Annotated in this window: 303 protein-coding genes, 4 tRNA genes, 1 other RNA gene and 12 pseudogenes; 154 read left to right on the top strand and 166 right to left on the bottom strand. The window is 70.8% G+C overall.

All coding sequences use genetic code 11. From position 1 onward, the window contains the following. On the top strand, positions 1-410 hold a 410-nt coding region (locus tag ACZ5DS_RS04345), incomplete at its 5' end, for a DUF1266 domain-containing protein (protein ID WP_468233830.1). Positions 411-817: 407 nt separating this feature from the next. Here the strand turns inward: ACZ5DS_RS04345 and ACZ5DS_RS04340 are convergent. Both ACZ5DS_RS04340 and ACZ5DS_RS04335 read right to left on the bottom strand, forming a co-directional pair. Continuing rightward, positions 818-1,093: pseudogene (locus tag ACZ5DS_RS04340) on the bottom strand (hypothetical protein); the annotation flags it as partial. A 143-nt stretch (positions 1,094-1,236) separates the two neighbouring features. Beyond that, positions 1,237-1,641, bottom strand: a complete 405-nt coding sequence (locus tag ACZ5DS_RS04335) for an ATP-binding protein (protein WP_468233827.1) — start codon at positions 1,639-1,641, stop codon at positions 1,237-1,239. A 202-nt stretch (positions 1,642-1,843) separates the two neighbouring features. Here ACZ5DS_RS04335 and ACZ5DS_RS04330 point away from each other — a divergent pair, with 202 nt between their 5' ends. Together ACZ5DS_RS04330 and ACZ5DS_RS04325 are read left to right on the top strand one after the other, a co-directional pair. Then, positions 1,844-2,695: a helix-turn-helix domain-containing protein gene (locus ACZ5DS_RS04330; RefSeq protein ID WP_468233823.1), complete on the top strand. Its 852-nt coding sequence runs from the start codon at positions 1,844-1,846 to the stop codon at positions 2,693-2,695. A 2-nt stretch (positions 2,696-2,697) separates the two neighbouring features. After that, on the top strand, positions 2,698-2,922 hold the full coding sequence (locus ACZ5DS_RS04325) for a DUF397 domain-containing protein (protein ID WP_468233820.1): 225 nt from the start codon (positions 2,698-2,700) through the stop codon (positions 2,920-2,922). Positions 2,923-2,965: 43 nt separating this feature from the next. On the opposite strand, the gene ACZ5DS_RS04320 is transcribed toward ACZ5DS_RS04325, so the two are convergent. From ACZ5DS_RS04320 to ACZ5DS_RS04295, 6 genes are all read right to left on the bottom strand, one after another. Continuing rightward, positions 2,966-4,039, bottom strand: coding sequence for a PP2C family protein-serine/threonine phosphatase (locus ACZ5DS_RS04320; RefSeq protein WP_468233817.1), 1,074 nt, complete (start codon positions 4,037-4,039; stop codon positions 2,966-2,968). A 223-nt stretch (positions 4,040-4,262) separates the two neighbouring features. Continuing rightward, positions 4,263-5,189, bottom strand: coding sequence for a dihydrodipicolinate synthase family protein (locus ACZ5DS_RS04315; RefSeq protein WP_468233813.1), 927 nt, complete (start codon positions 5,187-5,189; stop codon positions 4,263-4,265). Further along, on the bottom strand, positions 5,189-6,193 hold the full coding sequence (locus ACZ5DS_RS04310; protein WP_468233811.1) for an oligopeptide/dipeptide ABC transporter ATP-binding protein: 1,005 nt from the start codon (positions 6,191-6,193) through the stop codon (positions 5,189-5,191). The genes ACZ5DS_RS04315 and ACZ5DS_RS04310 overlap by 1 nt, the downstream gene beginning before the upstream one ends. Continuing rightward, positions 6,190-8,166 (bottom strand): dipeptide/oligopeptide/nickel ABC transporter permease/ATP-binding protein, encoded by a 1,977-nt coding sequence (locus ACZ5DS_RS04305; RefSeq protein WP_468233808.1) that lies wholly within the window; start codon positions 8,164-8,166, stop codon positions 6,190-6,192. The genes ACZ5DS_RS04310 and ACZ5DS_RS04305 overlap by 4 nt, the downstream gene beginning before the upstream one ends. 25 nt (positions 8,167-8,191) lie before the next feature. Continuing rightward, entirely contained in the window at positions 8,192-9,148 is a 957-nt protein-coding gene (locus ACZ5DS_RS04300) for an ABC transporter permease (RefSeq protein WP_468233805.1), read from the bottom strand. Positions 9,149-9,152: 4 nt separating this feature from the next. Beyond that, positions 9,153-10,787, bottom strand: a complete 1,635-nt coding sequence (locus tag ACZ5DS_RS04295) for an ABC transporter substrate-binding protein (RefSeq protein WP_468233802.1) — start codon at positions 10,785-10,787, stop codon at positions 9,153-9,155. Positions 10,788-11,126: 339 nt separating this feature from the next. Here ACZ5DS_RS04295 and ACZ5DS_RS04290 point away from each other — a divergent pair, with 339 nt between their 5' ends. The 6 genes from ACZ5DS_RS04290 to ACZ5DS_RS04265 all read left to right on the top strand — a co-directional run bounded on the left by ACZ5DS_RS04290 (position 11,127) and on the right by ACZ5DS_RS04265 (position 15,110). Next, complete coding sequence (locus ACZ5DS_RS04290; protein ID WP_468233799.1) at positions 11,127-11,342, top strand: hypothetical protein; 216 nt, start codon at positions 11,127-11,129, stop codon at positions 11,340-11,342. A gap of 94 nt (positions 11,343-11,436) precedes the next feature. After that, a complete protein-coding gene (locus tag ACZ5DS_RS04285; RefSeq protein ID WP_468233795.1) occupies positions 11,437-11,568 on the top strand; it encodes a hypothetical protein in 132 nt (43 codons plus the stop codon). Continuing rightward, positions 11,565-12,311 carry a DNA repair protein RecO gene (recO, locus tag ACZ5DS_RS04280; RefSeq protein ID WP_468233792.1) on the top strand — a complete coding sequence of 249 codons (747 nt, stop codon included), beginning with the start codon at positions 11,565-11,567 and terminating at the stop codon, positions 12,309-12,311. The genes ACZ5DS_RS04285 and recO overlap by 4 nt, the downstream gene beginning before the upstream one ends. A gap of 20 nt (positions 12,312-12,331) precedes the next feature. Next, a complete protein-coding gene (locus tag ACZ5DS_RS04275) occupies positions 12,332-13,183 on the top strand; it encodes an isoprenyl transferase (RefSeq protein ID WP_468233789.1) in 852 nt (283 codons plus the stop codon). A 40-nt stretch (positions 13,184-13,223) separates the two neighbouring features. Further along, positions 13,224-14,552 carry a histidine-type phosphatase gene (locus ACZ5DS_RS04270; protein WP_468233786.1) on the top strand — a complete coding sequence of 443 codons (1,329 nt, stop codon included), beginning with the start codon at positions 13,224-13,226 and terminating at the stop codon, positions 14,550-14,552. A 24-nt stretch (positions 14,553-14,576) separates the two neighbouring features. Next, positions 14,577-15,110: a hypothetical protein gene (locus ACZ5DS_RS04265; protein ID WP_468233782.1), complete on the top strand. Its 534-nt coding sequence runs from the start codon at positions 14,577-14,579 to the stop codon at positions 15,108-15,110. 3 nt (positions 15,111-15,113) lie between these two features. Here the strand turns inward: ACZ5DS_RS04265 and ACZ5DS_RS04260 are convergent, their stop codons facing one another. From ACZ5DS_RS04260 to ACZ5DS_RS04245, 4 genes are all read right to left on the bottom strand, one after another. Continuing rightward, positions 15,114-15,530 carry a Fur family transcriptional regulator gene (locus ACZ5DS_RS04260; RefSeq protein ID WP_468233779.1) on the bottom strand — a complete coding sequence of 139 codons (417 nt, stop codon included), beginning with the start codon at positions 15,528-15,530 and terminating at the stop codon, positions 15,114-15,116. Between the two features lie 61 nt (positions 15,531-15,591). Next, positions 15,592-16,494, bottom strand: a complete 903-nt coding sequence (locus ACZ5DS_RS04255) for a metal ABC transporter permease (RefSeq protein WP_468233777.1) — start codon at positions 16,492-16,494, stop codon at positions 15,592-15,594. Then, positions 16,494-17,264 (bottom strand): metal ABC transporter ATP-binding protein, encoded by a 771-nt coding sequence (locus ACZ5DS_RS04250; RefSeq protein WP_468233901.1) that lies wholly within the window; start codon positions 17,262-17,264, stop codon positions 16,494-16,496. The genes ACZ5DS_RS04255 and ACZ5DS_RS04250 overlap by 1 nt, the downstream gene beginning before the upstream one ends. A gap of 17 nt (positions 17,265-17,281) precedes the next feature. Further along, the gene (locus ACZ5DS_RS04245; RefSeq protein WP_468233774.1) at positions 17,282-18,238 is read right to left on the bottom strand and encodes a metal ABC transporter substrate-binding protein; all 957 of its coding nucleotides are present in this window, start codon (positions 18,236-18,238) and stop codon (positions 17,282-17,284) included. Between the two features lie 162 nt (positions 18,239-18,400). Here ACZ5DS_RS04245 and ACZ5DS_RS04240 point away from each other — a divergent pair, with 162 nt between their 5' ends. Further along, positions 18,401-19,783, top strand: a complete 1,383-nt coding sequence (locus tag ACZ5DS_RS04240; protein WP_468233771.1) for a glycine--tRNA ligase — start codon at positions 18,401-18,403, stop codon at positions 19,781-19,783. 142 nt (positions 19,784-19,925) lie between these two features. Further along, complete coding sequence (locus tag ACZ5DS_RS04235) at positions 19,926-20,537, top strand: LysE family translocator (RefSeq protein WP_468233767.1); 612 nt, start codon at positions 19,926-19,928, stop codon at positions 20,535-20,537. 2 nt (positions 20,538-20,539) lie between these two features. Here the strand turns inward: ACZ5DS_RS04235 and ACZ5DS_RS04230 are convergent, their stop codons facing one another. After that, positions 20,540-21,592 carry a chitinase gene (locus ACZ5DS_RS04230; RefSeq protein ID WP_468233765.1) on the bottom strand — a complete coding sequence of 351 codons (1,053 nt, stop codon included), beginning with the start codon at positions 21,590-21,592 and terminating at the stop codon, positions 20,540-20,542. A gap of 175 nt (positions 21,593-21,767) precedes the next feature. Here ACZ5DS_RS04230 and ACZ5DS_RS04225 point away from each other — a divergent pair, with 175 nt between their 5' ends. Further along, positions 21,768-22,778 (top strand): aldo/keto reductase, encoded by a 1,011-nt coding sequence (locus ACZ5DS_RS04225; protein WP_468233762.1) that lies wholly within the window; start codon positions 21,768-21,770, stop codon positions 22,776-22,778. A 26-nt stretch (positions 22,779-22,804) separates the two neighbouring features. Next, the gene (locus tag ACZ5DS_RS04220) at positions 22,805-23,392 is read left to right on the top strand and encodes a TetR/AcrR family transcriptional regulator (RefSeq protein WP_468233759.1); all 588 of its coding nucleotides are present in this window, start codon (positions 22,805-22,807) and stop codon (positions 23,390-23,392) included. Between the two features lie 253 nt (positions 23,393-23,645). Here the strand turns inward: ACZ5DS_RS04220 and pqqE are convergent, their stop codons facing one another. The 8 genes from pqqE to ACZ5DS_RS04180 form a co-directional block, all read right to left on the bottom strand. Continuing rightward, the gene (gene pqqE / locus ACZ5DS_RS04215; RefSeq protein ID WP_468233756.1) at positions 23,646-24,767 is read right to left on the bottom strand and encodes a pyrroloquinoline quinone biosynthesis protein PqqE; all 1,122 of its coding nucleotides are present in this window, start codon (positions 24,765-24,767) and stop codon (positions 23,646-23,648) included. Next, complete coding sequence (pqqD, locus tag ACZ5DS_RS04210) at positions 24,764-25,033, bottom strand: pyrroloquinoline quinone biosynthesis peptide chaperone PqqD (protein ID WP_468233754.1); 270 nt, start codon at positions 25,031-25,033, stop codon at positions 24,764-24,766. Before pqqD ends, pqqE begins: the two co-directional genes overlap by 4 nt. Further along, entirely contained in the window at positions 25,033-25,809 is a 777-nt protein-coding gene (pqqC, locus tag ACZ5DS_RS04205) for a pyrroloquinoline-quinone synthase PqqC (RefSeq protein WP_468233752.1), read from the bottom strand. Before pqqC ends, pqqD begins: the two co-directional genes overlap by 1 nt. A gap of 93 nt (positions 25,810-25,902) precedes the next feature. Then, positions 25,903-26,052, bottom strand: a complete 150-nt coding sequence (gene pqqA, locus ACZ5DS_RS04200; protein WP_468233749.1) for a pyrroloquinoline quinone precursor peptide PqqA — start codon at positions 26,050-26,052, stop codon at positions 25,903-25,905. 57 nt (positions 26,053-26,109) lie between these two features. Then, positions 26,110-27,261, bottom strand: a complete 1,152-nt coding sequence (locus ACZ5DS_RS04195; RefSeq protein ID WP_468233746.1) for a PQQ-dependent sugar dehydrogenase — start codon at positions 27,259-27,261, stop codon at positions 26,110-26,112. A 283-nt stretch (positions 27,262-27,544) separates the two neighbouring features. Beyond that, complete coding sequence (locus ACZ5DS_RS04190; protein WP_468233744.1) at positions 27,545-27,739, bottom strand: hypothetical protein; 195 nt, start codon at positions 27,737-27,739, stop codon at positions 27,545-27,547. A gap of 280 nt (positions 27,740-28,019) precedes the next feature. After that, the gene (locus ACZ5DS_RS04185; protein WP_468233741.1) at positions 28,020-28,244 is read right to left on the bottom strand and encodes a hypothetical protein; all 225 of its coding nucleotides are present in this window, start codon (positions 28,242-28,244) and stop codon (positions 28,020-28,022) included. A 111-nt stretch (positions 28,245-28,355) separates the two neighbouring features. Beyond that, the gene (locus ACZ5DS_RS04180; protein WP_468233739.1) at positions 28,356-29,783 is read right to left on the bottom strand and encodes an MFS transporter; all 1,428 of its coding nucleotides are present in this window, start codon (positions 29,781-29,783) and stop codon (positions 28,356-28,358) included. 101 nt (positions 29,784-29,884) lie between these two features. Here ACZ5DS_RS04180 and ACZ5DS_RS04175 point away from each other — a divergent pair, with 101 nt between their 5' ends. The 3 genes from ACZ5DS_RS04175 to ACZ5DS_RS04165 all read left to right on the top strand — a co-directional run bounded on the left by ACZ5DS_RS04175 (position 29,885) and on the right by ACZ5DS_RS04165 (position 33,498). Then, positions 29,885-30,763: a helix-turn-helix transcriptional regulator gene (locus ACZ5DS_RS04175; protein WP_468233736.1), complete on the top strand. Its 879-nt coding sequence runs from the start codon at positions 29,885-29,887 to the stop codon at positions 30,761-30,763. 109 nt (positions 30,764-30,872) lie between these two features. Beyond that, positions 30,873-31,400: a DUF4232 domain-containing protein gene (locus ACZ5DS_RS04170; protein WP_468233734.1), complete on the top strand. Its 528-nt coding sequence runs from the start codon at positions 30,873-30,875 to the stop codon at positions 31,398-31,400. 268 nt (positions 31,401-31,668) lie between these two features. Then, on the top strand, positions 31,669-33,498 hold the full coding sequence (locus ACZ5DS_RS04165; RefSeq protein WP_468233732.1) for a trypsin-like serine protease: 1,830 nt from the start codon (positions 31,669-31,671) through the stop codon (positions 33,496-33,498). Between the two features lie 73 nt (positions 33,499-33,571). Here ACZ5DS_RS04165 and ACZ5DS_RS04160 read toward each other — a convergent pair whose 3' ends face one another. After that, complete coding sequence (locus tag ACZ5DS_RS04160; protein WP_468233730.1) at positions 33,572-35,011, bottom strand: MFS transporter; 1,440 nt, start codon at positions 35,009-35,011, stop codon at positions 33,572-33,574. Positions 35,012-35,129: 118 nt separating this feature from the next. Between ACZ5DS_RS04160 and dusB the strand changes: the two genes are divergently transcribed. After that, positions 35,130-36,296 (top strand): tRNA dihydrouridine synthase DusB, encoded by a 1,167-nt coding sequence (gene dusB / locus ACZ5DS_RS04155; RefSeq protein ID WP_468233727.1) that lies wholly within the window; start codon positions 35,130-35,132, stop codon positions 36,294-36,296. 13 nt (positions 36,297-36,309) lie between these two features. Here dusB and ACZ5DS_RS04150 read toward each other — a convergent pair whose 3' ends face one another. The 4 genes from ACZ5DS_RS04150 to ACZ5DS_RS04135 form a co-directional block, all read right to left on the bottom strand. After that, a complete protein-coding gene (locus ACZ5DS_RS04150; RefSeq protein WP_468233898.1) occupies positions 36,310-37,926 on the bottom strand; it encodes an alkaline phosphatase family protein in 1,617 nt (538 codons plus the stop codon). Between the two features lie 415 nt (positions 37,927-38,341). Beyond that, positions 38,342-38,656, bottom strand: coding sequence for an antibiotic biosynthesis monooxygenase (locus tag ACZ5DS_RS04145; protein ID WP_468233725.1), 315 nt, complete (start codon positions 38,654-38,656; stop codon positions 38,342-38,344). A gap of 29 nt (positions 38,657-38,685) precedes the next feature. Continuing rightward, a complete protein-coding gene (locus ACZ5DS_RS04140; protein ID WP_468233722.1) occupies positions 38,686-40,623 on the bottom strand; it encodes an amylo-alpha-1,6-glucosidase in 1,938 nt (645 codons plus the stop codon). After that, on the bottom strand, positions 40,620-42,059 hold the full coding sequence (locus tag ACZ5DS_RS04135) for an MGH1-like glycoside hydrolase domain-containing protein (RefSeq protein WP_468233719.1): 1,440 nt from the start codon (positions 42,057-42,059) through the stop codon (positions 40,620-40,622). Before ACZ5DS_RS04135 ends, ACZ5DS_RS04140 begins: the two co-directional genes overlap by 4 nt. Before the next feature lie 121 nt (positions 42,060-42,180). Between ACZ5DS_RS04135 and ACZ5DS_RS04130 the strand changes: the two genes are divergently transcribed. The 4 genes from ACZ5DS_RS04130 to ACZ5DS_RS04115 all read left to right on the top strand — a co-directional run bounded on the left by ACZ5DS_RS04130 (position 42,181) and on the right by ACZ5DS_RS04115 (position 49,005). Continuing rightward, positions 42,181-43,410: an ROK family transcriptional regulator gene (locus ACZ5DS_RS04130; protein WP_468233715.1), complete on the top strand. Its 1,230-nt coding sequence runs from the start codon at positions 42,181-42,183 to the stop codon at positions 43,408-43,410. A gap of 416 nt (positions 43,411-43,826) precedes the next feature. Next, a complete protein-coding gene (ppdK, locus tag ACZ5DS_RS04125; RefSeq protein ID WP_468233712.1) occupies positions 43,827-46,574 on the top strand; it encodes a pyruvate, phosphate dikinase in 2,748 nt (915 codons plus the stop codon). A 323-nt stretch (positions 46,575-46,897) separates the two neighbouring features. Further along, a complete protein-coding gene (locus ACZ5DS_RS04120; RefSeq protein ID WP_468233710.1) occupies positions 46,898-48,091 on the top strand; it encodes an NAD(P)/FAD-dependent oxidoreductase in 1,194 nt (397 codons plus the stop codon). After that, a complete protein-coding gene (locus ACZ5DS_RS04115; RefSeq protein ID WP_468233707.1) occupies positions 48,088-49,005 on the top strand; it encodes an RNA polymerase sigma-70 factor in 918 nt (305 codons plus the stop codon). Before ACZ5DS_RS04120 ends, ACZ5DS_RS04115 begins: the two co-directional genes overlap by 4 nt. Positions 49,006-49,651: 646 nt before the next feature. Here the strand turns inward: ACZ5DS_RS04115 and ACZ5DS_RS04110 are convergent. Beyond that, entirely contained in the window at positions 49,652-50,209 is a 558-nt protein-coding gene (locus ACZ5DS_RS04110; protein WP_468233704.1) for a DUF4232 domain-containing protein, read from the bottom strand. A 105-nt stretch (positions 50,210-50,314) separates the two neighbouring features. Next, positions 50,315-50,767: an excalibur calcium-binding domain-containing protein gene (locus ACZ5DS_RS04105; RefSeq protein ID WP_468233702.1), complete on the bottom strand. Its 453-nt coding sequence runs from the start codon at positions 50,765-50,767 to the stop codon at positions 50,315-50,317. An 80-nt stretch (positions 50,768-50,847) separates the two neighbouring features. Here ACZ5DS_RS04105 and ACZ5DS_RS04100 point away from each other — a divergent pair, with 80 nt between their 5' ends. The 5 genes from ACZ5DS_RS04100 to ACZ5DS_RS04080 all read left to right on the top strand — a co-directional run bounded on the left by ACZ5DS_RS04100 (position 50,848) and on the right by ACZ5DS_RS04080 (position 55,157). Beyond that, positions 50,848-51,780, top strand: a complete 933-nt coding sequence (locus tag ACZ5DS_RS04100) for an oxidoreductase (protein WP_468233699.1) — start codon at positions 50,848-50,850, stop codon at positions 51,778-51,780. A gap of 88 nt (positions 51,781-51,868) precedes the next feature. Then, positions 51,869-53,125, top strand: coding sequence for an ABC transporter substrate-binding protein (locus ACZ5DS_RS04095; RefSeq protein WP_468233696.1), 1,257 nt, complete (start codon positions 51,869-51,871; stop codon positions 53,123-53,125). Continuing rightward, positions 53,122-54,024, top strand: a complete 903-nt coding sequence (locus ACZ5DS_RS04090) for a carbohydrate ABC transporter permease (RefSeq protein ID WP_468233694.1) — start codon at positions 53,122-53,124, stop codon at positions 54,022-54,024. Before ACZ5DS_RS04095 ends, ACZ5DS_RS04090 begins: the two co-directional genes overlap by 4 nt. Beyond that, positions 54,017-54,850: a carbohydrate ABC transporter permease gene (locus ACZ5DS_RS04085; RefSeq protein ID WP_468233895.1), complete on the top strand. Its 834-nt coding sequence runs from the start codon at positions 54,017-54,019 to the stop codon at positions 54,848-54,850. Before ACZ5DS_RS04090 ends, ACZ5DS_RS04085 begins: the two co-directional genes overlap by 8 nt. 19 nt (positions 54,851-54,869) lie before the next feature. After that, on the top strand, positions 54,870-55,157 hold the full coding sequence (locus ACZ5DS_RS04080) for a hypothetical protein (RefSeq protein ID WP_468233692.1): 288 nt from the start codon (positions 54,870-54,872) through the stop codon (positions 55,155-55,157). A gap of 10 nt (positions 55,158-55,167) precedes the next feature. Here the strand turns inward: ACZ5DS_RS04080 and ACZ5DS_RS04075 are convergent, their stop codons facing one another. The 6 genes from ACZ5DS_RS04075 to ACZ5DS_RS04050 all read right to left on the bottom strand — a co-directional run bounded on the left by ACZ5DS_RS04075 (position 55,168) and on the right by ACZ5DS_RS04050 (position 61,838). Further along, positions 55,168-55,935: an SDR family NAD(P)-dependent oxidoreductase gene (locus ACZ5DS_RS04075; RefSeq protein ID WP_468233689.1), complete on the bottom strand. Its 768-nt coding sequence runs from the start codon at positions 55,933-55,935 to the stop codon at positions 55,168-55,170. A 71-nt stretch (positions 55,936-56,006) separates the two neighbouring features. Continuing rightward, positions 56,007-56,588, bottom strand: a complete 582-nt coding sequence (locus tag ACZ5DS_RS04070) for a TetR/AcrR family transcriptional regulator (protein ID WP_468233686.1) — start codon at positions 56,586-56,588, stop codon at positions 56,007-56,009. Positions 56,589-56,642: 54 nt separating this feature from the next. Then, a complete protein-coding gene (nirD, locus tag ACZ5DS_RS04065; protein ID WP_468233683.1) occupies positions 56,643-57,002 on the bottom strand; it encodes a nitrite reductase small subunit NirD in 360 nt (119 codons plus the stop codon). Next, complete coding sequence (gene nirB, locus ACZ5DS_RS04060) at positions 56,999-59,596, bottom strand: nitrite reductase large subunit NirB (RefSeq protein WP_468233680.1); 2,598 nt, start codon at positions 59,594-59,596, stop codon at positions 56,999-57,001. Before nirB ends, nirD begins: the two co-directional genes overlap by 4 nt. Further along, a complete protein-coding gene (locus tag ACZ5DS_RS04055) occupies positions 59,596-60,810 on the bottom strand; it encodes an NAD(P)/FAD-dependent oxidoreductase (RefSeq protein WP_468233678.1) in 1,215 nt (404 codons plus the stop codon). Before ACZ5DS_RS04055 ends, nirB begins: the two co-directional genes overlap by 1 nt. 137 nt (positions 60,811-60,947) lie before the next feature. Beyond that, positions 60,948-61,838: an NAD(P)-dependent oxidoreductase gene (locus ACZ5DS_RS04050; RefSeq protein ID WP_468233676.1), complete on the bottom strand. Its 891-nt coding sequence runs from the start codon at positions 61,836-61,838 to the stop codon at positions 60,948-60,950. Between the two features lie 110 nt (positions 61,839-61,948). Between ACZ5DS_RS04050 and ACZ5DS_RS04045 the strand changes: the two genes are divergently transcribed. Further along, complete coding sequence (locus tag ACZ5DS_RS04045) at positions 61,949-62,293, top strand: winged helix-turn-helix transcriptional regulator (protein WP_468233673.1); 345 nt, start codon at positions 61,949-61,951, stop codon at positions 62,291-62,293. Between the two features lie 27 nt (positions 62,294-62,320). Here ACZ5DS_RS04045 and ACZ5DS_RS04040 read toward each other — a convergent pair whose 3' ends face one another. Both ACZ5DS_RS04040 and ACZ5DS_RS04035 read right to left on the bottom strand, forming a co-directional pair. Next, entirely contained in the window at positions 62,321-62,941 is a 621-nt protein-coding gene (locus tag ACZ5DS_RS04040; protein ID WP_468233671.1) for a class F sortase, read from the bottom strand. Positions 62,942-63,123: 182 nt separating this feature from the next. Continuing rightward, positions 63,124-63,642 carry a hypothetical protein gene (locus ACZ5DS_RS04035; protein WP_468233668.1) on the bottom strand — a complete coding sequence of 173 codons (519 nt, stop codon included), beginning with the start codon at positions 63,640-63,642 and terminating at the stop codon, positions 63,124-63,126. 387 nt (positions 63,643-64,029) lie between these two features. Between ACZ5DS_RS04035 and ACZ5DS_RS04030 the strand changes: the two genes are divergently transcribed. The 4 genes from ACZ5DS_RS04030 (at position 64,030) to ACZ5DS_RS04015 (ending at position 68,965) form a co-directional block, all read left to right on the top strand. Continuing rightward, on the top strand, positions 64,030-65,166 hold the full coding sequence (locus ACZ5DS_RS04030) for a hemopexin repeat-containing protein (RefSeq protein WP_468233666.1): 1,137 nt from the start codon (positions 64,030-64,032) through the stop codon (positions 65,164-65,166). 109 nt (positions 65,167-65,275) lie between these two features. After that, positions 65,276-66,739 (top strand): hypothetical protein, encoded by a 1,464-nt coding sequence (locus ACZ5DS_RS04025; protein ID WP_468233663.1) that lies wholly within the window; start codon positions 65,276-65,278, stop codon positions 66,737-66,739. Positions 66,740-66,752: 13 nt separating this feature from the next. Beyond that, positions 66,753-68,312, top strand: coding sequence for a hypothetical protein (locus tag ACZ5DS_RS04020; RefSeq protein WP_468233661.1), 1,560 nt, complete (start codon positions 66,753-66,755; stop codon positions 68,310-68,312). Then, on the top strand, positions 68,309-68,965 hold the full coding sequence (locus ACZ5DS_RS04015) for a hypothetical protein (protein ID WP_468233658.1): 657 nt from the start codon (positions 68,309-68,311) through the stop codon (positions 68,963-68,965). The genes ACZ5DS_RS04020 and ACZ5DS_RS04015 overlap by 4 nt, the downstream gene beginning before the upstream one ends. Here the strand turns inward: ACZ5DS_RS04015 and ACZ5DS_RS04010 are convergent. Continuing rightward, complete coding sequence (locus ACZ5DS_RS04010; protein WP_468233656.1) at positions 68,959-69,696, bottom strand: TetR/AcrR family transcriptional regulator C-terminal domain-containing protein; 738 nt, start codon at positions 69,694-69,696, stop codon at positions 68,959-68,961. The genes ACZ5DS_RS04015 and ACZ5DS_RS04010 overlap by 7 nt on opposite strands. Positions 69,697-69,843: 147 nt before the next feature. Here ACZ5DS_RS04010 and ACZ5DS_RS04005 point away from each other — a divergent pair, with 147 nt between their 5' ends. The 4 genes from ACZ5DS_RS04005 to ACZ5DS_RS03990 all read left to right on the top strand — a co-directional run bounded on the left by ACZ5DS_RS04005 (position 69,844) and on the right by ACZ5DS_RS03990 (position 82,662). Continuing rightward, positions 69,844-71,340 carry an MFS transporter gene (locus ACZ5DS_RS04005; protein ID WP_468233654.1) on the top strand — a complete coding sequence of 499 codons (1,497 nt, stop codon included), beginning with the start codon at positions 69,844-69,846 and terminating at the stop codon, positions 71,338-71,340. Between the two features lie 415 nt (positions 71,341-71,755). After that, positions 71,756-75,400 carry a laminin G domain-containing protein gene (locus tag ACZ5DS_RS04000; RefSeq protein ID WP_468233652.1) on the top strand — a complete coding sequence of 1,215 codons (3,645 nt, stop codon included), beginning with the start codon at positions 71,756-71,758 and terminating at the stop codon, positions 75,398-75,400. Between the two features lie 148 nt (positions 75,401-75,548). Continuing rightward, positions 75,549-82,124, top strand: a complete 6,576-nt coding sequence (locus tag ACZ5DS_RS03995; protein ID WP_468233650.1) for an RHS repeat-associated core domain-containing protein — start codon at positions 75,549-75,551, stop codon at positions 82,122-82,124. A gap of 94 nt (positions 82,125-82,218) precedes the next feature. Beyond that, entirely contained in the window at positions 82,219-82,662 is a 444-nt protein-coding gene (locus tag ACZ5DS_RS03990) for an SUKH-4 family immunity protein (RefSeq protein ID WP_468233648.1), read from the top strand. Positions 82,663-82,755: 93 nt separating this feature from the next. On the opposite strand, the gene ACZ5DS_RS03985 is transcribed toward ACZ5DS_RS03990, so the two are convergent. Both ACZ5DS_RS03985 and ACZ5DS_RS03980 read right to left on the bottom strand, forming a co-directional pair. Next, entirely contained in the window at positions 82,756-83,175 is a 420-nt protein-coding gene (locus ACZ5DS_RS03985) for a hypothetical protein (RefSeq protein WP_468233646.1), read from the bottom strand. A gap of 183 nt (positions 83,176-83,358) precedes the next feature. Beyond that, positions 83,359-85,786, bottom strand: a pseudogene (locus ACZ5DS_RS03980) (RHS repeat-associated core domain-containing protein); the annotation flags it as partial. An 86-nt stretch (positions 85,787-85,872) separates the two neighbouring features. Here ACZ5DS_RS03980 and ACZ5DS_RS03975 point away from each other — a divergent pair. The 4 genes and pseudogenes from ACZ5DS_RS03975 to ACZ5DS_RS03960 all read left to right on the top strand — a co-directional run. Further along, on the top strand, positions 85,873-86,448 hold the full coding sequence (locus ACZ5DS_RS03975) for a hypothetical protein (protein WP_468233644.1): 576 nt from the start codon (positions 85,873-85,875) through the stop codon (positions 86,446-86,448). 84 nt (positions 86,449-86,532) lie between these two features. Then, on the top strand, positions 86,533-88,047 hold the full coding sequence (locus tag ACZ5DS_RS03970; protein WP_468233642.1) for an RHS repeat domain-containing protein: 1,515 nt from the start codon (positions 86,533-86,535) through the stop codon (positions 88,045-88,047). A gap of 21 nt (positions 88,048-88,068) precedes the next feature. Then, the gene (locus ACZ5DS_RS03965; protein WP_468233640.1) at positions 88,069-88,386 is read left to right on the top strand and encodes a hypothetical protein; all 318 of its coding nucleotides are present in this window, start codon (positions 88,069-88,071) and stop codon (positions 88,384-88,386) included. Positions 88,387-88,639: 253 nt separating this feature from the next. Beyond that, a pseudogene (locus ACZ5DS_RS03960) lies at positions 88,640-89,019 on the top strand (RHS repeat-associated core domain-containing protein); the annotation flags it as partial. Between the two features lie 480 nt (positions 89,020-89,499). On the opposite strand, the pseudogene ACZ5DS_RS03955 reads toward ACZ5DS_RS03960, so the two are convergent. The 4 genes and pseudogenes from ACZ5DS_RS03955 to ACZ5DS_RS03940 form a co-directional block, all read right to left on the bottom strand. Continuing rightward, positions 89,500-90,568, bottom strand: a pseudogene (locus ACZ5DS_RS03955) (IS630 family transposase). Between the two features lie 215 nt (positions 90,569-90,783). After that, positions 90,784-91,140 (bottom strand): hypothetical protein, encoded by a 357-nt coding sequence (locus ACZ5DS_RS03950; protein ID WP_468233638.1) that lies wholly within the window; start codon positions 91,138-91,140, stop codon positions 90,784-90,786. Between the two features lie 240 nt (positions 91,141-91,380). Next, entirely contained in the window at positions 91,381-91,572 is a 192-nt protein-coding gene (locus ACZ5DS_RS03945; RefSeq protein ID WP_468233636.1) for a DUF397 domain-containing protein, read from the bottom strand. 3 nt (positions 91,573-91,575) lie between these two features. Then, positions 91,576-92,463 (bottom strand): helix-turn-helix domain-containing protein, encoded by an 888-nt coding sequence (locus ACZ5DS_RS03940; RefSeq protein ID WP_468233634.1) that lies wholly within the window; start codon positions 92,461-92,463, stop codon positions 91,576-91,578. A 190-nt stretch (positions 92,464-92,653) separates the two neighbouring features. Between ACZ5DS_RS03940 and ACZ5DS_RS03935 the strand changes: the two are divergent. The 3 genes and pseudogenes from ACZ5DS_RS03935 to ACZ5DS_RS03925 form a co-directional block, all read left to right on the top strand. Next, positions 92,654-93,028 (top strand): annotated as a pseudogene (locus tag ACZ5DS_RS03935) (ATP-binding protein); the annotation flags it as partial. Between the two features lie 99 nt (positions 93,029-93,127). Continuing rightward, a complete protein-coding gene (locus ACZ5DS_RS03930; protein ID WP_468233892.1) occupies positions 93,128-93,376 on the top strand; it encodes a hypothetical protein in 249 nt (82 codons plus the stop codon). After that, positions 93,373-93,615, top strand: a complete 243-nt coding sequence (locus tag ACZ5DS_RS03925; protein WP_468233632.1) for a hypothetical protein — start codon at positions 93,373-93,375, stop codon at positions 93,613-93,615. Before ACZ5DS_RS03930 ends, ACZ5DS_RS03925 begins: the two co-directional genes overlap by 4 nt. 86 nt (positions 93,616-93,701) lie before the next feature. Here the strand turns inward: ACZ5DS_RS03925 and ACZ5DS_RS03920 are convergent, their stop codons facing one another. After that, positions 93,702-95,351 (bottom strand): M4 family metallopeptidase, encoded by a 1,650-nt coding sequence (locus tag ACZ5DS_RS03920; RefSeq protein ID WP_468233630.1) that lies wholly within the window; start codon positions 95,349-95,351, stop codon positions 93,702-93,704. 140 nt (positions 95,352-95,491) lie between these two features. On the opposite strand from ACZ5DS_RS03920, the gene ACZ5DS_RS03915 reads away from it, so the two are divergent. After that, positions 95,492-95,923, top strand: a complete 432-nt coding sequence (locus ACZ5DS_RS03915) for a gamma-glutamylcyclotransferase family protein (RefSeq protein WP_468233628.1) — start codon at positions 95,492-95,494, stop codon at positions 95,921-95,923. Between the two features lie 9 nt (positions 95,924-95,932). On the opposite strand, the gene ACZ5DS_RS03910 is transcribed toward ACZ5DS_RS03915, so the two are convergent. The 3 genes from ACZ5DS_RS03910 to ACZ5DS_RS03900 all read right to left on the bottom strand — a co-directional run bounded on the left by ACZ5DS_RS03910 (position 95,933) and on the right by ACZ5DS_RS03900 (position 99,761). Continuing rightward, positions 95,933-96,763 (bottom strand): arylamine N-acetyltransferase family protein, encoded by an 831-nt coding sequence (locus tag ACZ5DS_RS03910; protein ID WP_468233626.1) that lies wholly within the window; start codon positions 96,761-96,763, stop codon positions 95,933-95,935. Positions 96,764-96,820: 57 nt separating this feature from the next. Further along, positions 96,821-98,980 (bottom strand): molybdopterin oxidoreductase family protein, encoded by a 2,160-nt coding sequence (locus ACZ5DS_RS03905; protein ID WP_468233624.1) that lies wholly within the window; start codon positions 98,978-98,980, stop codon positions 96,821-96,823. 103 nt (positions 98,981-99,083) lie between these two features. Continuing rightward, on the bottom strand, positions 99,084-99,761 hold the full coding sequence (locus ACZ5DS_RS03900) for a SanA/YdcF family protein (RefSeq protein ID WP_468233622.1): 678 nt from the start codon (positions 99,759-99,761) through the stop codon (positions 99,084-99,086). Positions 99,762-99,916: 155 nt separating this feature from the next. Between ACZ5DS_RS03900 and ACZ5DS_RS03895 the strand changes: the two genes are divergently transcribed. From ACZ5DS_RS03895 to ACZ5DS_RS03875, 5 genes and pseudogenes are all read left to right on the top strand, one after another. Next, positions 99,917-100,771 carry a sirohydrochlorin chelatase gene (locus ACZ5DS_RS03895; protein WP_468233620.1) on the top strand — a complete coding sequence of 285 codons (855 nt, stop codon included), beginning with the start codon at positions 99,917-99,919 and terminating at the stop codon, positions 100,769-100,771. 145 nt (positions 100,772-100,916) lie between these two features. Continuing rightward, positions 100,917-102,194: a deoxyguanosinetriphosphate triphosphohydrolase gene (locus ACZ5DS_RS03890; protein WP_468233618.1), complete on the top strand. Its 1,278-nt coding sequence runs from the start codon at positions 100,917-100,919 to the stop codon at positions 102,192-102,194. Positions 102,195-102,298: 104 nt separating this feature from the next. Beyond that, a complete protein-coding gene (locus ACZ5DS_RS03885; protein WP_468233616.1) occupies positions 102,299-103,564 on the top strand; it encodes an NAD(P)/FAD-dependent oxidoreductase in 1,266 nt (421 codons plus the stop codon). A gap of 38 nt (positions 103,565-103,602) precedes the next feature. Then, positions 103,603-105,498 carry a DNA primase gene (gene dnaG, locus ACZ5DS_RS03880; RefSeq protein WP_468233614.1) on the top strand — a complete coding sequence of 632 codons (1,896 nt, stop codon included), beginning with the start codon at positions 103,603-103,605 and terminating at the stop codon, positions 105,496-105,498. 127 nt (positions 105,499-105,625) lie between these two features. Beyond that, positions 105,626-106,973: pseudogene (locus ACZ5DS_RS03875) on the top strand (RNA polymerase sigma factor). Positions 106,974-107,025: 52 nt separating this feature from the next. On the opposite strand, the gene ACZ5DS_RS03870 reads toward ACZ5DS_RS03875, so the two are convergent. The 4 genes from ACZ5DS_RS03870 to ACZ5DS_RS03855 all read right to left on the bottom strand — a co-directional run bounded on the left by ACZ5DS_RS03870 (position 107,026) and on the right by ACZ5DS_RS03855 (position 112,659). Further along, positions 107,026-108,954, bottom strand: coding sequence for an ABC transporter ATP-binding protein (locus ACZ5DS_RS03870; RefSeq protein WP_468233612.1), 1,929 nt, complete (start codon positions 108,952-108,954; stop codon positions 107,026-107,028). Beyond that, positions 108,954-110,687 carry an ABC transporter ATP-binding protein gene (locus tag ACZ5DS_RS03865; RefSeq protein WP_468233610.1) on the bottom strand — a complete coding sequence of 578 codons (1,734 nt, stop codon included), beginning with the start codon at positions 110,685-110,687 and terminating at the stop codon, positions 108,954-108,956. Before ACZ5DS_RS03865 ends, ACZ5DS_RS03870 begins: the two co-directional genes overlap by 1 nt. Positions 110,688-110,819: 132 nt before the next feature. Beyond that, positions 110,820-112,271, bottom strand: coding sequence for an FGGY family carbohydrate kinase (locus ACZ5DS_RS03860; RefSeq protein WP_468233608.1), 1,452 nt, complete (start codon positions 112,269-112,271; stop codon positions 110,820-110,822). Positions 112,272-112,353: 82 nt separating this feature from the next. Continuing rightward, a complete protein-coding gene (locus ACZ5DS_RS03855) occupies positions 112,354-112,659 on the bottom strand; it encodes a YtxH domain-containing protein (protein WP_468233606.1) in 306 nt (101 codons plus the stop codon). Between the two features lie 159 nt (positions 112,660-112,818). On the opposite strand from ACZ5DS_RS03855, the gene ACZ5DS_RS03850 reads away from it, so the two are divergent. The 3 genes from ACZ5DS_RS03850 to ACZ5DS_RS03840 all read left to right on the top strand — a co-directional run bounded on the left by ACZ5DS_RS03850 (position 112,819) and on the right by ACZ5DS_RS03840 (position 113,223). Then, positions 112,819-112,891: transfer RNA gene (locus ACZ5DS_RS03850), tRNA-Asn, on the top strand. 6 nt (positions 112,892-112,897) lie between these two features. Then, positions 112,898-112,970 (top strand) — tRNA-Asn (locus ACZ5DS_RS03845). Positions 112,971-113,146: 176 nt separating this feature from the next. Beyond that, positions 113,147-113,223 (top strand) — tRNA-Ile (locus tag ACZ5DS_RS03840). Between the two features lie 159 nt (positions 113,224-113,382). Here ACZ5DS_RS03840 and ACZ5DS_RS03835 read toward each other — a convergent pair. Both ACZ5DS_RS03835 and ACZ5DS_RS03830 read right to left on the bottom strand, forming a co-directional pair. Continuing rightward, entirely contained in the window at positions 113,383-114,813 is a 1,431-nt protein-coding gene (locus ACZ5DS_RS03835) for an esterase/lipase family protein (protein ID WP_468233604.1), read from the bottom strand. 23 nt (positions 114,814-114,836) lie between these two features. Continuing rightward, positions 114,837-119,372 (bottom strand): peptidase C14 caspase catalytic subunit p20, encoded by a 4,536-nt coding sequence (locus tag ACZ5DS_RS03830; RefSeq protein WP_468233602.1) that lies wholly within the window; start codon positions 119,370-119,372, stop codon positions 114,837-114,839. A gap of 74 nt (positions 119,373-119,446) precedes the next feature. Here ACZ5DS_RS03830 and ACZ5DS_RS03825 point away from each other — a divergent pair, with 74 nt between their 5' ends. Beyond that, a complete protein-coding gene (locus ACZ5DS_RS03825; RefSeq protein ID WP_468233600.1) occupies positions 119,447-120,442 on the top strand; it encodes a translation initiation factor 2 in 996 nt (331 codons plus the stop codon). A gap of 63 nt (positions 120,443-120,505) precedes the next feature. Here ACZ5DS_RS03825 and ACZ5DS_RS03820 read toward each other — a convergent pair whose 3' ends face one another. The 6 genes from ACZ5DS_RS03820 to ACZ5DS_RS03795 all read right to left on the bottom strand — a co-directional run bounded on the left by ACZ5DS_RS03820 (position 120,506) and on the right by ACZ5DS_RS03795 (position 131,541). Then, positions 120,506-122,401 (bottom strand): protein-arginine deiminase domain-containing protein, encoded by a 1,896-nt coding sequence (locus ACZ5DS_RS03820; protein WP_468233599.1) that lies wholly within the window; start codon positions 122,399-122,401, stop codon positions 120,506-120,508. A 383-nt stretch (positions 122,402-122,784) separates the two neighbouring features. After that, the gene (locus ACZ5DS_RS03815; protein ID WP_468233597.1) at positions 122,785-123,822 is read right to left on the bottom strand and encodes a rod shape-determining protein; all 1,038 of its coding nucleotides are present in this window, start codon (positions 123,820-123,822) and stop codon (positions 122,785-122,787) included. 122 nt (positions 123,823-123,944) lie between these two features. Beyond that, positions 123,945-128,450, bottom strand: coding sequence for an SAV_2336 N-terminal domain-related protein (locus ACZ5DS_RS03810; protein WP_468233595.1), 4,506 nt, complete (start codon positions 128,448-128,450; stop codon positions 123,945-123,947). Continuing rightward, positions 128,440-129,477, bottom strand: a complete 1,038-nt coding sequence (locus ACZ5DS_RS03805; protein WP_468233594.1) for an AAA family ATPase — start codon at positions 129,475-129,477, stop codon at positions 128,440-128,442. Before ACZ5DS_RS03805 ends, ACZ5DS_RS03810 begins: the two co-directional genes overlap by 11 nt. A 25-nt stretch (positions 129,478-129,502) precedes the next feature. Beyond that, on the bottom strand, positions 129,503-131,173 hold the full coding sequence (locus ACZ5DS_RS03800; RefSeq protein ID WP_468233592.1) for a VMAP-C domain-containing protein: 1,671 nt from the start codon (positions 131,171-131,173) through the stop codon (positions 129,503-129,505). Beyond that, entirely contained in the window at positions 131,170-131,541 is a 372-nt protein-coding gene (locus ACZ5DS_RS03795) for a CU044_2847 family protein (RefSeq protein WP_468233590.1), read from the bottom strand. Before ACZ5DS_RS03795 ends, ACZ5DS_RS03800 begins: the two co-directional genes overlap by 4 nt. Positions 131,542-131,752: 211 nt before the next feature. Here ACZ5DS_RS03795 and ACZ5DS_RS03790 point away from each other — a divergent pair. Further along, positions 131,753-132,628 (top strand): annotated as a pseudogene (locus ACZ5DS_RS03790) (S8 family serine peptidase); the annotation flags it as partial. Positions 132,629-132,871: 243 nt separating this feature from the next. On the opposite strand, the gene ACZ5DS_RS03785 reads toward ACZ5DS_RS03790, so the two are convergent. Both ACZ5DS_RS03785 and ACZ5DS_RS03780 read right to left on the bottom strand, forming a co-directional pair. After that, the gene (locus ACZ5DS_RS03785; protein WP_468233588.1) at positions 132,872-134,233 is read right to left on the bottom strand and encodes a carboxyl transferase domain-containing protein; all 1,362 of its coding nucleotides are present in this window, start codon (positions 134,231-134,233) and stop codon (positions 132,872-132,874) included. Beyond that, positions 134,226-135,746 carry an acyl-CoA synthetase gene (locus tag ACZ5DS_RS03780; RefSeq protein WP_468233586.1) on the bottom strand — a complete coding sequence of 507 codons (1,521 nt, stop codon included), beginning with the start codon at positions 135,744-135,746 and terminating at the stop codon, positions 134,226-134,228. The genes ACZ5DS_RS03785 and ACZ5DS_RS03780 overlap by 8 nt, the downstream gene beginning before the upstream one ends. Positions 135,747-135,903: 157 nt before the next feature. Here ACZ5DS_RS03780 and ACZ5DS_RS03775 point away from each other — a divergent pair, with 157 nt between their 5' ends. Then, positions 135,904-136,782, top strand: a complete 879-nt coding sequence (locus tag ACZ5DS_RS03775) for an ATP-grasp domain-containing protein (RefSeq protein ID WP_468233584.1) — start codon at positions 135,904-135,906, stop codon at positions 136,780-136,782. On the opposite strand, the gene ACZ5DS_RS03770 is transcribed toward ACZ5DS_RS03775, so the two are convergent. Beyond that, entirely contained in the window at positions 136,779-137,702 is a 924-nt protein-coding gene (locus ACZ5DS_RS03770) for a LysR family transcriptional regulator (RefSeq protein ID WP_468233582.1), read from the bottom strand. The two genes, ACZ5DS_RS03775 and ACZ5DS_RS03770, sit on opposite strands and share 4 nt — an antisense overlap. Positions 137,703-137,798: 96 nt before the next feature. Between ACZ5DS_RS03770 and ACZ5DS_RS03765 the strand changes: the two genes are divergently transcribed. Further along, on the top strand, positions 137,799-138,626 hold the full coding sequence (locus ACZ5DS_RS03765; RefSeq protein WP_468233580.1) for an oxidoreductase: 828 nt from the start codon (positions 137,799-137,801) through the stop codon (positions 138,624-138,626). A 6-nt stretch (positions 138,627-138,632) separates the two neighbouring features. Here ACZ5DS_RS03765 and ACZ5DS_RS03760 read toward each other — a convergent pair whose 3' ends face one another. Then, positions 138,633-139,190, bottom strand: a complete 558-nt coding sequence (locus tag ACZ5DS_RS03760; RefSeq protein ID WP_468233578.1) for a hypothetical protein — start codon at positions 139,188-139,190, stop codon at positions 138,633-138,635. Positions 139,191-139,341: 151 nt separating this feature from the next. On the opposite strand from ACZ5DS_RS03760, the gene ACZ5DS_RS03755 reads away from it, so the two are divergent. Together ACZ5DS_RS03755 and ACZ5DS_RS03750 are read left to right on the top strand one after the other, a co-directional pair. Next, positions 139,342-140,115, top strand: a complete 774-nt coding sequence (locus ACZ5DS_RS03755; RefSeq protein WP_468233577.1) for an IclR family transcriptional regulator — start codon at positions 139,342-139,344, stop codon at positions 140,113-140,115. Continuing rightward, positions 140,112-140,957, top strand: a complete 846-nt coding sequence (locus ACZ5DS_RS03750) for an SMP-30/gluconolactonase/LRE family protein (RefSeq protein WP_468233575.1) — start codon at positions 140,112-140,114, stop codon at positions 140,955-140,957. The genes ACZ5DS_RS03755 and ACZ5DS_RS03750 overlap by 4 nt, the downstream gene beginning before the upstream one ends. Positions 140,958-140,989: 32 nt before the next feature. Here the strand turns inward: ACZ5DS_RS03750 and ACZ5DS_RS03745 are convergent, their stop codons facing one another. Both ACZ5DS_RS03745 and ACZ5DS_RS03740 read right to left on the bottom strand, forming a co-directional pair. Further along, entirely contained in the window at positions 140,990-142,285 is a 1,296-nt protein-coding gene (locus tag ACZ5DS_RS03745) for an MAB_1171c family putative transporter (RefSeq protein WP_468233572.1), read from the bottom strand. Beyond that, a complete protein-coding gene (locus tag ACZ5DS_RS03740; protein ID WP_468233570.1) occupies positions 142,282-142,881 on the bottom strand; it encodes a toxin-antitoxin system, toxin component family protein in 600 nt (199 codons plus the stop codon). The genes ACZ5DS_RS03745 and ACZ5DS_RS03740 overlap by 4 nt, the downstream gene beginning before the upstream one ends. Positions 142,882-143,140: 259 nt before the next feature. Here ACZ5DS_RS03740 and arfA point away from each other — a divergent pair, with 259 nt between their 5' ends. After that, complete coding sequence (gene arfA / locus ACZ5DS_RS03735) at positions 143,141-144,655, top strand: arabinosylfuranosidase ArfA (protein WP_468233569.1); 1,515 nt, start codon at positions 143,141-143,143, stop codon at positions 144,653-144,655. Here the strand turns inward: arfA and ACZ5DS_RS03730 are convergent. Further along, complete coding sequence (locus ACZ5DS_RS03730; RefSeq protein ID WP_468233567.1) at positions 144,606-147,629, bottom strand: beta-galactosidase; 3,024 nt, start codon at positions 147,627-147,629, stop codon at positions 144,606-144,608. The two genes, arfA and ACZ5DS_RS03730, sit on opposite strands and share 50 nt — an antisense overlap. 73 nt (positions 147,630-147,702) lie before the next feature. Here ACZ5DS_RS03730 and ACZ5DS_RS03725 point away from each other — a divergent pair, with 73 nt between their 5' ends. Both ACZ5DS_RS03725 and ACZ5DS_RS03720 read left to right on the top strand, forming a co-directional pair. Beyond that, positions 147,703-148,161, top strand: a complete 459-nt coding sequence (locus tag ACZ5DS_RS03725; protein ID WP_468233565.1) for an RrF2 family transcriptional regulator — start codon at positions 147,703-147,705, stop codon at positions 148,159-148,161. A gap of 182 nt (positions 148,162-148,343) precedes the next feature. Further along, positions 148,344-148,994 carry a DUF4360 domain-containing protein gene (locus tag ACZ5DS_RS03720; RefSeq protein WP_468233563.1) on the top strand — a complete coding sequence of 217 codons (651 nt, stop codon included), beginning with the start codon at positions 148,344-148,346 and terminating at the stop codon, positions 148,992-148,994. A gap of 9 nt (positions 148,995-149,003) precedes the next feature. Here the strand turns inward: ACZ5DS_RS03720 and ACZ5DS_RS03715 are convergent, their stop codons facing one another. Genes ACZ5DS_RS03715 through ACZ5DS_RS03705 form a run of 3 tightly spaced genes read right to left on the bottom strand, consistent with a single transcriptional unit; the run spans position 149,004 to position 150,782 of the window. Further along, positions 149,004-149,765 (bottom strand): hypothetical protein, encoded by a 762-nt coding sequence (locus tag ACZ5DS_RS03715; protein ID WP_468233561.1) that lies wholly within the window; start codon positions 149,763-149,765, stop codon positions 149,004-149,006. A gap of 10 nt (positions 149,766-149,775) precedes the next feature. Continuing rightward, a complete protein-coding gene (locus ACZ5DS_RS03710; protein WP_468233559.1) occupies positions 149,776-149,958 on the bottom strand; it encodes a DUF397 domain-containing protein in 183 nt (60 codons plus the stop codon). Further along, the gene (locus tag ACZ5DS_RS03705) at positions 149,955-150,782 is read right to left on the bottom strand and encodes a helix-turn-helix domain-containing protein (RefSeq protein WP_468233890.1); all 828 of its coding nucleotides are present in this window, start codon (positions 150,780-150,782) and stop codon (positions 149,955-149,957) included. Before ACZ5DS_RS03705 ends, ACZ5DS_RS03710 begins: the two co-directional genes overlap by 4 nt. Before the next feature lie 129 nt (positions 150,783-150,911). On the opposite strand from ACZ5DS_RS03705, the gene ACZ5DS_RS03700 reads away from it, so the two are divergent. From ACZ5DS_RS03700 to ACZ5DS_RS03685, 4 genes are all read left to right on the top strand, one after another. Next, positions 150,912-151,412, top strand: coding sequence for an ATP-binding protein (locus ACZ5DS_RS03700; protein WP_468233557.1), 501 nt, complete (start codon positions 150,912-150,914; stop codon positions 151,410-151,412). Between the two features lie 174 nt (positions 151,413-151,586). Beyond that, positions 151,587-153,017, top strand: coding sequence for a family 2B encapsulin nanocompartment shell protein (locus ACZ5DS_RS03695; RefSeq protein WP_468233555.1), 1,431 nt, complete (start codon positions 151,587-151,589; stop codon positions 153,015-153,017). A gap of 5 nt (positions 153,018-153,022) precedes the next feature. Next, entirely contained in the window at positions 153,023-154,447 is a 1,425-nt protein-coding gene (locus tag ACZ5DS_RS03690; protein WP_468233553.1) for a family 2 encapsulin nanocompartment cargo protein terpene cyclase, read from the top strand. Positions 154,448-154,497: 50 nt separating this feature from the next. Then, the gene (locus ACZ5DS_RS03685) at positions 154,498-155,373 is read left to right on the top strand and encodes a geranyl diphosphate 2-C-methyltransferase (protein ID WP_468233551.1); all 876 of its coding nucleotides are present in this window, start codon (positions 154,498-154,500) and stop codon (positions 155,371-155,373) included. Positions 155,374-155,491: 118 nt separating this feature from the next. Here ACZ5DS_RS03685 and ACZ5DS_RS03680 read toward each other — a convergent pair whose 3' ends face one another. The 8 genes from ACZ5DS_RS03680 to ACZ5DS_RS03645 form a co-directional block, all read right to left on the bottom strand. Next, complete coding sequence (locus ACZ5DS_RS03680; RefSeq protein WP_468233549.1) at positions 155,492-157,198, bottom strand: pyridoxal phosphate-dependent aminotransferase; 1,707 nt, start codon at positions 157,196-157,198, stop codon at positions 155,492-155,494. Positions 157,199-157,319: 121 nt separating this feature from the next. Beyond that, positions 157,320-158,480, bottom strand: a complete 1,161-nt coding sequence (locus ACZ5DS_RS03675; protein ID WP_468233547.1) for an aldose epimerase family protein — start codon at positions 158,478-158,480, stop codon at positions 157,320-157,322. Between the two features lie 57 nt (positions 158,481-158,537). Continuing rightward, positions 158,538-159,782, bottom strand: coding sequence for a multiple monosaccharide ABC transporter permease (gene mmsB / locus ACZ5DS_RS03670; protein ID WP_468233545.1), 1,245 nt, complete (start codon positions 159,780-159,782; stop codon positions 158,538-158,540). Next, on the bottom strand, positions 159,779-161,341 hold the full coding sequence (mmsA, locus tag ACZ5DS_RS03665) for a multiple monosaccharide ABC transporter ATP-binding protein (RefSeq protein WP_468233543.1): 1,563 nt from the start codon (positions 161,339-161,341) through the stop codon (positions 159,779-159,781). Before mmsA ends, mmsB begins: the two co-directional genes overlap by 4 nt. Before the next feature lie 32 nt (positions 161,342-161,373). Further along, entirely contained in the window at positions 161,374-162,483 is a 1,110-nt protein-coding gene (chvE, locus tag ACZ5DS_RS03660) for a multiple monosaccharide ABC transporter substrate-binding protein (protein WP_468233541.1), read from the bottom strand. A gap of 143 nt (positions 162,484-162,626) precedes the next feature. Continuing rightward, complete coding sequence (locus tag ACZ5DS_RS03655; RefSeq protein WP_468233539.1) at positions 162,627-163,604, bottom strand: hypothetical protein; 978 nt, start codon at positions 163,602-163,604, stop codon at positions 162,627-162,629. 113 nt (positions 163,605-163,717) lie between these two features. Then, positions 163,718-164,722: a zinc-dependent alcohol dehydrogenase gene (locus ACZ5DS_RS03650; protein ID WP_468233537.1), complete on the bottom strand. Its 1,005-nt coding sequence runs from the start codon at positions 164,720-164,722 to the stop codon at positions 163,718-163,720. Further along, positions 164,719-165,876: a mandelate racemase/muconate lactonizing enzyme family protein gene (locus ACZ5DS_RS03645; protein WP_468233535.1), complete on the bottom strand. Its 1,158-nt coding sequence runs from the start codon at positions 165,874-165,876 to the stop codon at positions 164,719-164,721. The genes ACZ5DS_RS03650 and ACZ5DS_RS03645 overlap by 4 nt, the downstream gene beginning before the upstream one ends. A 201-nt stretch (positions 165,877-166,077) precedes the next feature. On the opposite strand from ACZ5DS_RS03645, the gene ACZ5DS_RS03640 reads away from it, so the two are divergent. Next, a complete protein-coding gene (locus ACZ5DS_RS03640) occupies positions 166,078-167,076 on the top strand; it encodes an SCO2400 family protein (protein WP_468233533.1) in 999 nt (332 codons plus the stop codon). 236 nt (positions 167,077-167,312) lie between these two features. After that, positions 167,313-168,470 carry a serine hydrolase domain-containing protein gene (locus ACZ5DS_RS03635; protein ID WP_468233531.1) on the top strand — a complete coding sequence of 386 codons (1,158 nt, stop codon included), beginning with the start codon at positions 167,313-167,315 and terminating at the stop codon, positions 168,468-168,470. Positions 168,471-168,619: 149 nt separating this feature from the next. Here ACZ5DS_RS03635 and ACZ5DS_RS03630 read toward each other — a convergent pair whose 3' ends face one another. Both ACZ5DS_RS03630 and ACZ5DS_RS03625 read right to left on the bottom strand, forming a co-directional pair. Continuing rightward, positions 168,620-169,039: an organic hydroperoxide resistance protein gene (locus tag ACZ5DS_RS03630; RefSeq protein ID WP_468233529.1), complete on the bottom strand. Its 420-nt coding sequence runs from the start codon at positions 169,037-169,039 to the stop codon at positions 168,620-168,622. 98 nt (positions 169,040-169,137) lie between these two features. Beyond that, on the bottom strand, positions 169,138-170,139 hold the full coding sequence (locus tag ACZ5DS_RS03625; RefSeq protein WP_468233527.1) for an NADP-dependent oxidoreductase: 1,002 nt from the start codon (positions 170,137-170,139) through the stop codon (positions 169,138-169,140). Positions 170,140-170,229: 90 nt separating this feature from the next. Between ACZ5DS_RS03625 and ACZ5DS_RS03620 the strand changes: the two genes are divergently transcribed. Then, positions 170,230-170,667, top strand: coding sequence for a MarR family winged helix-turn-helix transcriptional regulator (locus ACZ5DS_RS03620; RefSeq protein ID WP_468233525.1), 438 nt, complete (start codon positions 170,230-170,232; stop codon positions 170,665-170,667). 35 nt (positions 170,668-170,702) lie between these two features. After that, entirely contained in the window at positions 170,703-171,494 is a 792-nt protein-coding gene (locus ACZ5DS_RS03615; protein ID WP_468233523.1) for an EI24 domain-containing protein, read from the top strand. Positions 171,495-171,534: 40 nt separating this feature from the next. On the opposite strand, the gene ACZ5DS_RS03610 is transcribed toward ACZ5DS_RS03615, so the two are convergent. Beyond that, on the bottom strand, positions 171,535-172,785 hold the full coding sequence (locus ACZ5DS_RS03610; protein ID WP_468233521.1) for a pyroglutamyl-peptidase I: 1,251 nt from the start codon (positions 172,783-172,785) through the stop codon (positions 171,535-171,537). A gap of 137 nt (positions 172,786-172,922) precedes the next feature. Then, positions 172,923-173,504: a TetR/AcrR family transcriptional regulator gene (locus tag ACZ5DS_RS03605; protein ID WP_468233519.1), complete on the bottom strand. Its 582-nt coding sequence runs from the start codon at positions 173,502-173,504 to the stop codon at positions 172,923-172,925. A gap of 103 nt (positions 173,505-173,607) precedes the next feature. Between ACZ5DS_RS03605 and ACZ5DS_RS03600 the strand changes: the two genes are divergently transcribed. Beyond that, on the top strand, positions 173,608-176,046 hold the full coding sequence (locus ACZ5DS_RS03600; protein WP_468233517.1) for a glycoside hydrolase family 3 protein: 2,439 nt from the start codon (positions 173,608-173,610) through the stop codon (positions 176,044-176,046). A 61-nt stretch (positions 176,047-176,107) separates the two neighbouring features. Here ACZ5DS_RS03600 and ACZ5DS_RS03595 read toward each other — a convergent pair. Both ACZ5DS_RS03595 and ACZ5DS_RS03590 read right to left on the bottom strand, forming a co-directional pair. Further along, positions 176,108-176,841, bottom strand: a pseudogene (locus tag ACZ5DS_RS03595) (aldose epimerase family protein); the annotation flags it as partial. 6 nt (positions 176,842-176,847) lie between these two features. Next, positions 176,848-177,744 (bottom strand): SGNH/GDSL hydrolase family protein, encoded by an 897-nt coding sequence (locus ACZ5DS_RS03590; RefSeq protein ID WP_468233515.1) that lies wholly within the window; start codon positions 177,742-177,744, stop codon positions 176,848-176,850. A gap of 254 nt (positions 177,745-177,998) precedes the next feature. Here ACZ5DS_RS03590 and ACZ5DS_RS03585 point away from each other — a divergent pair, with 254 nt between their 5' ends. Next, complete coding sequence (locus ACZ5DS_RS03585) at positions 177,999-178,493, top strand: DUF3145 domain-containing protein (protein ID WP_468233513.1); 495 nt, start codon at positions 177,999-178,001, stop codon at positions 178,491-178,493. Between the two features lie 58 nt (positions 178,494-178,551). On the opposite strand, the gene fabF is transcribed toward ACZ5DS_RS03585, so the two are convergent. The 5 genes from fabF to fasR form a co-directional block, all read right to left on the bottom strand. Next, a complete protein-coding gene (fabF, locus tag ACZ5DS_RS03580; protein ID WP_468233511.1) occupies positions 178,552-179,814 on the bottom strand; it encodes a beta-ketoacyl-ACP synthase II in 1,263 nt (420 codons plus the stop codon). Positions 179,815-179,901: 87 nt separating this feature from the next. Then, positions 179,902-180,150 (bottom strand): acyl carrier protein, encoded by a 249-nt coding sequence (locus ACZ5DS_RS03575; protein WP_468233509.1) that lies wholly within the window; start codon positions 180,148-180,150, stop codon positions 179,902-179,904. Positions 180,151-180,255: 105 nt separating this feature from the next. Beyond that, on the bottom strand, positions 180,256-181,287 hold the full coding sequence (locus ACZ5DS_RS03570; protein WP_468233507.1) for a beta-ketoacyl-ACP synthase 3: 1,032 nt from the start codon (positions 181,285-181,287) through the stop codon (positions 180,256-180,258). Between the two features lie 22 nt (positions 181,288-181,309). Further along, entirely contained in the window at positions 181,310-182,236 is a 927-nt protein-coding gene (locus ACZ5DS_RS03565; RefSeq protein WP_468233505.1) for an ACP S-malonyltransferase, read from the bottom strand. Positions 182,237-182,325: 89 nt separating this feature from the next. Beyond that, positions 182,326-183,531: a fatty acid biosynthesis transcriptional regulator FasR gene (gene fasR, locus ACZ5DS_RS03560; protein ID WP_468233503.1), complete on the bottom strand. Its 1,206-nt coding sequence runs from the start codon at positions 183,529-183,531 to the stop codon at positions 182,326-182,328. 119 nt (positions 183,532-183,650) lie between these two features. Here fasR and ACZ5DS_RS03555 point away from each other — a divergent pair, with 119 nt between their 5' ends. After that, positions 183,651-184,304 (top strand): pirin family protein, encoded by a 654-nt coding sequence (locus tag ACZ5DS_RS03555; RefSeq protein WP_468233888.1) that lies wholly within the window; start codon positions 183,651-183,653, stop codon positions 184,302-184,304. Here the strand turns inward: ACZ5DS_RS03555 and ACZ5DS_RS03550 are convergent. Together ACZ5DS_RS03550 and ACZ5DS_RS03545 are read right to left on the bottom strand one after the other, a co-directional pair. Continuing rightward, a complete protein-coding gene (locus ACZ5DS_RS03550; RefSeq protein ID WP_468233501.1) occupies positions 184,301-185,122 on the bottom strand; it encodes a serine hydrolase domain-containing protein in 822 nt (273 codons plus the stop codon). The two genes, ACZ5DS_RS03555 and ACZ5DS_RS03550, sit on opposite strands and share 4 nt — an antisense overlap. A 21-nt stretch (positions 185,123-185,143) precedes the next feature. Then, positions 185,144-185,620 carry a GNAT family N-acetyltransferase gene (locus ACZ5DS_RS03545; protein WP_468233499.1) on the bottom strand — a complete coding sequence of 159 codons (477 nt, stop codon included), beginning with the start codon at positions 185,618-185,620 and terminating at the stop codon, positions 185,144-185,146. Between the two features lie 98 nt (positions 185,621-185,718). Here ACZ5DS_RS03545 and ACZ5DS_RS03540 point away from each other — a divergent pair, with 98 nt between their 5' ends. Further along, entirely contained in the window at positions 185,719-186,183 is a 465-nt protein-coding gene (locus ACZ5DS_RS03540) for a MerR family transcriptional regulator (RefSeq protein ID WP_468233497.1), read from the top strand. Between the two features lie 15 nt (positions 186,184-186,198). Here ACZ5DS_RS03540 and ACZ5DS_RS03535 read toward each other — a convergent pair whose 3' ends face one another. The 3 genes from ACZ5DS_RS03535 to ACZ5DS_RS03525 all read right to left on the bottom strand — a co-directional run bounded on the left by ACZ5DS_RS03535 (position 186,199) and on the right by ACZ5DS_RS03525 (position 189,054). Beyond that, positions 186,199-187,053: a DUF4429 domain-containing protein gene (locus ACZ5DS_RS03535; RefSeq protein ID WP_468233496.1), complete on the bottom strand. Its 855-nt coding sequence runs from the start codon at positions 187,051-187,053 to the stop codon at positions 186,199-186,201. 66 nt (positions 187,054-187,119) lie between these two features. After that, positions 187,120-188,337: an alpha/beta hydrolase gene (locus tag ACZ5DS_RS03530; RefSeq protein WP_468233494.1), complete on the bottom strand. Its 1,218-nt coding sequence runs from the start codon at positions 188,335-188,337 to the stop codon at positions 187,120-187,122. A gap of 90 nt (positions 188,338-188,427) precedes the next feature. Beyond that, complete coding sequence (locus ACZ5DS_RS03525; protein WP_468233492.1) at positions 188,428-189,054, bottom strand: TetR family transcriptional regulator; 627 nt, start codon at positions 189,052-189,054, stop codon at positions 188,428-188,430. Between the two features lie 67 nt (positions 189,055-189,121). Between ACZ5DS_RS03525 and ACZ5DS_RS03520 the strand changes: the two genes are divergently transcribed. Next, a complete protein-coding gene (locus ACZ5DS_RS03520; protein ID WP_468233490.1) occupies positions 189,122-190,741 on the top strand; it encodes an MFS transporter in 1,620 nt (539 codons plus the stop codon). Between the two features lie 187 nt (positions 190,742-190,928). Here the strand turns inward: ACZ5DS_RS03520 and ACZ5DS_RS03515 are convergent, their stop codons facing one another. Beyond that, positions 190,929-191,672, bottom strand: a complete 744-nt coding sequence (locus ACZ5DS_RS03515; RefSeq protein ID WP_468233488.1) for a potassium channel family protein — start codon at positions 191,670-191,672, stop codon at positions 190,929-190,931. Positions 191,673-191,748: 76 nt separating this feature from the next. After that, positions 191,749-194,496, bottom strand: coding sequence for a pyruvate dehydrogenase (acetyl-transferring), homodimeric type (gene aceE, locus ACZ5DS_RS03510; RefSeq protein WP_468233486.1), 2,748 nt, complete (start codon positions 194,494-194,496; stop codon positions 191,749-191,751). Between the two features lie 431 nt (positions 194,497-194,927). Here aceE and ACZ5DS_RS03505 point away from each other — a divergent pair, with 431 nt between their 5' ends. The 6 genes from ACZ5DS_RS03505 (at position 194,928) to ACZ5DS_RS03480 (ending at position 199,425) form a co-directional block, all read left to right on the top strand. Then, a complete protein-coding gene (locus ACZ5DS_RS03505) occupies positions 194,928-195,359 on the top strand; it encodes a DUF3052 domain-containing protein (protein WP_468233484.1) in 432 nt (143 codons plus the stop codon). Between the two features lie 135 nt (positions 195,360-195,494). Further along, entirely contained in the window at positions 195,495-195,953 is a 459-nt protein-coding gene (locus tag ACZ5DS_RS03500) for a peroxiredoxin (RefSeq protein WP_468233482.1), read from the top strand. Positions 195,954-196,093: 140 nt separating this feature from the next. Then, positions 196,094-196,669, top strand: coding sequence for a TerD family protein (locus ACZ5DS_RS03495; protein ID WP_468233480.1), 576 nt, complete (start codon positions 196,094-196,096; stop codon positions 196,667-196,669). Positions 196,670-196,768: 99 nt separating this feature from the next. Next, positions 196,769-197,347, top strand: coding sequence for a TerD family protein (locus ACZ5DS_RS03490; protein ID WP_468233478.1), 579 nt, complete (start codon positions 196,769-196,771; stop codon positions 197,345-197,347). Between the two features lie 49 nt (positions 197,348-197,396). After that, on the top strand, positions 197,397-198,542 hold the full coding sequence (locus ACZ5DS_RS03485; protein WP_468233476.1) for a DUF475 domain-containing protein: 1,146 nt from the start codon (positions 197,397-197,399) through the stop codon (positions 198,540-198,542). 148 nt (positions 198,543-198,690) lie between these two features. Next, on the top strand, positions 198,691-199,425 hold the full coding sequence (locus tag ACZ5DS_RS03480) for a TerD family protein (protein ID WP_468233475.1): 735 nt from the start codon (positions 198,691-198,693) through the stop codon (positions 199,423-199,425). Positions 199,426-199,428: 3 nt separating this feature from the next. Here the strand turns inward: ACZ5DS_RS03480 and ACZ5DS_RS03475 are convergent, their stop codons facing one another. Continuing rightward, positions 199,429-200,229 (bottom strand): TerD family protein, encoded by an 801-nt coding sequence (locus tag ACZ5DS_RS03475; RefSeq protein WP_468233473.1) that lies wholly within the window; start codon positions 200,227-200,229, stop codon positions 199,429-199,431. Between the two features lie 174 nt (positions 200,230-200,403). Between ACZ5DS_RS03475 and ACZ5DS_RS03470 the strand changes: the two genes are divergently transcribed. The 3 genes from ACZ5DS_RS03470 to ACZ5DS_RS03460 are packed head-to-tail and all read left to right on the top strand — an operon-like array spanning position 200,404 to position 204,852. Beyond that, positions 200,404-201,570, top strand: a complete 1,167-nt coding sequence (locus tag ACZ5DS_RS03470; RefSeq protein WP_468233471.1) for an HpcH/HpaI aldolase/citrate lyase family protein — start codon at positions 200,404-200,406, stop codon at positions 201,568-201,570. Positions 201,571-201,592: 22 nt separating this feature from the next. Continuing rightward, the gene (locus ACZ5DS_RS03465; protein ID WP_468233469.1) at positions 201,593-204,040 is read left to right on the top strand and encodes a phosphoribosyltransferase; all 2,448 of its coding nucleotides are present in this window, start codon (positions 201,593-201,595) and stop codon (positions 204,038-204,040) included. Next, on the top strand, positions 204,040-204,852 hold the full coding sequence (locus ACZ5DS_RS03460) for an HAD family hydrolase (protein WP_468233467.1): 813 nt from the start codon (positions 204,040-204,042) through the stop codon (positions 204,850-204,852). Before ACZ5DS_RS03465 ends, ACZ5DS_RS03460 begins: the two co-directional genes overlap by 1 nt. 15 nt (positions 204,853-204,867) lie before the next feature. Here ACZ5DS_RS03460 and ACZ5DS_RS03455 read toward each other — a convergent pair whose 3' ends face one another. Beyond that, positions 204,868-205,089, bottom strand: a complete 222-nt coding sequence (locus ACZ5DS_RS03455; protein WP_468233465.1) for an FmdB family zinc ribbon protein — start codon at positions 205,087-205,089, stop codon at positions 204,868-204,870. Positions 205,090-205,332: 243 nt separating this feature from the next. On the opposite strand from ACZ5DS_RS03455, the gene ACZ5DS_RS03450 reads away from it, so the two are divergent. The 3 genes from ACZ5DS_RS03450 (at position 205,333) to ACZ5DS_RS03440 (ending at position 210,176) form a co-directional block, all read left to right on the top strand. Beyond that, the gene (locus ACZ5DS_RS03450; protein ID WP_468233463.1) at positions 205,333-207,561 is read left to right on the top strand and encodes a transglycosylase domain-containing protein; all 2,229 of its coding nucleotides are present in this window, start codon (positions 205,333-205,335) and stop codon (positions 207,559-207,561) included. Positions 207,562-207,618: 57 nt separating this feature from the next. Further along, positions 207,619-208,893: a polysaccharide deacetylase family protein gene (locus ACZ5DS_RS03445; protein WP_468233885.1), complete on the top strand. Its 1,275-nt coding sequence runs from the start codon at positions 207,619-207,621 to the stop codon at positions 208,891-208,893. Between the two features lie 158 nt (positions 208,894-209,051). Beyond that, positions 209,052-210,176 (top strand): amidase domain-containing protein, encoded by a 1,125-nt coding sequence (locus ACZ5DS_RS03440; RefSeq protein WP_468233884.1) that lies wholly within the window; start codon positions 209,052-209,054, stop codon positions 210,174-210,176. A gap of 20 nt (positions 210,177-210,196) precedes the next feature. On the opposite strand, the gene ACZ5DS_RS03435 is transcribed toward ACZ5DS_RS03440, so the two are convergent. The 3 genes from ACZ5DS_RS03435 to ACZ5DS_RS03425 all read right to left on the bottom strand — a co-directional run bounded on the left by ACZ5DS_RS03435 (position 210,197) and on the right by ACZ5DS_RS03425 (position 213,023). Continuing rightward, the gene (locus tag ACZ5DS_RS03435; RefSeq protein ID WP_468233461.1) at positions 210,197-210,703 is read right to left on the bottom strand and encodes a DUF4383 domain-containing protein; all 507 of its coding nucleotides are present in this window, start codon (positions 210,701-210,703) and stop codon (positions 210,197-210,199) included. A 77-nt stretch (positions 210,704-210,780) separates the two neighbouring features. Further along, entirely contained in the window at positions 210,781-212,178 is a 1,398-nt protein-coding gene (locus ACZ5DS_RS03430) for a hypothetical protein (protein ID WP_468233460.1), read from the bottom strand. 74 nt (positions 212,179-212,252) lie between these two features. Continuing rightward, positions 212,253-213,023, bottom strand: coding sequence for a DUF4097 family beta strand repeat-containing protein (locus tag ACZ5DS_RS03425; RefSeq protein ID WP_468233458.1), 771 nt, complete (start codon positions 213,021-213,023; stop codon positions 212,253-212,255). 192 nt (positions 213,024-213,215) lie between these two features. Between ACZ5DS_RS03425 and ACZ5DS_RS03420 the strand changes: the two genes are divergently transcribed. Continuing rightward, positions 213,216-213,287, top strand: a tRNA-Val gene (locus ACZ5DS_RS03420). A 55-nt stretch (positions 213,288-213,342) separates the two neighbouring features. On the opposite strand, the gene ACZ5DS_RS03415 is transcribed toward ACZ5DS_RS03420, so the two are convergent. After that, positions 213,343-213,681 (bottom strand): hypothetical protein, encoded by a 339-nt coding sequence (locus ACZ5DS_RS03415; RefSeq protein WP_468233456.1) that lies wholly within the window; start codon positions 213,679-213,681, stop codon positions 213,343-213,345. A 152-nt stretch (positions 213,682-213,833) separates the two neighbouring features. Beyond that, positions 213,834-214,784 (bottom strand): ketopantoate reductase family protein, encoded by a 951-nt coding sequence (locus ACZ5DS_RS03410; RefSeq protein ID WP_468233455.1) that lies wholly within the window; start codon positions 214,782-214,784, stop codon positions 213,834-213,836. A 93-nt stretch (positions 214,785-214,877) separates the two neighbouring features. On the opposite strand from ACZ5DS_RS03410, the gene ACZ5DS_RS03405 reads away from it, so the two are divergent. The 6 genes from ACZ5DS_RS03405 to ACZ5DS_RS03380 all read left to right on the top strand — a co-directional run bounded on the left by ACZ5DS_RS03405 (position 214,878) and on the right by ACZ5DS_RS03380 (position 220,681). Then, on the top strand, positions 214,878-215,108 hold the full coding sequence (locus tag ACZ5DS_RS03405) for a DUF2277 domain-containing protein (RefSeq protein ID WP_468233453.1): 231 nt from the start codon (positions 214,878-214,880) through the stop codon (positions 215,106-215,108). Positions 215,109-215,343: 235 nt separating this feature from the next. Next, on the top strand, positions 215,344-216,489 hold the full coding sequence (locus ACZ5DS_RS03400; protein ID WP_468233451.1) for an RNA-guided endonuclease InsQ/TnpB family protein: 1,146 nt from the start codon (positions 215,344-215,346) through the stop codon (positions 216,487-216,489). Positions 216,490-216,689: 200 nt separating this feature from the next. Further along, complete coding sequence (locus ACZ5DS_RS03395) at positions 216,690-217,250, top strand: GNAT family N-acetyltransferase (protein ID WP_468233449.1); 561 nt, start codon at positions 216,690-216,692, stop codon at positions 217,248-217,250. 194 nt (positions 217,251-217,444) lie between these two features. Next, positions 217,445-219,337 (top strand): FAD/NAD(P)-binding protein, encoded by a 1,893-nt coding sequence (locus tag ACZ5DS_RS03390; RefSeq protein ID WP_468233447.1) that lies wholly within the window; start codon positions 217,445-217,447, stop codon positions 219,335-219,337. An 84-nt stretch (positions 219,338-219,421) separates the two neighbouring features. Next, positions 219,422-219,877 carry a DoxX family protein gene (locus ACZ5DS_RS03385; RefSeq protein ID WP_468233446.1) on the top strand — a complete coding sequence of 152 codons (456 nt, stop codon included), beginning with the start codon at positions 219,422-219,424 and terminating at the stop codon, positions 219,875-219,877. A gap of 240 nt (positions 219,878-220,117) precedes the next feature. Beyond that, positions 220,118-220,681 carry a DedA family protein gene (locus ACZ5DS_RS03380; RefSeq protein ID WP_468233444.1) on the top strand — a complete coding sequence of 188 codons (564 nt, stop codon included), beginning with the start codon at positions 220,118-220,120 and terminating at the stop codon, positions 220,679-220,681. A 96-nt stretch (positions 220,682-220,777) separates the two neighbouring features. Here ACZ5DS_RS03380 and ACZ5DS_RS03375 read toward each other — a convergent pair whose 3' ends face one another. Both ACZ5DS_RS03375 and ACZ5DS_RS03370 read right to left on the bottom strand, forming a co-directional pair. Then, a complete protein-coding gene (locus tag ACZ5DS_RS03375) occupies positions 220,778-221,305 on the bottom strand; it encodes a hypothetical protein (protein WP_468233442.1) in 528 nt (175 codons plus the stop codon). Positions 221,306-221,434: 129 nt separating this feature from the next. Continuing rightward, complete coding sequence (locus ACZ5DS_RS03370; protein WP_468233440.1) at positions 221,435-222,079, bottom strand: HNH endonuclease family protein; 645 nt, start codon at positions 222,077-222,079, stop codon at positions 221,435-221,437. Positions 222,080-222,453: 374 nt separating this feature from the next. Here ACZ5DS_RS03370 and ACZ5DS_RS03365 point away from each other — a divergent pair, with 374 nt between their 5' ends. Further along, complete coding sequence (locus ACZ5DS_RS03365) at positions 222,454-223,035, top strand: TMEM165/GDT1 family protein (protein ID WP_468233438.1); 582 nt, start codon at positions 222,454-222,456, stop codon at positions 223,033-223,035. Between the two features lie 145 nt (positions 223,036-223,180). Beyond that, entirely contained in the window at positions 223,181-223,837 is a 657-nt protein-coding gene (locus ACZ5DS_RS03360) for an HAD-IA family hydrolase (RefSeq protein WP_468233436.1), read from the top strand. A gap of 62 nt (positions 223,838-223,899) precedes the next feature. On the opposite strand, the gene ACZ5DS_RS03355 is transcribed toward ACZ5DS_RS03360, so the two are convergent. Beyond that, on the bottom strand, positions 223,900-224,334 hold the full coding sequence (locus ACZ5DS_RS03355; RefSeq protein ID WP_468233433.1) for a peptidoglycan-binding domain-containing protein: 435 nt from the start codon (positions 224,332-224,334) through the stop codon (positions 223,900-223,902). Further along, the gene (locus ACZ5DS_RS03350) at positions 224,331-224,831 is read right to left on the bottom strand and encodes a hypothetical protein (protein ID WP_468233431.1); all 501 of its coding nucleotides are present in this window, start codon (positions 224,829-224,831) and stop codon (positions 224,331-224,333) included. The genes ACZ5DS_RS03355 and ACZ5DS_RS03350 overlap by 4 nt, the downstream gene beginning before the upstream one ends. A 162-nt stretch (positions 224,832-224,993) precedes the next feature. Here ACZ5DS_RS03350 and ACZ5DS_RS03345 point away from each other — a divergent pair, with 162 nt between their 5' ends. Next, positions 224,994-227,033, top strand: coding sequence for a DHA2 family efflux MFS transporter permease subunit (locus ACZ5DS_RS03345; protein WP_468233429.1), 2,040 nt, complete (start codon positions 224,994-224,996; stop codon positions 227,031-227,033). Here the strand turns inward: ACZ5DS_RS03345 and ACZ5DS_RS03340 are convergent. Next, positions 227,026-227,544, bottom strand: coding sequence for a GNAT family N-acetyltransferase (locus ACZ5DS_RS03340; protein WP_468233427.1), 519 nt, complete (start codon positions 227,542-227,544; stop codon positions 227,026-227,028). The genes ACZ5DS_RS03345 and ACZ5DS_RS03340 overlap by 8 nt on opposite strands. A 151-nt stretch (positions 227,545-227,695) precedes the next feature. On the opposite strand from ACZ5DS_RS03340, the gene ACZ5DS_RS03335 reads away from it, so the two are divergent. Next, the gene (locus ACZ5DS_RS03335; RefSeq protein ID WP_468233425.1) at positions 227,696-228,199 is read left to right on the top strand and encodes a hypothetical protein; all 504 of its coding nucleotides are present in this window, start codon (positions 227,696-227,698) and stop codon (positions 228,197-228,199) included. On the opposite strand, the gene ACZ5DS_RS03330 is transcribed toward ACZ5DS_RS03335, so the two are convergent. Then, positions 228,188-228,619 carry a DnaJ family domain-containing protein gene (locus ACZ5DS_RS03330; RefSeq protein WP_468233423.1) on the bottom strand — a complete coding sequence of 144 codons (432 nt, stop codon included), beginning with the start codon at positions 228,617-228,619 and terminating at the stop codon, positions 228,188-228,190. The two genes, ACZ5DS_RS03335 and ACZ5DS_RS03330, sit on opposite strands and share 12 nt — an antisense overlap. Positions 228,620-228,745: 126 nt before the next feature. On the opposite strand from ACZ5DS_RS03330, the gene ACZ5DS_RS03325 reads away from it, so the two are divergent. Then, positions 228,746-229,138, top strand: coding sequence for a hypothetical protein (locus tag ACZ5DS_RS03325; protein ID WP_468233421.1), 393 nt, complete (start codon positions 228,746-228,748; stop codon positions 229,136-229,138). Positions 229,139-229,156: 18 nt separating this feature from the next. Here the strand turns inward: ACZ5DS_RS03325 and ACZ5DS_RS03320 are convergent, their stop codons facing one another. Together ACZ5DS_RS03320 and ACZ5DS_RS03315 are read right to left on the bottom strand one after the other, a co-directional pair. Continuing rightward, positions 229,157-229,828, bottom strand: coding sequence for an O-methyltransferase (locus ACZ5DS_RS03320; RefSeq protein WP_468233419.1), 672 nt, complete (start codon positions 229,826-229,828; stop codon positions 229,157-229,159). Between the two features lie 130 nt (positions 229,829-229,958). Then, a pseudogene (locus tag ACZ5DS_RS03315) lies at positions 229,959-231,360 on the bottom strand (MFS transporter). 333 nt (positions 231,361-231,693) lie between these two features. Here ACZ5DS_RS03315 and ACZ5DS_RS03310 point away from each other — a divergent pair. After that, positions 231,694-233,733, top strand: coding sequence for a bifunctional glycosyltransferase 87/phosphatase PAP2 family protein (locus tag ACZ5DS_RS03310; RefSeq protein ID WP_468233417.1), 2,040 nt, complete (start codon positions 231,694-231,696; stop codon positions 233,731-233,733). Here the strand turns inward: ACZ5DS_RS03310 and ACZ5DS_RS03305 are convergent. Further along, on the bottom strand, positions 233,680-234,081 hold the full coding sequence (locus ACZ5DS_RS03305; protein WP_468233415.1) for an ATP-binding protein: 402 nt from the start codon (positions 234,079-234,081) through the stop codon (positions 233,680-233,682). The genes ACZ5DS_RS03310 and ACZ5DS_RS03305 overlap by 54 nt on opposite strands. Positions 234,082-234,153: 72 nt before the next feature. On the opposite strand from ACZ5DS_RS03305, the gene ACZ5DS_RS03300 reads away from it, so the two are divergent. Together ACZ5DS_RS03300 and ACZ5DS_RS03295 are read left to right on the top strand one after the other, a co-directional pair. Next, a complete protein-coding gene (locus ACZ5DS_RS03300) occupies positions 234,154-234,981 on the top strand; it encodes a helix-turn-helix domain-containing protein (RefSeq protein ID WP_468233413.1) in 828 nt (275 codons plus the stop codon). Then, positions 234,962-235,219, top strand: coding sequence for a DUF397 domain-containing protein (locus tag ACZ5DS_RS03295; protein ID WP_468233411.1), 258 nt, complete (start codon positions 234,962-234,964; stop codon positions 235,217-235,219). Before ACZ5DS_RS03300 ends, ACZ5DS_RS03295 begins: the two co-directional genes overlap by 20 nt. Here the strand turns inward: ACZ5DS_RS03295 and ACZ5DS_RS03290 are convergent. Then, a complete protein-coding gene (locus ACZ5DS_RS03290; protein ID WP_468233409.1) occupies positions 235,203-236,372 on the bottom strand; it encodes a steroid 3-ketoacyl-CoA thiolase in 1,170 nt (389 codons plus the stop codon). The genes ACZ5DS_RS03295 and ACZ5DS_RS03290 overlap by 17 nt on opposite strands. 230 nt (positions 236,373-236,602) lie before the next feature. Here ACZ5DS_RS03290 and ACZ5DS_RS03285 point away from each other — a divergent pair, with 230 nt between their 5' ends. After that, positions 236,603-237,838: a cytochrome P450 gene (locus ACZ5DS_RS03285; RefSeq protein ID WP_468233407.1), complete on the top strand. Its 1,236-nt coding sequence runs from the start codon at positions 236,603-236,605 to the stop codon at positions 237,836-237,838. 118 nt (positions 237,839-237,956) lie between these two features. Here ACZ5DS_RS03285 and ACZ5DS_RS03280 read toward each other — a convergent pair whose 3' ends face one another. The 8 genes from ACZ5DS_RS03280 to ACZ5DS_RS03245 form a co-directional block, all read right to left on the bottom strand. Then, positions 237,957-238,598, bottom strand: a complete 642-nt coding sequence (locus ACZ5DS_RS03280; RefSeq protein WP_468233881.1) for a YoaK family protein — start codon at positions 238,596-238,598, stop codon at positions 237,957-237,959. A 151-nt stretch (positions 238,599-238,749) separates the two neighbouring features. Then, complete coding sequence (locus tag ACZ5DS_RS03275; RefSeq protein WP_468233405.1) at positions 238,750-239,163, bottom strand: lytic transglycosylase domain-containing protein; 414 nt, start codon at positions 239,161-239,163, stop codon at positions 238,750-238,752. A 337-nt stretch (positions 239,164-239,500) separates the two neighbouring features. After that, a complete protein-coding gene (locus ACZ5DS_RS03270; RefSeq protein ID WP_468233403.1) occupies positions 239,501-240,352 on the bottom strand; it encodes an ECF transporter S component in 852 nt (283 codons plus the stop codon). After that, positions 240,349-242,226 carry an ABC transporter ATP-binding protein gene (locus ACZ5DS_RS03265; protein WP_468233401.1) on the bottom strand — a complete coding sequence of 626 codons (1,878 nt, stop codon included), beginning with the start codon at positions 242,224-242,226 and terminating at the stop codon, positions 240,349-240,351. The genes ACZ5DS_RS03270 and ACZ5DS_RS03265 overlap by 4 nt, the downstream gene beginning before the upstream one ends. Next, a complete protein-coding gene (locus ACZ5DS_RS03260; protein WP_468233399.1) occupies positions 242,223-243,347 on the bottom strand; it encodes a CbiQ family ECF transporter T component in 1,125 nt (374 codons plus the stop codon). The genes ACZ5DS_RS03265 and ACZ5DS_RS03260 overlap by 4 nt, the downstream gene beginning before the upstream one ends. Then, positions 243,340-243,984 (bottom strand): SCO2322 family protein, encoded by a 645-nt coding sequence (locus ACZ5DS_RS03255; RefSeq protein ID WP_468233397.1) that lies wholly within the window; start codon positions 243,982-243,984, stop codon positions 243,340-243,342. Before ACZ5DS_RS03255 ends, ACZ5DS_RS03260 begins: the two co-directional genes overlap by 8 nt. Further along, positions 243,981-245,207 (bottom strand): prenyltransferase/squalene oxidase repeat-containing protein, encoded by a 1,227-nt coding sequence (locus ACZ5DS_RS03250; RefSeq protein WP_468233395.1) that lies wholly within the window; start codon positions 245,205-245,207, stop codon positions 243,981-243,983. The genes ACZ5DS_RS03255 and ACZ5DS_RS03250 overlap by 4 nt, the downstream gene beginning before the upstream one ends. 384 nt (positions 245,208-245,591) lie before the next feature. Next, entirely contained in the window at positions 245,592-246,641 is a 1,050-nt protein-coding gene (locus ACZ5DS_RS03245) for a hypothetical protein (RefSeq protein WP_468233393.1), read from the bottom strand. A gap of 258 nt (positions 246,642-246,899) precedes the next feature. Here ACZ5DS_RS03245 and ACZ5DS_RS03240 point away from each other — a divergent pair, with 258 nt between their 5' ends. From ACZ5DS_RS03240 to ACZ5DS_RS03225, 4 genes are all read left to right on the top strand, one after another. Then, positions 246,900-247,529, top strand: a complete 630-nt coding sequence (locus ACZ5DS_RS03240; protein WP_468233391.1) for a helix-turn-helix domain-containing protein — start codon at positions 246,900-246,902, stop codon at positions 247,527-247,529. Between the two features lie 102 nt (positions 247,530-247,631). Continuing rightward, positions 247,632-248,231 carry a M48 family metalloprotease gene (locus ACZ5DS_RS03235; protein WP_468233389.1) on the top strand — a complete coding sequence of 200 codons (600 nt, stop codon included), beginning with the start codon at positions 247,632-247,634 and terminating at the stop codon, positions 248,229-248,231. Further along, a complete protein-coding gene (locus ACZ5DS_RS03230) occupies positions 248,231-249,580 on the top strand; it encodes an MAB_1171c family putative transporter (RefSeq protein ID WP_468233878.1) in 1,350 nt (449 codons plus the stop codon). The genes ACZ5DS_RS03235 and ACZ5DS_RS03230 overlap by 1 nt, the downstream gene beginning before the upstream one ends. Continuing rightward, complete coding sequence (locus tag ACZ5DS_RS03225) at positions 249,573-250,985, top strand: FAD-dependent oxidoreductase (RefSeq protein ID WP_468233387.1); 1,413 nt, start codon at positions 249,573-249,575, stop codon at positions 250,983-250,985. Before ACZ5DS_RS03230 ends, ACZ5DS_RS03225 begins: the two co-directional genes overlap by 8 nt. Here ACZ5DS_RS03225 and ACZ5DS_RS03220 read toward each other — a convergent pair. From ACZ5DS_RS03220 to ACZ5DS_RS03205, 4 genes are all read right to left on the bottom strand, one after another. Continuing rightward, the gene (locus ACZ5DS_RS03220; RefSeq protein WP_468233385.1) at positions 250,978-251,424 is read right to left on the bottom strand and encodes a nuclear transport factor 2 family protein; all 447 of its coding nucleotides are present in this window, start codon (positions 251,422-251,424) and stop codon (positions 250,978-250,980) included. The genes ACZ5DS_RS03225 and ACZ5DS_RS03220 overlap by 8 nt on opposite strands. A 62-nt stretch (positions 251,425-251,486) precedes the next feature. Continuing rightward, positions 251,487-252,521 carry an MBL fold metallo-hydrolase gene (locus tag ACZ5DS_RS03215; protein ID WP_468233383.1) on the bottom strand — a complete coding sequence of 345 codons (1,035 nt, stop codon included), beginning with the start codon at positions 252,519-252,521 and terminating at the stop codon, positions 251,487-251,489. Between the two features lie 749 nt (positions 252,522-253,270). Next, positions 253,271-254,341 (bottom strand): HNH endonuclease signature motif containing protein, encoded by a 1,071-nt coding sequence (locus tag ACZ5DS_RS03210; RefSeq protein ID WP_468233381.1) that lies wholly within the window; start codon positions 254,339-254,341, stop codon positions 253,271-253,273. A gap of 227 nt (positions 254,342-254,568) precedes the next feature. Beyond that, a complete protein-coding gene (locus ACZ5DS_RS03205) occupies positions 254,569-254,847 on the bottom strand; it encodes a hypothetical protein (protein WP_468233379.1) in 279 nt (92 codons plus the stop codon). Positions 254,848-255,469: 622 nt separating this feature from the next. Between ACZ5DS_RS03205 and ACZ5DS_RS03200 the strand changes: the two genes are divergently transcribed. Further along, positions 255,470-256,498: a hypothetical protein gene (locus ACZ5DS_RS03200; protein WP_468233377.1), complete on the top strand. Its 1,029-nt coding sequence runs from the start codon at positions 255,470-255,472 to the stop codon at positions 256,496-256,498. A 371-nt stretch (positions 256,499-256,869) separates the two neighbouring features. Here ACZ5DS_RS03200 and ACZ5DS_RS03195 read toward each other — a convergent pair whose 3' ends face one another. After that, positions 256,870-257,223 (bottom strand): hypothetical protein, encoded by a 354-nt coding sequence (locus tag ACZ5DS_RS03195; protein ID WP_468233375.1) that lies wholly within the window; start codon positions 257,221-257,223, stop codon positions 256,870-256,872. 354 nt (positions 257,224-257,577) lie between these two features. On the opposite strand from ACZ5DS_RS03195, the gene ACZ5DS_RS03190 reads away from it, so the two are divergent. Further along, positions 257,578-259,143: an ATP-binding protein gene (locus tag ACZ5DS_RS03190; RefSeq protein ID WP_468233372.1), complete on the top strand. Its 1,566-nt coding sequence runs from the start codon at positions 257,578-257,580 to the stop codon at positions 259,141-259,143. 394 nt (positions 259,144-259,537) lie between these two features. Here ACZ5DS_RS03190 and ACZ5DS_RS03185 read toward each other — a convergent pair whose 3' ends face one another. Together ACZ5DS_RS03185 and ACZ5DS_RS03180 are read right to left on the bottom strand one after the other, a co-directional pair. Next, on the bottom strand, positions 259,538-260,023 hold the full coding sequence (locus tag ACZ5DS_RS03185) for an NUDIX domain-containing protein (protein ID WP_468233370.1): 486 nt from the start codon (positions 260,021-260,023) through the stop codon (positions 259,538-259,540). A 19-nt stretch (positions 260,024-260,042) separates the two neighbouring features. Next, positions 260,043-260,486: a hypothetical protein gene (locus ACZ5DS_RS03180; RefSeq protein WP_468233368.1), complete on the bottom strand. Its 444-nt coding sequence runs from the start codon at positions 260,484-260,486 to the stop codon at positions 260,043-260,045. A 195-nt stretch (positions 260,487-260,681) separates the two neighbouring features. On the opposite strand from ACZ5DS_RS03180, the gene ACZ5DS_RS03175 reads away from it, so the two are divergent. The 4 genes from ACZ5DS_RS03175 to ACZ5DS_RS03160 all read left to right on the top strand — a co-directional run bounded on the left by ACZ5DS_RS03175 (position 260,682) and on the right by ACZ5DS_RS03160 (position 264,492). Next, complete coding sequence (locus ACZ5DS_RS03175; RefSeq protein ID WP_468233366.1) at positions 260,682-261,800, top strand: replication initiator; 1,119 nt, start codon at positions 260,682-260,684, stop codon at positions 261,798-261,800. Positions 261,801-261,864: 64 nt separating this feature from the next. Beyond that, positions 261,865-263,316, top strand: coding sequence for an aldehyde dehydrogenase (locus tag ACZ5DS_RS03170; protein ID WP_468233364.1), 1,452 nt, complete (start codon positions 261,865-261,867; stop codon positions 263,314-263,316). 2 nt (positions 263,317-263,318) lie between these two features. Beyond that, positions 263,319-263,552: a ferredoxin gene (locus tag ACZ5DS_RS03165; protein ID WP_468233362.1), complete on the top strand. Its 234-nt coding sequence runs from the start codon at positions 263,319-263,321 to the stop codon at positions 263,550-263,552. Between the two features lie 76 nt (positions 263,553-263,628). Further along, positions 263,629-264,492 carry a tetratricopeptide repeat protein gene (locus tag ACZ5DS_RS03160; protein ID WP_468233360.1) on the top strand — a complete coding sequence of 288 codons (864 nt, stop codon included), beginning with the start codon at positions 263,629-263,631 and terminating at the stop codon, positions 264,490-264,492. 306 nt (positions 264,493-264,798) lie between these two features. On the opposite strand, the gene ACZ5DS_RS03155 is transcribed toward ACZ5DS_RS03160, so the two are convergent. Together ACZ5DS_RS03155 and ACZ5DS_RS03150 are read right to left on the bottom strand one after the other, a co-directional pair. Next, positions 264,799-265,518, bottom strand: a complete 720-nt coding sequence (locus ACZ5DS_RS03155) for a hypothetical protein (protein ID WP_468233358.1) — start codon at positions 265,516-265,518, stop codon at positions 264,799-264,801. A gap of 20 nt (positions 265,519-265,538) precedes the next feature. Further along, positions 265,539-266,159 (bottom strand): TetR family transcriptional regulator, encoded by a 621-nt coding sequence (locus ACZ5DS_RS03150; protein WP_468233356.1) that lies wholly within the window; start codon positions 266,157-266,159, stop codon positions 265,539-265,541. Between the two features lie 221 nt (positions 266,160-266,380). Between ACZ5DS_RS03150 and ACZ5DS_RS03145 the strand changes: the two genes are divergently transcribed. From ACZ5DS_RS03145 to ACZ5DS_RS03135, 3 genes are read left to right on the top strand one after another with little or no spacing between them, the layout of a single operon-like run. After that, on the top strand, positions 266,381-267,751 hold the full coding sequence (locus ACZ5DS_RS03145) for a glycosyltransferase family 4 protein (protein WP_468233354.1): 1,371 nt from the start codon (positions 266,381-266,383) through the stop codon (positions 267,749-267,751). Next, on the top strand, positions 267,745-268,497 hold the full coding sequence (locus ACZ5DS_RS03140) for a class I SAM-dependent methyltransferase (RefSeq protein ID WP_468233352.1): 753 nt from the start codon (positions 267,745-267,747) through the stop codon (positions 268,495-268,497). The genes ACZ5DS_RS03145 and ACZ5DS_RS03140 overlap by 7 nt, the downstream gene beginning before the upstream one ends. Then, a complete protein-coding gene (locus tag ACZ5DS_RS03135) occupies positions 268,494-269,564 on the top strand; it encodes a prenyltransferase (RefSeq protein ID WP_468233350.1) in 1,071 nt (356 codons plus the stop codon). Before ACZ5DS_RS03140 ends, ACZ5DS_RS03135 begins: the two co-directional genes overlap by 4 nt. A 4-nt stretch (positions 269,565-269,568) precedes the next feature. Here the strand turns inward: ACZ5DS_RS03135 and ACZ5DS_RS03130 are convergent, their stop codons facing one another. Continuing rightward, the gene (locus ACZ5DS_RS03130; RefSeq protein WP_468233348.1) at positions 269,569-269,859 is read right to left on the bottom strand and encodes a hypothetical protein; all 291 of its coding nucleotides are present in this window, start codon (positions 269,857-269,859) and stop codon (positions 269,569-269,571) included. 139 nt (positions 269,860-269,998) lie between these two features. Between ACZ5DS_RS03130 and ACZ5DS_RS03125 the strand changes: the two genes are divergently transcribed. Then, entirely contained in the window at positions 269,999-270,568 is a 570-nt protein-coding gene (locus tag ACZ5DS_RS03125) for a hypothetical protein (protein ID WP_468233346.1), read from the top strand. Here the strand turns inward: ACZ5DS_RS03125 and ACZ5DS_RS03120 are convergent. The 5 genes from ACZ5DS_RS03120 to ACZ5DS_RS03100 form a co-directional block, all read right to left on the bottom strand. Next, the gene (locus ACZ5DS_RS03120) at positions 270,565-271,575 is read right to left on the bottom strand and encodes an LLM class F420-dependent oxidoreductase (protein WP_468233344.1); all 1,011 of its coding nucleotides are present in this window, start codon (positions 271,573-271,575) and stop codon (positions 270,565-270,567) included. The genes ACZ5DS_RS03125 and ACZ5DS_RS03120 overlap by 4 nt on opposite strands. A 106-nt stretch (positions 271,576-271,681) precedes the next feature. After that, positions 271,682-272,443 carry a hypothetical protein gene (locus ACZ5DS_RS03115; protein ID WP_468233342.1) on the bottom strand — a complete coding sequence of 254 codons (762 nt, stop codon included), beginning with the start codon at positions 272,441-272,443 and terminating at the stop codon, positions 271,682-271,684. Between the two features lie 116 nt (positions 272,444-272,559). Continuing rightward, positions 272,560-273,510 carry an N-acetylmuramoyl-L-alanine amidase gene (locus ACZ5DS_RS03110; RefSeq protein ID WP_468233340.1) on the bottom strand — a complete coding sequence of 317 codons (951 nt, stop codon included), beginning with the start codon at positions 273,508-273,510 and terminating at the stop codon, positions 272,560-272,562. 93 nt (positions 273,511-273,603) lie between these two features. Continuing rightward, complete coding sequence (locus ACZ5DS_RS03105; protein WP_468233338.1) at positions 273,604-274,254, bottom strand: class I SAM-dependent methyltransferase; 651 nt, start codon at positions 274,252-274,254, stop codon at positions 273,604-273,606. A gap of 170 nt (positions 274,255-274,424) precedes the next feature. Further along, entirely contained in the window at positions 274,425-276,170 is a 1,746-nt protein-coding gene (locus ACZ5DS_RS03100) for an MFS transporter (RefSeq protein ID WP_468233336.1), read from the bottom strand. 163 nt (positions 276,171-276,333) lie between these two features. Between ACZ5DS_RS03100 and ACZ5DS_RS03095 the strand changes: the two genes are divergently transcribed. From ACZ5DS_RS03095 to ACZ5DS_RS03075, 5 genes are all read left to right on the top strand, one after another. Further along, positions 276,334-277,521 carry a thiolase C-terminal domain-containing protein gene (locus ACZ5DS_RS03095; RefSeq protein ID WP_468233334.1) on the top strand — a complete coding sequence of 396 codons (1,188 nt, stop codon included), beginning with the start codon at positions 276,334-276,336 and terminating at the stop codon, positions 277,519-277,521. A gap of 200 nt (positions 277,522-277,721) precedes the next feature. Then, positions 277,722-279,416 carry a hypothetical protein gene (locus tag ACZ5DS_RS03090; protein ID WP_468233332.1) on the top strand — a complete coding sequence of 565 codons (1,695 nt, stop codon included), beginning with the start codon at positions 277,722-277,724 and terminating at the stop codon, positions 279,414-279,416. Positions 279,417-279,430: 14 nt separating this feature from the next. Further along, complete coding sequence (locus tag ACZ5DS_RS03085) at positions 279,431-280,876, top strand: MFS transporter (protein ID WP_468233330.1); 1,446 nt, start codon at positions 279,431-279,433, stop codon at positions 280,874-280,876. 51 nt (positions 280,877-280,927) lie between these two features. Next, on the top strand, positions 280,928-281,467 hold the full coding sequence (locus tag ACZ5DS_RS03080) for a SigE family RNA polymerase sigma factor (RefSeq protein WP_468233328.1): 540 nt from the start codon (positions 280,928-280,930) through the stop codon (positions 281,465-281,467). 29 nt (positions 281,468-281,496) lie between these two features. Beyond that, on the top strand, positions 281,497-282,288 hold the full coding sequence (locus ACZ5DS_RS03075; protein ID WP_468233326.1) for a hypothetical protein: 792 nt from the start codon (positions 281,497-281,499) through the stop codon (positions 282,286-282,288). Between the two features lie 13 nt (positions 282,289-282,301). On the opposite strand, the gene ACZ5DS_RS03070 is transcribed toward ACZ5DS_RS03075, so the two are convergent. Next, a complete protein-coding gene (locus tag ACZ5DS_RS03070) occupies positions 282,302-282,943 on the bottom strand; it encodes a response regulator (protein ID WP_468233324.1) in 642 nt (213 codons plus the stop codon). Positions 282,944-283,136: 193 nt separating this feature from the next. Here ACZ5DS_RS03070 and ACZ5DS_RS03065 point away from each other — a divergent pair, with 193 nt between their 5' ends. Beyond that, positions 283,137-284,702 (top strand): alpha-L-arabinofuranosidase B, encoded by a 1,566-nt coding sequence (locus ACZ5DS_RS03065; protein ID WP_468233876.1) that lies wholly within the window; start codon positions 283,137-283,139, stop codon positions 284,700-284,702. On the opposite strand, the gene ACZ5DS_RS03060 is transcribed toward ACZ5DS_RS03065, so the two are convergent. After that, positions 284,680-285,960 (bottom strand): sensor histidine kinase, encoded by a 1,281-nt coding sequence (locus tag ACZ5DS_RS03060; RefSeq protein WP_468233322.1) that lies wholly within the window; start codon positions 285,958-285,960, stop codon positions 284,680-284,682. The two genes, ACZ5DS_RS03065 and ACZ5DS_RS03060, sit on opposite strands and share 23 nt — an antisense overlap. Positions 285,961-286,288: 328 nt before the next feature. On the opposite strand from ACZ5DS_RS03060, the gene ACZ5DS_RS03055 reads away from it, so the two are divergent. The 3 genes from ACZ5DS_RS03055 to ACZ5DS_RS03045 are packed head-to-tail and all read left to right on the top strand — an operon-like array spanning position 286,289 to position 289,221. Further along, positions 286,289-287,164 carry a MaoC/PaaZ C-terminal domain-containing protein gene (locus ACZ5DS_RS03055; protein WP_468233321.1) on the top strand — a complete coding sequence of 292 codons (876 nt, stop codon included), beginning with the start codon at positions 286,289-286,291 and terminating at the stop codon, positions 287,162-287,164. Between the two features lie 26 nt (positions 287,165-287,190). Continuing rightward, on the top strand, positions 287,191-288,267 hold the full coding sequence (locus ACZ5DS_RS03050) for a Zn-dependent alcohol dehydrogenase (protein ID WP_468233319.1): 1,077 nt from the start codon (positions 287,191-287,193) through the stop codon (positions 288,265-288,267). 15 nt (positions 288,268-288,282) lie between these two features. Further along, positions 288,283-289,221 carry a 3-oxoacyl-ACP reductase gene (locus tag ACZ5DS_RS03045; protein WP_468233317.1) on the top strand — a complete coding sequence of 313 codons (939 nt, stop codon included), beginning with the start codon at positions 288,283-288,285 and terminating at the stop codon, positions 289,219-289,221. A gap of 84 nt (positions 289,222-289,305) precedes the next feature. Here ACZ5DS_RS03045 and ACZ5DS_RS03040 read toward each other — a convergent pair whose 3' ends face one another. Both ACZ5DS_RS03040 and ACZ5DS_RS03035 read right to left on the bottom strand, forming a co-directional pair. After that, the gene (locus ACZ5DS_RS03040; RefSeq protein ID WP_468233315.1) at positions 289,306-289,464 is read right to left on the bottom strand and encodes a hypothetical protein; all 159 of its coding nucleotides are present in this window, start codon (positions 289,462-289,464) and stop codon (positions 289,306-289,308) included. Positions 289,465-289,560: 96 nt separating this feature from the next. Continuing rightward, positions 289,561-290,754, bottom strand: a complete 1,194-nt coding sequence (locus ACZ5DS_RS03035; RefSeq protein WP_468233313.1) for a hypothetical protein — start codon at positions 290,752-290,754, stop codon at positions 289,561-289,563. 186 nt (positions 290,755-290,940) lie between these two features. Here ACZ5DS_RS03035 and ACZ5DS_RS03030 point away from each other — a divergent pair, with 186 nt between their 5' ends. The 3 genes from ACZ5DS_RS03030 to ACZ5DS_RS03020 are packed head-to-tail and all read left to right on the top strand — an operon-like array spanning position 290,941 to position 293,789. Further along, positions 290,941-291,780 carry a Nif3-like dinuclear metal center hexameric protein gene (locus ACZ5DS_RS03030; RefSeq protein ID WP_468233311.1) on the top strand — a complete coding sequence of 280 codons (840 nt, stop codon included), beginning with the start codon at positions 290,941-290,943 and terminating at the stop codon, positions 291,778-291,780. A 14-nt stretch (positions 291,781-291,794) separates the two neighbouring features. Then, a complete protein-coding gene (locus ACZ5DS_RS03025) occupies positions 291,795-292,538 on the top strand; it encodes a zinc ribbon domain-containing protein (RefSeq protein WP_468233873.1) in 744 nt (247 codons plus the stop codon). 12 nt (positions 292,539-292,550) lie between these two features. Beyond that, complete coding sequence (locus ACZ5DS_RS03020) at positions 292,551-293,789, top strand: bifunctional RNase H/acid phosphatase (RefSeq protein WP_468233309.1); 1,239 nt, start codon at positions 292,551-292,553, stop codon at positions 293,787-293,789. On the opposite strand, the gene ACZ5DS_RS03015 is transcribed toward ACZ5DS_RS03020, so the two are convergent. Next, complete coding sequence (locus ACZ5DS_RS03015; protein WP_468233871.1) at positions 293,761-294,408, bottom strand: bifunctional 4-hydroxy-2-oxoglutarate aldolase/2-dehydro-3-deoxy-phosphogluconate aldolase; 648 nt, start codon at positions 294,406-294,408, stop codon at positions 293,761-293,763. The genes ACZ5DS_RS03020 and ACZ5DS_RS03015 overlap by 29 nt on opposite strands. Positions 294,409-294,470: 62 nt before the next feature. After that, entirely contained in the window at positions 294,471-295,262 is a 792-nt protein-coding gene (yaaA, locus tag ACZ5DS_RS03010; protein ID WP_468233308.1) for a peroxide stress protein YaaA, read from the bottom strand. A 73-nt stretch (positions 295,263-295,335) separates the two neighbouring features. On the opposite strand from yaaA, the gene ACZ5DS_RS03005 reads away from it, so the two are divergent. From ACZ5DS_RS03005 to rnpB, 5 genes and pseudogenes are all read left to right on the top strand, one after another. Beyond that, the gene (locus tag ACZ5DS_RS03005; protein WP_468233306.1) at positions 295,336-296,769 is read left to right on the top strand and encodes an RNB domain-containing ribonuclease; all 1,434 of its coding nucleotides are present in this window, start codon (positions 295,336-295,338) and stop codon (positions 296,767-296,769) included. Between the two features lie 243 nt (positions 296,770-297,012). Next, entirely contained in the window at positions 297,013-297,249 is a 237-nt protein-coding gene (locus ACZ5DS_RS03000; protein ID WP_468233304.1) for a TetR-like C-terminal domain-containing protein, read from the top strand. Positions 297,250-297,267: 18 nt separating this feature from the next. After that, entirely contained in the window at positions 297,268-298,086 is an 819-nt protein-coding gene (locus ACZ5DS_RS02995; RefSeq protein WP_468233302.1) for an AraC family transcriptional regulator, read from the top strand. A gap of 26 nt (positions 298,087-298,112) precedes the next feature. Continuing rightward, a pseudogene (locus ACZ5DS_RS02990) lies at positions 298,113-298,892 on the top strand (DMT family transporter); the annotation flags it as partial. Positions 298,893-299,010: 118 nt separating this feature from the next. Then, positions 299,011-299,417, top strand: an RNA gene (gene rnpB / locus ACZ5DS_RS02985) — RNase P RNA component class A. A gap of 229 nt (positions 299,418-299,646) precedes the next feature. Here rnpB and ACZ5DS_RS02980 read toward each other — a convergent pair. The 7 genes from ACZ5DS_RS02980 to ACZ5DS_RS02950 all read right to left on the bottom strand — a co-directional run bounded on the left by ACZ5DS_RS02980 (position 299,647) and on the right by ACZ5DS_RS02950 (position 303,684). Continuing rightward, positions 299,647-300,381, bottom strand: coding sequence for a hypothetical protein (locus ACZ5DS_RS02980; protein ID WP_468233300.1), 735 nt, complete (start codon positions 300,379-300,381; stop codon positions 299,647-299,649). Positions 300,382-300,532: 151 nt separating this feature from the next. Further along, entirely contained in the window at positions 300,533-300,754 is a 222-nt protein-coding gene (locus ACZ5DS_RS02975; protein WP_468233298.1) for a DUF6087 family protein, read from the bottom strand. 92 nt (positions 300,755-300,846) lie between these two features. Next, positions 300,847-302,010, bottom strand: a complete 1,164-nt coding sequence (tgmC, locus tag ACZ5DS_RS02970; protein WP_468233296.1) for an ATP-grasp peptide maturase system methyltransferase — start codon at positions 302,008-302,010, stop codon at positions 300,847-300,849. After that, positions 302,007-302,972, bottom strand: coding sequence for an ATP-grasp ribosomal peptide maturase (tgmB, locus tag ACZ5DS_RS02965; RefSeq protein ID WP_468233294.1), 966 nt, complete (start codon positions 302,970-302,972; stop codon positions 302,007-302,009). Before tgmB ends, tgmC begins: the two co-directional genes overlap by 4 nt. Beyond that, a complete protein-coding gene (gene tgmA / locus ACZ5DS_RS02960) occupies positions 302,972-303,232 on the bottom strand; it encodes a putative ATP-grasp-modified RiPP (protein ID WP_468233292.1) in 261 nt (86 codons plus the stop codon). Before tgmA ends, tgmB begins: the two co-directional genes overlap by 1 nt. Positions 303,233-303,313: 81 nt before the next feature. Beyond that, complete coding sequence (locus ACZ5DS_RS02955; RefSeq protein WP_468233290.1) at positions 303,314-303,520, bottom strand: hypothetical protein; 207 nt, start codon at positions 303,518-303,520, stop codon at positions 303,314-303,316. After that, a complete protein-coding gene (locus ACZ5DS_RS02950) occupies positions 303,517-303,684 on the bottom strand; it encodes a hypothetical protein (RefSeq protein WP_468233288.1) in 168 nt (55 codons plus the stop codon). The genes ACZ5DS_RS02955 and ACZ5DS_RS02950 overlap by 4 nt, the downstream gene beginning before the upstream one ends. A 230-nt stretch (positions 303,685-303,914) precedes the next feature. On the opposite strand from ACZ5DS_RS02950, the pseudogene ACZ5DS_RS02945 reads away from it, so the two are divergent. From ACZ5DS_RS02945 to ACZ5DS_RS02930, 4 genes and pseudogenes are all read left to right on the top strand, one after another. Next, positions 303,915-304,043 (top strand): annotated as a pseudogene (locus ACZ5DS_RS02945) (helix-turn-helix transcriptional regulator); the annotation flags it as partial. A gap of 141 nt (positions 304,044-304,184) precedes the next feature. Beyond that, on the top strand, positions 304,185-305,192 hold the full coding sequence (locus tag ACZ5DS_RS02940) for a hypothetical protein (RefSeq protein ID WP_468233870.1): 1,008 nt from the start codon (positions 304,185-304,187) through the stop codon (positions 305,190-305,192). Beyond that, positions 305,185-305,538 carry a hypothetical protein gene (locus ACZ5DS_RS02935; protein ID WP_468233286.1) on the top strand — a complete coding sequence of 118 codons (354 nt, stop codon included), beginning with the start codon at positions 305,185-305,187 and terminating at the stop codon, positions 305,536-305,538. The genes ACZ5DS_RS02940 and ACZ5DS_RS02935 overlap by 8 nt, the downstream gene beginning before the upstream one ends. A 175-nt stretch (positions 305,539-305,713) precedes the next feature. Further along, a complete protein-coding gene (locus ACZ5DS_RS02930; protein ID WP_468233284.1) occupies positions 305,714-309,097 on the top strand; it encodes a type ISP restriction/modification enzyme in 3,384 nt (1,127 codons plus the stop codon). A 34-nt stretch (positions 309,098-309,131) separates the two neighbouring features. Here ACZ5DS_RS02930 and ACZ5DS_RS02925 read toward each other — a convergent pair whose 3' ends face one another. Continuing rightward, on the bottom strand, positions 309,132-309,533 hold the full coding sequence (locus ACZ5DS_RS02925; RefSeq protein ID WP_468233283.1) for a hypothetical protein: 402 nt from the start codon (positions 309,531-309,533) through the stop codon (positions 309,132-309,134). 257 nt (positions 309,534-309,790) lie between these two features. Here ACZ5DS_RS02925 and ACZ5DS_RS02920 point away from each other — a divergent pair, with 257 nt between their 5' ends. Continuing rightward, entirely contained in the window at positions 309,791-310,711 is a 921-nt protein-coding gene (locus ACZ5DS_RS02920) for a tyrosine-protein phosphatase (RefSeq protein ID WP_468233281.1), read from the top strand. An 18-nt stretch (positions 310,712-310,729) separates the two neighbouring features. Here the strand turns inward: ACZ5DS_RS02920 and ACZ5DS_RS02915 are convergent, their stop codons facing one another. Next, positions 310,730-311,068, bottom strand: a complete 339-nt coding sequence (locus ACZ5DS_RS02915) for a MazG-like family protein (protein ID WP_468233279.1) — start codon at positions 311,066-311,068, stop codon at positions 310,730-310,732. A 38-nt stretch (positions 311,069-311,106) separates the two neighbouring features. Beyond that, positions 311,107-311,652: a DoxX family membrane protein gene (locus ACZ5DS_RS02910; protein ID WP_468233277.1), complete on the bottom strand. Its 546-nt coding sequence runs from the start codon at positions 311,650-311,652 to the stop codon at positions 311,107-311,109. Positions 311,653-311,823: 171 nt separating this feature from the next. Between ACZ5DS_RS02910 and ACZ5DS_RS02905 the strand changes: the two genes are divergently transcribed. Then, entirely contained in the window at positions 311,824-312,150 is a 327-nt protein-coding gene (locus ACZ5DS_RS02905) for a nuclear transport factor 2 family protein (protein ID WP_468233275.1), read from the top strand. 55 nt (positions 312,151-312,205) lie between these two features. Then, on the top strand, positions 312,206-313,189 hold the full coding sequence (locus ACZ5DS_RS02900; protein WP_468233273.1) for an aldo/keto reductase: 984 nt from the start codon (positions 312,206-312,208) through the stop codon (positions 313,187-313,189). 24 nt (positions 313,190-313,213) lie between these two features. Here ACZ5DS_RS02900 and ACZ5DS_RS02895 read toward each other — a convergent pair. After that, positions 313,214-313,624: pseudogene (locus ACZ5DS_RS02895) on the bottom strand (ABC transporter ATP-binding protein); the annotation flags it as partial. Positions 313,625-313,756: 132 nt separating this feature from the next. Here ACZ5DS_RS02895 and ACZ5DS_RS02890 point away from each other — a divergent pair. Beyond that, positions 313,757-314,953: a D-alanyl-D-alanine carboxypeptidase family protein gene (locus tag ACZ5DS_RS02890; RefSeq protein WP_468233271.1), complete on the top strand. Its 1,197-nt coding sequence runs from the start codon at positions 313,757-313,759 to the stop codon at positions 314,951-314,953. Positions 314,954-315,268: 315 nt separating this feature from the next. Here the strand turns inward: ACZ5DS_RS02890 and ACZ5DS_RS02885 are convergent, their stop codons facing one another. Beyond that, positions 315,269-316,027, bottom strand: coding sequence for an SDR family oxidoreductase (locus tag ACZ5DS_RS02885; protein WP_468233269.1), 759 nt, complete (start codon positions 316,025-316,027; stop codon positions 315,269-315,271). Between the two features lie 173 nt (positions 316,028-316,200). Here ACZ5DS_RS02885 and ACZ5DS_RS02880 point away from each other — a divergent pair, with 173 nt between their 5' ends. From ACZ5DS_RS02880 to ACZ5DS_RS02870, 3 genes are read left to right on the top strand one after another with little or no spacing between them, the layout of a single operon-like run. Continuing rightward, positions 316,201-317,487: a multidrug effflux MFS transporter gene (locus ACZ5DS_RS02880; protein ID WP_468233267.1), complete on the top strand. Its 1,287-nt coding sequence runs from the start codon at positions 316,201-316,203 to the stop codon at positions 317,485-317,487. Next, positions 317,439-318,614: a serine hydrolase domain-containing protein gene (locus ACZ5DS_RS02875; protein ID WP_468233265.1), complete on the top strand. Its 1,176-nt coding sequence runs from the start codon at positions 317,439-317,441 to the stop codon at positions 318,612-318,614. Before ACZ5DS_RS02880 ends, ACZ5DS_RS02875 begins: the two co-directional genes overlap by 49 nt. Positions 318,615-318,660: 46 nt before the next feature. Then, the gene (locus tag ACZ5DS_RS02870; RefSeq protein ID WP_468233263.1) at positions 318,661-319,656 is read left to right on the top strand and encodes a small ribosomal subunit Rsm22 family protein; all 996 of its coding nucleotides are present in this window, start codon (positions 318,661-318,663) and stop codon (positions 319,654-319,656) included. 66 nt (positions 319,657-319,722) lie between these two features. Here ACZ5DS_RS02870 and ACZ5DS_RS02865 read toward each other — a convergent pair whose 3' ends face one another. Then, a complete protein-coding gene (locus ACZ5DS_RS02865) occupies positions 319,723-319,911 on the bottom strand; it encodes a DUF6243 family protein (RefSeq protein ID WP_468233261.1) in 189 nt (62 codons plus the stop codon). Positions 319,912-320,030: 119 nt separating this feature from the next. Between ACZ5DS_RS02865 and ACZ5DS_RS02860 the strand changes: the two genes are divergently transcribed. Together ACZ5DS_RS02860 and ACZ5DS_RS02855 are read left to right on the top strand one after the other, a co-directional pair. Further along, positions 320,031-320,654, top strand: coding sequence for a TetR/AcrR family transcriptional regulator (locus ACZ5DS_RS02860; RefSeq protein WP_468233259.1), 624 nt, complete (start codon positions 320,031-320,033; stop codon positions 320,652-320,654). A gap of 128 nt (positions 320,655-320,782) precedes the next feature. Next, entirely contained in the window at positions 320,783-321,517 is a 735-nt protein-coding gene (locus ACZ5DS_RS02855; RefSeq protein WP_468233257.1) for a bifunctional DNA primase/polymerase, read from the top strand. A 19-nt stretch (positions 321,518-321,536) separates the two neighbouring features. Here ACZ5DS_RS02855 and ACZ5DS_RS02850 read toward each other — a convergent pair whose 3' ends face one another. The 7 genes from ACZ5DS_RS02850 to ACZ5DS_RS02820 all read right to left on the bottom strand — a co-directional run bounded on the left by ACZ5DS_RS02850 (position 321,537) and on the right by ACZ5DS_RS02820 (position 329,062). Then, the gene (locus ACZ5DS_RS02850; protein WP_468233255.1) at positions 321,537-322,529 is read right to left on the bottom strand and encodes an SCO2278 family lipoprotein; all 993 of its coding nucleotides are present in this window, start codon (positions 322,527-322,529) and stop codon (positions 321,537-321,539) included. Further along, the gene (efeU, locus tag ACZ5DS_RS02845) at positions 322,489-323,361 is read right to left on the bottom strand and encodes an iron uptake transporter permease EfeU (RefSeq protein WP_468233253.1); all 873 of its coding nucleotides are present in this window, start codon (positions 323,359-323,361) and stop codon (positions 322,489-322,491) included. The genes ACZ5DS_RS02850 and efeU overlap by 41 nt, the downstream gene beginning before the upstream one ends. A 3-nt stretch (positions 323,362-323,364) precedes the next feature. Beyond that, positions 323,365-324,624 carry an iron uptake transporter deferrochelatase/peroxidase subunit gene (gene efeB / locus ACZ5DS_RS02840; protein WP_468233251.1) on the bottom strand — a complete coding sequence of 420 codons (1,260 nt, stop codon included), beginning with the start codon at positions 324,622-324,624 and terminating at the stop codon, positions 323,365-323,367. A 15-nt stretch (positions 324,625-324,639) separates the two neighbouring features. Beyond that, on the bottom strand, positions 324,640-325,788 hold the full coding sequence (gene efeO / locus ACZ5DS_RS02835; protein WP_468233249.1) for an iron uptake system protein EfeO: 1,149 nt from the start codon (positions 325,786-325,788) through the stop codon (positions 324,640-324,642). Positions 325,789-325,950: 162 nt separating this feature from the next. Beyond that, the gene (locus ACZ5DS_RS02830; protein ID WP_468233247.1) at positions 325,951-326,769 is read right to left on the bottom strand and encodes a heme ABC transporter ATP-binding protein; all 819 of its coding nucleotides are present in this window, start codon (positions 326,767-326,769) and stop codon (positions 325,951-325,953) included. Positions 326,770-326,975: 206 nt separating this feature from the next. Further along, positions 326,976-328,058 carry a FecCD family ABC transporter permease gene (locus tag ACZ5DS_RS02825; RefSeq protein ID WP_468233246.1) on the bottom strand — a complete coding sequence of 361 codons (1,083 nt, stop codon included), beginning with the start codon at positions 328,056-328,058 and terminating at the stop codon, positions 326,976-326,978. Further along, complete coding sequence (locus ACZ5DS_RS02820; RefSeq protein ID WP_468233244.1) at positions 328,055-329,062, bottom strand: heme/hemin ABC transporter substrate-binding protein; 1,008 nt, start codon at positions 329,060-329,062, stop codon at positions 328,055-328,057. Before ACZ5DS_RS02820 ends, ACZ5DS_RS02825 begins: the two co-directional genes overlap by 4 nt. 114 nt (positions 329,063-329,176) lie before the next feature. Between ACZ5DS_RS02820 and ACZ5DS_RS02815 the strand changes: the two genes are divergently transcribed. The 4 genes from ACZ5DS_RS02815 to ACZ5DS_RS02800 all read left to right on the top strand — a co-directional run bounded on the left by ACZ5DS_RS02815 (position 329,177) and on the right by ACZ5DS_RS02800 (position 333,627). Then, complete coding sequence (locus ACZ5DS_RS02815) at positions 329,177-330,571, top strand: HtaA domain-containing protein (RefSeq protein WP_468233242.1); 1,395 nt, start codon at positions 329,177-329,179, stop codon at positions 330,569-330,571. Positions 330,572-330,634: 63 nt separating this feature from the next. Further along, complete coding sequence (locus tag ACZ5DS_RS02810; RefSeq protein WP_468233240.1) at positions 330,635-332,059, top strand: HtaA domain-containing protein; 1,425 nt, start codon at positions 330,635-330,637, stop codon at positions 332,057-332,059. Positions 332,060-332,102: 43 nt separating this feature from the next. Beyond that, complete coding sequence (locus ACZ5DS_RS02805; RefSeq protein WP_468233238.1) at positions 332,103-332,990, top strand: hypothetical protein; 888 nt, start codon at positions 332,103-332,105, stop codon at positions 332,988-332,990. After that, positions 332,983-333,627 carry a PhzF family phenazine biosynthesis protein gene (locus tag ACZ5DS_RS02800; RefSeq protein ID WP_468233236.1) on the top strand — a complete coding sequence of 215 codons (645 nt, stop codon included), beginning with the start codon at positions 332,983-332,985 and terminating at the stop codon, positions 333,625-333,627. Before ACZ5DS_RS02805 ends, ACZ5DS_RS02800 begins: the two co-directional genes overlap by 8 nt. Positions 333,628-333,641: 14 nt before the next feature. Here the strand turns inward: ACZ5DS_RS02800 and ACZ5DS_RS02795 are convergent, their stop codons facing one another. Both ACZ5DS_RS02795 and map read right to left on the bottom strand, forming a co-directional pair. Next, positions 333,642-334,289 (bottom strand): biliverdin-producing heme oxygenase, encoded by a 648-nt coding sequence (locus ACZ5DS_RS02795; RefSeq protein WP_468233234.1) that lies wholly within the window; start codon positions 334,287-334,289, stop codon positions 333,642-333,644. A gap of 148 nt (positions 334,290-334,437) precedes the next feature. Beyond that, positions 334,438-335,295 (bottom strand): type I methionyl aminopeptidase, encoded by an 858-nt coding sequence (gene map, locus ACZ5DS_RS02790; RefSeq protein ID WP_468233233.1) that lies wholly within the window; start codon positions 335,293-335,295, stop codon positions 334,438-334,440. Between the two features lie 58 nt (positions 335,296-335,353). Between map and ACZ5DS_RS02785 the strand changes: the two genes are divergently transcribed. Then, entirely contained in the window at positions 335,354-335,593 is a 240-nt protein-coding gene (locus ACZ5DS_RS02785; RefSeq protein WP_468233231.1) for a hypothetical protein, read from the top strand. On the opposite strand, the gene ACZ5DS_RS02780 is transcribed toward ACZ5DS_RS02785, so the two are convergent. Together ACZ5DS_RS02780 and ACZ5DS_RS02775 are read right to left on the bottom strand one after the other, a co-directional pair. Then, positions 335,594-336,871: an MFS transporter gene (locus tag ACZ5DS_RS02780; RefSeq protein ID WP_468233229.1), complete on the bottom strand. Its 1,278-nt coding sequence runs from the start codon at positions 336,869-336,871 to the stop codon at positions 335,594-335,596. Between the two features lie 72 nt (positions 336,872-336,943). Then, complete coding sequence (locus ACZ5DS_RS02775; protein WP_468233227.1) at positions 336,944-337,546, bottom strand: hypothetical protein; 603 nt, start codon at positions 337,544-337,546, stop codon at positions 336,944-336,946. Positions 337,547-337,657: 111 nt separating this feature from the next. Between ACZ5DS_RS02775 and ACZ5DS_RS02770 the strand changes: the two genes are divergently transcribed. Genes ACZ5DS_RS02770 through ACZ5DS_RS02760 form a run of 3 tightly spaced genes read left to right on the top strand, consistent with a single transcriptional unit; the run spans position 337,658 to position 339,756 of the window. Next, positions 337,658-338,731 (top strand): sialidase family protein, encoded by a 1,074-nt coding sequence (locus tag ACZ5DS_RS02770; RefSeq protein WP_468233225.1) that lies wholly within the window; start codon positions 337,658-337,660, stop codon positions 338,729-338,731. Between the two features lie 37 nt (positions 338,732-338,768). Beyond that, positions 338,769-339,482: an NADPH-dependent F420 reductase gene (npdG, locus tag ACZ5DS_RS02765; RefSeq protein ID WP_468233223.1), complete on the top strand. Its 714-nt coding sequence runs from the start codon at positions 338,769-338,771 to the stop codon at positions 339,480-339,482. A gap of 4 nt (positions 339,483-339,486) precedes the next feature. After that, entirely contained in the window at positions 339,487-339,756 is a 270-nt protein-coding gene (locus tag ACZ5DS_RS02760; RefSeq protein ID WP_468233221.1) for a hypothetical protein, read from the top strand. Here the strand turns inward: ACZ5DS_RS02760 and ACZ5DS_RS02755 are convergent. Continuing rightward, positions 339,746-340,546: a site-2 protease family protein gene (locus ACZ5DS_RS02755; protein ID WP_468233220.1), complete on the bottom strand. Its 801-nt coding sequence runs from the start codon at positions 340,544-340,546 to the stop codon at positions 339,746-339,748. The genes ACZ5DS_RS02760 and ACZ5DS_RS02755 overlap by 11 nt on opposite strands. 105 nt (positions 340,547-340,651) lie before the next feature. Between ACZ5DS_RS02755 and ACZ5DS_RS02750 the strand changes: the two genes are divergently transcribed. Further along, positions 340,652-341,158 carry a DUF6578 domain-containing protein gene (locus tag ACZ5DS_RS02750; RefSeq protein ID WP_468233218.1) on the top strand — a complete coding sequence of 169 codons (507 nt, stop codon included), beginning with the start codon at positions 340,652-340,654 and terminating at the stop codon, positions 341,156-341,158. Positions 341,159-341,242 lie beyond the last annotated feature (84 nt).

The following is a 341,242-nucleotide window of genomic DNA, read 5'->3' as shown; positions in this document are numbered from 1 at the left end:
AGCCCCGACCCGAGTCCGAGGTCGAGGCCCGTATCGAGGGTGTGCAGCGGCTCATCGGGCGTATCACCCGCTACGAGGCCCGGATGCGTGCCGACGGTGTGCTCGACGAGAACCAGTACGTGTCGTCCGTCGACGCCTGGGATCTCGGGCGCGCCTCGAAGATGGCCCGGTGGGGGCTGGGGGCCCGGTTCGGCACCCTCGCGGAGGCCGAGTCCGCCGTCATCCAGGCAGGACGGGCCGCCTCCCTGTCCTACAAGTCGTGGCAGGACTTTTCCGCCGGCTACATCCTCGGACGCTGCCTTCACTTCGATGAGGAGGAGTTCGGGGACTGGTACCAGAACATGGGCGAGGCTCATCGGATCCTGATGTCCGAGCCGGGCAGCCCCTGGCTCAACATTCCGTTCCGATGACCATCTCGGCAGACAGCTCCGCCGCATCTTTTGCGTGCACCGCCCGCTGCGCCCACACCTCGAGTTGGTTCACCGGGGGGCCAGGCATCAGTCGACGAACTGCACGAGGACTGCTGCGACGAGTGGGAGATCTGTTCCAGCCGAAGAAACACGGTCGGGCTTCTGACCTGCGGCTTTACCCAGGCCTTCTGGAACAGATCCTCCACTCACCGTTCGAGTGGGGCGGGCGAGGCTTCTGTGACGAACGGGGTAGTCGCCGAGTGCCCCCGACGCGCAGGCCGCCGCCACCCACAGACCGGCACCTGCTGTACCCGCCCGGCGTTCCGCCACAGCGGGCCCACACCACCTCGGCCAACGGCGCGAACGCAACCCACCCAAGGGCCAACGGCCAAGCCGCCCGGCCCCGTTCACTCCTCGGCGAACAGCTCCGCCGCATCCGTGGCGTGCACGGCTCGCTGGGCCCAGACCTCCAGCCTCTCGGCCTTGGCCTCGGCCCGGCCTTCTTCCCGGCCTTCCTCGCGTACCTGCTCGGCCAGCGGGTGTCGCCAGAAGTACTGGATCGCCGTCATCAATTCCCTCCACATCTGCTTCGCCTGGGGGTCGGCCAGGCCTGAGTCGACGAACTGCACGAAGACTGCGGCGCTGTCGGGGTCGACGGTCCGCAGGGCGGATGCCAGGGAATCTCCCGCGGCTCGGGAATCTGCACATGCAACACGCTCTGTAACGCCCGGGTCGGCAGGGCCGGATCCTTCTGAAAGATCCGGTGCAGCGCCTCATGTGACGAGCCCACCATCAGCGCTCCTTTCCGTATGACGTGATCAACGAGCTAGGCCGCCGCACGTTCGCACCAGACGAACTTGCCCCGGTTCCCGAACCTGGCCGACGGCTGCCAGCCCCAGTACTCCGCGCAGGTCATCACCAGGCCCAGCCCTCGGCCCTCCTCCACCTCGCCCACCTGTGCCAACGGCCGTGGCGGGTCCGGCGGCGCCGGGTCCGTGTCCCACGCCCCGATCCAGACCATGCCCTCCGGCGTTCGGCGCACCCTGAGGGCAGCCGGCCCCTTCGTGTGGCGTACGGCGTTGGAGACCAGCTCTGCCGCGAGGAGTTCGGCCGTGTCCACCAGCCCGATCAGTCCGTGCAGCGTCAGGATCAGACGCAGGGTGCGGCGGCAGACGGTGACGGCTCTGAGGTCGTTGGGGATGTAGAGGGTGTAGTCCCAGGTTTCGGGCATGCGTCAACTCCGTTCAGAGTGAAGGGTTTCGCGGGCGGTGGCATTGCCGCAGCCGTCTTGGCAGGACGGCACGGTGCGCTTCCGCTGCGTGTGCGTCGCGTCACCGACGGTAGACCTTAGAATTAAGAGTCAGCAAGCCGACCGCGTAATCTGACCCCCGAACGAGGTGTATGGACAGGCGCGTTGAACCAAGGAGCGGTCGATGGGGACCAAGCGCGAGCCCACAGCGCGACAGATGCGGCTGGCCGTGGAACTGCGCAGGCTGCGCGAGGCGGCGGGCCTCAGCTCTCGTGAGGCGGCGGCGCTCCTCGGCGTGAACTCCGTTCAGATCAGCCAGATCGAGGCCGGCACGTCAGGGGTGAGTGAGCAGCGTCTGCGTCGTATGGCGACCAACTACGCCTGTGTCGATGGAGAGTTCATCGCAGGCCTGGCAGCGATCGCCACCGACCGGACGCAGGGCTGGTGGGAGGAGTACCGAGGGCAGCTGCCCACGCCTTTCATGGATCTGCCCGAGTTGGAGCATCACGCCCACTTCCGCTGGGACGTGGAGTTCCTTCATGTCCCGGGCCTTCTTCAGACCACGGACTACGCCCGGTCCCTCTTCTCGTACGTGAACCCGGAGTTCCCGCCGAGCGATGTCGAGCGGTGGGTCGATCACCGGATGAAGCGCAGGGTCATCATCGAGCGCCTGCACCCGGTCCCATACGAAGCTGTGATCCATGAGGGAGCGCTGCGCATCAGGGTCGGCGACCGGTCCACGGCGCGGGCTCAGCTCACTCGCGTTCTGGAACTCTCCGAGGCGGACCACGTCACCGTACGTGTCATCCCCTTCGATCTGGACGACTTTGGCGGGGCGGGAAGTGCGATGGTGTACGCGGGCGGCCCCGTCCCCAAGCTGGACACCGTGGTGCGTGACGGACCCAACGGCCCGGTTTTCATCGATGCCGAAGCTCAGCTCAGCCGATATCGAACGCTCTTCCGTAGGGTAGAGGCAGTGTCACTCGACCCCGACCGTTCGCGTGACTTCATTCACCGGCTGTCGAAGGAGCTGTGAGCATGCTGACCCCCGACACCTGGAAGAAGTCCTCCTTCTCGGGTGGCGGCCAGGGGGACGCCTGCGTGGAGGTCGCCCACCGCCACACCCGCATATCCATCCGAGACTCCAAGGCCCCGTCCAGAGCAACCCTCACCTTCCCGCCCGCAGCCTTCACTCCCTTCATCGAAGCCCTGAAGGAAACTCGCCCCACAGTGGCGAGCACCCCCACGCCCACCTGCCCCTAGCCGGGCCTCAGCGACCGCCGACGACGAGGACGAGGGCTCAGGGTCAGAGGCTCGGGCGCCGCCGGGCGACGAGGGCGGCGATGTCGTCGTCGAGCGCGCCGCCGCTGTAGGCGATCAGGTCACGGTGGAGATGGTCGAGGAGCTGGTGTGGGGCCTCGCCGCTCCATGAGCGGACGCGTTCGGCAAGGGGGTAGAAGGTGCCGGAGCGGTCGCGGGTCTCGGTGACCCCGTCGGTGTACAGCAGGAGCTGGTCTCCGGGGTGGAAGGGGGTGAGGTCGACGTGGTACCCGTCGCTCACCAGGTCGCCCAGGTTGAGTGGCGGCGAGGGGGCGGCGGGCTGCAGCTCCCGTACCTCGCCGCGGTGCAGCAACAGTGGGGGTGGGTGGCCGCAGGTGACGGTCCGGACGACCGGTTCGTCGTCCGGGATCTCGGCGAGGAGCGCAGTGGCGAAACGTTCGACGATCTCCGAGCCCGGGATCTCCGGGTACTTGGAGGCGTTGCGGCTCACGCTCGTCTCCAGGCGGCGCGCGAGGTGGGGCAGGTCGGGCGCGTCGTGGGCGGCCTCGCGGAAGGCGCTGAGCAGCATCGCCGCCGCCTGCATCGCGAGCAGGCCCTTGCCGCGTACGTCGCCGATGAGCAGTCGTACGCCGTGCGGGGTGCGTATCGCCTCGTACAGGTCGCCGCCGATCCGGGCTTCCGCCGCAGCGGCCAGGTACAGGCTCTCGAGCGTGACGTGACCGAGGTGGCGTGGAATCGGATGCAGCACCGCCAGCTGGGCGGTTTCGGCCACTGAGCGGACCTGAACCAGCTGATGGGCGCGTCGGTCCAGTAGGCGGTTGAAGAAGACGGCGAATGCGGCAATCGCCACGAGGGTGGCCAGCTCGGAGTAGGCGGTCGCATCCTGCAGCGCGTCGAAGTCCGCCATCAGGCCGACGAAGATGCCGCACGCGCCCACTCCGGTGAGCACGGTCCCCCACAGGGGCAGCAGTGCGGCGCCGGAGATCATGGCTGTGGCGAGGAAGGCATCCGGCCTGACGGCGCGGGGTGTGAAGAGGCCGATGAGCAGGCCGAGGAGCAGCAGTAGAGCGGGCAGGAAGGGCAGCAACCTGCCCCGCACACCAGCGCTGTGCGGGACTCCGCGTTTCTCAGGAGACCTCGCCATCATGCCGCTCCCCAAGGTCACACAGGTCGAGTGCAGCCCAGGTCCGGAAGTCAGGCCACCGATTTGGGTAATTTTATCCCTTCTCGTTCTGTAGTCCCTGAGCATCGCGTGAGCGGTGGTGACGCACAGGCATCACAGGGTGCTGGTACCAAGGGCCGACCGATCCGAACGAAACCGCCTAGAGCAGCCCCGCCCCCGCCAAAAACTTCCCCACCTTCGCCACCTCGTCCCCCGACAACGGCACCTGCGGCTCCGCCGTCACCGCGCAGTCGATGATCCCGCGCAGATGCAGCGCCGCCTTGAACGCGCCCAGCGCCGACGAGCTGCCGCCCATCCGTGCCGGGTCCCCGATGCCGACGATCCCGAACAGCTCGCACAGGCGCTCCTGCTCGCTCCGTGAGCCCTCCCAGTCGCCCGCCCGGCACAGCCGGTAGAGGCGGACGTAGCCGTGCGGGTCGACGTTGGCCAGGCCAGGCACTGCCCCGTCCGCGCCCAGTGCCAGCGCGGCGTCGACGAACAGCTCGGAGCCGGTCAGGACGCTGAAACCGGGATGGGCGCGGGCGCCGGTGACGATCTCCCGGAAGGCGGCCAGGTCGCCGCTGGAGTCCTTCAGGCCCGCCAGTACGCCGTCGCCTGCGAGACCGAGCACCACGTCCGCCGGGAGCTTGGTGTGCACGGCGGACGGGATGTCGTAGGCGATCACCGGGACCGGGCTCGCGGCCGCGATCCGGCGGTAGTGGTGGACGATCTCCGAGGGGTGGGTGCGGGCGTAGAAGGGGGCGGTGACGACGACGGCCCCCGCGCCGGCCGCGGTGACCGCCGTGACGTGGTCGAGGACGCGCGGGGTGGTCATGTCGATGGCGCCGGCGAGGACGGGCAGCTGACCGGCCACATGGCCGACGACCGCCTCGACCACCTGCCGGCGCTGCCGGTCCGTCAGAAACGCGGCCTCGGAGGTCGAGCCGAGCAGGAACAGTCCGTGCACACCGCCCGCCACCAGATGGTCGACCAGTCTGAGCAGCGAGGGCACGTCCACCTCGCGGTCCGGTGTCAGGGGGGTACAGACGGGCGGAACGACACCGGTCAGCGGGGCGGGAAAGGTCATCAAGGCTCCCGGGGTACGAGGTCGCGGGTCGACTGGTCCTCCTCCACAGGATGGTGACAGCGGAACCGGTGTCGGGGCTGCGACGCGGCCGAGAACTCCGGCATCGAACCCGCACAGACCTCGTCCGCCTTCCAGCAGCGGGTCCGGAAGGGGCAGCCGCTCGGCGGACGGGTGGCCGAGGGCACCGGGCCGGTCAGCGGGATCGGGTCGATGGGGTCCAGCAGGCCGGGGGTCGCGGAGAACAGGGCGCGGGTGTACGGGTGCCGGGCAGCGTCGGTCACCCGGGCGGCCGGGGTCTCCTCCACGATCCGGCCCAGGTACATGGTGATCACCCGGTCGCTCATCCGCCGTACCGTCTGGATGTCGTGCGAGACGAACACCAGGGCGAGACCGAGGCGTTCCTTCAGGTCCAGGAGCAGGTTGAGGATCTGGGCGCGGACCGAGACGTCCAGCGCGCTGGTCGGCTCGTCCGCCACCACCAGGCCGGGGTCCAGGGCGAGTGCGCGGGCGATGGCGACGCGCTGGCGCTGGCCGCCGGAGAGCTGACCGGGGAGTGCGTCCGCCAAGGCCCGGGGGAGACCGACCAGGGCCATCAACTCCCGCACCCTGTCGTCCCGTTCGGCCCGGGTTCCGCGTCCGTGGACGTCCAGCGGGTCGCGCAGCACACGGCGTACCGTCAGCCGGCGGTTCAGGGCCGTCGACGGGTCCTGGAAGATCATGCCGGTGCCTGCGCCGACCGTGGTCCGGCGTTCGGCCGGCGGCATCGACCAGAGGTCGCGGCCCCGGTACGACACCGTCCCGGAGGTCGGCCGCTGGATGCCCACCAGCACCTTCGCCAGCGTCGACTTGCCGCAGCCCGACTCGCCGACCACGCCGACCGTCTCTCCGGGCGCCACGGTGAGATCGGCGCCGGTCAGGGCGTACACCCGGTCGCGGGCGAACAGGCCGCCGCTGCGGGCCTTGTGGACGACGTGGGCGTCCCGGACTTCCACGACAGCGGTCACTGCAGGGCCTCCTCGCTCTCCGCCGACGTCAGCTCCACCGCCGGGTGGTGGCAGGCGGCCGTGTGCGTGAGGGTGCCCGTGAGGACGGGCGCGGTGGTGTGGCAGACCTCGGTGGCCAGCGGGCAGCGGTCGGCGAAGCGGCAGCCCGCCGGGAAGTCGGCGGGGGACGGTACGACCCCCTTGATCTGTGTCATCCGCTCCTCGGCCGACTCCAGCGAGAGCACGCTGCCGAGCAGCCCGCGCGTGTAGTGGTGGGCCGGTGCCTCCACCAGGTCGGCGGTCACGCCCGTCTCCACGATCTGCCCGCCGTACATCACCACCACCCGGTCGGTGATGTCGGCGACCAGCGCCAGGTCGTGCGAGACCAGGATCAGTGCGAAGCCCAGCTCCTCGCGCAGTCGCAGCAGCAGCTCCATGACCTGCGCCTGCACGGTGACGTCCAGGGCGGTGGTCGGCTCGTCGGCCACGATCAGCGCGGGGTCGCGGGAGAGGGCCATGGCGATCAGGACGCGCTGGCGCTGGCCGCCGGAGAGTTCGTGCGGGTAGCTGCGCAGGGTGCGGTCGGGGTCGAGGCCGACGAGCGACAACAGCTCCTGGGGACTGCGGCGGCCACCGCGGCGCACGAGCTGTTTCAGCTGGGCGCGGATGGTCATCGCCGGGTTCAGGGAGGACAGGGCGTCCTGGTAGACCATCGCCATCTCGTGGCCGAGCAGCCGGCGCCGTACCCGCATCGGCTCGGCGAGCAGGTCCCGCTGGTGGAAGCGGATCTGTCCGCGCACCCGGGCCTCCTTGGGCTGCAGGCCCATGACGGTGAGCGCGGTCAGGGATTTGCCGCAGCCCGACTCGCCGACCAGGCCCAGCACCTCGCCGGGACGTACCTCGAAGCCGACGCCGGCCACGATGTCCACGCCCCGGTGCCGGCCCGGGAAGCCGATGGCGAGGTTCTCCACCGCGAGTACCGGCCGGCCGGCGGCATCGGGCCGGGGCCGGGCCCGCGCGCGCAGCCGTCGGGCGGCGTCGGTCAGGCCGGGGAGCGGGAGCACCTCGCCGGTGCCGGGTTCCGGTGTCTCCAGGTGGTCCTCGGGTGCCTCCACCTCGCGGGGCGCCGGGGCCGCCCAGGCGTCCGAGACGCCCTCGGAGAGGATGTTCAGGGACAGCACGGTGAGCAGGATCAGCAGCCCGGGGAAGACGGTCGCCCACCAGCCGCCGGTCAGCACCATGTTCTTGCCGTCGGCGATGACACTGCCCCAGGACGGGTCCGGGGGCCGCACGCCCGCGCCGATGAAGGACAGCGACGCCTCGAAGACGATGGCCTCGGCGACCTGGACCGTGCAGAACACCAGCACCGGGGCCGCGCAGTTGACGGCCACGTGCCGCAGCACGATGTGCGGGGTGCGGGCGCCGATCACGCGTTCCGCGGTGACGTAGTCCTCCCCGTACTGGTCGAGCACGTTGGCCCGCACCACCCGTGCGACCGGCGGCGTGAACAGGAACGCGATCGCGCAGATCAGCACGCCGATCCCGCCGCCGAAGACGGCGACCAGCACGGCCGCGAGCGCGATGCCCGGGAACGCCATCACCACGTCCAGACAGCGCATCAGCATCTCGTCCACGGCCTTGCGGGAGGTGGCCGCGAGCGCCCCGAGCAGCGCGCCGACTACGAGGGCGAGCGCGGTCGCGCCCAGCCCGATCGCCAGCGACCAGCGGGCGCCGTACATCAGCCGGCTCAGGATGTCCCGGCCGAGGCTGTCCTGGCCCATCCAGTGCGCGGCCGACGGATGTCCGCTGCCGTCGACCGGGTCCTGCTGGTCGAGCGGGTCGTGCGGGGCGAGCACCGGGGCGAGTACGGCGACCAGGACGACCAGCGCCAGGAAGCAGACGGCGATCTTCGACAGGGGCGGCAGCCGGCGCCGGCCGTGCAGCCGGACGGCGGGCCGGGAGAGCCGCTCGGTGAGCTCGGCGCGCGTGACCATCAGGCCGCCCTCGGACGTGGATTCATCAGGCCGCCCTCAGCCGTGGGTTGACGAGCAGGTAGAGGATGTCGATGACGAGGTTGACGACGACGAACCCGGTCGCCGTGGTGAGGACCACCCCCTGCACCACCGCCGGATCACCGTTCTGCACGGCGTCGATCATCAGCTTCCCCATGCCGGGCAGCGAGAAGATCGTCTCGATGACGACCGCGCCGCCGAGCAGATAGCCGACGCGCAGGCCGAGCACGGTCAGCGGGTTGACGAGCGCGTTGCGCAGCACGTTCCGCCCGACGACCACCCGGGGCGGCAGCCCACTCCCGATCGCCGTCCGTACATAGTCCTTGTCCAGCTCCTCCACCACCGACGTCCGCACGATCCGGGTCAGCTGGGCGGCCACCGGCAGGGACAGCGCGAGCGCGGGCAGGGCCATCGTCTTCAGCCACCCGGTGAAGGAGTCGGCCGGGTTGATGTAGCCGCCGGTCGGGAACCAGCCCCGGTCCACCGCCAGGTACTGGATCATCAGCAGCGCTAGCCAGAAGCCGGGCGCGGCGACCCCGACCAGGGAGACGACCCGGATGATCTGGTCCGGCAGCCGGTCCCGGTAGACGGCCGCCGTGACGCCCCCGGCCAGCGCCAGCACCACCGCGATGCCGAGGCCGAGGAAGGTCAGCTGGAGGGTGAGCGGCAGCGCGGTGGTGACCTGGTCGACCACCGGCGCCCGGGTCAGGGCACTGGTGCCGAGGTCGCCGTGGAGGAGGGCGCCGACGAAGTGGACGTAGCGCACCGGGAGCGGGTCCAGCAGGCCGCCTCGTTCCCGGAAGTCGTGCAGCTGCTGCGGGGTCGGGTTCGCGCCCTGGAAGAACGCGGACGCCGGGTCGACGTCCGAGAACCGCATCACCAGGAACACGAACAGCACGATCCCGAGCAGCAGCGGCACGAGCAGGGCGATACGGCGCAGCAGGATCCGTACGACGGCCGTCATGCCGTCAGGTCCACTGGGCTTGCAGGAGGTTGATGCCCGGGTAGGGCTGCGGCCTTATCCCGCTGAGCCTGCGCGGGTCCCAGGCGGTCATCAGCTCGTTGTGGACGACCGGGTAGAGCACGGCCTGCTCGGCGACGACGTCGACGTAGTCCTGGATCATCGCCTTCTTCTTCGCCGCGTCCGGCTCCCGGGTCGCCCGGTCCATGTCCTTGAACAGTTGCTTGGCGACGGGGTTGTCGGCCCACCGGGTGTACTGCATCCACAGGTTCTGGGGGCCGTAGTTGTAGTGCATGATCAGGTCGGCGTCGAGCCCGAACTGGTTCGGGTTCGAGGCCGCGGCCACCACCTGGTAGTCCTGCTTCTGGTCCATCTTGGTGAACACGGCCGTGGTCTCCTGCGGCGCCAGGGTCGTCTCCACGCCGATCGCGTCCCAGGAGGACTTGACGGTCGGCAGACAGTCCACGATCCAGCTGACGTTGACGGAGAGGATCTCGACCTTCAGCCCCTTGACCCCGGCGGCCTTCAGCAGCGCCTTCGCCTTCTCGGGGTCGTAGTCGTACACGGTCTTGGCCCGCCGGTAGCTGGGGTTGCCCGTGTTGAGGAAGGAGGACGCGGGCTTCCCGTGCCCCTTCAGCGCGACCTGCACCATCTTCTCGGTGTCGATCGCGTAGTGCAGCGCCTGCCGCACCCGCACGTCGTCGAACGGCTTGTGCTTCGTGTTGAACATCAGGAACAGGTTGTTCATCCCGGCGCCGCCCGCGACCGTGAGGCCGCCCTGCTCCAAGCGGGCGATGTTGGCGTAGGGGATGTTGTCGGCGATCTGAGCGCCCGCGCCGCTCCCGGAGATCTTGGCCACGCGGGGCGCCGCGTCCACGATCGTCAGCCAGTTCATCCGCTTGAACGCCGGCCTGCGCGGGCCGTTGTAGGCGGCGAACGCCTCGAAGGTGGTGTTCGACTTCGGGTGGTGCGCGGTCTGCCGGTACGGCCCCGAGCCCACCGCGAGCCCCTTGATCGCGTCGTCCCAGGCGCCGGGCTTGGAGAACACGTGCTTCGGCATGACCTTGGCCAGGGTGAGCCGGGCGAGTCCGTCCGGGAAGGGGAACTTCAGGACCAGCTCGACGGTCTTCGCGTCGACCTTCCGCGCCTCCTGCAGCCAGCTCACGAAGAAGCCCTTGGCGAGGGTCTGGGTCTTCGGGTCGAGGATCCGGTCGAAGACGAAGACGACGTCATCGGCGGTGACGGGCTTGCCGTCATGGAAGGTCGCACCGGAGCGCAGGGTGAACCGCCAGGTCGTGGCGTTCGGGTCCTTCGGCACCTCGGTGGCGAGCGCCGGGTACGGCACCCGGGAGATCGGGTCGGTGTCGAGCAGCCCCTCGTAGATGTGGTTGTTGGCGGCCATGGCGAACGCGGACGCCGTCTGCGTCGGATCCCAGCTGCCGTCGTTGCCGTACCCGATCACCGCGGTCAGCGTGCGGTCCTTGCCGCTGCCCCCGTTCCCGGTGTCGTTCGTGGACTCCGGACCGGCGGAACAGGCCGCCAGCGCCGACGGAAGGACGGCGGCGGCGCCCAGCGCCCCCGAGTACTTCAGGAACGACCGGCGGCGCGGTGCCGGCACGTCGTGGGTCACGTCGTCGCGCACGGTTCCTCCAGCGAGGTCGGGGGGAGGGATGCGGGGAGTGGGGAGGTACGACGTCCTACGTCCGATTCGGTCAGCGTGACCATAGGAGCGCCCGTGGGGGCGGTCAAGAGATCGCACACGAATGGCCTAGCCGCCACAGGTCGGACCAATGGCGGGGCGAAATGGCCGCAGCGGGGGGTGAGTTGACGCAGATGGGCGCGGCCGCACGGCATCATTCACCGGCGTGCGCGGGCGCACGTCGTCAGAACAGACTCCGGCCGAGTGTAGGCACGCTGGGCCACCAGTGGCATGCGAAGCGTGAATTTGCCCATGGCAGGGGAGCGACCGGAGGTGGACGCGATGAAACTCCCCGTCGGCTCCTGTGCCGTCGACACCCGTACCGGACGCCTCGGCATCGTCATGGGGCACGAAGGACCGTATGTGCAGCTGCGCCCGTACGGCGGCGGACGGGAGTGGGACGCGAGACCCGAGGCCGTCCGCCAGGCCACCCCGGCCGAGCGGCTGAGCGCGGCAACGGCCCACGCCAACGCGCGCAGCAGGGGCGAGGTGCCCTGAAGAACCGCCCGCGGCCCAGGGACGCGGGGCGCGGGCGGGCAGAGAAGAGCCGCCCGAGGCCCGGGGACGCGGCACGGGCGGGCAGAATGGAGCCATGAGTCTGTTCCGCGACGACGGCATCGTGCTGCGCACCCGGAAGCCGGGTGAGGCGGACCGGATCATGCTGTGCTGGCCCGGGGGGCACCCCCCGGATCCCCGGCCGGCCCAGAGCGGGGGTCGGCTGTGAGCCTTTTCCGGGACGACGGCGTCGTCCTGCGGACCCAGAAGCTCGGAGAAGCGGACCGGATCATCACGCTGCTCACGCGCGGGCACGGGCGGGTGCGGGCCGTGGCCCGGGGCGTGCGGCGGACCAAGTCGAAGTTCGGGGCCCGGCTGGAGCCGTTCTCCCACGTCGACGTGCAGTTCTTCGCGCGGGGCAGTGAGCTGGTCGGGCGCGGGCTGCCGCTGTGCACGCAGAGCGAGACCATCGCCGCGTACGGTGGCGGGATCGTCACCGACTACGCGCGCTACACCGCCGGTACGGCCATGCTGGAGACCGCCGAGCGGTTCACGGACCACGAGGGCGAGCCGGCCGTGCAGCAGTACCTGCTGCTGGTGGGTGCCCTGCGCACCCTCGCCCGCGGTGAGCACGCCCCGAACCTCGTCCTCGACGCCTTCCTGCTGCGCTCGCTGGCCGTCAACGGCTACGCCCCCAGCTTCGGCGACTGCGCCAAGTGCGGAATGCCCGGTCCCAACCGGTTCTTCTCGGTCGCCTCCGGCGGCTCCGTCTGCGTCGACTGCCGGGTGCCCGGCAGCGTCGTACCCTCGCCCCAGACCCTGGTGCTCCTCGGCGCGCTGCTTACGGGAGACTGGGAGACGGCGGACGCGTGCGAGGCGCGGCACGTCCGGGAGGGCAGCGGGCTGGTGTCCGCCTACCTGCACTGGCATCTGGAGCGCGGACTGCGCTCGCTGAGGTACGTGGAACAGTAAGCAAGGGAGACGAGAAGCACATGGTCGTACGCGGGATCCTGGGACGCCAGCGCCGCGAGTACAAGTCGCCGGAGCCGCACCCGTCCGGCGCCCGCGCGCCGAAGCTCCCGGGCGAGCTGGTACCGAACCACGTGGCGATCGTCATGGACGGCAACGGCCGCTGGGCCAAGGACCGCGGGCTGCCGCGCACGGAGGGGCACAAGGTCGGCGCCGAGCGGGTGCTCGACGTGCTCCAGGGCTCGATCGAGATCGGCGTCCGCAACATCTCCCTGTACGCCTTCTCCACCGAGAACTGGAAGCGCTCGCCCGACGAGGTCCGCTTCCTGATGAACTTCAACCGCGACTTCATCCGCAAGACCCGCGACCAGCTCGACGAGCTGGGCATCCGGGTGCGCTGGGTGGGCCGTATGCCCAAGCTGTGGAAGTCGGTGGCCAAGGAGCTGCAGGTCGCCCAGGAGCAGACCAAGGGCAACGACAGGCTGACGCTGTACTTCTGCATGAACTACGGCGGCCGAGCGGAGATCGCCGACGCCGCGCAGGCCCTGGCCGAGGACGTGAAGGCGGGCCGCCTCGACCCGTCCAAGGTCAATGAGAAGACCCTCCAGAAGTACCTGTACTACCCGGACATGCCGGACGTGGACCTGTTCCTGCGCCCCAGCGGCGAGCAGCGCACCTCCAACTACCTGATCTGGCAGAGCGCATACGCCGAGATGGTCTTCCAGGACGTGCTGTGGCCCGACTTCGACCGGCGCGACCTGTGGCGGGCCTGCGTCGAGTTCGCCTCCCGCGACCGGCGCTTCGGCGGGGCCGTCCCGAACGAGGAACTCCTCGCCATGGAGGCCGCCATGAGGGGCGACGAGTCCACCTCGTAGCCACCAGGGGTTCATGCGGGCCGCCGAGGATGCGGGACTCATGAGAAGACGTCTCACGCCTGTCCTCGCCCTCGGCGCCCTGCTGCTCACCGCGCTGCCGGCCCACGCCGCCGACGGCCCCGCGCACCGGGACTCCTACGGCACCAAGGCGCCCTACGCGCCCGAGCAGAACCCGCGCACCTACCAGCGGCCCCCCGCCGGCTACACGCCCGTCTTCACCGAGAACGTCTCCCGGCACGGCTCCCGTGCCGCCACCGACAGCGAGGACGGCGACCTGGTCCTCGCCCTGTGGGACAAGGCCGAGGCGGAGGGCCAACTCACCGGTAAAGGCGAGGAGTTCGGGCCGCGTGTCCGTGCCCTGCTCGACGCCATGGCCAAGGTCGGCTACGGCAACCTCAGCGGCCGCGGCAAGCAGGAGCTGAGGGACACGGCCGTGCGCATGGAGCAGCGGCTGCCGTCCCTGTTCGGGAAGATCGCCGCGGACGGCGAGAAGATCGACGTCGTCAGCTCCGGCCAGGGCCGGGCCGTCGACAGCGGCACCGCGTTCACCGACGCCCTCGCCGAGACCGACCCGGCGCTGGGGCCGCTGATCGGGCCCGCCCGCACCGACAAGGACCTGCTGTACTTCCACAAGGCGGCGGGCGGCGCGGCGTACCGCGACTACATCGCGCACGACCAGCGCCTCAAGGACACCCTGAACGGCATCACCGACCAGCCCAGGACGCACCGGGCCGCGTACAGCGTCCTGCGCAGGATCTTCAAGGACTCCTTCGTCGAGCAGATCACCGACCAGGTCGGCGCCGCCCAGGCCGTCTACAACCTGTACGCCATCGCCCCCGCCATGAGCGAGGAGAGCCCCGACGGCGCGGGCTGGGGCATGGAGCGGTACATCTCCCGCTCCGGCGCCGCCTGGTTCGGGTACCTGAGCGACGCCGAGGACTTCTACGAGAAGGGCCCCGGCTTCGCCGACAGCGACATCACCTACAAGATGGCCGGTGTGCTCCTCGACGACCTCTTCAAGCAGGTCGAGGCCAAGCGGGCCGGCACCAGCGCCCTCGGCGCCGAACTGCGCTTCACCCACGCCGAGGAGATCATCCCGCTGGCCGCGCTGATGGGCCTGCCCGGCAGCACGGAGCCGGCGACGCCGGGGGAGCCGTACACCTACGCGGGCAACCCCTGGCGGGGTGCTTCCGTGTCCCCCCTGGGCGCCAACATCCAGTGGGACGTCTTCCAGAACGGCGACGACTACCTGGTCCGCATGCTCTACAACGAGAAGGAGACGGCCTTCAAGGTCGGCTGCCGCCCGATCGCCAAGGGCAGCACGTTCTACGACCTGGACGAGCTGGAGCGCTGCTTCGGGCGGGGCTGAAAGCTGCCGGTACGATCCCGCCTCATGGTCATGGACATGGGGCGGGACGCCGAACAATGCGTGGTCGAGCTGGCGTACCAGCCGGTCGCGGGGGATTTCGCGGGGGCACTGCGGGAGCGCAAGCGGTTCAACCGGGTGGGGCGGATCCGGAAGGCGGCCCTGGTGCTGCTGGTCGTCACCTGGGTGCTGAGCGCAGGGGTCGCGGTGGTCGGAGGAGACGCCGACTGGTTCCTGCTGATCTACCTGCCTCTGGCCGTGGGACTGCTGTTCCTCATACCTCAGTTGCAGGCCCGCCAGCTCATGAAGGTCGTCGCCCGCAACGGGGTGCACCGCGTGACCGTCACGGACGCCGGGCTGACGATGGCCACCGACAACAGCACGGCGTCGGTCAACTGGGCCGCCCAGCCGTGCTACCGGGAGACCAAGGACGCCTTCCTCACCTTCAGCGACGACAAGAACGCCACCTGCTTCACCGTGCTGCCCAAGCGCGGCCTGCGGAACCCCGCCGACGTGGACAGGCTGCGGGAGATCCTCGACCGCAACCTGACCCGGGCCTGAGCGTCAGTTCGCGGCGGAGGCGCAGTCCGCGCAGGTGCCGAAGATCTCCACGGTGTGCGCCACGTTGACGTAGCCGTGCTCCGCCGCGATCGCCTCCGCCCACTTCTCCACCGCCGGGCCCTCGACCTCGACCGCCTTGCCGCAGGCGCGGCAGACGAGGTGGTGGTGGTGTTCGCCGGTGGAGCAGCGGCGGTAGACGGACTCGCCGTCGGAGGTGCGCAGGACGTCGACCTCGCCGGCGTCGGCGAGGGACTGGAGGGTGCGATAGACCGTGGTCAGGCCGACCGAGTCGCCCTTGTGCTTGAGCATGTCGTGCAGGTCCTGCGCGCTGCGGAACTCGTCGACCTCGTCGAGGGCCGCCGCCACAGCGGCACGCTGCCGGGTGGCACGGCCCTTCACGGGCGGTCCAGCGGTCGTCACCGGTTGCCTCCTCATGTCTCGCGTCTGCCCGGGCCATTGTGCCAGCCCGGGCTGAGCGCGGTCAGACGCCGACCTCGTCCGCGGCCCCCCGGGTGGCCGGAATCGAGCATTCCGTGGGGTCGCCCGCGGGCTGTGCCGCGGCGGCCGCACGGGCGCGTCGGCGGGCCAGGGGAGTGGCCAGGGCGGTGAGGACGACGAACGCGCCGATGGTCAGCAGGACGATCGTCGCGCCCGGCGGTACGTTCTGGTAGAAGGAGGTGACCGTGCCGCCGATCGACACGGTGACACCGAGGGCCACGGCGATCGCGAAGGTCGCGGCGAAGCTGCGGGTGAGCTGCTGCGCGGCGGCGACCGGTACGACCATGAGCGCCGAGACCAGGATCAGGCCGACCACCCGCATGGCGACGGTCACGGTGACCGCCGCCGTGACGGCGGTGAGCAGGTTCAGGGCGCGCACCGGCAGCCCGGTGACCCGCGCGAACTCCTCGTCCTGGCTGACCGCGAACAGCTGGCGGCGCAGCCCGAGGGTCACGAGCATCACGAACGCGGCGAGGATCACGATCGCGGTCACGTCCGAGGGGGCGACCGTCGACAGCGAGCCGAACAGGTACGACATCAGGTTGGCGTTCGAGCCGCCCGGAGCGATGTTGACGAACATCACGCCGCCGGCCATGCCACCGTAGAAGAGCATCGCGAGGGCGATGTCACCGCGCGTCTTGCCGTACCAGCGGATCAGCTCCATCAGGACCGAGCCGAGCGCGGAGACGGCCGTGGCCATCCACACCGGCGATTGGTTCAGCAGAAAGCCGAGGCCGACGCCGGTCATCGCCACGTGCCCGATGCCGTCGCCCATCAGGGGCTGGCGGCGCTGGACGAGGTAGATGCCGATCGCGGGCGCGATGATGCCGACCAGGACGGCCGCGACGAGCGCCCGCTGCATGAAGGCGTAGTTCAGGAGGTCCATCAGCTCAGCAGTCCCGTGCGGATCGGTTCGGCGCCCGCGGGTGCGTGCGGGTGTACGTGGTCGTGGCCGGGCAGCGCATGCTGGCCGAGGGCCTTGGGGGGCGGGCCGTCGTGCACGACGCAGCCGTCACGCAGGACGACGGCCCGGTCGATCAGGGGCTCCAGCGGGCCCAGTTCGTGCAGCACGAGCAGGACCGTCGTGCCGGCCGCGACCTGCTCGCGGAGCGTGCGCGCGAGCACCTCCTGGCTGGCCAGGTCGACGCCCGCCATCGGCTCGTCCATGATCAGCAGCTCGGGCTCGGCGACCAGGGCGCGGGCGATCAGCACCCGCTGGTGCTGGCCGCCGGAGAGCGCGGTCACCGAGTCCTTGGCGCGGTCCGCCATGCCGACCAGCTCCAGGGCCCGGTGCACGGCCTCGCGGTCCGCCTTGCGGAAGACGCCGAAGCGGGTGCGGGCCAGGCGCCCCGAGGAGACGATCTCGGCCACCGTGGCCGGGACCCCGCCCGCGGCCGACGTGCGCTGCGGTACGTAGCCCACGCGCGCCCAGTCCCTGAAGCTACGGCGCGGGGTGCCGAACAGCTCGATCGTGCCGCCGCTCACCGGCACCTGGCCGATGATGCTGCGCACGGCCGTCGACTTGCCGGAGCCGTTCGCGCCGAGCAGCGCGACCACCTCGCCGCCGTGCACGGTGAGGTCGATGCCGCGCAGCACCGGGCGCGAGCCCAGTTCCGCCCGCACCCCGCGCATCGCTATGACGGGCTCGCCCATGATGTCGTCCTCCGTGCCGGTCACTTGGCGTCCAGGGCCTGCTGGAGCGCCTTGAGGTTGGCTTCCTGGACCGAGAAGTAGTCGGTCCCCCGGGACCTCTTCGTGATGCCCTCGATCGGGTCGAGGACGTTCGTCTTCAGGCCCGCGTCGCCCGCGATGGTCTTCGCGGTCTTGTCGCTGACCAGCGTCTCGTAGAAGACGGTGGTGACGCCGTCGGCCTTGGCCATCGTCTCCAGGTCCTTGACGCGCGCGGCGCTGGGCTCGGACTCGGGGTCGAGGCCGCTGATGGCCTCCTCGGTGAGGCCGTAGCGCTCGGCGAGGTAGCCGAAGGCGGCGTGCGTGGTGATGAAGACCTTGGTTTTCGTGTGCGCAAGGCCGTCCTTGAACTGTGTGTTCAGGTCGTCCAGCTTCTTGACCAGCGCGGCGGTGTTCTTCCTGTAGTCGGCCGCGTGGTCCGGGTCGGCCTTCTCGAAAGCCTTGCCGACGCCCTCGGCGACCTGGGCGTAGCGCACCGGGTCGAGCCAGAGGTGCGGGTCCTTGCCGCCGGACTCCTCGCCCTCGTGCGTGTCGTGCGCGGCCGCGTGGCCGCCGACCTCGTTGCCGTGCTCCTCCAGCGTGGTCAGGGAGGCCGCGTCGATCTTCGTCTTCACCGGGGACTGGGCCACGGCGTTGTCGACGGAGGGCTGGAGGTTCTTCAGGTACAGGACCGCGTCGGACTCCCCGAGCCCGGCGATCTGCTGCGGGCTGATCTCCAGGTCGTGCGGCTCCTGGCCGGGGGAGGTCAGCGTGGTGACATGGACGTGGCTGCCGCCGATCTGCTCGGCGAGGAAGGCCATCGGATAGAACGACGCGACGACGTCGAACTTGCTCGTGTTGCCCGCGGCGCTCGCGCCGGAGCAGGCGGAGAGGGTGGCGAGTCCGAGGGCGGTGACCGCGGCCGTCGCCACCGCGGGTATGAGCTGTCGTCGTACGTTCATGACAGTCATTTTCAACAAACATGGAAACCGTTGTCAACAAGCCTGGTGGGAGGCCCGGAACAGGGGGCCGATTTGGCCGAGGGGGAGCCTGCGCCGGTAACCTGAATCATTCGCTGGAAGCATCTCGCTTCACACGCCCGTCGTCGTAATGAAGAGAGCACCGTGGCCGCCGACAAGATCGACACCATCGTCAGCCTGAGCAAGCGCCGTGGCTTCGTTTTCCCGTGCAGTGAGATCTACGGCGGACAGCGTGCCGCCTGGGACTACGGACCGCTGGGTGTCGAGCTCAAGGAGAACATCAAGCGTCAGTGGTGGCGCTACATGGTGACGTCGCGCGAGGACGTCGTCGGTATCGACTCGTCCGTCATCCTGGCCTCCGAGGTGTGGGTCGCCTCCGGCCACGTCGCCACCTTCACGGACCCGCTGACCGAGTGCACCTCGTGTCACAAGCGCTTCCGCGCCGACCACCTGGAAGAGGCGTACGAGGAGAAGAAGGGCCACGCCCCCGCGAACGGCCTGGCCGACATCAACTGCCCGAACTGCGGCAACAAGGGCCAGTTCACCGAGCCCAAGCAGTTCTCGGGTCTGCTCTCCACCCACCTCGGCCCGACCCAGGACTCCGGCTCGATCGCCTACCTGCGCCCCGAGACCGCCCAGGGCATCTTCACCAACTTCGCCCAGGTGCAGACCACCTCGCGCCGCAAGCCGCCGTTCGGCATCGCGCAGATGGGCAAGTCCTTCCGCAACGAGATCACGCCCGGCAACTTCATCTTCCGGACCCGCGAGTTCGAGCAGATGGAGATGGAGTTCTTCGTCAAGCCGGGCGAGGACGAGAAGTGGCAGGAGTACTGGATGGAGCAGCGCTGGAACTGGTACACCGGCCTGGGCCTGCGCACTGAGAACATGCGCTGGTACGAGCACCCGAAGGAGAAGCTCTCCCACTACTCCAAGCGCACCGCCGACATCGAGTACCGCTTCCAGTTCGGCGGCAGCGAGTGGGGCGAGCTGGAGGGTGTCGCCAACCGGACCGACTACGACCTCGGCGCCCACTCCAAGGCCTCCGGCCAGGACCTGTCGTACTTCGACCAGGAGGCCGGCGAGCGCTGGACGCCGTACGTCATCGAGCCCGCGGCCGGTGTCGGCCGCACCATGCTGGCCTTCCTGCTCGACGCCTACGTCGAGGACGAGGCGCCGAACGCCAAGGGCAAGATGGAGAAGCGGACGGTGCTGCGCCTCGACCACCGTCTGGCTCCGGTGAAGGTGGCCGTGCTGCCGCTGTCCCGTAACCCCGAGCTGTCCCCGAAGGCCAAGGGTCTCGCCCAGGCCCTTCGGCAGAACTGGAACATCGAGTTCGACGACGCCGGCGCCATCGGCCGCCGCTACCGCCGCCAGGACGAGATCGGTACGCCGTACTGCGTGACCGTCGACTTCGACACGCTCGAGGACAACGCCGTGACCGTGCGTGAGCGGGACTCGATGAAGCAGGAGCGGGTGTCGCTGGACCAGATCGAGGGTTACCTCGCCGGCCGCCTGCTGGGCTGCTGAGACCTTCGGCAATTCAGCCGCTTTATCGCCCGCCCGTCCACCCGACCCGGTCGGCTGGATGGGCGGGCGTTTCCGGTGGCCCTCGATACCCGGGTCTCATTGGTCCTGTAAGTGACGGCGGTGGCTCGCCAAGGTGGGCCGCATGAGTCTCGCCTTTCTGCTGACCACCCTCGTCGTCGTCGCCACCCCCGGCACCGGCGTCGTCTACACCCTCGCCGCCGCCCTCTCGCACGGCCGCCGCGCGAGTGTCGTCGCCGCGTTCGCCTGCACGCTCGGGATCGTGCCGCACGTGCTGGCCACCGTCACCGGTGTCGCCGCGCTGCTGAACGCCAGTGCTGCCGCCTTCCAGATCCTCAAATACGCCGGTGTGGCCTACCTCCTCTACATGGCGTGGGCGACGCTGCGGGACAAGGAGGCGCTCGTCGTCGAGCAGGACGGCGAGGCCCGGTCGGCGGTTCAGGTGATCGTCCGGGGCGTGCTGGTCAATATGCTCAACCCCAAGCTGACGATCTTCTTCTTCGCCTTCCTGCCCCAGTTCGTCAGCCCCGACGAGCCGCACGCACTCCCGCGCATGGTGGGCCTGAGCGGTGTCTTCATGCTGCTGACCTTCGTCGTCTTCGCTCTGTACGGCGTTCTCGCCGCCTCCGTGCGCAGCCATGTCACCTCCAGGCCGAAGGTCATGGCCTGGCTCCGGCGGAGCTTCGCGGGGTCCTTCCTCGCGCTCGGCGCGAAGCTGGCGCTGACCGCCCGCTGATGTCAACGCCCTTGCAGGGACCTGACGTTGTCGCCGAAGGTCCAGTTCTTCGAGCCGTCCCAGTTGATCGACCAGGTCATCAGGCCCTTCAGTGAGGTGCCGTAGTGCTTCCAGGCCTGGGAGACCAGGGACGGTGACATGTAGCCGCCGCCCGCGCCCGACTGCGCCGGCAGCCCCGGCACCTGCTTGTCGTACGGCACCTTGATCGTCGTACCCTGCACCACCAGGCCCTTGTTCAGACAGTCGGTCTGGGCGGTGAAGCCGGCGACGGTGCCCGCCGAGTAGGAGTCGCCGGAGCAGCCGTACATGCTGCCGTTGTAGTACTGCATGTTCAGCCACCACAGCCGGCCGTTGTCCGCGTACTTCTTGATGATCGGCAGGTACGCGCCCCAGATCGAGCCGTAGGTGACGCTGCCGCCGGTGACGTACGCGGTCTCCGGGGCCATGGTGAGGCCGAAGTTCGACGGCATCCGGGCGAGGATCCCGTCGATGATGCGGATCAGGTTGGCCTGGGACGCGGAGAGTCGGCTGATGCTGCCGCTGCCGACCAGGCCCGTCTCGATGTCGATGTCGATGCCGTCGAAGTTGTACTTCTTCAGGATCGGGACGATGGTCGCCACGAAGCGGTCCGCGACCGCCGACGAGCTGAGGTCGATGCCGGCCGCCGCGCCGCCGATGGAGAGCAGGACGGTCTGGCCGGCGGCCTTGGCCGCGCACATCTCGGCGGGCGTGGCCACCTTCACGCCGCTGTCCATGCCGTCCTCCCACAGCGCCGTGCCGTCCGAGCGGATGACCGGGAAGGCCGCGTTGATCACGTTGTAGCCGTGGGCGGGGATGCGGGAGTCGGTGATGGGGGTCCAGCCGAAGGGCGGGTGGACACCGTTGGCCGAGCCGTCCCAGTTCTCCCAGTAGCCCTGGAGCACCTTGCCGGCCGGGCGTGACTTCACGGCGCAGGTGTCGGCGGCCGAGGCGGTGGGGGCGGTGGCGATCGCGAGCGGGGCGAGGACGGCCGTGGTGAGCGCGGCGGTGAGCAGTCCGAGCGTGCGGCGGAGCATGCGGAGCCTCCCGGTGGGGGTCGGGGTGGGTGCGCGCGGGTGTCGTAGACATGACAGTGCAGCTGGTCCAGACCTCTCGTCAATAGGTCTGGACCAAATGGCGTTCGGGGAACGACTGACAAATATGGACTGACAGATATTGAAATCTGTCAGCTGTCATGGCAAGGTGGAGGACATGACGATGCGAACCCGAACCCTCGGAACCACCGGCCCCCAGGTCTCCGCCCTCGGCCTCGGCTGCATGGGCATGTCCGCGCTGTACGGCGACGCCGACCGCGCGGAGTCCGTCGCGACCATCCACGCCGCCCTGGAGGCGGGCGTGACCCTGCTGGACACCGGCGACTTCTACGGCATGGGCCACAACGAGATGCTGATCGGTGAGGCCCTGCGCGCCGCGCCCGCCGCCCGGCGTGAACAGGCGCTGGTCAGCGTGAAGTTCGGCGCCCTGCGCGGCCCCGACGGCGAATGGACCGGCTACGACGGCCGCCCCGCCGCCGTGAAGAACTTCGCCGCCTACTCCCTGCAGCGCCTCGGCGTCGACCACATCGACGTCTACCGGATCGCCCGCCTCGACCCGGACGTACCGATCGAGGAGACCGTCGGCGCGATCGCCGAACTGATCGAGAAGGGGTACGTCCGGCACGTCGGCCTGAGCGAGGTCGGCGCCGAGACCATCCGCCGGGCCGCCGCCACGGCGCCCGTCGCGGACCTCCAGATCGAGTACTCGCTGATCAGCCGGGGCATCGAGCGGGAGATCCTGCCGACCACCCGCGAGCTGGGCATCTCCGTCACCGCGTACGGCGTTCTCTCGCGCGGTCTGATCTCCGGGCACTTCGCCCGCGACCGGCAGCTCGCCGCGAACGACTTCCGCGCCTACTCGCCCCGCTTCCAGGGCGACAACCTCCAGCGCAACCTCGACCTCGTCGACGCGCTCCGCAAGATCGCCGGAGAGAAGGGCGTCACCGTCGCGCAGATCGCCATCGCCTGGGTGCTCTCCCGCGGCGAGGACATCGTGCCGCTCATCGGCGCGCGCACCCGCGAGCGGCTGGGCGAGTCGCTGGGCGCGCTGGACGTGACCCTGGACGCGGCCGACCTGGCGGCGATCGAGGAGGCCGTGCCGGCGGACGCCGCGGCCGGCGACCGTTACCCGTCCGCCGCGATGGCCCACCTCGACAGCGAGCGCTGACCATGACGCCCGGTACGGTCTAGGGCATGGCACCGCCCACCGAGACCCTGACCGCCGAGCGCATCCTCGAAGCGACCGAGGAGGTGCTGCGCCGCCACGGCCCGGCCAAGGCCACCGTGGTCGACGTGGCCCGCGCGCTCGGCGTCAGCCATGGCAGTGTCTACCGGCACTTCCGGACGAAGGCCGCACTGCGGGAGGCGGTGACCAAGCGGTGGCTCGACCGCACCTCGGACGCCCTCTCCGGCATCGTCGCCGAGGACAGCGACCCGGAGTCCCGGCTGCGGGACTGGCTGGCGGCCCTCTTCGCCGCCAAACGCAGGAAGGCGGGCGACGACCCCGAGCTCTTCGCGACCTACAGCGTCCTGGCCGAGGAGAACACCGAAGCGGTCGGTGCGCACATCGCCGACCTGACCGGCCAGTTGACGCAGATCATCGAGGCGGGTGTCGGCGCCGGCACCTTCACCACGGCCGACCCGGCCGCCACCGCCCGCACCGTCTTCCAGGCCACCGGCCGTTTCCACGACCCGTGCTACGCGCGTGAGTGGGAGCAACCGGGCGCCGAGGACGACTTCGCAGCCATGGTGGACCTGCTGCTGCGCGGTCTGCACGCCTAGAGCCTGTCCGGCGGATCATGCCGGAGGCGCGGGGCCTGGCACGCCCATCTGCGGCGTTGTCGTCGGTTGCCGACTCCCCCACGCTCGGCTGCTCCCCCACTCTCGGCTTCGCCCGAGCGGGAGGGACCCCCACCGCGGGGGCACCCCCATCGCGTCGCCGCCCTCCTCCGCCTTGCAGCTGGACGCACCAGGCCCCGCTCACCTGCGCTGATCAGGCGCCGTTACTTTCCTCCGGCCTGATCCGCCGGACAGGCTAGGACGACGCGGGTACCGCCCCGGGCCGGCGGTAGGTGTACGGCGGAGGCGGCTGGAGCGGGTCGGCCTCGGACAGCCGGCGGACGAGGTGGTGGTCCGGGGAGAGCCTGCAGGCCGGGTCGGTGCGGGCGGGGTCGCCCGTGAGGGCGTAGGCCTGGCAGCGGCAACCGCCGAAGTCCTCTTCCCGGCGGGGGCAGCCACGGCAGGGGCCGGCCATCCAGTCGGTGCCGCGGAAGCGGTTGAAGGCCGGGGACTGTTCCCAGATCCAGGCGAGGGGGCGGTCGCGGACGTTGGGCGCATCGAGGTCCGGCAGGGAGGCGGCGGCCGGGCAGGGCAGGGCGGTCCCGTCGGGGGCGACCGTGAGCGAGACGGCTCCCCAGCCACCCATGCAGGGTTTGGCGATGCCGTCGAAGTAGTCGGGGACGACCCAGATCAGCTCGACCCGGCCGGCGAGCCGCTCCCGTCGGCGCTCGACGGCCTCGCGGGCGCGGGCGACCTGGTCGCGCGTGGGCAGCAGTGCCGCCCGGTTGAGCAGACCCCAGCCGTAGAACTGTGTGTTGGCCAGCTCGATGCGGTCCGCGCCCCAGGCCACGCCCAGCTCGATCAGGGCGTCGACGGCGTCGAGGTTGTCCCGGTGCAGGACGATGTTGAGGCCCAGCGGGAGCCCGGCCCGGCGGACGAGGGCCGCGGCCTCTTCCTTGGCGGCGAAGGAGGACGGGCGTCCGGCGATGCGGTCGTTGGCACGGGAGTCGGCGTGCTGGACGGAGAGCTGGACGCTGCGCAGCCCGGCCGCGGTGAGCGCGGCCAGCCTGGTCCCGTCCAGGCCGGTGCCGCTGGTGACGAGCTGGGTGTAGATCCCGGCGGCCTCGGCGGCGGCGACGATCTCCTCCAGGTCGGGGCGCAGCAGTGGCTCACCGCCGGACAGGTGCGTGTGGACGACGCCCAGCTCACCTGCCTGGCGCAGCACGTCCGTCCACTGCCCGGTGCTCAGCTCGCTCGAACGGCGCGCGAGTTCCAGCGGGTTGGAGCAGTAGGGGCAGTGGAGCGGACAGGCGTGGGTGAGTTCGGCGAGCAGGGCCCAGGGAGGTGGCGGGGGTCCGGGGTGCAGGGGGTCGGTCACTGGAGCCAGCCCTCCCGGTGCAGGCGGTCGAGGAAGACGGGGACGTCGGTGGCCACCGGCGCGCCGGGGAAGCGCCCGGCCAGTGCGTCGACGATGCCGGGCACGGTGCGGGTGCCGTCGCACAGGGCGATGATCGGGCCGGCGTGTCCCTTGAGGACGACGACGCGCTCCGGCAGGACCAGCAGATCCGTGCCGCGGACGGTGTCGTGCCGCAGCATCAGGGCGGGGGCGAGGGCGGGGCGCCACTCGTGCTGGGGCGCCGTCATCACACGCGCACCGGCAGGGCGTCCCGCTCCGGCCGTCCGTCCTGCTCCCGCTGGTCGGCGGGCTCGGACCGCCCGGCCTGCTGCACGGTGTCGAGCAGCGTCCACAGCACATCGCACTTGAAGGAGAGCGCGGCCACGGCCCGCTCCTGCTCCGCGCAGGTGCGGGCCCATTCCAGGACGAGTGCGAGCGCCTCGGTGCTGTCGCGTCGGCCCTGCTCCACGCGGGTGCGGAAGTACGCCAGCCCGTCCGCCTCGATCCACGGGTAGTGGCGCTCGAAGGCCTCGATGCGCAGCCGCATCAGATCGGGGGCGGACAACTCGGTGAGCGAAGCGGCCACCGCCTCCAGCGGCGAACGCAGGCGGCAGAAGTTCACATAGCCCTCGACCGCCAGCCGCACCCCCGGCAGGACGGCCCGGCCGGACAGCAGGGTCTCGCGGTCCAGGCCGGCCGCCTCGCCGAGCCGCAGCCATCGCTCGATGCCGCCCTCGCCCTCCCTGCGCCCGTCGTGGTCCTCGATCCGCCGCAGCCACATGCGCCGCAGCAGCGGGGTGTCCAGCTTGGCCGTGATCAGCGCGTCCTTGACGGGGATGTGGCGCTGGTAGTGGAAGCGGTTGGCGATCCAACGGCGCAGTTCGGCCTGGCTGAGGCGGCCCTCGTGCATGCGGACGTTGAAGGGGTGGCGGTCGTGATACCGCTCCTGGCTCACCGCACGCAGGCGGGCCTCGAACTCCGCGGGACTCCAGGGCTCGGCGACGTGGGTGGGTGCCGTGGTCACAGCTCGATCACCATCTCTTCGGGGGCGGGCGCGTGCCCCGAGGCATCCGGGGCACGCGCGGTTCCACTGGGGGATGCCGCCGTCGGCGGCGGGTTAACGGGCTGTCAGGGAGTAGGCGGTGACCTCCAGCGCGGTGTCGACGACCGTGTAATCGGGGGCCTGCCAGCCGGTCGCGTTGATCGGCGCCCAGGTGGTCCGGGCCGCCTGTACCGCCTGGTCCGCCTGTTCGATGGCTTCGTTCATCGTGCGTACCTTCCTTATCGGGGGAGGTGGGTTCACCCCTTCGCGGCGGCGAGGGGGCTACTTGATCGTCACTTTGAGGACGAAGTCCCTGTCGGTGCCGTGGTCACTCGTGCCCATCCACAGCTCGTTCTTGCCGGGCACCTTGGCGAGGGCCCGCAGCCGCGCGTAGGTGTTGATGTAGTACGACTTCGGCGTTCCGATCCCCTGGCCGGTGCCGTCGATCGGCAGCCGCCACAGCCGCTGCCCGAGCAGCGTCGTCGCGTAGATGACGTCGTTGACGATCGCGATCTGGGCGGGCACGCCTCCGTCGGCGGGTTTCCAGACGAACTTGGGATTCGTCATTCCCGCGGCGGAGCAGTACCCCTCGCACTTGGGCCAGCCGTAGTTCGCGCCCGGCTTGATCAGGTTGAGTTCGTCCCAGGCGGCCTCGCCGATCTCGGCTGCCCACAGCCTGCCACGGGAATCCCAGGCGAAGCCCTGGGGATTGCGGTGCCCGAGGCTGTACACGCGGTTGCCGAACGGGTTGCCGGGCGCCGGCGCGCCGGTCTTGGTGATGCGCAGGATCTTCCCCTCGAGCCGGTTCTTGTCCTGCGCGAGATTCCAGATCATGGCATCGCCGGTGGACACGTACAGGTATCCGTCGGGACCGAAGGCGATCTTGCCGCCGTTGTGGTTCGAGCCCCTCCTGATTCCGCCGACGATGATGGTGTAGTCGCTGAGCGAGGTGCCGTTGAACTTCATCTTCACGACGCGGATGCCTTCGGCGGCCGTGTGGACGAAGAACACGTCCTTGTCCGTGGTGCCGTTCCAGGTCGGCGAGGGGGCAACCCCGAGCAGCCCGCCGTCGCCCTTCGCGGGATCGACGTCGGGGACAACCGTCTGGGGGACCGTGCCCACGTACTTCTTGGAGCCGTTTTGCCCCAGAAGGTACACGGAGGACGTGTGACGTTCGGTCACCAGCGCCGAGGTCCGCTTCGGCAGGAAGCTGATGGCCCAGGGCCTGTTCCACTTGTCGGACAGGGTGGAGACACCCGACGGGGCACCGCCGCCGGCCCGGGCGCCGGCCGTCTGCGATGCGGTGTTCGTCCCATCCGCTGCCCCAGCCGCCGGCGTCGACTGGACGACGCAGGCGGCGAGCAGAGCGGTGGCGGTGGTGAGGGCGGCTAAACCCGGGCGGACACGACGCGCCGAATGCGCCAAACGTGACATTCTGATGCCTTTCCTGCCGTGGGGGAGAGCAGCGACCGCAAGACGCCCGGGCGGGGAATCCGCGACCTGCCCAGACACAGGGGATGCCCGTTGCTGCGCTCCGTCGAGGTGAACCCCAGGAGAAAAGGGCAGGTCCGAAGCGTGCAAGGGCTCCTGTCAGGAGTATTCAAGGCACGAAGATGCGCGGCCACTTGGAATCCCCCAACCGGGCACGCCCCCCTGCTCCGCCCGTGAACGACAGGCCCTGCCCAGCCGCCCGCCATGCAGCGCCGGAAGTCGCCCATCAGGGGTGTATCAGGGCGTACGAGCTGCCCTTCTTGACCTTGGCGGTCGCCCTCAGCGAGGTCCACTTGCCGGACTTCTCGTGCTGGAGCACGAGCGGGGTGCCGATCTTCAGGCCCTTGGTGCGTCCCTTGAACGTCACCTTGTCTCCGGCCTTCACCCCGGTCTCGTCGGCCTTGACGGTGATCGAGGCCATGGTGCTCGGGGTCGGGCTTGCGGCGAAGGCTTCCGGCCGTCCCGCCGGAGAGCAACGCCACGGAGAGGGCGCCGGCGCCGAGCGCGCGGCCGTAACGGTGGCGGAGTACGGAGGTCGTGCGGGTCTCCCGTCCTGTCGCTCGATGGACCCTCCCAGGCGGGCCCCGGGCCGGGGCAGCGGCCACCCGAGCAGGCCGCAGCAGCCTTGGATCTCGGTAAGAACCGCAGGTCACCAGGGGCGAGCCCGCCTCGTAACCCTCACCTTGCCGATGCCGGACCGCTCAGCGGGACGGCTGCCGGTCGGCCGATGGGTCCACCGTCGCTTGATGGGCCTCCGCCAGATGCTCCTCCGCCTTCAGCCAGGGCAGGAACTGCGCGCCCACGCGCCAGCCGCAGGTGTCGCATCTGATCGTGCGCTGCACACCCCTGCGCTGCACCCGGACCACGTGCTCCCGGCCGTGCTGGTCCCAGCGGCTGACCTTGCTCGTGCTGTTGTCCTGCGGCATGACGCCTCCCCGCGTCCGGCACACATCGATGACAGGCCCTACGGAGTGTGCAGCAGGTTCAACATCAAGAGGGGGGCATTCACGGTGTGTTGGCCAAGCCGTGCCCCGGGCTCAGCCGACCGTGCGGGGCAGCCGCAGGCTGAGCAGGCCGGTCAGGACGATCCCGGCCAGCTGCACCAGCAGCGTGATGACCAGCGCGTCCCGCATGCCCTGGTGCGGTACGAGGGCGAGGAAGAGGGTGCCGAGGGTGGCCACGCCCAGCGCCAGCGCGGACTGCTGGGTGGTGACCATCACACCGCTGCCGACGCCCGCCCGGGCCGGCGGCACCTCGGACATCACGATCCGGAACACGTTGGGGAGCTGCAGCGCCTGCCCGGCCCCGGCGACGGCCGCGCCCGGCAGCAGCGCGACGAAGCCCAGGTGCGGCCAGTCGCGCCAGGCGGCCAGGACGATCAGCAGGACGCCCACGCCCTGCACGACGGAGCCGGCGGTGACCACCCGGGTGCCGTACCGGGCGATGAGCCGCGGCCCGGCCAGCGAGACGAACAGGAACGCCACGGCCATCGGCGCGAGCGCGAGCCCCGCCGGCACCGGCCCGAGTCCGGCCCCCTGCTGGAGCGCCAGCGCGATGACGAACATGAACCCGCTGAAGCCGATGGAGAACGGCAGCATCAGCACCAGACCCCGCCGCAGGGACGCCAGTGCGAACAGGCTCGGCGGCAGCAGCGGGGTCCGCCCCTGCCGGTCCGCCCGCCGCTCCACCGCGTAGAACGCGGCCGCGGTGAACGGGAACGCGGCCAGCGACAGCCACGTCCACAGCGGCCAGCCCGCCGCCCGGCCCTCGGTCAGCGGGGCGAGCAGCGTCAGCAGGGACACCGCGAGCAGCACGGTGCCGGGCCCGTCGACCGGCTCCGGGTGCTGCGACCGGGTCTCCGGCACGAACCGCACGGCGAGCAGCAGCCCCACCAGCACGACCGGCACGTTGACGAGGAAGATCGCCCGCCACCCGGTCCCGGCGACGTCGGCGGCGACCAGCACCCCGCCCAGGATCTGCCCGGCCACCATGGACAGCCCGGCCGTGGCGCCGTACAGGCTCATGGCCCGGGCCCGGCGGCCGCCGCTCGTGGCGGCCTGGATGGTGGCGAGCACCTGCGGCAGCATGGCCGCTGCCGACGCCCCCTGTGCGACCCGCGCCGCGACCAGGCTCCAGGCACCCGGGGCCAGTCCGCAGGCCAGCGAGGTCAGCCCGAAGGCGGCCATACCGCCGAGGAACAGCCGACGCCGCCCGAACAGGTCCCCGAGCCGCCCGCCGAGCACGAGGAGCACGGCGTACGCGACTCCGTACCCGGCCACGACCAGTTCGAGAACGGACTCACCGGCGGCGAGATCGGCACCGATGGTGGGCAGCGCGACATTGACGATGAAGAAGTCGACCAGCGGCAGCGCCGCGGCCAGCAGAACGGTGAACAGCCCCGGCCCGCTCAGCCCCGGCGCAGCCGCCCGGGCACGGACGGCGGAAGTGGTGACGGTCTCTGTCATGCCTCCGAGCCTGCGGCCCCCCTCAGAGTGGTACCAGAGTCTCCTTATCCCGGTACAAGAACCACCTGGCAACAGCCTCCGCCGGACGGCACCCTGGAGACATGAGCACGATGGCGCAGGAGACCGCCGCCGCCCCCATGGCCCCGGGCGCGGAGATCCGTCGGCACGAGCTGGCCGCCTTTCTGCGCAGCCGCCGCGAGCGGATCACGCCCGAGCAGGTGGGCCTGACGCGCGGATCCCGGCGCCGCACCCCCGGTCTGCGCCGGGAGGAGGTCGCCCAGCTCTCCGCGGTCGGCGTCACCTGGTACACCTGGCTCGAACAGGCCCGCAACATCCAGGTCTCCGTGCAGGTCCTGGACGCCCTGGCCCGTACCCTGATGCTGGACGCCAGCGAGCGCGCCCACCTCTTCCAGCTGGCCGGCGCCACCGACCCGACCCCGGCCGCGAGCTGCCCCAGCGTCACCCCGGCCCTGCGCGAGCTGCTCCGCCAGCTGGAGCCGATCCCCGCCTGCATCCAGAACAGCCGGTACGACATCCTCGCCTACAACCGCACCTACGCCCGCCTCCTGGGCGACCTGGACGCGGTCCCGCCGGAGGACCGCAACTGCATGCTCCTCGTGTACACCAACAGCGACTGGCACGCGGCGATCGTGCACCTGGAGGACACCCAGCGCCTGATGGCCGCCAGGCTGCGCGCCACCATGGCGGGCCACCTCGGCGAGCCTGCTTGGAAGATGCTCCTCAAGCGCCTGAAGACGGTGTCCCCGGAGTTCCGCGAGAACTGGGAGCGCTACGAGGTGGTGGGCACGCGCACCAAGATCAAGGAGTTCCTCAACCCGTACGTGGGCCATCTCACCCTGGAACACACGGATCTGTGGCTGGGCCCGGAGGCGGGGGCCCGGATGGTGACGTACAGCCCGAAGAACGAGGAGACGCGGGAGCGGCTGGAGAAGCTGTACGAGATCGCGCGGGGCAGCTGACTGGCGATTTTCTGGAACCTCCTCGGGAGGGGCTGCATCTGTCTGTGCGGTGAGGCAGGAGCGGTGGCACCGGGTCCCGCAGGGATGTCTTCACCAGGGGGAAGATCTCATGGCAAGGCGGACACTGGCGGTCTCCGCTCTCGGCCTGGTGGTGCTGCTGGGTGCGGCCGCCTGCGGCAAGAGCGACGGTACGACCTCGCACGCCCGGCCCCCGGCGTGCGAAACGCCCCAGCTGAGCTGGAAACTGACCCGTCTGCCCGGCAAGGAGCACGACGCTCCGGCGGCCACGCTCAGCGCCACGAACAAGGGATCGGCGTCCTGCGCCTTCGACGGCTACCCGAGCATCGACGTGTACGTCGGCAAGGGGCCGTCGGCCGACGGGAAGCCGAAGAAGGCCACACCGGTCCACCTGGAGCTGAATCCGGGCCACGCCGTGGAGTTTCCGCTCTTCTACGAGGCGACAGCCGCCCCGGGTGACAGCTGCGAGGTCTCGGCCGAATACGACCCCAGGATCACCGTGGTGCCCCCGCACGACAAGCGTGGTTCCCTCGTCCAGATGACCGACGCGAAGGGGCACCATGTGCGGGCGCAGGTCTGCGGCATCGGCATCGAACTGGGCTCGCCCCAACTGCGATGAGCAGCACATGAATTAACGTGTGCATACGTACGGTGGCCGTGCGATCATGGCCGCTGCGACCGCTGACGACGGTCGGTTGACAGCCGCCGAGGGGCGGCACGGGGGAATTCATCTGCGGTGGGCCGTGGTGCGCCGACAGCACGGCGCAGTCCGTCGGAAGAGCACGCGTCGGAGTCCGCACCAGTGGCCCGATGCCTGTTGCGTGGCAGTGGCCTGCCTTCGCGTCCTCGTGCCGTCTTCCGGCCTGCCTCAGTAGGAGAATCCTGAATTGCTCGATACACGAATACGTCTCGGGGCTGTCGCAGCGCTGAGCGCCGCGCTGCTGCTGGGCAACGCCGCAGCGGCCCAGGCCGGCACCGCGACCCCCGTTCGAGGGAAGCCGGCGCCGAGCGCGTCGATGCCGGTGCCGGCCACCGACGACGACTGGACGGCCCAGGACGCCATCCGCTTCTGGACCCCCGAGCGCATGGCCGCGGCCACCGACCCCTCGGGCCGCCCCGCCCCGCCGAAGGGCTGGACGGCACTGGGGCAGCAACGTGTCGGCGCCGGGCTCACCGCCCAGCCCTTCAAGGGCATCAAGTCCGTCGGCACGATCTTCAGTACGAACAAGGGCCTGCGCGGCCACCGCTGTTCGGCCAGTGTTGTCCGCAGCGGGGGGCACAACCTGATCCTCACCGCCGGGCACTGTGTCGGCCAGAAGTCCATGTTCGTGCCCATGTACGACCACACCAAGACCGCGGCGCAGCAGCCGAACGGGGTCTGGGCGGTCGACAAGTGGTTCCGGGACAAGCAGTACGCCTCGGACACGAGCAAGAACTCCGACCTGGACTACGCCTTCGCGAGCCTGAAGCCCAACGGCCGGAAGAACGTCCAGGACGTCGTGGGCGCCAACACGCTCGCCCGCACGCCCGGCTACACCAACAGCGTGACCGTCATCGGCTACCCGAAGGTCGAGCACAACCCCCAGGACCAGGCGGTCCGTTGTCCCAAGGTCCAGACGACCGGGCTGACGGGCTACTACCAGATGCAGATCAACTGCGCGGGCATGTGGGGCGGGGTCTCCGGCGGGCCGTGGTTCTCCAAGCTCGACGCCTCCGGCAACACCGGCACCATCGTCGGCAACGTGGGCGGTTTCAACCAGGGCGGCCCGAACGTGCCCGAAACCGACCACCGGTACAACGAGATCAGCTACAGCCCGCTGTACGGCGACCGCTTCTTCAAGCTCTATGCCGACGCCCAGCAGGGCCGCAACCCCGACTACGGCCCCTACCAACAGCCGCGTCTGCCCTACACCATGGGCTCCGGCCCGACGTGGAAGCACGCCAAGCTGATGGCCTCGGGCGACTTCAACGACAAGGGCCACAGCGACATGATCGTGGTCTGGGACGACGGCGAGACCACCCTCTACAACAGCGACGGCAACGGCCGCTTCACCAGCGAGCGGCAGTTGCTGGCCAAGAACGACACCTGGAAGCACGCGGCCACCATCACCGCGGGCGACTTCACCGGGTCCAACCGGTTCGACCTGCTGGTCCGTTGGTCCGACGGAGAGGTGACGCTGTACGGGGACGTCGGCAGCAAGGGTCTGAACTGGGCAGGCACCCAGATGATCAAGCCCAACGACCTGTGGAAGAACGCGACCCAGATCGCTGCGGGCCGCTTCAACGCCTCCCAGTACGTCACCGACCTGATCGTCCGCTGGGTCGACGGGGAGGTGACCCTCTACACCGGTGTGAGCGCGGGCACCTTCGGCCAGGAGCACAAGCTCAAGGACAAGAACGACACCTGGAAGGACGCCACCCTCCTGACCAGCGGTGAGTTCTCCGGCAACCAGAAGTGGGACCTCATGGTGCGCTGGACCGACGGCGAGCTCGACAACTACGTCGGCACGACCACATCGGGACTCGGCAAGGAGCAGCGCATCCTGGACCCCAACGGTCTCTGGAAGCACGACGCGGCCATGACGACCGGTGACTTCACCGGAAACGGCCGGACCGACGACCTCGTCATCCGCTGGTCGGACGGCGAGACCACCATGTACATGAACACGCGCGCCGACCGCCTCGGCAGCGAGGAGACCCTGGTGCACGCCGGCTGAGCCCAGTGACCCACGCTCGACACCGGATGCCCTCGGCACGCGCCCGTGCCGAGGGCATCACGCGTCCGGCGCGTCAGGCCCCGACCGCCTGCCGTACCTCCGCCGTCCTCAGCCTCTCCGCCGTCCGCTCGGCCGTACGCCGCGCCCAGCGACCGCAGGTGAGCAGGCCGAGGGTGAGGACGAGGAAGCCGCAGGCGGTGAGGATCCACCAGCCGGGCCGGGCCGCCGCCACGAAGGCCTCCTTGTACGAGGACGAACCGATGCCGGACGCCAGGACGGCCCCGACCACCGCGACACCGAGGGTCTGCCCCAGCTGCCTGCTCGTAGAGGCGACCGCAGCCGCAACTCCCGCCTGGGCGCGCGGCATGCCCGACACCGCCGTGTTGGTGATCGGTGCGTTCACGAAGCCGAAGCCGATGCCGAAGAGGACGTATCCGATGAAGCGGGTGGTGTTCGACGTCTCCGCCTCGAAGGCCGCGAACAGGATGCCGCTCGCCGTCATCGCCGTACCTGCCACGAGCAGCGGCAGACGCGGGCCCCGGCTGCCGATCAGCCGTCCGGACAGCGGTGCGCACAGGAATGTCGGCGCGGCCAGCGGCAGCATCCACAGGCCGGCGTGCAGCGCGTCGAGGCCTCGTACGTTCTGCAGGTACAGCGTGGACAGGAACAGGAAGCCGCCGAGCGCGGCGAACGCGCTGATCGCGATCACGGTCGCCCCGCTGAACGGTGCCGAGCGGAAGAAGCGCAGGTCGATGAGGGGTTCGGCGCGGCGAGGCTCGTACCACAGGAGCGCCAGCAGGGCCGCCACGGCGATCGCGGCGAAGGGGGCGACCGTGCCGGGGCCCGAGTCCGGCGCCTCGATGATCGCGTAGGTCAGCGAGCCGAACAGGGCGATCACCAGCACCTGGCCGACCGGGTCGGGGCGGCGGGCCCGGGGCGCGCGGGACTCGGGGACGAAGCGCAGGGTGAGCAGTACGGCCGCGAGGCCGACCGGGAGGTTGATCCAGAAGATCGAGCGCCAGCCGACCGACTTCACCAGCAGACCGCCGACCAGGGGTCCGGCCGCCATGGAGATGCCCACCACGGCGCCCCACACGCCGATCGCACGGGCGCGCTCGCGCGCGTCGGTGAAGGTGTTGGTGATGATCGACATGGCGACCGGGTTGAGCATCGAGCCGCCGACCGCCTGGACCATGCGGAACGCGACCAGCGACTCCAGGCTGGGGGCGAGGGAGCACAGCAGTGAGCCGACGCCGAAGACGACCAGGCCGACCATGAACACCCGCTTGCGGCCGATCCGGTCGGCGGTGGAACCGGCGAGCATCAGCAGCGAGGCCAGCACCAGCGTGTAGGCGTCGATGATCCACTGCAGGCCCGAGGTCGTGGTGTGCAGGTCGTGCCGTATCGAGGGCAGGGCGACGTTCAGCACGGTGTTGTCCAGGCTGACGATGAGCAGGCTCATGCAGCAGATCGCCAGGACCAGCAGACGTCGACGAGGGCTCGGCTCGGGCATGCCGTCCATGCTACGCCGGAATCAATAGTGCGTCTAACTAATGAGTGCTACATGGTCATGACTCGGCGGTTGTCCACAGGCCCGCCGAGCACGCGTCGCCGTACGCGACAATGGAGCAATGTCCACTCCCGAGTCCCCCTTGCAGATCGGCCCCCACGCGGTGCAGCCGCCCGTCGTGCTCGCACCCATGGCGGGGATCACCAACGCGCCCTTCCGCACGCTGTGCCGGGAGTTCAGCGGGGGCAAGGGGCTGTTCGTGAGCGAGATGATCACGACCCGGGCGCTGGTCGAGCGCAACGAGAAGACCATGCAGCTGATCCACTTCGACGCGACCGAGAAGCCGCGCTCGATCCAGCTGTACGGCGTCGACCCGGCGACCGTCGGCAAGGCCGTCCGCATGATCGCGGAGGAGGACCTCGCCGACCACATCGACCTGAACTTCGGCTGCCCGGTCCCGAAGGTGACGAGGAAGGGCGGCGGGTCCGCGCTGCCGTACAAGCGCAACCTGCTGCGGGCCATCCTGCGCGAGGCGGTCTCCGGCGCCGGCGACCTCCCGGTCACGATGAAGATGCGCAAGGGCATCGACGACGACCACATCACCTACCTCGACGCCGGCCGCATCGCCGTCGAGGAGGGCGTCACGGCGATCGCGCTGCACGGCCGTACGGCCGCCCAGCACTACGGCGGCACGGCCGACTGGGACGCCATCGCCCGCCTGAAGGAGCACGTCCCGGAGATCCCGGTGCTCGGCAACGGAGACATCTGGTCGGCCGAGGACGCGCTGCGGATGGTGCGGGAGACCGGCTGCGACGGGGTCGTCGTCGGGCGTGGGTGCCTCGGCCGGCCGTGGCTGTTCGCGGATCTGGTGGCGGCGTTCGAAGGCCGCACCCAAGCCCGTGCCGGAGGCACTGATGGGCACAGTGCACGGCCCTCCCTGCGTGAGGTCGCCGACGTCATGGTCCGGCACGCGACGCTGCTCGGCGAGTGGATAGGCGACGAGTCGCGGGGCGTCATCGACTTCCGCAAGCACGTCGCCTGGTACCTCAAGGGCTTCGCGGTCGGCTCCGAGATGCGCAAGAGGCTCGCGATCACGTCCTCGCTGGAGGAGCTGCGGGCCGGTCTCGACGAACTGGACCTCGACCAGGCGTGGCCCGTTGGCGCCGACGGCCCGCGCGGCCGTACGTCCGGCAACAACCGGGTGGTGCTGCCGGACGGCTGGCTGAAGGACCCGTACGACTGCGCGGCCGTCAGCGAGGACGCAGAGCTGGACACCTCCGGCGGCTGACTCCGGAGGCTCGTCAGCCCTTCTTCGGATGCGGAGTGGAGCCGTACGCCGTCAGGAAGCGGTCGCGGAAGGCGCTCATCTTCCATACCGGTGCGTCGTGTGCGGGACGGAGGCCGTCCGTCCAGCCCCAGTCGGCGATCTTGTCGAGGACCTTCGGGTCCTTGGCGACGACCGAGACGGGTACGTCACGGCTGGCGCGGTTGCCGCTGACGCGGGCGATCGGCTGGTGGTCGCCGAGGAAGACGAGGACGGTGTCGTCGGTGCCGTAACGCTCCAGCCACTCGGTCAGCGCGGTCACGGAGTACTGGATCGACTTGCCGTACTCCTCGCGGGACTTGGTGGTGTCGGCGATGACGTCCTCCGGCTTGTTGCCCGCCGCCTCGATGCCCTTGAAGACCGAGCCGTCGCCCAGCTGGTCCCAGCCGACCATCTTCGGGATCGGCGCCCAGGGCTGATGGCTGGAGGTCAGGATGAGCAGCGACATGCGCGCCTTGCCGTCGGCCGGCTGCTTGCTGTGCACCCGCTCCTGGTACTGCTGGAGCGCGTACTGGTCGGGCATGGTCGACCAGCTGAACTTCGGTCCCTGATACCCGAGTTGGAAGGCGTTGTAGACCTTGTCGAGGCCGTACCACTTCTGCTCCGGCCACCCCTTCTGCACGCCCGGCATCACGCCGACCGTGTCGAACGCGCCGGTCTTCCTGAACGCCTCCGTCAGGCTCATGTGGTCGCTCGCCATGACGGTGCGGTAGCGCTGCTGGTTGTTGACCCACAGCCCCGACATGGTGGTGGAGTGGCCGAGCCAGCTGCTGCCGCCGTAGGTCGCCGAGGTCAGCCAGCCGCTCTTGGCGTGGTAGCCGGCCTTCCCCAGCGCCTGGGTGCGCTCGTCCAGGGTCTTGTCGACGCCGGGCGCCATGACCGGGTCCTCGATGGCGCTACGGCCGTAGCTCTCGATGAACGTGAAGACCATGTCCTTGCCGCGCAGGTCGGGCACGAGTTGGGAGCCGGGGGTGTTGCCGAAGGCGTCCACCTTGGCCACCTTCCGGAACTCCGCCTCGTCCCGCAGGGTGTTCCGCGCCTGCCGCAGCTGCCATTGCAGCGCTGAGGTGGCGCGGTCGGAGGCGATCGGCACGCCGGATATCTGCAGGCCGAGCGAGGAGCAGGTGATCCAGACGACGCCCGCGATCAGCGTGCCGCGGGTCGCGGTGCCGTGGTGCCGGGCGAGGAGGTTGCTCATCCGGACCATGGACAGCGCCAGCAGCACGAACAGCAGCAGGACGAGGGCGATCACGCCGGCGGTGGCGGCGAGCGTGGTCGTGCGGCCCAGCGAGTCCTCCAGGTACGACTCCGCGTCGCTCAAGAGGCTCCAGTCGAGCACGGGGTTGAAGCCGCGGCCGAGGTACTGGTTGAACCCCATGTCGAACAGGTTCAGCACGGTCAGTGCGGCCAGCGCGACCCCGCACACCGCGGCCAGCACCACCCGCGGCCGGCGCGGCAGCGCCAGCATCACCGCGGCCCCGATGACCGCCTCCGCCGGAATCCGCGTGAACTTCGCGGGCCCGAGTCCGACGACGGTGTTCGGCAGCACGAGCGCGACGACGACGAGCACGGCGGCGAGCACGGTGAGGGTGATCGAGAGGACCTGGGCGCCCGCCGGGTGCTCTTCCCGCCAGCGAAGGCTCCGGGAGGACCACGCGGTCCAGAGGCGGCGGGTGGGGCGGGGGGCGGCGGCTTCGGTGCCGGCTTCGTCCGCTGTGTGGTCCTCCGCGTCCTTCTCGGAGACCGCCGCCTCGGCTTCTTCCAGGAGTTCCCGGGTTCCCCCGGCCGTACCCGGTGGCTGGTGCGTGCTCGTGTGCTGAGGCAACCCGGAGGTCCTTCCGTGCGAGACCCGTGACGGAGTCGGCGGGCCACGCGGGGAGGCTGGGCAGGGCCGGAGAAGTCCGGCCCGCCTGGCCCGCCGTCATCCCGTACGGCTCGCCCGAGTCCCCCGTTCACGGACCTCGGCAAACACCGGGCAAACGCCTCGTCAAGCCTTTCGCCGACGACGCTCAGCCCGGTTCGGGCGAGGCGGCGTGATGAGCCCTGACGTCGAGAACGGCGAGTTCCGGGTCGGCGCCGACGGCGCGGAAGAGCCGGGGTGCCGCCGGACCCTCCGGGGCCGCCGCCCGCATCGCGTCCAGCGCGGCACGGTCCCGCCACAGGGTCTGGATCCGCCAGCGCCCGTCCGGTCCACTCAGCAACTCGGTGCGCAACAGCCCCTCGGGCAGCGGGCCCGCGACAAGCTCACGATAGGCCGTGACCAGCTCGCCTTCTCGCTCGGGCGCGACAACGGCGCTGACCTCGGTCAGTACCCGTCCGGCCATGACCCTCCTCTCCTTCCCCCGGCCCCACGCTACGCGCCCCCGACCGCGGTGAGCAGCGCGAGCGGCGCCGCCGCCGAGCGGGATTCGCGGATGCAGGCGTGCGGGTAGGGAACCGGCTCGGGGTGGGTGTCACGGCCGTAGCCCGCCAGCACCTCCGGCAGCCGGTGACCGGCGGCCGTCGCCGCGTCGACCAGGGCGTGTGCCACCGTACGGGCCTCGTCGTGCAGGCCGTAGCGGGCCAGGCCCAGCGTGATCAGCGCGTTGTCGTGCGGCCAGACCGAGCCCCGGTGGTAGGAGAGCGGGTGGTACGCCGACTGGCCGGAGGCGAGGGTGCGCACGCCCCAGCCGGAGAAGAAGTCCGGCTCCAGGAGGCGCCGGCCGACCACCTCGCCGTACTCCTTGTCCAGGAGACCGGACCACAGCAGATGCCCGGCGTCGGACGCCAGCGCGTCGACCTGGCGGCCCTGCGCGTCCAGCGCGAGCGCCGGGAAGGCGGGCTCCCGCATCCAGAAGTCCCGCTGGAAGCGGTCCCGGAGGTCGGCCGCCGCCTGTTCCAGCAGGGCGGCGTACGTCTCGTCGCCCCACACCGTGCGCGCCACCCACGCCGTGCGGCGCAGCGCGTCGTACGCGTAGCCCTGGGCGCCCGCCGCCATCACCGCCCCGGTGGGCCGGGTGCCGTCGGACCAGCAGATCGCGCCGGGGGAGTCCTTCCAGTTCTGGTTGGCGAGTCCGCCCTCGTCGGCGCGGTAGACGAGATAGCCGCGCGAGGTCAGCCCGCCGTGGTCCAGCATCCAGCCGATCGCCGCGCGGGCGTGCGGTTCCAGGCGGCGGGCGAGGCCGGCGTCCCCGGTCTGCTCGACGTACGTGCCGAGCAGGACCAGGAACAGCGGGGTCGCGTCGACCGAGCCGTAGTACCGCCCGAACGGCACCTGCCCGAAGTGCGCCAGCTCCCCGTGCCGGACCTCGTGCACGATCTTGCCGGGCTGCGCGACCGAGGACACACCGGTCCCGTTCGCCTGGGTCGCGGCCAGCGCGGGGAGCGTGGCCGCCGCCAGCTGGGGCCGGTACGGCAGCGCGAACAGGGCCGTGAGCAGGGCGTCCCGGCCGAGCAGGGTGAGGAACCAGGGGGCGCCCGCGGCCGGGACGCGCAGCTCCTCGCCGTCCGGTCCGGTCGCCGTGACCTGGAGCGCGGCCAGGTCGGACAGACCGCGGGCGCAGGCCGCCGCCAGCTCCGGCCAGCCGGTCGGGAAGGCCACACCCTCCGCGAACCTGCCCTCCAGCTCCAGGAGTTGCTCGTTCACCGCGGCCGGCGAGCGCGGCACCCGCAGGGCCCGCCGGTCGCCGTGCGGGCGGGCCATCACGCGCAGCACCAGCTCGGTCGTGCCGTGGGGTGCCAGGTCCAGGGTCCACACCAGGCGCCGGGCGCCCGTGCCGGTCTCCTCGACCGCGTCCGGGGCGGGGTCGGCCGTGATGGTCGTACAGGACCGCCACTCGGCCCGGCGGTAGGTGAACTCGATGCCGTCGTCGAGGACTTCGCGGGAGCGTACGGCGCCGGCCTTGACGTAGGTGCGGTGGTCGGAGCGCAGCTCGAACTGGTCGGTGAAGTCGGCGTCGGCGGTGATGGCGAGGCGGACGGTGGTGGGCGCCGGGCGGTTGCTGGTCACCCGCAGCGACTCGACGAGCGAGCTGTCGCCGACGGCCTGTTCACGGAAGAGGGTGTGCGCGGGCGGCTCCTGCCGGCCGCCGCGCGGCACCAGCACACAGCGGGCCGCGTCGCCGTCCGTGACCGGCGTGAGCACCTCGGGCACCGCGCCGTCGACGGTGAGCTGCCAGCGGCTGAGGTGCCGGGCGTCCCGTACGAATAACCCGTCCGGGGAGCCGGAACCCCGCACCCCGCTGATGTCGCCCCGGTCGCCCACGGCGGCGAACGTCGCCCCGTGCACGAGCAGATGATGCCGGTCGGTCATGCCCGCTTCCCTCCCTGATCACTCTTGTCGAACGCGCCCTTGCCCGTGGGGGACACGCCGGCTCCCTCGGGCTGGTGGAACAGGTCGAGCGCGAGCGCGGCGGTCCAGCCGAAGCCGGTCGCTCCGCAGGCCTCGCCGGTGTACGGGTCGACGTACTCGGCGAAGTCGGTGGCCGCGGCGAGGCTCAGCACCGCCTCCCGCAGCGCGTCCGCCCGCTCCTGGTCGCCGTGCGCGCGCAGCCCCCGCTCCAGCAGCCAGCCGGTGTTGAACCAGGCCGGGCCCCGCCAGTACCGGTGCGGGTCGAAGGCCTCGCCGAGGAGGTCGTAGCTCGGGACCAGCCTGGTGCTGTCGCCGAGCCCGAAGTGCGGGCCGCACAGCGTGCTCACGAGCGCGGCCGTGACCTCCTGGGGCAGCTCCGGCAGCAGCAGCGGGATCAGACCGGAGACGCTGCGCTCGGGCACCGGCTCCCCGCCGCGCAGGTCCCGGCAGAGGAACATCCCGCTCGCCGGGTCCCACAGCCGGTCGACCAGGGCCGCCGTCAGCCGCCCGGCACGCGCCCGGCGGGCGGTGCCGGGCGCGCCCAGCTCCTCGGCTATCCGGGCCAGCGCGTGCTCGGAAGCGATCAGCAGGGCGTTGAACGCCGGGTCCTCCACGGCGAATTCGCTGTCGCCGTCGGCGTACCCCGCGTCCCGGTAATCGGTCGCCAGCCGCACGTACCGCCCGTAGTCCAGATCCGTCGGCCGGTCCTCGGCGGCCCCGTGGTCGAGGTCGGCGCGGCGGAAGGAGCGGGCCGGGGCCGGGGTGATGCGGGCGAGCGGGGCGTCCCAGCAGGGGCTGTTGTCCATACCCTGTTCCCAGGGGTGCACGACGGACACCAGGCCGCCCCCGCCCAGGTCCCGCCGGTGCAGCAGATACCGGTGCCAGGCGGCCAGCCGCGGATAGACCCGGTCCAGGAAGCCGCGCGCCCGGGACAGGCCGGGGTCGGCGCAGTGCACCAGCCAGGCCGCCAGCGCGTGCACCGGTGGCTGCACGATGCCGGACGTCTGTACGGTGCGCGGGGCGCCCGTGGCGCGCCCCGCGGTCGAGGAGCGCCAGAAGTCGGGGCTCGGGAAGTACGCGTCGAGCGGTACGGAGGGGTTGAAGACGATGTGCGGGACGCGCCCGTCGCCCCACTGGGCCCCCAGCAGCGTCTCCAGCTCCGTCTGGGCCCGCAGCGGCGAGAGATGTCTGAGGCCGATCGCGATGAACGCCGAGTCCCACGACCACTGGTGCGGATACAGGCTCCGGGAGGGCACCGTCGACGCGCCCGCCCAGTTCGCCTCCAGCACCCGGGCCGCCCTGACGTGCAGGGATGTGGCGGATGTGGCGGAGGTCGGCGGATCGTATGCGATCTCGCGCTCCGGGACACGGGCAGTGAGCTGGGCAGTGCGATCCACTCGGGGCTCCGCGAAGACGTCCGGCCGACGGGGGTTTGGCAGTGGCTACCGTAGGGTTACGTCTATTTAACACGCAAAACTCACTATGTATTGCAGGCTTGGGAAACACAAGGGGGTGCGCATGACCGGACGGCCCGGCCGAACCGGCAAGACCACCAGGGGTGGCAGCCAGGCCAGCGCCGGCGATCTGCTCGAACTGGTGCGCAGCGGGCGGGCCGTGACGCGCGGCGCGCTCCAGGAGGCCACCGGGCTGTCCCGGGCCACCGTCGGCCAGCGCCTGGACCGGCTGTTCCGGGCCGGCTGGCTGCGCGAGGGCGCCGGCGGCCCGGTCGACTCGCCGCTCGGCGGCCGCCCGTCCATCACCCTGGAGTTCGACGGCTCCCACGCGGTCGTCCTCGCCGCCGACCTGGACACCCGGCACGCCCGGGCGGCCGTCCTCACCCTGACCGGCGAGATCCTGGCCGAACACTCCGGCACCCTGCTCGTCGAGGACGGCCCCGAGACCGTCCTCGGTGAACTCGGCCGCTGGTTCGCCGAGTTGCTGACCAAGGCCGGGCACCGGGCGGAGGAGGTGTGCGGCATCGGGCTCGCGGTGCCCGGGCCGGTGGACAGCGAGACCGGCCGGGTGGTGCAGCCGCCGATCATGCCGGGCTGGGACGGTTACGACATAACGGGCCGCCTCTCCCGCGCCTTCACCGAGCACACCGGCGCGCCGGCGGTCCCGGTCCTGGTGGACAACGACGCCAACCTCATGGCCTACGGCGAACAGCGCACCGGGTACCCCGACTGCTCGGCGTTCGTGCTGGTCAAGGTGTCCACGGGCATCGGCGCGGGAGTCGTCGTCGACGGCTCGATCTACCGGGGTGTCGACGGCGGCGCGGGCGACATCGGGCACATCCGGGTGGGCGCCGACGCGCAGTGCCGGTGCGGGTCGTACGGCTGTCTCGCCGCCGTCGCCAGCGGCGGCGCCGTGGCCCGTCGGCTGGCGGAGTCCGGGGTGCCGGCCGCGTCGGGCTCGGACGTACGGGACCTGCTGGCGTCCGGGCATCCGGAGGCGGCCGCGCTGGCCCGGGAGGCCGGGCGCCGGGTCGGGGACGTGCTGGCGACGGTCGTGACCCTGCTCAACCCGGGCGTGCTGATGATCGCCGGGGATCTGGCCGGAACTCCCTTCCTCACCGGCGTCCGGGAACTGCTCTACGAGCGGGCGTTGCCCCGCTCCACGGCCCATCTGGACGTCGTGACGTCCCGGCTGGGCGAGCGGGCCGGGCTGGTGGGGGCCGGAGCGCTGGTCGTGGAGCATCTGTACGCGCCGGAGCGGGTGGAGGAGCGGCTGCTCGCGCTGGGCGTGTGACGTCGGCGTTTCCCGTCGTTTCGGGTCCGGATTCCGGTCCGCATGGTGAAATCCCGTCGCCTGTGGCAGCGTGATTCTCGCCACCCTTGATAGGGGTGGCGCTCAGATGAGCGGATCACGGGCGCCTGCACTTCTCCAAGGTGTGGCACTCAGTGCCACACCTTGATCGTTCATCGATCGAACTCAGGCGTGCCGATCGGCGCTCATCTGAGCGCTATCTGACGTCTACAGGCGTTGATTCGTTCAAGAAGTGAAAACATCCGCGGTCGCGCGCTTGCCAAGCCTTGACTTTCGATCCTGTGGCGGACGACTGGTTACAGGCTCATGACGCACAAGTGGACGTACCCATGCGCCTTCGATCTGGGTATGTTCCTGGCCGTCAGGGCAGCCACCGCGGCCTCAAGGAGTCGAGACCCGTGTCGGAAAACAAAGATCCTCAGGTAGCCGAGCAGGGCCAGAGCGTTGAGGGCGTGAAGTTCGTCTACGACTTCACCGAGGGCAACAAGGACCTCAAGGATCTCCTCGGCGGCAAGGGCGCCAACCTCGCCGAGATGACCAACCTGGGCCTTCCGGTCCCTCCCGGCTTCACCATCACCACCGAGGCCTGCAAGGTCTACCTCGGCAGCGGCGAGGAGCCGGTGGCACTGCGTGACGAGGTGAGTGCGCACCTCGACGCCCTTGAGCAGACGATGGGCAAGAAGCTCGGCCAGGCCGACAACCCCCTGCTCGTGTCGGTTCGCTCCGGTGCCAAGTTCTCCATGCCCGGCATGATGGACACCGTCCTGAACATCGGCCTCTCCGACAAGTCGGTGCAGGGCCTGGCCAAGCAGGCCGGCGACGACCGGTTCGCCTGGGACTCCTACCGCCGCCTCATCCAGATGTTCGGCAAGACCGTCCTCGGCGTCGACGGCGAGCTGTTCGAGGAGGCCCTCGAGGCGGCCAAGGAGGCCAAGAAGGTCACCGTCGACACGGACCTCGAAGCGGCCGACCTGAAGAAGCTGGTCACCAAGTTCAAGAAGATCGTCAAGACGGAGGCCGGGCGGGACTTCCCGCAGGACCCGCGCGAGCAGATGGACCTCGCCATCAAGGCGGTCTTCGACTCCTGGAACGGCGACCGCGCCAAGCTCTACCGCCGCCAGGAGCGCATCCCCGGCGACCTGGGCACCGCGGTGAACATCTGCTCCATGGTCTTCGGCAACCTCGGCCCCGACTCCGGCACCGGCGTCGCCTTCACCCGCGACCCCGCCTCGGGCCACCAGGGCGTCTACGGCGACTACCTGCAGAACGCGCAGGGCGAGGACGTGGTCGCGGGCATCCGCAACACGGTCCCGCTCGCGGAGCTGGAGTCGATCGACAAGAAGTCGTACGACCAGCTGATGCAGATCATGGAGACCCTGGAGAACCACTACAAGGATCTCTGCGACATCGAGTTCACCATCGAGCGCGGCCAGCTCTGGATGCTCCAGACCCGCGTCGGCAAGCGCACGGCGGGCGCGGCCTTCCGCATCGCCACGCAGCTGGTGGACCAGGGCCTGATCGACGAGACGGAAGCCCTCCAGCGCGTCACCGGCGCCCAGCTGGCGCAGCTGATGTTCCCGCGCTTCGACGAGGACGCCAAGACCGAGCAGGTCGGCCGGGGCATCGCGGCCTCGCCGGGCGCGGCGGTCGGCAAGGCGGTCTTCGACTCGTACACCGCGGTGAAGTGGTCCCGCTCGGGCGAGAAGGTCATCCTGGTCCGCCGGGAGACCAACCCCGACGACCTGGACGGCATGATCGCGGCCGAGGGCATCCTGACCTCGCGTGGCGGCAAGACGTCCCACGCGGCGGTCGTCGCCCGCGGCATGGGCAAGACCTGCGTGTGCGGCGCCGAGGAGCTGGAGGTCGACACCAAGCGCCGCCGGATGACGGTGCCGGGCGGCCACGTGGTGGAGGAGGGCGACCTGATCTCCATCGACGGTTCGAGCGGCAAGGTGTACCTCGGCGAGGTCCCGGTGGTCCCGTCCCCCGTGGTGGAGTACTTCGAGGGCCGGATGCACCCGGGTGCCGACGACGCCGACGAGCTGGTCGAGGCGGTCCACCGGATGATGGCCTTCGCCGACCGCAAGCGCCGCCTGCGGGTCCGCGCCAACGCGGACAACGCCGAGGACGCGCTGCGCGCGCGCCGCTTCGGAGCCCAGGGCATCGGCCTGTGCCGCACGGAGCACATGTTCCTCGGCGACCGCCGTGAGCTGGTCGAGCGCCTGATCCTGGCGGACACCGAGGCGGAGCGTGAGGAGGCCCTCAAGCAGCTCCTCCCGCTCCAGAAGAAGGACTTCGTCGAGCTGTTCGAGGCGATGGACGGCCTGCCGGTCACGATCCGCCTCCTCGACCCGCCGCTGCACGAGTTCCTGCCCGACATCACCGAGCTGTCGGTCCGGGTCGCCCTCGCCGAGTCCCGCAAGGACGCGAACGAGAACGACCTGCGCCTGCTCCAGGCCGTCCACCGGCTGCACGAGCAGAACCCGATGCTGGGCCTGCGCGGCGTACGCCTCGGTCTCGTCATCCCCGGCCTGTTCACGATGCAGGTACGGGCGATCGCCGAGGCGGCGGCGGAACGCAAGAACGCCAAGGCCGACCCGCGCGCCGAGATCATGATCCCGCTCGTCGGCACGGTCCAGGAGCTGGAGATCGTCCGCGAGGAGGCCGACCAGGTCATCGCGGAGGTCGAGGCGGCGACGGGTACGAAGCTCAAGCTGGCGATCGGCACAATGATCGAACTGCCGCGCGCCGCGCTGACGGCGGACCAGATCGCGGAGGCGGCCGAGTTCTTCAGCTTCGGCACGAACGACCTGACCCAGACGGTGTGGGGCTTCTCCCGCGACGACGTCGAGGCATCGTTCTTCACGGCCTACCTGGAGAAGGGCATCTTCGGAGTCTCCCCGTTCGAGACCATCGACAAGGACGGCGTCGGCTCCCTGGTGAAGGCGGCGGCCAAGGCGGGCCGTGCGACCCGCCCCGACCTGAAGCTCGGCGTCTGCGGCGAGCACGGCGGCGACCCCGAGTCGGTCCACTTCTTCCACGAGGTGGGTCTGGACTACGTCTCCTGCTCCCCGTTCCGCATCCCGGTAGCCCGCCTCGAGGCCGGCCGCGCGGCGACCCAGTCGGAGGGCAGCGACCACCGCTGATCTCCACCGGAGGCCTGGCCGCATCGCCGGGCCTCGCCAGACCCCGGAGCCGTCGTCGGTCCCCGACCCTCAGACCGATCGACGACGGCTCCGGCGCACGAAAGAGGAGGGGCGCCACCCTGTGCGGGGGTGGCGCCCCTCCGTGCTTTCTCTGCGGAGACTGTCAAGCCAAGTCGCTGACCAGCCCAGATGACGCTGCGCACGCTCTCTGCTCTCGATGTGACGCGGGTCATATCGGCCCCATGTCACGAACGGAAGGGCAGCTTGCGTCTGGTGGTCGTCCGCACAGCGGGTACGACCGACAGGAAAGAGACAGCAGAGCGATGAACGCGACAGCAGCGCAGCAGCACGAGGTCCTGGTCCTGGGCGCCGGCTACGCCGGGCTCTCCGCCGCGATCCAGCTCGCGGCCCGCACCAGGAAACGCGGAAACCTGCGAGTGACGCTGGTCAACCCCTACGACACCTTCATCGAGCGGCTCCGACTGCACATGACCGCCACCGGTCAGGAGACGGCCGAGATGAACATCCCGGGGCTGCTGGACGGCACCGGCGCCGGCTTCGTCCGTGGCTGGGTCACCGCCGTGGACGCCGAGACGAAGACCGTCCGGATCGACGACGACCGGGTCCTGCGCTACGACACCCTGGTCTACGGCCTGGGCAGCATCGCGAACACCGTCGCCGTCCCCGGCGTGGACGACCATGCCTACACCCTCAACAGCCCGGAGGACGCCGCCATCCTCGCCGACCGGCTGAACCGGCTCGACGGTGGGACCGTCGTGGTCGGCGGCAGCGGCCTCACCGGCGTCGAGGCCGCCGCGGAGATCGCCGAGCGGCTCCCGGAGCTCGAGGTGGTGCTGCTGGGCCGGCAGGAGCCGGGCGCGAGCATGCACCCGAAGGCCAAGGCCTACCTGGACGCGGCGCTCGCCCGGCTCGGCGTGCGGGTGCGCAGCGGCGTCGAGGTGGCCAAGGTGCTGCCGGACAGTGTCGAGCTCGCGGACGGCTCCAGCATCCCGGCGGGCGCGGTGCTGTGGACCAGCGGCACCCGTGTCTCGCCGCTGGCGGCCGCCGCCGGCCTGACCGTCGACGAGCGCGGCCGTGTGGTCACCGACAGCGCGCTGCGCTCGGTATCCCACCCGGACGTCTATGCCGTGGGCGATGCGGCGGCGATCCGTCAGGGCTACGGCGTGATGCACGGGACCTGTCAGGGGGGTATGCCCACCGGCGTGCACGCGGCCCTCTCGATCCTGCGGGTGCTGGCGGGCAAGGAGCCCAATCCCTTCCGTTTCGGCTACTACCACACACCTGTCAGTCTGGGCCGGAACGACGCCGTCGTGCAGTTCACCCACCCCGACGACAGCCCGCGCCGGATCGTGCTGACCGGTAAGCGAGCCGCAAAGTACAAGGAGACGGTCACCGCCGCGCCGTGGCCGACCTTCGCCCGGATGAAGAAGATGCCCGCCTCGGGCGCGTTCTGGCCGCACGGCGGCCGCTACACCAGGATTCGGAGCGTCAAGTGACCCAGCCGCAGCAGGCCGGCCCCGACCAGCTTGCCTTCCAGCAGTACCGCACCCTGCTCTTCTCCGTCGCCTACCGCATCCTCGGCACCGCCGCCGATGCCGAGGACGTGGTCCAGGACGCCTGGCTCAAGTGGTCGGCGGCCGACCGTTCCCAGGTCGCCGACCCCAAGGCCTACCTGACCCGGATCGTCTCCAACCTGGCGATGGAGTTGCTTCGTTCGACTCGCCACCAGCGCGAGACCTACGTCGGGCCATGGCTCCCCGAGCCGATCCTCACCGGCCCGGACACAGCTGACGGCGTTGCCACGACGGACTCGGTCTCCATGGCCCTGCTGGTTGTGCTGGAGACGCTGAGTCCCCTGGAGCGCGCGGTCTTCGTGCTGAAGGAGGTCTTCGCCTTCAGCTATGCGGAGATCGCGGAGGCGGTGGAACGCTCGGAGGCGGCGGTCCGGCAGGCCGCGCACCGCGCCCGCGAGCACGTCCAGGCCCGCCGGCCCCGTTTCACCGCGGACCGCGCCCGCCAACGCGACGTCACCGAGCGTTTCTTCACGGCGACGGCGGGCGGCGACATCAACACCCTCATGGAGCTGCTCTCCCCGGATGTGACCCTGTGGACCGATGGCGGCGGCAAGGTCCACCAGGCCCTCAAACCGGTCGTCGGCCTGGAATCCGTGGCCCGTTGGTTCGCCGCACTCGGCACCGCGACCTACCAGGGCATCGAGCCCGGGCAGATGCGGGCAGAGCTCACCTGGATCAACGGCGGCCCGGGCGTGGTCTTCCGCGGCCCGGACCGCGTGATCGCCACGCTGACCTTCGACTTCGATCCGGAAGGCCGCATCTCGACCATCCACAACGTGGCCAACCCCGACAAGCTCCACGCAGTCGCCGACGGAACTCGGCACGAACTCTCCTGAGCCGCCTGATCGTTGTCGACGCTCTCCGGAATCACTGTGAGCGCCCGGGGCCGCTGCCCCGGCACAGCCCGACCACAGGCGGAAGCGGATGCGGCAGGCTGCGGCCGTCCTGATCCACTTCTTCTGATCGGCTTGCCTGCCTTGCCTGTTGCTGCCGCGCGCCCGATAGTGCTTACCACCGCCGAGCGGCACCGGTTGAAGAGGCAGCGCGGGTGCGCCCAGGTCAGGGACTGACCTGGGCATACAGACCCGCCCGGTCAGCCGAAGCAGCCGGGCACGTTGTTCGGGCCGCCGGCGCAGTTGCTGGGGGAGTGAGGGTCTTGCGGATGGGCGGCAGCCCGTCGGCGTCGCTGAAGGGTGTGGTCAGGGCCATCCTCGATGGGGGCGCGCGGACCGACGGCCACTGCTGACGGGCGGCCCGCACGGACAGTCGTACGAGTCGAAAGTCAACGTCCGGTCCAGACCACCGGCCACCGCTCACAGAGTGCGTTCACCCTGAGGTGCCCCGCCGAGGCCACCGCCCTGCTCCATCCGGCCGCACCTACGAAGCGTCCGCGAGTTCCGCCCGCACATCGGCATGGCACAGCTCGGACGCGCACCAGTGCGGGGGCGCCGCCCCTCCGGCGTTCCGGGCTTGCCGGGTGGGTCAGATGGTTCCCTCCGTGTTGATCGGGCCGACCTGGAAGGTGTTCGAACATATCGTCCAGCGTGCGGGGACGAGGGTGGCGCTGTGCGAGGCCGGCGGGTAGATCCTCAGGTAGGAGCCGGTGCGCAGGCAGGGGCCGCCGATCGGGCCGTTGGTGGTGCGGATCACCGCGGAGGCGGAGTGCCCGGGGGTGAGGGTGACGGTGGAGTAGGACCGGTCGGTGCGGGTGGCGGCCGGTCCGATCTGGCGGTGCGCGGTGTCCAGGACGCTGACGCCCGGGTAGCCGCGCAGGGCGCACTTGGTGGTGCTGGTGTTGGTGAACTGGATGGACCAGTAGAGCGACCCGGCCGCGCCTTCCTTGTGGCCCATGGAGAGGTAGAGGTCGCTCAGGGCGCAGGTGCGAGGGCTGGCCGAAGCCCGAGTCGCCGCGGCCGGAGCCGCCGTCGCCGGCGTCGTCGTAGCGCTCCAGGCGACGCCTGCCGTCGCGAGGGCCGCAGCACCGGCGGTCAGTACGGCGGACAGGCCCCGCCGGGAGACGAATCGAGTATTCAGAAGCATGGTGCTTCCGCCTCCATCGGGCGAATGGGTGGATGTAGGTCTCTGTGTTGGATGCACCTTCAGCGGGAAAAGTTGTGCCACCCGCCCGGGAAATGTCCCGCCCGGTCACTCGCAGGCGACACCGTCTCCATCACGGTCGAGATGGGAGGCGTACCCCGGGTCCCCGGCGTACAGCGGAGTCACGCCGGCGGCGCGCGCCTCGCTGCAGTTGGCGTAGTAGACGCTCCCGGCGGCGCCGCCCCCGTCGTCACTGCCACCCGCCGCGGGCTGCGCCGTGACGGTTCTGGTGACCTTGACGGTTCTGGTCCTGGTCACGGTGGGGGCGGGCTCGGGCTTCGCGGTCTCCGTGGCGGTCGCCGTAGCCGTCACGGTCACGGTCGGCCGTGGCGAGGCGGCAGCGGGCTCGGCGTCGTCCGAGGTGTCCTGACCGGAGGCACCGATGCCCACCCCGACGAAGAGGGCGAGCCCCAGAGCGGAGAGGACGTACCGCTTTCGAGCCCATCGTGGGGCGAGGTGGGGCCCACGTGGGACAGGTGGCGAGGTGTACGGGTTGGTCATAGCGTCCCCCCAGACGGCGTCATGTGCCGACGACCGTAGCTCCCAGGCACCGGATGTGAAGGAAAGGTGGCTGATTCGTGATGAACGGGCCACGCTGGACCACCCGCGACATCCCCGACCAGGCCGGCCGCGTGGCCGTCGTCACCGGTGCCAACAGCGGGCTCGGGTACGTCACCGCGCGGGAGCTTGCCCGAAAGGGGGCGCGGGTCGTGCTCGCGTGTCGGAGTGAGGCGCGGGGGCGGGACGCCGGGGACCGGCTGGTGACGGAGGTGCCGGGGGCCGAGGTGGAGGTCGGGCGGCTCGACCTCGGGGATCTGGCGTCCGTGCGGGACTTCGCGGACCGGTTGCCGTACGAGCGTATCGACCTGCTCGTGAACAACGCGGGTGTGATGGCGCTGCCGTACGGGACGACCGTCGACGGGTTCGAGACGCAGTTCGGGGTCAATCATCTCGGGCACTTCGCGCTGACCGGGCTGCTTCTGCCCGCCCTGCTGGCCACACCGGGTGCCCGCGTCATCACCGTTTCCAGCATGATGCACGCCCTCGCCAACATCGACCTCCATGACCTCAACAGCGCTACCCGCTATCGGCGTTGGATCGCCTATGCCCGGTCCAAGACGGCCAATCTGCTCTTCATCCATGAGCTGGCGCGCAGGGTGGCCGCGCACGGTGGCGATGTCGTCGCGGCCGCCGCCCATCCCGGCTACGCCGCCACCAACCTCCAGACCGCCGGGCCACGGGCCGAGGGGCGCAGGGGTGCCGAGCGGGTCATGGAGATCGGCAACCGGATCTTCGCCCAGCCTGCGGAGGCCGGCGCGCTGCCGACGCTGTACGCGGCGACCGCGGCCGACGTACGACCGGACTCCTTCTTCGGACCCTCGTTCGCGATGTGGCGCGGTGCGCCGGCGCCGTCCTGGCGGGCGCCCTGGACGCTCAACGGTGAGGCGTCGAAGAGACTCTGGGACGCCTCCGTGCAGCTGACCGGCGTGGACTTCGGCGCTCTCGAGGGGTGACACACCGCCGCACCAGCCCCTTCGTAATTCCGGCGCATGGTTGATCGTTGGTCCCCGTGCATCGATGACGAACGTCAGGGGGCACAAGATGAGGGGCATCAGCCGGAGGGCGCTGCTGGCGGCGGGCGCGGGTGCCGGACTGGTCACGGCGTGCGGATCCCGTACCGGGCGGGGCGGTGGGGGCGCGGGACCGGGATTGTCGCAGTGGTATCACCAGTACGGCGAGGCCGGCGCCGAGCAGGCCGTGCAGCGGTATGCCGCCGCGTACCAGAAGGCCGACGTCAGCGTGCAGTGGCGGCCGGGCACCTACGACCAGCAGACCTCCGCCGCCCTGCTCACCGCCTCCGGACCCGATGTCTTCGAGGTCAACGGGCCCACGCTCGACCAGATCCAGGGCGGTCAGGTGGCCGACCTCACCGATCTGCTCGACGTCGACGGGGTCAAGGATGACTTCAATCCCGCCGTGCTCAGGCCGAAGACCCACGGCGGCAGGATCTGGGGCATTCCCCAGGTCGTCGACCTGCAGCTGCTCTACTACCGCAAGAGCTTGCTGAGAGACGCGGGAGTCGAGCCCCCCACCACCCTGGACGCCCTGGTCGACGCCGCGCGGAGGCTCACCGGCAGCAAGGTCAAGGGGCTGTTCCTCGGCAACGACGGGGGAGCGGGGGCCCTCGGCGGAACCCCCCTCTACGCCACCGGACTTCAGCTCGTCACCGACGACGGCAAGGTCGGCTTCGACGACCCCTCCGCCGCCCGCACCCTCGGCAAACTGCACCAGTTGTACGCCGACGAGTCCCTGCTCCTCGGCGCGCCCGCCGACTGGTCCGACCCCTCGGCCTTCCTCCAGGGGCTGACCGCCATGCAGTGGTCCGGGCTGTGGGCGCTGCCCCAGGTGCAGAAGGAACTCGGCGACGACTTCGGGGTGCTGCCGTTCCCCAGGGACGGCAGCCACGGCCGGCCCTCGGTCCCCGTCGGTGCGTACGGCGCCGCCGTCAGCGCGCGCAGCAGGCACCAGGAGGCCGCCAAGGCGTATGTGAAGTGGCTGTGGGTCGAACGCACCGATTTCCAGGAGGACTTCGCCCTCTCCTACGGCTTCCACATCCCCGCCCGGATCTCCCTCGCCCGGAAGGCCGCCGCGCTGAAATCGGGCGCGGCCGCCGATGCCGTCCGGTTCGGCACCGAGCACGGCTGCGCCCAGCCCCTGCTGTGGACCCCGGCCGCCCAGACCGCCTACCAGGACGCGCTCAGCCGGATCATCAGGAGCGGTGCCAGTCCGGAGAGTGAGCTGCGGGCCGTCGTACGGAAGGTGTCGGCCGAGCTCGACCGCGTGAAGAAGAAGTCGTGAGCAGGCGGAACACCCTCTGGTTCTGGGCCTTCGTCGGGCCCTTCGTCCTCGGGCTCGTCCTCTTCACCTACGTCCCGCTGCTGTGGAGCGTGGCGCTCAGCTTCTTCGACGCGCACAACACCGTCACGCCGACGCACTTCGTCGGGCTGGACAACTACACGGCGATGCTGGAGGACGACGCGTTCGTCGACAGTCTGAGGACCTTCCTCGTCTTCACCGGTTTCATCGTGCCCGTCACGTACGTGTTTTCCCTCTCCCTCGCCCTGATGGTCAACCGCCTCCACCGCGCCCGGGCCTTCTTCCGGTCCGTGTTCTTCCTGCCCGCCGCGTGCAGTTACGTCGTCGCGGCTCTCGTCTGGAAGACGTCTCTCTTCAGCGGGGTGCGGTTCGGGCTCGCGAACACCGTGCTGGGATGGTTCGGCGGCGATCCCGTCGCCTGGCTGTCCACCACCGAGCCGCCCTGGTACTGGCTGGTCATCGTCACCGTACGGCTGTGGCTGCAAGCCGGGTTCTACATGATCCTGTTCCTCGCCGGGCTCCAGCGGATCGATCCGGCGCTGTACGAGGCGGCCGCCGTGGACGGGGCCCGGCCCGGCTGGACCGTGCTGCGGCACATCACGCTGCCTCAGCTGCGGGCCACCTCGGTCGCGGTGGTGCTGCTGCTCGTCGTGGGCGCCTTCCAGGCCTTCGACGAGTTCTACAACCTGCTGTCCGACGCGCGGGGTTATCCGCCCTACGCCCGACCGCCGCTGGTCTATCTCTACTCCACGGCCCTCGGGCAGGGGCAGAACCTCGGGCTCGGCAGCGCGGGAGCGGTGATCCTCGCGCTGGTCATCGCCGTCGTCACGGTGGGCCAGGCGCGGTGGCTGAGGCCGGGGAGGACGGATGCCGATGGATGACGCCCTGGTGCGGGCCGGGCGGGCGCTGCGGCTGGCGCTGCTGATCGCGCTCGCGCTGGTCTTCCTGGTCCCCTTCTATCTGCTGGTCCGCAACGGCCTGTCGAGCGAGCAGGACATCACCTCGCCCGCGTGGACCTTCGTTCCGGGGGAGGTGAGGTGGGGGAATGTCCGGGAGCTGTTCGACGATCCCTCCGTACCCTTCGCCCGCTCCCTGGTCAACTCCGCGCTGATCGCCGTCGCGACCACGCTCGGCACCCTCCTCCTCGCCTCCCTCGCGGGCTACGGCCTCGCCCGCATCCCCTACCGGCACGCGGACAAGGTCTTCCACGGCATCCTCGGCACCCTCCTGGTCCCGGCCGCCGTGACGTTCGTACCGGGTTTCGTGCTGGTGTCGTCGCTGGGCTGGATCTCCACGCTGCGGGGGCTGATCGTCCCGACCCTGTTCCCGGCCTTCGCCTGCTTCGTCTTCCGGCAGTACTTCCTGGGATTCCCACGGGAGTTGGAGGATGCGGCGCAGGTCGACGGGCTCGGGTACGGGCGCACGTACTGGCTGGTCGTCGTACCGAACGCGCGGCCGGTGTTCGCCGCCGTCGGCACGATCGTGTTCCTCGGCGCGTGGAACTCCTTCCTGTGGCCGCTGGTCATCGGGCAGGACCAGAGTGCCTGGACGGTGCAGGTGGCGTTGTCGTCCTTCACGACGTCCCAGGTGATCCGGCTGCACGAGCTGTTCGTGGCCGCCGCCGTGTCGGTCCTCCCGCTGCTGCTGGTGTTCCTGTGCTTCCAGCGGTGGATCGTGGCGGGGGTGGAGCGGTCGGGGATCGACTAGGGCCAGTAGGGTTCCCGGCATGCGGTGCTGGATATGCGGCTCGGACCGGCTGAGTCCGGTCGGGGAACTCACCCCGGGTGAGCAATGGGGCGAACGCCTTCGGCTCAAGTTCCGCCGGCCGGGATTCCTGAAACCCCGGCCGGCGTTCGACGCCGGACTCGCGCGTGCCTGCCGGGACTGCGGAGCCCTGTTCCCGTTCCTCGACGAGTACGCCCGGCAGCAGCTGGACGCGGTGGCCGATGACCTGGCCGATGTCGAGGGGGCCCGGTCGCACCACTACGGGGTGTCCGACAGCCCGGGCCCGTGAACCCACGCGCTCACAGCGAGCCTCCGCTGTCCACCACCAGGTCGGTGCCGACGAGCGAGGCCGCGTCGTCGGAGGCCAGGTAGAGGATCGCGGCGGCGACTTCCTCGGTGGCGGAGATGCGGCCGAGCGGGAGCGTGGCCTTGGCGCGCTCGGTGCGGTCGGCCTCCGTCTCGCCGGGGCGGAGCGACATGGAGGTGGCGGTGGCGCCGGGGCTGACCACGTTGATGCGGACGCCGTCGCCGATGTGGTCCAGAGCGGCGCCCCGGCTCAGGGCGGTCACGGCGGCCTTGGTCGCGGCGTAGGCGGCGGCTCCGGCGGTGGTGGTGTGCGCGCCGAACGTGGAGGCCACGTTGACGATCACGCCGCCCGACGGCTGGGTGCGCATCCGGCGGATCTGGGCCTGGAGGGCCAGATGGACGCCGGTGACGTTGACGGCGAGCTGGGTGTGCCAGTCGTCCTCCGGCAGGTCGGCGAGGGGCTGCCCGCCCCGGAAGACACCGGCGTTGTTGACGGCCACGTCGAGCGAGCCGAAGTGCTGGACCGCGGCCCGGACCAGCGCCTGCGCATCGGCGGCACGGGAGACGTCGGCGGTCACCGCGAGCGCCTTGCCGCCCTGCTCCTCGATCAGCCGCACGGTCTCGTCCAGCGGCTCCGCCCGGCGCCCGGCCACGACCACCTGGGCACCCTCCGCGGCGAGGGCGAGCGCGACGGAACGCCCGATGCCGGAGCCGGCGCCGGTGACCAGAGCGGTCCTGCCGGTGAAGCGGGTGGTGGTCATGATCTCCCCTTTTTCTTGACTGATCGGTTCAGTATGCGGGCCGGAAAAACGCCCCTCGACAGAGGGGCGTGTCAGTCGAGCAGGGCCAGCGCCTGCTCCGCCGCGTCCCGGACCCGGGCCGGGTCCGCCGACGCCTTGCCGACGACCCGTAGGCCCTGCAGCAGCACCAGCAGCATGCGGGCGAGGGTGAGCGGATCACGGTCGGCCGGCAGCTCGCCCTGCGCCTGCCCCCGGACCAGCGCCGAGTGCAGCACCGTCTCCAGCTGGTCCCAGCTGCGCTCGACGCTCCGCGCGGCGGCCGGGTCGCGGGGTGCCAGTTCGGCCGCCGTGTTGGTGACGAAACAGCCGCTCAGGCGCAGGTCCGCGGCTGCGGCCTCGTCCGCGTAGCGTCGTACGAGAGCGCGTACGGCGGGCAGGACCGGGCCCGGTTGGGACAGCTCCCGCAGCAGGTCGGGAAGCTGTTCCTGGTAGCGCTCCAGCGCCTTCAGATACAGCTCGTGCTTGCTGCCGAAGGTCGCGTAGATGCTGGCGCGCCCGATGCCGAGGTGCTCGACGAGGTCGGACATCGACGTCGCCTCGTAGCCGCGCCGCCAGAACAGCTCGATCGCTGCCTGGAGTGCGGCGTCCGGATCGAACTCCTTGGTCCTGGCCACACAGAGCAACCTAGGTCCAAAGAGAACGATCAGTCAAGAAACCTCTGTTCAGGCTTACGAAACCCGCACCTCGTACGTCGCCACCCGCACCGACTCGTCGTCCAGGCACTGCCCGGTCTCCAGGTCGAAGCGCTGCTTGAGCAGCGGGGACGCCACGAACGGGCGGCCCTGGTGGGTGCCGGTCAGGCCGCGGGAGAGGACCGCCGCGCCGCCGAACGGGTCGCGGTTGTCGATGCCGTACAGCCGGCCCGTGCGGTCGCGGAACAGGGCGACCTGGCGGCCGTCCGGCAGCAGCGCGGCCACGCCCCGGCCGGGCACTAGCCGGCTCGCCTCGCAGACCGTGAACCAGGCGCCCTCGTGGGAGTCCAGCTGGATGTGAACCTTCAGGTCGGTCGTCTCGGGTGCCAGGGTCATCGCTGGGCGCTCCCTTCCAGGGGTCGGTGGCCGATGGTCAGCAGCGGCAGGTCGGGCTTGATCTGGTCGCGCTCGGGCACGAAGCCGACGACCGGGTCGGGGGTGTCCGGCGCGTTGACGAAGGACACGAACCGGGCGAGCTTCTCGGGGTCGTTGATGGTGGTCGCCCACTCGTCGGCGTAGTGCGCCACGTGGTCCGCCATCAGGGACTCCAGCTCCTCGCAGATGCCGAGGGAGTCCTCCACGACCACGTCGCGGACGTGGTCCAGGCCGCCGGGGATCCGCTCCAGCCAGGTGGAGGTGCGCTCCAGGCGGTCGGCCGTGCGGATGTAGAACATCAGGAACCGGTCGATGAGGCGGACCAGTTCGGCGTCCGACAGGTCCTGGGCCAGCAGGTCCGCGTGGCGGGGGGTCGCGCCGCCGTTGCCGCCGACGTACAGGTTCCAGCCGTTGGAGGTGGCGATCACGCCGAAGTCCTTCGACTGGGCCTCGGCGCACTCGCGGGCACAGCCGGAGACGGCGGACTTGAGCTTGTGCGGGGAGCGCAGTCCCCGGTAGCGCAGCTCCAGGTCGATCGCCATGCGGACCGAGTCCTGGACGCCGTAGCGGCACCAGGTCTGCCCCACGCAGGACTTCACCGTGCGCAGCGCCTTGCCGTACGCGTGGCCCGACTCGAAGCCGGCGTCCACCAAGCGGGTCCAGATCAGGGGCAGTTGCTCGACCCGCGCGCCGAACATGTCGATCCGCTGACCGCCGGTGATCTTCGTGTAGAGGCCGAAGTCGCGGGCGATCTCACCGATCACGATCAGGCCCTCGGGGGTGATCTCACCGCCGGGGATGCGCGGCACGACCGAGTACGAGCCGTTCTTCTGGAGGTTGGCCAGGAAGTGGTCGTTGGTGTCCTGGAGCGCGGCCTGCTCGCCGTCCAGGACATAACCGCTCGCGCCGATCGTCGGGGCGAGGGAGGCGATGATCGAGCCCACCGCCGGCTTGCAGATCTCGCAGCCGTCGCCGCCCCGGGCCTCCTCGCGGCCGTAGCGGCCGAGCAGGCCCTGGTAGGTGTTGATGCGCAGGGCGAGGACGATCTCGTACAGCTCCTCGCGGGTCAGCCCGAAGCAGCCGCACAGGCCCTTGTCGACCTCGACGCCGGACGCCTCCAGCTCGGCGGTGACCAGCCGGCCGAGCACCTTCACGCAACTGCCGCAGCCGGTACCGGCCTTGGTGCACTTCTTCACCTCGGGCACCGTGGTGCAGGAATGCTCCGTCACCGCGCCCCGGATCGTGCCCTTGCTGACGTTGTGGCAGGAGCAGATGATCGCCTCGTCCGGCAGCGCGGACGGGCCGAGCTGGGCCCCCGGGCCCGCTCCGGCGGGCAGGACGAGCGACTCGGGGGAGATGGGCGGCACCGAACCGGTCAGCGCGCGCAGGGTGCCGTACGCCTCCGCGTCACCGACCAGGATGCCGCCGAGCAGCGTGCCGTCCCGGCCGATGACCAGCTTCTTGTACAGGCCCGCGCGGGAGTCGGAGTACACGACGTCCAGACAGCCCTCGGCGGTGCCGTGCGCGTCGCCGAAGGACGCCACGTCCACGCCGAGCAGCTTCAGCTTGGTGGACAGGTCGGCACCCGTGAAGGACGCCTCGTCGGCGGCGATCGTGGCCGCCGCGGTCTCAGCCTGCTCGTAGCCCGGCGCGACCAGGCCGTAGACCCGGCCGTCCGCGGCCAGCGCGCACTCGCCGATCGCGAACACGTGCGGGTCGGTGACCGTACGGCACTGCTCGTCGACCGTGATGCCACCGCGCTCGCCCACCGTCAGACCGCAGTCGCGCGCCAGCTGGTCGCGGGGGCGGACACCGGCGCTGAACACCACCATGTCGGTGGCGAGCTCGGAGCCGTCGGACAGCTTCATGCCGGTGACCGCGCCCGAGGAGTCCGTCACGATCTCCTGCGTGCCCACGCCGGTGTGCACGGTCAGGCCCATGTCCTCGATCGTGCGCAGGAGCGCGGCGCCGCCGCCCTCGTCGACCTGGACGGGCATCAGCCGGGGCGCGAACTCCACGATGTGGGCGCTGAGTCCGAGACCCTTCAGCGCACCGGCCGCCTCGAGTCCGAGCAGACCGCCGCCGACCACGGCACCCACCTGGGCCTTGCTCTTCGCGTACGCCTCGATCGCCAGCAGGTCCTCGATCGTGCGATAGACGAAGCAGCCCTCGGCGTCCTTGTGGGGGACGGGGGGCACGAACGGGTACGAGCCGGTGGCCAGGACGAGGAAGTCGTAGTCGACGACGAGACCGGAGCGGGACGTCACCTTGCGCGCGTCACGGTCGATCGTCTCCGCCGGGTCGCCGACGTGCAGCTCGATGCCGTGGTCCTTGATGAACTCCATGTCCGTCATCGAGAGGTCCTCGGGGGTCTTCCCCGAGAAGTACGACGTGAGCTGCACGCGGTCGTAGGCCGGACGCGGCTCCTCGCACAGCACGACCACGCGGTGCGTGGCGGTCAGGCCGCGCTCGGCGAGCGCCTCGAGGAAGCGCTGGCCGACCATGCCGTGGCCGACGAGCACGATCGTGGGGGTGGCCCCCGGGGTGGCGGTCATCAGGAGCCTCCATCGTTGGTGAGCAGGTGGAGCAGGGGGCCGTCGTCGGGGAGCGGCTCTGCTCCCTCCCAGGCGCGGGCGAGCGCGCCGACGGTGCCGAGTTCGCCGACGAGGACCCCGCCGACCAGGCGGTCGTCGCGGACGACGACCTTGCGGTAGGTGCCCCGGGTGGCGTCGGCGAGCTGCACGACGTCGTCGCCGGGGCGGGGCTCGGTCTCGCCGAACGCGGCGAGGTCGAAGGGGGAGTCGGGACCCGTGAGGGTCAGCCGGGTCAGGGCGCGGGTGCCGGTGTACCGGGCGTTCGCGTCGCCCGCGAGCAACTCCGCGAGCAGATCGGCCTGTTCGAGGGCCGGGGCGGCGAGGCCGTAGACCGTTCCCTCGTGCTGGGCGCAGTCGCCGATGGCGTGGATGTGCGGGTCCGAGGTGCGCAGCTCGTCGTCGACGAGGACGCCCTTGTGGACGGCGAGTCCCGCCTGCTCGGCCAGACCCGTGCGCGGCCGCACCCCGCAGGCGAGGACCACGAGGTCGGCGTCGAGGGCGTAGCCGTCGGCCATCTCCACCGAGCGGACCGCGCCGCCGACCGAGCGCACGTCCCGCACCCGGCACTCGGTGTGCACCTCGACGCCGAGATCCTTCAGGTGCCGCAGCACCAGCCGGGAGGCGTTCGGGTCGAGCTGGCGCTCCATGAGCCGCTCGGCCTGCTGGGCGAGCACCACCTGCGCGCCGCGCACGGCCAGCGCGCGGGCCGCGGAGACCCCGAGCAGCCCGCCGCCGATCACGACTGCCCGTACCCCCGGCCGTACCGCCTTGGACAGGCCCAGGCAGTCGTCCATGGTGCGGAACGCGTGGACGCCCTCGGGGAGTTGGTGGTCCGGGGCGAACAGGCCGCGCAGCGGCGGCAGCACGGGGTTGGAGCCGGTGGCCAGCACCAGCGTGTCGTATGCGATCGACGAGCCGTCGGCGCAGTCCAGCCGCCGTGCCGCGCGGTCGATGGCGGTGACCCGGGTGCGCACCAGGCCGCCCGGTGCCGGGAGGGCGATCACCTCCGGGGCGTACCGGCCGGCCAGCACCTCGGCGAGCAGGACCCGGTTGTACGGCCGGTGCTCCTCCTCGCCGACGAGCAGCGCGGGCGTGCCCAGCTCGCCGAGCCGCCGGGCGAGCCGTACGCCCGCGAGGCCGGCGCCGATCACCACCACACGCGTATTCGAGGTCATGCAAAGGAGCGTGCGGCCCCGACATTACCCGTCCGCATCACTCCTGTTTCCCACGAGGAACGCTGCCCTCAGCGGGGGCGGGCGCGGGGTGTGAGGGTCCCGGGCGGGCGCCGGGGGGCGCTGTGAGGTGCGGTGGCTCAGGGGCGCACCTGCAGCAGGCCGACCAGGCCGGTGGTGTCCTCGTCCCCGTGCCCGTCGGCCAGACGGCGCCGCATCAGCTCCAGGAAGGGGGCGAGCAGCTCGGTGCTCACGCCCTGCTCCTCGGCCGTCCGAAGCAGGGTGCCGGTGCCCGCGACCTGCATGGCCAGGCTGGAGACGACGCCGGTCGTCAGGTCGCCGCTCGCCAGCCGCTCGGCCGCCTCGTGGGCCATGGACGCCATCGCGGTCAGCCACGGCACGAGCAGCGCGGCGAACTCCTTGAGGGCCACATCCGCCTCGCGTACCAGCGCGAACGCGTGCGTGATCCCGGCGAAGGTGCCGTACATGCCGCTCAGCAGGGCCACGTCGTGCAGCGCGGCGAGCCCCGGATCGGCGCCGACGTACGCGGTGCCGGCCGGGGCGGCCAGGACGTCCTGGTGCTCCTCGAACAGGCCGCGGTCGCCGCTGTAGAGGACATAGGCACCGGGGGTACCGATCATCGGCGGTACGGCCATGATCCCGGCGTCCAGGAAACGGGCGCCGCGTGCCTCGGCCCAGGCGGCCCGGGCCCGGCCCTCGCCAGGGGTGCCGGTGGTGAGGTTCACCAGGTCCCGGCCGGTGAGGTCGGCCTCCGCCAGCGCCTGGCCCACCGAGGTGTCGTCCAGCAGGCAGACCACGACCAGCCGGTTCGCCGCGACCGCCGCCGCCGCGCTCGCGGCGACCACCGCGCCCTCGGCGGCCAGCGGCCCGGTGCGCGCGGGCGTGCGGTTCCAGACGGTCAGCGGATGCCCGGCGGCGAGCCAGGCCCGGCCGAGCGCGGTGCCCATGGCGCCGGTGCCGAGCAGGGTCAGGGGCGTACGGGGGCTGGGGGAAAGGGAGTTGTCGGTCATGGCGACTAGGCTGGTCCCGAGGAGCGCCCGACGTAAGTACCTACTTCGAAGTGGGTGGTTACCTGCGGGGAAGGGTGCAGGTGGCGAAGGGTTCGGCGAAGGGGGAGAGGGTGCCGATCGGGCGGCGGCCGGGGGCGTACGTGTGCGGGATCGACGCGGCAATGGACGTCATCGGCGGCAAGTGGAAGGTGCTGATCCTGTGGGCGCTGCACGAGCGCCCGCACCGCTTCGGCGAGCTGCGCCGGCAGCTGCCGGGCGTGACGGAGAAGGTGCTCGCCGCGCAGCTGCGGGAGCTGGAGACCGACGGGATCGTGCACCGCGAGGAGTACGACGAGGTGCCGCCGCGGGTGGAGTACTCGCTGACCGCGCGGGGCGTGCTGCTGAACGAGGCGCTGGGCCCGCTGGGCGCGTGGGGGAGGGAGCACGTCCTGGGCGGTGAGGTGCCGGCGCATTGAGACTCGGCGGCTACCCGGCACCCGGGCTCAGCGGCTGCCCGTCAGATGGGCGAACACGACCACGTTGCCCTGGTAGCCCGTGGCCCGCGAATAGCCGCCGCCGCAGGTGATGACGCGCAACTCGGGCCGCTGGGCCGCGCCGTACACCTTCTCGTCGGGGAAGTCGCGGGCCGCGTACACCTCGACCGCGTCCACGGTGAACACGGCCACGCCGCCGTCCTGCCGGTCCACCTCGATGACGGCGCCCCGCTTCAGGGCGCCGAGGTTGAAGAAGACGGCGGGGCCCTCGGTGTTGTCGACATGGCCCGCGACGATCGCGGTGCCCGTCTCGCCGGGGGTGGTGCCGGCCTCGTACCAGCCGGCGAGGTTCTTCTCGCGGGCGGGCGGCACGTCCAGGCTTCCGGCGCGGGTGAGGGCGAGGCCCATCAGGGGGGCGTTCACCCGGATCGCGGGGATGCGGATGCGGGTGGGCGGGGACGGCTCCAGCGCGGGAGCCGTGAGCCGCTCCTCGCCCGGGTCGGGCCGGCCCTCGGCGGCCGTCGGCTGCGGCGGAGCCTGCGTTCCGGTCCCGTCGCCGAGCAGCCACACCCCCGCGCCGAGGGCGACGACGGTGACCGCGGCTATCGCCGAGTCCCCGATCCTGCGCATACGAACCCCTCTCCCGGAGGCGGACCTCCTGCGAGGCGGGACCATGGCGGGCCCCTGCGGGCCCGTTCGGCAGGCCCGGTCTTTCCGAAGCAGACCCCCGTCCCCCTCCGGGCCCCGAGGGGCATCGGGTCCGGAGGGGGCGGGGCATGCGGTACCGGCGGACGGACAGCGGAGGGTGTCCGTCAGATCCCGTCGCCTCTCGCCCGGCGATGCAGGAGCCAGGTACCGCCCGCGGCGGCGACGGCCAGAGCCGCCACACCCGCCGTGGTCTGCACGGGGTCGGAGCCGAGTGCGCCGCCGACCCCCGTCCGCACGCTTCCTCGCGGCTGCTCGTGTGCCGCCGCACCCAACGCCACCACCAGGTCGCCCGTGACCTGCAGGGTGCCCTCCGCGCACTTCGCGACGATCTCGTACGTCCCCGGCTGCGCGCTCGGCGGCACCCGGAACTGGCCGATCGCCTCGCCCTCGTGCGTGCTGGGCGCCAGCGGGAAGGTCCCGGCGCCGACCGCGCCCGCGTCACCGACCGCCGTGCCCCTGCCCCCGCACGCCGCCGTGTTCACCGTGACCTGGCTGCCCGGCACCGTGGTGGACGGGTACACCTGCAGACTGCCCGTCCCACCGCCGTAGGCCGGTGCCGCGGCGGGACCCGCCGCCGCTACGGCGAGCGCGGTACCGGTCAACAGACGGGCGGTGCGTCGCATGGTGCTCCCCAGAGCTTGTCCGACTCGTTCGATCGACTCGTTCGTCCCACTCGTTCAGGGGCGCGCCCCTGCCCTACCGAGGTAAGTGGCATTCGGGCCCGCCCGCTTCCTGATGACCCGTCAGGAATGGGGTGAACGGGTGTCGCAGGCGGCCCCCACACGGCCTAGCGGTCACCGGGTTCCGGCAGGTCAAGGGCGTGCGCCGGGCCATGGACGAAGAGAAGTACGAAAAGCACACGAATGGAGCGGCGGGCGCCGGTGAACGGGTGATCCACATCCGTCCGCGCACCTGCGCGCCCCGTACGGGACGCGCACCCGAGGTGTGAAGGCCCGGCCCGGGAGCATCCATCCCCCAGGAACACGACGAGCGCGAGGGGGACCCGGGCAATGGACGTGGACAAGGCGTACTTCACCGTGGGCGGCACCGTCACCCCGTACGACATCGAGAAGGACGCGGCCGACTCCGGCCAGGAGTGGCAGCTCGGCACGGCGTGGAGCGGGCTGCCGGCCGGCTGGGAGGAGGGCATCGACGCGGCGGTCGACCTGGGACAGCAGAACCTGTACGCCTTCCGGGGCACCGAGTACGTACGGATCCCGTTCGCCACGCAGACCGTCGACGACGGCTACCCGCTGACCATCCAGGACAACTGGAGCGGCCTGTCCTTCGCCACCGTCGACGCGGCGATGAACTGGGGCGACGGCAAGCTGTACTTCTTCAGCGGCACCCAGTACGTCCGCTACGACATCGCCGCCGACCGCCAGGACCCCGGCTACCCCAAGGACATCGCGGCGGGGTGGGGCGGGGTGAGCGCCGACTGGGCGGGCGACGGCATCGACGGGGCGCTGAACCCCGGCAACGGGCGGGCGTACCTCTTCAAGGGCACCGAGTACGTCGCCATCGACTGGCAGACCAAACGCCAGGCGGACGGCTACCCGCTCACCATCGCCGACCAGTGGCCCGGCCTCGCCGGACCCTACGACGCGGTGTGGTCGGGCGCCGCCTCCGCACCGCCCGCCACCGGCACGGCGACCGCCGCCGACTTCCGCCGCCGCTACGGGACGTACGCCGACGCCAGCCAGGCGGCCACCGAGGTGCCCGCGCTCGTGACCCTCGGCCAGGCCGCCCTGGAGTCGGGCTGGGGCGCCCACGCCCCCGGCAACAACTTCTTCGGCATCAAGGCCAGGGCCTCCGACCCGCCCGAGACCCGCCGGCTGCTGCGCACCACGGAGGTCCTCGACCGCCCCGACGCGACCTTCCCCGAGGTCATCTCCGTGACCCGGCGCGCCGACGGGAAGTACGTGTACGTCGTCCGCGACTGGTTCCGGGTCTACGCCACCCCCGAGGAGTCCTTCACTGCGCACGGCACCTTCCTGCGGAACAACGGCCGCTACGTCCCCGCCTTCCAGCACACCGACGATCCGTACGCGTTCGCGCGCGCCGTCGCGGACGCCGGCTACGCCACCGCTACCACCTATTACGACGCCCTCGCCCGGGTCATGCGTACCATCGAGGCGAGCGACTGAAGTCTCCCCAGTTGCCCCAAGTGCCTTGAAATCACAGGGAATTCACCTATCCGTGTGAACGGCCCGGATTGCCCGTGTGGGGATCGAGCGGCTCGGGCACCACAGCGCCATGGGGTATCAACTGGGGGATCTCGGGCGGACTTTCCGCGATCAGATGTACAACGTGCTCACCGGCGGCGACGGCAGCGTGCCGCCGGCCAAGTCCAGCTTCATCACCTGGTGCATGCCGGGCCTGCCCTACCAGGAGGCGGACTTCATGTTCGCCGCCCAGGGCATCGGCACCGGCGCCACGGCCCAGGAGGACAAACTCCTGCTCCAGCAGGCGTACAACTTCGCCTCCCTGGTCGACTTCATTCCGGACGTGACCTCGGCGTACTCCTCGGAGCGCCAGGACGGTGTGTGGCGCAACGCGAGCGGGGCGCGGCTGAGCGAGATCTACGGCGAGATCCTCAGGTTCTCCAAGGTGATCGACGACCAGCTCACCGACGACCAGAAGAAGAAACTGGAGCGGTTCCGCGGGCTGCTGCGGGTCACGCGCACCGTGAAGGACATCGTCACCGAGCAGGAGAAGCAGGTCACCGAGGACAGTCCCATGCTCAAGGCGTACAAGGCCTCCATGCAGGCCTATGTCGCCGCGGCGCTCGCGTACAACAACAAGCGCATCGCCGCCCAGGCCGCCGTCGGCGAGTCCGGCAAGCAGGCGGTGGCGGACTGGGCGGCCAACGCCCAGCTGTACAGCCTACAGGTGGCCGCCGCCGCGGACGACTGGACCTCCAGCGGCTACCGCAACGAGGTCGAGGAGATCAACGCCTACATCGACCAGACCACCGAGAAGTCGATGCTGCTGTGGAAGCGGAACCTGGAGCGCTTCTACGAGGAGGCGCTGACCAGCGCCCTGGGACCGGGCCAGTCCTTCTCCTACACGACCGTCGTCCCCGGTGACTTCGCCACCTCCGCCGGCTGGACCAACTACGAGATGTACCACCAGATGGTGGACTCCCACAGCCACTACGAGACGACGTCCTGGTCCGCGGGCGGCGGCCTCAACTGGGGCCTGTGGAGCGCCAGCGCGGGTGTCACCTCGAACTCCTCCGACTACAGCGAGAACTTCCAGCTGGAGGACTTCGAGCTGACCTTCGACATGACCCAGGTGCAGATCGTGCGCCCCTGGTTCTACCCGGAGTTCCTGGAGAACCGCGGCTGGGACCTGAAGAAGGGGGAAGGCTGGAACTACGACGACATGCCCTCCGACGGCGGCACCCCGCCCAAGGGACGCTTCATCGGCTACCCGCTCCAGGCCCTGTTCATCAAGAACCTCACCATCCGCTCGGCCGCGCTCGCCCGGGCCTTCCAGGCCCATCAGAGCTCCGTGTCCGTCCACGCCAGCGTGGGCTTCGGCCCCTTCACCATCAACGGCAGCTACAGCCACTCCGAGTCCGACCAGCACTTCCACTCGGAGAACGACGGCGTCACCATCAGGGTCCCCGGCATGCAGATCATCGGCTTCGTCAACCACCTGCTCGGCAAGACCCCCAACCTCCTCGACGGCATCGACCCCGGCCAGCTGGTCTGAGCGGGGCGCCGACATGACCGACACCGCCGCGGCGTCCTCCGTCGACGCCTCCGCCCTGCTGGGCCTCGCCGCCCGCATGCAGCAACTGCTCACGGACGCCGACCACCTGGTGGCCGTACCGGCCACACCCCTGGTGTACCGGGACAGCGAGTTCCGCTTCGACGGACCGCTGGACGCGGCCCGGGCGGGGACCCACGCCGAGTTCTCCGAACTGGTCAACCGGGTCCCCACCCAGCCCGTGTGGTCACCTCCGAGCACCCTGCACCTGTGGGACGTCTACGGCGAGGTGCTCGCCGCGGACCTCGCGCACAGCAGCCTGACGCCGGAGGAGCGCCGGCGCTACGACGCCGCGTCGGCCTACCTCTACGTGACGGACGCGACCGGCGTCCCCGGACCGTCCCAGGCGTTGCGCGACTACCGCACCGCCCGCCAGGCCTGGCTCCAGGCCGACACCGACTACCACCAGGGCGAACAGACGGCGAGCATGTCCGCCGACCCCGCCGTCCGCGACCACTGGACCCACGTCGACGAGCCCCGGCTGCGGCAGATCCGGGACGACGCGATGGAGGCGTGGCAGACGACCGGCCACAAGAGCCAGGTCGAGGACGCGCTCCGGGAGACCTCGGAGCTGGCGTCGAAGGCCCCCTCCAGCATCTGGAAACGCCACCGCGACACCTTCAACCCGAACCTTCCCGACCAGTTCTCGACGGCGCCGAACGGCATCCGGTACGCGCCGACGTACTACTCACCGGCGGGCGCTCTCGATGTCCCCTGGTCACGGGTGGTGCTGACCCGGCAGATGCTTCTCTCCCTGGCCGAACAGGCGCCACCGGAACTGACGGCGGCCCTGGGCGGCGGCATCGACCCCACGGTCCAGTCCCTCGCCTTCGACTACCGCGTGGTCTCGGTGGTCCGCCCCTGGCTGGACCCGCCGATGGAACTCTTCGGCTCCCGCGCGTGGAAGCTCTCGGCCTCAGCGGCGCCACTGAGTGACGGCGGCACCCCGCCGCGCGGCCGCTGCCCGTCGTACGTCGAGTCGGTGGCCCTGGCCCGCAACCTCGACCTCACCCGCCGCGTCACCGACTCCGTCGTCGCCGGCCAGGGCGACACCGCGCTGAAGGGAACCTGGACCTTCGACTTCGACACCGGCGAGCAGGGCGGCGACATGTTCTACGCCGACGTCTGGTGGGAGTGGATGACCGAGACATCCGCACAGATGGTGCCGAACGGCCGGGCGAGCATCGTCAACCTGGGCGTCCGCGACTTCGACTCCCTCACGGTGGACCAGCTGGCGGCCTTCACCTACGGCAAGAACCCCATCCCCGGCAACCCGGACACCTCCAACCAACTGGCCGACGGCGACGTCTTCGCGGTGGCGACCAGCGAGGGGAACTTCGCCAAGGTCCTGGTCGTCAAGTACGGCTACAACATGCTGATCCGCTGGGTGACGTACCGCTGGACGTCCCCGCGCGAGGAGCACGCCGTCACCGGCCCGGACGACGTCTTCCTCGCGGCGTTCGTCTGCCGCCGGCTGCCCCGCTCCCCGGATCCCGACCCGGACCTGACGTGGTGAGCGGGGAAGCGGGTGGGGAAGCGAACGGGGAGACGGACGGGGAGAAGGACGGAGAGAAGGACATCCACGGCCTCATCCTCCTCGGCTCGGACCCCGTGTACGCAGTCCACATGCCCCTGTTCACCCCGCCGTACGACGTCCAGGCGGTGGCCCGGGTGACCCTGAGCACGGACACGTACCAGCGCGCCCGGGCCCGCTACGGCACCTCGGCACTCTTCACGGTCCGGCCGCAGGGCCCGGCGGCCGGTGCGGACATCCCCGGGGAGCTCTTCTTCGGGCGGTTCGGAAGGGACGGCGAACCGCTCGGCGAGGTGACCGTGCGGGTACGGCAACAGGTGTGGGCCCGCCGCCCGGAGGCGGACCCCGCCCCCCAACCGGCTCTCGAATACGTCCTGTTCGGCACCGACGAGCTCTTCCTGGCCCACCTGCTCACCGGCCCGCCGGACTTCGACCAGCTGCTGACCGCCCAGTTCACCGATGTACCGGCCGAGCAGGGCACCACCGTGCGGCTCCCCGGCCGCCCGAACGGCCTCACGGGCAGGCTCCGGCCCGGCGAGCAGATCACGACGGCGGAGGGGGCCGGGCTGCAGGTGCTGGCGGAGGTGTACCTGGAGACCGAGGACCTCGCGACCCGGCCGGGCTCGCTTCACTGACGCGGGAGCCGTGAGGCCAGGCCGTCGAGGACGATGTCCAGGCCGTAGGCGAACTTGGCCTCCCGGTCTCGGGCGGGGTCCGGGGCGGCCGTCGTGTCGGTGGCGGCGTAAGCGGCGGCGAGGTGGGTGTGCCCGGCCGCCGCCTGCTGGGCTGCGGGCAGCAGCCGAGCGACGAATTCCGCCTCGGTGTGCCCGGAGCGGGCGACCGCGGTCAGCCAGGCGGCCTCGGCGGTGCTCATACCCATCACATACGCGAGCAGGGTGCTGATCGCCCCCTCGGGCTCGGGGAAGCCGGCCTCCGTGAACAGCGCGGCGAGCCGCTCGTTGAACGCCATCAGGTTGGGGCCCAGATAGGCGAGGCCCGCCTGGCCCATCACCGAGGACAGCCAGGGGTGGCGCAGGGCGGTCGCCCGGAAGGACCGCGCCGCCTCGGTGACCGCCGCCCGCCAGTCGGGCTCGGCGCTCTGTGGTACCCGGACCTCGGCGGCGACCTCGTCCACGGCCAGCTCCATCAGCTCGTCCTTGGTGGCCACGTGCCGGTAGAGGGAGGTCGCGCCGGCGTTCAGGCGGGCGGCGAGCTTGCGCATGCTCAGCGCCTCGATGCCGTCCGTGTCCAGCACGGTGATCGCCTCGCGGACGATCACGGCCCGGCTGAGCGCCGGTTGGTCCGGCTCCTGCTGCTGCCGCGCCCATACGGAGGGGATCGGGGTCGGCTTGCTCCTGGCGGCCATCGGCGCCTCCTCTATGCGTACGTCGTTCGCATTCAGCGTACAGAGTTCAAAGCTTGCGCACACTGTTCCGTAGTGCGTACAGTGTGCGCATCGCTAGGAACGCTGTACGCATGACCGGAACGGTGTGCGCAAGGGGAGAGGGAAATCATGGAAAGCCGCAATCCGCGTCGTTGGTGGATCCTCGTCGTGCTCTGCCTGAGCACGCTGGTCCTGGTGATCGACAGCATGGCGCTCACCGTGGCGGTGCCCGCGATGACCGAGGACCTCGGCGCGAGCGCCCAGGACGTCCAGTGGATCCTCGACTCCTACGTCCTGGTCTTCGCCGGTCTGCTGCTCACCTCCGGCAGCCTCGGTGACCGCTTCGGCCGCCGGAAGGTGATGCTGATCGGCCTGCTGCTGTTCGGCGCGGCCTCACTGGCCGGCACGTTCGCCGCCGGTCCGGGCCAGGTGATCGCCGTGCGCGTGGCGATGGGCGTCGGCGGGGCGCTGATCATGCCGTCCACCCTCTCCATCCTCATCACCGTCTTCGACGAGGAGGAGCGCGGCAAGGCGATGGCGGCGTGGGGCTCGGTGTCGATGCTCGGCCTGGTCGGCAGCCCGGTGCTCGGCGGTGTGCTGGTGGACCACTTCTCCTGGCACTCGATCTTCTTCCTCAACGTCCCCGTGGTCGCGCTGGCCGTCCTCGCCGGTGTCACCCTGATGCCGGAGTCGAAGGCGCCGTGGCAGAAGGCCGACCCGCTGGGCGCGGTGCTGTCCGCGGCCGGGATGACCGCGCTGGTCTGGTGGATCATCGAGATCCCGCAGCACGGTGCCTTCGGCGGCCGTTCCGTGGTCAGCCTGACCGTCGCGGTCGTCACGCTCGCAGCCTTCGTGGTCCGGGAGAACGTGACCGCCTCCCCGATGGTCCCGCTGGTCCTCTTCAAGCACCGCAACTTCAGCGGCGGTTCGCTCTCCCTGGCCCTGGTCCAGATCGGCAACGGCGGCCTGCTGCTGGTCCTCACCCAGTACCTGCAGTTCGTCCTCGGCTACTCGCCCGTCAAGGCGGGCCTGGCCTTCCTGCCGCTGGCCGTGACCGCGCTCATCGGCAACACGGGCGGTGTGAAGCTGGCCGCGAAGATCGGCAACCGCTTCGTGATCCTGACCGGCATGCTGATCATGGTGGCCTGCTTCGCCCTGCTCACCACGGTCGACGCCGGCTCCGGCTTCACCGTCCCGGCGATCGCCCTCGGACTCCTCGGTCTCGGCGCCGGTGCGGCCATGCCGGCGGCGGTCGGCGCCCTGATGGGCACCATCCCGGCGGACAAGGCGGGCGTCGGCTCGGCCCTGAACGACACCGTCCAGCAGGCCGGCACCGCCCTCGGCATCGCGATCCTCGGCTCGCTGCTCTCCAGCGGCTACACCGACCGGATGCCCGCAAACGCCCCCGCCCCGGCCCGCCAGTCCATCGCCGGAGCCGTCGCGGCGACCCACCCGGGCCTGCTGCGCTCCGCCCGCGAAGCCTTCACCTCCTCGATGTCCACCACCTTCACGCTCAGCGCGGTCGGGGTTCTGGCGGCGGCGGTGCTGGCTACGGTGGTGATGCGGGACACCAAGCCGGAGCCGGCCGAGGAAACCCCGGCGCAGGATCCGGAGTTGGCGGCCTGACCGGAGCGCACAGCAGAGGGCCGGTGACCGGAAGGCACCGGCCCTCTCGGGTCACCCTTCCGAGAAGCATTGCGGGCAGGCCCCCCGCCTGGAGGCGCAAGTCTCATCGACCATCAATTTGAGACATTCTTGGCCACCTGAGCCCGACGAGGGTAGCTATCTATGCAGGTCAGCCTCTATTCGGACATATTTCCGTGACGTGGGTCACGTGACATTGACCTCGCACGGTAACCGGATCTTTACTTTCCAGGTCTTTTACAAGATCCATACATGGGGGGATTCGGTGAAGCCTGAGCGGGCTGGCGTGACGCTGGCGCGGAGGGCACGAAGAGCGCGCACCTGCCTTTGGAGTGGTGGCGCGGCTGCGCTCGTGCTGTCAGTGCTGCCCGGGTTGCCTGCTGTGGCAGCCCTTCCGATGTCGACGACCGCTGCGGCGGATACCGGAGCGGTGGACGAAGCCACCGCTTCCGCTCAGGCCCAGGCGTCTGGTGAGCCGGTGGAGGTGACGGCGGACCGTACCGAGTACTCCACGACCAAGGCGAACCCGGACGGCTCGTTCACGCTGACGCAGTCCACGACACCTCAGCGAGTGAAGGAAGACGACGGCGGTTGGGGTGCGGTCGATCCAATCCTGGAACGCCGTGCGGATGGCCGGGTCGCTCCCAAGGGTGCTGTGGTGAACTTGTCGTTCTCCGGCGGCGGTTCGGGATCGGACATGATCCGTCTGGGCAAGGACGGACGGTCGATCACCCTGGGCTGGCCGGGGAGCCTGCCGGAGCCGACTGTGGATGGTGCAACGGCGACTTATGTGAACGTGTTTGACGGTGTGGACCTGCAGCTGACGGCCACTGCCGAGAGCTACCGGGAAGTCCTGGTCGTCAAGACGCCCGAGGCGGCGCAGAACCCCGCCCTGGAGCAGGTCAAGCTCACCGCGTCTGGGGATGGTCTGTCCGTGGTGCCGGGCGCCGGCGGGGGCTTGCGGGCCGTCGACGACGACGGCAACGCGGTGTTCCGCGGCCCGGCGGGCCAGATGTGGGACTCTGCCGGTGACGGTGAGTCAGGCCCGCAGACGCAGTTGATGCGCACCGACACCCCCGTGTCCGCGGACGGTCAGACGCAGGACGACCCATCGCAGCCGGGGGAAGGCGATACCACCGCCGTGCTGCCGGTCAAGGTCGATGACGGCACGGTCGCCGTGCACCCCGACCTGGAGCTGCTGCGCGGCAAGGACACCGTCTACCCCGTCTACATCGACCCGTCGGTCGGACTGGGGGTCTCGGAGCGCACGAAGCTGTCTTCCGACGGCGACAAGTTCTGGATGTTCGACGGCGACAAGGGCGTCGGCAAGTGCGGGACGGCAGACGGCTACTACTGCGGCGGCGGCTACGTCGACCGCATGTACTTCGAGTTCGCCCCGACCAAGCTGGTCGGCAAATACGTGCTGGATGCCACCTTCCGGGCCCATGAGACGTGGTCGTTCAACTGCGACCCGCACTGGGTGGACCTGGAGCGCACCGACAACATCTCCGAGGGCACCAGTTGGCCAGGGCCCAAGCAGCTGGACCAGATGGGCGACCGCTACGTTGCTGCGGGGCGCGGGAGCCTGTGCAGTCCCGACCAGCCGGATGCCTGGATCGAGTTCAACGACAACCCGGATGAGTCGGACGAGAACCTGAAGAGCACCGTCCGCTCCTTCGCGGACGGCAAGATCAGCCGGCTCACCCTGATGCTGCGTGCCAAGGACGAGAGCGACCCGCGTGCCTGGAAGCGGTTCGACGACAACGCCGAGCTCTCGGTGGACTTCGCGTACAAGCCGGGCGTGCCCACCGATGTGGGGGTCATTCCCGGCTTGGGAACGACGGCCTACTGCAACAAGTACTCGTCGAACCCGCTCGTGGCGACGATCAAGACTCCGACGATCCAGGCCCGTGTGCAGACGCAGGTTGAGGCGCATAAGGGCGATCAGGAAGGTGCGCTGCAGGCCGAGTACGTCGTCGAGCGTGGTGATGATGCGGCCTGGCATCAGGTGTGGACCGGATACAGACCCGACTCGGGCTGGGACCCCGACGGGACGCTGGAGAAGATGGCCACCAGCGACCGCGCCGACGGAGGCCTGTACCGCTACCGGGCCCGTACCCAGTCGCACTGGTCCTATCACGGCACGAGTGGTGACCTGTGGTCCTCGTACAGCCCCTGGTGCTACTTCAAGATCGATTCGTCGGCGCCGAAGGCACCACGGATCACCCCCGGCTCTCCGTACACCGCCTGCACGGCGAACGCGTGTGAGGGCAAGGGCGGCCCCGGTATTGCCGGATCGTTCACCTTCCAGCCCAACACCGCCGACATCGACAGCGCCGGCCACACCGACATCACGGCCTACGAGTACAAGCTGTTGTCCACGCCCGCGAAGACGGTCTCAGGGACCCTGAAGGCCGAGGTGAAGGACGTGATCCCGCCTCTGTCGGGCACGCAGGTACTGTCGGTGCGGGCTAAGGACGTCTACCAACGGTGGGGAACGCCGCAGGAGTTCGTCTTCAAGGTGGCACCCGCGAAAGGTGCGGTGGGCCGCTGGCACTTCGACACGTTCCCCAACTCGGGCAGCAGCACGGCCACGGACACAGCAACCGAGGGCATCCGCCATGATGCGGCCGTGGCTTCGCCGGGAACGGCATGGTCGGTTCGTGGCCGCCGTGGCGCGTCGGACTATTCGCTGCGTCTGAACGACGGCACCGCCGACCCTGCCCAGCAGATCGGGTATGCGTCCACCGGCACTCCGGTGCTCGATACGCGCGAGTCGTTCACCGTCTCGGCCTGGGTGCAGCTGGCGAATGCTTCTGCCAACCGCGTGGTGCTGTCCGAGCCCGGAACCAACGGCAGCTCGTTCGCCCTGTACTACTCGGCCTCCTACAAGAAGTGGGTGTTCAACCGGACGGACAGGGACCAGACCGGCCCCGTCTACATCCGTTCGCTGGCGGACCATGACGACCCGCCGCTGAACGTGTGGACTCACGTGGCAGGCGTGTTCAAGACGGAAGGCGACGACAACCTTCCCGACAACGATCCGACCAACGACACCATCCAGCTGTTCATCAACGGACAGCCCCAGGGACAGCCGGTCGTCCTGTCCCAGGCGGCAGCCACCTACACCCCGTGGGCTGCCACCGGTGGCCTGCAGTTCGGCCGCAGCCTCGCCAACGGCAAGTACAACGACTACTACTTCGGCCTCATCGACGAGACTGCGGTATGGCAGCAAGCGCTGCAGCCGGCGCAGGTCGCCGACGAGGCCCGGCTGCGCGAGGACGGGGTGCGTGCCAATGAGCTGGTGGCTCAGTGGGACGCCACCTCGGCCAAGGGCAGCGAGATTGCGGAGAACACGGAGTATCCGGTTGCGTCGATGAAGCTGGCGCCCGCTGGCAGCACGGTGAACGAGGAGGACAACGCCCTGTTCCTGGACGGCAACAGCCAGTACGCCGCCTCCACGGGTCCGGTGGTCGATGAAACGGGATCGTTCACTGTCTCCGCCAGTGTCCGCCTGGACGCACAGGCACTGAAGGCGAAACCTGTCGGCTACACGGCCCGGGTGGCAGCACAGAGCATGGGCGGCGAATCCTCTTGGGCCCTGTGGGTGGTCAAGCCCGCCGCGGACACCTACCTGTGGAAGTTCACGCGCACCGCGGTGGACGCGGCTGGCAAGGTGACCCAGAACGCGGAAGTGCCCGCAGGCGATGTGGCCGTCACCGACTCGTGGGTGCAGATCACCGGCGTGTTCGATGCCCAGGAGGACTGGGAGTGGACCGATCCCTCCGACGCCACCAAGACCGAGACCCGCTACGGCAAGCTTCATCTGTACGTCGGTGAAATCGATCAGCCGTCCGATGGCGCGGCCACCTTCACCACACCGCAGCAGGGCAGTGGCGAGCTGAGCCTGGGGCGCGGCACCACTACCGGCAGCACCGGTGACTACCTGCTCGGTGGCCTGCAGGGCTTGAGGATCTGGACGGGAGCCATGACGTACGACCAGGTGCACTCCCAGGTTGTGGACAGCCCCGACAGCGTCTGAGGAAGCGCCATGACGGGCGGCCCGCTCACTGAGCGGGCCGCCCGGGCAGCCATACCCCGCGCCCCTCAGCTTCCTTGCTCTGCATCTTTCGTTCCCAACGGCACGCGCCCGGCCCGCAACCCCGTGCGCCTCGTAGGAAGAACCCATCATGAATCCCTTTGGCATACCCAGACCTCCAGCAGGTCGCGGGCCCGAGCCCAGAAAACGCTGGTCGCGGCGTATCGCCGCAGCAACCGGCCTGGCACTCCTGCCGGGGCTGCTGACTCCCGTAGCGTTTGCCGCGGACACCGACCCGCTGGGACGTCCGCACCTCAAGGCCCCGCACGCCACCAAGGTCAGCCCCTTCACCGCCAAGGTGAACAAGAAGGCCGCAGCCGAGGTTAAGAAGGCCGCCGAGGCCGACCGGATGGCAGCCGCCCGGGCCCGCCACGACCAGCAGCGCAAAGTCACGTGGCCGAAGGCCGGCAAGGCATCGGTGAGCGTCCCCCGCAAGGGAAGCCACCACGCCAAGGCCGGTTCGCTGCCCGTCACCGTCGCCACACCCGGCAAGGGAAAGGCGGCCGACTCCGTCGCTGTCGAGGTCCTGGACCAGAAGGCGGCCGCCAAGCTCGGCGTCAAGGGCGTGATCCTCAAGCTCACCGGGCCGGATGCCGCTGGCAAGGCCCGGCTCGGCATCGACTACTCGGCCTTCGCCTCCGCCTACGGCGGTGACTGGGCCGGGCGCCTTCAACTGATGCGCCTGCCCGACTGCGCTCTGAAGGACCCGTCAGCCGCGAAGTGCCGCAAGCGCGTCGAGCTGGATTCGGTCAACAACCGCGAGAAGGACAGCATCGCAGCTCCGGTCAGCTTCGCCTCCGGTGGGCAGACGATGATGCTCGCCCTGGCAGCGGGCGCCAAGTCCGGCGCCGGCACCTACAAGGCGACGCCGCTGTCCTCTTCCTCGACCTGGGAGGCGGGAGGCTCGTCCGGTTCGTTCACCTGGTCGTACCCGCTGCGTGTGCCGCCCGCGGCGGCAGGTCCCCAGCCGGATTTGTCGATCTCGTACGACTCCGGTGCCGTCGACGGTCAGACGGCGAACTCGAACAACCAGGGAAGCCAGGTCGGCACGGGCTTCGACCTCACCTCGTCCTACATCGAGCGCAAGTACGGCTCCTGCGACGACGACGGCCAGGACGGCAAGTTCGACCTGTGCTGGAAGTACGACAACGCCTCGCTCGTCCTCAACGGCAAGGCCACCGAACTCGTCAAGGACGACGAGACGGGCACATGGCGGCTGAAAGACGACGACGCCTCCACCGTCACGCACTCCACCGGTGCCGACAACGGTGATGAAGGCTCGACCGGCCTCGACGGTGACGGGGAGTACTGGTCGGTCGTCACGGGTGACGGCACGAAGTACGTCTTCGGCCTGAACAAGCTCGACGGTGCTGGAGCCGACGATCGCACCAACTCGGTGTGGACCGTTCCTGTCTTCGGTGACGACCCCGTCGAGCCCGGCTTCACGGGCGGCGACACTTTCGCCGACCGCGCGAAGATGCAGGCCTGGCGGTGGAACCTCGACTATGTCGAGGACACCCACGGCAACGCCATGTCGTACTGGTACACCGCTGAGCACAACAACTACGACAAGCTCGGCGACGACAACACCGGCACCGACTACGTCCGCGGCGGCTACCTGAAGGAGATCCGCTACGGCCAGCGCTCCGACTCCCTCTTCTCCGGTTCTCCGGCCGCGTCCGACAAGGTGGTCTTCAGCTACGCCGAGCGCTGCCTGGCGTCCGGCACGGGCTGTGACTCACTGACCGAGGACACGCGGGACAACTGGCCGGACGTGCCGTTCGACGCGATCTGCAAGGACGGCGACAAGTGCACCGGCAACGTCGGGCCGACGTTCTTCACCCGCAAGCGGCTGACGGCGATCACCACGTACGCGTGGAACGCGGCGGCTGCCACGCCCGCCTTCGAGCCCGTCGACGCCTGGTCGCTCAAGCAGCTGTACCTCGACCCGGGTGACACCGGTGATTCCACCGACCAGTCGCTGTGGCTGGATGAGATCAAGCACACCGGCAAGCGCGGAACGGACCTGTCGCTGGATCCGGTCAAGTTCAGCCATGTGATGCTGCCCAACCGCGTGGACGGCACCGACAACATCCTGCCGTTGGACAAGCCCCGCCTGAAGACCGTCACGTCCGAGACCGGTGCCCAGACGATCGTCACCTACTTGGACGCCGACTGCACCGCGGCCGGCACCAAGCCGAAGCTGGACGAGAACACCAAGCGCTGCTACCCGGTGTACTGGTCACCCAACGGCGAGAAGGACCCGATCCTCGACTGGTTCCAGAAGTACCCGGTCACGGCGGTGTCCACCACCGACCCCTTCGGCGGCTCGGAGGCGGTGCAGCACAGCTACCAGTACACAGGTGGTGGTGCCTGGCACTACGACGAGGACCCGCTGACCCCGGCCAAGGAGCGCACCTGGTCCATCTGGCGTGGCTACCAGCAGGTCACCCACCTCACCGGCGTCTCCGACGGTACGCAGAGCAAGGAGGTCTCCGTCTACCTGCGCGGCATGAACGGCGACCGCGTGCTCGGCTCGGACGGCAAGACCCCGGACCCCGACCAGCGCAAGACCGTCGAGGTCACCGGCATCAAGGCCGACAAGATCACCGACTCGGAGCAGTACGCGGGCTTCACCCGCGAGTCCGTCACGTATGACGGCGACACCGAAGTCGGCGGATCCGTCAGCGACCCGTGGTCGAAGCGGACGGCGACGCAGCACAAGTCGTACGCGGACACCGAGGCGTACTACGTGCGCACCGCTGCCACCCACGCCCGCACCAACATCACCAGCAAGCTCACACCGTACGACCGCGTGCACACGGTGAAGACGACCTACGACGACTACGGCATGGCCGAGACCGTCGAGGACGAGGGCGACGACTCGGTCACCGGCGACGAGAAGTGCAGCCGCACCTGGCACGCCCGCAACAGCGCCAAGGGAATCAACTCCCTCGTCTCCCGCACCCGCACGGTCGCGGCCATCTGCGCGACCACGGACAGCTCGCTCGACTTGCCGGCCGATTCCAAGCGTGCCGGCGATGTCATCTCCGATACCGCCACTGTCTACGACGACACCGCAGCCACCACATGGTCGGCCTCGCAGACGCCGACCAAGGGTGAGGCCACCTGGACCGGCCGGGCCAAGGGGTATGGCAGTGACGGCACTCCGGCGTGGCAGAAGGTCGCCAAGACCACGTACGACATCCTCGGGCGTCCGCTGATCGTCGAGAACACCAACGGCCTGGCCGTCGCGTCGACCGCCTACACGCCGCCGACCACAGGTCCGCTGACGTCGACGGCAGTCAGCGACGCCAAGACGTACAAGACCACCACGGCCCTCGACTTCGCGACCGGCGCGACGCTGAAGGTCACCGACCCCAACAACAAGGTCACCGAGAGCGAGTACGACAGCCTCGGCCGCATCACCAAACTGTGGCTGCCCAACCGCAACAAGCTGCTGGGCAAGACCCCGAACTACGTCTACGCCTACAACGTCACCAGCTCGGGCATGTCCTGGGTCTCCACCGGGACCCTCAAGAATGACGGCTCCGGCTACAACACCTCTTACGAGTTCTACGACTCCCTGCTGCGCTCGCGCCAGACCCAGGCGCCCACCCCGCAGGGCGGCCGACTCATCTCCCTGACCCTCTACGACGCACGAGGCCTCGCGGTCAGCCAGCAGGGCGACATCTGGGACAGCACGTCACTGCCCAGTTCGACGGCCGCGGAGATCTCCGGAGGCCAGGCACCGATCCAGACCGACACCACCTACAACGGGGCAGGACGGCCGACGAAGGCGGTGACGAAGGTCCACGGCGTCACCCGCTGGACGACCGACACCACCTACACCGGCGACACCGTCGCCACCACCGCCCCGGCCGGCGGCCAGGCGAGTGCCGTGGTCAACAACGCGCTGGGCCAGACGACGCAGCGCCGCGAGTACGCGGGCTCCACGCCCACCGGCACGAGCTACACCACCACCGACTACACGTACACACGCTCCGGCCAGCAGGAGACGGTCACCGGCCCTGACCAGACCAAGTGGTCGTACACCTACGACCTCTTCGGTCGGCAGGTCACGGCGACCGACCCCGACAAGGGCAAGAGCAGCAGCGAGTACAACGACCTCGACCAGGTCGTCAGCACAACCCCGAACGACGACGCCTCGAAGAAGCTGCTGTACGAGTACGACGACCTGGGCCGCAAGAAGGGCATGTGGCAGGTCGACAAGACCGACGCCAACAAGCTCGCCGCCTGGGGCTTCGACGCGGTGGCCAAGGGCCAGCAGGACACCGCCACCCGATACGAAGGCGGCGCCAGCGGCCCGGACAGCAAGGCCTACACCCAGAAGGTCACCGCCTTCGACGCGATGTACCACGTGACCGGTAGCGATCTGGTTCTGCCGGACACCGAGTCCCTGGTCTCCGGCGGCTACGTGAACAACAAGCTGTCGTTCAGCACGGGCTACAACCTGGACGGCACGATCAGCCAGTACTCCGCACCGGCGGTGGGCGGCCTGGCGGCCGAAGGGGTCTCCTACACCTTCGGAGCCCTGGGGCAGCAGCTCACCGCGACGGGCACGACCGGCTACCTGCAGGGTGCCGCATTCTCCCCGCAGGGCGACCTGCGGCAGCTCACCCTGGGCAAGGACGGGGCGTCCTCGGCGAAGAAGGCGTACCTGAACTGGGACTATGAGGAGGGCACGCGTCGCCTGACCCGTTCCTTCGTCACGGACGACGTGCACGGCTACATGCCGCAGGAGCTGAAGTTCACCCAGGACGACGCCGGCAACGTCACCTCGATCTTCGACGCCACCACCCAGGGCGGCACGGCCAAGGCCGACTACCAGTGCTTCGCCTACGACGGCAACCGCCGCATGACCGAAGCCTGGACCCCGAAGACCGCAGACTGCGCGACCTCCGGCCGCACGGTCTCCAACCTCGACGGCGCAGCCCCGTACTGGACCTCGTACACCTACACGGGCGCAGGCCAGCGCAAGACGGAGAGCCAGCACACGACGTCGGGTGACAAGACCACGACGTACACCTACAACGACACCACGGACACCAAGCCGCACACCCTGGACAGGACGACCGGCACCCGCACCAGCACCTACACCTACGACAAGAGCGGCAACACCACCTCACGCCCCGGCCCGACAGCCCAGCAGACGCTGGCCTGGAACACCGAGGGCGACCTGTCCAAACTCACCGAGAGCACGAAGGAGACCAGCTACCTCTACGACGCCAACGGCGAACTCCTGATCCGCCGCGCCAAGGGAGACGGCGAAACCGTCCTCTACCTCGGTGCCGGCACAGAACTCCACCTGACCACCAAGGGCACCACGAAGACCACGTCCGGCACCCGCTACTACACAGCGAACGGCCAGACGATCGCCGTCCGCACGGCAACGTCCGGCGTCTCCGGCACAAAGCTCAGCTTCCTGGCCGCCGACCACCACGGCACCTCCAGCATCGCCCTCGACGCGAGCACGTACGCAGTCACCAAGCGCTACAGCACCCCCTTCGGCGCCCCACGAGGCACGAAGCCGACGTCCTGGCCCGACGACAAGTCCTTCCTCGGCAAGCCGGCCGATGACGCGACCGGCCTGACACATGTGGGCGCCCGCGAATACGACCCGCTCACCGGCCAGTTCGCGAGCGTCGACCCCGTGCTCGACCTGGCCGACCCGCAATCACTCAACGGCTACGCCTACGCCGGCAACAGCCCCGTCACGTTCAGCGACCCCACCGGCCTGTGGCTCGACGACGGCACCGGCCACAACGAACCCCGCACCGACGGCGGCCCGGCCGGCCCGGCCAGTCCCACACCCGGCCGTTGGGGTGGTGGAGGAGCAGGCCCCGGCGGATGCTACTGGTCCTGCAAAGGCCACGGTGGCGGCGGCAGCAGTGACGGAACCTCGCACACAACCAGCACCGGAAACACGGATCCAGGTCCGCGTTACCAGTGCAGCGGAATGGGTCTCACCGAGATTTGCAAGCCAATAACAGGCCCTGGTGACTCTCGTACGGACGTAGGAAACTACCTGTCCAGCCTTGCGAATAGTAGCGACTTCTGGGGAGGTCTCGCCCAAACCTTTTTTGGAGGACTCAGCGAAACAGGCGGTGTCATCCTTGTCGGATCCGGCGTAGTCGAATGCGGCACCGGAGTTCTGTGTGAGGCGGGCATCCCATCGATCGCCGCCGGAAGCGGGGGCGTCATCTTCGGTAAGAAGATGCTCGACTCCGGCTCAGACAAGCTCGGCCGAGCTTTCCGTGAAGCGGATGGCACTACAGCGGGGGAGGGAAAAGGAACAGCCTCCCAAATCGCCTACGGAGAAAATGACCTCAGCAGATCTGTGCAGTTGCAGCGGCTGATCGATAAAAACAAAGCGAATAACTACGGTGCGGCCCGCCTGGAGGACGGCACTATTCTCGTGGGCCGTTCGAGCAAGGGTGAGCATGCAGAGGAGAACCTGATTCGTCAGGCGAATGGGCGGAAGATCGTCGATCTGTATAGTGAACTGGAACCCTGTGCGAACAAATGTGCAAACAAGGTCAAGGACATGAATGTCACATGGACCTGGGCATGGAATGGCGTTGACCGGGCTGCTTCTAAGGCGGCAATGAAGGAAGGCATCGACGCTCTTTTCAACTCTCCGTAACGCGTAAGCGTAGTTTCTCGCAGCGGGCGGCCGGGGTAGACTGGCCACCCGCTGCGCGACTTGAGGGGAAATTATGTCTTGTGATGGTCTGAGAATGATGGACGTAGCGCTACCTGAGGCGCCCTCGCTCGGAACCCTGCACGTGCCAGTGGAGGCGGTCTACGAAGTATTTAAGCCCGTACAGCCTCCGCAAGTGGTGCATATGGGAGACCATCGTTTCGTGCGTTTTGGAGTTACTGGCGCGTCCGGCAGCCTCATGGTCGATATTGCATCCGGGCATGTGGTAGAAACACATGACGGATCTTGCGTCAACTATGTCAACGAGTCCTTGGCTGCATTCGTCGACTGTTTGCAGTTTTTCTCATCTTTGATCTCGAGTGAGATGGAAGATGAGGAGGTGGATGAAAGTGAGGACCCGGATGAGGACTTGGCGCGTAAGCTGGAAGTGTATATTCAAGCGATCGACTCTCGCGCTTATGGAGAGAACAGCTTCTGGTATGAACTCAGGTGGAGTGTTTCCCTAGGAGACTTCCATTGAGAGGTTTTCAACCTGAAATTGCAGGCCGCAGGGCTGGCGGGCTTGAGATTTCGGTCGCACCTGCAGCACGTGCGGGAGCAGACCGCGCGATCCTCAGCGCCCGCCCTGCGACCATTCGCTGAGGATCTGGGCCTTTCGGTCGAACTCCCGGTCCATGAAGGACATCGGGGCACGCAGCATCGTGTGGCGTCCGTCGACGGTGTGCACGGCGACGCGGCTGACACCCAGGCTGCGCCGGACCTCCAGTCGCATGATGTCCGTCCGGGGAATCCGGCGACGCCGGTCGCCCCGGAAGACGAGAGCCTCCTCGGTGAGGCTCACCCCGTGGCCCCGGTACGCAAGCGCGACGACTGCACCGGCCACGGCGGCCGTCAGGAGGAGCTGCCTCAGTTCACCGATGCCCATCGGATCACTGGTGAAGGCAAGGCCGAGGTACAGGAGCGCCGTGGCGGTCAGGGAGCCCAGAAGGATGGGAAGGACCAGCTGGAGAGTCCCGAGCTTGAACGAGAACACTTCGGTCTCCGGCCGATCGGCGGGGGACGGATCTGAGAGATTCAAGGCGATCGCCGATTTCGTAAAAGGAATTTTTGCGGTCGAATCCGGCGGTGTCGGCGGCGCCGCTTGAGCGCCACCGACACCCCCGGGTCAGCGAAGGACGTTCACAGACCGGCCTACTTCTTACGGTACTTGTTCTTCTTACTCACGTTGCCGGGCGCCGCCCAGCCGTAGCCCCCCCCAGCCGACGGTGGCTCCGAAGGTCCAGGTGAAGCAGCCGTTCCGCGCTGCGGCGGCGTTGATGTTGTGTACCGCCCGCCAGGTGTAGGCCCAGGCGAGGGCCACACAGGCGCCTACGGCGACGGGGTGGGGGATCCGAGAGCACAGGTACGCCTCGGTCCCGGCGGCCACGGCTCCGCCCACAGTGCCGACGTCCTCCTTCAGCACCTGGGTGTGGAACCGCGTCACATAGAACTTGCACTTGAACGTGTAGCCCGACCAACCCCAGTCGGTACTGCACTTGCGCACGTACCCGATACGACCGGAGAGATCGTACTGGTTCCCTGGGTCCTGGTTGGCGTAGTCGTACGCGGTCGCCGAACCCCCGTACACCGGGTCGGTCTGGAGGAAGTGGCCCGACTCCGGGTTGTACAGGCGTACGCCCATCAGGATGTCACCGGTCACCGTCTCGCTGGAGCGCTGGCTGCCGCCGAGCCACCCGTAGCGCGTGGCCGTCTGGCCGGTGCGCGGGTTACCGAACTCGTCGTTGTCGAGCGCGACCGGCGTCTTCGAGGCGTCCAGCGGGAGCAGCAGGGCCACGTCCCCGTGGAGGTTGGTGAGGTTCAGGACGATGTCGCCGGTCTTGCTCGTCGTGGCGGCGAGGCTGCCCGTGGCGGACGTGACGTTGCGGGTCACGGTGCCGGCCGTGGTGTCCTCGACGATCCAGCGGGGGCTGTCCGAGTCGTCGCCGTAGTGGTTGACCTTGGCCGCGGTCTGGGTCCAGGTGCCTGCGCTGCCGGTCTCCACCGTCCACGTGTGCAGGCGCCCGGCCGGGTCGAGCTTCCAGGTCTGTCTGCCGGTGCCGGCGGTCTGTCGGTACACGAGGTCGTTGGCGTAGTAGTCGAAGGTGCTCCCCGACTGTGCCGTGGTGCGGCCGAACGCGTCATAGGTGGTGCCGGAGTCGGCGACCCGGTCGGCGCTGTCGTAGCCGGTGGTTGTGGTGGTGCCTCCCGTGGTCGGGCAGTCGGCGCCGGGGGTGCCGGACGCCGTGGTGAGCGACTTGCGGTTGCTGCGCTCGTCGTAGGTGTAGTCGCGACGGGTGCAGACGGTGGCCGCGGTGTCCTGGACGGTGCTGAGCCGGCCGGCCGCGTCATAGCCGTAGGTCTGGTCGGACCAGCCGGCGTGCGTGGTGACCTGGCCGTGGACCGACTCGGTCACGGTGTCCGAGTAGACCATGGCGGAGTCGCTGTCGCGGGTGTAGGTCCGCTTGACGGCCGCTCCGGTCGTGTCCTTGCTCTGCTCGAGGGTATAGCCGCCGGGCAGCTTCTCGGCGCTGACGGTGCCGTCGGCGTCGTAGGTGGGCTGGAAGGATCCCGCGACGGAGTCGGTGATCTTGGTGGCGAGTCCTCGGGCGTCGGTCGTGTCGTCGTAGGTGTAGGTGACGGTCGACGGGACGCTGTCCGTGACCTTGACCGGCCGGTCGAGCAGGTCGTACTCGGTCGTGGTGGTGCCGTTCTCGGCGTCCTTGTACGACATCTGCCGGCCGAGCTTGTCGAAGGTGCGGGTGAGGGTAGTGCCCGTGCTCGACACCGTCTTGACGGGTCTGCCCGTGGCGGTGTCGTACTCGGTGGTGGTGTCCGGCACCGCCTGGCCCACTCCGCCGGCGACCGTGACCTTGGACTGGCGTCCGGCGGCGTCGTACGTCGTGGTGGTCACCTTGGCCGGATGGCCCCACCAGTCGTACTCGGTCGTGGTGGTGGGCAGGCCGGTGGGGTTGGAGCCCCCGCCGGTGATCGCGCCGGCCGCGCCGGTGCGGCAGACCAGGTCGGCCCACTCGGGGCGGCCTTCAGAGTCGCCGGTGCCGGTGGCGGACCAGTAGGTGGTGACCTGGGTACCCGCGTCGGTGCCGGTGGCGCCGGGCTGGATCTGCTTGGTCACCCGGCCCTGTGCGTCGTACTCCTTCTTGGCAGTGATGGCGAGGCCGCTCGGGTCCTCGACCGTCTTGGTGGCGACTCCCTTGGTCCAGTCGTACACGGTCTGCCTGGTGCGGGTCTCGCCCTGGACCGTGGGGTGTTCGCGGACCTGGACGCCGGTGGTGGACTGAGTGATCCGAGTCGAACTCGTTGGTCTCCCAGCTGCGCGCCGTCACGGAGGTACCGGCCGTCGCGAGCGTGGTGGAACCGGACTTCAGGTTCTGCGTGAGGTCCACGCGGTGCAGCGGCCCGAGCTCCTCCAACTGACGGACGCCCTTGCTGTCGAACACCCAGCGGGTGGAGAGGAGTTCGGCGCGCTCGTCGCTGCTGAGGCCCGCGATGCCGAGCTCGGCCTGGGCCGCCGTGGCGGCGCTGGTGAGCCCCAGGGCGATGGCGCGGTTGGACGCGGTCAGCTCCCGGATCGTGTTGCCGAACCGGTGCAGCAGTCATCAGCTACTGGGCGGAGTTTCTCCTGCCGCGCGACACCGTCGAGTGTGGCGATCCGCGCGACCGGGTCAGCGGCGTGTGTGGGCTGCGGTTCCGTTCGGGCAGCGGCGGCGTCCACCTCTACCGGCCGGGACACCCCGCCCGCGTGCTGCTGACCGGTTTCCCCGCCCGTTGGTGGGGCCGCGCCGCCCAGCGGGTGCAGCGCAACTACACGGCACTGTTCACCTGCCCCGCCTGGACTCCCGTTGAACGAGCCGCGTACACCGCCCTGCGCGCCACCAGGATGGAACCACCGCTCATCGGGTCCTCGCTGCTGCGGCGCATCCACGCGACGGCCGGCCCCGGGCCGGTCAACAGCACCGACGCGTGGACCACCCTGGGCGGAATCCGTCTGGAGACCACGGACGGTCTGCCATGCGACGAGCTGATCGCACTGTTCACCGATGGCCCGTGCGTTCTGGGCTGGCAGCTGGAAAGCAAGTACTGCGCCTGCGACCACGACTTGAAGGAACGACTCGGCTGCATGGTCGACTTCCGGCTGCCCGGCACCGAGCGATACGTCTACTACTCGAACCTGCGCTGGGGCCGCACTATGGACGCCCGGCACCGCAAGCTGCTGGCGGAGGAGAACCGGACGGCGTTCACCGACTGAGCCCCGGACAACCGGAGGCTGGTGTGCCGGGTCGCCTGACGTGGCAGGAGATCCAGGTGCCGTACGGTCTCTGTGCAAGCAAGCGTGCGCGGCCCGACAGCCCAGCAGACGCTGGCCTGGAACACCGAGGGCGACCTGTCCAAACTCACCGAGAGCACGAAGGAGACCAGCTACCTCTACGACGCGGGCGGCGAACTCCTGATCCGCCGGGCCAAGGGCGACGGCGACACGATCCTCTACCTGGGCGCCGGCACGGAACTGCACCTGACCACTAAGGGCAACACGAAGACCGCGTCCGGCACCCGCTACTACACGGCGAACGGCCAGACGATCGCGGTCCGCACCGCCACCTCCGGGGTGTCGGACACAAAGCTCAGCTTCCTGGCCGCCGACCAGCACGGCACGTCCAGCATTGCCCTCGACGCGAGCACGTACGCGGTCACCAAGCGCTACACCACGCCCTTCGGCGCCCCACGGGGCACGAAGCCGACGTCCTGGCCCGACGACAAGTCCTTCCCCGGCAAGCCGGCCGATGACGCGACCGGCCTGACACATGTGGGGGCCCGTGAATACGACCCGGTGACCGGCGCGTTCCTCAGCGTCGACCCACTTCTCAACCTGCAGGAACACCAGTCCCTCAACGGCTACGCCTACAGCGACAACAACCCCGCCACCCTCGCCGACCCGGCCGGCGTCGACCCCTGCGGTGGACTCAAGTGCGGCCACGAAGGCGACAAGTGCAGCGATCCCGACATCTACTGCGGCGCCTCCAAGTCGGACGGCACAGCCGACACTTCCGGTGACTGGTTCGGCGGCGGCAGCAGTGACGGAACCTCGCACACAACCAGCTCCGGGAACACAAGCGGTGGCGCGGTCAAGAAGGGCCCCGGTGACCCCGACAAGGGATGTCGTTCCTGGGGGTTTCTGTCCGGAGTTTGCTCCGCTGTCGGAGAGACCTTCTACGGGACGGTCAGTAACGTCCCGCACGCGGTCGAATATGCAGGCTGGATTTGGGACGGGGACTGTTGGGGAGATGGTGGTCCCGGAACACCTGGCTGCGACTACGGAACCCAGTTCGACAACTTCATTGCAAGCCAGGGCTTCGACACCAACAGCGACTACTATCGTGTGCCCACGGCGCTGGCAGCGATCTTCGGAACTCGCGAAGGTGGACTGCCCAGGCCTGGGCCGAGGAGAATACCGATGGGCTTCGCAAACGCGGCGGAGTTCGAGCAATTCGGGGGAGTGCTACATGCCGGGCTACAAGATGCGGGGATCGAAGGCGTGACGGCCGTATTCCAGGGGAGCTCGGTGACCGGAAAGAGTTACCGGACCGGTAGGCCATTCGGTTCGCATAGCGACTTCGATGTAGCGCTTGCCGGTGAAGGTCTTCTGGAGCGGGCCAAGGGGGCTGGTATTCCCCTCCGGTCTGGAGGTACGCGCACTGGGCCTCTGAAGGGTGCAGACCTGGAGAAGATGGGGCTGGGAGGCTTGAGAAGCAGCCTTTCTGAGTCGGCCGACCGGGAGGTCAATTTTATGATCTACCGCTCGGTCAAGGACGCCACATCGCGCGCTCCGAGTATCATCGTCAAGCCGTGAAGGACGTATAGAGGAGAGACTGTGGCGGCGCGCTTTACATTGTTCGGAGCCAAGGGGTTGAGTGTTTCTCATGTTGCCCAGTTGGTAGGCGAGGCACTGCGGATTCGGCTTGATCTGCGAGAGAGCTCCTACAAGGGTGGAAACTATTTCCTCCACCGGATTTCGGGCGGCATGGAAATCTCCGTTGAGGGGAATGTGTGCGATGAAGACGGGGTTCCCGTGGAACCAGAATTCCCCGATTACATCGCGCTCATCTATCTAAACTACAGCAACCCTTCTGTGGAAGGAAAGTTGTCGGAGATTGAGGAGCTGGATCTCCTTCGGACCGAAGTAGTCTGATCACCTGGTGGGGCCTGCGGAATTGCAGGCCCCACCACGGTCCTCTGGACCGCCTCTATATGTCCTGCGGCTGCTGATCGCCCTCGAAGAGACCGATGCCACCCTGCGGTAGCTGGCCCGCTATTGGGACAAGACCCGCGAATCCGGCAACCCGAAGACGTCCCCGGCGATCGACGCGCTCAACGAGATCCTCTTCATTGGCCGCTCGGCATACACATGCTCCTGGCCGCGCAGTCCGCGACTGTCCAGTCCTGCACGCGGCCAGACGATCGCGGTCCGCACCGCCACCTCCGGGGTCTCCGGTACGAAGCTCAGCTTCCTGACCGGCGACCACCACGGCACCTCCAGCATCGCCCTGGACGCGACCACATACGCAGTCACCAAGCGTTACAGCACGCCGTTCGGCGCCCCGCGGGCACCAAGCCGGCGTCCTGGCTGGACGACAAGACGTTCCTGGGCGAGCCGGCCGACGACACGACCGGCCTGACACACGTCGGGGCCCGCGAATACGACCCCACCATCGGCCAGTTCATCAGCGTCGACCCGGTCCTGTCGGTCGACCAGCACCAGTCCCTCAACGGCTACGGCTACGCCGGCAACACACCCGTCACCCAAGCCGACCCGACCGGCCTGTGTATGGCAATGCGTGCGGCGTCGGCGTCCCCAAGGGCGACGGCTCGGGCGAGATCATCACGGAGGTCCACTACAACAAGACCGGCACGTCGCACACCAACAGCACCGGCCACACCAGCAGCGGCACGGGCCTGCAGTGCTCTGGAACCGGTCTCACCACGTATTGCACGTCGGCAGCGGATCCAGGCCCCGGTGACTCCAGCATGGACGTGGGCAACTACCTGTCCAGCCCTGCGACTTCTGGTCTGGCCTTGCCCAAACCTTTGTTGGAGCAGTCAGCGACACCGGCGGTGTCATCCTAGGCACATCGGGCGTAGTCGAATACAGCACCGCCGTCCTTTGCCCAGTGGGCCCCCCGTCGATTGCCGCAGGAACCGGAAGCGTCGTATTTGGCCAGTGGATCTTGACTCAGGCTCGGACAAGCTCGGCCGGGCTTTCCGCGAAGCGGATGGCGCCGCTAGAGATCTTTAACGGCTGAGGTTATGGCGGTTGGAGGTCGAGCCCGGTCTTGGTGATGAGGCCCTGGATGAGGCGGGCGCGGTACTGCATGCGTTTCAGCCGTGTCTTCACCAACGCGGTGAGCTGGTCGAGGCTGTGTTTGGTGAGGTTGGCCAGCGACCTCTTCAGACGCGACCACACACCCTCGACGGGGTTGAGCTCGGGAGCGTACGGCGGCAGCTGGTAGACGGTCAGCCATAATCGGGCGGCGATCAGCCCGCGCATGGTGTGGCTGACGTGCGTGTTCAGGTTGTCCCACACCAGCACGACGGGGCCACCGAGCTGCTGGTGTGCGGCGTCCAGGAGACGTGCGTAGTCGGCCTCGGTGAAGCCCTTGCGGGCCCTTGGCGGGACCGTGGTCGAGGTGGATGCGGTAGATCAGCCGCGGCCGGTGGCCGGTCTTGGTGCAGATCAGCGCGGCCATGGAGACGCGCTTGGTGCCCTGGGCGGTGACCCGCACGATCGGGGTGTGGCCTCGGCGGCCCCAGGTGCGGCCCTTGGGCGGCCTCAGGCCCTGGCCAGCTTCGTCCTCGAAGCAGAGCCAGGCGCCCAGGTCCGCCGCCCTCTTTTTGCGACGGGCCACTGCTCGTCCTTCCAGGCGGCGATCTTGACCTCGTCCCGCTCGGTGGCCTTGCGGGAGGGGGCCTGCACGCTCCAGCCGATGCGGTGTAGCAGCAGGTCCAGCCCGGCCAGGGTGTACTTGACACCGAACCGGCGGCGCACGATCTCGGCGATCCGGGCCAGCGTCCAGCACTGGTCAGGCCAGCCGGAGACGGGCCGGACCGGCATCCAACACCGCCTCCAGAACGTGGAGTTGTCCCGCGTCGAGCTTGCAGCGCGCGCCGCCGGGGCCCTTGGAAGTCAGGGCCTGACGTCCGCCCCATGCCAGCGCCCGCCGCCAGCGGTTCGCCGACATCCGGGTCACCCTGAACCGTCGGGCCACCTCCCGGTCGCTGGCCCCGGCTTCGATCAGGTCAGCGGCCGCGAGCCGGACTTGCTCGCGCCGAGCCCGTTCCTCGGCCGTCAGTCCACCGCCATCGGGATACCTCATCCTCCTGGCATAGCGCGGACGACAGCCGTCACGACCCCACGTAACCCGCACCCTTAAAGATCTCTAGAGGGTGTCTGAAAAGCCGGTGAGCGGTCTGACGCTGCGAGGCGGTGCAAGCAGGGCCATGGCCAGATAGATGGGGTTCTCCGAGTTGACGCGCTGGAATTCGTAGTCCTCCGAGAGGCGGCGGCAGTGCCCGAGCCAGGCAAAACCGCTCAGCCATAGGCCGCCGCGCTCGCAGCCGGCCCGCAGCGCCCGCTGACTGGCTTTTCAGACACCCTCCAGCCGCCCGACAGCTCTTCCGTCGCCGCGAGTATCGCAGGGTCTGCCGGAGCGCGGCTCTGACGTCGTATGTCGGCCATGTGCGTCGTGAAGGCCTCATGGGCCGTGTGGAAGAGGCCCGGATCGACCGTCGCGTACACGCCGGTGATGGACAGGCAGGCCGGGGCATTGGCGGGCATCTCGTCCGTGTAGCCGCTCGTCAGCGGAGAGCCGAGGATCGCGATGCCGAGGGTCTCGCCGGCCTGCTGGATGGTGTTGTTCAGGGCCGAGCCGGCACCCGCCTTGTCCATCGGATGGTGCCCATCAGGGCGTCGGCTGAGGCCGCCAGGCTCAGTACGATTGCCCGCTAGTGCCAGATCAAGGCCGAGTTCATCACCTGGCTGTTGCCCACGGCCCAGCAGACCGCGATCGGCCTCGGCAACCTCGACGCCGCATGCGCTGGACCGCCGGTGCCCTGACCCGCAGCACGAAGCCAAGTTCGTTCACGGCTTGGACGACGTACTCGATGGACCGTCCCAGCCCCAGCCGCGTCAGACCAGGCCCGGATCGCTTGCCAGCGCTTCTTGGAAGGCTGACCAAGCTGCGGGGGTGACGTGGAGGCACCGGCCGCCGAGGTTCTTGGAGTCGCGTATGGCGACGGTGGTGGGGATGTTGGTGGCGACCTCGACGCACTCGGCCTTGTCGTCGCTGTAGCTGGATTTGTGGTATTCGAACGCAGGCACGACTCACGGCTCCTTACATAGGTTGAGGAGGAACGAGGCTGAATCTCGTTCGTTCAGGGAGCGCTCGGCGATCCTCTCGAACAACTCATCGTAGGCGGCTGCGGCCTCTCCGCCCTCCACCCACCGCTCGGCGAAGGGTGCTTCGACGTACACGACGTCCATGGCGCCGGGCTCGGCGAACGAGAGGATGTTGAACGAGCCGTGCAGGCCCGGGTGTGTGCCAGCGCTGAAAGGGAAGACGCGGAAGCTGACGGTTGGCAGGTCGGCCAGCCTCAGGAGTTCCTCGATCTGCTCCTTGGCCGTCGCCACGCCGCCGGGGAAGTTGCGGAGGGCTGCTTCGTAGATGACAACCCGCAGTGAGAGCAGCGGTTCCTCGGAGAGGCGTCGCCGACGGGCGATTCTCGCCGCGACAAACTCCTCGTCTGACTTCGGGTTCTCGGTCGCCCGTGCTGCCGAGTTCGCCCGCAAGCCTCGTACGTACTCCGGCGTTTGAAGGAGGCCTGGAACGAACGCCGGCTGCCAAGCCCTGATCACGGTTGCAGCGCTCTCCAAGGCGATGTATTCCTGCATGACACCGGGAATGCTGTAGTCGTCCCACCAGCCCTTGGCCTTGCGGCGCTCACGGTCGACCCGGGCCAGCTCCAGGAGGCCTCCGACCGTTCCGGGGTCGTGAACTCCGTATAGCTCGCACAGCGCCCGGATGTCAGGGTCCCGTACGGGGACCCAACCGCCTTCCATCTTCGCGACCTTCGTCGTGGATGCCGTCAGCGCCTTGGCCGCGTGGGTCTGGGTGCGGCCGGCCGCCGTACGCAACTTGGCGAGTTCGCCGCCCAGTCGGCGCCCCAGGACAGTGGACGTGCTGTTGCCCTGCGTCGGCCGGATCGCTGTCACGTTGCCCCCTCTGGCTGTTGGTGCGCCGTCAGTCTGGCGTGATGGCGGACCTGCCGCAAAACCTGATCGGAGGAATTTATCCAAGAGGAACTTGCGTGCAATCCGACTGGGCCCCTACTGTCGGTGACGAACCGATTGCACAGCGGCGCCAGTTGCTGGCGCTGCCCACCCCTGCCCGGAGGTGAGCGACATGGTCGCCCCCGAAGAGCCCGAAGTCCTCCTCCACTACGACCGTCTCGACTACACCCCGCTCCCCAAGAGCGTCACTCTTGCCCGTCGACGGGCCCAGCGGCTCATCACCGACTGGGGGTACCCGGAACTGGCGGCCGACACCGCCCTGTTGGTCTCGGAGCTGGGCGGCAACGCCGTACTGCACGGCTGTCTCCGTGGCCGACTCTTCCGCATCGAACTCGCCTTGACCGAGCGGGCCGTACGGGTGTCCGTCTCCGACCCGAATGGCGAGTTACTGCCCAGCCCGCGTGACGCGAGGAAGGATGAGCCGTTCGGCCGAGGGTTGCTCATCGTGCGCGAGGTCGCCGACCGGTGGGGCGTGGAGGAGCTGGCCGTCGGCAAGTCCGTGTGGTGCGAGCTCGATGTCGCCCCTCGGGTCGTAATCCCCGATTACGGTGGCGGCAGCGCACCCCCGCCACCAAGGAGGACGACCATGGCCGAACCGCTCAAGACCTTCGTCAGCGGCGTCGAGGTCGAGGTCCCCAACAGCATCCCCGACATCCGCGCAGCTCTCCCCGAGGAGCGGCGCGAGGAGTTCGACCAGGCCATCAACGAGGCCGGGGTGCACGACATCCATGCGGTCATGCGGCACTGGATGCTCGAATCCGTTCCCGACCCGGAGGCGGACGCGCTGCTTCAGAGGCTCGCGGCGGACGAGGCCGAGAGGCGGGGCGTCGCTTGAGCTACCGCATCACCTACGCCCCGCCCGCCGACGACACCCTGGCCAAGATGCGGAACGCCGATGCGTTCAGGGAGGCGATGGCGGGCACCATCGGCCGGGACCCGTACGGGCACGGGTCGACCGCCGTCAGGGGTGAACGCGATCGACGCGAAGCCACGGTCCTCGGTGCCATCGCGCTCTACTACGTCTCCGGATCCGTGCTGACCGTCACCGTGGTCAGGCTCGTTCCAGCACTCTGACCGGTGGCCGGCAGTGGTCGGAGCGCGAGGCGGCCGCCCCGGTTCCAGTCAACCGGGGCGGCCGCACAACGCGCATCAGAGCAGGTTCAGTTCACGTTCACCGCGCTCCAAGCCGCCCCCACTGCGTTGTACTCCGTGCCCCCCGCGCCGTAAAGATCCTTGGCCGCGTTCAGGGTGGCCGTGCGGGCGGCCTTGTAGTTCGTGGAGGACGTCATGTAGACCGTCAGTGCCCGGTACCAGATCTTGCCGACCTTGTCCCGGCCGATGCCGGTGACCGTCGAGCCGTTGTACGTCGGCGAGTCGTAGCTGACCCCGTTGATGGTCTTCGCGCCGCTGCCCTCCGCGAGCAGGTACGCGAAGTGGTTCGCGACGCCCGAGGAGTAGTGGACGTCCAGGTTGCCGACCGACGAGCTCCAGTAGTCCGCCGAGTTGCCGTCCTTGGACGGCTTGTCCATGAAGCGCAGGGCCGCCTTGCCGAAGCCGGGCTTCACGATCTTCTCGCCGATGAGGTAGTCGCCCTGGTCCGAGGGGTTGTTGGCGTACCACTCGACCATGGTGCCGAGGATGTCGGACGTGGCCTCGTTCAGGCCGCCGGACTCGCCCGAGTACGTCAGCGCCGCCGTCTTGGAGGTGACGCCGTGCGTCATCTCGTGCCCGGCCACGTCCAGCGCGACCAGCGGCCCGAAGGTGGTGCCGTCACCGTCGCCGTAGGTCATGCAGAAGCAACTGTCGTCCCAGAAGGCGTTGTTGTAGTTGCTGCCGTAGTGGACGCGGTTGTACGAGCCCTTGCCGTCGCCGGCGATGCCGCTGCGGCCGTGGACGTTCTTGTAGTAGTCCCAGGTCTCGTTGGTGCCGTACTGGGCGTCGACGGCGGCCGAGGCGCGGTCGGCGGTGGTGCCCGAGCCCCAGTGGTTGTCGGCGTCCGTGAACAGGGTCGCGGGGGCCCGGCTGAAGCAGATGCCGAAGAAGCACAGGTCGGTCTTGTTCTCCGCGTCACCGGTGTAGGTGTTGCCGCGGGTCGGGTCCTTGAGCTGGTACGTCGAGCCGGAGAGGGTGGTCTCAAGGGGGACCGTCCCGCCGTACAGCGACTTGCCGTCGCCGGTGGCCGTCTCGATGCTGTCCCAGGCGTCGATCTGGGCGCCGGTGCGGGCGTCGGTCAGCACGGTCCGGGCGACCGGGTTGCCGAGCGAGTCCTGGCCGACGGCGTTGGTCCGCCAGGCGAGCCTCGGCGCTCCGTGCAGGGCGTCGACGACCAGCTCGGGCTTGGCCCTGAGGTTCTTCAGGGCGTCACCGAGGTTGGCGGCGCGCAGGGCGTTCACCGCGAGGTCGGCGGCCTGGGGGCCCGACACCTTGGGGAGGATCGAGGACAGGGATATCGGGCTCCTGGTCGCCCGGTTGGCGCTGCGGTAGGCGCCGTTCGGGGCCAGGTGGACGACGAAGTCGCCGCCGAGCACCGGGAGTTGGTGGTAGGTGCGGTCGTAGCGGACGTGCTGGGTGCCGTCTCTGTCGACGATCACGTCCCGGACGCTGGTGTCCTGGGCGGCGGTGAGGCCCAGGCTCGCGGCCTGTGCCACGAGGGCGGAGGCCGCGTTCTCGACGGCGGAGGCCCGGGTCGGCCGGCCGTCGGCGTGGGCGGCGGGGGAGAGCGCGGCGGCCAGCAGGGTCGCGGTCGTGACGGCGACGCCGGCGGTGGCGAGACGACGGGTTCCTCGGACGTGCGGACGTATCCGACTCATCTGTCTCCTTGGGGAGGCGCCTTCGAGGCGTGGGGGCGGCGCACGGATGTCCCCAGTGATTTAAGGGGCCATGACATGTCATGTCCATAGCCCGTTCATGGAGATGTGTGGGGAGACGGAGGGGGTAGAGAATCGTTTCCGTGATCGCTTCGGAACCCCGAGACCCGCTGCCGTTCTTCGTCTACGGCACCCTCCGCCCCGGCGAGGCCAACCACGACCTGTTCCTGCGCGGCCGCACCCACACCGAGGAACCCGCCCGCCTGGCGGACGCGGCGCTCTACGACGGCCCCGGCTACCCCTACGCCGTCGAGGCACCCGGGGGAGCGGTCCACGGCGACCTGATCACCGCGCTCCCCGAGGCGTACGGCCGCCTGCTCGCGGAACTGGACCGGCTGGAGGAGTACGCCCCGGGCGACCCCGGCAACCTGTACGAGCGCGTCGCCCGGGACGTCGTACGCGCCGACGGCACCGCCGTCCGGGCCTGGGTCTACCTGGCCGCGCCGCGCGTCGCCGACCGACTGCGGGCCGAGGGACGGCCGATACCGGGTGGCGACTGGCCGGCCCGGCGCTGAGAGCCTGCGTCAGCCCAGCAGCCTGACCCCCTCGGGCACCACGATCCCGAACTCCTCCTCCACCACACGCCGCGCCTGCGTCTCCTCGGTCAGCCTGCGCTCGACCACCGTGCCGTCGGCGCGGGTCTCGACCAGCCGGGCGCCGTCGAGGGCGAGGTGCCGTTCGGGGGTGGTCCGCTGCAGGTAAGGGCGCTGGGTGAAGGGGGAGCGAGGGTTGGTGCCGACGTGCCAGTTGAACACCTCGAAGTCGGGCGCGGCGAACGGCTCCAGCGTGAACGCGTACTGACTCACCCAGTCCCGTGCCCGGCGGTCGTACGCCTGCAGCGCCCACAGGGCGAGCGGCCCGCCGTGCGGCAGGTGTACGAGCCGGTGCCGGCGCCCCGCGCCCTCGAACTCCTCGCCGACCCGCAGCGGCACCGGCTGGAGCAGCGCCCCGCCCGCGCCGAACCCGACGTCCGCGAGGTACGGCTGGGGATCACCCGGCACCGCCACCTTCAGCATCATGTGCGTACGTGGCCGGCTCTCCACGGTCTCGGCCCCCAGCACCACCCGCCCGGCCAGCCCGCCCACCCCGAGGCCGAGCGCCTCCAGGGCCAGCCTGAGCAGGGTGTTCTGCTCGTAGCAGTAGCCGCCCCGACGGCCGCGGACCAGCTTGGCCATCAGGTCGCCGGGCGCGAGCGACGGGGCCCGGCCGGACAGGGGTTCCAGGTTCTCGAAGGGGAGCGAGAAGGCGTGCGCCAGGTGCACACCCCGCAGGGTCGCCAGGTCGGCACGCCTGCCGCCCTCCCATCCGATGCGCTCCAGATAGGCGTCGAGGTCGAACTCCGCGATGTCGGACATGCCACGAAGCTACGCCGACTCGCCCCACCCCCACCGCGTCCCACGGTCGGAACCTGACTACTCCTGTGGTCCTACAGCCTCCACCCGCACCGCGCACGTCTTGAACTCCGGCATCTTCGAGGTCGGGTCCAGGGCGGGGTTCGTGAGGGTGTTGGCGCGGCCCTCGCCGGGCCAGTGGAAGGGCATGAAGACCGTGTCGGGGCGGATGGCGGTGGTGATCCGCGCGGGCGCCACGGCCCGGCCGCGCCGGGAGACGACCGCGAGCGGGTCGCCCTCGGCCGCCCCGAGCCGGGCCGCGAGGCGCGGGTGCACCTCCACGAACGGGCCGGGCGCGGCCGCGTTCAGCTCCGCCACCCGCCGCGTCTGCGCCCCCGACTGGTACTGCGAGACCACCCGGCCGGTCGTCAGCAGCAGCGGATAGTCCGCGTCCGGCTCCTCGGCGGCGGCCCGATGGGCCACGGCCGCGAACCGGGCCCGGCCGTCGGCGGTGGCGAACCGGTCGAGGAAGAGGCGGGGGGTCCCGGGGTGTACGGCGGTCCCGGCGTCCTGGGCCGGGTCGTCGGGGAGTGCGTCGAGCACCGCGTCCTCGCCGTCCTCGCCGGCCGCGCCCACGGTCGCCGGACACGGCCAGAACACCCCGTTCTCCTCCGCCAGCCGCCGGTAGGTGATCCCCGAGTAGTCCGCCGGACCACCCGCGCTCGCCCTGCGCAGCTCGTCGAAGACCTCCTCGGGGTCGGTCGGGAAGCCCTTCTCCACGCCCAGCCGGGCGGCCAGCTCGTGCAGCACGTACAGGTCGCTGTGGACGCCCGCCGGCGGGGCGACGGCCTGCCGGCGCAGCAGGACCCTGCCCTCCAGGCTGGTCGTCGTGCCCGACTCCTCAGCCCACTGGGTGACCGGCAGCACGACGTCCGCCAGCTCCGCCGTCTCCGACAGGACGACATCGCACACGGCCAGGAAGTCCAGCGAGCGCAGCCGCTCCTCGACGTGGGCCGCGCGCGGCGCCGACACCACCGGGTTGGACCCCATCAGCAGCAGCGAGCGGATGTCCGTGCCGAGCGCGTCCAGCAGCTCGTACGCGCTGCGTCCGGGACCGGGAAGGCGGTCCGGATCCACGCCCCAGACCCCGGCCACGTGCCGCCGCGCCGCCGGGTCGTCCAGCTTGCGGTAGCCGGGCAACTGGTCGGCCTTCTGGCCGTGTTCCCGGCCGCCCTGCCCGTTGCCCTGGCCCGTCAGGCAGCCGTACCCGGACAGCGGGCGGCCCGCGCGGCCGGTCGCCAGGCACAGGTTGATCCATGCGCCCACCGTGTCCGTCCCCTTGGACTGCTGCTCCGGCCCGCGTGCGGTGAGCACCATCGCCGCCTCCGGCTCGCAGAACAGCCGTACCGCCTCCCGCAGCTGCGGCACGGACACCCCCGTGATCCGCTCGACGTACTCCGGCCAGTGCGCCATCGCCGTCGCCCGGGCCTCCTCCCAGCCGGTCGTGCGCTTCCGGATGAAGTCCTCGTCGGTCCGGCCCTCGGCGACCACCAGGTGCAGCAGGCCGAGGGCGAGGGCGAGATCCGTCCCCGGGCGGGGCGCCAGGTGCAGGTCCGCCTGCTCGGCGGTCTTCGTCCGGCGCGGGTCGACGACGATCAGCGTGCCGCCGTTCTCCCGCAGCTCGCTGAAGAAGCGCAGCGACGGCGGCATGGTCTCGGCGAGGTTGGAGCCGACGAGGATCACGCACCCGCTTTTCGGGATGTCCTCCAGCGGGAACGGCAGCCCCCGGTCCAGACCGAACGCCTTCGTGCCGGCGGCCGCCGCCGACGACATGCAGAAGCGGCCGTTGTAGTCCATCTGCGAGGTGCCCAGCACCACCCGGGCGAACTTGCCGAGCGTGTACGCCTTCTCGTTCGTCAGCCCGCCCCCGCCGAACACCCCCAGCGCGTCGGGACCGTACCGCTCCCGCGTCGTCCCGAGCCGCTCGGCGATCAGGTCCAGCGCCTCCGCCCAGGAAGCGGGCTCCAGCCGGCCACCGGACCGCACCAGCGGCGAGGTCAGGCGAACGCTCGATGCCAGCACCGCGGCCGCCGTCCGCCCCTTGCCGCACAGCGCACCCCGGTTCACCGGGAAGTCCGCCCGCTCGGTCACCTCGACGCCCCCCTGCGGCAGGGGCGTGATGTTCATCCCGCACTGCAGGGCGCAGTACGGGCAGTGGGTGGGCGTCGAGGTGGTCTCCATGCGGACCAGCGTGCTTCGGGAGTGTTACGGCACGTGCTGGCTCCTTGTTACGCGACCGGGAAGCCGACCTCCCCGCCGCCGCCCGGCCGCCGTGAGGCCGAGGTCAGCCTCCCGCGGCGAGCGCCCGTGCCACCCCGGGCTCCCTCGGCCCCAGGAACGTCGGATCCGGATGGAACACCGCGTCCAGCGCCGCCTTGCCCGCCGCGAACACCTCGCGGGTGCCGCCGTAGTACCAGGTCGCATCGTGCTTGTCCTGGACCCCGACGCCGTACGAGTCCACCCCCGCCGCCCGGCACAGCGCCACGGCCCGCCGGATGTGGAAATCCTGGCTGATCAGCACCGCCCGGTCCACGCCGAAGATCTTCTTGGCCCGCACGCAGGAGTCCCAGGTGTCGAAGCCGGCGTAGTCGCTGACGATCCGCGCGTCCGGTACGCCGTGCCTGGTCAGATAGGTGCGCATCGCGTCCGGCTCGTCGTAGTCCTTGCGGCTGTTGTCCCCGGTGACCAGGACGACCCTGATCCGCCCGTCCCGGTACAGCTTCGCCGCCGCGTCCAGCCGGTGTGCGAGATACGGCGACGGCTCCCCGTCCCACAGCCCGGCCCCGAACACGACGGCGACACCGGTGTGCGGCGCGTCCGCCGTCGTCCGCAGCCGGTCCGCCGTCGACAGGAACAGCCAGGTGGCCGGCAGCAGCGCCAGCACACACCCGGCCATCACGGCCTGCACCAGCCGCCGCTGCCCGCTGCGGGTGCGCGGCAGCCGCGGTCGACGGATCTTCATACGGTCCCCCACGTGTTCGGTTTCCGACCATGGAGGACGCGAAGGAAACCGATCCGGTTCGCCTCACGCCACGTGGCCGCCCGCGGTGATGGTACGGAAAACGCCTGTGACGGCCCGGCAACGGGGGTGCAACGTCCCAGCGGCAGGATCCTTCCATGACGGCGTCGAACCCTCCTCGCGACGAGCCCCTCATCCACCTCGACAGCACGGCGCACCTCATGAACAGCATCAGCAGCCGACTCGCCGACCGGCTCCGGCTGGTCCCGCCGCCCGGACGCCGCCGCCCGGTCCCGCCCGCCCTGGTCCTGGTCGCCCACGGCAGCCGCGACCCGCGCGCGCTGCACACCGTCCGGGCCCTGATGGACCGGGTACGGCAGCTGCGCCCCGCCGTCCCCCTCCACCTGGGCCACATCGAGCTGAACGAGCCCCTGCTCCCCGACACCCTCGCCGCCCTGGGCGACACCTCCGCCGTCCTGGTCCCGCTGCTCCTCGGCCGGGGCTACCACGTCAAGCAGGACATCCCCGAGATGGCCGCCGCCGCGCCCGCCGACACCCGCACGGCCGCACCGCTCGGCCCGCACCCGCTCCTCGCGGAGGCCCTGCACGCCCGGCTGATCGAGTCCGGCTGGCCGACCCGGATGGACGGGCCCACGCGCCGCACGACCGCGGTCGTCCTCGCGGCAGCAGGCTCCCGCGACCCCGACTCGGCCACGGACACCCGCCGCACGGCCCGCCTCCTGTCCGACCGCCTGGGCGTGCCCGTCGTCCCCGCGTACGCCTCGGCGGCGACACCGACGGTCCCGACGGCGCTGCAGGCACTGGCGGCGCGCGGACGACACCGGGTGGCGATCGCGTCGTACTTCACGGCCCCGGGGCGCTTCGCGACGCAGTGCGCGGAGCAGGCCCCCTGGATAGCTTCGGCTCCCCTGGGAGCCCACGAGGCAATGGCCCGCCTGGTGCTCCACCGCTACGACCAGAGCGTCACAACACGGTCGACTGAAGCCGCCTAGGGGCGCGGGGCTGTATCGATGTGCGGCTCCGCCGCGTGGGCGCGACCAGCCCCAACGCACCCGCACCCGCCAAATGACAGAACCCGGCGGACGACTAGGCGCCCGGCACCCCCCAATTGTCACTGCCGACGCTTACTGTCGAATCATGGAAGGCACCGCACACGCAAACACCGCCTACGACCCGACGTCAGTCGACCGCTGGGCCCCCGAACCAGACAAACGCCCAGGCCGCACCGCCTTCCAACGCGACCGCGCCCGCATCCTGCACTCCGCGGCCCTACGACGCCTCGCAGGCAAGACCCAGGTGGTCACCCCGGGCACCCGCAGCCAGGCATGGGACGCCAGCCCCCGGACACGGCTGACCCACTCCCTGGAGTGCGCCCAGGTCGGCCGCGAGCTCGGCGCAGCCCTCGGCTGCGACCCCGACCTGGTGGAAGCAGCCTGCCTCTCGCACGACCTGGGTCACCCACCCTTCGGCCACAACGGCGAAGTCGCGCTGAACGAGTTCGCCGACGACTGCGGCGGCTTCGAGGGCAACGCCCAGTCCCTCAGACTCCTCACCCGCATCGAGCCCAAGCGCTTCACCCCCGAGGGCTCCGTCGGCCTCAACCTCACCCGCGCCGCCCTGGACGCCGCCACCAAGTACCCCTGGTCGCGCGGCGCCCACCCCACCGACCCGGAGTCCAGGAAGTTCGGCGTGTACGAGGACGACCGCCCGGTGTTCGACTGGGTCCGCAAGACCGCCCCCGGCACCCGGACCTGCTTCGAGGCCCAGGTCATGGACTGGTCGGACGACGTGGCCTACTCGGTGCACGACGTCGAGGACGGCCTGCACGCCGGCCACATCGACCCCAACTGCCTGCAGGCGGAGCCCGAGCGCCAGGCGGTGTTCGAGGTCGCCATCGGCCGGTACGTCCCGGCGGACACCGACCCGGCCGAACTCGCCGCCGCCCTCGACCGCCTCCAGGACGAGGAGTGGTGGCCGCACGGCTACGACGGCACGGCGGTCGCCCAGGCCCGCCTCAAGGACGCCACCAGCCAGCTCATCGGCCGGTTCTGCCTGGCCGCCGAGACCGCCACCCGCGCCGCGTACGGCACCGGCCGGCTCACCCGCTACGGCGCCGAACTCGTCGTACCCCGCGAGACCCGCATGGAGTGCGCGGTGCTCAAGGCGGTCGCCGACCGGTACGTCATGCAGCGCGCCGAGCAGGAGCGGCTGCGCGCCGACCAGCGGGTGGTCGTCGCCGAACTGGCCGAGGCGCTCACCGCCCGCGCGCCGGAGGGCCTGGACCCGCAGTTCCGGGCGCTGTTCGACCAGGCACCCGACGACAGCGCCCGCAAGCGGGTGATCGTCGATCAGATCGCCTCCCTCACCGACGCCTCCGCACGCTCACTGCACGAGAGACTGACCGGGCATATGTGAAAGGAAAGTGACCCTGGGTGGCCTGATCGGGTCACCCCCTCTTCCCGCATCACGCTGCGTGCGGGACGCTCGCATATGGCGGCACCCTTAAGAGGAGGCATCAAGTGGTCGACGCGGATCAGACATTCGTCATCGTCGGAGGCGGTCTCGCCGGCGCGAAGGCGGCCGAGACGCTCCGGTCGGAGGGCTTCACCGGCCGGGTGATACTGATCTGCGACGAACGCGACCAACCGTACGAGCGCCCGCCGCTGTCCAAGGGGTACCTGCTCGGCAAGGAGGAGCGCGACAGCGTCTTCGTGCACGAGCCGGCCTGGTACGCGCAGAACGACATCGAGCTGCACCTCGGCCAGACCGTCGACCGGATCGACCGTGCCGAGAAGACCGTGCGCTTCGGCGACGACGGCACCCTCGTCCACTACGACAAGCTCCTTCTGGCCACCGGCGCGGAGCCCCGCCGCCTGGACATCCCCGGCACCGGCCTGGCGGGCGTCCACCATCTGCGCCGCCTCGCCCACGCCGAGCGCCTCAAGGGCGTCCTCACCGCGCTCGGCCGGGACAACGGGCACATCGTGATCGCGGGCGCCGGCTGGATCGGACTGGAGGTCGCGGCGGCGGCCCGCGAGTACGGCGCCGAGGTCACCGTGATCGAGCCGCTGCCGACCCCGCTGCACGGCGTCCTCGGCCCGGAGCTCGGCAGCGTCTTCGGCGAGCTGCACCGCGAGCACGGCGTCCGCTTCCGCTTCGGCGTCCGGCTCACCGAGATCGTCGGCCAGGACGGCATGGTCCTCGCGGTGCGCACGGACGACGGCGAGGAGCACCCGGCGCACGCCGTCCTGGCGGCCATCGGCGCGGCGCCGCGCACGGGCCTGGCCGAGGCGGCGGGGCTGGAGATCGCGGACCGGGCGCACGGGGGCGGTGTCGTCGTGGACGAACGGCTGCGCACCTCCGACCCGGACATCTTCGCGGCCGGTGACGTCGCCGCGTTCCCGCTGGCGCTCTTCGGCACCCGGCTCCGGGTCGAGCACTGGGCCAACGCCCTCAACGGCGGCCCGGCCGCCGCCCGCGCGATGCTCGGCAAGGACGTCACCTACGACCGCGTGCCCTACTTCTTCACCGACCAGTACGACCTGGGGATGGAGTACAGCGGCTGGGCGCCCCCGGGGTCGTACGACGAGGTGGTGATCCGCGGTGACGCGGGCAAGCGGGAGTTCATCGCGTTCTGGGTGAAGGAGGGGAGGGTGCTGGCCGGGATGAACGTGAACGTGTGGGATGTCACAGAGCCGATCCAGAACCTCATCCGCTCCCAGGCCCAGGTGAACACGGAGGCCCTGGCGGACCCGCACGTGCCTCTGGAGACCCTCACCTCCTGAGCACCAGGGCTGTCGGTCCACCCCCGTAGAATCACCTCGTGGCAGGACGGATCAACGACGAGGACGTGAAGGCGGTACGGGACGCGGTCCCGATCGACGCCGTGGTCTCCGAGTACCTCCAGCTGCGCAACGCCGGTGGCGGAAACCTCAAGGGGCTGTGCCCCTTCCACGACGAGAAGTCGCCGTCCTTCCAGGTCAGCCCGAGCAAGGGACTCTTCCACTGCTTCGGCTGCCAGGAGGGCGGCGACACCATCACCTTCGTGATGAAGGTGGACCACCTCTCCTTCTCGGAGGCGGTCGAGCGCCTGGCGGCCCAGGCCGGCATCACGCTGCGCTACGAGGAGGGCGGGTACAACCCGGCCCACCAGCGCGGCGAGCGCATCCGCCTGGTCGAGGCCCACAAGATCGCCGCCCAGTGGTACGAGGAGCAGCTCGCCACCGTCCCCGAGGCCGAGACCGGCCGGATCTTCCTCGCCGAGCGCGGTTTCGACCAGGCCGCCGCCGTCCACTTCGGCGTCGGCTACAGCCCCCAGGGCTGGGACCACCTGACCCGGTACCTGCGCGGCAAGGGCTTCACGGACAAGGAGCTGGTCCTCTCCGGCCTCTCCCAGGAGGGCCGCCGCGGCCCCATCGACCGCTTCCGCGGCCGCCTGATGTGGCCGATCCGCGACATCGGCGGCGAGGTCGTCGGCTTCGGCGCCCGCAAGCTGTACGAGGCGGACAACGGCCCGAAGTACCTGAACACGCCCGAGACGGCGATCTACAAGAAGTCCCAGGTCCTGTACGGCATCGACCTCGCCAAGCAGCACATCGCCAAGGCCAGCCGCGCGGTCGTCGTCGAGGGCTACACGGACGTCATGGCCTGCCATCTGGCGGGCGTGACGACGGCCATCGCCACCTGCGGTACGGCCTTCGGCGGCGACCACATCAAGATCCTGCGCCGGCTGCTGATGGACAACGGCTCGGCCCGGGTGATCTTCACCTTCGACGGCGACGCGGCCGGCCAGAAGGCGGCCCTGCGCGCCTTCGAGGACGACCAGAAGTTCGCCGCCGAGACGTACATCGCGATCGCGCCCGACGGCATGGACCCCTGCGACCTGCGCCTGGCCAAGGGCGACGAGGCGGTCGCCGACCTGGTCGAACCGCGCACCCCGCTCTTCGAGTTCGCGCTCCGCCAGATCGTGGGCCGCTACGACCTCGACACCCCGGCCGGCCGCGCCGGCGCCCTCGACGAGGCCGCGCCGGTCGTCGCCCGCATCAAGAACAGCGGCGCCCAGCACGAGGTCGCCGTCCAACTCGCTGGCATGCTCGGCATCCTCGACACCCAGTTCGTGGTCAAGCGCGTCGCCCAGCTGGCCCGGTGGGCCCGCGAGCGCGGCGGCAAGGGACCGGCCCCGGCGGGCCCACAGCCGTACCAGGCCGCGCCCCGGCCTGCGGCCACCGGCCCCGCCCTCCAGCTCCGCAACCCCGTCTACGCCACCGAGCGCGAACTCCTCAAGCTCGCCCTGCAGCGCCCCGAGCTGGTCTCCCCGGCCTTCGACGCCTACGGCATCGACGAGTTCACGGCGGCCCCCTACGCCGCCGTACGCCAGGCGATCATGGAAACGGGCGGTGCGGAGTCCGGCCCGCAGGACCCGCAGGACTACCTGGTGCGCGTCCGCGACGCGGCCCCGGACGACACGGTCCGCGCGATGGTCACCGAACTCGCGGTCGAGCCGATCATGCGCCGGACGGTCGACGAGGTGTACGCGGGCACGGTCCTGGTCCAGGTCCGCCGCCGTGCGGTGGAGCGCCGCGTCCGTGACATCCAGTCCCAGATGGCCCGCCTCTCCGCAGGCGGCGACCCGGCCCAGCTGGCCGCCGTACAGAACGAGTTGTGGGTCCTCCAGCAGTACGACCAGGCGCTACGGGAGCACGGGGCCGCCGCCCTCTGACGATCCGCGTCGTACAGGTCCTCGCCCTGGGCGCAGGAGTCGTCCACGGCACCGGAGTTTCCGGCCCCGATAACCAGCCGGTCACGGACCGGACGCAAAAAGTCACCGCAAGCCCCTCGTGGCGGCGATGTGTCTTACCCCACACTGGGGGCGGTGCCCGAGTCCCTGGGGCCCGCCGACAGGCCCCAGGAGCGCAGGCCGTCGACTCTCCGCTCCCGAAGTACCGCTGCCGCACACCTGGAGCAGCGATCATCCTGGAGGTCGCCCCCGTGCAGACCCAGACCCTCACCCAGACCGACAGCAGCACCAGCACCACCGCCGACGAGCCGGACGCGGAGTCCGACGTCCTCGTGGCCGTGCCCCCGCAGGGCCGCGCCCCCCGCCACCCGGAGTCGACCCCCGGGACAACCCCGGAGGCGGGCCGAGGGGCGGTCCCCGACGCGGCCGTCGAGCCGGCGGAGCCGCCTGCCGAGGCGCTGACGGAGGACCCCGACGCGCCCGACGCGCCGGAGGAGGCCGCCGAGCCCGTCGAGGCGCCGGCCGCCGCCCGCGCCGACACCGCCGGGCCCTCCTCGGACCTGTTCCGCCAGTACCTGCGCGAGATCGGCCGCATCCCGCTGCTCACCGCCGCCGAGGAGGTCGAACTCGCCCGCCGCGTCGAGGCCGGGCTGTTCGCCGAGGAGAGGCTGAGCACCGCTCCCGACCTGGACAGCCAGCTCGCCCTCGACCTGGACCGGCTCGTCGTCATGGGCCGGATGGCCAAGCGCCGTCTCATCGAGGCCAACCTGCGGCTCGTGGTCTCCGTCGCCAAGCGGTACATCGGCCGCGGCCTGACCATGCTCGACCTGGTCCAGGAGGGCAACCTCGGGCTCATCCGGGCCGTGGAGAAGTTCGACTACGCCCGCGGCTACAAGTTCTCCACCTACGCCACCTGGTGGATCCGGCAGGCCATGTCCCGGGCCCTGGCCGACCAGGCCCGCACCATACGCGTCCCCGTGCACGTCGTGGAACTGATCAACCGGGTCGTCCGCGTCCAGCGCCGCATGCTCCAGGAACGCGGCTACGAGCCGACGCCCGAAGAGGTCGCCGCCCACCTCGACCTGCCGCCCGAGCGCGTCTCCGAGGTGCTGCGACTCGCCCAGGAGCCGGTGTCCCTGCACGCCCCGGTCGGCGAGGAGGACGACGTCGCCCTCGGCGACCTCATCGAGGACGGCGACGCCGCGAGCCCCGTGGAGTCGGCCGCGTTCCTCCTCCTCAGGGAGCATCTGGAGGCCGTCCTGTCCACGTTGGGCGAACGCGAGCGCAAGGTGGTCCAACTCCGCTACGGCCTCATCGACGGCCGCCCCCGCACCCTGGAGGAGATAGGCCGCCTGTTCGGCGTGACCCGGGAACGGATCCGGCAGATCGAGTCGAAGACCCTGAACAAACTCAGGGACCATGCCTTCGCCGATCAACTGCGGGGATACCTGGACTGACCAGGGGTCGCCCATCCCATGGTGAGCGACCCCCCCGAGGACCACGCGCGGGTCAGTCGACCTCAGCGACCGCCTGCGCGAACTGGGCCTTGTACAGCCGCGCGTACGCCCCGTCCGCCTCCAGCAGCTCCGCGTGCGCGCCCTGTTCGACGATCGACCCGTTCTCCATGACGAGAATCGTGTCGGCGTCCCGAATCGTCGACAGCCGGTGCGCGATGACGAACGAGGTCCGCCCGTCGGCGAGTTTGGCCATCGCCTTCTGGATCAGCACCTCGGTACGGGTGTCGACGGAGCTGGTCGCCTCGTCCAGCACCAGGATCGTCGGATCGGACAGGAACGCCCGCGCGATGGTGATGAGCTGCTTCTCACCGGCGCTGACCCCCGTGCCCTCGTCGTCGATCATGGTGTCGTACCCCTCGGGGAGGGTGCGGATGAACCGGTCCGCGTGGGCCGCCCGCGCCGCCTCCTCGATCTCGCCCCGGGTGACCTCGCGCGAGGCGCCGTACGCGATGTTGTCCGCGATGGACCCGCCGAACAGCCAGGTGTCCTGGAGCACCATGCCGATCCCGGCCCGCAGTTCGTCCCGGGACATCTTCCGGATGTCCACGCCGTCGAGGGTGATGCGCCCGCCGGAGACGTCGTAGAACCGCATCAGCAGGTTGACCAGGGTGGTCTTGCCCGCACCGGTCGGGCCGACGATCGCCACCGTGTGCCCGGGCCGCACCGTCAGCGACAGGTCCTCGATCAGCGGCTTCTCCGGGTCGTACCGGAAGGACACGCCCTCCAGCGCCACCCGCCCGCGCAGCTCGGCCGGCCGCTCGCCCGGCACCGGATCCGCCTCCTGCTCCTCCGCGTCCAGGAGTTCGAAGATCCGCTCGGCCGAGGCGACGCCCGACTGCACCAGGTTCGCCATCGACGCGACCTGCGTCAGCGGCATCGAGAACTGCCGCGAGTACTGGATGAAGGCCTGGACGTCACCGATGGACAGCGCGCCCGACGCGACCCGGAGGCCGCCGACGACCGCCACCAGCACGTAGTTCAGGTTCGACACGAACATCATCAGCGGCTGCATCACCCCGCTGTTGAACTGCGCCCTGAACCCGGCCTCGTACAGCGCCTCGTTCTGCTCGGCGAACTGCTTCGCCGACTCCTCCTGCCGGCCGAACACCTTCACCAGGGTGTGCCCGGTGTACATCTCCTCGACGTGCGCGTTCAGCTTGCCGGTGGTGCGCCACTGCTGCACGAAGTGCGGCTGCGACCGCTTGCCGACCCGGGTGGCGACCACGAACGACAGCGGCACCGTCACCAGCGCGACCAGCGCCAGGATCCAGGAGACGTAGAACATCATCGCGAGCACGCCGATGATGGTCAGCACCGAGTTGATCAGCTGGCCCATCGACTGCTGCAGCGTCTGCCCGATGTTGTCGATGTCGTTGGTGGCCCGGGAGAGCACCTCGCCGCGCTGGCGCTTGTCGAAGTACGACAGCGGCAGCCGGGACAGCTTCGCCTGCACGTCCTCGCGCATCCGGTACATCGTGCGGTTCACGGCCCGGTTGACCAGCCGGGTGGCGACCGCCATCAGCAGACCGGCGACCAGGAAGGTGCCGAGCGCGAGCAGCAGGACGTTCCCGACGGCATCGAAGTCGATGCCCTTGCCGGGGGTGAAGTCGGTGCTCTGCAGCATGTCCGCGACGGTGCCCCGGCCGTGCTCGCGCATCGACTGGAGCACCTGCTCCTTGGAGGCCCCGGACGGCATCTGCCGGCCGATGATGCCGGCGAACACCAGGTCGGTGGCCCGGCCGAGGATCTTCGGGCCGATGACGTTCAGGGCCACACTGAGGAACGTGCACAGCAGCAGGATGTAGAGGGTGACCCGCTCGGGTTTGAACTGGGCGACGAGCCGCTTGCCCGACCCCTTGAAGTCCATCGAGCGCTGGTCGGGGCCGCCCCCGGCCATCATGCGTCCCATGGGCCCGGCCATCAGGCAGCCTCCGCTTCCGTGAGCTGGGAGAGCACGATCTCCCGGTACGTCTCGTTGGTCGCCATCAGCTCGTGGTGCCGGCCGGTGCCGACCACCCGGCCCTCGTCCAGGACGACGATGCGGTCCGCGTCCCGGATGGTCGCCACCCGCTGGGCGACGATGACGACGGTCGCCTCGGCGGTCTCCTCGGAGAGCGCGGAGCGCAGCGCCGCGTCCGTCGCGTAGTCGAGTGCGGAGAAGGAGTCGTCGAAGAGGTAGATCTCCGGGCGCTGCACGAGCGTGCGGGCGATGGCGAGCCGCTGGCGCTGACCGCCGGAGACGTTGATGCCGCCCTGTGCGATCGGGGCGTTCAGCCCGCCCTCCAGCTTCTGCACGAAGCCCTTGGCCTGCGCCACCTCCAGCGCGTGCCACAGTTCCTCGTCGGTGGCGTCCGGGTTGCCGTAGCGCAGGTTGGTCGCGACCGTCCCCGCGAACAGGTACGGCTTCTGCGGCACGAGCCCGACGGTCTTCGCGAGCAGCAGCGGCTCGACCTCCTGGACGTTCACCCCGTCCACCAGGACCTCGCCCTCGGTGGCGTCGAACAGCCGCGGGACCAGCCCGAGCAGCGTCGACTTGCCGCTGCCGGTCGAGCCGATCACGGCGGTCGTCTCACCCGGCCGGGCCACCACGTCGATGCCCTTCAGCACCGGCTCCTCGGCACCCGGATAGCGGAAGCCGGCGGCCCGGATCTCCAGATGCCCGTGCCGGCGCAGCTCGACGACCGGCGAGAGCGGCGGGACCACGCTCGAGTCGGTGTCCAGGACCTCCTCGATGCGCTCGGCGCACACCTCGGCGCGCGGCACCATCATGAACATGAAGGTGGCCATCATCACCGACATGACGATCTGCATCAGATAGGCGAGGAACGCGGTCAGGTCGCCGATCCGCATCCCGCCGCTGTCGATGCGGTGCGCGCCGAACCACACGACCGCGATCGACGACAGGTTCACGACGGTCATGACGATCGGGAACATCAGCGCGAGCATCCGGCCGGTGGCCAGCTGCATCTCGGTCAGCTCGCTGTTCGCCTTCTCGAACCGGCCCTGCTCGTACTCGTCCCGGACGAAGGCGCGGATCACCCGGTTGCCGGTGATCTGCTCGCGCAGCACCCGGTTCACCGTGTCCAGCCGTTCCTGCATGGCCCGGAACAGCGGCCGCAGCCGGCGCACGATCAGCGCAACGGCGATGCCGAGCACGGGAACGACGGCGACGAGCACCGCCGACAGCGGAACGTCCAGGCCCAGCGCCAGCACGATCCCGCCGACACACATGATGGGCGCCGACACCATCAGGGTGAACGTCATCAGGGCCAGCATCTGGACCTGCTGTACGTCGTTCGTCGTACGGGTGATGAGCGAGGGCGCCCCGAAGTGACCCATCTCACGAGCGGAGAAAGCCTGCACCCGGTCGAAGACGGCGCCGCGCACGTCCCGGCCGAGCGCGGAGGCGGTCCGGGCGCCGTAGCACACGGCACCGATGTTGCAGACGACCTGCGCCAGGGAGATGCCGATCATCAGGGCGCCGAACGACAGGATGTAACCCGTGTCGCCCTTCACGACACCGTTGTCGATGATGTGCGCGTTGAGGGTGGGCAGGTAGAGGGTGGCGCAGGTCTGCAGGAACTGCAGCAGCACCAGAAGGGCTATGGGTTTCTTGTAGGGCCTGAGATAGGTCCGCAGAAGTCGTATGAGCACGCTACGTCTCTCGAAGTCGGCGATGAGGGCTGGTCGGTGTGCCCTTGGCCCCTATCGTCGGACACTCCACCCGTGTTACCTCAACCGATTAACCCAACAGCGGCACGCGTACGGCCTTGCAGGTTTGAGGTGTTATGGGCGAAACGCACCCGGGTGGGTCTGCTCCCGCACCGACACGAACTGCTGCCGTACGGCCTGACCCACGGCCAGCTCGTCGCCCGGCTCCAGGACCTGCGCGGCCGCGCCCTGCCAGGCCGGCGGGGTGCGCGGGTCGAGTGTGCCCTGCGACACACCGAGCGCCCAGGCGGCCTGCCGGGCCGCACCGATCGCCGCGTAGTCGGCGGGCTGCGGTACGACGACCTGCACACCGAACAGCGAGGGCGCCGCGCTCTGCACGGCGGGCAGCTCGGCGGCCGCGCCCAGCAGGAAGATCCGCCGCACGTCCACGCCCCGCCCGCGCAGCACGTCCAGCGCGTCGGCGAGCCCGCACAGCATGCCCTCGAACGCGGCCCGCGCCAGATGCTCCGGCTTCATCGACTCGCGCCGCAGCCCGGCGAGCGTCCCCGCGGTGTGCGGCAGATGCGGCGTCCGCTCCCCTTCCAGATAGGGGAGCAGGACCAGCCCATGGGCCCCCGGCGTCGACTTCATCGCCAGGTCGGACAGGCTCTCCAGATCCGGCAGGCCGAGGAGTTCGGCGGTGCCGCGCAGGGTGCGTACGGCGTTCAGGGTGGTGACGACCGGCAGGTGCATGCCGGTGGCGTCGGCGAGGGAGGTGATCATCCCGGCCTGATCGGCGAGCGCCTCCGGGTGCACGGCCATCACGGACCCGGAGGCCCCGAGCGACACCACGGCGTCCCCGAGCCCGATCCCGAGCCCGAACGCGGCGGCCATGGTCTCCCCGGTCCCGGCGGAGATCAGCAGCCCCTCCGGGGTCGTACCGGCCGCGTCCGACGGGCCGATCACCTCGGGCAGCATCGCCTGGTGGCCGAGCGCCAGCTCGACCAGGTCCGGCCGGTAGCCGCCGGTGGCGGCGGACCAGTACCCGGTGCCGGAGGCCCCGCCACGGTCCGTGGTCCTTCTGACCGGCCGCCCGAGCAGCTGCCACACCAGCCAGTCGTGGGCCTGCAGCAGTACGGCCGTACGCAGCGCGTTCTCGGGTTCGTTCTTCGCGAGCCAGCGCAGCTTGGTGACCGGCTGCGCGGCCTGCGGCACACAGCCGACCGCCTGCGCCCAGGCCTCCCGGCCGCCCAGCGCGTCGACCAGGTCGGCCGCCGCGACCTGCGCCCGCTTGTCGCCGCCGACCAGCGCCGGCCGCACGGTGTTGCCCTGCGCGTCCAGCGGGATCAGCGCGTTCTGCTGCGCGGAGACACCGATGGCCTGCACACCCTCCAGCAGGCCGCCCCCCGCGGCCTCGCCCAGGGACAGCAGCCAGGCCTGCGGATCCACGTCGCTGGGCCGGGCCCCGTCCGCAGCCTCCACCGGATGCGGGGCATACCCCTGCCTGAGCACGGCTCCCGTGTCCGCGTCACAGACCACGATGCGCGTGAAATCGGGCGAGCTGTCCAATCCGGCGACTATCCCCATGACCGGAATTCTGCCGTATCGCGGCGCTTGCTTTGGCCGTGGGCGCCGTGCGAGTTGCCGGACTTTGCGGGTGCGGGTGCGGCTACGTGTTGCTCGTGCCCCAGTCGTCCTCCGGGAAGCCGTCGGTGTTGCGTTCGCGCAGGGAGCGGACGCGTTGGGTCACCGCGTCGGGGACGTGGTCGCCGACCTTGTGGGTGACCGTGTGGAAGGCCTTGCCGGCGTAGACGCGGCCCTGCTGGGCGGCGGTCTCGGCGGTGTTCCGGACGGCGGGGTTCTGCGCGAGCCGGCGAGCGGACTTCTTCAGCTGCTCGTAGCGCTCCCGTCCGGCCCTCGTGCCGAGTACGTAACCGAGGGCCAGTCCGGCGACGAATGTGAGCCGGTAGCGCATGGCTGCCACCCTTCCCTTGGGGTCGGTCTCTGGTGCGGCGTCGGGACCAGGGGATACCGATTGGCGGAGCACCCCCCTGCTTGCGCTAATGTATGTGTCGCAGCGAGCGGCCGCCCCCTGGTGAACACCCAGGTGGGTACGTTCGATGCAACGAGGCGATCCTCCGTAGCTCAATTGGCAGAGCAGCCGGCTGTTAACCGGCAGGTTACTGGTTCGAGTCCAGTCGGGGGAGCTTCGGTCCTCCGTAGCTCAATTGGCAGAGCAGCCGGCTGTTAACCGGCAGGTTACTGGTTCGAGTCCAGTCGGGGGAGCAGGCCGAACGAGGACCCTTCGGGGTCCTTTTTCATGTCCGCGGGAACCACGGTGCCCGCGCCGAAGTCCTCAAGGTCAGGAAGCCGCTCAGAAGCCGACCATCCGAAGCAGGAGATCGTATGAGCGGCTATGCTGCGGCAGACGGCGCGCACACTTGTACGCGACACGCCGCTATGGGGCGGTAGCTCAGCCGGTTAGAGCAGCGGACTCATAATCCGTCGGCCGTGGGTTCGAGTCCCACCCGCCCCACCAGACACTGCAGGCGCAGAAGCGTTTCTACCTGCGGAGACGTAGAAAAGGGGCCGCCACGCCGAGCGTGGCGGCCCTCCTTCACTCGCTCAGACCAAGATCCAGGGGACGCGGGGGACACAGGGGTGGCCGGGACCCTCACCCGTCCCGGAGCGGGATCGTTCACGCTTCTACGAGTGTGACCACCTCCCGGCACACCATGCGGGGCCGCTCGGACAGCACCTCCAGCACCCAGGTCCCGGGGCCGCCCTCCAGCTCCGCCCGGAGGCCGCCCGCGCCGTCGGAGACGAAGGGGACCGGCTCCCCGTACGGAACCCCGTCCTGGCGCAGCACCGCCCGCAGGTTCCGGTCGTCCAGCCCGGTCCCGGAGGCCAGCACCTCGAAGGGCTCTCCGGCGGCCGCGCACTCGGGGACCTCCAGGCCGAACTCCTCGTCGGCGGCGAGCATGTCACTGGCCGGACGGCCCTCCCTGATGACGGCGAGCTGGTGGCCCACCGCGCCGCCGCCCGCCATGTCCGCGTGACGGTAGCCGTTCCAGATCCCGTCCTCCTTGTAGTCGAGCGCCCAGCCGGCGAAGGCGGACTCCTGCGGCACGGTCCCGTCACCGGACCAGGGACGGCTCGCATCCAGCTCCGTGGTGAACCGCAGTCCGTCGGGCGAGACTTCGACGCCGTGCACCGTCGGGTGCGCCATGCCTCCCAGGCAGTGCACCCGGTACGGCAGCCGGCCGCCGGCGTCGCCGCGGCGGTTCGCGTCGCGTGCCTCCTCGAACTCCCGGTGGAAGGCGAAGGCGTCGTCGACCACGGCCGTGGGCAGGTCGGGCACCGGGTGACGGCGGTCGGCGAGCGTACGACGACGGCTCTTGCCCGGGATCGTGACCGCCTCGTACACCGGCAGGAGCTGCCCCACGGAGGGCAGGGTGAGGGCGAGTTCGCGCAGTGCCTCGTTCACCACGCGGCCGATCGCGCCGGTGCCCGCGCGGCGCAGCCGGCCGTCGCCGGCGACCGGCCCGACCCCGTGGCCGGTCAGGAACCGGACGGCCTTGCCGGCGCCCCGGTGCGGTGTACCCAGCGTGACCAGCGTGCGCGCCGTCTCCCTGCCGCCCAGGCACTCCAGGTAGTAGCGGCCGATCAGACCCCCCATCGAGTGGCAGATCAGAATGACCTTCGGCTCGTCCGGGCGGTCCGGGTAGTGCAGGTCGACCTGCTCGTGCCACCGGGAGAGTTCACGCCCGATCCGTTCCTTCAGGTCCTGGGCGGTCAGCCGGTTGGAGAGCCGCCAGTCGTAGGCGAAGGGGACGTACTGGCCCTCGGCCAGGTCGCCGAGCGTCGCCCGGACGTCCGGGTAGCCCAGGCAGGAGAGCAGCCCGGGCATGGCATCCGGGGACTTGAGCAGTCCCTCCGCGACGAGTCGGTGATCCCCCTCGGGACGGTCGTTGCCGATGCCCGGCGGCAGGGCGAAGCCCGCGAGTGCCCGCCCGGGGTGCCGGAGCTGGAACAGAGCCTGCCTGGACTGGTTCCAGACGTCCCTTCCGTCCCTGGTCAGTCGGCTGCCGAGGATCCCGGGTACGAACACCACGAGGTCGTGCTTCACTACGTTTTCCTCCGTCATGTGTCTCAGGACAGGTCTGACGTACTGTCACCGTTTCCGAAGAAGGCGTGGGGCAACCGGATCAGGTCGCAGCGGTGGTCTCCCTGGAGCGCCACCACCAGGCCCTCCGGGTCCGGGGCGGCGTCCGCGACCTGCACGGTGTAACCGCGCAAGGGGACTCCGTCGCCCTGGAGCCACCTCCCGGCCTGCACATCCCACACGGCCGGCGCCCTGCGTGCGTCGCACACCAGCAGCAGCGGCCGCTCCGGCGCACCGCAGAAGACCAGCGAGGTCACGTCCCGCACCCCGCCCGGCAGCACCGTCCGCTTCTGGCCTCCGCCGGAGAACTCGGCCACCTTGACGGTCCCGGTGTCCACCCACGCCAGCAGCGGCAAGGACTCCTCGTCGTCCGGGTCGTAGAGCTCGCCCAGCACGACACGGGTGGCCTGGGCGTCGTCGTCACGGCCGGGCAGTGCGACGCGTGCGGCGATCTCCAGCCGTCCTTCCCGGTGTTCCCACAGCAGCAGTTCGTCACCGAGGTCGGCGGCCAGCCACATCGTTCGGTCCCGCATGGCCCGGGCGTCGACCGCGACGGAGCGCACCCCCGCCGGGACCGGCTCGCCGTGGCGCCAGTCCCGGGAGCCGTCGAGAGGCATCTCCGCGTGATCGATGCGCTGCCCGTCCGGCGCGTAGACGCGCAGGCTCCCGGCGGTGCGGTCGACGAGCAGGCCGAGGGCAGGAACCCGGTCCCCGGCGTCCCCGCCGAGCCCCAGATCATGAACGGCCCGGACGCACAGATCCTCCGACAGGCGCCACAGCCGTACGGTCCGCTGCGCCGCGGCGACCACGATCCAGGCGTCGTCGCAGCGCACCGCCCGGACGGCGGTCACCAGTGCCACATGACCGAGGACCCTGGCCGGCGCGTCGGCCGGGGCTCCGGGGCCGGGCCGCGACACGAGGATCTGGTCGCCCCACACCCGGCACAGCAGCGGCCGCCCCTCCGGCGCCCCCGCCAGGGCGACGAGCGGCTTCTGGTCGTGGGCGCGCCTGGGCATGCCGTGCCCGGACGAGATCGCGGGTCCCACCTCCAGCATCCGGATGTCCGGACCGTCGGCCACAGCCAGTACTCCCTGTCCGCCGGGCTCGAAGGCCATCGCCCCGTCCCGCGGCGCGCTCAGCCGGAACCGCGCCTCGGGCGGCGGATCCTCGGTGGTCGGGACATGGGCCGTGAGGTTCAGGACGCGGACCGTGAGGTTCTCCTGTGCGGCCAGGAGCATGTCGCCGTGGTGGTGTCCGAAGGCCAGTCCTCGCGCCGGGGAGTCGAACGACCACATCAGGTCCACCACGGGCGGGGCGGACGGTGCCCGGTCGTCCGTCGCGCACCGCCAGACCCGGACCTGGCTGCCGTCCGCGACCGCGAGCCAGCCGTGCCGCCTGCTCCCCTCCCCGTCAGCCGCGCCCGGCGGTTGCGGCGCCGCCGCGGCGGCCATCGCGGGCTCCGTGAGTTCGCCCAGGTCCACCCCCTCGGGCAACAGGCCGGCCGATCTGCTGACTCCCCGGTCGACCTCGTACAACACGGCTCTCTGCCCCACCGTCAGAGCGAACAGACGGGAACCCATCGCGAGTGCCGCCAGACTCCGGGTGTCCGACATGCGGATGTCCACCAGGCTCTCGTCCCCGCGGTGCATGCCACCGCGGCCCCAGCGCCAGACCCACACATGCCGGCCGTCGGCCGCCAGGACGACGGTGTCCCTGGTCCGTTCGGCAGCGGCGAGGGTGCGCACCGCGCCGCCCCAGTGGTAGACGTACTCGGGCAGCCGCGAGCCGGACCGCCAGAAGTAGAGGGCCCGGTCGTCCCGGGCGACGGTGGTCCAGTGCGGCCCGCTGCCCACCTCCCGTACCTCGGTGAGCGCCTCGCCCCGGTCCCGGCCCGCCCCCTGCGTGCGGCGCGTGAGCAGCCGTCTGCCCGACTCCGGGTGCAGCACCACGATCTCGCCCCGGCCCCCGGCGGCCAGCGTGTCCCCGGACAACAGCTCCGCCGCCCCCGCGCCGCCGCGCCAGCTCAGCGTCATCGCCCCGCCCAGCGGAGCCGGCCGGCGCCACTCGACCGGGTCCGGCAGCATGTCCGTCCAGTACTCCTGCCACGGCAGGAAGCCGTCGATCCGCTCCAGGACCGGATACGACCGCTCGCGGTGGCTCACGAACGCGGTCGCCCGCAAGAGGGCCTTGCGGGTCGTCGGGTCCGCAAAGTCACGGAAGGCGTCCCCCACGCGCCCGTACAGGGCCGCCCCGTCGCAGTCCCGGGCGAGCGTGGACGCCAGCGGCAGCATGACGTCCGGACTGGTCCGCAGCAGGAACTCCACGTCGTCGAAGAGCGCGCGCAGCTCCTCCGTGCCCACCTGGGCAGCGTGCGCGCCCAGATACTGCAGCGTGTAGGCGTCCGCGTCGGCCCAGCCGTCCCCGGCCCGCGCGCGAAGCGCCGTCACCACCTTGCGGTGGGCCTGCGATGCGTCGAGGCGGGCCTGCCGCAGGAAGTAGGCGCCGTAACTGGGGTGGGCCAGGTGATAGGCGGTGTCCTCGGTGTCGGGTGCGGGCTGGGCGGAGACGATGCCGCCCTCCGCGCTCAGCCCCACGCGCCTCAGCTCCCCGGCCGTCAGCTCGGGACTGCCCTCGTCGCGCAACGCGTTGGCGAGCACCAGCCACGGCCCGCGCCGGGACAGGCCGCGCCCCTGGACGACGGCCAGCGGACGCAGCAGCTCCGCCGCGCGCTCCGCGCCCCGCTGGGCGGTGAGATGGCCCACCTCCTCGGCGAGGCGCTCGCTCAGGTCCATCCCTCCCTCGCTCATCCAGCCGGTGAGTTCCGCCTCGGTCACGGCGCGCGGCCGCCGGGCGAGTTCCCGGGCGGTGAGCAGGGCCACCAGGAACGAGCCGTGGCTCTCGGCGGCGACGAGCCGGGCGATCCAGTCGCGCTCGTCCAGGTGTTCCTCACCGTGGTAGGGGGAGCCCGCGCCGGCGAGGACCGACGCGGCCATGCCCGCGATGCTCTCCCTCGCCTCCTCGTCGTCCCCCAGGACCAGCGGGGCGACGCTCTGGTCCAGCGCGTCCAGCAGCGTCTCCTCCAGGACGTGCACGGTGGTACGGCGCCGGGGCTGCGGGCGCGTGCCGACGACCACCCGGACGCCCCACAGCGCGGAGAGCGGGTTCAGCAGATGCCGTGCGATGTCGTGCCCCTGCTCCGGCATCGCCTCGTCCAGGGCGTCGAAGAGCAGGTTCAGGGAGCCCGCCCGCTGGACGAGTTCGTCCACCGCGGCGCAGAGCTGCGCCGGGGCGACCCCTCCCTCCGGAACCGGGTCCATCCCCTCGAGCCGGGACAGCACCTGCCACAGCGCCGCGGTGAGCGAGTGCAGCGACTGTCCCCGGCAGGACAGGGCCGCGTGCACCGTTCCCGTCCTCGGCAGGGTCGAGGGCAGCAACTCCTCCGGTCCGACGGCGTCACGCCACTCCGGGAGCGAGGTCAGGGCGAGCCGGCCGAGCAGGGCCGTCTTGCCGGTGCCCGCGGGCCCGGTCACCGCCAGCAGCCCCTTGGGATGGGTGTCCATCCAGCGCACCACCCGGCCGAGGGCCCGCTGCCGTCCGGCGAAGTGCCGCATGAGGTGGCTGTCGTCCTCCAGGCCGAACTGCTCGGCACCGAGCCACGGTTTCCGGCCGCGCAGGACCGCGGGGGTGTAGATCCTGCGGTTCCCGGCGACGAAGTAGGGGTTGTCCAGGAAGCTGTTGGGCAGCGACCGCACCTCGGTGTGGCCCGGGCGCTGGGCCGGTTCGTCCAGGCCGGAGGCCGCGGCCGCCGCGTCGACGGCCTCGATCAGGTACGGAACGGGCAGGTAGAGCGCGGCGGGGTCGAAGGGGCGGGCGTGATCCGCCGCGACGAAGTCCGGTGCCGCGAGGACGTCCTCCAGCCATCTCACCCAGCGTCCGTCGGGCACGGACGCGTCGATCCCGGACGTGCCGATGACGACGAAGCCGGTTCTTCGGTTCCTGCGTGCCCAGTCCACGCTGTCCCGGTCCGCCGACAGGGCCCGGTCCAGCGCCGCGGAAAGGTGACCGTGGGAGAAGCAGGCGTCGACGACGAACAGCGTGTCCGCCTCGCAGCCCGGTCGCAGCAGCCGGTCCACGAGGTCCGTCAGGGCGATCGCCCGTTCCGGGTCGAAGGCGCCGTCCGCGTAGGAGTCCTCGCAGGCGAGGTAGTAGCCCTCGCGGCCCTTGTCGATCCCGTGGCCCGTCCAGTAGAGGATCTTCCGGTCGGCCTCATGGGCGAGAAAGCTTTCGAGCCCCTCCCAGAGCCGCCGACGGGTGGCACCCTCCTCGTCGATGCGGACGCTCTGCCCGAACCCCAGCCTGCTGCGGGCGACTTCGGCGAACCGGCGGCGCACATCCGCCACGTTGCGCAGATCCGCCAGCAGGGGATGGCTTCCGGCGGGATGGGTGTACCGGGACACCGCGACCGTACCTGCGAGAGTGGAGACGCGCCGCTCGGATCGGATCAACGCCAGGTGCTCGACCACGTCACGTTCGTATCATGTCCCCGTCTGGCCCGTGTACATGCCAGCATCAACTGACGTCGTTCGAAGGATGATTGATGGTCCATCGGGACAGGTTCACCCTCCTCGGCCGGGAGACGGAGTGCCACATCTACGAGGGGGACGGGATCCGTCCCGTCAAGGAGGAGGACGTCCGGGTCAAGTACCGGCCGCAGCGGGTCGAGTTCCCGGAGGAGATCGGCGGCTGGCGGCACGCCATCCAGGAGGCCGAGGAGCGCAAGGAGGCCCTCGGGCAGCCGCACCGCTGGAACAACAAGCGGTTCGCCGTCGAGCGGGTCGTCGTGACCCGCACCCACCTGGCCGAGGACCCTGTCGTCACGCTCACCCTCCAGGACGCCGACTACTACGACTTCCTCACGACGTCGATCAACCTGGACCGCAGGCAGAAGAACGGACTGACCCTGCGCGAGCAGTACCTGGAGAGCCGGGACCCGGCCCTGGCGCCCCCGTTCATGAACTGCAGCTTCGGCGTGAACGTGGCACTCGAGACCGGCCGGGACGGCAAGATGCTCTTCTCCCATCGCAGCGCCGCGGTGGTCGGGCCGAACCGCTCCCGCTGGAACTCCTCCGCGAACGAGGGGCTGGCCCGCGACCACGACCTCCCCGAGGACGGCAGCCCGATCAGCCTGTACGCGGTGGCCCGACGGGCTCTGTACGAGGAGCTCGCGGTGCACGCGACCGACGAACTCGACCTGGAACTCCTCGGGTTCGGCCTTGATCTGCGCAACAACCAGTGGGCGGCCTTCTTCCGGGCGGTGCTGCCCGAACTCGACGAGAAGGCCCTGCGGCTGCGCTGGACACGGGGCGTGGGCGACAAGTGGGAACACGACCGCTTCGCCTTCGTGCCCTCCGACCCCGACTCCGTCCTCGACTTCGTCGCGGAGCAGCCGGCCGAGAGCTGGACCCCCTGCGCCCCCGCCCTCTTCTACCTCGCCCTGGTGCGGGGCGCCGTACGGCGCGCGGACGGCGACCCCGCGGGCCGCTTCGAGGTGGAGGAGGCGGAACAGCGGGTCATCGAGCGCAGGGGGCTCTGAGCTTCGCCGGCGTACCGGACTCCGCCGGGGCGCGGTGAGCCCCGGCGGAGCACGCGTCACCGGCTAGCGCACCGGAAGCCGCCACCACGCAGCCGAAGCGTCCCGCAGCGTGTTCGTGCCGCAGTGCACCTCGCCCGCGCCCAGGTGGTACGTGTAGTAGTCGTCGATGTACGACACCTTCAGCCCGGCCTGTCGGTACGCGGCGCCGACCGCCTCCGTGAAGATGTCCTTGCCGTCGATGACCGGTCCCCACTGGCGCGGGGCGAGGTAGCGGTCACGGGCGAGGAGGACTCCGTTGACAGCTCCGGGTATGTAGGCGCTGGTCAGGACGGTTCCGGGGGCTGCCGCGCGGGAGGCGTTCAGCCGTGTCACGCGTGGTACGTGGGTGGTCGGTCCGCCGGTGGTCGAGGCGTCCGCCGCACGCGCGAACAGGGCGGGCACGCGTACGATCTCGTCGTTCGTGACCCCTGTCTCCCGTCTGAGAATCTCCAGGTCGGCCGCGATGCGCTGCGCCGCCATCCGGTTGTCGGACACCAGGTGCCGGGAGGCCAGCGCCTGGTCGATGGTCTGAGTCGGTGTGGGTTCGCCCTTCTGGGCCGGTACGGAGAACAGCTTCGTCCTTCCGTGGCCGCCGCGTTGGGCGTCGCGCAGCAGCCGCAGGCCGGCGTCCGGGTCGGCGACGCCGATCCGCCAGCCGCGCGGGGTGTCCGCGGGCAGGAACTGCAGGAACTCGTCCACGTGCCCGACGGCCAGCCAGGAGGTGTCCAGCAGCAGCGGGTCCTGGAGGCCCTGCGACCTCAGCAGCGTGCGCATCACCTTGGACGGGCGTGCCCCGCTGTTCTTGCGCTCGCCCATGACGATGCGCCCGGCCGGGAACGAGCGGCCGCCGTGTGCGTAGGGCGGGACGGTCTCCAGGTTCCCCATGGAGTTGAGCGACCAGTCGTCCGGCCGGGCCCGGTCGGTGACCTGGACGACGCCGACGTCACGGCCGCGCACCTTCTCGAACAGCTCGCGCCCCGCCTCCCGGTCCGACTGGGCGGAGCGCAGCATCACCCGCATGACCTGCCGTCGTCCGTCCGGACCGGTCATGCTGACGTAGGCGGGCTCCACGAAGTCCTGCGCCCAGGGGTCTCCGTACTTGTCGAAGGTGACCAGCGGCTTGGTGATGCCCGCCTTCTCGACCTCCTTCCCCAGGTCCTTGACGAACTTCCGCTGCTGACGCCCGTAATCGCCCTCGCCCCGGACCTTGGTGACCATCACCTGCCGGGTGTCCTGGAGGTGATGTTGGGTCAGGAGCGGGGCGACGCGCAGGGTGACCGAGTCGGAGATGGTCCGGCCGGCGGCCGTCACCGACAGGCGGAGCACCGCCCGGCCGTCCCACCTCGCGCTGTCCCTGATCACGTCGGTGGCCTCGACGCCCAGCTCCGCGCCGGAGCGCAGCTCGGCGGCGGTCAGCCGGGTCCGCGGGGTGACGAGGACCCATGTGCCCGACCGCTTGAGGAAGACATGGGTGTGCGCGGCGCCCGAGGTGACCTTCAGGCTGCCCCGGGCGGCCTCCGGAAGGCCCGGCAGGGGTACGGACCGGACCCGGGCGAGGTCGGCGGCGTCCGCGGTGCCGTTGACCTTCTGGTCGGAGGCGTCGTTGCAGGCGGCGAGCCTGGCGTCGGACAGCGGCCTGCCGCCGGGGCCGGTGACCGGGCAGCGCTTGGTGTCGTCGTCCAGGTTGGGCAGGTAGACGGCTCCGCGCCCGCCGGACCAGGTGTCCTCACCCGCCGTGTCGCTGTCGCCCGTGACGTCGATCCGCCCGTCCCGGTTCACATCCGCGCGCAGATCGGCGCGGGCGGACGGCTCGGCGGCGGAGGCGGGGACAGCCGGTCCCGCGAGGACGGATCCCGCCGCGGCGAGGGCGAGGACCACGGGCCCGGCCGGATGTCTGAGTATGGGCACACGTGAACGCACGACGCTTTCCTCTCAGTTGGGGAAGTCGCCGTACAAGAGGAAGAAAGGGAGCGGTGCGTTCACTGTGCAGGGGGAGGCGTCGCCCCGCCCCCGTCGACCCGCGTCCGTCAAGCGGTTACGCCAACAGCTGTTCATGAACGAAGAGTTGCCCGTACTTGGCTTGGACATGCCTCTTCCTGGGCACGGACCTCCTACCGGGAGCCGCCACCGGGCGGTGTGAGCAGGAGGAGGGCGTCATGGACCGTCGGATCCGGGTACGTGTCATTCGTCGGCCCGCTGCCCCACGCGGCCAGGAGATCGACCGCCGCACACCCTCGGGGCGCATCCTGCCGTACTGATCACAGCGGAGCCTGGGGGCGTCGGGCACGTGCTGCCGGGCTGCCTCAGGCGGCGAGCGGATTGAGGACCAGCGGGTCGACCCGGCCCTCCAGCATCGCCCCGAGCCCCTCTACGGCGCACACGTCGGGCCGCTCTGCGATGTGCACCGGAACACCGGTCGCCTGGCGCAGCATCTGGTCGAGACCGGGCAGCAGGGCGGAGCCGCCGACCATCATGATCCCGCGATCGGCGAGGTCGGCCACGAGATCGGGCGGGCACTCGCGCAGCACCTTGCCGATCCCGTCCAGGACGGCCGTCAGCGGGGTCTGGATGGCGTTGCGCACGGCCGCGGTGTCGACGCGCACGCTGCGGGCGAGCCCGGTCGCCACGTCCCGCCCGTGGATCTCGGCCGAGGCCGGACCGTGCGGGGTGAGCCCGTTCCCGGACAGGGCGAGCTGCAGCGGCCGTACCGCCTGGCTGGGCAGCATCAGCTCGTGCGCGTGCCGCAGATGCTGCACGATCGCGCGGTCCACGGCCTCCCCGCCCACCGGGACCCGCTCGGCGGTCACGACGGCCCCGATCGAGAGCACGGCGACCTGGGTGGCCGCCGCCCCGCACATGATGATCATGGTCGCCTCGGGCCGCTCCACGGGCAGCCCGCACCCCACTGCGGCGGCGATGAGCGTGTCCACCAGCTCCACCCGCCGCGCGCCCAGCCCGACCAGCGTCTCGACCGTCGCCCGCTGGGCCAGCGGGTCCGCGCCGGTCGGGGTGCAGGCCGCCGCCCGCAGCCGGGGCCTGCGGCGCAGCGAACGGCGCATCTTGTCGCCGAGCAGGTGCCGCAGCATGCGCTGGGCCATCTCGATGTCGACGATCGTGCCACCGGAGACGGGCCGCACGACCCTGATGTAACTCGGCGTCTTCCCGGTCATCCTCTCCGCGAGCTCACCCACCGCTATCAGCGCCCCGCTGCGGGTGTTCACGGCCGCGACCGAGGGCTGGTCCACGACGAGACCCACACCCTTCACATACACCCGGGTGCGGGCGGCACCCAGGTCGACGGCGAAGTGGCAGCGGCGCAACTGCTCCAGGCTGACGGTCACGGCAGATCCTCCCGAGTGCCCAGGTCTTGGGGCCGGACGGTGGCTTCCTTTGCATCCTCTGGGGAATCGTGGCGGCGCGCCTGCGGGAGGGGGCCGGGCGGGGCGCGGCTGAATGGGGGGTTTCAGAGGGAACGGGCGGCATCCAGCAGAGGTTCGAGGGACGCGACGGTGACGGTGCTGCCCCCCTCGCGCAGGCGTCGGCGCCCGGTGGCCGTGGGGGCGTACCCGACGAAGGGGAGGCCGAGCTGCTGGGCGGCGGTCAGTTCGGCGATCGAGGAGCTGATCAGGACACCCGCGGCGGGCGGTGTGCCGAGGGCGCGCCGCAGGCAGTCGGGGTGGGGCATCAGCAGGCCGAGGTCGTCGCGGCGGCCGTGGATGCCCGCGAGGGGCAGGCGGTAGGGCTCCAGGTAGCGGCGCACCGCCTGCTCGCACACGTCCGTCACCACGCTGACGCGACGGCCGGAATCATGCAGGGCGCGGACGAGCGCGACGGAGCGGTGCGTCGTGGGCACGTCGGGAACGGCACCCAGTTCGAGCTGGTCGAGACGTGCCCGCAGCAGGGGGCCGAGCGGGTCGTGGGCGAAGGCCCTCAGCAGGTCCAGCGGATGCACGAATGCCTCCTGGCCTGCGGCGCTCGCGAGGGCCACCGGCCGGCCCCTGAGCGCGTCCGCCGGATCGCGGTGCTCGGCGACGAGGGACAGCAGGTCGAGAGCGGCCTCGCGTGCCGTCTGCGCCGAGAACATGCGCGCGAGGGGACCGTCGAAGCCGATCAGCACGGTCTCGGCGTCGGCGAGCACGGCGGACAGCCGACGCCGCGACGGAGTCGACTGCTCCGGCACCGGCGCAGGCGCCCCTTCCGTGGCCAGTCGCACGGCATACGACACGGACAGCCCCGGCACCGGCCAGGTACGGACGCCTTCGTTCACCGCCCGCTGGGCAGCGCCCGCACGGCGCAGCGGATGACGGCGGGTGATGCGGACCGCCGCGTCGCGCAGATGCTCCAGCAGCAGCCCCGGGATGCCGGTGGCCTCACCGCGGACGAAGGCCACCGGATCGTCGACGTGCCAGGACAGCTCCACCGCGGCGGTGAACGCACCCTTGCCGGAGCTGGGCAGGGACACCGTGTGCAGGGCCTGGTGCGGGGTGAGGTCGACCGAGTAGTACGTCTCCGGCCGGGGCGGACGCGTGCCGTACGGCTGGACCGGGTTGAGCAGCGTGAGCGGGCCGTCGGGCCGTGTGTGGACGATGGCCGTGCGGCCCGGGGTGGGCATGCCGAGCTCGCGCAGGTCGTGCGCGATGAAGGGGCCCTGCACCAGGTCGCGTTCGGCCGGTTCGGCGGACGCCGGCTCAAGGAAGCAGTACCAGGCGCTCGGCGGGCTGTCCGGGGCGTCGTCGGGAAACAGCGGCATGAAGCGCACCGAACCCCGAGCGGCGGAACTGGCGGCGAAGTCGTCGTACAACTCGGGCGGTACGACGACCATCATGTCCCGGGCCTTCGGCGGCCGGACGGCGAACTGCAGCCCGAACGTCACCCGGAGACGCGGAGGATCGGTCAGCTGGGCGAGCGCCTGCGGGAGTTCGCGCAGGACGGCGACCAGGACGGGGAGCAGAAAGACGCCGGGCTCGATACGCACCAGGTAGCCGTCCGGGCGGACGAGCACCACGTACTGGCGGGGGGTGAGGGAGCCGCGCTCGAGGATCTCGTGCACCGCGGCTTCGAGGGTGATACGGGCTTCGGGGCGGCCGGCGAGGTCGCCGGTCCTGAAGTGGATCTCGGGGCGGTTCTCGACGGGCTCTTCGACCAGGACCGCGAGGGTGGTGCGGAGGGCGTTGAGGTCGTCCCGGGTGTGCTGGGCGACCGGTCCCGGAACGCCGTCGAGCGGCTCTCCCCGCCACAGCTCCAGCGCCTCCTGCGCCAGTCGGCTGCTGCGTGCCAGGTCTCCGGCGGTGCGGGACCGCTCGGCCTCGGCGGCCAGGCGGCGGACGCGGAAGACGTCGTAGTCGTCGGGGCCGGACACCCGGTCCAGCCGCAGGGCGTATCCGCCCTCGGTGGTCACCGCGTCCGGCCCGAGCAGGTGACGCAGCCGGCTGAGGTACGTGTCCAGGAGGTCACGTGAGCCGTGGCGGTCGGGCGGCCCCCAGAGCCCGGTGGCCAGCTCGTCGTGCGTGGCGGGCTCGCCGTGGTGGAGCAACAGCACGCACAGCAGCGCCTGTTCTTCGGGGTGGTCGAGGGCGAGGGGCACGCCGTCCCGGGTGACGCGGAGCGGGCCGAGGAGGGAGAAGCCGAGGCTGCGCTCCCGGTGCGGGGGCAGACGGAGGAGCCGGTCGGCGCCGCGCAGCTGGGTCTCCAGGCTGTCGGAGAGGAGTTCCGTGACGGCCGTGTCCAGTTCCTCTTCGAGCTGTCGCGGAAGGGACAAGTTCTCCAGAGGTAGCGGGAGTTGCCGGTCGTCGGACGGGCCTCGGTGCATGGCGCGCACGATGTGCCCCAGCGCCCGTAGATCGTCCCCGCGGCTTCCGGTGCCGAAGGACCTGACGTCCAGGCAGGTCAGCACCGGTCCGCGCGGTGCGAGGACGACGTGTGTCGCGTCCAGCCGGCCGTGCGGCCGCCCCTGCGCGTGCAGGGCGTTCATGGCCTCGACGAGAGAGGGGACGAGGGCGACGAGTTCGACTGCGGGCAGGCCGTGCGGTGCGCTCTCGAGCCGCTGGTGCAGACTCCGGCCGTCGACGAACTCCCGGACCAGATACGGCACATCGCCCTCCGTGCCGTAATCCCTGATGGCCGCGATGCCCGGATGGTCTACCTGGCTGAGCCGCTGGGCGATGTCCGCGAAGTTGATGCGGAGCGACTGCGGCGGACGCCGGTACAGCCGCACCAGCACCGTCTCGTCCCCCCGCGGTGTGTCCTGAGCAACCCAGTCCGTGCCCTGCGATCCTGTCGGCCTGACCAGCCGGTACCGCCCCGCAAGCAGCCCCCCGGCCTGCCCGGCGGAATCGGACAGCCGCCGCAGGCTGTCCTGGCTGACCGTCGCGAACGCCTCGCCGTCCACGGGGGTGCCGGTGCCGGACGGTGCCGCCGTCGAGGCCCGGAACTCGCCCGGCGCCCGTCCCGCTCGCCTGTCGATCAGTTCGCCGACGCGGTCCAGGAGTTCGGTGGTGCGATGGCGGGCGGTGCGCGGCAGGCTGAGCAGGAGAAGGTCCCGTACGCCGTCCCGGAAGGCGTAGGAGCCGGGCGGGCCGCCGGGGACGGTGGCGAGCATGCCGCTGAGGATGATCTCCGCGAGGTGCTGGGGGCGCGGATCCGGTTCGAGGGCGGCCTGGACCAGGCGCATGACGGGCAGGTCGGGGCGGCCCACCGCGAGATGCCCGGCCAGCCGGAACGCCTCGGGGGAGGCGGTCGCGCGGAACCGCAGGACCAGTTCCTCGGCGGACAGCAGGCCGACATCCGTACGCTCGTCGGAGCGGGCGGGCAGGGGGCGGCCCAACTCGGCGACTGCTGCGGGGAATTCGGTGCCGCCGGGTGCCGTGAGCAGCGCGGCCCAGTGCGCCAGCCACTGCGGCTCGGACTCCAGCACGGGCAGGGGGACGGCGCCGCGGGTCCCGGGGTGGCCCGTCGGGTCGTACGGCACCGGCCCGTCGTAGGACTGCTGCTCCCGCTGTTCGTACGGCGTGAACGTGAGCGCCGCCGTGGCGGCCGCCGGGTGCGGTGCCGACAGACGGCCGGGGACGGTCGGCAGGGCCGTGTCCCGCCACAGGTGCTCCGGGAGGGGCTGGACGACGGCCAGGGGCATCCGGCGCGCCCAGCGGAGCAGGGTGTCGTACCAACGGGTGCCGGCCGGGCCCTCCCGCCACTGCGGGCCCATGCAGTCGCTGATCAGGAGGGTGACGGTGCGGCCGTCGGCGGAGGCGTGCCCGGCGGGACCGCGCACGGTGCCGTCGGGGGCGGCCCGGTACAGGTCGACCGTGCGGAAGACGCCCGCCTGGGCCAGCGCCGTGTGCAGTTCGCGGACCAAGGGGCGCCAGACGGGCATCGTCGGCCCGGTGTCGTACACCAGGTTCAGCCGCAGCCAGCGCTCCCGGGCGGGGCGCAGCACCGGCAGCCAGAACTCGGGGCCCACGCCGAGGCGGGCGATCCGGTCGGCCGTCGCATGCTCGTCCAGGTGGTGACCGGCAGGGGCGTCGGTACGGCGTTTGAGGGGGCGCAGTGCGCGTTGCAGACCCAGCGGGTGGCGGAGCATCGGGGGTGCCGGTGCCAGCAGGGAGGCGTGCGCGCCGGGTGCGGACGACGTCGGGGAGGGCAGGTGGAGCGGGGTGCGGGGGGACTCCCGGGGCGCGGGCGGGGCGGGATCCGGTGCCGGCGGGGTGGCCGGCGGTTCCTCCCGCGGGGGCCGGGGCTGCTCCTGCGGTACGTGCGGGGCCGGCTCCGGAGCCGGGATCTGCGCCTGCTGCTCCTCGCCGCCCGGCTCCATCTGCCGGGCCAGCCACAGGACTTCCGCCAGCTCCAGCGGGGTGGGGCGCATGCCGCCGGACGCCTCGGCCAGTACGTCGGCCAGGCGGGCGAGCGGGTCCGGGGAGCCGGTGGGGGTCCCCCCGCGCGAGCGGAGCCGAGCGTGGGGGAGGTCAGAAGGCATCGGGGCGCTGGGCCTCGCCGAGGTACGGCATGAGCTGTTCCGCCAGCTCGTCCAGGGAATCCGCCGACAGGTCGGAGGAGCGGGCCAGGTAGATGGCGTTGAGCAGCTGGTCGGTGGCCAGGTCACCGCCGCCCACGCGGGACAGGAACCGGTCGATCAGGTCCTGCGCGTAGCCGTCGGGTTCGCCGCCGAAGTGGGCGCGGACGATGTCGGCGAGGTGGGAGTCGTCGGGCTGGCGCAGCCGCAGGGTGACACAGCGGCGCAGGAAGGCGGGCGGGAACTCGCGCTCGCCGTTGCTGGTGAGGACGACGAAGGGGAAGGCCCGGCAGCGGACCCGGCCGTGTGCGACGGGCACGCGTTCGTGGGTGCCGTCGACCATGACCATGGCCTGCGGGTCCTCCTCGCCGGACCCGGAGGACCGGACCAGCTCGGGGATCTCGTACTGGCCCTCCTCGAGGACGTTCAGCAGGTCGTTGGGCAGGTCCAGGTCGCTCTTGTCGATCTCGTCGATGAGCAGGGCGCGCGGGCGGGCGTAGGGGAGGAGGGCGGTGCCGAGGGGGCCGAGGCGCAGATGGTCCTCGATGCCGGAGGCGGGCGCGGTGGTGCCGGGATTCCGGTCGGCCGCCGCCTGGCGGGCCGCGTACAGGCGGGAGAGGGGGTCGTACTGGTAGAGGCCGTCGTGCAGGGTGCTGCGGCTGGTGATGTTCCAGCGCAGCACCGGGCCGAGCCTCAGCTCGCGGGCCACCGCGTAGGCCAGGGAGGACTTGCCGGTGCCGGGCGGGCCGGTGACGAGGAGGGGGCGGCGCAGATAGAGGGCCGCGTTGACCAGTTGGACGGTCTGCGCGGTGGCCCGGTACGTCGCGGCACGGTGGGCGCGGTCGGGGGACGTGGCCGCGGTGTCGGAGTCGTCGGCGGGCGTGTCCAGCGCGGGGCCGCCGTCGAAGGCCCGCCAGGGCGGGGGAGCGGGCAGCTCGGTGATGCCGTCGTGCGGCTCCTTCGTGCCGGTGTACACGGGCCACAGGGGCATGGGTTCGTTCTCCGTGGGGGGCTGTTCAGGCGACGGGGGTGTGCAGGCTGGCCGGGGGTTCGGGGAAGCAGCGCGGGTCGTCCCACAGGAGCTGGACGTCCCGGGCCCAGTGCCGGTCAGGGTCGTCGGCGGCCTCCACCTCCTCCCGCAACGTCTGGATGAGACGGGGAAGTTCGGCGGGCGAGGTGCCGTGGAGGTACGGGACGAGCCCGTCGACGAAGGCCTTACCCGCGCAGGGCGTGCCGTGGTCGGTGCCGGGGCAGCCCGTGCGTGGCCAGAGGAGGACCGGGACCGGGGTGTTCAGACCGGCCTCGAAGTGGTCCGGCGCCGCATCGGGCGGGGTGGCGTAGACCGCCAGCTCGGCCTCCGTGTCCCTCAGCCGCTTGCGCAGGCCGGCCGGGCGTTCCCGGCTGCCGCAGTCGACGCGGTGCAGGGCCTGGGCCGTGGACCCGGTCCCCGGCTTCTGCTTCTGCCACTTCTTGCCCAGTTGGTGACGCAGGCGGGCACTGCGGTGGCGGGACCGGTCCGCGACGACCAGCGGGTGGGCGCAGCCCAGGGGCGTGGAGTCGTCGGGGCCGCACTCCCAGCGGTCCACCGGCTCGTTCAGCCACTCACGCGGCAGGACGAAGGTGATCAACTCGTCGGCTCCGGGGGCGAGGTGGGTGAACGCCTCGTCCACGCACTCCTGGACGTAGGCCCGCACCCGGGCGCGGGGCAGCCGGACCGCGCCCACGGCCCGGCGCAGCCCGTCGCGGTACGCGGACACCTCGACCGTGACCTGGTCGGCGCCGGCGCCGCTGCGGTCGAGCTCGACCAGGATGGGGGACCAGGAGACGGCGGCGGACGCGGGCGGCGCGGACAGCAGCTCCTCCAGCCGGTCGGCGAACCTCGTCACCGCGTCCGGGTCCTCGACCTCCCAGTGCACGTACCCGGCCGCCGACCGCAGCGAGGCGAAGCCCTCCGGGGGCAGCGGCGGGCCGAAGGGGCCCACGGCGTCCAGGTACAGCCGGTCCGGGTCGCCGTCGAGACCGGCGTCCGCCGCCCGTCGCACCAGCCCGTACAGCCGTCTCGCCGCGTCGGGGGCGTCGCCGTGGGCCGGGACCAGCTCACCGAGTCCGGGCCAGTGGCGGGCCAGCACCTCGGTGGGCAGCATCCGGGCGACCCGTACGCCGTGCTCGCCGGCCACCTGCGCGACCATGCCCACCACCCTGCCGTCCGGGAGGGTGGCCGCGGCCCCGCTGAAGCCGTGCGTCAGCGGCTGCCCGTGCGCCGTGACGGCCTCCAGCTGCACCCACTCGTCGGCGATCCGCGTGGCGGACACGGCGCGGTACTCGGCCAGCTGCCCCTCGTCGTACCCCTCCGGGAACCCGTAGGCGACCAGTACCTGGGAGACGAGGTCGGATGCGCTGCCCGGCGGCGCGAACCGCGCGGCGCTCAGCGGCACTTCACCGGCCAGCTCGAGGACGGCGAGGTCACCCGGGTCGGTGACGCCGCCCGCCCAGCCGCCGTGCGCCGACACCACCGCGGGCAGCACGCCCAGGTCCGGGCGGTTCGGGAACGACACGGTCAGCAGCCCCGGCTCGCCGTCCCGCACCACATGCGCACAGGTCAGCACGGTACGGGGAGTCACCAGAAAGCCCGCCCCCGCGACCGCGCCCCCGCACTCGATCCGGGCGTGCCAGGCGGCGCCGCTCATGACCGGGGGGTCGGCTCCGGACCGGCACCGTCCACGGCAGCCGGTCTCGTGTCCTGCGACGACCAGCTCAGCCTGACCACCAGCTGCCCCTCGGCCGCTCCCTTGGCGATGACCGCCCCGGCCTCCGCGGTCAGCTTGACCCCGAACTCCAGCTCCACGGCGTCGGGTCGAAGGCTGCCGTCCCGGAAGACACGCAGCGCGGAATGGGCCGCCGCGCGCACGCCGTCCAGAGCGCCCTCGAAGGTACGGGCCGTCCGGTCCGCCGGTCCGCCGTCGCCGCGGGAGACGAGCCGGGTGCCGCCCGCTTCCGTGGCTTCCACCACGACGACGGCGCCGTCCTCCGTGGTGAACTCCATCAGCTTGTTCACGGCGCCTTCCCCCCGGGTTCTTGATCCACGTGACCGATCCATTGTTACGGACGGGGAGCGGGGGTGTCCCCGGTTCGACCTCCGCCGTGCGCCGTCGGTGGCGGAAAACCGCCAGGACACCTTCCCGCCACCGACGGTCAACATCCCCGCACCACACGGCACATGACACTCGTCCCAGCACTCGACGCGCTCGACACGAGAAGAGGCGTGGATGACCAGAGGACCAGTCAGCCGCGGGGCGGCACTGCTCGCGACGGGGCTTGTGATCGCCCTGTTGCCGACGGCTCCCGCGGTCGCGCGCAAGGCCGTCACCGCGGCCGTGCGGACCCCGGACGCCGCCACCACCGTCACCCTCGTCACCGGCGACCGGGTGACCGTCACCGACCTCGGGCAGGGGAGGAAGACGGTCGCCGTGCAGCGGCCCCGAGGGGCCACCGGTGTCGTCCGCACGCAGGTGAGCGACGGCGACATCACCGTCGTACCGGACGAGGCGCTGCCGTATCTGCGGGCCGGCACCCTGGACCGGCGGCTGTTCGACGTGAGCGGGCTGATCCGGCAGGGGCTCACGGACGCCAAGGCGGATGCGCTGCCGCTGATCGTGACCTATGGGAAGGGCGCACGCGCCGCCACCCCGGCCGGGGCGCAGCGCCCCCGGGCGCTGCCGAGTGTCGGCGGGGCCGCCGTCGAGGCGGCCCGGGGGCGCACCTTCTGGCGGTCCTTCACGCACCGTGGGAGCGTCGGCAAGGTCTGGCTCGACGGGCGGGTCGAGGCCGACATGGCCGAAAGCAATGCCCAGATCGGCACGCAGGCCGCCTGGGACGCGGGGCTCACCGGCAAGGGCGTCACGGTCGCCGTCCTCGACACCGGTGCCGACCTGACCCACCCCGACCTGAAGGACCGGGTCACCGCCGCCAAGAGCTTCATCGACGGGCAGGAGGTCGCCGACCGCAACGGGCACGGCACGCACGTCACCTCCACCGTCGGCGGCAGCGGTGCCGCCTCCGACGGCAAGGAGAAGGGGGTCGCGCCGGGCGCCACGCTCGCCGTGGGGGCCGGGTCCGCGGCGGACAGCGGATACCGGTCGGGATCGGCGCCGAGTACGTCGCGAAGGCGGCCGGCACCGGCACCCTCGGCGGCGGCCGCCTGGAGGTGTCGTACGACGACGGCACGACCTGGCGGACGGTCCCCCTCGCCGGCCGGGGCGCCTCCTGGCACGGCACGCTGACCGTGCCCCGCGGCGCCGCCCATGTCTCCCTGCGGGCCTCGGCCCACGACGACAAGGGCGGCTCGGTGACCCAGGAGATCATCCGTGCGGTGGCCGTGAAGTGACTCAGGGACGAGGGTGGTCCGCGGTGGCGGTGATGTCGACGATGCCGCGGACCACCCCCAGCTCCACCAGGTCCTGCGGCCGGATGCGCAGCTGTCCCGCGGTCGCCTCCACCTCCTCGGGCGGGCGCTTGAGGATCGCCGCCGCGAGCTCCGGGGCGATCACCGAGAAGTAACTGTCCGGCGTGGCCCAGGTGTTGCCGGGCGCGGCCAGCGCGAGCGCCCCGCCGGAGCCGCCCTCGCCGATGACCAGCGTGGTGATCGGCACCCGAGCGGAGGCCACCGCCCCGAACACCTCGGCGATCGCGGCCCCGGCCCCCTGCCGCTCCGCCTCGGCGTCATTGGCCGCGCCCGGCGTGTCCACCAGCGTCAGCACCGGAATGTCGAGCCGGTCGGCGAGCCGGATCAGCCGCGCCGCGGTGCGGTACCCCGCGGGCCGGGTCGCCGCCCCGGTCTGCGCCGCGTACGCCACGGTACGGCCGTCCCGCTCGCCGAACCCGCACAGCATCCCCTCGGGGTCCGTACCGCCGCAGCGGTCGCCGGCGAGAGCGACCCGCCGGCCGAAGTACGCGTCCAGGTAGGCCTGCGCGCGGGGGCGTTCGGGGGAGCGGGCGCGGCGGACGGCCGCCCAGCCGGTGGCGGGGAGGTCGGCGGCGCCCAGGGCACGGGGTGCGGGGGCCTCCTGTGCGGGCGTGGTGAGCAGCCGCAGCCACCGCCCCAGCGTCTCCCGCAGCTCCTCGGGCCGCACCACCGCGTCCGCCGAGCCCGCCGCCACCTGTGCCTCGGCCGTGTACGCGGACGGATCCGCGTCCGGCGGCCGGACCCGGGAACCCGCGAAACCCACCTGGGCGCCCGGCAGCGCCAGGATCACGTCTGCTCCGGCGCCGAGGGTGGCCCAGCCGCCGCCGGTCGTCGGGTCCCGCAGGACGGCGATCTGCGGCAGGCCCGCCTCCCGGGTGAGCGCCGACTCCCGGGCCACCCGCTGGAGTTGGGTCAGCGCGAGCATGCCCTCCTGCATCCGGCTGCCGCCGGTGGCGACCAACGGCACGACCGGGAGCCGGTGGGCGCGGGCGTGGTGGTACGCCGACTCCAGGCGGTCGCCGGTGCGCTCGCCCAGGGAGCCGCCGAGGAAGCCGAACTCGAACGCGATCAGCACGGCCCGGGTGCCGCCGACGCTCGCGGTGCCGCAGACGACGGACTCCTCCTCGCCCGTGCGCTCGGCGGCACGGGCGCGCGAGGCGTCGTAGCCCTGCCAGCCCAGCGGGCCGTCGACCGTCGGGCGTCTTATGTCGCAGGGGAGTTCACGGAAGGTCCCCTCATCCGTGACCAGGGCCAGGAACTCCCGTGCCGACAGTCGCTCAGGCATTGGCCACCAGCGCCCGCTTCATGATCTTGCCCATGTCGTTGCGGGGGAGCGCGTCCAGGTAGCGGACCACGCGCGGCCGCTTGTGCGGGGCCAGCCGCCCGGCGACATGGTCGGCCAACTCCTCGGCGGCGGGCGGTGATTGACGGTCGGCCGGGACGATCCAGGCCACGATCCGCTCGCCCAGGTCCGCGTCCGGCTCCCCGGTGACCGCCGCCTCCCGCACCCCCGGATGCTCCAGCAGCGCGTTCTCGATCTCGCCCGCCCCGATCTTGTAACCGCCGCTCTTGATCAGATCGGTGGCCTTCCGCCCGACGATCCGGACACACCCGTCGCTCTCCCGCACCGCCATGTCCCCGGTGCGGAACCAGCCGTCGGCGGTGAAGGCCGCGGCCGTCGCGTCAGGCCGGTTCAGATACTCGGTGAACAGGTTCGGACCGCGCACCTGGATCTCGCCGACGGTCTCCCCGTCGTACGAGGCCACCTCCGTGCCGTCCTCCTCCACCAGCCGCAGCTCGACCCCCGGCAGCGGCACACCGACCGTGCCCGTGCGCGCCTCCCCGTCGGCCCGCATGCTGGGCCGGGGGTCCGGGGGTGTCCACCGGGACGAGCACAGCATGAGCGTCTCGGTCATGCCGTACCGCTCGATCACCCGCCGCCCGGTCGCGGCCGCGATCCGCTCGTGGTCGTGCACGGGCAGCGCGGCCGAGCCGGAGACCAGCAGCCGGGCCCCGGCCAGCCCCTTGACCAGCTGCGGGTCACCGGGCAGGGCCTCGGCGATGCGGTGGTACATCGTGGGCACCCCGAACAGCATGGTCGCGCCGTTGTTCAGCTCCCGGGCCACGCCCTCGGCGGTGAACCGCCCCAGGTGCCGCACCGAGCCGCCGCGCCGCAGCGGGCCGAGGATGCCCAGCACCAGCCCGTGCACGTGGAAGAGAGGCAGCCCGTGCACCAGAACGTCGTCCCCGGTCCACTGCCAGGCGTCGGCGAGCGCGTCCAGGGTCGTGGCGAGGGCCCGGCGCGGGAGGACCGCGCCCTTGGGCGGGCCGGTGGTGCCGGAGGTGTAGACGACCAGCGCGGGGTCGGCGTCCGAGGCCTGCTCCTCCGGGACGGCGCCGGTGGCGGACGCGTCCACGTCGAGCCGGGCCAAGTCGCCCAGGACGGGCGGGAGTTCCGCGCCGGGCGGGGCGAGGATCAGATCCGGCGCACTGTCGCCGACGATGTGCGCCAGCTCCTTCTCGCCCGACTTCGGGTTCAGCGGCACCGCGGCCACCCCGGCGAGCAGCGCGCCCGTCACCGCGACGGCCGTCTCCAGCTCCGGGGTCGCCCATACGGCCACCCGCCGGGCGTCGCGGATCCGCGCGGCGAGCGCACCCGCCGCGCCCGCGAGCGCGCCGTACGTCAACGACCGTTCGCCGAACCGCAGGGCGACCCTCGCCCAGACTTCGTCCGGGGGGACCCCCATCTCGCTGCGCTCGCCGGGATCGTCCGCCAGGGCGGGAAAGAGGGAGGACACGCGGCGCACTCCTTGGCTGTCGGAAAGGCTCTCGGCACCCTTCCTACACCAGGAGTGCCGTCCCCACGACCGTGCTTGGTCACCTGCGCTGTCGTGGTTCCTGCGGCGCTTGTTAGCGTCACAGTCGATCGAACCGCCGTACGACAGGGAGCCCGCCGTGCCCCGTATAGCCCTCGCCACCTACGACCCCGGAGCCGAGCCGAGCAAGGACTGCGACCTGGCGGTGATGGTGCGGGCCCTGCGGGAGGCGGGGGCCGAGGCCGACAGCCGGGTCTGGGACGACCCGGACGCCGACTGGGGCGCCTACGACCTGGTCGTCATCCGGTCGACCTGGGACTACAGCTGGCGTGCCGAGGAGTTCGGGGCGTGGGTGGAGCGGGTCGGCGCCGTGACGCGCCTCGCCAATCCGCCGGCCGTGGTGCGCTGGAACACCGACAAGCGCTACCTCGGTGAGCTGGCCGCGGCCGGCGTGCCCGCCGTCCCCACCCGGTACATCGCCCCCGGCGAGCCCGCCGACCTGCCCGCCGACCACGAGTACGTGATCAAGCCGACCTCCGGCGCGGGAGCCCGGTTCGCCGCCCGCTACGCACCCGCCGAGCACGAGACGGCCGTACGGCAGCTGGCGCGGATGCACGCGGAGGGCTTCACCGCGATGGTGCAGCCGTACGTGCGGGGCATCGACGTCAGCGGGGAGCGGTCGCTGCAGTTCTTCGGCGGCAGCCTGCTGCACGCCAGCCGCAAGGGCGCCGTCCTCGCGTCCGGCACCCCGTACGACGCCGACAAGGTCGCCCACCCCGACCTGGAGCCCTGGCGGCCCACGGACGCCGAACTCGCCGTGGCCGAGAAGGCGTTGACGGCCGTGCCCGGCGGTGTCTCCGGGCTGCTGTACGCGCGCGTGGACCTCGTCGACGGCGAGGACGGTCAGCCGCGGGTGATGGAGCTGGAACTGGTGGAGCCCAGCCTGTTCCTGTTCCTGCACCCGGCCTCGCTGCCCCGCGTCACACAGGCGATCCTGGCGGCGGCCGCACAGGACTAGTCCCTCGGGGCCGCACCCCCGACCGTGGCCCGGCAGGCCTCCGCGTACGCCCGTACCAGCGGGCGTTCCCCGTCCTCGCGGCGCCAGGCCAGGGCGTAGCGGCTGGGGCCGATGCCGCGGACGGGGCGCGTGGAGACGCCGCCCAGGGTGATCAGCGGGGCGTTGCCGGTGGCGACCAGGCAGATGCCGAGGCCGGCGACCAGGGCCTCGTACGTCTCCTCCGCCCCGGCGATCTCGGCGCCGATGCGTGGCGGGCGGCCCGCCCGGGCGTCCAGGGCGAGCCAGTAGTCGCGCAGCGGGCCCGCGCTCTTCGGCAGGGCGAGGAACGGCTCGTCGAGCAGCTCGGCGAAGTCGATCTCGGCGTGGGCGGTGAGCGGATGCGTGTCCGGGAGGGCGACCAGCAGGGGTTCCTCTGCGATCACCGTCCAGGCGAAGCGCTCCTCGTCGGGCAGCGGCAGCCACACGAAGGCGACGTCCGCGCTGCCGTCCGCCAGGCCTGCCGTGGGGTCCTCCCAGCTCACCTGGCGCAGTCGTACGACCGTCCCGGGGTGCGCGGCGGTGAAGCGGGAGCGGATGGCCGGAAGCAGCCCGCCCCGGCCCGGACTGGTGCTCATGCCCACCACGAGCGTGCTGCGCTGCGCCGCCTTGGCCGCCTCCACCGCGGCCGCGCCCGCCTCCCACGCGGCCAGCACCCTCCGGGCGTGCGGCAGCAGCGCCTCGCCCGCGGCCGTCAGCTCCACCCCGTGCCGGTCGCGCCGGAACAGCTCGGCCCCCAACTGGCGCTCCAGTGCCCGGATTTGCTTGCTGAGCGCGGGCTGCGACACATACATTCGCTCGGCGGCGCGCGTGAAGTGCAGTTCTTCGGCCACCGCGACGAAGTAACGCAGATCGCGGGCGTTGACGTCGATCGTCATAACCATTGGTTATCACCAAGGGTCTTGGACGGGCAACGGTCTGCGGCAGCAGGCTGGTGCGTGTCAGAGGAAGACCCGATCAGGACGTACGGGGGAGTTGCCATGAACAAGGTGTGGCTGGTGACCGGGGCGAGCAGCGGCTTCGGGCGGGAGATCACGCAGGCGGCCGTCGCCGCCGGTGACGTGGTGATCGGTGCGGCCCGGCGCCCCGAGGCGCTGGACGATCTGGTGGCCGCGCATCCCGACCAGGTGGAGGCGCTGCGGCTGGACGTCACCGACGCGGCCGCGATCGAGGAGGCCGTACGGGACGTGGTGGCCCGGCACGGGCGGATCGACGTGCTGGTCAACAATGCGGGGCGTACGCACGTCGGTGCCGTCGAGGAGACCACGGACCAGGAGCTGCGGGACCTGTTCGACCTGCACGTCTTCGGTCCGGCGGCCCTGGTGCGGGCGGTGCTGCCGCACATGCGGGAGCGGCGCTCGGGCGCGATCGTGCAGATGAGCAGCGTGGGCGGGCAGATGTCCTTCGCGGGCTTCGGGGCGTACAGCGGGACGAAGTTCGCGCTGGAGGGCATGTCCGAGGCGCTCGCGGACGAGGTGCGGGAGTTCGGCATCAAGGTGCTGATCGTGGAGCCGGGCGCGTTCCGGACCTCGCTGTTCGGCAGCGGGGCCGGCAGCAGCGCGGACAGCGGGGTGTACGCCAGGGTGAGCGAGACCCGCGGGTTCGTCGCGGGCGGCGACGGTACGCAGCCCGGTGACCCGGCCAAGGCGGCGGCCCTCATCCTGGCCGCCCTGGAGGCCGAGCAGACTCCGCTCAGGCTGCCGCTCGGTGACGACGGGGTGAGCGGCGTCCTGGCCCACCTGGACCAGGTCCGCGAGGACGTCACCGCATGGGAGAAGCAGACCCGGGCCACGGCCTTCGACGCCTGAGCCGGTTCAGGTGCGGACCGCCGTCCGTTGCAGCAGCCCCCAGGTGAACTCGGCGACGACCTCGTGCCGTACGCCGTCCCGGTCGGGGGCGGTGAAGGCGAGCCCCCAGCGTGTGGGGGCCGTGCCCTCCAGCGGGCGGGCCGGGGCGAAGGCGCGGGCGGCCTCGTCGACCGTGCAGGACCAGGGGGCGAGGTCGTCCAGGGTCTCCAGCTTCGGCGCCGGGGCGCCGGGCGCGCGCACCAGCCACTCGTTCCAGACCGCGCCGTCGGGGGAGACCAGCACCTCGAAGCGCAGGCCCGGCCAGAGGGGCAGCTCCCACTGCCGGGCCTCGCAGTCGACATCGCCCAGGCGGCGCCGGACGACGGCTTCCGGCTCACCGAGGACGGAGCGGTACCGGGCGGCGGCGGACCGGGACCTGGGCGAGTGGACCATGGCCTGCCAGCGCTTGTTCGCCTCCCGCATGTCCGCGATCGAGGCGCCCAGTGCGCGCCGGGCGCTCTCGACCAGGTCCGGGTTGTGGTCGGCCATGCGGCGCAGCAGCACCAGCTGGAAGTCGAGTCGCATGGCACCCATGGTGCCCGGACGGACGCTTCCGCAGAGGAGGCGTCCCCGGCCATTGCCCGCGCAACTCTCCATGACTAGCCTATGTTCGTCATGCCGATCGCCTGTTGAAATATCGAACATAGGCGCTTAGACCCAAGGGAGGGGGCCGGACGTGGGACGCCTCGTGCCTGCCGTGACCCGGGCTCTCGACATTCTTGAGCTGTTCCTCGACGGGGACGGGACGCTCTCCGCCCCCGACATCGTGCGCAAGCTCCAGCTGCCGCGCACCACCGTGCACGAGCTGGTCACCACGCTCGCCGCGCGCTCGTACATCGTGCAAGTGCCGGGACAGCCCGGACGGTACCGGCTCGGCGTACGCCCGTACCAGCTCGGCAGCCGCTACGCCGAGCAGCTCGACCTCGCGGCCGAGGGCCAGCAGGTGGCCCGCTCGGTCGCGGAGACCTGCGACGAGACGGTCCACGTGGCCATCCTCGAAGGCACCGATGTCATCTACATCGCCAAGGTCGACTCCACGCACGCGGTGCGCATGGTCTCGGCCGCGGGCCGCCGGCTGCCTGCGCACTGCACCTCCGTCGGCAAGATGCTGCTGGCCTCGCTGCCGGAGCAGGAGCTGGCGGCGCGGATCCCGGACGGTGCCGAGCTGACCGCGATGACGCCCAACAGCATCACCGATCCCGCCGCCCTGCGCGAGGCCCTGGCCGGGATCCGGCAGCGGGGCATCGCGGTGGAGAGCCGCGAGTCCAACCCGGACGTGTCCTGTGTGGCCGCCCCGGTGCTCGACCGCACCGGCCGGGTGGTCGCCGCCCTCTCCATCTCGGTCCCCATGATCCGCTGGAGCGAGGAGCGGCGGGGGGAGCTGGAGCAGCTGGCCGCGAAGGGCGCGGCGGAGCTGTCGGAGCGGCTCGGCCACCGGAGCGCGGAGTGACGGCCTACGAGGTCGCCGTGCAGGCGGAGGCGACGCTCGGCGAGGGCCCGACGTGGGACCCGGCGACGGGCCGCCTCATCTGGCTGGACATCCTGGGCATGCGCATCCACACGTACGACCCCTCCTCCGGCCGCCGGACGGTCCGTACGACGGAGCAGCACGTCGGCGCGGCGAAGCCCCGCGCGGGCGGCGGGCTGGTGCTGAACCTGCGTGACGGCGTCGGCCTCCTGGACCCCGACGACACCTTCCGCTGGCTGCACCACGAGCCGGTGCCCGGCCGCCGCGCCAACGACGCGGCCGTGGCCCCGGACGGGTCGCTCTGGGCGGGCACGATGCGCTACGACGAGGCACCGGGCGGCGGCACGCTGTCCCGTCTGACCGGCGAGGGGGACGTACGCGTCGTCCTCCCCGACGTCACGGTCAGCAACGGCACCGGCTGGAGCCCGGACGGCCGCCTCCTGTACTACGCCGACACCCCGACCCGGCGCGTGGACGTCTTCGACCACGACGGCGAGGGCATCCGCAACCGCCGCACCCTGGCGGAGATCGAGGAGGGCGCCGGCTCTCCCGACGGCCTGACGGTCGACGCGGACGGGTGCGTCTGGGTGGCCCTGTGGGACGGGGGAGCCATCCGCCGCTACACGCCGTCCGGCGCCCTGGACCGCGTGATCACCCTGCCGACGCCCCGCACGACGGCCTGCACGTTCGGCGGCCCCGACCTCACCGACCTGTACATCACGACGGCCCGCATCGGACTGCCGGCACCCCATCCCACCGCGGGCTCGGTCCTGGTCGTGCCGGGCGCGGGAAAGGGCCTGCCCCAACCGGCGTTCGCAGGCTGACCCGAACCGTCGCCGGCCGGGGGCGGGTGCAGCTACGTGCGCCCCAAAGGGGCGCGGGGCTGTATCGATTGCGGCTCCGCCGCGTGGGCGCGACCAGCCACCTCGGACCCGCACTCGGCAACGGCGGCTGCGCGGACCCGCACACGCTCGATCTCGTCGGTGTACCGAAGCGCCCGGGAAATCGCCCCGATCTCCTGAAGCAGACTCGTGGTGTCGGCCCCGGCGCCCGGGTCGGTCGCATCGGGCGGCTCGGGACCGCGCCTCGCCTCGATCGCGCCCAGGATGCTCACCGCCGCCGCCAGCGCACGCGCCCGCTCCGGCGGGTGGCCGAGGTCGAGTGCGGCGCCGTAGGAGCGTCGGCCCAGGTCGGTGTCGATGTGCCGGGCCAGCGGCAGCAGCAGGTCCCGGATGAACGTCTCGCGCCGGGTCAGCCGCAGCTCGGGCGTGGCGTGCAGCACGAACGGCACCGCGTTGCCGCTCGTGGTCCTCATCAGCTGGTACAGGGGCCGCAGTTCGCGATGGGCACGCCGGACCCGCCAGCGCTCGTGCAGATACTGGCCGGCGTGCGGCAGGATGAAGCCGACCGCGACCAGGATGGCGGACAGCGCGGCCACCGGCGGCGCGAGATCGGTGCTCAGCCAGTCCAGGTCGTGCCCCGCCCACCGCGCCCCGACGGCGACGAGCTTGGCCGCGTTGAAGATCAGGTTCAGCACGTATCCGGCGCCGAGCAGCTTCAGCCCCCAGCGCAGCCAGGCGTCCAGGCCCTCGGTGCGCACCCAGTTCCAGATCAGTCTGGACGTGACCAGGCAGGCGACGGCGTGCGCGGCGAGGTAGCAGAGGATCTCCTCGCGCATGAACGGCGTGTTGGCGTAGTACGTGTCGAGGTCCCGCAGCCGCTCCTCGGGGCAGTCGGCGAGCAGGAACAGCACCCACAGGGCGACGATCACCCCGCAGTACAGCGACACCACCCAGCGGATCGCCCGCCGGGTGACGGGCGAGCGGTCGGACGGGCCGTTGCGCCAGGTGATGATGAGCAGCAGACAGGAGCCGCACATCGCGGTGATGAGTGAATAGCACCAGGGCGCCGAGATGTTGGGCACGCCGGTCACGCGGTTGACCAGGGCGATCGTGGACGGCGTGCAGAACACGAAGACACCGCACGCGAGCACCAGCATGCCGCCGACCGCGCGCAGTAGCGGGTCCCGCCACAGCCGGATGATGGTGGGCAGCTTGATCAGCAGAGCGACGGTGAGGACCGCGGTGGGGATCCAGAAGGAGATGTAGAGCTCGTCGAGGAGTTGCGCGGGGGCGAGCGCCAGCGGGGTCACCGGGCGGCTCCTCTCCGTCCGCGGTAGCCGAGGAATCGCTGGACCGGGTCGAGTGGTGTGCCGGGGCCGGCGAGGTAGGGCCGGAACAGGGTGGCGAGGCGGTGGCCGAAGTCGTCGGCCTCGGCCTCGTCGGTCTCCCGGGAGCCGTTGCGGGCGGCCACCGTCAGGGCCATGTCCCGCCAGCCGGGCTCGCCGGCGAGCGCGCGGGCGGCCGCGGAGCCGGCCAGGTGGTGGTGCCGGTGCCCGGCGTGCAGATGCCACAACTCGTGACCGAGGATGACCAGTTGCTGCACGGCCTCGGCCCGCTCCTCCACGATGACCAGGTCGAAGTCCTGGAACTCCACCCACAGGCCGGTGACTTCGATCTCGTCCGGGAAACGCTCGAAGCGCAAGCCCACCGGCCGGCCGCCGCGCCGCACCGTCATCTCCTCGCACAGCGCTCGGCACAGGTCCCGTACGCCGTCCGGCGGCTTCGGCCGGGCGTGGACGGCGGTGGCCAGGTCGGCGGCCAGGGAGCGCATCGCCGAGCCCGGACGGGAGCGGTTCAGTCGTGCGGCCAGGTGTGCCGCCCGCTGTCGCACGCCGCCGATGGCCATCGTTCCCCCTTCTCACCGCCGGTGTGCGGTTCGTCCGAGCGTACGCGCCTGGGTGTGTCCACGTCATGAGATCCGGCCACCGTCGTTCAACGGGGAACGATCGATTCCGCCGACCCTGGCCGGACGCATCCCCGCGTCCGCCCCATTGACGCGCCAAGTGCTTCGATTCTACGGTCCGTTCGAACTTGCGGGCATCGTTCGAGATGCCGGACGCCCGCGGCCACCCACCCCGAAAGGCCACCCACCCCGAAAGGCCACCATGCGCATCGCCCGCTTCACCCTCGACCCCGCCTTCACCGTCGGCGAGGTCAGCCCCCGGCTCTTCGGCTCCTTCGTGGAACACCTGGGCCGCTGTGTCCACACCGGCATCTTCGAGCCGGACCATCCCACTGCCGACGCCGAAGGCCTCCGTACCGACGTCCTGGACCTCGTCCGCGAACTCGGCGTCACGACCGTCCGCTACCCGGGCGGCAACTTCGTCTCCGGATACAGGTGGGAGGACTCCGTCGGCCCCGTCGCGGACCGCCCCCGCCGCCTCGACCTCGCCTGGCACTCCACCGAGACCAACCGCTTCGGCCTCTCCGAGTACATCGCCTTCCTGAAGAAGATCGGCCCCCAGGCAGAACCGATGGTGGCCCTCAACCTCGGCACGAGAGGCGTCGCCGAAGCCCTCGAACTCCAGGAGTACGCCAACCACCCCTCCGGAACGGCCCTGTCCGACCTCCGCGCGGCCCACGGCGACAAGGAGCCCTTCGGCATCAGGCTGTGGTGCCTCGGCAACGAGATGGACGGCCCCTGGCAGACCGGCCACAAGACCGCCGAGGAGTACGGCCGCCTCGCCGCCGAGACGGCACGGGCCATGCGCCGGCTCGACCCCGCCGTGGAACTGGTGGCCTGCGGCTCCTCCCACCAGGCCATGCCCACGTTCGCCGCGTGGGAGGCGACCGTCCTGCAGGAGACGTACGAACTGGTCGACCACATCTCCCTGCACGCCTACTACGAGCCCCTCGACGGCGACCTGGACTCCTTCCTGGCCTCCGCCGTCGACATGGAGTCCTTCATCGAGAACGTCGTGGCCACCGCCGACCACGTGGGCGCCCGCCTCAAGTCGACGAAGCGGATCAACCTCTCCTTCGACGAGTGGAACGTCTGGTACCTGTCCCGGTGGCAGGAGTACGAGAAGACCATCGACCGGACCGACTGGCCCGAGGCTCCGCGGCTGCTGGAGGACACCTACAGCGTCACCGACGCGGTCGTCTTCGGCTCGCTCCTCATCGCCCTGCTCCGGCACGCCGACCGCGTCACCGTCGCCTGCCTCGCCCAGCTGGTCAACGTGATCGCTCCGATCATGACCGAGCCGGGCGGCCCGGCCTGGCGGCAGACGACGTTCTTCCCCTTCGCGCAGGCCTCCCGGTACGGCCGCGGCGAGGTCCTCGACGTCCGCGTGGATTCGCCGACGTACGAGACACGGAAGTACGGCGAGACGGACCTGCTGCACGCCACCGCCGTCCGCGCGGCCGACGGCACGGTCACCGTCTTCGCCGTCAACCGCGACCGCACCGAGCCGCTCCCGCTCGAAGTCGCCCTCCACGGGCTCGACCTGACCACCGTCACCGAGCACAGCGCCCTCGCGGACGCCGACCCCGACGCCCGCAACACCCTGGACGACCCCGAGCGGGTCGCCCCGCACCCGGTCGGGGGCACCGCCGTCCACGACGGCACCCTCACCGCCGTACTGGAGCCCCTGTCCTGGAACGTGATCCGGCTGGCGTAGCGGAAGCCCGGCGGCCGGGGGAGGACACCGGGGTCACCGCTACCCCTCCGGTCGCCCGGCCCAGCAGGGTCAGCCCGACCTTCCCCGGCCCGGACAGCGTCGTGAACTCCGAGAGGACCGCCAGCGCCAGGGTGTTGGTGCCCCGGGTGCGCAGGATGCCGTTCGGCAGGACGAAGGTGTGCTGCGGGCCGACGTTGTTGACGTACTGGCCCATGTTCCAGCCGTTGAGGAAGATCTGCGTCCGGTAGGCCCGGTACGGGTCGTCCTGAAGGGTCAGGCCGACCGAAGCGTCGATGTCACCCGGCACGGACAGCCGGAAGGTCGTCCGGTACCAGGTCACGCCCTGGCGCCGCTCCGCCCGCGGGAAGGTCACCGCCTCCCAGTCCCCGTCGGGGAAGCCGGGCAGGTGCCAGCCCTCCCGCTCCCCGTACAGACCGCCGTTGTTCAGCGGCCCGCGCACCGGGTCCGGCGCCGCCTCGCCCTGGATCCGCCAACGGACCTTCGGCGAGGCCCCCTTGAAGAGGGCGGCGGTGAGGCCGCGGGCCACCTTGTGGGTGTCCTGCGCCTTGCCGTCCATGTCGTGCTGCATGCGCCGGACCAGGACCGACAGCACGTGCCGGCCGGGCGAGCGCAGCCGTTCGCGAACCGGGAAGACGGCCGTGGCGTCCCAACTGGCCTTCCTGACCGTCTTCTTGTCGGGCACGGGCATCCGGTGGGTGCCCAGCGGCTCCCCGTCCAGCCATGCCATCAGCAGGCCCTGGGTGCCGGTGGTGTAGGCGAGCGAGACCTCTTCGAGGCCCGAGGAGCCGGTGAACGTGCCCCGGTACCAGACGTCCCCGTAGTGGAAGCCGTAGTCGTCCGCGAACAGCACCGGCTGCCCCTCGGGCACCGGGGTGACGCTGTGCGACGACGTCTTGTCGGCCTTCTTCCAGGACGAGTCGTCGAAGTTCGGCCCGGCCTCCGGGTTCTCCGTCCGCATTCGCCAGCCGCCCAGCGCGGGCAGCCGCACCTCCGGCACGGAGGGCAGCATCCCGATGCTCATCAGGCTCCCGGACATCGTGACCCGGGTCGGCACCTTCCGCCCGTTCCACACCAGGCTCTCGATCCCGCGCGGCCCCCACACCTCCACGCTGGTCGCGCCGGTGATGTCACCCGTCAGGTGCATCTCCGAGCCGCGCACCTCGGCGTGGCGCAGCAGCGCCGGGCCGTACACCAGCACGGTCCCGGACGGGGTGTCGTACGGGAAGAGGCGTACGGCGGTGGCGTCGTCGGCGAAGAGCAGCAGCAGCGGGGTGTCGCTCTCGCCCTTGTCGACCAGCACCCGGGTCAGACCGCCCTCCCCGAGGGGGGCGTTGACGTGCAGTTCGTTGCTGTCGTACGCCCAGGCGGCCTCCGGGTCGAGCCGGACGACGGACGGCTCCACCGGGCACTTCAGGACCAGGTCCGCCATGTCGTCCAGGCGCCCCGTGAACACGGCGACGTCCTGCCGCCCGACCGTCAGGCACGCCATGGGCTGCGCGGTGGAGTACTTGAGCGTCCGCTTGCCGAGGGGGAGTCCGGTGGTCAGCATGCGGGCGTCGTGCGCGGGCACGGTGATCCGCAGCTTCCCGGCGTCCGTGGGCAGTTCGCCGGTGACCGGGTCCGAGCCGTCGTTGCGGGCCACGTACACATGGGTGCCGGTGTCCGGGTTGGTCAGGTGGTAGACCTTCAGCCCCTCGGCCCGGACGTCCGCGGCCCGGTCCAGCCGGGCGAAGTCGGGCACGCGCTGCAGCAGATGCCCCAGCTGGTGCATCGGGGCGATCTTGTCGGTGACGGTGCGCCCCTCGTCGATCGCCGCCCCGTAGTCGTACGACGTGTAGACGACCGGCGCCGGCAGCCAGCCCCACGACGTCCCGCCGAAGGTCATGTACACGTTGTGCAGGGTGATGCCGTTGGCGAGGTTGGTGAGGTAGAAGCGGCGCTCGTAGGCCGCGTCCCGGGTGCGCCGCGACTCGGCGTACCCCTTGCCGTCGAACTCGACCCCGCCCCACGGATCGAACCAGCCACCCCCGAACTCGGGCACGAACCCGGGCGTGTGCGGCGAGGCGGTGGCCCCGCCCGTCGCACCGCCGCGCCCGAAGTCCCCCCAGTCCGGCGGCACCTCGGAGGGCGAGGGATACCCGTCGAAGCCGTACAGCCAGCCGCCCCGCTCCCCGCCCGTGTCGAAGGACCCCGGGACCCAGTAGCCGTTGCGGTGCTTGTCGTTGTGGAACAGGGGGACGTCGATCCCGTCGTCCCTGACCTTCTTGTACAGGTGGGACATGTAGTCCCGCCCGGTCGCCTCGGTGACGTGGTCCTCGTACTCGTTCTCGATCTGGTAGAGCAGGACGGTTCCCCTGCCCTGGGTGAACAGATGCCGCCGGGCGATCCGGTTCACCTGCGTGAGCCATTCGTCGACATACGACAGATAGGTCGGATCGGCGGTGCGGGCCGTCCCCTTCGTCGTCGTCAGCCAGCCGGGGAAGCCGCCGCCGTCGATCTCGGCGTTGATGTAAGGGCCGGGCCGCAGGATGACGTAGAGCCCGGTCTCGGCGGCCATGCGCAGGAACAGGTCGAGATCCCGGACACCGGAGAAGTCGTACTTACCGGGCGCGGGGGAGTGGTAGTTCCACGACACATAGATACTCACGGCGTTGAACCCGTGAGCCCGCATCTTCTGCAGGACGTCCCGCCACAGGGAGGGACTCGGCAGCCGGAAGGGGTGCATCTCACCGGACCACACGACCAGCCGCCGGCCGTCGACCAGCAGCGAGTAGGGGTCGTACGCGATGGTGTGCCTCTTGCCGTCCGCTCTCGGCGGGGCGGGCGCCGGGCCGGTCGGCACACTGCGCGCCGCGTACGCCGAAGGCGCCCCCGGACCGCCGCTGCCGCCCAGGGCGAAGCCGAGCGCGGCCGAGCCGGCCAGGGCACTGAAAGTACGTCTGCTGAGCGCCAAGGGATCCTCCCGGGCGATCTTACGGGGCGCGGGTGCGGCCATTCTCCATGGAGGTACGCCCCACAATGGACGCATGAGGATCTCGGCACGGGCGGATTACGCGGTACGGGCGGTACTGGAGCTCGCCGTACGGGCGGATGACGGCCCCGTGAAGGCCGAGGAGATCGCCGTCGTACAGGACATCCCGCACAAGTTTCTGGAGGGCATCCTGGGCGACCTGCGGCGCGCCGGAATCGTCGAGAGCCGGCGTGGCGGGGGCGGCGGCTACCGGCTGGCCCGGACCGCGGCCGCGATCACCGTGGCGGACGTCATCCGGGCGGTGGACGGCCCGATCGTGTCGGTACGGGGGGAACGCCCGACCGGCCTGTCCTACACCGGCACGGCCCAGCCGCTCCTGCCCCTCTGGATCGCCCTCCGCGCCAACGTCCGCCGCATCCTGGAGGGCGTCACGATCGCCGACCTCGCGGCGGGCGCACTGCCGGAGCCGGTACGGGCGCTGGCGGCGGAGCCGGGGGCCTGGGAGAACCCCTAGCGTTCGGCCGGGGGAGTGCGTGAAAAGCCCGGTGTGAATGGCCGGAGTTCGCCCTGCCGGGGCGGAGCGGGGCTTCCTACGATTCCCACGCCTCCCCCTCCTTCACAGGTTCCACACAGATTCTTCAAAGTTGAACGGACGGGTCGGAGGCTGAACCCCCCACTCGACAACCTGGAGAAACCATGGCTGGTGGACTCCTGCTGAGCGGTGCCGTAGCCGCTCTGCTCACCACCGCGATACCCGCCTCGACCTCCTCTCCCGTCTTCGACGACCCGCCCCCGGACAAGATCGTCATCGACATCGCCACGGTGAACGGCTCGGGCTGTCCCCAGGGCACGGCCGCGATCGCCGTCTCCCCGGACAACACCGCCTTCACGGTGACCTACAGCAACTACCTCGCCCAGGCCGGCGGCAACTCCGACCCCACGGCCTTCCGCAAGAACTGCCAGCTCAACCTGGTCGTGCACGTCCCGCAGGGCTTCACCTACGCCATCGCCAGCGCGGACTACCGGGGCTTCCTCTCGCTCCAGCCCGGCGCGACCGGCACGCAGAAGGCGTCGTACTACTTCCAGGGGTCCCCGAACACCGCGTCCAAGACCCACCCCTACAACGGCCCCTACAACGACGACTGGCAGGCCACCGACAGCACCGACTGGACCCAGCTGGTCTGGGCGCCCTGCGGAGTGCTGCGCAACTTCAACATCAACACCGAGCTACGGGTGAACGCGGGCAGCACGTCACCCGGCAAGGTCAGCTTCATGACGATGGACTCGACCGACGGGGACATCAGCACGGTGTACCACTTCGCGTGGAAGCACTGCCCGGGCGCGTGACGTAGCCGACTACTGCCGAGGCGCGTCGAACTCTCGCGAGACCACGTCGACGCGCTCGGTGGCAGGGTCGGACCGTACGGTGTCCAGCCCCATGCGCTCCAGCTCGGCGAGCGTTGCCGCGTGCGTGGTGGTGTTCAGGGCGAGCATGCCCACCTGCGGGCCGTTCTCCCCGAGCACCACCTCCTCGCCGAGCAGCGTCTCCGTCAGCCGGTGTGCGGAGGCCGACGGCAGTGGTTCGTCGACGGCCATGTGCAGCATCAGGTGCTCGAACCCGGTGTCCATGCGGCGCGCCTGCGACACCCAGACCGTACGGACGGCCGGGAACTCCCGTATCCGTCGGGCGAGGGCATCCCGCAGCGCCACGGCGACGGGATGCGTCGACCAGGTGAGCTTCAGCTGCTGCCCTCCCGCCCGCTGCCCGCGCTCCCGCAGCGTCATGGACAGCAACGGCAGCGGTACGCGCGCCCAGTTCGTGGCCGAGTGGAGCGCGAGCACGCCGACGCCGGTCTGCTGCGCGATGTCCAGCAGCCGCAGCGCGTCACAGTGAACCGCTCCGGCGGCCTCCGGCAATCGCTCGGCGCAGCACGCTTCACTGACGTAGCCGGGGAGGACGGGGGTGCCGTCCTCGCTGTTCTGCAGGAACAGCACGGAGCCGTTCGCCTGCACGGGGACGTGGACGCCGTGGTCGGCGAGGGCGGCGAGCAGTTGCTGCGACTCCGACTCCGCGGCGCCACGGTCGAGGATGTCGGCGAGCGCCGTGTTGATCGTCATGTCCCAGTGGTCACTTCGCGGCGTACGTCAGGAACTCGGCCCAGGTGGTGGGGGAGAGGGCCAGTTGGGGGCCCTGCTTGTCCTTCGAGTCGCGGATGTGGATGGTGGTGGGGGTGTGGGCTACCTCGATGCAGTCGCCGGAACCGCTGCTGCTGTAGCTGCTTTTGAACCAGGCCAGTTCGGAGGTGCTCATAGGTCTCCTCGCATCCGTTCCAGCAGGCTCACCGAGTCCTCGGCTGACAGAGCCTGTGAACGCATCCTGGCATACCGGCGGTTGAGAATGCTGACCACCTTCGCGTCGGAGATGAGCTGCCCGCACTCCGGTGCCTCCATGTACGCGAACCACTTGATATCCGGGCTCTCCAGCAGCTGCATGGGCCCGTGCAGCCCAGCGTGTGATTCCCGTACCAGCGGCATGATCTGGACCTCGACGTTCCGCAGCTGCGCGATGTCCAGCAGGTGGCCGATAGCCTCACGCATGACCTCCCTGCCGCCGGTCCGGCGCAGGAACAGCTGCTCTTCGATGATGAAGCTGAAGGCGGTGTTCGGCCGCTCCTGCAGCAGCCGCTGACGTTCCGCCCTCGCGGCCCAGTTGACCTCGATCTGTTCGTCGGTCAGGGGCGGCAGCTCGTCGATGAACAACTGTCGCGCGTACGTCTCCGACTGCAGCAGCCCCGGAATCATCCGGCACTCATAGGTGTAGAGAGTGATCGCCAACTTCTCCAGCCGCGCCCACCGCCGGAACCAAGCCGCCAAACCCGGCTGCCGCTCCAGGCACCCCGCCGCCCTCCTCAGCGCCCCCGTGTTGCCCAACACCCCCTCCGCCGCCTCCACAAACCCCACATCCGGCATCCGCCTCCCCAGTTCCACCGATGCCACCGTGTGCTTGGAGAACCCCACGAGCCGACCGAACTCCTCCCTGCTCAGCCCGTGATACTCGCGAAGCGCCTGCACCACCGCCCCGAACGTCCGCATGCTGTCCGAAGACTCCGGCTCGCCCACCCGCCCGTCGACCACCGCGGTCACCTCCCGCGCTCATGGTTACGGCCAGTCACGAGTACTGTCCAGTCCGTCACCGCGTACGCTCGCGCAGCGTACGCGCTCCGCACCTGGCGAAGCCCCCTTCACGCCCCCCACATTGGGCTCATGCTCACCCAACGCCTCAGCCCGACTCCCCGCGGCGCCCGCCTGGCCAGGCATCTTGCCCTCGCTCAGCTCGACGCCTGGGGCATCCCCCAGGGCACCGACACCGCCGACGCCGTGGCCGTGATCGTCGCCGAGTTGGCCGCCAATGCCGTAACCCATGGGCGCGTGCCGGGACGGGATTTCGAGTTGCGGCTTGCGCTCGTGACGGGGAGCGTGCGGATCGAGGTGAGCGACACCCGCGCCGAACGGCGGCCGCCCGGCCCCCGGGACGTACGCGAGCCCGCGCCCCTCGCGGATGCGGGGCGCGGGCTCGTGCTGGTCGATGCGTTGGCCGACCGGTGGGAGGTGGTCGACCGCGACCCGCCGGGAAAGACCGTGCGGGCCGAGGTCGACCTGCCGCCGCCTCGCCTCGGTCATCGCCCTTACCCATGGTTGTTTACTGTGAGTGTTGACGCCCTTGAGAGTGGCACACAGGTTGATGTTGACTTGAGAGGGATCTGACCAGCAGATCTTGCTGGTTGGGGCGCACGGGGGCGCGCGTCGCGGTCGGGATTCCCTTCGCGCGCCGTCTGTTTTGATCACTCACCGTGATGGTGACTCCTGGTAGTCCTGTGCACGCAGCGTGACGACGGCATGTCGTCGCGTCCCATGTGTCACGGGATACCAGGGAGAGTCATGCCACTCGAGACGACGACAGCACCGGCCACGGGCGCGGAGGCGGCCCAGCAACAGGAGCAGCAGAGCCTCAGCACCGCGGCGGCGCGCAATCTCGCCACCACCACCAAGTCCGAACCCCAGATGCAGGGGATCAGCTCCCGCTGGGCGACCCGCATGCTGCCCTGGGTGAACGTGCCCGGTGCGACGTACCGGGTCAACCGCCGTCTGTCGTACACCCTGGGCGACGGCCGTGTGTCCTTCGTGAAGACCGGCTCGAAGGTCCAGGTGATCCCCGCCGAACTGGGCGAACTGCCGTTGCTGCGCGGCTTCTCGGACGCCGACGTGCTCGGCGCGCTGGCCGACAAGTTCGTGCAGAAGGACTTCGCGCCGGGCCAGGTCATCGTCCAGGCCGGCCGCAAGGCCGACCAGGTGTACCTGATCGCGCACGGCAAGGTCGAGAAGATCGGCGAGGGTCCCTACGGCGACGATGTCGTGCTCGGACTGATGGCCGACGGGGACTCATTCGGCGGCCGGGTGCTGTCCGGGCAGGCCAAGAAGTGGGAGTTCACGGCCCGCGCGACCACCGCCACCACGGTGCTCGCGCTGCCGCTGACGGCGTACAAGGCGGTCGCAGACCGGCACGAGGCGCTGCGCAGGCACGTGCAGCAGATCAGTGCCAACGGGCACCGCAAGCTGAACCGGTCGGGCGAGGCGGAGATCGAGCTCAGCGCGGGGCACATGGGTGAGGAGACCCTGCCGCAGACCTTCGCGGACTACGAACTCGCCCCGCGCGAGTACGAGCTGAGCGTGGCGCAGACCGTGCTGCGGGTGCACAGCCGGGTCGCTGACCTCTACAACGAGCCGATGAACCAGACGCAGCAGCAGTTGCGGCTGACCATCGAGGCGCTGCGGGAGCGGCAGGAGTACGAGCTGATCAACAACGAGGAGTTCGGCCTGCTCCACAACGCCGACTTCGACCAGCGGATCTCCACCTACTCCGGCCCGCCGAGCCCGGACGACATGGACGAGCTGCTCAGCATGCGGCGCAAGACCCGCTGCTTCCTCGCCCACCCCAAGGCGATCGCCGCGTTCGGCCGCCAGTGCAACAAGCGGGGCATCTACTTCGGCAGCATCGAACTCAACGGCAACCACCTGCCCGCCTGGCGCGGGGTGCCGCTGCTGCCGTGCAGCAAGATCCCGATCAGTGAGCAGGGCACGTCCTCGATCATCGCCATGCGTACCGGCGAGGACGACCAGGGTGTCATCGGCCTGTTCCAGACCGGGATCCCGGACGAGGTGGAGCCGGGCCTGAACGTGCGGTTCATGGGCATCAACGAGCAGGCGGTCATCTCCTACCTGGTCAGCACCTACTACTCGGCGGCCGTCCTGGTGCCCGACGCCCTCGGCGTCCTGGAGAACGTCGAGATCGCCCGCACGAACGGGAGCTGACGACGGTGTCGTTGATCTCCCGGGTCACGGCACCCGCCGCGTCCCACGACGTGGCGGGGCTGGTACGGGCCCTGCTGTCGGCGGGCCCGTCGGCGCCGGCCCGTCCGTCCGCCGCCCCGCCCGAGCCGAGGCTGCCCTTGGGCCCCACCGGGCCGGGTACGTCGGCGGCGCGCATCCCCGCCGGGGCGGCGGCCACGCCGCACCGCTCGCGGAGCGGCCGTGCGGCGGCCCGCGCGAGCGGGCTTCGCCTGCCGCTGCCGACTCCGGCGAGCGCGCATCAGCCCCAAGTGGTGCATCCGCCGACGGCCGGTCATGCGGCGGCCGCCGGGAGTCCGCCGCCGACCGGCCCCACCGGGCTGGGCGTATCGGCGGCAGCCCTCGGCCGCACCGGTCGTGGCACATCGGCGCCAACCGCCGATACCAGCGTCCCCGAGGCCCGCAGCGAAGCGGCGCCGACGGACGACCTCGGCTCCCGTCTCCACTGCCCGCCCGCCGTACGGGACGATCCCGCCCTGGGCGAGACCGTCACCGAACGCCTGGTCGAGTGGGCCGAGGAGATGGGGATCTACCCGGGCCAGCTGGACAGGATCCGCCAGGCCGACTTCGGCCGGCTGATGATGCTGGCCCACCCCGAGACGGACGACCCGGACCGGCTGCTGGCGGCGGCCAAGTGCGGGCTGTCGGAGTGGGCCGTCGACGACCACTACATCGACGGCGAGGTGGAGGAGGCCCGGCCCGAGCAAATCGGCCAACGGCTCGCCATCGCCCACTCGGTGATCGACCAGGCGAACCTCCCGCTCGCCTACGCCCCCCAGCTCGAAGAGGTCGTCACGGCGGACCCGGTCATGCGGGCCCTGCGCGACAGCCTGCGCAACCTCCACTCGTACGCGACGACGTCACAGGTGCGCCGGCTCCGCCACGAGCTGGGCATCATGTTCGTCGCCTACAACCAGGAGGGCTACTGGCAGGCCGCCGGCCACCGCCCGCCGGTGTGGGAGTACCTGATGCACCGGCACGAGAACAGCTTCATCCCGTGCATGGTGCTCGTCGACGCGATCGCCGGTTACGAGATCCCGTACGGCGAGTTCTCCGACCCCCGGGTACGGCGCGCTTTCACCCTGGCGGGCACTGCCACCGTGATCGTCAACGACCTCTACTCCATGGGCAAGGAGGACCCGGCGGACCACAGCCTGCCCCGGCTGATCGCCGCCGAGGACGACTGCTCACTCGAAGAGGGCGTCAACCGCACCGTCGAGATCCACAACGAGCTGATGCACACCTTCGAGGCGGAAGCGGCCGCGCTCTGTCTGACCGGTTCCCCGGAGCTGCGCCGCTTCATGGCGAGCACCTGGGCCTGGGTCGGTGGCAGCCGCGAGTGGCACGCGACCAGCGGCCGCTACCACGGCGCCGGCGTCGCGCAGGCCGCCTGACTCCGCTCCGCCCGCCCCGCATCCCCCACCCGAGTAAGGAACCACCTTCCATGTCCAAGATCTCCACCCAGATGGAAAGCATCGCCATGGGCGATGTCCTGCGCACCGACTACCAGAAGTCGGTCGCGGAGTACTGGAACAAGGAGAAGGACCCCGTCAACATCAAGCTCGGCGAGGTCGACGGCCTCTACCACCACCACTACGGCCTCGGCGACTGGGACCCCTCGGTGCTCGCCGAGCCGCCGCAGACCCGCGACCAGCGCATCATCGAGGAGATGCACCGCCTGGAGACCGCCCAGGCCGAGGTACTCCTCGACCACCTCGGCGACATCAAGCCCGCCGACCGTCTGCTGGACGCCGGGTCCGGCCGCGGCGGCACCAGCTTCATGGCCAACGAACGCTTCGGCTGCCACGTCGACGGCGTGAGCATCTCCGAGCAGCAGGTCGACTTCGCCAACGACCAGGCGAAGCAGCGCGGTGTCGCGGACAAGGTCGGCTTCCACTTCCGCAACATGCTCGACACCCGGCTGGACACCGGCTCGCGCCGCGCGATCTGGACCAACGAGACGACCATGTACGTCGACCTCTTCGAACTCTTCGCTGAGTTCTCGCGCCTGCTGGAGTACGGCGGCCGCTACGTCTGCATCACCGGCTGCTCCAACGACGTCACCGGCATGCGCTCCAAGGCCGTCAGCCGGATCGACGAGCACTACACCTGCAACATCCACCCGCGCAGCGAGTACTTCAAGGCGCTGGCCGCCAACAACCTCGTCCCCATCCAGGTGATCGACCTGACCCCCGACACGATCCCCTACTGGGAACTGCGCGCCAAGTCGTCCGTGGCCACGGGCATCGAGGACCCGTTCCTGACCGCCTACAAGGAGGGCAGCTTCCACTACCTGCTCATCGCGGCCGACCGCATCTGACCCCCGCACCCCGGTGGAGCCGAGCCCGACCGGGCCCGGCTCCACGGCGTGTTCGTCCTCGGATCAGCCGGAGACGCCCAGGGTCGGTGGGCCATGCCCTTGACCTGAGGCCCGCCGCCTACCCCGCCTGCCCCATCCCCGCCGCGTTCGGCCAGCTCTGGGCGTTGGGCCAGCCCGTTGCCGGGGCTGGGGTCAGGCCGGCGGCCGGGACCGGGGTGGCGGGGGCCGTCATGCCGCGCACCTGGGCGGCCGTGAGGCCCCCGCGGGCCGGCACACCCGGCGGGGTCGGGCCGGCCACGGCAGCAGCCGGGACGGGTGCCGGGGCGGGAGCGGGAACAGGAGCCGCGGGGGCAGGCGCGGGTGCGGGTACCGGCGCGGGGAAGGGGGCCGGGGCCGGAACAGGGGCAGGGGCCGGCATGGGTGCGGGGGCCGTCGGCTGCTGCAGCGGTGTCGCCGGCTGTTGCACCGGTACCGGCTGAGCTGCCGCCGGCATCGGCATCCCGCCGCCGGTCGGCGCTGCGGCGGCGGGGAGCGGCATGCCGGTGCCGGCGGCCGGGGCGGCGGCCAGGCCCGGGGCGGCGCCGGCACCGACGGCCTGCGCGGCAAGCCCCGGCATCCCGTCGCCGTTGGTCTCGCTCATCAGCCGGTCCACCGCCGCCGTACCCGAGCTGTAGCTGGTCCCGGTGCCCAGCTCGGGTACGGCGGCTCCCCTCCTGGACCCGTAGAGCACCTGCTCCAGGCCGGACACCAGGCGACGCACGTCGACCTGGGGGCGCACCACGAGTCTCAGGAAGCGGCTGGAAGAGCCGATCTTGTTGCCGCACTCGCGGACCAGGATCCGGTGCTCGGTGAGCATCCGGTCCCGGACCACCGTGCCCTCGGCGCCGACGGGAAGGCGCACGAAGAGGAAGTTGCCCTGGGAGGGGTAGACCGTCAGACCGGGCAGCGCGGAGAGGTGGCTGGCCATCTCCAGGCGGTCCCGGCGCACCTGCATCAGGCTCTGCGCGTACTCCGCGCCGTGCTCCCTCAGCATGAACACCACGTGTTCGGCGAAGGAGTTGAGGTTCCACTTGGGAAGCATGGCGCGGACGCGTCCGGCCAGGGCCGGATTCGCCACCAGGTAGCCGAAGCGTATGCCGTGCAGCCCGAAGTTCTTGCCGAGGCTGCGGAGCACGACCACGTTGGGCCTCAGCATCGCCTCCTGGACGACGCTCGGGTCGGCCTCGGCGTCGGCGAACTCCAGGAACGACTCGTCGATCACCACCAGGTCCAGGTCCGCCATCGCGTCCATGAACTGCACCACCGACTGCTTGCGCAGATACCCGCCGTCGGGGTTGTTCGGGTTGCAGATGACCGCCACACGGGTGCCCCGGGCGCGGATGAACTCCGCGTACCGGGCCAGGTCCAGCGCGAAGCCGCTCGCCTCCTGGAGCGGGAACATGTCGACCCGCTTGCCGGTCTCCATCGGCTGGTCGGTCCAGCGGCCGAAGGTGGGGACGGGGACGGCCAGGGACTCGCGGACCAGGAGGTGGTCGATCCAGGTGATGAGTTCCGTGGAGCCGTTGCCCATCGCCACGCACTGCGGCGGCAGCTGGAGCAGGCTGCACAGCTCGGCCGTGATGGTGTCGGCGCTGCTCGGGTAGTACGTGATGATCTCGCGCAGCCGGACCGCCATCTCCTCGAACATGGCGGGAGTGGGGAAGTACGGGTTGCACGGGATGCAGAAGTCCACCGGGCCCGACCCGTCGCTCTCCCGCGTCAGCGCCGCCATCGAGGGGCTGTGCGCTGCGGTGTTGCGGAACAACGAGGTGACGTTGTCAGGCAAGGGAACCTCCGTCGAAGGGTGGCCCGTGCGGGGGAGCACGGGCCACCCTTGGATACGGAGGGGACGGCAGTGGCGTTCAACTCACCTGCTGTGTGAGCCGGTTCACGCCACCCGAGTCACGTCACGCCCCGAAGGTGTGGATCGTCGTCGAACGGTACGTCTGCCCGGGCCGGAGCACGGTCGACGGGAAGTTCGCGTGGTTCGGCGCGTCCGGGAAGTGCTGGGTCTCCAGGCACAGCGCGTCGCCCTGGCGGTAGGTGCGGCCGCCGGTGCCGGTCAGGGTGCCGTCGAGGAAGTTGCCGGAGTAGAACTGCAGGCCCGGCTGGTCGGTGGCGATCTTCAGGGTGCGGCCGGAGCGCGGGTCGCGGAGGGTGGCGATGTGCTCGGGCTTCGCGGTGATGCCCTTGTCCAGGACCCAGTTGTGGTCGTAGCCCTTGGCCTGCACCTGCTGCTCGTGGCCCGCGCGGATGTCGCGGCCGATCGGCTTGGCGTGGCGGAAGTCGAAGGGGGTTCCGGCCACCTTCGCCAGCTCGCCCGTCGGGATCAGTCCCGCGTCGGTGGGGGTGTAGCGGGAGGCCGCGATGCGCAGCTCGTGGTCCTCGATCGTGCCGCTGCCCTCGCCGGCCAGGTTCCAGTAGACGTGGCTGGTGAGGTTGACGACGGTGGCCTTGTCGGTGGTGGCCTCGTAGTCGATGCGCCAGTCGCCGTGCCGGGTGAGGGTGTACGTCACCGTCGCCTTGAGCGTGCCCGGGTACCCCATCTCGCCGTCGACGCTGGTGTAGTGCAGATGCAGGCCGACGTCCGAGCCCTTGGTGAACGGCTCCACGTCCCACACGTGCTTGTCGAAGCCCTGCTTGCCGCCGTGCAGGCTGTTCACGCCGTCGTTGACGGGCAGCTGGTAGGCCTTGCCGTCCAGGCTGAACTGCCCCTTGGCGATGCGGTTGCCGTACCGGCCGATCAGGGCGCCGAAGTACGGCGTCTTCGCCACGTAGTCGTCGATGGTGTCGAAGCCCAGGGAGACGTTGGCGTGGTGGCCGTGGCGGTCGGGGAGCTCCAGGCTCTGGACGACACCGCCCCAGTTGAGGACCCTCAGCCGCGTGCCGCCGTTCTCCAGCGACCAGCGGTAGATCTTCGTGCCGTCGGCGAGCTTGCCGAAGGGTTCCTTCACCGGCTTCCTGCCTCCTGGACCGGTGGCGGCCTCGGCGGTGCCGGTGCCGAGCGTGGTGGCGGCGATGCCCGCGGCCGCCGCGCCTGCTATGACCGTGCGTCTGTTCAGTTCCATGTGCGGCTCCCGTGAAAGGAGGGGCCCCACCGGCTCTCCGGTGGGGCCCGATCGGACCTACGAACCGGACTTGCGCTTGTTCCACACGTCGAATCCGACCGCCACCAGCAGGGCCAGGCCCTTGATGACCTGCTGCCAGTCGGTGCCGACGCTGAGGAGGTTCATGCCGTTGTTCAGCACGCCGAGGACGAGACCGCCGATGATGGCGCCGAGGACGGTGCCGACACCGCCGCTCATGGACGCGCCGCCGATGAACGAGGAGGCGATCGCCTCGAGTTCGAAGTTGACGCCCGCCTTCGGCGAGGCCGCGTTCAGACGGGCGGCGACCACCAGACCCGCCAGGGCCGCGAGCACGCCCATGTTCAGGAAGACGTAGAAGGTGACCTTCTTGTCCTTCACGCCGGACAGCTTGGCCGCCGGCAGGTTGCCGCCGATCGCGTAGATGTGGCGGCCGAACACCGCGTTGCGCATGACGTAGCCGTAGCCGACGACCAGCGCGCCGAGGATGATCAGCACGATCGGGGCGCCCTTGTAGCTGGCGAGCAGCAGGGTCAGCACGAGGATCGCGGCGACCAGCGCGGTCAGCTTGAGCAGGAAGAGCCGCATGGGCAGCACGTCCAGGGCGAACTCCTGCTGGCGGCCGCGGTCGCGGACCTCCTGCCGGATCACGGCCGCGATCAGGACGAGCCCGAGCAGCAGGGTGAGGTTGTGGTAGTTCGTGTTCGGGCCGGCCTCGGGCAGGAAGCCGTTGCCCATCTTCTGCAGGCCGTCGGGGAAGGGGCCGAGGGTCTGGCCCTTGAGCAGGATCTCCGTCAGACCGCGGAAGAGGAGCATTCCGGCAAGGGTGACGATGAAGGACGGTATGCCCAGATAGGCGATCAGGAAGCCCTGGACCGAGCCCGCCACCGCGCCCACCAGCAGGCACAGCACCAGCGCGATCGGCCAGGACACCCCGTGCTGCACGGTCAGTACGGCCGCGAAGGCGCCGACGAACGCCGTCAGCGAGCCGACCGACAGATCGATGTGCCCGGCGATGATCACCAGCATCATGCCGATCGCGAGGATCAGGATGTAGCTGTTCTGCAGCACCAGGTTGGAGACGTTGCGCGGCAGCAGCAGGTCCCCGTCGGTCCAGATCGCGAAGAGGACCACGATCAGGCCGAGCGCGATCAGCATGCCGTACTGGCGCATGTTGCGGCGCAGGCCGTCCAGCACCAGCCGGAGCAGACCGGATTCGGCGGCCGCTCCGCTCCTGCCCGGCGGCGCGGGGGCCGGGCTCTTGGCGGTCACATCCGTGCTCATCGCGTTACCTCTTCGTCCTTCGCCTTGTCTTTCGTCATATGGCGCATCAGCACTTCCTGCGTGGCCTCGGCCCGCGGCACCTCACCGGTCAGCCGTCCCGCGGCCATGGTGTAGATGCGGTCGCACATGCCGAGCAGCTCGGGCAGCTCGGAGGAGATGAAGACGACCGCCTTGCCCTGGGCGGCGAGCTGGTCGATGACCGTGTAGATCTCGTACTTGGCGCCCACGTCGATACCGCGGGTCGGCTCGTCCAGGATCAGCACATCGGGCCCGGCGAAGATCCATTTGCTGAGGACGACCTTCTGCTGGTTGCCGCCCGACAGCCGGCCCACCGGTTCGAACACGGTCGGCGCCTTGATGTTCATGGACTTCCGGAAGCCCTCGGAGACCTGCCGCTCCTCGTGCTCGTCCACGATGCCCCGCCTGGCCACCTTGTTCAGCGCGGTCAGCGAGATGTTGCGGTTGATGGTGTCGATGAGGTTGAGGCCGTAGTGCTTGCGGTCCTCGGTGACGTAGGCGATGCCGTGCCCGACCGCCTCGGCGACGGTCCTGGTCCGGATCTCCTTGCCGTCCTTGAGGACCGTGCCGCCCGCGTAGCGGCCGTAGGTGCGGCCGAAGACGCTCATCGCGAGTTCGGTGCGGCCGGCGCCCATCAGGCCCGCGATGCCGACGATCTCCCCCCGGCGCACCTGGATCGACACGTCGTCCACGACCTTGCGCTGCTGGTCGATCGGGTGGTGCACGGTCCAGCCCCGGATCTCCAGCGCCGGGGCCGCCCCCTCCTCGGGCCGGTGCGGGGTGCGCTCGGGGAAGCGGTGGTCGAGGTCGCGGCCGACCATGCCGGCGATGATCCGCTCCTCGGTCGTCTCCGGTGCCTTCACATCGAGGGTCTCGATGGACCGGCCGTCCCGGATGATCGTCACCGAGTCGGCGACCCGGCGGATCTCGTTCAGCTTGTGGGAGATGATGATCGAGGTGATGCCCTGGTCCTTCAACTCCAGGATCAGATCGAGGAGTTTGCCGCTGTCCTCGTCGTTCAGGGCCGCCGTCGGCTCGTCCAGGATCAGCAGCTTCACCTGCTTCGACAGCGCCTTCGCGATCTCCACGAGCTGCTGCTTGCCCACGCCGATGTCGGCGACGCGGGTCTCCGGATGCTCGTCCAGACCGACCCGGCGCAGCAGTGCGGTGGCGTGCCTGAGGGTCTCGTTCCAGTTGATGAGCCCGCGCCTCGCGTGCTCGTTGCCGAGGAAGAGGTTCTCCGCGATGGAGAGGTACGGCACCAGCGCCAGCTCCTGGTGGATGATGACGATGCCGTGCTGCTCGCTCGCCCGGATGTCCCTGAACTGGCTGACCTCCCCCTCGAAGAGGATGTCGCCCTCGTAACTGCCGTACGGGTGGACGCCGGAGAGCACCTTCATCAGGGTGGACTTGCCGGCGCCGTTCTCCCCGCAGATGGCGTGGACCTCGCCTTGCCGGACGGTCAGGGTGACGTCCGACAGCGCCTTGACACCGGGAAAGGTCTTGACGATCGAGCGCATTTCCAGGACGGGTCCCGCCATGGTCGTGCCTTCCAATCCGTAGGGGCGGGCGCTTACTTGAGCTCGGACTCGGTGTAGTAGCCGCCGTCGACCAGGACCTGCTTGTAGTTGGTCTTGTCGACGCTCACCGGCTGCAGCAGGTAGGCGGGCACGACCTTGGTGCCGTTGTCGTACGACTTGCTGTCGTTGACCTCGGGCTTCTTGCCGCCCAGTACGTCGTCGACCATGGTCGAGGCGACCTCGGCGAGCTTGCGGGTGTCCTTGTAGACGGTCTGCGTCTGCTGACCGGCGATGATCGACTTCACCGAGGCCAGCTCGGCGTCCTGGCCGGTGATGACCGGCAGCGGCTTGCTCCCCGAGCCGTAGCCGTCCGACTTCAGCGAGGACAGGATGCCGATGGAGATGCCGTCGTACGGGGAGAGGACCGCGTCGACCTTCTGCGACTTGTAGGAGGAGGTCAGGATGTCGTCCATGCGCTTCTGCGCGGTGGCGCCGTCCCAGCGCAGGGTGACGACCTTGGTCAGCTCGGTCTGGCCGGAGCGGACGACCAGCTGCTTCTTGTCCATGTACGGCTTCAGGACGCTCATCGCGCCGTTGAAGAAGTACCGGGTGTTGTTGTCGTCGTTGGAGCCGGCGAACAGCTCGATGTTGAACGGGCCCTTCTTGCCGCTGTCCAGGCCCAGCTTGTGCACGATGTACGTGCCCTGCAGCCGGCCGACCTTCTCGTTGTCGAAGGACGCGTAGTAGTCGACGTTCTTGGTGCCGAGGATGAGGCGGTCGTAGGCGATGACCGGGATGTGGGCGTCCGCGGCCTCCTGGAGCACGCTGTTCAGCGACTTGTTGTCGATCGCCGCGACGATCAGGCCCTTGACGCCCTGCGTGATCAGGTTCTCGATCTGGGAGACCTGGGTCTCCGGGTCGTCCTCGCCGTAGACCAGCTTGGTCTTGTAGCCCTTGGCCTCCAGGTTCTTCACGACGTTCTTGCCGTCGTTGATCCAGCGCTCGGAGGACTTGGTCGGCATCGCGATGCCGATGGTGCCGCCCTTGGCGCTGCCCTTCTCCGTCTTGCTGCCGCCGTCGCTGTTCTGGCCGCAGGCGGACAGGGTGAGGGCGAGGGAAGCGGCTCCGGCTATGAGGGTGAGGGCGCTTCTACGAGTGCGCATGGTGATCGGTCCCTGTTCTTCTCGTCGGTGAGATGTTCTGAGCGAGGTCTTGAAGCGCCCCGAAGGGGGGGCGGGGCTGCGGCAGATATGCGGCTCCGCCGCGTGGGCGCGACCAGCCACAAACGGCCCGCAGTTTCATCGGCTCATCCCGCGGAGCGCTCGGTGGGGAAGCGGTGGAGCGGGCCGGGCAGCCGGGAGCCGAGCGGCGCCATCTCGCCGTCCGCGCCGTGCCGGGCGAGCAGGTCCAGGGCGAGCCGGCCGCGCCGCACCCGCTCCCGGGCGGTGTCCAGGGTCACGTCCCGCAGATGGGTGCCCCACGGGTAGATGCCGGGAGCCTTGGACAGGCCGAACTTCAGATAGAGCGGTGCGCCGCGCCGGATCAGCTCGGCGACCTCGTACATCCGCACATAGCCGCCGAGGTCGTCGGGGGCCTCGATGTACATGTCCATGGGGGCGCCGGACACCCGGCGGATCTCGGTGAGGTGATCGAGCGTCAGATCGCTGGGCACGTTGATCGAGTCGGCGCCGAGCCGCTCGAAGACGGCGTACGAGGTCGGGTTGACCGGCCCGATGAGCGCGGAGACCTTGAGGGTCGTGTCGGCCGGGACGATGCCCGCCTCGCGTGCCCGGTGCAGGGTCCACAGCACGCCCTCGTCGGCGACGAGGAGGCACTTGACGCCCAGCTCGGTGGCGCGGACGGCGTCCTCGACACAGCCGGCGACGGCGTCGTGGCCGCGGGCGCGCAGTCCGGCCCCCCGCGAGTCGGAGCGCACCGAGCCGCCGATGTCCCAGGTGCCGCGCGGGCCCGTGAACAGGCACAGCTCGATGTCCCGTTCGCCGGTCGCCTCGACCATCTCGGTGATCTCGGCGTCGGTGAGCATCCACACACCGCTGCCCTGGCTGATCCGGTGGATCGGGACATCGAGGCGCGAGGCTTCCTTCAGCACGACCGCCAGCGCCTCGGGACCCTCGCACGAGGGGATCTCGGTGCGCCAGCGGCCGCCGCCCGGGAAGCTGTGGGCGGAGGTGTCGGCGGGGTCGAGGGCGGGCGCGCCCAGGCCGAGTGCGGCGAGCAGCTGCTCGCCGGGCCTGCGGGCTGCCGGGGCGGAGGCGTCGGTCACAAGCTGTCCTTCGTGTTCGGTATTTCGGACAAGGTTCGCGGCTCTGGGTGGAAAAAGGCCTTGGTGGTACGCCGGTCGGGGCGCCGTCAGGTCACGCCCCGACCGGCGCACGGTCAGGGGCGGAGCAGCACCTTGCCCACCTTCGGGTCGCCGGCTCCCACCAGCTCGATGGCCTGCGGGAACCCGGTCAGCGGCAGCTCGTGCGTGACCAGCGGCAGCGGGTCCAGCAGTCCGGCACCGAACACCCGCACGGCGTGCGCCCAGGCGTCCGGCGGCGCCCCGAAGACGGTGTGCACCTCCAGCTGCCGTACGACCAGATCGGTCGGGTCGAGACCCTCCGCTCCCGGCGCCGGGATGCCCGTCAGGACCAGGCGTCCGCCGCGCCTGAGCAGGGAGGCGGCGGTGCGCGCGGCGGACGCGGACCCGGCGGTCTCGATCACGACGTCGAAGTCGTCGGGCAGGTGCTGGTCCTTGAGCCGGAAGTCGGTGGCGCCGAACCGGCGGGACAGTGCCTCCCGGTCGTTCCGGGTGCCCACGACGAGCAGCTCGGCCGGCGAGATCGCCTTCAGGAACTGCACGGCGAACATCCCGAGCGTGCCCGTGCCGACCACCGCGACCCGCTCGCCCGGCCGGGCCTGCGCCTTCAGCGCGGCGGCCGCGATGCACGCGGCCGGCTCCAGGAGGGCGGCGGCGGTGAGGTCGGCGTCGTCCGGCAGCGGGTGCAGCAGCCGGGCGGGCAGGGTCAGTGTGGCGGCCATGGCACCCGGCCGGGTGAACCCGGTCTCCTCGTACCCGGCCGTGCACAGCGTGGTCTCGCCCGCGTGGCAGCGGTCGCACACCTGGCAGTTGCGGAAGCCCTCGCCGACGACCTTGCGCCCGACGAGGGACACGGGGACTCCCGGGCCCACCTTCGAGACCGTCCCCGACCACTCGTGGCCGGGCGTGAGCGGGTACCGCACGTACCCCTCGGGCCGGTTGCCCTGGTACACCTCGCGGTCGCTGCCGCAGATGCCGGCCGCGTGCACGGCGACCAGCGCCTCGCCGGGACCGGGATCGCGGGGCGTGTGCTCCTCGATCCGGTGGATGCCCGGCGCCTCGACCAGAACCTGGGAACTCACGTCGTGCCCTTCGGCTTGCGCTGCTCCCAGCCCTCGGCCCACAGGTCGAACCGGGCCTGTTGCTGCGGGAACTCGGCGGCCGCGTCGGTGTCCAGCTCGACTCCGAGACCGGGCTTGTCGGAGAGGTGGAAGTAGCCGTCGACGACCTCCGGCGCCCCCTTCACGACCTTCTTGATCTCCGCGTCCGCGAAGTCGTTGAAGTGCTCCAGGATCTTGAAGTTCGGGGAGGTGAAGCCGACTTGGAGGCTCGCTGCCGTCAGAACGGGGCCACCCACGTTGTGCGGGGCGAGGAGCATGTAGTGGGTCTCGGCGGTGGCCGCGAGCTTCCGGGTCTCCCAGATGCCGCCGATGTGGCCGACGTCGGGCTGGAGGATGTCCGCCGCCTGGCTCTCGAACAGCTCACGGAACTCGATCCGGTCGTGGATGCGCTCACCGGTGGCGACCGGGATGTCCACCTTGGCGGCGACCTTCTCCAGCGCCTTGAGGTTCTCCGGCGGCACCGGCTCCTCCAGCCAGGCCGGCCTGAACGGCGCCAGCTCGTGCGCGAGCCGGACGGCGGTGGCGGGGGAGAAGCGGCCGTGCATCTCCAGCATCAGCTCGGCGTCCGGACCGATGGCGTCGCGCACGGCCTCGATGAGGGAGACGGCGTAGCGGGTCTGCTCGTGGTCCAGCTCGAAGTGTCCGGTGCCGAAGGGGTCGATCTTCAAGGCCTGGTAACCGCGCTCCATCACCCTTTGGGCTGCCTTGTGGTACGCCTCGGGCGTTCGCTCGGTCGTGTACCACCCGTTGGCGTACGCCTTGACCTTGTCCGTCACCTTTCCGCCCAGCAGCTGCCACACCGGCACACCGAGGGCCTTGCCCTTGATGTCCCAGCACGCCATCTCCACGACCGCGATACCGGACATGACGATCTCACCCGCCCGGCCGTAGTCGCCGTACTTCATACGGCGTACGAGATCCTCGACAGCGAACGGGTCGGATCCGAGAATGTGGTTGGCCTCGGCCTCCCGCAGATAGCCGATCAGCGCGTCGGTGTGGCCCAGCATCCGGGTCTCGCCGACTCCCGTGATCCCTTCGTCGGTGTGCACCTGCACGTAGGTCAGATTGCGCCACGGCGTCCCGACCACGTGTGTGCTGATTCCGGTGATGCGCACGGCAGTTGCCTCTCAGCTGTTCGAGATTTCGTCACACGTTCGAAATGCTGGCGTGACAGTAAGGACGGGGCGGCAGGGGTGTCAATGGGGCGAACAGGTAACGGTTTCGACAAGGCTTTCGAGAATGTTTTCGGTCCCGCACGAAACCTTCACAGGGGCGCCTAGGAACGTGACCGACGGGGAATCTAGTCTTCCGGCGTCATGGACTTCTGCCACCCGTGCCAACGGCACCTCAACGGCGCCCTGGCCTGCCCCGGGTGCGGCGCTCCCGCGCAGTCCTCCGCCGCGCAGGACGCGCCCGTCGCGCACGGGTACACGGACGCGGTGGCGCATCCGTACGGGCAGGAGACCTACCCGGGCCCCGCGAGCCGCCCCTACGCCCCGCAGGCCGCCTACTACCCGCCCGACCCCTCCGGCGGCTACCCGACGAACGCCTCCGCGGCACAGACGGAGTTCGGTGCCTCCGAGTCGGGGCACGCGTACGACGGCGGCACGGACGCCTACGCCGACGAGGGCGACGCCCACGCGGATCATGACGACCGCGACGATCGTGACGACCAGTACGACGAGGACGAGTACGACGACCCGGACGAGGGCGGCGGGCGGGCTGCCCGGCGTGGGTCGCGTGGCCGGGGCCGCGGCTCGGCCACCGGCGGCGGTGAGGCCGGCAGCGGCCCGGCCGCCGCGGACTCCAGCCGGCGTGACCGCAAGGCCGCCGCGCACCGGCGCCGCCGGCGCCGTACCGTGCTGATCGCGGCCGGCTTCGTGCTGGCGACCGGCGGGCTCAGCATCGCCGAACTCGGCACGGACGCCCCCTTCTCCCCGTTCGCCGGCGACAACCCGGCGGCGTCCGGGGGTGTGTCGGCGGACGGCGGCGCCTCCCCGTCGCCGGACCGGACGGCGGACCCCCTCGACGACACCGCGGGCTCCACGGGGAAGCCGGACGCCTCCGCCTCCCCGGACGCCTCGGCGTCGGCCTCCGCCTCCGAGTCCCCGAAGGACAAGGCCTCCCCGTCCCCGTCCGCGACGGACACGAAGGAACAGTCGGGCGCCACCGGCACGGGCACCACCAGGGCCCCGACCGCCCCGGCCACCTCCCGGCCGGCGTCCACCCCGACGTCGAACCCGACGACCGCGGACCCGACACCGAAGCCGTCACCGACGAAGACGTGCACCCGGTTCCTGTGGTGGTGCGCGTAGGCGGTCCGCTCCACGGAGCCCGCACCGCTGATCACCCCGCGCCCCGACTCCCTTCCGCCCGCGCCACCCTGTGCGCCATCGGCCATCCGGGGCATCCTCGGTGACACCAACCCGCCCTCCGGCGGTTGAGTCGGACAGGTACGTCTCGCCGTACACGATCTCGGGAAACGCCCGACGGCGGAACGGGCGTTGTGCACAGGGGGAGCAGCGAGCAGCGGCTCAGTGGAGGAGAGCGGATGACGCAGGGGATCACCGTGCACGGCACGGTCGCGGAGGGCTTCGAAGCGGTGCGCGAGGAGTTCGCCGCCTTCGTCGCCGAGGAACGGGACGACTACGAGGGCCAGCTGTGCGCCTACGTCCACGGGCGGCGGGTCGTCGACCTGTGGGCGGGCGAGGGCGCCGACGGGGACGCGCTGTACGGCGTGTTCTCGTCCACCAAGGGCGCAGCCCACCTCGTCGTGGCCCTGCTCGTGCAGGAGGGCACACTGGAGCTGGACCGCAAAGTCACCTACTACTGGCCGGAGTTCGGCGTCGAGGGCAAGGGTGCGCTGACCCTGCGCGACCTGCTGGCGCACCGCGCGGGCCTGGTCGGCACCGACACCGGCTTCAGCGCGGCGGAGCTGGCCGACGACCGGGCGCTGGCCGAGCGCCTCGCCGACCAGCGGCCGTTCTGGCGCCCGGGCACAGCCTTCGGGTACCACGCCCTGGTGATCGGCGCGCTCACCGGCGAGGTGGTCCGGCGGGCGACGGGCCGTACGGTCCAGGAGCTGTACGAGGAGCGGGTCCGCGCCCCCTACGCCCTCGACTTCCACCTGGGCCTGCCCGCATCCCTCGAGTCCCGCTTCCGCACGGTCCAGCCGATGCGGCCGACCCCCGAACAGCAGGCGGTCCTCGACGCGCTGCCGAGCGGACCGCACACCCTCGCCTCGATCGCCTTCAACCGGCACGCGCCCGAGCCGACGGAGCTGTGGGCCCTGCCGAACGAGCGCGGTGTGCGCGCCAAGGGTCCGGCATCGGTGGGCGGCGTCGCCTCGGCACGCGGCCTGGCCGCCATGTACGCGGCGATGATCAGCGAGGTCGACGGCAAGGCACCGCTGCTGAAGGAGGACACGGTCGCCGAGTTCGGCCGGCTGCACTCCGTCGGGTACGACCTGGTGGCCCGCACCCACAAGTCGTTCGGCCTCGGCTTCCAGACCACCGCCGAGACCTGGTACGCCTTCCTGGGCGCCGGCGCGATCGGCCACAGCGGAGCAGCAGGCTCCCAGGCTTTCGCGGACCCCCGCAGCGGCTTGGCTTATGGCTACACACGACGCCGGTTCGCATTTCCAGGAGGGGCGGCGCCAGAGAACGAAAAGTTGGTGGCGGCACTACACCGGTCGGCGCTAACTACCTAAGGGGCGCGGGGAACTGCGCGACCAGCCACAACGCACCCGCACCCGAACTCTCACCGCACCCGGCAGACGCCAATCCCCGCCAAAGCCGGCGCAGCGCAGCCGCACCCCACGTCCAAGGATGCGGCTGCCGTTGTACGCAACGACGATGCTCAGACCAACGTCACGCTGATGTTCCCCCGCGTCGCCTTCGAGTAGGGGCACACCTGGTGAGCCTTCTCGACAAGCTCTCGCGCGGCGGCCGGCTCGACGTTCGGAATGTTCGCGGAGATCTCCACGATGATCCCGAAGCCCTCCTCGTTCTTGCCGATCCCGACCTTCGCGGTGACGGTCGAGCCGGAGACGTCGGCGCCCTCCTGCCGGGCGACCACGCCGAGCGCGCCCTGGAAGCAGGCGCTGTACCCGGCGGCGAACAGCTGCTCCGGGTTGGTGCCGGCACCGTTGCCGCCCATCTCCTTGGGCGGGTTCACGACGACGTCGAGCTTGCCGTCGTCGGTGGCGACACGGCCGTCGCGGCCGTTCTCGGCGGTGGCGACGGCGGTGTACAGGACGTCGGACTGCTGAATGGGCATGCGGTTGTCTTCCTCCTCGGTCCGCCGTGACTCGCGCCCACGATCGACGGCAGATTTCGGAAAGAAGTTACCGCATGCCGGAAAGCTCGGGCCAGGGGTCAGAGCTTGACGATCATCTTGCCGGTGTTGTCACCGCGCAGGACCCCGAGGAACGCCTCCAGGGTGTTCTCGATGCCCTCGACGACCGTCTCGCGGTACTTCAGCGCGCCCGAGGCGACCCAGGGGCCCACCTCCTGGACGAACTGCGGCTGGAGGTCGTAGTGGTCGCCGACCAGGAAGCCCTCCATGCGGCCGCGGGTCTGGATGAGACGGGCGAGGTTCCGTGGGCCGGGAGCGGGCTCGGTGTTGTTGTAGACCGAGATCATGCCGCAGATCGCGATCCGGCCGCCCTGGTTCAGCGAGCCGATGGCCGCCTCCAGGTGGTCGCCGCCGACGTTGTCGAAGTACACGTCGATGCCGTCGGGAGCGGCCTCGCGCAGCTGCTCGCTCACCGGGCCGTTCTTGTAGTTGAACGCGGCGTCGAAGCCGTACTCCTCCAGGAGCAGCTTGACCTTCTCGTCCGAGCCGGCCGAGCCGATGACCCGCGAGGCGCCCTTGAGCTTGGCGATCTGCCCGACCTGGCTGCCCACGGCACCCGCGGCGCCGGACACGAACACGGTGTCGCCCTCCTTGAAGGAGGCGGTGCGCAGCAGGCCGGCGTAGGCGGTCAGGCCGGTCATGCCGAGCACGCCGAGGTACGTCGACAGGGGCGCGGCCCCGGGGTCGACCTTGACGCCGCCGTGCCGGGCGTCCAGCACCGCGTACTCGCGCCAGCCGAAGAAGTGCAGGAGGTGGTCGCCCACCTCGATGCCCTCGGCGTTGGAGGCGACGACCTCGCCGACCGCACCGCCCTGCATGACCTTGCCCAGCTCGAACGGGGCGGCGTACGACTTGGCGGCACTCATTCGGCCGCGCATGTACGGGTCCACGGAGAGGTACTTGTTCCGCACCAGCACCTGGCCCGGGCCCGGCTCCTGGACCTCGGCCTCGACCAGGGCGAAGTCCTCGGGCTTCGGCCAGCCGACCGGGCGGCTGAGCAGGTGCCATTCGCGGTTGATCATGACGTTGCCTTTCGAGATTTACTTCAGTACCTGAAACAACCATGCGCCTGAATATTTCAGGATGTCAAGTAACGGGGTACCCTGGAGGGCATGTCCACCCCACAGAAGAACCGCCGCCCCGACGCCCTGACCATGGAGGTCGTCGAGCTGATCGGTGACGTCGTGGCCCGGTTCTACGCGGACTACGAGCTCGCGGCGGGCGAGCACGCGCTGACCGGCCCGCAGGCGCGCCTGCTCAACCTGCTCGCGCTGGAGCCGCTGCCCATGCGCAAGCTGGCCCAGAAGCTGAAGTGCGAGCCGTCGAACGTGACCGGGATCGTGGACCGCCTGGAAACCCGCGGCCTGGTGACGCGCCGCCCCGACCCCGCCGACCGCCGGGTGAAGCTGGCCGCGCCCACCGACGAGGGCCTCAGGGTCGCCCGCGATCTGCGCGAGGGCCTGCGCTTCGCCCGCGAACCCCTCGCCGGCCTCTCCGACGAGGAACGCGGGTCCCTGCGGGACCTGCTGCGGCGGATGCTGGACGCCTAGGACGCCCTCGGAAGACCCCCGGTAAAGTCTTCGCCATGCGCGATCTTGGGGTGGGATTCCGGTATCTCCTGCGGGGCCAGCGGTGGGTCGGCCGGCACGGGAAGCAGTACGGCTTCGGCCTGCTGCCCGGTCTCATCGCGCTGGTCCTGTACGCGGCGGCGCTGGTCGCGCTCGCGGTGTGGGGCGAGGACGGCGTCGCCTGGGCGACCCCGTTCGCCGACGACTGGTCGAGCCCCTGGCAGGGCCTGTTCCGCGGCTTCCTCACCGCCGTCCTCTTCGCGCTCGGCCTGCTCCTCGCCGTCCTCACCTTCACGGCCGTCACCCTGCTGATCGGCCAGCCGTTCTACGAGAACCTCTCCGAGAAGGTCGACGAGGACGTCTCGCCCGACGGCACCGCACCCCGCTCCGGGCTCCCGCTCTGGCGCGAGCTGTGGATCTCCGCCCGCGACAGCCTCCGCATTCTCGTCCGCGCCCTGCTCTGGGGCGTCCTGCTCTTCGCGCTCGGCTTCCTGCCCGTCGTCGGCCAGACGGTCGTCCCGGTGATCGGCTTCTTCGTCACCGGGTTCTTCCTCACCGAGGAACTGACCGCCGTGGCCCTGCAGCGCCGCGGCGTCGAACTCCGGGCCCGCCTCACCCTGCTCCGCTCCCGCAAGACCCTGGTCTGGGGCTTCGGCACGCCCCTCGGCCTGGCCCTCCTGGTGCCGTTCGTCGCGGTGTTCCTGATGCCGGGCGCGGTCGCGGGAGCCACCCTCCTCGCCCGCGAGCTGCTGGGCGAGGAGAGCGCCGAGGAGGAGTCCGCGGACGACGACGCGCAGGTCACGTCCTGAACCGGCTCACGTCCTGAACCGGCTCACTTCCTGAACCGGCTCAGTTCCTGAAGGTGGCCTCCGCCGCCACCGTCACGATCGACCGCACCTGCGCGACGATGTCCAGCCGGTTGCGCACGAACTCCGGGTCGGTCACCGTCCCCGTCGCCGGGTCGGTGTTGCCCGCGCCGAACTGCAGGACCGGGGTGTGCACATGGCCGCCGGGCAGCGTGTCGTGCAGGCCCAGCCGGTCCCGGAGCAGGGTCGCGCGGTAGGCGATCTCGTTGGAGAGGTAGTTCCCGCCGCCGCCCGCACGGGCCGTCGAGCCGGCGGTCGGACCGTCCGGGCGGACGACGGGATCGGTGCCGCCCGCCGGGATCTCCGTCACCTCCGTGTGGTCGTACACCGGGAACCGGCCCGTGCTCGCGGCCGTGATGGCGGCGTACGGCAGGGTCGTCGTGGTCCACTGCGGCTGCGTGGCCGGGTCGGCTACCGGCACGGTCTCGGTCCGGGAGACGGTGTCGTTGTCGGGGAAGCCGCCCCGCCAGGCCCCGTTGGTGCGCTCGATGTCGAACCGCCCGACACGGCCCTGGCTCACGGTCGTGAACAGGTCGACCCTCGGCAGGTACGGCCGCAGGGTCCGCTCCACCGTCCCGTCCGCGAAGTCCGCCCAGCGGACGGGGAACACGGTCGTCTCCACCCGGGCCGGACCCTCGGCCGTCTCGATCACCGTGCCGTCCAGCGCGAGCGCGCTCGCCCCGGAGGGGTTGGAGATGCGGACGTCCCGGTCGAGGGTGAAGGGGTCGAAGCCGGTGAGGAGGACGCGCCTCAGGTGTCCGGGATAGGTGATGTCGCTCTGCCCGCGTGAGGTGCGCTCCAACTGATCCAGCAGGGCGGTGCGTTGGCCCTCGGTCAGGGTGAACTCCGGCACCCAGGTGCGTACTTCCCGGGTCATCCCGAGGCGCGCCCAGTACAGCGGCCGGTCGTCGTCCCGGCTGACGTCACCGCCGGCCGGACCCCGCCCCTGCGCGCGGTCGACCGCCCGCCGCCACAGTGCGGACCCTTCCCGTACGACGATGCGGCGGGCCTGCGCGTAGGAGTGGGCGCGCTCCAGTTCGCGGGTGAACTCCGGTGTCACGTCGTCGAATCCGGACCGCGCGAGGATCTCCTGCGGTACGGCCCGGTCGAGCCGCTGTTCCTCGACGGTGGGGGAAGGGGCCGACTGTGTCGCGGAGGCTGTCGTGGTGGGGGCCGAGAGACCGGCCAGCAGGGCCACGCCGAGGACGGCGGCCCGTATGCGGAGGGGGGTCAAGGGAGTTCGGATCCTTCCAGTCGCACGTGGTGGAAGTGCCGTTCGAGAGGCGATACTGCCACGTGCGAAGACGGCGAAGGCCGTGAACCCCGGCGGCATCTCCCCCCCGCGTCGCCTTCGTCCGGAACCCGTGACCGTCAGTCCACCGGCTCTCCCAGCAGCCGCAGGAAGTCCCGGAACGCGCCCGGCATGTCGACCGACTCCGGGTCCAGCAGCCACTGGTACTGCAGACCGTCCATCACCGCGATGAGCAGCGGTGCGGTGCGCTCCGGGGTGAGGCCGTTCGGCAGCCGGTCGCCGTACTCGGCGCGCAGGACCGCCGTCATGCTCTCGCGGACCCTGGCGTAGCGCTCGGTGAAGTAGGCGCGCGCCGGGTGCCCTTCCGTCACGCTCTCGCCGAGCAGCGCCGAGAAGGTCTGGATGATGGCCGGGCGCATCGCGTTGTACTCGACCAGCGAGGCCAGCAGGTCGACCCGCCACTGCGTGTCCGGCACCGCGTCCCACCGGTCCCGCTCCTGGAGCACGGCCACCAGCAGGGCGTCCTTCGTCGGGAAGTGGTGCAGCAGCCCCTGCTGGGTCAGCCCGACCCGCTCGGCCACGGCGGCCAGGCTCGCGCCCCGGTAACCGCGCTCGGCGATCACCTCCAGGGCCGCCCCCACGATCTCCGCGCGCCGCTCCTCGCTCCTGACCCTCGCGTTCATGACGTCACCGTACGACATCCCTATGGGCTGAACATAACGGCAAGATAACAAAACCTACCGCTCTACAGGTAGCGGATGCAGGATGAGAGGACCCAAGGCACTTCAGCGAGGAGGTACCGCCGTGGCGGTGACGGACAAGACGCGTGCAGACGAGGCCCGTGAGGCGGTCGTGGAGGCCGCGCTCGGCCGGCTCGACCTCGACGCCAAGGCGCGGCTGCTGGCCGGCCAGGACATGTGGACCCTGCCCGCCCTGCCGGAGATCGGCCTGGAGTCCCTCGTCATGTCCGACGGCCCGATCGGTGTCCGCGGTGTGCGCTGGACCGCCGCCGACCCCTCCGTCGCCCTGCCCTCGCCGACCGCGCTCGCCGCCACCTGGGACCCCGGACTCGCCCGCCGCGCAGGGGTGCTGCTGGCCCAGGAGGCCCGCCGCAAGGGCGTCCACGTCCTGCTCGCCCCCACCGTCAACCTGCACCGCTCCCCGCTCGGCGGCCGCCACTTCGAGGCCTACAGCGAGGACCCGTACCTGACCGGCGTGATCGGCTCCGGCTATGTGACCGGCGTCCAGTCCGGCGGCGTCGGCACCACCGTCAAGCACTTCGTCGCCAACGACGCCGAGACCGACCGCTTCACCGTCAACAACGTGGTCTCCGCACGCGCCCTGCGCGAGCTGTACCTGGCCCCCTTCGAGGCGATCGTCGAGAACGCCCACCCCTGGGGCATCATGACCGCCTACAACCAGGTCAACGGCACGACGATGACCGAGCACCACCACCTGGTCGGCGAAGTCCTGCGCGGCGAATGGGGCTTCGACGGCTTCAACGTCTCCGACTGGATGGCCGCCCGCGACACCGTCGGTGCGATCGAGGGCGGCCTCGACGTCGCCATGCCCGGCCCCGAGACCGTCTACGGCGACGCACTCGCCCAGGCCGTCCGGGACGGCAAGGTCGCCGAGGCCACCGTCGACGCGGCCGTACGCCGGGTGCTGCGCCTCGCGGCCCGCGTCGGCATCCTGGACGGCGCCGACCCGGTGGTCGCCGAGCCGCCCGCGCCGGTCGACGGCGAGGCCCTGGCCCGCGAGATCGCCCGCCGCTCCTTCGTCCTCGTGCGCAACGAGAACGGCGCACTCCCGTTGACGGCCGGCAGGGTCGCCCTGATCGGCGCCGCCGCCCGCGAGGCCCGCGTCCTCGGCGGCGGCTCCGCCACCGTCTTCCCCGCCCGGATCGTCTCCCCGCTCGACGGCCTCACCGCCGCCCTCCCCGACGGCACCCTCACCTACGCCGTCGGCGCCGACCCCGCCACCGAACTCGCCCCCGCCGGCCAGGGCTTCACGCTCCGCGCGGTCTGCCGCGACGCCGAGGGGAAGGTCCTCGGCAGCGGCTCCGCGCCGGGCGGGCAGATCCAGTGGATGGGCGCCGACCTCCCCGACGGCGTCACCCACGACACCCTCCACACCGTCGAACTGACCGGCACCTTCACCCCGCGCGAGTCCGGCGCGCACACCTTCGGCATCAAGGGCGTGGGCGCCTTCACGCTCACCATCGACGGGACGAACTACTACGACGACGTCCAGCGCCCCGAGAGCGAGGACCCCTTCGAAACCCTCTTCGCCGCACCCACGCCCCGCGCCCAGGCCGAACTCACCGCGGGCGAACCGGTCGACGTCTCCCTGACCTACGTCGTGCAGTTCCCCGAGAACATCCCCATGAAGGTCGTCACCTTCGCCCTCGCCCACTCCGCCCCGCAGCGCGACCCCGACGAGCTGATCGCCGAGGCCGTCGAAGCAGCCCGCGGCGCCGACACGGCCGTCGTCATGGTCGCCACCACCGACCGCGTCGAGTCCGAGGGCTTCGACCGCACCGACCTCCGCCTGCCCGGCCGCCAGGACGACCTGGTCCGCGCGGTCGCCGCCGCCAACCCGAACACCGTCGTGGTCGTCAACTCCGGCTCCCCGGTCGAACTGCCCTGGCGCGACGAGGTCGCCGCCGTGCTGCTGACCTGGTTCCCCGGCCAGGAGGGCGGCGCCGCCCTCGCCGATGTGCTGACCGGCGCCCACGAGCCCGGCGGCCGACTCCCCACCACCTGGGGCTCCCTCGCCGACGCCCCCGTCACCCAGGTCGTCCCCGCCGACGGTGAACTGCCCTACACCGAGGACGTGTTCATCGGCTACCGCGCCTGGGAGCAGGCCGGCCGCACCCCGTCGTACCCCTTCGGCCACGGCCTCGGCTACACCGACTGGACCTACGAGTCCCTCGACGTCGACGGCACCACCGCCCGCGTCCGCCTGCGCAACACCGGCGAGCGGCCCGGGCGTGAGGTCGTCCAGGTCTACGTCTCCCCGGCCGAGCCCGACGCCGAGCGCCCGGCCCGCCGGCTGGCCGGGTTCGCGGGCGCCGAGGCCGGGCCCGGCGAAGCCGTCGAAGTCACCGTCGAACTGCCCCGCCGCGCCTTCGAGGTCTGGGACGACACGGTGAAGTCGTGGGCACTTGTGAAGGGTTCGTACGAGATCGCCGCCGGACACTCGATCGCGGACCGCAGGCTGACCGCGCCGATTAACGTCTGATCCGGGACAAGTCCCCCACGAACAGCCCCGGTCCGGGACCTGACCCCTGGACCGGGGCTCGTCATCGAGATCCCTGGCGCACCGAGAAGCCGTACACCGTCTCCGAGCGGTAGACCTGACCCGGACGCAGTTCGGTGCTCGGGAAGTCCGGGCGGTTGGGGGAGTCCGGGAAGTGCTGGGTCTCCAGGGCGATGCCGTCACCGGGGGCGAAGGGGGCGGTCAGGTGGTCGGCGGTGTAGAGCTGGAGGCCCGGCTCGGTCGTGGCCACCGTGAGCACCCGCCCGGACGCCGGGTCGTGCAGCTCCGCCACCTCCTCGGGCGCCCCGGTCACGCCCTTGTCCAGCACGAAGGTGTGGTCGTAGCCGGAGCCCACCTTGCGGGCCGTACGGAAGTCGAAGCGGGAGCCGGAGACATCCGCCGGCGCTCCGGTGGGGATCAGGTCGGTGTCCACCGGGGTGTAGCGGGAGGCGGCCAGCCGCAGCTCGTGGCCGCCACCTCCAGCCGGCCCGGGAACCCCTCCTCGCCGTGCGGGCTCACCCGGCTCAGCCGCAGCCCGTGCTCCAGCGGCTCCACGTCCCACACCCGCTTGTCGAAGCCGCGCTCGCCGCCGTGCAGCGAGTTGGGCCCGCTGGTGCGCGCCAGCGCGTACGTACGGCCGTCCAGCGGGAAGCGGCCGCCCGCGATGCGGTTGGCATACCGGCCGACCAGAGCGCCGAGAAACGGCTCCGGGTGCTGTATGTAGCCGTCGAGCCCGGGGAACCCCAGCACCACGTCCGACGTTTGTCGGTCCCGGTCCCTAGGTCACGGTTTCTCCGCCGTGACCGTGCGGTAGGCGATCTCGGCCAGCCGGGCCTGGCCGCCCCGGCCCGGGTGGAACCAGTCCCAGTGGCTGAGCTGTTCGGTGTCGAAGCGGTAGTCGAAGACCGCGTTCCTGTCGAAACGGCAGCGGCGGTCCTTGGCGCACACGTCCTTCAGCACCGCGTTGTACGCCTCCACCCGCTGCTGCACCTTCTCCCGGCGCCGCGTGGCCAGGCTGCTCAGATCGTCCGCGTCGCTCAGCATCGACGGGCAGATGCCCAGCTTCCACACCTGCTTGCCCAGCGGATCGGACCGGCCCTGCGACCACAGCCGCTTCAGGTTCGGCACGCTCGCCACATACACCTGCGTCTTCGGCTGCGCCGCACGCAGGGTGGCCAGCGCCTCCTCGAAGTCCGCGCGGAAGGAGGCCACCGACGTCATCGCTCTGGCCGACGACCGGCACGCGTCGTTCGCACCGATCATCACCGTCACCAACTCGGGGCTCCGGGTGGCCGCCTGTGCCATCTGCTCCGGCAGGTCGGCCATCCGGGCGCCGGTCACCGCGAAGTTCCAGCTGCGCTGCGCCGCCCCCGGCACCCCCAGCAGCCGCACCGCCAGGCTGTCCACCTTGGCGTCGCTGCCCGTCGCCCAGGACACCTCGGGGCAGTCGGAGAGCACCGAGCACGCGTCGAATCCACGGGTGATGGAATCGCCCACCGCGGCGATCGAGTCCGGGCTGCGGTTCCACACCGGCGCCGGCCGGGCCGAGGGACGGGACGCGCCCGCCCCGGAATCCTTCGTACCGTCGCCGCCACCGAAGGCATCGCAGCCCGCCGTGCTCAGCACGGCCGCCGTCACCACGGCCAGGGCAGCCCGCGCACGGTGCCTCCGCTTCCGCATTCCCGCTGATCTCCTCGCTCGACGTACAGTGCTCCCTCCCATAACAACGTGCGCGGGTTCCCGGCCGTGGACCTTGGAACGGCGCACCCCCGTACAAGCGTCCCCCTGGGTGAATGGCGGGAGTTTCCTGGCACCGGGACCGACGGTACGTCACACTCCTTGCGCCGCCGCAGGGTAGCCTCGCCATCAACGCGGCCGTCGTGCCGCTGCCGCCAGCCAGTCCGCAAGATGTCCCGCTCTGCCCGGAGGTTCCGGTGACGACACGTGGAGTCCTGTACGTGCACTCCGCGCCGCGCGCGCTCTGCCCGCATGTCGAGTGGGCCGTCGCCGGGGTGCTCGGCACGCGCGTCGGCCTGGACTGGATCCGGCAGCCCGCGGCCCCCGGCACCTGGCGTGCGGAGTTCTCCTGGCAGGGCGAGGTCGGCACGGCCTCCAAGCTCGCCTCCGCGCTGCGCGGCTGGCACCTGCTGCGCTTCGAGGTGACCGCCGAACCCTGCCCCACCGCCGAGGGCGAGCGCTACAGCTGCACCCCCGACCTCGGCATCTTCCACGCCGTCACCGGCATCCACGGCGACATCCTCATCCCCGAGGACCGCCTCCGCGCGGCGCTGCTGCGCAGCGGGCGGGGCGAGACGGACCTGGAGGCCGAAATCTCCAGGCTTCTCGGCAAACCGTGGGACGACGAACTGGAGCCCTTCAGATACGCGGGCGAGGGAGCACCGGTGCGCTGGCTGCACCAGGTGGTGTGAGCACCGGGACACGAGGAAGGGCCCCCGCCTGCCGGCGGGGGCCCTTCGCTCACGTTTCTCAGACGGTCCGGAACGCCAGAACCACGTTGTGTCCGCCGAACCCGAACGAGTCGTTCAGCACGGCGATCCGCCCCTCGGGCAGCTGACGCGCCTCACCGACGACGACGTCCGCGTTCACCTCGGGGTCGAGGTTCTCCACGTTGATGGTCGGCGGAGCCGTACGGTTCACCAGCGCCAGGATCGACGCGACCGTCTCGATACCACCGGCACCACCCAGCAGATGACCCGTCATCGACTTGGTCGCCGAGATCGCCATGTGGTCGACGTCGTCGCCGAACACCTTGCGCAGCGCCTTGATCTCGGCCACGTCACCCTGCGGCGTGGACGTGGCGTGCGCGTTCACGTGCACGATCTCGGCCGGCTTCAGGTCGGTGTTGTCCAGCAGGTTCTGCAGCGCGTGCGCGATGCCGTTGCCGGACGGCTCCGGCTGCGTGATGTGGTGCGCGTCGGCCGAGATGCCCTGGCCGACCGCCTCGACGTAGATCCGGGCCCCGCGCGCCTTCGCGTGCTCCTCGGACTCCAGGACGATCACGCCCGCGCCCTCACCGAGGACGAAGCCGTCACGGCCCGAGTCGTACGGACGCGACGCGCCCTCGGGGTCGTCGTTGTTCTTGGACATCGCCATCATGTTGCCGAACGCGACGATGGGCAGCGGGTGGATCGCCGCCTCGGTGCCACCGGCCACGACGACCTCCGCACGCCCGGTGCGGATCATCTCGATGGCGTACCCGATGGCCTCGGCGCCGGAGGCGCAGGCCGACACGGGGGTGTGCACACCGGCCCGCGCACCCAGCTCGATACCGACGTTGGCGGCCGGCGAGTTGGGCATCAGCATCGGCACGGTGTGCGGGGAGACACGGCGTACGCCCTTCTCCTTGAGCACGTCGTACTGGTCCAGCAGGGTCGTCACACCGCCGATGCCGGAGGCGATGACGGCGCCGACCCGGTCGGGGTTGGCGGACACGTCCTCACCGGCCTTGGCGGTGAAGCCGGCGTCCTTCCAGGCCTCCTGAGCGGCGATCAGCGCGAACTGCGCGGACCGGTCCAGCTTGCGGGCCTGCGGGCGCGGGATGATCTCGCTCGGTTCGACGGCGATCTGCGCCGCGATGCGGACGGGCAGCTCCGCCGCCCAGTCCTGCTCCAGGAGGCGGACGCCGGACTTGCCGGCGAGCAGGGCCTCCCAGAACGAAGCTGCGTCGCCACCCAGCGGTGTGGTTGCGCCGATACCGGTGACGACCACGGTGCGATTGGTCGGGCTCACGGGAATTCTTTCTCCAACGGATGCGGGATTCATACGGCGCCACCGCCGGGTGGCGGGGCCTCGCAGCCTGAAGGCCTAAAGGGTGGCTCAGGCCTGGTGCTTGAGGATGTAGCTGGTGGCGTCACCGACGGTCTTGAGGTTCTTGACGTCCTCGTCCGGGATCTTCACGTCGAAGCGCTCCTCGGCGGCGACGACGACCTCGACCATGGACAGCGAGTCGACGTCCAGGTCGTCGGTGAAGGACTTGTCCAGCTGGACGTCCTCAACGGGGATCCCGGCGATCTCGTTCACGATCTCGGCGAGACCGGCGACGATCTCTTCCTGAGTGGCGGCCATGTCAGGCGCTCCTTCTTCGATATTCCAGACGGTTTGTGGCGCCCGCCGCGTCAGCGGCAGGTGGTTCGGCTCCCGCACCGGATCGCATGATCCGGCACGGAGTGCCTAGGGGAGGGTAACGACCGTGGCGGCGTAGACGAGACCCGCCCCGAATCCGATGACGAGCGCGGTGTCGCCGCTCTTCGCCTCCCCGGTTGCCAGGAGCCGCTCCATCGCGAGCGGGATCGAGGCGGCCGAGGTGTTGCCGGTGGTGCGGATGTCACGGGCGACCGTGACGTGCTCCGGCAGCTTCAGCGTCTTCACCATCGAGTCGATGATCCGCACGTTGGCCTGGTGCGGAATGAAGACGTCCAGGTCGTCCGAGGTGATTCCGGCCGCGTCCAGCGCCTGCTGGGCGACCTTCGCCATCTCGAACACGGCCCAGCGGAACACCGCCTGGCCTTCCTGCGTGATCGCAGGGAACTTGACGTTGCCCTCGCTGTCCAGGGGCAGTTCGGAGAGGTCTCCGATGCGGAACCGGTCCCAGGGGACGGTCTGCTTGATGGTCTCGGACTTGTCGCCCTCGGAGCCCCAGACGGTCGGGCCGATCGCCGGCTCCTGGGAGGGGCCGACCACGACCGCGCCGGCGCCGTCACCGAACAGGAAGGCCGTGGCCCGGTCCTCCAGGTCGGTCAGGTCGCTCAGCCGCTCCACGCCGATGACGAGCACGTACTCGGCGGAACCTTCCACCACCATGCCCTTGGCGAGCGTGAGGCCGTAGCCGAAGCCCGCGCAGCCCGCCGAGATGTCGAAGGCGGCGGCCTTGTCGGTGCCCAGCTTGTCGGCGATCTCGGTGGCGACGGCCGGGGTCTGGCTGAAGTGCGAGACGGTCGAGACGACCACGGCGCCGACCTGCTCGGCGGCGATGCCCGCGTCGGCGATGGCCTTGCCGGCGGCCTCGACGGACATCGCGGCGACCGTCTCCTCGGGGCCCGCCCAGTGCCGGGTCTCGATGCCGGAGCGCGAACGGATCCACTCGTCGGACGAGTCGATCTTCTCCAGGATCACCTCGTTCGGCACGACCCGGGTCGGCCGGTAGCCGCCGACGCCGAGGATGCGCGCGTACGGGGCGCCCTTGCTGGGCTTGATCTTCGCCATGATCGGTACGGCTCCTTAGGCGTCAGGCGTCGGCGTGCTCTGAGATGAGCTCGCGGGCCGCGTCGAGGTCGTCGGGGGTCTTCAGGGCCAGCGTCTTCACGCCCGGAAGGGCCCGCTTGGCCAGGCCGGTCAGCGTGCCGCCCGGGCACACCTCGATGAGCGCGGTGGCGCCCAGCTCCTTGAACGTCTCCATGCACAGGTCCCAGCGCACGGGGTTGGCGACCTGGCCGACCAGCCGCTCCAGCACCTGAGCGCCGGTGGCGACGGTACGGCCGTCCTTGTTGGAGACGTAGGTGACCTTCGGGTCGGCGGGCGCGAGCTGAGCGGCGGCGCCGGCCAGCGTCTCGACGGCAGGGGCCATGTGGCGGGTGTGGAAGGCGCCGGCGACCTTGAGCGGGACGACCTTGCGGACGCCCTCGGGCTTGTCCTCGTTCAGCGCGGCGAGCTGCTCCAGCGTGCCGGCGGCGACGATCTGGCCCGCGCCGTTGATGTTCGCGGGGGTCAGGCCCAGCTTCTCCAGGTGCGCGACGGAGACCTCGGGGTCACCGCCGAGCAGCGCCGACATGCCGGTCTCGGTGATCGCGGCGGCGTCGGCCATGGCTAGACCGCGCTTGCGGACGAGGCCGAGCGCGGCGGTGTCGTCCAGGACGCCCGCGAAGGCGGCGGCGGTGATCTCGCCGACGCTGTGGCCGGCGACGGCACCGGGCGCGATGTCCGCGATGTCACCGAGTGCCGCGGCGGACAGGATCCCGGCGGCTACCAGCAGCGGCTGCGCCACCGCGGTGTCGCGGATGGCGTCCGCGTCGGCCTGGGTGCCGTAGTGGAGCAGGTCCAGGCCGATGGCGTCCGACCAGGCGGCGACCCGGTCAGCGGCACCGGGGAGGTCGAGCCAGGGAGTGAGGAAGCCGGGCGTCTGGGCGCCCTGGCCGGGAGCGACGAGTACGAGCACTCTCACACTCTCTCTTGGGGACGGCCACGGCCGCCCGTGAGGACAGGGACGAAGAACAACGGGGCGTTTTGTGGGCCCTCGACAAAAAGCTAGGGTTGGGCGTCTGCGTCGGCCAGACGCCCCAGGATCAACGCGATCCGCAGTGTGAACGCGGATCGTACATCCGAAGGCGACCAACCGGTGACATCTGTCACACGTCGGAGCCGGTAGCGCACGGTGTTCGGGTGAACGAAGAGCATACGGGCCGCGCCCTCCAGACTGCTCGCCTGCTCCAGGTAGACACTCAGGGTTTCCAGGAGCGCCGAGCCCGCCTCCTCCAGCGGTCTGTAGATCTCCTCCACCAACTGCTCGCGCGCGCTCGGATCGCCCGCGATGGCACGCTCCGGCAGCAGATCGTCCGCCAGCACCGGCCGCGGCGCGTCCTGCCAGGCGGCACACGCCTTCAGCCCGGCCGCGGCGGCCTGCGCGGACCGCGTCGCGGCCAGCAGATCGGGGACGACGGGCCCGGCGACGACCGGCCCCGCGGCGAACGGCCCGATCAGCGACTTGGCGACGGCGAGCGGATTCGAGCTTCCACCGGCGATGACCACGAGCCGGTCCCCGAGCACCCCGGTGAGCACCTGCAGCTTGGCGTGGCGCGAGGCCCGCCGGATGGCCTCGACGGTCAGCTCGCTGTCCCCGTCGGGCGCGGTCCCGAGCACGACGCACACATGCTCGGGCGAGTTCCACCCCAGGGCTGCGGCCCGGCTGACGGCCCCCTCGTCGGCCTCCCCGCTCAGCACGGCGTTCACGACCAGCGACTCCAGCCGCGCGTCCCAGGCACCGCGTGCCTCGGCGGCCTGGGCGTAGACCTGGGCGGTGGCGAAGGCGATCTCGCGGGCGTACACGAGCAGCGCTTCCCGCAGCACGCTCTCGTCGCCCGGAGCCGCGACCTCGTCGATCGCGCTCTCCATGACCTCGATGGTGGTCCGCACCATCTCCACGGTCTGCCGCAGTGTGATGGCCCGGGTCAGCTCGCGGGGTGCCGTCCCGAAGACATCCGTGGAGATCGCCTGGGGCGCGTCGGGATGCCGGAACCACTCGGTGAAGGCGGCGATGCCCGCCTGGGCCACGAGCCCGATCCAGGAACGGTTCTCCGGGGGCATGGCCCGGTACCACGGCAGGGTCTCGTCCATGCGCGCGATGGCCTGCGCGGCGAGGCTCCCGGAGGACTTCTCCAGTCGCTTCAGGGTCGCGGAGTGCGTGTGGACCTCGTGCGCTGCGGGTTCGCTGTGACGGGATTCGGGTTCGGGCACGGGGACAAGACTGCCTTATCCGGACGGGAGCGTGCGTCGCAGGGGGCGTGGACGGGGTGCACCGCGGAGCCCACGGCGGTCTGCGGCGCCGTTCGTACGCGGTCTACGGTGGTGCCGTGATGGACGTACGGCGCGCCGACGAGCGCTACCGCGGAGGGGATCCGGAGGCCGGGATCGCGTCCCGCCACGCCTTCTCCTTCGGCCCGCACTACGACCCCGAGAACCTGCGCTTCGGCGCGGTGATCGCCTGCAACGAGGAGCGGCTCGCCCCCGGCGCCGGCTTCGACGAGCACCCGCACAGCCACACGGAGATCGTCACCTGGGTGGTCGAGGGCGAGCTGACCCACCGCGACTCCACGGGCCGCGAGACCCGGGTCCGCCCCGGAGACGTCCAGCACCTCAGCGCGGCAGCGGGCGTCCGCCACGTGGAACGCAACGACGGCACGACCCCCCTGACCTTCATCCAGATGTGGCTCGCCCCGCTGACCCCCGGCGGCGACCCGTCGTACGAGATCATCCCGGGCATCGCCGACTCCACCCCGTACGCCGTCCCCGGCGCGGGCGCGATGCTCCACGTCCGCCGCCTGGACGCGGGGGAGCGGACCGCGATCCCGGACGCGCCGCACGTGTACGTCCACGTGGTCCGCGGGGAGGTCCACCTGTCAGGGCAGACCCTGGGCCCGGGCGACTCGGCGCGGATCACGGGGGCGCAGGGGCTGGAGGCGGTGGGGGCGACGGCGGCGGAGCTGCTGCTGTGGGAGATGGCAGCTTAGCCGCGCAGCTCCGCGAGCACCGCGTCCGTGAGCACCGGCCACGCCTCGATCGCCCAGGGCCCGAACGCCCGGTCGGCCAAAGCGGCGCACGCCACTCCCGCATCCGGGTCGACCCACAGGAACGTCCCGGACTGGCCGAAGTGCCCGAACGTGCGCGGCGAGGACGAAGCACCCGTCCAGTGCGGCGACTTGGAGTCCCGGATCTCGAAGCCCAGCCCCCAGTCGTTCGGGTTCTGGTGGCCGTAGCCCGGGAGCACACCCTTCGTCCCCGGGTACTGGACGGTCATCACCTCGGCGACCGTCCGCGGATCCAGCAGCCGCGGCGCCTGCACCTCCGCCGCGAACCGCAGCAGGTCCTCCACCGTCGACACGCCGTCCTTGGCGGGAGACCCCTCGAGCGTGGTCTGCGTCATTCCCAGCGGGACCAGCACCGCCTGCCGCAGATACTCGCCGAAGGGGATGTCCGTCGCCTTGGCGATGTGATCCCCGAGCTGCTCGAACCCGGCGTTGGAGTACAGCCGCCGCTCCCCGGCGGGAGCCGTCACCCGGTGCTCGTCGAAGGCCAGCCCGGAGGTGTGCGCCAGCAGGTGCCGGACGGTGGACCCGGGCGGCCCGGCCGGCTCGTCCAGCTCGATCGCGCCCTCCTCGTACGCGACCAGCGCCGCGTACGCCGCCAGCGGCTTGGTCACCGAGGCCAGCGGAAAGCGGTGTCCGACGGGCCCATGGGTCCCGAGGACGGTCCCATCGGCCCGTACGACACCCACCGCGGCGGTGGGGACGGGCCAGTTCTCGATCAGCGCCAGGCTCTGCAACGACATGCCGGCGAGCCTAGTGCCGGCTCACAGCTGGAGCCGCATCGAGGGGTCCGGCTTCCGCACGAACCCCAGCGCCGTGTACAGCGGCTCCGCCTCGGCGGACGCGTTCAGGTCGACCTGCGCGGCACCGCGCGCCCGGAACCACTCCAGCAGTTCCTCCATGCACGCACGCGCGTACCCGCGCCGCCGCACGTCCGGATCGGTGGCGACGCTGAACACGTGCCCGACCCGCCCGCGCGGGTTCCCGGCCCGCCCCATCCGGTACTCCAGCGTCCCGGCGACCAGCGCGGCCAGCGCCCCCGGCCGCTCCGGATGGTCCACGACGAAGGCCGCGAAGTCACCGTCGGTCTCGGCGAGCCGCTCCCGCAGCGTCGGCAGGGACTCGGCGTGCCAGTCCGTGGGCCCCGTGGCCCCCGCACCCCACAGAGAATCGATCATGACCTGGCGCAGCCGCAGCACCTCGGCGGCATCCTCGGGCACGGCCCGGCGTGCAAGACTCATGCCCCGCACGCTAACGACCCCCGTCCGGGCCCGTCGCGCCGATTTCTTACCGGGTTCCGCTTGCTTCGAGTGCACTCCAAGGCCATAGCGTTGGGGTCATGACGGTGATGCAGACGACGCCAGCGGACACCGAGCAGGCCACCCCCGTCGACATCTGCTCCGCCCCACCCCGGCGCCATCCCCGCCCGGACGGCCAGGACCGCTACACGATCAGCGAGGTGGTCGCCTTCACCGGCCTGACCGCGCACACGCTGCGCTGGTACGAGCGCATCGGCCTGATGCCGCACGTCGACCGGTCCCACACCGGCCAGCGCCGCTACAGCAACCGCGACCTGGACTGGCTGGACTTCGTGACCAAGCTGCGCCTGACCGGTATGCCGGTGGCGGACATGGTCCGGTACGCGGAGCTGGTGCGCGAGGGCGAGCAGACCTACGGGGAGCGGCAGGCGCTGCTGGAGTCGACCCGCAGGGACGTCCTGGCCAGGATCGCGGAGCTGCACGACACCCTCGCGGTCCTGGACCGGAAGATCAGCTTCTACGCCGGCGGCCGTGCGGCCGGCTAGGGCAACAGGTCCTGGTCACAGCTCGGCCAGCAACTCCGCCTTCTTCGAGGAGAACTCCTCGTCCGTGACCAGCCCCGCCTGGTGCAGCTCCCCGAGGTGGCGGATCCGCTCGGCGATGTCGGCGGGATCCCGACGCGCCGGGGCCGGTACCGCCGGTACCGGCCCGCGTGTCCGTACGGCCTCCAGTACGGCCGCCGCAAAGGGCAGCGACTCGTGCACCGGCCCGTAGCCGAGCCCGAAGACGACGGCCGCCGGATCCTGGTCGGGCTGCACAGGACCCGCTGAATCGGCGGAGCGCCGCAGCAGCCGCAGATGCCCCTCGAAGACCTCCGGCGAGCGCCACTCCACCCCGCTGAGGTCGGCCACCGCGAAGCTCTGGTCCCCGGCCTTCCACTTCGCCGAGGACGCCCCCGTCCACGACCAGCGGAACTGCACGGTCGTCCCGTCGAAGGACGCCTTCCCGTCATACGCCTTGAACTGCAGCGGAGACTCGGGCGCGGCCACCAGATACCGGTCGGCGGGCCCGGCCCCGGACTCGGTCAGCTGCCCCTTCAGCTCGTCGGCGTAGTACTCGGCGAGCGTCGACCGCTCGGCCGGAAGCACCAGCCGGTAGGGGTCGGAGCCCTCGCGCAGCTGCCCGGCCGCCGCCTCCAGCAGCGGGTCGGACCCGGGGCGCAGCCGCAGCCGCAGCGCGACGGTGCCGCGCTTGCCCGGGGTGAGGGTCACCTCCTCGAGCGCGGTCAGCGGGACCCGCCGCTCGCCCAGCGCCTGGAACAGCTTCGGTGTCCGAATCCCCCGTTCGTAGCGGATGAGCACGGAGTCGGACTCGAACTCCCAGACGGCATGAAAACCCGCCAGTACGTCACCCATGCGGCTCATCGTATGCGGCACGTGCTCCTCCGTCGCCACCCGCGCAGACCGCACTTCCTGCTGTTTCTACGCGCGTCCGGCCATGTTCGTGCGGGGCAGACCGGCCAGGCACGCATCGTTCTCGTGGGCACAGGTCACCTCGTCGTAGGCGCCTACCCCGATGTCGGCGAGGTTGCGCAGACTGTCGGTGCCCGGCTGGAAGTACCCGCTGTGCCCAGTTGCGTCCCGGGCCGAGAGCACCCGCGCCCCGAACGCCGAGGACACCGGGTCCTCCCCGTGTCCGAGGCCGCCGACCTCCAGATACGGCACGTCCTGCACCCAGTCGGTGGCGTCCCGCATCGCCCACACCTGGGCCGAGGTGCCCAGACTGGAGGCCTTGCTGACGCGCATACCGGGGCTCGCGGCCACCGCTATGTCGGCCACCCGGCGCGGCATGCCGTGCGCGGCGACGCCGCAGAGCACCGAACCGTAGCTGTGGCAGAACATCGACACCGGCGCCGAACCGGGCAGGGCGCGCAGCAGCGCGTTGAGTCGTACGGCGCCGTCCTCGGCGCGCATCGCGGTGGCCGCGTCCACCCCGAGCCCGTCGGGCGAGGTGTAGTCGGCCCAGGCGATCACCGCCGTACGCGTGCCGGGGCGCGCGGTCCGCTCGGCCGCGTACAGGGCGCCGGCCATGCCGACCGGGGCGCTGTACTTGCGGTTCGTCCGCTGGAAGGTGAGCAGGTCGGTGTCGACGCCGGGGACGACGACGGAGATCCGCTCGGCCTCGGCGAGGTCCCCGAACACCTCCGCGATCCGGCCCGAGCCCTCGGGGTCGAAGGCGAGGATCTTCCGGTCGGGGCTGAGCAGCGACTCGTAGCGGTGCATACGGCGGCCCGCCTCCTGCTGCCCGGCCGCGCTGAGCCGGCTGTCGTGCATGCGCTTCTTCTCGACCTTGCGCGCCTGCTCCAGCGCGATGCGGTTGGCGCGGTAGCGCAGCGAGACGGGAGCGCCGTTCATGTTGCCGACCGCGAGGGGGTAGCGGTGCGCGAGGCGGTTCTGCTCGTGCGGGGTGAGCGAGCCGAAGAAGCGGGCGAGCCCTACGGGGCCGGACTCGGCGTCCGGCAGATGGCGTCCGTGGATGCTGCCGTGCTCCCACTGGGCGAGCGAGGCCTGCAGAGCGGTCGACTCCCGGTGGCTGCGCAGGGCGGTCCAGCCGGTGGTCGCGAGCATCACGAAGACCACGGCCAGCGCGAGCAGAGCGCGCCAGACGTTGAATGGCGGGGAGGTGTCGAAGGAAGTCACTGGGAGGACACACTAGGAGAACGACAGGGTCTCGCGGTAACCGAGTGACAGGTATCACGTTTCGTCAGAGTCGAACGATCCGGGGCGTGCTCAGGTGGTGCGCCAGTGTCCCGTGAGTGCCGAACCCACCTGATCGAGGTACGAAGCGGTGAGCGTGCGGATCGCCTCCAGGCTGAAGTCCTCGCCCGTGCTCCACTGCCGTTCGGTGACCCTCATCACCCCGCCGAAGACCGCCACGGCCAGCCGCGGGCGCGGGTCGGTGTCCACGTCGACGCCCTCCCGCTCGGCGAGCACCCGGGCGATGGTCTCCTCCGTGGCGGCGGAGCGTCGCAGATGGACGGCGAGCAGGGACGGAGTCGACTCGATCGTGCGGTACATGCGCACGTACAGCTCGACCGGTACGACTGCTGCGATGGCCTCGCTCAGCCCGTCCCAGCCCTCCAGCATCGCCTGCCGCAGCGTCTCCATCGGGGCCTCGTGCGGCGGCCGTTCGCGCACGGCCGCCACGAAGTGGGCCTCCGCCATGTCCTGGACGGCGAAGGCCGCGTCCTCCTTGCCGGCGAAGTAGCGGAAGAAGGTGCGCTGCGAGACGTCGACGGTCTCGGCGATCTCGTCGACGGTCGTGCGCTCGTACCCCTGGGTCGTGAACAGTTCGAGGGCGGAGCGCAGCAGGGCCTCCCGGGTGCGCTGCTTCTTGCGCTCACGCAGTGTTTCCATGATGTGTCAGTTACCGACTTGTGAATTGGTTTGTCAACTGTCAGTCGCTGTCACTAGCCTCGAACGCATGACTAGTCAGACCACCATCGACACCACGGGGCCGGGGGACGAGGCACCGGCAGCCCCGTTGGAGGCGACCCCGGCCGCGGGGCTGCGCGGCCACCCGTGGCTCACCCTCATAACCGTTGCCGTAGGGGTCATGATGGTGGCCCTCGACGGCACCATCGTGGCGATCGCCAACCCCGCCATCGCGAAGGACCTGCACGCGAGCTTCTCGGACGTGCAGTGGATCACCAACGCCTACTTCCTCGCCCTCGCGGTCTCCCTGATCACCGCGGGCAAGCTCGGTGACCGCTTCGGCCACCGGCAGACCTTCCTCATCGGCGTGACCGGCTTCGCCGCCGCCTCGGGCGCCATCGGCCTGTCCCACAGCATCGCCGCGGTCGTCACCTTCCGTGTCTTCCAGGGCCTCTTCGGCGCGCTGCTGATGCCGGCCGCGCTCGGCCTGCTGCGCGCCACCTTCCCGGCCGAGAAGCTCAACATGGCGATCGGCATCTGGGGCATGGTGATCGGCGCCTCCACCGCGGGCGGCCCGATCCTCGGCGGTGTCCTGGTCGAGCACGTCAACTGGCAGTCGGTGTTCTTCATCAACGTGCCGGTCGGCCTGATCGCGCTCCTCCTCGGCCTGCTGATCCTGCGGGACCACCGCGCCGAGAACGCGCCGCGCTCCTTCGACATCCTCGGCATCGCCCTGCTCTCCGGCGCGATGTTCTGCCTGGTGTGGGCGCTCATCAAGGCCCCGACCTGGGGCTGGGGCGACGGCAAGACGTGGGTGTTCATCGCCGCTTCGGTGCTGCTCTTCGGCTGCTTCGCCTTCTGGGAGACGAGGGTCGCCGAACCCCTGATCCCGCTCGGCCTGTTCCGCTCGGTCCCGCTGTCCGCGGGTGTCGTGCTGATGGTCCTGATGGCGATCGCCTTCATGGGCGGCCTGTTCTTCGTGACGTTCTACCTCCAGAACGTCCACGGCATGAGCCCCATCGACGCCGGTCTGCACCTGCTGCCCCTCACCGGCATGATGATCGTCGGCTCGCCGCTCGCGGGTGCCGCGATCACCAAGCTCGGCCCGCGCATCCCGCTGGCCGGCGGCATGGCCGCCACCGCGATCGCCATGTACGGCATGTCGACGCTGGAGGCCGACACCGGCAGCGGCGTGATGTCGGTCTGGTTCGCCCTCCTCGGCTTCGGCCTCGCGCCCGTCATGGTCGGCGCCACCGAGGTCATCGTCGGCAACGCGCCCATGGAGCTGTCCGGCGTGGCCGGCGGCCTCCAGCAGGCGGCCATGCAGATCGGCGGCAGCCTCGGTACGGCGGTGCTGGGTGCCGTGATGGCCTCCAAGGTCGACAGCGACCTGCCGGGCAACTGGACCGGCGCGGGACTGCCCGCGCTGACCCCGGATCAGCTGGACAAGGCCTCCGAGGCCGTTCAGGTCGGCGTGGCCCCGGTCGCCAAGGGCACCCCGGAGCCGATCGTCGCGAAGATCACCTCCGTCGCCCACGACACGTTCATCTCCGGCATGAGCCTCGCCTCGCTGGTCGCGGCGGGTGTGGCAGCGGTCGCCATCGTCGTCGCGCTCCTCACCAAGCGGGGCCAGAACGCGGAGGCGGGCGCGGGAGTCGGCCACATCTGAGGCCGCATTCGAGGGGAGTTCCCCTATCAGGGTGACTCCCCTAAAGATCCCTCGCCCTCGACGCGCGCCGCAGGTCACAGTGGGTCACGTCCTCCGCAGGACATGCGAGGACGACCGGGCCGCGGCGCGCGCTGCGGAGGGGGCTGCGCGCGCCTCCGGCGGTTCGGCAGTTCATCGGCTGCGGCACTCAACTCCGCTGCTCTTCGCGCTCCGCAGCCAAGCGGGCCACCTCGGCCCGCAGCAGCCGTACCTCCTCGGTCAAAGAAGCAATCGCCTCCGTCTGCCGCCGCTCCTCCACGTCGTCCTTCTCGAACCGGGAGATGAACCAGGCAGCGATGTTCGCGGTGACGACACCCAACAGAGCGATCCCGGACAGCATCAGCCCGACGGCGATCATCCGCCCCAGACCGGTCGTAGGCGCATGATCCCCGTATCCCACGGTCGTCATCGTCGTGAACGACCACCACACCGCGTCACCCAGCGTCCGGATGTTCCCGTCCGGCGACTCCCGCTCCACCGACAGCACCGCGAGCGACCCGAACATCAGCAACCCGACCACCGACCCCACGACATACGTCGTCAGCCGGATCTGCGGAGCCATCCGCGCCCGTCGCCCCACCAGCAGCAGCGTGGACACCATCCGCAGCAGCCTGAGCGGCTGCAGGATCGGCAGCACCACCGCGCACAGGTCCAGCCAGTGCGTCCGGACGAACTCCTTCCGCCGGGGCGTGAGAGCCAGCCGTATCAGGTAGTCCACGGCGAACGCCCCCCACACCACCCACTCCACCACCGTGCACACGGCCGTCAGGGAGTGCCCCGCGGAACCGTCCACGATCGGCACGGCGTACGCGACCGCGAAGGCCACGGCCAGCGCCAGCAGCGGCCGTTGGGTGAGCTGTTCCCACCGCGCCTGTGCCGACTGTTGCTTCATGTCGGCATCGTAAAGAAACCGTAAGGGCGATGGAGACTCGAGCCCCCACCGCCCTCGACCGCTCGACCCGGCAGCGCTACGCGTCGCCGCCCGCGGTGCCCGGGTGCGCCGCCGACACGTCCAGCAGCTGGTACCGGTCGATGGCCTGCTTCAGCACGGACCGGTCGACCTTGCCCTCCCGCGCCAGCTCGGTCAGCACCGCCACCACGATCGACTGCGCGTCGATGTGGAAGAACCGGCGGGCGGCGCCCCGGGTGTCCGCGAAGCCGAAGCCGTCCGCGCCGAGGGACTGGTACGTCCCCGGCACCCATCGCGCGATCTGGTCCGGAACCGATCGCATCCAGTCGGACACGGCCACGAACGGACCCTCGGCAGCGCTCAGCTTCTGCGTCACGTACGGCACCCGCTGCTCCTCCTCCGGGTGCAGCAGATTGTGCTCCTCCACGGCCACGGCCTCGCGCCGCAGCTCGTTCCAGGAGGTCGCCGACCACACGTCGGCCTTCACGTTCCACTCCTCGGCGAGGATCTTCTGCGCCTCGAGCGCCCACGGCACCGCGACGCCGGACGCCATGATCTGCGCCGGGACGGCACCGCCCGTGCCCGCGCTGATCCGGTGGATGCCCTTGAGGATGCCCTCGACGTCCACGTCGGCCGGCTCGGCCGGGTGCTGGATGGGCTCGTTGTAGACGGTGAGGTAGTAGAAGACGTCCTCGCCGTGCGGGTGCTCGGCGTCGCCGCCGTACATCCGGCGCAGGCCGTCCTGCACGATGTGCGCGATCTCGTACGCGTACGCCGGGTCGTACGCCACGCACCCCGGGTTGGTCGAGGCGAGCAGCTGCGAGTGGCCGTCCGCGTGCTGGAGCCCCTCACCGGTCAGGGTCGTACGACCCGCGGTCGCGCCCAGAACGAAACCGCGCGCCAGCTGGTCGGCCATCTGCCAGAACTGGTCACCCGTGCGCTGGAAACCGAACATCGAGTAGAAGACGTAGACCGGGATCAGCGGCTCGCCGTGCGTGGCGTAGGCCGAACCGGCGGCGATCAGCGACGCCGTGCAGCCCGCCTCCGAGATGCCGTCGTGCAGCATCTGGCCGGTCGGAGACTCCTTGTACGCGAGCAGCAGATCGCGGTCCACCGCCTCGTACTGCTGGCCCAGCGGGTTGTAGATCTTCGCGCTCGGGAAGAAGGAGTCCATGCCGAACGTGCGGTACTCGTCCGGCGCGATCAGCACGAACCGCCGGCCGATCTCCTTGTCCCGCATGAGGTCCTTGAGGAGGCGCACAAAGGCCATCGTCGTCGCGATGGACTGCTGGCCCGTGCCCTTCTTCACGGTCGCGTACGTCTTGTCGTCCGGCAGTGCGAGCGGCTTCGAGCGCACGACGCGCGTCGGGACGTACCCGCCGAGCCCCTTGCGCCGGTCGTGCATGTACTGGATCTCCTCCGAGTCCCGGCCGGGGTGGTAGTACGGCGGGAGGCCGGACTCCAGCTCCTTGTCGGAGATCGGCAGGTGCAGCCGGTCGCGGAAGCCCTTGAGGTCGTCGACCGTCAGCTTCTTCATCTGGTGCGTGGCGTTGCGGCCCTCGAAGTTCGGGCCCAGCGTCCAGCCCTTGATCGTCTTGGCGAGGATGACGGTGGGCTGGCCCTTGTGCTCGACGGCGGCCTTGAAGGCCGCGTAGATCTTGCGGTGGTCGTGTCCGCCGCGGCCCAGGTGCAGGATCTGGTCGTCGGTCATGTTCTCGACCATCGCGCGCAGCCGGTGGTCGTCGCCGAAGAAGTGCCGGCGGATGTAGGCGCCGGACTCGGTGGCGTACGTCTGGAACTGGCCGTCCGGGGTCGTGTTCATCTTGTTGACCAGCACGCCGTCGCGGTCCTGCGCGAGCAGCGGGTCCCAGGTGCGGTCCCAGACCAGCTTGATCACGTTCCAGCCGGCGCCCCGGAAGACCGACTCCAGCTCCTGGATGATCTTGCCGTTGCCGCGCACCGGGCCGTCCAGCCGCTGCAGGTTGCAGTTGACCACGAAGGTCAGGTTGTCCAGGCCCTCGCGCGCGGCGATGGTCAGCTGGCCGAGCGACTCGGGCTCGTCCATCTCGCCGTCACCGAGGAAGGCCCACACGTGCGACTTCGAGGTGTCGGCGATCCCGCGCGCGTGCATGTAGCGGTTCATCCGCGCCTGGTAGATCGCGCCGATCGGGCCGAGGCCCATGGAGACCGTCGGGAACTCCCAGAAGTCCGGCATGGAGCGCGGGTGCGGGTAGCTGGAGAGGCCGTTCGGGTACTTCGACTTCTCCTGGCGGAAGCCGTCCAGCTGCGCCTCGCTGAGCCGGTCGAGCAGGAAGGCGCGCGCGTAGATACCGGGGGAGGCGTGCCCCTGGAAGAAGACCTGGTCGCCGCCGAGGCCGTCGTCCTTGCCGCGGAAGAAGTGGTTGAAGCCCACGTCGTACAGGGAGGCCGAGGAGGCGAAGGTGGCGATGTGGCCGCCGACGCCGATGCCGGGGCGCTGTGCGCGCGAGACCATCACGGCCGCGTTCCAGCGGGTCGCGTTGAGGATCCTGCGCTCGATCTCCTCGTTGCCGGGGAAGAACGGCTCGGCGCGGGTGGGGATCGTGTTGACGTAGTCCGTGCTGCGCATCTCGGGCACGGCCACGCGCTTCTCGCGGGCCCGCTCGATCAGGCGCAGCATGAGGTAGCGGGCCCGCTCACGGCCGCGCTCGTCCACGGCGGCGTCGAGGGAGTCGAGCCACTCCTGGGTCTCTTCGGGATCGAAGTCAGGAACCTGACTCGGAAGGCCGCCAATGATGATCGGTGTGCGATCGGATCCGGAAGCCACGCTGTTCCTTACCTGTCAGAGGGCCACTTTTCTGACCTGTCAGGGGGCCAGATTTCTGCTCGTGCCTACACCGTCCCCATCGTGTACCTCGCGGCCGCCCACGTCATCTCTACCGTGGGGTAACGAGCTGCGGGACCGGTCAAAACGCAACGATACGCCCGGGGTGTGACAGGCTTGGCAGACTTGTTCGAGAGCCGCGTCGGCGGGTGATTCCGAACGACGCAAAGCGGGCAGATCGGTGTGATGTGAGCCACGATGGATCGGGATGAGGTGCCGGGAGTTGCGGCGACACGGCCGGGATCGTCACCGTTTCGGCGGTCTGAACGGCCGGGTACTTGCGCGATCCGCCCCGTCCGTGTGGACTACGGCCAATGCTTCGCGCACGCGCGTGGCTGAGAAGACATTTACGCAACATGATCAGGAGGCAACCCGTGAGCGCGACCGCGGACCACGCGGAGACGAACCTGGCCGTCAGGCTGGGTTTCCAGCCCGACATGGTGGTCCAGGAGATCGGCTACGACGACGACGCCGATCAGGAGCTCCGCGAGGCCATCGAGGAGCACATCGGCAGCGACCTCGTGGACGAGGACTACGACGACGTCGCGGACGCCGTGGTGCTGTGGTTCCGTGAGGACGACGGCGACCTCACGGATGCGCTGGTGGATGCCATCGCGTACATGGAGGAAGGCGGCTCGATCCTGCTGCTGACGCCCAAGACGGGGCGTGACGGCTACGTCGAGCCCAGCGACATCGGCGAGGCGGCGACGACCGCCGGTCTGTCGCAGACCAAGAGCGTCAGCGCGGGCAAGGAGTGGGTGGCCACCCGGCTGCTGACGCCGAAGTCCGCCAGGGCCAAGAAGTGACCCAGCGCTGAGCGCGCCCATGGGCGGACCGGTACCCACCGGTCCGCCCATCGGCTTGCGGTGATCGCTGCGTAGGGTGGTTCCGAGCGTCAGCTGTGCTCTCACCCGAACAGCCCACCGAAGGGAACCAGGACGATGGCGATCCAGGTCGGCGACAAGGCGCCCGACTTCGAGCTCAAGGACAACCACGGCCGCACCGTGAAGCTCTCCGACTTCCACGGCGAGAAGAACGTGGTGCTGCTCTTCTACCCCTTCGCCTTCACCGGCGTGTGCACCGGCGAGCTGTGCGAGCTGCGTGACAACCTGCCGAAGTTCTCGGACCGCGACACCCAGCTGCTCGCCGTCTCCAACGACTCCATCCACACCCTGCGCGTCTTCGCCGAGCAGGAGGGCCTGGAGTACCCGCTGCTCTCCGACTTCTGGCCGCACGGCAACGTCTCGCGCGCGTACGGCGTCTTCGCCGAGGACAAGGGCTGCGCCGTCCGGGGCACCTTCGTCATCGACAAGGAGGGTGTCGTGCGGTGGACCGTGGTCAACGGCCTGCCGGACGCGCGCGACCTGAACGACTACGTGAAGGCGCTCGACACCCTGTGAGCCGGCCTGCGGGCCGACACCTGTGAGGTATCGGGTCCAGCGTCTGCTGGGGTCGGGAACCCGTCACTAGGATCGGCACGTTGATCCCATATCCGAAGCACGACGGGGCTCCCCGCCCCTGGACACCACATGGAGGACTCGTGGGAGTCAGCCTCAGCAAGGGCGGCAACGTCTCGCTGACGAAGGAGGCCCCGGGCCTGACCGCCGTCATCGTCGGTCTGGGCTGGGACGTGCGCACCACGACGGGCACCGACTTCGACCTCGACGCGAGCGCGCTGCTGCTGAACAACGCAGGCAAGGTCGCGAGCGACCAGAACTTCGTCTTCTTCAACAACCTCAAGAGCCCTGACGGCTCGGTGGAGCACACCGGTGACAACCTCACCGGTGAGGGCGAGGGCGACGACGAGCAGATCAAGGTCAACCTGGCCGGGGTCCCGGCCGACGTCGACAAGATCGTTTTCCCGGTGTCGATCTACGACGCCGAGAACCGTCAGCAGTCCTTCGGCCAGGTCCGCAACGCGTTCATCCGCGTCGTGAACCAGGCCAACCAGCAGGAGATCGCTCGCTACGACCTGAGCGAGGACGCCTCCACCGAGACCGCGATGGTCTTCGGCGAGCTGTACCGGCACGGCGCGGAGTGGAAGTTCCGCGCCATCGGCCAGGGGTACGCCTCCGGTCTGCGCGGCATCGCGCAGGACTTCGGCGTCAACGTCTGACACCCGGCAGCTCCACCGACGTCCGGCGCCGCACCGTTTACGGGCGGCGCCGGACGCGCAGGACAACCAGGGAAGCACCACTAGGGGAGGACCAGCATCATGGGCGTCACGCTCGCCAAGGGAGGCAACGTCTCCCTCTCCAAGGCCGCACCGAACCTCACCAACGTCATGATCGGGCTCGGCTGGGACGCGCGCTCCACCACCGGCGCCCCCTTCGACCTGGACGCCAGCGCGCTGCTGTGCGGCGCGGGGAACCGGGTGCTGGGCGACGAGTGGTTCGTGTTCTACAACCAGCTCAAGAGCCCCGACGGCTCGGTGGAGCACACCGGTGACAACCTCACCGGTGAGGGCGAGGGCGACGACGAGTCGATCCTGGTGGACCTGACCAAGGTCCCGCTCCACTGCGAGAAGATCGTCTTCCCCGTCTCCATCCACCTGGCCGACGAGCGCGGCCAGACCTTCGGCCAGGTCTCCAACGCCTTCATCCGCGTGGTCAACCAGGCCGACGGCCAGGAGCTCGCCCGCTACGACCTCAGCGAGGACGCCTCCACCGAAACCGCCATGATCTTCGGCGAGCTGTACCGCTACCAGGGCGAATGGAAGTTCCGTGCGGTGGGTCAGGGGTACGCGTCCGGGCTGCGGGGCATCGCTCTAGACTTCGGAGTCAACGTTTCGTAAAGCTGAGTACGGCGCGGGGGAGACCCGTACCAACACGATGGGGTAGCCAGTGCTTCTGAAAACCTTCGGCTGGTCGTTCGCGGTCACCGCGATCGGTCTGGTCGCTGCGGTCTTCTACGGGGGGTGGGAGGCCTTCGGCATCGTGGCGATCCTCTCCATCCTCGAGATCTCGCTGTCGTTCGACAACGCGGTGGTCAACGCCGGAATCCTGAAGAAGATGAACGCCTTCTGGCAGAAGATCTTCCTCACGGTCGGCGTCCTCATCGCGGTCTTCGGCATGCGGCTGGTCTTCCCCGTCGTCATCGTCGCGATCAGCGCCAAGATGGGCCCGATAGAGGCCGTCGACCTCGCGCTCAACAACAAGGACCGCTACCAGCAACTGGTCACCGACGCCCACCCGGCGATCGCCGCCTTCGGTGGCATGTTCCTGCTGATGATCTTCCTCGACTTCATCTTCGAGGACCGGGACATCCAGTGGCTGCGCTGGATCGAGCGGCCGCTGGCCAAGCTCGGCAAGGTCGACATGCTGTCGGTCTGCATCTCCCTGATCGTCCTGCTCATCACCTCCTTCACCTTCGCCACCCACGCCCACCAGCACGGCGGCGCCCACGTCGACAAGGCGCAGACGGTCCTGATCGCCGGTGTCGCCGGCCTGATCACGTACATGATCGTCGGCGGCCTCTCCGGCTACTTCGAGGACAAGCTGGAGGAAGAGGAGGAGCGCGAGCACGAGGAGGAGGAAGAGGCCGCCCGCAGCGGGAAGAAACGTCCCGCGGTGGTCCTGGCCGGCCAGGCCGCGTTCTTCATGTTCCTCTACCTCGAGGTCCTGGACGCCTCCTTCTCCTTCGACGGTGTGATCGGCGCCTTCGCCATCACCAACGACATCGTCCTGATGGCGCTGGGTCTCGGCATCGGGGCGATGTACGTCCGTTCGCTGACCGTGTACCTGGTCCGCCAGGGCACCCTCGACGACTACGTCTACCTGGAGCACGGCGCCCACTACGCGATCGGCGCCCTGGCCGTGCTCCTCCTGGTCACCATCCAGTACGAGATCAACGAGGTCATCACCGGTCTGGTCGGCGTCGTCCTGATCGCCTGGTCCTTCTGGTCCTCCGTGCGCCGCAACCGCGCGCTGGCGGGCGCGGAGGGGGAAGCGGGCTCGGACGAGAAGGCCGAGATCCCGTCCGGGGTCTGACGACCGGCACCCCCTGTACGCCCCCTACGGGCAAGATCAGGGACGTGACGGGGTGTGCCGCCCCGTCCGGTGAGGAACGCTCTGTTCGGGGCGGCCGACGTGGTCGGCCGCCCCGACGGCGTTCGGGACGAGTACGTGGGGGCGGGACATGGGGTTCTTCGACGGGCTGCGGGGCGGCCGCGCCGAGTTCGACTCGGGCAGCGCCGCGAGCAATGCGATCGAACTGACCAGGCGGCACCAGCAGGTGTCGCTCACCAAGCAGGACGCGGCCACCGGCCATCTGCGCATCAACCTGACCTGGCGGATGCGTACCTCCGACTTCGACAGCAACCAGCGCAGCAGCCTCTTCCGGCACCCCTTCAAGGCGCTCAAACCGCCGGAAGTGCTCGGACACGGGCAGAGCATGGTCAACGTCGACCTCGACCTGGGCTGTCTGTACGAGCTGACGGACGGCACCAAGGGAGTCGTCCAGCCGCTCGGCGGCTACCTCGGCGATGTCAACGCACCGCCGTACATCAAGCTCAGCGGGGACGACCGGTTCGGTTCGGCGTCCGGCGAGACGATGTACGTCAACCTGGACCACCGGGACGCGATCAAGCGGCTGCTGGTCTTCGTGTACATCTACGACCAGACACCGGCGTTCGACCGGACACACGCGATCGTCACGCTCTACCCCAGCAACGGGCCCCGTATCGAGATAGGCCTGGACGAGCGGCACCCCCAGGCCCGGTCATGCGCGGTGGTGATGATCGAGAACGTGAAGGGGGAGCTGGTCGTCCGGCGCGAGGTGAGGTTCGTGTACGGGTTCCAGGGGGAGCTGGACCGGTTGTACGGGTGGGGGCTGTCGTGGGGGCGGGGTTACAAGTCGAAGGCGGACCGGTGATCCCTACCGGCCGATGAACTGCGGACCCTGCGGAGGCAGCCGGAAGTTCGGGTCCAGAGGGGCCGTCAGCGCAGGCTGGGGCTGGGGATAGCCGTATGCCGGCTGGCTCGCAGGCTGGGGGTAGCCGTACGACGGCTGCTGGGCGGACGTCGGCTGCGGGTAGCCGTACGCCGGCTGGGGCGGGACCGTCGTGGGCTGCTCGGGCGGCAGGGGCTGGGAGGTGGTCTCCGGCGGGGCCTGGCGCGGCTCCTCCTCCGCCTCCGACTCGTCCACCGAGATGCCGAAGTCCGTGGCGAGACCCTTCAGGCCGTTCGAGTAGCCCTCGCCCAGCGCGCGGAACTTCCAGCCCTCCCCGCGGCGGTACAACTCGCCGCAGATCAGGGCCGTCTCCGCGCCGGTCTCCGGCTTGATCTCGAAGCTGGCCAGCGGCTCCCCGTCGGCGACCGCGGCGTCGTACAGCAGGATGCACAGGGCCGGGACACGGTCGAAGGACATACCGTCCGCGGAGGCGACCAGCAGGATGCGGCCGACGCCGGGCTCGACGCCCGAGAGATCTGACTGGATCGTGTCGGTCAGGCCCTCGGTGAGCCGCTTCTTGCCCAGCCGCCACACCTTGCCCGAGGGGTGCCGGGGCTGGTTGTAGAAGACGAAGTCCTCGTCGGAACGCACACGGCCGTCGGACCCCAGCAGCAGCGCCGAGGCGTCCACGTCCGGGACACCCTGCCCGGGCGTCCAGCGCAGCACGGCGCGCACCGTGGTGGCCTCGAGCGGGACATTGGACCCCTTCAGCATCGCGTGCGTCATGCCGTCATCCTGCCTTCTCGGTCCTGGCCACGACAATGCGGGGGGTGTTGGCGCCTACACGGGCGAGTTACCGGAAATTCATGCCCGAGGGGAACCCCCGACATGGGTCCCTACGTACTATTACCGGCCACCCTTTACCGAATCCACAGCTCGGCTTGCGCACTGAGGAGTGCTATGCGTCATTTCGGGCACATCGCCCCCGAGGTGCGTCAGCGCCTCTTCCACCAGGAGCCGTGCGCGTTCACCGCCGACTCCCCGGCCCGGCTGCTCTCCGCGGCTCTGGGCGCCACGCTGTACAGCCCGGCCACCCGGCCGCGGCTCGCCGACGACATCGTCAGGCAGGCCGGCAACGGCGTGGTCTCCATGGTGCTGTGCCTGGAGGACTCCATCGACGACGCGGACGTCGTGGCGGGCGAGGAGAACCTCGTCCGGCAGTTCGCCGACCTCGACTCCCGAGCGGGAGTGGAGCCGCCCCTGCTGTTCATCCGGGTGCGTGTCCCGGAGCAGATCCCCGACCTCGTACGCCGCCTCGGCGCCTCCGTGCGGCTGCTGTCCGGGTTCGTCATCCCCAAGTTCACCGAGGAGCGGGGCCTGCCGTTCCTGGAGGCCCTGGCCGAGGCCGAGGCCGACAGCGGCCACCGGCTGTTCGCCATGCCCGTCCTGGAGTCCCCCGAGCTGCTGTACCGCGAGTCCCGCGTGGACACCCTGGAGGGCATAGCCCGCGCGGTCGACAAGTTCCGCGACCGCGTGCTGGCCCTGCGCCTGGGCGTCACCGACTTCTGCTCCTCCTACGGGCTGCGCCGGGCGCCCGACATGACCGCCTACGACGTCCAGGTCGTCGCCTCCGTCATCGCCGACGTGGTCAACATGCTGGGCCGGGCCGACGGCACCGGCTTCACCGTGACCGGGCCGGTCTGGGAGTACTTCCGGGTCCCCGAGCGCATGTTCAAGCCGCAGCTGCGGCGGAGCCCCTTCCTCGAGGTCCAGGCCGCCGAGCTGCGCGAGAAGCTCATCGAACACGCGATGGACGGGCTGCTGCGCGAGATCTCCCTCGACCAGGCCAACGGCCTGCTCGGCAAGACCTGCATCCACCCCTCCCACGTCCTGCCCGTGCACGCGCTGTCCGTGGTCAGCCACGAGGAGTTCAGCGACGCCCAGGACATCCTGAGACCCGAACGCGGCGGCGGGGGTGTACTCCGGTCGGCGTACACGAACAAGATGAACGAAGTGAAGCCGCACCGCGCCTGGGCCGAGCGGACCCTGCTGCGCGCCGAGGTCTTCGGCGTGGCGGGCGAGGACGTCGGCTTCGTGGAGCTGCTCGCCGCCGGAATACCCGGCTGACCCTTCGCAACCCAAGGAACGCATGAAGAACGCAGTGAACGACCGGGTCTGGTCCGGCAGCTGGGTCGCCGAGCGACTCGGGGTCGCGCTGGAGGGCGACGACGGGATCGAGGCCCTGCTGGGGCTCGCGCTGCGCCGCAACCCCAAGCGGGCCCACCTGCTCGTCTCCCACGTGCTCGGCAAGCACGTGCCGCAGGCGCCGTCCGTGGTCTACGGCCACGGCGTCCGCCTGGGCCGGCGGGTCCGCGAGCTGCTCGGCGAGACGGAGGCGGCCGCGGCGGTCGTCCTCGGCTACGCGGAGACCGCCACCGGCCTCGGCCACGCGGTCGCCGACGGTCTGGGTCTCGCCCCGTACCTGCACTCCACGCGCCGCCCGGTGGCCGGTGTCGCCCGGGCGGGCGGCTTCGAGGAGTCCCACTCCCATGCCACCTCCCACCTGCTGCTCCCCGAGGACCCCGCCCTGCTGGCCGGCGACGGCCCGCTGGTCCTGGTCGACGACGAGTTCTCCACCGGCAACACGATCCTCAACACCATCCGTGACCTGCACGAGCGCTATCCGCGCCGGCGGTATGTGGTGGTGGCCCTGGTCGACATGCGCTCGGCCGAGGACGCCACCCGCATGGAGCGGTTCGCGGCCGGCATCGGCGCCCGGGTGGACCTCGTCGCGGCCGCGTCCGGGACGGTACGGCTGCCGGAGGGCGTGCTGGAGAAGGGGCAGCAGCTCGTCGCCCGGCACGAGGGAGACCGGGAGGCGCCCGAGCCGTCGTACGGCCGGATCGCCCGCGTCGACCTGCACTGGCCCCCCGGTCTGCCCGACGGCGGGCGGCACGGATTCACGCCCGCCCATCGCGCCCGCCTGGAGGCCGCGCTGCCCGCCATGGCCGCCCGGGTCGCCGAGGCGCTGCCCGCAGGCGCCCGGCGGGTGCTCGTGCTCGGCTTCGAGGAGCTGATGTACGCCCCGCTGCGGATCGCCCGCGAACTGGAGCAGGTGATCCCGGCCGAGGTGCGCTTCTCCACCACCACCCGCTCGCCCGTCCTCGCGGTCGACGACCCCGGCTACGCGATACGCACCCGCCTGGTCTTCCCCGCCCACGACGACCCGGCCGACGGCCCCGGCGAGCGCTATGCCTACAACGTGGCGGGCGCCGGCTTCGACGCGGTCGTCGCCGTGGTCGACTCCGTCGCCGACACCCCCGCCCTGCACGCCCCCGACGGCCTGGCGGCCCGCCTCGCCGCGCACACCCCGCACGTCCTGCTCGCGGCCGTCCCGTCGTACGTCCCCGAGCCCCTCACCTTCCCCGAAAGGCCGGCCATGCTGCCCGAGCCCCTCCGCGGCCCCGCCTTCTCCTCGTACGCCCCCGAGGAGGTCGGCTGGCTGCTCCAGGACCTCTCGGAGGTGACCCTGGAGGCGCCGACCGAGGAGCGGGAGGAGGCCATCCAGAGCGGCGGGGCCCACTACGCCGAGTCGCTGCCGGTCGAGTACCAGCCCAGCGACCAGTACCAGGAGCTGTTCCACGCGGCCCTGGACGCCTCGGCCGCGCGGCTCGCGCAGGCGGTCGGCGTCGTGACCGAGACCGTCCTCGCCGAACGGACCCCCCGGCCGGTGCTGGTGTCCCTGGCCCGCGCGGGAACCCCGGTCGGCGTGCTCATGCGCCGTTGGGCCGCGTTCCGGCACGGCCTCGACCTCCCGCACTACGCCGTGTCGATCGTCCGCGGGCGCGGCATCGACGCCAACGCCCTGCGCTGGCTCGCCGCCCACCACGACCCCCGGGACGTCGTCTTCGTCGACGGCTGGACCGGCAAGGGTGCCATCACCCGCGAACTCGCCCAGGCCATCGAGGAGTTCGAGGCCGCCGAAGGGATCACCGGCTTCGACCCGGAGATCGCCGTCCTCGCCGACCCGGGCTCCTGTGTGCGCACCTACGGCACCCGCGAGGACTTCCTCATCCCCTCCGCCTGCCTCAACTCGACCGTCTCCGGGCTGATATCGCGCACGGTCCTGCGCGCGGACCTGGTCGGTCCGCACGACTTCCACGGCGCGAAGTTCTACCGCGAACTCGCCGGCGCCGACGTCTCCGTCGCCTTCCTCGACGCCGTCTCCGCCCGCTTCCCCGAGGTCGCCGACAGCGTCGACGACGCGGCCAAGGAGCTGATGGCCGAGGACCGCACCCCGAGCTGGGAGGGCTGGCGGGCCGTCGAGCGGATCAGCGCGGAGTACGGCATCCACGACGTCAACCTGGTCAAGCCGGGTGTCGGCGAGACCACCCGGGTGCTGCTGCGCCGGGTGCCGTGGAAGATTCTCGCCAAGGCCGGTGCGGGCGCCGACCTCGACCATGTACGGCTGCTCGCCGAACAGAGAGGAGTACCGATGGAGGAGGTCGGCGGACTGCCGTACACCTGTGTCGGGCTGATCCACCCCCAGTACACCCGGGGCGCCACGGGCGCCGACGGCAGGGCGGTGAACGTCTGATGCCGGTGCTGGTGGCGAGCGACCTCGACCGGACCCTGATCTACTCCGCGGCGGCCCTGGCGCTGACCATGCCGGACCCGCGGGCGCCCCGGCTGCTGTGCGTCGAGGTGCACGAGAGCAAGCCGCTGTCCTACATGACCGAGACGGCGGCCCAGCTGCTGACCGAACTCGGCGACACGGCAGTCTTCGTGCCGACCACGACCCGGACCCGCAAGCAGTACCAGCGCATCAACCTGCCCGGGCCGCAGCCGGCGTACGCGATCTGCGCCAACGGCGGGCACCTGCTGGTCGACGGCGTCACCGACCGGGACTGGCACGCGGCGGTGCAGGCACGGCTCGCCGACGAGTGCGCGCCGCTGGCGGAGATCCGCGAGCACCTGACGGCCACCGCCGACCCCGCCTGGGTGCGCAAGCACCGGGTCGCCGAGGACCTGTTCGCCTACCTCGTGGTCGAGCGCGAGCTGCTGCCCGAGGACTGGGTGAAGGAGCTGGCGGCCTGGGCGGAGAACCGGGGCTGGACGGTCTCGCTCCAGGGCCGCAAGATCTACGCCGTCCCCAAGCCGCTCACCAAGAGCGCGGCCGTGCGCGAGGTCGCCCGGCGCACCGGGGCCCACCTCACCCTGGCCGCCGGCGACTCCCTGCTCGACGCCGACCTGCTGCTGGCCGCCGACCGGGGCTGGCGCCCCGGCCACGGCGAACTGGCGGACACCGGCTGGATCGCCCCGGAGATCGGCGCGCTCCCCGAGCGCGGAGTGCTGGCCGGGGAGCGGATCGTACGGGAGTTCCTGCGGGCCTCCCGCCCGAAGGCCTGACCCGCACGGCCGAAGTCAGCCGCAACAGCCCCCACCGCAGCAGCCGCCCCCGCCCCCACCCGCCCGGGGCGCCGGGGCCGGCGCGGCGGACGTACCGCCCACGGCGACCGTCGACAGCAGCTTGACCGTGTCGTCGTGTCCCGCGGGGCAGGAGGCCGGGGCGGCGGACTCCGCCATGGGACGGCTCAGTTCGAACGTGTCGCCGCAAGTACGGCACCGAAACTCGTAACGAGGCATGCGCCCAGGTTAACCGGCGTGTCGCTGGTCACAGTGCCTCAATGTTTTATGAGTGTTCGCTTCTGCCCGATACTAGCGTGGAGGTTTTGAAAAGATCGCTGATAATTTGGCTTAGCCGCGAGGAGCCGTAAGACCAGGGGGACAGGGGGGTTCGCAGCGCCACGACCGTGCGCCGTGTCCACCTGCCGAGTCCGACCGCGTCCGACCGCGCGCGCAAGGACCAGTGCGAGGGGAGACGCAGCGTTGACCGAGGCATCGCGGCGGTCAGACGGTCGCGAGGACGACGACGTCCGGCCCGAGAAGCGGCAGCCGCCACAGAACGACACCACGCTGCATCTGAAGGTCGACGCCCTGCGCGCCGACGCCACCATGCAGCTGCGTGTACCCCCGCCGGCGGACCTCCCCGCCACGGGCGGCCGCGCCCAGCGCCGGCGCAGCACCCGTCTGTCGGTCCGTGACCGCCTCACCGTCGGCACCAGGGCCGCCCTCGGCCGCCTGCACGCCGCCACGGCCCCCCTGCTTGCGTTTCTCGCCCCGTACACCCGACGCCTGCGACCGCAGTACCCACGCCCCGGACGCAGCGGCTGGCGCCGCTGGATACCCTCCTGGCGCCAGTGGCTCGGCGGCGTGCTGTCGGGCTTCGGTCTCATAGCCCTGTCCCTGTTCGTCGCCTACGAGATGACGGACATACCGAAGGACCTCAACGCCTTCGCCACCCAGCAGGACAACGTCTACTTCTGGTCCGACGGGACGCCGATGGCCCGCACCGGCTGGGTGCAGCGCCAGGACATGCCGCTCAAGGACATACCCGTACAAGTCCGCGGGGCGGTGCTCGCGGCGGAGAACGCGAACTTCTACTCCGACCCCGGCATCTCCTTCAAGGGCATCTCCCGCGCCCTGTGGCGGACGGTCGGCGAGGGGGACACCGAGGGCGGGTCCACCATCACGCAGCAATACGTCAAGAACGTCTACCTGAACCAGAACCAGACCCTCAGCCGCAAGTTCACCGAGGCGATGATCTCCCTCAAGCTCGACAGCAAGATGAGCAAGGACGAGATCCTGGAGGGCTACCTCAACACCAGCTGGTTCGGCCGCGGCACCTACGGCATCCAGCGCGCCTCCCAGGCCTACTACGGCAAGGACGTCGGCCAGCTCAACGCCGGCGAGGCCGCCGTGCTCGCCTCCCTGCTGAAGGGCGCCGGGCTCTACGACCCCACCCTCGGCAAGGCCAACCACCAGCGGGCGGTCGAGCGCTGGTCCTGGATCCTGGACCGGATGGTCGACACCGGCGCCCTGTCGCGGTCCCAGCGAGCCCAGTACAAGACGTTCCCCGAGCCGCTCAAGGCCGGCCGCGTCTTCGACACCGGCAAGCAGAGCGACTACCTGGTGGAACTGGCCCAGCAGTACGCCAAGAAGGCCGCCCACATCTCCGACCGGGAGTTCGACCTCGGCGGCTTCCAGATCTACACGACCTTCGACCGCAAGCGGGAGGCCGCGCTGACCGACGCCGTGACCAAGGAGCGCAGGCAGGCGCAGAAGGACCACCCGGACGCGGCGAAGGCCGCCCACTACGGTGCCGCCTCGGTCGCCACCGACGGCCGGATCCTCGCCGTCTACGGCGGACCCGACCACCGCAAGCAGGGCTACAACGAGTCCAACGCGACCACGGTCAAGGCCGGCTCGGCGTTCCTGCCGTTCGTCTACGCCGCAGGCCTGGAGCACGGAGTCCACAAGACCCGCGGCGGACCCGCGACACCCGTCACCCCCGAGACGGTCTACGACGGCGACGACGGCGTCGCCGTGACCACGCCCGAGGGCCCCTACTGGGACCGCAGCGGCAGAAAGGTCGCCGCCCACAACGACGGCCGCAGGTCCTACGGGCAGATCACCCTGGACCAGGCCCTCGCCCGGTCCGTGAACACGCCGTTCATGCAGCTCGGCATGGACACCGGCCTGGAAAAGGTGCGCGCCACCGCCGAGGCGGCGGGCCTGCTCTCCTCCAGCATCGGCCCGCAGGTACCGGCCCTGTCCCTGGGCAACTCCACGCCCAGTGCGATCCGGATGGCGAGCGGATACGCCACGTTCGCCGCCTCCGGCACCCACACCGAGCCGTACTCGGTGCGCCGTATCACCCGCAACGGCTCCACGGTGCCCCTGGCCACCCCGCGCCCCCAGCGTGCGGTCGGCGCGGACGTCGCCGCACAGGTCGACCGCGCACTGCGGGAGTCCTTCCGCACCGCCCACGCGACCACCGCGCCCGCCACGGCCCAGGTGTCGGGCAAGGCCGGCACCACCCAGGACGACTCGGCCGCCTGGTACACCGGCACCTCCGCAACCGTCACCACCGCCGTCGTCGTCTACCGCATCGACCTGGCGAAGTCCCTGGAGCCCCTGTCGCTCGACGGACTCGCCGGGACCACGACCGACAGTGCTCCCTTCGACGTCTGGTCCGCCGCCATGGGTCTGGACTGACCCGGTGGCCGTTCCGCTGCCCCGCCTTCCCCGCAGAGTGAGCCGCACATGTCCCAGATGAAGTCGCCGACCGGCCGCCGCCGCAGGTCCCGTGGCCGCCGCCCGGTCACCCGTCCGCAGGTCATGACCCTGACCGCTCTCCTCGTCGTGGCCTCCTTCGTCGCCGGATACATGGTCCTGACGCGGGAGGACCGCACCACGCCCACCGCCTCCGCCGGCGCGGGCCAGAACGGCAAGGCCGCGCCGAAGCCCACGCCCACCTGGGACGGCAAGACGAAGATCCTCGGTGACGGCTCCACCTCCTACACCGGTCCGCAAAAAGGGCAGTTGACGGCGGAGCGCCTCAAACCAGGTGAGAAGCCACCCCAGTTCGTGGTCTTCTCCTGGGACGGCGGACTGGAGGGCAGCGACCACCTCTTCTCGCACTACCGGGAGCTGGCCAAGGAGTACAACGCCCACATGACCTTCTTCCTCACGGGCATCTACCTGCTGCCCAAGAGCAAGAAGGCCCTGTATCACGGTCCGATGCACTCCCCGGGCGACGCCGCGATCGACTACGCCACCGACGACCACATCCGCACCACGCTGGAGCAGCTGCGCAAGGCGTACGAGGACGGCAACGAGATCGGCACCCACTTCAACGGCCACTTCTGCGAGAAGAAGGGCGGCGGCGAGTGGAGCGTCGACGAGTGGAAGAGTGAGATCGACCAGTTCTACTCCTTCGCGGAGCACTGGAAGACCAACACCGGCTTCAAGGACGTCCCGGCCCTGCCCTTCGACTTCACGCGGGAGATCGCCGGCGGCCGCGCGCCCTGCCTGGAGGGCCAGCCCAACCTGCTGAAGGCCATCAAGAGCTACGGCTGGCGCTACGACGCGAGTTCACCCGGCGCCTTCCAGATCTGGCCGACGAAGAAGAACGGCGTCTGGGACTTCCCGCTGCAGCTGCTCCCGTACGGGGACAAGATCCAGGCCCTGTCGATGGACTTCAACTTCCTGTACAACCAGTCCGACGGAGAGACCAAGGGCGATCCGGCGCAGTACCCCCAGTGGGAGCAGCAGACGCTCGACTCCTACATGGCCGGCTTCAACCGGGTGTACTACGGCAGCCGCGCACCGCTGTTCATCGGCAACCACTTCGAGGACTGGAACGGCGGCATCTACATGAAGGCCATCGACCAGGTCGTGAAGAACGTATGCACGAAGAAGGGCGTCAAGTGCGTCTCCTTCAAGGAGATGGCCGACTGGATGGACGCGCAGAAGCCGGAGACGCTGGCCAATCTGCGCAGCCTGGACCCGGCGCAGTCGCCGGACTGGTCCACGGTGGTCAAGTGACATGCCTGCACTGCTGATTCCACTTGTGTAACCCCCTTCACAACCGCCACGTATGCCATGCGAAGATGCGTCCCCCGGTAGGTGTACCGGTGTAGAGGGGAACTTCATTGAAATCTAGAAGATTGAGCCGTAAGGGGCGCCGCGCCGGCATAGTCTCGGTGGCCGCCGCCTCTGTCGTCGCCGGAGTGGCCCTGGTGCCCAACTGGAGCGCGGGCGCTGCCGTCGTCGACGACCCGACCGTGGACGCCGCGACCAAGGCGACCTTCCAGCGGCTGGCCGACGCGGTCTTCACCGACCGCACGGAAGCCCTGGTGGACGGGGGCGACACGAAGCGGACCACGTCCGGTTTCTCCGGCGACGTCAAGCTGTCCGCCACGCAGTCGCGGGCGGAGAGCTCCGCGCTGGCCCAACTGCGCGGCCGCCAGTCCCGCCTCGCCAAGCTGGGCGAGAAGTACAGCGCCGGCAGTGTCCGGGTCACGCTGGACGCGACGCGGGTCACCGGCCGTACGGCGAAGGCCGACGTCACCGAGACCACCACGCTGACCTACGAGAAGGCCACGGGCAAGGAGCCGAAGACCACCGGCTTCCAGGCCCACCACGAGCTGACCTTCAAGGCCGACCGGCACGGCACCTGGCAGCTGACGACGGTCCGCGACACGGACAACGGCTACCTCGCGGTCAACCAGGTCGCCCAGCCGACCGCCGTGAAGGCCAGCCCGGCTCCGGACGACAACGCCCCGCCCGAGGCCTCCCGCGCGTCGACCACCTGGCCCGCGCCGGCCAACCGCAAGACGCTCACCGGCGGCGCCTACGACTACCAGGCCATGGTGTCGTACGCGACGAAGTACTGGCGGAACTACAACCCGGACTACCCGGACTACAACGGTCAGGGCGCGGGCGGTGACTGCACCAACTTCGTCAGCCAGTCCCTGAAGGCGGGCGGCTGGAAGCACGTCCCCGGCTACACGTACGACTTCCACAAGTGGTTCGGCAACGCGGACATCCAGTCGGACTCTTTCGTCGGCGTCAACGAGTTCTCCTGGTTCGCCCTGTCCTCGAAGCGGGTCACCAGCCTCGCCAACGTCTACCAGCTGGACCTCGGCGACGTGCTCCAGATGGACTTCAACAGGGACGGCGACAAGGACCACTCCATGATCGTCACCTACCGCAGCCCGATGGGCGTGCCGTACGTGACGTACCACTCCACCAACACCTACAACCGGTCGGTGGCGAGCCTCGTCGCGTCCTACCCGGGCGCGGCCTTCTACGCCTACCGCACCTGACGCCTCGGGTCCCGCCGCCCCTACGACGCGTCGGGGTGGCGGGCCCGCCAGTACGGGTTGTCGTGCGGCAGGGTCGAGCCGACTCTGCCGTACATCCCGAACACCATCAGCAGCAGGCCGACCACGAAGCTGAACAGCACGTTCTGGATCTTGAAGGCCAGGAAGTTGTACTGGGTGTCGAGCAGGGACAGGTTCAGGAACCCGCTCAGCAGGAACAGGATCCCGAGCGTCATGTTCAGCGTCGACGCGAAGTTCCCGCCGACCACCATGCCGACGAAGAGCAGCAGCCCGACGCACACGGACAGGACACTGAGCGCACCGTTGGTGTTCAGGCCCATGGCGGTGTTCCCACCGGTGTCGAAGAAGCCGATGTTGTTGGTCAGGCCGAGGATGCCGAACGCGAGCAGGAACAGGCCCATCAGGCCCGCCCCGACCCGGTAGACCCTGTTCAGGCGGTGGTCGACCGGAAGGTGATCGTCGAGCCGGATCCGCCGCCGCGTCTGCTGGTGCACTGGGTGTGTGGCCATGTCCGCCTCCTTCGTGTGCCAGCGGAGGCCATACGTACGTCCCAATATCCGCCCGCGACGCCTCGGCGGCAAACGGCTCAGTGCGCGCCGCCCCGCTCCTCGCGGATCTGCGCCACCACCCGGGCCGCCGTCTGCCGCACGGCCTCGGTCTCGGTCAGGAAGTGCCAGTAGTCGGGGTGCCGGCCCTCCAGCGTGCCGATCGCCCGCTCCAGCCGGGCCACCGCGTCGTCCAGCGGCCGTGCGTGCCGCGGATCCGGGGTCGCACGGCCCGTCATCGCCAGCCGCTGGGCGTCCCGTATCGCGAACCGGGTCCGCTCGATCTCCTGCTGCGGGTCCTTCTGCACGGCGTTCAGCCGGGTGAGCCGGTCACCCGCGGCCGACACCGCCTCGTCCGTGGTGTTCAGCAGCGCCCGCACGGTCGACAGCAGGGAGGTGGCGTCCGGCCAGCGCTGGGCGTCCCGGGCGGCCTGGGCCTCGCGCAGCTTCAGCTCGGCCTGCCGCACGTTCTCCGCGGCCTGTGCCGGCACCTGCTGCAGATCCTGCCAGCACGCGGCCGCGAACCGCCGCCGCAGCTCGCTGAGCACCGGGTCGACCTGCCCGGCCCGGGTGGTCAGCGCCTGCGCCCTGGTCCGCAGGCTGACCAGCCGGCGGTCGATCTCGGCGGCCTTCTCCGGCAGCCGTTCGGCCTCGGCCCGGATCGCCGCGGCCTCCCGCTGCACCCGCTCGGCCCGCTCCAGCGTCGGCGCCACCCCGTGCTGCCCGGCCCCCTGGTTCAGCCTGGTCAGCTCGGGCGAGAGCGCGGCAAGCCGCGCGGCGAGGTCATCAGCCCTGAGGCCCTTCTCGCGTACGGCGTCCAGCGCGTTGCTCGCGCCCAGCAGCGCCTGCCGGGCCCGCTCCACCGCCGGGGCGAGCCGCGCCAGCTGGGTCTCGGCCTTGCCGAGCAGCGGCCCGAGCGAACTGCCGAAGCGGTCCAGCTCCTGCTTGACCCGGACCAGTTCGTCCCGGGCCGCGGTCAGCTCGCTGCGCGCCCGGGCCGCCGCCGCGGCCTCCAGATCGTCCCGGTCCAGGTCATGGGCGTCCACGGCCTGGATGTACCGCTGGCTGACCTCGTCGATCCGTCCGCCCAGCGCCGCGAAGTCGGCCACCGCGCGCCGGGCGGCGGGGGAGTCGTCGACGGCCGTGATGGTCTCGATGGAGATCCTCAGGTCCCGCTGGGCGGTGTCGAGTTCGTAGAAGGCGGCCGCGGCGGCGTCCTTCGCCGCCTGCGCCTCGGCCCGCTGGCTCTCCGCCCGCCCGCCGAACCAGCGCCGGGTGCCGCCGCCGGCGAACGCGGCCGGCAGCGCGAGCACGGCGAGCACCGGCAGGCTCATCAGGGTGAGGGTGTCGCGCAGGGCCGAGGGTCCGCCCCGGCCCCGTACGGTCGACGGCTGGTGCGGGTACGACCGCATCGCTGGCGTGCCCGGTGTCGCCGTCACATCCCTCTCCCGTGCCGATGTCCGCCCTGGGTGGTGTCATTCTCCCACCCGTTGAAGACGAACACACGGGCCGGTCAGTTCGCCGTGTTCACCGTCACGCTCCCGGTCGCGGTGTGGGCCGACACCGTGTGCGGGCTCCGGTCGTCGCGCGGCACGGACACGGACACCGACCCGTCGTCGGACCCCGCCTTCACGTGGTACGCCGCCCGGGGCAGCGCGACCGTCACGGACCCGTCGTCGCTTCCGGCGTCCACCAGATCGGGCACGGCGTCCAGTTCGAGGTGCACCGACCCGTCGGTGGTGTCGGCCCGTACCCGCCGCGAGGAGACCTCGGCGCGCACCGACCCGTCGTCGGAGTGCAGGTTCAGCGGCCCGCTGGATTCGGTGACGCGCACGGAACCGTCGCTCGTGCTGAGGGTCAGCGGATCCGTGAAGCCGTGCGCCCGCACGCTCCCGTCCCCGTTCTCGACCTTGACGGCGATCCCGCGCGGCACCTCGATCCGGTGCCTGGCCGAGCAGTCGGCGACGAACCCCGAGCAGCGCACCCGCAGCACCAGCCGGTCGTCCTTGAAGGACCAGCTCACCTTGGGATCGCTGCCGATCACCACGGACCCCTGGAACCACCGGGTCACCTCGACGGTGCCGGCCTTGTTCCCCTCGGCGGCGACGACCTCCAGCGCCGAGTTGTCCGAGTCGACGGTGAGGGTGCGGCCGTGCAGCGTGAAGGCCCGGTGGTCCGGGTGCTCGTCGTCACCCGCGGACGCCCCGCAGGCGCTGACTGCGGTGACGAGGGCGCCGACGAGCAGCCCGACGGCGGCGGAGCGGGCGGGAACGGAACGGGTCATGCGAGAACTCCCCCTGGGATCGGTCTGTGAGGACCGTAAATGATCTACGGAGGGGGAGGCGATCCGGCCTGCTCCCGGACCGGAGGTGGGGATAACCCCCGTACGGGCCCGGGACCGGCTGTTCGGGTTTGCGGTGCAGTGCCCCCGGCAAGGTAGGCTGTCGACTCGTCCTGGGCACATGGTCCGGGCAACGGGTGCGTAGCTCAGGGGTAGAGCGCCTGCCTTACAAGCAGGATGTCGGCGGTTCGAAACCGTCCGCGCCCACAGGAGAAGCGAGAAGCCCCCGACCGGTGCCGGTCGGGGGCTTCTCGCTTCACTCCTAGTGCTCGGGCGTCTCCTCGTGGGCGTGCTTCAGCCTCATGCGGGCCTCGACCCGCTCCGCCGCCGCGACCTCGGCCCAGAAGCGGTGTCCGCTGACGAAGACCGCCAGTTCGTGCTCCCGCTGCCGCAGCTTCTCCACCTCGGCCTGCTCGTCCGCCGTCCAGCCGGGGGACGCGGGCCGCTCCACCTTGCGCCAGCCGCCGGTGTCACTGAAGCCGTCCATCGGCTCGACCGACCAGGGAAGTCGCTTGAGCAGGGCCGACAGCTCGGCCCGGACCTGATGCAGCTCCTCCTGGCCGGCGCGGAGGTCACTGGGGAATTCATAGGTCGTCGCCACGCGGCAATGCTACGCCTGTTCGATTTTGGGTGGCGAGTTCAGTTGTGGGGTTCACGCGAACGAGTAGGGCTCCCTGGGTCCCAGCGTCGCGGGGCTTGCGCAGCTGGGCGACGCCGCGATCGGCGCCGCCCGCCGCAACCGGGGCATGGTGATCACATCTGGTGCCGGCCCAGTGGCTGCCGACCCACTGAGCCGACGGGGCTTCGGTGGCCGGCGGCCCGCAGTTCGCCCATCAGGCGGGCCGTCACCGGGACCGGTACGCCGTGCCGGTCCGCCGCGCGCAGCAACGCCCCGCCGATGGCGTCGAGTTCGAGTGGTCGGCCCGCCTCGGCGTCGCGCTGCATGGAGGACTTGGCGGCGGGCGGGAAGGCGTCGTACCGGGACAGGGCCTGGGCCGGGTCCGCGGGGGCGCCGCAGGCGCGGCTGACCGCGGTGGTCTCGGCGACCAGGGCCTGAAGCTCCTCGCGGTGGCGGGTGCGGGCCTCGCCGAGAGGGAGGCCGTAGCGGGTGGTGAGCAGGGCGAAGGGGGCCAGGAAGGCCATCTTCGCCCACAGGGCGGCCGTCTCGTCCTCCAGGACCCGGGTGGTCACGCCCGCGGTGGAGAGGGCGGCGGCCAGGGCGTCGAGGCGGGGGCGGGGGACCGGGTCGCCCGTCAGGTCGATCTCCGTGAAGGGGCTGCCGTGCTCGATGACACCGGGGGCCACGCGGGTCGACTCCACCCGGATCACGGCGGGGGCCACGCGGTCGGGGCGGTACCGGGTGCGCAGGGCCGCGGGGTGTTCGACGCCGTTCAGGAGCGGTACGACCAGGGCGTCGCCGAGGGCCGCGGGCGGGACGCGGGTGAGGGCGGCGTCCAGGGCGGTGTGCTTGACGGTGATCAGGCAGGCGTCCACGGGCTCGCGCAGCTCGGTGTCCGCCTCCACGGGCGCGGTGAAGTCGCCGAACTGGCTGCTGCGGACCTGGATCCCGGTGCTGCGCAGGGTGTCCGCCGTGGCCTTACGGGCCAGGCAGATGACGCGGTGGCCGGAGCGGGACAGGAGGGCGGCCAGAAGGCCGCCGGTGCCGCCGGGGCCGAGGATGGCCACGGTGTGCTTCGTCGTCATGAGGAGGGTCCTCTCGTCGGTCGGCCCCGGGGTTCGGTGGCCGCCTTCGGTGTGATCCTTCCAGGGGCGCGCGGTGTGCGTGAGACTGGGGGCATGTGCCGGAGTATCAAGACGCTGCGTCCGCCCGTGCTGCCCGGTGAGGCCACCGAGGAGGACATCCGCGCCGCCGCGCTGCAGTACGTGCGGAAGGTCTCGGGGTTCCGGGCGCCCGCCGCCCACAACCGCGAGGTGTTCGAGCGGGCCGTGGAGGCTGTGGCCGAGGCCACGGCGGAGCTGCTCGGAGGGCTGGAGGTACGGGGGCAGTCCGTGCGGCAGACGGGGTAGCGGCGCGCCGTACGTGGCACCCCGACCGACGGCCGGCCGCCGCGCGGGTCGGTCGCGCTGCCCCCTGACTCCCGTGATTGACCAAGATTCTTGAGGGCGCAAGCCCCGTCCTTCAGGGCGGGGTTAGCCCGGTACCGGGCCCGCAGACGGAGCAGGTACCCAACTTGACAATTAGTCACCCGCTTGGCGTATTGGTTCACGGGCCTTGATCATGATCAGTCCGGGGAGGTGAGCCATGAAGCTGCGGTACAACGAGCGGATCTATCCGACCCCGCGTCAGCAGCGGGACTTGGCACGCTTCTTCGGGTGTGCCCGCGTCGTCTACAACGACGGGCTGCGGGAGCGCAGGGCGGCATGGAGGGGCGGCGAGCCGTACATCTCCGACGTCACCTTGCAGAAGATGGTGATCACCGGGGCAAAGAAGACCCCGGAGCGGGAATGGCTGAAGGAAGCCCCGTCGGTGGCGCTGGTGCAGTCCTTGCAGGATCTGCACACCGCGTACCGGAACTACTTCGCCTCCAAGCGCGGGGTACGCAAGGGACCGAAGGTGGCCCCGCCGCGCATGAAGAAGAAGTCGGGCCGCCAGTCGATCCGGCTTACCCGCAACGGATTCGTGCTGCGCCCCAACGGCAGGTTGTTCGTCGCCAAGCTCGGGGACGTGGAGGTGCGCTGGTCGCGCCCGCTCCCCTCGGACCCGTCCAGCGTCACGATCATCAAGGACCCTGCGGGCCGGTACTTCGCCTCGTTCGTTGTGGAGACCGAGGACAAGCCGCTGCCGGAACTCGACTGGGACGGGACCGAAACCGGCATCGACCTGGGCCTGTCCTCCTACGCCGTACTGCGCGGACGGAAGATCGCCTCCCCGAAGTTCTTCCGGCGGCAGGAGAAGAAGCTCCGCCGCGCCCAGCGCAAGCTCAGCAGGTGCGTCAAGGGCAGCAGCAACCGCAGGAAGGCCAAGCTCGCAGTCTCCAAGATCCACGCCAAGATCGCGGACAAGCGCCGCGACTTCATCGAGCAGGAAACCACCCGCATCGTCCGCGAAAGCCAAGCGGTCTATGTGGAGGACCTGAACGTGAAGGGCATGGCCAAGGGCAAGCGAGCCAAGTCCGTCCACGACCAGTCCCTGGGCATGTTCGCCCGCACCCTCGAAGCGAAGTGCCACCGATACGGGCGCGGCTTCGCCAAGGTCGACAGGTTCTTCCCGTCCACCCAGACGTGCTCAGCATGCGGAAGCATAGAAGGCCCGAAGGGACTGGAAGGACTGCGCATCCGGAACTGGGTGTGCTCCTGCGGAGCACACCACGACCGGGATGTGAACGCAGAGATCAACATCAGACGCGAAGGAAAGCGTCTCCTCGCCGCTGGGCAAGCGGAGAGGTAAAACGCCTGCGGAGCGCGTGTAAGACCCTGCCTAGCCAGGGCGGTGCGTGATGAAACAGGAACCCACCAGGGCCTGCACCATGCGGGCGGATGGAGCCCCGGCCCTTCAGGGCCGGGAGGATGTCAGTGGGCAGTTGAGGCGCTGAGCATGAGCACGAGGACGGCCCGGTGACAGGCCCGCTGGGCGACCGAAAGGACCGTATGTCTGCGGCACGGCTGAACGTACCCGCCACCCCCTCGGGCCCCGCTCTCCTGCTGCGGCCGTGGTGCCCGCAGGACGCCGCCGCGCTGGTCGAGGCGTACCGGGACGACGTCCTGCGGCACTGGACGGGCGAGGTCGTTCAGGACGAGGCGGGCGCGGCCCGGTGGATCGAGGAGCAGCGGCGCGGGTGGGAGGACGGACGCCGGTTCGCCTTCGCCGTCGTGGAGCCCGGCCCCGTACCGGAACCGGTGCTGGGGCATACGGTCCTGAAGTTCGCCGAGCCCCCGGGCGTCTCCTCGGCCGAGGTCGGCTACTGGACCGCGGCCCCCGCGCGCGGCCGGGGCGTGGCGCCGCGCGCGCTCAAGGCGCTGACCGCCTGGGCCTTCGCGTCCTTCGGCGGTGCCGGGCTGACCCGGCTCGAACTGCTCCACCAGGTGGACAACACGGCGTCGTGCCGGGTCGCGCAGAAATGCGGCTACGAGCTGACCGAGCTGCTGCCGGCGGCACCGCCCGCCTACCCGCTCGACGGGCATGTGCATGTGCGGGAGTACGTCCGGTAGTGCGGGGCCGCGCCCTGAGTGTGCCGCCATGACCGGCATGACCGACAACTCGGGCCAGGGAGGGGTGTCTTGGCCGGCGCGGGGCCAGGGGTGTACCCGACCGCGCGCGTCCGGAGAGGCATGATGAGGCGGACCGTCCGCTTCCCGTGGACGGTCTGCTGCCATGCGCCCCCATACGCCCGGGAGTCACCCCTTTGTCTGCACCGACCCAGGAATCCCCCACGGTCTCCGTCGCCCTGGTCGGGGCCGGACCCCGCGGAACCAGCGTCCTGGAACGCCTCTGCGCCTCCGCACCGGAACTCCTCGCGCCCGGCGTCCGGCTGACGGTCCACGTGATCGACCCGGCACCGCCCGGCCCGGGCCGGGTCTGGCGGACCGCGCAGTCGGCCGAGCTGCTGATGAACACCGTGGCGAGCCAGGTGACGCTGTTCACCGACGCCAGTGTGGACTGCTCGGGGCCGATCCGGCCGGGCCCGAGTCTGGACGAGTGGGCGGACGGCGAGCTGGGCCCCGACGAGTACCCGACCCGTGCCCACTACGGCCGCTACCTGGAGTGGGTGTTCGCACGGACCGTCCGGGCGGCCCCGCGGGCGGTGCGCATCGAGACCCACCGGGCCCGTGCCGTACGACTGGACGACGGCCCCGACGGCAGCCAGGTGCTCTCTCTCGACGACGGCCGGGTGCTGCCGGGCCTCGCGGCGGTGGTCCTGGCGCAGGGGCATCTGCCGGCGGCTCCGGACGAGGAGCAGGAGCGGGCGGCCGGACACGCGGCACGGCACGGCCTGCGCCTCGTCCCGCCCGCCAATCCGGCCGACGTCGACCTGTCCGCACTCGCGCCGGGCGAACCGGTGCTGCTGCGCGGGCTCGGCCTCAACTTCTTCGACCACATGGCCCTGTTGACCACCGGTCGGGGCGGCCGCTTCGTCCGGGACGCCGACGGGGTCCTGCACTACCGGCCCTCCGGCCGGGAGCCGCGCCTGTACGCGGGCTCGCGCCGCGGGGTGCCGTACCAGGCGCGCGGCGACAACGCCAAGGGCCCGTACGGCCGTCACCTCCCGCTGGTGCTCACCCCCGAGGTGACAGAGCGCTTCCGCAAGCGGGCCGACTCCGGCGCGGCGCCCGACTTCCTCGCGGAGATATGGCCGTTGGTCGCCAAGGAGGTGGAGACCGTCTACTACGGCGCGCTGACCGGCCGCTCCGACCTCGCCGACCGCTTCCTCGCCGTACCGCACGGCGACCCCCGGGAGGCCGTGCTGCTGGACGAGTTCGGGGTCCGGGCCGAGGACCGCTGGTGCTGGGAGCGGGTGTCCCGGCCGTACGGTGACCTGGAGTTCGCCGGTCCCGGGCAGTGGAGCCGGTGGCTGCTGGCGTATCTGCGCGAGGACGCGGCGCAGGCGGCCCTGGGCAACGTGCGCGGCCCGCTGAAGGCCGCCCTGGACGTCCTGCGCGACCTGCGCAACGAGATACGCCTGGTCGTGGACCACGGCGGCCTGACCGGGGACTCGCGGCGCGCGCACCTGGACCGCTGGTACACCCCGCTCAACGCCTTCCTGTCCATCGGCCCGCCCCGGCGCCGCATCGAGGAACTGGCGGCCCTGCTGGCGGCGGGGGTGGTCCAGGTGCTGGGCCCGCGTCTCGAGGTGCGCGCCGAGCCGGGGGTGTGGGTGGGGTACTCACCGGACGTGCCCGGCTCGGCGGTGCGTGTGACCACCCTCATAGAGGCGCGCCTTCCGGAACCCGATCTGCGGCGCACGGAGGACGAGTTGCTCGCGGGGCTGCTGCGCGCCGGCGCCTGCCGGCCGCACACCGTGGACGGCTACGAAACCGGAGGACTGGATGTCACCCACCGTCCCTACCGTCTGATCGACCGTCAAGGACGCGTCCACACAAGGCGTTTCGCGTTCGGTGTGCCGACGGAGGGCGTGCACTGGGTGACCGCCGCGGGCGCCCGTCCGGGCGTGGACTCGGTCACGCTGTCGGACGCCGACGCGGTGGCACGAGCCGTCCTGCGGGCGGCCGGAGCCGAAGCGGAACCGCAACCGGAAGCGAGACAATGGCCTAATGTTGAACTTGCAAGCATTGATTAGGTCCGCCTAACCTGGGTCCCTCGTTCGGTACGCCACCCCCCACGACCGGCCTGTCCCCGGCCGGCACCGAAGAGGAGAAATCCCATGTCAGCACGCCTCAACGCCGCTCAGCCGTACGTCATCGGGCTGTTCCGCATCGTCGTCGGCCTCCTGTTCGCCGTGCACGGCGCCGCCTCGCTCTTCGGCGTCCTCGGCGGCGCCATGGGCTCCGACGGCGGCACGATCCCGGCCGGCACCTGGCCCGGCTGGTACGCGGCCGTGATCCAGCTGGTCGCCGGCGGCCTCGTCCTGCTCGGCCTCGGCACCCGCGGCGCCGCGCTGATCGCCTCCGGCTCGATGGCGTACGCGTACTTCGACGTCCACCAGCAGGCCGCCCTGTGGCCCATCCAGAACGGCGGCGAGCTGTCCGTCCTGTTCTGCTGGGCGTTCTTCCTGCTGGTCTTCACCGGCTCCGGCGCCTTCGGCCTGGACCGGCTCTTCACCCGCGGCACGGCGACGGCGCAGGAGCCGGCCGCCGGGAAGGCCCCGATAGCGGCCTGACCGACCCGCCGTACGACGGGCGCCCTTCCCCGGCCGCGTGGGGAAGGGCGCCCGTCGCACGAACAGACCGGCGCCGGATGCGGCCACCGCGTGAACAAGTTGTCTCGATCACATGCGCCCCCCACGAACCTTCTGTCACACCCTCGGCGTACGCTGTATGGCTGTCATCGGGGGAGTTACGGGGGAGTAGTCGTGTGGGAGAGCGTGGGGTCACTGGCCGCCAGTCCATGGATTTACGTCATGGTGGGCCTGTCGGTGCTGCTCGACGTGTTCGTGCCGGTGCTGCCGAGCGGTGTGCTCGTCATCACGGCGGCGACGGCGGCGGCCGCCGGTTCGGGCGCGGCGACGGGACAGGTCCCGCACGGTGTGCCGGACATCGTCGCCCTGACCCTCTCCGCCGCGACCGCCTCGGTCCTCGGCGATCTGGTGGCCTACCGGCTGGCCTGGCGCGGCGGTGACCGCCTGGACCGCGCGATCGCCCGTTCCCGCCGCCTGACCGCTGCGCAGGAACGTCTCGGCGATGCCCTGTCCCGGGGCGGCGGAGCCCTGGTCGTCCTGGCCCGCTTCGCCCCCGCCGGCCGCTCGGTCGTCTCGTTCTGCGCGGGCGCCGCCCACCGCCGCGCCCGCGACTTCGTCCCGTGGTCCGCGCTGGCGGGCCTGTCCTGGGCCGCCTACAGCGTCGCCCTCGGCTACTTCGGCGGCCGCTGGCTCGGTGCCACCTGGCTGGCCACGGGCGTGTCGCTGGCGGCGCTCTTCGGGGCCGGGGTCCTGGCCGGGTTCCTGATGCGGCGGCGGCCGGCGTAACCCTGGTGGAAGCCGGCCGCTCCCCGGACGGGCCGGCTCCCGCCGTGGGGCCCTCAGGGCGGCGGGAGCCGTGCGCGCAGGCGCGACGCAGGTACGTCAGCTGAGGCCGACGGCCTCCAGGGCGGTGGTCCAGTCGGTGGCGATGGCCTCCTGCGCGGGAGCCAGCTGGATCGTTCCTGCACAGACCGCCTTGTACAGCTTGTACTCGACGGTGTCCTTGTCGGTGGCTGCATACCCGCCCACGTCGTAGCGGGGCTCGGGCCACAGGTTCTGCTCGCTCTTCGGGTTGCCGCCCAGCGACAGCGGTATCAGGTGGTCTTCCTCGTAGTCCGCGGTGTCGGTGTCGTCGTAGCCGTACTCGGCGATCTGTTTCACCTTCAGGGCGTTGGTGTAGCTGCTGGACGGGCGGATGGAGGAGCTGTAGCCCGAGACGCAGATGGTGGAGTTGATCGTGGACTGCGTGACGGCCGAGTTGAGCATGCCGGGCTGACAGGTGGGGTCCTGCAGCGGCAGGTAGGACTGCGAGCAGTCGGCGGCGTGAGCGGTTCCGGTGGCGACGATGAGGCCACCGGTGGCGAGCGTCAGTGAGGCGACAGCGGCGGCCAGTTGGCGCATACGGGACATGGCATGACTCCTGGAGGTGGGGACTCGCTTCGACGGGCGTCGAGGTGTCGATGGCATGACAACATCGGGGTTGTCCATGCGGGTGGGCAGCTGGGGTGGATCGAGGAGGAGCGCCCGGCGGCGACGGCGTCAGCAGCTCGCCAGGTAGTTCGTCAGCGCGGTCTTCTCCGCGGAGTCGACCGAGAGGTCGTAGTAGTACTTCACCTGGACCCAGGCGCGGACGTAGGTGCACCGGTACGCCGTGCGCGACGGCATCCAGGTGGCCGGGTCCTGGTCGCCCTTGGCCTGGTTGACGTTGTCGGTGACCGCGAGGAGCTGCGGGCGGGTGACGTCGTTGGCGAAGGCCTGGCGCTGGGCGGTGGTCCACTTGCTCGCCCCGGAGTCCCAGGCCTCGGCCAGCGGGACGAGGTGGTCGATGTCCAGGTCGGAGGCAGCGGTCCAGGTGGCGCCGTCGTACGGGGAGTACCAGCTGCCGCTGGTGGCGGTGCACGCGGAGTTGGTGACGACGTTCGATCCGTCCCGCTTGAGGATCCACTCGCGGGTGTTGCAGGTGCCCGAGATGGTGATCCAGGTCGGGAAGAGGTCGCGGCTGTAGCCGGTGCGGTTCTCGGTGGCCACGGTGAGCTGGGAGAGGTAGCTGCGCGCGGTGGCGGCGCTGACCGGGGTGGGGAGGGCGGCGGAGGCGCTCGGGGAGTTGAACAGGGCGGCGGAGGCGAGGAGGCCCGTGAGGGCCCCGAGTATGCTCAGTCGTCGACGCGCGTAGAACTTCGACATGCGAACTCCCTTGAGGGGTGGGGGTGTTGGAGCGCGAGCGAGGGAATGCTCGCGGTGCCGTGTTGCCGGAAAGTGACTGCCCGGTAAGACATTAGTGACGCGTTCATGACACAACAAGGTTCACGGGAGAACTTTCGTGTCCCGTACCATGGGGAGCGCAGAAGGGGAGTAGCTCTTCGCCGGACCGTCGACATACTGCTCAGCCAGCCTGAGCCGGCGCCCGGAGGCGGCTTCCGTCAGGACCGCCCAGCGAGACCTTCGGCAAGCAGTGCACGCCCGTGCCCACGGCACGGGTTCCGAGTGTGCTGCCATGCCGAGGTGTCTCATGTGAGGTTCAGCACTCTCGGCGGGGCAGCCCGACCGATTGAGGACTCTTGATCAGCATCACCGTGACGGCGCTCGTCTTCGGCGTCATCTTCCTTGCCGAACTGCCGGACAAGACCGCGCTCGCCGGCCTCGTGCTCGGCACCCGCTACCGCGCCTCGTACGTCTTCGCGGGCGTCGCCGCCGCCTTCCTGCTGCACGTCGTGCTCGCCGTCGCGGCCGGCAGCGTGCTGACCCTGCTGCCGCAGCGGATCGTGCACGCGCTCACCGGTGTCCTCTTCCTCGGTGGCGCCGCGGTGCTGCTGATGAAGAGGGACGAGGGCGAGGAGGAGGTCCGCAAGCCGGCCGACCAGTCCTTCGGGAAGGTCTCGGGTGCGGGCTTCATGCTCATCCTCGTCGCCGAGTTCGGCGACCTCACCCAGATCATGACCGCCAACCTCGCCGCCCGTTACGACGCCCCGATCTCCGTCGGCCTCGGCGCGGTCCTGGGCCTGTGGGCGGTGGCAGGGCTCGGCATCGCCGGCGGCAAGGCCCTGATGAAGCGGGTGCCGCTGCGGCTGATCACGCAGGTCGCGGCCCTGCTGATGCTGGGGCTCGGGGCGTGGGGCCTGTACGAAGCCGTCGCGGTCTGAGCTGAACGGTGGGTGAACCCTCGCCGGAGGTGGTGGCGGGAGCCGGACAGGTTTTGTACCGTGGAGGAACAAAGTGGCTCCCGCCCGTTTTCCCTGACCGGCGGGCGGGGCCGCCTTGTCCCGTTCCTCGTTCCTGGAGGTGCCGATGCCGGCCACCGTTCTCACCGCCCGCGCCCTCCTGCTCGACATGGACGGCACCCTCGTCAACTCGGACGCCGTCGTCGAGCGCATCTGGCGGCGCTGGGCCGAGCGGCACGGGCTGGACGGCGACGAGGTGATGAAGGTCGTCCACGGCCGGCAGGGGCACGCCTCGATGGCCGTGCTGCTGCCCGACCGGCCGGTGGAGCAGAACCTCGCCGACAACGCGCGCATGCTCGCCGAGGAGACCGCCGACATGGACGGCGTGGTCGAGGTGCCCGGTGCGGCCGCCTTTCTCGCCTCCCTGGACGGCGTGCCGCACGCCCTGGTGACCTCCGCGGATGTCGCCCTGTCCACCGCGCGTATGGCCGCCGCCGGGCTGCCGCTGCCCGAGGTGCGGATCACCGCCGAGTCGGTCGGGGCGAGCAAGCCCGATCCCGAGGGGTTTCTGAAGGGTGCCGCCGAGCTCGGGGTCGATCCGGCGGACTGTGTCGTCTTCGAGGACTCCGGTGCGGGGATCGCGGCGGGGCGCGCCGCGGGGATGCGGGTGGTGGGGGTCGGGCCGCGGGCCGGCTTCCACGGGCCGGATGTGGTGGTGCGGGATCTTACGCAGGTGAGGGTCGAGGTCGTGGGGGACGGGTCGATTCGGCTGCACGTGGGGTGAGTCAGGTGCGCGTCCAGGGGCTCCGCCCCTTCGACCCCGCCAGGGGGTTCTGCTGGACCCTGTTACGGCTCCGCTGTCTCCGACTCCAGGCTCTCCCGGGTAGCCCGGCCGTACACGCCCGGTGCGTCGGCGCGGATGCCGCGGGCCCACTGGTACGTGCGTACGGCGTCCTCGACGGGGCCGGTGAAGACGCCGTCCGCCTGGTCGGCGTAGAGGTTCAACTGCCTTAGCCGCAGCTGGAGTTCGGTGACCTCCGCGCCCTTGTCGCCGCGTCGGAGTACCAGGGGCGCGGTGGGTGCCGCGTTCGGGGTGCCGGCGGTCGACGTCGACGGGGTCGGGGAGGCCGGGCGGGACGGGGTGGGGGACGCCGTCGGGGTCGGGGCGGAGGAAGAGGGGCTGGGGGACGGGCTCGCGGAGGGCGTGGGGGAAGGGGACGGTGAGGGCGGGCGGGGCGATGCGGGTGGTGCAGGCGCCGTCGAGGTGTCCGGTGCCGTCACGTCCGGGACCCTCTCCCGTACCTCCTGTGCCGCCGCCCGGTCCGCGACGGCGTCTGGTACGAGAACAGCCCGCTCGCGAAACCGGCCGCAGCCACGACGGCGACCCCCGCACCCGCGACGGACAGCAGGACCGTGCGGCGAGAGCGGCGCCGGGGTTCCTCCGCCGGTATCTCGTCGGCCTCGGGCTCCTGCGGTGGGTCCTGTACGAAGAGGCGCAGGTCCGTGCCGTTCGGGCCGGGCGCCGGCCGCAGGGGAAGCGTGGCTTCGACGGCCGGTGTCGGGCGGGTCTCCTCCGCGGCAGGCTCCTCCGAGGCTCCGGTGACGTCGACGTACGGGCGGATGCGCAGCGGGTCGAAGTCCTCCGCCGCTGCCGCCTGGGCCGTACGCGCCTCGCGCAGGGCCTCGGACGCCCGCTGCGTGCAGTCGCAGGACGGGGTGTTGTCCGCCCCCCTCGGCGCCCCGCACTCCGGGCAGATGTGGCCCCTCGGTTCCGTCACGCGTTCACCCCTCCCCTCGGGAACTCCCGAGTTTATGCAGACCTCCTCCACATCCACCGAACCGGAACACGCGGCAAACCGGCCACACGGGGTCCTCAACAGGCCATAAACGGTGACACCGCCCAGGATGGAAGGGGTGTACCCGAGCCCCGGGAGGTCTCCATGGCCCTGGACACGCACGGCACGGCGAAGGAACGGGAGGCCGCGGAGAACGTTTCCGGCAATGTGCTCGTCTCGATCGGCGCCCTGCTGCTCGGGCTGCTGCTCGCCGCGCTCGACCAGACCATCGTGTCGACCGCGCTGCCCACCATCGTCAGCGACCTGGGCGGCCTGGAGCACCTGTCGTGGGTCGTCACCGCCTATCTGCTGGCCTCGACCGCCGCGACCCCGCTGTGGGGCAAGCTCGGCGACCAGTACGGGCGCAAGAAGCTGTTCCAGGCCGCGATCGTGATCTTTCTCGTCGGGTCCGCGTTGTGCGGCATGGCGCAGGACATGGGGCAGCTGATCGGCTTCCGGGCGCTGCAGGGCCTGGGCGGCGGTGGGCTGATGGTGCTGTCGATGGCGATCGTCGGCGACATCGTGCCGCCACGTGAACGTGGGCGGTACCAAGGGCTGTTCGGTGCCGTGTTCGGCGCTACCAGTGTGCTCGGGCCGCTGCTCGGCGGGCTGTTCACCCAGCACCTGAGCTGGCGCTGGGTGTTCTACGTCAACCTGCCCGTCGGCATCGTCGCCCTCGCCGTGATCGCGACCGCCCTGCGCATCCCGCGCCGGGCCGCCCGCCACGTCATCGACTACCTCGGCACCTTCCTGATCGCCGCGGTCGCCACCTGTCTGGTGCTGGTCGCCTCCCTCGGCGGTACGACGTGGGCGTGGGGTTCGAAGCAGATCATCGGGCTCGCGGTGCTGGGCGTCGTGCTCGCCTTCGCCTTCATCGCCGTGGAGCGCCGGGCCGCCGAACCCGTCCTCCCGCTCAAGCTGTTCGGCATCCGCACCTTCACCCTGGCGGCCGCCATCAGCTTCATCGTCGGCTTCGCCATGTTCGGCGCGATGACCTACCTGCCGACCTTCCTCCAGGTCGTGCACGGCATCTCGCCGACCCTCTCCGGCGTGCACATGCTGCCGATGGTGATCGGCCTGCTGCTGTCCTCGACCGTCTCCGGGCAGATCGTCAGCCGCACCGGCCGCTGGAAGGTCTTCCCGGTCACCGGCACCGCCGTCACCGCCATCGGCCTGCTCCTGCTGCACCGGCTGGACGAGCACAGCCCGACCGCCGAGATGAGCGTCTACTTCTTCGTCTTCGGCCTGGGCCTCGGCCTGGTCATGCAGGTCCTCGTCCTCATCGTGCAGAACGCGGTGTCGTACGAGGACCTGGGCGTCGCCACCTCCGGCGCGACCTTCTTCCGCTCCATCGGCGCGTCCTTCGGCGTCGCCATCTTCGGCACCGTCTTCACCAGCCGCCTCGGCGACAAGCTCGCCGCCGCCCTCCGGGGCGTGAGCCTGCCGCCCGGCACGACGGCCGACGCCCTCAAGGCCGACCCGCGCGGCATCGCCGCCCTGCCGCCCTCGCTGCGCCCGCCGGCCCTGCACGCGTTCGCGTCGGCCATCACCGACGTGTTCCTGTACGCCGCCCCGGTCGCCGGCCTCGGCTTCCTCCTGGCCTGGTTCCTGAAGGAGGACCGGCTGCGCGGCTCGGTCACCGCGCCGGACGTCTCCGAGACCATCCCGCCCAACCCGGTCGAACGCTCCTCCTACGACGAGTGCTGCCGCGCCCTGTCCGTGCTCGGCACCCGCGAGGGACGCCGGGAGATCTACCGGAAGATCACCGAGCGGGCCGGGTACGACCTGCTGCCCGCGGCCGGCTGGATGCTGCTGCGCATCCGCAGGTACGGCTCGGTGGAGCCGGGTGTGCTGGCCGAGCGCACCGACGTCCCGCTGCAGGTCGTCCTCACCGCCGAACGCCAGCTCGAGGAGCGGCATCTGGTCGCACGCCGGGGCCTGGACCTGACGCTCACCGAGTCCGGTCGCGAGGTCGCCGAACGGCTCGCCAAGGCCCGCGAGGACTCGCTGGCCGAGCTGCTCGGCGACTGGTGGCGGCCGGGCCGGTCCGCCGACCTGGACCGGCTCGTGAAGGAACTCACCGGCGAGCTGTGCGGCTCGGAGCGGGAGCGACCGCGCGACGGGGCGGCGGCCAGGCTCAGTTGACGGCCTCGGACGCCAACAGGTCCTTGCGGAACCAGTGTTCGGCGTACTGGCTGTCGTTGTGCGGCTCGGTCTCCCGGTAGCCGAGGCGGGCGTACAGGGCGCGGGCTTCCACCAGGTCGCTGCGGGTGTCGAGGATCAGGTGCCCGGCCCCCAGGGCACGGGCGGCCTCCTCGGCGGCGGCGACCAGGAGCGCGGCCCCGCCCCGGCCGCGCATCGCCTCGTACACGAACACCCGGGTGAGTTCGGCCGTGTCCGGGGCGAGCAGCCGTACGCCCGCCGAGCCGGCCGGCTCGCCGTCGTACCGGCCGATCAGCAACTGCCCGGTGGGCGGCGCGAGTTCGGCACCGGTTTGGGCCGCGATCTCGCGCTCCAGCTCGTCCGGGTCGGTGCGGTGCCCCTCGTGCAGCAGGTACCAGCGGTCGCTGACCTCCGTGTAGTACGCCCGCCACAGCGCGGCGGCGGCCGGGGAGTCGTACGGTTCCGGAGTGATCGTCCACGTCATGCCGGCCATTCTCCGGCGCGGTCGCGGACCCTCCGCAAGCGGATATGCGTGGCCTCCGGGGAGTCCGGCACCTGCGTTTGCGGTCCGTCCCACGGGTCACTCGGAGCACGACCGGCCGGCGGGGCCGGATCCGGTCCGGAGATCCGAAGGAGAGGCGGCCATGGCCCAGGAGAGGGAATCGGGGCCGAGCACCGAGAGCCGGTGGCCGGCCGACAGGGTCGGGCCCGGCCGGGAGGGACTGACCGGGGACGACCGCATCCCGGACGGCGGGATGCCCGACGACGGGCTCGGGGTGCCCTCCCCGGGTGATATCACCGTGCGGGAGGCGGCGACGACGGAGGGCCGGGCGGCGGACGCCTGGCCCGCCGCGCCCCGCCCGCCGGGCACCGGTGCGGGCGCCCCGCTGTGGCCGCAGGAGGAGGCGGAGCAGTGGGAGCGGCTGCTGCGGCGGACGGACGCCGCCTTCGCGGGTGGGCCGCTCGCCGCGGTCGAGGAGGCCGACCGGGAGCTGGAGGAGATCGCCGCGCGGTTCGGCGAGGCCCTGACACGCCGCCGCCGGACCCTGCGCATGTCCTGGCAGGGCGGCGCACAGACCGACACCGAGCAGCTGCGCCGGGCCCTGCGCGACTACCGGGAGCTGGCCGCACGCCTGCTACACCTCTGACTCGGGCGCATCCCCGGCGGCAGCCCTGCGCTGCCGCCACTCCCGTACGACCTCCTCGACGTCGTACGGCTTCTTGCCCAGCGGCGGGCCGGGCGGCGGCTTGAACATCATGTCGCGGATCTTCACGTTGACGTCGGTGATGATCTTGCGGACGATGCGTTCCGAGGGGGCCGCGTAGGCCGCCGCGAGCGCGTCCTCGGCCTCCTTGCGCAGCGCCAGCGCCGGAGGCAGCACCGCCAGCCCCTCGCGGGCCATCTTCCGCTTGACCCACCACAGTTCGTCGTACGTGGAGTCGAGGTCGGCGGGCAGCGGCTCGCCCGCGCCCGGCAGCCGGTCGAACTCACCCCGCTCCTGTGCGGTGCGGATCTGGTGATCGACCCAGGACTCGAACGGGACACCCGGTGGCTTTCGCTCGGTCATGAACCCATTGTGCCGGACGCGGCCCCGCCGGGCGTTTTATCATGCGGCGGCGGTCCGGCAAACAGGCCACCGCACAAGGACGTTTCCGACGTCGCAGCTTCTTCGGGTTCTCCAGGGGGAACGCACGTGCTCGAACTGACCATGGCCACCGTCTCCGGGGCCGACGCGGGCGCCACGGCCGGCATGACGATGGCCGACGCGCCCAGCGAGCCGGGGGCCGTGCTTCGGGTGGGCCGGGACGCGTCCGTGTGCCGGCTGGTCACGCCCGAGGACTGGCTGTTCGTCTCCCGGGTCCACCTGGAGTTCCTGTGCGGGCCCGACGGCGCCTGGCAACTGTCCTGGCTGCGCGGCTCACAGGCCGAGCCGTCCGCCGAAGTGCGGCTGATCGTGGGCGAGTACGCCCAGACCGTCGGCTACGGCACCGCGGTCACGCTGCCGCGCGGCGGCTCCGGCGAGATCATCGTCCAGGACCGGACCGCGCCGCGCAGCATCAATGTGGGCTTCTACCACGAGATGTGAGTCCCGGCCCCGGACCGCTCAGCCCAGCACCCGGGCCAGCGCGAAGCCGTCGTACCCCTTGCTGCCCACCGTCTGCAGGGCCGTGCCGGTGAGCCTCGGGTGGGCGGCGATCAGCTCGACGGCGGCGCGGGTCCCGACGATGTCCGGCTCCGTGCTGTCGGCATCGGCGACCCGGCCGCCGCGCACCACGTTGTCCACGACGATGAGGCTGCCCGCGCGGGAGAGCTTGAGCGCCCACTCCACGTAGTGCAGGTTGTTGGCCTTGTCGGCGTCGATGAAGACCAGGTCGAAGGGGGGCGGGTTCTCGTCGGCGAGCTTGGGCAGCGACTCCAGGGCCGGGCCCACCCGCACCTCCACGATCCGGTCCAGGCCGGCCCGGGCGATGTTGCGGGTGGCCACCTCGGCGTGTTTGGCGCTGTACTCCAGCGAGATCAGCCTGCCGTCCTCCGGCAGGGAGCGGGCCAGCCAGATCGTGCTGTAACCCGCGAGTGTGCCGATCTCCAGGATGTTCCGGGCGCCCTGGATCTCGGCGAGCATCCCAAGGAACTTGCCCTGGGTGGCCGTGACGCTGATGTGCGGCAGCCCGGCGGCCTCGCTGTCGCGCAGGGCCGCCTGGAGCACATCGTCCTCCGGCGAGAGATGGCTGCTGAAGTAGAAGTCGACGTCGTCCCAGAGCTGCGACCCGCTCATGCGTCTGCTGCCTTTCCCGAGTGTCCTGGCACTTCTCCTTGAATGGTCTCAGCCGAGCGGCGCGGACGGGGGACATTGCAACGGGACCTGCGCACCCGCACCCGGGCGGCGGCCCGCAGGCCAACGGCGCTCACCCCTCCACCGACGGCGCGGAACCAGGCAACGGCCGCCCCGCCGACTCGGCCATCCGCCACACCGCGAACCCGCCCACCACAGCCGCGGCCATCATGTAGTACGCGGGCATCATCAGGTTCCCGGTCGCCCCGATCAGCGCCGTGACCACCAGCGGAGTCGTACCGCCGAACAGGGACACCGCCACGTTGAAGCCGATGGACAGGGAGCCGTAGCGGACCCGGGTCGGGAAGAGAGCGGGCAGCGCGGCCGGCATGGCCGCCGTGAAGCAGACCAGCAGCAGCCCCAGCGCACCCATGCCTAGCGCCACGGCGAGCAGGCTGCCCTGGCGGATGAGCAGAAGAGCCGGGATCGACAGGAACAGGAAGCCCGCGCAGCCCGCCGCGATCACCGGGCGGCGCCCGACCCGGTCGGTCAGCGCACCCGCGAACGGCTGGACGATCATCATCAGCGCCATCACGCCGAGCACGACCAGCAGCCCGTGTGTCTCGTCGTACTTCAGCTCACTCGTCAGATAGCTCGGCATGTACGACAGCAGCATGTAGTCGGTGACGTTGAAGACCAGCACCAGGCCCATGCAGAGGAGGAGGGCCTTCCACTGGCCGGTGATCATCTCGCGCAGGGGCACCTTCGGGCGGGCGGCCTCCGCCTTCTCGACCTCAGCGGCGAACGCCGGCGTCTCTTCGAGGCGGGTCCGCAGGTACAGGCCGATGACGCCCATCGGGCCCGCGATCAGGAACGGGATCCGCCAGCCCCAGGAGAGCAGGTCCTCCGAGGAGAGCAGAGCCGTCATCAGGGTGACCAGGCCCGCGCCGCCGATGTAGCCGGCCAGCGTGCCGAACTCCAGCCAGCTGCCGAAGAAGCCGCGCCGCTTGTCCGGCGCGTACTCGGCGATGAACGTCGAGGCGCCCGCGTACTCGCCGCCGGTGGAGAAGCCCTGCACCAGACGGGCGGCCAGCAGGAGCAGCGGCGCTCCGACGCCGATCGTCGCGTACGACGGGATCAGGCCGATCGCGAAGGTGCCCACCGCCATCATGATCATGGTGAGGGCGAGGACCTTCCGGCGGCCTGGGGGTCCCCCCGCGCCCTTAAGGCGTGGGGGAGGTCGCCCAGGGGCCGAAGACCAGGCCGCCGAGGGGGCGGACCAGGAAGGCCGCGGCGAAGGCGCCGAACGTGGAGAGCAGCTGCGCGGTCGGGTTGCCGGACGGGAAGAAGACCTTGCCCAGGGTGACCGCGATGTAGCTGTACACACCGAAGTCGAACCACTCCATCGCGTTGCCCAGCGCGGCCGCCTTCACGGCGCGCCTGACGAGAGCGGGGTCGGTGACGGTGACGCCGGCGGGGGCCTGGGCGGCCTGCGCGGTCTTCGGATGCGGGGTGACGGCTGTGGCCGTCGCCAAAACGGGCTCGCCTACCTTTCGTCGGGGACAGGGCGGAAAACGACCATAGGTGTAATTCACCCCTTTACGTCACGTACGCGTATCGATGCAGAGTGCAGCCAAACGTGGTGTACGCAGGTACGTGTGCCCGCTCCCGGGGCCGCTCGCGGCGACCGGATTGTGATCCTTGTCGCGCCCGAGCAGGGCAACCTCACCCCCCGCGCACTATCGTCTTCCGGACAAAAGGCAGGCAGACGTCAGGTGAAGAGGGGGTTGCCTGCGTCTCTGTCCGGCAGGGGTGGGAGCCTCGTAGGGTTCTCAGAGCGAACGACCGGGGCGGGAGGCCGACGGGGCGTGGCGAACGTGGAGCACAGCGGGGGAGCGACGGAAGCCTTCGGGGCGGCAGCGGTCGGAGCACGCCTGCGAGCGGCCCGCCTCGCGCTGTGGGCGGTGGCCACGATCCTCGCAGTACGGCAGATGGCCGTCGTCCTCACCACCCCGAGCGGCGAGCGCCTCACCGACCTGGAGACCTGGGTCGGCCCCAACGGCGTCCTCCACGTCAAGGGCTCGCTCTACGACTCCACGAAGTTCACCGGCACCCCGTTCGGCGGGCTCGTACTGAAACCGCTCACCAGATCCGCCGAGCAGGCCCTCGGCTGGGGCTGGACCTTCGGCACCCTGCTCCTGGTCGTCGCCCTCGGCCTGGTCGCCGCCCGCGCCCTGCCCCAGCCGGTCAGCCGGCGCACCTCGCTGCTGGCCACGCCCGTCGCGATCAGCCTGCTCATGCTGTCGCTGCCGGTCCGCAACACCCTGTGGCTCGGCCAGACCAGCATCATCCCGGTCCTGCTGGTGCTGCTCGGCTGCTTCACCGCGCGCGGGGAGCGCGAGAGTGGCCTGTGCATAGGGCTGGCCGCCGCGCTCCAGCCGACCGTCCTGCTGTTCGCGCCGCTGCTGTGGTTCACCGGCCGCCGCCGGGCCACCGTCGCCACGGCCGGCACCTTCGCCGCCTGCACCGCGCTCGCCTGGGCCGCGATGCCGCACGACTCGTACACCTACTGGGTCCACCACATGGCCGGCGCCGGGCTCGGCGGCAAGGCCGACGCCCTGGCCAACCAGTCCCTGCACGGCGCCCTGCTCCGCCTGGGCCTGACCGGCCCGCTGGAGATCGCCCTCTTCCTGCTGCTCGGCGCGGCCGTCACCGCCCTCGCCCTCAACCGCGCGGTCCGCTACGCCCGCGACGGGCAGCTGCTGCTCGCCGTCGCCCTCACCGGCTGCGCCGCCGTCGCCGTCTCCCCGACCACCTGGCAGCACCAGCTGCTGTGGGTGCTGCTCGCGGTCGTCGGCCGGGTCGGCAAGCGGGCCTCCGACCGTTACGTCTGGCCGGTCGCCGTCGTCCTCGTCAGCACCCTCCCGGCCCGGATGATGCTGCCGAACATGGCGGCGCTGTACCCACTGCGGGACAACATCGTGCTGCTCGCGGCCCTGGCCGCCGCCACCGCCGTACCGTTCCTGTCCCGCACCTCGCCGTACTACCGGCAGCCGGTCCCGGCGGAGTACGCCCCGCCGGTCCCGGCCCGCCTCCGGAACGTCCCCCTGCTGCCGTTCCTGCGCCGGGTCCTCACCCGCCCGAACCTCCTCCTGGAACTGCTGCTCCTCCGCGTCACGTACGCGGCCTACCAGCAGGTCCGCCTGGCCGCGACCGGCGGCAGCAACTCCGGGGGCCGCGCGACCGCCGAGCACCACGGCCACCTCGTCTTCGATCTCGAACGCTTCCTGCACATCGACATCGAGCACGCGGTCAACCACGCCGTGGCGAAGATCGACTGGCTGCGGAACTTCTTCGACTTCTACTACGAGTCCTTCCACTTCGTAGTGCCCCTGACGGTCCTCGGAGTCCTCTACTGGCGCCGCCCGGTCGACTACCGCTGGGCCCGCGCCTCCCTGGGCTTCGCCACCTTCCTCGCCCTGATCGGCTTCTGGCTCTTCCCGCTGGCCCCGCCGCGCCTGATGCCGACCCTCGGCATGATCGACACCGTCCACGGAGTCCAGGACTTCTCCAAGCCGGACTACGGCACCCTGACCGCGCTCACCAACCAGTACGCGGCGATGCCCTCGCTCCACTTCGGCTGGTCCCTGTGGTGCGGCGTGGTCATCGCGATCATCGCCCCGAAGTGGTGGATGAAGGCGCTGGGGCTGTTGCACCCGTTCTTCACCGTGTCCGCGATCGTCGCGACCGGCAACCACTGGGTGCTGGACGCGGTCGGCGGCGCGGTGGTGGTCGCGGCCGGCTTCGGGCTGTCGTACCTCTTCCAGGGGCCGCGGGCCGCCGCGGCCGCCGCCTCAGCCCGCCCCGCACTCGAACCAGACCGTCTTCCCGCCGCCGAGCCCCGGTGACACCCCCCACTTGTCGACCGTTCCGTCCAACAGGACGAGCCCACGGCCGCTCTCGGCGTCAGGGGCCACATCGGGCGAGATGACGGGAAGGTGCGGGCTTCGGTCCGTCACCTCCACCCGCACCCCCGCCGTCTGCCGCATCACGAGGACGGTGCACCGGCGGTCCGGGACATGACGTACGACGTTGGTGACCAGCTCGCTGACGGCGAGTTCGAGCGTGTCGGTCAGCTGCGCCAACTCCCATTCCTCGAGCAGCGAGCGGACGATACGGCGGATGTGGTGTACGGAGTGCTCGCCGACGGTGAGGTGCATGCGGTACTGGGGGGTGCGGGGAAAGTAGAGGTTCACAGGACGAGGTTGACCTCGGATCACTACGCTGGGCTATGGGATGAACACAACGGGTCCGAGAGGGGACTTGGCATGGTGAACATCAACACCCTCGACCCGAGCGCCTCACCGCTCGACTACTACGGCTTCGAGTTGCGTCGCTGTCGAGAAGCGGCGGGGCTCACGCAGAAGCAGCTCGGGGACATCATCAACTTCACCGCGTCGCTTGTTGGCCAAGTGGAGACGGCCCGGAAGCTGCCGACACTGGACTTCAGCGAGCGTACGGATGCGGCGCTGGGGACGGGCGGGTTACTGTCGCGGCTCCACCCGCTGGTGATGCGGAGTCAGCTTCCGGCGTGGTTCCAGCAGGTGGCTGAGCTGGAGGTGCGGGCGGCGGAGATCTGTACGTTTCAGACCCACGTGATCCACGGTTTGCTTCAGTCCCCGTCCTATGTACGTGCGGTGCTCGGAGTACTGGATCGGGACAAGTTGGAGGATCGCGCGGCCGTTCGGCTCGCTCGCCAGCGCATCTTCGAGAAGGAGCAGCCGCCGGTCTTCTGGACGGTCCTCAGTGAGGCCGCGCTGCATCAGGAGATCGGCGGCCACGAGGTCATGCGCGAGCAACTGGCCCACCTGTTGTCCCTTGAGGACGACCCCCGGATCAACGTGCAGATCCTGCCGTACTCGGTCGGGGAGCACCCTGGACTCCAAGGCTCGTTCACCGTCTTCCGCTTCGTCGGCGACCCGAGCATCGTCTACACGGAGGGCTACGGCAGCGGGCATACGACCGCCAACCCGGACACCGTCCAGGACTGCTCGCTCCGATACGATCATCTTCGAGCCGCCGCGCTCTCGGTCAAGGACTCGGCGGGGCTGATCCGACGGGTGATGGAGGACCGCTATGGGGAGCAAGTGGCGTAAGTCCAGCTACAGCAGCGACCAGGGCGGCGATTGCGTCGAGTGCGCGCCGCTCGGCCCGCTCGCATGGCGTAAGTCGTCGTACAGCGGTGACCAGGGCGGCGAGTGCGTAGAGATCGCCGACACTCCCTGCGCCACCATCGCCATCCGCGACTCCAAGACCCCGGCGGGACCGATCCTCACGATCGACCCCGCCACCTTCACCACCTTCGTGAACTGGGCCTCTACAGCCGCTGAATGATCGTCCCGGTAGCCAGCCCACCGCCCGCACACATCGTGATCAGCGCGAACTCCTTGTCCGCACGCTCCAGTTCGTGCAGGGCGGTGGTGATCAGGCGGGCTCCCGTCGCACCGACCGGGTGACCCAAGGCGATCCCACCACCATTCACGTTGACCTTCTCCAGGTCCTGCTCGAAGACCCGGGCCCAGCTCAACACCACCGAAGCAAAAGCCTCGTTGATCTCGACCAGATCGATGTCCTTCAACGACATCCCGGCCTTCCCCAGCACCGCGTTGGTCGCATCGATCGGCCCGTCCAGATGGAAGTGCGGGTCGGCGCCCACCAACGCCTGGGCGACGATCCGCGCCCGAGGCTTCAGCTTCAGGGCGCGAGCCATCCGCTTCGACGCCCACATGATCGCCGCCGCGCCGTCCGAAATCTGCGACGAGTTGCCCGCCGTGTGAACCGCCGTCGGCATCACCGGCTTCAGCCCGGCCAGTGCCTCCATCGACGTGTCCCGCAGCCCCTCGTCCTTGTCGACCAGCCGCCACATGCCCTGCCCGGCGTGCTGCTCCTCCTCCGTGGTCGGGACCTGTACGGCGAAGGTCTCCCGCTTGAAGCGCTCCTCGGCCCAGGCGTGGGCCGCCCGCTCCTGCGACAACAGCCCGAGCGCGTCCACGTTCTCCCTCGTCAGCCCGCGGTGCCGGGCGATGCGCTCGGCCGCTTCGAACTGGTTGGGCAGGTCGACGTTCCACTCGTCCGGGAAGGGCTTCCCGGGCCCGTGCTTGGAGCCGGAGCCCAGCGGGACCCGTGACATCGCCTCGACGCCGCAGCTGATCCCGACGTCGATCACGCCCGCGGCGACCATGTTGGCCACCATGTGCGAGGCCTGCTGCGAGGAGCCGCACTGGCAGTCGACGGTCGTCGCCGCCGTCTCGTACGGCAGCCCCATGGTCAGCCAGGCGGTGCGCGCGGGGTTCATGGACTGCTCGCCGGCATGGGTCACCGTGCCGCCGACGATCTGCTCGACCGCGTCGGCGGGGATGTTGGTGCGGCCGAGGAGTTCACGGTAGGTCTCGCCCAGGAGGTAGGCGGGGTGGAGATTGGCGAGCGCGCCGCCGCGCTTGCCGATCGGGGTGCGGACGGCTTCGACGATCACGGGTTCGGCGGCCATGGGTGCGGGTCCTCTCCGAGAGGGCTCTCCTCCAGAACTAGAACGCGTACTAGTTCTGGGTGCAGTCTGCTGACACCGTGTCCACTGCCGCAAGGGTCGTGCAGCCTCGGAAGTCGTGATCTGCACGAATTTCCCACGCAATTGGGGTGGCCGGATGTCTTGCGACTTGTAGAACCCGTTACTACGTTCACCGCACCCGCTGATGAGCCGTCAGATGGCTGGAGTCGCCGATGCACTGCCCCGCGCTGCCCGACGGGTTCGACTTCACCGACCCCGACCTGCTGCACCACCGTGTGCCCCTCCCGGAGTTCGCCGAGCTGCGCCGCACCGAGCCCGTCCGCTGGATCCCGCAGCCGCACGGCCTGGCGGGCTTCGCCGACGACGGCTACTGGGCCGTGACCCGGCACGCGGACGTCAAGCACGTCTCCACGCACCCGGAACTCTTCTCCTCGACCCTCAACACCGCGATCATCCGCTTCAACGAGCACATCGAACGCGACGCGATCGACGCCCAGCGGCTGATCCTGCTGAACATGGACCCGCCCGAGCACACCCGGGTCCGGCAGATCGTGCAGCGCGGTTTCACGCCACGGTCGATACGCGCCCTGGAGGACCGGCTGCGGGCCCGCGCCCGCGCGATAGTCGAGGCGGCCCGCGACCGCTCCGGACCCTTCGACTTCGTCACCGAGGTCGCCTGCGAACTGCCCTTGCAGGCCATCGCCGAGCTGATCGGCGTACCGCAGGAGGACCGGTCCAAGATCTTCGACTGGTCCAACAAGATGATCGCCTACGACGACCCCGAGTACGCGATCACCGAGGAGGTCGGCGCGCAGTCGGCCACCGAGATCATCGCCTACGCGATGAACATGGCCGCCGAGCGCAAGCAGTGCCCGGCCCACGACATCGTGACGACGCTGGTGGCGGCGGAGGACGAGGGCAACCTGAACTCCGACGAGTTCGGCTTCTTCGTGCTGATGCTGGCGGTGGCGGGCAACGAGACGACCCGCAACGCCATCACGCACGGCATGCACGCCTTCCTCACCCACCCCGAGCAGTGGGACCTGTTCAAGCGCGAGCGCCCGGCGACGACGGCCGAGGAGATCGTCCGCTGGGCGACCCCGGTCAACGCCTTCCAGCGCACGGCCACCCAGGACACGGAACTCGGCGGCGTGCAGATCAGGAAGGGCGACCGGGTGGGCCTCTTCTACGCCTCCGCCAACCACGACCCCGAGGTCTTCGCGTCCCCCGACGCCTTCGACATCACCCGCGACCCCAACCCCCACCTCGGCTTCGGCGGCGGAGGCCCGCACTTCTGTCTGGGCAAGTCCCTGGCGGTCCTGGAGATCGACCTGATCTTCCACGCCATCGCCGACGCCATGCCGTCCCTCCGCCTGGTCGGCGACCCGCGCCGGCTGCGCTCGGCCTGGATCAACGGCGTCAAGGAACTCCAGGTCGGCACGGACTGACCCACCGATCGGGGCCGACGGCTCCCGGCGCCGCCGGCCCACCCCGAGGGAGGCAGGAACACCCCGTCCCTATGCCCGGTTCCTGCCTCCCCCGAGGCCTGCGGCGGGCACCGGGGCCTCACTCACGCCCCGAGGCCACGACCGCCAGCACCCCCGAGACCACCGCCGCGAGGAGCAGCGGCAGGGCAAGGCCGTGATGGAGAACCAGCCAGGCGCCCACGCAGGCGCCCGCGAGCATGGCGATCACCGCGGCCGTACGGCGGGGGGAGCGGAGAGCCGTGCCGTCGCCCAGCCGGGACTCGGCGGCCAGGCCGGTCAGGGTCATCGTCAGGACCGTGGTCGTCAGATCGGGAATGCGCAGCTTGCGGACCGTCGCGTTGCGCAGGCCCATCGCGAAGGCGGTGAGGGCGATGAGGCTGTAGCGGGTGCCGGTCGTGCCCGGCCAGGCGAAGGCGACCGCGGCCGAGGCGCCGACCAGGAGTGCTTCCGCCGTCAGGGTCAGCCGGGCCCACCTACGACGCGACCCCCCGCCGAAGCGGGCCGCCACCCGGCCGCCCGCCACCGCGCCCAGCAGGAAGCAGACCAGGGAGGTCGCGGTGTGCGGCACGGAGAAGTCGGGGGCGCCGGCCGCGGCGAAGCCGAGCACCACCACGTTGCCGGTCATGTTGGCCGTGAAGACCCGGCCCAGACCCAGATAGCTCACCGCGTCGATCAGGCCGCTGACCACGGTCAGGGAGAGGAGTACGGCCACCAGCCGCATCCCCCGTGCCTCCGGGTCGTCCGGCGTCGTGTCGTCCGGCTTCGTATCGGCGTTCACCGGCCCAGTTCAGCACGGGGCGGTGCACAAACGCCGAAGGCGGCGGCCCCCAGGATCGGGGACCGCCGCTTTCGCGTGCGTGCTGCGGCTGCTCTTAGTACCAGCCGTTGGCCTGCCAGAAGCTCCAGGCCTGAACCGGGCTGCCGTAGCGGGAGTTCATGTAGTCCAGACCCCACTTGATCTGGGTGGCCGGGTTGGTCTTCCAGTCGGCACCGGCCGAGGCCATCTTGGCGGCCGGCAGGGCCTGGACCAGGCCGTAGGCGCCGGAGGAGCTGTTGGTGGCGGACGGGTTCCAGCCACTCTCGTGCTCGACGATCTTGCTGAAGGCGTTGAACTGCGCGGCGTCCGGGATCATCTTGTGCGCGATCGCCTGGGCGGAGGAGGCCTCGGTGGTGGCGGCCTGGGCGGGCGCCGCGGTCAGAGCCATACCGGCGGTGGCGGCGGCCAGAGCGGCGGCGGTGAGGGCCTTCTTCGGGGAAGCGATGCGGCGGATGAAGGAGACGGACACGGAGAACCTCTTGCGTCGGGGACATTGGGCCGCCCGTATGTCCGAACCACGCTTCATGCGTTGGCCCCATACGTCGGCACCGCGACCCGTTCGGGCTCGTGGTGCCTGGCGACGTCCACAACAGAAGCAGGCTCGGGACGGGTCCGCAATGACCCCTTTTACTAGTTGTGGCCGGATCGGCGGCAAAGGTCGTTTGTGTGGCGTGCGTCTCAATGTGCAGGTCAGAAGGGGTGCATGAGGGGATGTATCGGACATTCGACTCAACTATCCGGCCTCGTAGGTGACCTGCGTCATGTGGGGTGCTTCACCGGGGAGCTGACAGAGCGGATACGGCCCCTCACGCAGCGGGTGCGTCGAATGTGACCGCGGTCTCGAAAGCGGCACGGCGGGTGGCCCGGCGCAGGGCCCGCAGCAGCGTCCGGCCGAGGACGAGGGTCAGGACGACCGTGCACAGGGCCCGGCCCAGGTCCCAGCCGAGGGAGGTGGCCAGGCAGTAGGCGACGAACCGGGCCAGGTTGGCGGGGACCGCCGCGTCCGGGTCGAAGGCGATGTTCGAGGTCAGGGTGCCCATGAAGGGCCAGCCGGCCAGATTCATGATCGTGCCGTAGGCGAAGGCCGCGAGGAATCCGTACCCGGCCAGCAGAAGCAGCTCGCCCCGGCCGCGCAGCCGGGCCCTGCCCGGGAGGAGCCCGGCGCCCATGGTGAACCAGCCCATCGCCAGCATCTGGAACGGCATCCACGGGCCGACCCCGCCCGTGAGCAGCGCGGACGCGAACATCGTCACCGAGCCGAGCACGTACCCGAAGCCGGGGCCGAGCACCCGCCCGCTGAGCACCAGCAGAAAGAACATGGGCTCGATCCCGGCCGTGCCCGCGCCGATCGGGCGCAGCGCCGCCCCGGTCGCGGCCAGTACGCCCAGCATGGCGACGGCCTTGGGGCCGAGACCGGACTCGGAGATCGTCGCCGCCACGACCGCGACCAGCAGGATCAGCAGGCCCGCGAACAGCCAGGGCGCGTCCTCGGCGTGCGCGCCGATCCCGGAGGCGGGCGGGGCGAGGAAGGGCCAGAAGAAGGCGACCACACCGACCGCGCTGACCAGGACCAGAGCGGCCAGGGAGCGGGGGCCCAGCGGGACGGCGCGGGTCCGGGTCTGCGAGGAGGCGGTCATGCCGGGGCCTTCGGGAGTCATGCGCGGGCCTCCCGGGCTTCGAGGGCCGTGCGGACTTCGGTCACGGTCAGCCACGGCTGTGGGGCGAGGATCTTGGTGACCTGCGGGGCGAAGGACGGGGAGGAGACCACGATCTCCGCCGTCGGTCCGTCGGCGATCACCTCGCCGTCGGCGAGCAGCACCACCCGGTGCGCGATCTCGGCCGCCAGCTCCACGTCGTGCGTGGCCAGCACGATCGCGTGCCCCTCGGCGGCCAGCGCGCGCAGCACGGTGACCAGGCGGGCCTTGGCCGCGTAGTCCAGACCGCGGGTCGGCTCGTCCAGCAGGAGCAGGGGCGGCCGGGCGGTCAGCACGACCGCCAGGGCGAGCGCCAGACGCTGGCCCTCGGAGAGATCACGGGGGTGCGTGTCGTCCGTGATGTCCGGCAGCAGCTCGGACACCAGGGCCCGGCAGGTGCCGGGCGCCGCACCCGCGTCCCGGTCGGCGGCCGTGCACTCGGCGGCCACCGTGTCGGCGTACAGCAGATCGCGCGGCTCCTGTGGGACGAGACCGACCCGGCGCACGAGGTCCCGGGGTCCCGTGCGATGCGGTACGGCGCCGCCGACCCGGACGGTACCGGCGGTGGGCTCCACCAGCCCCACCAGCGAGCCGAGCAGCGTGGACTTCCCGGCGCCGTTGCGCCCCATCAGCGCGACCGTCTCGCCGGGGGCCACGGTCAGGTCGACGTGCCGCAGCGCCGTGATCCGGCCCCGGCGGACGGCCAGCGAGCGGACCTCGGCGATCTGCGGGGGAGCGATGGGGCCGGGGGCGGCGCCTGCGCTTCGGCGGAAGAGGCGGCGCCGGGGGGACGGCAGGGGGGTGTGGGGGGCTCCGGGGGCTCCGGGGGCGGCGGCGGGCTGCTGCGGTCGGGCTCCGGCGGCGGGCGCGGGCCGGGTCGGACGCCGCCCCTCGGTGGCGGGTGTCGGCCCACTCCGAGAACCCTCGGTGGCGGGTGCCGACCCATTCCGAGAACCCTCGGCAGCGGGTGCCGGCTGGCCCGGCAGCGACCTGGCGGGCGGTGCCGGACGGGACTGCTCGGCCTGGGTCAGGCGTTCCCGCAGCTCACCGGCGCGGCGGCGGGCGTCCCGGACCGTCAGGGGCAGCGGGGACCAGCCCGCCAGCCGGCCCAGGTCCACCACCGGCGGACACACCGGCGAGACGGCCATCACCTCGGCCGGATCGCCGTACAGCGGGGCGGCGCCCGGGGCGGGCAGCAGGACGACCCGGTCGGCGTACTGGACCACGCGTTCCAGGCGGTGCTCGGCCAGCAGGACCGTCGTACCGAGGTCGTGGACCAGACGCTGCAGCACGGCCAGGACCTCCTCCGCGGCGGCCGGGTCGAGCGCCGAGGTCGGCTCGTCGAGGACCAGCACCTGCGGGTGCGGAGTGAGGACCGAGCCGATCGCCACCCGCTGCTGCTGCCCGCCGGAGAGCGTGGCGATCGGGCGGTCACGCAGGTCGGCCAGGCCCAGCAGATCCAGGGTCTCCTCGACCCGGCGCCGCATCACCTCGGGGGCGAGGCCCAACGACTCCATGCCGTAGGCGAGTTCGTCCTCCACCGTGTCCGTCACGAAGTGGGCGAGCGGATCCTGCCCCACCGTGCCGACCACGTCCGCGAGTTCGCGCGGCTTGTGCGTACGGGTGTCCCGGCCGGCCACCGTGACCCGGCCGCGCAGGGTGCCGCCGGTGAAGTGCGGGACCAGCCCGCCGACCGCGCCGAGCACGGTCGACTTGCCGACCCCGGACGGGCCGACGAGCAGCACGAGTTCACCCTCGGGCACCTCGAAGTCCACACCCTGGACGGCCGGTTCGGCCGCGTCCTCGTACATGACGCTGACCTCCTCGAAGCGGATCACGACGACTCCTTGGGGGCCTGAGGATCTTTGCCGGAGTCCTGGGGAAGGACGAAGGCGGGCAGCAGCCCGAGCAGGACGGCCGCGGCCGGCCAGAGCGGGAGGGCGGGGGCGACCAGGGGTACGACTCCGGGGTGCAGCGCGTCGGGATCGCGCACGGACGCGAGCGCGAGCAGCGCGGCGACGGCGGCACCCGAGCCCGCGACCAGCCACGCGTGCACACCCCACGGCTCGGGGCGGTACCGGGTGCGCGGGGTGCGGCGGCCGCCCAGGTGCAGGCCCGCGAGCGCGGCGACGACCCCGGCCCCGAGCACCGGCAGCCCGTACGTGCCGCCCTCCGCGGTGAGCAGGCCGTACGTTCCCGCGCACACGCCCAGCAGCCCGCCGAGGGTGAGCGCGGCCGTCGTACGGCGCACCCGGGCCGGGACGTCGGCGATGCGGCCGTAGCCGCGGGCGTCCATCGCGGCGGCGAGGGCGACCGAACGCTCCAACGCACCCTCCAGGACCGGCAGTCCGACCTGGAGCAGACCCCGTACCCCCCGGTCCGGGCGGCCGCGCAGCCGGCGGGCGGCACGCAGGCGCCGGCCGTCGGCGATGAGATGGGGCGCGAAGGTGAGCGCGACGACGACGGCCACGCCCGCCTCGTACAGCGCACCGGGCAGGGACTTGAGCAGCCGCGCCGGGCTGGCCAGCGCGTTGGCCGCACCGACACAGACGAGGAGAGCGGCCAGCTTCAGGCCGTTGTACCCGGCGAACAGCAGCGCTTCCGCGGTCACCCGACCGCCGAGCCGGATGCCCTGCGCCCAGTGGGGGAGGGGGACTTCGGGGAGGGTGAACAGGACGTGCGTGCCCGGGATCGGGGAGCCGAGGACGACCGTGAAGGCGAGACGGATGAGCAGAACGGCACCGGCGAGTTGGGCGAAGGCGGCGTAGGAACGGGCCCAGGGGGCGGCGGAGCGGTGGGTGGCCACGACATAGCCCGCTGTGGCCATGAGGAGGGCGAGGAGGAGGGGGTTGGTGGTGCGGGTGGCGGCGGTACCGAGGCCGAGGCTCCAGAGCCACCAGGCACCGGGGTGTAGGTGTACTGCACGACTGCCCGCGGCTGCTGTCCGTCGGTCAGTCACGTCGGCGCCGTCGTGCCTGCCAAGCTGCTGATGCGCCGAGCAGGAGAACCACACCCGCCCCCGCCAGCAGCCCCAACGAGGGACCGCCGTCCGACCCCTTCTTCTCCTGCTTCTCCTGCTTCTCCTGCGCGGCAGCGCCCACCTGCTCCCCGCACCCCTTCTGGGGATACCCGGCGATCGCGCACAGCAGGGCGTTGGTGTCGTAGCGGAGGGGCTTGGCCGTCGCGGCCAGGGCCTCGGCCGTCGTCGCGTCGGGGGAGACGCGGGCGCAGGCCGTGCGGCGGTCGGGCGGGGTCTCGCCGGACGGGGCGTCCGTGGAGGTGCCGAAGTCGATGACGAGCGCCACCCGCTTCGTACCGGGCTTCGCGGGCGTCGCCGCGCAGATCGTCGCGAAGTCCGCCGTGCCACGCGGCCGGCTCGCGTCCGCGGAGTCCTCGCTCACCGCGAAGCGGAAGCCCTGGACGGCACCGTCGTCGGGACGCGCCGTCGACGGGCCCTCGGTGGCGTACGACCAGTGGCCGCCGTCCCGCTCCCAGAACGACCAGTAGCGGTAACCGGCGGCATGCGCCTGGGCGGCACCGGTGAGGACGACGAGCGCGGCGGCGAGCAGGGCCGCGGCACGGCGGACGGCGGTCACGGCTGCTGCTTCTTCCGGCGGCCGCTGAGCAGGAAGCCGATGCCGATGCCGGCGACGAGGCCGACGCCGACGATCCACCAGACGCGGGTGCTCGAGCCCTGCTCGATGGTGGGGTCGGGTGCCACGCGGGCGGCGGCCTGCGGGGCCGGGCCGGACGCGTTGAGCGCCCGCACCAGGTCCGTGCCGCCGAAGTCCCGCGGCTGCGCGCCGATCGCGTGCGCGGCGAGGATCAGCTGGGCGTAGGCGGCCGGGCCGCTCTGCTGCGCCCACTTCGTGGCGTTCTTCTCCAGCCAGGCGTACGGCTTCTTCGCCTGCGCAGCCCGGCCGTCCGCCGCGAGCGCGACGACCGTGTCCGCGGTGTTGCCGTAGTCGGGCTGGTCCTCGGCGCCGGGCAGGGTGGACATGAGGTGGCCGGTCCTGGACACGGAGGCGGCGAGGTAGGCGGCGGCGTTGTCCGCCACCTGCGCCGGGGTGGGCTTGGCCGAGGCGGTGCAGGCCTGGTCACCGGAGTGGGCCTTGCCCGGCTTCGTCACGAACCCCTTGCCGAGCGCGCCCAGCACCCCGGCCGCCGTCGCGTCCGCGTTGGCGGCCAACCTGCCCTTCTTGCCCGGCTGGTAGGCGAGTGCGCCGCCGCCGTCCTCGGAGCAGGGGATGGACCACTGGGACAGCGCCTCGTACGGCGTCTTGCCCTCGGTGCGGAGCTGGGCGGGGTGCTCGCCGGCCGCCGACAGGGCGCCGATGACGACGGAGGTGGAGTTGGCGTCGCTCCGATTGCCCGGGTAGTAGCCCCAGCCGCCGTCCTTGTTCTGCATCATCTTCAGCCAGGTCACCGCCTTGCGGACCTCGCCGTCGTGCTCGCCGAGCGCGTTCAGGGCCTGGACGGCGACGGCCGTGCTGTTGGTGTCGACCTTGGCGCCGTCCTTGCCCTCGCAGGACTTGGCCGGGTCGGCCCGGAACGCGGCGAAGCTGCCGTTGTCGCACTGCTGCCCGACCAGCCAGTCGATGGCCGAGCCGGCGGGACGGTAGCCGAGCGTGCGCTGGGCGAGCAGGGCGAGCGACTGGCGCCAGACACCGTCGTACGCCGGGTCGGCCTTGCCGAACAGCCCGGACGGGACCGTCACCTTGGGGGACGCGGACGGAGACGGGTCGGCGGCCTGGGCGGGCGCGGCGGCGGCCAGCACGCCTATCGCGGCGAGAGCCGCGGCGCTGCGGCGGACGTTCATGGTCGGCGACTGCCTCTCCTGCGGGGAACCGGCAGCGCACGGGAACCCCGGGCGGCTCGGCTCCGTAAACCTCGACGGTGCCGTGCACGGCGGGCCGCCGTACACGCGAGCCGGTCACGTCCCGTGCGGGGCAGTCCGGCTCACCGTCGGGTGAGAACGGCTCACGGATGGGGGTGCCCCCGGCTCGAGCGAAGCCGAGAGTTGAGGGAGGGCCGGCGCCGGAATTGCGCCGGCTTTCCCCCGTACGGGCGTGGTGACGACCCCGCCACTTTACCGGCCGCCGTGCGCAGGCCGAGGGGTGGCTGTGGGCACACGGGGGCGGTGACCGGGGTCACCGCTGACCGGGGCGCTGCCGACCGGGAGTTGACCCGGACGTCCGTCTGCCTATGCCGCGTGCGGGTGGAAGGCCGTCGGTGTCACGGTCGCGGTCAGGTGGTGGGCCATGCGGCGCAGGGTGAGTTGGCAGTCCGTCGGGTTCTCGCCCTCCGCCACCCAGTGCGCGAGCCGGTCGGTCCGGTCCGCGTGGGCGGCCGCCGTGACGTGGTCGCCGGGCCGCCGGGTGAGGACCATGCGTTCGGCGGACGGTTCGGACGCGGCGCCGGGGGCCAGGTCCAGGTGGGTGAGACTGCCGGTCGTGGCCGGGTAGGCGAACTGGATCGCGGCCGCCCGCTGCCGGGTCGGGGCCACGTCCGGGAGCCGGCCGCAGGCCAGCGCGGCGGCGGCCTGCGCGAGGTCGACGCCGGTGGCCCGCTCGACCAGCAGCGGGATCAGGTCGCCGGGCAGGTGCGGCACCACGTCCGTGACGCGGGGGCCGCGGGAGGTGAGGCGCAGGCCGATGTGTACGGCGGCGTGCGTGAGGCCGAGCGCGCGCACGGTCCGCTCCACCGTGTGCCGGAGGAAGGGGTTGTGCAGCAGCCCGTCGTGGGCGTGCACGGAGTGCCGCAGCGGCTGCCGGGCGGGCGGCGGGCCCAAGGCCGTACGGGTGAGTGCGGCGATGCGGACCTCGTCGTCCAGGACGACGGTCTCCGCCGAGACCAGCGGCCCCTCGGGGTCCTCCCGGTCGGCCGGCGGGATCCTGTGGCGGGCGAGCAGCGTCCGTAGCGCGACCGGGTCGGTGCAGGCCGCGGCCGTCTCGTACGGGATGCCGGGTAATCGCAGCCGGGCCGCGACGAGCGCGGCGGCGACCAGGTGCTCCCTCGTCCAGGTCAGTACGCCGCGGATCCCGTGCCGTGCCGCGTGGTGCGCCACGGCCTCGGCGGTGGCGGCCTCCTGCCCCGGGTCGGCCGCGATGTGGCCGGACAGATACGGGCGCGCCCAGGCGGGCGGAGCCGGGTCGACCAGCACCACCGGGTGGACCGCGGCGATCCGCGCCAACAGGTCCTCGCCGTACGCGGCCGGGCTTCCGGCCCCGAGGAGAAGCAGGGACTGCGGCATCGGAGCCTCACCTTCGCGGGGAGAGACCGACAAAGGCAGACAGAGAGACGCCCCCGATGCTGCTCCCCCATAGGCAGCACCCGGGGCGGGTCGATCTTGCTCTCTGTGCCTCGATCCTCACCCACCGCACCCCCAACTGTCAACGATTGCTGCCTATTTCAGCAGTCGGCGTTGTCACGTCTGGTCGGCACACGGGCGACCCGGTAGCCTCGCGTCAACTCCAGCACCGAACGCACGACACGCCCAGGGGGGACCTCGGTGAGTGACGCCTACGCCCCGCTGGCCGACGTACTGGACCGGCTCGGGGAGCTGACCGGCCGACGCGGCCGGCTGCCGGAGGCCCTGGACGTGACCGGCCTCTCCTACCGCACCGGCATCCCCGTCGGTGTCGTCGTCGAGCTGCTCTCGGGCGGCCGGGCGCCGGAGGTGTGTCTCGCCCAACGGGTGCGGCAGCGGCTCGACTTCATCCGCGAGACCCGGCGTCGGCCCGACGGCAAGCGGTACTCGCTGGACGAGCTGGCCAGGATCGCCGGAACCAGCCGGCAGTGGTTGAGCGAGTGGCGCAAGAGCGGTATGCCGAGCCTCGAACACACCGACCGGCTGCGCAGGTTCTTCGGTCTGCCCGCGGGTTTCTTCACCGCGGACGAACAGGAGGCGCTGAACGAGGCGTTGCAGCCGGTGCTGCAGAGTCTCGAGGCGGAGGCCGACCCGCTGCTGCGGCTGCGGGAGAGCGGTCTGGTACGACTGGCCGCGCGCGCCCCGCAGATGAACGCCCGTCAGCTGGCCACCCTCGCGGACCTGGCAGAGATGATCATCACCTCGGAGCGGGCGGGGAGCCCGGAGGGCGTACAGAGTTCCGCGGGCCCGAAGGGCGTGGGGCGTGCCTGATCAGGTTCTGGCCGTAAACGATCGTTCCGCGCACGGGAGAGTGCAGTTCCAGCCCTTCTGGATCTATGGTCGCCGCACGCCCGCCGAGCGCAAGGACGACGCATGAGCCGCGACAGTTCGCCGAAGTCCCGCAGACCGACGAGATCACCGAAGCGGTTCCTCGACCGGCTCGTCCGCGACACGGCCCGGACGCTGACCCCGCCCACCGAGCCGAAGGCCTTCCTGCACGCGGTCTGCGCCACGCTCAGCCCGCAGCTCGACCGGCCGGTCCGCCTGAAGTTCGTCGCCTTCCCGCCGGGCCTGGACGTCTCCGGGGTCACCTTCGCGATGGACGAGGAGTACATCGTCGTGGTCGAGGACCGGGCGCCGGACGAGCACAAGTTCGTCATCGCGGGGCACGAGATCGGCCACATCCACTACCAGACGCTGGATGTGCACTACCCGGCCGGCATGCCCGCCGCCGCGCGCCGGCTGCTGTCCCAGGCGGAGGAGGACATCCCCTGGGACCAGGTGGTCGCCATGGCCACCCGGTCGCCCGCCGCCGCGGCGGCCGAGGCGGAGTGGGAGGCCGAGGAGTGCGGGCTGCGGCTGGCGGCGAAGTTCTCCAAGGTCGTCGGCCCGGGCGCGGCGGCCGGCCGTACGACCCAGGACACGCTCACCGGCCGGCTGTCGTCCTCGCTGGGCAACATCGGCGGGCCGTGATGCGCTGGGACCTGGCGGGTTCCTTCACCGCCTACGCCGTCCCGGCCGTGCTGCTCGCGGTGGCCTTCGTGATCAAGCTGCCGCTGCTGCGGCGGGCCTGGCAGGACCCGATCCTCAGGGCCACCGCGCTGCTGCTCGGCATCGGCGCGATCGTCTTCGCCTCGCTGCCGCCGGGCAACCTGCACCGCATCAACGAGATCGCCGGTGTCCCCAACTTCGCAGGCCTCTTGGTCTATTCACTCCTCACCGTCTACTGCGGCGCCTGCCTCTGGCTGATCATCACCTGGCGCGAGCCCCCGTCGGCGGTCCGCCGCCGGCGCACCCGTACGGTCTGGATGGTCTACTCCACCATCATCCTCGGCCTGTGGACGACCTTCCTGCTCGGCGACCACCACGTGGAGCGGCTGCGGGACCTCGACACCTACTACGCCAACACGCCCTGGATGCGCGAGTTCGCCCTGCTCTACCTGGTCGGGCACATGGTCTCCGCGGTGGTCGCGGCGGGCATCCTGTGGGCCTGGTTCAAGGAGGTCGAGAACACCTGGCTGCGCCGGGCCGTGGTCCTCCTCCAGGTCGCCTACGCACTCGGGCTCATCTTCGACATCGCCAAGCTCGCCGCGATCGGCGCCCGCTGGAGCGGCCGTGACTGGGACTGGCTGTCGACGTACGTCGCGCCGCCGTTCGCCATCGCCGAGGCGGGTCTGGTCGCCGTGGGCTTCATCGCCGGGCAGGCCGGCCCGGTCGTGGAGGAGCGCCGTCGGCTGGTCCGCGCCCACCGGCGCCTCAAGCCCCTGTGGCAGGCCATGCTGACCGTCACGGCCCCGTCCGCGCCGGCGACCGGCCGGGTCAGCGGCGCCGCGCTCCGCCTCGAACTGCGCCGGGCCGCCATCAACGACGGCCTCCTCAAACTCGCCCCCCACCTCAGCCCCGCCCGCCGCACCCGAACCCACCACTCGGCAACAGCGGCCGGCTACCCCGACTCCGTCGCACGGGGCATCGCGGGCGCGGTGGACATCCTGCTCGCATCGGAGGCACTGCGCTCGGCCGGTGAGGGGGAGGGGGTGCCCTCGCCGGGACATCCGGCGCCTGCGCCTGACCCTGTGCCTGTGCCTGACCCCGTGCCTGTGTCCGGGTCAGTGTCTGTGTCCGGGGCAGTGTCTGTGTCCGGGTCGGTGTCTGCGTCCGCCCTCGCGCCCGCGTCTGTCGGGACCCCCGTGCCCGCGCCTCCCGCCGATGTCCCCGACAGCGAGCTGGAGTGCATCGCGCAGGCCCTGCGTCTGCACTCGTCGGTTGTCGAAACGTTCCGCCGGGAGGCGGTCGCCACAGAAGGTCACACCTCATATGCCTGACATACGCACCGCCCGCCGGACCGCGATCGTCATCGGCGGCGGTATGGCCGGCATGCTCGCCGCCTCCGTGCTCGCGCGCCGCTTCGACGAGGTCACGATCGTGGAGGCCGACCGGCTGCCGGCGGGCCCCGAGCCGCGCAAGGGGCTGCCCCAGGCCCGCCACGCCCACCTGCTGTGGTCCGGTGGCGTGGCCGCGCTGGAGGAGCTGCTGCCGGGCGTCACCGGGGAGCTGGTCGGCAAGGGGGCCGGGCTGATCGGAGTGATGAGGGACCTGGTGAGCAAGGCGCCCTCGGGCCAGTGGTTCCGGCGGTTCGCGGACTCCCGGCACCACATGATCGTATGCAGCCGGGACCTGCTGGACGCGGTGATCCGGGCCGACGTCCTCGCCCGGCCCCGCATCACGCTGCTCGACGGTACGAGGGTGGCGGGCCTCGCGGGGGAGAAGGACCGGGTGACCGGCATCCGCGTACCGCACGAGCCGGACGGCGAACCAGCCACCCTCCACGCCGACTTGGTGATCGACGCGAGCGGCCGCGGATCCCAGGCGCACACCTGGCTGAGGGAGCTGGGCCACGCCCCGGTGGAGGAGCGGTTGGTCGACGCGGGCGTCGTCTACGCCAGCCGCATCTATGCTGCCCCCGGCGATACGACAGCACAGCGCTACCCGGTCGTGAACGTCCAGGCCGACCCGCGGGAGGCGCCCGGCCGGGGCGGAATCGTCGCACCGATCGAGGGCGACCGCTGGCTGGTCACGCTCTCGGGCACCCGCGGCGGCCAACCCACCGCCGACCCGGACGAGTTCGAGCACTTCGCGCTCACCGGCCTCAAGGACCCGGTCATCGGCCACCTCATCACCCAGGCCAAACCGCTCACCGACCCGGTCACCACGCGCAGCACGGCCAACCGCCGCCGCTACTACGAGAGAGCCGAGACCTGGCCGGACGGCTTCGCGGTCCTCGGGGACGCCGTCGCCGGCTACAACCCGGTCTACGGCCACGGCCTCTCCGTCGCCGCACAGAGCGTACGGACACTCGGCCGGGTCCTCGACCGCCACGGCCCCCTCGCCCGCGGCACCGCGCGCCGCATCCAGCGCGCGGTGGCGAGGCCGGTCGGCAACGCCTGGAACCTGGCGGTGGGCCAGGACGCGTACTACCCCGGCGCCGCGCCTCAGCAGCCGACCGCCGTCGAGCGGCTGCTCACCGCGTACGTCGACAAGGCGGTCGCCGCCGGTTCCGAGAACCCGCGTGCCCTGCGCGGCCTGCTGGACGTGATGAGCCTGAAGACCCCGGCGGCCCGTCTCTTCGCCCCCGACATGCTGTGGAGCATCTGCTGCGGCCCCCGCAAGGGGCCGCTGTCCGGGCCGCCGCTGAGCGAGGGGGAACGGGCGGCGGCGGGGCTCAGCTGACCTTCGGCGTCGGACCCGCGAACGCCAGGTACAGGACCCGGCTCTCCAGCAGCCATCGCCCGTCGACGCGGCGGAACGCGTCCTCGTAGTGTCCGACCTGGACGGGCGGTCCCGCGGGGGCGAGGTCGTCGCCCCGGTGGCCGTCGACGCGGTACGTCGAGAAGTACGAGGTGGCGGTGGCAGTGTCCGGGGACGTCACGGTGACGAGGATGTTGGACATCAGGCGGCGCGAGAGCCGGTCGGCGGGGCGGGAGCCGAAGTAGGCGCGCAGCGCATCCCGGCCCTTGATCAGGCGCTCGCCCTCCGGCCACTCCCAGCCGGCGTCCTCGGTGAACAGCTCGGCCACGGAGGACGGTTCACCGAGGTCGAGCCGGTGGACGAAGTCCAGGATCAGGCGCTCACAGGCGCGTTCCGCGAGGAGTTGCTCCAAAGGATCCATGATCCTTTTTAGCAGTTCCGTAGCAGTCCCGTAGCAGTCCCGCTCTCCATGCGGCGATCCCTTTACACCGCCGCCACGTACGCCACCGGCTCGCTCCCCGGCACCGGTTCCGCCCGCCCCAGTTTCACCAGGCGGCGCAGATGGGCCTCGGCCTCCGACACCGCGATGTTCCTCGACCCGTACGGGATGTCGGGCCAGGGACGGTTCCACTCCATGCGCTCGGCCAGCTGCCAGGGGGTGAGCGGCTCGGAGAGGAGAGCGAGCAGGCCGACGAGACGCTCCTCGTGGTGGGCGAGCAACTGCCGTACCCGGCTGGGCGCATCGGCGAAGGCGTGCTGATGGGCCGGGAGCACCTCGGCCGGGGTGAGGCGGCCCACCCGCTCCAGGGAGTCGAGGTAGTCGCCGAGGGGGTCGGTGACGGTGGCGTCGTCGGGATCCTCGTACAGGCCGATGTGCGGCGTGATCCGGGGCAGGACGTGATCACCGCTGAACAGGCGCCCATGGCCCGGCAATGGACCCGGATGCGCCTCCTCCAGATGCAGGCAGACATGGCCGGGCGTGTGGCCGGGGGTCCAGATCGCGCGCAGCCGGCGGCCGGGCAGGTCGAGGAGTTCGCCGGGGACGATCTCGCGGTCCGGCAGCGCGGGCGCGAGTCCGGGAACGGTACGGCGGTGCCCCCGCGCGGCCCGCAGCGGAGCGACGTGCGCCTCCGGTGCCCCCGCAGCCGTCAACTTGTCGGCCATGTACGCGTACCAGCGCTCCGGACGTGTCTCCCGCGCCCTGCGCACGATGGCCGCGTCGGCCGCATGCATCGCCACCCACGCCCCGGAGGCCTCGCGCACCTGCCCCGACAGCCCGTGATGGTCCGGATGATGATGGGTGATCACCACCCCGTGCACCTCCGCGACGGACGTCCCGCAGGCCGCGAGCCCGTCCGTCAGGGCCGTCCAGGACGCAGGATCGTCCCATCCGGTGTCCACCAGCACCGGACCCGCATCGGTGTCCACGACGTACACCAGCGTGTACCCCAGGGGGTTGTCAGGTATGGGGACCCGGACCGACCGCACGCCCCCGCCGTGATCGAACGTCCTCGTCATCCGTCCTCCACCCCCGCCGTCCGCTCCCCGCGGCCCTTGCTTACTATAGCCAGAACTGACTAGGCGTCAGATAGCGCGGGGGCGGCCGGCGAGGGCAACGCCCCCCACTGGCGGCCCACGTGCCCATTGCCCCCTATAACTAGAACTGGTTTCAGTGGGTGCTCAAGTCGACTGATGTTGGCGTGCGTTGAGCTGACCTGGGCTGATGTCTCCGTTGCCCCTCGTCGCTTGTCGATGTTGGTCACTGCCGGACGGCCCAGGGACGGCCCAGCCCTCAAAGCAGTCGGCTACACAGCACCTGCGCCGGCGCTTAAAAGATGCGGGCACGCCCTGGCGGGTCGGCCAGGTCGTCCTATGCCGGCACCGTGCCGGGCCGCTGGGTGCCGCTGCCGTCCGCCGTCGTTGCCGTCAGCACTGCCGTCACCGCCGTCGGCGGCACCGTTGTGTGACCACCGCATTAGGACTTCGATCCGGACACGCCTCGACTGCGGCAGGCGCTTGGTGGGACGGCCGGCCGGAGTCGCTGGCGTACGCCCTCGTCCGGTGTTGTTGATGTCAGCCGTGGATGTCAGAAGCGTTCTGATCCGTAGCTTTTGCCGGTCGTCAGAGACGATAGTGTCCCACCAAGTGGTGTAACGGCGATCTCCGCATAGCCCCTGGTCATGGGACGGCCACCGGACCAGAACGGCCTGTTGTGTCCCTTCTGGGCGCTCTTTCGGTGAAGTGGCAGCCGTGGCAGGCCGGTGCGGCTAGCACAACAGCCACGCCGCGTGTTTGTCCCGGGCTGCCTGGGCGAGGACTCCGCGGAGTGCTTCCCTTGTCCGGCCGCGCGTCTTGACGGCGTGACAGTTCGGGCAGAGGGCGACCATCTGTGAGGGGTGGTCACGGCCTCCAGCGGCGATCTCTTCTACGTGGTCGACTTCGAGGATCGGCCGCCCGTCGTCGGTCACGTCGTCCGGCTGTCCGGGACACCTGGGGTTCTCGCACCGGCCGTCGCATCTGATGAGGACGGCTTCGCGGGCTTGCGAGATGCGCACCGGGCGGGAGTTGGTACCGCTGGAGCGCTTTCCTCTTGTGGCAGCTTCACGGCGCTCGGCTGCCTCAACGAGTCTGCGGTACTCAGTGCCCCGGTTCGGATGCGGCGCCGAATCCGCGCGGGGCGGGGGTACGTCAGGCACGCGGGCAAGCCGCTCGCATCGCGCGTGCCGAGGTGAGCCGATGGGGACTCCGCCCTTGCCGCAGACCGGGCACGGCTTGTCGCTCGCGACCGGCAGGTCCCTTCGAGCCGCCGGAACGGTCGGTGATGTGTGTGCGGCTCCCTCTCTCGGGAGCCATGCAAGTGTCTGGGGTAGATCGGGGGCGGGTTCGTCTGGCCGGGCTCGCGCCTCCATCTCTGCGCGGGCCGCGAGTTGGGCCCGGTAGACCTCGTCCAGTGCGCCCCGTACGCGGCGGGGCTTCTTCTTCGGCTGCTTCTGCGGCTTGCTGGTGAGAGGCGGGGCCTGGGCCTTGGGCTGCTTTTGCTTCCGAGGCTTCTGCCCTTTCCCGCCCTCCGCCTGGGGCCTCCTGTTGATCCGGATGAGGTCCCGTCGCATTTCGCGGGTGACCAGCCTGCGCTTCGGCAGGCGTTCACCTTCAGGCGATGCGGCTGCGTCGCTCTTGCGGCTTCTGGCCTTCTCCCTGGCCTTGTTCAGGGCTTGACGGCGCACTTCGGCCTGCTCTGCTATGCGGGCGGCATCGCTTGCCCTTCGCGCTTCGACCTCTTCGGGGGAGAGTCTGGCTGCGCGGGCCAGGGCTTCGGCGATTCTCTTGCTCGACGCCATATCACCTTCCTTTCGTGCCTCACCTGGTGTCGCACCAGGCCCGCCTGAGTGGTCTCGACTACGAGCGAAGCGTTCCAACCATCCGGGCCCGCGCGGCGCTGCCGCGTTCGGTGGCGATGCCCCTCACCTCCTCTCATGCGGGCGGGATGTGGTGTGTGGCCTCTATGTAGTTCTCAAGTATCAGCGCCTCGGGATGGGTCATGTCCCCCTGTGGTGGTGCAACCGCGTCAGGGGGGTGTCTCCTCCGGGGTGCGGGCTGCGACTGTCATCGACAGCCGGTCGACCACGTCCTTGGGGCTTAGCTCGGCATGCGCGAGACGGCCCGTGAGGCTTACGAGGAGCCAGCGGCCGGCTGCCTCCTCGTCAGGGAGGGGTACCCCGCATTCGTGCAGGGCTTGGACGTACAGTTCACGGATCTCGGTCTCGTCGCTCCTGCGCGGCAGGCCGGCCAGTTCGCGCAGGGCGGGGGAATCACGCCCCTCGACGAGTGCATGAGCAGCAAGCATCGGGAGCTCCTCGGGTGGGAGTATCTCCGCCACATACTGCCAAGCGCTGTGCTGCAACCGGTCCATGCACTCATCGTGAGAGCAACGCGACTTCCTAGCACCCTGATTGCCGTTTTGGCCTCGGGTTCCTTACGGAGCGACCTCTTCGTCCCGAAGTAACTTAGCTGGGCGGTCTGCCTTGGGCTGGTGTGCCCCTGACCTGCGTTGAGGGTCCGCGGGCGTCCGCGCTCGTCCGCCGTTGTGCGTCGGCGTTGTCACGCAGTTAGACACTCACTCCTCCCCTTCGGGGAGTGCCTGGCTCACCAGCAGCCCGTTGATCTTCCGGCGTACTGAGAGGTTGGGTCGTTGGGGTGGCCTCGCTCGTGGCCGTCAGCGCGCGACCACACGAGCAGAACCAGCAGCGCGAGAAACTCGTTACGCCCTTGGCCCACTTCATGGCCTCCTCATCGCGGAGCTACTCCTTGCGTAGTGCCCGACGACAGGACCAGCAGGGCAGGCAAGGTAGTCAGCAGCGGATGTCCGAAAGCCCCAACGTTGATCACCTTTACCGATGCGGCCGTGACCTGTGCGCGGGGGAACCGGCCCGCACACCGCAGCGTCGGTTACGAATGTGACTGAAGTGATGCCCACCCTGCCCGCGGACCACAGCGAACTGATCTCCGACCTTTCCGGGATCGTAAGTGACTACCCTTACGTGGACCCGGAACTGACCCTCGCTGTCCTTGCCGGTGACGCGGCGGAGACGCTCGGCCGTAACGGCACTCCGGAAGGACGCCGGGAGCGGACCGGGTACACGATCCTGCTGTATGCCACCTGCTGGTATGTCTCGGCACGCATCTTCAGCAAGTCGCTGTTCGCGTCGTACACGGAGGTCCTGGACGGGTTCCGCGCCACGCTTGACCCGGCGTCCTGTGCCTGCCCGGCCGGAGTCCACCCTGCGGATCTGGACTCGGAGTACGGTGTCGAGGCCGGGGCGAGCATGCTGACCGAGGCTGGCCGCGCCGTATTCGCCGAGGACTACGGTCTCAACGACGAGGAGCTGGCTGCCTTCGACTGCGAGGGGTTCCTCGCCGGCCTTGCCGACCAGGCCGCCGCCCGCATACGCGAGGCACACCAGGAGATCTTCGGCGGCATCGACGTTTCCCACCTCGGCGCGCAGTTCATCCGCGACGACGGCGGCATCGACGTCGTCGCCATGCAGGAGGCGATCCGGCGTACCTGGGAGGACAACACCGGCCCGGTCGCCTTGTGGTCCGCCCGCCGCTGGCTGTCCGAGCAGGTGCGGGACGAGGAACGGCTCGGCCTGTTCCTGTGCATGTGGATGGGCATCGCCCAGACGTACGAAGGGCTGCCGCCCTCGTATGCCCGCGATCTGGCCGCAGCCCTCGACACCATTGACCTGGACGTCTCCTGCGAGCACCCTCGTCACCCCTGGTCCGCCGCCGAGGCTACCGTGCAGTCCCGGTACCGCGCGGTGGTCCACCTGTACGCGCCCGAGGACCACCCGGACACCCCCGTACCCGCCGAGCTCTCGGCCCGCGAGCTGTGGGACTGCCCGGCGCAGTACGCCGAGCTGGCACGCAGCGCACTGGTGAACCTCGAGAGCTGGCGTCACATGCGCGGCGGCGAGGATGAGGACTGGGAAGACTGAGCGGTTCCGGTGCACTACCTCCATCTGGACGCCATGGGCCGCGTCTGCTCAACCGTGTGTGGGGCGACGTAAAGTTCTCGCACCGCACGATCGGCGTAAAGCTGCCTAAAGCCTCCATCGTCCTGTTCCCGGGATGTTCTCATCGAGCACACAAAGGGCCCTCCGTAGTGTCCACGGAGGGCCCTTATGGCCTCTGACCGGGTGTTTCTCGTGCCCCCGGCAGGATTCGAACCTGCGACACCCGCTTTAAGGAGTTCGATCCGCAGCGTGCAAGCCTCTGGCGCCTCAAGCGCGTAAGGGCCGTGAATGGTTCCCCCTGGGTGCCCGCGTCTGCTGGCGTTGATGTCAGACGTGGATGTCAGCTAGCTGCGCTACCAACGTCCGCCGAACAGCGGTTGCAGGGTGGCCGCTATGCCTGATGTGATCGCCAGGATGCCGCCCATGCTGGCGAGCGTGGTAGTCGAGTTCTGAAACAGTTCTTGCCGGAGCCGTGCCCAGCGGGCGCTCCAGAAGATCATCTTGAGCTTCTGCCACTTGTGTTGGCGAAGGTGGCAACCCATGAGAGCTCCGTGACTGTTGTTGCGGCACGACCCGCCCCGACCCTCCGCTCCGCACCAGACGGGCACGTTGAAGAAGAAGTAGAAGGCGCTGACCCCGGACAGGACCAGGAGTACCGCCGGCCCGAAGTCGAACGTCAACCAGCCAGCGACCAGCACCGCAAACACGATCCAACCCCAATATTTCCCGAATCCCCTCATGCGCGTTCATGATTCGGTGTCGCCAGGACGGAGGGGGCGGCGCGGTGGGGGCGCACGGTTGCAAGCCGGTGCGCTGCGCGAACTCCGCTGTGCCGCCGGCTTCAGTAGCCGGTCTGATCAGCCCTTCCGCTGACCAGCGGAACAGAAGAAGCCCACGGCTCTGACCAGCTCAGACGCCGTAGGTTTCTGTCGTTGTCGGTCGGCGTCGGCTGACCTCGGACGGCCCGGGTGGATCGTCTACGAACTTCGCGCTTTGGTGGGCGAAAGGCTGTATGCGTCACCTAGCCTGGCCCTCACAACTTGTGACGCTGGGGGGCGACCTTGCTGCACCGTGAAAACCTACAGTCCTTCAAGGCGGCCCTGTCGGCCGCGCTGCGGACGACCAACCAGGCCGACGACGCCTTGAGTGATCGCTTTGTAGAGCTTCGTCCGGGCACGGTGGCCACGCTTGAGTCAGCTGTCAACCACCTCGTCACAGGTCGTCGAGGTGTCGGTAAGTCCACCACGCTCGCTGTCCTTCAGCGGCGGGCAGAAGAGCGCGGCGCCCGGGTCATCTTCGTAGACGTGGAGACTCATAAGTCTCGCTCTTACCCCGACGTCCTCATTGAGATCATCATCGACATCCTTCAGGCGATCGAGCCCAAGGGATGGAAGAGGCCTCAACGGCAACTTCGCCGTGAGGTCAAGGAACTGCTCGCGGTTCTTGGTGCTCTCCGTGATGCCGGCGCCGAGGTCACGCAGAGCGTGGAGAGCGACGACACGCGGACAAGCGACCTCAAGGTCAGTCTGCAGGGCGGCATAGCCAGGCAGTACGCGAAGCTGAGCGCGTCGGCCGGAGGGTCACGATCTAAGCGGACAAAGACATCGGAGACCTCCACGCAAACGCGCCGCAAGGAGGAATTCCTTCGTGATCTTGCCCCGGCTATTGCGCAGGTTCTGGAAAGTGCGGCTAACCTCGACGGGCGTAAGTCCCTCCTTGTTGTCCTCGATGACTTTTACTTCATCGCCAAAGATAAGCAGCCGCTGGTTTTGGATCACCTTCATGGGGTTACAAAGCGGAGTAATGTCTGGTTGAAGATTGGCAGTGTTCACTCGAGGACCCAGTCGTTCGCTGATGGAGATCCGCCGCTCGGCATGCAGCCGCCTCATGATCTCCAGCACCTCTCTCTTGACGTCGGCCTTGCGGACTTCGCGACGGCGCAGACCTTTCTCGAAGAGGTTGCAAACGGCGTACTCACTCCTGCGGGATTTAAGATTCGGGAAGTCCTCACGCAAACTGCGCGTGAGCGGGCTGTGTTGGTCGCCGGTGGTGCGGTTGCTCGGGACTATTTCGACCTCCTAATTGCGGCAGCGGACGCCGGATGGGAATCGTCTCAGCGGGGTGGAGGAAGCGACGAACCGTTCGCCATTGGTGCGGAGAACATCCAAGCGGCAGCGGGCCTGCGCCTTCAGCGCAAGCAGACCGACCTCCGTAATGACGCAGGGCGCGATGCCCCGGCTCTTGAATCTCGATTCGACGACCTGGTGAGGTTCGTCAGAGATCGCGAAACTTTCTTCTTCCTTGTGCGCCGTGAGCACATGGATACAGACTGGGGTCGGGAAATTGTAGAACTTGAAGACTTGCGGTTTGTTCACCGAATTATGACCACGAGGCCGAACACTGCAACGTGGCGAGGCGTGGAGACGGTCGTCTTTATGGTCGACTTCGCCGCCCTGGTTTCGAGGCGCATGCGCAAGGCTCCCGTGGAGTTCTGGAAAGCCGGGAAATCTGATGAGCTGAGGCGCGCAGAATGGGTTTACGAGCCAAACTGGGCCGAGACTCCTACAAAAGGCAAGAAGAGTCGGGGAGTTGCGGCCTCGGAGGATTTGGAGTTGCCTTTCGAGTAGCTCTCTGCCCCGTTGCTGGCATCAGGAGTACTCACTTAGGTCGGTGGAGCGGCTTTGGGTTGGAGCTGATTTGGCGCGAGTGATCATGGCCCCGTAAGCTTCCGGCGCGTCGGGCAGTCTGTGACCTGCCCGGTAAAGTACGACGTTGGGGCCATGATCTTCGAGGCACGCGCCAAATTGGCTGCCTAAAGCCGTGGAGCCGACCGGCCTCAGCCACAGAGGTTTTTCCTACCTCTGCCTGCATGCACGCAGCGCGCCGCCGGGCGCGGCCAGCCGGGGCGGAGACAGGAGGCAGGCCGCGCCGCTGAGGCGGCGCGCGCCCGCGCCGTGCGCGGGCCTTGAGATGATGTAGAGAAAGTCTTACCGCGCTAGTGACCTGGCATCGAGGAATCGATCATGCAGCCCGGCTCTTCGGCTCCTCGCCGTGCTCCAAGTACACCGGAGCAGAGCTGGCCCTGGCCTCGACAGCCGCCCTAATACGTCGGGCCAGTCGCGGGATCGTACGCTCGGTGATCTGCGCTGGAGAGACAAACGCGAAGCTCTTCAGCTCCTCCGGCTGCAAGGTGATCGCTTCCAGGTGGTCTTGCGTGAGCTGGCCGCCGTCGAACAGGTACAGCACCTTGTCGCCCTCGGCCTCGTTGGGGGCCCAGCCGACCGCGAGCAGGCGCCCGATGGGCGGGGTGATCCCCAGCTCCTCCTGGACCTCGCGGATGGCGGCGTGCAGCGGGGACTCGCCGGTCTCGACGTACCCGCCGGGGATCTCCCAGTAGTCCTTGTAAGAGGGCTCCACCATGAGGACCCGCCCGGCGGCATCAAAGAAGAGCGCACCCGCTGCCATGCGCGGGTGCGCCATCTTCGCTTCGTGTGCATTCGGCGCCATGCAGCCGAGGGTACCCAGGTCAGACCACGCGCAGCCTGTCGGCCAGGTCCGCCAGGTCCGCCAGGTTCCGGCTCGGCCGGCCGCGCTGCCCTCGCACCCAGGTGAGCACCAGTTCCCGCGCCAGGTAGTGGCTCCGCACCTGCTCCGGTGCCCAGCTCTCTGCTTCGAGGACCTTGGCGAGCGCGTCGTCCATCCGGTTGTAAGCGCTGAGGGCCCGGGCTACTTCGAGGTTGTGCCGTGTACGGCGTTCCGTCGGAAGTCCGGTCGTGTCGATCTGCGGGCCGAGGTCGACCGCTACCTGCATGTCGCCCAGCTCGGCCGCCGTGGCCACTCGGTGGATCGCGACGTTCGTCGGCCCGAAGGCGGTCCAGACGTGATTGGCGTCGGTGCCGAGTCGGTCGGCCGCTCGTTTTGCCTCGTCCAGGAAGGTCCGCGTCGTGGCCGCCGTTCCTTCCAACCGCAATCGAAAGGAACCACCATCATGCCCCACCACACCCCGCCCCGCCGAGGATCTGCCCGGCCTGCGACGGCTTCGCCTCCGTCGCCGTCACCCTCGGCGGCCGCGACCACCGTGGCCACCTGCGCACCAGCACCGCCCACTGCCCGGCCTGCCAGGGCACCGGCACCGGCACCGCCCGCCGCTCTCCGGAGGGCGCCCGTGTCTGAGCAGCTGCTCGACCGTGCCACCCTCGGCGACCTGCTGAGGGTGGCTTCGGCCTCTGACTACCACCGCTGGCACGAGCAGATCCGCCGCACCAGCGGCTGCGCCGACCCCATCCACCTGACCGGCTGGGTCTTGCACAAGGACAAGACGACCGGCGAGACCCTCCACCACTACTCCACCGAGGGCGAACCCGGTGGACGGCTCCGACTCGCATGCGGAAACCGCCGCGCCTCCCGCTGCCCGTCCTGCGCTTGGACCTACGCGGGCGACACCTACCACCTCATCCGCGCCGGCCTCGCCGGGGACGACCGCCGCGACATCCCCGCCACCGTCCGCGACCATCCCCGCGTCTTCGCCACCCTCACCGCCCCCTCGTTCGGCCGCGTCCACAACCGGCCCGACCGGGGCGTCTGCCGCTGCGGCACCCGCCACGCCGCCGACGACCCCACACTCGGCACGGCCCTCGACCCGGAGACGTACGACTATCCGCTGTCCGGGTCCCTGCACGTCACCCAACAGGTCAAGATCGTGGAACGGAAGCTGGTCTTCGCTCCGCCGAAGAACGGCAAGCTCCGTGATGTGCCGCTGCCGGACTCGGTCGCCTTCGCGCTCGCCGAGCACATGACGGCCTTCCCGCCGGCCGAAGTCACGCTGCCCTGGATGCACCCCGACGGAGAGCCGGTGACCAGGCTGTTGTACTTCACGGGTGCTGAGGGCGGAGCGGTCTGGCGCAATGCCTTCAACGCGCATGCCTGGAAGGCCGCGCTCGCCGCAGCGGGAGTGATCCCCAAGCCCGGCCCGGGGGAGCGGTACAAGGAAGCCCGCGAAGACGGCATGCACGCGCTACGGCACTTCTATGCTTCGGTGCTCCTCGACGCAGGGGAGAGCATCAAGGCCCTGAGCGCCTACCTCGGCCATTCCGACGCCGGGTTCACGCTCCGCACCTACACCCACCTCATGCCGAGCAGCGAGACGCGTACGAGGAACGCCGTCGACGCGATGTACCGCACGGCCCAACAGCCCCCTGACGGCCCACGCCCTTCCGCACCCGCCCCTGATCACCGGGAAACCGCTGGTCAGGGGCATTCTGGTCCTGTCCGTGGACTACTTTAACTAGAACTGATATCAGTTCTGAAACAGCGTCAGAAACAGGCGGTGCGGCGGGAGGCAGTCGGCCATGACCGAGCTCGTGGAACACGGACAGCTGTTCATCGGCGGGGAGTTGACCGACCCGCTGGGCAAGGACGTCATCGAGGTGATCTCCCCGCACACCGAGGAGGTCATCGGCCGGGTGCCGCACGCCTCACGGGAGGACGTCGACCGGGCGGTGGCGGTCGCGCGCCGGGCCTTCGACGAAGGTCCCTGGCCGCGCGCGACGCTGGAGGAGCGGATCGAGGTCGTCACCCGGATCAAGGACGGCATCCTCGCCCGGCACGAGGAGATCGCCCGGGTGATCTCCGCCGAGAACGGCTCCCCGTACTCCTGGAGCGTCCTCGCCCAGGCGCTCGGCGCGATGATGGTGTGGGACGCGGCGATCAAGGTCGCGCGGGACTTCACCTACGAGGAGCGGCGGGACGGGGTCCTCGGCCCGATCCTCGTGCGGCGCGAGCCGGTCGGCGTGGTCGCGGCCGTCGTCCCGTGGAACGTCCCGCAGTTCGTCGCCGCAGCCAAGCTCGCCCCCGCGCTGCTCACCGGCTGCACGGTCGTACTCAAGCCGTCCCCGGAGTCGCCGCTGGACGCGTATCTCCTCGGCGAGATCGCGCGCGAGGCCGGACTGCCCGAGGGTGTCCTGTCGATCCTCCCCGCCGACCGCGAGGTCAGCGAGTACCTGGTGGGGCACCCCGGCATCGACAAGGTCTCCTTCACCGGCTCGGTCGCGGCCGGCAAGCGGGTCATGGGGGTGGCCGCCCGCAATCTCACCCGGGTCACGCTGGAGCTGGGCGGCAAGTCGGCGGCGGTCGTGCTTCCGGACGCGGACGTCCAGGCCGCCGTGTCGGGCATCGTCCCGGCGGCCTGGATGAACAACGGGCAGGCCTGTGTCGCCCAGACCCGCATCCTCGTCCCGCGCGCCCGCTACGACGAGTTCGCGGACGCCTTCGCCCAGGCGGCGGGCGCCCTGAAGGTCGGTGACCCACTGGATGCGGCCACCCAGGTCGGCCCCCTGGTCGCCCGGCGCCAGCAGCAGCGCAACCTCGACTACATCCGCATCGGCCAGGAGGAGGGTGCCAAGATCCTCACCGGCGGCGGCCGCCCGGCCGGCCTGGAGCGCGGCTGGTACGTGGAGCCCACCCTCTTCGGCGACGTGGACAACTCCATGCGCATCGCCCGCGAGGAGATCTTCGGCCCCGTGATCTGCCTCCTCCCCTACGGCGACGAGCAGGACGCCGTGAAGATCGCCAACGACTCGGACTACGGCCTGTCCGGCAGCGTGTGGACGGCCGACGTCGAGCGCGGCATCGAGGTCGCCCGCCAGGTGCGTACCGGCACCTACTCCGTCAACACGTTCAGCCTGGACATGCTCGGCCCGTTCGGCGGCTACAAGAATTCGGGGCTGGGGCGGGAGTTCGGCCCCGAGGGCTACGGCGAGTACCTCGAACACAAGATGATCCACCTGCCGGCGGGGTCCTAGGGATGGGCGACCGCTGGCACGTCGAGGTCGACCGGTCGGTGTGCATCGGCTCGGCCCAGTGCCTCCACCACGCCCCGGACGGCTTCCGCCTCGACACCGCCCGCCAGTCCCACCCCGTCGAACCGGACACCGACGCGAGCGAACAGGTCCTGGAGGCGGCCGAGGGCTGCCCGGTGGAAGCGATCATGATCACGGTACTGGGCAGCGGGGAGCCGGTGTTTCCACCCGAGGACTGAGGACTATGGGGTGTCGGAGCCGCGGGGTACTCTCCTGCGGTTCCGACGTTGCTCGTACCGACCGGGGTGGGAAAGCGTGCGCAAGTCCGAGGCCAAGCGGCTGATCGACGAGGCCTATGAGGCGTGGGAGGCCGAGGAGTGGCTGACCGCGGCAGGCCTGCTGGAGCAGGTGCTCGCGCACTTCCCGGACGAGAAGCGCAGCGCGGTGTGGTGGTACGACGCGGCGCTGGCCCACAAGTTCCTGCGCAACTGGGCGAAGGCGTACGAGTTGGGGCGCGAGGCCGCCGCCCGCGCCCCGCGCGGCGAGGGCGACCCGGCGTACTGGAACCTCGGCATCGCCGCGACCATTCAGCGCGACTGGACCACCGCCCGGGAGGCCTGGACGGGCTTCGGTATCGACCTCCCGGACGGCGAGGGCGAGATCGACGCCCGCCTCGGCGCAGCCTGTGTGCGCCTGGACACGGGTGGTGAACGGGAGGTCGTCTGGATCGACCGCCTCTGCCCGACCCGTGGCCGCGTGGTGAACGTGCCGGTGACCGGCGGGCGCCGCTTCGGCGAGATCGTCGTCCACGACGGCGAACCCAAGGGGCACCGGGTGGTCGACGGCCACGAGTTCCCCGTCTTCGACGAGCTCCTCCTCTTCGAGGCCTCCGACCTGCCGACGCTGACGGTGACGGTGAACGCGGGCGAGTCCGCCGACCTGGACGCCCTGATGCGCCTGTTCGTGGAGCAGGGCTACGGCGCCGAGCCGGCGAGCAGTGTCAACGTCCTGTGCGCCTGCTGCAGCGAGGGCACCCACGAACAGGAGCGCACGACCCACGCAGGAGCACAGAGCGTGTCCCTGGCCGCCCCCGAGCCGGAGGCCCGCCGCCTGCTGGACCAGTGGGCCGGTGAAGTGCTGCTGGGGCGCAGCTGGAGCGGGCTGGAGCCGGTCGCCTAGGCATGCGCAGCTGCCGCCATGGCACAGGGTGCCACTATGGTCGAAATGTTCCCCTTCGGCTGGCTATGTGCCGCTATCGGGACTATCCTGATAAGTGCCTACGGGGCGAGTGAGGGAGTCCCACCGGAGTAGCCGACTTTGGCGTGACGCACAGGCATCCGCCGGGGCCGACAGCGACGGTAGGGCTGAGAGGCCGGAAGGCAGCAGTCAGGCTGGACGGCGACCCCCAATACCTGATCCGGACCATGCCGGCGAAGGGAACCCGTCTCGTAGGTTTCTGCATGCCCAGGGCGCGCGCGGAGGATGTCACTCAAGAGGCAGGCCGCCCTCCCAGGTCTCGCTCACAGCGGCCCGGAGTTCTGCGTCGGAGAGGTCTCCGGGCTCTCTGAGGTCAGGACCGGCCGAGTAGTCCTCCAGGATCATGAACACCCGGTCGAAGAGGTCGCCGAGCGGCCCCTGGATCCGTTCCCCGTACCCCTGGGAAGCGCGTCGGGCCTCCCACCAGCCGTGTGCGAGGTCCGGGGCGCCCAGGGTGCCGTGCGTGAACGCGTCCAGCAGGGCCAGCTGCCGCGCCGCCGCACTGGCAGGAGCGACGTCGGAGGGGTGGGACCAGGCCAGGTGCAGGGGTGGGTAGGCGGCTGCCACGGTCGGCAGAGCGGGGTGGCGTTCGGCGAGGGTGCGGGCGTAGCGGGCGAAGCGTGCGCGTGCCGTGTCGACTCCCTCGGCAACGGCCGCGGCCATGAAGGCTGCGGTTCCCGCGAGCAGGGCGTAGCCCGCTTCCGGAAAGAGGACGGCTCCTTGCCGATCGGGCGTGGTGAGCAGAGAGGGGAGCCGGATCTCGGCGTCCGCGCAGAGGATGGGTGTGGTGCCCAGGGCGCGGCATCCGGCCGCTGTGCGGCGGGCGAGCGCCGCATCCACGTGGACACCCGCCGGGACCGGAGCCACCGCCTTGCCCTGCAGCCAGGACGGGGTGAAGGTGCCGTCCTGGCCGAGTACCGCATCCAGGTGGGGCGGTGGTGCGTGCATCGGGCCTCGCCGTCCTCCGCTCAGCGCGACGCCCCCGGCTCCGTCAGGTCGATCAGTCGGCACACCGTCTCGATGTCGATCTTCACCTGGGCGATGGAGGCGCGGCCCGAGAGCCAGGTGATGAGGGCCGAGTGCCAGGTGTGTTCGATGACGCGGACCGCGGAGAGCTGCTCGGGGGTCGGGTGTTCCAGGCCCACCGCGTCCAGGATGATCGCCGTGGTCTGCCGGGAGACCTGGTCGACCTCGGGGGAGACGCTGCGGTCGGCGAAGGTGAGGGCGCGGACCATGGCGTCGGCCAGGTGCGGCTCGCGCTGGAGGGCGCGGAAGGCCCGCATCAGGGTCTCCGCGACCCGCTCGGCCGCCGTGTCGCCCGCCGGGGGCTTCTTGCGCAGTGTCCCGTGCATGTGCTCCAGCTGGTCCTGCATGGTGGCGACCAGCAGATGCACCTTGGAGGGGAAGTAGCGGTAGAGGGTGCCCAGGGCGACCTGGGAGGACTCCGCCACCTCGCGCATCTGTACGGCGTCGAAACCGCCCCGGCTGGCCAGCTGCGCGCTCGCGTGCAGGATCCGGCGGCGGCGGGCCTCCTGCCGCTCCGTGAGAGGCGGCGAGGCAGGCCTCGAACTACTCGCTTCCGCAGGCATGGGTCCCGTTCCGTGACAGTCGGTGAGGACATCTGTTAGGGCACGTGATCATCCTGCACGGCGGGGGCCCGAGTCGTGGCGTGAATCACCTGATCCACTGCTCACAGCGCCCCTACCTGCCGGTAGATTCAGAGCCTCTTGAACGATCAAGTCTGAAACTTGTTCTAGATTAGCGTCCCGTCGTAGTCTCGCGGGACAGCGCAGGGAGAAGGGGGTCCGGAGTGACCGCTGAGGCCAGGGAGGCCGGGTCCCCGAAGGACCTTGCCGCCGACGGCGAGCGACCGCTCGACATCGCGCTTCTCACCTATAAAGGGAACCCGTTCTGCGGCGGCCAGGGCGTCTACGTACGGCACCTCTCCCGCGAGCTGGCCCGCCTCGGCCACCGGGTGGAGGTCATCGGCTCGCAGCCGTATCCCGTCCTCGACGAGGGCTACGACGGCCTGAGCCTGACCGAGCTGCCCAGCCTCGACCTCTACCGCCAGCCCGACCCCTTCCGCACCCCGGGGCGGGACGAGTACCGGGACTGGGTCGACGCCCTGGAGGTCGCCACCATGTGGACCGGCGGCTTTCCCGAACCGCTGACGTTCTCCCTGCGCGCCCGCCGCCATCTGCGCGCCCGCCGCGGCGAGTTCGACGTCGTCCACGACAACCAGACGCTCGGGTTCGGGCTGCTGGGGGACATCGGCGCCCCCCTGGTCACCACCATCCACCACCCCATCACCGTCGACCGGCAGCTGGAGCTGGACGCGGCCGAGGGCTGGCAGCGCCGTTACTCGGTGCGCCGCTGGTACGCCTTCACCCGGATGCAGAAGCGCGTCGCCCGCCGCCTGCCCTCCGTGCTCACCGTCTCCGGCACCTCCCGCCAGGAGATCGTGGACCACCTCGGCGTCCGTGACGACCGTATCCACGTGGTCCACATCGGCGCCGACACCGACCTGTTCTCGCCGAATCCGGCCGTGCGCGAAGTGCCCGGCCGGATCGTCACCACCTCCAGCGCGGACGTGCCGCTCAAGGGCCTGGTCTTCCTCGTCGAGGCGCTCGCCAAGGTGCGCACCGAGCACCCGGCCGCCCACCTCGTCGTCGTCGGCAAGCGCCCCACGGAGGGCCCGGTCGCCCAGGCCGTCGAGCGCTACGGCCTCGACGGCGCGGTCGAGTTCGTCAAGGGCATCTCCGACGCCGAACTGGTCGACCTGATCCGCTCGGCCGAGGTGGCCTGCGTGCCCTCGCTCTACGAGGGCTTCTCGCTGCCCGCCGCCGAGGCCATGGCCACCGGCACCCCGCTGGTCGCCACCACCGGCGGCGCGATCCCCGAGGTCGCCGGACGCGACGGCGAGACCTGTCTGGCCGTACCGCCCGGTGACGCGGGGGCGCTGGCCGCCGGGCTCGGCCGGCTGCTCGGCGACCCGGAGTTGCGCACCCGGCTCGGCCGCGCGGGCCGTGAGCGGGTCCTGCGGCACTTCACCTGGGCCCGCGCCGCCGAGGGAACCGTCGCCCGTTACCGCGAGGCGATCGCCCGCTCCGAGCCGCGCGAGAACAGCGGCCCGGCCACCGCCGCAACTGGTGTCTACTCCGAAAGCAGGGCCACGTGCTGACCGTCGACTTCTCCCGGTTCCCGCTCGCCCCGGGCGACCGTGTCCTGGACCTCGGCTGCGGGGCCGGCCGGCACGCCTTCGAGTGCTACCGGCGCGGCGCGCAGGTCGTGGCCCTCGACCAGAACGGCGAGGAGATCCGCGAGGTCGCCAAGTGGTTCGCGGCGATGAAGGAGGCCGGCGAGGCACCCGAGGGCGCGACCGCGACCGCGATGGAGGGCGACGCCCTCGCGCTGCCCTTCCCGGACGAGTCCTTCGACGTCGTCATCATCTCCGAGGTGATGGAGCACATCCCCGACGACAAGGGGGTGCTGGCGGAGATGGTGCGGGTGCTGAAGCCGGGCGGGCGGATCGCCGTCACCGTGCCGCGCTACGGGCCCGAGAAGGTCTGCTGGGCGCTGTCCGACGCCTACCACGAGGTCGAGGGCGGCCACATCCGCATCTACAAGGCCGACGAACTGCTCGCCAAGGTCCGCGAAGCGGGCCTGAAGCCGTACGGCACCCACCACGCGCACGCCCTGCACTCGCCGTACTGGTGGCTCAAGTGCGCCTTCGGCGTCGACAACGACAAGGCGCTGCCGGTGCGGGCGTACCACAAGCTGCTCGTCTGGGACATCATGAAGAAGCCGCTCGCCACCCGGATCGCCGAGCAGGCGCTGAACCCGGTCATCGGCAAGAGCTTCGTCCTCTACGCGACCAAGCCCCACCTGCCCCGGCTCGCCGAGACCGACGGGGCGGCCGCCCAGTGACGACACCCCGGACAGAACACCTCGTCCTGCCCGGGGTCCTCACCGCCGAGCAGGCTGCCGCGACCGTACGCGGCATCCTCGCGGTACAGCGGGAGGACGGGGCGATCCCGTGGTTCCGCGGGCACCACCTCGACCCGTGGGACCACACCGAAGCCGCCATGGCCCTGGACGCGGCCGGCGAGCACGAGGCCGCCGAGCGGGCGTACACCTGGCTCGCCACCCACCAGCACCAGGACGGCTCCTGGTACGCCGCCTACGCCGACGGCGCCCACGACGACGTCACCGACCGCGCCCGCGAGTCGAACTTCGTCGCCTACATCGCCGTCGGCGTCTGGCACCACTACCTGTCCACCGGCGACGACACGTTCCTGGACCGCATGTGGCCCACCGTGTACGCGGCCGTGGAGTGGGTGCTGCGGCTGCAGCAGCCCGGCGGCCAGATCGGCTGGCGGCGCGAGGACGACGGCACGCCCACCGCGGACGCGCTGCTCACCGGCAGCTCCTCGATCCACCACGCCCTGCGCTGTGCGCTCGCCATCGCCGAGCAGCGCGAAGAGCCGCAGCCGGACTGGGAGTTGGCGGTGGGCGCGCTGCGCCACGCGATCCGCAAGCACCCCGAGCGCTTCCTCGACAAGGACCGCTACTCGATGGACTGGTACTACCCCGTCCTCGGCGGCGCGCTGACCGGAGCGGAGGCGAAGTCCCGCATCGAGGCGGACTGGGACCGCTTCGTCGTCCCCGCGTTCGGGGTCCGCTGCGTGGTCCCCAACCCGTGGGTGACCGGCGGCGAGTCCAGCGAGCTGGCCCTGGCCCTGTGGGTGATGGGCGAGTCCGACCGCTCCCTGGAGATCCTCCAGTCCATCCAGCACCTGCGCGACCCGGAGAGCGGCCTGTACTGGACGGGCTACGTCTTCGACGACGACGCGATCTGGCCCCGCGAACTGACCACCTGGACCGCGGGCTCCCTCCTGCTCGCCGTCGCCGCCCTGGGCGGCCACGACGCCACGTGCGCGGTCTTCGGCGGCGAACAGCTGCCGGCCGGCCTGGACCCCGACTGCTGCGCCTGAGGGATCAGTGCCGGTGCATCCGGTTGGCGACGGCGTGGCCCACGAACAGGTAGACCACGGCGGCGAGGCCGTAACCGACGATCACCTGGGCCCAGGCCTGGTCCAGGGTGAACAGGTGGAGGGACCAGCCGGCCAGCCAGGTGGCGGCGTCGTGCACGAACCGGACCACGCTGTTGGCCCGGTTCGCGTCCAGCAGGTACAGCACGATCCACAGGCCGAGGATGAGGGCCATGACGTCGGCGACGAGAGCGATGACCCGCCCGGCCGGATTCCCACCGGGGCGATATCGGAGCATGTCTCCCGGGTTTCCGCTTGTGGCGCGGTGAAACCCGGCCCGAGACCCGGACGGCGGCGGCCAGGTGGTGCACACCGGTCGACCGGGTGAGACTGCCGCAGGAAGCACCCGCTCGGGGAGACACGTCGGGAGGACCCCCGTGCCCGTACCGATACGGCGCCTCTGCGTGGCGCTCACCCTCTGCTGCGCCCTGCTGGCCGGCTCCACGGCCTGCGGCAGCAGCAGTGACCAGAGCAGTACGAAGACCACGGCGCAGCAAGCCGCCCTCGAGGCGGCCACGCCCAGTCCGAGCACCTCGGCCGAGCGCCAGAAGTTCGCCAAGACCCGGTTCGTGGCGAACGCGGGCCTCGCCGCCGGTGCGACCTACCAGTGGATCGTGAAGCCCTGGAAGGCGGGCAAGTTCAAGAAGGGTGCCAAAGGGCGCAAGACGGCCCTGCTGAAGGCCGGCCTCGCCGGCGCCTTCGCCTACAACCGGCTCAAGGCCGCCCAGAAGAACGCCCAGGGCGACCCGACGCTCTCCAAGGCCCTCGCACCGCTCACGGCCGGCATCGAGGGCCTGAAGAGCCTGCCGTCCAAGCTGCGCAAGGGTGACGAGAACGCGGCCGGTTCCTTCGACGACATCATCGGCAAGGTCAAGGACGCGGGCCAGGACGCCGGAGCCCCGGTCAAGGACCAGGTGCCGTCCGCCTCGCAGTTGAGCCACGGCTAGGAGTTCAGCTCTGCCAGCACCCTGAGGGTGCGCGGGTCCGGTGACAGGGCCAGCAGGTCCGTCACCGGGCCCTTGCGCCACAACTCCAGGCGTTCCGCGATGTGTTCGCGCGGGCCGACCAGGGAGATCTCGTCGGCGAAGGCGTCCGGCACGGCCAGCACGGCCTCCTCGCGGCGTCCGGCCAGGAACAGCTCCTGGATCCGCCGCGCCTCCTCCTCGTAGCCCATGCGCGCCATGAGGTCGGCGTGGAAGTTGCGGGCCGCGTGGCCCATCCCGCCGATGTAGAAGCCGAGCATGGCCTTCACGGGCAGCAGCCCCTCGGCGACGTCGTCACACACCTTCACCCGGGTCAAAGGGGCCACCAGGAACCCCTCGGGCAGCTCCCGCACCGCGTCCCCGTACACCTCCGGCCGGCTCGGCGCCCAGTACAACGGCAGCCAGCCGTCGGCGATCCGGGCGGTCTGCGCCACGTTCTTCGGCCCCTCGGCGCCGAGCAGGACGGGGACATCGCCTCGCAGTGGATGCGTGATGGACTTCAGCGGCTTGCCGAGCCCCGTGCCGTCCGGCCCCCGGTAGGGGAGGGGATGGAACCGCCCGTCCACCGCCACCGGCGCCTCCCGCCGCAGCACCTGCCGTACGACGTCCACGTACTCCCGCGTCGCGGTCAGCGGCGACTTCGGGAACGGGCGGCCGTACCAGCCCTCCACCACCTGCGGACCCGACAGACCCAGCCCCAGCATCATCCGCCCGCCGGAGAGGTGGTCCAGGGTGAGTGCGTGCATCGCGGTGGCGGTCGGAGTGCGGGCCGCCATCTGGGCAACGCCCGTACCCAGCCTGATCGTTGACGTCTGCGCGGCGATCCAGGTCAGCGGGGTGAAGCAGTCCGAGCCCCAGGACTCGGCCGTCCACACGGAGTGGTAGCCGAGCCGCTCCGCCTCGCGGGCCAGCGGCACATGACGGGCGTCCGGGCCGCGTCCCCAGTAACCGAGTGCGAGACCGAGCCGCATGCCTGCCTCCTGACGGATCGTCAGTTCCGTAAGCCGGGAGGCGACTGTACGGCAACGGCCCCCCGCCCGGAAGGGCGAGGGGCCGTGCGCGACGGTACGGGTGCGGCTAGCCGCGCTGGATCCCGGAGGTGTCCTGCAGCACGCCACGGCGGCCGTCCTGCGTCTGCGCGACCAGCGCGGCACCGCGCTGCTCGACCGCCAAGTACCAGGTGCCCGGCGCCAGTTCGGCGATCGGCGTCGGCGAGCCGTCCTCGGCGAACAGCGGCCGCGTCACCGGCACCGCGAACCAGAACGGCGAGAAGTCCGCGGCGGCCGGCTGGGGCGCCGGGGCGGCGGCACCCTGCGGGGCCGGCTGCTGCCCGAACGGCTGCCCCGGCTGCGGCTGCGCACCGTACGGCTGCTGCGGCTGGGCGCCCGGGTAGCCGTAACCGCCGGGCGGCTGGGCGCCGTAGGGCTGCGGGGCGGCCGGCTTGGGGGCCTGGAGCAGGGCGGCCTGGAGGGCCGGGACCTGCGGGGAGGCGATGGCGGCGCCCGCGAGGACGAGGGCGGCGATGAGACCGAGGACGAGACCGGCGCCGGCGTCCCAGCCGTCGGGCACGTCGATCAGCGTCCACAGCAGCGTCCAGGCAGACAGGACCGGGAACGCGGTGCCGACCTGGGCGAGGTCGAGCCCGAGCACCTTGCGCGGCTGCGGCAGGCAGCGGTTGACGACGATGAGGACGGCACCGATCACCGCACCCATGTAGATGCCCAGGCCCATGCCTAGGCTGTCCCACGCGCTCGAGCTGGCAGAGGAGCCGAAGGCGGAGTAGCTCTGGAAGGTGAGGAACGACGCGATGAACAGCACCACCGCTGCTCCGATCACCACGCCGTCGCCTCGAGTGAGGGAGCGGATATTCACTTCAGGTCCTTCGTAGGTCGTCTCGTCGTCGGTAGACACTATCGTCCGCAAGATCCGGCTGTCCGGCCGGTTCCACCCGCCGGTCACGACTCGCGCAGGAAACTCACGATTCCCTCAGAGATCCCCTGCGCGGCCTTCTGCCGCCAGGCGCCGCTGGTCAGCAGTGCCGCGTCCTTGCTATCCCGCATGTTGCCGCACTCGATGAAGACCTTGGGAACTGTTGACAGATTGAGACCACCCAGGTCCTGACGTGTGACGAGACCGGTACCGTCGCCCACGTAGTTGGAGGGGGGCTCGCCCGTGACGCGGAGGAAGTTCCCCGCGACGCGCTCGCCGAGGTCGCGGGAGGGCCCGACGATGGGGCGGGTGTCGGCGGCGCCGGCGTGCACGGACGCCGGAAGGATGACGTGGAAGCCGCGGTCGCCCTCGGCCGAGCCGTCGGCGTGGATGGAGATGGCGGCGTCCGCGTGCGCCGCGTTGCCGAACCGGGCCCGCTCGTCCACGCACGGGCCCCAGGGCGGGGAGTCGCCGTCGTGCGTGAGCTTCACCGTGGCGCCCTGCTGCTCCAGGAGCGTGCGCAGCCGGTGGGCCACGTCCAGCGAGAACCGGGCCTCCGTGTAGCCCGAGTTGGTGGACGTGCCGGTGGTGTCGCACTCCTTCTTGTTCGTGCCGATGTCCACCTGACGGCTGATCTCGTCCGGGTGCTGGAAGTTGCCGGGGTTGTGGCCCGGGTCGATGACGACGACCTTGCCCTTGAGGGGGCCGTCGGGCGACGGGGACGAAGGAGAGGGGCTCGCCTGCTTGGCGTCGTCGGTGGCCGGCGCCGACCAGGGCTTCGCCGTGCTCGGCGAGGCCGCGGAGGTCTGCGCGCCTGCCGGGTCCGAGCCGCCGGAACCCCCGGACCCGCCCACCGCCTCGTACACCAGCCAGCCCAGCAGCGCACCGGGCACGAGCGCGGCGAGCGCGACGGTCAGCGGCCCGCGCCGGGGTCGGCGGGGCTGCGGGGGATCGAAATCCGGGCCTACGTACGACACGCCTGCCACCCTAGCGGGCCGCACAGGACCTTCACATGGCGGAGAGGGCCAGGCGGGTGGCCGGGCTTCGGCTGCCGACGATCAGCCACCCGATCAGATCCCCGCGCCGGTCCGCCGCAGCACGCGCAGCGATCCGGTCACGGAGACCTCCGTGAACGCGCCCGATTCCAGGGCCCGCAGGTAGACCCGGTACGGCGCCTGGCCCGTGAACTCGTCCTCGGGGTCCGGGAAGACGTCGTGGATGACGAGCAGGCCGCCCTCGGCCACATGGGTGGCCCAGCCCTCGTAGTCGGCGTTCGCGTGCTCGTCGGTGTGGCCGCCGTCGATGAACACCAGCCCGAGCGGGGAGTTCCAGATCGCGGCGACCTGCGGGGAGCGGCCGACCAGTGCGATCACGTGCTCCTCCAGGCCCGCCCTGTGCAGCGTCCGGCGCAACGTCGGCAGCGTGTCCATCAGGCCGATCTCGGGGTCGACGGTCTCCGGGTCGTGGTACTCCCAGCCCGGCTGCTGCTCCTCGCTGCCCCGGTGGTGGTCCACGGTGAGCGCGGTGACACCGGTCTCGCGGGCCGCGTCGGCGAGCAGGACCGTCGAGCGTCCGCAGTACGTCCCGACCTCCAGCAGCGGCAGCCCCAGCCGTCCCGCCTCGGCCGCGGCCTCATACAGAGCCAGCCCCTCGTCCACGGGCATGAACCCCTTGGCCGCCTCGAACGCGGCCAGGATCTCGGGCTTGGGTGCCGCGGGCATGAGGTAGTTCCTTCCGGTCGTACGACTGTCCGGACGCCCATCCTGTCGTACCCCCGTTGCCGTAACGACAGAGGGTATGGGTGGCGTCGGTCTCAGGCTGTGGCTGCCTCCCCCGGCAGCGACAGCCTCGGCCGACCGCCCGTCCCTCACCCCGGGTGTCTCGCGACGTCTCAGGCGGAGACCGTCTCGCCGGGCAGCGACAGATCAAGCTCCACCGCCCGCTCCTCGCCCCCGTGCGTCGCCGCCGAGGCCAGCGGACCGTGGCCCGCCGCCCGCGCGGCGAGGACGTACGCGCCCTCGGACGGCACGGCGACCGCATAGCTGCCGTCCTCCGCGGAGACGGTTGCACCCGCCTGCCGCCCCCGCCGGTCGATCAGGGTGACCTTGGCCCGGGCGACCGGGACGCCGGCAGCGTCCAGAACCCGCCCGCGGAAGCCCCGCAGCACCTCTTCGGCACGTTCCAGGTTGGCGTCCTCCTCACTGCTGGCCCGCAGCTGTGTGTGCTGCTGAGCCGGGCGGCCGGCCTTCGGCAGGAACACCGCCAGCAGCAGGCCCACCGCCACCGCGGCCGTGGCGATCAGGAAGGAGACGCGGAAGCCGTGCATGGTCGGGATCTCGATCCCGCCCACGGTGTTCGCCGTGTTGGCCAGCACCATGCCGATGACGGCGCTCGACACCGACGTACCGATGGAACGCATCAGCGTGTTCAGGCCGTTGGCCGCGCCGGTCTCCGAGGCCGGGACCGCGCCGACGATCAGCGCGGGCAGCGAGGAGTAGGCCAGGCCGATGCCCGCGCCCAGGACCACGGACGTGACGATCGTCTGCCAGGCCGCGTCCATCAGGCCGAGGCCGCCGCCGTAGCCGATCGCGATGATCAGCAGGCCGATGATGAGGGTGACCTTGGGGCCGTAGCGGGCGGACAGGCGGGCGTAGACCGGTGCCGTGAACATCATCGTCAGGCCCAGCGGGGCCACGCACAGGCCCGCGACGACCATGGACTGGCCGAGGCCGTAGCCGGTCGCCTTCGGCAGCTGGAGCAGCTGGGGCAGGACGAGCGAGACGACGTAGAAGCTGACGCCGACCATGATCGAGGCCAGGTTGGTGAGCAGCACCTCGCGGCGGGCGGTGGTGCGCAGGTCGACCAGCGGCGCCTTCACGCGCAGCTCGTACAGGCCCCACAGGAGGAGGACGACGACGGACGCGGCGAACAGGCCGAGCGTCGTGCCGGAGGACCAGCCCCAGTCGCTGCCCTTGGTGATGGGCAGCAGGAGCAGTACCAGGCCGGTCGACAGGCCTGTCGCGCCCAGCAGGTCGAAGGAGCCCTCGGCACGCATCGGGGACTCCGGTACGACGAGGAGCGTCAGGGCGATGGAGAGGGCGCCGAGGCCGGCGGCGCCGTAGAAGAGGGCGTGCCAGTTCGTGTGCTGCGCGACCAGGGCGGCGGCGGGCAGCGCGAGACCGCCGCCCACGCCTATGGAGGAGCTCATCAGGGCCATGGCCGAGCCGAGCTTCTCGCGGGGCAGCATGTCGCGCATCAGGCCGATGCCGAGCGGGATCGCGCCCATGGCGAAGCCCTGGAGGGTACGGCCCACGATCATCGTGAGCAGCTGGCTGGTGAGCGCGCTGACCAGGGCGCCGGCCACCATCACGGCGAGGCTGAGGATCAGCATGCGCCGCTTGCCGTAGAGGTCGCCGAGCCGGCCCATGATCGGGGTGGCCACGGCGCCGGAGAGAAGGGTCGAGGTGAGGACCCAGGTGGCGTTGCTGGGGGCGGTGTCCAGCAGCTGCGGCAGGTCCTTGATGACCGGCACGAGCAGCGTCTGCATCACCGCGACGACGATGCCCGCGAAGGCGAGCACCGGGACCACTGCCGCGCCGGCCCTCCGGCCGGGCTGGTCGGTCGTCGTGTGGGTCATGGAGTAAGGCCTTCCGCGCGAGATGAGTGCCGGGTAAACCTCGTATGCACAGGCAACTATTCCGTTGCTTCGGGCCTCTAATGAATCCTTGACCCATCCATGGGTTTCTGATCTGCCGTCAGACTCTGGTGCGTTGATGAAACACGTTCTAATCTGACGCCCCATGAAGGCCTATGTCGCCGGGGTCGGCATGACCCGCTTCGAGAAGCCCGAGACCCGGGAATGGCAGTACTGGGACATGGTGCGGGAGGCGGGGGGCGCGGCGCTCGCCGATGCCGGGATCACGTACACCGAGGTGGAACAGGTTCCCGTCGGCTACTGCTTCCAGCCCTCGACCGCCGGCCAGCGCGCCGCCTACGAACTCGGCCTGACCGGCATCCCCGTCTACAACGTCAACAACAACTGCGCGACCGGCGCGACCGCGCTCATGCTGGCCCGTCAGCTGGTCGAGGGCGGCGTCTGCGACTGTGTGCTGGCGCTGGGCTTCGAGAAGATGAAGAAGGGCGCGCTCGGGGGAGGCGCCGACGGAGGCGACTTCTCGGCGTCCCCGGTCGCCCGGCACTACGCCGTCATGGCCGCCCGGCACGGCTTCGAGATGAGCCCGCCGACCGCGCAGATCTTCGGGGACGCCGCCCGCGAGCACATGGAGAAGTACGGCACCACCGAGGCGCAGCTCGCCGCGGTCGCCGCCAAGAACCACCGCCACTCGGCACACAACCCCTACGCCCAGTTCCGCGACGTGTACGACGTGGACGACATCCTCGCCGCGCGCATGGTGCACCGGCCGCTGACCAAGCTCCAGTGCTCGCCGACCTCGGACGGCGCGGCGGCGGCCGTGGTGGTGTCGCAGCGGTTCGCCGAGGAGCGAGCCCTGACCGGACTGGTCGAGATCGCCGGGCAGGCCATGGCCACGGACACCGAGGAGTCCTTCGCGTCCGGCTCGTGCATCGACGTGGTCGGACAGCCGATGTCCCGCGAGGCGGCACGGCGGGCGTACGAGCGCGCCGGGCTCGGCATCGAGGACGTGGACGTCGTGGAGCTGCACGACTGCTTCTCCGTCAACGAACTGCTGACCTACGAGGCGCTCGGCATGTGCCCGGCCGGCGAGTCCGGCAAGCTCGTGGAGTCCGGGGCGACGACGTACGGCGGCCGCTGGGTGGTGAACCCGTCCGGCGGGCTGATCTCCAAGGGCCATCCGCTGGGCGCGACCGGCCTCGCCCAGGCCGCCGAACTGGTCTGGCAGCTGCGCGGCGAGGCGGGGGAGCGGCAGGTGCCCGGGGCCCGGGTGGGCCTTGCCCACAACATCGGGCTCGGTGGGGCTGCGGTGGTGACACTGCTGCGGGCGGTGTAGGTGACCGAGGCCTGTGTGGACCGCAAATCCGATCATGGACCGTAATTGAGTCGGACCTGTCGATGGACTGTCTGTCATGTCGGCCGTGCTGTCCCTCGTGCGGGTGAACGGGGCCGATTTCTGTGATCGTGCAGGCGCTTGGAACGCATGATCGGTGGTGGCAAATGAGTTCCAGGTGACCAGGGAAGGGGGGAGGGCCAGTGGCACGCAGGCGGGGGAAGAAGCGGGAACTGCGTGTGCTGGCTGAGCCGTTCACTGTTGCGGCACCTTCCGGGGCGCGGATCCGGGACCGGCTGCGCCTGGCCCCGGCGGATGAGAAGGTCCTGCGACGGGTGGGCGAGCACCTCGGGCATCATCAGCGGGCCGACCTGGCCGAACGGGTCAGGATCGGCCAGGCCTTGGCGAAGGACACCAGGCGTGCGGAGCGGAAGAAGAAGCTCACCGCCGTGTCCTCCTCCCGCTGGGCCGGGGCGATGACTCGCGCCAGCGAGGATCAGTACCAGTTGTCGATGCGCTGCCTGCACGACGAGCGGACGAGCCTGCGCCGAGCGATCCGTGCCATCGAGCGTCGCTTGGCCGCCCCGTGTGGCAAGCGCGCCAAGGATGGCGTGCGCGGCTACGCTGACCAGAACGAGCGGGCCCAGAAGCAGGGGCGCCTACACGTACTGCAGGCGCGGCTCGCTGTGGTGGAGGCACGGATCGCCGCCGGGAAGCCGTCCATCACAGTTGGCGGCCGTGGCCTGGTCAGACTGCGGCACCATCTGGATGCCCATCTAACCGAGGCCGAGTGGCGCGAGCGGTGGGAGGCCGGGCGGCTGTTCCTCACCGCGGACGGCGAGTCCGGTGCTCTGTACGGGAACTACACGATCACCGTCAATCCGTCCGACGGCTCGGTGACCCTCGTGCTGCCTGAGCCGTTGCGGCACCTGGCCAACGCACCCCGGGGCCGCTACCGGCTGGCCTGCACCGTGGCTTTCCCGCACCGCCACGGCGAGTGGCTCGACCGCGCTGCCGCCCACCGGGCGGTGCGCTACGACATCGCCTACGCCCCGGCTCGCAACCGCTGGTACCTCGACGCCTCCTGGACCACCGACAAGATCGTGCCGCCCACCCCGGACGAGCTCAAGGCCTCCGGCGCGCGGCTGCTAGGGGTCGATCTGAACGCCGACCACCTCGCCGCCCACGTCATCGATGTGCACGGCAATCCGATCGGCGAACCCATCACGGTCCCGTTGGACCTGACCGGTCCCACGGCAACCCGGGACGGCCGTCTGCACGCCGCAATCAGCGCCCTGATCGCCCTCGCCGACGGACACGGCTGTGCGGGAATCGCGATCGAGGATCTGGGCTTCGCCGAGGCTCGCGCCACAGGCCGGGAGACCATGGGCCGGGGCAGGCGTGGCAAACGCTTCCGCCGTACGGTGGCAGGTATCCCCACCGCCCGTTTCCGCGAACGGCTCCGCGGCATGGCCTGTCACCGGGGCCTGGTGGTCGTCGCGGTCGACCCGGCCTACACCAGCCGCTGGGGCGGGCAGCACTGGACGAAGCCTCTCCAGCAGCAGGCGAAGAAGACCACGGTCACCCGGCACCACGGTGCCTCGGTGGCCATCGGCAGGCGCGCCCTCGGCCATGGGATTCGGCGTCGGCCAGGTGTGACCGGCCACCACCGGAGGATGGTGGCGCGGAGAGCTACCGGCCAGGCTGTGTCCCTGCCGAGGGTGTGCGGGACCGCGAGCCCACCCAGGACAGCGGGCACGCCCACCCAGGGCGACAAGACCCGACCGTGCCGAGGTGATCAACTCGCGCTGTTCCCAGGCCCTCAAGACCGTTCGGAGGGCCACCGGACCACACATCCGGTTCACGGTGAGTTGGCCAACACTGGCCAACTATCCTAGGAACGGTTGAGAGCATGACACCCATGCTGGAAGCCGCCGACTCGCCCCTCATATCCCGCCGCGCCACCTCCGCCACCTGGCTGGTCGTGGCGCTGGCCTGCGCCGGACAGTTCCTGGTCGTGCTCGACGTGTCGGTGGTGAACGTCGCCCTGCCGTCGATGCGCGCGGACCTCGGGCTGAGCGAGTCGGGCCTGCAGTGGGTGGTCAACGCGTACGCCATCGCCTTCGCCGGCTTCATGCTGCTCGGCGGACGGGCCGGCGACCTCTACGGCCGCAAGCGGATGTTCCTCATCGGGCTCGGCCTGTTCACGCTGGCCTCGCTGGGCGGCGGCCTGGCGCAGGAGGGCTGGCAGCTGCTGCTGGCGCGGGCCGTGCAGGGGCTGGGCGCCGCGGTGCTGGCTCCCTCGACGCTGACGCTGCTGACGGACGCGGTGCCCGAAGGGCCGGCCCGGGCCCGCGCGATCGCGACCTGGACCGCGGTGGGCGCCGGTGGCGGTGCCGCGGGCGGACTGGTCGGTGGGGCGCTGGTGGACGTGCTCTCCTGGCGGTGGGTGCTGCTGATCAACGTGCCCGTGGGCGCGGTGGTGCTCGCCGCCTCGCTGAAGCGGCTCACGGAGAGCCGCGCCGGGGACGGCCGGCGGCTCGACCTGTCGGGCGCGGTGCTGGTGACGGCGGGTCTGGCGACGCTGGCCTACGGCATCTCGCAGACCGAGGCCGAGGGGTGGCTGGCTGCGGCCACGCTGGTGCCTCTGGCCGCCGGGCTCGCGCTGGTCGGAGCGTTCCTCGCCGTCGAGGCCCGTACGGCGGCCCCGCTGATGCCGCTCGGACTCTTCCGGCTGCGCTCGGTGGCGTCGGCGAACACGGCGATGTTCCTGAGCGGTTCGGCGATGTTCTGCATGTGGTACTTCATGACGCTGTACGCCCAGAACGTGCTCGGCTACTCGCCGCTGGGCGCCGGACTGGCGCTGGTGCCCAGCTCCCTGGCGGTGGTGCTCGGCTCCAAGCTGGCGCCCCGCTATCTGCCGAGGCTGGGCGCGCGCACCGTGGCCGTGCTGGGGGCGCTGGTGGCGGTCGCCGGGTTCGCCTGGCAGTCGGCGATGACCGCGGACGGCGGCTACCTGACCTCGATCATGTTCCCGGGGATCCTCATGATGCTCGGCGCCGGGCTGTCGGCGACGCCGCTGGCCGCGCTGGCCACCTCCGGGGCGGCGCCCTCGGACGCCGGGCTGGTGTCCGGTCTGGTCAACACCTCGCGCACGATGGGCGGTTCGCTCGGGCTCGCGGTCCTGTCGACGATCGCCGCGGCGCGCACCGCCCGCACCGGGAACGGCGTCGGGGCCGAGGCGCTGACCGAGGGGTACGCGCTGGCGTTCCGTGCCGGGACCGGGGTGCTGCTGGGCGGGGTGGTGCTCATGCTGCTGTGGCTGCCGAGGAAGATTTCCGCGAGTTCCGCGAACTGAGGCAACGGTCCGGGCGGCCCGTGGACTCCTTTTGACATCTAGGAGGTGCCCATGGGGGATCGGAAGCAGGCTCGGGACGAGGAGTTCCAGAGCTTCATGGTCGGCCGCTGGCCGCGGCTGATGCGTACGGCATTTCTCCTCACGGGGGAGCAGCACGCCGCGGAGGACCTGGTCCAGTCGACGCTCGAGCGGGCCTTCGTGGCCTGGCGCAGGGTCGGCTCGGCCGACGATCCGGAGGCGTACGTACGGCGCGTGATGATCAACCTGCATGCGCGCAAGCACAGAAGAAGGCTGAAGGAGTTCCTGGCGCCGAGGGACGACTCGGGCCTGGTGCACGAGGTGCCCGACACGGGCGATCGCATCGCGCAGGCCGACGACCGCAGCGCTCTGCTCAAGGCGCTCGCCCAGCTGCCCGTGCGGCAGCGGGAGGCGGTGGTGCTGCGCTACTGGGAGGACCTGACGGAGACCCAGGCGGCGGAGGCGATGGGCTGCTCGGTCGGCACGGTCAAGAGCAACACGGCCAAGGGGATCGCGAAGCTGCGCGCCATACCGGGACTGGCGGAGACGGTGACGCAGGGAGGGCGGAAGTGATGAGCGCGGACCAGAACAGGAACCACGACATGAGCCAGACGGACATCGCCTTCCTCCTCGCGGACGCCGCGGACGAGGTCGAGATCGGTATAGCCCCGGTGCAGGCGGTCATGCGCGGCGGCCGGCGGCGCAGAGCGCGGCGCTGGGCGGTGGCGACGGTCACGGCGCTGGTGGTGGCCGGGTCGACGGGAGCGCTGGCGGTGACGGGGCTGCCGGGCGGCGGACCTGCGGACCGGCAGGCGCACGTGGCGAAGCCGCCGGCCTCGGCGGAGGCCCGGCATGTGTACGAGCCGCAGCGGACCGAGCTGGGACGGGGCACCTACCGGGGCAAGGACTGGCACGTCACCGTCCAGGTGTGGGGAGCGCCGCGCAACGAGGCCGAGGCGGAGCGGCAGTTCGAGGCCATGCACGGGCAGGGCCTGCAGCCGGCTGATGCACGCAAGCCCGCCGACCTGATCGGCAAGATCTCGTACTTCGCGACCCGGGGCTGGGGCGACGGGGGGCCGCAGCCGGTGATGTTCGACACGGTCAAGAAGTTCGAGAAGTTCTCGGGCAAGGACATGGTGTCCATGGCGACCCGTCTGGGTTACGGCGGCGAGAGCTCCGGCCGGCTGGTGATCGGCATGGTCGCCAAGACCGCCCGGCAGGTCACCTGCCACTGGAAGGACGGCACGACGGCCGTGGCCGAGCGGATCGACGGCATGTCCGTCCCCACCATGGGATTGGCGATTCGCTCGGTCGACGGCTTCCAGGGAGCCAACTGGTTCGTGTGCACGGCACCGGAGGGGACGTCTTACGGGACGGCGGAGGTGACGAAGTAACACCGCCGGGAGGTCACAACCACCCCTGCTGCCGGGCCTCCCGCACCGCCTCCGCCCGGTTCCGGGTCCCCGTCTTGCCGATCGCGGACGACAGGTAGTTGCGGACCGTCGACTCGGACAGGTGGAGCCTGGCGGCGACGTCCGCGACCGTCGCCCCGTCCGCCGACGCCTTCAGCACCTCGCACTCCCGGGCCGTCAGCGGGTTCGGCCCGGCGCTGAGGGCGGCCGCGGCCAGCGCCGGATCGACCACGGTCTCCCCGGTGAGCACGCGCCGGATCGCCTGGGCCAGCTCCTCCACCGGCCCGTCCTTGACGAGGAAGCCGGCCGCCCCGGCCTCCATGGCCCGGCGCAGATAGCCGGGCCGGCCGAAGGTGGTCAGGATCAGCACCCGGCAGTCGGGGGCCTGCTCGCGCAGCTCGGCCGCCGCGTCCAGGCCGCTCATGCCCGGGAGTTCGATGTCCAGCAGGGCCACGTCCGGCCGGTGCAGCTGCGCGGCGTCCACGATCGCGTCGCCGGCCGAGACCTGGGCGACCACCTCGATGTCGTCCTCCATGCCGAGCAGCAGGGCCAGGGCGCCGCGCATCATGCCCTGGTCCTCGGCGAGCAGGACCCGGATGTTCTTCACGACCCAAGCGTAGCCAAGAGCTGTGTCCATTAAAGACTCGTCATTGTTCGCGTCCGCGGGGGTTGACGGCTTCCGGTGACGCGCAAACAATCGCCTCTGCATTTCCGGTAATTGTTCGGTATTTCGACGTCGCATAGGTTCGGCATTTCGATCGAACGACGTTCGGTATATCGACCGCTCGGCCGACCGCCCCGCACCGCCCTACGAGGAACCGAAGAGGTACATCGTGCTCCCACCCCTCCTGCGCTCCTGTCCACGGCGGCTCAGAAGCGCCGCCCTGTCCGTGCTCGCGGCCCTCGCGACCGTCGCCGCGCTCGTCGTCGGCGCCCCGCAGGCCGCCGCCGCGAGTTCGCTGCCCTGTGACGTCTACGCCGCCGCGGGCACGCCCTGCGTCGCCGCGCACAGTCTCGCCCGGGCGCTCTACGCGTCGTACAACGGCCCGCTGTACCAGGTGCAGCGGGCCTCCGACGGCGCCACCGCGAACATCCGGCTGTTGACGACCGGCGGGTACGCCAACGCGGCCGCCCAGGACTCCTTCTGCTCCGGCACGACCTGCATCATCACCGAGATCTACGACCAGTCCCCGCGCCACAACGACCTCACGATCGAGGGCGCGGGCGGGGCCGGAGCGGCCGATGTCGGGGCGCCCGCGGACGCGCTGCCGGTGACCGTCGGCGGCCATCAGGTCTACGGCCTGGAGATCTCCGCCGGCATGGGCTACCGGGACAACTCCACCTCGGGCGTGGCCGTGAACGGGCAGGCCGAGGGGATGTACATGGTGACCTCCGGCACCCATGTCAACGGCCGCTGCTGCTTCGACTACGGCAACGCCGAGACCAACAACCTGGATACCGGCAACGGCCACATGGACGCCATCAACTTCGGCACCGAGTGCTGGTTCTCGCCCTGCTACGGGCAGGGGCCGTGGGTGCAGGCCGACCTGGAGAACGGCCTGTTCCAGTCCGACGCCGGGTACAGCAAGAACACCTCCAACACCGGAACCGGACCGATGCCGTTCGTGACCGCGCTGCTGAAGAACAACGGGCAGAACCATTTCGCGCTGAAATACGGAAATGCGCAATCCGGCGGGCTGACGACGACCTATTCCGGGGGCGAGCCGACCACCAGTGGCTACTCGCCGATGCACCAGGAGGGTGCGATCGTGCTCGGCACCGGCGGTGACAACAGCAACGGCTCCATCGGCTCCTTCTTCGAGGGCGTGATGACCTCCGGTATCCCGACGGACGCGGCCGACGACGCCGTCCAGGCCGACATCGTCTCCGTCGGCTACGGCGGCCCCACCGGCAGCACCGGCACGCTGGGCGCCGGCTCGGAGATCTCGCTGCGCGCGACGACCGCCTGCTGCACCACCGAATACCTCCGCCACCAGAACAATGCGGCCGTCATCTCCTCGGTGACGTCGAGCAGTTCCTCCCTCGACAGGAACGACGCGACCTGGATCGTGCGCCGGGGACTCGCCGACGGCTCCTGTGTCTCCTTCGAGTCGCGGAACTATCCCGGTGACTTCCTGCGCCACTACAACTTCCGGCTCTACCGGCAGCCCATGGACGGCACCAGCCGGTTCCGGGCCGACGCCACCTTCTGCCCGCAGACCGGCAAGAGCGGCACCGGCACCTCGTTCGCCTCGTACAACTACCCGACGCGATACCTGCGCCATTACAACCACGCCGTCTACATAGCGAGCAACGGCGGCTCCAACGCCTGGGACAGCAGCACCTCGTGGAGCGACGACGTGAGCTGGGCGGTCAGCTCGCCCTGGGCGCCGTAGTCGCCGCTCCCGAAGCGGTCAGTTCCGCCGGCTCCTCCGGGAGTTCGGCGGTGACCGTGAAACCGCCGCGGGGCGACGGGCCGGCCGTGAGCGAGCCGCCCGCCGCCGCGAGGCGCTCGGTCAGCCCCTTCAGACCGGTGCCGCCGATGCCCTCGCGCGGGCGGGTGACCGCCTTGCCGGTCCCGTTGTCGATGACGGTGAGCCGGGTCTGCTCGGTGGAGCTCTCGATGGTGATCTCGCAGCGGGTGGCGTCGCTGTGCCGGACGACGTTGGTGACCGCCTCGCGCACCACCCAGCCGAGCAGCGCCTCGGTCTGCGGGGCCAGCGGCGTCCCGGACTGGCGCACCACCGGCTCGATGCTCGTCGCGGACAGCGCCGAGCGGGCCCGGGTCAGCTCGGTGGCCAGGCTGCCCTCGCGGTAGCCGGTCACCGCCTCGCGGATCTCGGTGAGCGCCTGCCGGCCCACCGACTCGATGTCACCGATCTGTGTGAGCGCGGCGTCCAGGTCGCGCGGGGCGAGCCGCCGGGCCGCCTCCGACTTCACCACGATCACCGACAGGGTGTGGCCGAGCAGGTCGTGCAGATCGCGGGAGAAGCGCAGCCTCTCCTTCTCCACCGCCCGCCGGGCCAGCTCCTCCCGGGCGGCACGCAGCTCCCGCACCGCCTCGGACAGGCTGAGGATCGCGGCGGTCACCATGCTCGACAGGAAGGTGGCGTAACCGATGTTCGACGCGTCGCCCCAGCCGTCGCGGACGCCCGAGACGACACCCGCGTACACCGAGAGCAGCACACCGATACGGCCCAGCCAGGGGCCGCGCAGGGTGGCGCCGGTCGCGAGGCCCAGCAGCGGGAAGAACATCAGCCAGTTGCCGCCGTACCCGAGGGCCAGGCCGGTGGTCAGCAGGCCCATGAGCCCCAGCGCCACCCGGGTGGAGACCGACTCGCGCTTCTCGCGGTCGAAGGCGCGGAAGGTGACGTAGATGTACAGCGAGTTGAAGGTGAGCAGGCCCAGGCCGCCGATCAACGGGTTCGGGGTCTCGCCCTGGAGCAGGTTGGAGAAGGACCCGAGGCCCATCAGCAGCCAGGGCAGCAGGGCGAAGCCGGTGGGCGGCGGGCCGGGGTGGTCGACGGCCGCAACACCCCCGTTCTTCCGCGCGGCCCTCCGTTCGGTCTTGAAGCGCTCCATGTCCGTCTGCCATCGCGCCCGCGCCGCCCGCGCGGTCTCGATGCGGCCTTGTGCCTGCGCCCACCACGACATCTCCGTGTCCCCCGATCAGCTGGTCCCCGCCCGGCGGCGGTACGAAAGCACAGCGTACGAACCGAACGCCGGCCGCCATGTGCGTGTCATGCCTACGACGGTAGGGATCCGAGCCGGTCCCCGGCAGATGCGGATGTCCGCACTCGGGCAGTACAAATGTCACTGCCACGGCACTTGACGCGGCGTCAGGAGCCTTCACAACTGCGGAGCGCTGGGCTATACAGGGGGCGCCGGACTGGAACGCGTTCTAGATCCGCCCGTGGACGACCTCGGTGCGGCCGACGGTGCGGACGTCCGCACCGAGGTCTTGAGACCCGTCAGGAGCCCCATGCCCATCGACGCAGCCAAGGCCCTCGCCGCCGAGCCCCGGACCGGTGGGATCACCTGGACCGCCAAGGACGTCCAGCTCTACCACCTCGGCATCGGCGCCGGCGCCAACCCGGACCAGGACAGCCCCGCCACCCACCCCGACGAGCTGCGCTACACCCTGGAGTCCCGGCTGCACGTCCTGCCGAGCTTCGCCACCGTCGCCGGCTCCGGCGCGCCCGCGGTGATCAGCGGCCTGTCCCTGCCCGGCATCGAGGTCGACCTCGCCAAGGTCCTGCACGGCGGCCAGACCCTGCACATCCACCGGCCCCTGCCGGCCGAGGGCACCGCGACCGCGACCGGCCGTGTCGCCGCCGTCCATGACAAGGGCAAGGCCGCCGTCCTCGTCCTGCGCACCGAAGTCGGCGACGGCGAGGGCCCGTTGTGGACCAGCGACTCCCAGATCTTCCTGCGCGGCGAGGGCGGCTGGGGTGGCGGCCGCGGCCCCTCCGCCCGCCTGGAACCACCCACGGGCGCACCCGATCGCACCGTCGAGCGGCCGATCCGCCCCGACCAGGCCCTGCTCTACCGCCTCTCCGGCGACTACAACCCGCTGCACGCCGACCCCGAGTTCGCCAAGCTCGCCGGGTTCGACCGGCCCATCCTGCATGGCCTGTGCACCTACGGCATCACGCTCAAGGCGGTCGTGGACACACTCCTCGGCGGCGATGTGACCCGCGTCCGCTCCTACACCACCCGGTTCGCCGGCGTGGTGTACCCGGGGGAGACCCTGCGCATCCGGATGTGGCGGCGCGACGGCGAGGTCAGGGCCGCCGTGAGCGCCGTCGAGCGTGACGACGCGCCGGTCCTCGCCGACACCATCGTTCAGCACTCCTGAGTCAGCACTCCGAGGGGAGCCGCACCATGCGCGCAGCCGTACTGCACGAGATCGGCCAGGAAAAGCTGGAGGTCCTCGACGACATCGAGGCGGTGGGCTTTGGCCCCGGCAAGGTGAGGGTCCGGGTGCGCGCCACCGGGCTGTGCCACTCGGACCTGTCCGCGATGAACGGGGTGCTGCCGCAGCCGGCCCCGTTCGTGCCCGGCCACGAGGGCGCGGGCGAGATCCTCGAAGTCGGCGAGAACGTCACGAACGTGAAGCCCGGCGACCGCGTCGTCCTGTGCTGGCTGCCCGCCTGCGGCGCCTGTCCCGCCTGCAGGCGCGGCCAGACCCAGCTGTGCCTGGCCGGGTTCGTGAACGCGGGAATCCCCAACTTCAAGCGCCCCGGCGGTGACGTCTTCGGCTTCGCGGGCACCGGCACCTTCGCCGAGGAGGTCGTCGTGGACGCGGGCTGCGCCGTACCCATCCCGGACGACGTGCCCTACGACATCGCCGCCCTCATCGGCTGCGGGGTGACCACCGGACTCGGTGCCGCCCTCAACACCGCCGACGTACAGGCCGGTTCGTCGGTCGCCGTCATCGGCTGCGGAGGCGTCGGCATCGCCGCTGTACAGGGGGCGCGGCTGAAGGGTGCCGCCGAGATCGTCGCCGTCGACCCGGTCGCCTCCCGCCGCGAGTCCGCGCTCAGGTTCGGCGCCACGAAGGCCGTGTCGCCGGAGGAACTGGCCGACGCCAAGCAGCAGGTCACCGGCGGCGAGGGCTTCGACTACGTCTTCGAGGTCGTCGGCCGGTCCGCCACCGCCCGCACCGCGTACGAGAACACCCGGCGCGGCGGCACCCTCGTCGTGGTCGGCGCGGGCGCCATGGACGACTTCCTCCAGCTCAACATGTTCGAGCTGTTCTTCGACGAGAAGCGGATCCTGCCGTCCATGTACGGCGGCGGCGACGTCCTGCACTCCTACGAGCGCACCATCGCCCTGTGGCGGGCGGGCCGCGTCGATCTGGCCGGCCTGATCACCCACCGGGTGCCGCTGGCGGAGATCAACGAGGCACTGGACCAGATGCGTACCGGGACGGCCCTGCGTACGTGCATCGAGATCTGAGGACGGACTCCGTAGATGTCACTGCCACTTGAAGGCCTGTCCGCCGTCGTCACCGGCGCGGGCCGCGGTCTCGGCCGGGCCGAGGCCCTCGAACTCGCCCGGCTCGGCGCGGCCGTCGTCGTCAACGACTACGGACAGCCCGGCCGCGACGGCTCCGGCGAGGCCTCCGCGGGCCCCGCCGAGGAGGTCGCCGCCGAGATCCGCGAGCAGGGCGGCCGGGCGGTCGCGCACACCGGGGACGTCGCCGACTTCCCGCAGGCGCGCGAACTCGTCGGCCTGGCCGTCTCCGAGTTCGGCCGGCTGGACATCCTCGTCAACAACGCGGGGATCCTGCGCGACCGCATGGTCTTCTCCATGACCGAGGACGAGTGGGACTCGGTGATCCACGTCCACCTCAAGGGACACTTCAACACCACCCACTTCGCCGCCGTGCACTGGCGGGAGCGGTCCAAGGCGGCCGGGGGACCGGTGTACGGGAGGATCGTGAACACCTCCTCGGAGGCGTTCCTGGCCGGCTCCGCAGGACAGCCCAACTATGCGGCGGCGAAGGGCGGAATCGTCGGCCTGACCACCTCCACCGCGCTCGCCCTCGCCAAGTACGGCGTCACGGCCAATGCGATCTGCCCGCGCGCCCGTACCCGGATGACACAGGACGTCTTCGCGGGCTTCCAGGAACCGGACGAGGGTCTGGACCCGCTGTCCCCCGAGCATGTCGCCCCGCTCGTCGGCTATCTGGCCTCGCCCGCCGCCGCCGGGGTCAACGGGCAGCTGCTCGTGGTCCACGGCGGCATGGTCGCGATCGTCGAACGGCCTCGGGTGCAGGCGAAGTTCGACAGCAAGCAGGAGACGTTCACATACGACGAACTCGACGCGCTGCTCACCCCGCACTACGCGGACCGGCCGCCGGGGGAGACGTTCGCGGCGGCGGAGGTGCTGGGCCTCAAGCGCGGCTGAACAGGATTCAAGCGCGGCTGAACACGAGAAGAGGGGCTTCCCGTCCGGTGGTCCGGTGACGGAAGGCCCCTCTCCCCTGTACCGTCAGGCAGCAGCCTCGGCCGTCTCCTGGACCGGCTTGCGGTGCCGGCCGTGCGGAGTCGTCTCAGTGTCCTGGACCGCGATCGGGCCCCGGTGCCGGCCGTGGCCGACCGTCTCGTGAGAGTCGGCAGACAGCTGCTCCATCGTGCTGGTGTCGCTCATCGGAAGAATTCACCCCGTCAATATGATCTTTCGTACAGCCGGGCGAGTGTAACCGGCGCACCACGGGCCGAATCCAGGCGCACACGCCGACCGGTGCTACTTCGTTACAAGACCTCCCAGCGGTGCTTGCTGCAAGGGCACCGGACGGACCGTCACAGGCTCCGGAGGATCCGGTTCCGTCGCCTGGCGGGGTGCCTCGGGCGCCCCGCCAGGCGTGCCGTCCCGGACCGGATCCTCCAGACCCGCCTCCCCCGGTCCCCCCGTCTCCCCCCAGGGCGCCGTCAGCTCCGCCACGCCGCACGGGACCTCCCCCGTGGCGTACGGCAGCCGCAGCACCCCGTCCCGTGTCCACAGCCCGGACCCGGTCAACCACCCCTCGGGCGCGGGCAGATGACACACCTTCCGCTCGGCCGGCCGCCAGAGGCCGACCCAGCTGCCGAAGGGCCCGTCGATGCGCAGCGCCACCGCGCAGTTCTCCGGCATCAGCACCTGCCCCGGCTGGATCGCGAACGGCGTCACCGTGCAGTCCGTCACCCGCAGGCACTCCGGGAAGCGCACCGGCAGCGTGCTGCCCATGACCCCCCAGCCCAATCGTTCCTGCCCCGGGGAGGGCGCGTCCGAGGAGATCAACAGCAGCCCGCTGTCCGGGTCGGCGAGCAGCAAACGGTCGTCGCTGCCGTCCGCGATCTGCAGCAGCGGCGAGATCTCGCCGCCGCGCGCCAGGTCGACCACGACCGTCTTGGTGCGCCCGCCGAGTTCCCGGTCCAGCGCCAGCATCCGCCCGTCGTGGTCCAGCCAGGCCCCGCCCGAGCAGCGCCCCGGCACCTCGGCCAGCCGCTCGGGCCCGACGGCGCCCGCCACCCGCCACACCGCCGTGGAGCGCGCACCGACGGCCAGGGCGTAGGCGTGCACACCGCCCGGCGCGGGCGGCAGCAGCGTGAGCCGGGTGCCGGGTTCCGGGCACTCCACGGCGCCCAGCGGCAGCTCGCCGGTGCCGGGGCCGGTCGGGTACAGCAGCGAGAAGGTGTGCCGCAGCTCCACCAGTCGGTGGATCAGCACCCGCCCGTCTCCCATCGGCTGCACCCCGGTGCCCGGCTCCTCCGGCTGGTTCCCCGGCAGGGGCACGGCGTACGGCTCCGGGCCGTCCAGCCTCCAGCGCTCGGGGAACCAGGAGTCACCGTCCAGCGCCAGCCGGGCGGCGTACGCGCCGTCCGTCGTGATGGCGCACCCCGTCCCCGGCACACCGCCGTCCTCGCCGGTGGAGGGGGGTTCGATCGCACAGGCCGTCATCGTTCGGTCACCTCCGGCGACGAAGCTAGTTTTCGCACGCACAGGCGTGGGACCGGCCGAACCGTGCTTCACACATACGGGTGGCGCAGAAGCGATTCACCTGAGGGAACGGAGGGCCGTGTGCTCAGCGGGACCGGGGAAGCGGATGCGGTACAACCCCGCAGAACAGGCAGGTAGCCTTTTCCCGTGCCCCGTCTGTCTGAAGTCATCGCCGCGCTGGAGACCCTGTGGCCCGCCGAGCGGGCCGAGTCCTGGGACGCGGTCGGCACGGTCGTGGGCGATCCCGACCAGGAGATCACCCGGGTCCTGTTCGCCGTCGACCCCGTCCAGGACATCGTCGACGAGGCGGTGAAGCTCGGCGCCGACCTGCTGGTCACCCACCACCCGCTCTATCTGCGCGGTACGACGACGGTCGCGGCCACGCACTTCAAGGGCCGCGTCGTGCACACGCTCATCAAGAACGACATCGCGCTGCACGTCGCCCACACCAACGCCGACACGGCCGACCCGGGCGTCTCCGACGCGCTCGCCGGCGCGCTGGACCTGCGGGTCGTACGACCCCTCGTGCCGGACCCGACCGACCCCGAGGGCCGCCGGGGCCTCGGCCGCGTGTGCGAACTCGACCACCCGCTGACCGTGCGCGAGCTGGCCGCCCGGGCCGCCGAGCGGCTGCCCGCCACCGCGCAGGGCATCCGGGTGGCCGGCGACCCCGAGGCCGTCGTCCGCACGGTCGCCGTCAGCGGCGGCTCCGGCGACAGCCTCTTCGACCAGGTCCGCGCGGCCGGCGTCGACGCCTTCCTCACCTCCGACCTGCGCCACCACCCGGCCTCCGAGGCGGTGTCCCACAGTCCCCTCGCGCTGCTCGACGCGGCGCACTGGGCCACCGAGTGGCCCTGGTGCGAGCTGGCCGCAGCCCAGCTCGACGAGATCTCCGACCGCCACGGCTGGGACCTGCGCGTCCACGTGTCCAAGACGGTCACCGACCCCTGGACCGCCCACGCGGCGTCCTCCGTCACCACTAGCTAAATGGGAGCCCCCAACTGAACGCCGCGCCCGCCGACCAGATCCGACTCCTCGACGTCCAGGCCCTCGACGTCCGCCTGCAGCAGCTGGCGCACAAGCGGAGGTCGCTGCCCGAGCATGCCGAGATCCAGTCGCTGACCAAGGACCTCACGCAGCTGCGCGACCTGCTGGTGGCCGCGCAGACCGAGGAGAGCGACACCGCCCGCGAGCAGACCAAGGCCGAGCAGGACGTGGACCAGGTGCGCCAGCGCGCCGCCCGCGACCAGCAGCGCCTGGACTCCGGCGCCGTCACCTCGCCGAAGGACCTGTCCAACCTCCAGCACGAGATCGCCTCCCTCGCCAAGCGCCAGGGCGACCTGGAGGACGTCGTCCTCGAGGTCATGGAGCGCCGCGAGGCCGCGCAGGAGCGGGTCGGCGAGCTGACCGAGCGGGTCGCCTCCGTGCAGTCGAAGATCGACGACGCCGTCGCCCGCCGGGACTCGGCCTTCGAGGAGATCGACGGCGAGGCCGCCACGGTGACCAAGGAGCGCGAGGTCATCGCCGGCTCCGTCCCCGCGGACCTGCTCAAGCTGTACGACAAGCTGCGCGAGCAGCAGGGCGGCATCGGCGCGGCCAAGCTGTACGCCCGCACCTGCCAGGGCTGCCGTCAGGAGCTGGCCATCACCGAGCTGAACGAGATCCGCGCGGCGGCGCCGGACACGGTGGTCCGCTGCGAGAACTGCCGCCGCATCCTGGTGCGCACGGCCGAGTCCGGTCTGTAAGGGGCTTCAGGGGTGAGGGAGTTCATCGTCGAGGCCGACGGCGGGTCGCGGGGCAACCCGGGGCCCGCGGGCTACGGGACCGTGGTGATCGACGCGGCGACGGGCGAGACCCTCGCGGAGGCCGCGGAGTACATCGGCTTCGCCACGAACAACGTGGCCGAGTACCGCGGCCTGCTCGCCGGACTGCGCACCGCGCACGCCCTCGACCCCTCGGCCCGGATCCACGTCCGCATGGACTCCAAGCTCGTGATCGAACAGATGTCGGGCCGCTGGAAGATCAAGCACCCCTCCATGAAGCCCTTGGCGGCGGAGGCCAACCAGGTCTTCCCTGCGGACCGGATCACCTACGAGTGGATCCCCCGCGAACAGAACAAACACGCCGACCGCCTGGCCAACGAGGCGATGGACGCGGGAGCCAAGGGGGGCCAGTGGTCCCTGTCGGAGTCCCGGGCCGCCCTGGAAACCCCGGCCGCGGATGCTGCTGTATCCGCCGTGGCCGCGGGCAGTCGTGCCGCCGGGGCGGCGCCCGTCCCACAGATGGCGGCACCTCCCGGCGAGCAGCGCCCTGCCACCCCCGACGAGGAGCACCGCGCGACGCCGGGGTGGAGCGCCGCCCCCGATATGGGCGCCCCCGCCACGTTCGTCCTCCTGCGTCACGGTGAAACCCCCCTCACCCCCCAGAAGCGCTTCTCCGGCAGCGGCGGCACCAACCCCTCCCTCTCGGACGCAGGGCGGGAGCAGGCCCGGCGAGTGGCAGAGGCACTCGCCAAGCGGGGCACGATCCAGGCGATCGTCGCCTCCCCGCTCGCCCGCACCCGCGAGACCGCCGGCATCGTCGCCGCCCGCCTCGGTCTGGACGTGGCGGTCGAGGAGGGCCTGCGGGAGACGGACTTCGGCGCCTGGGAGGGCCTCACCTTCGCCGAGGTCCGCGAACGTCACCCGGACGACCTGAACGCCTGGCTCGCCGACCCGGAGGCCCACCCCACCGGCGGCGGCGAGAGCTTCGCGGAGACCGCCACCCGCATGGAGGCGACCCGGGAGAAGCTGGTCGCGGCCTACGCGGGCCGCACGGTCCTGCTGGTCACCCACGTCACCCCGATCAAGACCCTCGTCCGGCTCGCCCTCGGCGCCCCGCCCGAGTCGCTGTTCCGCATGGAACTCTCCGCCGCCTCCCTGTCGGCGGTCGCGTACTACGCGGACGGCAACGCGAGCGTGCGGCTCTTCAACGACACGTCCCACCTTCGTCCCTGAGCCCGGCGGCGGCCCGCGCCAGGTCCTCGATCCGGGCCCAGTCCCCGGCGGCCACCGCGTCCGCCGGGACCATCCAACTCCCGCCCACACAGCCGACGTTGGGCAGCGCGAGATACTCCGGCGCGGTCGCCGGTCCGATTCCGCCGGTCGGGCAGAAGCGGGCCTGCGGCAGCGGCCCGGCCAGGGACTTCAGATAGGCCGTGCCACCGGCGGACTGAGCCGGGAAGAACTTCATCTCCCGCACCCCGCGCTCCAGCAGGGTCACGACCTCCGAGGTGGTCGACACCCCCGGCAGGAACGGCACCCCGGACGCCCGCAGCGCCGTCAGCAGCGCGTCCGTCCACCCCGGACTGACCAGGAACCCCGCCCCGGCCGCCACGCACGCGCTCACCTGCTCCGGCGTGAGGACCGTGCCCGCCCCGACCACCGCGTCCGGCACCTGGTCGGCGATCGCGCGGATCGCGTCGAGTGCGGCCGGCGTCCGCAACGTCACCTCGATCGCGGGCAGCCCGCCGGCCACCAACGCACGGGCGAGCGATACGGCGTAGGCGGCGTCCTCGATGACGACGACGGGCAGGACGGGCGCGAGGTCCAGCACAGACGAGGGCATGCCGCTCATCCTGCCGATGCGCTGCAGGTTACGCAAAAGGCGTTGCATATGCTGCAACGCCTTTCAGGGGGCTAGTGGATCTCCTCCACCAGCACATCCAGCGACCACGGCTTCCCGGCCTTCCCCGGCGCCTCCGCCTCCACGACGTACCCGAGATCCCGCAGCGCCTCCACCAGCTCGGCGGGGCCCTTCGGCGCGGCCCCCTCCGCCAGCAGGCTCCGTACGATCCGCCCCTTCGTCGCCTTGTTGAAGTGGCTGACGACCTTCCGCGTCGGCGCGTGCAGCACCCGCACGGTTGCGGTCCGCTCGGCCACCTCGCCCTTCGGCTTCCACGCGGCCGCGTACGCGGCGGACCGAAGATCCAGGACCAGCCCGTCCCCGGCGGCCTCGGGCAGCACCGACGCCATCGGCGTCCGCCAGTGGGCGCCCAGCGCCCCGAGCCCCGGCAGCTTCACGCCCATCGAACAGCGGTAGGAGGGAATCCGGTCCGTCACCCGCACTGCTCCCCACAGCCCCGAGAAGACCAGCAGCGAGCGCGCCGCCCGCTTCTTCGCGGCCGCGTCCAGCGAGGCCAGGCCCAGGGCGTCGTACAGGACACCGGTGTAGATCTCCCCGGCGGGACGGGCCCCGGCCGTGCGCAGTCCGGCGTTCTTCGCGACCTCGCCGCGCAGCCCCTCGCTCAGCCCGAGCACCTCACGCGCCTTCTCGTTCTGCTCGGGGTCCCCGGCACACAGCTCGACCAGCTCCCCGAGCACGGCCTCCCGCGCGCCGGTCAGCCCCGGCAGCGACAGGGACTCCAGCTTCAGCGGGGCGCCACGGCCCGAGGACGCCTTGCCTTCCGAGGGCGGCAGCAGGACAAGCACGGGTACTCCTTCTCTCCGGTTCTGCGCCAGGGTACGGGGTGCTGCCCCAGCACCTTCGACCTACGCTCGACACATGCCCCGCCGCAAGATCCGCGTGACCGGCGCCCCCGAGGCCCCCCTCCGGGCCGCCCTCGCCGCGCTCCGCGCCGAACTCGGCATCCCGGAGGCCTTCCCGCCCGAGGTCCAGCAGGAGGCCGAGCGCTCGGCGAAGGCACCCGCCCTGCCGTCGTACGACGCCACGGACCTCCCCTTCTTCACCGTCGACCCGCCCACCGCCACCGACCTCGACCAGGCGATCCACCTGTCCCGGCAGGGCACCGGATACCGGGTCCGGTACGCCATCGCCGACGTCGCCGCCTTCGTCGCACCCGGCGGCGACCTGGACGCGGAGACGCACCGGCGGGTGAACACCCTCTACTTCCCGGACGAGAAGGTCCCGCTGCACCCCACCGTGCTCAGCGAGGGCGCCGCGAGCCTGCTCCCGGACCAGGCCCGGCCGGCCGTGCTGTGGACGGCGGACCTGGACGCCGAGGGCCGTACCCTCGCCGTCGACGTGCGCCGCGCCCTGGTCCGCAGCCGGGCCAAACTCGACTATGCGGGCGTGCAGAGGGCGATCGACGCCGGAACGGCCGAAGAACCCGTCGCGCTGCTCAAGGAGATCGGCGAGGCGAGGGAGCGGCTGGAGGTCGAGCGCGGGGGCATCTCCCTCACCGTGCCCGAGCAGGAGATCGTGCAGAGGAACCACTCGTACGAACTCGCTTTCCGCGCCCCGCTGCCCGCCGACGGCTGGAACGCCCAGATCTCCCTGCTCACCGGCATGGCCGCGGCCGACCTGATGCTGGCCGCCGGCACCGGAATCCTGCGCACCCTCCCGGCCGCGCCCGACGGCGCCGTTGCCCGCCTGCGCCGCACCGCGGTCGCCCTGCACATCGACTGGCCGCACCACGTGTCGTACGCGGCGCTGATCCGCACCCTCGACCCGCACGACCCCCGTCACGCGGCCTTCCTCCAGGAGTGCACGACCCTGCTGCGCGGCGCGGGCTACACGGTCTTCCGGGACGCCGACCTGCCCGCGATCACCACGCATGCCGCCGTCGCCGCCCCCTACGCCCACTGCACCGCCCCGCTGCGCCGGCTCGCCGACCGCTACGCCGCCGAACTCTGCCTCGCGGCCGCCGCCGGCCAGAGCCCGCCCGCCTGGGTCCTCGCCGCGCTCGACGCCCTGCCGCAGCAGATGACCGAGGGCACGCGCCGCGCGGCCACGGTCGAGCGGGAGTGCCTCGACATCGTCGAGGCCGCCCTCCTCAAGGACCGGGTCGGTGAGGTCTTCGACGGCTGCGTGGTCGACCTCTCGGAGCGCGAACCGGCCGTAGGCACCGTGCAGTTGGAGTCGCCGGCCGTGATCGGCCGGATCGAGGGCGAGCACCTGCCGCTCGGGGAACGGCTCCGGGTCCGGCTCACCCGAGCGGATCCGGGGACGCAGAAGGTCCTGTTCGCGCCCGCGTGAGGGCCCCTACGAGGCCGTCGGGGTCCTCGGAGCGCAGGCGGACCACGCGCACCTCGCGGCGGCGGCCGAACACCCGCACCGCAATGCACCCAGCGTCACCGCTGTCCGTTGCACCAAGGGCACACGGTATCCGTGCTACCCGGTTCCGGCCGTGCTGAAGGTCGCCAGGGCGCCGTCGAAGAGGCGGTCGGCGCCGGTGTCCTGTGCGTTGCCGACGGCCCGGTCGACGACGATCTTCCACTCATGGCCGCCTGCGTCGTGGTACAGCTCGCTCTTGCGTCCGTTTCCGCATTCCCCGCCGGCTTGGCGGACCGGACCGCCCTGCCCCTGCCGCGGGCCCGCGCCGGTGACATGGATCTCGCCATCGCCACCTGGGCCTTCGCGCACGGCCTGGTCATCCTGGAGATCCACGGCCGGTTCCCCGCAGACGCCGACCTGGACGCGGCATGGAAGCGGGGTCGAAAGACGTTGCACCCGTAGCGGAAGGGGTGATGCGGCATGGCGGAACAGGCGCTGTGGACCAGGGCACGACTGGGCCGGTGCGGCCCGCCGCTCGACCTCCTGACGGCGAGCTTCCGCCGCCACACCTACGCCCCCCACGCCCACGACGAGTACACGATCGGCGTCTGCATCGGCGGCACCGAGGTGATCGACTACCGGGGCGGGCACATCCGCACCGGCCCCGGCACGATCGTCGTCCTCGACCCCGGCGAGATGCACACCGGCGGTCCCGGAAACCCCACCGACGGCTACGCCTACCGCGCCCTGTACGCCGAGCCGTCCCTGCTGGCCGACGGCACCCTCGGCGGCCTCCCGCACTTCCGCGAACCGCTCCTGCACGATCCCGAACTGGCCACGGCCCTCCGCCTCGCCCACACGGACCTCAGCGCGTGCCCGGACCCCCTGGAGGCCGAGTCCCGCCTGCCCTGGCTGCTGACGGCCCTGGCGTGCCGCCACTCCACGGCGCGACCGGTCTCCGACCGGATCCCCGGCGCGGCCACGATCGCCCTGACGGTCCGCGACCGCCTGGCCGACGAGCTCACGACCCCGCCCTCGCTGGCCCTGCTCGCCGCCGACCTCGGCCTGTCCCGCTACCAGCTCCTGCGGGCCTTCCGTACGACGATGGGCATACCCCCGTACGCCTGGCTCGCCCAGTACCGGGTGAGCCGGGCGCGGGTGCTGCTGGAGACCGGCCTGCGCCCGGCCGAGGTGGCGGGCCTGGTGGGCTTCGCCGACCAGGCGCACCTGACCCGCTGGTTCCGCCGGGTGCTGGGCGTGACGCCGGCGGCGTACCGCAACAGCGTTCAAGACGACTAAGGGGGAGGTGGCCGAAACTCGCCCCTATGACTGCACGTGGCTGGTTCCTCTTCTCCCTCCTGGGAGTGATCTGGGGCATCCCTTATCTGCTGATCAAGGTGGCGGTGGCCGAGGTGTCCCCGCCGATGCTGGTCTTCACGCGCTGCGCACTCGGCGCGGCCCTCCTGCTCCCGTTCGCGTGGCGACAAGGCGGCTTTCTCGGGACGATACGCACCCACTGGCGCCCCATGCTGGCCTTCGCAGGTCTGGAAATCATGGTCCCCTGGGTGGCGCTGACCGACGCGGAACGGCACCTGTCCAGCTCGACGGCGGGCCTGCTGATCGCGGGCGTCCCGATCGTCGGCGTGCTACTGGCCCGCTTCTTCGGTTCGACCGAATACCTGGGAGCACGCCGCACGGCCGGCCTGGCCCTGGGCTTGGCGGGGGTCACCGTCCTGGCGCTCCCGCACCTCACCGGCGGCGACACCCGCTCCCTGGCCGAGGTCCTCCTCACTGTCCTGGGCTACGCCACGGCGCCCCTGGTGGCCGCGCGCCGCCTCAAGGACGTCCCGTCCCTGCACCTGACGTCGGCCTGCCTGACCCTGGCCGCGCTGGCCTACGCACCCGCGGCGGCCCTCACCCACCCGTCCTCCGTCCCCTCCTTGCCGGCCCTGGCGGCCCTGGCGGGCTTGGGTGTGCTCTGCACGGCACTGGCCTTCGTGGCGTTCCTGGAACTGATCAAGGAGGCGGGCCCGACCCGGGCGACGGTGATCACGTACGTCAACCCGGCGGTGGCGGTGGCCGCAGGCGCCCTCTTCCTGAACGAACCGCTGACCCTCTCCGTACTGGCCGCCTTCGCCCTGATCCTGACGGGCTCGGTGCTGGCGACGGCCGCCACCGGTCCGCGCCGCGGCTCCCGCCCGGTACCATGGTCGACACGGCAGACGAGCCGGGCGGACGGCCGCGTGGAGTCCCCTTAGGGGGGCTTCCCGAGGAACGTCCGGGCTCCACAGGGCAGGGTGGTGGCTAACGGCCACCCGGGGTGACCCGCGGGACAGTGCCACAGAAAACAAACCGCCCAGCGCTCAGGCGCTGGGTAAGGGTGAAACGGCGGTGTAAGAGACCACCAGTGCCCAGGGTGACCTGGGCAGCTAGGTAAACCCCACCCGGAGCAAGGTCAAAAGGAGCCGCCGCAAGGCGCGCTCTGCGCGGACGTCCGAGGGCTGCCCGCCCGAGTCCGCGGGTAGACCGCACGAGGCCGGTGGCAACACCGGCCCTAGATGGATGGCCGTCGCCGGGGGGTCCGCGAGGACCCCTCGGAACAGAACCCGGCGTATAGCCCGACTCGTCTGCCTCTCAGGGCTTCTGACCAGTAGAAACACCGGTCAGAGGTCCTTCTCCGTGTATAGGCAGGTCTCGCTGGACCCCGGTTCACACCGGTTCGAACGGGACCGCGTGGCTACTAACGTAGCCACGAAAGTAGCCATGCCTCGCGGCGACGGCGAGCCGGTGAGCCCCGGCAGGTGCTTGTCTGGCCGGGGCGCCTCCTGGCGGAGTGAGCGGCGTGCTCACTCTTTGCAGCTACGCCTGTGTCTCTCCGGGTCTGGGTGGCGATCCGGCGGTGGCGAATCGGTCCGCTTCTGCTCGTCCAGCCACGCTTCGATACCGCCAGGCATTTGGGCCGGAAGCGTCGAACGGGATGACTGGGACAGGCGGAAGGCTGGCCAATGTTGCCGCCAGCTCGGAATTCGGCAACGCGGCGACAGAAGGCTCAAGCGCCTCGATTCTGGCCAGAATGCGGTGAAGCTCCTCAGCCATGAGCTTCAGGTCCAGCGTGGCGCCGTCCACCGCAATCGTCTCCGCCTGCACATCGACAAGACGCATGGGAGGCGCAGGGAACTCCGTTATGGCGCCATCCTGTAGATCCTCAAGCGTTGGGCGGGGAAGGTGGACAATCCATTCGTCCAGCCGTTCATCAAAGTGCTCGCTACCGTTTCGAACCGCCCGAGCCGCCAAAGGAGACTCGTCCTGCACGGCGAGTGCATCTCGCAGATAGGCGCCCCTGGCCTTCCGCCACCGCAAGCCTTCGTCGGTCTGCCCCTTGCCCTTCTTCTCAACGGGCCACACCATCCTGGAAACCTTGCCGGTGAAGCCGAGGAGGTCCTCGAAGCAGATCCAAGCGGCCGGCGGTACCAGAGCACTTCGGGCGAGATCGACCAGGGCTTCCAGTGCTGCCAGCGCATAGCGGGCATCGCGTGCCAGCAAGGTCAGGTAGACCCTCTGTGCCCAAGGGTCCTGAGATATGTCGTCGCCCACGGGCGTCATTGTGGCGTTCTTCTGCCACTGGGCGGAAGCGAGTTTCAGTTTGGCTCGGGTCGGCCGTCGGTGAGGTGGGAAAGACCCCTGGTCATGTGTTTCTCCTGGCCAGGGGATCTTTCTGGGGTGCGGATGAACCTCGTTGCCGGGATTATCGCGGCGCCCGGGGCTTCCGGTGTTTGCCGGTCCCAGGGCCGAGCTTCGGCGCTGGCTCCGAGGAAGGGGCGACCTCGGTGGCGGGGAACAGAACACGCCTCGCCTCCGCGAGATTCGCCGCGAAGCCGTGGGGCTCCCACAGGTGGCAGTTCCACCGCTGGATTGCCCGGAGCGCGTCAGGGTTCAGGTGCGACCCACGCGGGCCGTCGCCGCTCACGAGAGGTATGGCGCGGGCTGTCCGATCCTCGCGTCACGGCGCTCGGCCCACTGGGACAGCGACTCATCGTCCATTCCCAGGAGGGAAGCGGCTCAGGCGAGCCGGTGTTCCCAGCGCAGCGAGGGACTTCGGTCGATCCAGTACAGGTGGGAGTTGGTCGTCACGCGGAGTCGAATGGCCTCGATGTCCGGCGTTCCGGCGTCCTGCCAGGCGACAAGGGAGCGTTCGATGTCGTCCCACAGAGCCACGGGGCCGCCCTGCCGGACGGTCCAGCTCTCGCCGTCGGCGATGAACTCGGCGAACGATTCCCGCTCCGGATCGAACAGGTACCGCAAGGGAGAGCCGTCGCTGCGGGTGGCGCGGACGAACTGCGCACCGGGCGCCGCGAGCTGCGCGAGGAAGGCGGGCATCCACTCTTCCAAGGCGAGAGGGGACACCAGCACGGTCCGCTCGCTGTCTGCGTAGGCGGTCCGGGCGGAGAGGTCGCCCGCCACGGGAGTCACCGCCTGGGCTCGTGCCTGCATGAAGGAGGAGCGCCCTATGATCGCGCCCTCGGCGGTACCGTCCTCGCCGACGGTGACCTTCGCGAGGCCGGTACCCCAAGGCCAGGAGCCGACCGTGCCGAGGACGATGCCATCTGGCTTCGTCTGCCTGATCCACGTATACGGGATGCGTCGGACCGCGCAAGTGGCGATGACCCGGTCGTACGGCGCCCGGTGTGGATGGCCGAGGAGCCCGTCGCCCGTCACCGTCCACGTCGAAAAGCCGACGGTTTCCAGGGCGGCATCGGCGCGTGTCGCCACCTGCGGGTCGAGCTCGATCGTGGTGACGTTGTCCTCGCCGAGGTAGTGGCACATCAGGGCCGTGGAGTATCCGGTGCCCGTGCCGATCTCCAGGACGCGGTGTTCCGTCGTGAGGTCGAGGGCCTCGATCATGCTGACGACGGTGGTCGGGTCGGTCGAGGACGACGTGGGCACGCCCGCGACGGGTTCGCCGGTCTGGTCGGCAGTGAGGTGGCCGTCAAGCTGGGTGGTGAGGGTGTCGACGCTATACGCGATCTTCAGCCACTCGTCCGGGTCCGTACCGACAGCGGTGACGGGCCGCCAGGTTCGACCCTTGCCGAGGAAGACTCCGGGATGGAGGAACTGCTCGCGGGGGACCGTCTCGACGGCCCCGCGCAGCCAGGGGGACTTCAGGATGCCCTTGTTCGCGAGCACGGCCGCCATGCGGCGCCGCTCGGGTACCGGGTCGGTCATCGGCGGTCTCCTTGCATGAGTAGGTCGGCGAAGGCGGCGGACATCGGGAGGCCGGTCTCGGTCTCCAGCCACCCCCACTGCCCATTGGGATTCAGCTCCAGCCACCAGTAGTCCCCCGCCCGGTCCACCGCGAGGTCGAAGCTCCCTGATACCAGCTCCAGCCGGTCCAGGTAGGCGTGCAGTGCCTTGTCCACCCGGTCGGGAAGGTGCTCCACGGTGTATGTCAGAGCGCTGTAGTCCTTGCGCCAGTCCAGCAGTTCGGAGTCGATGCGCACGGAGAACGTGTGCCGCCCTACGATCAGGACGCGGAGATCGGCGGCCTTGTCCACGCGGGCCTGGAACAGGTGGGGCGTGACGCGAACGCTGTCGTCGATCTCGTCGGGGGTGACGGGGGCAGCCCATCCGGTCACCGGTACGCCGTCACGCGTATAAGGGGTCCACCGCAGCGTCTTGAAGATCGCGCCTCCTTGCCTGCGGATGAACTCGCGTGCCTCGGTCGGGTTGTTGGTGACGAGGGTGGGCGGGATGGTGAAGCCGAGCTGCTGGGCGAGAGCGAGTTGGACGGGTTTGTAGTCGGCCGCTGCGATGCGTAACGGGTGGTTGACCCAGAGCGGGCCGTCCAAGGCGTAGAGCGTGCCCCCAAGCCCGTAGCGGACCTGCGCCGCCGCGAAACGGGAGTCGTCCGGGGACAGGTTGGCGAATGACGGCCAGTCCGGGCGGCGCCAGTAAACCGATCGGACGCGGGTCAGGTCGGCGGTTCTCGACGGGGTGCGCACTTGCCCGACCACAGGGGCCGGGCAGGTGCCGAACCGAGCCGAGACCGTGAGGTCCCCGCCGACGTCGGCGGGGTTGAACCGGACCACCGGCACATCGCGCCGGTTGAGTTCGCTGATCACCATGTCGGCGGTGATGTCGTCCGCCTCTGTGGCCACCAGAACCGGCCTCTTCTCGGTCACGGTCATCAGTCCTGGCTGCTGTCCTGGTCGTGACCCTGGTCGTTCCGGGAGTCCGAGTTCGTCGTCGTGGAGGTCTCGGTGCCGGAGCTGGTGCCGTGCTTGCCCATCTCGACCACCTGACCGGTGTGGTCACGGAACACCCCGAGCTGCGTCGTGGGGTCGATGGTGACCGTGGCGTGGGGCCGGCGGATGGTCGTCGGGTAGGGCGCGAGTCGGCCCGCACCCCACGGCCGGGTGAGGGTGGGGAGTACGACAGAGGTGGTCATGAGACTCCTTGGGTTGAAGGGGCATGGTGCGGGATACCGCCCGCGTCGGCAGGATGCGGACGGCGATCTGCGGGCACCGCTTCAGAAGTGAGCAGCCTGGATGTTGTCGGCCGCGGTCGTCCACTCGACCCCGGACGCGGGCCGGATGTGCGCGACCCGGACAGTGCCGTGGCTGTGGAGCTCGTGCGTGACAGCGACGAGCAAACCCTCCCCGCGTGAGGCGATGTCGCGCACGTTCGTGTTCAGGAGCGGGTGCTGCTCGTAGCCGTCGAGCCCGACCGGGTTCACGTCTCCGTCTCCTGCCGGGCCTCGACACGGCGCATGAACTTCTCCCAGCCGCTGGCCGCCCATACCCGCAGAGCCCGGCTCGGTGAACCCGGTTGGGGCTTCGGCGGCGTGTACGTACGGCGGCTGGCACCAGGGTTCCTGCGGGGCAGTTCGAAGGTTGTCACGCGGTCGCTCCTCTCTGATGGGGCAGCAGCTGGCCGCAGCCTGGACGGGACGGGGCGCGGCCCGCTGCCTCGGGGGAGCCGCCCGGAGAGCCCTTCAAACTCCGAGCAGCGTGTGACCAGTGAACGACGATCCGTTACCGTCTCCCAGAGCGGACCCCGCGCGTTGCCCAGGCGTTTTTCGGGCATCGGGTGGTGCGAGTGAGGAAGGTGCTCTTCGTGAGGGGAGACCAATGGCTATAAGGCGTAGGTGCTTTGCCGAGCGGCGGGTGGCAAAGGGTTACTCTCAGGAGGAATTCGCAGAAGCGCTTACGGTGGCCCCGTCCACCGTGGTTCGTTGGGAAACTGGCCGTGTCACCCCACAGCCGCACCAACGGCCCAAGATTGCCAGACTGTTGGGAGTCACCCTCTCCGAGCTGGAAGGGCTTCTCTTCGACGAACAGCCGGCCGAAACCGCCGTGCTTTCTGGCACCCCACCCCTCCTCCACGGTGATGATGACGATATGAAGCGCCGCGATGTCCTGGGCTTGCTCGCCGTCACGGGCGCGCTGGTCACCCTGCCCGGTTCGGACGAGGCCCCCCGAGGACACACAGTGGCGGCGCTCCTGGAGACAGGGGAGGAGCTGCATCGCAGCCTGTGGCAGGTCTTCACCCTCTCGGACTCCAAGTCGACGGTCTTCCCGGCGGTCCGCAAGCAGCTCCATGTCCTGGCGAAGGGCCTGGTCGAGGCGCGTACCACAGCGGACCGGGCCCGGCTGTGCTCGATGACGGCCGACCTCTACCAGCTTGTCGGCGAACTTTTCTTCGACGCCAACCGGTACACCGACGCCGCCCAGTGCTACACGCTGGCTGCTAACGCCGCCCATGCTGGTGGTGACCACGACCTCTGGGCCTGTGCCATGACTCGCCACGCCTACGTCGAGCTGTACGCGCGCCGCGCGCCCGCTGCCCAGCCCCTGCTCGCGGTGGCCTCCCGGATCGCCCGGCGGGGCAACAGCGCACTGTCCACCCGCCACTGGGTCGCCGCTGTCCAGGCCCAGGTGTGCGCGGCCATGGGGGACATCGATGGCTGCGCCCGGGCCCTCGACGAAGCCGAGAAGGTGCACTCCCTCGACGGCCACTCCCACAACGGCGGCTGGCTTCGCTTCGACGGTTCCCGCCTACCAGAGGAACGAGGGGCCTGCTACCTCCAGCTCGGCCGTCCCGACTTCGCGGAAGATGCCCTCACCGCAGCCCTCGCTCAACCACTGTCCCTGCGCCGCCGAGCCGCAGTACTCAGCGACCTTGCCGTCCTCGGTGCCCACCGGGGCGACGTCGATCAGGTCGTGCAGTACGCGGAGGCAGTGCTCGGCCTGGCCGACCGGTCGAACTCGGGATTCATCGGCAAGAAGCTGGACGTACTTCGAGGGCGTCTTGCCTCACTCATGTCCGATGGCCGAGTCTCGAGTCTGGATCACCGAATCGCGGCGCTTTCGCGTACCGCATGGCGAGAGGAACACGTGCATGAGTGACGGTCGGATCTTCCGCGAGGCGTGGATCGCCGGTGTGACCAAGCACTACCCCGGTGAGCCGAAGCCCAGCTATGTCACGCCGTGGGACGAGACGCCCGAGTGGGAGCGTGAGGCTGCCGCCGCCGTGTGCGGACAGGTTCGGGACTTCATCAAGGTCAGCGAAGGGCACGCCACACGGCTCACCCGCGAGCAGAAGGGCCGCTTCGTCGCGATCTGCTGGACCGCCCAGATGTTCAAGCACTTCGAGGAGCCGAAGCCCGGATACGTCGCCGACTGGGCCGACCTCCCGGCCTGGCAGCGGGAGACAGACTCGGACATCTTCGAGCGCATCGAGCAGACTGTCTGAACCATGAGAACGACGAAGCCCCCGTCCGGACCGTGCCGGGCGGGAGCGTCGCCTTACGTAGCCATCGAGGTAGCCACAGAAGCGCCTTTGGGATGGGCACGGTCTCGTTGGGTGAGTCCTGAGTGGGGTCTCATCTCGCTTTGAGGGAAGCCCGGTTGATCGCGCTGCGCCTTTCATGATCGTGGCCACCCTGTCATACTTCCAGCAGGATCATGAGTGCGATGTTGCGGGGGCGCGCGACGTGGTGGAGAGCCAGCGGAAGTGGTTAGCGAAGGCCGTGTCGGTCTTCGGCGCATCGAGCAAGGCGCTGCTCGACGGTCCTGGGTGGCCCGAGTTCGCTATCCGCGCGCCGCTTGAGAAGCTGCTGCAGACCGCAGGCGCCCAGTACAAATTGCAGGACGTTCTGTGGCACGCGGAGACGCCGCTGCCCGACCTTGGAGTGCGCCCCGACTACGCGGTCGAGGTACACGGCGCGATCATCGGCTACGTCGAGATCAAGAGGCCAGGCCAGAGCGTTGACCCGGGCAAGTTCACCGGCCGTAACAAGGAGCAGTGGGACCGCCTGCGTGACCTGCCGAACCTTCTCTATACGAACGGCACCGAATGGCGGCTGTTCCGGCATGGTGCGGCAGTTGGCGACCCCGTCATCTTCGAAGGCGATCTGGATCGAGCCGGCGCAGACTTGAAGGTCGTTTCCGCGGACGCGTTCCACGCCCTGTTGCAGACTTTCCTGCATTGGTATCCCGAGGAGATTCGCCAAGTCTCCGTGCTGGTGCGGCGTATTGCTCCACTATGTCGGCTGCTGCGTGCCGCGGTGCTGGAGCAACTGGAGACTGAGCGGCGCGCGGCAGCCGATGGGGCGCGCCCGCAGGATCTCCGGTTCACGGGCCTAATGGGTGACTGGCGCAAGCTCCTCTTCCCGACGGCCGACGATGCCACATTCGCTGACGGCTACGCCCAGGCCGTTACGTTCGCGCTGCTGCTCGCCCGTACGGAGGATCTGCGCCTGACGGACACCGGGTTGCACGAGATCGGCCGCAAGCTCGATGCAGGGCACGCCTTGATGGGCAAGGCCCTTCAACTGCTGACCGACAACGTCACCGAGAGCTTCGACGTCACACTGGACCTGCTCGTTCGCGTGATTGACGCGGTGCGCTGGGACTCCATCCGCAAGGGTCGACGCGATGCCTATCTGCATCTCTACGAGTCGTTCCTCGAGGTGTACGACGAGAAGCTGCGGCAGAAGAGCGGCTCGTACTACACCCCGCGCGAGGTCGTGGAAGAGATGGTGCGCCTGACCGAGGACGTGCTGCGTTCGCGTTTGGAGCGGCCGCAGGGCTATGCCAGCCAGGACGTGCGCATCGTCGATCCGGCCATGGGGACGGGCACCTACCTCCACGCAATCATTGAGCATGTGGCCGAGTGGACCGGGCAGCATACGGGTCTCGGTGCCGTCCCGGACGCTATCAGCGGTCTCGCGCGCCGCCTGGTCGGTTTCGAACTTCAGATGGGCCCCTTTGCGGTGGCCGAGCTGCGCACTTCCGACCTGTTGAAGCGCCACCGTGCAGAGCAGCCTAGGGAGGGCTTGCAGCTCTACGTCACGGACACGCTGGACAACCCCTACCTGGCAGAGGAGTCTCTGGCCTCCACGTACGGGGTGATATCAGAGTCGCGGAAGCGCGCGAACAAGGTGAAGGCCACCACTCCGGTGACCGTGGTGATCGGGAACCCGCCGTACGACGACAAGGCCAAGGGGCGCGGCGGATGGATCGAGAGCGGAGCCGTAGGGCGTGGTGCGCCGCCGATCGATGATTTCAAGTGGCCGGGCAACGGGCGCTACGAGCACATCCTGAAGAACCTGTACATCTATTTCTGGCGCTGGGCGACGTGGAAGGTCTTCGACGCACACGACGAGGACCAGCACGGCGTGATCTGCTTCATCACGCCCTCCGGATTCGCCAGCGGCCCCGGCGGACGTGGTATGCGGGACTACCTGCGACGTACGTGCGACGAGGGCTGGATCATCGACGTTTCCCCGGAGGGCCACCGCCCGGATGTCTCCACCCGGATCTTCCCGGGCGTTGCCCAGCCGCTGGCGATCTGCATCTTCGTCCGGCGCACTGACCACGATCCGCATAAACCTGCACGTATTCACTACCGCTCGGTCGAGGGCAAGCGAGCCGCCAAGTACCGTCAGCTCAAAGACATCCGCCTGGACGATGGCGGTTGGCAGGATGCGCATTCTGAGGCTGCCCAGCCCTTCCGTCCGGATACGGGCACCGGCTGGGCGGAGTATCCAGAACTGAGCGACCTCTTCCCTTGGGGAAGTCTGGGCATCACGGCCAACCGTTCGTGGGTGAACGGCCCGGATCGGGACATCCTCCAGCGGCGCTGGGCTCACCTGATCTCGGAGCGGAACCCGTCCAAGAAAGCCGAGCTACTCAAGGAGACCCGCGACCGCACTTTGGACAAGAGGACCCAGCCTCTGCCTGGCTGCGCCGAACATACGGTGGTGATAGGCGAAGAAGCAGCGGTGGAGCCCGCGCTGATCAGAATCGGAATGCGCAGCTTCGACCGCCAATGGCTCATCGCCGACAGTCGCGTCATCGACTTTCCGCGCCCAGATCTGTGGGAGTCGCTCCAGCCGGGCCAGCTGTTCCTCAACCAGCAGTCCTCACACGAAATCGACTCGGGACCGGCGGTCGTCGCCACGGCTCTCCTGCCGGACACGCATCACTTCAATGGGCGGGGCGGCAAGGCCATGCCCATCCTGCACCCCGACGGGACTCCCAACGTACCGCCCGGCTTCCTCATCCACCTCGCCACCGAGCTGGGAGTCCCGCAGGTCACCGTGCACGAGCTGGCCGCGTACGCTATGGCGGTCACTGGGCATCCCGGGTTCACCGAGCAATTCACCGGTGAACTGCTCACACCGGGCGTGCGTCTACCACTCACTCGTGATCCGCACCTGTGGAACGAGGCTGTCCGTGTGGGCTCTGAATCGCTCTGGGCCTCGACGTACGGAGAGCGCTACGCCGCACCCGAACTCGGCAGGCCCGCAGGGGACGTGTGCTACCCCCAGGGCGATCCGCGCCGCGTTCGCTACCAAGAGGCCGTGGGGCAGGTGCTCCCCGCGGAGATCAAGTACGCCGAGATGACGGAGACCCTTCACTTGGGCTCCGGGCAGTTTGGTCCCGTGCCGCCCGAGGTCTGGGCGTATGACGTGGGCGATATGCAGATCGTCAAGAAGTGGTTCGGCTACCGCAAGGCCAAGCCCAACAGCAGGAAGACCAGCCCCCTGGACGATGTCCATGCCGAGGCCTGGCTTGCAGAGTGGTCGACGGAGCTCATGGAACTTCTTTCGGTGCTGCGTCGGCTGGTGGAGCTGGAACCGGTTCAACGGGATCTTTTGGAGCGCATCGTGGCCGGTCCCCTGATCACCGAATCCGACCTGGTGAAGGCTGGAATCCTGCCCGTTGGTCCCAAGGCGCGAAAGCCGCGCCGCCGTATGCCCAACCCCAGCTTCGGTGTGGGAGACGAGTCCGACAAACTCATGTGACTCATGGTGAGCCAGCCGAGACGTACGGACGTCGTCAATCCGGCTGCCCAGGCGGATCGTTCGAGGCGAAGTGCACGGCCTGCTCTAGCGACCATGCCCCTTGGGCGACTTGGCGTACGGCATGTGTTTCGCGGGCAAGGGCCGGCGCGTGACGCTCAAGTTCGTCAGCCAAGGTGCACACATCGGTCAGGCGGGCGGCCAGCTGCTCGGCCTCGGACGCGTAGTGCGCTGCTGCGCCGAGTGGGGTGATCGAGAGGCGGCCTTCGTCGGCTGCCACCATCCCTCTCCAGGTGAGCGACCGCACGTCATCCTGTACATCCGCTTCGTCCAGGCCTCGCACGGATACCGGGGTCACCTCCTGGTCGGTGTACGGCATGTCCGCCAAGGCGAGATGGCGCAACAGGCGGCATTCTGAGGCAGAAAGGGACAGATCCACGCGCTAGTTGTAGCAGAGATCGGGGCCTTCCCTGCTAGGAGGGGAGGTTCGGCGTCCGCAAGAACCCTGGACTTCACGGCGTTCTGTTAAGAGGGATGACGCCCAGCTCCGTACGTGAGGGAACCGCGCTCCGGCCCAAGGATGCAGGCTGGGGCGTCCGGCCATCGAAGCTCGGTATGCCGCTCCCCGCGCACCCGTATTCCGCTCTCAAGATCCCAGCGCTAGCTTCGCCCCTCCTCCCAGGAAGGGGCGCTCACATGAGACCCACAGCACGCACCGCCGGCGCAATCGCCCTCACACTGGCCCTCGCCGGCCCCCTCGCCCCCGTCACCGCGCAGGCATTGCCAACGGCCCACGCACGGACGGCCCACGGTCCCCAGTCCCTCTCCACCCAGCGCGTCCTCACCATCCCCGGCACCGTCAACGCCCGCGACACCGGCGGCTACCGCACCTACGACGGCAAGACCACCCGGTGGGGCACGCTCTACCGCTCCGAGAGTCTGGCCAAGATCCCACCGGAGGGTGTCACCGCCCTGGGTGACCTGCAGCTCGGCAGCGTCATCGACCTGCGCACCCCCACCGAGGTGCAGGCCGACGGAACCGACCGGCTCCCGGCAGGCGTCACCTCCGTCCCTCAACCGGTCGACGACACCAGCCTCTTCGCCTTCATCGGGCAGGTCGTCCGCAGCAAGGACCCGGTGTACCAAAACGCGATGCTCGGCGATGGCAAGGCCGAGGAGCGGATGCGCGCCCTCTACCGGGGCTTCGTCACCAACTCCGCCAACCGGGCAGCCCTCGGCGCCGCCATCCGTACCGTCGCGAATTCGACGGAGCCCGTCCTGTTCCACTGTTCGGCGGGCAAGGACCGTACCGGAGTTCTCGCCGACACGATCCTGCGTGCCGTGGGGGTTCCCGCGGCTACCGCCGAGAGCGACTATCTGCTCTCCAACCAACTGCGCGCCGCCTCCGATCAGGCGCTGCGGGACCAGCTCAAGGCAGCCGGTTACCTGCAGAATCCCGACCTGCTCATACCGCTTCAGGAGGTGCGCAGCGACTATCTCGCCGCGTTCCGGGACCAGGCCGTGCACGACTACGGCAGCTTCGGAGCGTTCCTGACCAGCGGTCTCGGTCTCGACGTGTCCACTCTGGCTCGGCTGCGGGGGCGTCTCGTCGGCTGAGCGCCGGGGGGGCTGTGCTCAGGCCGGCGGGGCCAGTGGGCGTTCCCGTACCCCCTTCAGATGCGCTTCGAAGACCTCCCGTGCCTCCGGCGTCAACGTCCGCAACGCCACCAGTGCCGTGATCGCCACGTCACACAGCTCGCCCTGGACGTCCTCCCAGCTGTGGGTGACCCCCTTGCGCGGGTTCTGGCCCGTGGCCCCGATCACCGCCTCGGCCACCTCCCCGACCTCCTCCGACAACTTCAGGATGCGGAGCAGTACGCCCTCCGGGCCGGCGTGCCGGCGGGTTGCCTCCAGGCGGTCCCAGAGTTCGTCGATCGTCGGCCAGAGGTCGGCGGAGGTGTCCGGATCGCTCATGCCCCTCAGCCTGGCATGCCCCGGATCCCCCGGACGGGCTAATCCTCGAACAACACCTCCTGCTGCCCCTCCCGCTGCTCCAGCACCCGCCGATTCCGCGCCCCCACCACCACCGCCGTGACCGCCGCCGTCACTCCCAGCGCCAACGGCACCATCCACCCCCGGTCGAAAACATGCCCGGACGCGTGGTCGAGGGACAGGCGGCCGGGGCCCGCGATGGCCAGGCCGGCCGCGGCCAGGCCCAGGGTCGCTGCGTGTTCGTAGCCACCCTCCTGGGCGAAGAAGCCGTTGGGCTTGTGCACCGCCGAGGCCCCGGTCATCGCGCCGGCCGCTGCCGCGCCCGCTGCCGGGGTCGCGAGGCCCAGTGCCAGCAGTGTGCCGCCGCCCGCCTCGGCCAGGCCCGCGGCGGTTGCGCTCGCTCTGCCGGGCGCGTAGCCGACGGACTCCATGAACTGGCCGGTGCCCTCCAGACCGTGCCCGCCGAACCAGCCGAACAGCTTCTGCGTGCCGTGGGCGGCGAGTAGCCCGCCGGTCCCCAGCCGGAGCAGCAGCAGGCCCAGATCACGTCGGTCGTAGCAGGTCACGGTCACTCCCGTCAGCGCCCAAGAAGTCCATTGCAAGTCCCAAAGTCCATTGCAAATCCCATTGCGAGTCCCGTTGCGAGTCCGTGCCACCGTCGCATCCCTCACACCCGCGGGCCCGTCCTGGCAGGCGTTCGGGTGGCGGGTCCCAGGGAGCGGTGTGAGCCTGGCGCCATGACGATTCAGCCAGCCAAGCTCAGCGATCCTGCCGTCCGGGCCTTCGTCAGCGCCGTCAATGCGCATGACCGCGAGGGCTTCCTGAACCTCCTTGCACCGGGCGCGACGATGTCCGACGACGGCTCCGACCGCGACCTCACCGAGTGGATCGACCGGGAGATCTTCTCCTCCCACGGCCACATGGACGTCGAGAAGGAGTCCCGGGGCGGCCGCGACCTCGTGGCGAGCTACCGCAACGACACCTGGGGCGAGATGCGCACCAAGTGGCACTTCGAAGTCGAGGACGACGGACGGATCTCCCGGTTCGAGACCGGGCAGGCATAGCGAGCCGTACGAGGGCTTGTCTTCGTGTGCGCTTCAACTTCTAGCGTTCTGCCGCATGGAGAGCACCAGCAGGACACTGGGACGCAGCGGTATCGAAGTGAGTGCCCTCGGGTTCGGGTGCTGGGCCATCGGCGGTGAATGGCAGGCCGCCGATGGGCAGCCGCTCGGGTGGGGGAAGGTTGACGACGAGGAGTCCGTGCGGGCCGTTCGGCGCGCGCTCGACCTCGGTGTCACCTTCTTCGACACCGCCGATGTCTACGGCACCGGGCACAGTGAAGAGGTCCTGGGGCGTGCGCTGGGCAAGCGCCGGGACCAGGTCGTCCTCGCCACCAAGTGGGGCAACCTCTTCGACCCGGACACCCGCACCCTCACCGGCACCGACGACACCCCGGAGTACGCCCGCCGCGCGCTGACCGCGTCGCTCAGGCGTCTGGGCACCGATCACGTCGACCTCTACCAGCTGCACCTGTCCGACGCGGACCCGGCTCGGGCGGCCGAACTGCGGGATGTCTGCGAGGAGTTCGTCGAGGAAGGTCTTATACGCGCCTACGCCTGGAGCACCGACGACCCCGCCCGTGCCGCCGTGTTCGCTCAGGGGGAGCACTGTGCTGCCGTACAGCATGCGCTCAACGTGTTGCAGGAAGCGCCGCAACTCATCTCCCTCTGCGAGGAGTTGAACCTCGCCAGCATCAACCGCAGCCCCCTGGCGATGGGTCTGCTCACCGGAAAGCAGCGGGGGGAACTGGAGGCCGGAGACATCCGCAGCAGGCCGCCCGCCTGGCTGCAGGGCTTCGACCGAGGGTCCGGTGCGGACCCGGAGTGGATCGCCCGCGTCGACGCGCTGCGGTCCGTCCTCACCGGCAACGGCCGTACGCTCGCCCAGGGCGCCCTCGCCTGGCTGTGGGCGCGCAGCCCGCGCACCGTACCGATCCCGGGGTTCCGTTCGGTCGCCCAGGCCGAGCAGAACGCGGGCGCGATCGCGAAAGGGCCGCTCACCGCCGAGCAGTTGACCGAGGTCGACCGGATTCTCGGACGGTGAGCGGCCCCGCTCGGGGAAGCGGTGTCACCAGGCGCGCACACTCTGCTCGGTGAGCGTGATCCGGCCCGCCTCGATGGTGGCCAGGCGCGGGGCGCGGCGGGCGATGGAGGAGTCATGGGTGACCATGACGAAGGTCAGCCCGTGCTCCCGCCACAGGCCCTCCAGCAGGGCCATGATGTCGTCGCGGGTGCCCTCGTCGAGGTTGCCGGTGGGCTCGTCGGCCAGCAGCACCTTCGGTCGCTTGACCAGCGCGCGGGTGATGGCGACCCGCTGTTGCTGGCCGCCGGACATCTCGGAGGGGACGTGTGTCAGGCGCTCGCCCAGGCCTACCGAGCGCAGAGCCTGCGCCGCTCGCTCGCGACGCTCGGCGGGCTTGACGCCGAGTGGGACCAGGGCCGTCTCGACGTTTTCCTGGGCGGTGAGCGTCGGGATGAGGTACTGGGTAAAGGATGTGTCAGAGCTGAGAAAGCGGGGTAAGTGATCAAATTTTCATAAGACAGCAAATTCCTCCGCCGCAGAGGGCCTCCTGCGAGGAAACGCCTGTTGGATGCGGTGTACGGTCCCGGGGTGCGTGAATGTTCCCGGCTCAGCCGGCGTGCCGTCCTCGGGTTGACGGCCGCCGCCCTCCCCCTGTCCGCGGCCACCCCCGCCTCCGCCTCCGCCCCGACCGTCGTGGGCGGTGAGCAGCTGGCCCGTACCGGAGTCCAGGTGCGCGGCGCCGGCGGTCTGCCCGAGAAGCTGTCCGCCCGCTCGTGGCTGATCGCCGACTGCGAGAGCGGCGAGGTGCTCGCCGCGTTCAACGCGCACCGGCGCCTGGCACCCGCGTCCACGCTGAAGATGCTGTTCGCGGACACCGTGCTGAAGAGGTTCGGGCGGACCGAGCGGTACAAGGTCACCGACGCGGACCTTGCCGACATCCCGGCCGGCTCCAGCCTCGTCGGCATCAAGCCCGGCATCACCTACACCGTCGAGCAGCTGTGGCAGGGCGTGTTCCTGCGCTCCGGCAACGACGCGGTGCACGTGCTCGCGCACATGAACGGCGGCGTCGCCAAGACCGTCGCCGAGATGCAGGCCAAGGCGACGGACCTGCAGGCCCTGGACACCCATGTGGTCAGCCCCGACGGCTTCGACCACAAGGGGCAGCTCTCCTCGGCGTACGACCTCACGCTGTTCGCCCGGCACGGCCTCAAGGATGACGACTTCCGCGGCTACTGCGGCACGAGGACCGCCGACTTCCCGGCGGGCGGCAAGAAGACCTTCCAGATCCAGAACACCGACCGCCTGCTCACCGGGGCGTGGGGGCTGGACACGTACGAGGGTCTGATCGGCGTGAAGAACGGTTACACCAGCCACGCCGGCAACACCTTCACCGGTGCGGCCACCCGCGGCGGCCGGACCCTGCTGGTCACCGTGATGCATCCCGCCGAGGGCAGCAACGCCGTCTACGAGCAGACCGCCGCGCTGCTCGACTGGGGCTTCGGGCGCGGGCGTTCGGCGCAGGCGGTGGGCACGCTCGTCGAACCGGTCAGCGAGGGCGGGGCGGCCGCGAGCCAGGCGCCCACGCGGAAGACGGCCCGGGCCGCGGCCGGGGCTCCCGGCTCGGCGTCCGGGCACCCCTCGACCTGGCGGCTGGCGGAGGGCGCCGCCGGCACGGTGGCACTGCTGGGAGCGGGGGCGTGGGCGCTGCGGCGGCGCCTCACCCGGACGAGGACGGCCGCGGCGGCACCGGAACCGGAGAGCGGGTCCGGACGGCACCGGCGCTGAGTCACCGAGCCGCGGAAATGCCGCGGCAGCCGTTCCACCGACCGGTGCGCACCTCGCGGTCCCTCGCGAGGTCCACCCCCAACTTCCGGTCCGGTGGAACGGCTGCCGACTCCCCCCTCGGTGTGGCTACGGAACCTCCGTGCTCCAACTGTGAAGCTCTCGTGGAGGAAATTTGAGCATATGCGGCCGACCGGCCGCAATAGTGCGGACGTTGAAACTCCGTTTGTGTAAGTCGGGGCCCTGCGTTCCGCCCTGCGTTCCGTCCCGCGTTCCGCCCCGCGTTCCGTCCCGCGCCCGGCCGCTCCCTCTCTCGCCTCAGCCCCGCCCGATATAGGGCATAGCCGTCGCCAGTACCGTCACGAACTGCACATTCGCCTCCAGCGGCAGCTCGGCCATGTGCCGCACCGTGCGCGCCACGTCGGCCACGTCCATCACCGGTTCCGGGGCGATCTCCCCGTTCGCCTGCAGCGCCCCGGTCTGCATCCGGGCCGTCATGTCGGTGGCCGCGTTGCCGATGTCGATCTGTCCGACCGCGATCCGGTACGGCCGCCCGTCGAGGGACAGCGACTTGGTGAGACCGGTCAACGCGTGCTTGGTCGCGGTGTAGGCGGCCGAGTGCGGGCGGGGTGTGTGGGCGGAGATGGAGCCGTTGTTGATGATCCGGCCGCCCTGCGGGGCCTGTTCCTTCATCCGCCGGTACGCCGCCTGTGCGCACAGGAACGCCCCGTTGAGGTTGGTGTCCACCACGTGCCGCCAGGCGTCGTAGGGCAGCTCCTCGAATGGCACCCCGCCCGGGCCGAACGTCCCCGCGTTGTTGAACAGCAGGTCGATGCGCCCGAACCGCTCCACGGTCGCCGTGAACAGCGCCTCGACGTCCTCCGGTCGCGACACGTCGGTGCGCACGGCGAGCCAGGGCGCCCCGGGCGCCAGTGCCGCCGTCGCCTCCAGCGTCTCGGTGCGCCGGCCGGCCAGCGCCACCGACCAGCCGCCGCGCAGCAGCTCCAGGGCGACGGCCCGCCCGATGCCGGAACCGGCGCCGGTCACCACCGCGATCTTCGATTGCGTGTCAGTCATGGTTCCGCAGCGTAGGCGGGAACTCCGCGATGCGGAATCCGGTGTCCGCCATACGGTTAGCTGGCGCCCCGGTCTCCGTCCCGGCCGCCCCGTCCTCGCTCGTGCGTACCTCGGCAGTGTGTACGAGCTGAGAGCATGGGTGGCGGTTGTTTCACCAAGGGAGGGACGGACGCATGCCCGAGCACGCGGCGACACCGGAGACGGAGCACCAGTCCATAGCCGCATCGCCTTCGGCCGCCACCCGCCGCACCGGCCTGCTCGTCGTCCTCGTCCTCGGCGGCCTCACCGCCACACCCCCGCTCGCGATGGACATGTACCTCCCGTCCCTGCCGGAGGTCACCCGCTCCCTGCACGCCCCCGCCGCCACCGTCCAGCTCACCCTCACCGCGTGCCTGGCCGGCATGGCGCTCGGGCAGCTGGTCGTCGGCCCGATGAGCGACCGCTGGGGCCGCCGCCGACCGCTGCTGGCCGGCCTCGCCGTCTACCTTCTCGCCACCGCCCTGTGCGCGGTGGCGCTGAACGTCGAGACCCTCGTCGCCTTCCGGCTGGCGCAGGGCCTCGCGGGCGCGGCCGGCATCGTCATCGCACGGGCCGTCGTACGCGACCTCTACGACGGCGACGCCATGGCCCGCTTCTTCTCCAATCTGATGCTGATCTCCGGGCTCGCGCCGATCGTGGCGCCGCTGATCGGCGGGCAGGTCCTCAGGGTGACGGACTGGCGGGGCGTGTTCGTCGTCCTCACCGCGGTCGGGGCCGCGCTCGCCGCGCTCGTCTGGCTGCGGCTGCCCGAGACGCTGCCGCCCGCCGACCGCAGCGGCGGGGGAGCGGGTCAGGCCCTGCGCGCGATGCGCGGCCTGCTCGCCGACCTGCCCTTCACCGGCTACATGCTCGTCGGCGGCTTCGCCTTCGCCGCGCTGTTCGCCTACATCAGCGCCTCGCCGTTCGTCGTCCAGGAGATCTACGGCGCCTCCCCGCAGACCTTCAGCCTGCTCTTCGGCCTCAACTCCGTCGGACTGATGATCGCCGGGCAGGTCAACGGCAAGCTGCTGGTGGGCCGGGTCAGCCTGGACAAGGTGCTCGCCGCCGGCCTCGCGGTGATCGTGCTCGCCGCGGCCGCCCTGCTGCTGATGACCACGGGCGCCCTCGGCGAAGTCGGCCTGGCCCCGATCGCCGCCGCCCTGTTCGTCCTCATGTCCGCGATGGGCCTCACCCTGCCCAACGCCCAGACCCTCGCCCTGCTGCGCACCCGGCACGCCGCCGGCTCCGCCTCCGCCCTGCTCGGCACCACCTCCTTCCTCGTCGGGGCGGTCGCCTCCCCGCTCGTCGGCGTCGCCGGGGAGCACACCGCCGTCCCCATGGCGATCGTCCAACTGGCGGGAGCACTGGTGGCGGCGGCCTGCTTCATGGGAATGTGCCGTCCCTGGAACACACGTGCGGGGTCGGAGGGAGACGACAACTGAGCGCACCGAGACTGCGCACCGGCACACCCGAGCGGGCCGGGCTCGACCCCACGGAGCTCGAGCACCTGGCCGCCGAGGTACACGCCCTCACCACCGGAGCCCGTCCCTGGGCCGCCGGTGCCGTCGTCCTGGCCGGACGCGGCCCCGTGATCGCCGTCGCCGAGGCCGCCGGCTGGGCCGTCCGCCATGCCTCCTACGACCCCGAGACCGACACCGGCGTCGAACTGCCGCCCGCCGAGCGGGTCCCGATGACCGTCGACACCCCCTTCGACCTGGCCTCCCTCACCAAGCTGTTCACCTCCGTCGCCGCCGTGCAGCAGATCGAGCGCGGCACCCTCGGCATGGACGCCCGGGTCGGCGCCTACCTGCCCGAGTTCACCGCGGCCGCCGCACACGGCATCACCGTGCGGCAGCTGCTCACCCACACCTCCGGGCTGCGCCCCGAACTCCCGCTGTACGACTGCCCCGACGGCACCGCCCGCCTCGCCCTGCTCCGCGCCGAGGCCCCCTCGTCCGAGCCCGGCCGGTACCTCTACTCGGACCTGAACCTGCTCCTGCTCCAGTTCGTCCTGGAGCGGATCACCGGCCGCCCCCTCGACGTCCTGATCGAGGACGGCATCACCCGCCCGCTCGGGATGACGGCGACCGCCTTCGGACCCTGCCCCGGCGCGGCCGCCACCGAGGACCAGCGGCGGCCCTGGGCCAAGGCGGACCGGGGTATGCTGCGGGGCGCGGTCCACGACGAGAACGCGTGGGGGCTCGGCGGCGTCGCGGGCCACGCGGGCCTCTTCTCCACCGCGCACGACCTCGCGGTCTTCTGCCGCGCCCTGCTCGCGGGCGGCGCGTACGGCCCCGCGCGCATCCTCGGCCCCGACTTCGTGGAGCTCCTGCTGACCCCGCCGGGCCTGGGCTTCGCCGTGGACCAGCCGTGGTTCATGGGCGAGCTGGCGGGCAGGGGAGCGGCGGGCCACACGGGCTTCACGGGCACGTCGCTGGTCCTGGACCCGGCGACGGACACGTTCCTCGTCCTGCTGGCCAACACCGTGCATCCGCGGAGACGGCCGCCGGACAGCAGACCGAGGGCGGCTGCGGCCACGCGTCTGGCGAGAGCGGTGCGGGGAGCCTGAGCCGCGGGTGGCTCCGGCCCTGTCGGGCACCTGAGAGAATCACATGGTGAACGCCCCTGCTGACCCAGCCGACACCCTCCGCGCCTCCCTGGCCGCCCTCCTGGACGGACTTCCGCCCAAACAGGCCGCCGGAGCCGTGGAACGGCTGATCGCCAACTACCGCGGGGCCACCCCCACCGACGCCCCGATCCTCCGCGACCGCGCCGACGTCGCCGCCTACGCCGCCTACCGGATGCCGGCCACCTTCGAGGCCGTCCACTCGGCCCTGGAGGCGTTCGCAGCGGCCGTACCCGACTGGACCCCCGGCAGCCACGTCGACGTCGGTGGCGGTACCGGCGCCGCCACCTGGGCCGTCACCGCAACCTGGCCCGGCGAGCGCAATGTCACCGTGCTCGACTGGGCCGAGCCCGCGCTCGCTCTCGGCCGGGAGATCGCCGCCGCCAACCCGGCACTGCGGGGCGCCCGCTGGCAGCGGGCCCGGATCGGCAGCGCGCTCACCCTCGACAGTGCCGACCTCGTCACGGTGTCGTACGTCCTCAACGAACTCGCCGAGGCCGACCGCACGGCCCTCGTCGACGCGGCCGCGGCCGCCGCGCAGTCCGTCGTGATCGTGGAGGCCGGCACCCCCGCCGGCTACGCCCGGGTCATCGAGGCCCGCGACCGCCTGATCCGCGCCGGATTCCGCATCGCCGCACCCTGCCCGCACAGCGCCGCCTGCCCCATCGTCCCGGGCACGGACTGGTGCCACTTCTCCGCCCGGGTCAGCCGCTCCTCCCTGCACCGCCAGGTCAAGGGCGGCTCCCTGGCCTACGAGGACGAGAAGTTCAGCTACGTCGCCGCCACCCGGCTGCCCGCCGAGCCGGCCCCCGCCCGGGTGGTCCGGCGCCCGCAGATCCGCAAGGGCCAGGTCCTGCTCGACCTGTGCGAGGCCGACGAGCAGCTGCGCCGCACGACGGTCACCAAGCGCCACGGCGAGCTGTACAAGGCGGCCCGGGACGCGGCTTGGGGCGACGCCTGGCCACCGGCGACGGACGGGGCGTAGCTCCCCCGGGGGCGGACGAGGCGAGGCGCGGGCTCCCCCGCGGGGGCGGACGAGGCGAGGCGCGCGCTATGCCCCGCCGGCCTCTCCCTCTTGCCGTTTCGTCTGCAGCTTGCGCAGCAGCTCCCGTTTCTGCGCCTGCGCGTTGGCGCCGCCGCCGATCCGGCCGCCGGCGTTGCCGCCGCGCAGCGCCTTGCGGCCGAGGTTCCGGCGCGTGCCGCCGACTCCGAGCATGTTCCCGTTTCCGCCACGGCTCATGGGGGCTCCTTCCGTCGGGGGCGTATCACCCACGTCATAGACGAGACGTTTCGTCTCGTCTGTTACTTCCCCCAGCGTTCGCGAGACGATCCGTCTTGTCAACCTGATAAGTTCGAGCCATGGCTGCCACGAAGCCCACCCCCGACGCCACCCGCCGCAGCGAGAAGTCCCGCCGCGCGATCTACGCCGCCGCCCTGGACCTCGTCGGCGAGATCGGCTACGCCAAGACCACCATCGAGGGCATCGCCGCCCGCGCCGGCGTCGGCAAGCAGACGATCTACCGCTGGTGGCCGTCGAAGGCCGACGTCCTGATGGAGGCCTTCCTCGACCTCGGCGAGCAGGCCTCCGAACAGGCCGGTGCCGCCGGCGGCGAGTACGCCGTCCCGGACACGGGGGACCTCGCCGCCGACCTCAAGCTCGTCCTGCGCGCCACCGTCGACGAACTGCTCGACCCCCGCTTCGAGGTCCCCGCCCGCGCCCTGGCCGCCGAGGGCGTGGTCAACGAGCCGCTCGGCCGGGAGTTCGTGACCAAGCTCCTCGAACCCTCGCTCCAGCTCTACGTCCAGCGGCTGCGCGCCGCACAGGACGCCGGTGACGTACGTGAGGACATCGATCCCCGTATCGCCCTGGAACTCTTCGTCTCACCCCTGGCCCAGCGCTGGCTGCAGCGCACCGGCCCGATCTCCCACGACTACACGGACACCCTGGTCGACTACGCCCTGCACGGCCTCGCTCCCCGCTGACGCGCTGTGAGGCACATCTCCTCCCGTTCCTCCGGATCCCCGCTCCGACCCCCCGAAGCATCGGAAGATGGGACGATAAGGCATGCTGTCCGCACACCAGCGAGGCGACCACGAGTCTGAGGGGCCAGATGAGCGCGACGTTCGGCGGCCGGACGGGCCGACAGGGCAAACTCTCCCAGTGGCTGCTCGGACGCCGCCCGAAGGAGACAGCCGCCGACGACGGCGGCCGTGAGGCCCTGCTGCTCGCCGTCGCCGAAGCGGGGCTGCCCCTCGCACCCGCCGCGTACCCCGCCCCCGGCTACCGCTGTTCCTGCGACCGCGTCGGCTGTCCCACCCCGGCCCGGCACCCGGTGTCGTTCGCCTGGCAGACCCAGTCCACGACGGACCGCGCGCAGATCGAGCGCTGGGCCCGGCACCAGCCGCAGGCCAACTTCATCACCGCCACCGGCATGGTGCACGACGTCCTGGACGTCCCCCTGGAGGCGGGCCGGGAGGCACTGGACCGGCTGCTCGGTACCGGTGTGGAGGTCGGTCCGGTCGCCGAGAGCGACGACGGCCGCATGCTGTTCTTCACCCTCACCCGGGGCACCCCCGAGGACGAGGACGAGTGGTGGCCCTGCGAGCTGGACTGCCGCCCCGAGACCATGGACGAACACCCGGGGCTGCGCTGGCACTGCCGCGGCTCGTACGTCCTCGTACCGCCCGCCCGGCTGCCCGGCGACGACCAGGAGGTGCGCTGGGTCCGCGGCCCCGAGCATCCGCTGCCCGACCCGCTGAGCCTGCTGGAGGCGCTCACGGACGCCTGCGCCCGCCACGCCGACACGGAGGGCCACGCGGACGCCACCTGGCCCCTGCGGCACTGAGGCCTATGGGCGGGGCCTTCTACTCGCCCTGTGCGGCCGTCAGTCCCTGGACGCGCCCCAGGACCGACACCCGGCCGCTGCCCACCGGGTCGAGGGCGGCCTCGTTGGAGATGAACTCCAGGGTGAGCGACTGCTTGATCTCGCCCTTGGTCAGGGCCTGCACGTCCTTGTTCGGAGTCGGCACGGAGGTGCCCGGGGCGGCGGTCTGCTTCTCGTAGTGGCGCGTGGTGAAGAACACCAGCGCCCTGCCGTCGGCCGTGCGCAGCGCGAGCGGTGCGTAGTCGCCGTGGGTCAGCGGCTCGTCGATGTACTGCCGGACCAGACCCGGCTTCTTCGCCCGCTTCTGGCGGTCCGTGCGCGCGCCGCTGGTGTTGCGCCCGTCCGCGAAGGTCGTGCCGCCGTTCTGGAGGTAGTCCACGTAGTCCTTGCTCAGGTCGGCGGGCGGCACGGCCAGTTGCGTGGAATCGGCGGGCACGGCCTCGCCCCAGCCGTCCGCGTCCTTCTTGAACTCCGGTACGTCACCGGGCGCGAGCAGGGTCAGATACGCCACCTGCCAGGGCTCGCCGAGGTCGCCCCGGGTGAACACCAGCAGCCAGCGGAAGGTGCCGCCCTTGTTGCCCTTGGCGTCCGCGACGAACCAGCGGGGCCAGCCGGCCTTCTTCGGGATCGTGATCCTGGCGTCCGTCAGCTTCAGCGGCGTGTGGTTCGGGTTGCCCGACGGGCTGTTGGCGTGCCCGGCCTTGAGCCGGGCGCCGTCGATGTCGGCGAGGGCGCCGGTGACGTGGTCCTCGTCCAGGGATCTGTCGTAGGCCTGGTCGGCCTTGTTGTACGCGTCCGTGAACTGCGTGAGCGCCTTGGCGGCCTCGGCGCGGGTGGCGGCGGGGAGCACCTCGCGCTCCCCGTGCACCACCACGCATCCGCTCGCCGTCAGTGCCATGGCGGTCAGTGAGACCGCCATGAGCGCGTTCCGGTCACGCCTGCGGAGCCTTCGACGGCTGCGTTCCCTGGTCATGAGGTGCCTTCACCTTCCCCTTCCCGGAGGCGAACCCTACCGGGGCGAGGAAGATCGCGAGTGTCGGGATCAGGTACAGAGCCCACACCGTGACCTGGAGGACCGTCGGATCGGGCTGGAAGTTGAACACGCCCTTCAGCAGCGTGCCGTACCAGCTGTCCGGCGGGATCGTGCCGGAGATGTCGAACGCCCTGTCCGACAGGCCCGGCAGCCAGTCGGCCTCCTGCAGGTCGTGGAAGCCGTACGCCAGCACACCCGCCGCGACGACGACCAGCATGCCGCCGGTCCAGGTGAAGAACTTCGCCAGGTTGATGCGCAGGGCACCGCGGTAGAACAGCCAGCCGAGGAGCACCGCGGTGGCCAGGCCCAGCCCCGCGCCGATGAGCGGGCGCGGGGTGCCGTCGCCTGCCGCGTGCACGGACGTCCACACGAACAGCGACGTCTCCAGGCCCTCCCGGCCGACCGCGAGGAAGGCCGTGGCGACCAGCGCGCCCGTGCCCATCCGCAGCGCGGCGTCGAGCTTGCCGTGCAGTTCGGCCTTGAGGTGCCGGGCGGTGCGCCGCATCCAGAACACCATCCACGTCACCAGGCCGACCGCGATGATCGACAGGGAGCCGCCGAGCGCCTCCGACGCCTCGAACGTCAGCTCCTGGGAGCCGAATTCGAGGGCGCAGCCGAAGCCGAGGGCGAGGGCGACCGCGACGCCGATGCCGATCCAGACCGGCTTCAAGGCGTCCTTGCGCTCGGTCTTCACCAGGTAGGCGATGAGGATGCAGACGACGAGCGACGCCTCCAGGCCCTCGCGCAGGCCGATCAGGTAGTTGGAGAACACGGACTACGCCTCCTCGGAGAACAGCGTGCGGCCCCACCAGTCGTGCTTGTCCCGGACGCCGGGCGGCACGGCGAAGACCGCCGAACCCACGTGCTGGATGTACTCGTTGAGCGCGTCGGTGGCCAGGTTGCGCTGGATCTGGATGAAGCCCTTGCGCACGTCCCGCTGGTAGGCGAGGAAGAACAGGCCCGCCTCCAGGCGGCCCAGGCCGTCGGTGCCGTCGGTGAAGGAGTAGCCGCGGCGCAGGATCGTCGCACCGTGGTTGGCGTGCGGGTGCGCGAGGCGCACGTGCGCGTCGGGCTTCATCGCCTTCAGGAACGGTTCGTCGCGCTCCTTGGCCTTGCCGACCGGGGCGCCCTCGCCCTTGTCGCGGCCGATGACGTCCTCCTGCTCCTGCAGGGAGGTGCGGTCCCAGGTCTCGATGTGCATCCGGATGCGACGGGCGACCAGGTACGAGCCGCCGGTCATCCAGTCGGCACCGTCCTTCTCGTCCACCCACACGAACTTCTTCAGCCGGTCCGTCTCCGTGCCGGCGATGTTGCGGGTGCCGTCCTTGAAGCCCATGAGGTTGCGCGGGGTCTGCGCCTCCGGGGTCGTGGACGACGTCTTGCCGAAGCCGAGCTGCGACCAGCGGATGACGACCTTGCCGAAGCCGATGCGGGCGAGGTTGCGGATGGCGTGCACGGCGACCTGCGGGTCGTCGGCGCAGGCCTGGATGCACAGGTCGCCGCCGCTGCGGTTCTTGTCCAGGTTGTCACCGGGGAACTGCGGCAGGTCGACCAGCGCCTCGGGACGCCGGCCCTTCAGGCCGAACTTCTCGAACAGGCCGGGCCCGAAGCCGATCGTCAGCGTCAGCCGGGACGGCTTGAGCCCCACCGCCTCGCCGGTGTCCTCCGGCGGCGCCTCGGCCAGCCCGCCGAACGCGCCCTCGCCGACCGCCCTGCCGGCGGTCATCCGGCGCGCGGCCTCGGTCCAGTCCTTCAGCATCTGGACGAACTCGGCGCGGTCCTCGGTCTTCACGTCGAACGCGGCGAAGTGCAGCCGGTCCTGCACCGGCGTGGCGATGCCGGCCTGGTGGGCGCCGTGGAACGCCACGGCGGCGCCCACCTCCGCCGCCACCGGGTCCACGTCGTTGCCGGTCTTCGCCATCGCCACGGCACCGCCGGCAGCGGCGGCACCGAGCGCGAGCCCGGCCCCGCCCCAGCCGATCAGCGAGCGGCGGGAGGGAGAGGAAGAGGTGCTGCTGCTCTGAGTCTCGGTCATGGCCGTCGCCCCCCTTTACTTCACGACCGCGGCGGCGAGCTTGGACAGCGGCTCGGCGAGCGCGTTCACCGCGTCCGAGAGCTCCTTGCGGTCGTCCTTGCCGACCTTGTCGTACGAGGTGAAGTCGTACGTCTTCTTGTCCGTGCGGTACTTGTCGAGCAGGGTGTTCAGCGCGGCGAACTGCTTGTCGAGCTCGGTGGTCAGCGCCTTGTCGTTCTCCTGCGCGACCGGCTTGAGCAGCTCGTACGACTTCTGGGCGCCCTCGACGTTGGCCTTGAAGTCGACCAGGTCGGTGTGCGAGTAGCGCTCCTCCTCGCCGGTGACCTTGCCGGTGGCGACCTCGTCGAGCAGCTCCTTGGCGCCGTTGGCCATGGTGGTCGGATCGATCACGGCCTTGCCGACCCGGTTCTGCCAGTCCTTCAGGTCGGTGACCAGCTGGTCGGCGAGCTGCTTGTCGCGGTCGGTGAGCTTCTTGTCCTTCCAGAGCGAGCGCTCCAGACGGTGCCAGCCGGTCCAGTCCTTCTCCGGGTCCTGGCCGTCCACGAGCCCGTCCTCGCGGACGTCCACCTTCGGGTCGATGTCGCCGAAGGACTCGGCGACCGGCTCGGTGCGCTCCCAGCCGATGCGGGACGTGGCGTAGGCCTTCTTGGCCGCTTCCATGTCGCCTTCCTTGACGGCCTTGGCGAAGGCCTCGGCCAGCGGCAGCGTCTCGTCGGCCTGCGCCTGCGCGTAGGCGCGGTACTCGGCCACGGCCTTGTCCAGGCGCGGGTCGCGCTTGGCGGCGCTGCCGCCGGTGACCTTGAGGGTCTGGCGGATGCCGTCGCCCTTCATGCCCGGCTTGCAGGCGATCTGGTACTCGCCCGCCTTCACCTCGGCGGTGACCCGCTGCTTGGTGCCGGGGCCGATGTTCTCGCGCTCGGTGACGACCCGGTCGTCCGGGAAGAGGACGTAGACCTCGGTGGTCTTGGATCCCTTGTTCTCGATGGCGAGTTCGAGGTGCCCGGCGGACAGCTCCTTCTTGTCGATCTCGCACTTGTCGTCGGAGGCGGCCACGTTGATCACGCGGTCCCCGCCCTTGGCGTCGCTTTTCGCCGTGCAGGCCGTGAGGGCGGTCAGGGCCGCCGTGGCGACGGCGGCGGTGACGGTGAGTCGGGCGGCTCGCATGCAGGCTCCAAGCGGGGATGGTGTGGTGAGGCTGGCCTAACTTACATGAGGCTTACCTCACCCATACCCGGCCGGGTAGTGATTCAGCTCTCATGGAAATCTCACAGACACGGCTTGATCTCGCCGTCTCAAAACAGACCCCAAGGAATGGCAAAGGAGAGGTCAAGGGGTGCGGTGTGGGGTCACCAGGACCGCGCCCGTGCGGGGGTGCGGGAACACCTCGACCGGCTGGTCGTAGACGTCCGACAGCAGTCGTGCGGTGAAAACCTCGGCCGGCGGGCCTTCGGCCGCGACACGACCGGCGCACAGAATCGCGACCCGGTGCGCGTAGGCGGCCGCGAGCGCGAGGTCGTGCAACACCACGACCACCGCGTCACCGGCGTGCGCCCTTTCCCGGCACCCCCGCAGCACCGACTCCTGGTGCTTCAGGTCCAGTGCGGCCGTCGGCTCGTCCAGCAGGAGCAGGGGCGCACGTTGGGCGAGCACCCGGGCGAACGCGACCCGGGCCCGCTCGCCGCCGCTGAGCGCGGAGAACGGCCGCGCGGCGAAGGCGGTCACCTCGGTCGCGGCCATGGCCTCGGCCACGGCCCGGTTGTCCTCCTCGGGTGACGCCGCGTGCGGCGCACGGCCCATCCGCACGACCTCCTCCACCGTGAAGGGGAAGGCGAGGGCCGCCGACTGGGGGAGGACCGCCCGGCGCAGGGCGAGTTCGGCTGCGGACCACTGCGCGGCGGGGCGGCCGTGGATGCGTACGACCCCGGCGGCGGCCGGGAGGTCCGCGGCGAGGGCTCCCAACAGGGTGGACTTTCCGGCGCCGTTGGGACCCACGAGAGCGAGGAGTTCACCGGCGCGGACGGTGGCGTCGACGCCGTTGAGCACGGGGCGGTTGCCGAGGCGGACGTGGAGGCCCTCGGCGGTGGCGAGGACGTCACCGGGGGCCGCCGGAGACGGCGGGGCCGGGCGGGGGCGGAGGAGTTTCATGGGAGGGCTCTTCCGGTCATGGGGGCGGGGATGCTTCGGCACCGGGCGCCGTGGGGGCTGGGCGCGGTTGCGCGCGGCTGGGCGGCGGCAGCTGCCGGCCGCGGTGCGCGCGGGCGGCCGCGCCTCGCTCGCGCCTCGGCGCGGCATCGGGCGGCCCTGCGCGGCGTCCGCTCATTGCGGCGGCCGGGGAGCGCGGTTGCGGCGCATCACGCCCAACCCCCCTGCCTCCGCCGCGTTCTGCGCAGCAGCCAGAAGAAGAACGGGCTGCCCAGGAGGGCGGTCAGGACGCCCAGGGGCAGTTCGGCCGGGGCGGCCAAGGTGCGGGACGCGAGGTCGGCGGCCAGGAGGACCAGGGCGCCGAGCAGGGCGCTGCCGGGGACCAGGAAGCGGTGACCCGGCCCCGCCGCCATCCGCAGCAGGTGCGGGACGACGAGGCCGACGAAACCGATGATCCCGGAGACGCTCACGGCCGCCGCGGTCAGCAGCGCGATGACGAGCACCAGGGCCAGCCGCAGCCGCTCCACGTCCACGCCCAGGTGCCGCGCGGGCCGTTCGCCGAGCGCCAGCAGGTCGAGACGGCGGGCGTGGAGGGGCGCAAGGCCCAGTCCGAGCAGCGCACACGGCAGGACCGCCAGCACCTTCGGCCAGGTCGCCTGGGAGAGGGAGCCGAGCTGCCAGAAGGTGATCTGGTTGACCGCGGCGGTGTCCGCGAAGAAGAGGAACAGCCCGATCAGCGCCCCCGCGAAGGCGTTCACCGCGATCCCGGTGAGGATCAGCGTCACCACCTCGGTACGGCCGCCCGAGCGGGACATCGCGTAGACCAGCAGCACCGTGGCGAGACCGGCCGCGAAGGCGAGGGCGGGCACCGTCCAGGTGCCCAGGAAGTCCAGCCCGAACGCGATCGCACCGACCGCACCCACCGCGGCCCCGGAGGAGACGCCGATGACGCCCGGCTCGGCGAGCGGATTGCCGAACACGCCCTGCATCAGCGCCCCCGCGCAGCCCAGCGAGGCACCGACGAGCAGCGCCAGCACGATCCGCGGGAAGCGCACGTTCCACAGGACGGACTCGGGCACCCGGTCGAGCGCCGAACCGCCCAGGCGGGCCCGGTGCAGCACCGAGCCGAGCACGTCGGCCGTGGGGATCGGATAGGCGCCGAGCCCCGCGGCGACCGGGACCAGGACCAGGAGGGCGAGGGCGAGACCGGCGGCCAGCAGCCAGGCGGTGGTGTGTCTCCGGCGGGCCGGCCGCTTAAGAGCCCTTTCAACAGGCTTGTCGATTACGGTCACTTGGTCCCGCCCCGGTACAGCTGCTCCACCACCGACTTCAGCACCTGGTCGGTGCGCGGCCCGTAGGCGAGCAGCACGCCGTCCTCCACCGACACGACCCGGCGGTGCATCCCGGCCGGCGTCTGCGCGACGCCCGGGATGCGCACCAGACCGTCGATCCCGCCGACCGACTCCAGTCCCTTGGTCATCACCAGGATCGCGTCGGGCGCGGCCTTGGCGAGGGCCTCGGTGGTGAGGGCGGTGAAGTCCTTCGTCAAGCCCGACTCGGCCCCGGCGTCGACGGCGCCGGCGGCTTCGAGCAGGGAGGTCGCCCCCGAGCTCCGCCCGCCGATGAGATAGACGGACGCCGAGCCGCGCAGATAGAGGAAAGCGACCCGGGGCCGGTCTCCGTGCCGCGGAACCGTCTTCCGTACGGCGGCGATCCGCCGCTCGGTGCGCCGGGTCAGCTCGGTCCCGGCGGACGGGACGCCGAGCGCGTCGGCCACGGCCCGGATGCGCGGGCCCACGTCGGCCAGGCCGTGGGCCGCGTCGACGACCAGGACCGGGACCCCGGCCGCGCGGATCTGGGCCATGGCCTCCTGCGGGCCGGTCGTCGTCTCGGCGAGGACCAGGTCGGGATTCAGCGACAGCACGCTCTCGGCGGAGACGTCGTGGTTGCGGGTGACGACCGGCAGCTTCGCCGCCTGCCGGAAGGTGGCGGTGATGTCCCGGGCGACGACCCGGTCGCCCAGCCCGAGCGTGAACACGATCTCGCTGAGGCCGCCCGAGAGCGGGACGATCCTCCGCGCCGTGCGCACCGTCACTTTCTTGCCGTCGGCCGAGGAGACGGTGACGGGAAGGCGCGGCGCGGGGGAGTCCGTCAGGGGTTCGACGCGGTCGGCGGTGGCGGGGGCCGCCCTGGCCGCGGCGGCGGGTCCGGCCTTTCCGCCGCAGCCCGTCGCGGCCGCGGTGAGGGCTAGCACGCAGACAAGTGCTCCTGCCAGTCGTGTACGCAACCGTCCCACGCGCGTGTCCCGTTCCCTTCGGTCGTCTTCCGGAGCTGCTTCCGGATCTGCCGAATGGAGTTTAGGTTAGCCTTACCTAATTCCGCTACGGGTCATCGTTTCCGGAGGATCCCCATGCCCGCGCGCCTACGTGCCCTGGTCACCGTGGTGTGCACGGCCCTCCTGGGAGCCCTGCTGCTCCCGGCCGGCGCCGCGCACGCCGTGAGCCGCACCGTGCAGGGAGGACGTCTCGACTGGGGGGTGAAGTCGTCGTTCCAGAGCTATGTCACCGGGCCGATCGCAAAGGGAAGTTACTCCCTCACCGGTGGCGCCGCGACGGTGGGAAGCAGCCAATTCCGCTTTCCCTCGGCGACGGGCACGTACGACGCCGACACCGGCGCGTTCGCCGCGTCCTTCGCGGGCGGAGTGCACTTCGTCGGCCACAGGAAGGCCGACGGCACGCACCAGCTCGACCTCACCCTCGGCCGCCCGACCGTCCGCATCACCGGCGCCACCGGCACGCTCTCCGTGGACGTCACCAGCAGGGCGAAGGGCACCGGGACGGTCACGACGTCCGCGCAGGTGCCCTTCGCCTCCCTCTCCCTGGGCGGCATCGACATGAGGGGCGGCGGCGCGTCGGTCGTCCTGCGGAACGTGCCCGCCACGCTGACCGCACAGGGCGCCCAGTCCTTCGCCGGGTACTACACCGCAGGCACCGCCCTCGACCCGGTGAGCCTGGCGGTGGACGTCAAGTCCGCCACCGCTGCGTCCCGCACGCCCACGAAGTCCCCGGAGAGGAAGGGGACTTCGAGCGACGGAGCGATCGAGGACGGCGCCGTCGACTGGGGCGTCCGCCGGACCTTCCGGGAGTACGTCACCGGTGACCTCGCCCGCGGACGGTGGACGCTGACCGACGGCGCCCGGGACGGCGGGGCCCTCTTCCGCTTCCCGAAGGGCGAAGGCACCTACCGCAAGGGCGAGTTGACGGCCGCCTTCCGGGGCGCGGTCCGCTTCACCGGCGACCACGGCCTCGACCTGAGACTGAGCGGCGTGCGCACCGCCGTCCACGACGGCAGGGGCACGCTCTACGCCGATGTCGCGAGCGACGCCTTCACGGGCCGGAAAGTCCCGCTGGTGACCTTCGCCGCGCGCACCTTCACCGCGCACGACGGCCTCGCCCGGCTCACCGAGGCCCCCGCCCGGCTCACCATCCAGGGCGCGAAGGCCTTCGGCGGGATGTACCCGGCGGGCACGGAGATGGACCCGGTGTCCCTGGCCGTCACCCTCACCGACGGCGCCACGCTCCCCGCCCTGCCGGACCTGGGCAGTGCGGGGGACGCGACCGGGACACCCACACCGACCCCCGCCGCCCGGACCGCATCGACCGAACCGGTCGCGAGCAGCACGGGCGCCGACGACGGCACCCCCGTCCTGCCCGTCGCCCTCGCGGCAGCCTCCGTACTGCTGGCCGGCGCGGTCGTCGCGGCGACCGTCCGCAGGCGCCGTACCCGTCAGCCGTCCGACGCCTGACCCGCCTCACCGAGCCACCCCCGATCACGGACCCACCCCCGATCAAGGAGACGGAACGCCACCATGCCTGCCCCGACCCGCAGACACCTCGCCCTCGCCGCCGCCGTCGCGGTCACCCTGGGGGCCGGCGCCCTCACCGCGACCACGGCCGCGACCGCCTCGGCCGCCGAAGTCCCGCTCACCGGTTACGAGTTGACCTGGGGCATCAAGCAGTCGTACCGCTCGTACGTGACCGGCATGGCGGCCGGTACCTTCACCCCGGCGGACGGCGCCTCGCAGGCGGCGGGCAACGGCCCCTTCACCTTCGTCCAGGGCGCAGGTGCCTACGACTCCGCCACCCACACCGTGTCCCTCGCCTTCAAGGGCAGCCTGAAGATCGAGTCCAAGCTGCACGGCTTCGCCCTCACCCTGGCCGACCTGAAGTTCGACAGCAAGGACGCCGAGATCACCGCCGACGTGACCAGGAACGGCACGACGAAGGACGACGTGCCGCTCGCGAAGGTCACCGTGACCCGCGAGATGAAGGCCATGGCGACCACCCTGACCAAGGAGGCGGCGGACACGTTCGGCAGCGCGAGCTACGAGGGCGCGGCGGGCGATCCGCTGACGGTCGCACAGAAGACGACCCCGAAGCCCCCCAAGCCCCCGACGACGCCCTCCAAGCCCCCGACGCCCTCGAAGTCGCCCACCCCGACCAGGTCCGCTTCGGCGTCCCCGTCCAGGTCGGCCTCCGCCACCGGGCATCCGGCCACGAGCAAGGGCGACATAGCCGACGGTACGCTCGGCTGGGGCGTCAAGGACTCCTTCCGCACGTACGTCGTGGACGGCGCCGCCCAGGGGAGGATCACCACGTCGGGCGGGGCGACCCAGGCCTCCGGCAACGGCGCGTTCACCTTCCCCGACGCCACCGGAACCTACGACACCGACGCCGACACCCTCACGGCCGCCTTCGAGGGTGCGGTGAACTTCAAGGGCCATGAGAGCAACGGCAGTTACGGCCTCGATCTCACCCTCGGCGACATCCGGGCGACGATCGACGGCGGAACCGGCACCCTGACCGCAGACGTCACGAGCCTCGGCAAGAAGTCCGACGACGTGGTCCTGGCCGACCTGTCGGCCTCCTCGTCCGACCTCACGGCGAAGAACGACGTCATCACCCTGAACGACGTCACCGCCACCCTCACCGAGGCCGGCGCGAAGGCGTTCAGCGGCTACTACAAGGCGGGCACCGCACTCGACCCGCTCGATGTGTCGGTGGCCGTGACCGAGGGCGCCGAACTCCCGGCGGGCGGCAGCTCGGCAAAGCCTTCCAGCGGCGCAGGGAGCGGTGGCGTCACGGGTTCCACCACGGGCGGCGGTGTGACCGGCACCCTGGCCGCGACCGGCTCCGGCACACCGGCGGGCGCGCTGGGCGCGGCGGCCGCGGCGGCCGTGGCGGCGGGCGCGGGGGTGGTGGTCGCGGTGCGCAGGCGGCGTACACAGGCGTGATCCCGTTGCCGGGCGGGGGTGCGGCTCCCGGAGAATGTCCCGCATGACCAGCGCACCCAGGGAACTGCTCGGGCCGGACCGCCTGGTCCTGGACATCCGGGACCGCCCCGGTCCGGCCCGGCTGCGTTTCGAGCGGGCCGACGGTGGCCGGCTCCTGCTGCGGCAGGAGGAGCGGCCGCTGCTGCTCGGCCGGTCCGCGGGCGGTTCCTGCTGCTCCGAACTGTCTCTGCACCGCCTCGACGGCTACCGCTCACCGTTGCCGCCGTTGCGCGTGGCGATGCTGCGGTCCTCCGTCAACTGGGTGCACCAGTACGCGCGCTGGCTGGAGGAGGCGGGCGGGACCCCACTGCAGGACGGCCGCTGGGAGCTGGCCCTGCGTACCGGGTTCCCGCCCGGCATCTGGACCGAGGACTTCCTGCAGGGCTGGCCGGGCGGCCGCCTGGAGCTGTCCTGCAGCGGCGGCTGGCACGGTGTCGTACCGCTGCGTCCGCTCTCGCCGCCGGACGCCGGGCGGGTGAAGGCGTACCGCAAGCACGTCCGCGAGGGCACGGCCGCGCCGGTCCTGCTGTGGTGGGTGAGCTTCCTCGACGGCTGGCTGCTGCTCGACGGCCACGACCGGGCGGTGGCGGCGCTGGCGGAAGGGCGGACGCCCGAGTGCGTGGACCTGAGCCGGGCGCCCGACGGCGACAAGTGGCCGCAGGCCGTCGAAGGGATCACCAAGCGCCACGAGCAGCACATGGAGGGGCTTGCGGCACGTCCGCCCGGACCCGGCACCGCACGCATGCGAGCCGCCGCGGAGCGCGCCTACGGCGACATGATCGCCGGGCTGCCCTACGGCCTGGTGCCCACCGGCACCTCGCCCCTCCCCGGCGGCGCCCCCGCCTGGGACGCGCTCGCCGGTGCCGCGATGTTTCAATTCCCAAGTGACTGATTACGACGTGCTCCGTGTCTTCTGCGGACCGAACGGCGGCTACGGCAACGAACTCGGCGTCGTCCGCGACGGCTCGGTCCTGCCCGAGCGGAGCGACCGGCAGGCGCTGGCCGCGAAGCTCGGCTTCAGCGAGACCGTGTTCGTGGACGACCCCGAGCGCGGGGTCATCGACATCTACACCCCCACCCTGCGCCTGCCCTTCGCCGGTCACCCCTGCGTCGGCACGGCCTGGCTGCTGGACGTGCCCGAACTGGTCACGCCCGCCGGGGTGGTCGGGGCCCGGCTGGACGGCGAGTTCAGCTGGATCGAGGCCCGCGCGGAGTGGGCACCGCCGCGCACCCTGCGCCAGTACGCCTCCGCCGCCGAGGTCGACGCCCTCGACGTGCCGCCGCCGGGCGAGTGGATCTACGCCTGGGCGTGGGAGGACGAGGCGGCCGGCCGGATCCGTGCCCGCGCCTTCCCCGGCCGCGACGACGGCATCGACGAGGACGAGGCGACCGGCGCCGCGGCCCTGCTCCTCACCGACCGGCTGGGCCGCGCCCTGAACATCACGCAGGGCAAGGGCTCCCAGATCCTGACCGCGCCGCAGCCGCACGGGTGGGTGGAGGTCGGAGGGCGGGTCTTCCTGGAGCGGTAGAGCAACTCCCACGCTCAGGCCGACAGCGGGAACTCCTCGCCAAGGGCCCGAAAGACCCCGGTGTTCAACGCGAACGCGGCCTTGCACTCCGCCACGATCCGCTGCTTCTCCAGGTCGTCGGCGGCGACCCCGTCCAGCAGTTCCCGGTAACCCCGCTTGAACGCGGCGGGGTTGGGGATCTGCTCGAACACATAGAAGCGGACCCCGTCGCCCTTCTTGGCGAAGCCCCACGTCTTCTCCGCCTTGTCGCGGATGATCTGCCCGCCGGAGAGATCGCCGAGGTAACGGGTGTAGTGATGGGCGACGTACCCGCCCGGCCAGCGCTCGGCACACTCCCGCACCCGGTCCGCGTACGCCCGCGTCGCCGGGAGCGCGCTCAGTCCCGCTCGCCACGCCGGCCCCCGCAGATGGGCCAGGTCCCGCTCCAGCGCGGCCAGCCGGAACAACTCGGGGCGAATGAACGGCCCTGCCAGCGGATCCGACGCCAGTCGACCGGCCGTGCTCTCCAACGCCTCGTACACGAACCACAGTTGCTCGGTGTACCGGGCGAACGCGGCCACGCCCAGCCGGCCGCCGAGGAGGTCACTCATGAACGTCGAGGTCTCCGCCTCCACGTGCTGCTCGTGGGAAGCCGTGCGGATGAGGGTCGAGAAGGAGTCCATGGGCGCATCCTCTAAGGTAAGGCTTACCTAAGTCAATGCCTTGCCGACGCCCTGTCGGTAATCTTGCCGACAGTCTGTCGGTAAAAGCGTACAAGAGAAAGCCCGCCCCCGTCAGGGAGCGGGCTTGCCAGAAGTGGTCGGCGGCGGGTCAGGGCAGCGTCAGGATCTCCGCACCCGTGTCCGTCACCACCAGCGTGTGCTCGAACTGGGCCGTCCGCCTGCGGTCCTTGGTCACGACCGTCCAGCCGTCGTCCCACATGTCGTACTCGTACGTGCCCAGCGTCAGCATCGGCTCGATCGTGAAGGTCATGCCGGGCTGCATGACGGTCGTCGCGTGCGGGCTGTCGTAGTGCGGGATGATCAGGCCCGAGTGGAACGAGGTGCTGATGCCGTGCCCGGTGAAGTCCCGTACCACCCCGTAGCCGAAGCGCTTGGCGTACGACTCGATGACCCGGCCGATGATGTTGATCTGCCGGCCCGGCTTGACCGCCTTGATCGCCCGGTTGAGGGACTCCCGCGTCCGCTCCACCAGCAGCCGCGACTCCTCGTCCACGTCCCCGACCAGGTAGGTGGCGTTGTTGTCGCCGTGCACCCCGCCGATGTACGCCGTCACGTCCAGGTTGACGATGTCGCCGTCCCTCAGGACCGTCGAGTCCGGGATGCCGTGGCAGATGACCTCGTTGACGCTGGTGCACAGCGACTTCGGGAAGCCGCGGTAGCCGAGCGTGGACGGGTAGGCGCCGTGGTCGCACATGTAGTCGTGGGCGACCTTGTCCAGCTGGTCGGTGGTGACACCCGGCGCGATGATCTTCGCGGCCTCCTCCATCGCCTGCGCGGCGATGCGGCCGGCGACGCGCATCGCCTCGATCGTCTCCGGGGTCTGCACCTCCGGTCCGGTGTACGGCGCCGGCGCGGGCTTGCCGACGTACTCGGGGCGGCGGATGTTTCCGGGTACCGAACGGGTGGGAGAGAGCTCCCCTGGTACGAGCAGCGACTGGCCAGACATGCCAGCGAGTCTAACCAGCGAGCATGGGGGAACATGTCCGTGGCGAGAGGAGCTGTTCATGGCCCTGTTCAAGAAGCGCACCGTCGGCAAGCCGGGCGAGTGGTACTACTGCCTGGAGCACAAGAAGGTCGAGGAGGGCCCGGAGTGCCCGGGCAAGGACCGCTTCGGGCCGTACGCCAGCCCGCAGGAGGCGCAGCGCGCGATGGAGACCGCGGCCGAGCGCAACCTCGAGTGGGAGACCGATCCGCGCTGGCACGACACCTCCGCGACCGGTGAGGCCGACGCCGACCAGGACTGATCACACCTGCGTGGGTGCGGTGGCCGCGCGCTGCTCGCGCAGCCGCACCGCGTGCTCGTTGGTCCGGGCGTCGTAGCTCATCAGCCCCGGCAGGCACAGGGCCAGCAGCCCCATCGCGCCCGCGCACAGCAGTCCGCCCGACCACACGGACGCCCGTACGCCCGCCCACGCGGCGACCGACCCCGAGCGGACCTGGCCCAGCTGCGGACCCACCGAGTACGACAGCAGCTCGATGCCGGCGAGGCGGCCGCGCAGCTCGTCGGGGATCGTCTGGTTCCACATCGCGGCCCGGAAGACCCCGCTGACCATGTCGCAGCCGCCGGCGACGGTCAGGAGCAGCAGCACCAGCCACACGTTGCCGACGATCCCGGCGGCCGCCACCGCCAGGCCCCACAGCGCGGCCGACAGCACCACCATCCGCCCGTGCCGGTGCACCCGCGAGGTCCAGCCGCTGGTCACGCTGACCAGCAGCGCGCCCAGCGGGACGCTCGCGTACATCAGGCCGAGCGACCACTCGGCGTGCAGCTCGTCGGCGAGGAACGGCAGGACGGCCAGGGGCATGGCCAGGAACATCGCCGCGAGGTCGACCGCGTAGGTGCCGAGGAGTTCCTTGCGGCTCCAGGCGTAGCGGGCGCCCTCCGCGATGGCCCGCAGGTCCGGCTTCGCGGCCTCGTGGGAGGCGGGGGAGGGGACGATGCGGACGACGAACGCCAGCGACACGACGAAGGTCAGCAGGTCGGCGGCGTAGGCCCAGCCGAGGCCCGCGTAGGCGACGACCACACCCGCGAGCGCCGGGCCGGCCACCCCGCCGACGGTCCAGCGCAGCGAGTTCAGGGAGGCCGCGGCGGGCAGGTCGTCGTGGGCGACGATCCGGGGGAGCAGGGAGTCCAGGGCGGGTCGCTGTACCGAGACCAGGGCGGAGGAGAGGGCGGCGATGAGGTAGAGCGGCCATACGACGGGGTGCGGCAGCAGGGCGTTGAGCAGCAGGGCCGCGCTGAGCAGGCCCTGGCCGGCCTCCGTCCACACGATCAGCCGGCGCTTGTCGAGGGCGTCGGCGAGGGCGCCGCCGTACAGCCCGAAGACGATCAGCGGGAGCAGTTCTACGGCACCGATCGCGCCCACGGCTGCCGCCGAGCCGGTGAGGTCCTTCAGCTGGACCGGCAGCGCGACGAAGGTCAGAAAGCTGCCGAAGTTGCTGATCAGACCGGACGCCCACAGTTTCCGGAAGTCGGCGGAGGCCTTCCAGGGGGCGAGGTCGGGGAGGAGGGCTCGGGACACTGGGGCATGCTCTGCTCGCCGGAAGCCGCAGAGCAACTCCTTTTCGCAGCCACCGCCCGGGGCTCCGCCACGTCACCAGGGAGCAGCCGGCGGGGCCGTCAGGATTTCCGCCAGCCTCGACAAACGGTCACGGAAGCTCCGCCGGACCCTCGGAGAGACCCCGCCCCCGTTCTCGCCCGCCGCCGCACTCACCAGGTGCTGCACGCTGTCCAGGTCCAGCTCCGCCCCCTCGGGCACGGCCAGCGTCTCGTGGGCCATCGCCGCCAGCTCGCCCCCGCCCGCGCCCAGCGCCAGCACCGTCACCCCGGCCCGGCGCGCCGCGTGCACCCGCTCCAGCAGCTCCGCCGGCTCCTCGGGGGCGACCACCAGCAGCGTCTCGCCCCGCCGCGCCTCCTCGATCCGGCCAGGGCCGACGGCCAGGTGCGCGGGGTCGGAGGGACGCGCGTGGTGTCGTACGAGAGTCGGAGCCAGCTCCGGCGTACCCGACCAGGCCGCCTCGTCCACCAGGTGCGCGGCCAGATGCCAGGGCTCGTACGCGCGCGTGCCCGCCAGCAGCAGCCCGCCCCCGTGGGCCACCACGGAGCCCCGCAGCACCCCCGCGAACCGCCGGGTGGCCCCCAACCACTCGGTCCCGGCGAGCACTTCGCGCAGCAGCGCGACCCGTACGGCGTCCATACGACCGCATCCTGCCTCAATCGGTCACTCGTGACGCGGAGTTCACCCTGAATTCGCCCAACCTGGGGATGTTCACGGCCCGTCCGTTCTCCGTCTTCCAGGAGTTGGCCGATGACCGACGTGTCCGTCCCCTTCCGCGCGGGCCATGAGAGGTACGCCAGTTTCCGCATCCCGGCCGTGGTAGCCACCGGCAAGGGAACGCTGCTCGCCTTCTGCGAGGGCCGGGTCGACTCCGCCGCCGACCACGGGCACATCGACATCGTGCTGAAGCGGTCCACGGACGGCGGCCGCACCTGGGGCCCGCTGCAGGTCGCCGCGAGCAACGGGAGGAACCTCGCCGGCAACCCCGCCCCCGTCGTCCTCGACACCGGCCGGATCCTGCTCGTGCACGTCCGCGCCGCGGCCGGCGCCACCGAGGCCGGCATCCTGCGCGGCCAGGTCAAGGACGCCGACGGCCGCCGGGTGTGGGTGCAGCACAGCGACGACGACGGCGCGACCTGGTCCAAGCCGAGAGAGATCACCGCGCAGGTGAAGAAGCCCGGCTGGCGCTGGTACGCCACCACCCCCGGCCACGCCCTCCAGCTCGGCTCCGGCCGCGTGCTCGTCCCCGGCAACCACACCCTGCCGCCCACCGGCACCGACACCGGCGCCGAGGCCAGGTACAACAGCGGCCACTGCCTGCTCAGCGACGACCGCGGCGAGACCTGGTACCTCGGCTACCTGGACGAGAACACCGACGGCTACATCAATGTGAACGAGACCACCGCCGCCGAACTCCCGGACGGCCGCGTCTACTTCAACACCCGCAACGACTCGCCCTCGCCCGGCAACCGCGCCGACGCCCACTCCAAGGACGGCGGGAGGACGCTGGTCAAGCCCTTCCGTCCGCAGGCCGGGCTCACCGCCCCGATCTGCGAGGCCTCCGTCCTGCAGCTCCGCGATCCCGACCTGCTGCTCTTCTCCGCCCCGGCCGACCCCGCCGCCCGCGCCCTGATGACCATCCGCACCTCCGCCGACGGCGGCACCACCTGGCGCACCGCCCTCACCCTCGACGGGCTCCCCGCCGCCTACTCCGACCTGGTCCGCATCGACCGCGGCACGGTCGGACTCCTGTACGAGACGGGGGACTTCAGCGCCTACGAGACCGTCACGTTCCGGCGGCTGCCCGTGACGCGGCTCACCTGACCCGGTGCCGTCCCGCGCGCGGACGTAGAGTCGCCCCATGACCTCTACCGACAGCGCACAGACTCCCGCGAAGGCCCCCGCCAAGGACCCCTGGGACCTGCCCGACGTCTCCGGGCTGGTCGTCGGCGTGCTCGGCGGCACCGGCCCCCAGGGCAAGGGCCTCGCCTACCGGCTCGCCCGGTCCGGCCAGAAGGTGATCATCGGCTCGCGCGCCACCGAGCGCGCCCGGGCCGCCGCCGAGGAGCTGGGGTACGGCGTCGAGGGCGCCGACAACGCCGAGACCGCGCGCCGCAGCGACATCGTGATCGTCGCCGTACCGTGGGAGGGCCACGGCAAGACGCTGGAGTCCCTGCGCGAGGAGCTGGCCGGCAAGCTCGTCGTGGACTGCGTGAACCCGCTGGGCTTCGACAAGCAGGGCGCCTACGCGCTGAAGCCCGAGGAGGGCAGCGCCGCCCAGCAGGCCGCCGCCCTGCTGCCCGACTCCCGGGTCACCGCCGCCTTCCACCACCTGTCGGCCGTACTGCTCGAGGACCCGGAGATCGAGCAGATCGACACCGATGTGATGGTGCTCGGCGAGGCGCGCGCCGACGTGGAGATCGTCCAGGCGCTGGCCGGGCGCATCCCCGGCATGCGCGGCATCTTCGCGGGCCGGCTGCGCAACGCCCACCAGGTCGAGTCCCTGGTCGCGAACCTGATCTCCGTCAACCGCCGCTACAAGGCACACGCCGGGCTCCGCGTCACGGACGTCTGAGGGCATGGGGGACACTGGTCGTCGTAGCAGTGTCCCCCGCAAGGAGCCGACCCCCATGCCCCTCTTGCCCCCGCCCAGCCCGACCCGGCGACTCGCCCTCTACACCCTGATCGTCTGCCTCCTCGCAGTGGCCGCCGCGGTCGTCTCGTTCGTCCAGGGCAGCTGGCTGGGGATCGTCTGGGTGCTGCTGGCCGGCCTGTCGTCCAACATGACCTGGTACTACGTCAAGCGTGGCCGGGCCGCCGCGGGGCAGGGCAAGTCGGTCACGGGCTGATCGTGCAGATCTCCGGAGTGTCGCGCCAGAAGCGGTAGATCTCGTGGCCGCAGGCGCGGGAGAAGTCGTCGACGCCCAGGCCGCGCAGGATCGCGTCGATCGCGTCGAAGAACATGATGTTCACCGACGGCACCCACAGCAGCGCGAACACGAACAGCAGCCCGAACGGCGCGAACGGCTCCACCTGCCGCTTCACGCTGTACGACAGCCACGGCTCGATCACCCCGTACCCGTCCAGACCCGGCACCGGCAGGAAGTTCAGGATCGCCGCCGTCACCTGGAGCAGGGCGAGGAACGCCAGCGCGTACCGGAAGTCGCGGGGCACGCCGTCCAGGGCGTGCAGCCAGAAGGGCGCCGTGCACACCGCCGCGAACAGGACGTTCGTCAGCGGGCCCGCCGCCGAGATCAGGCTGTGCCGCCAGCGGCCCCGGATGCGGCTGCGCTCGATGAACACCGCGCCGCCCGGCAGACCGATCCCGCCCATGATCAGGAACACCACCGGCAGCACGATGCTCAGCAACGCGTGCGTGTACTTCAGCGGGTTCAGCGTGAGATAGCCCTTCGCGCCGACCGTGATGTCCCCGCTGTGCAGGGCGGTGCGCGCGTGCGCGTACTCGTGCAGGCACAGGGAGACGATCCAGGCCGCCGTCACGAACAGGAACACCGCGATGCCCGGCTGCGCGGCGAACCCGGTCCAGGTGGCCCAGCCCGTCACCGCCGTGACGGCCAGGATCCCGACGAACACGGGGCTGATCCGGCTCTCGCCGCGGCGGGTGGTGGCGGTCGTCATGAGCGGCTCCTGTGGGCGGGTACGGTCGGGAGGCCGACCGTACCGGCCGGGGACTCGCCAGGAAAACGTCTCGCGGTGGCCGTCCGGTTCCAGGAGGGTGGGGGAATGACGGTGATGAGGGTCTTCTACGAGGACTGGCAGATGGAGTGCTGCGGCAGGCCGTTCAGCGTGGGCCACGAAGTCGGCTGGCGGCTGGTCGCCGTCGACGGGGAGGAAGCCGGGAACGACCACTGGCACGGCGCCGAGGCATGGGTGGAGAACCACGGCGGCCCGAAGCACAGGACCGTCGGCCGCGTGCGCTCCATCGACCTGGTGCACCAGGAGTACGCCGCCCACCACGACCCGCGCGCCGCGGAACCCGCCGTACTCGCCGACCTGGAGCCCGGCACGGTGGTCTTCCGGTCGACCGGGCGCAGTCTGGAGCCGGTGCCCGGCGCACGGACCCTGGAGCCCGTCGACAGCTGCCCGAGGTGGTTCGGCGGCTTCGAGGAGGAGGAACAGCCACCGCGCGGGGTGCCCTACCGCGTCCGCCGCGCCGTCGGCGTCCTCGTCACCCTGGAAATCCCGGACGACCCCGGAGGTCCCGGGGGGGGGGCCGCCCGAACCCGGTGACCCGTACCGACCGCTCCGGAGAAAATGGACCCCGTGCGTTACCGCCTCCTCGGCCCCACCCCGGCACCCCGCCCCCACGGCACG

Source organism: Streptomyces sp. NPDC031100, from assembly GCF_055570785.1.
Note: the sequence above shows the minus strand (reverse complement) of the source record. Positions and strands in the feature narration are given on the sequence as shown.

Coding starts and splice junctions, on each gene's coding strand:
- ACZ5DS_RS04335 (WP_468233827.1), bottom strand. CDS start 1,641: ATGCCCGAAACCTGGGACTACACCCTCTACATCCCCAACGACCTCAGA.
- ACZ5DS_RS04330 (WP_468233823.1), top strand. CDS start 1,844: ATGGGGACCAAGCGCGAGCCCACAGCGCGACAGATGCGGCTGGCCGTG.
- ACZ5DS_RS04325 (WP_468233820.1), top strand. CDS start 2,698: ATGCTGACCCCCGACACCTGGAAGAAGTCCTCCTTCTCGGGTGGCGGC.
- ACZ5DS_RS04315 (WP_468233813.1), bottom strand. CDS start 5,189: ATGACCTTTCCCGCCCCGCTGACCGGTGTCGTTCCGCCCGTCTGTACC.
- ACZ5DS_RS04305 (WP_468233808.1), bottom strand. CDS start 8,166: ATGGTCACGCGCGCCGAGCTCACCGAGCGGCTCTCCCGGCCCGCCGTC.
- ACZ5DS_RS04300 (WP_468233805.1), bottom strand. CDS start 9,148: ATGACGGCCGTCGTACGGATCCTGCTGCGCCGTATCGCCCTGCTCGTG.
- ACZ5DS_RS04290 (WP_468233799.1), top strand. CDS start 11,127: ATGAAACTCCCCGTCGGCTCCTGTGCCGTCGACACCCGTACCGGACGC.
- ACZ5DS_RS04285 (WP_468233795.1), top strand. CDS start 11,437: ATGAGTCTGTTCCGCGACGACGGCATCGTGCTGCGCACCCGGAAGCCG.
- ACZ5DS_RS04275 (WP_468233789.1), top strand. CDS start 12,332: ATGGTCGTACGCGGGATCCTGGGACGCCAGCGCCGCGAGTACAAGTCG.
- ACZ5DS_RS04270 (WP_468233786.1), top strand. CDS start 13,224: ATGAGAAGACGTCTCACGCCTGTCCTCGCCCTCGGCGCCCTGCTGCTC.
- ACZ5DS_RS04265 (WP_468233782.1), top strand. CDS start 14,577: ATGGTCATGGACATGGGGCGGGACGCCGAACAATGCGTGGTCGAGCTG.
- ACZ5DS_RS04255 (WP_468233777.1), bottom strand. CDS start 16,494: ATGGACCTCCTGAACTACGCCTTCATGCAGCGGGCGCTCGTCGCGGCC.
- ACZ5DS_RS04245 (WP_468233774.1), bottom strand. CDS start 18,238: ATGAACGTACGACGACAGCTCATACCCGCGGTGGCGACGGCCGCGGTC.
- ACZ5DS_RS04235 (WP_468233767.1), top strand. CDS start 19,926: ATGAGTCTCGCCTTTCTGCTGACCACCCTCGTCGTCGTCGCCACCCCC.
- ACZ5DS_RS04230 (WP_468233765.1), bottom strand. CDS start 21,592: ATGCTCCGCCGCACGCTCGGACTGCTCACCGCCGCGCTCACCACGGCC.
- ACZ5DS_RS04225 (WP_468233762.1), top strand. CDS start 21,768: ATGACGATGCGAACCCGAACCCTCGGAACCACCGGCCCCCAGGTCTCC.
- ACZ5DS_RS04220 (WP_468233759.1), top strand. CDS start 22,805: ATGGCACCGCCCACCGAGACCCTGACCGCCGAGCGCATCCTCGAAGCG.
- pqqD (WP_468233754.1), bottom strand. CDS start 25,033: ATGACGGCGCCCCAGCACGAGTGGCGCCCCGCCCTCGCCCCCGCCCTG.
- pqqA (WP_468233749.1), bottom strand. CDS start 26,052: ATGAACGAAGCCATCGAACAGGCGGACCAGGCGGTACAGGCGGCCCGG.
- ACZ5DS_RS04195 (WP_468233746.1), bottom strand. CDS start 27,261: ATGTCACGTTTGGCGCATTCGGCGCGTCGTGTCCGCCCGGGTTTAGCC.
- ACZ5DS_RS04190 (WP_468233744.1), bottom strand. CDS start 27,739: ATGGCCTCGATCACCGTCAAGGCCGACGAGACCGGGGTGAAGGCCGGA.
- ACZ5DS_RS04185 (WP_468233741.1), bottom strand. CDS start 28,244: ATGCCGCAGGACAACAGCACGAGCAAGGTCAGCCGCTGGGACCAGCAC.
- ACZ5DS_RS04180 (WP_468233739.1), bottom strand. CDS start 29,783: ATGACAGAGACCGTCACCACTTCCGCCGTCCGTGCCCGGGCGGCTGCG.
- ACZ5DS_RS04175 (WP_468233736.1), top strand. CDS start 29,885: ATGAGCACGATGGCGCAGGAGACCGCCGCCGCCCCCATGGCCCCGGGC.
- ACZ5DS_RS04170 (WP_468233734.1), top strand. CDS start 30,873: ATGGCAAGGCGGACACTGGCGGTCTCCGCTCTCGGCCTGGTGGTGCTG.
- ACZ5DS_RS04160 (WP_468233730.1), bottom strand. CDS start 35,011: ATGCCCGAGCCGAGCCCTCGTCGACGTCTGCTGGTCCTGGCGATCTGC.
- dusB (WP_468233727.1), top strand. CDS start 35,130: ATGTCCACTCCCGAGTCCCCCTTGCAGATCGGCCCCCACGCGGTGCAG.
- ACZ5DS_RS04145 (WP_468233725.1), bottom strand. CDS start 38,656: ATGGCCGGACGGGTACTGACCGAGGTCAGCGCCGTTGTCGCGCCCGAG.
- ACZ5DS_RS04140 (WP_468233722.1), bottom strand. CDS start 40,623: ATGACCGACCGGCATCATCTGCTCGTGCACGGGGCGACGTTCGCCGCC.
- ACZ5DS_RS04130 (WP_468233715.1), top strand. CDS start 42,181: ATGACCGGACGGCCCGGCCGAACCGGCAAGACCACCAGGGGTGGCAGC.
- ACZ5DS_RS04120 (WP_468233710.1), top strand. CDS start 46,898: ATGAACGCGACAGCAGCGCAGCAGCACGAGGTCCTGGTCCTGGGCGCC.
- ACZ5DS_RS04110 (WP_468233704.1), bottom strand. CDS start 50,209: ATGCTTCTGAATACTCGATTCGTCTCCCGGCGGGGCCTGTCCGCCGTA.
- ACZ5DS_RS04105 (WP_468233702.1), bottom strand. CDS start 50,767: ATGACCAACCCGTACACCTCGCCACCTGTCCCACGTGGGCCCCACCTC.
- ACZ5DS_RS04100 (WP_468233699.1), top strand. CDS start 50,848: ATGAACGGGCCACGCTGGACCACCCGCGACATCCCCGACCAGGCCGGC.
- ACZ5DS_RS04095 (WP_468233696.1), top strand. CDS start 51,869: ATGAGGGGCATCAGCCGGAGGGCGCTGCTGGCGGCGGGCGCGGGTGCC.
- ACZ5DS_RS04085 (WP_468233895.1), top strand. CDS start 54,017: ATGGATGACGCCCTGGTGCGGGCCGGGCGGGCGCTGCGGCTGGCGCTG.
- ACZ5DS_RS04080 (WP_468233692.1), top strand. CDS start 54,870: ATGCGGTGCTGGATATGCGGCTCGGACCGGCTGAGTCCGGTCGGGGAA.
- ACZ5DS_RS04075 (WP_468233689.1), bottom strand. CDS start 55,935: ATGACCACCACCCGCTTCACCGGCAGGACCGCTCTGGTCACCGGCGCC.
- nirD (WP_468233683.1), bottom strand. CDS start 57,002: ATGACCCTGGCACCCGAGACGACCGACCTGAAGGTTCACATCCAGCTG.
- nirB (WP_468233680.1), bottom strand. CDS start 59,596: ATGACCGCCACCCCGGGGGCCACCCCCACGATCGTGCTCGTCGGCCAC.
- ACZ5DS_RS04055 (WP_468233678.1), bottom strand. CDS start 60,810: ATGACCTCGAATACGCGTGTGGTGGTGATCGGCGCCGGCCTCGCGGGC.
- ACZ5DS_RS04050 (WP_468233676.1), bottom strand. CDS start 61,838: ATGACCGACAACTCCCTTTCCCCCAGCCCCCGTACGCCCCTGACCCTG.
- ACZ5DS_RS04040 (WP_468233671.1), bottom strand. CDS start 62,941: ATGCGCAGGATCGGGGACTCGGCGATAGCCGCGGTCACCGTCGTCGCC.
- ACZ5DS_RS04035 (WP_468233668.1), bottom strand. CDS start 63,642: ATGCGACGCACCGCCCGTCTGTTGACCGGTACCGCGCTCGCCGTAGCG.
- ACZ5DS_RS04030 (WP_468233666.1), top strand. CDS start 64,030: ATGGACGTGGACAAGGCGTACTTCACCGTGGGCGGCACCGTCACCCCG.
- ACZ5DS_RS04025 (WP_468233663.1), top strand. CDS start 65,276: ATGGGGTATCAACTGGGGGATCTCGGGCGGACTTTCCGCGATCAGATG.
- ACZ5DS_RS04020 (WP_468233661.1), top strand. CDS start 66,753: ATGACCGACACCGCCGCGGCGTCCTCCGTCGACGCCTCCGCCCTGCTG.
- ACZ5DS_RS04010 (WP_468233656.1), bottom strand. CDS start 69,696: ATGGCCGCCAGGAGCAAGCCGACCCCGATCCCCTCCGTATGGGCGCGG.
- ACZ5DS_RS04005 (WP_468233654.1), top strand. CDS start 69,844: ATGGAAAGCCGCAATCCGCGTCGTTGGTGGATCCTCGTCGTGCTCTGC.
- ACZ5DS_RS04000 (WP_468233652.1), top strand. CDS start 71,756: ATGTCGACGACCGCTGCGGCGGATACCGGAGCGGTGGACGAAGCCACC.
- ACZ5DS_RS03995 (WP_468233650.1), top strand. CDS start 75,549: ATGAATCCCTTTGGCATACCCAGACCTCCAGCAGGTCGCGGGCCCGAG.
- ACZ5DS_RS03990 (WP_468233648.1), top strand. CDS start 82,219: ATGATGGACGTAGCGCTACCTGAGGCGCCCTCGCTCGGAACCCTGCAC.
- ACZ5DS_RS03950 (WP_468233638.1), bottom strand. CDS start 91,140: ATGGACAAGGCGGGTGCCGGCTCGGCCCTGAACAACACCATCCAGCAG.
- ACZ5DS_RS03930 (WP_468233892.1), top strand. CDS start 93,128: ATGGCCGAACCGCTCAAGACCTTCGTCAGCGGCGTCGAGGTCGAGGTC.
- ACZ5DS_RS03920 (WP_468233630.1), bottom strand. CDS start 95,351: ATGAGTCGGATACGTCCGCACGTCCGAGGAACCCGTCGTCTCGCCACC.
- ACZ5DS_RS03910 (WP_468233626.1), bottom strand. CDS start 96,763: ATGTCCGACATCGCGGAGTTCGACCTCGACGCCTATCTGGAGCGCATC.
- ACZ5DS_RS03905 (WP_468233624.1), bottom strand. CDS start 98,980: ATGGAGACCACCTCGACGCCCACCCACTGCCCGTACTGCGCCCTGCAG.
- ACZ5DS_RS03900 (WP_468233622.1), bottom strand. CDS start 99,761: ATGAAGATCCGTCGACCGCGGCTGCCGCGCACCCGCAGCGGGCAGCGG.
- ACZ5DS_RS03895 (WP_468233620.1), top strand. CDS start 99,917: ATGACGGCGTCGAACCCTCCTCGCGACGAGCCCCTCATCCACCTCGAC.
- ACZ5DS_RS03890 (WP_468233618.1), top strand. CDS start 100,917: ATGGAAGGCACCGCACACGCAAACACCGCCTACGACCCGACGTCAGTC.
- ACZ5DS_RS03870 (WP_468233612.1), bottom strand. CDS start 108,954: ATGGCCGGGCCCATGGGACGCATGATGGCCGGGGGCGGCCCCGACCAG.
- ACZ5DS_RS03860 (WP_468233608.1), bottom strand. CDS start 112,271: ATGGGGATAGTCGCCGGATTGGACAGCTCGCCCGATTTCACGCGCATC.
- ACZ5DS_RS03855 (WP_468233606.1), bottom strand. CDS start 112,659: ATGCGCTACCGGCTCACATTCGTCGCCGGACTGGCCCTCGGTTACGTA.
- ACZ5DS_RS03825 (WP_468233600.1), top strand. CDS start 119,447: ATGGTCCATCGGGACAGGTTCACCCTCCTCGGCCGGGAGACGGAGTGC.
- ACZ5DS_RS03810 (WP_468233595.1), bottom strand. CDS start 128,450: ATGCCTTCTGACCTCCCCCACGCTCGGCTCCGCTCGCGCGGGGGGACC.
- ACZ5DS_RS03805 (WP_468233594.1), bottom strand. CDS start 129,477: ATGCCCCTGTGGCCCGTGTACACCGGCACGAAGGAGCCGCACGACGGC.
- ACZ5DS_RS03800 (WP_468233592.1), bottom strand. CDS start 131,173: ATGAGCGGCGCCGCCTGGCACGCCCGGATCGAGTGCGGGGGCGCGGTC.
- ACZ5DS_RS03785 (WP_468233588.1), bottom strand. CDS start 134,233: ATGCCTGAGCGACTGTCGGCACGGGAGTTCCTGGCCCTGGTCACGGAT.
- ACZ5DS_RS03770 (WP_468233582.1), bottom strand. CDS start 137,702: ATGGTTATGACGATCGACGTCAACGCCCGCGATCTGCGTTACTTCGTC.
- ACZ5DS_RS03765 (WP_468233580.1), top strand. CDS start 137,799: ATGAACAAGGTGTGGCTGGTGACCGGGGCGAGCAGCGGCTTCGGGCGG.
- ACZ5DS_RS03760 (WP_468233578.1), bottom strand. CDS start 139,190: ATGCGACTCGACTTCCAGCTGGTGCTGCTGCGCCGCATGGCCGACCAC.
- ACZ5DS_RS03740 (WP_468233570.1), bottom strand. CDS start 142,881: ATGGCCATCGGCGGCGTGCGACAGCGGGCGGCACACCTGGCCGCACGA.
- arfA (WP_468233569.1), top strand. CDS start 143,141: ATGCGCATCGCCCGCTTCACCCTCGACCCCGCCTTCACCGTCGGCGAG.
- ACZ5DS_RS03725 (WP_468233565.1), top strand. CDS start 147,703: ATGAGGATCTCGGCACGGGCGGATTACGCGGTACGGGCGGTACTGGAG.
- ACZ5DS_RS03720 (WP_468233563.1), top strand. CDS start 148,344: ATGGCTGGTGGACTCCTGCTGAGCGGTGCCGTAGCCGCTCTGCTCACC.
- ACZ5DS_RS03715 (WP_468233561.1), bottom strand. CDS start 149,765: ATGACGATCAACACGGCGCTCGCCGACATCCTCGACCGTGGCGCCGCG.
- ACZ5DS_RS03710 (WP_468233559.1), bottom strand. CDS start 149,958: ATGAGCACCTCCGAACTGGCCTGGTTCAAAAGCAGCTACAGCAGCAGC.
- ACZ5DS_RS03700 (WP_468233557.1), top strand. CDS start 150,912: ATGCTCACCCAACGCCTCAGCCCGACTCCCCGCGGCGCCCGCCTGGCC.
- ACZ5DS_RS03695 (WP_468233555.1), top strand. CDS start 151,587: ATGCCACTCGAGACGACGACAGCACCGGCCACGGGCGCGGAGGCGGCC.
- ACZ5DS_RS03685 (WP_468233551.1), top strand. CDS start 154,498: ATGTCCAAGATCTCCACCCAGATGGAAAGCATCGCCATGGGCGATGTC.
- ACZ5DS_RS03675 (WP_468233547.1), bottom strand. CDS start 158,480: ATGGAACTGAACAGACGCACGGTCATAGCAGGCGCGGCGGCCGCGGGC.
- mmsB (WP_468233545.1), bottom strand. CDS start 159,782: ATGAGCACGGATGTGACCGCCAAGAGCCCGGCCCCCGCGCCGCCGGGC.
- mmsA (WP_468233543.1), bottom strand. CDS start 161,341: ATGGCGGGACCCGTCCTGGAAATGCGCTCGATCGTCAAGACCTTTCCC.
- chvE (WP_468233541.1), bottom strand. CDS start 162,483: ATGCGCACTCGTAGAAGCGCCCTCACCCTCATAGCCGGAGCCGCTTCC.
- ACZ5DS_RS03640 (WP_468233533.1), top strand. CDS start 166,078: ATGGACTTCTGCCACCCGTGCCAACGGCACCTCAACGGCGCCCTGGCC.
- ACZ5DS_RS03635 (WP_468233531.1), top strand. CDS start 167,313: ATGACGCAGGGGATCACCGTGCACGGCACGGTCGCGGAGGGCTTCGAA.
- ACZ5DS_RS03630 (WP_468233529.1), bottom strand. CDS start 169,039: ATGCCCATTCAGCAGTCCGACGTCCTGTACACCGCCGTCGCCACCGCC.
- ACZ5DS_RS03625 (WP_468233527.1), bottom strand. CDS start 170,139: ATGATCAACCGCGAATGGCACCTGCTCAGCCGCCCGGTCGGCTGGCCG.
- ACZ5DS_RS03620 (WP_468233525.1), top strand. CDS start 170,230: ATGTCCACCCCACAGAAGAACCGCCGCCCCGACGCCCTGACCATGGAG.
- ACZ5DS_RS03615 (WP_468233523.1), top strand. CDS start 170,703: ATGCGCGATCTTGGGGTGGGATTCCGGTATCTCCTGCGGGGCCAGCGG.
- ACZ5DS_RS03605 (WP_468233519.1), bottom strand. CDS start 173,504: ATGTCGTACGGTGACGTCATGAACGCGAGGGTCAGGAGCGAGGAGCGG.
- ACZ5DS_RS03590 (WP_468233515.1), bottom strand. CDS start 177,744: ATGCGGAAGCGGAGGCACCGTGCGCGGGCTGCCCTGGCCGTGGTGACG.
- ACZ5DS_RS03575 (WP_468233509.1), bottom strand. CDS start 180,150: ATGGCCGCCACTCAGGAAGAGATCGTCGCCGGTCTCGCCGAGATCGTG.
- ACZ5DS_RS03570 (WP_468233507.1), bottom strand. CDS start 181,287: ATGGCGAAGATCAAGCCCAGCAAGGGCGCCCCGTACGCGCGCATCCTC.
- ACZ5DS_RS03555 (WP_468233888.1), top strand. CDS start 183,651: ATGGACGTACGGCGCGCCGACGAGCGCTACCGCGGAGGGGATCCGGAG.
- ACZ5DS_RS03550 (WP_468233501.1), bottom strand. CDS start 185,122: ATGTCGTTGCAGAGCCTGGCGCTGATCGAGAACTGGCCCGTCCCCACC.
- ACZ5DS_RS03545 (WP_468233499.1), bottom strand. CDS start 185,620: ATGAGTCTTGCACGCCGGGCCGTGCCCGAGGATGCCGCCGAGGTGCTG.
- ACZ5DS_RS03540 (WP_468233497.1), top strand. CDS start 185,719: ATGACGGTGATGCAGACGACGCCAGCGGACACCGAGCAGGCCACCCCC.
- ACZ5DS_RS03535 (WP_468233496.1), bottom strand. CDS start 187,053: ATGGGTGACGTACTGGCGGGTTTTCATGCCGTCTGGGAGTTCGAGTCC.
- ACZ5DS_RS03525 (WP_468233492.1), bottom strand. CDS start 189,054: ATGGAAACACTGCGTGAGCGCAAGAAGCAGCGCACCCGGGAGGCCCTG.
- ACZ5DS_RS03520 (WP_468233490.1), top strand. CDS start 189,122: ATGACTAGTCAGACCACCATCGACACCACGGGGCCGGGGGACGAGGCA.
- ACZ5DS_RS03515 (WP_468233488.1), bottom strand. CDS start 191,672: ATGAAGCAACAGTCGGCACAGGCGCGGTGGGAACAGCTCACCCAACGG.
- ACZ5DS_RS03500 (WP_468233482.1), top strand. CDS start 195,495: ATGGCGATCCAGGTCGGCGACAAGGCGCCCGACTTCGAGCTCAAGGAC.
- ACZ5DS_RS03490 (WP_468233478.1), top strand. CDS start 196,769: ATGGGCGTCACGCTCGCCAAGGGAGGCAACGTCTCCCTCTCCAAGGCC.
- ACZ5DS_RS03480 (WP_468233475.1), top strand. CDS start 198,691: ATGGGGTTCTTCGACGGGCTGCGGGGCGGCCGCGCCGAGTTCGACTCG.
- ACZ5DS_RS03475 (WP_468233473.1), bottom strand. CDS start 200,229: ATGACGCACGCGATGCTGAAGGGGTCCAATGTCCCGCTCGAGGCCACC.
- ACZ5DS_RS03470 (WP_468233471.1), top strand. CDS start 200,404: ATGCGTCATTTCGGGCACATCGCCCCCGAGGTGCGTCAGCGCCTCTTC.
- ACZ5DS_RS03465 (WP_468233469.1), top strand. CDS start 201,593: ATGAAGAACGCAGTGAACGACCGGGTCTGGTCCGGCAGCTGGGTCGCC.
- ACZ5DS_RS03460 (WP_468233467.1), top strand. CDS start 204,040: ATGCCGGTGCTGGTGGCGAGCGACCTCGACCGGACCCTGATCTACTCC.
- ACZ5DS_RS03455 (WP_468233465.1), bottom strand. CDS start 205,089: ATGCCTCGTTACGAGTTTCGGTGCCGTACTTGCGGCGACACGTTCGAA.
- ACZ5DS_RS03445 (WP_468233885.1), top strand. CDS start 207,619: ATGAAGTCGCCGACCGGCCGCCGCCGCAGGTCCCGTGGCCGCCGCCCG.
- ACZ5DS_RS03435 (WP_468233461.1), bottom strand. CDS start 210,703: ATGGCCACACACCCAGTGCACCAGCAGACGCGGCGGCGGATCCGGCTC.
- ACZ5DS_RS03425 (WP_468233458.1), bottom strand. CDS start 213,023: ATGACCCGTTCCGTTCCCGCCCGCTCCGCCGCCGTCGGGCTGCTCGTC.
- ACZ5DS_RS03410 (WP_468233455.1), bottom strand. CDS start 214,784: ATGACGACGAAGCACACCGTGGCCATCCTCGGCCCCGGCGGCACCGGC.
- ACZ5DS_RS03405 (WP_468233453.1), top strand. CDS start 214,878: ATGTGCCGGAGTATCAAGACGCTGCGTCCGCCCGTGCTGCCCGGTGAG.
- ACZ5DS_RS03400 (WP_468233451.1), top strand. CDS start 215,344: ATGAAGCTGCGGTACAACGAGCGGATCTATCCGACCCCGCGTCAGCAG.
- ACZ5DS_RS03395 (WP_468233449.1), top strand. CDS start 216,690: ATGTCTGCGGCACGGCTGAACGTACCCGCCACCCCCTCGGGCCCCGCT.
- ACZ5DS_RS03385 (WP_468233446.1), top strand. CDS start 219,422: ATGTCAGCACGCCTCAACGCCGCTCAGCCGTACGTCATCGGGCTGTTC.
- ACZ5DS_RS03380 (WP_468233444.1), top strand. CDS start 220,118: ATGGTGGGCCTGTCGGTGCTGCTCGACGTGTTCGTGCCGGTGCTGCCG.
- ACZ5DS_RS03375 (WP_468233442.1), bottom strand. CDS start 221,305: ATGTCCCGTATGCGCCAACTGGCCGCCGCTGTCGCCTCACTGACGCTC.
- ACZ5DS_RS03370 (WP_468233440.1), bottom strand. CDS start 222,079: ATGTCGAAGTTCTACGCGCGTCGACGACTGAGCATACTCGGGGCCCTC.
- ACZ5DS_RS03360 (WP_468233436.1), top strand. CDS start 223,181: ATGCCGGCCACCGTTCTCACCGCCCGCGCCCTCCTGCTCGACATGGAC.
- ACZ5DS_RS03345 (WP_468233429.1), top strand. CDS start 224,994: ATGGCCCTGGACACGCACGGCACGGCGAAGGAACGGGAGGCCGCGGAG.
- ACZ5DS_RS03340 (WP_468233427.1), bottom strand. CDS start 227,544: ATGGCCGGCATGACGTGGACGATCACTCCGGAACCGTACGACTCCCCG.
- ACZ5DS_RS03335 (WP_468233425.1), top strand. CDS start 227,696: ATGGCCCAGGAGAGGGAATCGGGGCCGAGCACCGAGAGCCGGTGGCCG.
- ACZ5DS_RS03330 (WP_468233423.1), bottom strand. CDS start 228,619: ATGACCGAGCGAAAGCCACCGGGTGTCCCGTTCGAGTCCTGGGTCGAT.
- ACZ5DS_RS03320 (WP_468233419.1), bottom strand. CDS start 229,828: ATGAGCGGGTCGCAGCTCTGGGACGACGTCGACTTCTACTTCAGCAGC.
- ACZ5DS_RS03300 (WP_468233413.1), top strand. CDS start 234,154: ATGGTGAACATCAACACCCTCGACCCGAGCGCCTCACCGCTCGACTAC.
- ACZ5DS_RS03295 (WP_468233411.1), top strand. CDS start 234,962: ATGGGGAGCAAGTGGCGTAAGTCCAGCTACAGCAGCGACCAGGGCGGC.
- ACZ5DS_RS03290 (WP_468233409.1), bottom strand. CDS start 236,372: ATGGCCGCCGAACCCGTGATCGTCGAAGCCGTCCGCACCCCGATCGGC.
- ACZ5DS_RS03285 (WP_468233407.1), top strand. CDS start 236,603: ATGCACTGCCCCGCGCTGCCCGACGGGTTCGACTTCACCGACCCCGAC.
- ACZ5DS_RS03280 (WP_468233881.1), bottom strand. CDS start 238,598: ATGCGGCTGGTGGCCGTACTCCTCTCCCTGACCGTGGTCAGCGGCCTG.
- ACZ5DS_RS03270 (WP_468233403.1), bottom strand. CDS start 240,352: ATGACTCCCGAAGGCCCCGGCATGACCGCCTCCTCGCAGACCCGGACC.
- ACZ5DS_RS03250 (WP_468233395.1), bottom strand. CDS start 245,207: ATGAACGTCCGCCGCAGCGCCGCGGCTCTCGCCGCGATAGGCGTGCTG.
- ACZ5DS_RS03245 (WP_468233393.1), bottom strand. CDS start 246,641: ATGCCGCAGTCCCTGCTTCTCCTCGGGGCCGGAAGCCCGGCCGCGTAC.
- ACZ5DS_RS03235 (WP_468233389.1), top strand. CDS start 247,632: ATGAGCCGCGACAGTTCGCCGAAGTCCCGCAGACCGACGAGATCACCG.
- ACZ5DS_RS03230 (WP_468233878.1), top strand. CDS start 248,231: ATGCGCTGGGACCTGGCGGGTTCCTTCACCGCCTACGCCGTCCCGGCC.
- ACZ5DS_RS03225 (WP_468233387.1), top strand. CDS start 249,573: ATGCCTGACATACGCACCGCCCGCCGGACCGCGATCGTCATCGGCGGC.
- ACZ5DS_RS03220 (WP_468233385.1), bottom strand. CDS start 251,424: ATGGATCCTTTGGAGCAACTCCTCGCGGAACGCGCCTGTGAGCGCCTG.
- ACZ5DS_RS03215 (WP_468233383.1), bottom strand. CDS start 252,521: ATGACGAGGACGTTCGATCACGGCGGGGGCGTGCGGTCGGTCCGGGTC.
- ACZ5DS_RS03210 (WP_468233381.1), bottom strand. CDS start 254,341: ATGGCGTCGAGCAAGAGAATCGCCGAAGCCCTGGCCCGCGCAGCCAGA.
- ACZ5DS_RS03205 (WP_468233379.1), bottom strand. CDS start 254,847: ATGCTTGCTGCTCATGCACTCGTCGAGGGGCGTGATTCCCCCGCCCTG.
- ACZ5DS_RS03200 (WP_468233377.1), top strand. CDS start 255,470: ATGCCCACCCTGCCCGCGGACCACAGCGAACTGATCTCCGACCTTTCC.
- ACZ5DS_RS03185 (WP_468233370.1), bottom strand. CDS start 260,023: ATGGCGCCGAATGCACACGAAGCGAAGATGGCGCACCCGCGCATGGCA.
- ACZ5DS_RS03170 (WP_468233364.1), top strand. CDS start 261,865: ATGACCGAGCTCGTGGAACACGGACAGCTGTTCATCGGCGGGGAGTTG.
- ACZ5DS_RS03165 (WP_468233362.1), top strand. CDS start 263,319: ATGGGCGACCGCTGGCACGTCGAGGTCGACCGGTCGGTGTGCATCGGC.
- ACZ5DS_RS03155 (WP_468233358.1), bottom strand. CDS start 265,518: ATGCACGCACCACCGCCCCACCTGGATGCGGTACTCGGCCAGGACGGC.
- ACZ5DS_RS03150 (WP_468233356.1), bottom strand. CDS start 266,159: ATGCCTGCGGAAGCGAGTAGTTCGAGGCCTGCCTCGCCGCCTCTCACG.
- ACZ5DS_RS03130 (WP_468233348.1), bottom strand. CDS start 269,859: ATGCTCCGATATCGCCCCGGTGGGAATCCGGCCGGGCGGGTCATCGCT.
- ACZ5DS_RS03120 (WP_468233344.1), bottom strand. CDS start 271,575: ATGCGGCTCGGTCTCGCACTCGGTTACTGGGGACGCGGCCCGGACGCC.
- ACZ5DS_RS03105 (WP_468233338.1), bottom strand. CDS start 274,254: ATGCCCGCGGCACCCAAGCCCGAGATCCTGGCCGCGTTCGAGGCGGCC.
- ACZ5DS_RS03100 (WP_468233336.1), bottom strand. CDS start 276,170: ATGACCCACACGACGACCGACCAGCCCGGCCGGAGGGCCGGCGCGGCA.
- ACZ5DS_RS03095 (WP_468233334.1), top strand. CDS start 276,334: ATGAAGGCCTATGTCGCCGGGGTCGGCATGACCCGCTTCGAGAAGCCC.
- ACZ5DS_RS03085 (WP_468233330.1), top strand. CDS start 279,431: ATGACACCCATGCTGGAAGCCGCCGACTCGCCCCTCATATCCCGCCGC.
- ACZ5DS_RS03080 (WP_468233328.1), top strand. CDS start 280,928: ATGGGGGATCGGAAGCAGGCTCGGGACGAGGAGTTCCAGAGCTTCATG.
- ACZ5DS_RS03075 (WP_468233326.1), top strand. CDS start 281,497: ATGAGCCAGACGGACATCGCCTTCCTCCTCGCGGACGCCGCGGACGAG.
- ACZ5DS_RS03070 (WP_468233324.1), bottom strand. CDS start 282,943: ATGGACACAGCTCTTGGCTACGCTTGGGTCGTGAAGAACATCCGGGTC.
- ACZ5DS_RS03060 (WP_468233322.1), bottom strand. CDS start 285,960: ATGTCGTGGTGGGCGCAGGCACAAGGCCGCATCGAGACCGCGCGGGCG.
- ACZ5DS_RS03055 (WP_468233321.1), top strand. CDS start 286,289: ATGCCCATCGACGCAGCCAAGGCCCTCGCCGCCGAGCCCCGGACCGGT.
- ACZ5DS_RS03050 (WP_468233319.1), top strand. CDS start 287,191: ATGCGCGCAGCCGTACTGCACGAGATCGGCCAGGAAAAGCTGGAGGTC.
- ACZ5DS_RS03045 (WP_468233317.1), top strand. CDS start 288,283: ATGTCACTGCCACTTGAAGGCCTGTCCGCCGTCGTCACCGGCGCGGGC.
- ACZ5DS_RS03040 (WP_468233315.1), bottom strand. CDS start 289,464: ATGAGCGACACCAGCACGATGGAGCAGCTGTCTGCCGACTCTCACGAG.
- ACZ5DS_RS03035 (WP_468233313.1), bottom strand. CDS start 290,754: ATGACGGCCTGTGCGATCGAACCCCCCTCCACCGGCGAGGACGGCGGT.
- ACZ5DS_RS03015 (WP_468233871.1), bottom strand. CDS start 294,408: ATGAGCGGCATGCCCTCGTCTGTGCTGGACCTCGCGCCCGTCCTGCCC.
- ACZ5DS_RS03005 (WP_468233306.1), top strand. CDS start 295,336: ATGCCCCGCCGCAAGATCCGCGTGACCGGCGCCCCCGAGGCCCCCCTC.
- ACZ5DS_RS03000 (WP_468233304.1), top strand. CDS start 297,013: ATGGCCGCCTGCGTCGTGGTACAGCTCGCTCTTGCGTCCGTTTCCGCA.
- ACZ5DS_RS02995 (WP_468233302.1), top strand. CDS start 297,268: ATGGCGGAACAGGCGCTGTGGACCAGGGCACGACTGGGCCGGTGCGGC.
- tgmC (WP_468233296.1), bottom strand. CDS start 302,010: ATGACCGACCCGGTACCCGAGCGGCGCCGCATGGCGGCCGTGCTCGCG.
- tgmB (WP_468233294.1), bottom strand. CDS start 302,972: ATGACCGTGACCGAGAAGAGGCCGGTTCTGGTGGCCACAGAGGCGGAC.
- tgmA (WP_468233292.1), bottom strand. CDS start 303,232: ATGACCACCTCTGTCGTACTCCCCACCCTCACCCGGCCGTGGGGTGCG.
- ACZ5DS_RS02940 (WP_468233870.1), top strand. CDS start 304,185: ATGAAGCGCCGCGATGTCCTGGGCTTGCTCGCCGTCACGGGCGCGCTG.
- ACZ5DS_RS02935 (WP_468233286.1), top strand. CDS start 305,185: ATGAGTGACGGTCGGATCTTCCGCGAGGCGTGGATCGCCGGTGTGACC.
- ACZ5DS_RS02930 (WP_468233284.1), top strand. CDS start 305,714: ATGATCGTGGCCACCCTGTCATACTTCCAGCAGGATCATGAGTGCGAT.
- ACZ5DS_RS02920 (WP_468233281.1), top strand. CDS start 309,791: ATGAGACCCACAGCACGCACCGCCGGCGCAATCGCCCTCACACTGGCC.
- ACZ5DS_RS02915 (WP_468233279.1), bottom strand. CDS start 311,068: ATGAGCGATCCGGACACCTCCGCCGACCTCTGGCCGACGATCGACGAA.
- ACZ5DS_RS02905 (WP_468233275.1), top strand. CDS start 311,824: ATGACGATTCAGCCAGCCAAGCTCAGCGATCCTGCCGTCCGGGCCTTC.
- ACZ5DS_RS02900 (WP_468233273.1), top strand. CDS start 312,206: ATGGAGAGCACCAGCAGGACACTGGGACGCAGCGGTATCGAAGTGAGT.
- ACZ5DS_RS02885 (WP_468233269.1), bottom strand. CDS start 316,027: ATGACTGACACGCAATCGAAGATCGCGGTGGTGACCGGCGCCGGTTCC.
- ACZ5DS_RS02880 (WP_468233267.1), top strand. CDS start 316,201: ATGCCCGAGCACGCGGCGACACCGGAGACGGAGCACCAGTCCATAGCC.
- ACZ5DS_RS02865 (WP_468233261.1), bottom strand. CDS start 319,911: ATGAGCCGTGGCGGAAACGGGAACATGCTCGGAGTCGGCGGCACGCGC.
- ACZ5DS_RS02860 (WP_468233259.1), top strand. CDS start 320,031: ATGGCTGCCACGAAGCCCACCCCCGACGCCACCCGCCGCAGCGAGAAG.
- ACZ5DS_RS02855 (WP_468233257.1), top strand. CDS start 320,783: ATGAGCGCGACGTTCGGCGGCCGGACGGGCCGACAGGGCAAACTCTCC.
- ACZ5DS_RS02850 (WP_468233255.1), bottom strand. CDS start 322,529: ATGACCAGGGAACGCAGCCGTCGAAGGCTCCGCAGGCGTGACCGGAAC.
- efeB (WP_468233251.1), bottom strand. CDS start 324,624: ATGACCGAGACTCAGAGCAGCAGCACCTCTTCCTCTCCCTCCCGCCGC.
- efeO (WP_468233249.1), bottom strand. CDS start 325,788: ATGCGAGCCGCCCGACTCACCGTCACCGCCGCCGTCGCCACGGCGGCC.
- ACZ5DS_RS02830 (WP_468233247.1), bottom strand. CDS start 326,769: ATGAAACTCCTCCGCCCCCGCCCGGCCCCGCCGTCTCCGGCGGCCCCC.
- ACZ5DS_RS02815 (WP_468233242.1), top strand. CDS start 329,177: ATGCCCGCGCGCCTACGTGCCCTGGTCACCGTGGTGTGCACGGCCCTC.
- ACZ5DS_RS02810 (WP_468233240.1), top strand. CDS start 330,635: ATGCCTGCCCCGACCCGCAGACACCTCGCCCTCGCCGCCGCCGTCGCG.
- ACZ5DS_RS02805 (WP_468233238.1), top strand. CDS start 332,103: ATGACCAGCGCACCCAGGGAACTGCTCGGGCCGGACCGCCTGGTCCTG.
- ACZ5DS_RS02795 (WP_468233234.1), bottom strand. CDS start 334,289: ATGGACTCCTTCTCGACCCTCATCCGCACGGCTTCCCACGAGCAGCAC.
- map (WP_468233233.1), bottom strand. CDS start 335,295: ATGTCTGGCCAGTCGCTGCTCGTACCAGGGGAGCTCTCTCCCACCCGT.
- ACZ5DS_RS02785 (WP_468233231.1), top strand. CDS start 335,354: ATGGCCCTGTTCAAGAAGCGCACCGTCGGCAAGCCGGGCGAGTGGTAC.
- ACZ5DS_RS02775 (WP_468233227.1), bottom strand. CDS start 337,546: ATGGACGCCGTACGGGTCGCGCTGCTGCGCGAAGTGCTCGCCGGGACC.
- ACZ5DS_RS02770 (WP_468233225.1), top strand. CDS start 337,658: ATGACCGACGTGTCCGTCCCCTTCCGCGCGGGCCATGAGAGGTACGCC.
- npdG (WP_468233223.1), top strand. CDS start 338,769: ATGACCTCTACCGACAGCGCACAGACTCCCGCGAAGGCCCCCGCCAAG.
- ACZ5DS_RS02760 (WP_468233221.1), top strand. CDS start 339,487: ATGGGGGACACTGGTCGTCGTAGCAGTGTCCCCCGCAAGGAGCCGACC.
- ACZ5DS_RS02755 (WP_468233220.1), bottom strand. CDS start 340,546: ATGACGACCGCCACCACCCGCCGCGGCGAGAGCCGGATCAGCCCCGTG.
- ACZ5DS_RS02750 (WP_468233218.1), top strand. CDS start 340,652: ATGACGGTGATGAGGGTCTTCTACGAGGACTGGCAGATGGAGTGCTGC.